441 protein-coding genes, 9 tRNA genes and 2 pseudogenes (2 of these 452 cut by a window edge) are annotated in these 461,373 nt (G+C 40.5%); 197 read left to right on the forward strand and 255 right to left on the reverse strand.

Features of this window, described 5'->3' with window-relative positions:
- The 3 genes from V7O61_RS10845 to V7O61_RS10855 all read left to right on the forward strand — a co-directional run.
- A protein-coding gene (locus V7O61_RS10845; RefSeq protein ID WP_407281802.1) for a molybdenum cofactor guanylyltransferase crosses the window boundary here: on the forward strand, positions 1-328 show its 3' portion. The gene continues 275 nt to the left of window position 1, outside the view; only the last 328 of its 603 coding nucleotides appear in the window; its start codon lies beyond the left edge, outside the window; it ends in the stop codon at positions 326-328.
- A gap of 57 nt (positions 329-385) precedes the next feature.
- Positions 386-919, forward strand: coding sequence for a hypothetical protein (locus tag V7O61_RS10850; protein WP_288067835.1), 534 nt, complete (start codon positions 386-388; stop codon positions 917-919).
- Positions 920-1,154: 235 nt separating this feature from the next.
- Complete coding sequence (locus V7O61_RS10855) at positions 1,155-1,796, forward strand: tetratricopeptide repeat protein (protein ID WP_407281800.1); 642 nt, start codon at positions 1,155-1,157, stop codon at positions 1,794-1,796.
- Here V7O61_RS10855 and V7O61_RS10860 read toward each other — a convergent pair.
- The 6 genes from V7O61_RS10860 to V7O61_RS10885 form a co-directional block, all read right to left on the reverse strand.
- Positions 1,791-2,801 carry a hypothetical protein gene (locus tag V7O61_RS10860; RefSeq protein ID WP_407281799.1) on the reverse strand — a complete coding sequence of 337 codons (1,011 nt, stop codon included), beginning with the start codon at positions 2,799-2,801 and terminating at the stop codon, positions 1,791-1,793. The genes V7O61_RS10855 and V7O61_RS10860 overlap by 6 nt on opposite strands.
- A 20-nt stretch (positions 2,802-2,821) precedes the next feature.
- Entirely contained in the window at positions 2,822-4,063 is a 1,242-nt protein-coding gene (locus V7O61_RS10865) for an MBL fold metallo-hydrolase (protein ID WP_407281798.1), read from the reverse strand.
- 27 nt (positions 4,064-4,090) lie between these two features.
- Positions 4,091-6,334, reverse strand: coding sequence for a DNA topoisomerase I (locus V7O61_RS10870; protein WP_407281797.1), 2,244 nt, complete (start codon positions 6,332-6,334; stop codon positions 4,091-4,093).
- Positions 6,335-6,656: 322 nt separating this feature from the next.
- Positions 6,657-7,154 carry a ferritin-like domain-containing protein gene (locus tag V7O61_RS10875; protein WP_023845949.1) on the reverse strand — a complete coding sequence of 166 codons (498 nt, stop codon included), beginning with the start codon at positions 7,152-7,154 and terminating at the stop codon, positions 6,657-6,659.
- Positions 7,155-7,191: 37 nt separating this feature from the next.
- Positions 7,192-7,845, reverse strand: a complete 654-nt coding sequence (locus tag V7O61_RS10880; protein ID WP_048136159.1) for a peroxiredoxin — start codon at positions 7,843-7,845, stop codon at positions 7,192-7,194.
- 22 nt (positions 7,846-7,867) lie between these two features.
- A complete protein-coding gene (locus tag V7O61_RS10885) occupies positions 7,868-8,263 on the reverse strand; it encodes a Fur family transcriptional regulator (protein ID WP_023845947.1) in 396 nt (131 codons plus the stop codon).
- A gap of 254 nt (positions 8,264-8,517) precedes the next feature.
- Here V7O61_RS10885 and xth point away from each other — a divergent pair, with 254 nt between their 5' ends.
- Positions 8,518-9,291, forward strand: coding sequence for an exodeoxyribonuclease III (gene xth, locus V7O61_RS10890; protein ID WP_407281795.1), 774 nt, complete (start codon positions 8,518-8,520; stop codon positions 9,289-9,291).
- A gap of 283 nt (positions 9,292-9,574) precedes the next feature.
- Positions 9,575-10,825 (forward strand): HEAT repeat domain-containing protein, encoded by a 1,251-nt coding sequence (locus tag V7O61_RS10895; RefSeq protein ID WP_407281793.1) that lies wholly within the window; start codon positions 9,575-9,577, stop codon positions 10,823-10,825.
- Positions 10,826-10,846: 21 nt separating this feature from the next.
- Here V7O61_RS10895 and V7O61_RS10900 read toward each other — a convergent pair whose 3' ends face one another.
- Together V7O61_RS10900 and V7O61_RS10905 are read right to left on the reverse strand one after the other, a co-directional pair.
- A complete protein-coding gene (locus V7O61_RS10900) occupies positions 10,847-11,296 on the reverse strand; it encodes a TIGR00725 family protein (RefSeq protein ID WP_407281792.1) in 450 nt (149 codons plus the stop codon).
- A gap of 38 nt (positions 11,297-11,334) precedes the next feature.
- Positions 11,335-11,856 (reverse strand): DUF367 family protein, encoded by a 522-nt coding sequence (locus tag V7O61_RS10905; RefSeq protein ID WP_407281791.1) that lies wholly within the window; start codon positions 11,854-11,856, stop codon positions 11,335-11,337.
- 180 nt (positions 11,857-12,036) lie between these two features.
- Here V7O61_RS10905 and minD point away from each other — a divergent pair, with 180 nt between their 5' ends.
- The 4 genes from minD (at position 12,037) to V7O61_RS10925 (ending at position 17,005) form a co-directional block, all read left to right on the forward strand.
- Positions 12,037-12,831, forward strand: coding sequence for a cell division ATPase MinD (gene minD, locus V7O61_RS10910; RefSeq protein ID WP_023845943.1), 795 nt, complete (start codon positions 12,037-12,039; stop codon positions 12,829-12,831).
- A gap of 83 nt (positions 12,832-12,914) precedes the next feature.
- On the forward strand, positions 12,915-15,098 hold the full coding sequence (locus V7O61_RS10915) for a type II/IV secretion system ATPase subunit (RefSeq protein ID WP_023845942.1): 2,184 nt from the start codon (positions 12,915-12,917) through the stop codon (positions 15,096-15,098).
- Complete coding sequence (locus V7O61_RS10920) at positions 15,091-16,014, forward strand: type II secretion system F family protein (protein ID WP_048135410.1); 924 nt, start codon at positions 15,091-15,093, stop codon at positions 16,012-16,014. Before V7O61_RS10915 ends, V7O61_RS10920 begins: the two co-directional genes overlap by 8 nt.
- A gap of 1 nt (position 16,015) precedes the next feature.
- Entirely contained in the window at positions 16,016-17,005 is a 990-nt protein-coding gene (locus tag V7O61_RS10925; protein ID WP_407281790.1) for a type II secretion system F family protein, read from the forward strand.
- Between the two features lie 40 nt (positions 17,006-17,045).
- Here the strand turns inward: V7O61_RS10925 and V7O61_RS10930 are convergent, their stop codons facing one another.
- Positions 17,046-17,621, reverse strand: coding sequence for a FumA C-terminus/TtdB family hydratase beta subunit (locus tag V7O61_RS10930; protein ID WP_407281789.1), 576 nt, complete (start codon positions 17,619-17,621; stop codon positions 17,046-17,048).
- Positions 17,621-18,460: a fumarate hydratase gene (locus V7O61_RS10935; RefSeq protein WP_407281787.1), complete on the reverse strand. Its 840-nt coding sequence runs from the start codon at positions 18,458-18,460 to the stop codon at positions 17,621-17,623. The genes V7O61_RS10930 and V7O61_RS10935 overlap by 1 nt, the downstream gene beginning before the upstream one ends.
- Before the next feature lie 254 nt (positions 18,461-18,714).
- Here V7O61_RS10935 and V7O61_RS10940 point away from each other — a divergent pair, with 254 nt between their 5' ends.
- The gene (locus V7O61_RS10940) at positions 18,715-19,464 is read left to right on the forward strand and encodes a PEF-CTERM sorting domain-containing protein (RefSeq protein WP_023845939.1); all 750 of its coding nucleotides are present in this window, start codon (positions 18,715-18,717) and stop codon (positions 19,462-19,464) included.
- A 151-nt stretch (positions 19,465-19,615) separates the two neighbouring features.
- On the opposite strand, the gene V7O61_RS10945 is transcribed toward V7O61_RS10940, so the two are convergent.
- Positions 19,616-19,701: transfer RNA gene (locus V7O61_RS10945), tRNA-Leu, on the reverse strand.
- Positions 19,702-19,970: 269 nt separating this feature from the next.
- Here V7O61_RS10945 and V7O61_RS10950 point away from each other — a divergent pair.
- Positions 19,971-20,183: a winged helix-turn-helix domain-containing protein gene (locus tag V7O61_RS10950; RefSeq protein ID WP_245596116.1), complete on the forward strand. Its 213-nt coding sequence runs from the start codon at positions 19,971-19,973 to the stop codon at positions 20,181-20,183.
- A 74-nt stretch (positions 20,184-20,257) separates the two neighbouring features.
- Here V7O61_RS10950 and V7O61_RS10955 read toward each other — a convergent pair whose 3' ends face one another.
- Entirely contained in the window at positions 20,258-20,716 is a 459-nt protein-coding gene (locus V7O61_RS10955) for a hypothetical protein (RefSeq protein WP_407281786.1), read from the reverse strand.
- 236 nt (positions 20,717-20,952) lie between these two features.
- Here V7O61_RS10955 and V7O61_RS10960 point away from each other — a divergent pair, with 236 nt between their 5' ends.
- A complete protein-coding gene (locus V7O61_RS10960) occupies positions 20,953-24,378 on the forward strand; it encodes a DNA polymerase II large subunit (RefSeq protein WP_407281785.1) in 3,426 nt (1,141 codons plus the stop codon).
- A gap of 71 nt (positions 24,379-24,449) precedes the next feature.
- Here V7O61_RS10960 and mmp10 read toward each other — a convergent pair whose 3' ends face one another.
- Entirely contained in the window at positions 24,450-25,673 is a 1,224-nt protein-coding gene (gene mmp10, locus V7O61_RS10965; RefSeq protein WP_407281784.1) for a methyl coenzyme M reductase-arginine methyltransferase Mmp10, read from the reverse strand.
- A gap of 413 nt (positions 25,674-26,086) precedes the next feature.
- On the opposite strand from mmp10, the gene mcrB reads away from it, so the two are divergent.
- The 6 genes from mcrB to V7O61_RS10995 all read left to right on the forward strand — a co-directional run bounded on the left by mcrB (position 26,087) and on the right by V7O61_RS10995 (position 32,426).
- Entirely contained in the window at positions 26,087-27,391 is a 1,305-nt protein-coding gene (gene mcrB, locus V7O61_RS10970; protein ID WP_407281783.1) for a coenzyme-B sulfoethylthiotransferase subunit beta, read from the forward strand.
- A gap of 50 nt (positions 27,392-27,441) precedes the next feature.
- The gene (mcrD, locus tag V7O61_RS10975) at positions 27,442-27,948 is read left to right on the forward strand and encodes a methyl-coenzyme M reductase operon protein D (RefSeq protein ID WP_407281781.1); all 507 of its coding nucleotides are present in this window, start codon (positions 27,442-27,444) and stop codon (positions 27,946-27,948) included.
- 8 nt (positions 27,949-27,956) lie between these two features.
- Positions 27,957-28,559: a methyl-coenzyme M reductase I operon protein C gene (mcrC, locus tag V7O61_RS10980; RefSeq protein ID WP_407281780.1), complete on the forward strand. Its 603-nt coding sequence runs from the start codon at positions 27,957-27,959 to the stop codon at positions 28,557-28,559.
- A gap of 12 nt (positions 28,560-28,571) precedes the next feature.
- Positions 28,572-29,321 carry a coenzyme-B sulfoethylthiotransferase subunit gamma gene (mcrG, locus tag V7O61_RS10985; RefSeq protein ID WP_407281779.1) on the forward strand — a complete coding sequence of 250 codons (750 nt, stop codon included), beginning with the start codon at positions 28,572-28,574 and terminating at the stop codon, positions 29,319-29,321.
- A gap of 10 nt (positions 29,322-29,331) precedes the next feature.
- The gene (mcrA, locus tag V7O61_RS10990) at positions 29,332-31,050 is read left to right on the forward strand and encodes a coenzyme-B sulfoethylthiotransferase subunit alpha (RefSeq protein ID WP_407281778.1); all 1,719 of its coding nucleotides are present in this window, start codon (positions 29,332-29,334) and stop codon (positions 31,048-31,050) included.
- Between the two features lie 236 nt (positions 31,051-31,286).
- Positions 31,287-32,426, forward strand: a complete 1,140-nt coding sequence (locus V7O61_RS10995) for a TIGR04083 family peptide-modifying radical SAM enzyme (RefSeq protein ID WP_407281777.1) — start codon at positions 31,287-31,289, stop codon at positions 32,424-32,426.
- Between the two features lie 46 nt (positions 32,427-32,472).
- Here V7O61_RS10995 and V7O61_RS11000 read toward each other — a convergent pair whose 3' ends face one another.
- Complete coding sequence (locus V7O61_RS11000) at positions 32,473-34,599, reverse strand: PKD domain-containing protein (RefSeq protein ID WP_407281776.1); 2,127 nt, start codon at positions 34,597-34,599, stop codon at positions 32,473-32,475.
- Positions 34,600-34,938: 339 nt separating this feature from the next.
- Here V7O61_RS11000 and V7O61_RS11005 point away from each other — a divergent pair, with 339 nt between their 5' ends.
- The gene (locus V7O61_RS11005) at positions 34,939-36,987 is read left to right on the forward strand and encodes a hydantoinase/oxoprolinase family protein (protein ID WP_407281775.1); all 2,049 of its coding nucleotides are present in this window, start codon (positions 34,939-34,941) and stop codon (positions 36,985-36,987) included.
- Positions 36,988-37,093: 106 nt separating this feature from the next.
- Here the strand turns inward: V7O61_RS11005 and V7O61_RS11010 are convergent, their stop codons facing one another.
- The 3 genes from V7O61_RS11010 to V7O61_RS11020 all read right to left on the reverse strand — a co-directional run bounded on the left by V7O61_RS11010 (position 37,094) and on the right by V7O61_RS11020 (position 39,492).
- Positions 37,094-37,963: an archaellin/type IV pilin N-terminal domain-containing protein gene (locus V7O61_RS11010; protein WP_407281774.1), complete on the reverse strand. Its 870-nt coding sequence runs from the start codon at positions 37,961-37,963 to the stop codon at positions 37,094-37,096.
- Between the two features lie 217 nt (positions 37,964-38,180).
- Entirely contained in the window at positions 38,181-38,837 is a 657-nt protein-coding gene (locus tag V7O61_RS11015) for a cyclase family protein (RefSeq protein ID WP_407281773.1), read from the reverse strand.
- Between the two features lie 19 nt (positions 38,838-38,856).
- A complete protein-coding gene (locus V7O61_RS11020; RefSeq protein WP_407281772.1) occupies positions 38,857-39,492 on the reverse strand; it encodes a histidinol phosphate phosphatase domain-containing protein in 636 nt (211 codons plus the stop codon).
- Between the two features lie 216 nt (positions 39,493-39,708).
- On the opposite strand from V7O61_RS11020, the gene V7O61_RS11025 reads away from it, so the two are divergent.
- On the forward strand, positions 39,709-39,999 hold the full coding sequence (locus tag V7O61_RS11025) for a DUF211 domain-containing protein (RefSeq protein ID WP_023845923.1): 291 nt from the start codon (positions 39,709-39,711) through the stop codon (positions 39,997-39,999).
- Positions 40,000-40,044: 45 nt separating this feature from the next.
- Here V7O61_RS11025 and V7O61_RS11030 read toward each other — a convergent pair whose 3' ends face one another.
- The 6 genes from V7O61_RS11030 to V7O61_RS11055 all read right to left on the reverse strand — a co-directional run bounded on the left by V7O61_RS11030 (position 40,045) and on the right by V7O61_RS11055 (position 45,875).
- On the reverse strand, positions 40,045-41,067 hold the full coding sequence (locus V7O61_RS11030; RefSeq protein ID WP_407281771.1) for a tetratricopeptide repeat protein: 1,023 nt from the start codon (positions 41,065-41,067) through the stop codon (positions 40,045-40,047).
- A gap of 191 nt (positions 41,068-41,258) precedes the next feature.
- On the reverse strand, positions 41,259-42,023 hold the full coding sequence (locus tag V7O61_RS11035) for an SAM-dependent methyltransferase (protein ID WP_407281770.1): 765 nt from the start codon (positions 42,021-42,023) through the stop codon (positions 41,259-41,261).
- Positions 42,024-42,049: 26 nt separating this feature from the next.
- Positions 42,050-42,658, reverse strand: coding sequence for a hypothetical protein (locus tag V7O61_RS11040; protein ID WP_407281769.1), 609 nt, complete (start codon positions 42,656-42,658; stop codon positions 42,050-42,052).
- Between the two features lie 39 nt (positions 42,659-42,697).
- Positions 42,698-43,723 carry a Vms1/Ankzf1 family peptidyl-tRNA hydrolase gene (locus V7O61_RS11045; protein ID WP_407281768.1) on the reverse strand — a complete coding sequence of 342 codons (1,026 nt, stop codon included), beginning with the start codon at positions 43,721-43,723 and terminating at the stop codon, positions 42,698-42,700.
- A gap of 185 nt (positions 43,724-43,908) precedes the next feature.
- Positions 43,909-44,751 carry a formylglycine-generating enzyme family protein gene (locus V7O61_RS11050; protein ID WP_407281767.1) on the reverse strand — a complete coding sequence of 281 codons (843 nt, stop codon included), beginning with the start codon at positions 44,749-44,751 and terminating at the stop codon, positions 43,909-43,911.
- Positions 44,752-44,816: 65 nt separating this feature from the next.
- Positions 44,817-45,875 carry an endo alpha-1,4 polygalactosaminidase gene (locus V7O61_RS11055; RefSeq protein WP_407281765.1) on the reverse strand — a complete coding sequence of 353 codons (1,059 nt, stop codon included), beginning with the start codon at positions 45,873-45,875 and terminating at the stop codon, positions 44,817-44,819.
- A gap of 505 nt (positions 45,876-46,380) precedes the next feature.
- Here V7O61_RS11055 and V7O61_RS11060 point away from each other — a divergent pair.
- The 23 genes from V7O61_RS11060 to V7O61_RS11170 all read left to right on the forward strand — a co-directional run bounded on the left by V7O61_RS11060 (position 46,381) and on the right by V7O61_RS11170 (position 70,762).
- Positions 46,381-47,586, forward strand: coding sequence for an ABC transporter substrate-binding protein (locus V7O61_RS11060; protein WP_407347391.1), 1,206 nt, complete (start codon positions 46,381-46,383; stop codon positions 47,584-47,586).
- Between the two features lie 194 nt (positions 47,587-47,780).
- Positions 47,781-49,034 (forward strand): bifunctional phosphopantothenoylcysteine decarboxylase/phosphopantothenate--cysteine ligase CoaBC, encoded by a 1,254-nt coding sequence (coaBC, locus tag V7O61_RS11065; RefSeq protein WP_407281763.1) that lies wholly within the window; start codon positions 47,781-47,783, stop codon positions 49,032-49,034.
- 96 nt (positions 49,035-49,130) lie between these two features.
- The gene (locus V7O61_RS11070; RefSeq protein ID WP_407347393.1) at positions 49,131-49,928 is read left to right on the forward strand and encodes a pantoate kinase; all 798 of its coding nucleotides are present in this window, start codon (positions 49,131-49,133) and stop codon (positions 49,926-49,928) included.
- 85 nt (positions 49,929-50,013) lie between these two features.
- Positions 50,014-50,958 (forward strand): prohibitin family protein, encoded by a 945-nt coding sequence (locus V7O61_RS11075; RefSeq protein ID WP_023845910.1) that lies wholly within the window; start codon positions 50,014-50,016, stop codon positions 50,956-50,958.
- A 43-nt stretch (positions 50,959-51,001) separates the two neighbouring features.
- Positions 51,002-51,772, forward strand: coding sequence for a 4-phosphopantoate--beta-alanine ligase (locus V7O61_RS11080; RefSeq protein WP_407281760.1), 771 nt, complete (start codon positions 51,002-51,004; stop codon positions 51,770-51,772).
- The gene (locus V7O61_RS11085) at positions 51,763-52,404 is read left to right on the forward strand and encodes an HD domain-containing protein (protein ID WP_407281758.1); all 642 of its coding nucleotides are present in this window, start codon (positions 51,763-51,765) and stop codon (positions 52,402-52,404) included. The genes V7O61_RS11080 and V7O61_RS11085 overlap by 10 nt, the downstream gene beginning before the upstream one ends.
- Positions 52,404-53,702 (forward strand): amidohydrolase family protein, encoded by a 1,299-nt coding sequence (locus V7O61_RS11090; RefSeq protein ID WP_407281757.1) that lies wholly within the window; start codon positions 52,404-52,406, stop codon positions 53,700-53,702. Before V7O61_RS11085 ends, V7O61_RS11090 begins: the two co-directional genes overlap by 1 nt.
- Positions 53,703-53,783: 81 nt before the next feature.
- Positions 53,784-55,019 (forward strand): adenosylhomocysteinase, encoded by a 1,236-nt coding sequence (locus V7O61_RS11095; RefSeq protein WP_023845906.1) that lies wholly within the window; start codon positions 53,784-53,786, stop codon positions 55,017-55,019.
- Positions 55,020-55,418: 399 nt separating this feature from the next.
- Positions 55,419-55,495: transfer RNA gene (locus V7O61_RS11100), tRNA-Lys, on the forward strand.
- A 52-nt stretch (positions 55,496-55,547) separates the two neighbouring features.
- Positions 55,548-55,784, forward strand: coding sequence for a DNA-directed RNA polymerase subunit H (locus V7O61_RS11105; RefSeq protein WP_023845905.1), 237 nt, complete (start codon positions 55,548-55,550; stop codon positions 55,782-55,784).
- Between the two features lie 93 nt (positions 55,785-55,877).
- A complete protein-coding gene (locus tag V7O61_RS11110; protein ID WP_084324010.1) occupies positions 55,878-57,506 on the forward strand; it encodes a DNA-directed RNA polymerase subunit B'' in 1,629 nt (542 codons plus the stop codon).
- Positions 57,499-59,313: a DNA-directed RNA polymerase subunit B gene (rpoB, locus tag V7O61_RS11115; RefSeq protein ID WP_023845903.1), complete on the forward strand. Its 1,815-nt coding sequence runs from the start codon at positions 57,499-57,501 to the stop codon at positions 59,311-59,313. Before V7O61_RS11110 ends, rpoB begins: the two co-directional genes overlap by 8 nt.
- 13 nt (positions 59,314-59,326) lie before the next feature.
- Positions 59,327-61,972, forward strand: coding sequence for a DNA-directed RNA polymerase subunit A' (locus tag V7O61_RS11120; RefSeq protein ID WP_023845902.1), 2,646 nt, complete (start codon positions 59,327-59,329; stop codon positions 61,970-61,972).
- 87 nt (positions 61,973-62,059) lie between these two features.
- Entirely contained in the window at positions 62,060-63,115 is a 1,056-nt protein-coding gene (gene rpoA2, locus V7O61_RS11125) for a DNA-directed RNA polymerase subunit A'' (protein WP_407347488.1), read from the forward strand.
- Between the two features lie 104 nt (positions 63,116-63,219).
- The gene (locus tag V7O61_RS11130; RefSeq protein WP_023845900.1) at positions 63,220-63,507 is read left to right on the forward strand and encodes a 50S ribosomal protein L30e; all 288 of its coding nucleotides are present in this window, start codon (positions 63,220-63,222) and stop codon (positions 63,505-63,507) included.
- 14 nt (positions 63,508-63,521) lie between these two features.
- Positions 63,522-63,947, forward strand: a complete 426-nt coding sequence (locus tag V7O61_RS11135) for a NusA-like transcription termination signal-binding factor (RefSeq protein ID WP_023845899.1) — start codon at positions 63,522-63,524, stop codon at positions 63,945-63,947.
- Between the two features lie 50 nt (positions 63,948-63,997).
- Positions 63,998-64,426 (forward strand): 30S ribosomal protein S12, encoded by a 429-nt coding sequence (locus V7O61_RS11140; protein ID WP_023845898.1) that lies wholly within the window; start codon positions 63,998-64,000, stop codon positions 64,424-64,426.
- Entirely contained in the window at positions 64,423-64,992 is a 570-nt protein-coding gene (locus V7O61_RS11145; RefSeq protein WP_084324009.1) for a 30S ribosomal protein S7, read from the forward strand. The genes V7O61_RS11140 and V7O61_RS11145 overlap by 4 nt, the downstream gene beginning before the upstream one ends.
- A gap of 30 nt (positions 64,993-65,022) precedes the next feature.
- Positions 65,023-67,221 (forward strand): elongation factor EF-2, encoded by a 2,199-nt coding sequence (locus tag V7O61_RS11150; RefSeq protein WP_023845896.1) that lies wholly within the window; start codon positions 65,023-65,025, stop codon positions 67,219-67,221.
- Between the two features lie 113 nt (positions 67,222-67,334).
- On the forward strand, positions 67,335-68,603 hold the full coding sequence (gene tuf, locus V7O61_RS11155; RefSeq protein ID WP_407281756.1) for a translation elongation factor EF-1 subunit alpha: 1,269 nt from the start codon (positions 67,335-67,337) through the stop codon (positions 68,601-68,603).
- Positions 68,604-68,639: 36 nt separating this feature from the next.
- The gene (rpsJ, locus tag V7O61_RS11160) at positions 68,640-68,951 is read left to right on the forward strand and encodes a 30S ribosomal protein S10 (RefSeq protein ID WP_015052947.1); all 312 of its coding nucleotides are present in this window, start codon (positions 68,640-68,642) and stop codon (positions 68,949-68,951) included.
- 242 nt (positions 68,952-69,193) lie between these two features.
- The gene (locus V7O61_RS11165) at positions 69,194-70,384 is read left to right on the forward strand and encodes an NAD(P)/FAD-dependent oxidoreductase (RefSeq protein WP_407281754.1); all 1,191 of its coding nucleotides are present in this window, start codon (positions 69,194-69,196) and stop codon (positions 70,382-70,384) included.
- A 12-nt stretch (positions 70,385-70,396) separates the two neighbouring features.
- Positions 70,397-70,762, forward strand: coding sequence for a DUF1641 domain-containing protein (locus V7O61_RS11170; RefSeq protein ID WP_023845893.1), 366 nt, complete (start codon positions 70,397-70,399; stop codon positions 70,760-70,762).
- A gap of 51 nt (positions 70,763-70,813) precedes the next feature.
- Here V7O61_RS11170 and V7O61_RS11175 read toward each other — a convergent pair whose 3' ends face one another.
- Both V7O61_RS11175 and V7O61_RS11180 read right to left on the reverse strand, forming a co-directional pair.
- Entirely contained in the window at positions 70,814-72,262 is a 1,449-nt protein-coding gene (locus V7O61_RS11175; protein ID WP_407281753.1) for an MASE3 domain-containing protein, read from the reverse strand.
- A gap of 171 nt (positions 72,263-72,433) precedes the next feature.
- Positions 72,434-73,156, reverse strand: a complete 723-nt coding sequence (locus V7O61_RS11180) for a HesA/MoeB/ThiF family protein (RefSeq protein WP_407281752.1) — start codon at positions 73,154-73,156, stop codon at positions 72,434-72,436.
- A gap of 253 nt (positions 73,157-73,409) precedes the next feature.
- On the opposite strand from V7O61_RS11180, the gene V7O61_RS11185 reads away from it, so the two are divergent.
- Positions 73,410-73,724, forward strand: coding sequence for a transcriptional regulator (locus tag V7O61_RS11185; protein WP_023845890.1), 315 nt, complete (start codon positions 73,410-73,412; stop codon positions 73,722-73,724).
- 42 nt (positions 73,725-73,766) lie between these two features.
- On the opposite strand, the gene V7O61_RS11190 is transcribed toward V7O61_RS11185, so the two are convergent.
- Positions 73,767-73,961 carry a MoaD/ThiS family protein gene (locus tag V7O61_RS11190; RefSeq protein ID WP_407281751.1) on the reverse strand — a complete coding sequence of 65 codons (195 nt, stop codon included), beginning with the start codon at positions 73,959-73,961 and terminating at the stop codon, positions 73,767-73,769.
- 430 nt (positions 73,962-74,391) lie between these two features.
- On the opposite strand from V7O61_RS11190, the gene V7O61_RS11195 reads away from it, so the two are divergent.
- The 4 genes from V7O61_RS11195 (at position 74,392) to V7O61_RS11210 (ending at position 77,430) form a co-directional block, all read left to right on the forward strand.
- Positions 74,392-74,463: transfer RNA gene (locus V7O61_RS11195), tRNA-Arg, on the forward strand.
- Between the two features lie 59 nt (positions 74,464-74,522).
- Entirely contained in the window at positions 74,523-75,473 is a 951-nt protein-coding gene (locus tag V7O61_RS11200) for an alpha/beta hydrolase (RefSeq protein ID WP_407281750.1), read from the forward strand.
- Positions 75,474-75,535: 62 nt separating this feature from the next.
- Positions 75,536-76,225 (forward strand): HAD family hydrolase, encoded by a 690-nt coding sequence (locus V7O61_RS11205; protein WP_407281749.1) that lies wholly within the window; start codon positions 75,536-75,538, stop codon positions 76,223-76,225.
- Positions 76,226-76,227: 2 nt separating this feature from the next.
- Entirely contained in the window at positions 76,228-77,430 is a 1,203-nt protein-coding gene (locus tag V7O61_RS11210; RefSeq protein ID WP_407281748.1) for a geranylgeranyl reductase family protein, read from the forward strand.
- Positions 77,431-77,434: 4 nt separating this feature from the next.
- On the opposite strand, the gene V7O61_RS11215 is transcribed toward V7O61_RS11210, so the two are convergent.
- Positions 77,435-77,938: a regulator of amino acid metabolism, contains ACT domain gene (locus V7O61_RS11215; RefSeq protein WP_023845885.1), complete on the reverse strand. Its 504-nt coding sequence runs from the start codon at positions 77,936-77,938 to the stop codon at positions 77,435-77,437.
- A 252-nt stretch (positions 77,939-78,190) separates the two neighbouring features.
- On the opposite strand from V7O61_RS11215, the gene V7O61_RS11220 reads away from it, so the two are divergent.
- From V7O61_RS11220 to V7O61_RS11230, 3 genes are all read left to right on the forward strand, one after another.
- A complete protein-coding gene (locus V7O61_RS11220; RefSeq protein WP_023845884.1) occupies positions 78,191-79,537 on the forward strand; it encodes an isopropylmalate/homocitrate/citramalate synthase in 1,347 nt (448 codons plus the stop codon).
- 371 nt (positions 79,538-79,908) lie between these two features.
- Positions 79,909-83,373 carry a PKD domain-containing protein gene (locus V7O61_RS11225; RefSeq protein WP_407281747.1) on the forward strand — a complete coding sequence of 1,155 codons (3,465 nt, stop codon included), beginning with the start codon at positions 79,909-79,911 and terminating at the stop codon, positions 83,371-83,373.
- A 207-nt stretch (positions 83,374-83,580) separates the two neighbouring features.
- Complete coding sequence (locus tag V7O61_RS11230) at positions 83,581-83,835, forward strand: hypothetical protein (RefSeq protein ID WP_407281746.1); 255 nt, start codon at positions 83,581-83,583, stop codon at positions 83,833-83,835.
- A 69-nt stretch (positions 83,836-83,904) separates the two neighbouring features.
- Here the strand turns inward: V7O61_RS11230 and V7O61_RS11235 are convergent, their stop codons facing one another.
- The 4 genes from V7O61_RS11235 to V7O61_RS11250 form a co-directional block, all read right to left on the reverse strand.
- Positions 83,905-84,246, reverse strand: a complete 342-nt coding sequence (locus tag V7O61_RS11235; protein WP_407281745.1) for a hypothetical protein — start codon at positions 84,244-84,246, stop codon at positions 83,905-83,907.
- Positions 84,247-84,395: 149 nt separating this feature from the next.
- Positions 84,396-86,621, reverse strand: a complete 2,226-nt coding sequence (locus tag V7O61_RS11240; protein ID WP_407281744.1) for an NADP-dependent isocitrate dehydrogenase — start codon at positions 86,619-86,621, stop codon at positions 84,396-84,398.
- A gap of 177 nt (positions 86,622-86,798) precedes the next feature.
- Entirely contained in the window at positions 86,799-87,668 is an 870-nt protein-coding gene (locus V7O61_RS11245; protein ID WP_407347395.1) for a hypothetical protein, read from the reverse strand.
- A 270-nt stretch (positions 87,669-87,938) separates the two neighbouring features.
- Positions 87,939-88,172, reverse strand: coding sequence for a hypothetical protein (locus V7O61_RS11250; RefSeq protein WP_407281741.1), 234 nt, complete (start codon positions 88,170-88,172; stop codon positions 87,939-87,941).
- An 84-nt stretch (positions 88,173-88,256) separates the two neighbouring features.
- On the opposite strand from V7O61_RS11250, the gene V7O61_RS11255 reads away from it, so the two are divergent.
- Entirely contained in the window at positions 88,257-89,099 is an 843-nt protein-coding gene (locus V7O61_RS11255; protein ID WP_407283401.1) for a TatD family hydrolase, read from the forward strand.
- 277 nt (positions 89,100-89,376) lie between these two features.
- On the opposite strand, the gene V7O61_RS11260 is transcribed toward V7O61_RS11255, so the two are convergent.
- The 4 genes from V7O61_RS11260 to V7O61_RS11275 all read right to left on the reverse strand — a co-directional run bounded on the left by V7O61_RS11260 (position 89,377) and on the right by V7O61_RS11275 (position 92,057).
- Positions 89,377-90,702, reverse strand: a complete 1,326-nt coding sequence (locus tag V7O61_RS11260; RefSeq protein ID WP_023845879.1) for a glycerate kinase — start codon at positions 90,700-90,702, stop codon at positions 89,377-89,379.
- A 32-nt stretch (positions 90,703-90,734) separates the two neighbouring features.
- A complete protein-coding gene (locus V7O61_RS11265) occupies positions 90,735-91,352 on the reverse strand; it encodes a YbhB/YbcL family Raf kinase inhibitor-like protein (RefSeq protein ID WP_023845878.1) in 618 nt (205 codons plus the stop codon).
- Between the two features lie 147 nt (positions 91,353-91,499).
- The gene (locus V7O61_RS11270; RefSeq protein WP_023845877.1) at positions 91,500-91,685 is read right to left on the reverse strand and encodes a PspC domain-containing protein; all 186 of its coding nucleotides are present in this window, start codon (positions 91,683-91,685) and stop codon (positions 91,500-91,502) included.
- 15 nt (positions 91,686-91,700) lie between these two features.
- A complete protein-coding gene (locus V7O61_RS11275) occupies positions 91,701-92,057 on the reverse strand; it encodes a helix-turn-helix domain-containing protein (protein WP_023845876.1) in 357 nt (118 codons plus the stop codon).
- Positions 92,058-92,148: 91 nt separating this feature from the next.
- On the opposite strand from V7O61_RS11275, the gene V7O61_RS11280 reads away from it, so the two are divergent.
- From V7O61_RS11280 to V7O61_RS11295, 4 genes are all read left to right on the forward strand, one after another.
- Positions 92,149-92,808, forward strand: coding sequence for an NAD(P)/FAD-dependent oxidoreductase (locus V7O61_RS11280; protein ID WP_023845875.1), 660 nt, complete (start codon positions 92,149-92,151; stop codon positions 92,806-92,808).
- Between the two features lie 85 nt (positions 92,809-92,893).
- The gene (locus V7O61_RS11285; RefSeq protein ID WP_407281740.1) at positions 92,894-93,256 is read left to right on the forward strand and encodes a CGGC domain-containing protein; all 363 of its coding nucleotides are present in this window, start codon (positions 92,894-92,896) and stop codon (positions 93,254-93,256) included.
- 30 nt (positions 93,257-93,286) lie between these two features.
- Positions 93,287-93,655 carry an ATP-binding protein gene (locus tag V7O61_RS11290; protein ID WP_023845873.1) on the forward strand — a complete coding sequence of 123 codons (369 nt, stop codon included), beginning with the start codon at positions 93,287-93,289 and terminating at the stop codon, positions 93,653-93,655.
- 4 nt (positions 93,656-93,659) lie between these two features.
- Positions 93,660-94,643: a formylmethanofuran dehydrogenase gene (locus V7O61_RS11295; RefSeq protein WP_407281739.1), complete on the forward strand. Its 984-nt coding sequence runs from the start codon at positions 93,660-93,662 to the stop codon at positions 94,641-94,643.
- A gap of 34 nt (positions 94,644-94,677) precedes the next feature.
- Here the strand turns inward: V7O61_RS11295 and V7O61_RS11300 are convergent, their stop codons facing one another.
- The 3 genes from V7O61_RS11300 to pyk all read right to left on the reverse strand — a co-directional run bounded on the left by V7O61_RS11300 (position 94,678) and on the right by pyk (position 97,932).
- The gene (locus tag V7O61_RS11300; RefSeq protein WP_407281738.1) at positions 94,678-96,096 is read right to left on the reverse strand and encodes a PhnD/SsuA/transferrin family substrate-binding protein; all 1,419 of its coding nucleotides are present in this window, start codon (positions 96,094-96,096) and stop codon (positions 94,678-94,680) included.
- A gap of 6 nt (positions 96,097-96,102) precedes the next feature.
- Positions 96,103-96,396: a hypothetical protein gene (locus V7O61_RS11305; RefSeq protein WP_407281737.1), complete on the reverse strand. Its 294-nt coding sequence runs from the start codon at positions 96,394-96,396 to the stop codon at positions 96,103-96,105.
- A gap of 96 nt (positions 96,397-96,492) precedes the next feature.
- Complete coding sequence (gene pyk / locus V7O61_RS11310) at positions 96,493-97,932, reverse strand: pyruvate kinase (protein ID WP_023845870.1); 1,440 nt, start codon at positions 97,930-97,932, stop codon at positions 96,493-96,495.
- A 183-nt stretch (positions 97,933-98,115) separates the two neighbouring features.
- Here pyk and V7O61_RS11315 point away from each other — a divergent pair, with 183 nt between their 5' ends.
- Positions 98,116-101,163, forward strand: coding sequence for an FAD-binding and (Fe-S)-binding domain-containing protein (locus tag V7O61_RS11315; protein ID WP_407281736.1), 3,048 nt, complete (start codon positions 98,116-98,118; stop codon positions 101,161-101,163).
- A gap of 248 nt (positions 101,164-101,411) precedes the next feature.
- Here V7O61_RS11315 and V7O61_RS11320 read toward each other — a convergent pair whose 3' ends face one another.
- Positions 101,412-101,609 carry a DUF4926 domain-containing protein gene (locus V7O61_RS11320; protein WP_407281735.1) on the reverse strand — a complete coding sequence of 66 codons (198 nt, stop codon included), beginning with the start codon at positions 101,607-101,609 and terminating at the stop codon, positions 101,412-101,414.
- A gap of 373 nt (positions 101,610-101,982) precedes the next feature.
- Between V7O61_RS11320 and V7O61_RS11325 the strand changes: the two genes are divergently transcribed.
- Together V7O61_RS11325 and V7O61_RS11330 are read left to right on the forward strand one after the other, a co-directional pair.
- Positions 101,983-102,228 (forward strand): AbrB/MazE/SpoVT family DNA-binding domain-containing protein, encoded by a 246-nt coding sequence (locus V7O61_RS11325; RefSeq protein WP_288069849.1) that lies wholly within the window; start codon positions 101,983-101,985, stop codon positions 102,226-102,228.
- A 23-nt stretch (positions 102,229-102,251) separates the two neighbouring features.
- Positions 102,252-102,590, forward strand: a complete 339-nt coding sequence (locus tag V7O61_RS11330; RefSeq protein ID WP_288069851.1) for a type II toxin-antitoxin system PemK/MazF family toxin — start codon at positions 102,252-102,254, stop codon at positions 102,588-102,590.
- 240 nt (positions 102,591-102,830) lie between these two features.
- Here V7O61_RS11330 and V7O61_RS11335 read toward each other — a convergent pair whose 3' ends face one another.
- Entirely contained in the window at positions 102,831-103,190 is a 360-nt protein-coding gene (locus V7O61_RS11335; protein WP_407281734.1) for a hypothetical protein, read from the reverse strand.
- Positions 103,191-103,316: 126 nt separating this feature from the next.
- Here V7O61_RS11335 and V7O61_RS11340 point away from each other — a divergent pair, with 126 nt between their 5' ends.
- Positions 103,317-103,952, forward strand: a complete 636-nt coding sequence (locus V7O61_RS11340) for a hypothetical protein (RefSeq protein ID WP_407281733.1) — start codon at positions 103,317-103,319, stop codon at positions 103,950-103,952.
- Between the two features lie 83 nt (positions 103,953-104,035).
- Here the strand turns inward: V7O61_RS11340 and V7O61_RS11345 are convergent, their stop codons facing one another.
- Both V7O61_RS11345 and V7O61_RS11350 read right to left on the reverse strand, forming a co-directional pair.
- The gene (locus V7O61_RS11345) at positions 104,036-104,230 is read right to left on the reverse strand and encodes a hypothetical protein (RefSeq protein ID WP_023845863.1); all 195 of its coding nucleotides are present in this window, start codon (positions 104,228-104,230) and stop codon (positions 104,036-104,038) included.
- Positions 104,231-104,309: 79 nt separating this feature from the next.
- Positions 104,310-104,804 (reverse strand): flavodoxin family protein, encoded by a 495-nt coding sequence (locus V7O61_RS11350; RefSeq protein ID WP_407281732.1) that lies wholly within the window; start codon positions 104,802-104,804, stop codon positions 104,310-104,312.
- 282 nt (positions 104,805-105,086) lie between these two features.
- On the opposite strand from V7O61_RS11350, the gene V7O61_RS11355 reads away from it, so the two are divergent.
- The gene (locus V7O61_RS11355; RefSeq protein ID WP_407281731.1) at positions 105,087-105,584 is read left to right on the forward strand and encodes a hypothetical protein; all 498 of its coding nucleotides are present in this window, start codon (positions 105,087-105,089) and stop codon (positions 105,582-105,584) included.
- Here V7O61_RS11355 and V7O61_RS11360 read toward each other — a convergent pair.
- Positions 105,485-106,381, reverse strand: coding sequence for an IS5 family transposase (locus tag V7O61_RS11360; RefSeq protein WP_407281566.1), 897 nt, complete (start codon positions 106,379-106,381; stop codon positions 105,485-105,487). The genes V7O61_RS11355 and V7O61_RS11360 overlap by 100 nt on opposite strands.
- A 155-nt stretch (positions 106,382-106,536) precedes the next feature.
- Here V7O61_RS11360 and V7O61_RS11365 point away from each other — a divergent pair, with 155 nt between their 5' ends.
- From V7O61_RS11365 to V7O61_RS11375, 3 genes are all read left to right on the forward strand, one after another.
- Positions 106,537-106,977 (forward strand): PKD domain-containing protein, encoded by a 441-nt coding sequence (locus V7O61_RS11365; RefSeq protein ID WP_407281730.1) that lies wholly within the window; start codon positions 106,537-106,539, stop codon positions 106,975-106,977.
- 271 nt (positions 106,978-107,248) lie between these two features.
- Positions 107,249-110,077, forward strand: a complete 2,829-nt coding sequence (gene uvrA, locus V7O61_RS11370) for an excinuclease ABC subunit UvrA (RefSeq protein WP_023845860.1) — start codon at positions 107,249-107,251, stop codon at positions 110,075-110,077.
- 248 nt (positions 110,078-110,325) lie between these two features.
- Positions 110,326-113,028: a histidine kinase N-terminal 7TM domain-containing protein gene (locus tag V7O61_RS11375; protein ID WP_407281729.1), complete on the forward strand. Its 2,703-nt coding sequence runs from the start codon at positions 110,326-110,328 to the stop codon at positions 113,026-113,028.
- A 16-nt stretch (positions 113,029-113,044) separates the two neighbouring features.
- On the opposite strand, the gene purB is transcribed toward V7O61_RS11375, so the two are convergent.
- Positions 113,045-114,379 (reverse strand): adenylosuccinate lyase, encoded by a 1,335-nt coding sequence (purB, locus tag V7O61_RS11380; protein WP_407281728.1) that lies wholly within the window; start codon positions 114,377-114,379, stop codon positions 113,045-113,047.
- A gap of 349 nt (positions 114,380-114,728) precedes the next feature.
- Here purB and V7O61_RS11385 point away from each other — a divergent pair, with 349 nt between their 5' ends.
- From V7O61_RS11385 to V7O61_RS11400, 4 genes are all read left to right on the forward strand, one after another.
- On the forward strand, positions 114,729-115,196 hold the full coding sequence (locus V7O61_RS11385) for a hypothetical protein (RefSeq protein ID WP_407347397.1): 468 nt from the start codon (positions 114,729-114,731) through the stop codon (positions 115,194-115,196).
- Between the two features lie 386 nt (positions 115,197-115,582).
- On the forward strand, positions 115,583-116,779 hold the full coding sequence (locus V7O61_RS11390; RefSeq protein ID WP_023845856.1) for an ammonium transporter: 1,197 nt from the start codon (positions 115,583-115,585) through the stop codon (positions 116,777-116,779).
- Positions 116,780-116,789: 10 nt separating this feature from the next.
- On the forward strand, positions 116,790-117,125 hold the full coding sequence (locus V7O61_RS11395; protein WP_023845855.1) for a P-II family nitrogen regulator: 336 nt from the start codon (positions 116,790-116,792) through the stop codon (positions 117,123-117,125).
- 242 nt (positions 117,126-117,367) lie between these two features.
- Positions 117,368-118,183 carry a PHP domain-containing protein gene (locus tag V7O61_RS11400; protein WP_407281727.1) on the forward strand — a complete coding sequence of 272 codons (816 nt, stop codon included), beginning with the start codon at positions 117,368-117,370 and terminating at the stop codon, positions 118,181-118,183.
- Between the two features lie 30 nt (positions 118,184-118,213).
- Here V7O61_RS11400 and V7O61_RS11405 read toward each other — a convergent pair whose 3' ends face one another.
- Both V7O61_RS11405 and V7O61_RS11410 read right to left on the reverse strand, forming a co-directional pair.
- On the reverse strand, positions 118,214-118,666 hold the full coding sequence (locus V7O61_RS11405) for a hypothetical protein (protein WP_407281726.1): 453 nt from the start codon (positions 118,664-118,666) through the stop codon (positions 118,214-118,216).
- Between the two features lie 26 nt (positions 118,667-118,692).
- Positions 118,693-119,400: a type 1 glutamine amidotransferase gene (locus tag V7O61_RS11410; RefSeq protein ID WP_023845852.1), complete on the reverse strand. Its 708-nt coding sequence runs from the start codon at positions 119,398-119,400 to the stop codon at positions 118,693-118,695.
- A 219-nt stretch (positions 119,401-119,619) separates the two neighbouring features.
- On the opposite strand from V7O61_RS11410, the gene V7O61_RS11415 reads away from it, so the two are divergent.
- Positions 119,620-121,680, forward strand: a complete 2,061-nt coding sequence (locus V7O61_RS11415; RefSeq protein WP_407281725.1) for a methyl-accepting chemotaxis protein — start codon at positions 119,620-119,622, stop codon at positions 121,678-121,680.
- A 49-nt stretch (positions 121,681-121,729) separates the two neighbouring features.
- Here V7O61_RS11415 and V7O61_RS11420 read toward each other — a convergent pair whose 3' ends face one another.
- Positions 121,730-122,170 (reverse strand): phosphate-starvation-inducible PsiE family protein, encoded by a 441-nt coding sequence (locus tag V7O61_RS11420; protein WP_288070382.1) that lies wholly within the window; start codon positions 122,168-122,170, stop codon positions 121,730-121,732.
- A 201-nt stretch (positions 122,171-122,371) separates the two neighbouring features.
- On the opposite strand from V7O61_RS11420, the gene V7O61_RS11425 reads away from it, so the two are divergent.
- The gene (locus V7O61_RS11425) at positions 122,372-122,767 is read left to right on the forward strand and encodes a PEF-CTERM sorting domain-containing protein (RefSeq protein ID WP_407281724.1); all 396 of its coding nucleotides are present in this window, start codon (positions 122,372-122,374) and stop codon (positions 122,765-122,767) included.
- A gap of 15 nt (positions 122,768-122,782) precedes the next feature.
- On the opposite strand, the gene V7O61_RS11430 is transcribed toward V7O61_RS11425, so the two are convergent.
- Positions 122,783-123,871 (reverse strand): DMT family transporter, encoded by a 1,089-nt coding sequence (locus V7O61_RS11430; RefSeq protein WP_407347399.1) that lies wholly within the window; start codon positions 123,869-123,871, stop codon positions 122,783-122,785.
- Between the two features lie 482 nt (positions 123,872-124,353).
- The gene (locus tag V7O61_RS11435) at positions 124,354-124,593 is read right to left on the reverse strand and encodes a DUF2769 domain-containing protein (RefSeq protein WP_407281723.1); all 240 of its coding nucleotides are present in this window, start codon (positions 124,591-124,593) and stop codon (positions 124,354-124,356) included.
- Between the two features lie 138 nt (positions 124,594-124,731).
- On the opposite strand from V7O61_RS11435, the gene V7O61_RS11440 reads away from it, so the two are divergent.
- Positions 124,732-125,940, forward strand: a complete 1,209-nt coding sequence (locus V7O61_RS11440; RefSeq protein ID WP_023843742.1) for an ISL3 family transposase — start codon at positions 124,732-124,734, stop codon at positions 125,938-125,940.
- Positions 125,941-125,970: 30 nt separating this feature from the next.
- Here V7O61_RS11440 and thrC read toward each other — a convergent pair whose 3' ends face one another.
- Entirely contained in the window at positions 125,971-127,314 is a 1,344-nt protein-coding gene (thrC, locus tag V7O61_RS11445; RefSeq protein ID WP_407281722.1) for a threonine synthase, read from the reverse strand.
- A 375-nt stretch (positions 127,315-127,689) separates the two neighbouring features.
- Here thrC and V7O61_RS11450 point away from each other — a divergent pair, with 375 nt between their 5' ends.
- Positions 127,690-128,505, forward strand: a complete 816-nt coding sequence (locus tag V7O61_RS11450) for a UDP-2,3-diacylglucosamine diphosphatase (RefSeq protein ID WP_288070377.1) — start codon at positions 127,690-127,692, stop codon at positions 128,503-128,505.
- A gap of 75 nt (positions 128,506-128,580) precedes the next feature.
- Here the strand turns inward: V7O61_RS11450 and V7O61_RS11455 are convergent, their stop codons facing one another.
- The 14 genes from V7O61_RS11455 to V7O61_RS11520 form a co-directional block, all read right to left on the reverse strand.
- Positions 128,581-129,159 (reverse strand): flavodoxin family protein, encoded by a 579-nt coding sequence (locus V7O61_RS11455; RefSeq protein ID WP_407283399.1) that lies wholly within the window; start codon positions 129,157-129,159, stop codon positions 128,581-128,583.
- 99 nt (positions 129,160-129,258) lie between these two features.
- On the reverse strand, positions 129,259-129,549 hold the full coding sequence (locus V7O61_RS11460) for a DNA-binding protein (RefSeq protein WP_407281721.1): 291 nt from the start codon (positions 129,547-129,549) through the stop codon (positions 129,259-129,261).
- A 133-nt stretch (positions 129,550-129,682) separates the two neighbouring features.
- The gene (locus V7O61_RS11465) at positions 129,683-132,928 is read right to left on the reverse strand and encodes a type I restriction endonuclease subunit R (protein WP_407281720.1); all 3,246 of its coding nucleotides are present in this window, start codon (positions 132,926-132,928) and stop codon (positions 129,683-129,685) included.
- Positions 132,929-133,094: 166 nt separating this feature from the next.
- A complete protein-coding gene (gene kwaB / locus V7O61_RS11470) occupies positions 133,095-134,030 on the reverse strand; it encodes an anti-phage protein KwaB (RefSeq protein ID WP_407281719.1) in 936 nt (311 codons plus the stop codon).
- On the reverse strand, positions 134,027-134,635 hold the full coding sequence (gene kwaA / locus V7O61_RS11475) for an anti-phage protein KwaA (protein ID WP_407281718.1): 609 nt from the start codon (positions 134,633-134,635) through the stop codon (positions 134,027-134,029). The genes kwaB and kwaA overlap by 4 nt, the downstream gene beginning before the upstream one ends.
- A complete protein-coding gene (locus V7O61_RS11480; protein WP_407281717.1) occupies positions 134,632-135,723 on the reverse strand; it encodes a restriction endonuclease subunit S in 1,092 nt (363 codons plus the stop codon). Before V7O61_RS11480 ends, kwaA begins: the two co-directional genes overlap by 4 nt.
- On the reverse strand, positions 135,720-136,646 hold the full coding sequence (locus V7O61_RS11485) for an ORF6N domain-containing protein (RefSeq protein ID WP_407281716.1): 927 nt from the start codon (positions 136,644-136,646) through the stop codon (positions 135,720-135,722). Before V7O61_RS11485 ends, V7O61_RS11480 begins: the two co-directional genes overlap by 4 nt.
- Positions 136,643-138,160, reverse strand: a complete 1,518-nt coding sequence (locus V7O61_RS11490) for an N-6 DNA methylase (RefSeq protein WP_407281715.1) — start codon at positions 138,158-138,160, stop codon at positions 136,643-136,645. Before V7O61_RS11490 ends, V7O61_RS11485 begins: the two co-directional genes overlap by 4 nt.
- Before the next feature lie 314 nt (positions 138,161-138,474).
- A tRNA-Leu gene (locus V7O61_RS11495) sits at positions 138,475-138,562 on the reverse strand.
- 195 nt (positions 138,563-138,757) lie between these two features.
- A complete protein-coding gene (locus V7O61_RS11500; RefSeq protein ID WP_023845842.1) occupies positions 138,758-139,414 on the reverse strand; it encodes a PEF-CTERM sorting domain-containing protein in 657 nt (218 codons plus the stop codon).
- 151 nt (positions 139,415-139,565) lie between these two features.
- Positions 139,566-140,471, reverse strand: coding sequence for an ornithine carbamoyltransferase (gene argF, locus V7O61_RS11505; protein ID WP_023845841.1), 906 nt, complete (start codon positions 140,469-140,471; stop codon positions 139,566-139,568).
- A 30-nt stretch (positions 140,472-140,501) separates the two neighbouring features.
- The gene (gene purD / locus V7O61_RS11510; protein WP_407281714.1) at positions 140,502-141,806 is read right to left on the reverse strand and encodes a phosphoribosylamine--glycine ligase; all 1,305 of its coding nucleotides are present in this window, start codon (positions 141,804-141,806) and stop codon (positions 140,502-140,504) included.
- Positions 141,807-141,998: 192 nt separating this feature from the next.
- The gene (gene pyrE / locus V7O61_RS11515; RefSeq protein ID WP_023845839.1) at positions 141,999-142,532 is read right to left on the reverse strand and encodes an orotate phosphoribosyltransferase; all 534 of its coding nucleotides are present in this window, start codon (positions 142,530-142,532) and stop codon (positions 141,999-142,001) included.
- 76 nt (positions 142,533-142,608) lie between these two features.
- Positions 142,609-143,133 (reverse strand): CDP-2,3-bis-(O-geranylgeranyl)-sn-glycerol synthase, encoded by a 525-nt coding sequence (locus V7O61_RS11520; RefSeq protein ID WP_407283398.1) that lies wholly within the window; start codon positions 143,131-143,133, stop codon positions 142,609-142,611.
- 161 nt (positions 143,134-143,294) lie between these two features.
- Between V7O61_RS11520 and V7O61_RS11525 the strand changes: the two genes are divergently transcribed.
- The gene (locus tag V7O61_RS11525; protein ID WP_407281713.1) at positions 143,295-144,353 is read left to right on the forward strand and encodes a cytochrome c-type biogenesis CcmF C-terminal domain-containing protein; all 1,059 of its coding nucleotides are present in this window, start codon (positions 143,295-143,297) and stop codon (positions 144,351-144,353) included.
- A 4-nt stretch (positions 144,354-144,357) separates the two neighbouring features.
- Positions 144,358-145,419 carry a cytochrome c biogenesis protein CcsA gene (gene ccsA, locus V7O61_RS11530; RefSeq protein ID WP_407281712.1) on the forward strand — a complete coding sequence of 354 codons (1,062 nt, stop codon included), beginning with the start codon at positions 144,358-144,360 and terminating at the stop codon, positions 145,417-145,419.
- Positions 145,420-145,478: 59 nt separating this feature from the next.
- Here ccsA and V7O61_RS11535 read toward each other — a convergent pair whose 3' ends face one another.
- Genes V7O61_RS11535 through xseA form a run of 3 tightly spaced genes read right to left on the reverse strand, consistent with a single transcriptional unit; the run spans position 145,479 to position 147,877 of the window.
- Positions 145,479-146,258, reverse strand: coding sequence for a class I SAM-dependent methyltransferase (locus V7O61_RS11535; protein WP_407281711.1), 780 nt, complete (start codon positions 146,256-146,258; stop codon positions 145,479-145,481).
- Positions 146,259-146,285: 27 nt separating this feature from the next.
- Entirely contained in the window at positions 146,286-146,591 is a 306-nt protein-coding gene (locus V7O61_RS11540; protein WP_407281710.1) for an exodeoxyribonuclease VII small subunit, read from the reverse strand.
- A 47-nt stretch (positions 146,592-146,638) separates the two neighbouring features.
- Positions 146,639-147,877: an exodeoxyribonuclease VII large subunit gene (xseA, locus tag V7O61_RS11545; RefSeq protein ID WP_407281709.1), complete on the reverse strand. Its 1,239-nt coding sequence runs from the start codon at positions 147,875-147,877 to the stop codon at positions 146,639-146,641.
- 242 nt (positions 147,878-148,119) lie between these two features.
- On the opposite strand from xseA, the gene V7O61_RS11550 reads away from it, so the two are divergent.
- The 3 genes from V7O61_RS11550 to V7O61_RS11560 all read left to right on the forward strand — a co-directional run bounded on the left by V7O61_RS11550 (position 148,120) and on the right by V7O61_RS11560 (position 153,377).
- Positions 148,120-150,798, forward strand: coding sequence for an ATPase, T2SS/T4P/T4SS family (locus V7O61_RS11550; protein WP_407281708.1), 2,679 nt, complete (start codon positions 148,120-148,122; stop codon positions 150,796-150,798).
- Positions 150,758-152,725 (forward strand): hypothetical protein, encoded by a 1,968-nt coding sequence (locus tag V7O61_RS11555; RefSeq protein WP_407281707.1) that lies wholly within the window; start codon positions 150,758-150,760, stop codon positions 152,723-152,725. The genes V7O61_RS11550 and V7O61_RS11555 overlap by 41 nt, the downstream gene beginning before the upstream one ends.
- 79 nt (positions 152,726-152,804) lie before the next feature.
- Positions 152,805-153,377, forward strand: coding sequence for a flavin reductase family protein (locus V7O61_RS11560; protein ID WP_407281706.1), 573 nt, complete (start codon positions 152,805-152,807; stop codon positions 153,375-153,377).
- Between the two features lie 34 nt (positions 153,378-153,411).
- Here V7O61_RS11560 and V7O61_RS11565 read toward each other — a convergent pair whose 3' ends face one another.
- Positions 153,412-153,597: a 4Fe-4S binding protein gene (locus V7O61_RS11565; protein WP_407281705.1), complete on the reverse strand. Its 186-nt coding sequence runs from the start codon at positions 153,595-153,597 to the stop codon at positions 153,412-153,414.
- An 85-nt stretch (positions 153,598-153,682) separates the two neighbouring features.
- On the opposite strand from V7O61_RS11565, the gene V7O61_RS11570 reads away from it, so the two are divergent.
- The 3 genes from V7O61_RS11570 to uppS all read left to right on the forward strand — a co-directional run bounded on the left by V7O61_RS11570 (position 153,683) and on the right by uppS (position 156,121).
- Positions 153,683-154,735 (forward strand): radical SAM protein, encoded by a 1,053-nt coding sequence (locus V7O61_RS11570; RefSeq protein ID WP_407281704.1) that lies wholly within the window; start codon positions 153,683-153,685, stop codon positions 154,733-154,735.
- Between the two features lie 107 nt (positions 154,736-154,842).
- Positions 154,843-155,166: a DUF2551 domain-containing protein gene (locus tag V7O61_RS11575; RefSeq protein ID WP_023845826.1), complete on the forward strand. Its 324-nt coding sequence runs from the start codon at positions 154,843-154,845 to the stop codon at positions 155,164-155,166.
- 88 nt (positions 155,167-155,254) lie between these two features.
- Entirely contained in the window at positions 155,255-156,121 is an 867-nt protein-coding gene (gene uppS, locus V7O61_RS11580) for a polyprenyl diphosphate synthase (protein ID WP_048136107.1), read from the forward strand.
- A gap of 151 nt (positions 156,122-156,272) precedes the next feature.
- Here uppS and V7O61_RS11585 read toward each other — a convergent pair.
- The 6 genes from V7O61_RS11585 to V7O61_RS11610 all read right to left on the reverse strand — a co-directional run bounded on the left by V7O61_RS11585 (position 156,273) and on the right by V7O61_RS11610 (position 158,812).
- Positions 156,273-156,360, reverse strand: a tRNA-Leu gene (locus V7O61_RS11585).
- A gap of 69 nt (positions 156,361-156,429) precedes the next feature.
- Positions 156,430-156,517: transfer RNA gene (locus V7O61_RS11590), tRNA-Leu, on the reverse strand.
- 63 nt (positions 156,518-156,580) lie between these two features.
- Entirely contained in the window at positions 156,581-157,378 is a 798-nt protein-coding gene (locus V7O61_RS11595; protein WP_023845824.1) for a DNA-directed RNA polymerase subunit D, read from the reverse strand.
- A 25-nt stretch (positions 157,379-157,403) separates the two neighbouring features.
- The gene (locus V7O61_RS11600) at positions 157,404-157,787 is read right to left on the reverse strand and encodes a 30S ribosomal protein S11 (protein WP_023845823.1); all 384 of its coding nucleotides are present in this window, start codon (positions 157,785-157,787) and stop codon (positions 157,404-157,406) included.
- A 4-nt stretch (positions 157,788-157,791) separates the two neighbouring features.
- Positions 157,792-158,352 carry a 30S ribosomal protein S4 gene (locus V7O61_RS11605; protein ID WP_023845822.1) on the reverse strand — a complete coding sequence of 187 codons (561 nt, stop codon included), beginning with the start codon at positions 158,350-158,352 and terminating at the stop codon, positions 157,792-157,794.
- 13 nt (positions 158,353-158,365) lie between these two features.
- On the reverse strand, positions 158,366-158,812 hold the full coding sequence (locus V7O61_RS11610; RefSeq protein ID WP_023845821.1) for a 30S ribosomal protein S13: 447 nt from the start codon (positions 158,810-158,812) through the stop codon (positions 158,366-158,368).
- Positions 158,813-159,233: 421 nt separating this feature from the next.
- On the opposite strand from V7O61_RS11610, the gene V7O61_RS11615 reads away from it, so the two are divergent.
- Positions 159,234-159,761: a PEF-CTERM sorting domain-containing protein gene (locus V7O61_RS11615; RefSeq protein WP_023845820.1), complete on the forward strand. Its 528-nt coding sequence runs from the start codon at positions 159,234-159,236 to the stop codon at positions 159,759-159,761.
- Positions 159,762-159,829: 68 nt separating this feature from the next.
- Here V7O61_RS11615 and V7O61_RS11620 read toward each other — a convergent pair whose 3' ends face one another.
- The 5 genes from V7O61_RS11620 to V7O61_RS11640 form a co-directional block, all read right to left on the reverse strand.
- Positions 159,830-160,117 carry a hypothetical protein gene (locus V7O61_RS11620; protein WP_023845819.1) on the reverse strand — a complete coding sequence of 96 codons (288 nt, stop codon included), beginning with the start codon at positions 160,115-160,117 and terminating at the stop codon, positions 159,830-159,832.
- 254 nt (positions 160,118-160,371) lie between these two features.
- Positions 160,372-161,823 carry a PAS domain S-box protein gene (locus V7O61_RS11625; RefSeq protein WP_407281703.1) on the reverse strand — a complete coding sequence of 484 codons (1,452 nt, stop codon included), beginning with the start codon at positions 161,821-161,823 and terminating at the stop codon, positions 160,372-160,374.
- Positions 161,824-161,925: 102 nt separating this feature from the next.
- Positions 161,926-162,255: a hypothetical protein gene (locus V7O61_RS11630; protein ID WP_407281702.1), complete on the reverse strand. Its 330-nt coding sequence runs from the start codon at positions 162,253-162,255 to the stop codon at positions 161,926-161,928.
- Positions 162,256-162,765: 510 nt separating this feature from the next.
- The gene (locus V7O61_RS11635) at positions 162,766-163,974 is read right to left on the reverse strand and encodes an ISL3 family transposase (protein ID WP_023843742.1); all 1,209 of its coding nucleotides are present in this window, start codon (positions 163,972-163,974) and stop codon (positions 162,766-162,768) included.
- A 794-nt stretch (positions 163,975-164,768) separates the two neighbouring features.
- Positions 164,769-165,482, reverse strand: a complete 714-nt coding sequence (locus tag V7O61_RS11640; RefSeq protein ID WP_407281701.1) for a hypothetical protein — start codon at positions 165,480-165,482, stop codon at positions 164,769-164,771.
- 299 nt (positions 165,483-165,781) lie between these two features.
- Between V7O61_RS11640 and V7O61_RS11645 the strand changes: the two genes are divergently transcribed.
- A complete protein-coding gene (locus V7O61_RS11645) occupies positions 165,782-166,414 on the forward strand; it encodes a class I SAM-dependent DNA methyltransferase (RefSeq protein WP_407281700.1) in 633 nt (210 codons plus the stop codon).
- 615 nt (positions 166,415-167,029) lie between these two features.
- Here V7O61_RS11645 and V7O61_RS11650 read toward each other — a convergent pair.
- The 30 genes from V7O61_RS11650 to rpl3p all read right to left on the reverse strand — a co-directional run bounded on the left by V7O61_RS11650 (position 167,030) and on the right by rpl3p (position 184,037).
- Positions 167,030-167,935, reverse strand: coding sequence for a hypothetical protein (locus V7O61_RS11650; protein ID WP_407281699.1), 906 nt, complete (start codon positions 167,933-167,935; stop codon positions 167,030-167,032).
- A 77-nt stretch (positions 167,936-168,012) separates the two neighbouring features.
- Positions 168,013-168,096 (reverse strand) — tRNA-Ser (locus V7O61_RS11655).
- Between the two features lie 12 nt (positions 168,097-168,108).
- Positions 168,109-169,116, reverse strand: coding sequence for an RNA-guided pseudouridylation complex pseudouridine synthase subunit Cbf5 (locus V7O61_RS11660; protein ID WP_023845818.1), 1,008 nt, complete (start codon positions 169,114-169,116; stop codon positions 168,109-168,111).
- A 20-nt stretch (positions 169,117-169,136) separates the two neighbouring features.
- Positions 169,137-169,664, reverse strand: coding sequence for a (d)CMP kinase (gene cmk, locus V7O61_RS11665; RefSeq protein ID WP_048135382.1), 528 nt, complete (start codon positions 169,662-169,664; stop codon positions 169,137-169,139).
- A gap of 1 nt (position 169,665) precedes the next feature.
- Positions 169,666-170,286, reverse strand: coding sequence for a DUF106 domain-containing protein (locus tag V7O61_RS11670; protein WP_023845816.1), 621 nt, complete (start codon positions 170,284-170,286; stop codon positions 169,666-169,668).
- Between the two features lie 24 nt (positions 170,287-170,310).
- Entirely contained in the window at positions 170,311-170,958 is a 648-nt protein-coding gene (locus tag V7O61_RS11675) for an adenylate kinase (protein ID WP_407281698.1), read from the reverse strand.
- Positions 170,959-170,973: 15 nt separating this feature from the next.
- Positions 170,974-172,452, reverse strand: a complete 1,479-nt coding sequence (gene secY, locus V7O61_RS11680) for a preprotein translocase subunit SecY (RefSeq protein WP_023845814.1) — start codon at positions 172,450-172,452, stop codon at positions 170,974-170,976.
- A 131-nt stretch (positions 172,453-172,583) separates the two neighbouring features.
- Positions 172,584-173,027: an uL15m family ribosomal protein gene (locus V7O61_RS11685; RefSeq protein ID WP_023845813.1), complete on the reverse strand. Its 444-nt coding sequence runs from the start codon at positions 173,025-173,027 to the stop codon at positions 172,584-172,586.
- Between the two features lie 4 nt (positions 173,028-173,031).
- Positions 173,032-173,493 carry a 50S ribosomal protein L30 gene (locus tag V7O61_RS11690; protein ID WP_023845812.1) on the reverse strand — a complete coding sequence of 154 codons (462 nt, stop codon included), beginning with the start codon at positions 173,491-173,493 and terminating at the stop codon, positions 173,032-173,034.
- A 1-nt stretch (position 173,494) separates the two neighbouring features.
- A complete protein-coding gene (locus V7O61_RS11695) occupies positions 173,495-174,130 on the reverse strand; it encodes a 30S ribosomal protein S5 (RefSeq protein ID WP_023845811.1) in 636 nt (211 codons plus the stop codon).
- 8 nt (positions 174,131-174,138) lie between these two features.
- A complete protein-coding gene (locus tag V7O61_RS11700; RefSeq protein ID WP_023845810.1) occupies positions 174,139-174,660 on the reverse strand; it encodes a 50S ribosomal protein L18 in 522 nt (173 codons plus the stop codon).
- 2 nt (positions 174,661-174,662) lie between these two features.
- Positions 174,663-175,121 (reverse strand): 50S ribosomal protein L19e, encoded by a 459-nt coding sequence (locus V7O61_RS11705; protein WP_023845809.1) that lies wholly within the window; start codon positions 175,119-175,121, stop codon positions 174,663-174,665.
- A gap of 1 nt (position 175,122) precedes the next feature.
- Complete coding sequence (locus tag V7O61_RS11710; RefSeq protein WP_407281697.1) at positions 175,123-175,512, reverse strand: 50S ribosomal protein L32e; 390 nt, start codon at positions 175,510-175,512, stop codon at positions 175,123-175,125.
- A 9-nt stretch (positions 175,513-175,521) separates the two neighbouring features.
- Positions 175,522-176,055 (reverse strand): 50S ribosomal protein L6, encoded by a 534-nt coding sequence (locus V7O61_RS11715; protein WP_023845807.1) that lies wholly within the window; start codon positions 176,053-176,055, stop codon positions 175,522-175,524.
- Between the two features lie 15 nt (positions 176,056-176,070).
- On the reverse strand, positions 176,071-176,463 hold the full coding sequence (locus V7O61_RS11720; RefSeq protein WP_023845806.1) for a 30S ribosomal protein S8: 393 nt from the start codon (positions 176,461-176,463) through the stop codon (positions 176,071-176,073).
- A 10-nt stretch (positions 176,464-176,473) separates the two neighbouring features.
- Positions 176,474-176,626 carry a 30S ribosomal protein S14 gene (locus V7O61_RS11725; RefSeq protein ID WP_023845805.1) on the reverse strand — a complete coding sequence of 51 codons (153 nt, stop codon included), beginning with the start codon at positions 176,624-176,626 and terminating at the stop codon, positions 176,474-176,476.
- Complete coding sequence (locus V7O61_RS11730) at positions 176,627-177,124, reverse strand: 50S ribosomal protein L5 (protein ID WP_023845804.1); 498 nt, start codon at positions 177,122-177,124, stop codon at positions 176,627-176,629.
- Positions 177,125-177,128: 4 nt separating this feature from the next.
- The gene (locus V7O61_RS11735) at positions 177,129-177,839 is read right to left on the reverse strand and encodes a 30S ribosomal protein S4e (RefSeq protein WP_023845803.1); all 711 of its coding nucleotides are present in this window, start codon (positions 177,837-177,839) and stop codon (positions 177,129-177,131) included.
- 4 nt (positions 177,840-177,843) lie between these two features.
- On the reverse strand, positions 177,844-178,197 hold the full coding sequence (gene rplX, locus V7O61_RS11740) for a 50S ribosomal protein L24 (protein WP_023845802.1): 354 nt from the start codon (positions 178,195-178,197) through the stop codon (positions 177,844-177,846).
- A gap of 10 nt (positions 178,198-178,207) precedes the next feature.
- The gene (locus V7O61_RS11745; RefSeq protein WP_023845801.1) at positions 178,208-178,606 is read right to left on the reverse strand and encodes a 50S ribosomal protein L14; all 399 of its coding nucleotides are present in this window, start codon (positions 178,604-178,606) and stop codon (positions 178,208-178,210) included.
- On the reverse strand, positions 178,603-178,932 hold the full coding sequence (locus V7O61_RS11750; protein WP_023845800.1) for a 30S ribosomal protein S17: 330 nt from the start codon (positions 178,930-178,932) through the stop codon (positions 178,603-178,605). The genes V7O61_RS11745 and V7O61_RS11750 overlap by 4 nt, the downstream gene beginning before the upstream one ends.
- Positions 178,933-178,937: 5 nt before the next feature.
- Positions 178,938-179,249, reverse strand: coding sequence for a ribonuclease P protein component 1 (gene rnp1, locus V7O61_RS11755; RefSeq protein WP_023845799.1), 312 nt, complete (start codon positions 179,247-179,249; stop codon positions 178,938-178,940).
- Between the two features lies 1 nt (position 179,250).
- Positions 179,251-179,454: a 50S ribosomal protein L29 gene (gene rpmC, locus V7O61_RS11760; RefSeq protein WP_023845798.1), complete on the reverse strand. Its 204-nt coding sequence runs from the start codon at positions 179,452-179,454 to the stop codon at positions 179,251-179,253.
- Between the two features lie 3 nt (positions 179,455-179,457).
- Positions 179,458-180,393, reverse strand: a complete 936-nt coding sequence (locus tag V7O61_RS11765; protein ID WP_407281696.1) for a 30S ribosomal protein S3 — start codon at positions 180,391-180,393, stop codon at positions 179,458-179,460.
- Positions 180,393-180,848, reverse strand: a complete 456-nt coding sequence (locus V7O61_RS11770; protein ID WP_407281695.1) for a 50S ribosomal protein L22 — start codon at positions 180,846-180,848, stop codon at positions 180,393-180,395. Before V7O61_RS11770 ends, V7O61_RS11765 begins: the two co-directional genes overlap by 1 nt.
- Before the next feature lie 10 nt (positions 180,849-180,858).
- Positions 180,859-181,272 carry a 30S ribosomal protein S19 gene (locus V7O61_RS11775; RefSeq protein WP_023845795.1) on the reverse strand — a complete coding sequence of 138 codons (414 nt, stop codon included), beginning with the start codon at positions 181,270-181,272 and terminating at the stop codon, positions 180,859-180,861.
- A 14-nt stretch (positions 181,273-181,286) separates the two neighbouring features.
- Positions 181,287-182,000: a 50S ribosomal protein L2 gene (locus tag V7O61_RS11780; protein WP_023845794.1), complete on the reverse strand. Its 714-nt coding sequence runs from the start codon at positions 181,998-182,000 to the stop codon at positions 181,287-181,289.
- An 11-nt stretch (positions 182,001-182,011) separates the two neighbouring features.
- Positions 182,012-182,260, reverse strand: a complete 249-nt coding sequence (locus tag V7O61_RS11785) for a 50S ribosomal protein L23 (RefSeq protein WP_407281694.1) — start codon at positions 182,258-182,260, stop codon at positions 182,012-182,014.
- Positions 182,257-183,018, reverse strand: coding sequence for a 50S ribosomal protein L4 (gene rpl4p / locus V7O61_RS11790; protein ID WP_407281693.1), 762 nt, complete (start codon positions 183,016-183,018; stop codon positions 182,257-182,259). Before rpl4p ends, V7O61_RS11785 begins: the two co-directional genes overlap by 4 nt.
- A gap of 5 nt (positions 183,019-183,023) precedes the next feature.
- Complete coding sequence (gene rpl3p / locus V7O61_RS11795; protein ID WP_023845791.1) at positions 183,024-184,037, reverse strand: 50S ribosomal protein L3; 1,014 nt, start codon at positions 184,035-184,037, stop codon at positions 183,024-183,026.
- A gap of 680 nt (positions 184,038-184,717) precedes the next feature.
- On the opposite strand from rpl3p, the gene galU reads away from it, so the two are divergent.
- A complete protein-coding gene (gene galU, locus V7O61_RS11800) occupies positions 184,718-185,581 on the forward strand; it encodes a UTP--glucose-1-phosphate uridylyltransferase GalU (RefSeq protein ID WP_407281692.1) in 864 nt (287 codons plus the stop codon).
- 106 nt (positions 185,582-185,687) lie between these two features.
- On the opposite strand, the gene V7O61_RS11805 is transcribed toward galU, so the two are convergent.
- The 6 genes from V7O61_RS11805 to iorA form a co-directional block, all read right to left on the reverse strand.
- Positions 185,688-185,933, reverse strand: a complete 246-nt coding sequence (locus tag V7O61_RS11805) for a hypothetical protein (protein ID WP_407281691.1) — start codon at positions 185,931-185,933, stop codon at positions 185,688-185,690.
- Between the two features lie 5 nt (positions 185,934-185,938).
- Entirely contained in the window at positions 185,939-187,009 is a 1,071-nt protein-coding gene (locus V7O61_RS11810; RefSeq protein WP_288069461.1) for a PASTA domain-containing protein, read from the reverse strand.
- Positions 187,010-187,025: 16 nt separating this feature from the next.
- Complete coding sequence (locus V7O61_RS11815) at positions 187,026-187,433, reverse strand: hypothetical protein (protein ID WP_023845788.1); 408 nt, start codon at positions 187,431-187,433, stop codon at positions 187,026-187,028.
- Between the two features lie 72 nt (positions 187,434-187,505).
- Complete coding sequence (locus V7O61_RS11820) at positions 187,506-188,120, reverse strand: hypothetical protein (RefSeq protein ID WP_023845787.1); 615 nt, start codon at positions 188,118-188,120, stop codon at positions 187,506-187,508.
- A 307-nt stretch (positions 188,121-188,427) separates the two neighbouring features.
- The gene (locus V7O61_RS11825) at positions 188,428-189,024 is read right to left on the reverse strand and encodes an indolepyruvate oxidoreductase subunit beta (RefSeq protein WP_023845786.1); all 597 of its coding nucleotides are present in this window, start codon (positions 189,022-189,024) and stop codon (positions 188,428-188,430) included.
- A complete protein-coding gene (iorA, locus tag V7O61_RS11830) occupies positions 189,021-190,850 on the reverse strand; it encodes an indolepyruvate ferredoxin oxidoreductase subunit alpha (RefSeq protein WP_407281690.1) in 1,830 nt (609 codons plus the stop codon). The genes V7O61_RS11825 and iorA overlap by 4 nt, the downstream gene beginning before the upstream one ends.
- A 205-nt stretch (positions 190,851-191,055) precedes the next feature.
- Between iorA and V7O61_RS11835 the strand changes: the two genes are divergently transcribed.
- The 6 genes from V7O61_RS11835 (at position 191,056) to cca (ending at position 198,291) form a co-directional block, all read left to right on the forward strand.
- Positions 191,056-192,117 (forward strand): hypothetical protein, encoded by a 1,062-nt coding sequence (locus V7O61_RS11835; RefSeq protein ID WP_023845784.1) that lies wholly within the window; start codon positions 191,056-191,058, stop codon positions 192,115-192,117.
- Positions 192,118-192,376: 259 nt separating this feature from the next.
- Complete coding sequence (locus tag V7O61_RS11840; RefSeq protein ID WP_407281689.1) at positions 192,377-193,306, forward strand: hypothetical protein; 930 nt, start codon at positions 192,377-192,379, stop codon at positions 193,304-193,306.
- Between the two features lie 136 nt (positions 193,307-193,442).
- Complete coding sequence (locus V7O61_RS11845; RefSeq protein ID WP_023845783.1) at positions 193,443-194,168, forward strand: Bax inhibitor-1/YccA family protein; 726 nt, start codon at positions 193,443-193,445, stop codon at positions 194,166-194,168.
- 158 nt (positions 194,169-194,326) lie between these two features.
- Entirely contained in the window at positions 194,327-195,682 is a 1,356-nt protein-coding gene (locus tag V7O61_RS11850) for a glutamate-5-semialdehyde dehydrogenase (RefSeq protein ID WP_407281688.1), read from the forward strand.
- 31 nt (positions 195,683-195,713) lie between these two features.
- Positions 195,714-196,838: a glutamate 5-kinase gene (gene proB / locus V7O61_RS11855; protein ID WP_407281687.1), complete on the forward strand. Its 1,125-nt coding sequence runs from the start codon at positions 195,714-195,716 to the stop codon at positions 196,836-196,838.
- Positions 196,839-196,944: 106 nt separating this feature from the next.
- A complete protein-coding gene (gene cca / locus V7O61_RS11860) occupies positions 196,945-198,291 on the forward strand; it encodes a CCA tRNA nucleotidyltransferase (RefSeq protein WP_407281686.1) in 1,347 nt (448 codons plus the stop codon).
- 137 nt (positions 198,292-198,428) lie between these two features.
- On the opposite strand, the gene V7O61_RS11865 is transcribed toward cca, so the two are convergent.
- The 10 genes from V7O61_RS11865 to V7O61_RS11910 all read right to left on the reverse strand — a co-directional run bounded on the left by V7O61_RS11865 (position 198,429) and on the right by V7O61_RS11910 (position 209,557).
- Positions 198,429-199,205: a hypothetical protein gene (locus tag V7O61_RS11865; RefSeq protein ID WP_407281685.1), complete on the reverse strand. Its 777-nt coding sequence runs from the start codon at positions 199,203-199,205 to the stop codon at positions 198,429-198,431.
- A 313-nt stretch (positions 199,206-199,518) separates the two neighbouring features.
- Positions 199,519-200,355 (reverse strand): DNA-3-methyladenine glycosylase family protein, encoded by an 837-nt coding sequence (locus V7O61_RS11870; RefSeq protein ID WP_407347401.1) that lies wholly within the window; start codon positions 200,353-200,355, stop codon positions 199,519-199,521.
- A gap of 1 nt (position 200,356) precedes the next feature.
- Positions 200,357-201,739 carry an ADP-dependent glucokinase/phosphofructokinase gene (locus V7O61_RS11875; protein ID WP_407281683.1) on the reverse strand — a complete coding sequence of 461 codons (1,383 nt, stop codon included), beginning with the start codon at positions 201,737-201,739 and terminating at the stop codon, positions 200,357-200,359.
- A gap of 3 nt (positions 201,740-201,742) precedes the next feature.
- A complete protein-coding gene (pfkC, locus tag V7O61_RS11880) occupies positions 201,743-203,230 on the reverse strand; it encodes an ADP-specific phosphofructokinase (RefSeq protein ID WP_407281682.1) in 1,488 nt (495 codons plus the stop codon).
- 105 nt (positions 203,231-203,335) lie between these two features.
- Positions 203,336-204,091, reverse strand: a complete 756-nt coding sequence (locus V7O61_RS11885; protein ID WP_407281681.1) for a hypothetical protein — start codon at positions 204,089-204,091, stop codon at positions 203,336-203,338.
- A 152-nt stretch (positions 204,092-204,243) separates the two neighbouring features.
- Positions 204,244-205,185 (reverse strand): N-acetyl-gamma-glutamyl-phosphate reductase, encoded by a 942-nt coding sequence (gene argC / locus V7O61_RS11890; protein ID WP_407281680.1) that lies wholly within the window; start codon positions 205,183-205,185, stop codon positions 204,244-204,246.
- A gap of 73 nt (positions 205,186-205,258) precedes the next feature.
- Positions 205,259-206,389 (reverse strand): WD40 repeat domain-containing protein, encoded by a 1,131-nt coding sequence (locus V7O61_RS11895; protein ID WP_407281679.1) that lies wholly within the window; start codon positions 206,387-206,389, stop codon positions 205,259-205,261.
- 73 nt (positions 206,390-206,462) lie between these two features.
- Positions 206,463-207,518 carry a WD40 repeat domain-containing protein gene (locus V7O61_RS11900; protein WP_407281678.1) on the reverse strand — a complete coding sequence of 352 codons (1,056 nt, stop codon included), beginning with the start codon at positions 207,516-207,518 and terminating at the stop codon, positions 206,463-206,465.
- A 312-nt stretch (positions 207,519-207,830) separates the two neighbouring features.
- Positions 207,831-209,015, reverse strand: a complete 1,185-nt coding sequence (gene argJ, locus V7O61_RS11905) for a bifunctional ornithine acetyltransferase/N-acetylglutamate synthase (protein WP_288069482.1) — start codon at positions 209,013-209,015, stop codon at positions 207,831-207,833.
- A gap of 74 nt (positions 209,016-209,089) precedes the next feature.
- Positions 209,090-209,557: a CBS domain-containing protein gene (locus tag V7O61_RS11910; protein ID WP_407281677.1), complete on the reverse strand. Its 468-nt coding sequence runs from the start codon at positions 209,555-209,557 to the stop codon at positions 209,090-209,092.
- Between the two features lie 429 nt (positions 209,558-209,986).
- Between V7O61_RS11910 and V7O61_RS11915 the strand changes: the two genes are divergently transcribed.
- Complete coding sequence (locus V7O61_RS11915; protein ID WP_407347404.1) at positions 209,987-210,421, forward strand: cohesin domain-containing protein; 435 nt, start codon at positions 209,987-209,989, stop codon at positions 210,419-210,421.
- Positions 210,422-210,669: 248 nt separating this feature from the next.
- On the opposite strand, the gene V7O61_RS11920 is transcribed toward V7O61_RS11915, so the two are convergent.
- Together V7O61_RS11920 and V7O61_RS11925 are read right to left on the reverse strand one after the other, a co-directional pair.
- A complete protein-coding gene (locus V7O61_RS11920) occupies positions 210,670-211,149 on the reverse strand; it encodes a hypothetical protein (protein ID WP_407281675.1) in 480 nt (159 codons plus the stop codon).
- Between the two features lie 73 nt (positions 211,150-211,222).
- On the reverse strand, positions 211,223-211,909 hold the full coding sequence (locus tag V7O61_RS11925; protein ID WP_407281674.1) for a nucleotidyltransferase domain-containing protein: 687 nt from the start codon (positions 211,907-211,909) through the stop codon (positions 211,223-211,225).
- 339 nt (positions 211,910-212,248) lie between these two features.
- On the opposite strand from V7O61_RS11925, the gene V7O61_RS11930 reads away from it, so the two are divergent.
- Entirely contained in the window at positions 212,249-213,061 is an 813-nt protein-coding gene (locus V7O61_RS11930) for a hypothetical protein (protein WP_407281673.1), read from the forward strand.
- 51 nt (positions 213,062-213,112) lie between these two features.
- Here the strand turns inward: V7O61_RS11930 and V7O61_RS11935 are convergent, their stop codons facing one another.
- The 11 genes from V7O61_RS11935 to V7O61_RS11985 all read right to left on the reverse strand — a co-directional run bounded on the left by V7O61_RS11935 (position 213,113) and on the right by V7O61_RS11985 (position 224,829).
- Positions 213,113-214,453 (reverse strand): DUF1566 domain-containing protein, encoded by a 1,341-nt coding sequence (locus V7O61_RS11935; RefSeq protein ID WP_407281672.1) that lies wholly within the window; start codon positions 214,451-214,453, stop codon positions 213,113-213,115.
- A gap of 373 nt (positions 214,454-214,826) precedes the next feature.
- Entirely contained in the window at positions 214,827-215,372 is a 546-nt protein-coding gene (locus V7O61_RS11940) for a reprolysin family propeptide-containing metallopeptidase (protein ID WP_023845766.1), read from the reverse strand.
- Between the two features lie 23 nt (positions 215,373-215,395).
- Positions 215,396-215,854 carry a hypothetical protein gene (locus tag V7O61_RS11945; RefSeq protein ID WP_023845765.1) on the reverse strand — a complete coding sequence of 153 codons (459 nt, stop codon included), beginning with the start codon at positions 215,852-215,854 and terminating at the stop codon, positions 215,396-215,398.
- A 216-nt stretch (positions 215,855-216,070) separates the two neighbouring features.
- Entirely contained in the window at positions 216,071-216,544 is a 474-nt protein-coding gene (locus tag V7O61_RS11950; protein ID WP_407281671.1) for an arsenate reductase ArsC, read from the reverse strand.
- Positions 216,545-216,613: 69 nt separating this feature from the next.
- On the reverse strand, positions 216,614-217,060 hold the full coding sequence (locus V7O61_RS11955) for an arsenate reductase ArsC (RefSeq protein WP_023845763.1): 447 nt from the start codon (positions 217,058-217,060) through the stop codon (positions 216,614-216,616).
- A gap of 134 nt (positions 217,061-217,194) precedes the next feature.
- Entirely contained in the window at positions 217,195-217,344 is a 150-nt protein-coding gene (locus V7O61_RS11960) for a hypothetical protein (RefSeq protein ID WP_023845762.1), read from the reverse strand.
- A gap of 175 nt (positions 217,345-217,519) precedes the next feature.
- The gene (locus tag V7O61_RS11965) at positions 217,520-218,068 is read right to left on the reverse strand and encodes a ferredoxin domain-containing protein (protein ID WP_407281670.1); all 549 of its coding nucleotides are present in this window, start codon (positions 218,066-218,068) and stop codon (positions 217,520-217,522) included.
- 106 nt (positions 218,069-218,174) lie between these two features.
- Positions 218,175-219,227, reverse strand: a complete 1,053-nt coding sequence (locus V7O61_RS11970) for a GTP-binding protein (RefSeq protein WP_407281669.1) — start codon at positions 219,225-219,227, stop codon at positions 218,175-218,177.
- Positions 219,228-219,369: 142 nt separating this feature from the next.
- Entirely contained in the window at positions 219,370-222,753 is a 3,384-nt protein-coding gene (locus V7O61_RS11975; protein ID WP_407281668.1) for a PAS domain S-box protein, read from the reverse strand.
- Between the two features lie 221 nt (positions 222,754-222,974).
- The gene (locus tag V7O61_RS11980; protein ID WP_023845758.1) at positions 222,975-223,583 is read right to left on the reverse strand and encodes a hypothetical protein; all 609 of its coding nucleotides are present in this window, start codon (positions 223,581-223,583) and stop codon (positions 222,975-222,977) included.
- A 61-nt stretch (positions 223,584-223,644) separates the two neighbouring features.
- Positions 223,645-224,829, reverse strand: a complete 1,185-nt coding sequence (locus V7O61_RS11985) for a PQQ-dependent sugar dehydrogenase (RefSeq protein WP_407281667.1) — start codon at positions 224,827-224,829, stop codon at positions 223,645-223,647.
- A 361-nt stretch (positions 224,830-225,190) separates the two neighbouring features.
- Here V7O61_RS11985 and V7O61_RS11990 point away from each other — a divergent pair, with 361 nt between their 5' ends.
- The 5 genes from V7O61_RS11990 to V7O61_RS12010 all read left to right on the forward strand — a co-directional run bounded on the left by V7O61_RS11990 (position 225,191) and on the right by V7O61_RS12010 (position 230,181).
- A complete protein-coding gene (locus tag V7O61_RS11990; protein ID WP_407281666.1) occupies positions 225,191-227,965 on the forward strand; it encodes a PAS domain S-box protein in 2,775 nt (924 codons plus the stop codon).
- Between the two features lie 223 nt (positions 227,966-228,188).
- A complete protein-coding gene (locus V7O61_RS11995; RefSeq protein WP_407281665.1) occupies positions 228,189-228,527 on the forward strand; it encodes a winged helix-turn-helix domain-containing protein in 339 nt (112 codons plus the stop codon).
- On the forward strand, positions 228,527-228,808 hold the full coding sequence (locus tag V7O61_RS12000) for a carboxymuconolactone decarboxylase family protein (protein ID WP_407281664.1): 282 nt from the start codon (positions 228,527-228,529) through the stop codon (positions 228,806-228,808). Before V7O61_RS11995 ends, V7O61_RS12000 begins: the two co-directional genes overlap by 1 nt.
- A 220-nt stretch (positions 228,809-229,028) precedes the next feature.
- Positions 229,029-229,658 carry a GbsR/MarR family transcriptional regulator gene (locus V7O61_RS12005; protein WP_407281663.1) on the forward strand — a complete coding sequence of 210 codons (630 nt, stop codon included), beginning with the start codon at positions 229,029-229,031 and terminating at the stop codon, positions 229,656-229,658.
- A gap of 94 nt (positions 229,659-229,752) precedes the next feature.
- Complete coding sequence (locus tag V7O61_RS12010) at positions 229,753-230,181, forward strand: nucleoside 2-deoxyribosyltransferase (protein ID WP_407281662.1); 429 nt, start codon at positions 229,753-229,755, stop codon at positions 230,179-230,181.
- 72 nt (positions 230,182-230,253) lie between these two features.
- On the opposite strand, the gene V7O61_RS12015 is transcribed toward V7O61_RS12010, so the two are convergent.
- Positions 230,254-230,889: a TIGR00296 family protein gene (locus V7O61_RS12015; protein WP_407281661.1), complete on the reverse strand. Its 636-nt coding sequence runs from the start codon at positions 230,887-230,889 to the stop codon at positions 230,254-230,256.
- Positions 230,890-230,943: 54 nt separating this feature from the next.
- Complete coding sequence (locus V7O61_RS12020; RefSeq protein WP_245596177.1) at positions 230,944-232,179, reverse strand: phosphoglycerate kinase; 1,236 nt, start codon at positions 232,177-232,179, stop codon at positions 230,944-230,946.
- Between the two features lie 201 nt (positions 232,180-232,380).
- On the opposite strand from V7O61_RS12020, the gene V7O61_RS12025 reads away from it, so the two are divergent.
- Together V7O61_RS12025 and acs are read left to right on the forward strand one after the other, a co-directional pair.
- Complete coding sequence (locus V7O61_RS12025) at positions 232,381-232,944, forward strand: flavodoxin family protein (protein ID WP_407281660.1); 564 nt, start codon at positions 232,381-232,383, stop codon at positions 232,942-232,944.
- Between the two features lie 154 nt (positions 232,945-233,098).
- Positions 233,099-235,042, forward strand: a complete 1,944-nt coding sequence (gene acs, locus V7O61_RS12030; protein ID WP_407281659.1) for an acetate--CoA ligase — start codon at positions 233,099-233,101, stop codon at positions 235,040-235,042.
- A gap of 57 nt (positions 235,043-235,099) precedes the next feature.
- On the opposite strand, the gene V7O61_RS12035 is transcribed toward acs, so the two are convergent.
- From V7O61_RS12035 to V7O61_RS12045, 3 genes are all read right to left on the reverse strand, one after another.
- Entirely contained in the window at positions 235,100-236,179 is a 1,080-nt protein-coding gene (locus tag V7O61_RS12035; protein WP_407281658.1) for a phosphotransacetylase family protein, read from the reverse strand.
- Between the two features lie 13 nt (positions 236,180-236,192).
- On the reverse strand, positions 236,193-238,292 hold the full coding sequence (locus V7O61_RS12040) for an acetate--CoA ligase family protein (RefSeq protein ID WP_407281657.1): 2,100 nt from the start codon (positions 238,290-238,292) through the stop codon (positions 236,193-236,195).
- Positions 238,293-238,411: 119 nt separating this feature from the next.
- On the reverse strand, positions 238,412-247,369 hold the full coding sequence (locus V7O61_RS12045) for a putative Ig domain-containing protein (RefSeq protein ID WP_407281656.1): 8,958 nt from the start codon (positions 247,367-247,369) through the stop codon (positions 238,412-238,414).
- Positions 247,370-247,373: 4 nt separating this feature from the next.
- Between V7O61_RS12045 and V7O61_RS12050 the strand changes: the two genes are divergently transcribed.
- The gene (locus V7O61_RS12050; protein ID WP_407281655.1) at positions 247,374-247,664 is read left to right on the forward strand and encodes a hypothetical protein; all 291 of its coding nucleotides are present in this window, start codon (positions 247,374-247,376) and stop codon (positions 247,662-247,664) included.
- Between the two features lie 200 nt (positions 247,665-247,864).
- Here the strand turns inward: V7O61_RS12050 and V7O61_RS12055 are convergent, their stop codons facing one another.
- Positions 247,865-250,363 (reverse strand): PGF-pre-PGF domain-containing protein, encoded by a 2,499-nt coding sequence (locus V7O61_RS12055; protein WP_407281654.1) that lies wholly within the window; start codon positions 250,361-250,363, stop codon positions 247,865-247,867.
- Between the two features lie 202 nt (positions 250,364-250,565).
- Positions 250,566-255,416 carry an Ig-like domain-containing protein gene (locus V7O61_RS12060; protein WP_407281653.1) on the reverse strand — a complete coding sequence of 1,617 codons (4,851 nt, stop codon included), beginning with the start codon at positions 255,414-255,416 and terminating at the stop codon, positions 250,566-250,568.
- A gap of 390 nt (positions 255,417-255,806) precedes the next feature.
- On the opposite strand from V7O61_RS12060, the gene V7O61_RS12065 reads away from it, so the two are divergent.
- Entirely contained in the window at positions 255,807-257,558 is a 1,752-nt protein-coding gene (locus V7O61_RS12065) for a chloride channel protein (RefSeq protein ID WP_407281652.1), read from the forward strand.
- 51 nt (positions 257,559-257,609) lie between these two features.
- Here the strand turns inward: V7O61_RS12065 and V7O61_RS12070 are convergent, their stop codons facing one another.
- The 3 genes from V7O61_RS12070 to cgi121 all read right to left on the reverse strand — a co-directional run bounded on the left by V7O61_RS12070 (position 257,610) and on the right by cgi121 (position 260,641).
- Positions 257,610-258,902, reverse strand: coding sequence for a tRNA (N(6)-L-threonylcarbamoyladenosine(37)-C(2))-methylthiotransferase (locus tag V7O61_RS12070; protein WP_407283397.1), 1,293 nt, complete (start codon positions 258,900-258,902; stop codon positions 257,610-257,612).
- Between the two features lie 19 nt (positions 258,903-258,921).
- Positions 258,922-260,013 carry a class II fructose-bisphosphatase gene (gene glpX / locus V7O61_RS12075; protein WP_023845739.1) on the reverse strand — a complete coding sequence of 364 codons (1,092 nt, stop codon included), beginning with the start codon at positions 260,011-260,013 and terminating at the stop codon, positions 258,922-258,924.
- A gap of 118 nt (positions 260,014-260,131) precedes the next feature.
- The gene (gene cgi121, locus V7O61_RS12080) at positions 260,132-260,641 is read right to left on the reverse strand and encodes a KEOPS complex subunit Cgi121 (protein ID WP_048135370.1); all 510 of its coding nucleotides are present in this window, start codon (positions 260,639-260,641) and stop codon (positions 260,132-260,134) included.
- A gap of 139 nt (positions 260,642-260,780) precedes the next feature.
- Here cgi121 and V7O61_RS12085 point away from each other — a divergent pair, with 139 nt between their 5' ends.
- The 3 genes from V7O61_RS12085 (at position 260,781) to V7O61_RS12095 (ending at position 265,966) form a co-directional block, all read left to right on the forward strand.
- Positions 260,781-260,936, forward strand: a complete 156-nt coding sequence (locus tag V7O61_RS12085; RefSeq protein WP_156916272.1) for a hypothetical protein — start codon at positions 260,781-260,783, stop codon at positions 260,934-260,936.
- A 317-nt stretch (positions 260,937-261,253) separates the two neighbouring features.
- A complete protein-coding gene (leuS, locus tag V7O61_RS12090) occupies positions 261,254-264,142 on the forward strand; it encodes a leucine--tRNA ligase (protein WP_407281651.1) in 2,889 nt (962 codons plus the stop codon).
- A gap of 129 nt (positions 264,143-264,271) precedes the next feature.
- A complete protein-coding gene (locus V7O61_RS12095) occupies positions 264,272-265,966 on the forward strand; it encodes an ATP-binding protein (RefSeq protein WP_407281650.1) in 1,695 nt (564 codons plus the stop codon).
- Positions 265,967-265,998: 32 nt separating this feature from the next.
- Here the strand turns inward: V7O61_RS12095 and V7O61_RS12100 are convergent, their stop codons facing one another.
- Genes V7O61_RS12100 through V7O61_RS12110 form a run of 3 tightly spaced genes read right to left on the reverse strand, consistent with a single transcriptional unit; the run spans position 265,999 to position 267,919 of the window.
- The gene (locus tag V7O61_RS12100) at positions 265,999-266,799 is read right to left on the reverse strand and encodes a nitrilase-related carbon-nitrogen hydrolase (protein WP_407281649.1); all 801 of its coding nucleotides are present in this window, start codon (positions 266,797-266,799) and stop codon (positions 265,999-266,001) included.
- A 55-nt stretch (positions 266,800-266,854) separates the two neighbouring features.
- Positions 266,855-267,256, reverse strand: a complete 402-nt coding sequence (gene tsaA / locus V7O61_RS12105; protein ID WP_407281648.1) for a tRNA (N6-threonylcarbamoyladenosine(37)-N6)-methyltransferase TrmO — start codon at positions 267,254-267,256, stop codon at positions 266,855-266,857.
- A gap of 51 nt (positions 267,257-267,307) precedes the next feature.
- Positions 267,308-267,919 carry a hypothetical protein gene (locus V7O61_RS12110; protein ID WP_288070479.1) on the reverse strand — a complete coding sequence of 204 codons (612 nt, stop codon included), beginning with the start codon at positions 267,917-267,919 and terminating at the stop codon, positions 267,308-267,310.
- 526 nt (positions 267,920-268,445) lie between these two features.
- On the opposite strand from V7O61_RS12110, the gene V7O61_RS12115 reads away from it, so the two are divergent.
- Genes V7O61_RS12115 through V7O61_RS12125 form a run of 3 tightly spaced genes read left to right on the forward strand, consistent with a single transcriptional unit; the run spans position 268,446 to position 270,295 of the window.
- On the forward strand, positions 268,446-268,961 hold the full coding sequence (locus tag V7O61_RS12115; protein WP_023845732.1) for an ArsR family transcriptional regulator: 516 nt from the start codon (positions 268,446-268,448) through the stop codon (positions 268,959-268,961).
- The gene (locus V7O61_RS12120; RefSeq protein WP_023845731.1) at positions 268,958-269,746 is read left to right on the forward strand and encodes a winged helix-turn-helix transcriptional regulator; all 789 of its coding nucleotides are present in this window, start codon (positions 268,958-268,960) and stop codon (positions 269,744-269,746) included. Before V7O61_RS12115 ends, V7O61_RS12120 begins: the two co-directional genes overlap by 4 nt.
- 15 nt (positions 269,747-269,761) lie before the next feature.
- The gene (locus V7O61_RS12125; protein ID WP_407281647.1) at positions 269,762-270,295 is read left to right on the forward strand and encodes a metallophosphoesterase; all 534 of its coding nucleotides are present in this window, start codon (positions 269,762-269,764) and stop codon (positions 270,293-270,295) included.
- Positions 270,296-270,310: 15 nt separating this feature from the next.
- Here V7O61_RS12125 and V7O61_RS12130 read toward each other — a convergent pair whose 3' ends face one another.
- The 5 genes from V7O61_RS12130 to V7O61_RS12150 form a co-directional block, all read right to left on the reverse strand.
- Positions 270,311-270,541: a hypothetical protein gene (locus tag V7O61_RS12130; protein ID WP_048136079.1), complete on the reverse strand. Its 231-nt coding sequence runs from the start codon at positions 270,539-270,541 to the stop codon at positions 270,311-270,313.
- 121 nt (positions 270,542-270,662) lie between these two features.
- A complete protein-coding gene (locus V7O61_RS12135) occupies positions 270,663-271,229 on the reverse strand; it encodes an RPA family protein (protein ID WP_288070483.1) in 567 nt (188 codons plus the stop codon).
- 1 nt (position 271,230) lies between these two features.
- Positions 271,231-272,157: a replication factor A gene (locus V7O61_RS12140; RefSeq protein ID WP_407281646.1), complete on the reverse strand. Its 927-nt coding sequence runs from the start codon at positions 272,155-272,157 to the stop codon at positions 271,231-271,233.
- 146 nt (positions 272,158-272,303) lie between these two features.
- On the reverse strand, positions 272,304-274,538 hold the full coding sequence (locus V7O61_RS12145) for an amino acid permease (RefSeq protein WP_288070139.1): 2,235 nt from the start codon (positions 274,536-274,538) through the stop codon (positions 272,304-272,306).
- 43 nt (positions 274,539-274,581) lie between these two features.
- Positions 274,582-276,417 (reverse strand): cation:proton antiporter, encoded by a 1,836-nt coding sequence (locus tag V7O61_RS12150; RefSeq protein ID WP_407281645.1) that lies wholly within the window; start codon positions 276,415-276,417, stop codon positions 274,582-274,584.
- 316 nt (positions 276,418-276,733) lie between these two features.
- On the opposite strand from V7O61_RS12150, the gene V7O61_RS12155 reads away from it, so the two are divergent.
- Both V7O61_RS12155 and V7O61_RS12160 read left to right on the forward strand, forming a co-directional pair.
- On the forward strand, positions 276,734-277,657 hold the full coding sequence (locus tag V7O61_RS12155; protein ID WP_407281644.1) for an aldolase: 924 nt from the start codon (positions 276,734-276,736) through the stop codon (positions 277,655-277,657).
- 198 nt (positions 277,658-277,855) lie between these two features.
- Positions 277,856-278,833 (forward strand): sensor histidine kinase, encoded by a 978-nt coding sequence (locus V7O61_RS12160; RefSeq protein WP_407281643.1) that lies wholly within the window; start codon positions 277,856-277,858, stop codon positions 278,831-278,833.
- A 53-nt stretch (positions 278,834-278,886) separates the two neighbouring features.
- Here the strand turns inward: V7O61_RS12160 and V7O61_RS12165 are convergent, their stop codons facing one another.
- The 3 genes from V7O61_RS12165 to V7O61_RS12175 all read right to left on the reverse strand — a co-directional run bounded on the left by V7O61_RS12165 (position 278,887) and on the right by V7O61_RS12175 (position 281,782).
- Positions 278,887-279,474 carry a hypothetical protein gene (locus V7O61_RS12165; RefSeq protein WP_023845722.1) on the reverse strand — a complete coding sequence of 196 codons (588 nt, stop codon included), beginning with the start codon at positions 279,472-279,474 and terminating at the stop codon, positions 278,887-278,889.
- A 128-nt stretch (positions 279,475-279,602) separates the two neighbouring features.
- Positions 279,603-280,475 (reverse strand): RPA family protein, encoded by an 873-nt coding sequence (locus V7O61_RS12170; RefSeq protein ID WP_023845721.1) that lies wholly within the window; start codon positions 280,473-280,475, stop codon positions 279,603-279,605.
- Positions 280,475-281,782: a Single-stranded DNA binding protein gene (locus V7O61_RS12175; protein ID WP_407281642.1), complete on the reverse strand. Its 1,308-nt coding sequence runs from the start codon at positions 281,780-281,782 to the stop codon at positions 280,475-280,477. Before V7O61_RS12175 ends, V7O61_RS12170 begins: the two co-directional genes overlap by 1 nt.
- A gap of 158 nt (positions 281,783-281,940) precedes the next feature.
- On the opposite strand from V7O61_RS12175, the gene V7O61_RS12180 reads away from it, so the two are divergent.
- Together V7O61_RS12180 and V7O61_RS12185 are read left to right on the forward strand one after the other, a co-directional pair.
- Entirely contained in the window at positions 281,941-282,378 is a 438-nt protein-coding gene (locus V7O61_RS12180) for a flavodoxin domain-containing protein (protein WP_023845719.1), read from the forward strand.
- Between the two features lie 162 nt (positions 282,379-282,540).
- Positions 282,541-282,753, forward strand: coding sequence for a histone family protein (locus tag V7O61_RS12185; protein WP_023845718.1), 213 nt, complete (start codon positions 282,541-282,543; stop codon positions 282,751-282,753).
- A 73-nt stretch (positions 282,754-282,826) separates the two neighbouring features.
- Here V7O61_RS12185 and V7O61_RS12190 read toward each other — a convergent pair whose 3' ends face one another.
- From V7O61_RS12190 to V7O61_RS12240, 11 genes are all read right to left on the reverse strand, one after another.
- Entirely contained in the window at positions 282,827-283,333 is a 507-nt protein-coding gene (locus V7O61_RS12190) for a COG2426 family protein (protein ID WP_407281641.1), read from the reverse strand.
- Positions 283,330-284,328 carry a replication factor C small subunit gene (locus tag V7O61_RS12195; protein ID WP_048136073.1) on the reverse strand — a complete coding sequence of 333 codons (999 nt, stop codon included), beginning with the start codon at positions 284,326-284,328 and terminating at the stop codon, positions 283,330-283,332. The genes V7O61_RS12190 and V7O61_RS12195 overlap by 4 nt, the downstream gene beginning before the upstream one ends.
- 106 nt (positions 284,329-284,434) lie before the next feature.
- A complete protein-coding gene (locus tag V7O61_RS12200) occupies positions 284,435-284,767 on the reverse strand; it encodes a DUF4870 domain-containing protein (protein WP_023845715.1) in 333 nt (110 codons plus the stop codon).
- A gap of 4 nt (positions 284,768-284,771) precedes the next feature.
- Positions 284,772-285,572: an Rnf electron transport complex subunit RnfB gene (gene rnfB, locus V7O61_RS12205; RefSeq protein ID WP_023845714.1), complete on the reverse strand. Its 801-nt coding sequence runs from the start codon at positions 285,570-285,572 to the stop codon at positions 284,772-284,774.
- The gene (gene rnfA / locus V7O61_RS12210; RefSeq protein WP_023845713.1) at positions 285,569-286,156 is read right to left on the reverse strand and encodes an Rnf electron transport complex subunit RnfA; all 588 of its coding nucleotides are present in this window, start codon (positions 286,154-286,156) and stop codon (positions 285,569-285,571) included. Before rnfA ends, rnfB begins: the two co-directional genes overlap by 4 nt.
- Before the next feature lies 1 nt (position 286,157).
- Entirely contained in the window at positions 286,158-286,772 is a 615-nt protein-coding gene (rnfE, locus tag V7O61_RS12215) for an Rnf electron transport complex subunit RnfE (protein ID WP_023845712.1), read from the reverse strand.
- Between the two features lie 4 nt (positions 286,773-286,776).
- The gene (gene rnfG / locus V7O61_RS12220) at positions 286,777-287,349 is read right to left on the reverse strand and encodes an Rnf electron transport complex subunit RnfG (RefSeq protein WP_023845711.1); all 573 of its coding nucleotides are present in this window, start codon (positions 287,347-287,349) and stop codon (positions 286,777-286,779) included.
- Positions 287,342-288,358, reverse strand: coding sequence for an Rnf electron transport complex subunit RnfD (gene rnfD, locus V7O61_RS12225; protein WP_407281640.1), 1,017 nt, complete (start codon positions 288,356-288,358; stop codon positions 287,342-287,344). The genes rnfG and rnfD overlap by 8 nt, the downstream gene beginning before the upstream one ends.
- 2 nt (positions 288,359-288,360) lie before the next feature.
- Positions 288,361-289,710 (reverse strand): Rnf electron transport complex subunit RnfC, encoded by a 1,350-nt coding sequence (rnfC, locus tag V7O61_RS12230; RefSeq protein WP_407281639.1) that lies wholly within the window; start codon positions 289,708-289,710, stop codon positions 288,361-288,363.
- 12 nt (positions 289,711-289,722) lie between these two features.
- Entirely contained in the window at positions 289,723-291,279 is a 1,557-nt protein-coding gene (gene mmcA, locus V7O61_RS12235) for a methanogenesis multiheme c-type cytochrome (protein WP_407281638.1), read from the reverse strand.
- 13 nt (positions 291,280-291,292) lie between these two features.
- A complete protein-coding gene (locus V7O61_RS12240) occupies positions 291,293-291,697 on the reverse strand; it encodes a hypothetical protein (RefSeq protein ID WP_023845707.1) in 405 nt (134 codons plus the stop codon).
- A 107-nt stretch (positions 291,698-291,804) separates the two neighbouring features.
- Here V7O61_RS12240 and V7O61_RS12245 point away from each other — a divergent pair, with 107 nt between their 5' ends.
- Positions 291,805-292,824: an FAD:protein FMN transferase gene (locus V7O61_RS12245; RefSeq protein WP_407281637.1), complete on the forward strand. Its 1,020-nt coding sequence runs from the start codon at positions 291,805-291,807 to the stop codon at positions 292,822-292,824.
- A gap of 83 nt (positions 292,825-292,907) precedes the next feature.
- On the opposite strand, the gene thpR is transcribed toward V7O61_RS12245, so the two are convergent.
- Positions 292,908-293,450: an RNA 2',3'-cyclic phosphodiesterase gene (gene thpR / locus V7O61_RS12250; RefSeq protein WP_407281636.1), complete on the reverse strand. Its 543-nt coding sequence runs from the start codon at positions 293,448-293,450 to the stop codon at positions 292,908-292,910.
- Between the two features lie 139 nt (positions 293,451-293,589).
- Here thpR and V7O61_RS12255 point away from each other — a divergent pair, with 139 nt between their 5' ends.
- Positions 293,590-294,462, forward strand: coding sequence for a DNA integrity scanning protein DisA nucleotide-binding domain protein (locus V7O61_RS12255; protein WP_407281635.1), 873 nt, complete (start codon positions 293,590-293,592; stop codon positions 294,460-294,462).
- Positions 294,463-294,650: 188 nt separating this feature from the next.
- Here the strand turns inward: V7O61_RS12255 and V7O61_RS12260 are convergent, their stop codons facing one another.
- The 3 genes from V7O61_RS12260 to rqcH form a co-directional block, all read right to left on the reverse strand.
- Entirely contained in the window at positions 294,651-295,223 is a 573-nt protein-coding gene (locus tag V7O61_RS12260; protein WP_023845703.1) for an acetate uptake transporter, read from the reverse strand.
- A gap of 524 nt (positions 295,224-295,747) precedes the next feature.
- Positions 295,748-296,791, reverse strand: a complete 1,044-nt coding sequence (locus tag V7O61_RS12265; protein WP_023845702.1) for an mRNA surveillance protein pelota — start codon at positions 296,789-296,791, stop codon at positions 295,748-295,750.
- Positions 296,792-296,806: 15 nt separating this feature from the next.
- Positions 296,807-298,798 carry a ribosome rescue protein RqcH gene (gene rqcH / locus V7O61_RS12270; protein WP_407281634.1) on the reverse strand — a complete coding sequence of 664 codons (1,992 nt, stop codon included), beginning with the start codon at positions 298,796-298,798 and terminating at the stop codon, positions 296,807-296,809.
- 98 nt (positions 298,799-298,896) lie between these two features.
- On the opposite strand from rqcH, the gene priS reads away from it, so the two are divergent.
- The 11 genes from priS (at position 298,897) to V7O61_RS12325 (ending at position 307,233) form a co-directional block, all read left to right on the forward strand.
- On the forward strand, positions 298,897-300,069 hold the full coding sequence (priS, locus tag V7O61_RS12275) for a DNA primase catalytic subunit PriS (protein ID WP_407281633.1): 1,173 nt from the start codon (positions 298,897-298,899) through the stop codon (positions 300,067-300,069).
- On the forward strand, positions 300,059-300,757 hold the full coding sequence (locus tag V7O61_RS12280; protein ID WP_407281632.1) for a hypothetical protein: 699 nt from the start codon (positions 300,059-300,061) through the stop codon (positions 300,755-300,757). Before priS ends, V7O61_RS12280 begins: the two co-directional genes overlap by 11 nt.
- Positions 300,758-300,785: 28 nt before the next feature.
- Entirely contained in the window at positions 300,786-301,064 is a 279-nt protein-coding gene (locus tag V7O61_RS12285) for a 50S ribosomal protein L44e (RefSeq protein WP_023845698.1), read from the forward strand.
- A gap of 5 nt (positions 301,065-301,069) precedes the next feature.
- Positions 301,070-301,249 (forward strand): 30S ribosomal protein S27e, encoded by a 180-nt coding sequence (locus V7O61_RS12290; protein ID WP_023845697.1) that lies wholly within the window; start codon positions 301,070-301,072, stop codon positions 301,247-301,249.
- A 16-nt stretch (positions 301,250-301,265) separates the two neighbouring features.
- The gene (locus V7O61_RS12295) at positions 301,266-302,063 is read left to right on the forward strand and encodes a translation initiation factor IF-2 subunit alpha (protein WP_023845696.1); all 798 of its coding nucleotides are present in this window, start codon (positions 301,266-301,268) and stop codon (positions 302,061-302,063) included.
- Positions 302,064-302,114: 51 nt separating this feature from the next.
- On the forward strand, positions 302,115-302,234 hold the full coding sequence (locus tag V7O61_RS12300) for a nucleolar RNA-binding Nop10p family protein (protein ID WP_407347490.1): 120 nt from the start codon (positions 302,115-302,117) through the stop codon (positions 302,232-302,234).
- Positions 302,231-303,007: a proteasome assembly chaperone family protein gene (locus tag V7O61_RS12305; protein ID WP_407281630.1), complete on the forward strand. Its 777-nt coding sequence runs from the start codon at positions 302,231-302,233 to the stop codon at positions 303,005-303,007. Before V7O61_RS12300 ends, V7O61_RS12305 begins: the two co-directional genes overlap by 4 nt.
- A 5-nt stretch (positions 303,008-303,012) precedes the next feature.
- Entirely contained in the window at positions 303,013-304,233 is a 1,221-nt protein-coding gene (locus V7O61_RS12310; RefSeq protein ID WP_407281629.1) for a TIGR00375 family protein, read from the forward strand.
- A 48-nt stretch (positions 304,234-304,281) separates the two neighbouring features.
- Positions 304,282-304,398 (forward strand) — tRNA-Ser (locus V7O61_RS12315).
- Positions 304,399-304,726: 328 nt separating this feature from the next.
- The gene (locus V7O61_RS12320) at positions 304,727-305,233 is read left to right on the forward strand and encodes a PH domain-containing protein (RefSeq protein ID WP_407281628.1); all 507 of its coding nucleotides are present in this window, start codon (positions 304,727-304,729) and stop codon (positions 305,231-305,233) included.
- 383 nt (positions 305,234-305,616) lie between these two features.
- The gene (locus V7O61_RS12325; protein ID WP_407281627.1) at positions 305,617-307,233 is read left to right on the forward strand and encodes a PAS domain-containing sensor histidine kinase; all 1,617 of its coding nucleotides are present in this window, start codon (positions 305,617-305,619) and stop codon (positions 307,231-307,233) included.
- A gap of 82 nt (positions 307,234-307,315) precedes the next feature.
- Here the strand turns inward: V7O61_RS12325 and V7O61_RS12330 are convergent, their stop codons facing one another.
- Both V7O61_RS12330 and V7O61_RS12335 read right to left on the reverse strand, forming a co-directional pair.
- Positions 307,316-308,977, reverse strand: a complete 1,662-nt coding sequence (locus V7O61_RS12330) for an ATP-binding protein (protein ID WP_407281626.1) — start codon at positions 308,975-308,977, stop codon at positions 307,316-307,318.
- A gap of 101 nt (positions 308,978-309,078) precedes the next feature.
- The gene (locus V7O61_RS12335) at positions 309,079-309,591 is read right to left on the reverse strand and encodes a response regulator (protein ID WP_023845689.1); all 513 of its coding nucleotides are present in this window, start codon (positions 309,589-309,591) and stop codon (positions 309,079-309,081) included.
- Positions 309,592-309,740: 149 nt separating this feature from the next.
- On the opposite strand from V7O61_RS12335, the gene V7O61_RS12340 reads away from it, so the two are divergent.
- The gene (locus tag V7O61_RS12340; RefSeq protein WP_023845688.1) at positions 309,741-310,016 is read left to right on the forward strand and encodes a MarR family transcriptional regulator; all 276 of its coding nucleotides are present in this window, start codon (positions 309,741-309,743) and stop codon (positions 310,014-310,016) included.
- Between the two features lie 73 nt (positions 310,017-310,089).
- Here the strand turns inward: V7O61_RS12340 and V7O61_RS12345 are convergent, their stop codons facing one another.
- The 9 genes from V7O61_RS12345 to V7O61_RS12385 form a co-directional block, all read right to left on the reverse strand.
- On the reverse strand, positions 310,090-310,704 hold the full coding sequence (locus V7O61_RS12345; protein ID WP_407281625.1) for a sensor domain-containing protein: 615 nt from the start codon (positions 310,702-310,704) through the stop codon (positions 310,090-310,092).
- Positions 310,705-310,812: 108 nt separating this feature from the next.
- Positions 310,813-311,049, reverse strand: coding sequence for a PLDc N-terminal domain-containing protein (locus V7O61_RS12350; protein ID WP_407281624.1), 237 nt, complete (start codon positions 311,047-311,049; stop codon positions 310,813-310,815).
- 47 nt (positions 311,050-311,096) lie between these two features.
- Positions 311,097-312,311 carry an ABC transporter permease gene (locus V7O61_RS12355; RefSeq protein WP_407281623.1) on the reverse strand — a complete coding sequence of 405 codons (1,215 nt, stop codon included), beginning with the start codon at positions 312,309-312,311 and terminating at the stop codon, positions 311,097-311,099.
- A 22-nt stretch (positions 312,312-312,333) separates the two neighbouring features.
- Entirely contained in the window at positions 312,334-313,593 is a 1,260-nt protein-coding gene (locus tag V7O61_RS12360; RefSeq protein ID WP_407281621.1) for a COG1361 S-layer family protein, read from the reverse strand.
- A gap of 12 nt (positions 313,594-313,605) precedes the next feature.
- Positions 313,606-314,310: an ABC transporter ATP-binding protein gene (locus V7O61_RS12365; RefSeq protein ID WP_407281620.1), complete on the reverse strand. Its 705-nt coding sequence runs from the start codon at positions 314,308-314,310 to the stop codon at positions 313,606-313,608.
- A 216-nt stretch (positions 314,311-314,526) separates the two neighbouring features.
- Positions 314,527-315,741 (reverse strand): ABC transporter permease, encoded by a 1,215-nt coding sequence (locus V7O61_RS12370; protein WP_407281619.1) that lies wholly within the window; start codon positions 315,739-315,741, stop codon positions 314,527-314,529.
- 2 nt (positions 315,742-315,743) lie between these two features.
- Positions 315,744-316,958: an ABC transporter permease gene (locus V7O61_RS12375; RefSeq protein WP_407281617.1), complete on the reverse strand. Its 1,215-nt coding sequence runs from the start codon at positions 316,956-316,958 to the stop codon at positions 315,744-315,746.
- Positions 316,959-316,983: 25 nt separating this feature from the next.
- A complete protein-coding gene (locus V7O61_RS12380) occupies positions 316,984-318,294 on the reverse strand; it encodes a COG1361 S-layer family protein (protein WP_407347406.1) in 1,311 nt (436 codons plus the stop codon).
- Positions 318,281-318,994 (reverse strand): ABC transporter ATP-binding protein, encoded by a 714-nt coding sequence (locus V7O61_RS12385; RefSeq protein WP_023845679.1) that lies wholly within the window; start codon positions 318,992-318,994, stop codon positions 318,281-318,283. The genes V7O61_RS12380 and V7O61_RS12385 overlap by 14 nt, the downstream gene beginning before the upstream one ends.
- Positions 318,995-319,312: 318 nt before the next feature.
- Between V7O61_RS12385 and V7O61_RS12390 the strand changes: the two genes are divergently transcribed.
- The 7 genes from V7O61_RS12390 to V7O61_RS12420 all read left to right on the forward strand — a co-directional run bounded on the left by V7O61_RS12390 (position 319,313) and on the right by V7O61_RS12420 (position 326,447).
- Complete coding sequence (locus V7O61_RS12390; protein WP_407281615.1) at positions 319,313-319,921, forward strand: YIP1 family protein; 609 nt, start codon at positions 319,313-319,315, stop codon at positions 319,919-319,921.
- A 23-nt stretch (positions 319,922-319,944) separates the two neighbouring features.
- A complete protein-coding gene (locus V7O61_RS12395; protein WP_407281614.1) occupies positions 319,945-320,601 on the forward strand; it encodes a YIP1 family protein in 657 nt (218 codons plus the stop codon).
- A gap of 4 nt (positions 320,602-320,605) precedes the next feature.
- Complete coding sequence (locus V7O61_RS12400; RefSeq protein ID WP_407281612.1) at positions 320,606-321,910, forward strand: hypothetical protein; 1,305 nt, start codon at positions 320,606-320,608, stop codon at positions 321,908-321,910.
- A gap of 11 nt (positions 321,911-321,921) precedes the next feature.
- Positions 321,922-322,692, forward strand: coding sequence for an ABC transporter ATP-binding protein (locus V7O61_RS12405; RefSeq protein WP_288068334.1), 771 nt, complete (start codon positions 321,922-321,924; stop codon positions 322,690-322,692).
- Positions 322,689-323,876 carry an ABC transporter permease gene (locus V7O61_RS12410; protein ID WP_288068335.1) on the forward strand — a complete coding sequence of 396 codons (1,188 nt, stop codon included), beginning with the start codon at positions 322,689-322,691 and terminating at the stop codon, positions 323,874-323,876. Before V7O61_RS12405 ends, V7O61_RS12410 begins: the two co-directional genes overlap by 4 nt.
- A 288-nt stretch (positions 323,877-324,164) precedes the next feature.
- Positions 324,165-325,277: a hypothetical protein gene (locus V7O61_RS12415; protein ID WP_407281610.1), complete on the forward strand. Its 1,113-nt coding sequence runs from the start codon at positions 324,165-324,167 to the stop codon at positions 325,275-325,277.
- 9 nt (positions 325,278-325,286) lie between these two features.
- Complete coding sequence (locus V7O61_RS12420) at positions 325,287-326,447, forward strand: ABC transporter permease (protein WP_023845672.1); 1,161 nt, start codon at positions 325,287-325,289, stop codon at positions 326,445-326,447.
- Between the two features lie 42 nt (positions 326,448-326,489).
- Here V7O61_RS12420 and V7O61_RS12425 read toward each other — a convergent pair whose 3' ends face one another.
- The 4 genes from V7O61_RS12425 to V7O61_RS12440 all read right to left on the reverse strand — a co-directional run bounded on the left by V7O61_RS12425 (position 326,490) and on the right by V7O61_RS12440 (position 329,859).
- On the reverse strand, positions 326,490-326,891 hold the full coding sequence (locus tag V7O61_RS12425; protein WP_407281608.1) for an inorganic diphosphatase: 402 nt from the start codon (positions 326,889-326,891) through the stop codon (positions 326,490-326,492).
- A 244-nt stretch (positions 326,892-327,135) separates the two neighbouring features.
- Complete coding sequence (locus V7O61_RS12430) at positions 327,136-328,308, reverse strand: ABC transporter permease (RefSeq protein ID WP_407281607.1); 1,173 nt, start codon at positions 328,306-328,308, stop codon at positions 327,136-327,138.
- A gap of 94 nt (positions 328,309-328,402) precedes the next feature.
- The gene (locus tag V7O61_RS12435) at positions 328,403-329,047 is read right to left on the reverse strand and encodes a hypothetical protein (RefSeq protein WP_407281605.1); all 645 of its coding nucleotides are present in this window, start codon (positions 329,045-329,047) and stop codon (positions 328,403-328,405) included.
- A 185-nt stretch (positions 329,048-329,232) separates the two neighbouring features.
- Positions 329,233-329,859, reverse strand: a complete 627-nt coding sequence (locus V7O61_RS12440) for a LysE family translocator (RefSeq protein WP_407347408.1) — start codon at positions 329,857-329,859, stop codon at positions 329,233-329,235.
- 163 nt (positions 329,860-330,022) lie between these two features.
- Between V7O61_RS12440 and larA the strand changes: the two genes are divergently transcribed.
- A complete protein-coding gene (gene larA, locus V7O61_RS12445; RefSeq protein WP_407281601.1) occupies positions 330,023-331,228 on the forward strand; it encodes a nickel-dependent lactate racemase in 1,206 nt (401 codons plus the stop codon).
- Between the two features lie 93 nt (positions 331,229-331,321).
- Here the strand turns inward: larA and eno are convergent, their stop codons facing one another.
- A complete protein-coding gene (eno, locus tag V7O61_RS12450) occupies positions 331,322-332,596 on the reverse strand; it encodes a phosphopyruvate hydratase (RefSeq protein ID WP_023845664.1) in 1,275 nt (424 codons plus the stop codon).
- 169 nt (positions 332,597-332,765) lie between these two features.
- Here eno and V7O61_RS12455 point away from each other — a divergent pair, with 169 nt between their 5' ends.
- A complete protein-coding gene (locus tag V7O61_RS12455) occupies positions 332,766-333,152 on the forward strand; it encodes a transcriptional regulator (protein WP_023845663.1) in 387 nt (128 codons plus the stop codon).
- Positions 333,153-333,180: 28 nt separating this feature from the next.
- Here V7O61_RS12455 and V7O61_RS12460 read toward each other — a convergent pair whose 3' ends face one another.
- The 5 genes from V7O61_RS12460 to nadC all read right to left on the reverse strand — a co-directional run bounded on the left by V7O61_RS12460 (position 333,181) and on the right by nadC (position 337,883).
- Complete coding sequence (locus tag V7O61_RS12460; RefSeq protein ID WP_023845662.1) at positions 333,181-333,633, reverse strand: PPC domain-containing DNA-binding protein; 453 nt, start codon at positions 333,631-333,633, stop codon at positions 333,181-333,183.
- 31 nt (positions 333,634-333,664) lie between these two features.
- Positions 333,665-334,303 carry an ABC transporter ATP-binding protein gene (locus tag V7O61_RS12465; RefSeq protein WP_048136058.1) on the reverse strand — a complete coding sequence of 213 codons (639 nt, stop codon included), beginning with the start codon at positions 334,301-334,303 and terminating at the stop codon, positions 333,665-333,667.
- Positions 334,304-334,467: 164 nt separating this feature from the next.
- Positions 334,468-335,574 carry a cell division GTPase gene (locus tag V7O61_RS12470; protein WP_023845660.1) on the reverse strand — a complete coding sequence of 369 codons (1,107 nt, stop codon included), beginning with the start codon at positions 335,572-335,574 and terminating at the stop codon, positions 334,468-334,470.
- 81 nt (positions 335,575-335,655) lie between these two features.
- A complete protein-coding gene (locus V7O61_RS12475) occupies positions 335,656-336,918 on the reverse strand; it encodes a BatD family protein (RefSeq protein ID WP_407281600.1) in 1,263 nt (420 codons plus the stop codon).
- A 128-nt stretch (positions 336,919-337,046) separates the two neighbouring features.
- Entirely contained in the window at positions 337,047-337,883 is an 837-nt protein-coding gene (gene nadC, locus V7O61_RS12480) for a carboxylating nicotinate-nucleotide diphosphorylase (RefSeq protein ID WP_407283396.1), read from the reverse strand.
- A gap of 131 nt (positions 337,884-338,014) precedes the next feature.
- Between nadC and V7O61_RS12485 the strand changes: the two genes are divergently transcribed.
- The 3 genes from V7O61_RS12485 (at position 338,015) to V7O61_RS12495 (ending at position 340,703) form a co-directional block, all read left to right on the forward strand.
- Positions 338,015-338,830, forward strand: a complete 816-nt coding sequence (locus V7O61_RS12485) for an aspartate dehydrogenase (protein ID WP_023845657.1) — start codon at positions 338,015-338,017, stop codon at positions 338,828-338,830.
- A gap of 78 nt (positions 338,831-338,908) precedes the next feature.
- Positions 338,909-339,826, forward strand: a complete 918-nt coding sequence (gene nadA, locus V7O61_RS12490) for a quinolinate synthase NadA (RefSeq protein WP_407281599.1) — start codon at positions 338,909-338,911, stop codon at positions 339,824-339,826.
- A 7-nt stretch (positions 339,827-339,833) separates the two neighbouring features.
- Positions 339,834-340,703, forward strand: coding sequence for a geranylgeranylglycerol-phosphate geranylgeranyltransferase (locus tag V7O61_RS12495; RefSeq protein ID WP_023845655.1), 870 nt, complete (start codon positions 339,834-339,836; stop codon positions 340,701-340,703).
- A gap of 18 nt (positions 340,704-340,721) precedes the next feature.
- Here V7O61_RS12495 and V7O61_RS12500 read toward each other — a convergent pair whose 3' ends face one another.
- Positions 340,722-341,423 (reverse strand): RNA ligase partner protein, encoded by a 702-nt coding sequence (locus V7O61_RS12500; RefSeq protein WP_407281598.1) that lies wholly within the window; start codon positions 341,421-341,423, stop codon positions 340,722-340,724.
- 333 nt (positions 341,424-341,756) lie between these two features.
- On the opposite strand from V7O61_RS12500, the pseudogene V7O61_RS12505 reads away from it, so the two are divergent.
- The 3 genes and pseudogenes from V7O61_RS12505 to V7O61_RS12515 form a co-directional block, all read left to right on the forward strand.
- Positions 341,757-343,607, forward strand: a pseudogene (locus tag V7O61_RS12505) (CHASE4 domain-containing protein); the annotation flags it as partial.
- Between the two features lie 77 nt (positions 343,608-343,684).
- Positions 343,685-343,765, forward strand: a pseudogene (locus tag V7O61_RS12510) (hypothetical protein); the annotation flags it as partial.
- A 117-nt stretch (positions 343,766-343,882) separates the two neighbouring features.
- Positions 343,883-344,683 (forward strand): response regulator, encoded by an 801-nt coding sequence (locus V7O61_RS12515; RefSeq protein ID WP_407281597.1) that lies wholly within the window; start codon positions 343,883-343,885, stop codon positions 344,681-344,683.
- 103 nt (positions 344,684-344,786) lie between these two features.
- Here V7O61_RS12515 and V7O61_RS12520 read toward each other — a convergent pair whose 3' ends face one another.
- Positions 344,787-346,838, reverse strand: a complete 2,052-nt coding sequence (locus V7O61_RS12520; protein WP_407281596.1) for a methyl-accepting chemotaxis protein — start codon at positions 346,836-346,838, stop codon at positions 344,787-344,789.
- A 624-nt stretch (positions 346,839-347,462) separates the two neighbouring features.
- Here V7O61_RS12520 and V7O61_RS12525 point away from each other — a divergent pair.
- From V7O61_RS12525 to V7O61_RS12535, 3 genes are all read left to right on the forward strand, one after another.
- A complete protein-coding gene (locus tag V7O61_RS12525; protein WP_407281595.1) occupies positions 347,463-349,538 on the forward strand; it encodes a methyl-accepting chemotaxis protein in 2,076 nt (691 codons plus the stop codon).
- A gap of 112 nt (positions 349,539-349,650) precedes the next feature.
- Complete coding sequence (locus tag V7O61_RS12530; RefSeq protein WP_407281594.1) at positions 349,651-350,781, forward strand: nucleoid-associated protein; 1,131 nt, start codon at positions 349,651-349,653, stop codon at positions 350,779-350,781.
- A gap of 13 nt (positions 350,782-350,794) precedes the next feature.
- Positions 350,795-352,540, forward strand: a complete 1,746-nt coding sequence (locus V7O61_RS12535) for a hypothetical protein (RefSeq protein WP_407281593.1) — start codon at positions 350,795-350,797, stop codon at positions 352,538-352,540.
- A 69-nt stretch (positions 352,541-352,609) separates the two neighbouring features.
- Here V7O61_RS12535 and V7O61_RS12540 read toward each other — a convergent pair whose 3' ends face one another.
- The 3 genes from V7O61_RS12540 to V7O61_RS12550 all read right to left on the reverse strand — a co-directional run bounded on the left by V7O61_RS12540 (position 352,610) and on the right by V7O61_RS12550 (position 356,638).
- Positions 352,610-354,841 carry a CDC48 family AAA ATPase gene (locus V7O61_RS12540; RefSeq protein ID WP_407281592.1) on the reverse strand — a complete coding sequence of 744 codons (2,232 nt, stop codon included), beginning with the start codon at positions 354,839-354,841 and terminating at the stop codon, positions 352,610-352,612.
- Positions 354,842-355,025: 184 nt separating this feature from the next.
- Entirely contained in the window at positions 355,026-355,841 is an 816-nt protein-coding gene (locus V7O61_RS12545; protein ID WP_407281591.1) for a hypothetical protein, read from the reverse strand.
- A gap of 98 nt (positions 355,842-355,939) precedes the next feature.
- Positions 355,940-356,638, reverse strand: a complete 699-nt coding sequence (locus V7O61_RS12550) for a (5-formylfuran-3-yl)methyl phosphate synthase (protein ID WP_407281590.1) — start codon at positions 356,636-356,638, stop codon at positions 355,940-355,942.
- Positions 356,639-356,684: 46 nt separating this feature from the next.
- On the opposite strand from V7O61_RS12550, the gene V7O61_RS12555 reads away from it, so the two are divergent.
- Together V7O61_RS12555 and V7O61_RS12560 are read left to right on the forward strand one after the other, a co-directional pair.
- Positions 356,685-357,395, forward strand: a complete 711-nt coding sequence (locus V7O61_RS12555) for a HisA/HisF-related TIM barrel protein (protein ID WP_023845644.1) — start codon at positions 356,685-356,687, stop codon at positions 357,393-357,395.
- A 150-nt stretch (positions 357,396-357,545) separates the two neighbouring features.
- Complete coding sequence (locus V7O61_RS12560; RefSeq protein WP_048135356.1) at positions 357,546-357,782, forward strand: hypothetical protein; 237 nt, start codon at positions 357,546-357,548, stop codon at positions 357,780-357,782.
- Positions 357,783-357,834: 52 nt separating this feature from the next.
- Here the strand turns inward: V7O61_RS12560 and V7O61_RS12565 are convergent, their stop codons facing one another.
- The 4 genes from V7O61_RS12565 to V7O61_RS12580 form a co-directional block, all read right to left on the reverse strand.
- Complete coding sequence (locus V7O61_RS12565; protein WP_023845642.1) at positions 357,835-358,098, reverse strand: type II toxin-antitoxin system RelE/ParE family toxin; 264 nt, start codon at positions 358,096-358,098, stop codon at positions 357,835-357,837.
- Entirely contained in the window at positions 358,098-358,334 is a 237-nt protein-coding gene (locus V7O61_RS12570) for a hypothetical protein (RefSeq protein ID WP_023845641.1), read from the reverse strand. The genes V7O61_RS12565 and V7O61_RS12570 overlap by 1 nt, the downstream gene beginning before the upstream one ends.
- Positions 358,335-358,405: 71 nt before the next feature.
- Entirely contained in the window at positions 358,406-359,011 is a 606-nt protein-coding gene (gene tmk, locus V7O61_RS12575) for a dTMP kinase (RefSeq protein ID WP_407283395.1), read from the reverse strand.
- A gap of 68 nt (positions 359,012-359,079) precedes the next feature.
- Positions 359,080-359,208: a hypothetical protein gene (locus V7O61_RS12580; protein ID WP_023845639.1), complete on the reverse strand. Its 129-nt coding sequence runs from the start codon at positions 359,206-359,208 to the stop codon at positions 359,080-359,082.
- Positions 359,209-359,364: 156 nt separating this feature from the next.
- Between V7O61_RS12580 and V7O61_RS12585 the strand changes: the two genes are divergently transcribed.
- A complete protein-coding gene (locus tag V7O61_RS12585) occupies positions 359,365-360,033 on the forward strand; it encodes a DUF166 domain-containing protein (protein ID WP_407281589.1) in 669 nt (222 codons plus the stop codon).
- A 14-nt stretch (positions 360,034-360,047) separates the two neighbouring features.
- Positions 360,048-361,778 (forward strand): DNA polymerase/3'-5' exonuclease PolX, encoded by a 1,731-nt coding sequence (gene polX / locus V7O61_RS12590; RefSeq protein ID WP_407281588.1) that lies wholly within the window; start codon positions 360,048-360,050, stop codon positions 361,776-361,778.
- Between the two features lie 469 nt (positions 361,779-362,247).
- Here polX and V7O61_RS12595 read toward each other — a convergent pair whose 3' ends face one another.
- Both V7O61_RS12595 and trxA read right to left on the reverse strand, forming a co-directional pair.
- A complete protein-coding gene (locus tag V7O61_RS12595) occupies positions 362,248-363,684 on the reverse strand; it encodes a methanogenesis marker 14 protein (protein WP_407281587.1) in 1,437 nt (478 codons plus the stop codon).
- Between the two features lie 9 nt (positions 363,685-363,693).
- Positions 363,694-364,086, reverse strand: a complete 393-nt coding sequence (trxA, locus tag V7O61_RS12600) for a thioredoxin (protein ID WP_407281586.1) — start codon at positions 364,084-364,086, stop codon at positions 363,694-363,696.
- Between the two features lie 243 nt (positions 364,087-364,329).
- Between trxA and V7O61_RS12605 the strand changes: the two genes are divergently transcribed.
- From V7O61_RS12605 to V7O61_RS12625, 5 genes are all read left to right on the forward strand, one after another.
- Positions 364,330-365,352 (forward strand): restriction endonuclease, encoded by a 1,023-nt coding sequence (locus V7O61_RS12605; RefSeq protein ID WP_407281585.1) that lies wholly within the window; start codon positions 364,330-364,332, stop codon positions 365,350-365,352.
- 75 nt (positions 365,353-365,427) lie between these two features.
- The gene (locus V7O61_RS12610) at positions 365,428-365,637 is read left to right on the forward strand and encodes a heavy-metal-associated domain-containing protein (RefSeq protein WP_023845633.1); all 210 of its coding nucleotides are present in this window, start codon (positions 365,428-365,430) and stop codon (positions 365,635-365,637) included.
- 40 nt (positions 365,638-365,677) lie between these two features.
- Positions 365,678-368,446, forward strand: a complete 2,769-nt coding sequence (locus V7O61_RS12615; protein ID WP_407281584.1) for a heavy metal translocating P-type ATPase — start codon at positions 365,678-365,680, stop codon at positions 368,444-368,446.
- A gap of 15 nt (positions 368,447-368,461) precedes the next feature.
- Positions 368,462-368,692, forward strand: coding sequence for a hypothetical protein (locus V7O61_RS12620; RefSeq protein WP_023845631.1), 231 nt, complete (start codon positions 368,462-368,464; stop codon positions 368,690-368,692).
- Positions 368,693-368,745: 53 nt separating this feature from the next.
- Entirely contained in the window at positions 368,746-369,282 is a 537-nt protein-coding gene (locus tag V7O61_RS12625; RefSeq protein WP_407281583.1) for a GNAT family N-acetyltransferase, read from the forward strand.
- A 7-nt stretch (positions 369,283-369,289) separates the two neighbouring features.
- Here V7O61_RS12625 and V7O61_RS12630 read toward each other — a convergent pair whose 3' ends face one another.
- Positions 369,290-370,273 carry a radical SAM protein gene (locus tag V7O61_RS12630; RefSeq protein WP_407281582.1) on the reverse strand — a complete coding sequence of 328 codons (984 nt, stop codon included), beginning with the start codon at positions 370,271-370,273 and terminating at the stop codon, positions 369,290-369,292.
- Between the two features lie 217 nt (positions 370,274-370,490).
- Here V7O61_RS12630 and V7O61_RS12635 point away from each other — a divergent pair, with 217 nt between their 5' ends.
- Positions 370,491-373,106, forward strand: a complete 2,616-nt coding sequence (locus V7O61_RS12635; protein ID WP_407281581.1) for a PocR ligand-binding domain-containing protein — start codon at positions 370,491-370,493, stop codon at positions 373,104-373,106.
- Positions 373,107-373,130: 24 nt separating this feature from the next.
- Here the strand turns inward: V7O61_RS12635 and V7O61_RS12640 are convergent, their stop codons facing one another.
- Positions 373,131-373,985 carry a 4Fe-4S binding protein gene (locus V7O61_RS12640; RefSeq protein ID WP_407281580.1) on the reverse strand — a complete coding sequence of 285 codons (855 nt, stop codon included), beginning with the start codon at positions 373,983-373,985 and terminating at the stop codon, positions 373,131-373,133.
- A 256-nt stretch (positions 373,986-374,241) separates the two neighbouring features.
- On the opposite strand from V7O61_RS12640, the gene V7O61_RS12645 reads away from it, so the two are divergent.
- Positions 374,242-375,402 carry a Coenzyme F420 hydrogenase/dehydrogenase, beta subunit C-terminal domain gene (locus V7O61_RS12645; protein ID WP_407281579.1) on the forward strand — a complete coding sequence of 387 codons (1,161 nt, stop codon included), beginning with the start codon at positions 374,242-374,244 and terminating at the stop codon, positions 375,400-375,402.
- A 60-nt stretch (positions 375,403-375,462) separates the two neighbouring features.
- The gene (locus V7O61_RS12650) at positions 375,463-375,774 is read left to right on the forward strand and encodes a hypothetical protein (protein WP_407281578.1); all 312 of its coding nucleotides are present in this window, start codon (positions 375,463-375,465) and stop codon (positions 375,772-375,774) included.
- A 56-nt stretch (positions 375,775-375,830) separates the two neighbouring features.
- Here V7O61_RS12650 and V7O61_RS12655 read toward each other — a convergent pair whose 3' ends face one another.
- Complete coding sequence (locus V7O61_RS12655; protein WP_407281577.1) at positions 375,831-377,459, reverse strand: hypothetical protein; 1,629 nt, start codon at positions 377,457-377,459, stop codon at positions 375,831-375,833.
- Positions 377,460-377,797: 338 nt separating this feature from the next.
- Here V7O61_RS12655 and V7O61_RS12660 point away from each other — a divergent pair, with 338 nt between their 5' ends.
- Complete coding sequence (locus tag V7O61_RS12660; RefSeq protein ID WP_407281576.1) at positions 377,798-378,100, forward strand: hypothetical protein; 303 nt, start codon at positions 377,798-377,800, stop codon at positions 378,098-378,100.
- 47 nt (positions 378,101-378,147) lie between these two features.
- Positions 378,148-378,954: a methyltransferase domain-containing protein gene (locus tag V7O61_RS12665; protein ID WP_407281575.1), complete on the forward strand. Its 807-nt coding sequence runs from the start codon at positions 378,148-378,150 to the stop codon at positions 378,952-378,954.
- A 127-nt stretch (positions 378,955-379,081) separates the two neighbouring features.
- On the opposite strand, the gene V7O61_RS12670 is transcribed toward V7O61_RS12665, so the two are convergent.
- Complete coding sequence (locus V7O61_RS12670) at positions 379,082-379,459, reverse strand: helix-turn-helix domain-containing protein (protein WP_288069742.1); 378 nt, start codon at positions 379,457-379,459, stop codon at positions 379,082-379,084.
- A gap of 149 nt (positions 379,460-379,608) precedes the next feature.
- Between V7O61_RS12670 and fae the strand changes: the two genes are divergently transcribed.
- The gene (gene fae / locus V7O61_RS12675; protein ID WP_023845620.1) at positions 379,609-380,112 is read left to right on the forward strand and encodes a formaldehyde-activating enzyme; all 504 of its coding nucleotides are present in this window, start codon (positions 379,609-379,611) and stop codon (positions 380,110-380,112) included.
- A 117-nt stretch (positions 380,113-380,229) separates the two neighbouring features.
- On the opposite strand, the gene V7O61_RS12680 is transcribed toward fae, so the two are convergent.
- The 3 genes from V7O61_RS12680 to V7O61_RS12690 all read right to left on the reverse strand — a co-directional run bounded on the left by V7O61_RS12680 (position 380,230) and on the right by V7O61_RS12690 (position 384,419).
- Entirely contained in the window at positions 380,230-381,048 is an 819-nt protein-coding gene (locus V7O61_RS12680) for a nitroreductase family protein (RefSeq protein ID WP_407281574.1), read from the reverse strand.
- A gap of 106 nt (positions 381,049-381,154) precedes the next feature.
- Complete coding sequence (locus V7O61_RS12685) at positions 381,155-382,270, reverse strand: hypothetical protein (RefSeq protein WP_407281573.1); 1,116 nt, start codon at positions 382,268-382,270, stop codon at positions 381,155-381,157.
- Between the two features lie 349 nt (positions 382,271-382,619).
- Positions 382,620-384,419, reverse strand: coding sequence for a hypothetical protein (locus V7O61_RS12690; protein ID WP_407281572.1), 1,800 nt, complete (start codon positions 384,417-384,419; stop codon positions 382,620-382,622).
- A 482-nt stretch (positions 384,420-384,901) separates the two neighbouring features.
- On the opposite strand from V7O61_RS12690, the gene V7O61_RS12695 reads away from it, so the two are divergent.
- On the forward strand, positions 384,902-385,786 hold the full coding sequence (locus V7O61_RS12695; RefSeq protein ID WP_407281571.1) for a hypothetical protein: 885 nt from the start codon (positions 384,902-384,904) through the stop codon (positions 385,784-385,786).
- Here V7O61_RS12695 and V7O61_RS12700 read toward each other — a convergent pair.
- On the reverse strand, positions 385,780-386,475 hold the full coding sequence (locus V7O61_RS12700; RefSeq protein ID WP_407281570.1) for a class I SAM-dependent methyltransferase: 696 nt from the start codon (positions 386,473-386,475) through the stop codon (positions 385,780-385,782). The two genes, V7O61_RS12695 and V7O61_RS12700, sit on opposite strands and share 7 nt — an antisense overlap.
- 58 nt (positions 386,476-386,533) lie before the next feature.
- Positions 386,534-386,866 carry a YkvA family protein gene (locus tag V7O61_RS12705; protein WP_023845614.1) on the reverse strand — a complete coding sequence of 111 codons (333 nt, stop codon included), beginning with the start codon at positions 386,864-386,866 and terminating at the stop codon, positions 386,534-386,536.
- Between the two features lie 256 nt (positions 386,867-387,122).
- Here V7O61_RS12705 and gatC point away from each other — a divergent pair, with 256 nt between their 5' ends.
- The 5 genes from gatC to V7O61_RS12730 all read left to right on the forward strand — a co-directional run bounded on the left by gatC (position 387,123) and on the right by V7O61_RS12730 (position 391,627).
- Positions 387,123-387,404 carry an Asp-tRNA(Asn)/Glu-tRNA(Gln) amidotransferase subunit GatC gene (gene gatC / locus V7O61_RS12710; protein ID WP_407281569.1) on the forward strand — a complete coding sequence of 94 codons (282 nt, stop codon included), beginning with the start codon at positions 387,123-387,125 and terminating at the stop codon, positions 387,402-387,404.
- A gap of 9 nt (positions 387,405-387,413) precedes the next feature.
- Positions 387,414-388,841: an Asp-tRNA(Asn)/Glu-tRNA(Gln) amidotransferase subunit GatA gene (gatA, locus tag V7O61_RS12715; RefSeq protein WP_407281568.1), complete on the forward strand. Its 1,428-nt coding sequence runs from the start codon at positions 387,414-387,416 to the stop codon at positions 388,839-388,841.
- Positions 388,841-390,262 carry an Asp-tRNA(Asn)/Glu-tRNA(Gln) amidotransferase subunit GatB gene (gene gatB / locus V7O61_RS12720; protein ID WP_407281567.1) on the forward strand — a complete coding sequence of 474 codons (1,422 nt, stop codon included), beginning with the start codon at positions 388,841-388,843 and terminating at the stop codon, positions 390,260-390,262. The genes gatA and gatB overlap by 1 nt, the downstream gene beginning before the upstream one ends.
- Before the next feature lie 166 nt (positions 390,263-390,428).
- Positions 390,429-391,325 (forward strand): IS5 family transposase, encoded by an 897-nt coding sequence (locus V7O61_RS12725; protein ID WP_407281566.1) that lies wholly within the window; start codon positions 390,429-390,431, stop codon positions 391,323-391,325.
- Between the two features lie 35 nt (positions 391,326-391,360).
- A complete protein-coding gene (locus tag V7O61_RS12730; RefSeq protein WP_048135347.1) occupies positions 391,361-391,627 on the forward strand; it encodes a DUF3795 domain-containing protein in 267 nt (88 codons plus the stop codon).
- 82 nt (positions 391,628-391,709) lie between these two features.
- On the opposite strand, the gene V7O61_RS12735 is transcribed toward V7O61_RS12730, so the two are convergent.
- On the reverse strand, positions 391,710-392,375 hold the full coding sequence (locus V7O61_RS12735; protein ID WP_407281565.1) for a hypothetical protein: 666 nt from the start codon (positions 392,373-392,375) through the stop codon (positions 391,710-391,712).
- Positions 392,376-392,584: 209 nt separating this feature from the next.
- On the opposite strand from V7O61_RS12735, the gene V7O61_RS12740 reads away from it, so the two are divergent.
- The 5 genes from V7O61_RS12740 (at position 392,585) to V7O61_RS12760 (ending at position 396,384) form a co-directional block, all read left to right on the forward strand.
- Positions 392,585-392,734: a 50S ribosomal protein L40e gene (locus V7O61_RS12740; protein ID WP_023845608.1), complete on the forward strand. Its 150-nt coding sequence runs from the start codon at positions 392,585-392,587 to the stop codon at positions 392,732-392,734.
- Between the two features lie 8 nt (positions 392,735-392,742).
- The gene (locus tag V7O61_RS12745; protein ID WP_023845607.1) at positions 392,743-393,486 is read left to right on the forward strand and encodes a geranylgeranylglyceryl/heptaprenylglyceryl phosphate synthase; all 744 of its coding nucleotides are present in this window, start codon (positions 392,743-392,745) and stop codon (positions 393,484-393,486) included.
- Between the two features lie 89 nt (positions 393,487-393,575).
- Positions 393,576-395,297 (forward strand): ATP-binding cassette domain-containing protein, encoded by a 1,722-nt coding sequence (locus V7O61_RS12750; RefSeq protein WP_407281564.1) that lies wholly within the window; start codon positions 393,576-393,578, stop codon positions 395,295-395,297.
- A gap of 116 nt (positions 395,298-395,413) precedes the next feature.
- Positions 395,414-395,758, forward strand: coding sequence for a phasin family protein (locus V7O61_RS12755; protein WP_023845605.1), 345 nt, complete (start codon positions 395,414-395,416; stop codon positions 395,756-395,758).
- Positions 395,759-395,772: 14 nt separating this feature from the next.
- A complete protein-coding gene (locus tag V7O61_RS12760; protein ID WP_288070396.1) occupies positions 395,773-396,384 on the forward strand; it encodes a hypothetical protein in 612 nt (203 codons plus the stop codon).
- A gap of 30 nt (positions 396,385-396,414) precedes the next feature.
- Here the strand turns inward: V7O61_RS12760 and V7O61_RS12765 are convergent, their stop codons facing one another.
- Entirely contained in the window at positions 396,415-396,684 is a 270-nt protein-coding gene (locus V7O61_RS12765) for a DUF3303 domain-containing protein (RefSeq protein ID WP_023845603.1), read from the reverse strand.
- 218 nt (positions 396,685-396,902) lie between these two features.
- On the opposite strand from V7O61_RS12765, the gene V7O61_RS12770 reads away from it, so the two are divergent.
- The 12 genes from V7O61_RS12770 to V7O61_RS12825 all read left to right on the forward strand — a co-directional run bounded on the left by V7O61_RS12770 (position 396,903) and on the right by V7O61_RS12825 (position 411,715).
- Positions 396,903-398,582, forward strand: a complete 1,680-nt coding sequence (locus V7O61_RS12770; RefSeq protein WP_023845602.1) for an AarF/ABC1/UbiB kinase family protein — start codon at positions 396,903-396,905, stop codon at positions 398,580-398,582.
- A 95-nt stretch (positions 398,583-398,677) separates the two neighbouring features.
- Entirely contained in the window at positions 398,678-399,652 is a 975-nt protein-coding gene (locus V7O61_RS12775) for a DUF128 domain-containing protein (protein ID WP_023845601.1), read from the forward strand.
- A 432-nt stretch (positions 399,653-400,084) separates the two neighbouring features.
- Positions 400,085-401,500, forward strand: a complete 1,416-nt coding sequence (locus tag V7O61_RS12780; protein ID WP_023845600.1) for an ammonium transporter — start codon at positions 400,085-400,087, stop codon at positions 401,498-401,500.
- 6 nt (positions 401,501-401,506) lie between these two features.
- On the forward strand, positions 401,507-401,845 hold the full coding sequence (locus V7O61_RS12785; RefSeq protein ID WP_023845599.1) for a P-II family nitrogen regulator: 339 nt from the start codon (positions 401,507-401,509) through the stop codon (positions 401,843-401,845).
- Positions 401,846-402,099: 254 nt separating this feature from the next.
- Positions 402,100-403,593: a response regulator gene (locus tag V7O61_RS12790; RefSeq protein WP_407281563.1), complete on the forward strand. Its 1,494-nt coding sequence runs from the start codon at positions 402,100-402,102 to the stop codon at positions 403,591-403,593.
- A 621-nt stretch (positions 403,594-404,214) separates the two neighbouring features.
- Positions 404,215-405,036 (forward strand): nitrogenase iron protein, encoded by an 822-nt coding sequence (gene nifH / locus V7O61_RS12795; RefSeq protein ID WP_023845588.1) that lies wholly within the window; start codon positions 404,215-404,217, stop codon positions 405,034-405,036.
- A 24-nt stretch (positions 405,037-405,060) separates the two neighbouring features.
- A complete protein-coding gene (locus tag V7O61_RS12800; RefSeq protein WP_023845587.1) occupies positions 405,061-405,378 on the forward strand; it encodes a P-II family nitrogen regulator in 318 nt (105 codons plus the stop codon).
- 18 nt (positions 405,379-405,396) lie between these two features.
- Positions 405,397-405,774: a P-II family nitrogen regulator gene (locus V7O61_RS12805; RefSeq protein WP_023845586.1), complete on the forward strand. Its 378-nt coding sequence runs from the start codon at positions 405,397-405,399 to the stop codon at positions 405,772-405,774.
- Positions 405,771-407,354: a nitrogenase molybdenum-iron protein alpha chain gene (gene nifD / locus V7O61_RS12810; protein ID WP_407281562.1), complete on the forward strand. Its 1,584-nt coding sequence runs from the start codon at positions 405,771-405,773 to the stop codon at positions 407,352-407,354. Before V7O61_RS12805 ends, nifD begins: the two co-directional genes overlap by 4 nt.
- 14 nt (positions 407,355-407,368) lie before the next feature.
- A complete protein-coding gene (gene nifK, locus V7O61_RS12815) occupies positions 407,369-408,739 on the forward strand; it encodes a nitrogenase molybdenum-iron protein subunit beta (RefSeq protein ID WP_407281561.1) in 1,371 nt (456 codons plus the stop codon).
- A gap of 73 nt (positions 408,740-408,812) precedes the next feature.
- A complete protein-coding gene (gene nifE / locus V7O61_RS12820) occupies positions 408,813-410,303 on the forward strand; it encodes a nitrogenase iron-molybdenum cofactor biosynthesis protein NifE (protein ID WP_023845583.1) in 1,491 nt (496 codons plus the stop codon).
- Positions 410,300-411,715, forward strand: a complete 1,416-nt coding sequence (locus tag V7O61_RS12825; protein ID WP_023845582.1) for a nitrogenase component 1 — start codon at positions 410,300-410,302, stop codon at positions 411,713-411,715. Before nifE ends, V7O61_RS12825 begins: the two co-directional genes overlap by 4 nt.
- A 107-nt stretch (positions 411,716-411,822) precedes the next feature.
- Here the strand turns inward: V7O61_RS12825 and V7O61_RS12830 are convergent, their stop codons facing one another.
- The 22 genes from V7O61_RS12830 to V7O61_RS12935 all read right to left on the reverse strand — a co-directional run bounded on the left by V7O61_RS12830 (position 411,823) and on the right by V7O61_RS12935 (position 429,068).
- Positions 411,823-412,404, reverse strand: coding sequence for a nitroreductase family protein (locus V7O61_RS12830; RefSeq protein ID WP_407281560.1), 582 nt, complete (start codon positions 412,402-412,404; stop codon positions 411,823-411,825).
- A gap of 32 nt (positions 412,405-412,436) precedes the next feature.
- On the reverse strand, positions 412,437-412,784 hold the full coding sequence (locus V7O61_RS12835; RefSeq protein ID WP_023845578.1) for a ferredoxin-thioredoxin reductase catalytic domain-containing protein: 348 nt from the start codon (positions 412,782-412,784) through the stop codon (positions 412,437-412,439).
- Between the two features lie 6 nt (positions 412,785-412,790).
- Positions 412,791-413,039 carry a glutaredoxin family protein gene (locus tag V7O61_RS12840; RefSeq protein WP_023845577.1) on the reverse strand — a complete coding sequence of 83 codons (249 nt, stop codon included), beginning with the start codon at positions 413,037-413,039 and terminating at the stop codon, positions 412,791-412,793.
- The gene (locus V7O61_RS12845; RefSeq protein ID WP_023845576.1) at positions 413,036-413,371 is read right to left on the reverse strand and encodes a Rieske (2Fe-2S) protein; all 336 of its coding nucleotides are present in this window, start codon (positions 413,369-413,371) and stop codon (positions 413,036-413,038) included. Before V7O61_RS12845 ends, V7O61_RS12840 begins: the two co-directional genes overlap by 4 nt.
- A 16-nt stretch (positions 413,372-413,387) precedes the next feature.
- Entirely contained in the window at positions 413,388-413,693 is a 306-nt protein-coding gene (locus V7O61_RS12850; protein WP_288068839.1) for a Rieske (2Fe-2S) protein, read from the reverse strand.
- Positions 413,694-413,716: 23 nt separating this feature from the next.
- Complete coding sequence (locus tag V7O61_RS12855) at positions 413,717-414,031, reverse strand: Rieske (2Fe-2S) protein (protein WP_288068838.1); 315 nt, start codon at positions 414,029-414,031, stop codon at positions 413,717-413,719.
- Between the two features lie 73 nt (positions 414,032-414,104).
- Positions 414,105-415,469 carry an MATE family efflux transporter gene (locus V7O61_RS12860; RefSeq protein ID WP_407281559.1) on the reverse strand — a complete coding sequence of 455 codons (1,365 nt, stop codon included), beginning with the start codon at positions 415,467-415,469 and terminating at the stop codon, positions 414,105-414,107.
- 33 nt (positions 415,470-415,502) lie between these two features.
- Positions 415,503-415,946, reverse strand: a complete 444-nt coding sequence (locus tag V7O61_RS12865) for a MarR family winged helix-turn-helix transcriptional regulator (protein WP_407281558.1) — start codon at positions 415,944-415,946, stop codon at positions 415,503-415,505.
- Between the two features lie 136 nt (positions 415,947-416,082).
- Complete coding sequence (locus V7O61_RS12870; protein WP_407281557.1) at positions 416,083-417,036, reverse strand: hypothetical protein; 954 nt, start codon at positions 417,034-417,036, stop codon at positions 416,083-416,085.
- Between the two features lie 10 nt (positions 417,037-417,046).
- Entirely contained in the window at positions 417,047-417,895 is an 849-nt protein-coding gene (locus tag V7O61_RS12875; RefSeq protein WP_407281556.1) for a hypothetical protein, read from the reverse strand.
- Between the two features lie 40 nt (positions 417,896-417,935).
- Complete coding sequence (locus V7O61_RS12880; protein WP_407281555.1) at positions 417,936-418,577, reverse strand: hypothetical protein; 642 nt, start codon at positions 418,575-418,577, stop codon at positions 417,936-417,938.
- 449 nt (positions 418,578-419,026) lie between these two features.
- A complete protein-coding gene (locus tag V7O61_RS12885) occupies positions 419,027-419,821 on the reverse strand; it encodes a hypothetical protein (protein WP_407283375.1) in 795 nt (264 codons plus the stop codon).
- A gap of 14 nt (positions 419,822-419,835) precedes the next feature.
- On the reverse strand, positions 419,836-420,093 hold the full coding sequence (locus V7O61_RS12890; protein ID WP_407283374.1) for a hypothetical protein: 258 nt from the start codon (positions 420,091-420,093) through the stop codon (positions 419,836-419,838).
- A gap of 177 nt (positions 420,094-420,270) precedes the next feature.
- Complete coding sequence (locus V7O61_RS12895) at positions 420,271-421,497, reverse strand: ABC transporter permease (protein WP_407283373.1); 1,227 nt, start codon at positions 421,495-421,497, stop codon at positions 420,271-420,273.
- A complete protein-coding gene (locus V7O61_RS12900) occupies positions 421,494-422,849 on the reverse strand; it encodes a COG1361 S-layer family protein (RefSeq protein ID WP_407283372.1) in 1,356 nt (451 codons plus the stop codon). Before V7O61_RS12900 ends, V7O61_RS12895 begins: the two co-directional genes overlap by 4 nt.
- A 25-nt stretch (positions 422,850-422,874) precedes the next feature.
- Positions 422,875-423,630 carry an ABC transporter ATP-binding protein gene (locus V7O61_RS12905; protein WP_342766010.1) on the reverse strand — a complete coding sequence of 252 codons (756 nt, stop codon included), beginning with the start codon at positions 423,628-423,630 and terminating at the stop codon, positions 422,875-422,877.
- A gap of 101 nt (positions 423,631-423,731) precedes the next feature.
- Complete coding sequence (locus tag V7O61_RS12910; protein WP_288068832.1) at positions 423,732-423,908, reverse strand: hypothetical protein; 177 nt, start codon at positions 423,906-423,908, stop codon at positions 423,732-423,734.
- A 463-nt stretch (positions 423,909-424,371) separates the two neighbouring features.
- The gene (locus V7O61_RS12915) at positions 424,372-425,385 is read right to left on the reverse strand and encodes a hypothetical protein (RefSeq protein ID WP_288068831.1); all 1,014 of its coding nucleotides are present in this window, start codon (positions 425,383-425,385) and stop codon (positions 424,372-424,374) included.
- A gap of 2 nt (positions 425,386-425,387) precedes the next feature.
- The gene (locus tag V7O61_RS12920) at positions 425,388-426,317 is read right to left on the reverse strand and encodes a hypothetical protein (protein WP_407283371.1); all 930 of its coding nucleotides are present in this window, start codon (positions 426,315-426,317) and stop codon (positions 425,388-425,390) included.
- 296 nt (positions 426,318-426,613) lie between these two features.
- Positions 426,614-426,853 carry a hypothetical protein gene (locus V7O61_RS12925; RefSeq protein ID WP_407283370.1) on the reverse strand — a complete coding sequence of 80 codons (240 nt, stop codon included), beginning with the start codon at positions 426,851-426,853 and terminating at the stop codon, positions 426,614-426,616.
- A 466-nt stretch (positions 426,854-427,319) separates the two neighbouring features.
- Complete coding sequence (locus V7O61_RS12930) at positions 427,320-428,132, reverse strand: winged helix-turn-helix transcriptional regulator (RefSeq protein ID WP_288068825.1); 813 nt, start codon at positions 428,130-428,132, stop codon at positions 427,320-427,322.
- A 36-nt stretch (positions 428,133-428,168) separates the two neighbouring features.
- Positions 428,169-429,068 (reverse strand): hypothetical protein, encoded by a 900-nt coding sequence (locus V7O61_RS12935; protein ID WP_288068823.1) that lies wholly within the window; start codon positions 429,066-429,068, stop codon positions 428,169-428,171.
- 776 nt (positions 429,069-429,844) lie between these two features.
- On the opposite strand from V7O61_RS12935, the gene V7O61_RS12940 reads away from it, so the two are divergent.
- From V7O61_RS12940 to V7O61_RS12950, 3 genes are all read left to right on the forward strand, one after another.
- Positions 429,845-430,636, forward strand: coding sequence for a hypothetical protein (locus tag V7O61_RS12940; RefSeq protein WP_407283369.1), 792 nt, complete (start codon positions 429,845-429,847; stop codon positions 430,634-430,636).
- Between the two features lie 167 nt (positions 430,637-430,803).
- Complete coding sequence (locus V7O61_RS12945) at positions 430,804-431,322, forward strand: hypothetical protein (protein WP_407283368.1); 519 nt, start codon at positions 430,804-430,806, stop codon at positions 431,320-431,322.
- Positions 431,323-431,833: 511 nt separating this feature from the next.
- A complete protein-coding gene (locus tag V7O61_RS12950; protein ID WP_407283367.1) occupies positions 431,834-432,553 on the forward strand; it encodes an NAD(P)-binding domain-containing protein in 720 nt (239 codons plus the stop codon).
- Between the two features lie 121 nt (positions 432,554-432,674).
- On the opposite strand, the gene V7O61_RS12955 is transcribed toward V7O61_RS12950, so the two are convergent.
- Entirely contained in the window at positions 432,675-434,267 is a 1,593-nt protein-coding gene (locus V7O61_RS12955) for a glutamate synthase-related protein (RefSeq protein ID WP_288068810.1), read from the reverse strand.
- Positions 434,268-434,698: 431 nt separating this feature from the next.
- Here V7O61_RS12955 and glnA (V7O61_RS12960) point away from each other — a divergent pair, with 431 nt between their 5' ends.
- Both glnA (V7O61_RS12960) and V7O61_RS12965 read left to right on the forward strand, forming a co-directional pair.
- Positions 434,699-436,027: a type I glutamate--ammonia ligase gene (glnA, locus tag V7O61_RS12960; protein ID WP_288068808.1), complete on the forward strand. Its 1,329-nt coding sequence runs from the start codon at positions 434,699-434,701 to the stop codon at positions 436,025-436,027.
- A gap of 7 nt (positions 436,028-436,034) precedes the next feature.
- On the forward strand, positions 436,035-436,538 hold the full coding sequence (locus V7O61_RS12965) for a GNAT family N-acetyltransferase (protein WP_023845553.1): 504 nt from the start codon (positions 436,035-436,037) through the stop codon (positions 436,536-436,538).
- A gap of 218 nt (positions 436,539-436,756) precedes the next feature.
- On the opposite strand, the gene V7O61_RS12970 is transcribed toward V7O61_RS12965, so the two are convergent.
- The 5 genes from V7O61_RS12970 to glnA (V7O61_RS12990) form a co-directional block, all read right to left on the reverse strand.
- Positions 436,757-437,779 (reverse strand): Coenzyme F420 hydrogenase/dehydrogenase, beta subunit C-terminal domain, encoded by a 1,023-nt coding sequence (locus V7O61_RS12970; protein ID WP_407283366.1) that lies wholly within the window; start codon positions 437,777-437,779, stop codon positions 436,757-436,759.
- 5 nt (positions 437,780-437,784) lie between these two features.
- Positions 437,785-438,528 (reverse strand): glutamate synthase, encoded by a 744-nt coding sequence (locus V7O61_RS12975; RefSeq protein ID WP_023845551.1) that lies wholly within the window; start codon positions 438,526-438,528, stop codon positions 437,785-437,787.
- Between the two features lie 2 nt (positions 438,529-438,530).
- Positions 438,531-440,039 carry a glutamate synthase-related protein gene (locus tag V7O61_RS12980; protein WP_023845550.1) on the reverse strand — a complete coding sequence of 503 codons (1,509 nt, stop codon included), beginning with the start codon at positions 440,037-440,039 and terminating at the stop codon, positions 438,531-438,533.
- Positions 440,036-441,088, reverse strand: a complete 1,053-nt coding sequence (locus V7O61_RS12985; protein ID WP_407283365.1) for a class II glutamine amidotransferase — start codon at positions 441,086-441,088, stop codon at positions 440,036-440,038. The genes V7O61_RS12980 and V7O61_RS12985 overlap by 4 nt, the downstream gene beginning before the upstream one ends.
- A gap of 201 nt (positions 441,089-441,289) precedes the next feature.
- The gene (gene glnA, locus V7O61_RS12990; protein ID WP_023845548.1) at positions 441,290-442,630 is read right to left on the reverse strand and encodes a type I glutamate--ammonia ligase; all 1,341 of its coding nucleotides are present in this window, start codon (positions 442,628-442,630) and stop codon (positions 441,290-441,292) included.
- A gap of 348 nt (positions 442,631-442,978) precedes the next feature.
- Here glnA (V7O61_RS12990) and hdrC point away from each other — a divergent pair, with 348 nt between their 5' ends.
- The 4 genes from hdrC to V7O61_RS13010 all read left to right on the forward strand — a co-directional run bounded on the left by hdrC (position 442,979) and on the right by V7O61_RS13010 (position 445,098).
- On the forward strand, positions 442,979-443,512 hold the full coding sequence (hdrC, locus tag V7O61_RS12995) for a CoB--CoM heterodisulfide reductase subunit C (RefSeq protein ID WP_407283364.1): 534 nt from the start codon (positions 442,979-442,981) through the stop codon (positions 443,510-443,512).
- Positions 443,509-444,405, forward strand: a complete 897-nt coding sequence (gene hdrB / locus V7O61_RS13000; RefSeq protein WP_407283363.1) for a CoB--CoM heterodisulfide reductase subunit B — start codon at positions 443,509-443,511, stop codon at positions 444,403-444,405. The genes hdrC and hdrB overlap by 4 nt, the downstream gene beginning before the upstream one ends.
- A 129-nt stretch (positions 444,406-444,534) precedes the next feature.
- Positions 444,535-444,609, forward strand: a tRNA-Arg gene (locus V7O61_RS13005).
- A gap of 36 nt (positions 444,610-444,645) precedes the next feature.
- Complete coding sequence (locus V7O61_RS13010) at positions 444,646-445,098, forward strand: N-acetyltransferase (RefSeq protein ID WP_023845545.1); 453 nt, start codon at positions 444,646-444,648, stop codon at positions 445,096-445,098.
- 4 nt (positions 445,099-445,102) lie between these two features.
- Here the strand turns inward: V7O61_RS13010 and V7O61_RS13015 are convergent, their stop codons facing one another.
- Entirely contained in the window at positions 445,103-445,558 is a 456-nt protein-coding gene (locus V7O61_RS13015; protein WP_407283362.1) for a GNAT family N-acetyltransferase, read from the reverse strand.
- Positions 445,555-446,745, reverse strand: coding sequence for a M20 family metallopeptidase (locus V7O61_RS13020; RefSeq protein WP_407283361.1), 1,191 nt, complete (start codon positions 446,743-446,745; stop codon positions 445,555-445,557). The genes V7O61_RS13015 and V7O61_RS13020 overlap by 4 nt, the downstream gene beginning before the upstream one ends.
- 232 nt (positions 446,746-446,977) lie before the next feature.
- On the opposite strand from V7O61_RS13020, the gene V7O61_RS13025 reads away from it, so the two are divergent.
- On the forward strand, positions 446,978-447,919 hold the full coding sequence (locus V7O61_RS13025; RefSeq protein ID WP_407283360.1) for a nucleotidyltransferase domain-containing protein: 942 nt from the start codon (positions 446,978-446,980) through the stop codon (positions 447,917-447,919).
- Positions 447,920-447,976: 57 nt separating this feature from the next.
- On the opposite strand, the gene V7O61_RS13030 is transcribed toward V7O61_RS13025, so the two are convergent.
- Together V7O61_RS13030 and mptA are read right to left on the reverse strand one after the other, a co-directional pair.
- Positions 447,977-448,294 carry a DUF2098 domain-containing protein gene (locus tag V7O61_RS13030; protein WP_288070960.1) on the reverse strand — a complete coding sequence of 106 codons (318 nt, stop codon included), beginning with the start codon at positions 448,292-448,294 and terminating at the stop codon, positions 447,977-447,979.
- Between the two features lie 56 nt (positions 448,295-448,350).
- The gene (gene mptA, locus V7O61_RS13035; protein WP_288070962.1) at positions 448,351-449,307 is read right to left on the reverse strand and encodes a GTP cyclohydrolase MptA; all 957 of its coding nucleotides are present in this window, start codon (positions 449,305-449,307) and stop codon (positions 448,351-448,353) included.
- 438 nt (positions 449,308-449,745) lie between these two features.
- Between mptA and V7O61_RS13040 the strand changes: the two genes are divergently transcribed.
- Both V7O61_RS13040 and argB read left to right on the forward strand, forming a co-directional pair.
- Positions 449,746-450,036 (forward strand): non-histone chromosomal MC1 family protein, encoded by a 291-nt coding sequence (locus V7O61_RS13040; protein ID WP_023845540.1) that lies wholly within the window; start codon positions 449,746-449,748, stop codon positions 450,034-450,036.
- Between the two features lie 192 nt (positions 450,037-450,228).
- Positions 450,229-451,122, forward strand: coding sequence for an acetylglutamate kinase (gene argB / locus V7O61_RS13045; RefSeq protein WP_407283359.1), 894 nt, complete (start codon positions 450,229-450,231; stop codon positions 451,120-451,122).
- Positions 451,123-451,166: 44 nt separating this feature from the next.
- Here argB and V7O61_RS13050 read toward each other — a convergent pair whose 3' ends face one another.
- Both V7O61_RS13050 and guaA read right to left on the reverse strand, forming a co-directional pair.
- Entirely contained in the window at positions 451,167-452,207 is a 1,041-nt protein-coding gene (locus tag V7O61_RS13050; RefSeq protein WP_407283358.1) for an archaeosine biosynthesis radical SAM protein RaSEA, read from the reverse strand.
- Between the two features lie 26 nt (positions 452,208-452,233).
- Positions 452,234-453,148, reverse strand: a complete 915-nt coding sequence (gene guaA / locus V7O61_RS13055; protein WP_288070632.1) for a glutamine-hydrolyzing GMP synthase — start codon at positions 453,146-453,148, stop codon at positions 452,234-452,236.
- Positions 453,149-453,414: 266 nt separating this feature from the next.
- Here guaA and V7O61_RS13060 point away from each other — a divergent pair, with 266 nt between their 5' ends.
- Together V7O61_RS13060 and recQ are read left to right on the forward strand one after the other, a co-directional pair.
- Positions 453,415-453,996 carry a PEF-CTERM sorting domain-containing protein gene (locus V7O61_RS13060; RefSeq protein WP_407283357.1) on the forward strand — a complete coding sequence of 194 codons (582 nt, stop codon included), beginning with the start codon at positions 453,415-453,417 and terminating at the stop codon, positions 453,994-453,996.
- A gap of 176 nt (positions 453,997-454,172) precedes the next feature.
- Entirely contained in the window at positions 454,173-456,248 is a 2,076-nt protein-coding gene (recQ, locus tag V7O61_RS13065) for a DNA helicase RecQ (protein WP_407283356.1), read from the forward strand.
- Between the two features lie 36 nt (positions 456,249-456,284).
- Here the strand turns inward: recQ and V7O61_RS13070 are convergent, their stop codons facing one another.
- The 3 genes from V7O61_RS13070 to hxlA all read right to left on the reverse strand — a co-directional run bounded on the left by V7O61_RS13070 (position 456,285) and on the right by hxlA (position 458,553).
- Positions 456,285-456,410, reverse strand: a complete 126-nt coding sequence (locus tag V7O61_RS13070; RefSeq protein WP_023845534.1) for a hypothetical protein — start codon at positions 456,408-456,410, stop codon at positions 456,285-456,287.
- Positions 456,411-456,494: 84 nt separating this feature from the next.
- Positions 456,495-457,253, reverse strand: coding sequence for an A24 family peptidase C-terminal domain-containing protein (locus V7O61_RS13075; protein WP_407283355.1), 759 nt, complete (start codon positions 457,251-457,253; stop codon positions 456,495-456,497).
- Position 457,254: 1 nt separating this feature from the next.
- On the reverse strand, positions 457,255-458,553 hold the full coding sequence (gene hxlA, locus V7O61_RS13080; protein WP_407283354.1) for a 3-hexulose-6-phosphate synthase: 1,299 nt from the start codon (positions 458,551-458,553) through the stop codon (positions 457,255-457,257).
- Between the two features lie 78 nt (positions 458,554-458,631).
- On the opposite strand from hxlA, the gene V7O61_RS13085 reads away from it, so the two are divergent.
- The 3 genes from V7O61_RS13085 to pyrI are packed head-to-tail and all read left to right on the forward strand — an operon-like array spanning position 458,632 to position 460,529.
- Entirely contained in the window at positions 458,632-459,090 is a 459-nt protein-coding gene (locus tag V7O61_RS13085) for a DUF5788 family protein (RefSeq protein ID WP_407283353.1), read from the forward strand.
- Positions 459,091-459,135: 45 nt separating this feature from the next.
- On the forward strand, positions 459,136-460,062 hold the full coding sequence (pyrB, locus tag V7O61_RS13090; RefSeq protein ID WP_288070348.1) for an aspartate carbamoyltransferase: 927 nt from the start codon (positions 459,136-459,138) through the stop codon (positions 460,060-460,062).
- A complete protein-coding gene (pyrI, locus tag V7O61_RS13095; protein ID WP_023845529.1) occupies positions 460,059-460,529 on the forward strand; it encodes an aspartate carbamoyltransferase regulatory subunit in 471 nt (156 codons plus the stop codon). Before pyrB ends, pyrI begins: the two co-directional genes overlap by 4 nt.
- Positions 460,530-460,739: 210 nt before the next feature.
- Here pyrI and dapB read toward each other — a convergent pair whose 3' ends face one another.
- Positions 460,740-461,373 carry the 3' portion of a 4-hydroxy-tetrahydrodipicolinate reductase gene (gene dapB / locus V7O61_RS13100; protein ID WP_407283352.1) on the reverse strand. The gene runs 158 nt beyond the window's last position, so only the last 634 of its 792 coding nucleotides appear in the window; its start codon lies off the right edge, out of view; it ends in the stop codon at positions 460,740-460,742.

Genomic DNA, 461,373 nt, shown 5'->3' on the forward strand with positions numbered 1-461,373 from the left:
CTATGTCTTTACTGTTGCATGTGACATGCCATATCTTAACAGGACGCTTATTGACATGATGTTCGATATGGTAGGCGAGCATGAGGCACTCATACCTATTAGCGAATGTGGTAGAAAAGAACCGCTGCATGCAGTGTATAAAAGAGATGTTATGCTTGGAGCAATTGAAAGTACTCTTGAGGAAGGCAGTAGAAGCATACTGTCCCCGGTGTTATTTCTTGATGATGTGATTTATCTTGATGCCGAAGTGATAAGGACAATAGACAAAGAATTTAAGAGTTTTGTAAACGTTAATACACCGCAGGATATGCTGAAACTGGAAAGATGATCCCATTCAAGTAATCTGGTTGACTACGGGTCTGATGTTCCGGCAGGATGTGTCAGAGTGATAGATAATAATATTGTTATTGAAAAAGCTATCAGAAGAATTGCTGATGAATATGGTGTTGATATTAAAACAGTAGAAAGTGCCATTAATACATCGGAAGTTCCTCTAAACCTTGAAAAACTTGTCAGTGAAGGAATTTTCTGCTTCAGGGGACCAAGTGAGGACGTAAAATACGGTAACGCAGCCCTGTGCCTTTCTAACAAAATACTTGCCAATGCAGGTGTTGCTAAGATACTAATTCCTTTGATCTGTGACCGAATACGCAATTGGGACCATGAAAATATTGAAGTTCTGCTATCTGACCTGCAAAAGGTAATCACCATCATGGAACTCAATCCTGATGAATATCCCGGTCTTCAGAAGTGTAGTATTGACCCGAATGACCTTCCTGGTGAAAAAATACCTGATGACATCAAAGATAAATGTGATGTGTGGGCAATGGATAAAAAAGGTATGTGCCTTGTGGGAATTGACGCCAACAAATTAATGCACATTGATGAAATTCGCAAGGCTGTGCCTGATTGCTCATAATATGATAAGATAGAATAAACTAATTACAGTTTATACTTCGTATGCGTATTACGTTATTTTTTTTATTATTTTGTTAATATATACCTCCATTAAGTCCGAATAATTTCGATAACTTAATTAATATGTTATGCACATTAAGGAAAAGTAAGAAAAGACGGTAGATTGCCGTAAACATGATATTATGTTAGTGTGTTATAATTAGTTCATAATTAGTGTTCTGGAGTTGGTTGGTTGAATGGATTCTGATACCCCGGAGGAATGGTTCAAATTAGCGTTTGATGCTGAAGATCCGGAAGAAAAAATAGAGTATTTTTCACTTATCCTTGGTCATGATGATCTGGATCCTGAATTATGGAGTAATGAAGCGCTTGCGCTGGTCTGGAATAATAAAGGTATAGCTCTTTCTTTTCTTGGACTTTATGAAGAAGCCCTTGAGTGCTTCAAGATGTCAGTCCGCCTTAACAAAAGTGATGTTGATGTCTGGTGCAACATGGGTGTCATTCTTTTCAACACCGGCAACCATGAAGCTGCGATTAAATGTTATAACCGTATTCTAAGACTTGACCCAACAAATGAGAATGCATGGGTCAACAAAGGTGACATTCTGGGAGTGATGGGAAGACACAACGAAGCCATTGAATGTTACAGCAAAGTCCACAAGGAAATTGAGCTTGACAATAAGTTTGCAGTTGTGTGGAATAAAAAAGGTCTTGCCTATTTTGGTCTTGGAAAATATGAAGATGCAGTTAACTGTTTTAACAGGGTTCTTAAGATAGACCCTGAACATATAGATGCAATCGAAAATATGAAAGCTACAATGTTAAAAGCAAAACAGATTAACGAGGAAATCAGTTGTCCAGAACCTTCTGGCCTATAAGTCTAATAATCTATCTAAATCAATGAATTTTACTTTGCTTTTTTTCAGTTTATATTGCAATACCTCAATTCCAATTTTGTTTAGAATTTCAGTTGTACGCTCATTAGGCACCCCAGGTAATACTATAACCTGTTTTGGTAAAGAGTCATAAAGTGCAGAATGATATTTCAATTGACCTATAGCAGTATAAATACTAGTTGTCAATAAGTCAGTTTTTACTTCAAAAAGCATGATAATTTGACCTTTATTATTATAAATAAAAAGGTCTTTCAGGTTGTCATTAAAAGACTCAATCCCTTTTTCCTTAATATTATCACGTAATGCATTAACGATGAGCCCATGATTACATTTACTCGTAATGACATCAGATACTTTATAGCTCTTTCTTACACCTGAAAATTCTGGAGAATAACTACTAGATATTGCATATGTTTTTTTGATAGATGAATCGTAGCCTTCATTTATTTTAAAACGATAAACCTGTTTTACAAAACTAGCAACCTGATATGAACATTCTGAGCTGTTCAATTTTGCCACAAGAATTCGAGTTGATTCTCTACCGTCTTTTGTCATTACTTTTACATACTGTTCTTCTGAAATTATGACCTTAAATTTAGATGGACCTATTCCTTTTTTTCCACCACGCACATTTCCACTGTGAGTTATGTAAATATTTCCGTCGTCATCTTGTGCAAAAAGTCCGGCCCTTTTTGAACTCAACGAGTCTTTTGAGAAGTTAATTTCACAGGTAATATTTAGAGAAGAAGGAATATCATTTGGATTTTGGACTCCAAATACACACCACCAATAATCATCTTTATCGACTTCTCGATCAAAATGGGACCATATTTTCAATTTAGAATTCCAAAGTATTTGAGTTGTTACATTTCCCCCTTGCCAACCCAAAGTTTTAGTCATTGAAATGCTATCTTTTTTCATAGCATCTGCAAATAAATCATGAGCTTTTTTTATGTCGACTTCTTCGAATAATGCTTTTAAGATCATATAGATAAATAGATGTTTATCTAATATATACTGAAACGTTCACCTATCTCAGGAGCATAAGCTTTCACACCAATTTCTTCGGAAATCCAGTCTGCAAATCCTTCACAGTTGTCGCCATGCATGGTAAACACATGCTCAGTTCCCCGGTCACAGAAATCTTTTATCATTTCCTTAAGCTCTTTATCACCGGAGTGAGCAGAGAAATCATATTGCTCAATCTTCGGTTTCAGATGCTGTATAACTCCGTCATTATCAATGATACCTGTATCAAGAGCCATTCTGCCATTGGTGCCTTCTACCTGATAACCGGTAAGTATTATCTTTGATTTTGGATCCTTGTACTTCTTTTTGAGATAATACAGCACAGGACCACCATTCAGCATTCCGGCTGTTGTGACAATAACAGATGATTCAAGACGGACTGAATCCCTTTTTCTTCCGGAAACTGTTGTTGCATTATCAAATGCTTTCTTAAGATGTGTTGGATTCCTGATATAATCCATATGTTTTGACATTACCTTGTACGCATGAACTCCCATGCCATCAACATAAGCCCTGATACCATGAGCATCCAGAAGCATCAGTATTTCCTGTGTCCTGCCGATTGCAAACGCGGGAACAATAACTGTGCCACCTATATCCAGAGTATCCATTACAGAATCTATGAACTGGCTTTCAACTTCCCTGCGAGGCGGGTGTTCATCGCCAAAATAGGTGCTTTCCGTAATAAGAACATCAGTGTCCGGAAATTCAACCGCACCGGAAACAAGTCTTGTATCAGAAGTATTGATATCACCTGTATAGAACAGACTCTTATCTTCTTTATCTTTCAGGAATATAGAAGCTGCACCGGGTATGTGCCCGGCATCGAAGAGCTCAGCATCATATCCGTGTGTATGGAATGGTACACCGGTATCGACCTGTTTGGTTCTGTGGGCAAACCTTGTAAGATCAATTGAATCAAAAGCAGGCATTTCGCCTTCCCTTTCAGCTATCCTTAAGGTATCCTGAGCCAGCATATTTGAAAGATCAAAAGTAGGCGGAGTCATAAAAATATCAGGATCAAGATCCATCAGATTTGGAACTGCACCGGAATGGTCAATATGTGCATGTGATAAAAGAACTGCTTCTGGTCTTGATCCGTTTAATGGATACTTGACATGTTCCCCCGGAGAAACTCCGTAGTCCATCATTATTTTTTCATCAACCAGGACTGCCGATCTTCCGACTTCTCTGCATGCACCCTTAAATTCCAGTTCCATTTTACCCGTCTCCTTTCATGCAATCCTTCAGATAATATCAGATTGCCATGTTTTAATTTTCTTAACAGGTATACTTGTAGCTTTTGCAAGTTCCAGCGCATCAGCTTCACATAGTTCATCCACGCTGCAAACACCGGCGTCCACAAGTTTCTCTTCGGTGACCTTACCAATTCCTGATATATCCTTAAGTGTTTTTGGCTTTTCCTTATCAGGAGATGCTTCCTTTTGTTTTTTCTTCTCCTCTTCCTGTGTTTTCTGCCATTCTATGAAATTGCACTCAGGACAGCCAAGGTTCCATGGTCTTTTACCGGCATTGATGATGCGTATGTGGTACAGGCCATGATCCTCACATAATTTATCAGTGACAATAACCTGCCCCATCTTCGGAAGTGGCAGTGAGAATGTACAATCCGGATAACCTTCACATCCGATGAAGCGTCCTCCTCGCTTTGACCTCATTACCATAAGATTAGAGCCGCATTCGGAACATGTACCTATAATCTTGTCTTCACGGAGACCTGCACGGAGTGACTCGGTAATGTCATCCTTGTTCTTTTCAAGATCAACAAATACTCCTTCAAGCATTTCCCTGGACTCGTTCAGGACATCATCTTCAGGAATTCCGCCTTCAGCTATTCTGTCCATGTCAGCTTCAAGTTTGCTGGTCATATCGGGCTTGGATATAGTCGGTGCAAACTTTTCAAGCGCATCCACAACCGCAACAGCAGTTTTGGTAGGTTGCAACGGGTTTCCATGTACATAAGCCCTTGAGTAAAGCTTACTGATAATATCGTGACGTGTAGCCTTTGTTCCAAGACCAAGTTCTTCCATTATCTTGATAAGACGGCCCTGTCCGTATCTTCCGGGAGGCTGGGTTTCCTTTGCCTCAACATCGACCTTGATAACCGAATGAACATCACCCTCTTCCATTTTTGGAAGAAGCCTGTCCTCAGGTGCATTGTAATGATAGTACCATCGCCATCCGGGCTCAACAAGTCGTGCACCGTTAGCTTTGAATTCTTCACCCTTAATATCATATTTTGACCTGATTGTTTCCCATATTGCCGGGTCAGCAAAGGTTGCAAAGAAACGCCTGACAACCATTTCGTAAAGTTTCCATTCCTGCTCGTTCATCTCGGACTTCTTTGCAAGGGATGCAGGGAAGATTGGTGGGTGGTCTGTGGTCTCTTTCTTACCTTTTGTAGGAACAAGTTCTTTCTTTTCAAGAAGCTTTAAGGCATACTGCTTGAATGTACCTGTTTTGAATATCTCAATCTGTGCACGCAGGTCAAGACTTTCAGGATAAACAGTGTTGTCTGTCCTTGGATATGAAATGAAACCGTTAGTGTAAAGGGTTTCAGCAATTCTCATTGCATTGGCAGCTGTAAAACCAATTGAACTTGCAGCGCCGATAAATTCAGTAGTGTTAAATGGAGTTGGTGGCTTGTCTGTCTTTTCAGACGTTTTGATCTCAGATACCCGGGCATCATCGCCAATAGATATCTTTTCCATTGCCGCATCAACTTCTGCCTTTTCCCAGAACCTTTTGGTGCGGTGTTCTACCTTGAATTCCTCACCGCTTTTACTCTTAAGCATTGCTGAGAGTTCCCAGTATGGTTTTGGAATAAAAGCCTCCCTTTCTTTTTCACGCTCAACAATAAGAGCAAGTGTAGGAGACTGAACCCTACCAACCGACAGGAACATCTTACCCAGACGCCCGGCTGCAAGTGAAATATAACGAGTGAGCGATGCACCCCAAACAAGATCAATAACCTGTCTGGAATGACCGGCATCTGCAAGGTTAAAATCTACATTAGTAGGATTGGAAAATGCATCATCGATGGCTTTAGGAGTGATTGCACTGTAGTGAACACGATCAAAAACCACATTTTCATTTACCTGTTTAATGATATCAAGGGCTTCAGCACCAATAAGTTCTCCTTCCCTGTCGTAGTCAGTTGCAATGGTGACCTTTGTAGCTTCCTTTCCCAGTTTCTTAAGTGCTGATACAATCTTTACCTGGGTTGAAGCTGTAATAATTTCTGCCCCGATGAGTTCATTTGCCTCAACTTTCTGCCAGTTATTATATGCCTTGGGGAAATCAAGTTTCACAATATGGCCACTCAGGCCTATGAATATTTTTTTCCCCTCTTCAGATTCATATTCATAAGTGTCTACACCACTTACACGAACCTGTTTCACTTTCTGTGGTGCCAGGATTGCGGCTATTCTTTTTGCTGCAATGTGCTTTTCTGCTATGATGAGATGCATGTTATCTCCATGAGTCTTGAAATATTGTGATAGTACAAGTGATAGAATGTTTATTTGAACTGGTACTTTCGAGATAAAATCTTTATTTTTACAGTGTTATTTAATGATTAAATCTAACAAACATTCTTCTAAATATATCTATCGCAAATACATAACAAATAATATAACAATGCATTTTCAGAAAAGCAGTTTCAACAGAGGCTGTTGAAAAAACAAAAATATGTGCAGACCCACACAGTTAAAACAAAAATAAGATAGATGAAACATTTCCCGCTCTTAGCAAGGAGCAGGAAATGCCCAATCCTTTCCACCACAAAGAAGTTTAGTCCCTTCTTTGCATAAGTTCGATATCTTCCATAACTGCCTGCAGATCGTCCTCGTGCTCGATCTCATCGGTGAGTATCTGTAACACGATTTCGTAGGTAACAGGGTCTTTATCCTTGACTTTCTCAAGAATGTTGCTGTAGACCTGAATTGCACACTGTTCTCCCTTGATATTCTGCTCAAGAATTTTCTTTACGAATGAATCCTCAGGAGCTTCATATCCACAGTTTGTTATTTCGTACCATTCCTGTGGGGAGAGTACAGGAGTTCCTCCAAGCTGGACTATCCTGTTGGAAACCATGTCTGCATGGCGCAGTTCATCGTTTGCATGCTCTATAAGTTCAGCTGTTGCAGCTTCTCTCATAGGACCCTTAATGACTTTTGCACCAATCCAGTACTGGTAGTATGCTAACCACTCGTCTGCAAGTGCTTTGTTCAGTAAGTCGATCAGTTCATTGACATCTAACCCTAATATTTCTACTCCTTTCGTTCCCATGATAGGTCACCTATGGATAATATCGTTTAGTATCTATTTAAGACTGCTTCTTCAGGCACATGAACCAATCAAGGCAGTACTTGCCTTCTTCTTCGGTTTCAACCCTTTCCTTTGCTGATCCGCATGATCCTGGTGGTGGGATGATTACGTCATCTCCTGGCTGCCAGTTTGCAGGGGTTGCAATGTTTTCTGCATCGGACTTCTGCATTGCAATGAGCAGCCTCTTGATCTCATCCATGTTCCTACCGTTGGACAATGGATAGTAGAGGATTGCCCTGATTGTTGCCTTTGGGTCCATGATGAAAACTGCTCTTACAGCCTGTGTTGTGGAGGCATTTGGCTGTACCATACCGAATTTCTTTGCAACTTCCATCTTAAGGTCTGCAATAACAGGGAATGTAACTTCAACATCCTTCATTCCTCTGTACTCAATCTTCTCTTTGATTGTGCGCAGCCATGCAATGTGAGCGTAAATACTGTCAATTGACAGTCCGATAAGTTCTGTGTTAAGTGCTTTGAAGTCTTCCTGCATTGTTGAGAAAGTCATAAACTCAGTTGTACATACAGGTGTAAAGTCTGCAGGGTGACTGAAGAGAATTACCCACTTGCCCTTGTAGTCTTTAGGGAAGTTAATTTCTCCGGCGGTTGTCTCTGCTTTAAAGTTTGGTGCTGCGTCTCCGATAAGTGGCATTGTTACTATTTCTTCTTCCATATTACTCCATCTCCATACATTTCTTACAAATTCCGTAAAAGTTAGTGTCTGCTGATTCAATTTTAAAGTCGTCAATCTTTTCTGCTATTTTCATAGCATATTCGCTAAGTTCATCTGACTGGTAGTCTGTAATTTCTCCGCATTCGATGCATATCGTGTGGTGGTGAGGCACCAGATTCGCTTCGAACCTTGAAACCCCCTTGACATTCACCTCCTTAATCAATCCCTTTTCAGCAAGGAACTTCAGGTTATTGTAAACTGTAGCTTTGCTGATACGTGTCAGTTTTTGCCTTACTCCCTCATAGACATCATCTACAGTTGGATGACCATCAAATTCCTTGAGGAAATCCAGGATCTCAATCCGCTGGTTTGTATATTTGATGTCTGCTTTTTTCATGTTTGAACACTTTCCGCTTTTTCAGGATTCTAACATATCTTATGTAAGAACAGATTCTAAATAAGAATTATTATTATTTAAGCTTTTTTCCTATTTAGTATTTTGACCTATGTAGAAATATATATCAAAATATATTCAACTAAAAACAGACAGTAAATAAGGATTTATCTTCTTTGAGCAAGTTACTTAACAGATAATCAGCAGATTAATAGCAAATAATTAGAAAATAAACATCAAAATCCCGGAGATATAATATGAGTAAGATCAGGATAATTTCATGGAATGTAAATGGCATAAGGGCGGTTCATAAGAAAGGTTTCCTTGACTGGTTCAATGAAGAGAAGCCTGATATACTCTGTATTCAGGAAACAAAAGCTCGCAAGGAACAGCTTCCGGCAGAACTTCTGGAAGCTGAAGGCTATTATAATTATTTTGCCTCTGCTGAGAAAAAAGGCTACAGTGGAGTTGCCCTTTACACCAATAAAGAACCTGTGGACATTAAATGCGGCTTTGGAATTGAAAAGTTCGACAGCGAAGGACGCACACAAATTGCAGACTTCGGGGATTTTGTGCTCTTTAATATATACTTCCCAAACGGCAAGGCATCAGACGAAAGACTTGCGTACAAAATGGAATTTTACGATGCATTCCTTGAATATGCCAACACCCTCAAGTCAAAAGGCAAAAGCATAATCGTATGCGGTGATGTGAACACTGCACACAAGGAAATAGACCTTGCCCGCCCAAAAGACAATGAAACTGTTTCCGGATTCCTGCCTGAAGAACGCGCATGGATTGATAAACTACTTGATAACGGTTATGTGGATACGTTCAGGATGTTCAACGAGGAACCTGAAAACTATACCTGGTGGAGTATGAGAACAAGAGCCAGGGAAAGAAACGTTGGCTGGAGAATTGATTATTTCTTTGCGAGTGATAATCTGAAAGATAATATCAAAGATGCGTTCATACTGCCGGAAGTAATGGGTTCTGACCACTGTCCGATAGGGATTGAATTAGAAGTATAATTTGTTAGTTCATCATATGATTTTACCTTGGGACAACAATATGAATAATGATATTGACTCTTTAATGGACAATGGAGATTATCAAGGCATTCTCGATTTATTAAAATATGAAAAAGTTAAAAGTAAAATACTATAGCAGGCAGAAACATCAATCGCCAAAATAATAGATACCGTTGAAATAGGTTTTATCGTTGAAAACTTCAAAGATGAAAATGAGAATGTAAAACAGGCCGTATTATATTCACTTTTAGAAGGAAACAGAAATATTGAAAATGAAGAAGCTTTGATTCCATTATTTATTGACTTTTTAAATGCTAAAAACGATTTAATAGTAGCATATTCAACTTCATTACTTGGAGCATTCAAGGAAGATATTGTCATCGATTCATTAATTAAAATGTTGAATCATAGATATTTTGATGCTCGTATATGTGCCGCATTATCACTACAACGAATAGGTGATACCAGATCAATTGAACCATTGATAAAACGTCTTTATAAAGAAAAAGAAAATGGCGATAACGATTTTGTATCAAATGATATTATAGATGCATTGGAATCATTCAATGATGATTATGCTAATTCAGAAGTAGAAAAATATCTTGATAGTATTACTCCTTTACATCTTAGGGAAGTTAGAAAAACATTTAGAGCATACGACAAGTCCAATCCTATTGAGCTTTATACAAAGTATCTAAAGGATGAAAATGAAGAAGTTCGTAAATATGCTTCTGCTAGCTTTTATGAGATACGGGATGAAAGAGCAAAAGATGCTTTAATTGAAGCATTATCTGATACAGATAATTATGTTATATACAATTCTGCAGGCGCCTTGGGTAAATTAAATACTCCTGAAATTATTGATATTTTAATTAAACTCACAGAATCTAATAACAAATCCATAGTAAAAGCCGCAGTAGATGGACTCGGTAAATGTTTAAATGAATCAACACGCAACCTTTTAATAAACATAATGATTAACAAGCGTCATTGTGGTAGTTTACCTGCATTATATGTTCTTGATTCAAAGGGATTTTTTTCTGATAAAAACAATTTTGATATTTATATTAAGCTTTTACAGCACCCTAATAAACATGCCAGAGGATTTGCGATTTTTGGTTTAGCAAACATAGAAGAGAGAAAAACAATAGACTATTTACTTTATGCATTAAATGATGATTTTTTTAATAATAGAGAATCTGCAGCCACCGCGCTTGGGAAAATTGGAGAAGATGCAATTGAGCCTTTAATTGAAGTTTTAGAAGATAAAAATACCTTCCAAAATAAAAAGCTTTTAAGAGCAACAGCAAAAGCATTATGCAATATTAAAAGTCCAAAAACAACTGATGCTCTTATTAAAATGACTTCAATAAAAGATGTGTATGTTAGAGTAGATGCATGTATAGCATTGGGAAAGATAAAAAATTCTAAATCCATCTTAGCACTTAAAGTATGTTATTATGATGACAAACATGTAAGAGTACAAGATGCTGCAAAAAAATCATTAAGAAAATTAGGCATCAGAGAACTATAATTAATTCAAGAACACTATTTCTTAACTTATGCTGTCCAGGGCAATCCTGACAGCATCCTCAGGACTACCTGCTTTGACTGTACCCTCAATTTCCCATTTTGAATTCAGGGTCACCACTGTTTTACCCATCTTTAGCGAATGTGCAATCTCAGAAAGTGTACCATATTCGCCGCCTATGGCTATAAGAACATCGGCAGAGCGTGCAATAATTACATTCCTTGCATGTCCCATTTCAGTAACAATAACAATGTCGATGTAAGGATTAGCACTCTTTCGGCTCTCACCCGGAAGAAGACCAACAGTTGTGCCGGACTTATTTTTAGCGCCTCTTGCAGAAGCTTCCATAACGCCGCCAAGTCCGCCGCACAAAAGAAGTGCACCGTTTCTGGCAATCTCAGCACCTGTTTCTTCAGCCAGAATTTCCAGTTCCCTGTCACACGAACCCGCACCAATTACACCTATCTGTATCATTGAACACCAATCCTGAATTCACCCATATACACTTATTTTCACATATATTCACTCTGTATTCTTAAAACATCTTTACTGTCCTTTGCCTGAGAATATTCTTCCAGAGGCTCATGGTTAAGTTCCAGAAAAGTGTGCCCCCAGTTAAACTTGGACATTATTTTCTCTGCCTGCTGCTTGTTTCCAAGGATGTAAAGGGCTGCTGCAAATGCTTCCACTGATGTCAGTTTGAATGGCCTTCCGAAATTTACCGGATTTGCAGCCACAAGGAAAGGCAAAGCCCGGTGTTCCAGTCTCATCCTGAGAAGTTTTGGAAATACTCTCTCCACCTCTTCCCAGGAGCAATCAAGCACAGTAATGCCTTTTTTGGAACTGTCTTCAGGTGACAGAGCTTTCTCAGCCATTGGATCCAGCAAAATTGACCTTGGAGGAATTCTCTCAATCTTCTCTGAAAGATTCACAAGTCCGAATTTCGCCATTTTCTTTCCGGTGCACTTTTTGGGATCACACTGTTTGGCATGATAAAGAAAGAGTTTAATGTCTTTTTCATCAGGATGGTTCATGTGAGAAAAAGCGTCATGATGCTATAAATTATTGATCTGTAAATAATTTAACACAAAAATAATATAGATATGTATTTATATTTATATGTTGTATTTAGTGATGGTTATACAATATATTCATAAACAGGATTGATCGCATTTGAATGGTACAGCAACTGCGATCATCAATCGAGGCATTTTATGACAGCAACAATTTTCACAATCGTCTCAGGGAAGGGTGGTGCAGGCACAAGCACTGCTGCTATAAATCTTGGTGCCGCTCTGGCAGGGTTCGCAAAAAAAACTCTGATCATCGATGCTGATGTAGGAATGCCCACCATTGGGCTGATGTTGGGACTTAAAACTTCAAAAGGAACTATTCACGAAGTACTTGCAGGCAAAGTAGAGCTTAACGAAGCCATCTATGATGGACCAAATAATATGCATATTCTACCGGGAAGCATTTCACTTCAGGGTTTTGTGAATGCAAATACAGAGATTCTCGGTGACATTGTGGAGAGTGTCAAAGAAAAATACGATTACATAATCATTGACTCTCCGACTGGAATTAACAAGAATTCCCTGCTGGCAATTTCTCTTGCAGATGAAATAATACAGCTCGTAAACCCGGACATTGCATCCCTTGCCGGTGCAATGAAGATCAAAGCTATTTCTGACAATATGGGCAAACAATTCAGGGGATTAGTTCTTAACAGGACAGGTATCACCCAGAACGAGATTAGTTCTGAAAGGATAGAAACTGCCCTTGGACTAAAGATACTGGCAACATTACCGGAAGAGAAGAATGTGAAGAATTCACTGGCATTCAAAGCTCCTATTATCGTGAAATATCCGGCATCACAGGTAAGTGTGAACTTCAACCGCCTGGCTGCTGAAATTGCAGGTATTAAAGTATCAGCAGAAGAACTGGCTCAAGTAGAGCCTGAAAAGAAAAAGAAAGGAAGAAAGTTCTCCCTTGCAAAAAATAAGAATTAATCCGGGTGTGAATATGGATATAATGCCGGAAAAGATTGTTCAGATAATTAATGGGATGACTATTATTACTGGGGTTGGTAATTTTGAGTTTAAATAATAATCCTGATGATCGGACTGAAACAAAAGAGAACGAAGAGGAGATTGATGCGTCTGTTCAGACTGAAACAGAATCTTCTGAAGTTGAAGATTTCCTGCGGGAAATTGAATCAAATTCAAATTCCAGGTCATCTGCAGAGAACACAGAAGATGATATTTTACTGAATGAGATTCCTGTTGAAGGACCAGTAGAAGACGTAATACTGGAAGACAGCATAACCAATGAGTTTGATGAACCTGAAACTGAAGAGATTTCCCTTGAAGAGGAAACAATTGACACAAAAACAGGATTATCGGATGCTTCCACACATGAAACTGTTGCAGTAGAACTACAGGAAGAGGAGACAGAGTCTCTGGCGGTAGATGAAGATGATGTTATAGGTGAGCTTGCGGACCTTATTCTCCCTGATGCAGAACCGGTAAATATTGATGACCTGAAAAGCAAGATCGATGATGTTTACATCCCTTCATTCAAAGATACTATTGAAGAAGACAGGGATTCGTTCTGGAAAGACACTGTTTCTGAGATATATAAAGAAGAAGCTATCGAAGAAGATATGTTTATAGAAGAGGAAAAAAGATCTTCTATTTTTGATCGTGTTTCCAAAATATTCTCATCAAAAAAATCACTCATTGAACCTTATAATGTTGTGGAACACGGACCAATAGTAGACCTTACAATGCCTGAGGACAGTCCTTTCAGGGAAGTTGAACTGTATGAAGTAAACCCGCTCTATGCATATGTAAGAATTGCCTATGACCCGGAATCCCATGAATACCAGTACCAGGCAATTGAACCTGTACTCTCTGACAAAGAGCAGGAACTGCTTGAAACTATCAAACTTAAGTTCATTGAAACACTGGACGTTAACCTCAAGGAAATTTCCCGCAAAAATGCCGAAGAATATCTGAGAGACAATGTTGCAAAATACCTGCAGGAATTTAAGATAGCCATCTCACCGAGAAAACGTGAGAGAATAATGTACCACATCGTCCGTGACTATGTCGGATACGGAGAAATCGATGTACTCATGAGAGACCCGAACCTGGAAGATATTTCCTGTGACGGACCTAACACTCCTGTGTATATTTATCATAAAGAATACAACTCAATTCCAAGTGACATTGAGTTCCCATCCGATGAAGTTCTGGATTCTTTTGCAATCAGGATAGCACAGATTTGTGGTCGGCACATTTCAATTGCAAACCCATTGCTTGATGCTACAATGCCTGATGGTTCACGTATCCAGATGACACTGGGACGTGAAATTACAACCCGTGGAAGTACATTCACCATCAGGAGATTCAAGGATAATCCGATAACTCCTGCTAATCTTATAGAATATCATACATTCTCAACCGCCATGATGGCTTACATGTGGCTGGCTGTGGATTCGAGTAAAAGCCTGGTATTTGCCGGAGGAACCGCTTCCGGTAAAACAACTGCCATGAATGCAGTTTCACTTTTCATCCAGCCGGAAATGAAAATCGTTTCCATTGAAGATACAAGGGAACTGAACCTTTCACATCCTAACTGGATCCCCGGTGTTACCAGACAGGCATTTGCCGGGGAGGATAAAGGTTCCATTGAAATGTACGAGCTCCTCAGGGCATCCCTCAGGCAAAGACCTGAATACATTCTTGTGGGTGAAGTCCGAGGTGCTGAAGCCTATGTACTTTTCCAGGCAATGTCCACAGGACACACTACATTCTCAACAATGCACGCTGATTCCGTACAATCAGTAGTACACAGACTGGAAAATCCACCTATCAATGTTCCAAGAATAATGATCCAGGCACTTGACCTTGTAGCTATCCAGATACAGGTAAAGGTTGGCGATGAACGTGTCAGAAGATGCAAGAGTCTCACGGAAATAGTAGGTGTTGATCCAAGAACCGGTGAACTGCTTACAAATGATGTTTTCGTATGGGATGCTGCACGCGATATGTTCCAGTACTCCGGACGTTCCTACATTATTGAAAGTGTAATGGAAAACCGCGGATGGAGTGAAGAGAAAGTTCGTGACGAGCTAAAACGGCGACAGGACATTCTTGAATGGGCGCGTGAGAAAAAGGTCACTCACTTCAGGGACTTTGCCAAGATTGTCGTAGGCTATAACCGTGAACCGGAAATGATAATGAAACTTGTAAGGCAGGAATTGTATGGCTAATCCGTATTTTATCTTTGCTTACAATCTATTTGGAAAATACTATGAGAAAAAGAGGGTTGATTTTTTCGGCCTGCGTCATAGTCTCCTAAAGAACAGAGTAGATATGGCTTATGATGTGTACATGTCAGGTGCACTTCTAAGTTCCATACTGTCAGCATTTGTGGCATTACTTGGTGTTTCTTTCCTTTTTCTCATATTTGGTGTGCCTGAGGTAAGGCCTACCAGGATAATGTTCCCAGGATGGATGGCACCATATCTTCAGTACAAATCCATTGTACTGGGTGTGTTTTTCGGAATTTTATTCACAGTTCTTGTGTTTGTAATTGTTTACAAATTGTTCCTTGTTTATCCATCTATCATGGCTGGTGACAGGAAAAGGAGAATTGACAGCATGCTTCCGTATGCTGTGAACTATATGTCAGCTATGTCTGGTGCCGGAGTTCTTCCGGTTGATCTTTTCAGGTCACTGGCAAACAACGAAATCTATGGAGAGATGTCAGTTGAATGCAGGTACCTTGTACGTGACCTTGAAATTCTGGGTCATGACCTTGTAACGGCCATGAAAAATCTTTCTGTTACGACACCATCAACTGCATTGCAGGATTTCCTGCAGGGTGCTATCACGGTAGTAACCTCTGGGGGACAGCTTGAACCATACTTTGAGATTAAGACTGAGCAATACATTTTGGAAAACAGGCAAAACCAGAAAGAATTCCTGGAAACCCTTGGTCTTCTGGGAGAAACTTATGTAACAGCTTTTGTTGCAGGTCCGCTTTTCCTTGTAGTTGTTATTTCCATTATGTCCATTATGGGAAATGCACAGCTTGTATTCCTTTATGTGATAATCTACGCACTGATACCAATTGGTAGTTTAATGTACGTTGTTCTTATCAGCACCCTGACTCCGGAGGCCTAAAATGAAGTTAACTGAATTTTTGAAGTTTAATGCAAACGATCAGGACATGCTTACGGAAGAAGAACTGACAGAATTGGAAGACACAATTATCAGTTCGAAAATGGAGGAAGCAACGAAGAATGTGGTGATTAAAGAATTCATGAAGGATCCTTTAAACACGCTGTACAACTATCCGATATATACCTTCGCTATCAGTTTACCCATTTCACTGATATTCTTTGCAATTGGTTACATAGCTACGCAGGGAACACCGATTATTGATGATGTGATAATTTTTACAGTTCTTATTGCAATTACGCCACCTGCATTTACATTCCATAAGAAATACAAGAGGACAGATACAATTGAAGAATACCTGCCTACTTTCCTGAGAGATATTTCAGAAATGAGCAGGGCAGGACTTACACTTCCAAGGGCAGTTAACACTGTTGCAAAAGGAGAATACGGAGCCCTTACAAAGGAAGTTCAGACTATGGATGCTTCAATGTCATGGGGTGTTTCCTTTGAAGAGTCGTTGCAGAACTTTGCAAAAAGAGTACCTACACCTATTATAGTAAGATCAGTTTCACTTATCACGCAGGCAAGCAAGGCAGGAGGACGTGTCGCTGCTGTTCTTGAAGCTGCCGCACGTGATGCAAGGGAAGTAAAAATACTGGAACGTGAAAGACGTGGTAACATGATGGTATACGTAGTTATCAGTTACATGTCATTCTTTGTGTTCCTTTTTGTTATTGGAATGCTTACATCCACTTTCGTACCAACAATGGCAGAAGCCGGAAAAGCTGCACAGGCTGCTGGTGCCGGAAGTCAGTTTATCGGTTCATTTGACCCGGCAAAATATACACGCCTCATGATGCATACCGGCGTAATCCAGGGATTTATGAGCGGACTTGTGGCAGGACAGATGGGAGAAAGTTCTGTATTCCAGGGACTGAAACACTCTATCATCCTTACTCTTATAGCATGGATGGTATTCACATTTGTTATCTAAACAAATGAACAAAACAAAATCAAAAAAATTAAAGGAAGGCTTATTCGATTTTAGAATAAGCTTCCAGTGCTTTTTTTCTTACATCTGTAAAAAGATCGTTTTCGTGAGAATCAATTCCCACAACCAGAGGACCAAAATTCTCCACCTTAAGTTCCCACACAGCTTCTGGCATTCCAAGGTCTAACCAGTGGACTGTGGTTACTTTTGCAATACTCATGGCTGCAAGGGCTGCACATCCTCCTGTAAATGCAAGGTAGACTGATTTGCCCTTCATGGATTCTGTCACATTATCCATACCGCCTTTTCCAACAAATGCACGCACTTCATGAATATCCAGAAGTGAAGGTGTCATTTTTGACATTCTTGCACTGGTGGTCGGTCCGGCAGCGACAACTTTCCACTCACCGTCTTTTCCTTTCATGAGAGGACCACAGTGATAAATTACTGCACCTTCAAGGTCAAATGGAAGTTGCTTTTTTTCCTCTGCCATTTCAAGAATCCTTGCATGGGCTTCGTCTCTTGCAGTGAAAACAGTTCCGCTGAGATAAACAATATCACCTGATATTAGTTTATCAACATCTTCCTTTGTTAGCGGTGTATTGAGTTTGTATTCCATTACTTATCACCACCCAGAACAACTGATGCATGTCGATTTGCCCAGCATTGAATATTTACAGCAACCGGAAGTGATGCTGTATGGCAGTGTGCTTTTTTGATGTGAACTGCCAGGGCGGTTGTTTTTCCTCCAAGTCCCATTGGCCCTATTCCAAGTGAATTTATGTCTGCAAGCAGGGCTTTTTCTTCTTCATCCATTTCATCAACTTTCCCAAGCAGGGCTGACTTTGCAAGTCTTGCAGATTTGTCGAATGAGCCACCAATACCTACACCTACAACAATTGGAGGACATGGTTTTCCACTTGCATTAAGGACAGTTTCCAGTACAAAATTGCGTATGCTGTCCTTTTCAGTAGGATTGAGCATTTTTATGGAACTCATATTCTCAGAACCTGCACCTTTTGGAGCCACGGTGATCTTAATACTGCTGCCGTCCACAAGTTCGTATTTTATATCCGGAATTCCGTCTCCGGTATTATTTCCACTGTTGCTTCTGGTTAAAGGGTCAACAGCATTTGGACGCAGTGGTATTGATTCGGTTGCCTTTTTCACACCTTCAAGAATAGCATCCTCTAGCCTGAAATCCATTCTGCAGTCACGGCCGAGTTCAACAAAAAATATCAGTATGCCAGTATCCTGACACATGGGCACTTTATTCTTTGCTGCAATCTCAATGTTTTTCAGTATAGCTTCAAGCTGTTCCTTTGCAATAGGAGATGATTCCCCGGATGCGGCTTTTTGCAGTGCATCAACAACATCCCGGGGCAATACAGTCTCCGACTCTTCTAAAATATCAACAACAGCAGATACAACAGTATCATAATCAATTTGACTTGACAAAAAAGATCACCTTTAGTTAGGGTAACTACGGAATTGACTAACTTAAACTTTTGTATGACTATTGAAAAAAGAGGTTTTATTAAATATCATTCGGCCATTACGGGAGACGGCTGGTATTTATGGTGGTAAAAACGATAATGATTAAATAGCTTGCTTGGTAGATATTTTAGATATCTTAGCTTTTTTAATTCAGTGTTTTTGTTGCTATCGGCCATTGTAGTTAAACTACAAAATAGTAAAAGGTGCGATATAATATGAAATATTTAGAAAACAGAATACTTTCCGGAGTATTCACAAAAACCCTGGCTGCAGCATTCATCATTATGATGTTTGTAGGAATAAGTGCCGCAGCTCCAATGACATTTTTCGGAGAAGACGCAGGACTTGGAGAAAGTACACCCCTTTCAAGCTGGCCTAATGCTGATGCAGCAAAAGATGACTTCCTTTCACACCTCAATGGTGTAGGTGTAGAGGATCTGGAAAGCTTTAAAGACGGTGATGAGGCACCACTAACAGTGGACTTTGGAGCAGCAGGAACCGCAACATTGAACGGTACAGGTGAAATTGAAACCAATATCGGTTCTGGCAGGTATCCAATATCCGGGGACAACTTCTGGGAAGCAACTGGTGATTTCTCCATAGAATTCTCAGAGGCCCAGGTTGCATTCGGATTTTATGGTGTCGATGTAGGTGACTTTGATGGACAACTTACAGTAGTATACGAAGATGAAACCACTCAGACACTTACCATTCCCCACACAACAAATGCCTATGGTGGAGCTGTAATCTACTATGGTTTCATTGATCTGGATCATCCATTCACAAAAATCACATTCGATAATACTATGCCAGGATACGACTACTTTGGATTCGATGACTTTACCATTGGAACAAAAGAACAAGTCAACAATAACAACAACGAAATTCCTGAGTTCCCAACCGTTGCTATCCCAATGGCAGGAATAATTGGAATGATGTTCCTCTTCCAGCGCAGGAAAGAGTAAAATTTTCGCAATTAGGGGGTATCCCTAATTCTTTTTTTATTTACCAGTAATTGAATCAGGGCTGGTTATCAAATTATGTATGTTTTAATCGGAAAAGCGTAGCTACTTCAACTATATAATATCCTGAAAAACATCGATTTATTTTGAATAATGGTGCGGGAGAAGGGATTCGAACCCCCGAACGCCTGCGCGAGCAGATCTTGAGTCTGCCACCGTTGGCCACTTGGTTACTCCCGCATACGAGATTAACGATACCAGTATTGCCGTATTTATTATAAATTTAACTGTTGTCAAATACGACACTTATCATCTGCATAATTATGCAACAAATAAACAGTATTATAAGTTCAGGAACATATTTACTGAGTATTACTACAAATCGATCAAGTTAAATATAGGATATACAAAATTAAGAGTATAGTGGTATACCAGTGATACATTATTATATTACTGGAATATGTGGTACTAAAATAGAATGCAGGGGGCATACTATTAGGCGGAGTAGGTTGGATATTACAATAGCCATTCTGAAAATAGCAATGGATGGAGCAAAAAAGACGCAGATCGTTTACGGAGCAAACCTAAATTCAACAATTGCAAACAAATATCTTGCAAGGCTTGAAGAAAAGCAGCTCATAGAACACAAAGGGAATATCTTTGTTACTACGGACAAAGGCAGAATGTATAAAGACATGGCCAGCGAACTTGATATTCGCTGACATCTTGTTACGTGTTTACTTACATAATTACTACAACTGTAGAACCTGGAATCAAATCAATCAAAGATTGATTTTCATATAAGACCAAGTAACTGTGAGATTTTGAGGACAACATTTGCCACTGTGTAGGTAACACTGTTCACGAGTCCTACGGGCTCAATAACAATATCACCATTATCTTTTGCTTCTACAAAAGTTTCAAGTGGTGTTTCAGAGTCCATTACACTTCTTACAGTGGCCTCACTGGTACCGATGATCATGGTAGCTTCAAATTCAGTATCTTCTGAAACTTCCTCAAAAGTTGTAACATATGCATTTTCAGTAACTGCTTTTATATAAATCTCATCACCTGAATCAGCCACGATGACAAGTTTAATTACTTCATCCCCAAGCAGGCTCTTGAGATAGGAAGGCAGGTACTCTGTATTTTCATTGTACTCATTGACTTTTATTTCGAGATCATTAACTATATCCGCACTTGCTACCGGCATGAGCAATATCAGTAGCATTAAAAGAATTACTATTTTTTTCATCTGCTTCCTCCCGCGCATGATGCATTCTCATTGACAGAGTGTTGGATTAATGACCCGCACTTATTGTGCTATTTCCAGTCATATGCCCACCAGAATATTGCACCAAATATATATTGAATACAATTATAGTTATAGTTGTCTGTAAACTACATGTAAAAAACTGTAAAAAGACTTAATTTCAGGAAAACTGTTTTAAGAACATAAGCATAATTGCATCTTCAAGAGGGCGATTTCTAATGGGTGAGATTGTAGTAAGCGATGCCATGAGAGATTATTTTGAAGAGCTTGAGTCCAATCTCCACAAAGAAATAGAAATTGCCAACCGTGCACGTTCCAGAGGCAGGGACCCAAAGCCACACATCGAAATTCCCCTTGCAAAAGACCTTGCCGACAGGGTGGAGAATCTCATAGGTGTAAAAGGTGTTGCAGAGCAGATACGCATATTTGACGAGACCATGTCACGTGAAGAAGGCGCTCTGGCCATAGGAAAAGCTGTTGCAGAAGGCGTCGTAGGTGAGTTTGATTCAAAGGAAGAAGCAATCGAAGCCGCCATTCGTGTATCCGTTGCAATGCTCACAGAAGGCGTGGTAGCTGCTCCGATTGAGGGAATCGATAAGGTAACCCTTGGAAAAAACGATGACGGAAGCGAATACATCAGGATCTTTTATTCAGGACCAATACGCAGCGCAGGAGGTACAGCCCAGGCATTGTCCGTTCTTGTTGGGGATTATGTTCGCCGTGCCGTAGGAATTGAAAGGTATAAGCCGCGAAAGGAAGAAGTCGAAAGATACGTGGAAGAGATCCTGCTTTACAGGCGTGTTGCAACTTTGCAGTATACTCCATCAGAAGATGAAATCAGGCTAATTGTAGATAATTGTCCGATATGTATCGATGGTGAACCCACTGAAGCTGAGGAAGTTGAAGGTTACAGGAACCTTGACAGGATAGAAACAAACCGGGTCCGCGGTGGTATGTGTCTTGTGCTTGCAGAAGGTCTGGCGCTGAAAGCTCCAAAAGTCCTGAAGCATGTCAATAAACTTGAAATGGACGGCTGGGATTGGCTCAATACACTTATAGCCGGAGCAAAAAGTTCAGGTGACGATGACGGTGATTTTGTAGGTGTCAAACCCAAAGATAAGTATTTACGTGACCTGATTGCAGGAAGACCCGTATTCTCACACCCCATGCGGCCTGGTGGTTTCAGGCTCCGTTATGGCAGGTCAAGAAACACATCCTTTGCCGCAGCAGGAATCAGTCCTGCCAGCATGTATATAATGGACAGCTTCATCGTATCAGGCACGCAACTTAAAGTTGAGAGACCCGGTAAAGCCGCTGGAATGGCACCAGTTGACAGCCTGGAAGGACCAACTGTCAGACTGAAATCTGGTGATTTAATAAGAGTTGATGATGAGCAGGAAGCTATTGAGATCCATCCTGAAGTTGAAGCCATAATTGATATTGGCGAGATTCTTATCAACTACGGTGACTTCCTGGAGAACAACCATCCGCTTGTACCTTCTTCTTATTGTTTTGAATGGTGGATACAGGAATTTGAAAAAGCGGTCGAAAATCTGCCCTACACAAGGAATGAACTTAAAAATCCGTCACAGGAACTTGCATTGGATTTATGCGAAAAATACAATATCCCACTTCATCCTGCACATACTCATCTCTGGCATGACATATCTGTGCAGGAATACGAAAAACTTGCAACATTCATATCCGAGAATGGAGTTCTTTCACATGACTCAAAAATACTTGAACTTCCACTCAATCTAACTACAGATTCCGGAATTAAAACAATCCTTGAACATCTCCTTGTTCTTCATAAAATAAATGACGAGAAGATAATAATCGAAAATCCTTTACCATTTATCAGATGCATGGGACTGGACAGCGAACTGAAAAAAAAATGGAATTCTTTGCCGGAAGAACTTACAGAAACTGTGCAGGTAGTCAATGAACTCAGCGGTCTTATTGTAAGGGAGCGCGCACCAATACGAATCGGAGCCAGGATGGGACGTCCTGAAAAATCCAATAAAAGAAAAATGTCTCCTGCTCCTCATGTGTTGTTCCCAATCGGGGATTCTGCCGGAAATACGCGTAAGATGGAGGCAGCAGCCGGATATATTTCCTCAATGAACAGCAAAGTCGGACAGATACGTGTTGAAATAGGTAACAGAGTATGCCCGGCCTGCGGAATGGACACTTTCCTTTATCGTTGTGACTGCGGTGAGTTTACCGTACCAAAACTATTCTGTCCAAGATGTGGAATTTCAGCACAGAAAGAAGAATGTCCAAAATGTGGTTCAAAGACCACATGCGTGAAAATGCAGAATATAAATTTTAAGGAAATTTATCAGGCAGCCTTTGCAAAAGTCGGTGAGCGTGAGAACATCGAAGTGAAAGGTGTCAAGAGAATGATGTCAGGAACCATGACTCCGGAACCTCTTGAAAAAGGAATTCTTCGGGCAAAACATGACCTTTATACCTTCAAGGACGGAACTGTCAGATACGATATGTCCGATATTCCGCTTACACATATCAGAGCCGATGAGCTGGGAATTAAAGTTGAAAAATTAATTGGAATCGGGTATACAGAAGACATCTACGGAAATAAACTGGAAAGGGACGATCAGGTTGTCTGTCTTAAAGTTCAGGATCTTGTAGTCTCCTATGATTGTGGACAATACCTTCTGAGAACAACGAAATACATTGATGACCTGCTTGAAAAATACTATGGTGAAGAACCATATTACAAAGCAGAGAAACTTGAGGATCTTGTTGGAGTTATGCTTATGGGACTTGCACCTCACACTTCTGCAGGTGTTCTTGGAAGACTTGTTGGTTTTACAAAAGCATCTGTTGGCTATGCACATCCATTCTTCCATGCAGCTAAAAGAAGAAACTGTGACGGGGATGAAGACTGTGTCATGCTGCTGATGGATGGTCTCATTAATTTCTCAAGGGACTACCTGCCAGAGAAAAGAGGAGGTAAGATGGATGCACCTCTTGTACTTACCACACGCCTTGACCCCAGTGAGGTTGACAAGGAAGCACACAATATAGACGTGTGTGATCACTATCCACTGGAATTCTATGAAGCTACACAGAGTTATACAAATCCAAAGGAACTGGAATCCACTTTTGACCTTATAAGTGCAAGGCTTGGAACTCCTGACCAGTACGAGCACTTTATGTACACCCATGATACGACCGATATTGCTGCAGGTCCGCTTAACAGTGCTTACAAGACACTTGGGAGCATGGTAGAGAAAATGGATGCTCAGCTTGCCCTTGCAGATAAAATCCGTGCAGTTGATGCTTCTGATGTGGCTGAAAGGGTTCTTATTTCACACTTCCTGCCAGATATGTTCGGTAATCTAAGGGCGTTTTCAAGACAGGGGACCCGATGTCTAAAATGCGCTGCTAAATTCCGCAGGCCGCCTCTTACGGGAATTTGTCCGAAATGCGGAGGAAGGGTCATACTTACGGTTCATGAAGGTGCTGTGAAAAAGTATCTTAAGGTCTCAAAGAAAGTCGCTCATGAATACAATGTTTCCAGTTATACAAAACAGAGAATAGAACTGCTGGGCCTGGACATGCAGTCACTCTTTGAAAATGATAAATCAAAACAGACCGGACTGCTGGAATTCATGTGAGCATCCGGTGCCTTGATAATCAATATTAGTCCTGTTTAAACTCCTGGTTTTGATTTTATGTATTCATCGATTTACAGACCGATTGCATTTATTTCGTGAATAAGTTCTGTGAACTCTTTTATCTCAAATTCAAGAACCTCTTCTTTGCTGTGACCAATTGACATTTCACCATCATAGGTCAGCATTTCCGGTCCCCTGCGTACAAAGCGGGATACTCCGTCACGGGATAAAACTGAAGTTACTTCAGGGTCGTGCACAAATGCTCTTCCCGGAATTATGACAGTTTCCTTTACATCCGCAAGGTCCAGTTTTTCCACATCTTCAATGGTTATAAGACAGCCTATATCCTTATCCACGGCAACTACGTTTACAGCACTTCCAAGTTTTGTGAAAATTTCCTGAAGCCTGTCTTTAGAAGCTCGACTGCTGAGGATTGTTGCATCCTTGCGTATTTCAGGAAGTCTGGCAAGAGCTTCGGGTTCATTTCTGATTGCATATGGAGAGCCGATAAGTGGATCTTCAAGAGGTGTTCCTGTTATGCGGAGATTATATTTTGAATCTGCATTCCTTACAATGTTTACAAACTCTTCAATGCTGTGTGTTTCAATTCCTTCCATTACAGGAGCATTGTTCAGTATGAGGCCTTCCTCTGTTTTGTTGGCAAAGCGCATGAGAATTGCACCTTTTGCACCCATTTCTTCAAGATCACTGAGGGTTTTGTCAAGTACTTCACCATCGTTAACTCCGGGAATGAGAACAATAGCTGCATAAACATCACAATGCTGACAGAATTGACGCAATACTTGAAGTGCAGCTTCCGGTTCAGGGTCTCGCATGTATTTTCTTCTGAGTTCCGGATCCGTTGCAAATACTGTGAACGATACTTCGGTGACTCCGTATTCTATGAAGAACTCTGCTTCATCTCCATTACTGAAACCTTTTCCACTGGTATAACCCAGATGTATCGGAAGACCGAATTGGGCAATGTTGGCTACAAGCTCCATAAGATCCGGATAACAGCTTACATCGCCTCCACCGCTAATAGTGATTTTCTCAATATCGTCACCTGCCATCATAAGACGCTGGTATAGATCCTGGAAAACATATTGTCCGGGTTTAAATCCGGAATAAGATTCCCTGACACCTCTGGTGCAATAGTCACAACCCTTTTTGAAAGGGAAACAGTACTTGCATCCAAATGGAGGGGTCTCTTTAACTTTCTTGAAATAACAATATGTGCAGAAGCCTTTGCAATCTATTCCGGGATTGCCTCCCACGTCAGCAGTAATCTCCATAGAACGAGATACATATTATATAGGTACTTAAAGGTTTGCGGCTCACATAAATGATATTTTTAATAAATAATCATATACATGATGATAAGACGTAATTATAGCATTTATGAGAAAATGCACATTTGTTGTGCCCTCTTTGTTCTATTTAAATGTATCTAATACCATGATAAATTAATACCACTGTAATTTATATACACATCGAAATTTTGCTTGCGGTTGATGATTGCGAAATTGTCTCGGAACGATGCAAAAGGTTTAAACGTCATCGTTGCTTAATAAATCCGAGAATTCCCAGTGGAAAGTATTCGTACAGGAAAATTACTATGTGGTACAAAGTAATTGACTTTCATTCACTCATCTGTACATTTCCAATATGGGTGATTTCTGAATAGAAACATAGGAGGAAAATATACGTGTCTGATAAAATAGACATTTACGACGACAGAGGTAAACTGTTGGAAAGCGGCGTTGATCTTACAGCTATTGCGCCAACTAGAAACGCAGCGATTCAAAACATCATCAAAGATACAAAGAGGACAGTTGCTGTAAACCTCGCAGGTATCGACAAAGCACTCAAGACAGGTTCTATGGGTGGAGCTAAAAAGCAGATCCTTGGTAGAGAACTTGACTACGACATTGTAGGCAACTCAGGTGCTATCTGTGATGCAGTAAAGAAGCTCATTCAGGTCAGCGATGATGACGACACAGCAGTAACAGAACTTAGTGGTGGAAAGCAGCTTCTTGTCCAGATCCCAAGCGTAAGGACACAGATAGGTGCTGACTTCGTATCTGCAAGTACCGTAACAGGTGCAGCAGTCGTACAGACCATCATTGACATGTTCAACACTGACATGTTCGATGCACCAATCGTAAAGTCCGCTGTATGGGGAAGCTACCCACAGACAATGGACATGAAGGGCGCAAACATTGCATCAATTCTCAGCATTCCACAGAACAACGAAGGTCTTGGTTACTCCCTGAGAAACATCACAACAAACCACGTAGCAGCAATCACTGGCAAGAAGGCAATGAATGCAGCAGCACTCTCATCAATCTTCGAGCAGGTAGGTATGTACGAGATGGGTAACGCTGTAGGACCATTCGAGAGACACCAGTTACTCGGTCTTGCATACCAGGGTCTTAACGCAGGCAACTACGTTTACGACATTGTAAAAGAGAACGGAAAGGACGGTACAATCGGTACTGTTATTCAGTCAACAGTTGACAGAGCTCTTGAAGCAGGTATCATCTCAGTCGACAAGACAGCTCCATCCGGATACAACTTCTACAAGGCAAACGATGTTTCAATGTGGAACGCATGCGCAGCAGCAGGTCAGCTTGCAGCAACTATGGTAAACGTAGGAGCAGGAAGAGCAGCTCAGAACGTATCATCAACCATCCTCTACTACAACGACATACTTGAGAAGGAAACAGGTCTTCCAGGTACGGACATGGGTAGAGCACAGGGTACTGCAGTAGGATTCTCATTCTTCAGTCACTCCATCTATGGTGGTGGCGGACCAGGTATCTTCAACGGTAACCACGTTGTAACCAGGCACTCCAGAGGTTTCGCAATTCCTTGTGTATGTGCAGCAGTCTCACTTGACGCAGGTACACAGATGTTCTCCATCGAGAAGACCTCCGCACTTGTTGGTAACGTATTTGGATCAATTCCAGAGTTCAAGGAACCAATCAAGGCAGTGGCAGGTGCACTCTAAGACTAAATCTCCCTCCTTAAATATCACAGCAAATCAAAAAGGTAGCAAAAATGTCCGAAGCTTTTTCCGACGCAAACATCGTGCAGCTTGAAATATTTCCTTCAAGGCTGCTAAAACCTGAAACCGCTCAGTCCTTGCTCAACGCTATCGCAGATGTCGATGGTATAATAAGACTGTTCGTTCATGGTCCAAGACTTCCTCAGACCGTTCCTTACGGACCTGCAACAGGCTTACCTGTGCAGCATTCAGGGAACAAGGTCATAGAGGTTGCAGGTCAGACAATAGAACTTTCCGTATATGTCGGTAGCATTCGTATAGAAGTTGCAGATGTAGACGTAAAGGAGCAGGTCAGGGAAGTTTGTGAAACTATCCTTACAATGCCCTTTGAATTCAGAGTAGGTCATTTCATACCAACCAGGCAGACCGTCACCGATTATGCAAAACGGGGACCCGGCGCTGATCCTATGATGATAGGAATGACAGATCCGAAGGGAAAATTGAAGGATAATCCTGTATGTATCCTTAAACCTGATGACATACCAAATGACATGGAATAAGTGATAGAATGTTCGACCGGGAAACACAGGTTGTAGATTGCAGACACGGAATGGGTCTTGGCCGTGGAGGAGGACTTGCCCAGCGCGGTACTCTTTCCGAAACAGGAAGACCTGATGTCATCGCAGTTGCAATGAGTCCGGGAAGAAGACATATCACAAAACCAGTATGTGAACTCACATACGGCATGCGTCGTGAGGAGATCCAGGTAAGTGTTCTGGTGCTTAACACCGGATCAGGTGTTCCGGATACCAATGTGGGTTCCGGCTCTTTTGGAATAAGTTCGGAAGAGATAGCACAGATAAACAGGCACAAGGTCGCTGTGATCCACACAGGGAACATCAGGGACCATGTGGTGAGGAAAGTAAAGGCAATTCTTGAAGAGGCCAATATCCCTGCGGTAGTTGTTTGTCAGACCCTCGTTGATTTTGAGGATTTTGCAATGGCTGGAGTAAGGACAAGGCTTGTAAAACCTAATGATAGTGATATTTTAGCAAAAGGAAGGGTTATGGAAATTGTGACAGGAGTTACACGAGGCGAATCATGTTCGAGGGAAAAACTGAACGAACTCGTGAAAGCCGTGAAAACCACAATGAGATCATCAGAGAATTAGGAGTGAATAATTATGGCATATGAACCACAATATTATCCAGGAGCAACATCCGTTGCTGAAAACAGAAGAAAACACATGTCTGGTAAAGTCGAGAAACTCAGAGATATCTCCGACGATGACCTGACACTTGTTCTCGGACATCGTGCACCAGGTAGCGACTACCCAAGCACCCATCCACCACTCGCAGAAATGGGCGAACCAGAGTGTTCGATCAGAGAAATCGTAGAACCAACACCAGGCGCAAAAGCTGGTGACAGAGTAAGGTACGTGCAGATCGTTGACTCAATGTACAACGCACCATCAACACCATACTTCAGGTCCTATGCAACAGCAATCAACTTCAGAGGCGTTGACCCAGGTACACTTTCCGGTCGTCAGGTCGTTGAAGCTCGTGAAAGGGACATGGAAGAGATTGCAAAGTACGAGATGGAAACTGAGATGAGCTGCCCAGCACTATCATGCATGAGAGGCGCAACAGTGCACGGTCACTCACTTAGACTTCCAGAAGACGGTGTAATGTTCGACATGCTTGAAAGGTGCAGAAAAGAAGGCGATGTAATTATAATGCACAAGGACCAGGTAGGAAGACCAATCGACAAGAAGGTTGATCTCGGAAAACCAATGTCTGCAGACGAGGCAGCAAAGAGAACAACCATATACCGTGTTGACAACGTTGCATTCAGAGACGACAAAGAAGTCATTGAATGGGTTCACAGGGTATTCGATAAAAGAACCATTTATGGTTTCAAGCCGGAAAACTGAGGTGATGATAATGGCAGATGACAGACAGAGAAGGTTTGCAAAACAGATGGAGATCAAGTACACAAAAGAACATGGTACTAACAAGATGGAAGGTGGCAAGATCACCGACAAGACTGTAGAGTACTTTAGACTTGGTGTCGATCAGAACCCTAGAAAATTAGAAATGAGAAAAGCTGGTGAAGCCCTCGCAGCAAAGAGAGGACTTGTCGGTTACAACCCAATGATGCACTGTGGTGGTATTCCACTCGGTCAGAGAGCACTTACTCCATCATTCCTTTCAGGAACAGAGGATATGGTTGAGATGGATGATCTTCACTACGTCAACAACGCTGCAATGCAGCAGATGTGGGATGACATCAGAAGAACCGTAGTTGTCGGTATGGACATGGCACATGAGACACTCGAGAAGAGACTCGGTATCGAAGTCACACCAGAGACGATCAACCACTACCTTGAGACACTCAACCACGCACTTCCTGGTGGAGCAGTTGTTCAGGAACATATGGTCGAGACACACCCTGCACTTGTAGATGACTGTTACGTAAAGATCTTCACCGGTGACGATGAACTTGCAGATGAGATCGACAAGCAGTTCCTTATTGATATCAACAAGGAATTCCCAGAAGAGCAGGCAGAGCAGCTCAAAGCAGCTATTGGCAAGACCTCCTGGCAGGCAGCACACATCCCAACAATTGTCAGCAGAACCACAGACGGTGGTCAGACAAGCAGGTGGATGGCTATGCAGGTCGGTATGTCATTCATTTCAGCATACAGCATGTGTGCTGGTGAAGCAGCAGTAGCTGATCTTTCATACGCAGCAAAGCACGCTGGTGTTATCCAGATGGGTGAAATGCTTCCAGCAAGACGTGCACGTTCACCAAACGAGCCTGGAGGAATTCCATTCGGTCACCTTGCAGATATCGTACAGACAAGTCGTGTAGACGCAGAAGACCCAGCACACGTAGCTCTTGAAGTAGTCGGTGCAGGATGTATGCTTTACGACCAGATCTGGCTCGGTTCATACATGTCTGGTGGTGTAGGTTTCACTCAGTACGCAACAGCAGCATACTGTAACAACATCCTTGATGACAACCTCTACTACAACGTAGACTACATCAACGACAAGTATGATGGTGCAGCAAACAAGGGTGCTGACAATAAGGTCAAGGCAAGCCTCGATGTAGTAAAGGACATCGCAACAGAGTCCACAATCTACGGTCTTGAGAACTACGAGAAGTATCCAACAACCCTCGAAGACCACTTTGGTGGATCTCAGAGAGCAACAAGTCTTTCAGCAGCAGCTGGTTCCGCTGTATCAATTGCAACAGGAAACGGAAATGCTGGTTTGTCTGGATGGTACCTCTGTATGTACCTGCACAAGGAAGCACTCGGAAGACTCGGTTTCTTCGGATACGACTTGCAGGACCAGTGTGGTGCAACCAACGTTCTCTCATACCAGTCCGACGAAGGTCTGGCTCTTGAATTGCGTGGACCAAACTATCCAAACTACGCAATGAATGTAGGTCACCAGGGTGGATACGCAGCTATCACCTCCGGTGCACACGCTGGACGTGGAGATGCATACGCACTCAACCCACTTGTCAAGGTCTGTTTCGCAGACAAACTCCTGCCATTTGACTTCTCTAAGCCAAGGAAGGAGTTCGCAAGAGGAGCTCTCAAAGAGTTCGAGCCTGCTGGTGAGAGATCACTCATCATTCCAGCAAAGTAATTTTAAAACAAGTGCAGGCTTAATGCCTGCTACTTACCCTTTTTTTGGACTAGTGCTGTTTTTCTGTTTTTGATTTTATAGTGATTCATTATTCACTTGCTTTATAATAATAAAATAATTCAAAATTGTTCACTCATTCGGAGAACCATTCATCCACTGCCCCATGAATGATGGTTCTTAGAAAACTACTAATAACTTGAAACCTTGAAAACCCTTAAAAACAAGGTGCTATTAAAATGTCTTTTCACGTGATGCTAATCCCCACCCTGGGCTGTCCCGGAGAATGTAATTACTGCTGGAGTTCTGAAGAAAAATCCCCTGTAATGAGCATCGATACCATAAAAGAAGTAGTTGAGTGGCTCAAAAACTTCAAAGATGATTCAGTTACTTTTACCTTTCATGGAGGAGAACCACTTTTAGCAGGTGCTGATTTCTACAGAGAAGCTTTACCAATGCTTGCTGAAGGAGCAAAACCAAAGAAAGTGGCTTTTGCAATACAGACCAACCTCTGGAAGATGACAGATGAAATTGCTAAGATCTTTGCGGAGTATGAGATTCCCATCGGTTCCAGTCTTGATGGTCCAAAAGAGCTTAATGATTTCCAGAGAGGTGAGGGCTATTTTGAAAAGACCATGCGTGGATACGAGATAGCAAAGAAACACGGACTTTCCGTAAGATTCATTACTACTTTCACCTCCCATTCCGAAAAATTCAGAGAAGAGATTTTCAATTTTTACCTGGAGAACGGCTGGACTCTCAAATTCCATCCTGCCCTTCCCTCATTACGTGGCAATGAACCTGAAAAATGGGCTCTTGATCCGGAAGAATACGGCAGGCTTCTTATCTACCTCCTGGACAAATATCTCGAAAACATAGACAGTATCGAGGTAATGAACATTGACCACCTCTGTAAAGGAGTGTTTAGTGGTAGAGGTGCTGTATGTACTTTCGTAGATTGCATGGGAGATGTTCTGGCCATAGGGCCTGATGGTGGCATATACCCATGTTACCGTTTTGTAGGTATGCCAGAATATGTAATGGGTAATGTTCGTGATAATCCGGGCATTGAAGAACTTTCAAAATCCGATGCATGGAAGCTCATGTTCGATTACAAGGATTACGTAGATGAAAACTGCAAGGATTGTTCCCATATAAAATATTGTAGAGGCGGCTGCCCTTACAATGCCATAACCCCAACAGGTGGAGAAATAAAGGACGTTGATCCACACTGCATTTCCTACAAGATGATACTCGACGAAATAACTGAAAGAGTTAATAATGAGATGTTCGGTGGACCAAGCATGGAAATGGATTTCTTCCAGAACCCTATGAAGCCTTCAAAGCCAGGAATAATGGCCCTGATGTTTAAGAAATAACCTGAAAAACAAAGAGCTGACAGGACAGATATCCCGTCATTTATTTTTAATTATTTATTTTTTCTAGCACAAGTATTGCAAGTGAAAAAAAGACAATTCCTGCCAGTGCACTAAAATCTGGTGTGCTCTTTATATGCCCGGCATCTGTTTCTTTAGTAGCCGTTTCTTCTGTTTTTTCATCATCAAAAATTACCGATACATTTTCTTCTGCCTGAACGCTTTCTTCAAGTATTTCCTCGCTGACATTACCAGTGATTGTTGCAGCATCCTGCTCCTGACTTGTTATCATAGATAAACGATAGCTGGAACTGGAACTACTTGAGCTTCCTGATTCAGAACTTCCCGTACTGACGGTAGATACGATAATGTAAGAAATCCTTGTGCTGATATTGCTTCCCTGATCATTACTTGCATTAAGGCTCACATTGTAGGTCCCTACGGCTGAATAAGTATGGTCAGGGTTCTGATCAGTTGAAGTGTTCCCGTCGCCGAAATCCCATAACCATGAGGTAGGGCTGTTTGTCGATGAATCAGTAAAGCCTACGGAAAGCGGAACCGCACCTGAGGTCACATTGGCACTGAAGCCGGCATCCGGAGAATCTACGACTGTGACGTATGAAGTTCTTACACGTGTACTGCTGCCTGATGGGTTTGTCAGTACCAAACTGACGTTGTAGATTCCTGTAGCGATATAATTATGCGTAGGTGTCTGTTCAGTAGAAGTTATCCCGTCACCGAAGTCCCATAACCACGAGCTGATCAAACCTGTGGAATGGTCGGTAAAGGCTAGATCCTGTGTTGCTGTTACTGATGTTGTATTAACTACAAAGCCGGCAACAGGTGGTGCAGGTTCCGGAATAAAATCAATTTCCGGGTTTGCTCCTTCAGTAACGTTTACGGTCTGAATTACAGGTGTCTCATAGTCCTGCTTCACTACGGTGATATTGTATGTGCCCGGCCAGAGATACAGGGTTGTATTGGCCTGTACTGATCGGTTGATCCCATCCACATATACCCAGGCATTCGGTACAGAAGAATTCACAGGCAATGTACCTGTCATACAAAAGGCAAACTTGAGGAATGCATTATTCATGTTGGTATAATCATAATAACTGATCCCTGCATTTCCTGAAGAATCGAAGCAAAGGGATGCATACCTCCCAACATCATTCGTGCTGTCCGCGGTTTCAATTTCCCAGTTCGCACCATTGTAATATGCGAATTTAAGGTCGTCTTTATTAACATCATTATAACTTATCGCTGGATTTCCAGAAGCATCGAAGGCAAGGGAAGTGAGATCGCCTCCATAAGTGTATTCGTCTTCATCAAAGTACACACCTGGTGCGCTGCCTACAGTTTCTGTTTCCCAGTATACGCCATTGTAATGTGCAAATTTGAGGTCTTTGTTTGTCACATCGAGATAACTTATCGCCGGATTTCCGGAAGGATCATAGCAAAGGGAAGTTCCCATTCCAACATTCAGCCTACTGTCCACTGTTTCTATTTCCCAGGCTGCACCATTGTAATGGGCGAACTTGAGGTCCTTGCTGGTATTGAAATCATAATAACTAATTGCCGGATTGTCTGAAGGATCGAAGGCAAGGGATGCATATATTCCAACATCTCCTATGTTGTCCACTGTTTCTGTTTCCCAGATTCCACCATTGTAATATGCGAATTTGAGGCTGGTGTTGTACCGGTACCCATCGTAATAACTTATCGCAGGATTGCCTGAAGAATCAAAGGCAAGGGAAGTATGAAGTCCAACCAGTCCTGCATCGTCCACCATTTCTGTTTTCCAGCTTGAGTCATTGTAGTATGCGAATTTGAGACTACCATTTAGCCAATCATAATAACTTATCGCAGGATTGCCTGAAGGATCAAACTCAAGGGACGTGTAGAGTCCGACCTGTCCTGCATCGTCCACTGTTTCTATTTCCCAGCTTGAGTTATTGTAGTGTGTGAACTTGAGTTCGTGGGAATTATAATATAGATAACTGATTGCCGGATTGTCTGAAGAATCGAAGGCAAGGGAAGTATACTTTCCAGTATTGGGACCAGCATAGGGACAATAACTGGAAGCATCATCCACCGTTTCTGTCTGCCAGTTCATTGCACTTACAGGAGATGCGAATATCGCAAGAAGAGTAATTGCCAGAATGATGCGTTTCATCTCACACCACTTCCCGGGTTTTGGGCAAGTTGGTACAAATTTTCAGAACAAAGAGTTCTATCTGGAGTAAAATGTGAATTTGTATGTGATATAAATCGTTTTATCGTTTTGGACAGGTTCAAAGTGATCGCCCTCATAAATATATAAATACACAATAATATATGTGCAGCTATGCCATGTATATTATATAAGATTTGTGAAGAAGTATTACGCACTTTTCGCCATCAAATCCAATCAGACATCCTTTGAGAATAAACGGTAATGCTTAAATATTGCAAAACCATTGTTTTTTACATTATCAATTATGAAATTAATTCTTACTTAAAAGGAGTGAACAAAATGCAATACAGTCTGGGCATTGATGCCGGAGGAACTTTTACAGACGGTGTGATTATCCGTGATTCGGATGGTATGATAATGGATGCCTCAAAAATGCTTACCACTTATCCTGACCCTATTGGTGGAATAAAGCAAGTAATAGATTCGCTGAACTCCGAATACTTGCAGGATGTTAAGCTGGTTTCAGTCTCAACTACCCTCTCCACAAATACTATCCTCGAAGATACAGGATTCCCGGTAGGAGTTATCCTTGTTGGTGATTATGTTATTCCGAAAGAGGGATTCCCGGCAAAATACTATGTCCAGCTAGATGGTGGTCACACCAGCAACGGTGAAGAAGCCGCACCTCTTGATGAGGATGGTGTCAAGCTTTTTGCTCTTGAAGTAAAAGATCATGTTGCTGCTTTCTCAGTTTCATCATTCTTCAGCAACCGTAATTCAGAACATGAGCTTCGGGTAAAGGAAATAATCCGTGAGCTTACCGGACTCCCGGTTGTATGTGGACACGAACTTTCCCAGGAAGTTGGTGCTTACGATAGGGCTATCACTGCTTACCTGAATGCACAGCTTCTGCCAATCACACACAAATTCATCCAGTCAATCATGCAGGACATAAAATCAAGAGGTATGGATGCAAACCTGCTTATGCTCAAGTGTGACGGTTCTGTTGTCGGAATGGAAGAAGCACTTGAAAGGCCTATCGAATCCATATTCTCAGGACCGGCTGCAAGTCTTGTAGGTGCGTCTTTCCTGACAAAATATGATACATGTGCAATGGTCGATGTTGGTGGAACCAGTACAGATGTAGCACTTATCAGAAATGGAGTTCCGGAACTCAGTGACCAGGGTGCTGTAGTTGGTGGCTGGAAGACAATGGTCAAAGCCATCAGGATGGAAACTTCCGCAACTGGTGGAGATAGCCATGTATGGATTCAGGACCAGAAATTCTACATTGGTCCCAGGAGAGTTATCCCACTTTGTCGTGCTGCAACCCTGTATCAGGGTTTTCTTGACAGGTTCAAAGAATGTAAATCACCATCAAGAAAACTGCTCTGCGAAAATGTACAACCAACAAAATTTTTTGTTCGTACCGGTCTTAAGCCTCTTGAACTTACCAGAACCGAGGAAGAAATATTCGATGTGATCCAGGGGACACCAGTTTCATACGTCGACATTTTCCAGCGCCTGAAAAAGCAACCGAGTGTACGTGGTCTTGACGGTCTTATACAGAAACGTCTTGTCCAATCCATTGGATTCACACCTACAGATGCGCTGCATGTACTTGGTGAATTTAATAAATGGGACACAGAAGCTTCCATACTGGGAGCTGAAAGGATTGCAAAGCAACTGAGAATGACCAAGGAAGAAGTTGCCACCATGGTTAAGAAAAAGGTTGCAAAGAATATGGCATCAGACCTTGTATCTTATCTTGTGGATGGCATAACCCAACCTGTTATTGACCAGATGCTTACAGGCGATAATTATACACGCTTTAAGGTCGAAACACCGGTTATCCTGCTTGGGGGACCTGTTGTTGCATACAAGGAAGAGATGGAAAAACTCATTGATGCAAATATTGTAGTCCCTGAGCATGCCAGCGTTGGAAATGCTGTTGGTGCCCTTGTTGGCAAGGGCATTAAGCGTGTAGAGGTACTTATCAAGAAAGACTTTGCTCCAATCACAGGAGAAGATGTAACCGATGAGGAACTGAAGAATGCAAAAGAAGTTATCAGCTACTTTGTGTTTACCCCGGATGGAAGGGAGATCTTCCCGGACTACATCCAGGCTTTTGATTATGCCAGAAATACCGGTAAGGAAATAATAATGAATTACATGAAAGCTGCCGGCTATGGTAAGGATGAAGTCGAAATTGAAGTTACCAGAAAGGAACTCATGGTTAGGGAAGGAGAGGAACCTGTTGAGACTAAAGTAATTGTAGTGGGTATCGGTACATCCAAACTTGTCGTGGAAAAAGATGTAATCCCGGATTACATGCGCAAAAAAGCCATCAGCTCGCGCTCTGCCGAAGGGTCATATTCAGGAAAGTGAAAAGACAAAAAATAGAAATAAAATCATATCAGGAAGGCTGCATAACGCTCAAATTAAGCTCATGTTTATTTCCTGATAATTCTAATTTTTTCTTATAATTAGGTATTTAGTACCTCAGAAGGATGTACTTTTCATCGAAGTATGCACCCGGAGTTGTGAAGTCGAAAACTACCAAAGATCCAGCTTCAGGTCTCACCTGGAATGATACTTCTGTCCTTGGTTCAAGACCTTCATATTCCTCATCATCTTCCAGGAAAACCCTTCTGATATCAACTACCACTTCCATGATGTCACCTGTTCTCAATACAGGTTGAGTAGCCTTGAATACAGTTTGATCACGAGTACGAATAGGACTTACTGAAAAATACTCATAAGTCGGAAGATGGATTTCGTCATCCTCATCAGCAGTATCATACCTGACATTAGCTACATGATTTCCATCTGAAAGATAGATGATAAGCTGTGACAGATCAACATCTTCACTACCAGGTCCAAGCGATACAGAAATATGCAATTTTGCAATCTCACCATAATCCACAGCATCGCTAACAGTTACAGTTCCTGTTGTTGTACCATCTATAGTAAAATTATGTGAACCTGCACGTGAAAAACGATATTCATAATAAGAACCATCATCAACTGCTGTCTCATCTCCGCCATCAACGGAAATATTGAAAGCCCCTGAAGAAGATATCCATTCAATCATTCCACCTTTGGAACAATTTAAAGCAGTCGACGAAGGCGTACCACTTGTAACAGTAACCGTAGTGTAGCTGGCACGTTCACCCTCCACACGGTCAATACGCATGTTGGATGCAACCTCGCGGGTCGTTTCCTGGCCGGTTTGAGATGCTTTCTGCTGAAGCACTCCTGAGGTCTTGATCAAAAGGGCAGACGCTACGGCTGCCACAAGTACCATGGATATAAAGATGATAAGGGTACCTATACCTACCTGTGCACGGTCATCCCTGTGCATTAAATGTCTCTGATTTGCTTTCGTGCGATTCCCTCATGAAACGTTTTAGCAATCGTGTTACAGGTTTATATTGCGAGTTATACTATATTAATTCTGTTATTTAATATTTTTGACTAGTTAATATAGATATCATGCTAGTAACATCATAGAATAATTGCTTAACCAAATATAATTATACTTATATTTAAATCATCCTGTAAAATTGAAGAATAACTCATTATAACACGTTAACTGATTGGATATCCATCAAAATAGCACGTGAAGGTGCACCATCACATCCATCCAGCTTTAAAGGAAGACAAATAAAGAAATAAACACCCGGATTAACATCTTTTAAGTTCAAATACTCTACAATGTTGATTTTGTTTTTCAAAAAAAGGTGATGGTTGGGCAGGGAACCATCATCATCAACTGAAAGTGTATCAACACCAACTGCCTTGAACCCATTTTCAAATATCCATTCTCCCGCACTTGCCACAAGCATCCTGACTGAACTTGGACTTTCAGCGGGGCAAACTGATGAACAATTATCCGTCTTTATCAAAATAATATCTGCATTTTCACCTGAATACAACTCATAGGCATTCTCAAGTTCGATATCTGTAATAGGACCACTGCCTGATGAGAGGTCCAGAAGAACAGCTTTACCCATCAGTGACTTTGGGTCAATATCAGCAACTGATTTTCCATCTTCATACAAATGTAAAGGTGCATCAACATGTGTACCCGTATGAGTTCCTATACTTATTCTGGTAACCGTAAAGCCATCTTTCGAAATGGAAGATACTTTTCCAAATACAGGAACAGGATCGCCGTCATAGACCGGAGTTTTTTCGGATATTCCGGTAGTGATATCAATAATTTTAAACTGCATTGATTAAAAAAGAAAGTAATTACAGGAAGCGCATAGAGTTATTAAGTACATCCTGTGCCTGATTCTCAGATAGTCCTGCACCCATTGCAACTTTCAGGGCAAATTCCCTGGTAATAAGGTTGTTTGGGCTGTGTGCATCCGTATCAACAACAAGAGTTGCACCGGCTTCCATACCAATCCTCGCCACATGTCCGTTTGTCCTGTTGTGACCGTTCCTTGCGGTTATTTCCAGACAAACATCATTATCGCGAGCTGTTTCAGCTTCTTCGATGGTAATAAAACCGGGATGTGCAAGTATATCCACATCTGCAAGCTCAACTGATGCAGCGTTAGTTCCTGGCATTACGGGTTCATTTATTGTTTCACCGTGAACAACCACGATCTCTGCCCCGAGATCCTTTGCCATTTTTGCAAGAGGGGCAATCTTACGTGGTGGAACGTGGGTAATTTCCACACCTACCTTTACCTTGATATCAAGTTCATCTTCAAGGTACTTTGCCTTGCTCACATTCTTGATAATGTGTTCTACATTTGTAAAATCTGCATGGTCAGTGATACCTATTGCCCTGTAACCGTGAACAACGGCCCTTCTAACGAGTTCACTGGGTATAAGCTCACCATCGCTGAAAATAGAATGAGTATGCATGTCAATCATAAAAATACCTCATCGGATTGAGAATGAATATTGGAATGAAACCTATTATGTACTGAAATTAGATAAAGCCATTCATAGGAAAACAAAAATAATATAATGTTTATAGGCAATGTTCATAAGTCCGATATTTAGTATTTGACATAAAATTAAATTCAGTATCAGATTTAGTATTTGATATTCACAGAATTATGGCTTTCTAATCAGGAAGGATAAACATTGACAGGAATTAGAAGATTGGTTCTGGATGTGCTTAAACCCCATCATCCATCAATTGTAGAGTTGTCCAAGACACTTAGTGTGCTTCCGGGGGTGCACGGAGTAAATTTGAGCTTATATGAAGTAGATCAGCAAACCGAAACTGTAAAAATCACAGTTGAAGGAGAGAACCTGGATTACGAGGAAATCAAACAGGCCATCGAGAATCTGGGTGCAGTAGTCCATAGTATTGATGAAATTGCTGCAGGAAAGCGTCTGGTAGAAGAAGTACAGACCTTGCAGGAGAGATAAAAAAATATTCGGACAAAATATCTGTATCCTTGCAGGATGCAGATGTTAAAGACTTTTGTACGCACGTGCGATGTTGTGAATAACACCGTCGTGTTCAACCGGGAAGAGGCTTATCGTAAATACCTTTAATGCTTCGTTGTAAGCTGAAACCGCCTTTTCCACATTACTTTCTTTATTTTCCAGCTCAGATAGTTCAAACCATGCATTTCCAAGGTTGTTCTGGACTGTAGCATATTCTATTGGTCGACTGTCTATAGTATACACACACAAAGCATTGTTAAATGAAGTGATAGCATTCTCAACATTGCTCTTTTCACTTCCGTAAGAGGACATCTCAAGATAGAGATTTCCAAGGTTATTCTGCACACCTGCATATTCCAGAGAATATACATCTTCCCTGAATACCCGGAGTGACTGCTCATATGATGAAAGTGAAGTCTGCAGGAAGGCCATGTTATTTTCAATATTGCCCTTTTTTCTCCATGCATTACCAAGTTTATTGTTAATAGAAGCAAAATAAATAGGGTCAACTGCAATGGAATAGTAGCTTAACGCAGTTTCATAATAGTCAATTGAAGTATCAAGATCACTTACATCCCCTCTTGAAGCATATAGTTTAAGATAAGCATCACCCAGACCGTAATGGACCCTGAAATATTCTGCCGGATATTCTTCTTCTGTAATGAATTTCAGGGAATAATCATAAGCATAAATACTGTTCTGAAGATGACTTGAGGCATTTCCCATATCGGAGGATGCTATTTCCTCATATGTTTTTCCGCGGTAGTAATGATTCATTCCATATTCCAGTGGAAAATCCTTAGAGGATATTAAACTAAAAACAGAATTATACACTTCAAGTGCACTGTCATAGTTTCCTTCATCACGCAGCTGGGATGCCTGCTCCCATAAGGAATCAATCTGGTTCAAGGTCTTCTGCTGCTGGATGTAATCTCCAAAAACAACATATCCCGCGATAAGGAGAATAAGAATACCAACGCCTGCATATATTAACGTTTTTTTTTGCGGACGAGATTCAGGTTCAGGTATTTCACAGTTCATAGACATGTTCCAGAATTTAATCAATGCCCATGCAAGTTTTTCTGTTTAAGAAAGTACTGCAAGTAATAGTAGTATAACTGCATACGCACTATATAAACTACATTACTTTATTGCATAAATATATAATTGAGGACGATATAGTACAAGTGACATTTTATTGCCACTTCATATTAAAAATATCATAAACAAAAAATAGATTAATTGATGACTTCTGCGAATGCAAAGTTTGGTTTCACATCGTTTATTCTGATCTTTACATGATCACCAAGCTGCACACCTTTGACAAAAACAACAAACTCATCAATTAGAACCGCACCATCACCACTGGAACCAAGTTCTGTGATATCAACTTCAAACACATCCCCGCGTCTTACAGGAGCTGTAAGGAATTTCTTACCAATAACATATATCTCAGCACTCTGGGATCTTGAAGCTTTTGGAGAATAAGAGTGAGTATAAGAAAAATTATCCTTTACTTCTTCCAGGAAATCCTTGAACATATCACCCTGGAAAACTTTTACTACAAAATGACCACCGGGTTTGAGAATCTTTTTTGCACAGCCAAGGGCTGATCTTGTAAGGTCTATAGAACGTGCGTGGTCATAACTCCAGTTTCCACTAAGGTTTGGCGCTGCATCACATATTACAACATCTGCCCCAGCCTCACCAACCATACCAAATATTTTTGCAATGGTCCTGTCAGAAGTTATGTCGCCAACTATTGTCTCAACACCCTCTATTGGTGATATTCTCCTGAGATCAACACCAACAACACGTGCACCTGAAAGTTCTTTGGCAACCTCACACCAGCCACCTGGTGCAGCACCCAAATCCACAACGATGTCGCCTTCATTTATAATGTGGTGCTTATTGTTTATCTGAAAAAGCTTATAGGCTGCCCTGGAGCGAAAACCATCTTCTTTGGCTTTCCAGTAATATTTGTCACGCCTGTCTCTTGCCATAATATGTACCTGATAATACCTAAAATTCAAATACCTTGTGCCGACTTCAGGGATTCTATCCTAGAACTGAGTTCCTGAATCTCATCTTCAATACCTGGCATATCGTCAGATAGCCAGAATGTATAATCATAATACTGGTTTAGTATGTCACTGTACCTTAATTCCAGATTTTCAAGATCTTTTTCATGGACCTTTGTAGAACTGACTGAGTCTATTTTGTTCTCAAGGCTCTTAATCCTGCGATGAAGATTCTTGCTGAGCCTGGCAGCCACACTGCTAAGATCCACTTCCCTCTTATGCAATTCTAGAATATCGATAACCTCACTTAATTCGAAAGGAACTTCTGGAAATGCATTTGGGCCGGAGATGTAATACAAAAAAGTGTCCTCTCCACCTTCATCTGAACTCTTTGGAAAATTTATCCTGTTTTCTTCCCCACCTGTGATTTCTTCAGCCGAAACAGCAACAATTAGATGTTCCTTTTCAGCTTCCTCGCAGAGTTCTTTTATAGTAGGCATAAGCGGAGGAATTCCACCTTTGAGCAAGGAAAGCTCCTTTGTTATGTGATATATCTCTTCCAGATTAAGAGCACCCAAGGCATCAATTATTCCGCAAAGTCCCTCTTTACTTAGCATAAAGTAACCTCATATTGTCATATAATTATTAACCTGTATCTATAGCCTGTATCTGCGACAGGTCATTAATTGTTTCATTATGCCAGATATATTATGTTTTTCGATACGGACATCAGACGACAGGTAGACCTGAGTGACATCAAGGGGAATATCCATAGCTATTTCCTTTGCAAGCAGAAGGTCACCAGCCATAAGCATATAGTCAATGCTGCCACCAAACTCATCAAGCAGGTCTTTCAGAGCAAGTTTGACTTTATCGATATGATGTGCAATATCCTCATCCCGCAACCTTTCAAAGCGTCTCTGGCTGAAACCTCCTTTTGCATGTTTGGCCTTGACACTTGTTTTTATCATCTGGAAAGAATCAAATTCCTGAGAATCAAGAGAAAAACCTGTGAAAGATTCACCGGCATGAGCCACAAGTACGCAAACAGCTGCGTCCCTGTTCAAGAGCTCTGACATGATTGAAATATCAAATTTACTATCTGTACTCCATGTCGATCTATCCAATGGCAATGGTGGAATCAATATCTCATTTATCATGCTATCCGGAGAATAGAACAACACAAAACCTGTAGTAGACTCTACTTTCTCACACAGTGCAAGGGTTTCGCTGTCAACACGTTCTGCTAAAAGCTCGTATTCCTTTATGCTGGCAGGACTTTCGCCTGCTGCGATATATAAAGATACAAGTGAAGAGTCACTATATGTAATCGTTGACAGAGATTTGAGAAAATCTTCGGTGCGCTGTTTGCTTAACTGGTCATTGCAGGTGAATGAAATAGATGCAGGAGCATCAGTTCTCTCTTTGTCTACTTCGTGCTCCAGGGTTTTAAGTTTAACTTCAAGAGCATTTAGTTTTTCTTCAGCTTCCTGTTTTGCTGCAATGGCTTTTTTCTCAGACTCGATGTTTTTCTCATATCTGATGTTAGCAGTCCTCACATCCAGCTCAAGCTCAACAATGTGGGATTGAAGACGGTTTATTTCATTTTCAAGCTCCTCTTTTCCGGAATACCTGTTGAAGAGATTGCTGATGTTGCCAACAACTTTGTCCTTTTCTATCATTTCATCTGAAATAGAAACTTACCTGATAAATAACCTGTCGATTTGTTCTGATAAGAATAAGGAAATAGAGAATAAGAAAATCCGGGTTTAAGGCAATAAAATACTACAAATTACAATAAAAAATAGAGAGAACTAAAGCCAAAATGACTTTAGCTTCCTTTGTTTTGTGTTTATTAAACTCCAACTCAGGCATTCATTACAAGACGGAAACCTATTGCTGGATCTCCATCACGTGGATCCTGCTTCCTTCTGTATGCTGTGTAGAGTGCGTTTTCCTTACTCGAGTAACTGCCACCCCTAGCAACTCTGAGGGAGCCTTCACCCTTGTCTACTGCACTGCCATCTTCACTTGCACTGCCATAATTATCCACCCAGCTGTCCTGTACCAGTTCCCAGACATTGCCGTGGACATCATAAAGTCCCCATGGGTTTGGAAGTTTCTGACCTACTTCGTGGGTCTTCTCGTAGGAGTTTTCCTGATACCATGCATAGTCCTTAAGGAATGGACCTTCGTCCTCATCGATTTCACCAAATGAATAGAGAGTTGTTGTGTCTGCCCTTGCAGCATATTCCCATTCTGCTTCAGTTGGGAGTCTGTACTTTGTAGTACTTTCCATTTCATTGAGCTTGCTTATGAATTCCTGAACCTCATTCCATGAAACACTATCAACCGGATTGTCGTCACCGCTGAACTCAGAAGGATTGCTGCCCATTACTTCTTCCCACTGAGCCTGAGTTACTTCGTATGTTCCAATGTAGAATGCATCACCAATCCTTACTTCATGAATTGGCTGTGAGTATGCATACTTGGATGTACCCATGTCGAATGTTCCTGCATCAATACGCTGGAACTGCATACCTATAGAGTTGGTGTACTCGTTACCTGTCGGGCTGGCTGCACCAGCAGATGAACTGCCTGCATCATTGCCATTATCACTACCATTGTCTTCTGATGTGCATCCTGTTACTGAGATTGCAAGCAGGAGCACTGCCAGAATTGCAATTGTTTTTTTTATACCTATCCGCATAAAACGTCCTCGCTGTTAGTTTTTTCAGGCATAATATTATTAAAAGATATCTATGCTTGTTTATCTTAATTTTCAAAGTACTCGAAGGCGTCGATTATATCCAGGTAAACTCCATCAAATCCCGCATTAATTATCATGTCCAGGTACGCATCTTCATTTCCATAGATAAGATCCTGCCACTCATTATCCCAGTAACGTACCTTGTAATTTCCTTCCCAATCAGGGTTTTCAGCTTCAATCCATTCCGGGGAGCCTGCACTCCATGATTCATCCCAGTAGTAACGATAGCTTTCTGTTTCACCGATGCTCATGTAAGCGATTACTAGCCGTGAACCACCATTTGATTTGGTTTTCAGGGAAGCAATATCATCAGATGTCAGAGGCAAATCATAAAAGAAAAGATCGATAAGAAGTACATCATAGTCAGTTTCCTGCAAGCTTTCCAGAAACTCTTCCTTGCTATCAAATTCCTCTGGATTGATTATGTACAGGAAATTCTCCGCATCATCAAGAGATTGGACATCATTGCTATTGACATTGTAAGGTTCTGCCGGATAATCAGGGATAGTATCAAGATCCCTGCTGTCAGCAGCAAAGGAAATGTAACCCCTATCTGCATTTTCACGATATGAAGCATCAACATAAGATTTAGTCCAGCAGTAATCAGTTACCAGTACAACTACACCGTTGTCCCTGGCAATATCCAGTAGCGATGCCAGATATTCTGTATCTTCTTCATCTGTTGCCGCGTTGCCATCATCGTAACCGAAGAAGAGGTCTTCCCTGCCAACCCCGTCAATTGCTGCAATGTAATCCCGTGCAACCGGATCATCAGGATCTCCGCCAGACGTCAAAAGTTCCTGACCATTTTGGGGAATTATTATGAAATCCGGGTTCTTCTGTTTTGAGTAAGTGCTGATGCTGACGACAAAATCACGCATTTGCTGGCGGTAGTTTATTTCTGAAGGGGATTCATCAGCAGTGTTTTGGGAATGTGTGTTTATGGGTTCAGATACTTCAGGAGTTTCGATTGTGTCGGGAGTGTCTGTGCTGTTGTCTGAGCAGCCGGATGTCAGGAGGATGAGTGTGGTGAGAAATAGGATGAAGAGATGTCGATGGTTCATGATTGTAAGTTGGACTGGAGATTTGATAAAGGTTGTTAGAAAATACAAGTTGTCAGAAATTAATTATTCATATTAAATAGCAACCACATTCTTGATGCTATTAACCAGATAGAAGAATACACAGAATACCTGACTTTTGAAGAGTTCCTTGAAAAAGGCTTGTTCAGGATGCCGTTATAAGGCAACTGGAAATTGTAAGTGAAACTACAAAGAATCTTTCTTCAAGTACAACAGAAAGCTACCCTCAAATCCCGTGGAAGAAATTTGCAGGAAACAGCACTGAAGGATTTGTAATTGTTCAGTATCTATACTTCTATCCTTATATTATCAATTTAGCAATTTTTCCAGCTTTATGATAGTAAAAACTATTCATAGATTGCAACATGAGAAGAAAAAAGTATATGATACAGACCGCAACAAATAAAAATAAGCAATAATAAATATATTATTGTAGTGTTTTTTAGATGTGATTTTTATGAGAAAAACAAATTATATAATAATTAGTATGCTTCTTTTAGCAACTTTTCTGTCAGGATGTGTTGACCAGACAGAAGTAGATGTTAACAGTGAATCCGAAGATATAACCATAGGTGCCCTTTTACCACTCACAGGGGATCTGTCATCTATCGGTGAATCAAGTCAGGCAGCACTTGAAATCTCAAGAACAGACATTAACGATTATTACTCAGAACTTGGTTCTGAAACAAAAGTAGAAGTGATTGTAAAGGATACCGAAAGTAATCCTGAAAAAGCTCTGGAGCAACTTAAAGAACTTGATGAAATGGGAATTAAGATCGTTATTGGTCCACAGGCAAGTAATGAAGCAGAAACAGTCCTGGAATATGCAACTGAAAACGGAATTGTTCTCTTAAGCACTGCATCAACTGCCCCTGCTTTAGCAATTCCTGAAGACAACCTGTTCCGTCTGGTTCCTGATGACACAGAACAGGGAATGGGCATAGCTACACTCATGCATGAAGAGAATATCAGTGCAGTGATCCCGGTGTACAGAAATGATGTATGGGGTCTTGGGCTATCAGAAGAAGTTAAAAATAGCTTTGAAAGTCTTGGAGGCACAGTATTAGAAGGCATTGCATATGAAAGCAATGATGAAGACCTTTCTGCAGAGGTAGAGTCACTCAATGAAAAAGTGGCAACAGCTACATCAGAATATGGTGAAGAGTCCGTAGCCGTACTTCTTTGCTCCTATGGAGAAGCAACAGAGATATTTGCTTTAGCTCAGGACCAGCCAGCTCTGTCAGCAGTTAACTGGTATGGAAGTGACGGAATAGCACTGAACAAAGAACTTGTCAACAATGATGATGCAGCCAGTTTTGCCATAGCAACTAATCTCAAAGCTCCAATATACGGAAGCGATGAAAAGAACAGTAGGTATGAAGAAGTTGGAACTAGAATCGAAGAACAGATAGGAAGAGTTCCTGATACTTATGCATATGCTACATATGACGCCCTCTGGATACTTACATTTGTAGATCTGGATTCTACGCCCGAAAATGAAAACAGTGTAAAACTTGCAATGAATACTCTTACAGAGTCATATTATGGAGTTACCGGATGGACAGAACTCAATAAGGATGGAGACAGAGAACACTGGAACTATGACATCTGGACAGTGACTGAAGAAGACGGAACTTACCAGTGGAAACTTGCTGCAAGGTACTTCTGTCATGACGGACTAGTCTTTGAATGAACTTTGAATAAAAATAATATTTGTTGGATAAATTGTGGTGTACCCACACCACACATTCTTTTTTATTAATAGTGTCTTCTTTTTCTGTATCCTGCTACTAATAAATCCACAAAAGTACAGGAATGATGAATTAACTGAACAACCTTCCCCTTTTAAATACTAAAATCCACTTATTCATCAAATAAGGACAGAATATGCCTCAGATTCCAAATGAACACCCGACACTCTGGATTAAATCCACAAAATCAGAATCGTTGAAAGGCAAGACAATTGTGCTTGCAGTTACCGGCAGCATTGCTGCTGTAAGGACAATAGAACTTGCACGTGAGTTCATTCGCAGGGGAGCAGAAGTCTATGCAGTTATGAGCGAGGCTGCCGGGTGGATAATAAACCCAATGGCCCTGCATTATGCAACCGGAAATGAAGTTATCACTGAAATTACCGGAAAGGTAGAACATGTAGAGTTCTTTGGCAACCTTGGCAGGGCAGACCTTTTGCTTATTGCTCCTGCAACAGCTAATACACTCGGAAAGATCGCAGCAGGGATAGATGATACACCTGTGACAACATTTGCAACCACAGCTATCGGTGCAGGTAAACCTGTAATGATAGTACCTGCAATGCATGAGGATATGTACAACCATCCGGCGGCGATGGAAAACATTGAAAAGATGAAAGGCTGGGGAATCAATTTCATCGGACCTAAGATCGAGGAAGGAATCGCAAAGATAGCCGGAAATGATGAGATAGTGCTTGAAGTAGAGAGAGAGATCGGTAAAAGGACACTCTACGGGAAGAAGATACTCATCACAAGTGGTTCTACGGCTGAACCAATTGATCCAATAAGAATTCTTACTAACAGGGCTTCCGGAAAGACCGGGAATGAACTGGCGCTTGAAGCATATCGCAGGGGAGCTGAAGTAACTATAGTTCACAGGAACAAGATTGTGTTTTCAGGTTCCGGCATCAATGAGATTTTCGCTGAAACTGCTGAACAGATGACCGATGCAGTACTTGGCGAACTTGCAAAAGATTATGATATCCTCATAAGTTCTGCTGCAATTGCAGATTATACACTGGATGCAAGCGAGCAGAAAATCAAATCCGGTGAAAACGGACTTGAACTTTCTTTCAGGACAACACGCAAGCTAATCAAAGAAGCAAGGCAGGCATATCCACAGGTAAAGATAGTCGGGTTCAAGGCAGAAGCAGGTGTTGAAACAGATGAACTGCTCAAAAGGGCAAAGCAGACACTTGAAAACTCCGGGCTGGATATGATCGTTGCCAACGAGGTCAGCAAAGGTGGCATGGGAACGGACAGCAACAATATTACTATATTATACTCCGGCAACAAAGACAATATTTGCATAGAAGGTTCCAAAAGTCGTATTGCAAATGTCCTTATTGATGAGATCACAGAACTGCTGACATCAAAAGGCGAAAAATAGATGAAATTTGAATCCTGCAACAATACTTTGACGGCCAGGGCTTTCGCGCCGGCCCATATTACAGGTTTTTTTCAGATACATGACCATAATGAACCTATGAAAAAAGGATCAACTGGTTGTGGAGTAGTACTTGATGGCGGAGTTTACACCACCGCAACAACAGGAAATAACGTTGAAATCACAGAGATATTTCTCAACGGCGAAAAGGTTTCAGGAGATACCAGCAAATCGGTTATTGAATCCATGACGGAGTTGCCTGTGAAAGTTGAAAGTATTTCAGACATACCCATTGGATCAGGATTTGGAGCATCTGGGGCCGGAGCACTTGGAACTGCTTATGCACTCAATCACGCCCTGTCAATGAAATACACATCAATGCAGCTCAATGATATCGCACACGTTGCAGAAGTTAAAAATGGAAGTGGGCTTGGAGATGTTGCAGGGCAGGCACACGGAGGAATCCTGGTTAGAAAAACACCGGGTGCTCCTTCCATAGCTCTGACAGACCAGATACCTACAAGGGAGAGAGAGGTATGTTGCGTGGTGCTTGGTAAATTGTCCACAGGTTCAGTTCTTGGAAACAAGGATATGGTGAAAAATATAAATGCTGCCGGAAAGGAAGCAATGAAAAAACTTCTGGAAAAACCCACAGCCTCTAATTTTATGCTTTGCTCCAGGGAATTCACCATGAAAACCGGACTTGCCGGAGATAAGGTTATGGAAATAATTGAAACAGCAGAGGCATCAGGAGTTATAGCTTCACAGGCGATGCTTGGCAATGCAGTATTCTCAATACCATCAGTCACCTGTGCACAAGAACTTGTTGACTTATTTTCAGAATTTGGTGAAGTGCACAGATTCAGGATTAGAACTGGAAGCATCAGAATTGTCTAGAATTACCTGAGCGAAAACATATTATCAATTCCACCTGATATAACTGATAATTATACGTTTGGAATTATTTATTGGAGAGCTTTATATGGTTGTTGAAGGCGAATGGGAACCCGAACCGCCTAAAAAGGTGCCGGAATTCCCAATAGGCGAAATAGCTCCTATTATTGGCAAGATAGGACGCGGAATAGTAGTTATATTTGTTATATTGATCGTATTTTCGATACTGTTTGGCTCTATTTTTGTATCTGTCGGAGCCGGAGAGGTTGGTGTAAAGTTCAACCAGTTTGGCGGTGTGGAAGAAGATGAACTCGGCGAAGGATTACACATTGTTCCCCCATGGGTCAGCGTTACAAAGTACTCTGTGAGAAGTGAAACATACACCATGAGTGGCGTGGTCAATGAAGGAGAAGTTGTAGGAGATGATCAGATCAAAGCACTCACCACAGAAGGACTTACGCTTGGACTTGACATTACTGTAAGATACAGACTTGTTCCGGATAGTGTAAGCACAGTCCACCAGACTCTTGGAACTAACTATGCTGAAAAGATTATAAGACCTACAATAAGGTCCTCTATACGTGAAGTTGTTTCCAGCAAAACAGCCCTGCAGGTTTATGGTGAGGAAAGAGAGCTTGTGGCAGGAGAAATGCTTAGTAACATAGCAGCTGCACTTGATAGCGATGGTATAATTGTAGAAGAAGTTCTTGTCAGAAACGTTGTTCTCCCTACAAAAGTTGCCGAGGCGATTGAAGCAAAACTCCAGGCAGACCAGGAAGCTCAGAGAATGATATTCGTAAAGCAGAAAGAACAACTTGAAGCTGAAAGGAAGATCATTGAAGCAAACGGTATTGCAAATTCAACTATTGCCCAGGCTTATGGTGAAGCCGAAGCACTCAGAATAATCAACGAACAGCTTGCAAAGAACCCTGACCTAATCAACTATAAGTACATACAGATGTTGCAGGGGCAGGATATACAAACAATGCTTGTTCCAACTGACCAGGGAATAATACTGGATGCAAGTAACTAAAAATAAGAAAGTAAAATAAAATCATAAGGAGAAAACGGACTGAATGACAGACATCCCTAAAGATCACCCCAGGTATGAGTCCCTTATTACCAGGGAAAGAATAGTTGAAGGCGTAAACATCGGTATCACCAGCAAGCAGGGACTGGTAGCCCAGGGACGCGGGGAAGCTTTCGATTATATGATAGGGGAAAAGACAACAAAATCAGCAGCCATTGCCGAAAGGGCAGCGGTTGCTAATATTCTTCTTGCAGATAATGCCATAATATCTGTAAATGGCAATACTGCTGCACTTGTGCCCGATCTCATGGCAGCCCTTGCAGATGTCACCGGAGCAAGACTTGAAGTGAATCTTTTCCATAGAAGTGATGCCAGGGTGCACAAGATAATAGACCACCTGAAAGCACATGGAGCTGGCGTTGTCCTTGGAGGAAAAGGAGACAAAAGACTTGACCTTTCCCATGACAGGGCTATTGTAGATGAGGAAGGTATATTCAGTGCGGATGTTGTGCTGGTGCCTCTTGAAGACGGAGACAGGTGCCAGAAACTTGTTGAAATGGGCAAGACTGTCATCACCATCGACCTGAACCCACTTTCAAGAACTGCACTGACATCTAATATTACCATAGTAGATAATGTTACCAGAGCTCTTAAGAATATGATTCAGTTCACAAAAGACATGAAAACTCAGAACAGGGATTCCCTTCAGGAAATCGTTGATTCATTCAACAATGATGTTACTATTTCCGATGCCCTTTACACCATGCAGGAAAACCTGAAGAACAAAGCAGAGGAGAAAGGTCTTACATGTGTCTGATAGAGAATACAAGGGATTTTGTTTCTCAGGTACTGGAAAATGAACCCAGTACCCACGATATGTCACACATTGAAAGAGTTGAAAATACCTGCATGAGAATCCAGGAAAAGGAAGGAGGAGACTTACAGGTTATCCGCCTTGCAGCACTTCTTCATGATGTGGGAATCGTGAGAGAACACAAAGAAGGAGGAAACCATGCTGAATACAGTGCTGAGATTGCCAGGGATTTCCTTTCAGAAAATGGTGCTGAAGCTAAGCTCATCGACCACGTGACATCATGTATACTGACCCATCGTTTCAGCCGTGGAATGAAGGCAGAGACAATCGAGGCTCAGATTCTTCAGGATGCTGACAGGATCGATGCACTGGGTGCGGTTGGAATTTTCAGGTCACTTGTTTCAATGGGAGCTTTGAGGGCTTTGAAAGAGACCATCGGAACTGTAAAGGAAACTTCCATGAATGCTTACACTGAAGATCCATTCGATGGATTCTGTGATTACATGGAAAGAAAACCTTTTAAAATACCTGAAAGACTTAATACACAAACAGCTAAAGATATTACAGAACAGAGACTGGCAATTATGCGCAAATATCTGGAAGAGCTAAAAGAAGAGACATCAGGAGAGAGATAATGGCGGATCTTATCATAAAGAATGCTTATATCCTCTCAATGGACCCGGAAGCAGGCGACATTGAGAACGGGATCGTTGTTGTAGAGGACGGTAAAATAAAGGAAGTCGGGACTTCCACAGAATGTACTGCTGAAAAAGTTATCGATGCAAAGGGCTCGGTCCTTATGCCAGGACTTGTTAACACTCATTGCCATGCAGGAATGACAATATTCAGAGGCTACGCTGATGATATGCAGCTTCAGGACTGGCTTGAAAATCACATATGGCCTGCCGAGGCAAAACTTACTGACGATGATATCTATGCAGGCACAAAACTGGCATGTCTTGAGATGATACGTTCCGGAACTATCGCTTTTGCGGATATGTACATCCACGAGAACAGAGTTGCTCAGGCTGTGGATGAAGCCGGTATCCGTGCAGCACTTTCCTACGGGATGATTGATTTTGGAGATAAGGAAAAAGCTGACAAAGAACTTGAAGTTGGCAGGGCTTTTGTTAAAGAGTGGAATGGGAAAGCCGGTGGCAGGATAAGCACAATGTACGGCCCACATGCACCTAACACCTGTTCAAGGGATTTCCTTATCAGAGTAAAAGAGCAGGCTGTAAAAGATGGTGTAAAACAACACATCCATGTGCTTGAGACTGAAGCCGAGCTTAACTATATGAAAGAGAACTTCGGCATGTGTTCCATTCATTTCCTCAAGGGAATCGATTTCTGGGGAACTGACGTGCTTGCTGCACATTGTGTCTGGCTCTCTGACGGCGACATAAAGATACTTGCAGAATATGGTGTGAACATTTCACACAATCCTAACAGTAATATGAAACTTGCTTCCGGCATATGCCCTGTTGCAAAACTCATTGATGCTGGAGCAAATGTATGTCTTGGAACAGATGGATGTGCTTCCAACAACAACCTTGACATGTTCGAGGAAATGAGATCTGCAGCTCTTTTGCAAAAGGTCAGCACCATGGATCCAACTGCACTTCCTGCACGCAAGGTTCTTGAAATGGCAACCATCAACGGTGCAAAAGCTCTTGGAATCAACAGTGGAATGCTGAAAGAAGGCTACAACGCTGATATGATAATTGTTGATATGAATAAAGCTCATCTTGCACCCGTATACGATGTTGCTTCACATCTTGTGTATGCTGCAAACGGCAAGGATGTCAGCACCACCATTGTTGACGGGAAAGTACTCATGGAAGATGGAAAAGTACTCTCTATGGATGAGCAGGAAGTCATTGACACTGCCATCAAAGCTTCAAAAGACCTCCTTGAGAGAATTGGAAATTAAGGATTCAGGCTTATACTTATATTAGATGCATAATAATCTGAAGAATATTATTATCTGTTATTTCAAAATTGGAGATAAATGATGAATGATACTGAAATGTTAGAATCCGGAAACATGAAAATTGACTGGGTTCTTAATCACATGCCTGTTCTCAATATCATCAGGGAACAGTTCGCAAAGGAAAAACCTCTTGCAGGTCACAAAGTTGCAATGGCGCTTCACGTTGAGGCTAAGACAGCAGCACTTGTAGAAACACTTGCAATTGGCGGAGCTGAAGTCGCAATTACAGGATGCAATCCTCTGAGCACACAGGATGATGTTTCAATGGCGCTGCACAACAAAGACAACATCCAGTGTTTTGCAAAGTATGACTGCTGCAATGAGGAATACTACGAAGCTATTGACAAAGTCCTTGACTTTAAACCTGACATCACAATTGATGATGGTGCTGACCTTATTTTCAAGCTTCACACAGAACGCACAGATCTTCTGCCTGAGATTCTTGGTGGCTGCGAGGAAACTACAACAGGTATTCACAGACTCAAAGCAATGGAACGTGATGGCGCTCTTAAGATGCCGGTTATTGCAGTAAATGATGCTATGACAAAGTTCCTCTTTGACAACAGATACGGAACCGGACAGTCCTCATGGGACGGTATCATGAGAACAACAAACCTCCTTGTAGCAGGAAAGAATGTTGTTATTGGCGGATACGGATGGTGTGGAAAAGGTGCTGCAATGCGAGCAAAGGGTCTTGGAGCAAACGTAATTGTAACCGAAATAGACCCAATAAGGGCACTGGAAGCACGTATGGATGGTAACAGTGTCATGCCTATGAAAGAGGCTGCAAAGATCGGAGATATATTCCTTACAACTACAGGCAACAGGGATATCCTGAAGAAAGAGGACTTTGAGGTTATAAACGACGGTGCAATTCTTGCAAATGCAGGTCACTTTAATGTTGAGATTAATCTGGAAGACCTTAAGGCAATGGCAGGTTCTGTCAGGACTGTAAGAAACAATATTAAGGAATATAAGATTGGTGAGAAACGTGTATACGTACTTGCTGACGGAAGACTTGTAAATCTTGCAGCTGGAGACGGCCACCCTGCAGAAGTTATGGATATGAGCTTTGCAAACCAGGCACTCTGTGTCAGATATATTGCAGAGAACAAGCTTTCTGATGGAGTGCACGCTGTACCTCATGAGCTTGATATTGGTGTTGCTGAAATGAAACTCATGTCAATGGGTATAAGTATTGACAAGCTTTCCGATGAACAGGAAGCGTACATGGCAGGCTGGGAGACCGGAACATAACCTGTCAGTTACTTTTTTTATTTTTAGTCTCAGTTTCATTTCACAAAAACAGTACCATAACAGAGTGCTAACCGAAGGTATGGTTTTATTGTTGCTATATTAAGTACTATAAAGTACCGTACCAATATATCAGGAGTGGCCTGTAGAGAGGGAGAAATTAACCACATTAGTAGGCTACTTTGTAAAAACAGAGAATAATAGAATATAAACATTCTGTTTTTGATTAAATTAAGGACAATTTAATAAATAAAATATAAGTAATAGTAGGTCATTGGAATTAATGGAAGTTCGAACACACTGCGGGCATACGATAAGTATATATACTAAAAGTGCTTTTATCACCCGCTACACCGAAGTCGATGAACGTGAAGCAGCCTCAGCAAATCCACCCAACACATTGGGCTCGTAGCTCAGTCAGGCAGAGCGTCTGGCTTTTAACCAGACGGCCTAGGGTTCAAATCCCTACGAGCCCGCCATCACTTTGCACAAGAGTGTTCACGTTCACATTTTTGAGGGAGGAGTAATATATTGAGAAAATTTAGCCTGCTCGACCATCAGTTGATCCCTAAACATGAGATAATGTTGGAAGATGAACTTAAATCTGTTTTAAAGCAATATGCCATTGAGAAGGAACAATTACCTAAGATAAAGGTTGTTGATCCTGTTATTCAGGAAATTGGGGCACAGGTTGGAGATGTCGTTAAGATTACACGCAACAGTCAGACCGCCGGCGAAGCATTCTACTACCGACTAGTCATCGCTTAAACGCGATATTCACATTATTCAGACAGGGCTTTTTTGCAATAAACACAATAATCACATAAAGAAGGTGCTATCATAGCGTTAACCAAAGGACAGATCCCACGTTCGTTTTTCACGAAAGACAAGATCGTACAGCATCACATAGATTCCTATAACAAGTTTCTGGAGACAGGTCTTCAAAAGATCATCGATGAACAGAAGATCATCGAAACAGACCTTGAAGACACATACATCAAACTGGGCAATATCCGCGTTGAGAACCCCGTTGTCAAGGAAGCGGACGGAGCTATTGAAAACCTCTATCCAAACGAAGCAAGGCTTAGAAACCTTTCTTATTCCGCACCACTCTACCTTCAGATGAGTGTTGTAGAGAACGATGAAGAGAAAGAACCACAGGAAGCAAAGATAGGACAGCTTCCAGTCATGATCAAATCCAATATCTGTAACCTCACAGAGATTGCTGAGGACGAGATGGTAAAATACGGAGAAGATCCACTCGACCCGGGAGGATATTTCATTATCAACGGTACCGAGCGTGTGGTCATGACACTTGAAGACCTTGCTCCTAACAAGATCCTCACTGAATTCGGAGAGAGATACGGAGACACCATTGAGGTATCAAAGGTATTCTCACAGAGAAGAGGATACAGGGCACTCGTAGTTGTAGAGAGAGGTAGAAAATCACTTCTTGAAGTCTCATTCCCATCCATTTCAGGTCGTCTTAACTTTATCACACTTATGAGAGCACTCGGTGTGGAGACTGACGAGGAACTTGTAAAGGCAGTATCTACAGATCCTGAAATAATGAAGTTCATGTTCGAGAACCTTGAAGAAGCAGAGGTTGACAACATTGAAGATGCAATGGAGAAGATCGGTTCAAGAGTTGCATCAGGACAGGCAAGAGACTACCAGATCAAGCGTGCAAACTACGTGATTGACAGATACCTTTTACCACACCTTGGAAATGAGCCACATGACAGGGCAGCAAAGGCAAACTTCCTTGGAAGAATGGCTGAATCATGTTTTGAGCTGGCACTTGGGAGAAGGAATCCGGATGACAAGGACCATTACTCAAACAAGAGGTTGAAGCTTACTGGTGACCTTATGGAAGATCTGTTCAGGGTCGCATTCAACAGGCTCTCAAGAGACATAAAATACCAGCTTGAAAGAGCAAACATGAGAAACCGTGAGCTTAATGTTATCACACTTGTAAGAGCAGACGTACTTACAGACAGACTTCAGCACCCACTTGCAACAGGTAACTGGGTAGGCGGAAGAACCGGTGTATCACAGCTGCTTGACAGGACAGATTACATCTCGACCCTTTCTCACCTCAGACGTGTAATTTCCCCGCTTTCAAGGGCACAGCCGCACTTCGAGGCTCGTGACCTGCACCCGACACAGTGGGGCAGACTTTGTCCATCAGAGACTCCTGAAGGTCCTAACTGTGGTCTTGTGAAGAACTTTGCACAAATGGTAGAGCTTTCCACAGGCACCGAAGAAGAGAAGAAAATAAAGAACATTCTTTACGATCTTGGAGTTGTGAAAACAGTTCTTAATTCATCCCTTAAAGCACTTCCAGAGTATGATGAAGAACTTGATGACTATATGGAAGACATAGAAGTGAAAGCCACAGTGCCATCAGAAGAAGAAAAGCCAGAACCAATCGGGTACACGAACTATTCAGAATCATTAGATGACATGGGAGGACTTCTCGATGAATGAAGCTAAAGTTTTCCTTAACGGAGAACTCGTAGGAACCCACACAGACCCTGCTGAACTGGTTGAAAATATCAGAGAGCAGCGCAGAACAGGAATGATGTCAGAACAGATCAATGTAACATATTATGAAGACATTCATGAGGTGCTGATCAACACTGACATGGGTCGTGCAAGAAGACCGCTGATCATTGTAAAGAACGGAGAATCACTTGTATCTGATGAGGAGATTGAACTCCTTGCAGAAGGCAAGATGGGATATTCGGAAATGACAAAGGCGGGAAAGATAGAGTACCTTGACTCTGAAGAAGAAGAGAATGCATTTATTGCACTGTACAAGGATCATATCACAGAGAACCACACCCACCTTGAAATCAACCCGGGACTTATGCTTGGTATTTGTACCGGAATGGTACCTTATCCTGAACACAATGCATCCCCTCGTAACACAATGGGCGCAGCAATGGTCAAGCAGTGTATCGGCGTTTCAACATCCAACACTAAGCTCAGACCTGACACCCGTGCACACCTTTTACATTATCCACAGCGTGCAATGGTCAGGACACAGACCTGTGAAGCAATTCACTTCGATGACAGGCCAGCCGGTCAGAACTTCGTTGTAGCTGTCATGTCCTACGAAGGACACAATATTGAAGATGCACTGGTTTTCAACAAGGGATCAATTGAGAGAGGACTTGGAAGAAGTCACTTCCTCAGAACCTTTGAGGGTGAAGAAAGACGTTACCCCGGTGGACAGGAAGACAAATTCGAGATTCCGGACTCCGAATTCAGAGGTGCACGTAGCCCTGAAGCATACGCAAACCTTGACATTGACGGTCTTGTAAACCCTGAAACAAGAGTAGGTCCAAACGACGTACTTATCGGAAAGACAAGTCCACCACGTTTCCTTGAGGAACAGTCCGACTTCGGAATCACTGTTGAGCAGCGCAGAGAAAGTGCAATCACAATGCGCTCCAACGAAAAAGGAGTCGTTGATACAGTTATTCTTACAGAATCCATAAACGGAACACGTCTTGCAAAGGTCAAGATAAGAGACCAGAGAATTCCTGAAATCGGTGACAAGTTTGCATCAAGGCATGGTCAGAAGGGAGTTATCGGACTAATCGTACCATTTGCTGACATGCCATTCACTGAGAAAGGAATGGTACCTGACCTCGTAATCAACCCACACGCAATTCCTTCACGTATGACTGTAGGTCACGTGCTTGAGATGATTGGTGGTAAGGTCGGATCCATGGAAGGAAGAAGAGTAAATGCAACTGCATTCTCCGGAGAGAACGAAGATGACCTCCGTGCAGCTCTTAAGACCCACGGATTCGCACACACAGGAAAGGAAGTATTCTTCGACGGAGTTACCGGAAAGAAGATCCAGGCAGATGTGTTTGTAGGAGTTATCCTTTACCAGAAACTGCACCACATGGTAGCATCAAAGATGCACGCAAGGTCTAGAGGACCTGTACAGGTGCTTACAAGGCAGCCAACTGAAGGTCGTGCCCGTGAAGGAGGTCTGCGTTTCGGTGAAATGGAGCGTGATGTGCTTATCGGCCACGGTGCTGCAATGACACTGAAAGAAAGACTGCTCGATGAGTCTGACAAGGTAGTAGAACTTGTATGCGGACACTGCGGGATGATCGCAACCTTTGACAGGAAGAGAAATATCAGGTACTGCGCCAACTGTGGTGCTGAGACTGACATCCACCCTGTAGAGATGAGTTACGCATTCAAACTGCTGCTTGACGAAATCAAATCCCTTGGTGTGGCTCCAAGACTGCAACTTGAGGATGCTGTATAAAGGGTGATTTAAAGTGAACAATGATATTCCATCTATTCCAAAAAGGGTTGGAGCAATTAAATTTGGTCTACTCTCTCCTAAAGAAGTAAGGAAGATGAGTGTAACAGCAATTATCACAGCTGACACCTATGACGACGACGGTTACCCAATTGACATGGGTCTTATGGACCTTCGACTTGGAGTTATCGACCCGGGTCTTAAATGTAAGACCTGTGGCAGCCGTGCAGGAGAATGTCCAGGACACTTCGGACACATTGACCTTGTTGCTCCGGTAATTCACGTTGGTTTTAACAAGACAATACGCAAGACACTGCGTTCTGTCTGCCGTAGTTGTAGCAGGCTGCTCCTTGATGCAAGTAAGAAACAAGAGTTCCTTGACCAGTTAAACACATGCAAGGAAATGGGACACCTCCCTGATAATATCATCAATGAAGTTTTCAAGGAAGCCCGCAAGTCAAAGACCTGCCCTTACTGTTCAACCGAACAGCTTGAAATCAAATTCGAAAAGCCAAGCGACTACATAGAAGACGGCCACAAACTCACTCCAACTGAAATCCGTGACCGCTTTGAGAACATCCCTGATGAGGATGTAAAAGTTCTTGGAATGGACCCCTCAAGTGCAAGGCCTGAATGGATGATCCTTACTGTACTTCCGGTACCACCGGTAACTGTAAGACCTTCAATTACACTTGAATCCGGGCAGCGCAGTGAAGATGACCTGACCCACAAGCTTGTAGATATTATCAGGATTAACCAGAGATTCCAGGAGAACAGGGACGCTGGTGCTCCACAGCTTATTATAGAAGACCTGTGGGAATTGCTCCAGTACCATGTTACAACATTCTTTGATAATGAAGTATCAGGTGTGCCTCCTGCAAGACACAGATCGGGAAGACCTCTCAAGACACTTACACAGCGTCTTAAGGGTAAGGAAGGACGTTTCAGAGGAAGTTTGTCCGGTAAGCGTGTGAACTTCTCAGCACGTACTGTTGTTTCACCTGATCCAAACCTGAGTATCAATGAAGTCGGTGTACCTTTTGCAATTGCCATGCAGATGACAATTCCTGAAAAGGTCACAACAAGAAACATTGAGCTTCTCCGCATGTACGTACAGCGTGGCAGTGAAGTTCACCCTGGCGCAAACTATGCAATTCGTGATGACGGAAGACGTATCAGAGTCTCCGAAATTAATAAGGAAGAACTTGCCGAGAAGATAGAAGTCGGATGGACTGTTGAAAGACAGCTCATGGACGGCGATATTGTCCTCTTTAACAGACAGCCTTCACTTCACAAGATGAGTATCATGGCTCACAGGGTCAAGGTACTTCCATTCAAGACTTTCAGACTTAACCCGGCAGTATGTGCACCATACAACGCTGACTTTGACGGTGACGAAATGAACATGCACGTTCTGCAGACTGAAGAGTCAAGAGCAGAAGCCAGCATCCTTATGCAGGTACAGGAGAACATTCTTTCCCCGCGTTTCGGAGGACCTATCATCGGCGGTATACACGACCACATCTCAGGTCTGTTCCTGCTTACAAGGAATGAGAATGCAATTACAAAGAACGCGGCTCTTGAACTTCTGAGGAAATCTGATATTAGGGATCTACCGGAACCTGCAAGTTACTCCGCTAACGGAGAACCACTGTGGAACGGTAAACAGATTTTCAGTCAGATTCTTCCAAAGGGACTTTACCTTGAGTTCCCTGCACAGGCTTGCTTTAAGTGTGAGACCTGCAAGAAGAGAGACTGCGAATACAATGCATATGTTGTCATTGAAGATGGAGAGATGCTTCAGGGTACAATTGACGAACAATCCATTGGTGCATTCAAAGGTAAGATTCTTGACAAGGTTGTAAAGGAATACAGCTCAGAAGCAGGAGCTAAGTTCGTAGACGACTTTACCAGGCTTGCTATCCGTGGTGTGATGAAAACAGGTCTAAGTTTCGGTATCAGTGATGAAGATATTCCACCTACTGCGAAGATCCAGATAGGAAACCTCCTGAATGAAGCTGAAGAGAGAGTTTCAAAACTCATCGAAGCATACGAGGCAAAGGAACTTGAACCATTGCCAGGACGTACACTCGATGAAACCATTGAAATGAAGATCATGCAGGAACTCGGTAAGGCCCGTGACCAGACCGGTAACATTGCCGGTAAGCAGCTCGGTCTTGAGAACTCTGCGGTGCTCATGGCAAAGTCAGGTGCAAGAGGTTCAATGCTCAACCTTACCCAGATGGCTGCCTGTGTCGGACAACAGGCGGTTCGTGGTGAAAGGATAAGAAGAGGTTATGCAGGAAGGACACTTCCACACTTTGATAAGGGTGACCTTGGTGCAGATGCTCACGGATTCGTTAAGGCAAGTTACAAGAGCGGACTGAATCCAACTGAATATTTCTTCCACGCAATCGGTGGTCGTGAAGGTCTTGTAGATACTGCGGTCCGTACATCCCAGTCAGGTTACCTGCAGAGGAGACTTGTTAACGCATTGCAGGATCTTGAAGTCCAGTATGACGGTTCTGTTAGAGAAACACGTGGTGTCATTGTCCAGTTCAAGTATGGAGAGGACGGAATTGACTCCACAAAGAGTGACTATAGTAAACCTGAAGCGATCCATCGTATCGTCAGGAGAGTCACCGGAAAGGAGGTGAACTAAATGACGATCAGTGAAGCTACTATTGATGCAATGATTGCAGGGCTTAACCTGCCAAAAAACATCATGAAAACCTTAAAAGATGACGTGATGAGAGTCGGAGTTACAAAGAAAGAGCTCGAAGATATCATAGAGCAGGTTATGAAAAGCTACGATTATGCATGTGTAGAACCCTGTGAGGCAGTAGGTGTGGTTTCAGCACAGTCCATTGGTGAACCGGGTACCCAGATGACCATGCGTACTTTCCACTATGCGGGTGTCGCTGAAATTAACGTTACACTTGGTCTGCCACGTCTTATCGAGATTGTAGATGCAAGAAAGACACCAAGCACGCCAATGATGACAATCGCACTGGAAGAGGAATATGCCCAGGACAGAGACAAGGCACGTATGCTTGCATGGGAGATTGAAGCAACTCATATCGAACATCTTGCAGATATCACAACTGACCTTGCAAACATGCACCTGATTATAGACCTGCATGAGAAAACACTGGTTCACAGAGCACTTACTCCAGATGAAATTGCAGACAAGCTTCGTGAAGAACTGGATGTGATGGTGAATGTATCTGACAGTGTTGCAAACCAGATTATTGTCACACCTAATGCACCGTCTTACCGTGAACTGCTTCAGCTTGCAAAGAACATACACACAATTACCCTGAAAGGAATTGAAGGTATCAAGAGAGTAGTTATCAGAAAAGATGGTGAAGAATACACTCTTTATACAGAAGGTTCACAGCTTAAGAACGTTCTTCAGATTGAAGGTGTTGATGTTACAAGGACATCCACCAATAATATTGGAGAGATCTATGAAGTATTTGGAATTGAAGCTGCAAGGAACTCAATCATCACCGAAGCTACCAACACACTTTCAGAACAGGGTCTTACTGTTGATATAAGACACATAATGCTTGTATCTGACATTATGTGCTGTGACGGAGAAGTAAAACAGATTGGAAGACACGGCATTTCCGGAGAGAAAGCCAGTGTGTTCGCCCGTGCAGCATTCGAAGTTACTGTGAACCACCTGCTAGATGCAGGAATGCGCGGAGACCGCGATGAGCTTAATGGGGTTACTGAGAACATCATTGTAGGACAGCCTATTAAGCTTGGAACCGGAGATGTGCACCTAATTACAAAATAATGCTTCATTATATAGAAGTATATAAAGAACAACCAGAAAGTAAATATACGGAATCACTTATTAATACAAATCTCAAACTGACGATATAAATGAGTTGATATAAAATGGATATTAACATTGACAAAGCACTTATCAAAGTGATCAGAACCGGAAAGGTGATCATTGGGTCAAACAGGACCATCGATGCTGCTGTTAGCGAAAATGCAAAAATGGTAGTACTCGCTGCAAACTGTCCTGCCGACGTAAGAGCCAAGATTGAAAGCACAAACGTACCGATACTCAACTACCCAGGCACAGGAACAGAACTTGGTCCTGCATGCGGAAAACCATTCCTTATCGCTGCAATGGCAATCATTGACAGCGGTGAGTCTGATATTCTGGCTGCCGCTTAAAGGAGTTGCGATATTTGGGCGAGATCAAGTTATCCACTGAAGGTATCCGATACATCGCATTATTTGAAAAATTAACCGGCGCGGCGGTCAAAGATTGTATAATCGATGACGGTAGGATAATATATGTGATAAAAGCAGGTGACATGGGCGCTGCTATCGGAAGAAAGGGAGACCATATCAACCGTATGAAGAAAACAGTGGATAAACAGATAGATCTTGTCGAATATTCGGACGAACCCGGTGTATTCATCAAAAATGCATTCAGTCCGGTAACTGTCAAATCAGTGAACATCACAAGCAGAAACAATAAGCGATTAGCTTATGTAGAAGTATCTAATAAGGACAAGGGTCTTGCCATAGGACGCAATGGGAAAAACATTGAAAAGGTTAAACTTGTCGCAAAGAGACATCACGACATAGACGACGTAATACTGCAGTGATCGTTCGAATAATATCATACTCATCAAAGACATTAATTGGAGAATATAATATGCCAAATGGAAAATATGCAGCTCACACGCTTCAACGCATGCGAAAGGATGCAAGGTGGAAGGATCCTCGCTACAACAGGCGCACACTGGGTCTTGACGTAAAAGCAGACCCTCTTGGTGGTGCACCTCAGGGTAGAGGAATCGTACTGGAGAAAGTGGGTGTAGAGGCTAAGCAGCCAAACTCAGCAATCAGGAAATGTGTAAGAATACAGTTGATCAAGAATGGTCGTCAGGTGTCAGCTTTCTGCCCTGGAGACGGAGCTATCAACTTTATTGACGAACACGACGAAGTTACAGTAGAAAGAATTGGTGGCCGTATGGGTGGTGCAATGGGAGATATTCCTGGTGTGCGCTTTAAGGTAACAGCTGTTAACAACGTATCTTTAAGAGAGATGGTCATTGGCCGTAAAGAGAAACCAAGGAGATAATCCAGATGTATAAATTATTCAGTAAATGGGATCTCAGCGAGGTAGAGGTTGCGGACCAGGGAATCAGAAGGTACGTAAATCTCGATCCTGTAATCATCCCACATACAAATGGTAAGCATGCAAGACAGCAATTCAACAAGTCAGATATCTGCATTGTTGAGAGACTTGTTAACAATGTCATGCGCAATGAACAGAACACAGGAAAGAAACAGAGAGCAATGATGATTGTCTCTGAAGCTTTTGATATAATCAACAAGAGAACACAGAAGAACCCTGTACAGGTACTGGTAGAGGCTATCTCTAATGCAGGCCCAAGAGAAGAAGTTGTAAGACTTAAGTACGGTGGAATATCTGTGCCAAAAGCTGTAGACACTGCTCCACAGAGACGTGTTGACACTGCACTCAGATACATCACAAAGGGTGCAAACCAGGCAGCATTCAAATCAAAGAGAACTGCAGCAGAATGCCTTGCATCAGAGCTTATTGCAGCTTCAAACCGTGATGCAAAATGCTTCTCAATCAACAGGAAAGATGCGAAGGAAAGAGTCGCAAAGGCAGCACGTTAACGCTGTACAATTTAATTAAGGGTAATTAATATGGCAAAAGATAAAATGGTCGACCGTGTGGCAGCGCTCATGGGAAAACCAGAGATGATCCGTAACATTGGTATTGTTGCGCATATTGATCACGGTAAAACAACTTTATCAGACAATCTTCTTGCAGGCGCAGGAATGCTCTCAAAAGAGCTTGCAGGTAACGCATGCTGGACAGACTCTGATGAGGAAGAGCAGGAAAGAGGGATTACAATTGATTCCGCAAACGTTTCAATGGTCCACGAGTACGAGGGCAAAGAATATCTCATCAACCTTATCGATACACCAGGTCACGTAGACTTTGGTGGTGACGTTACACGTGCAATGCGTGCTGTAGACGGTGCTGTAGTGGTAATTGATGCTGTAGAAGGTACAATGCCACAGACAGAAACTGTCCTCAGACAGGCACTCAAGGAACACGTTAAGCCAGTTCTTTTCATCAACAAGGTTGACCGTCTCATCAACGAACTTCAGGTTGACGGACAGGAAATGCAGATCAGGCTCGGAAAACTCATTGACCACGTAAACAAGCTCATCAAGGGTATGAACGAAGAGCGTTACAAGGCAGGATGGAGAGTCGATGCAGCAGAAGGTACCGTTGCTTTCGGTTCAGCACTGTACAACTGGGCTATCAGCGTACCAATGATGCAGAAGACAGGTGTCAGTTTCCAGCAGATATATGATTACAACAAAGCTGATGATCCTGAAAAGATAAAGGAACTTGCAGACAAGTGTCCACTCCATGAAGTTCTGAACGACATGGTAATCAGATTCCTTCCATCACCACTTCAGGCACAGGAAGGAAGAATTGGCGCAATCTGGCATGGAGACAAGGAATCCCAGATATACAAGTCAATGATCAATGCTGACCCTAATGCAGACCTTGCTTTCATGGTAACAGATATCACCATGGATCCACATGCAGGTGAAGTTGCAACCGGAAGATTGTTTAGCGGATCACTTTCACGTGGTATGGAAGCTTTCGTATCTGGTACTTCAAGAAAGAACAGAATTCAGCAAGTCGGTGTTTTCATGGGTCCAAAGAGACTTGAAGTAGAGAACATCCCTGCTGGTAACATTGCAGCTGTAACCGGACTCAGAGATGCTATTGTCGGTTCAACAGTAACAACCCTGGAAGGCATGGAGCCTTTTGAGAGTATCACTCACGCAAGTGAGCCTGTAGTTACAGTCGCTGTAGAAGCAAAGCACATGAAGGATCTTCCAAAGCTTGTCGATGTGCTTAGACAGGTTGCAAAGGAAGACCCAACACTTAAGATTACACTTGACGAAGAAACCGGTGAACACTTGATGGCTGGTATGGGTGAACTTCACCTTGAAGTCATCGCACACAGAATTGAGCGTGACAAGGGAGTAGAGATTACAACCACACCACCTATTGTAGTATACCGTGAAACCATCCGTGGCAGTGCAGGTCCTGTAGAAGGAAAGTCACCAAACAGACACAACAGATTCTATGTTGAGATCGAGCCACTCGAGGAAGGCGTCAGAGACCTTATCAAAGCTGGCGAGATATCAATGCGTATGCCTGAAGTTGAGCGCAGAGAAAAGCTCATGGAAGCAGGTCTTGACAAAGACCAGGCAAAGGGCATCGTAGATATATTCGAGAGCAATGTTTACATAGACATGACAAAGGGTATCCAGCACCTTAATGAAACCATGGAACTTATCCTTGAAGGATTCCATGAAGTCATGAAGGGAGGACCTCTTTCAAAGGAACCATGCATGGGTGTAAAGGTCAAGCTCGTTGATGCGAAGTTGCACGAAGATGCTGTCCACAGAGGACCAGCACAGGTAATCCCGGCATCCAGACAGGGTATTCAGGCAGCAATGCTCATGGCTGACGATACACTTCTTGAGCCATATCAGAAGGTATTCATTCAGGTACCACAGGACAACATGGGTGGCGCAACCAAGGAAATCCAGGGACGTCGTGGAATCATTATCAACATGACATCCGAAGGTGACATGACCATAATCGAGTCCAGAGCACCAGTATCCGAACTCTTTGGATTTGCAGGAGACATCAGATCTGCAACAGAAGGACGTGCAATGTGGAGCACAGAATTTGCAGGATTCGACACACTTCCAGCAAACCTTACCGGTGAAATAGTAAGCGGCATCAGAGAAAGGAAGGGACTTAAGAAGGAGCTTCCACAGGCATCCGACTACCTTAGTATGTAAAGTGTTTTGTAGCTATAGCTACAAAATACCTATTTCGTCAGAAAGGTTTAAACGTAGAAACAACAATTAGGTCAAATCATATTGAAACTAACATTAAATAAGGAGTAATTAAAATGGCAGCTGAGAAACCACACATGAACTTAGCAGTTATCGGTCACGTAGACCACGGCAAGTCAACATTTGTCGGAAGATTGATGTTCGAGACAGGAGCAGTACCTGCTCACCTTATCGAAAAATACAGAGCTGAAGCAAAAGAAAAAGGTAAAGAATCATTTGCTTTTGCATGGGTAATGGACTCACTCAAGGAAGAGCGTGAGAGAGGAGTTACCATCGACATCTCCCACAAGAGATTCGACACAGACAAGTACTACTTTACAGTAGTAGACTGTCCAGGTCACCGTGACTTCGTCAAGAACATGATCACCGGTGCATCCCAGGCAGATGCAGCTGTTCTTGTAGTAGCAGCACCTGATGGTGTAATGGCTCAGACAAAGGAACACGTTTTCCTTTCAAGAACACTCGGTATCAACCAGCTTATTGTTGCTGTAAACAAGATGGATGCAGCTGAATACAGCGAGGACAGATACAACCAGGTGAAGAAAGATGTAAGTGACCTTCTCGGTATGGTAGGATTCAAGGCATCAGAGATTCCATTCGTACCAACATCCGCATTCGAGGGTGACAACATCACAAAGTCAAGCGAAAACACACCATGGTACACTGGTCCTTCACTTCTTGACTGCCTCAATGACCTTAAGGAACCAGAAAAGCCAGACAAGCTTCCACTCAGAATTCCTGTACAGGATGCATACACCATTTCCGGTATCGGAACTGTACCAGTAGGCAGAGTAGAGACTGGTGTTATGAAGAAGGGTCAGACTGTAACCTTCAACCCAAGCGGTGTAAGCGGTGAAGTTAAGTCCATTGAAATGCACCACGAAGAAGTTCCGGAAGCAGTACCTGGCGACAACATCGGATGGAACGTAAGAGGTGTAGGTAAGAACGATGTACGCAGAGGAGATGTCTGTGGACCATCTGACAACCCACCATCAGTAGCAGACGAGTTTACAGGACAGATTGTTGTTCTTCAGCACCCATCCGCTATCACAGCAGGATACACACCAGTATTCCACTGCCACACCACCCAGACCGCATGTACTCTCATGTCCATTGACAAGAAACTTGATCCTAAGACAGGCCAGGTCAAGGAAGAGAATGCAGCATTCATCAAGGCCGGTGACGCAGCAATTGTAACCATCAAGCCAACCAGACCAATGGTAATTGAGCCTGTAAAGGAAATCCCACAGCTCGGTAGATTCGCTATCCGTGATATGGGAATGACCATTGCCGCTGGCATGTGCATGAGTGTCAAACAGAAGTAAGACACTCTAATTTTCCTTTTTTAGGAGAAGAGCAACATGTCACAGAAAGCAAGAATAAGATTATCAGGAATCAGTCCTGTAAACCTTGATGGTGTTTGCGATCAGGTTAAAGCTATTGCAGACAGAACAGGTGTAAGTATCTCAGGACCAGTTCCACTACCTACAAAAAAGATGGTAGTACCTGTCCGTAAAAGTCCAAGTGGTGACGGAACCGCTACATGGGACCACTGGGAAATGCGTGTACACAAGAGACTCATCGACATTGCAGCAGATGAGCGCGCACTCAGGCAGCTCATGCGTATCCAGGTACCAAAGGACATCAACATTGAGATAGTACTCCAGAACTAAACTATAGTTATTGCTTATCAATAACTATATTCCTTAAGTTACAGATTATATCTGTAACCTACTCTACTTCTAAACTTTCATAAGCCAGCCAGTGCTGGCTATGAAAGATTCACACGCAGAACTGCAACAATTTATCTATTTTAGAAAGTTCTTCCATTTACTTAAATACTACTGGATAAAATTATCAGTACCGTAAAATATATGTAAACCTGTAACTCATAAAAAATATGGGGTTTAATATAATGACACAGAAGGTATTGATTTTAGGAGCGGGCTACGCCGGATCGGTAGTGGCAAACATATTGGCAAGAGAGTTTAGAAACAAAATTGCAAAAGATGAATTAGAAGTAACAATTCTAGACAAGAATGACACAAATATAAATCAGGGTGGGTTCACCTTCATTCCTTTTGAACTTTATACCCCGGAAGATATCACAAGACCCCGCAAGAAACTTATCAGCCCCAGAGTCAAAGCGTTTTTCGGAGCTGACGAGGAAGTAATGAACGTTGATCTTCAAAACAAAGAGATCACAGTCAGGAGTGATAAAAAATATACTTACGACTATCTTGTTATAGCCATGGGATGCAGAGCAGATCCTGATGCTGTTCCCGGACTTACAGATGATTTGAACACTTTCTACACATCCATGGATGACGCCTTCAAGGTGAGAGACCTTGTAAAAAATATAGAAAAGGGAAAAGTCGTAGTCTCTGTTGCCTCAATGCCTGTACCTTGCCCCGGTGCACCGGTTAAATTTACATTTATGCTGGAAAGCTACCTGCGCAACGTCAAAAAAGTTAGAGATGACGTACAATTAACACTTGTATGGCCTATGGAACCAATAGGACCACCAGAATTCAATAAATTTGTAACATCCCAGATGAATGAAAAGGGTATTGAAGTTCTGAGAAACTCTCCACTTTCAAATGTAGATGCAAGCAGAAAGGAAATTACGACAAAAAGTGGAGAGAAAGTCAACTATGACCTGTTGATAACCGTTCCACCACACAAAGCACCACAAGTACTGATAGATGCCGGACTTACGGACGAAAAAGGATGGCTTTCCGCAGATAAAGCCACACTACAATACCGTGGACCTGCAGGCAACCATGATAATGTCTATGTCCTTGGAGACCTTGGACCGGCAGACATCCTCAAAACCGGAATAGGTGCCCACTATCAGGCAATTGCAGTTAGCCAGAGTCTTAAGAATGACATACATGGAAATGGAATCCAGACACCTTATGAAGGAGAAACGGGATGCCCACTTGTTACAGAACTTGAAACTCCTGCCACCCCGGGTAGAGGATACATCGCCACATGGAAATATTCCAAACCACCGGAAGCATTCTCAACTACCAAAATGGGGTGGTTCCTGTACCGCATGTATTACCACATACACTGGGACATCAGTGTAAAAGGACTGTTCTGAGGAGATGAGAAAATGAGTGATGAAAACCTTATGAACCAGATATCAGGTGTAGAAATCAGACCAGGTGACGTTGAAGCAGTCTTAGACCTTATCCGAACAGCAAGAATATTGCAGGATTACATTAATGACCAGACAGCCCATGGAATTGCAGATCTCACATCCACTGTACTGAAGCTCACAAATGCCATCATGTGTACTGACCTGATAGAAGTAATGGAAAGAGCAGTACAGGATCCTGAGCTTGATAAAGCAATTCTTAACCCTCCAAAAATAGGCCTCACAGGCGTAATAAAAGAGATGGGTGATGAAGACTTCCAGAAAGGCATGGGAGTTATGCTCACACTTGTAAAAGCGATTGGTAGAGCAGCTGAAGAGTAAAAGCAAATAAGTTCCCATCCACTGGGAATTTCTTTTTTATTTCTGATTTGATTATTCTTTATCTTCAATACCGGTCTCAATATTATAAAATCTAATAATAAAAGTTGTTCCGGAAGGGTGATTATCTTCTACAGATATATCACCATATCTTTCAACTATCCTTTTTGTAATGTAAAGTCCAAGACCCGTGTGACCGGACTTGCCATACTTGAATCCTTCATCAAACACCCGGCCTTTAATCTTATCCGGTATTCCACTGCCATTATCAGAAATCCTGAGTTCGCAATAATCTTCCTTTGATTCCATTGACACATTGATAATGTCTGCTTTACCATGAACAACAGCATTCTGTATAATGTTGCCTATTACTGAATGCAAGCCACTATCCGCTTTTACCGAACAATACCCATGTATATTTACCTTTACCGGAAATTCCTGGGAAACTTCAGTTACAAGTATGCGAAGATCAACTGTCACAAGTTCCCTGATATACATAAGTGACTCAAAATCCTTCATCTCACGAATAAGTTTAATGCTATGGTTCACAGCCTTATCCGAGAAATCAAGTTCCTTTTCAGACATTCTTCCTTTGAGGTTTTCAATCGATAGGGAAATAATGTTTAGATCATTTAGAATATCATGCCTGAGTATCTGATTTACCAGACCCAGTGCCTCCAGCAGATCTTCCTGGGCTTTTTTCTTTTTAATAAGATCATATTCCCTCATCTTCAATTCCCGATAAAGTAAGTCATATGGTCTTGAAAGACTTGTAACGACTATAGCCTTGTAAATTAGATAGAACGAAAGAAGTTTAAAATAGTGACCGACAAGATTTGAAAAACCATAGACATCTATATAAAAGGTAAAAGCCAGTTCCTCAAATATCGTGAGAACGATAGAAATCATAATCAAACTGTAAACCCTGTTGTCAAATTCATCCTTATGTTTGTGAAGCAATATAGCTGAAACAAGCAATATCAGGGATATAATGTACTCACTAATAACTTTGAACTGGGTAAGACCACTTCCATCAATGTAGCAATCAGGGAAATAACCCATAAAAATTATAGAAATAATTAGTGACGTGACTGCAAAATAGGCAATAAGTACTTTTTTGTAATTGATTTCTTTGCCCATAAGAACAGGAGCAATCAAAAGTGAGATACTTTGCATGTATCTTGCAGCTATCCATAGCTGAGTTGGTAAGTTTGCACTATTATCCGGGAAAATACCCATTCCTTTATAGCTAATTATATGCAGGAAGTCTATCCATGATACGAAGAAAAAACTTATCCCAAGGAACAAAAGATATGAATTCTTCAGATATTTTCTGGAATTCCATGCAATCAGGAAAACAGCAGCAATGACTATTATACTCGCTACTTCAACTATACTATGAAATAAAAGATAGCTTTCAAGACTAATAAGATACAAAGCCAGGAGAGCCAGAGCTACAACAGTTGCTTCAGAGTATTTATCATATCTATTTCGTAAACCCACAAAGTAATCTCCGCATTTATTACACAAAACCTATTATAAAAATGAGGTTATAATATATAAGTATTACAATAAGACAGTTTACAAGAGGCCATAAAAACGAATTATGCATTTAAGCTGCCTTTTGGTTTTGCAACAGCCAGCTCAATAACAAACCTGGCACCAGAAGGATTATTATTTACCGCATATTTTACAATCCGGTCTTTTTGACACTTTCATATAATCCATTTCAGAATTAAGACCATCCCATATTAGCAGGCGGTTTGTCAGAAGCTTACCGGTCCCAAGCAGGTATTTAATGACTTCATTAGCCTGTATCATGGCAATTATACCAGGGGTCGTGCCAATCACAGGAAATATCTCCGATGGCGGTTCAGATGGGAATACACAATTAAAACATGCACTTTTTCCAGGGATGATCGTCATTGCCTGACCATCAAAACCACGAATTGCGCCATGAACCATGGGAATTCCTTTCTCATGGGCAACCTTATTCAGAAAATAGCGGACCTCATAATTATCCATGGCATCAACAATTATATCTGCATCAGCCACAAGGTCCATGATATTTGTTTCGTCAATTGTCAGGTGAAATGTCTGAATTTCTACGTGAGGATTAATCTGCAGGATTTTTTCCTCTATAGAAATGACTTTCTCTTTGCCAATGTCCTGTTCCCAGTGCAGAACCTGACGGTTAAGATTCGTTTGTTCCACAAGATCCTTATCTGCGACTTTCAAATGGCCTATTCCTGCAACTGCAAGATACAACGCAACCGGACAGCCAAGTCCACCGGCACCTGCCACAAATACGGTGGCATCACTCAAGCGCTTCTGACCTTCCTTGCCAAAAAGCAATATCTGCCTGCTGTATCTTTCGAGTTCATCATCGCTTAACATAGAACAAACCTTTCAATGTAGATTAATTCTCAATAACAGAATGTGTACTATGCATCATAAGTTGTCAAATAATATAAGTCCAGAGGTTTAAAGACCTGGATGCTGGAAAATTAAAAAACTGTAACTTCATTTGGAATTCTATCATGCTCTGTACAGGATATTATTGGACAAATCAATAAAAGATATTAAATATAAAAAACATATTCACAATTGTGAGATTTTGTTTTGAAAATAAATAATTAAAGGGATGCCTATGAAATTACCATGTCAGATGATCGTCTGGGACGTGTTGCCAGCCATCAGAGCAGCCATCGCAGAAGAACTTATGAATTGCGGACTGTCGCAACAGGAAATTGCCAAAGAACTTGATATGGCACCATCTGCTGTTTCACAATACCTGTCCAAAAAGAGAGGCTACAGGATTGTGCTTGAAGAGAATGTGAAGGTATCTATACGTGAACTTGCTGAAGATATGAAAGCAAACAAGGTTGATGACCTTGCTTCAAGAATATGCGGAATATGCAGGCAACTTAGGGAAGAAGGCCAGGAATGTGCTAATGACAATTAATGCCCTTTGACATTTTATCTGAAACCTGAGTTATCGGTGCTTTCAGCCTCCAAAAACAACCTGCATTATTCGTACATTATCTCCATTTTCGAGAATGCTGTCTTCCGGGATAATACATTTATTTTTAGATACCAGAACTTCACCCAGGCTTATGCCCAGATGTTGCAGTAATTCCACTACTGTCAAAGGACCCATGGCCAGTTCCTGGGTATCACCGTTTGGAAGTATTACGTTCATGTTTTTACCTTCTTGAAAAAAATAAAATAAAATAAAGGGGTATTGTCGCAGGGTTTTTGAAGTAAACGTTTTTCTGCAGGAGCCGGAAGACTCCTGCTAGGGATTTGAGGTTAAACCTCAAGCCAGGATCCGGATTCGAACCGGACGGCATTACTTTACAGGAGAATGTTTTGCCGTGCCAATGCCCTGGTTATTGGCTATTTTAGCCAAATCACAATTGTGATAGTACCTAATACACAATTGTGATATTTAAAAATAACGTTCGTATATTGACTAATAATCTATATTTATGTGAAAAACTAAAACAAATCAGCATATATCATACATTAAACAGTAGTAACAAATTAACAATAATTCCACATCAACAGCATATTTATCTCCAATGAGAAACATGCAAAATGAGTTTAAGTTCAAAACTAAAAATAAATGCGGACCTGTAGTGTAGCGGATATCACTTAAGCCTCCGGAGCTTAGAACCCGGGTTCGAGTCCCGGCAGGTTCGTCATATTAGAGTAATAATTCCCATAACTCCCATTCTATCAAAATCATTTCGGCGATCCCATGAGTCAGAAACATACCACTAAAGGAAAAAGAAAGACTGAAACTAAACAGCATAAGATGAATGTCAAACTTCTCCCGCTTGCACTGGGAATACTACTCATGGTAGCCGGAGCTATTGGAATAATATATAGTTCAGGCGATGATGAACAGTGGTCTGTTTCAGATGAAGGAATACTCTCATATCCTGAAATAACAGATGTGGATTACAGCTCAAATGACATTTCCGGAGCTAACGATACGGACACTATCAGGGAAGTCAGTTTTGAAAGCCGTGGTTCTGAAATTGCAGGGCTTATCAGGATTCCGGAATCGGCTACAAATATTCCTGGTGTTGTAGTTCTTCCAGGAGCAGGAGTCTCAAAAGAACAGCAGACAGCAGTACCCCAATTGCTTTCATCACTCGGGTACGCCTCCATAACACTGGATCAGAGAAATCTTGGAGGAATTGATATGCAGAGCGACCTGGCACTTTACATGAATGGGACAGAACCTGTGGAATACATGATGGTGTATGACGCACTTGCTGCTGCAAATGTTCTTGCTGAACAGTCTGAAATTGATGATGACAACATTGCAATGCTTGGTCTTAGTAATGGTGGCAGGTTTGCAATAATAGCAACCGCAATAAAACCGGAAATAAAAGGAGTAATTGGAATCAGCACAAGTGGTTATGATACTGGTTCCATAGTCGTTGATGAAACTGTTGACATGGATGCCTATCTCTTTTACAGGTCAATTGACCCTGACAACTATCTGGGAATGATAAGCCCACGCAGATTTGTTATGCTGCATTCCATAAATGACAGCATTGTTCCGTATGAACTTGCACTTCGTACTTATGATAAGGCAGAAGAACCTAAGGCACTTTACCAGATTAACGCAAGCACACACGGATATTCTCCACTTATGGCAGAAGATATTGAAAACGAACTTGCAATTATGTTTCAATAGTCCCCAATTATAAGTAGAAAAACAGCATTAAATCCAGAACAAGAGCATAAAATAATAAAATAATGGATGCAGTGGGAATGAATTTAAGGGGCATTATTTTTGACATGGACAACACCCTCTTCGACTTTGTGGAAGCGAAGATGGTAGCCTGTACTGAAGTTGTCAGTTTTCTTGGTGCAGGTGACCCGCAAGAGCTGTTTGAGTACTTCCGCAGGGAAACCCACGGTTTTGAACACCCGGAGAATATCAGGGACTATATGCTTGACAACGGCATGAATGCTGCTGATAACTACCAGACATGTGTCAGCATCTACGAAACTCATAAGATTAACAACATAAGACTTTATCCAGATGTAAGGGAAACACTTAAAGAGCTAAGTGAACTCGGCCTTCCCCTTGGAATTGTCACTGACGCTAACAGCGATAATGCAAAGAAAAGGCTTGCAAAAACAGGCCTGGAAGCAATGATACATTCACTTACAGCCCATGATATGACTGGCGCAAAAAAACCGGATCTTGCACCTTTCAAACATGCTCTTGAAACAATGAGACTTAATGCTCCTGAAACACTTTTTGTTGGCGACAGCCTGAGAAGGGATATTGCTCCTTCAAAGAAACTGGGCATGATGGCAGCATATGCTGCATATGGAGATCGCAACAGCGCAATAGACAGGACATCAGGTGAATACGAACCTGACAGAACACTCAACAGTTTCCGCGAGGTTCTGGAAATAGTACTTGAACTTAAGTGAAAATGACGGAATATGATGTTATTGTTGTAGGCGGAGGACCAATCGGTTCTGTGGCGGCAAGATCTGCTGCAATAAACGGCGCAAAAACACTGATACTGGAAGACCACGCATTCATAGGTACTCCGGTTGGATGCACCGGACTTCTTAGTACAAGAGCTGTCAACGAGTGTGAAATTGACCCCTCAGATAGTTCCATCCTGAACTCCGTAAGAGGCGCCTTTATTCACCCAATGCATGGGGATTGCCTGCCCATTGACGGTAAAAAAACCAAAGCCTATGTTGTCTCAAGGAAGATTTTTGACAGAAAGCTTGCGTTGAAGGCTGTAGAAGAAGATGTTGACCTCTGGCTTAACTCAAGAGTTACAGGTATTGAAAACTCACAAAATGAGCAGAAGGTTTCCGTTGTCAAAAACGGTGAAAAACAGGTTCTCAAAACCAAAGTCATAATTGGTGCCGACGGCGTCAGGAGTCAGGTTGCAAAATGGTCAGGACTTGGAAATGTTACAGAAGTGCTGCCGGGAATTCAGGCAGAAGTTCCTTACCGCAGTGATGACACCGATTTTGTAGAATTATTCGTTGGGTCACAGGTTCCCGGGTTCTTTGGATGGACTGTGCCTGTAAATGAAAGCATATCCCGTGTAGGTATGGCTATTGACCCCAAGTATGGAATGTCAGCACATCAGGTTCTTGAAAATTTCCTGACTAAGAATCAGCACGTTGCTTCAAGATATGGTAGTGGGAAACTTGATCTTGTGATGGGAGGAATTCCACTCGGACCTCTTGAAAAGACATATGCAGACGGTGTGATGATAGTCGGTGACGCAGCAGGACAGGTTAAACCCACATCAGGAGGAGGAATCTATACCGGAGCTGTGTGTGCAAAAATTGCCGGTGAAATTGCTGCAAAGGCTGCAGAGAAAAATAACAGTTCTGCATCATTCCTTTCTGAATACGATAAACAGTGGAGAGCAAAACTTGGAAAAGAGCTTGCAATGGGAATGAGAATTCACAGGTTTGCAGCAGGACTCGGGGATAGAGAGATGGACGAGCTGATAGCTTCGATGAACAATCCTGCTATTCTTGACACCATAACACGCTACGGTGACATGGACCATCCTTCAATACTGATAAAAAAGATGCTGCACCCATCTAAATCGGTGCATATGTTAAAGATATTCAGGGCTTTTGCAAAGGCTGTTCTCTGAAATATCAAGCGATATTTACGCTTTTTACAGAATCCAGTTTGAGCAGTTCCTCAATGATGCTGCCGGGGACCTTTGTATCGGTGATTATTGTAAGCCGGGGTTCGTCTGTGAAGAAAGGGTCATCTGACACAGCCTGCCTGATGCTGATATTTTGTTGTGCGATAACTGTGGAGACTTCGGAGATAATTCCCTTGTTAGAAGCATCGTCCGGGGTTATGATAATGACACCCTGTCCCATGAGAGGGGCTACATCCCGAAGAAAAGGAATTGATTTTACATTCTGGAATATCTTTTTTAGTTGATCATCTGAAAGTATGACCTCTGTTGTGGAATCTACAACACGCCTGTCAACACCTGCTTCCCTGGCAAGTTGCGTGTGTGCTATTTCAATGGCGCCTGAGGTAACTTTTCCTTCATCACTTACCTGAAAACCACGTTCAAAAAGAAGCTTCAGCACCTTTTGCTGGGCCGGGTATTTCTCGAACTTCCTGAGTAATATGCTCCACATATGAATCATGTAATCTTTTAAAATATAAAGATTTAAAGGTTTAGTTTTGCCGGGAGGAAAAAATGATCCTCCTAAGATATATAGAAACGATGTTTTAAGTAGGAGTGCAGCTATATTAAGAGTACAATTCACACTCAATAATAATGATTATCCAGGGCGGACACATTTTATTAGGGTACTGATACCGACTCGTTTCTAAACTAATACACTAATTAAAGCTCTGGAGCTTTCGAATTGAAAAGGAGGTTTCAAATGAAAATATACAAGGACTATGATGATCTTCCAAAAATAAAATTACCACTGGGGCAGGAAGTATCAATAAGTGACAGCACTATCAGGGATGGGGCACAGATGCCTGGTATTGTCATGAAGAGTCAGCAGAAGTTTCAGATATACAACTACCTGCACCGTATAGGAATAGAGAAACTTGAGACTTTTGTCTATAACGAAAGGGACAGAAAAGCCATCAAGCTCATGATGGACCAGGGATACGAATTCCCGGAAATAACCGGATGGGCACGTGCAAACCCTGCTGATATTGATATGGTCCTTAACATTGACGGCATTGAGGAAACCGGTGTCCTTATGTCAGTATCTGATCCTCATATCGTTGATAAGATGGGGCTTACCCGTGAGGCAGCCGAGGAAAAATACCTCAATGCACTCCAGTATGCAGTTGATCACGGACTCCGCACCAGGGCTCACATCGAAGATATGACCCGTGCAGACAATTATGGATTCACATTCCCTCTTATTAAGAAAATAATGGACATAGACCCTGATTGTACTATCCGTGTATGTGATACCATTGGATTTGGAATACCATTTGAAGGTGTTGACGAGCCTTTTGGAATTCCAATGATCACTAAATACCTGAAGGACGAGCTCAATGTTAAAAATATCGAGACTCACTGTCATGATGACTTTGGTTTTGCTGTTGCAAATTCCATTGCAGGATACTGGCACGGTGCAAATTGGTCCAATGTGACATTCCTTGGTATTGGTGAGAGAGCAGGTAACGCCGAAATGGAAAAACTGCTTTTATTCCTTGCAAGGCGTATCGAGGGATTCGACAAGTATAATCTTGATTCTATTGTAGAGTTCTCAAAATTCATGCAGGATGAAATCGGCATCCGTATACCAAGGAACAAGTCTGTTGTTGGTAACAACGTATTTGCACACGAATCAGGAATCCACTCCGCCGGTGTTATCAAGAATCCGTTCACCTACGAACCATATCCACCTGAAATCGTTGGTGGAAAGAGGATTTTCCTCATTGGTGATTCTTCTGGAATCGAAGTACTTAGGTACAAAGTCCAGGAAACACTGAACGAACTCATGGAAGTTAATATCGAGATCGACAAGAATGACAAACGCCTCAGAGCAATCCAGGCCGAAATTCAGAAACTCTACAACGACGAGAAGAGGGTTTCCTGCATTTCCGATGAAGAGATCATGGCATACGTGAAGAAGTACTTCATGTTCAACCAGATGCTCAGCAAGGATATGCACCGCAAGGACATGGAAGAGGATGAAAATCTTGATGAGGGGCAAAAAAGCAACGAGATCAAACCTCGTATGCACGATACAATAGACTAATTCTTTTTTTGAAGCTGCTGCCTGTTGGCAGCGGTTATACTATTTTTAAAGTTCATTAAAGATTGTGAGTACTCTGCTCACAACTTTAGCAATTTCATCAAAAATTGTATTTTCATTTTTTTGGCAGACTGAATTAGTACATCATAGTAAGAATCTGCAATTTGTGGATTATAAGAAGACATTAATGAAACATAGTAGAACTCATCTCTCAAAAATATTAAATATATAATAGATTATTAAAGTTAATTAATTAAATTATATTTATACATTGTTGATCGATGCCATCTTGAAGCAAAACCAATCACTTTGGCACTAAAACATAACAATTACACTATTCAATGAGAGAGGATTTTATGCGCAGATTGTATTTCATGATATGTTTCTTACTTATATCCTGTGCCGTATTAACATCTGCTGCACAGGCAGCAACGACTGTAAGTGCTTCAAGTGGCACTGCAACTTATACTGAAAACGATGACATGTATATAGACTCAGGGCTAACCATCACCGGTAGTGAGTCTACTTATTCATCAGCTAAAGTCTACATAGGAGATGGTTATGTCTCCGGACAGGACTATCTGAGATATGACACTACAAATGGCATATCAGGATCTTTTGACACCTCAACAGGAGTACTGACACTTACTTCGGCTGCCACAACTCCAGCTGCATATCAAGCAGCCTTTAGAAATGTCAGATATGAGAATACTAACGAGGAACCAAACACTGCAGACCGAAAGATTACCTTTGTCCTAGGAGGAAATACACTCTATTTTGAAGATACAGGACATTACTACGAGTATGTATCCTACTTGTCAACATGGACAGCAGCAAAAACAAATGCAGATACTAAGACCATGGAAGGACTACAAGGATATCTTGCAACCATCACATCAGAGGAAGAAAATAATTTCCTAATGGAAAAAATACAGGCTGATGCATGGATGGGTGCAAGTGACGCTGCTGTCGAAGGAGAATGGCGCTGGGTCACTGGTCCTGAAGGAACTGAGGAAGGAGGAGCTGGAAGACAGTTCTATGACGGAGATGGTTATACAGGCTCAGCAATATCAGGTGAATATAACAAATGGAACGGACCTGCACTGGGTACTGGCAATGAACCAAACGACTCGGGAAATAACGAGGATGCTGGCCAAATGTATTCAACAAACAACGGTACCTGGAATGACCTTCCCCATACAGTTACAACACTGAGTGGGTACCTTCTTGAATATGGTGGAATGAGTGGAGATGAAGCACCACAACTATCAACAACAGTTACTGTGAGCGTGACTTCAGTAAATGATGCGCCGACAACCCCAGGAGTATTCACATCACCAACAAGCAGCCAGATAAAGAAGGGTGGAAGCTCAATGACTGTGTCATGGGGAACATCCTCAGATGTTGAAGGTGACAGCGTAAAATACAACCTGTGGCTCTACAACGGATCATGGTCACTTATAGGAAACCTGCTTAGCACCAACAGTATGGCATTTACTCTTCCGGAAGACAATACTGGAAGTGCAATGTTCCGCGTATATGCTACTGATACCCAGGATAATTCATCGGCTCGTGATGTTACATTTACTATTGACTCAGTTCCACCGGTAATTGCGTATGGGACAAATGGTAACAGCACCTATGCTAACAGCCACAGTTCCACAGTGACAGGAACAGATTCACCTGCCGGCATCTCACAGATGGCTTATGCCTGGACACAGAGCTCGGATGTGAGTTCTGTTTCATCATGGACTTCTTTTGCAAATGCTGGAACACTGACTAAAGATTCAGTTGACGGTGACTGGTATCTCCATACACGTGGAACCGATAATGCCGGAAATAGCAATTACTCTGTATCAGACGTTTTCAAGTTGGACAACAGTCTGCCTATAACATATTACAATGAAAATGGTAACAGCACATACAACCAGAGTCACAGTACCGTTGTAACAGTAGTTGATACGGTATCAGGTATCAATGAACTGTCTTATTCCTGGACACTGGACTCCAATGTATCCAATGTGTCTGTATGGACTCCTTTTAGCAGCGGAGACACACTTACAGCAGATCAGAATGATGGTGACTGGTATCTTCACATAAAAGCAGTTGACAATACCAGCAATATAAACTACTCCACATCTAACGTGTTTTTGGTTGACAAATCAAATCCTGTATATTCATGGACAAATATGCCCGTGGCTGCAAACACCGGAGATAGTGTCCTTCTTTCACTGAACGTCACTGATTATTCAACAATAGTAAACTATAATGTGACTGTTGATGGAAACGAATACCAGATGAACGCAAGTGCAGGAAACTACTCATGGACAATCGATATTCCTGCAAGCAATTCCGGTACGCTGGTAAGTCATATGACCTACAACTGTACATTCATAGATATTGCCGGAAATATAAACACAACCGGAGATATTCTGATGAATGTTTCCATCCTGCCAATTGCAGATTTTAGTGCTAATGCAACCAGAGGAATAAGTCCTCTTACAGTCAATTTCACTGAAAACTCATCAGGACTTGTGGAAAGCTGGAACTGGGACTTTGGAGATGGTACGAATTCAACTGACATCAACACTACACACACTTTCATATCCGGCAACTACACGGTAAACCTTACTGTTCAAAACAGCAATGGTACATCTTCCAGCCTGTTGAATGTCAGGTGTGCAGAGGAACCGGTTTACACTTACTCACCTGAAAATTCATCAGCAATATCTGCATATGGAGAAGAACTGAACTTCAGTATACAGAGCACACTTTATTCCAGCTTTGTATGGCTCATCGACGGAAATCCTGTAAATGAAACAGGAGCAACATTGTACAACAATACAAATGATTCATCCATGATTTCCTACTGCCTGATAAACACAAGTCAGTACATTAACCAGAGTGATTTCTTCATGGACATTTACAATGTCTCGGTCCTGACCAGTAATGAAAGCATTGGAAGAACCGACACACGTTCATGGCAGTGGACAGTTACAGAATCGTCTGAAAGTGGGAATAACATCACAATGGTAATCAACTCCACCCCTACGATTACAATAAATGGCAGTGATAAGTATCTGCGTTTCAACACCACCAATGACGATGACACTGATGACAACGGTCTTGCATGCAGTATTGTTTCAACATCTTTCAATACTGGTAACAACACCGACGGCATACAGGTCAGGGTGGAAGTGCTGAATGTTTCTGCTATCAACGAGTCGAGCATTGATTTCTCAACCTCGTCAATATACCAGTACCTTGACATTAGTTTCACCAACGAAACACTGGTAAACAACCAGAGCAGCAACCGCAGTATAGAATTCAGGGTGCTTAATGAAAAGGGTGGAGGCACTTTAATAGTCAATACCGTGTACCTGAGACACTGGACAAATCCACAGTGGGAAGCATATACTCCTGAACGCATAGGTAATGACGGAACGTACTCATACTTCATTGTAAGAAATGTTTCGGGATATTCCCCCTTTGCTGTAACCTGTAGCTATCAGTATAGTTCATCGACTACCAGTGATGATGGAATGCCATATTATCTCAAGAAACTGCTTTTCTGGAGTGATGAGGAGCCAACAGAAGAAATAGCTGATGTATTAGAAACTGAAAATGCTGACATTATAGATACAGATTCCCTGGGTGATTCCGATGGTAGTAGCATTTCGGCAAGTTCTTCTGGAGATACAGATGAATACTATGAAGAAGAACAGCAGGAATCAAGTAACATATTGAAGGTTCTGGGGCTTTTCGGATTGCTTATTGTAGCAGGGTTCTTTATCTTGTTCCTGAAAAAGAGAAATGATGAAGAAAAGAAACAGTTGTAACCAAGTTTTTTGATTTGATCCCGGGTCATTGATTCGGGACTGATTTCTCCTTTTTTTAGTAAGAGAACTTTATTTGATTGCTCAGTTCTGGATTTTTCTGTCATATACCCACAAATAGATACAAAGCATTCCAGAATAAGATACACCACATGTAGCATACATGCTATGTATTTTAATTACAGAATATCCCTTATAAATTAATAGAAAGTGAATATAGAGATAGAAAAGACTGACAAGCGTCTCAGGGCTATCCAGGCAGATATCCAGAAGCTCTACAACGACGAGAAGAGAGTTTCCTGCATATCCGACGAAGAGATCATGGCATACGTGAAGAAGTACTTCATGTTCAACCAGATGGTCAGCAAGGATATGCACCGTAAGGACATGGAAGAAGGCGATAATCTCGATGAAGGGCAGAAAAGCAACGATATCAAACCTTGCATGCACGATACAATTGACTAAATATCTATTTTGAAGCTGCTACCAGTGTGGGTGGTAGCTATGTGTTTTCTTTTTGATATTACAGAAAAATTATTTCTTGACTGAAAACAAATTCACTGTGACTTCTCTTACTTTATCAAAAATACGTAAAATTAAGTTTTCATCATTTACTTTTAAGTTCAATGCAGCTTCAAGCCTAATTTCACAATCATGAATATCTTCATTTGTATAGACTTCGTCGCCAACATATAGTTGAACATTTTTTATTTTATCACTTTCAAACAACAAAAGCATATAATTTCTTTTATCTTTGCTTATGTGATCTTGATGCTTAATATTTTCAATTTCGTTGTTCCAGCGTTCTAAAAACTTTCGAATTCTTATATCGTTTTTTGGTTTTTTTGATTCCTCTATCATCGAATTATTTTCCATTCAATCAAATAAATTGATAAGATAGAATATATAATTGTTTATTAAGAGGAAGAGAGATAATCAAAAAGATACAGTATTTATTCGCACAATTTAAAAACTAAAAAAAAGCCCCGGCCGAAAGGGGCTTCCCTTTGGTCTCCAAAATAAAATTAAATATAATCTATAATCCCATTCAAAGTCGCACTAGGTCTCATGGCCTGGGATCTCAACTCCTCATCCGGAGCATAGTATCCTTTGATATCCACAGCTTTGCCCTGGGCTTCTAACAACTCATTGACAATCTTCTCTTCGTTTTCCATCAGAGATTTAGCTACAGGTTCAAAAATGGCTTTTAACTGGCTATCTTTCTCCTGATCAGCCAGAGCCTGAGCCCAATACATTGCAAGATAAAAATGAGATCCTCTGTTATCGATCTCATTCACTTTTCTGGAAGGTGATTTTCCATTTTCCAGAACCCGCTCTGTAGCTTTATCCAGTGTTTCTGCTAAAACCAGAGCTTTAGAATTATCATAACTGTTGCCCAGATGTTCCAGAGAAGCAGCTAAAGCCAGGAATTCTCCCAGGGAGTCCCAACGCAGGTGACCTTCCGATACAAATTGCTGTACGTGTTTTGGTGCTGAGCCACCGGCACCTGTCTCGAAAAGTCCGCCGCCATTCATCAGTGGAACGATAGACAGCATTTTTGCACTGGTTCCCACTTCTAAAATCGGGAAGAGGTCTGTCAGATAATCCCTCAAAACATTTCCAGTCACAGAGATGGTGTCTTTGCCTTCTTTAATTCTCCCCAATGAAAATCTGGTTGCTTCAACAGGAGATTTGATTAAAATTTCCAAACCGTCGGTATCGTGATCTTTCAAATATTTGTTCACTTTTTTAATGAGCTGTAAGTCGTGAGCTCTATTCTCATCGAGCCAGAAGACCGCAGGATTTCCTGTTGCTTTGGCTCTGTTGACGGCCAGCTTGACCCAGTCCTGAACGGGTGCGTCTTTCACCTGACACATACGGAAGATATCTCCTTCCTCTACCGGCTGTTCAAGGAGTACATTATCATTGTCATCGATAACCAGGACTTTTCCTGTGCCAGCCATCTCAAAGGTCTTGTCATGTGAGCCGTATTCTTCAGCTTTTTGCGCCATAAGTCCCACATTGGAAACGCTTCCCATTTTTGATGGATCAAAAGCACCATGTTTTTGACAGAACTCAATTGTTTCCTGATACACTCCAGAATAACAGCGATCCGGAATTATGGCTTTCATATCTTTCAGTTTCCCGTCTGGCCCCCACATGCCGCCTGATGAGCGGATCGCTGCAGGCATGGAAGCGTCGATGATAACATCGCTTGGAACATGGAGATTGGTAATTCCCTTATCGGAGTTAACCATAGCCAATGCCGGTCTTTTGGCATACACAGCTTCTATATCTGCTTTAATTGCGTCCTGTTTGTCTTCAGGCAGATTCTGGATTTTTGTATAGAGATCTCCCAGTCCGTTGTTGGGATTTACACCCAATTCTGAAAGCAGATCACCATATTTATCAAATATATCTTTAAAGAAGACTTTAACCACATGACCAAAGATGATAGGGTCGGAAACTTTCATCATTGTAGCTTTCAAATGAACAGAAAATAAGACATCTTTAGCTTTGGCATCTTCTATCTGTTCAGCCAGAAATGCCTGAAGAGCTTTTTTGCTCATAACAGATGCATCAATAATCTCTCCGGCCAGGAGAGGAGCTTTGTCTTTTAATAGTGTTTTATTACCTGCATCATCTGTAAAGAAAATTCTGTAATTGGTAGCCTCTTCAATTTCAATAGATTTCTCGCTGCCATAGAAATCTCCGGAGGTCATGCTGGCTACATGGGATTTGGAATCGGATTTCCATTCTCCCATGGAATGGGGATGTTTCTTCGCATAATTCTTTACAGCTTTAGGAGCTCTGCGGTCAGAATTCCCTTCTCTGAGTACCGGGTTAACAGCACTGCCTTTGACAATATCGAATTTCGCTTTGATTGCCTTTTCTTCATCATTAGAAGGATCTTCTGGATAATCTGGCAGATCATATCCCTTAGCCTGGAGTTCTGCGACTGTCGCTTTGATCTGGGGAATTGAAGCGCTGATATTGGGTAGTTTGATAATGTTAGCCTGCGGAGTTAAGACCATTTCTCCCAATTCGGAAAGGTCATCGGAAATCTTCTGTTCCTCTGTCAGTCTTTCTGGAAACTGGGCAATGATCCTCCCCGCCAGAGAGATATCCCTTGTTTCCATAGTGATTCCGGCATTTTTCACATAAGCCTGTAAAATAGGCAGGAGTGAACTGGTTGCCAAAGCCGGGGCTTCATCGGTTTTAGTATAAATGATTGTAGATTCCTGTGACATGTTGATCCCTTTCTCTGTAAATTAATATTGTTCAAAATCAATAATTATTATAACAAATTGTAATTTTAAAATTGTAAATTATAATATGAATATGAAAATTCAAATTGCTCTATTAACGACAACATCATATATATTTCATACCCAGAAAGCAAACAGATACTAAAAGATATGGAAAAATCATTCAATATACAATATAGATGATTTCAAAATTTTCTTAGTACTATTTGTTGAATCTAAAGTTATGATATGACCTTTTGGAGAATCCTCAACTATATAAACATTATAAAACTCGTTCCCATTAAGTAACTGGATACTATTTACTTTCCGCGGCAAATTCAAAACTGAACTTAATACAAAATAAACATACATAAAAGAGAATTGTACGTAAAATGTAGACAATAAACTAAAATCTAAAATAACACAATAGAATATTGAAATCAAAGATAAGAAAAAAACTGCACGTAATATTAATGTTTTTTTATGAATAATTTTTACGATTGCTTCATAAATAAAAAAGAGATAAATTTCTTCTGATTCTTTAAATTCGTTGACACATTCATCAATTTTGTCTATATTCAAAGATTTAAAAGATATTATTAGCTTTTCTTTTTGCAAATCCACTGCTGCCTGATATTTTTGCTTATTAGATGACGTTAAAGAAAATGAACTAAATTTAACCAGAGAATAGTAGTTGAATAAAATTTTTGGATATTCTTTTAATGCATTTACAAAAAAGAATCGAATACACAAATATAAAGCAATCAAACTTGCTGCTTCTAAATAGGCAATTTTTGAAAATACTAAGTAGACAAGAAAAATAGGAAATACTGCAAAATTGAATAAACCGAAAAGCGATAGTAAAAAACTGAAATATTTACTTTCTTGGTTTTCCTGAATGAATGAATAAATATTTTTGTTTTTTATGAACTCAAATAAGTAAAAATAAATAAACCCACCTAATATTAAAGGTAAGACTTCTTGGAACTGTATAGAATTATACTTTTCTGACACAAGAGATTTTATTAGAATTGATTTTTCAAAAAACAAGAAAAAATCCAGTATATAAGTCCTATAGTACACAACCAGGATTATGAATGAGATTAACGTCAGCACTACACTAAACATAACAGTTGCATAAAGATATTTACAAAAATTAATTAGAATTCTATTTGAGTCATATTTTGTGCTTTTTTGTTTTAGCGTAGTATCTTTTTTAATCCATTTCATTCAATATTCCTATTTATTCACTAAAATATTAAAATATGTAGGAACTGTTTTTTAGAACTACATATCAATAATGGATCATCTTTTGATTGTTCATTTGATTTTAGGTGAATCCGTTACTTTTGCAAGGGTCTTCAGCCTGAGAAGTGTCATGGCAAAAATATAAGCAAACCCCAGTATTATAATGAAAATCAGGATAGCTCTTAAACCTGTAACAGCCCCTGAAACAATTACCAGAGCTGAAAGTACCATGATTATCAACTGACCAAGCAGGGACAACAAACTTGACTGGACTTGCCTGTGCTTTAAAAACAATTTCAGGTTCATACGGATATATAATCCACAATTTGCATATATACCTGACCGCCTACATTTTTAGATTAAAAACTCATATAGAATACTATGACATCCATGACACCAGGTTTCCCCATTACAGACGAACACATGCACATTGACCCAAGGGCAAAGGGTCTGAAAGCTGTTAAAGAGTTCCAGAACGTAGGCGGAACACATATTTTTCTTGTGATGAAACCAAGCTGGACACTTGGTATCAAAGTTACAAAACCAGAGGACCACATCGCAGTCTTTGAGGAAACCGTCGACATCTCAAAACAAATAAACGAAACTGGTGTCACATCATTCCCGGTTCTTGGAGTTCATCCCGCAGAAATTACAAAACTCACCGAATACATGGAGCTTTCAAAAGCTGTTGAAACTATGAAAGGCGGACTGGATATTGCAGCAGACTATGTTAATCGTGGGCTTGCAGTTGGACTCAAAAGCGGAAGACCACACTATCCGGTCAGCCCGGAAATATGGGACGCTTCCAACGAGGTCATGGAATATGCTTTCACACTTGCCAGAGACCTTGACTGCGCTGTACAATTACACACAGAAGATGTTGGAGAGCCTGAACTTATCGATATTGCAGAACGTGCCAGAAAAACCGGAATCAAAATGCATAAGGTTGTAAAACACTATGCTCCACCGCTTGTAGACGTATGCGAAAGACTCGGGCTATTCCCCGGAGTACTTGCAGGCAAAGGTGCCATTGAAGAAGCACTTGAACAGGGAACCCGTTTTATGATGGAAACCGATTATATCGATGACCCGGACAGACCCGGAGCAGTGCTTGGTCCAAAAACAATTCCCAGAAGGACACTTAAGCTTGCAGAAGAGGTCGGAGAAGAGCCTTTCTGGAAGATCCACAAAGAAAATCCGGAAAAAGTGTATGAGGTCGATATCGAACTCTGAAAATGCTAAGCTTTGTTTTTTCAGTTACACGAAAACAACCTGCAATCTAAAAACAAAGTAACTATCCGCCGAAAGCGGCACATTCCTATGCCCCTATGAAGAATATTATTCCAGAGATTGTGCATATTTATCTCTTCTTCTTATTGTGGGAAAACGCCGGCTTTGCCGTATCCTTCGGGATTACTCAAGTTATTCATGACCTGTGATATATCTGGTTGGAAACTGACAAGCGACCTGCTTGCCTTTAAGTTTTAATGACAGAATTTTTACAGAGCCTTCAGAACATATCCACCAGAATAATGTAGATATCCATTACATTGGTTCCCGTGGGGCCTGTTTTTATCAGATCGCCTGTTTCCTTAAAAAAGCCATGGGAATTGTTATTGGAAAGAAACATGTGAGCATCAAGTTGAAGGTTTTTTCCATTTTGAATAGTTTCACCATCGGCATACGCACCTGCACAATCTGTGGTTCCATCATTGCCATCTGTACCTGCCGCAAGTAAAAGAACATCATTAAGATCGGCGACTTCAATAGCAAAAGAAAGTGCCATCTCCTGACACCTGCCACCCAGGCCTTTGCCTTTCATAGTAACAGTGGTTTCACCACCTGCAAGTATACAGGCAGGAAGAGGAATCGGTGTACCCCTTCTTCTTTCTTCCCTGGCAATTGCCGCAAACACCTTGGCAACTTCCCTGGCTTCGCCTATAACAGATGAAGTCAGCACCATTGTATTGTAACCCAGTTCAGAAGCTTTATTTTCAGCTTCCATAAGTGCAAGGGCATTGTTACCCACAAGATAATGGCTGGTCTTTTCAAAAACAGGAGCTTCGGATGAGGGTGTTTCTTCAATAACACCTTCCAGGCCATCCTCCAGTACTCCGGCAACTGCAGGTGACAACGTAATACTATATCGTTCGATAATCTCGTGAAAATCCCCGTAAGTAGATGTATCAGGAACAGTTGGCCCTGACGCAATAACGTCCAGTGGATCACCTACCACATCTGAGAGAATGAGACTGATAGATTCTGAAGGAAAAGCCATTTTTGCAAGACCACCGCCTTTTATTGAACACAGGTGTTTTCTTACCGTATTAAGTTCATCAATGGTTGCACCGGAGCGTATAAGACCATCGGTGAGCTTTGCCATATCAGTGAGCGAAATACCCTTGCGGGGGTATGTTACCAGTGCCGAACCACCGCCGGATATCAGGAAAAGTATCAGGTCGTTTGCACCGGTACTTTCCAGAAAATCATGAACCTTTTTTCCGGCAATAATACTATTATCATCCGGGGTTGGGTGTCCTGCCTCATATACCTCTACTTTTGATAGCGGACCTGAAAATCCATATTTGGTTATGGCAATACCACTGGTAAGTGAGTCACCCAGTATTTCCTCCATTGCCTTTGTCATGGAAATGGATGCTTTTCCGAAAGAGATTATATAGATATTATCGTAAAGTGAAAGGTCATAAGACCGGCCATTTATGAGCAGTTCTAAGCCGTTTTTTACTACTGACCTGTAAATACATGCTTTTGGGTCTACCGCTGCAATCGCCTCTGACATTATGGCATAGGCATCGTTTCTCATCTTTTCGTTCATATTATTTCATCCGGATGATTTAGAATTACAGTTTATGAGCGACTATATGTACCCATTAGTTCACCATATGCCAGTACATGTCCACTCATCGCATCTTCCACAAGAGTTCTTTCAGTCCCACTTTCCAGATCAATTTCACTATCAAGTGCATATACTTTGAAGAAGTAGCGGTGAGTTCCCGAAGGCGGGCACGGACCTGTGTATGATGCCTGACCTGCACTGTTTTTACCTTCAACTCCCGGAATACTGTTTTCATCTATTTGAGAGGCAACCGGGATATTCCAGACCACCCAGTGAGTGAATGTACCCATGGGTGCATCAGGGTCATCCATTATCAATAAAAGAGAAACGGCATCTTCCGGAATACCGGATATTCCCAGATACGGATTGATGTTTTCATCGTCACATGTGTATTTTGCAGGAATTGTTTCAGCACTTTCAAAAGCTGAACTTGTAATTGTTAATGTATCGGAAATCATAGTATCATTATCCGGGTTCTTCGCTGCATTATCTGCGGTGTCCTCTGGTTTGGCATCCAGAACATCAGTTGTTTCTTCATGAACATCGTCTGAACCAATACAACCTGAAAATACAAGAAAAATCATCATTAGTACAACTGATAGATACACTATAGGACGCTGAATGAACATAGTACCACCTGAAACGATTATACAGAACCCCGATTATATATTATAAGTAATACACTTACTGCCGATTATTTATTGTTTGTGGCAGAATAAAAAAATAAAAATAAAGAGAAAAATGATAGCAAGAAAGCTATTTACTACTGCAGAGTCTTACTCTTCCGGAATGATAATCCACGCAATAATATAGATAAGAATTCCGGTACCCAGACTGAAAAAGGTACCTACGGCAAATATGAGCCTGACAAGTACCGGGTCTATTCCCGTATAAAGACCAATACCGCTGCAAACACCGGCAAGTATCCTGTCTTCTTTTGAGCGTCTTAATTCCTTATACATAAATCGTCTTAAAAATCAAAGTTCACATGTCTTACAGTTGGTGCCACCACATTCGGGATTCTCAAACTGCCATTTCAAGCCCCACTGCTTTATATTCTGTAACACATGCAGGAACTCTTCCCCGCTTTCTGTCAGGCTGTATTCTGATTTAATAGGGAACACTGTATCGTCAACGATCTTATCAACAAGGCCATGTTCTTCCAGCTCCTTCAGCCTTGTGGAAAGTGTCTTTGGTGTCACATCCTGTAACTTATTTTTAAGCTCGTTGAACCTTTTACACTTATGTTCACCTTTGTAAAGCTCATGCAAGATGCATAACGACCATTTTTTGCCGACTATATCGACCGTTTTGTAAATTGTGCAATCTTTCATAGTATCCTATAGGAAACCACCCAATATATAAGTGAGTATCTGTAATATACCATTAATCCAGAAGAGAATTTTGGAAGAAGGAGTGACCAAAATGGCAAAAGATTTACTTGAGAAAGGAGCAATCCTGCAGAGAGACCAGGAAACATACGCAATCGCACCGCACCTGCCAGGTGGTGTAGTTTCTGCAGAACAGCTTCGTAAAATCGCAGATGTAGCTGAAAAGTATGGAGCTGCAACACTTAAAGTAACTTCATCCCAGAGAGTTTGTATCGTAGGACTTAAAGAAGATGACATCGATGGCGCATGGGATGACCTTGGAATTAAACCAGGAGCTGCCATTGGACTTTGTGTTAGAAGTATCAAGATCTGCCCGGGTACCACATTCTGTAAGCGTGGACAGCAGGACGCAGTAGGACTTGGACTTAAGCTCGATGAGAAATATCACGGAATGGAACTTCCATGCAAATTCAAGATGGCTGTTTCCGGATGTGCAAACTCATGCTCAGAACCTGCAATCAAAGACATTGGTATCATGGGAACACCAAAGGGATACACTGTCATGGTAGGCGGTAATGCAGCACTCAAACCAAGGCTCGCAGAAGTAATCGCAGACGAACTTTCAGATGATGAAGTTATGACTCTTGTTGACAAGATCGTAACATTCACCAAGGCACACGGTTCAAAGCACCGTCTTGGAAGAGTAATTGACGAAATCGGCCTTGACAAGTTCAAGGAAGAAATCGGTCTTTAAATTAATTGGGTAAATTTTCTTCAGGGAATATCCCCTGTTTTTTCTTATTTTTACTATTAATTCTTACAATCTTAAGTCTTAAATCTTGAAAAACGGAGCTGGTATTATCGAAGATATTAAACCTCCAACAAAAATTGCAGTAATTAGATGCGACATCGTATCAGAAGCATGTCCTGGCGTGGGATGCTTCATGGCATTCAACAAAAGAAGCATGCACTTTAAAGAGTACGATGAGAACGCCGAAATGGTTGCATTTTTCACCTGCGGTGGATGTTCCGGCAGAAGAGTTTACCGCCTGCTCAAATCACTAAAGAAACGTGGTGTTGACGTAATACACCTGAGCTCATGCATGCAAATGGAAAATTATCCGAAATGCCCACATATTGATGAGATAAAAAAGACAGTTGAAGATGCTGGAATCAGGCTTGTTGAAGGAACGCATCATTAGAATAAGAGGAGAATATCAGGAGAGAGAAACATGGCAAAGAGACTGATAGTTAAGATAGATGAAGAGAAATGCACTGGTTGTGGAAAGTGTGTTTCACCATGTGCCGAAGGTGCTATACAAATAATAAATGGCAAGGCAAAGGTTGTTGCAGAGGAACTCTGTGATGGAATGGGATTCTGTATTGGAGTCTGCCCTGAAGGTGCCATCACCATAGAGGAAAGAGAAGCAATTCCTTTTGACCTGAGAAAAGCCGAATCCCAGCCAAAGACAACAGATGTTTCAATCAAGTGTTTCAGCTGCGGCTGCGGTGAACAGGATAACTACCTCATGCCAGTCAGGCATAACATGGAAAGTCTCTGGGTCTGCACAAAATGCCTTCCACGGCTTATTCACGGATGAGATAATGGCAATCGAGATTTCCCTTGAAGGAACTGCAGATTATATCTGCGACTATACTTTCAATTTTTACTGGCACAATAACAGCCTTAATCCAGATTCCCTGATACCCGGACAAAATGGAACTACATTCACATACAGGAATATTGTCAATGAACTAAAATCAGGTGGAGAGGTACGAATAACCGGAAATGTAGGATCGAATTTCGCCTACAGCCTTGGTGCTGATATCAAACATCTTGGCGGAAACGGGGAAATTGAGAGAGCAGGCAGAATATTCGTTGATGGAAATGTCGGACCTGAAGCTGGAATGGGAATGGTTTCCGGCACACTGTATGTCAAAGGTGATATCGAATATCCAGTTGGAAATATTGTGGAACTTGTCAGCGATGTTGCTGAATACAGGAAATTCCGCTCAATTACAGATATACTATGTAACGGAACCGGCAGTGATGAAATCATTAACAACGAGTTCGATGAAACTGAAAATACATTGATTCTGAAAGATGGAGTTCCCAGAGGAACCGTGGCTGCACGATGTAACTGTGATTCAAAGGTTATCATTGAAGGTGACGCCTACAACGGAACAGCAATGCTTGCCAGAAAAGCTACAGTTATAGTTAATGGAAATGCCGGTATGAACACAGGTTCACATCTTAACGGTGGAACTGTTGTCGTTCACGGAGAGGTCGGAGAGTTTGCCGGAGCTTACATGAAAAATGGGAAGCTCATTTTCCTGAACGCTAAAGGGTTCATAGGTGCCGGAATGGAAGGCGGTGCTATCTACAGTAAGAACAAGTCGAAAACCAGCCCTCCTGCTGCAAAATCCAGAATGAAAGGAGAAGATAGCAGCCTTATAAGAGAACTTATGGATGCAGGAAGAGTTGAATCTATGCTCTATAACAAATATGAACCGGATAAGGAAAAAGAAAAGTACGTTGAAGTTCATATGCGTGACGGTTCAATTGTTATGCGTAAGATAGACGGATAATTGGTGTATAAAAACTAAAGCTGTTCTGCCAGAGTTATGCTTTTTCCAGCGTGACCCAGAAAACAGAACCTTTTCCTTTCGGGTTATCCTCAACACCTACGCTACCTTTGTGGATCTCAACGATTCTTTTTACAATAGCAAGTCCAAGACCGGTTCCTTTTACACCTTTCTTATCAGCACGCTGGAACCTGTCAAAAATGAATGGCTTTACATCATCCGCAATACCATCGCCTTCATCAGCAACCATTATTTTCCAGAATTTATCATTGTCCCGGACAGAAATAGAAATTGTGCTGCCAGCAGGACTGTACTTCAAAGAATTAGAGACAATATTGGAAAAAACATCTTCAATTACATCATTGACACGTGAATAATATTCAGTTCCATTTTCATAGACCAGATTGATTCCTTTCTTTGAAAACTCGTGTGAAAAACCGTCAACAACCGAATGCAGTATTAAACCGATATCCTGGGACTTAAACTCTATCTCTTTATCAGATTCAAGTTTAGCAAGTTTTGCAGCAGAACTTATCATTGCGGCCAGATGATCAGTCTGGCCACATATCATCTTTAAAGATTCCTTTTTTTCAAGATCAATCTCTTCCGCATAAAGTACATCGCTAAAACCTCTGATTACATTTACCGGGTTCATCAGGTCATGTCTCATAATGTCTGTGAAGAGATCCTTGATCCTGTTTGATGATTCAAGTTGGGATTTCTCTTTCTTGTCATGCATCCAGCGTGAATGGACTGAAAAAAGGACAAAAATCAGAATTATGAATCCCAGAATGTACCAATGCTGGATGAAAGCATCCTTAAGAGTTATTTTTCCGTAGTCAGCATACATTCCATATCTGAGATCACGCATGAGGACAGCCACAGTGTTGTAATCTGCCGGAACTGTCCAGCCACTAGCACCTATAGAAATTGCTGCTTCACTGTCCGCAGGCATGGTCAGCAGGGCTATTGCCATGCTTTTTGAAACTTCATCAGATGTTGATGCTGTCTTTGCAAAAACCCAATCCGGGTAAAGTGCAGTGCTGGCTGAAAACGGATAATCATCATATTCTTTCTTGTTCAGGATTTTGATGTCATCTGTGTCTATGCTCCCTTCTTCTATCATATATTCCAGAAAACCTGTCCGGACAGTACCGGCATCGGTATCTCCTTCAATTACAGAAAATACCGTATTTCTCTGGGAATTGCCAAAGGTCATCTCGCTGAAATCATTGTTGTTTATTCCATTCAGATGGAATTCTCCTTTTGCAGCCAGATATCCTCCTAAGGAATTTTCACTTACAGCCATGAATGAATTGCCTTTTAAGTCCTGCAGGGAATTGATATCAGTTCTGTCAGCACTTGTAAAAATAGTTCCTCCCAGACCAATATATGATGTGTTGTTCCATTCTGGATGGAATGTTGCTATCCTGCTGGCCCCATGGGCACGTGCCATTTCCACTTAGAGTAAAGGGTTGCAATAAAAGAAATCGATGTTATCTGTTTCCAATTTAGGGGAAAACTCATCATATTCAAGAGGAACAATCTCAAAACTGGAGTTTGGAATACTATCTGACAGATAATCAACTACCGGCATCCATGCCTGTTTAGTAAAATCTTTATCTTCGTAAATCGAAAGAACGGCAATCCGGTAGCTATGAGATTCATCCGGCTCACAGCTTACGATGGGAACAAAGAACATGCTAAATATGAACAAAAAAAGCGCTAATCTTGAAAAAATATGGAGTTTTTCCATTTTCCCAACACCCAATACGTGCAAACGTGCAAAATATACTATTTTGCTAACTATATTTATGTTTTTGGAAACTGAATTTACAAATTGACAAAAAAATCATTCAGCAACAATAAACTTCAGGAAATTAGTGCCACCGGATCTACCACCACCAGGAACCTGCCCCTGTGTTAAAAGAACCAGATCCCCAGGTTCAATATTTCCCAGCCTTTTAAGGGAATCCATGATTGTAGCTTCCCATTCATGGACTTTCAATATGACAAATACAGGATAAACCGCATACTGCAAGGTAAGCTGTTCACACGTCAGTGAATTGCGGCTGAATGCCAATATCCAGACATTTGGCCGGAACCTGGATATCAAACGTGAAGTTTTTCCGGATACAGTAGGAGTTATTACGTAACGAACCGGGAGACTGCGAAGAGCTTCATTGACCTGTATAGAGATTACATCCTCGATAGTCGGATTCATTTTATGTATTGCTTTTGTCATCAACTCAAGCCCAAGAGTGGTGTGATCACGCCATTTTTCCGTTGATTTTGCAATTGTAGCCATCATCTTTACTGTTTCAACAGGATATTTTCCTACTGCAGTTTCTCCAGACAGCATAACTGCATCTGTGCCGTCTATTATTGCATTTGCCACATCTGTTGCTTCAGCTCTTGTAGGACGGATGTTACTGATCATTGACTCAAGCATTTGTGTGGCGGTTATCACTGGTTTGCTGAGAAGATTTGCTTTGTGGATGATCTTCTTTTGTATGATAGGAACTTCCTCAATAGGAACCTCCACTCCAAGATCACCACGTGCTACCATTATAGCATCGGTCTCCTGCAAGATAGAATCAATATTCTTTACTGCCTGCTCACGTTCTATTTTTGAAACAAGGAATGCTGTTTTTCCTTTTGATTCAATATAGTTGCGTGCCTGTACAACATCATCTCTGGATTCTATAAAAGAAAGACAGAATATGCTAATACCTTCTTTCAAGGCAAAATCTATAATTTCAAGATCCTTTCCCGTTATCGGACTTACATATATCTTTGAACCGGGCAGGTTAATACCTTTTTTAGAGAAAAGCGGACCGCCTACAACGACTTTACAATGAATATCCTCATTTTCTATTGCATCACAATTGAGCTGAATAAAACCATCACTAAGATAAATCGGACTGCCTGGTAAAACACTATCTGCAATCTGTTTATACTGAACAGGAATCACTGAATCCTTTCCAAGAATATCCTTTGTAGTTAAAGTAATCCGGTCATTTTTTCTCAATATCATGGGTTCATTTTCAATTACACCAACCCTGATTTTCGGACCCGGGAGATCCGCCATGATTGCAACCACCTGATTAAGTTCATCAGCAGCATCCCTGATCCTCTTGATAAGTTTGCGATGGTCATCCATATCACCATGAGAAAAGTTCAGACGGGCAACATTCATTCCGGCAATAATGAGCTCCCTGATCATTTCCGGAGATGAGGTTGCAGGGCCGATTGTACATACGATCTTTGTTTTGTGGTCAGGCAAATCCATACATTATCCCACCTTAAAGATATTCAGTAATCAATATAATTGTTCTTATGGAACTGATTAAATTTAGGTTTATTTGGAAGTATTCAAGTCAGTATATATAGGGACATATAGAGATACCATATAATCACACGTCTTTAAAAATATTTTAAATATAAGAATCCAATATATATTATGGGGTTTATCATGGCAAATTCAACATTTGAACTAAGTGAGCAACAAAAAAAGGAACTCTCCGATATTTTTGGCAGAGGGGTCAATTTCAAAGACAAGGAAAGACACTTTTACTCACATGATGTGGGAGCATTACCTTCACTCATAAAAACAATGGTGGGTAAGTCCAAGCCCGCAGCAATTGTAAAAGTAAAGAATGAAGAAAAAGCTGTCGAACTTATTAATTTTGCACGTAAATACAAAATACCCGTTGTTCCAAGAGCAGGGGCCTCATCAGGGTACGGTGGAATCATTCCTACAAAAGGAGGAATTATTGCCGATGTAACTCCCATGAGACATATAATCAATCTTGACAAGGATAATCTCAGGGTTACCGTGGGAGCAGGTGCCGTGTGGTACAACCTGGAGGAAAAGCTCAACGAGGAAGGACTTGCAGTACAGGCTGTACCTTCAAGTGCAATGTCTGCAACCGTTGGTGGCTGGCTTGCCCAGAATGGTGTAGGCTATGGAAGTTACGAATACGGCTGGTCACAGGACACCATGGAATCTGCAAGGGTTGTCCTTCCAAATGGTGAAGTGAAGGATTTCTCAGGTGAGGAACTGGGAAAGATAATCGGAACCTTTGGAGCCACCGGAATTATTACGCAAATTACCCTGAAACTCAGGAAATACGAAAAGACTGGAGCAATCTCTGCAAAATTCCCTGATGCATCTTCAATGAAAAAGGCTATCAAGATGGTCGGGGAGAAAAAAGTCCCGGTATGGGCAATCTCATTCTTAAACCCGCAGTGGGCTGATATGAAGAACAAAGCTCCGTACAAAACACACTACGGGGAAACTGTTGATGAACACAGACCCGAACTGCCACTTTCATACATATGCAATTTTGCTTATCCAGTATCAAGAGATGTAAGTGCACTTGAAGGCATTATCAAGGAAGCAGGCGGAGAGATTCTGCCAGATGAAATTGCCGAGCATGAAACACAGGAATGGTTCAGGTCAATGAAAGTAAAGAGACTTGGTCCTTCATTCATTCCGGCTGAAGTTGTTGTTCCTGTTGACAAAATAGATACTATTTTCAATGAAATTGAGAAGAAAATTGGTTTGCCTGTCCTTGTTGAAGGAATGGTCACCAAAGGCGAAGAAGCCATCATGCTCTGTTTCATGCCTCACTCGGAAAGGTCTTTTAAATACAATCTTGCCTTCCCGCTTGCCCTGAGTATTGTAAAAATAGCAGAGGAGAATGGCGGAAGGATTTACGCTTCCGGCCTTTATTTTGCAAGTCAGGCTGAGAAGGTTTACAGGGACCGGTTCAAACTCATAAATGAATTCAAGAAAGAGGTTGACCCTGATGACATCATGAACCCTGAAACAATGACAGGCAAATCCATGATTAATACAGGACTTTCCATGGCAAAAACATTCGAGCCAATGGCACGTATGGTCGGAAACATGTGTGGAGTAGGGCACCAGGAATTCAAGGATGAAAAAGGACTGCCCGGGGATATTATATCACATGCATTCACCTGCGCGCAGTGCGGTTATTGTGTTAACGAATGTGACCAGTACTACGGTCGTGGCTGGGAATCACAGTCGCCTCGTGGAAAGTGGTTCTTCATTAAGGAATACCTTGCAGGAAAAATGCCCCTTGACCAAGAACAGGTTGACACATTCCTTGCATGTACAACCTGTGAAATGTGTGACTATTATTGTCAGCTTGACCTGCCAATTGAACGCTCGTGGATGACACTGAGAGAGAATTTAGTCCAGAAGAGAGGTATGATGACAATCCCTCCGTTTGAAATCATGGCTCAGAGTCTGGACAACCAGAGGAACATCTGGGCGAATTACAGGGTTGACAGGGATAAGTGGATACCTGATGATCTCAGGCCAAAAATAAAGGATAAGGCAGAAATTGCTTACTTTGCAGGATGTACTGCCTCCTTTGTTGAGAAGGATGTTGCTGTGGGAACTGCAAGGCTGCTTGATGAGGCAGGAATTGAGTTCACAACCCTTGGTGATAAGGAAGCATGCTGTGGTATACCCATGCTTGTTGCCGGAAAGTGGGATGTGTTTGAGAGAATCCTGAAAATGAATATTGCCAATATGCAGAAAGCAGGTGCAAAGACCGTTGTAACTTCATGTCCTGCATGTCTGCTTATGTGGAGGACGATCTATCCACAGTGGGCTGAGAAGCTTGGAATGGATTTTGATATTGAGGCAAGGCATTATTCTGAAGTGCTTATGGATAAGCTGGATGTGCTCAAACCGAAGTTCAAGGTGCCACTGAACAAGACTGTTGCATGGCATGACTCATGTCACATTGGCAGGGCAGGTGCAGGAGTATATGATGCACCACGTGAACTGCTTAAGGCAATCCCAGGTGTTGAATTTAAGGAAATGGAGCACAACCGTGAGAAAGCACTCTGTTGTGGTTCCGTTGTAACACTTATCGACGAACCGAAGGTTGCATCGAAGATTGGTAATGTCCGTTTGCAGGAGGCTGTGGATCAGGATGCTGACATTATGGCTGCACTCTGTCCGTGCTGTGTTGTCCAGTTCAGGGTAGCTGCAAGGGAGAACAATGTCAATGTAGAGATCCAGGACCTTGGTGCACTTGCAGCCCGCAGTCTTGGATATGATATACCTGACACCACCAACGATGCACTTGCTGCATGGGCGGTTTTCGAGAAGATGATCGACCTGATGGAGCCTGAGAACATGACAGAGATGATGGTTGAACTGCTGCCTGATATGATTGGAGCCATGCCATCATACATGCAGGCAATGATGAAGACGGTGAAGTACGTGCCGGGAATGGACTCACTCATGAAGCCTATGATGCCAGTAATGATGCCTATGCTTATGCCTTCAATTATGCCAAAGGTCATGCCAAAGATGCTTAAGGCTGTTGAAAAGAGAGTCCCAATGCCGGATTACATGCTCGAGCAGATGCCAGACCTCATGCCGGCTGCAATGGGTAATCTTCTGCCTAACATGCTTCCGCAGCTCATACCTCTGCTGACACCGAAGATGATTGAGTATATTAAGGCGAACTGAAGAATTAGATTTGTTTGACATTGCTTAAGGGCAGTGTCAGATTCTTATTTTGTTTCTTTTTTGTGATTGGCTTAAAGTGTGATTGTCAGTTTTACCTTATCAAATATTTCCGATTAGTTGGCATAATAGGAAAAAAATTTCCTTCACCCTCGCAAGATACCAATAAAACAGATTTTCTATATAAATTAAAAAGTGTTTTTAAGAAAGTCATTGGAAGTCTTTCCTTAATTAGGGTGTTTAGGAATTTACTAAGCTTGGTACTTTTCAATGTCATCAGGCAAAAGCACTACTTGTTTGAAATCATGCACATCAGCCATAAATTCAACTTCATAAGCTTCATATGGTTTACTATAAACTTCAATAATAACACCAATATCTCCTTTTTTTATACCTTCTTCTGGTATGTCTTTTTTTATTCTTACGGTCTCAAATTCTGAAAAATGCATATTAACACCTATGAGTTAATTCTTTATTTCCTTTTCTTGGCGTTTCCTGTATCTGTATTCCATTATTAGTGTGTTCAGAAATCCATAATATTCTCAAAATTATCATAAACCAAATCAAAGTAATCATGTTCCTCACTAAGCTGATTTGATCTCACATGTTTCGGAAATTTTCTTCCAGATTGTTTATTGCTTCCTCAAGTTCATCAATTGATTTTATCAGTTATTGTGATTTGGAGTTGATGGACTCTTCTGCAGTCATGGAGATTAACTATTTATAATAATAAAACACAGTATATCTTACATGTCTTACATGAACTACATGTAAGCGTGCATGGTACAAAAAAAAGAAGCAGAAGCACTAGGAGGATAAATTGTGTCTGTATTAGACATTCGCACTGCAACAATAACAAGCAAGGGACAAATTGTAATCCCATCTGCCATGCGAAAAGGGCTTTTTGAAGTCGGAAACAAAGTTGCAGTCATAGCCAAAAATGATCGTATAGAAATTCGTCCGCTCGATGATATTGAGACTCGGATGGATACCGCGATAGCATCACAAAAAGCCCTTTCCAAACTTTGGGATACTCCTGAAGAAGATGAAGCATGGAACTACCTATGAACAAAAAATAAGAGGAAAAAAAAGTGAGTCACTGGAATAAAGGTTCGATAGTAGTAATTCCATTTCCGTTTACGGATTTGACGAATACTAAGAAACGTCCTGCACTTGTAATTGCTGATTTAGAAGGAGACGATGTAATACTAAGTCAAATAACGACTTCTTCGAATCGGCAAGACGAATACGCTGTACCGTTAAGTCAAGCAGATTTAGATGAAGGCTCTTTAAAGGTAGAAAGTCTTATTAGGACAAATAAAATATTTACAGCTGCAGAAGATATAATAATATACAAAATAGGAACAATCAATGCAGCTAAAATGGAAGAGGTCCAAAATAAGTTAACAGACCTATTTACAAAGAGATAATATTCATCTTATCTCTACCTTTTTTTATACGGTGTTTTATTTTCTGAAAATTCATTTGAGAAGTGATGAATTCCAAGTAAACCATTTTTCCTTTATTTGACGAAACAGGAAGTAATCAACCATTCAATAACAAAGTTCAAGGTTCTGGATAGCCTTGCAGTAAAACGGAGATTAGTTAAAATGAGAAAGGGTTTTTCAAGATGCTAACAAACGTTTTTCCTTCACTTGTCAAATCGTGATTCATATAACAGGAATATCCGACTTTTTTCTCATGTACAACATTACTACCAAAATAGTTGCCATACCACCAAGTTCATTCATTAAATGATTAAATTCAATATCTAAGAAGTATGTTGTTACCATAACAGCAAACCAGATGAAAATAGCAATTACTGTACTTTTTAAATCAGTTCTATATTCTATTTCTTTTACTTCCTCATCTTCTTTAACTATGATTCCTGATAAGAAATAAGCAAAAAGGAACACTAAAAAAATAACAGGACCAAGTATCATCCAGAAATAAAACTGGGGTAGTTCTGGTAAAGCGTCTCTGAAAATTATAAGGATTATAGAAAGAAGAAAGGCTCCTACACCACCCATTATTCTTTCACGTATTGTTATTTGTCGTCGTTTCATCATTACACACATCATTAATATAGAACAGTAGTATACTTTTTAACAATATTTTTATCAATGATAAATAAGTTATACTACGTTATGAATTTAATGGAAACAAAAAAGACATTGATACTTTTTATTTTACTAGCCTGTTTACTCATTTCAGGCTGTGTTGGCGATGAAGATGAAAGTGTATCTGAAAACTATTCGGAGTCAGGTATTACTCCCGATGTTATAATTGACTCCAGTGATGTACCGGGACTTAATTTAGATAACTATTATTTCTATGCAGTTCCTGAAAGCGACATTTACACTCACAACTCCTCTTCCGGGAGTACATACAAAGACGCTTTACCATCAGGTACCCGCAATGTTGGAGAGAAATCATATTGGATGGATGAATCCGGGCAACATGCAGTAGCCGTTGAAATTGAAAGATATGATTCTGATGAAGGACTGGAGGCAATGTTTGAAAACGGAAAAGAATGGATGGAAATTCTCAGAAAGTTAGACCCACAGGATGCGAACTTGCCGTGGGCAGAATATGAAGATGATACTTGCAACTTTGGCACTAATGGATATTATCAAACAAAGTCCTCCTTAGATGAACCTGATATTTCACGTACTAACATATTATTCATGACATCTAATAATGAATTGGTAACTATAAATGTAAGAGATGAAACAGGCAAAGACCGGGATGAAGCTATGAGAATTGCCAAAATAGTCGAAGAAAGGCTTTGAAGCAAATCTAATAAGCTTAAAAATAAAGAAAACAGAGAAAGAGATGAATCATAAAGACCCATCCCCTATTCATTTTTTGAGAATTACTTTGGAATTGGTTTGTCAGGCGTTACGCCATAGTATTCTGTTCTTGCCTTGCCCCATGGACAACCTTTCGCGCCAAAAATCTTAAGTTCAAGATTCTGGATAGCCTTGAAAAAGCCATTTCCGGCACGTGCACCTCTGCATACAAGACAGTAGTTCTCACAGAATACTGGAGCTTTCTTCTGGTCTGTCACTAATTATCCCCTCCGTTGGTCTCTAATTTGTTTAGATTGGTTTGTCGTTTTTCCAGATAAAGATAAGTCAGACAGGTTATTATAATTTAGCCTGAATTGCCTTTGCGAATTCCTTTGCCTTCTGGATACGGGATTCATCTGGCTGACCTTTTGTTGATGGGCCCATTTCACCGAATGCTTTCATCTGTGGATCATCTGCCTGAAGGAGCATGTCGATAACAGGCTGTGCGAGTTCTCCCTGGCAATCAAATGAACCAAGAACATTTGCACCTGCTGCTGCTTCCTTGCATGAGCCTGTCCATGAGTGAATTGCCTCAAAGCCTTCAGGAACTGCATGGGTCATAAATATTGCAATGTTCTTGCCGGCGGTTTTCTCGCTTATGAATGACTTCACCTTAGGAGGAATGTCAAACTGCATAACAGGGAATCCGATAAATGCAAGGTCATAGCCTTCAAGGTCTGTAACATCATTAATTGGTTTGATGTCTTTTTCGCCTTCAAGTTCACCATAAATGGATTCTGCAATCTTCTGTGTGTTTCCGGTCTGGGTCAGGTATGTAACGAGTGTCTTCATAATGAAATCCTCTTTTTTGTGGATATTTAGATTATCTACTATAGATTTATATAGATAAGCGTTAGAAAACTGTAGCTTTTTTAATGTGATACAAAATTATGACTCACAAAAAGAGTCTGCATTCAGGTAATCTATTAACCATTACACTCAAAGATAATACATCTAAATTAAAAAATACATTATTTATACATCTTAATTTTTAAGAAAAAGGAGAGTGGAGTTTCAAAAATAGAATTTGATTCAACCGACTTAATTCAGAATCAAAAAGCAAATATGATGCAAATGATGAAAAACAGATTAATCGTCCCTATCTTAATATTCTTTCTCGTAGTATTAACCGGATTTGCAGATGCAGATGCAAATCCGGAAACAATAACAAACCCGGGAGTTGTAGCTGAAAACACCCACATCACAATAAAATCAGGTGAAACTCTTATGGTGAATTCCGGAGAGAGCCTCATGATTGAAGCCGGTGCAAGTCTCACCGTAGAAGCGGGAGCTAAAATAGAATTTGCTTCAGGTTCACAAACAGAAATCTATGGAACTCTCACAAACTATGGAAAAATAATAAACTATGGAACAATCAACAATTACGGAAACATTGTTAATTACGATTACCAGCGTATCCCCGGAATTATCAACAACTATGGAAGCATTAATAATTACAAGAATATTAAAAATTACGGCTCTGTAGAAATCCTTATTTTGACAATAAGTATAACCATGACATATCTGTCAAGGTTATGCACTAATAGTTTGAATTTTACTTCTTTCAGTTGATTCCAATACTTTTTTGCCCTTATTTCCTCACCATATTTCCTTTTCAGGACAGAGAACATTGTTTCAACCAGATTTCTGTTATGATACAAATCTTTATCAAATTCCCATACCATTTTTCTGCGGTACCCTCCTTTTATTCTCTTCCTCTTTCTTTGTCTCAAAGGAATCATGGCTATGGATTCAAGTTGTTCTCTTGTTAGTGAATGTATATTTTCAGAATCGTATCCTTTATCCATCACATAGTACTTTGATCTACGAGTTTTATGGCATTGCCGCAGCAATGCCATTGCATGCTTTGCATCATGAACTGGTTTACCTGATATCCTGAATCCAGTAATTATGAACTTTCCAGTATCAACAGAGATACTTGTTTTCAGGAAAGATCTTCGCTTCTTTCCCGTCCTCCAGGAATAATAATAGCTACAATGTCCACTAGTAAATCCGCTTGAATCAATAGCAGTGATCTCTATTTGTTCTCCATGGGAATAGAACAGCTTTAGTGTTTGGTGCAATAGTCCACTGAAGTAGATAGATTTTAGTCTTGTAATGAATTTGTGGAGAGTAGTAAAATGTGGAATCTGTTTTAGTCCAATTCTCTCTTTAACTTTATCCATTAATTCTACAATTTCTACGATATCCCGATAATCTTCATCAAGATACTCTTTCAACAAAACCAATGTCAAGAGCTGATGCTGAGTGTATTTTCTTTTAGAATATTTACAGCTATATATCTGGAGGTGTGAGTTTCCTGATACAGCTAACGCTGTATCAACAAACTTTAAGTACTTATTAGACAAAACACAATCATCCCCTATGTGTTTTCTGTGGTAAGTAATACTCAGGGGATTTATTATTTTTAAATTAGTATGCTAAAATAAAATCCGAAGTAGGTTTTCTACAGAGCCAAAATTACAGCGTAATTAATGGTGGGTTTAATAATGCTCCAATAGCTGTGATTACAGCTCCTGAAAAAGTTCTTGTAAATACTAGCACAACTATTTACGGAACAAACTCAAGTGACGAGGATGGGTTAATTGTTCATTATATGTGGGATTTTGGAGATGGTGACACTGCAAGCAACAATAATGGAGTTTGTTCCCACATTTACCGGAAAACCGGGACTTATACAATAACATTGACAGTGGAAGATAATGAAAGTACTGTCAATTCCAGTACCCTGACTTTAGTAGTTGCAGATAGTCTGGAAGAAAAAACGTTTTTTTCTACGCTGACACAGGAAGGCAGCATAACGGAAAATGTTGCAGAAGCCGTATCAACTATAGCTCCCACATCAACTACAAGCATGCTGAATATGGATTTCTCCTCTTTAATTCCTCCTGCAATTGCCATAATGATTTTGTTTTTGGTTCTCTGTATTAAAGTAAAAAAGTGAAATGAAAGTATATTCTTCCGGCTGAATCAGAATACTGAGTAACTGATTATGTAATAATACTTTCACCCTGCTTACATCTTCGTTAAATACAAAATTCTACAATTAGCAATATATGACAGAGTTTGAGAAAAGAGTAAAACTGATAACAACAATCAGGAGTATTCAGAAAAAGAGTGCTGCTTCCAGAGATAAAAGAAAAAAGCAGGCATTTTTCTGAAATTTGTTCGCCATACCACAAACTATACTTATTAGTAAGGCATCAGAGTAGACAATGTCATTGAGCAGCATCAGGATAAAGGGTGCCAAGGAGCACAATCTTAAGAATATTGACCTAACTCTGCCACGTGATAAACTTATAGTTATCACAGGACTTAGCGGGTCTGGAAAATCATCGCTTGCTTTTGATACTATTTACGCTGAAGGACAGCGCAGGTATGTTGAATCTCTTTCAGCATACGCAAGGCAGTTCCTCGGTCTTATGGAAAAACCGGATGTGGAGTATATTGAAGGACTCTCACCTGCAATTTCCATCGAGCAGAAAACTACAAGCAAAAATCCCCGATCTACCGTAGGAACCGTCACTGAAATCTATGACTACCTGAGACTGCTCTTTGCCCGCATAGGTATCAGGCACTGCCCTGATTGCGGACGTATAATTGAAACCCAGAGTGTTGACCAGATAGTTGACAGCATAATGAACATGCGTGAGGGAACAAAAATACACGTACTTGCCCCACTTGTCAGGGAAAGGAAAGGAGAATACAAGAAACTACTTCTGGACCTTCGCAGCGAAGGTTTCACAAGAGTACGTGTTGATGGTGAGATTCACCTGCTCGAAGATGCCGAAGACATTGAACTCGGGCGTTATTTCAAACACAATATCGAAATCGTTGTCGACAGGCTTGTGATTAAAGAAGGAATTGAGGAAAGACTTTCAGATTCCGTGGAAACAGCACTTGAGAAAAGTGGTGGGACTATCACAGTTCAGGTACTTGACGGGGAAGAACTTACATTCAGTGAAAAACTGGCATGTACTTCATGTGGTATAGGCTTTGAGGAAATGGAACCAGCGGCATTCTCATTTAACAGCCCGCAGGGTGCATGTCCTGAGTGTCACGGTCTTGGAACTTCAATGGAATTTGACCCTGACTTAATAGTCCCTGATAAAAAGCTCACCCTGAATGAAGGAGCTGTAGAACCCTGGTACAGCAAGAAAAAAGATGGGTACTACATGCAATCACTTCAATCTCTTGCAGATCATCTTGGATTCTCAATGGATGTACCATTTGAGGAACTTGACTCTGGAATTCAACACATTATATTCTACGGAAGCGAGGAGCTTATTCCGTTTGTTCATGTTGGAAGAAACGGTGGAATGTGGAAACACAAAGGACGCTTCAAGGGAGTTATTGCTAACCTTTCAAAAATCTATGAAGGAACTGAATCCGAGAACAGTAAGGAAAGAATGAGCCGGTACATCAGTACCAAGCCATGTCTTACATGCCACGGGAAAAGACTAAAACCTGTCACACTTGCAGTAACCATTGACGGCAGGAATATTATTGATACCACAGAAATGTCTGTGGAAGAAGCTCTGGAATTCTTCAAGGAACTTGAACCAAAGCTCAATGAAAGAGAATACACTATTGCCCGTCTTATACTCAAGGAAATAAAAGCAAGACTTGGATTCCTTGTTGACGTAGGGCTTGATTACCTTACACTTAGCCGTTCAGCAGCCACACTTTCCGGTGGTGAAGCACAGCGTATCAGGCTTGCAACACAAATTGGATCAAGTCTTATGGGTGTGCTCTACATTCTGGACGAGCCGAGTATTGGCCTTCACCAGAGAGACAATCTAAGGCTTATAACAACCCTGAAGCATCTAAGGGATATCGGAAATACAGTCCTTGTAGTTGAACATGATGAGGAAACCATATGCAACTCTGACTATGTTGTCGATATGGGGCCCGGAGCAGGAATCCACGGAGGAGAAATTGTTGCCGAAGGGACTCCTAAACAGATAATGAAAAACAAGGATTCCACTACCGGAAAATATCTCAGTGGAAAAATCAGGATTGAAATACCTGAAACAAGAAGGGAACCTACAGGCACAATGATACTTCGAGGTGCAAGCCAGAACAACCTCAAAAATGTGGATGTTGAATTCCCACTTGGAATATTGGTCTGTGTTACCGGTGTATCAGGTTCCGGTAAAAGTACGCTTATCAATGAAACACTTAACAAGGTGCTTGCAAAGCAACTTAATAAAGCCAGGGACATTCCTGGAAAATACAGTTCAATTGAAGGTCTGGAAAATGTAGACAAGGTTATTACAATCGACCAGTCACCAATAGGACGGACACCCAGATCCAATCCTGCAACTTATACAAATCTTTTTACTCCAATCAGGGAACTCTTTGCCCAGACAAAGCTGGCACGTACCAGGGGTTACAAACCGGGACGTTTCAGTTTCAATGTCCGTGGCGGACGCTGTGAAGCATGTTCCGGTGACGGTATAATTACAATAGAAATGCATTTTCTGCCTGATGTGTATGTTCCATGTGAAGTATGCCATGGAAAACGCTACAACAGGGAAACCCTGGAAGTTACTTACAAGGAAAAAAACATTGCCGAAGTCCTTGATATGACTGTGGAGGAAGCTCTGGAGTTCTTCGAGAATGTACCAAAAATCAGCAGGAAACTTGAAACATTAAACGATGTCGGCCTTGGATACATTAAACTTGGACAGTCATCTACTACATTATCCGGTGGAGAAGCCCAGAGAGTAAAACTAGCAACGGAACTGAGCAAGCGTTCAACAGGCAAGACTGTTTACATACTCGATGAACCTACAACAGGACTTCATTTTGATGACGTTAAAAAGCTCCTTGAAGTGCTGCAGAGACTTGTTGATGCAGGTAACACAGTAATTGTCATCGAGCATAATCTGGATGTCATCAAAACTGCAGACTGGATAATTGACCTTGGTCCAGAGGGCGGAGACCGCGGTGGAGAAATCATCGCACAGGGAACACCTGAAGAAGTATCGGAGAATAATATTTCCTATACCGGACAATTCCTGAAGAAAATGTTAGAATGAAATATTCCCATTTATTTATTTATTTATTTATTTTTTAGAGATGTGCAACAATGCGCATATTGACGATTGCTAAAAATATCACCATCAATAGACATATTAGTATACAACATAACGCCAAACAAATATAATATTAGTTTATATATTTTGAATTACTATATGTAGTTGATACCTTCAATAATTCTAAAAAAACATAAGAAAGACTCACTATCAAAATGAGTCTGTTTAATACAAATCATAGATAAATAAATATGTATCTTAACTACTTTGCACTACCACTGATAGTACTGATAACAATTCTCAGTGCACTACTATTTCATGCAAGAAAACATAAAGAAGCAAATGGAACAACCTGTTTCTCATTAATGTTGATTGCAACAATAATCTATTCACTGTTTTATTCACTTGAAATTTCATCTACAAACTTTGACACAGCATTGATTTTCTATAAACTGGAATACATTGGTATTCCTTTTATCCCTGCTTTTTTACTTACATTTTCAATAAAATACACAGGAAAGAAACAATGGTTAACAGCACCCATTATTGTATCCATTTTTACGGTGCCGTTGATAACAATGATACTGGTATTCACCACAGAGAGACATTCACTTTACAACCAGAACCTGATGATGAGTACTAATACTCTTTTCCCGGCACTTAGCTTTGAGCCAGGCATATGGTATGCAGTACAGGAATTCTACAATGTACTATGTATAATGTTTAGCATATTACTCATGCTGAAAATGTGGCTTGAGGTAATCCCTGCCCTAAGAAAACAAATATCCATTGTTATGGCTGGTATCTTAATACCGTTTATGGTGCTTCTTCTTTATGTAGCTGGAATGTTTCCTGAAGGTCTTGATGCAATTCCTTATTCTCTTGCGTTTTGCGGACTGGTAATATACATGGGACTAACCCGGTATAAGCTACTGGATATCGCACCAATGGCCCGCAGTGCACTTTTTGATAAAATACCTGATGGTGTAATCGTTCTTGACCAGATGCAGAGGATTGTAGATTGCAATGGATCTGCTAAACAGTTTCTGGGAATATCATCTGAAGATATTGGGAAGAATATTACTGTTCTTATGGAATGCTGGCCAGAACTTGACATTGCCAAGCATAACTCTGCTGAAAAAAATAGTATTGAAGTCCCAATGAAAGAAAATAATGGAAATACTATCTGGCTAAAAATAGATTTCCTGCCTATGTACAGTGATGATAATTATATTGTGGGCCAAATGATAATATTAAGGGACATCACAGAAAGCAAAAATGCAGAGGAAATTTTGCTTCAGACAAATCATGAACTTGAAGAAGCAACCGCAAGAGCACAATTTATGACTGCACAGGCAGAAATGGCAAACCGTGCAAAAAGCGAGTTCCTTGCCAATATGAGCCATGAAATCAGAACTCCCCTTAATGGTATAATAGGTTTTTCAGATATTCTTATGCAGACTGAACTCAGTAATAAACAAGAACGTTATATGCAGACTGTTTATACATCTGCAAATTCATTGCTTGATATTATCAATGATGTACTTGACTTTTCAAAAATTGAAGCCGGTAAGCTTGAACTTGATCCTGAAAGGACTGAAATTGCAGAATTGCTTGATACTATAACGGATATTGTACAATATCGTGCACAGGAAAAAGGACTTGATCTCAAACTTACTATACCGGATGAACTCCCATTCCATGTTACTGTTGATCATCTGAGGCTGCGTCAGGTACTTGTTAACCTCCTTAGTAATGCCATCAAATTTACAGAAGAAGGTGAAATTGAACTTAGAGTTGAAACAAATCCTTTACCAGATACTGATAATGAAATGGAGTTTATATTTTCCGTTATTGACACTGGCATTGGAATTGAAAACGATAAGAAAAAACTGATATTCGAATCATTCTCACAGGCAGATGGTTCTATCACACGTAAATATGGAGGAACCGGGCTTGGGCTTACAATATCCAACAGCCTTCTGCAAATGATGGATTCAAAACTGGAGCTTGAAAGTAATTTCGGAAAAGGAAGTACATTTTCTTTCAGGGTAACTCTGCCTGTTGAAAAATCAATTAAAGAGTCTGAAAATAAATCACCTTGTCACAACATTGCCAGAAAATGCAATGAAATCAGGAAATGTTCCATACTTGTTGCTGAAGACAATGAAACAAACATGGAACTTGCATGCATCATTATCTCTGATTTCCTGCCGGAAGCTGAGATACTCAAAGCTGAAAACGGCATAGAAGCTGTAAAAATTTTCCTGAATGGAAAGAAAAAAGGACAAAAAGAAGTTGACATGATCTTCATGGATGTGCAGATGCCTGAAATGAACGGACACGATGCTTCTATGAAAATCAGGGAAGTTGAAAACGAGATTGGTGGACATGTCCCTATTGTAGCTTTGACAGCCAGTGCGTTTAAAGGTGAAAAAGAAATGTGCATCCATTCAGGCATGGATGATTATATTACAAAACCTGTGGTATCAGATGTTATATATGATATCCTTAACAGATGGCTATATAACGAAAAAAGCGATGATGCGGAAGAGGTCAAAAATGCAGAATTCACTGAATCTGAAAATAGGAATGAACCTGTCCACTTTGACAAAGCAAGACTTATGAATACCATTGCAGGTGATGATGAGACATATAAAAGACTCAGTACAATGGCACTGAGGTCAGTCTCTTCAAATTTTGAAGAAATCAACGATAAATACACAGAACAGGATTTTTGTGGTGTGAAGGAAACTGCTCACAGAATGAAAGGTGTTTCACTTAATATTGGTTTCAATATTCTTGCCAACATGGCAAAGGAACTGGAAGACTCTGTTGAGAATGGAGTAGAAAGTATTCCAGAAATGCTTGAAATTATTGAAAACGAGATAGAAGTGATAAAATCAGAAATTAAAAAACATATCAATGTACCTGAATGCGATACAATGATATGAAACTTAGAAGAGAAAATTATCTCTTCAGTTTTGCGACTACCATTTCAACCTGTTCAACGGCAGTGCCGATGTACTTGTCCGAGTCTACAAGGTTGATGATGTCTTCTTCACTCAGATAATTTGCAACTTCTGTGTTTGCCAGAAGTACATCCTTAAAGTGCTTTCCGCTTTCATGGGATTCCATTGCACTGGAACGTACAATCTCGTGAGCTTCCTGGCGACCTACACCGCGCATTGCAAGCTCGATCATTACTGCTTCGCCCATATTCAGACCTCTGAGAAGGTCAAGGTTGCGGCGGATGTTCTCAGGATAGAACCTGAGGTTCTCGATTACACCGATGGCAAGTTTGATGATATGATCTGTCAGTACACATGCTTCAGGGAAAACAACTCTTTCACATGATGAGTTTGTAAGATCCCTTTCATCCCAGAGTGTGTTGTTCTGGAGTTCAGGCTCGATCATTGCACGGACAATTCTTGCAAGACCGCAAATCTGCTCTGACTTGATAGGATTACGCTTGTGTGGCATTGTTGAAGAGCCAACCTGCTTTTTCCTGAAACTTTCCTCAACTTCTGCAATCTCGCTCCTCTGGAGAGAGCGGATCTCAACTGCAATTTTATCAAGGGTTGTTACGGTGTTTGCCATCCACATGACAAATTCTGCGTGGCGGTCTCTCTGGATGATCTGGTTTGAAACGTCAACTGAGCCAATCTCAAGATACTCCATGACTTTTTTCTGGATTTCAATTCCATCCTTACCGAATGCTGCCTGGGTACCTACGGCACCGGTCATCTGGCCAACGATAAGACGTGGTTTGAGCTGTTCCAGACGTTCGATATGTCTTGCAACCTCGGATGCCCATATTGCAAACCTGAGTCCGTATGTTGTTGGGACACCTATCTGTCCGTGTGTTCTTCCTGCACATACAAGATTCTTGTTGTTTTCAGCCTGTGTAAGAAGTACATCCAGAAGCTTGCGAATCTTATCATCCAGAATAGCAACTGCCTCCTTTAACTGAAGGCCTGTTGCAGTGTCAAGCATATCATTGGAAGTTGCTCCGAAGTGAACCCACTTATCAGCGTTCTCTTCACACTTCTCAGAGATGGCAAGTACAACAGCCATCATATCGTGGTGGATCTCGTCCTCGATCTCTTTTACCCTTTCAAGTTCCACAGAACCTATGCTGCTTTCTATAATATCTGCAGCTTCCTTAGGAATAAGTCCGATGTCTGCTTCAGCCCTGGCAAGAGCAGCCTCAGCTTTCATTATTTTTTCCAGGCGGTTAGCCTCGCTCCAGACGAATTTCATTTCATCTGTGCCGTAACGGTATTCTATAGGATGAATTGCCATTTATTAAATCTCCATGAAATTGATGTCTAAACATATCTATATACAGACATATTATAGATATCATTTAAATTAACGGTATGACTCTGCTATAGTTAATCTACCAATAAATAGGCTTTGTATGGGCAATTTTTGACCTGTCATGAATAGTTGAATGATCAATTATTCTCGTCCTTAAAACCATTTTTTATGTGCGCCCATCACAAAGTGTTTAATTTTTTTGGACCAGACATTACTTTTGCTTACTAGAAAATAAATGCAATATTATTTTTCCAGTTTCGCCAAATAAAGGAAAATCATCAGTTCTTACTATTTTAAAACATTCACAGGATTAACGAAAAATTTTAAGTAATTGGAACATACTGTTCTATTTGTATTAATTAGTTATTTAGGTTTTATATTCATGCCGATACCAGAAGTTAACAATCATGAAGATGATATGTATTTGTGTTGCCCTAATTGTGGATACACCGGACTTTATTATGAAACTGGAATGAAACTCGGTCCAATTTATCACTGCAAACGCTGTGGATATATTGGCACTTTTGTCATTGAAGCAAATCAGGAAATGAGGGCAACAATAGAAAAAGGACTGACAAAAAAAATAGACGATAACCCATTTACCGCTGATGAGTATATTCCATTGAAGCGCAAAATTCTATATTCAACAATTGTAATGTCAGCAATATATTATGCACTAGTCCATTTATTCCCTGAATATTCAACAACCTTAAGTTTGGCACTTTTCTTTTTTTATTTCCTTATTTTATTGTTTACTTTATCTAAAATGAACTCAATCAAAAATAGCCTAAAACCCTAATAATGAAGTTCACAAACAGAAGAATTATGCCTAAAATGATGCCGTTATTACAATAATCAATCAAAAAGACGGCATTCTATAAGTAACATCTTTGAAACTTCCAACGCCATACTGGAAAAACGCTATTTTTCTTTTATACTATCCCGGTTTTTGTGCTAACAATAGAAGTGCTCCGAATCTTCAAAGATACAGTTCTGCCTGAATATCGAGTTATACCAAATGCTTTTACCAAAATGCAGAAAATGATGGATACCTAATCGATATATTTAAGTATATGCACATCGGAAAGGGGAATAGTATTGCAGATATCCGATTAACATTATTTAAACATAGGTGGAACTATGGAAGAAATTATAGAATACATTCTCGAAAAACAGGTGATCTAAGTGGCAATCGACACAGGAGATACTGCCTTTATTATCATCTGTACCGCTATGGTAATGCTCATGACCCCGGGGGTCGGGCTCTTTTACGGCGGAATGGTACGTAGTAAAAACATAATATCCATGATAGCAATGTCTTTCATTTCATTTGCTCTTGTGAGTATCCAGTGGGTAACAGTAGGGTACACACTTTCCTTCGGTTCTGATATTTCAGGATTCATCGGAGGTCTGGATCACCTCTGTCTTGCAGGCGTAGGTCTTGGCGGCGACGGCATTCCTGACATGCTGTTCATGGTATTCCAGCTTGTTTTTGCAGGTGTTACACTGGCAATTCTTACATCAGGTGTAGCAGGACGTGTAAAATTAAGTTCATTCATGGTACTTGGTGTCCTCTGGACAACAATAGTCTATGATCCTCTTGCCCACTGGGCATGGGGAGGCGGCTGGGCAGGAGAGCTCGGTGCTCTTGATTTTGCCGGCGGTACAGTCGTACACATAAGTTCAGGATTTGGTGCCCTGGCACTTGCACTTGTTATAGGTAACCGTATGGGCTTTGGCAAGTACAGCATGGAAGCAGAAAACATTACAACAACCCTTCTTGGAGGAGCAATGCTCTGGTTCGGCTGGTTCGCATTTAACGCAGGAAGCGCACTTGCAGCAGACGGACTTGCAGTAAATGCACTTGTAGTCACCAACGTATCCGCAGCATCAGGAGCAATTACATGGATGCTCGCTTCATGGATAAAGGGAAAGCCAAGTTCACTGGGTCTTATCAGTGGAGCCGTAGCAGGTCTTGTAGCCATCACACCGGCATCCGGTTTTGTAGGACCAATGGCTGCTATCATCATTGGTGGTTTTGCCGGACTTCTCTGTTACGGAGCACTTCTGTTCCGTGTACGCAAGGGACTTGATGAGAGCCTTGATGCATGGGCAGTACATGGTATGGGAGGATTCTGGGGTGCAATTGCAACAGGAATCTTTGCAAGTGCAGCAGTGGGTGGAGTCGACGGACTTATCTACGGAAACACACACCAGTTCCTTATACAGCTTCTTGACGCATCCGTTGCAATGATATATGCATTTGTTATGACCTACATACTTGCTGTAATAATTGACAAGACAATGGGATTGCGTGTAACCGAAGAAGAAGAATATGTTGGACTTGATATCTCCCAGCATGGAGAATCCACAACAGCCTGAGGTGGTATGAATGAAGACAGTAAAAGCAGTAATTCGTCCGGAAAAGCTCGAAGACGTAAAGGCAGCACTGGAAGAGAAAGGTTACTTTGCAATGACCGTTACAGAGGTTAAAGGTCGTGGAGCGCAAAAAGGTATCTGTCTCCAGTATAGAGGTAAGCAGATCAAAGTGGACATGATCCCAAAGACTGAGATAGAAATGGTTGTCGGTGATGAGGATGTAAGACCTATCATTGAGATAGTCAGAAAGAGTGCCAGAACCGGGAAATTTGGTGACGGTAAAATCTTTGTCTATCCTGTTGAGATCGTTGCTGCCATAAGAAACGACGACGAAATAGTATCAGAATGATATGAGGCACACCCTCATATCCCTTTTTTAATTTCTTTGTCTTTGTTTGTTTGATCTACTTTTTCTCTGCATTTACCTGTCAATATATAGATTCCCTGAACAATATATTTTATGTAGATTAATTATATATTAGCTCATTTCAATGCAAATGCATCGAGACGTACGAAGGTGTAATTATAGCTAATCTAGCAGATCTGCATACCCACACATGCTACTCCGATGGTGATCTAAAACCAAAAGAGTTGATTAAACTGGCAAAGAACAAGGGAATAAAAATCCTGAGTATTACAGACCACGATACTGTTGATGGACTCTGTGAAGCCAGATGGGAATGCGACAAGCAAAACATAACCCTGATACCGGGTATCGAATTTACTACGGAGACAGAGTATTCAGGAATTGAAGTACACATACTTGGGTATAATTTTGATCCTGAAGACAGCGGACTTCTCAGAATGACGGATCATGCAAAGCAAAATGCAAAAGACTATTGCATGAAAGTTTGCGCTGCACTGGAATCACATGATATGGAAATTGATTATTCTGTCCTTGATAATGTAAAAGGAATAATCACAAAACATGACATCACACTTTCTGTACAGAATAAAGTGATGAACAATTATGATTTCCACAACATCTGGCTGTCAGATGATTCGCCACTGGACATAAGCATGGAGAAATTTCCTGTTAAAAAAGCAATCAAAACAATTCACAGGGCTGGTGGAAAAGCCGTGTGTGCCCACATACTCAGGACACTGGAACAAAACAACAGGATGTCACTACTTCCATACATGTCTGAATCACTCATCAGATGTGGTCTGGATGGATTTGAAGTATTCTATGCAAACAGCAGCAAAGAACAAGTGAACACAATGTATGAATTGTGTTCTGCACAGGGACTGATAATGACAGGTGGATCCGATTTCCACGGGGAAAACAGAACAGGACGCTGCCAGCTTGGAGAATATAATAGTTATACTGCAGAGTTATTCAGTGATATTTCAGGAATTCTTGTAAACAGCTACAATGGCAATATTATGGAAAAAGCCATTGCTTAAACCTGATATCATTTGATTTTGGATATTGTATTATTCTGAAACCCAGTCTGCCGGAACAACTATCTCGGTGCCTTTGCGGGCTTTACCATAAAGTGGTATCTCAAAATCTACATTCTCAAGAAGAGATACTGAAAGTCCACAACTATTGCCTCTTGGAACACACTGAAGAACAGTTGCTTTAATGCAATGAACCTGGTTTTCGGAACCAAACGATGGAACACAGATTACAATAGTATCGCCTATATTGGAAGGCATTTTATCTTCAAATTGAGCTATCTTTTTGTAATCCAATGCAAAACCGGTTCCTTTTAGATTGTTTTCGACATCCCTTTCGTCCAGATCAAGAGCTTGTGCTATCTGAGAAGTAGAATAGCCATTTTCATGCAGAAATGCCGTTGAACCTTTTTTGAGATAATCAAGGTCAGAGTAGCTAATAGGACGTGTTTTACACAATTTTCTCATATACTCGATATCTTCTTTCATAATGCAACCTGCTGTAAGTTATATTGTTAAGTTTTTTCTATATTTTCTTCAAACCAGTCAAGTATTAAAAACATCAGATCTGCTGAAGCTTTTATCAGGTCATCACGACCCCTTATTTCATTTTCAGATGAGACATAACGGCTTTTTTCTGCCAGATCAGAACTGCAATTTTCAAGCAGACTTTCAACGCAACCTGCATCAACTTCCGGATGGAATTGTAAAGCCAGAACATTGTTACCATAAATAAAGCCCTGCTCCGGACATGCCTCGCTTTCAAAAAGTCGTCTGCATCCGGGAGGAAGTGTAAATGTATCGCCATGCCACTGGAAAACAGTCATCTCTTTCTGTACATTAATAAACTGGAAGTCCGTGTCCGGTTCATCTAAGCTTCTTACTTTGTGCCAGCCTATCTCACGGTCTTGATTTCGGCTTACTTTCCCACCGAGAATCTCGGAAAGCATCTGGGCACCAAAGCATACTCCATAGACAGCCTTTCCGCAATCCATAACAGATTTTACAAACTCTTTTTCCTTTTTTAACCAGGGATATTCATCTTCCTGGTATACACTCATGAGACCACCCATGATGATAAGTAGATCAATATCACCAGGCTCAGGATAAATCTGATTTTCAGAAGGCATGATAACAGAAAACGAATGTTCTTTTTCAAATATCCAGTCCCTGATGTTTCCTAAGGTTTCAAAATCCAGATGAACAAGACAATGTATCTTCATGTGACTCTATCCCGAATGGAACGTACAGGTTTAAACCTTTTTGCAAAATCATGATATGAAATTTTATACACATAATAAAGCCTGTGCAAATGCTACTACTGATGCTCAAAATAACTAATAAATATAGATTTATTTATATATTAATAATCTCGTTTTAGTGTATATACAAAACCGGGGTTAACCCCTTATAAAACACTGAATAATAACGGAAGAAAAAAAATGAGATATCAGGACATTCCCATTGGAAATAAATTGATAGCATTTACACTGATAGCAACTATCATACCATTGCTCCTTGTTGGCACTTATGCCTACGAGCAAGCTAAAATAAGTATTGCCGATGAAACCCAGGTAAATCTTGAAGAGCAGGTACAAATAGAGAAGAATTATGTAGAGTCCACTCTGACCTTTGCACAAGATAAAGTCAATAATGATCTGTCAATTGCCAGGTCTGTCTTTTACTCAAAAGGTGACCCTGCAATAATAGATGGCAAAATGACTCTCAGTGAAGATTATATCGTGAACGACAATTTCGAGATCGTTGATGAGATTAAAAATATGGTAGGGGGAACTGCAACCATATTCCAGATACAAAGTGGGGAGGCAGTGAGAATCTCAACCAATGTTATAAAGGCCGATGGAAGCCGGGCTGTTGGAACAACAGTCTCTCAACCTGTTTATGATGCTGTTGTGACAGACGGAGAAACCTTTTACGGAAGGGCATGGGTTGTTAACGCCTGGTACCTGACTGCTTATGAACCTATCAAAGATAACTCCGGCAAAACTATTGGAATTCTCTATGTAGGTGTACTCGAAGAGCCATTCCTTGAGAAGATGAAAGAACAGATGAGTACAATAACCGTTGGAAAAACAGGTTACATTTACATAATGGATACTGAAGGTACCCTGATAATGCATCCTGACAATGAAGGTGAAAGTCTCTATCAATATAATTTTGCAAAAGAAATGATTGAAAACAAGGATGGTTACATCACCTACCAGTGGAATGGGCGCGAGAAAGTAATGGCTTATACTTATTATGAACCCAGAGGATGGATAATTGCATCAGGCAGTTACCTTGATGAATTCACTGAGGGAACAAAAGCTATAAGAAACACAATGATTGCAGCCATCCTTATAATAATCATTGTAGGTTCACTGGGTGCATGGAAATTTGCAAAAACAATAACAGAACCACTGGATAAAATGATGGATGCAGCAGGTCGCATTTCAGAGGGTGACCTGACGGTGAACATCGAAGGCAATTCAGGAGATGAAATTGGACGTCTGTCAGCGGCAATTAACCAGATGGCATATGGACTGAGAGACCTTGTGCAGGAAATAGACCTGAGTGTTAACAAGGTCACTAGCAATTCTAACAACATGCTTAGCTCTTCGGTAGAAATGGAATCCGTTGCCAACCAGATATCTCTTACTATTTCAGAGATTGCCACAGGAGCACAGAGCCAGTCTATGAAAACTGACGAAACATCACATGCTATGACTGACATGACATATAATGTCCAGGAAATAGCATCAAACGCACAGGTTGCAGCAGAGAACGCAACATCTGCAAGTGAACTTATACAGGAACTTGGAAAGAAATCCGAAGAGCTGCTTCTGCAGATGAACGACATTCAAAGTTCAGCCGGAGACTCTGCAAATGCAATAAGGAAACTGGATGAAAAATCAAGGAAAATAGGCGAGATAGTTGAGCTTATCACAAATATTGCAGACCAGACAAACCTCCTTGCACTAAACGCTGCCATTGAGGCTGCAAGGGCAGGAGAGCATGGAAGAGGGTTCGCAGTTGTGGCTGATGAAGTACGCAAACTTGCTGAGAATTCAGGACATGCAGCACAGCAAATATCAGAACTTATTCAGGAAATTCAGAAAGGAACAGAAGAAGCTGTTATTTCAGTTGAGAACGGAACAGATACCATTGCCAGTGGAGCAGAATCACTTCATAATACAGTAGAAGCTGTTAAACAGATAGTTGAGAGCAGTGCACAGATAGCAGGAATGGCACAGAATATTGCCGCCTCTGCGGAAGAGCAATCCGCATCTATTGAGGAAGTTACGGCATCCATTGAAGATATCTCCAGTATATCTGAAGCATCCGCAGCAGGAACACAGGAAGTTTCAGCTGCTGTCCAGGAACAGACTGCTTCCATGACAGAGTTCACCGATGCAGCAAGAGAGCTAACCGAACTTTCAGATGCCCTGAGAATGAAGCTTGAACTATTTAAATTTAAAAATGAATTAGAAGGGATTGAATAATCCCTCTTCTGAATTTATTCCAGAGAGTAAATCAACTTTGTTTCTGTAGTTAATTTTCATCATCAACATTAAGCTGGCATTTGAAATCCTTTTCTGAATTTACGACAAGATAATATGTCCCTGCAAGGGCAACTATGAGAATTCCCATTCCAACTAAAAATAATGGGTCGGTGTTTTTAAGATCTATTATCAATATTTTACGGACTATTGCAGTGATACCTACCAGAATTATAACATCAACATTCATGGATGATTCAATGATAATCATCTTTACCGTTTCAAGCAACTCTATACCTATAATTACCAGGAAAAAGAGGGCAAATATATCCAGAATCTGATCCACACCTATCAATAGATAGGGCGGAGTTAAAAAGTCAGTAACGAGTATCCAGGTAATCTCCAGCATGGAACTCAGAATGACAAAAACCATCATGACCATTATTATTTTTATTATGGACTTCTGGAATTTATTAATATACCTAATGAGCAAAACATAACCTCCGGGATTATTGCAATTATAATGCGCTACTGATAATGAATATTATAGATAAGTAGTCTATTCCACCATAAAGTAGTTTCTATCATAAGGAACTTAATTTAGTAATTAGTATACGGGAAAAGATATATTTGGGATACCCATATAAGGAAAGTGCATAAGCAACTATTAATTTTATTCTTGTGAGGATTTCTAATGAAGATTACCGGGTATCATATTTTTATTGGCTTAATGATGCTGCTTTTTTTGTTCGGCCTTTTTTCTCCCCAGGAAAATAGTTACATCGGAATGGAAGGGAACGACAATTTCACGGATAACTTCACTAATATGAACCAGCCTGCGGATCAAAGTCCATTGATGTCCACCCCGGATAGTATCGTAAGTGACGAAGAAGGATGGTGGAAACATGACGGCCACAGCACAGTGACCGGAAGCAATGTTTCAACATCTAGTAGTGGTGGTGAATCCTCAGAAAATCCTGAAAAGAAGAATAATGAAGGCGAGGACAGTGAGGAAATCCCTGAATTTCCAGGCCTTGCAATTCCATTTATTGCTATAATGGGAATTGCTATGTTCTTCAACCGGAAGTAATTTCACAATTACTCATTACCATTTTCTTAAACGCGAAGATGCCGTTAAATAACTAAAAGCAGGGTAAATTCTGCCTAAAACAGAGATTTTACCATAGGTTTTGTTTTGCATGTTAAACTTACCAGGTTCCAGTACGAGTATCGTTGCACCAAGTAGTATGAAGAAACATCCCTGTATCGTGTTCATGAATACAGGCTCATGCAGGAATACGAATCCAAATATAATTCCACTTACAGGCTCGAGTAATGCAAGTACACTGACGGTCTGAGCCCTGATCTTTGCAGCACTGTTCAGATAAAGAACTGAAGCGAATGCTGTTGTAATTAAACCAAAAAGGAACAACACAGGCAGGTTGGGCATCAGAACCTCCACCGGAACCTTGCTTCCAAATGGCAAAAGGATTAATAAGCTAATAAATGTTGACCAGAAAAGCTGTGTGAAACCGGAATATTCATCTTTCAGATAACTTACTGTTAGTATAGTTCCACTATAAGATATGCCTGATAGTATTCCCAGGACTATTCCGGTGAAAAGCTGTGCATTTACAGATGCATTGCTTCCTGGAAGAACAACAAGTAATATCCCATATACGGAAATGATCAATGAGAAAAATCCTCTCTTTGTGATTTTTTCTTTCAGGAATAATGGAGACAGGAGTGTAACGTATACCGGAGCAGTGTACAGTAAAAGCACTGCAATGGATATTCCTGCGTATTTAATGGAACTAAAGTAAGTATATAGGGTTAAAACATTGAATACCGCAATCAAGAGTATATAACGTCTTTTTTTGCCGATATATAGAAGATTATACTTCTTAGAGAATATACAATATGCTAATAATAGTATGAATCCAAAAATAAGCCTATAGAATATAATAGATGTTGTTTGCATGGAGTAGATATGTTTTATAAAGATTCCACTAGCTCCAAATATAGTACATGATATTATAAGCTCCAGATAGGAGTAATTACCATTTTTAATGCTTTTCATAGAGGCTTTGCTGAAAGCACACAATAATATATAAAACAATCTGAAATGATAGATGATTATAGATTTAAAACCATTTAAAACTAATAATGATAGATAAAACAAACATGAAGCCATTCAGCTCCAATTAAAAGCCTGTTAACTTACAATTAAACAAACAATATAAGAACAGAATGTAAAATCGACTGCAAGAATAGACAATAACCACGCCACTTCGGTCAAACCGAAATGGCGCCCCATTCGCTCATACTCCAATTACCCACTCAGGTGCCCCCATCTGTCCCCTTATGACCGCTCATACTCCACTTCATCCTTAGAGAGAGGATGAAATGCAGGCATTATTTCGTTTTTAGATACTGAGGGGAATGTATCGTGCCCACATTTCCGTGCAATCCAATTCCGTTTTTCACGGAGTTTGTTGGGATGAAGTCCATATCGTACAACTATACGGTACATTTCTTATGACAAGCACTGGTTAGCAGTTCTTGCCACAGTTCATAGTTTTGTTTACTAGTATATAAATATATGTATACAAACATATCTAATGAGCATAATAATGATGAGGTGATTTATAGTCATGCCTAACATAGAGAAAAGAATCACTCAGAACAAAAATACTCGCCATCAAGACCAAATTTACTGTGAATAATACATTCTTGACATAAACATCCTTTCTTCTCTACTTCAGGATATGCACCTTTAGAGCAGAACATGAACTTTCCTTTCTCAGGATAAGAAGGACAATTAGGACAATTACAGCCTTTTGAATGGTGATAGGATGTGCAAATACCAAAATATTTGCCGGGCTTTTGCGGAGTACAAGCATCATTATCTGTCAAAATAACACCTTCTAATGAAAGATAAAGAAACACAAACTAATAAAGCTGACTAATATTATGACTATCAAAATAAGAAAAATTGGATCTCCTCAAGATTGAGTGGGTAATTTAATATTCTGTTCATCCAATCCATATTGGATGGACGATAAACTCTTGATTCAAATGGCTCTGGGAATAACCCCTCCATGGTATGTGAAAGACATTGATCTTAATGTTTCTAAGAAAAGAATGGATATTTATCTAGATTTTACCAAGGGAACGAAGTTCCCTTGCCCAGTTTGCAACAAACTGTGTGATCTCCATGATACCAAAGAAAAAGTATGGAGACACCTTGATTTCTTCCATCATGAAACATACATTCATGCACGAGTTCCCCGAACAAAGTGTGATGGAGATGATGTAAAACTTGTAGAAGTTCCATGGACAAGACAAAATACTGGATTTACATTATTTTTCGAAGCACTAATCGTTGCAATGTCCAAAGAAATGAGTGTTTCTTCAATTGCTGAATTGATCAATATTCATGAAAATTCTGTATGGATAATTCTAGCTCATTATGTTGAAGAAGCCAGAGCAAAGATGGATCTCTCTGAGTTAGATACTATTGGAGTAGATGAAATATCTGTCAAAAAAGGTCACAGCTATGTGACCTTGTTCTATGATCTAAATCAATCAAGAGTAATTCATATTGAAAATGGAAAGAAAAGAAGTGTTTTCAAGAACTTCAGGGAAGTTCTTTCCAGAAAAATAGACCCTGATAATATCAAGTATATTTCAATGGACATGTATCCTGCTTTTAGGGGTGGAGCAAGGGAATATTTCCCAAATGCTAAGATCGTTTACGATAAGTTCCATATTGTCAAAATGATGAATGATGCAATTGATAAGGTTCGAAGAAAGGAGTATCAAACAAATAAAGATCTGGGTAAAACGAGATTCATGTGGTTGAAAAATCCTGAAAATCTATCGGATCGGGAAATAGCTAAGATTCGATCAATCAAAGATTTGGATACTAAAACAGCAAAAGCTTACAGATTTAAGCTTGGACTTCAACGTCTGTGGGATATAAAAAATATAGAGGTAGCGAGGGAATATCTTGACAAATGGCATTATTGGGGAACACATAGCAACATCAAGGAAATTATCACATTGGCCAAGATGATTAAAAGAAATTCTCATGGGATATTGGAATCAATCAAACAAGGTATCAGCAACGGTGTTGTTGAAGGATTGAACAACAAAATTAAAACTGCTTTTAAGAGATCATATGGATTGAAGACTGAGAAGTGTAGGAATACAATGATATTCTTGATGGCGGGTAAACTTCGTTTACCCACACGATGTTAAAGAGAACCGAAAAATTAAAGTAAGAAAAGCTTATTCAAGCTTTTCCTGAAGATATTTCTTGAAAGCAGGATACTCTGTTCCGAGATAATCCATGAACTCATCTTTTGATTCTACCTTTTTCAGGCCTTGTGGAAGTTCAGGTTCAACACCTGTCTGCTCTTTGACATGTTCAGGGAACTTTGCAGGGTCTGCAGTTTCAAGGGATACTGCAAGTGTATTATCACCTGACTGAGCCCTAAAGTCAAGAAGTCCTTTTATTCCTACTGCACCATGTGGCTCGATAAGGATGTTGTACTTCTCGAAAATCTCCTTAATTGTTGCCTTTGTTTCCTCATCGGTTACAGAGCTGGAGTAGATATCATTTCTGAGTTTATCCATGTCAGGCTCTTTGCTGATGTTACCCTGTTCATCCATTACACCGTCGTAGATGGTGATGAGTCTTGCAAGGTTGCTTGGATGACCAACGTTCATTGCATTGGAAAGGCAGTTCTTTGAAGGTACAATCTTGTGGTACTTGCCTGTGCTCAGGAAAGTTGGAACCTCATCGTTCTCATTGACCGAGGTGATTATCTTCTTAATCGGGATTCCCATGGTCCTTGCCAGGACACAACCCATCATGTTACCGAAGTTACCGGATGGGATAGAGTAGACAATATCCTCTGGATAGTTCCTGAGTTTTGCGTAAGCGTAAATGTAGTAGATAGACTGAGGAACAAGACGCCCGATGTTTATTGAGTTTGCTGATGAGAGATTCAGGTGTTTGAGATCCTCGTCTGCAAATGCCTGTTTTACCATTGCCTGACAGTCATCGAATTTTCCGTCAACTGAAATGGCAGTGATGTTCTTGCCAAGTGTGGTCATCTGCTTGCGCTGACGGTCAGATACTTCGTCTGTTGGGAAGAGTACAATGACCTTGATGTTGTCAAGACCATAGAATGCATCGGCAACTGCGCTGCCTGTGTCACCTGATGTTGCGGTGAGAATGGTCAGGCTTCTGTTCTCTTTGCTGAGATAGTACTGCATGAGTCTTGCCATCATGCGGGCTGCAAAGTCCTTGAAGGATGCAGTTGGTCCCCTGTCAAGTCTCATGATATAGGTCTGCTCATCAACAGGCTCAAGCGGAACATCATAGTTGTAAGCATCATAGGTGATGGCTTTGAGTGACTCATTATCGACTTCGCCTTCGAGTACCTTGCTCAGTACCCTGTAGGCAATTTCAGGATAGGGAACATCCTTGAAGGAATCGATTTCTTCCTTAGAGAAAGTTGGCAGGCTCCTTGGCATGTAAAGCCCGCGGTCCGGTGCAAGTCCGGTTATGAGAGCTTCCTGAAAGCTTACTTCCGGTGCGTTAAGATTTGTGCTGTAGAGTTTCATTTTAATCAGGAATTTGAGTTGATGTGATTATAGTAGTATCGGAGTTATAGATAGATATTGACCTTTAAAGGATAAATAACTATGAATACCTTGCCATTAGTCTGCCGTTTATGAACTGTGGATTTTTCAAGAATCTAGTTCATGAGAATATTAACAGAAATATTGCTCCTAAGTTCAGTTTCTAAATATTGTTTCATAACATTGTTCTGAAATAATGTTTTTATTTCTTGAGTCATTATGTAAAAATAGTATATCAGCAATATAATATAATGATGCATTTTTTAGCAAGGGCTTATGGAAATCAGGAGAAGAAAGAAGATCTTGCGGCAAAATATAGTGAATATTATTGTGAGATTTAGCAGAGGTAGGTAGTTAATGTCAATAGTAGCCGTTTCGGACGTACACCTGGGAATGAAAGGGGCAAAGGAGAAAGAGTTTGTTAAATTTATAAAGGAACTCAGGGACAGAGATGTAGAGCATCTTGTTCTCCTTGGAGATATTATAGATATATGGAGAAGGGATTTTACAAAAGCTGTGATTGAATGTTCCGAATCCCTGACTATGTTAAATGACATACTGGATGAAACCCAGGTCCATTACGTAGTGGGTAACCATGATTTCTACCTGCTTCGTATGAGTGAGGTACTGAAAGAGAATTTCCCATTTGAAGTGAAGAAGCATGAGATTATTAAAAGCAGGGAACAGGAATTTTTCTTCTTCCACGGATACCAGCTTGAAGTGCTTTGCAACCCGTACTACAAATCCATGAAAACTTACGAGGCTTTCAGCGAACACATGTGTCTTGCAGGTGACGATGCAGGAAATGCCGCTGAGATGGTCTGGGAAGAGATCCAGTCCAAACGCTCATTCTGGGATACGCTGAAGAGGTTCCCAAGTGAACCAAAATCTGCCCTCAGGTCTATGATGGAGCCACCCGAGAGGAGAATAGGAAAATACAACCGGCACAATGTGGTTGAGCCAATCATGGAGCTTGCGGCTGCAAATACAAGACATTTCCTGTTAAATGTGAGACCTGAGCAGTATCTTGTATACGGTCACACACATCTGGCATATGTCGATGACAGGAACAAGGTTGCAAATACCGGAAGCTGGGGATTTGGAGATAAAAAAGCACTTGAATACATAGAAATAAATAACGATAAAGTTAAGTTGAAGGAATTTAAGCCATAGGCTTAGATTCCATTGATTTTTACTTTACTTTTTAAAACTGGAACTTCAGTCCCTGTTTTCCAATATTTTTTGCAGTTACTCAGAATTGATCTTTTTCAGCAACCATGCCATGTTAATTGCAAGGTTGTCCATGGTCTGCATACCCTCTTCATCCTCATTGACATCTCCCGGATGAAGTCCAATACCAAGATTCCAGTAAGATGAACCCACAGTTACCATGCTGGTAATTCCAAACAGATGGTTGATTGAATCATAAGCAGCTACTGCGCCTGCCCTGCGAACTGCTACAACTGCTGCACCGGCTTTCCTTGAAAAGAAACCACCGTTTGCAAGAGATACATATCCTGCACGGTCAATGAGTGCCTTGGTCTCGGTTGTTACATCAGCAAAGTAAGTTGGTGAACCGATTACAATCCCGTCAGCTTCTTTCATCTTTGTGATACACTCATTGATGGGATCATCATCAAAAATACAGAGGTCGTTCTTTTTCTCAAAACATTTCATACATGCTGTACATCCATGAACTTTTTTACCACCAATATTGATGGTTTCGGTTTCTATTCCTTCAGCTTCGAGTTTGGATGTGAGTCTTTTCAGCATTGCTGCTGTGTTTCCTTCTTTACGTGGACTTCCGTTTATTGCAACTACTTTCATGGTCTTTTCCTCTTTTTGTGGATTTGGTGTGTAGGTCAAATCAAGAAAAAAGTATATAATGTGAGTTATTGGTAATAAGTGGAGTGGAACATGATACTCTCAGTTGTATTCATCCTTACTCTCTATGATGCGCATGACCTGATGGTCTCCTTCTTTTTGAACCGTTTCCAAAATGGAAATAGTTGACTCTTTCACCAGTTCTCCGGTTTCATAGATGTTTGCCAGATGTTTGCTAATGGCAGGAACTTTTACCCCGAACAAACCGGCCATAGCTTTCTGGGTAAGCCAGACGTTTTCATCCTTCAGTACAACGTCGACCTTTACTTTTCCATCATTTGATGTGTAGAGTATGAAATCTGATTGCTTGTCGGAAAGGTTGTTCTCATTCATGGGTTTTTATCTCCGCATTGCTGCTGTGTTTCCTTCTTTACGTGGACTTCCGTTTATAGCGACTACTTTCATACTTGATAGAGATAAAAAAAAGGTTATTCAAGGCATACCACTATGTGGGTGATTTTACCTTTTAATAATTCTTTGTTATTTCATCAGCCATCAATTCCGCCTGTTTGAGCACGGTTTCTGTAGCAAGTGCCTGCATGTCAGGAGGATATCCATATTTTCTCAATGTCCTTTTTACAATAACCTTTAGTTTAGCTCTGGCACTTTCCTTTATTGTCCAGTCAATAGACGTATTTTGTTTTACCTTTTCAAATAAAACAACAGCTAACTCACGTAATTGATCTTTTTGCATTACTTCTCTGGCACTGTCATTGTTTGCAATTGCTGTGTAAAAAGCATATTCAAAATCAGACATACCCATTTCCTGAGGCTCTTTGTCCATACGCCTGATGTCTTTACTTAGTTTGATTAATTCCTCAATAACCTCAGCCGCAGTTAAGACCTTATTATGATATCTAATGATGGATTTTTCCAGCATTTCCATTAGGGATCTGCTCTGAACAAGGTTTTTCCTTGCACGGGCTCTAATCTCATCATTGAGCAACTTTTTCAGGACTTCCAGTGCCAGATTTTTATGTTCCATGTTCTGGACTTCTAAAAGGAAATCTTCTGACAATATGGAAATATCCGGTTTTTTAATTCCGGCTGCATCAAATACATCTATTACCTGTTCGGTAACAAGAGCCTTATCAATTACTTGCCTTATTGCAGTTTCAATTTCCTCGTCTGTTTTACCTGTTCCAGTGCTATCAAATTTAATGAGTCTGGCTTTTACTGCCTGATAGAAGGATATCTCGTCCTTTACATCCATTGCCTGTTCGTGTGGAATAGCCAGAGAAAATGCTTTTGATAAAGCCGTTACTTCATCAATGTATCTTTTCTTGCCGTTTTCAAGACCCAGAATATGTTCTTCTGCTTCAAGTATTATTGACAGCTTTCTGGAGGTGTCCGCTTCAAAGTAATCATCGTAGGTAAATCCGTAATACATCTGGGATACGATCTCTAGTTTTTCGAGCATTAACTGAACTGCTTTCTCCTGAAGAACAGCAGGATCACCCTTGCCTCCGCTGTCTGAATAGAAGGATAGGGCTTCTTTCAGATCAGAGGCTATTCCCAGATAATCAACGATCAGACTTCCCGGCTTGTCTTTATAGACCCGGTTCACACGTGCAATCGCCTGCATGAGGGTATGGCCTTTCATTGGTTTGTCAATGTACATGGTATGGAGACATGGAACATCAAAACCCGTTAGCCACATGTCCCGGACGATTACAAGTTTTAATTCGTCTTCCGGGTCTTTCATTCTTTCTGCCAGAGCTCTTCTTTGATCTTTTGTGGTATGATGTTTTGAAATTTTGGGACCATCGGATGATGCGGAGGTCATTACGACCTTAATCGCGCCTTTTCGAAGGTCGTCATTGTGCCACTGTGGTTTTATCCTGATAATCTCATCATAGAGGTCAGCAGCTATTCTTCGTGACATTGTAACGATTAGGCCCTTCCCTTCGAAAACTTCCTGTCGTTGTTCGAAATGTGTCACAATGTCCTGAGCGATCTTCTTTACCCGGGTTTCACTGCCAATTAAGGCTTCAAGTTGAGTCCATTTTACCTTGGTTTTCTGGGTTTCTGCAAGGTCTTCCTTTTCCAGCTCTTCATCCAGTTCAGCGACAAGTCTTTTTCCTTTGGTGCTAAGAGCGATTTTTGCCAGCCTACTCTCATAATAGATCTTTACCGTGGCACCGTCTTCAACTGATTGCGAGATATCATAAATATCAACATAATTTCCAAAAACAGCAGGTGTGTTCACATCTGATTTTTCTATTGGTGTACCGGTAAAACCGAGGAATGTTGCATTGGGCAGGGCATCACGTGTATATTTCGCAAAACCGTAAACGATTTTTTTACCGATTACATTTCCTTTATCATCTTTGACATCGACATGTTTTGCCTTGAAACCATATTGTGTACGGTGTGCTTCGTCTGCTATTACAATGATGTTTTCCCTGTCTGATAGTTCCGGGTAAACGTTGCCTTCTTCGGGCTGGAACTTCTGGATGGTTGTGAATACTATGCCGCCTGATGCGACGTTCAGGAGTTCCTTTAAGTGGTTTCTGTTTTCTGCCTGTACAGGTTCCTGCCTGAGGAGTTGTTTTGAAGCGGCAAATGTGTCAAAAAGCTGATCGTCGAGGTCGTTCCTGTCGGTAATTACTACCAGCGTTGGGTTGTCCATTGCCAGTACGATCTTTCCTGTGTAGAATACCATGGAAAGGGATTTACCGCTTCCCTGGGTGTGCCAGATTACACCACCTTTGCGATCCCCAACTGGCTGTTTTTCCACTCCCGGAAGACCATAACTTTCGGGGCTTTCATGATGTATACCTAAAGTATCCCAGTCCGTTTTCTCCTTTACAATAAAACCCGATGCTCTGAGTGTTGATTCCACCGCCCGGTTAACTGCATAGTATTGATGATATGTGGCGAGTTTCTTTACGGTTTGAATAGTAATGATGCCGGTAGTAGTGTCTTCTTTTTTCGATTTTTCAAATACGATGAAATGCCGGATAAGATCTAAAAGAGTGCTTTTGTCAAGCATTCCGTTGATGAGTGTTTCAAGTTGTCCGATGAGTGGCGAGGCTTCAACGTTGCCATCTGAACTTTTCCATGCCATAAAGCGGCTGAAACCAGCGGAAAGGGAACCGGATTTTGCTTCCAGCCCATCGGAGATGACCATGAAACCATTATATGCAAAAAGGGAGGGAATAGTTTGTTTATAGGTCTGCAGTTGTTTGAATGCAGATTTTACGGTTGCATTCTCATCAGCAGGGTTCTTGAGTTCAATAACTACCAGAGGCAGACCGTTTACAAAAAGAATGATATCAGGACGCTTTTTCACATCGTTCTCAATAACAGTAAATTGATTGGTAACAAGGAAATCATTATTTTCAGGATTTTTAAAATCGACCAGCCAGACCAGATCACCCCTGTTAATCCCGTCTTTCTGGTAGCTTACATTTACACCTTCCGTAAGCATCCGGTGAAATGTCTCGTTGTTAGAAATGAGTTCAGGAGAGTTCAGGCGCTGAAGCTGCCTAATGGCATCCTCCCTGGCATCTGCCGGCACGCCCGGATTTATCCGCCCAACAGCCGTTCGCAGACGCTCTAATAATAACACATCCTCAAAACTGCTCCGTTCGGGAGTGTCACTATCCGAGGCAATGTCCGGCGCATAGATGTACCGATAGCCCTGACGTTCAAGAAGCTCGATGGCGAAGTTCTCTATTTCGGATTCGGTGATCTTAGTTGCAGTCATCCGCACTCCCCCTGATGTCCTGTACTTCTTTTTGAACTGTTTCAAAAATGGAAATCGTTGACACTTTCACCAATTCTCCGGTTTCATAGATGTTTGCCAATATTTGAAGTGCAGAGAATGAAATCTGACTGGTTAACAGAAATGTGGTTTTTATTAGCAGTAATGTTTAAACATTATTCTTGGCAATTGCTTCATATTGTTCTTGTGTCAATTCCGATTTCAGGAAATCATCATCTAACAGTTTAATGAAAAAGTCACAATGCTTGTTTGTATTTAATTTAAATTTAGTCTTGTCGTCGTTTGTTTCAATATTATCTTTTAATTTAGGATTAGTTGAAACAAATGAAATTAGCTGTTCGTTAGGAATTTTCTTTTTAATAACTATTGATGAAGACATAACTTTTATGAACTTCCGGGCACGTGATGAATTATTTTCAATATATAAAAATAACTTATCCTCGTTATCGATTATTTTTATTTTAGATATCTCTCCAAAATAACTCTTAGCTCTCTCTTTTGTTACATCGTTAAATTGGTAAAATCTTTCTAACATTTCATATTTCTTGAGATAATACTCTTGATTTAATCTCAAAATATCATATTTACCAGTAATTTGAATTAATTTACCATCAAACATCACCAAGCGGTGATCAGAGGGTAGTAGGTTTACTGCTCTACCGGGTTTCATTAAATTAACAGGATAAAATTTAGTATACAAATATATGCCGTGATTAGCATTACTGATTTTAGCAATAATCCCGTCGATGTTTTCCAAAGTATCTTTGGAGAAACTAAATGTTTTTATTTCGCTATCCTCAATAACTTGCTCTATACTCAAAAAAGGTTCCCGACTTTTGTCAAAATCATATTTGTAGATAACATTCTTTCTTTCATCTACTTCGGAAAGGTTCAATAATTCCAAATCTTCTTTATCAATAATTTCTTTATTGATTTTGTCTTTGTATAGTGTCAATATACGTGGTAAAGCATCTTTATTAATATCAGCAAGCTTCACCTCTCCATTTTTAAGCTTAAAGTAAATAACAACCGATAAAGTATCATTAGTCAAAATGTCTTTTAAGTTTTCAATTAATGTGTTCATACTTTCCTTCCAAAATAGATATTGTCACTTAAAAATATTAATTGAATTTCATCATTTAATAATATATTTGTTTTGGCTATTACAATTATATTTTCGTAAGAATCCGTATTTTGTTCCTTTATTCTATAGCCCGTAATTTTGTAAATGTGATATCCAAGTAGTGCAAGAGTGGGATTTGCATAAAACAAATTTGTTCGAATATAAATCGCACATATGATTATCAGAAGCAAAAAGAGTAGCAGAAGATATCTTATGTTACTAATATCAAAACTCAATAATGGTATTATGTAAGTTGTGAGAAATGTGATATGTTCATAATTTACATTTTCAACAGTTTGCACATTTATTTGTAATGGTGCAGTTCCTTTAAACTTATAATCAAAACAAAGACAATAAAAAATACCAATAATAAGAAATAGAAAACTAATGAGAGGAATATAATTTCTGCTGATCAATTCCTCAAAACCAATGAATTCATAATTTTTGCTAAAAGTAATCGGAACATCAATTGTTAGTACTATTAACAAGAAAAATAGTAACCATAATGAAGTTATGTATAATTTCACTTTATCCCAAATGTGGATACTTTCGATGTGTTTACTCATACTTCCACCCTCACTTCCCCGCTCATCAGTTTAGGCAGCAGCGTATCCCGCAATTTTTCGAGGGTGCGGATTTGCTTGTTATTAACGATCAGTTTATCCATTAGTGGAGCCATTGATTTTGTCATTTCTTTCAGTTCATCATTTGATGGAACTAAAACCATTGCCACGTCTAAATCTCCCCTTTTAATATGCCCCATTGTAGTCGCATGACTTGCTGATATAGAAACAAATTCTTCTAAATAGTATTTACACCATTGATAGTAAAACCATTTTGGATAAGCTTCTGAAGTAACTTTGAATAGATGTTGATTCAAAATACACTTCCCACCATCCCATACTTTAACCATTAATGAAGCTGACCAAGAGAAAACCACATCACCATTTTTTACAAGATATTCTGGCTTGACTTCTGTTGTAGCATAGTCAGAGTTTTTTGAAAAACCATTGCGCAATTCTTTAATTTTTAGAACAGGTAGTTTGTCTACATCATTTTGAGGAGGATATTTTTGACACGCCAATCCATTTAAAAAATCAGCCACTTTGGATAACGGTTTCTCTTCCCACCCCTCATCCGCTTCCTCCACAAACCACTGCCTGAACAGTGTTTCCGCCATCGCTTCAAAAGTTTTGTTCTGGCAGTGGAGCAAGTCTATCTTGTCGTCGAGGCTAGAAAGCACAGAGGTGATGGCACGTTGTTCGGAGATAGGAGGAAGGAATATGTCTAAATCATAGATCTCATCTCTGCTAGTGGAAGGTATTGCCGATCCACTGTCCATATCATTTATATCAATATTTTTGAACCAGTAATACAGAAATAGATTGTTTAGTTTTTTAATTCTCATTTTAGTGTAAAAGGCCGTATCGATTACAAAAAAAGGCTTTTTTGCTAAGTGAACCTCACGATACGCCCCCTTCCTTCCAATTATCACAGATGGTTTGTCATATAGGAACTCATTTGCAAAACCTATCTTTCCATTTGTTCCAAAAACATCATAATTTCCATCACCATCTTTATAATTTTTTAACCCTTTTCCATATTCGAGAGTGACAATATCCCCAATCTTAAACTTTTTCCACTCACCTGTCACTTCATCCCCTCCAGCCTTGTGAGCATTTCAACTGCTCCGAAATCCATTTTTGAGAAGGCGAACCATTTCTTACCGAGGTCTTTCAGGGAAGCACCGAAATGGTAGACTGTTTTGTCGTCGATTATCATAAAACGGTCATGGGAATTTTTGAACTCCCTGATTTCAATAGGTGGATATTGGGAATTGAACTTATTCAGGTCCAGTGCCAGTTGTTTTGACATAGTCTTTGTGAAAATAGTAACATCCACACCATCATTTCTTTTTGTGAGATGGGTCAGGACAGTATCGTCCACATAATTGTCAATAATGATGATTGATCTTTGGGCTGTTCTGATAATATCTGCTACGAAATTGTAGGCATCGAATATCTGACCCTCAAAGAAAATACCCTGTTTTGGCTGGATTTCCTTACTCTCAATAGCATTCAGGACATGATTGATCTTCTTATCTGTTTCAAGTTGCTTTATTTCAAGGGTATCAAGTCTCTGGAAGATATGTGCATTAGAACTGATGAAGCGACGCATTGCCACAAAAGCATTAATGATCTGGACACTCATTTGCACTGCAACGTTGCTTTTCAGAACAGCCGAAAGCATAGCAACTCCCTGCTCGGTGAATGCGTATGGCAGGTATTTTCGATGTTTTCCACGCCTGCTTTCTAAGGTCACATCCTGTGATGTTAAAGCCGCATCACCCTCTAAGATCACAATTTGTGATCTTAAAAGCTCATATTCCTCGGCAGTCAGTTGAAAACAGAACTGCTCCGGAAATCGCTCTTTGTTTCTTTTAACCGCCTGGTTCAACACTCTTGTCTCTACGTGATAAAGGCTGGCCAGGTCCTCATCCAGCATCACCTGTACACCTCGAATCGTATAGATTTGGCTTTGGATATCCTCAATGACCGTCAATTCATTTCCAGTCATACCAGCTTCACCCTTTTCAGATTCTCGGCGATCAGCACATTAAGTCTCTCTTCCTCTTTCAACTGCTCCTCAAACTCAACTTTCAGAGCCGTGAAACGCTCATTAAAATCAAAATCATCCTCATCATCCGGAAGTCCAACATAACGCCCCGGAGTCAGCACATAATCCAATTCACACACTCGCTCAATAGGAGAGGAATTACAGAATCCTTTAACATCTTCGTAATCTCCTTCCGGGTTTCGCCAGTTATGATAAGTGCTCGCAATCTCCTGTATGTCCTCAGGTGAGAACTCGCGGGTTCTGCGGTTTATCAAGTGTCCCATGTTCCGTGCATCAATGAACAGGATCTCATCTGTCCTGTTTCGGTACCCACCATTGGCCTTGTTCCTGCTCAAAAACCAGAGACTTGCCGGAATCTGGGTGTTCAGGAACAATTTCGGAGGAAGGTTTACAATACAGTCCACCAGGCGTGCTTCTACAAGCTCTTTTCTGATATCTCCCTCACCCGAAGATTTGGATGTCAGGGAACCCTTAGCCAGAACAAATCCCGCCTGACCGCTCGGACCTAAATGATAAAGGAAATGCTGTATCCAGGCATAATTAGCATTCCCGGATGGCGGAACACCATACTTCCACCTGCCATCCTTCCGTAGCAGATCACCGCTCCAGTCACTGTCATTAAACGGTGGATTGGCTATCACATAATCAGCCTTCAGGTCTTTGTGAGCATCATTTAGGAACGAGCCTTCATTATTCCACTTGACCTGGGAACTGTCAATACCTCTTATGGCAAGGTTCATCTTTGCCAGCCGCCATGTTGTCTGGTTGCTCTCCTGCCCATAAATAGAGATATCGTTCAGCTTGCCCTGATGATCAGCAACGAACTTCTCCGACTGTACAAACATACCACCGGAACCACAGCATGGGTCAAAGACACGACCATTGTATGGTTCAAGCATCTCGACCAGCAATTCAACAACACTTCGTGGAGTGTAGAACTGCCCTCCTTTCTTCCCTTCCGCAAGAGCGAACTCGCCAAGGAAATACTCAAAAACATGACCCAGAACATCGGCACTCCTGCTTTTGGCATCCCCAAGAGCAATGTTGCTCACCAGATCGATCAGACCGCCAAGGTTTGCAGGGTCAAGATTACCTCTAGCATAAACTTTTGGCAAAACCCCACGAAGCAATGGATTCTCTTTTTCAATTACATCCATTGCATTGTCAACAGCCTTACCAATCTCCGGTTTTTTGGCTTCTGCCTTTAAGTATGACCAGCGTGCAATTACAGGTACAAAGAAAACGTTCTCGGCTTTGTACTCGTCCCTGTCCTCAGGATCAGCACCGGCATACTCCCCTTCCCCTTTCTCCAGTTTATCATATAACTCATCAAAGGCATCAGAGATGTATCTCAGGAAAATCAGGCCCAGAACTATATGTTTATACTCTGCAGCATCAATATTTTTCCGAAGCTTATCAGCCGCTTTCCACAATTGTTTTTCGATATCACTCATAATTAATGCCTCCTAATATCTAGATAAGAGATAAATTTAACAACTAAATAAAACCCATGCATCCAACTTCGAATATCTTTTTTGGAAATATAACAACATTAAGGTATTGAAGATTTATCAGATTTGTATCTGCAAAAAATAAAATTTGTAGATTTAAATCTGATTTTCAGTTTCTCAGCTTAATACAACTTCAAGACATGTAACAACATACAAATCTATATTATAGTGTTAAATGCAAAATAAATATAAAGTATTTACTAAAAAGCCGGGGATATCGGAAAAATATTACATTGAAACAATTAAATCAAAAATTCTGGTGCGGGAGATGCGATTCGAACGCATGAACTCCTACGAGACTAGGCTCTGAACCTAGCGCCTTTGGCCAGGCTGGGCAACTCCCGCAATGTGAATGGTGATTAAATGGATTTATTCTATATATTCTTTATCGATTTCGGGGTTCAGACCCTGAAAGCAAAAGATGGAATCTGCTACTGGCTGATCACATATAGACATATCGCTAGTAAGCAATGAGAAACAGAAGAAAAAAATAGATCAGACCGGTTATACCGGCCCATATTTGTTTACTGACTTTTCTGATTAGTCCTTACGGCGCTGGAACACAAATGCCAGACCGATAATTGCGGCAATAGGCAGTGCAACAGTTGGGAATTCAGGTATTTCTCCCTGGTCACAGCTTATTTCCATAGGAACGTAATCACATGCTGGTGAGCTCCATCCCCATCCTATAGGATACTTGCACTGTGCATTATCCGGTCCTGGATCATTGTCATCATCAATTACGACATTCATTGCCCATCTGAATGATTCACATTCAAAGACTGTCTTGTCAATCATTATAGTGAAAGTAGTTGCCTTTGTCAGATCTGCATTATTACCTGTAACAGACATTCCTGCAGGAAGGGCATTTGTTGCAGGACCCCATCCTCCTGAATATTCTTTATAAGCAGGTTGTGAATCATCGATTCCGCCTTCACCAGGCATTACACCAAGAATAAATACAGGAGCTGTCTGATCGGAAATTGCAAGTTGAACACCTGTTGCTGAACTTATTGGTGCAATTGAAGGATCAATCTCTACCATCCATTCAACATATGTCGTATATTCAGTTACTGTAACATCAAATTGTGCTTCAGTACATCCAAAATCTGTTTCGTCTAGTTCCACAGTCGTTGCCGCTGATGCCATTCCTACAAGAGATATAAGCACAGCTAATAGTGTTAATATTTTCTTCATATTGTAACCCCACACTTGTTTTTTTATAATACACGTTACGTGTGTGACAATACTATATAAGAGTGCCCCTTGTATATGATTATGAAAAATAATGAAAGCAGAGATAAATATAATTCAAAAAATATGATTAAAAATGAATGGACTGAAAATATCATGCCATCATTTTCATAAGAAGAGCTTTCTGGGCGTGCAGGCGGTTCTCTGCCTGGTCAAAGACAACTGAATGAGGACCGTCCATGACCTCTGCACTAATCTCTTCACCGCGGTGTGCAGGGAGACAGTGCATAACGATGACATCAGGTTTAGCCTGCTCTACCAGTTCAGTATTTATCTGGTATGGTGCAAGGTCTTTCAGGCGCTTCTCGCGCTCCTCCTCATCACCCATGGAAACCCACACATCAGCATAAAGGATATCTGCATCTTTTACAGCTTCAGACGGGTCATTGGTGATAGTAATATTTCCGCCAAGTTCCCTTGCAAGCTCAACAATGTCCTCATCCGGCTCATATCCGGGAGGACATGCAACCGCAACTTCCATATCCATAAGGGCACCGCCAATAATAGCAGAATTACAAACATTATTTCCGTCACCAACCCACGCATATTTCAGGCCGGCTATCTTACTCTTGTATTCGCGGATAGTGAGAAGGTCAGCAAGTATCTGGCATGGGTGTTCCTTATCAGAAAGTGCATTAATAACCGGAATTGAGGAATTTTCAGCAAGCTGTTTCACCGTCTCATGGCTATAGACCCTTGCAATAATAGCATAAAGGTATCTTGAAAGAACCTCGGAAGTATCGCCTACAGTCTCGCCTCTGCCAAGCTGCATATCTCTGGCGTTAAGATAGAGAGCATGCCCTCCAAGGTCACACATCGCAACCTCAAAAGACACACGGGTACGTGTAGATGACTTTTCGAAAATCATGCCGAGACTCTTATTCTTTAGCAGGTCTGTGACCTTACCTCTCAGGCGTTTTTCCTTAAGGTCCTCCGCCATATCGAGTAACTCATTGATCTCATCATGAGTCAGGTCTGCCATTGAAATCAGGTGCTTCATACTTAAACCCTCACTATATAACTAATAAAACTATTGCCCGCGTATTTCATTCATGTGGTCAATACGCCTCTGGATAAGGAACTGCTTACCAATATCATTCCTGTAATGAAGATCACCGGTAAGATTCTCCAGAGCATTCTGGGCTATCTCTTCTGCCTTTTCAATTGAATCAGCAACACCTACAACAGCAACAGCCCTTGAACCTGTGGTGTAAACCTTTCCATCCTTCTCGTAAACACTTGAATAGAAAAGAATTGCATCGCCAATGTCACCCACAGTTACTTCCCTGTCCTTTGTAGGATCATCAGGGTAACCTGCAGGAACAGCATACTTACATACTGTTGCCTTGCTGCTGAACTTCACTTCAATCTTATCAAGTGTACCGCTTGCCATTGCAGCCAGCACGTCAACATAATCTGACTCAAGCAGAGGCAGTACATTCATTGCCTCAGGGTCACCGAAACGTGCGTTGAACTCAATAACCTTCGGACCGTCTTTTGTAATCATGAACTGACCATAGAGTGTTCCCTTGTACTCCTGTCCGGTCTCCTTGTAGAGTGCCTTGATGGTATCTTTCATTATCTGCTTTGAGCTTTCAACATCTTCAGCAGTCAGGAACGGAAGAATTTCACCTGCGCCGTTGTAGGAACCCATACCACCGGTGTTTGGTCCGAGGTCATTCTCAAATGCTCTCTTATGATCCTGGACTGTTGGCATGAAAGCAAGGTTTTTTCCATCAACAAAAGCCTGAAGTGTGAACTCCTCACCAACGAGGTTCTCCTCAACAACAACGCTTCCCATATCAAGAAGACTTGCAGCATACTCTTTTGCAGCCTTTAGGTTCGGTAACTGGTCACCCATTACCTTGACACCCTTACCACCTGTAAGACCGGCAGGCTTGATAGCAACATTTCCAAGCTCATCGATGAAAGCATCCATTGCAGCCTTATCAGTGAAAACATCAAAAACAGGACAGCCTGCAATATTGTTGTTCCTCATAAAGTTGCGTGCCCAGGCCTTATCGAACTCAAGCTGTGCGACCTTCTGCTTAGGACTTGCAACGCTGATGCCTTCTGCTTCAAGGGCATCTGCAAGACCCACTGAAAGAGGTGCTTCCGGACCAACTACAACAAGTTCGATGTTCTTAGAAACAGCATACTCGACAACCTTCTCAACGTTAGTCTCCTTCTCAAGAAGATAATCTTCACAAAGAGCAGCAATGCCTGGGTTCTTTTTTGACATCACTGCATAGATGGACGGGTCTTGCCTGCTACGTTCAATCGCTGCCACGATAGCATGCTCTCTTCCGCCGCCACCAACTACTAGTATATTCATTTATGAAACCTCATTTATCAAAATTTATCAGAAAAATCATATCAGATTGTTAGATGTAGTACATCAGTATTCAATTAGATTCAGGATATTTTTGTTTGATTATAAGTAGGAATTAGAATACCAGAGAGTTCTAATTCCTGAAATAAATAACTTGTCTTTTATTCGGATGTTCAAATGAGAAAAATAGAAGTATCAGATGAGATCACTTGCCCTGACAAGAGGGACAAGTTTCACACCTATATCACTCAGGCTTTTCTCTGCCCCGGACTCACGGTCAACAACAGTGATTACACTGTCAACAACAGCCCCTGCTTCACGAATTGCCACAATAGCGTCCATTACAGAACCGCCACTGGTAGTTACATCTTCAAGAAGCAATATCTTTGACCCTTCCTGGAAATCACCAACAAAGCGTCCACCAGTACCATATTCTTTCTCAGACTTACGAATAAGAATCAGAGGAAGCTCAGTCTCCATTGAAACCGCTGTTGCAAGTGGAACGCCACCAAGCACAACACCGCCAACAGCATCGAGATTCATATCCTTAATGACCTTTCCTGCTTCCTTTGCTATAATTTTCAGGGTTTTAGGATCAGTGCTTGCCTTTTTAATATCAATATAATAGCTGCTCTTCTTTCCGGAAGCAAGTGTGAAGTCACCAAATTTGACTGCACCACATGCCTTTAATGCATCAATTAATGTACGTTTGCCATTCCCGTGAGACATAAAATCACCGATAATTGAATAATTCCTAATAATTACTAAATAGATTATTTGTTTGATAATTGTTAAACTCTGTTAATCACCAGGGCTCATTTTTTACCCCGATGAAATAACCAACAACGTTTGTCACAAAATGTAACAGAGGAGTTATGATGAGCAAAGTAAGGACAATGCCGGAAGTGAAATTACCCAAAAACCATGCAGGTGAAGCAATCAATGTCAGCAGCCATGCACCCATGACAAAATCAAGTTGGTCAACACCTGGAAGGGCGGCACCTCTCTTGTACCCCATCCTGCGTTTGAAGTAACTCATGGACATATCACCTAGAAGCGAGCCGAATGAAAGGGTGAATATCACAAGCAGCGCACCCATACCTTCCCCGAAGGATGGCAGTTCAACACCAAATATGCTGCTGCTTCTGCCAAGATAATACATCTGCAACAGGCCCAGTAACATTCCGCATATTGTACCTGCAATAAGACCGCGCCAGGTTTTCCCATCTCCAAGCATGCGACGTCCATCAGACATCGTTCTGCCACCATCTATAGGACGGCCACCACCAAAAACAGCAGCCATAGAATTTGGAAGGTAAGCAGGAAGCATCAGCCAGACAGCAGTGATGATTATCTCTATCAAATAACAAACCTCTTTGAAAACTCTTTTTTGCAATTTCCGTTTGCAATACCTTTGTTTAATATATCAAAGTACAACGGATAAAATAGCTCTAACTATAAATACGTTGTACACATAAAATTTCCCGCAAGATGAAAAACAAAATACCAAACCTGACAAACAGTAATACCATGCTTGCGACTGTTGTCACTTTTCTCTTACTGGCAACTATCATCACAATGGGGATGCTAACCCCACTTATCGCGAAGCTCGTAAACGGCGTGGACCTGAGCCTTGAGTCTGCATATTTTAACAACCGGTCTGCAATTCCTGTTGCTGCACTGGTACTGCTTCTGAGCACTTGCATGCTCACAGGTTATGCAGATAAAAAATACGTGATTCCGGTAGTAGCGGGTTCAGCATTGCTTTCAATTATTTTTGCAGTGATATCACCATTTGGAAATACTCCTATCGATATTTCCCTGCCAATACTGATAGTAGCCCTGCTGGCAACCTTTTATCGCATATATAATATGATAATGAGCAGAAAGAATGCTGCAACTAAAGAAATGATCAGGAAAATCAGCGCACATGTAATTCACATTGGGATACTGATGATCCTGCTTGGAATAGTCCTCAGTTCCAATATGAAAATGGAAGGTTCTGCAATCCTAAGTTCAGATTCCAATGAAATCATAAGCTTTGGTGGACAACACTACCAACTTAAGATGAACAGCATGAACTCATACTACAGCGGAGAAGCTTTCAGGAGCTATCCTGCATCATCTTACACTACTGAGGTTATTTTTGATATTTACAAGGATGGCAGTTATTTTAAGAGTGGTAAAGTGAACTATATCACCGATTTCAAATGGGGACAGACATACACAACCACTTACATAAACCGTGGCCTCACTGAGGAACTTTTCATCGCTCCAAGAGCTATTGATGAATCTGCCGGTGAAATTGACCTTTACATGAGAACTGTCCCATTCATTAACTGTCTCTGGGGAGGCATCTACCTTATGGTAATAGGCATTGCTGTCCTTCTGTTTACTGATCGTGGAAACAAAGAAAAAATGAGTCATTCCATCAGCACCGCATCAGAAAAAATTCGTCCTGATACCGCAGACAATGAAGACAAATACGACCACATGCTTCAGCAGGAAATAAAGAAGCGTAAAACAAAAAGAATGAAGGACAAGAGGTGATGATTTGAATTTTGGAATGATACTTATATGGATATCCTTCATCTGCGGACTTGGAGCTACATTTACTTCAATAAAATATTATACAAGCTTTGACCACAAATCAGGATTACTGACAAAGAAGCTTGAAATGCTCTGCACGCTTGCTATCACGCTCTCATCAATTATGCTAGTTATACACCTGCTTGGTGTGAATGCATCCTACGAATACGTGTATAATCATTCAAGTACCGATCTTTCATGGTTCTACCGCATTTCAGCATTCTGGGCAGGCCAGCAGGGCTCCCTTCTGCTCTGGGCATGGGCAATTCTTGCAATGCTTATGTTTGTGCGTTACACCGGCCACACAAAGGAGTTTGCAGAATCAAAACTAATGGACATTACCACAATGGTAACAATGGCAATTGTATCTGTATTCCTGATACTGCTTGTAATAGACAATCCATTTTCAGCTTTCAGGATTCTGCCCTCAGGTTCCATAGAACCAACTAACTGGAATCCTTTTGTCACACTCTACGATGTACCATACGGCCAGGGAATGAATCCTCTCCTGAGAAACCCATGGATGGCTATCCATCCTCCAATGCTTTTCCTGGGCTATGCAGCATTCACCATTCCTTTTGCAGCTGCTGTTGCTAACTTAATCACAAAAGACAGCCGCTGGACCTTAATCTCAAGAGACTGGATGAGAATTGCATGGCTTTTCCTTACACTTGGAATAGGTCTTGGAGGTTTCTGGGCATACGAAGTTCTCGGATGGGGAGCATGGTACTGGACATGGGATCCTGTAGAAACATCTTCACTAATACCATGGATAACTGCCACAGCATATCTTCACGCACAATCACGTTCAAGATATGGAGAATACGGATTCCTGGCACCATTGCTTGCTATTGCATCTTTCATACTTGTTATATTTGCAACCTTTGTCACAAGAAGTGGTATATGGGCCTCTGTGCACTCATGGCAGGATTTCACAACAGAGGGACTCATCATAGCAATTTTCCTTGTGATTCTCACCGGAAGCAGCGTTATACTTCTTGGTAAGAGATATCTGGAAGAAAACTGAAATTGGAAAATAGAACACAAAACAGAAATTCAGACAATTGCTTTAAAGCATTTGCCATTTTACTTTTTTACCGCATATACATTCAGACGGCGGAAATACTCAAAATACGTCCCATCTTCCTGCACAGCAATCTTCTTTGCTTCTCTGACAACATGGCCCCTGAAAAGTGCAGCCCTATCCTCCGGTAGATGGGAGATAAATGGAACAAGTCCTGGCTGGTCTATCCATCCAACATAGGATTCTTCATCCGGAAAATTGCGATCAGCGTTCTCCATCCAGACACGAATATCCTCAAAACCTGATTCTGCAAGCAAATGTTCGTATTCTTCCACACCGGGCATATACCAGGGCCACTTGAATAAACTGAAATCATCTTTGAATTCTGGAGAAGACATTGCATCCTGAAGAATTGAAGCAAGGTTCAGACAATTACCTTCACCGGCAAACTGTACTCTCATGATAGCACTATTTTTCATTGACTGGTATATGTGTCCCAGAGCCAGAGAATGATCTTTCACCCAGTGAAGAGCAGCATTTGAGAACACAACATCGAACTCATTTTCAAATCCCAAATCAGTAATATCGCACAGTAAAAACTCCAGGTTGCCAGTTTTGTGTTTCTCTGCCTGTTCAAGCATGGAAGAAGAACTGTCAATGCCAATTACTTTTCCATTTGGAACCTTTTCTGCAAGTTTAGAGCTGAGAAGACCATTGCCACAACCAAGATCAAGGATATGCTCTCCGCCTTTCAGGCCAAGCTCATTCATTACTTTGCTGCCCCACTCTTGCTGTGGTGCCGAGAACTTCTCGTACTTCTCACCATCAAATCCTTTTTTCACAGAAAGCCTCCGTTATCCGGAATGGATTTATTCTTCAATAAAAGTTTCAGTCTTCAGATTACCATTTTCTTCTATCAGAATCTCAATCTTCCTTTCAGCCTTTGAAAGCTTCTGGTTGCATATCCTGGCAAGTTTCATGCCACGCTCAAATAGCCCCAGACTCTCATCCAGAGTCATTTGCCCTCGTTCAAGTTTCTCAACCAGAGATTCTAGTTCTTCAAGAGACTCCTCAAAGCCCACATTTTCTGAATCTGCCGAATTACTCATAAGATCACTCATCTGGCGTTTTCCAACATCTGTGTTTTCTTCAGAACTTTTTCTAGTTCTTGCCATAAACTTCAGCTCCTAATCCTTCCTGTTCCTTCAGGTTTCTTATAATTTCAGCCATTACCATTTCTGTTAGCGCCATTGCCATTATTTCCCTTCTCTGACCTAGTACCCATTACTTTGCACTCAAGAGTACCATCCATTAGTCTTACATCGACCGAATCATCAGTCTTCACATCACCAACACTTCTGATCACAGCATGATTCTCACTTTTCAAAGCAATACTGTAACCACGTTCAAGAGTGTTCAGAGGACTTACTGCATTCAGCCTGCCTGCAAGTCCGCTAAGTGAAGCATGCCTGGATTCCATTGCTCTTCCAAAAGCCATCTCTATGCGGGAACTTAGTTCATCAACCCTCTGCATATCCCGTCTCAGGATCTCCACAAATCTTTCCGGCTCTATACGCGAATAAAGATATCCAACATGATGCCGCTTATCAGCAATAAGATGTATTGCAGCCTGCTGCATACGTAATATCATAGATTCTACGTGTTTATTCAGGCCAGTCTTTTCAGGAACTGCAATTTCGGCTGCTGCTGATGGCGTTGGGGCCCGTACATCTGCCACAAAATCTGATATTGTATAATCCGTTTCATGACCCACAGCCGATATTACTGGAATCCCGGATTCAAATATAGCCCTTGCAACTACCTCTTCATTAAAAGACCACAGGTCTTCCAGAGAACCACCACCCCTCCCCAGGATAATCATATCTACATCAGTCCGGTTTAGATATTCAAGAGCTTTTACAATGCTCTCTGCGGAATTTTCACCCTGCACTATCGCCGGACTTAGCAGGATATCCACAGGGAACCTGCGCCTTAGTACGTGAAGTATATCATGGATTGCTGCCCCGGTGGGTGACGTAATTACACCAATCTTTGAAGGATACTGAGGAATCTTCTTCTTGTGCACCACATCGAACAAACCTTCTTCCTGTAACCTGTTCCTGAGCTGTTCGTATGCCTTGTAAAGCTCACCGATTCCATCAGGACGCATATCAAGAACCCTGAGCTGATACTGGCCACGGACAGTGTAAACGTCAACAGTTCCGAATACAAGGACTTTCATCGAAGACTCAGGTTCGAATTTAAGTGTCCTGTTGGTCATCCTGAAACTTACGCAGCTTATCTGTGCGTTTCCATCCTTCAGAGTGAAATAATGATGACCGGAGCTATGTTTAGTAAGGTTCGATATTTCACCGCGAACCCACACTTGAGATAGTTGTGGATCGCTTGTAAGAACCTTTTTTATGTGCTCATTTAGCTGTGATACGGTGTATATACCCATGCAGACCTCCGGTCTTTAAAGATAATATGATTCGGGAGTATAAAACCCAGTGGGAAGTAATGTGAAAGTATTGTATTAACGCTTGTTGCTGAAAATCTTATTCCAATACCCGGTGATATCAAACCCTTCTAAAAGTCATCTAAAAAATAAGTTCATAAATAAGTAAATACTTAAAATTTAATTTAGAAAACTTTTAATATATTCGTTTTTCATTTGAAAAAACTTCATGGGTGGTGAAAAACGTGGTACTAAAAAAAAGAAAAACTACCTGCATAGCGAATAGTGACTTAAATAATAGTTCTGACATGATAGAAGATAGCACAGATTATCCGCAAATGCAAATGGTCTTACCTGAAGAAGAGATGATACTTGCAGGCATAGTTCCGGCAAAAGACCTTGAAAAAAGAAAGACCAACGACATGATTAGCAAATTAACTTCCAGATTTAATTTGCTGACAGGAAAAAAATCGGAAAAAGATGAACTCTGCCCTTACAGGTTGAAAGTTTCCAGAAGCAGCAGAAACATCACAATTGATTGTAGTGAATGTGAACATGAATCCAGCCTGCAAAACGAACATTGCAGAATGAATATTTTTCAGATACTTAGAAAAGAGCCTGCTGTTGAAAGACTTACACTTGCAAATCTATACGAAAGAGATTATGAAAGCGGAGCCCTGGATGCAATTTATCTCATGGCAGGCTTGCAGGATAAGCTGATACCATATAGAAATTCCAGGTTCACAACTGAAAGCTGTGACAATTCCAGTCTCTGCAAAAAAGAACACACAATGATTATGGATTCAATAATCTCAACTGCAGGAACTGATCCATTAAAAACATGTTATACAATTGAAAAGCTAGCAGAATACAGCGAATCAAAAGACAGTTGCTTTGATATTCGGAATGAATGTTCACTCTGCAGACAGAGATTTCTCAGCACTTTGCTGGAAATGAAAGCAATATCCGAAAGGATTACCTGTAATGCAGGAACAGTATCTGAAAAATCCATAAATCTCCACACGATAACAGACAGAACTGGTGACGAAGGTTATGCTATCGATTATGAAAGCCATCTGCGTTCCTATGTCAGACCTCCCTTTTCAACATCCAGAATATACACCGAACCACCGGACAATACATTATTTCTTGAATGTTACGACATTTGCTACCAGGATGAAAGAAACCTGCCGGTTAATATATACCAGCTGACAGACCGTCCGGAAAAAATGTACATAATAAATCCGGTTGAGTATTCACTTGAAGAGAAGGAACTGAAACTGATAGAAAGAATCAGGAAAAAGATGATTTCTCACCGGCCTGCAGATCTCCAGTTTGCAGACTCTGGTAGTTCAAGGGAGTATTTCCACAGGCTTAGTAAGCAGTTCCTACTCGATGAGAAAGATGCCGAGGAAATAATATCCGACCCTGCAAAGATTAAACTCTGCTGTGATCTTCTTACAAAGTACACAACTGGACTTGGCATCCTTGAGGATTTGCTATCAGACGAGCGTGTTACAGACGTCTATGTAAACGCACCGGCAGACCAGAATCCCGTTCATGTAGTTCTTGACGGAGAAGAATGTATTTCCAACATTTACCTGTCACAGGATGATATGGAATCCATGGTTTCGAGACTGCGGTCGATAAGTGGAAGACCCTTTGGTGAAGCTACCCCGGTTCTTGAGATGTTCCTGAGGGAATACGGTGTTAGAGTATCGGTTATTGGTGATCCCCTCAGTGCAAAAGGTATAGCCTATGCTTTCAGGAAGCATGCAAAAGACCCGTGGACGTTGCCAAAACTAATAAACAAGGGTTCAATTTCACCACTTGCAGCAGGTCTTCTGAGTTTTATTATGGACGGACAGGCATCTGTGCTGGTGGCTGGCGGCGTAGGAGCCGGAAAGACATCACTTATGTGCGCATTGCTTCTGGAAATGCCGCAGAAGTACCGCATGATAACGATAGAGGATACACCAGAGATACCCATTGAAGAGCTTCAGGAAATGGGATGGAAGGTACAGGGACTTAATTCCCAGTCTGCCATCATGAAATACGGAGTTGAAATCGAGCCTTCCGTTGCATTGCGCGCTTCCCTTAGACTTGGCAGTTCATCACTTGTTATGGGAGAAGTAAGAGGACCTGAAGTTGCGGTGCTGTACGAAGCCATGCAGGTTGGTGCAGCCGGAAACTCAGTTATTGGCACAATTCATGGCTCATCCACAGATGCAGTTTATGAGAGGATAGTTAATACTCTGGAAGTGCCGCCTGCCTCATTCAAAGCTACTGATGCAGTAATAGTCTGTGCGAATACAAGAATGTCAGGCAGTATGACAATGAAAAGGAGGCTTATGCAAATTGCAGAGGTCAACGATAAATGGGATGATAATTCAGGAAAAGTTTTCTCTGACATACTCAGTTATGATGCTTCAACGGACAAGCTTTTGCCATCGGATCTCATGGACAGAGGACAGTCTGTACTCATTGGAAAAATAGCAGATAAATGGGGCATATCCATGGATGAAGCTGCCCTCAATATTCGCATGAGAGCCATGATTAAAGGAAAGATTGCAGAATCAGGATTGGAGCAACCCCATCTACTTGAAGCAAGGAATGTTGCGATAGCTAACAACATGTTCTGGATGCTAATGGACAGGGAAGTTGCTGAACCTGATGGTATCAACTATCAGAGAGTCTATGACAGATGGTTTGAATGGTTTTCTTCTTTTTCAGGAAAAAAAGATGAGACAAAAGAAAAACCAGGGGGCAGTGATACAGATGACACAGGCAGTATGAAATGGGAAGATAGCAAGACTCAGGATAAATTAACTGCACTTTCTTTTGATGAGCTTATTCTTGATGGATCGTGTGACCTGATCACAAATGAAGATTACTTCACAGAAGGTGGTCAGACTGTACAGTGAAAACTGGTACTATCATGGATGTAAGTTCACATCTGCAAACTTTAACTGGCTGCTAAAAGACCTGGAAACATTCCGGCAAAAAGCCGACAATGCAACCAGTGAAGAATATCGTAATGCAATGATCTACACAGGAATGGGACTTGAACCCTATGAAACCGTACTCTTTTCCTATATTGCGGCTGCCTGCACACTTGTAAGCATATTGATATTTGATTATTTTCTGTTCAGGATGACAAGCTTTGAAAGCTCAACCCTTCAGGCTGTAATAGTGTTGAGCCTTCTGTTCCCTCTGGCTATTCTTCTTTATACAAGCGAATATATCAAACTACATGCAAAATGGATGAAAGTCAGCTCACTGGGAGATATGCCGGAGATAGTGAGCTATCTTGTAATGTCTATGAAACTTGTGCCCAATATGGAAGTAGCCATTCGATTTGCCGCAGAAAATTCCGGTAGACCGCTTGCAAAAGACCTGAAGAAAATGATATGGAACCTGCATGTGAGGGAATATCGTGGAATTGATGATGCAATACTTGAATTTTCAAATCTCTGGGGCAAGGATAGTGAATTTTTCAAAAGGGCACTACACCTCATTAAAAGCTCAACCAGCGAACCTGACGAAGCTCAGAGGATAATAACACTGAACAGATCACTTGACCTGGTGCTTGAAAGTACGAAAAATCTCATGGACAGCTTCGCATCCAAACTTAAAACACCTACTTATGTGCTTTATTCAGTATTCATCCTTATACCTCTTGCACTTGTGGCACTCATGCCAGCCATTACGGTGGTGGGCATCAGGTTTGGACTCGGAACACTTGTGATCGTTTACGACATTATACTCCCGCTTTTCACGTTTGCCTATGCAGAATACATACTTATGCAACGTCCGGCTGCATTCATTCCACAGAATATTCCTGACGTACATCCAGGTCTTGCGGGCATCAGAAAGAGAAAGCAGGAAGCATTAATCACATCTCTGGTAATAGGTTCTGTTATCTCTTCACTTGGATACATGCTAATTCTTAAAGGAAATCCCTGGAATATTGTTTCCACTGATACACTCGAAGGAATAGTCCCACCTACGCTCTTTATCATATGGGGAATTGTCTTTGCAGTAGCAATTTACCTGAACATCAGTTATGCCCCATATAAAAAAATAAGGGATGAAATATGCAAGATGGAAAACGAATTTTCAGATGCTCTTTTTATTCTTGGGAGGAGGATATCAGAAGGCAGATCCGCAGAAGATGCATTCATACACACTGCAAGTACCATGGACGGATCAGATATTACACCGGCGTTTGAAAGAATATCGCTGAATCTTATGAATATGAGAACAGATGTCTACTCTGCAATATTCGATGAGGATTTCGGAGCTTTCAAAAACATTTATTCTGAAAGGATAAAGACCACAATGAAACTGCTTGTGGAAAGTACTCATAAAAGCCATGAGATAGCAGGTGTTGCAATTGTAAAACTTGCAGACCACCTTAAAGAGCTTCAGGATGTGGAACTCAATATCAAACAATCATTGTATGATATGACCTCCACAATGCGCTCCACAGCAGCAGTATTTGCACCGCTTATTGCAGGTGTCACCATCGCACTCTCTGAAGTCATAGCAAAGATCCTTCAGAACATATCAGAAAGCATCCAGAGGCTTCCCGAGAATTCACTTCCCGGACCTGCACAGATTTCACCGGAAAATCTTAACCAGTCCATACCATCTGATCTTTTCATGTTTGCAATTGGCATATATATCATATTAATAACTGTGATATTGATACGATTCTCCGGAACCATAGAGTATGGCGGGGACAGGGCACAATTAAGGTATGAAATTGGGCAGATACTTCCTGTGACAATAATAGTTTTTACAGTATCGACCATTTTTTCAAGAATTATTTTCAGAGGAATGATCTAGTGCAAAGAAGCAGGAATACCGCAGCTCAGCTGCCGTAAGATTAAAGCTTCTTCAACACTATTTTTATAGAGGTGTTCTTATGAAAAAATCAATCGGAGCAAAGACATTAGCATACCCTACCCCTGCATGGCTGGTAGGAACCTATGACATGTTTGGAAATGCAAACGCTATGACTGCAGCCTGGGCAGGAATATGCTGCTCGGATCCTCCATGTATAAGCGTATCACTGCGAAAGGCAACATACAGTTACGCCAATATAATGGAAAAGGAAGCTTTTACCATTAGCATTCCATCCGAGGACTATGTCAAAGAGACAGATTATTTTGGAATTGCAAGTGGAAGGGATGAGGACAAGCTTGAAAAAATGGGACTTACACCAATTAAAAGTGAAGTGGTGTATGCACCATTTGTAGAAGAATTTCCTGTTATACTTGAATGCAAACTGGTTCAAAGCTTCGAACTTGGACTTCATACTCAGTTTGTTGGTGAGATAATGGATGTTAAAGCAGATGAATCTGTACTTGATGAAAAAGGTAATCCGGATATCAGAAAAATCAGACCAATTATCTATTCACCGGAGAGAAGTTACTACGGACTTGGTGATTTCCTTGGCAAGGCATTTTCTATTGGTATGGAAGCAGATAAAAAATAGATTCAACTCTTACAAAGGTTCTGGAACATGGAATTTATTCCATGTAGACCAGTGCCTTATTAGGGCATATTTTCACGCATTTCATACAAAGGTCGCATTTTTGATGATCAACATTGACAAAACCGTTGATCCTGTAAAGAGCCCCATTAGGACAAACATTCTCACATTTACCGCATTTGCGGCAACCTATTGAGACAATAAAACCATCTCGTTCTTCCATCTGGAAATACTAACGTGTAAATATTAGATAGTATTAACCCTGAAGTAAAATAGCCTTAAATACCTGCAGGTTATAGAATGCTCTGATGAGCAAGGTCATACAGGGAGAAGCTGGTTCTTTCTATTCATTTCTTTCAGAAGGTTGTAAGCTCTGCCAGCAGGGAGCAAAAATGGTTCTTTTCATTACAGGGATATGCCCAAAGGATTGTTTTTACTGCCCGATATCTGAAGAAAGACGCACAGATCTGACCTTTGCTAACGAAAGAAAGGTTCTTTCAGACACGGATGTTGTAGATGAAGCTTTACAGATGGATGCACTGGGAACAGGAATTACAGGAGGAGAGCCACTTCTTAGAAAAGAAAAGGTTGTTCACTATATAAGACTCCTGAAAAGTAGTTTTGGACAGCAGCACCATGTTCATATGTACACATCCATGGCACCTGACTATGATACATTAAAAGAACTGGCAGATTCAGGCCTGAACGAGATTAGGTTTCATCCACCGGTTAAATCATGGAAGGAACTTGAAAAAACAGGTTATGCAAGTTCCATCAAAAATGCCAGAGAATTAGAAATGGAAGTAGGCATTGAGATTCCATCTATTGATGGTGTAGAACATGTAGGACAGTTTGCAAACAGTATGAAGTGTTTCCTGAACCTAAATGAACTCGAATTTTCAGAAACTAATTCAGATGCCATGATTAAACGGGGATATTCTCTTATAGATGACATATCAAATGCAGTAGCTGGTTCTGAGATGTTTGCCCAGGAAGTGGCAAAAGATTGTGAAAAGATGCATTTCTGCTCATCAAGCTATAAGGACGCAGTACAGCTTCGTAAAAGACTCATACGGATTGCGGAGAATACAGCAAGGCTTTTTGATGAAATTGGTGAGGATGGAACTGTTTATTACGGACATATAGAATGCACGGAAAGTGACCTGGAAGCTGTTTCTGAAAAGCTGAAACAGATTAAAGTTCCTGCGGATATGATGGAAATAAAATCCAAGGGAATAGATCTTGCCTGGTGGATTCTTGAGGACATTGCAGAATATATTAGGCTGACTGGTAGAAAATTGTACATAATAGAAAGATATCCTTTTGAAGAAGGACTAATTGTTGAGAAAATACCCTTGTGAAAGGCCAAAATATATATGTGAGAATGATATAGATGGTACAATTTTCATATACAATGCAGGTTTTAAAGCTATTGCAAATAAATAGTTTTATAAGATAAAATAACATATTGAAGAAAGAGGTGTTTGTACTGGAAACGATTGAAGAGCGGGTAAGAGAAAGGCTTATAAAATATCTTAGTCGCGATGATACAGGTATACGTAAAGTAGTACTGAAACTGTTCCTAAATGGTGATAAATTTACTACAGGGGACGTGTACGAGCATCTTCATGATACGGATTTTGATGTGAGTTACAGAGGCGTCTCAGCAATGGTAGGCCTCATGAACACAAGGCTTGGAATCCTGAGCATTGATGTTACCGGTGATCACAATATTTACCTGCTTAAGGAAGATTACAGAGATATTGTCAGGAACGTGCTTGACAATTATTAATTCCATCTTCTTTTTTGTTTAATTAGTCTTAAATAGAAGTCAAGTCCATAAGAGAATTGTTTTTACCTAACATGCGGGAGTGTCAAGTATACTAAAAAGCATACCCGGAATAGTTTACAAAGGATATGAACGTCTGCTCACACAGGAAGTGAAGAGCGAGAGAGTTCCCCGGCATGTAGCTATTATAATGGATGGAAACCGAAGATATGCACGAAAACTTGGACAGATAACTTCCTATGGACACGCCAGAGGAGCAGACGTAACTGAAAATGTTATGGAATGGGCTTGCAACCTTGGCATAGAATATCTTACAATCTATGCTTTTTCTACAGAGAATTTCAACAGGAATAATGATGAAAAGGATAAGCTTTTTGACCTTATAAGATTGAAATTTGATGAAATAGTAGTTGATGAAAGAACGCATGAAAGAAAAATGCGTGTTCACGCTATCGGTGATATTGAGAAATTACCAGAGCCACTTAAAGATTCAATTAAGAATGTAGAACTTTTAACGTCAGAATATGATAATTTTGTACTCAACGTTGCTATCGCATATGGTGGCAGACAGGAAATCGTCCAGGCTGTTAAAGAAATAGCCAGCAAGGTTGAATCTGGTAGTATAGAACCTGATGACATAAACGAAGATACGATATCCAGTCATCTATACCCTTCGGGAAATTCTGCTCTGCCGGATGTGGATCTTATAATACGTACCGGAGGAGATGAAAGAGTTTCCAATTTCCTTCCCTGGCAAGCCAATGGAAATGAATGTGCTGCTTACTTCTGTGCACCATTCTGGCCGGAGTTCCGCAAGATTGATTTTCTACGTTCTATCCGCGTATACCAGGCCCGTATGAGAGAAAAAAAACAGCATACAACCATACGTGCAGCACATTTCCTCAAAGCTCTTGGAAAGGCTGAAATTGAGGAAGTAAGGCACCATTCAAAAGATTAAATTAGACGTAAAGATTGAAAACATCAATCCCTGATTATTTCTTAATTAAAATCCTGTATGAAGCAATTTTGAATATCAGTTAACACATAACATAGTCTAGAGAATTATATAATTATATTATTATACAAAATGATATTTTAGAAAAGATATTTGGTGCGGGAGGTGTGATTCGAACACACGAACTCCTACGAGACTAGGCCCTCAACCTAGCGCCTTTGGCCTGGCTGGGCAACCCCCGCACAAGATATGCAGTTTAATTGATATTTGCAGGAAACTTATTACCGACATAAAGTCATCTTTAAGATGTTTGGTGCGGGAGGTGTGATTCGAACACACGAACTCCTACGAGACTAGGCCCTCAACCTAGCGCCTTTGGCCTGGCTGGGCAACCCCCGCATCAAGTCGGATTTCCTACGATTTAATATAAATTATTAGGAGAGTAAATCTCCTAAAACCGTGTCAGAGGGACTCTAAAATCTCTCCTAACCGGCTGGCTTTCTCCTTAATAGTTGTTCCTGCATTTATAATTAACTGTTGAACCGTGTATGAACCATCAGATTCCATCGTGAAAATAAAAGAATTTTCATCTTCAGACACAGTTATTGCATTAATCTCACAGACAGATGCACAGAGTTTGCAGAGAATACATTTAAGGATATCGTCACCGGATATTTCTGCACCGTTCGAACCAATGTGAATGATGTTTTTAGGACACTCTTTCACACATGCACCACATTCATCACAGTTTTCAAACGTGACTATAGGCATATTCTTGTAGCCGCATGCCACACCAGCCTGCCATTTTGCATGTTTGTGGCCATAGTTCATGTGAGCAATAGCCTCAAGCACAACCTTCTGGCCTTCCTTCAAATCAATGATAGGAACATTCTGGTCAGCTGCCTGCACTCTTTCATCAGAAGAAATGAGATCTCCTGAATATACCATCCTCGGACCCTCAGCACTGAGTGTAAGAGAAACCTTACATGCAGGACATTCGGCGCCGCCACAGGTGCACTCATCTACTGGTACGAACTCCTCAATGTCTGTCGTCAAAGGTATAAGGCCAAGCCTTAACGCTAACTGCTCGTCAAAGAGGACTGATGTGTTATTATAAATGTTCACATCATCTATAGCAAGAGTAGGTACGTCAGAGAGCGCTGCTCTTCTGACACCATTAGCAAATGCTGCACTTGCATTGGATAATATAAACTTTGCAGACCTCTCTGACAGTTCAAGTATGTCTACTTCCATTGTCATGAGTTCATATCCGTTAATATATTATTTATGCTCTTCTACCGCCTTTTGGACGTGTACCATCATGTGGTACAGGTGTTACATCCTGTATCCTTCCGATCTTGATACCTGCCCTGGCAAATGCCCTGATTGCAGCCTGAGCTCCAGGACCTGGGCTTCTCTGTTTGTTTCCACCTGGTGCACGCACCTTGATGTGAACTCCCTCAATTCCCTTGTCCTTAAGAGTATCTGCAAGCTGACTTGCCATCTGCATAGCTGTATAAGGTGAACTTTCATCACGTGCTGCCTTTACAACCATTCCACCAGATGATTTGGCGATGGTCTCTGCACCTGTGATATCAGTTACAGTAATAATTGTGTTGTTGAATGAGCATTTTATGTGTGCTACACCCCAGATTCCGTTTGTTGCCATAGTATTACTCCTCCTTTCCTGCTACTGATGTAGCAATCTGTGCAGGTCTTTCTGCGTGTGACTCGTTTGTCAGAGGCGAGTTACCATAGTAATCAATCTGCATCTCTTCTTCTTTGGAGATAAGTATTCCTGGAACAGTTGCTTTCTGCCCATTGATAGCAATGTGACCGTGTGTGATAAACTGTCTTGCCTGTTTTGGAGTTCTTGCAAGTCCAAGTCTGTAAACCTGAGTCTGCAACCTGCGCTCAAGAATTGATTCGGTCTGAAGTGCAAGAATGTCATCAATATTTGCATCAGATGGGAGAACTGAGAACCTTATGAGTCTTGCAAGGATCTGATCTGATTCAGTCTTAAGGTGACCGGAAAGTTCAGTTTCAGCGGATTCTGCAAGAATTCTACGGGCATCTGCTCTGTATCTTCTGAGAATACTGACTGCTTTCCAGAGTTCCTTCTTATTACGGAGACCGTACTTCTTGAGGAGTTCTACTTCAGTGGCCATCCTGGCAGCTTGCCATGGGTGTTTTGGAGTATCGTAACTCTTTCTTTTTTTACCTGGATATCCCATAAAATCACCTTATTTATTTCTTCTTGCTTACGCCAATGGTTGAGCCACGCCTTCCTGTGGACTTTGTTCTCTGACCTCTGACCTTAAGACCTCTCTCGTGCCTGAGACCACGGTAAGCTCTGACCTTCTTGAGGTTGTTCAGGTCTTCCCTGAGGGTCATAATGATGTCCTGACCAAGAAGATGTTTGTCATCTCCGGTTAATGGGTCTTCACATCTGTTAAGCATCCAGGTTGGAATGTTCTTCTCGAAATTAGCAATAGCATCATCGAGCTTTGCAACATCCTCATCGGAAAGGTAACCGATTGTTTCTTTTGGGTCAATACCCGTACTGTCAACTATAATTCGTGATGTTCTGAGTCCAATACCACGAATACCTGTCAGCGCGTACATTACAGGCTGACTACCCTGAAGGTCAGTATTCATAATACGGACTAAGTGTCTTATTTCTTCATCTGCCATTAGTTGTTCCTCCTTAGGGACGCATGCGTCCTGTAGCCTCGAAACACAGTTTCGACACACTCCGACATTACGGAGCAGGCAATTCTAAAGATTAATAGAATAACTTGCCTGTTTATACCATTGTTCTTATTTAACAGTATTCATGCCATTAAGAATAGTGAAACAGGTGAGAATGCACTACTAGTTAATAACATAAATACCTTCCTGTAAATAAAAAATTCAATTAATTCCCCATTTAAAGCTTATTAGAGAATGCATAAAAATATAACAGTCTTCGAATATTAGATCTGAAATGCATGGCATCAGTACTGGATCAAAATACAGAGCATGATTACATATAAATACATAAAATAAGTAATTATAATATGGGAAACTTTCCCGAAAAACGGGAAAATCCGTACAATGTACGGGGGGGTAAATAATGAAGAAATTAATTATGTGTTTAGTAGTACTGTTAGCCATGGCAGGGACTGCAACAGCTTATCAGGCAATATTGTATGATGCTGATGGAAATGCAGTTGCATCAAATCCTATATACATGGAACCAGGAGATTCCGTAGTACTTAGTTATTATGCATCATCCATACTCAGTTCAGAATATAATGAATTTTTCGAATATACAGTAGAAGAGATAAGCGTCAGAGCAGGGTCGCCAGCTGAAGCGGTTCCCGGTGACATAACAATTGATTTCAATACTGCATATAACCCAGATGGATTCATCCCAGGTGGAAGCGAATACATGGATGATGGAGTAATAATAGTTACAATGGATGCAGATGCACCTGTTGGAGCACGCTATTATATAGAGATTGGTGCTGGTGGAGGAGTAGTAGAATTCCAAACAGCTTCAAGAACTATAGAAGCTATTCCTGAATTCCCAACAATTGCACTTCCTGTAGCAGCAATAATTGGACTGGCTTTCTTTATCCAGCGCCGCAAGCAAGAGTAAGCACTGGCTTACTCATAATTATTTTTTATCTAATTAGCTACAAAAGGCCATCTTGTTGCTGTGCTAATTTATCTTTTGGATAATACACTACTTAAATCGAGTTCGAGACCTTTCAGCAATTCCTTTGCCACATGATCAGCAATTTTTTTGTTTAAGCTTTCAGATGGATGTACCTGATCCAGAATTTTGTTGCACACCGGACAATCTATGCACTCAGCAAGCGCCATGCTGTCATCAACTATGTTACAGAATGCTACGCTTATTTCATTCTCACATTCAGGACATGTAACAATAGTAGTGCCATCATCATTTACATCCAGATTTTCTTTTATGTGGAATATATTAACATCAGACATAGTCATTACCTATTTTGCCTACAATATATAATCCAATACTATTGTATTCAACACTTAATGTAAAAATGAAGAGTTCTCATTACATAAATTTAGAAAAGAATGTGGCGCCGAGAGGGGGAGTTCTCCACTCAGTTTGAAGCCTAACTTTTCACCGCACTATTATAATATAGGACATTTGAGATATGAAGTTTTTGATGTAGCAAGTTGAGTAGATAATGCTAATTGTAATGCCGCAGGTATAAATAATAGCTTTTTCATTCGGGATGAACAGGAATAGTAAACTTGAATGTACTTCCTTTCCCCACTTCGCTTTCCAGGAATATTTTCCCAGAATGCATCTCTACAAAGTGTTTAACTATTGCAAGCCCAAGCCCGGTCCCTTCATAGACACGATTGATATTAGAGCTAACTTGTCTAAAGGAATCAAATATCGTCTTTTGTTCATCGTTGGGAATACCAATACCTGTATCAGATACCGACACCTGTATGCTATCGTCAATTAGTTCAGAGTTAACCCATACTTTGCCATTTTCAGATGTAAATTTTACCGCGTTGCCGAGAAGATTATACATGATTTGTTTGATCTTCATCCTGTCAGCAAAAATATAATCATTCGCGAGCTCATTCACAATTTCGATGTTGATGTTTTTTCTAGATGCTATCGGAACCATCTGAGTGAGAACCTCATCGAATACTTCAGTTAGAGAAAAAGACTCGCATTCGAGTTCCATTTTTTCCGCTTCTATTTTTGATATATCGAGAAGATTATTAATGAGCTCTAGAAGATGCTTGCCGCTGGAATTTATATGCTTGGCATGCCTAAGCTGTTTCTCTGTTAGATCACCAAACACTTCGTAAATCAACGTTTCAGAAAAACCAATTATTGCATTAAGAGGTGTCCGTAATTCATGACTCATATTTGCAAGGAATTGTGACTTTGCCTTGTTAGCAGATTCAGCTTCCAGTTTAGCATTCAACAGTTCTTTTTCTTCTAGTTTGCGTTTTGTTATATCCCTGCATACACAAAAAGTCATTTTCTGTCCATTAAAGATAACTGTATTTGAACTGATGTCAACATGATAGAGAGTACCATCCTTGCGACGATGTACTGTCTCGAGTTGATAACCTTCCTCATTGGACTCACGATGCATACGTTCCAGCACATCGCGTTTAAAGTGCACGTCCCAGTCCCATACATATAGAGAAAGAATTTCCTTTGGTGAATAACCAAGCATGTTGGAAAACGTTTTATTGGCTTCGTTAACTTTTCCATCTTCATCCAGAATAACGATGCCATCTCTTGATTCTTCTATAAAAATACGTTTCCTTATATCATCTTCAGCGCATTTAAGCTCGATTTTTTTACGTTCAGTTACATTTCTGACAACAGCTAAAATTGCTGGATTATTCTTAAATTTAATTGGACGAAGATTAAGTTCGATTGTCTCCAATGAACTGTCTTTACAAGTACATGGGATTTCAAAGACTCCCCCTCCAGTTGCCACTTTAGTAGTTATTTGCTCGTGTAACTCCCCTTTGAATTCCATGGGAATTATGTCCAGCACATTCATTTGAAGCAGTTCTTCTTTGGAATAACCTAAATCATCACAAGTAACCTGATTTAACTCTAAGAAGTCACCTTCTAAATTAGTTATGACAATTCCATCACTTACGGAATCAAATATAACCTCATAAATATTCTTCAAGGATTTTCTCCTGCTACATATTGTGATTTTAGCAATGATATACCGATATTGAATACATAATATATTAATTAAGCTGCAACATTATAAAGAGCAAAAGATGAGTTATACAAAATACAAATGTTGCTTGTCCGGACAATACATATCCATTTCAATTTTCAGCCTCTGAATGATATCGCAACAGTGCTTGGCCAGAATGCCAAACTTGTCTTTGAGTATCCTGCACAGCTCGACCGTGGAGATACCATTGTAAAGATGAGCCCTCAGGACCACCAATACTTCATGCGCAAGCTCTTCCTCAGTTACTGTATCAGTTACATCGACATCGGACAACGTGAAAATTGAACGATGTTTTTTAATTTCTTCGACCACGCGCAACCGAAGGTTATGATAACTACCCTCTCCGCATATAGGACACTGTGTTTTTACATACATTGAGAAATCACCCGTTTTCACAATTACTTATTCTAAAGAAATTAAAGTGTTTATTCTTTGCGACTCAAAAAACTAATAATAATTTTTCATTTACAACAATACTTTTATAATGTTGCCAATGTAACATGTCCTCAATGAGATTCCGTGCAGATTCTCAGCTGGTTAAGAATTTGATAGTGTTGATTGCAATTTATGCATCACTAATAGTGTTAATTACATTGTATTCAATGCTCGTAAAGACAAGATGAACACAATAAGGGAACAGACAATATGAAATGATATAATGCAATACAAAAATGTCATCATATATTAACATAGAATAAGATTTATATGCTAAAATGTAGTCATTTGTTTTGCTAGTTGGGAGGACATAGACCAGACTATAGTTCGGTCACACATTGATTAGAATTAGTCATTGGCCATCATCAACCTTCCAACACCGGTGTTATTGGTCGTTTTAACCATCATCTGACCAATAACACCTGCTCGAATTTATTTTTTAGGTTCTCTTTAACATCGTGTGGGTAAACGAAGTTTACCCGCCATCAAGAATATCATTGTATTCCTACACTTCTCAGTCTTCAATCCATATGATCTCTTAAAAGCAGTTTTAATTTTGTTGTTCAATCCTTCAACAACACCGTTGCTGATACCTTGTTTGATTGATTCCAATATCCCATGAGAATTTCTTTTAATCATCTTGGCCAATGTGATAATTTCCTTGATGTTGCTATGTGTTCCCCAATAATGCCATTTGTCAAGATATTCCCTCGCTACCTCTATATTTTTTATATCCCACAGACGTTGAAGTCCAAGCTTAAATCTGTAAGCTTTTGCTGTTTTAGTATCCAAATCTTTGATTGATCGAATCTTAGCTATTTCCCGATCCGATAGATTTTCAGGATTTTTCAACCACATGAATCTCGTTTTACCCAGATCTTTATTTGTTTGATACTCCTTTCTTCGAACCTTATCAATTGCATCATTCATCATTTTGACAATATGGAACTTATCGTAAACGATCTTAGCATTTGGGAAATATTCCCTTGCTCCACCCCTAAAAGCAGGATACATGTCCATTGAAATATACTTGATATTATCAGGGTCTATTTTTCTGGAAAGAACTTCCCTGAAGTTCTTGAAAACACTTCTTTTCTTTCCATTTTCAATATGAATTACTCTTGATTGATTTAGATCATAGAACAAGGTCACATAGCTGTGACCTTTTTTGACAGATATTTCATCTACTCCAATAGTATCTAACTCAGAGAGATCCATCTTTGCTCTGGCTTCTTCAACATAATGAGCTAGAATTATCCATACAGAATTTTCATGAATATTGATCAATTCAGCAATTGAAGAAACACTCATTTCTTTGGACATTGCAACGATTAGTGCTTCGAAAAATAATGTAAATCCAGTATTTTGTCTTGTCCATGGAACTTCTACAAGTTTTACATCATCTCCATCACACTTTGTTCGGGGAACTCGTGCATGAATGTATGTTTCATGATGGAAGAAATCAAGGTGTCTCCATACTTTTTCTTTGGTATCATGGAGATCACACAGTTTGTTGCAAACTGGGCAAGGGAACTTCGTTCCCTTGGTAAAATCTAGATAAATATCCATTCTTTTCTTAGAAACATTAAGATCAATGTCTTTCACATACCATGGAGGGGTTATTCCCAGAGCCATTTGAATCAAGAGTTTATCGTCCATCCAATATGGATTGGATGAACAGAATATTAAATTACCCACTCAATCTTGAGGAGATCCATTTTTTATTAATCATACTAAGAGACATCAGTCCTCTCGTATTATATGAGTAGCCTTTTTTTATTATTAAACATATAAATATTATATTATATAAAGTTAAATTTGCACAGAGGGAATGATGCAAATCTGAATGTGCTTCCTATAATAGTCTGACAAGGTGCCCGATCAACTTCCCCGACATGTGCCTTGTCAAGCTATTCCACCCAGTGGCCACCCTCAACAATTAACATATTTTTAGAGAAGAGTTTGTGGGAGAGACATTATTGACTAAAATAAGATGGGGTGTGGGAGTGGGTGTCGTCAATAATGCCATCAGTTACAGATAAACAGTAATCAATTAACGCACGGCATTAATTAATATCAATGTGTTTATACTCAACCAGTAACATTCCCAAAATAATTACATAACCATTAATATATAAGTCTTGCTATTTTAGATTGTATATTAGCTTAAAGATAACATACTTTTAAAGATAACAGTGTTAACTAACATATATATACATAAGAACAATATACATTGTACAAAATATTAAATAGTGTTTTATAGAAGCTGCTAGCATAATATAATATGATGCCAATTGGGAGTGTTGGCAAAACATAACCTACGAGGCAAATTAGATGATGGGGTTTGCTTTTTGTCTGGTAGGAAGCGGTGCCTGATACCTGACTCATAAACCATGGCAAGCTCATCAGGCACCTTCAACTTGTACTGAAACAAAATTCAATAATAGCAAAAACTAACATTCCCAAGATGCTGTTTTGTCTGATGAATGTCTAGGCCATTCACCATAACATTTAATCTCTTCTTTTAGACTGTCTTTATTCAACCCAAGCTTGTAATGCAAGTCTATGACCAGCTGTGCCGGGCATGTTATTAATTTAAGTCTGTCTTGCGTACCTTTTATGTGTAAATTAGAATTGGTTTGTGCCTGTTTTTGAATCTCATTGCATACTTTTAGCACCAGTTCAGCATGCCATATAAGAGCATCTGCCATCGCTTTTTTTATTGAAGTAATATCTACCTGTTTATTCTCAATAGATATAGCGAGCCTTTGAAGAAAAGCCAAATATAGTTTTATGTGTTGATGTTCTGTGAGACCATCTATAACCTTTCCCTCATAATATTCTACACCATGTGGGATTGGATATACAAAACCACGTGCAATGGATTTAATGAACTGACGCTGATGACTGGAGACTTTTATCTTATCTTCCAAGAAGGAAACTGCTTTTCTGTGAGAAATAAAATCAATGGAATAAAACTCTTTGATAAAATCAATAGTAGTTTCGGTCTTTATTCTTTTGTTATCTTGGTGTCGGTTATACTGAATCGTAACAATTCCTACTAATAAAGTGATTAACAAACCGCCAAAACCAACCAACCCTAATAATCTGGAGCCTGCATCAGCCTCGCTCCAACAAATATCAATCAAGATAAGTGCCTGAGTCATCTCATCCTCCACTCTTTATTTGCTGCTAATATTTCATCTACTTTAGTAGCAACATCCCATATCCCCCATTCTTTATCCGTCTGGATAGTAGCTATTTAAGGATATGAGAGTCCGACTATTTAAACTGTTTTAGATGAAAGTGGAGAAAAAAATCACAAGGGACGCATATATTATATGAAGAAGAATGCTAAGAGTGATAAGCCATTTACTATGAATGCTCATAATAGAGAACACTTGGAGATGTGGAGAAATTGTTGATTGATTATTCTCCCAATTGTTGAGCATCAGGAGTAATCAAGATGGATAACGAAATCAAAATGTTCTATGATTTGATGGCAGAAAGAACTGCCGATGAATGGTATAGTGAAGAGATACTGAAACCGACAATAAATGATTTTATCTCATTATTACCGACAAATCCACAAGTTCTTGACCTCGGTTGCGGACCGGGACATGAGAGCATGAGATTGAACCAGGCAGGAGCAAAAGTTATAGGTATTGATTTCAGTGAAAAATGTATTGATATTGCACGTCAACGTTGCCCTCAATGTAAATTTGAAGTAAATGATTTTCGTTTTTTAGATGATATATATGGAAAATTTGAAGGCGTTTTTGCCTGTGCATCACTGGTCCATATAAATCCTGAGGAACTAGGAGATGTTTTGAGTAATATACAAAAAGTGCTGGTTGATGGTGGCTATGTTGCTATTGTTATTGTTGAGGGAGAAGGCATCAATGAAAAATTCAGTATATTAGAAGTGGAAGGGAAAAAATTGAATCGGACTTTCTACTTATATACGCGAAATTACCTGCGTGAAGAGGCTGAAAAAGCAGGCTTGGAATATGTCCGTGAAGGCTATCTTGATGAGAAACTAAAGAGAGATGGCTGGCGGAACTATCTGTTCAAATCCGGATGGAGAAATGAAAAATAAGAACTTTATCAGGACAGAGAACAAAAAATATCCTACATGAAGCAATTTGTTATGTGGAGTTGTGCTCTATTGTCAAAAACTAGAGAGCTTGCTCAGTATCTTGTGAGAAAAAGAGGAAGAAACAACGACATCGTGCTTAATTATGAATATTCTAAGGAAGTCTTTTCTTAAAACAGTTCTGACACATATGTTTTAGTTTGAAGATTCCAGCACTACTTAATGTGATTTTCTCATTCTGCATCCAGCAATAACAATATGAAACAGCATATACAATCAACGTCACGACCACAAATGAAATGAGAGCTAACACTGGATAAGGATTAGGAGATTTTGGTAATCCTGCCAGATTTATTAAAGAATTATAGTAGAATCCAAGCGAGAGCACAGAAATTGAAAACAAAAAACCTATGCATATACTTGCCTGAAGCTCAGGTGAATTAGTTATTTTCGTGGCCTGCTCCCTCCTCCACACGAAGGTGAGTTCAGTATATGAAAACTGTTAGATACTTACATATAATAAGGTTGGTGCTCAAGTCAAAACACTCTAGAATTATTCCTTACCGTTATTTAGCCTCTTTTGATAGTGGCTAGTTAAGGATATGAGAGTTTAGTCATTTAAGCTGTTTTAGATGAGATGTGGATATAAGTTCCAGATTGCTTTGTCCCGTGTTTCCATCCGTGGTTGTTCTCAAGCTGTGCTTGGCTCATGAACATTGCATTTCCCGTAATCTTGGAATGCCTGTAAAGATAGAGATAGACTCTTTTCTTAGTTCCGGATTTTTCAGCGGTTCTCTTCACAACTGCACGAAGGCCACCGTATGTCATCGCTCTGCCTTTGTATTTTCCATAGTTTACCCATAGAGGTGCTTCTGGATTGTCCTTGTCAGGGTGAATATCCAACCATTTTGAGATATATGGTGCACTAAATACAAGCCTCACCCTTCTCATACCGGTCTTACCTTTCACCATTATGACAGCACCATATTCATCTGGAACATAATGCTTTATTTTCGGTGTTCCCAGTTCTTTTACCCTGCCTCCGGCATCGTACCACAGAGCTACAATTGCTTTGTCTCGTGGATGGTCAGCTGCTTCAATTTGCTCAAGGACTTCTTCCTCGGTGAGCAGTTCTTCAGATAGAATCTGATCACATTCTTTGATGTTAGTGTTGATCCAGCTGGTAAGCTCTGGATCGGTCTTTGAGTCATACAACCATCTGAAGAAACGTTTGATAGTTACCTTGTATCCTTGCTTTGTCCATGCTTTCCTGTCAGACCTTTCTATGTCTGCAACAATGCGATAAATATCAGTCTTTGTTACATCACTGAAGTCCTTATCGAACCAATTTGATAATGTGTTCAACTGACTTAGATACTTCAAAATCCTTGCATCGGAAAGACCTTCAGCATAAAGGACATGAATAAAAGAGAATATTTGATCTTTGTTCTTTTGAGAATAGTTTGCGTCGCGGATTCTACGCTCAGCGTTTGCAATTTTCTTTTCATAACCATAGAAACTCATACCACATACCTTCACATCTTGACATATATTTGAAATGTAAGCGAAGTGAAAGTATAGGCTTTAAAATGAGTGAGAAGCGCCGAGAGGGGGATTCGAACTCCCGAGGGGCGGATGCCCCACAAGCTTTCCAGGCTTGCGCCCTACCGCTAGACTATCTCGGCACACGAGTTTCATTATGTTTTTGCCGGCTTGCTGTGCCAGCCTTGCGCATAAGTGCCAGCATCCATTATTACTCTTTCGGTTGTAGCCACGATTCCGTGCTCATTCTGAAGCATTTCTTCAGAATTCATAAGAGATTTGCACAAAGCCACAGCCTCTCCTTTTAAACTAAAGAGACAAATAGCATCATCTTTTTCAATATTACTATCAAGACTTAGGATACCAGGTACCGCAATTGCCGCACCACAGCATATTGCCTCGATTGCACTATCGCGAATAACAACACGAGGAAGATGTGATAACCCCTCTTCCATAGGCCTGACAACTTTACGCAGTAAAGACTCATCACAATCTTCCTGCCAAAAAACGTAAGCATCCTTTAATTCCTGAAGCGTTACAAGAGTGTCTTCTCTGAAAGGACCAGTCTTTGTCCTGCGTAGCTCCTGCATGTGAGCTCCACAGCCAAGTGCAACGCCAATATCATGACAAAGTTTGCGCATATAGGTTCCTGCCTCACAACCAACACGCATAAGCACAGATTTCTCTTTTACATCCAGAACTTCCAGATAGTATATCTTCCTTACACGCACAGCACGTTTTACTGCAGATATTATAGGAGGCATCTGGAAAATTGGACCAGTAAACTGAGCACATACCTTACGCACCTTTTTTTCAGGAACATTCTCATGCAATGTCATCAAACATATGTATTCCTTCCCTGACAGACGCAATGCTGCAACTGTTTTAGTTGCTTTGCCAAGCATAATAGGAAGTACACCTGTCACAATAGGATCCAGAGAACCAGAATGACCAGCCTTGTTTAACTCCAAGATATCCTTGACCCATGCAGTTACCTCGTGACTTGTAGGACCTACAGGCTTGTCAAGATTTACAACGCCCATTTCTATGTATTTTTCTATTGGACGATCATATGGCGAACAACCATATAGAGAACTGGTCGTAGCTTCCGCTTTGTGTAATAACTCTCGTTTTTGTTCAGAAGGAAGAATATATTTACTCATAAAAATCGCCAGATAGCTGATCAAATGTCTGAATAATTGTCAATAGCAATAGAAACAATGTTTGTGATCTGAAACTGATTCCATTTTTGGGAATCTATCACAAGATCATAAGCAGAAAGGTCATCAATGTTTATATCATAGATTGATTTGTACCTGATAGCTTCTGATGCTTCACGTTCAATAGTTTCAGCTAATTTATCGTCAAAAGAACTACCTTCCCTGCCAACAATCCTTTCCACACGGACATCTACCGAAGCTTTGATCCAGATCTTGAGTGCTTTTTCAGCCATATGACCAGCAAGACGTCCTTCAAGAATAACGTTGTCACGGGTGTTGGCAATCTCCTTCTGGCGTGCATCTATTTTCAGATCGATGCTGTCATCAGATTCAGCAAGTTCACCGAATTCAGCTAATGTCATCCCATACTCTTTTGCAAGGGAGCGAAAGACTTCGCCAGCTGAAATCATTTCAAGTCCATACTTCTCAGAAAGTAAACGGGATACAGTGGTAGTCCCACTTCCCGGAAGACCGCTTATAGTCAGTAACACTTCAGACGCCACCGACATCCAGAGCCTTTCTAATCAACTGGCTTACTGCCAGAGATGCGATGAAATACCAGAAGATCCAATGCTGGAAAGGACCAAATACAGGATCTGTGAGAATTTGTTCTCCCCAAAATGGAAATACAAGTGAAGCAGCACCATGACCTTTGATATAGTGGTAAGCCCACATGAACAAAGGAAGAGAAATAATACTTATATATGCCATGGGTTTAAACTGCTGTTTTGACATCTCCATTTGATCTTCCATCATTGACTTACGCTCTTCTTCCATCTTCTTCATAAGAGCAGTATTATTGGAAAGCTGAGCTTCCCTGAACTCTTTCTGAAATACCCTCATCTTTTCCTGGGTGTTTCGCATAAGATCCCAGTCTATTGTATATTTTTGAATGAGGGAGGCATAAAGAGCAGTTATGGATGCCATTATGAACAGAACAATATGAAGGTTATCAGCTCCCAGGATAACCACCACAGGATCCATAATAACACTCATTGCTGTTCCAAGAGAGTCCCTGAAATCCTGACCAAGTATCATTATACCCAGCATAAGGGATAGTCCAAAAGCCAGGAGAAACTGATCGAGCTTTTTCTTAAATTGTTCTGTAACCAAGGGATAGCCTCTTTTTAGTTGTGTTTATTTGAATTGGTTCATTACCTTGCAGATATCTGCAAATACAGCATCTACTACACCGGTACCATCTATATTGACAAGAATACCTGCATCATCATAATAGTTTATGAGAGGTTTTGTCTTTTCATTGTAAACAGCAAGTCTCTGGCGTATGACCTCTTCTTTATCATCATCCCTCTGATAAAGATCAGCACCGCATGCATTGCAAATACCATCCTTTTCCGGAGGATTGAACATAACATGATAGCTCTCACCACACGCACAACTGCGACGTCCACTAAGCCTTTTTACAAGCTCATCATCGCTTACTTCAATGTTAATTACTGCATCAAGAGGTTTGCTGATCTCTTTGAGTATATCAGTCAGTGCATCAGCCTGTGGGATAGTTCTTGGATAACCATCAAGAAGGTAACCCGTCTCACAGTCAGACTCAGTTAGCCTGTTTCTGATAAGACCTATAAGAACCTCATCAGGTACAAGCTCGCCTTTGTCCATATACTGTTTTGCTTTTAATCCGAGTTCAGTTCCATCACGGACATTTGCTCTTAAAATGTCACCCGTTGAAATGTGAGGAATACTATACTTTTTTGATAATTCTTTTGCCTGGGTGCCTTTGCCGGCACCCGGTGGGCCAAATAACGCAATATTCATAATTTACACCTGATTTTATTCCTGTCCGAAGAAGGATCTTACCATCGGATGCATTTCCATCATCTGTTCGGATGCTATATCTTCATAGAGACGATACACGATACTTACCGTCAACAGGAGACCAGTACCACCCGCACCTCCAAGTGTACCAAGTAAACTTGCAACCAGTGTCAGGAAACCAATAAAGGCACCGCCAATAACGGTTACTTTTGGTATGTATCTGATCATAACCTTTTCAATACTTCCGATATTTCTTCTGAAACCTGGAATCTGCATTCCGGAATTAAAGATCTTCTTAGCTGTTGGTTTTGCACCCATTCCAGTAGTTTCAATCCAGAACAATGCAAATACAATACCTCCTGCTATAAGGAACGTTGCATCTACAAATACATGTAAAATGATCTGCCATGCTGCAGGCACAGGAGCACCATAGCTGGTAAAAGATTCCCTCACCAAAGAAGGTATCCAATCATACGGGCTGTGAATTGGAGCAAGATAGTACATAAGACCATTGATAGGAGTTGAACCACTGAACTCACCAAGGAATGTAATACCTTTACTGCTGAGAAGCAAACCTACCATTTGGATATTTGCCTGTAATGCCCTTACAAGAATCATTGGAAGAACTGAAGCATAAATAAGTTTTACAGGGAATTTACCTCTTGCACCTCTTACTGCACTGTGTGCCAGAGGAATTTCGATACGTGTACTTTCAACATATACTACAAGAAGGAAGATCACTACCGTACTTACAAGAGCAAGTATTCCACCGCTCACCAGCATGAACATAATTCCATCGCCAGAGAAGAGGAAATCTGCTTCCACATTCTGCAATATGTATATCCATTTAGGGAAGAAACCTGTTGGAAGACCACTTGTATCTGAGGTCCAGTTAAACAGACCGGTAACAATCTGTTGAGATACCCCAGCTACAATGAAAAGACCTACACCTGAACCGATTCCCCATTTTGAAACTACTTCATCCATGAAGAGTACCAGTACACCACCAATGCATATCTGTATAAAGATGATAAATGTGATAACTCCGGTATTGACACCTAATGTAGCTGCAAGAGCGGCATCGGGCTGTATGTAACCACCTGCTATCTGTGGCAGAGCCTCTAATACTATCATTACAAAGACCATAAACTTCTGTGCACCCTGAAAGAATGCCTGGTCAGATGGATTGGACATGTCAAGTTTAATGACATCTGCGCCAACCAAAAGCTGAAGGACGATGGATGCGGTGACAATAGGACCTATACCCAGAAGCATCAGAGAACCCGAAGCTCCGGCAAAAAACGCTCTATAGGATTCGAAAAGATCAATCGAATCCGCTGACAATCCAAACAGCGGTACATTTGCAAGTGCAAAATAGAGCACAAGAATGCCAAGTGTCCACATTAATTTATTTTTGAAATGGACATGCCCCTCTGGACTTGCAACCGCAGGCAATTTATTAAAAATTGGTTCCAAACTATCCTTTAGACTCATTAATTCCACCCTTGAATGGAAAAATCCATGCAATTTTAGGTAAAGTACACCTTAATGGATTTACACATTAATAAATATACACCCTTTAAATTGCGATAATATAAAAATAAAATAGGTAATGCCAAATGGCATTACTCTTCTATCTCAGTGCAAGATCCACCTGCACCTTCTATCTTTTCTTTAGCACTGGCTGAGAATTCAGCTGCAGTAATGGCAAGCTTCTTTGATACCTTGCCTGAACCGAGAACTTTGTCGATATCAAGAACTGCAAGGTCGATGACGTATGTGCCATCCTGAAGTTCTGCAAAACCATCTTCAACAAGCTGATCTGCAAGCTCATCAAGTTCACCGACGTTTACAATTGAAGCATCGTTCAATACCTTCAACGGACGTGTAAAACCTCTCTGGTGTCCACGGCAGTATCCGAGCAGTACTGCACGGGAGAAATGATGTTTATTCTCACCACTTCTACCTCTACCACCACGGTTACCTGCACCACGTCTGTTCTTGGTTGTTCCGCCACCACATGTGCGTGAACCTCTGAACTTCTTTGTGTTGGTTTTCTTTGATGTCATGGAATTACCTCATCTTCCTCAACAGTTTGTTGATGTCTTCACCATGGTTACCAAGTACTCCACCCTGCTGAACTGTTCTCTTGATACCTGCATGACCTTTCCTTGGTGGATGTAGCCTGAATACAGGTTTCAGTTTTGGAACATCTTTAAGAGTTGCATTGCCATCGCAAACTGACTGTGCAAATGACTTGATTGAGTCGTAGTCAGTATTTTCTGCCACATACTCATCGGTAAGTCTTTCGTCACCCTCAAGTCTTCCACGATTTGCAAGTACTTCTGCGAGTGAATCCGCGCTGATTTCACCAAATGCCACGTAGTCCTTTACCTTCTGGATCATTCCTGCGTTGTGAGGATTATCAGCAAGGAGAACACAGTGGTTTACCTTGTGCAGACGAAGCATTTTAAGAGTATCCTTAATGTTGCCTCTGACATTAACGTCACCACGTATCCTGATCAAAGCGTACATTTTAAGCCTCCTTCTTGCCATGGTTTGCAGGCATTCTTACAACACCTGTATTTTCCAGTGCATTAAATGTAGCTTTTGCAAAGTTCAGGGTTGTCCTGGTGGTACCTTCGGTCCTTGTCCAGACATCTTTAATGCCTGCCTTTTCAAGTACTTTTCTTGCAGTGTCTCCTGCAGCAAGACCAAGTCCACGTGGTGCTGGTTTAAGCTCTACCAGAACACTGCCGGCTTTTCCACGAACCTGTGAAGGAACTGTGTGCTCAAGACCGCATGCGCATTCCCATGAACCGCACCCACGCTTTACCTTGATAATGTTGATCTTTGCATTGCTGATAGCCTTCCTGATAGCAGGTCCGACCTGAACATCCTTTGCCTGTCCAAGACCGACAAAGCCGTTTCCATTACCAACAATAACAGTTGCTCTGAACTTTACACGACGTCCGGAGTCAGTCATCCTCTGGACCATGTTGATATCCAGAACCTCGTCCTCAAGATCCGGTAAAAGGATATCGATAATCTGGGATTCCCTTACAGGAAGACCTGAATCGATTACCTCGTCCATGGAAGTGATCTGCCCTTCTTGAACGAGTTTTCCAAGTCTTGTTTGTGGAACCCATTCTTCTTCATATTCATATGCCATGTAATCACCTAATTGAACTCTGCAGAGATCTTTTCCTTAACTGCATCAAACAGTTCAGGCAGATTTGAGCCTTCCATGTACTCTGCTACGTGTTCTCCTCTTACTCTCTCATCTGAAGGAAGTACAGATGAGTCATGAGGAATCTCGAATCCTGCATCTACGATGCCTTTCAAGGTTGCATATACACGTGATCCAGAAGATGATGCCTGGAGTCCTATATCAAGAACGCCGTAATCATATCCTTCACTCAGTGCCTTGTAACCGAATAACAGTCCTGTCAGATATGCTGCTGTTGTGTTTCCTGTTGGAGCATCATATCCATACTTTTTAAGTTCTGTTGAAATTGCAGTTGAAAGAGTTACATCTCCTTCGGGTTTTGGAGCTACAAGCTGGACCTGCATGTGCCTTGAACTCTTGCGTACTACCACACGGTCTTCCTTTGAAAGAAGTAACCTGAGTCTCTGGTGGTAATCAGTACGCCCTTCTCTTCGTCGCCTGAATGCGACTTTATATTTGGGTCCTGTTGCCATGATTATTCCTCGTGCTTAATGAGCTTCTCTGACTCAAGGTGTGCTTTAAGGTGAGCCACACTGCGGTATTCTCCACCCTTAGCCTTACGGTAAACCTTACAATAGGTTGACCTATCCAATGAGCCATCTTCACGCATCTGTTTCAGTTCCTTTCTAAGAGCACGGATCTTCTTCATCCACTGCTCCTTGCGAGGATTACGTGCGCCCTTTTTACCTTTCCTCTTACCGTGTCCTTTACGGTGACCGTACTTGCGCTTTGCATCTCTTACTCTTGCACGTCCACGGCTTACACCTTTAACTTGGACTGCTTTAATACTGCCTGCTTCAATGAGCTCACGGATGTCAGCCCTTGTTATAGCTACTGCAATATCCTCAGCTGCTTCAGGATCAAGCCATACTCTGTTGACACCACAGTCCATAACTGCCGCAGCAATCCTCTTCTGATTTGACAGATCGGTCATCTTACTCACCTCTTGTTGGGTTGAGGACCTTTATGGAAAGCTCTGCAGCCTTTGCCTCTATGAGTGCCTTCTTTCTTCCACCAACTTTTGCAGATATCCTGACAGCTTCTGCTTCTGCGTTGATATCGTCAAGCTGTGAAATCGTACAGACAAGAACTTCTGCATATCCAGATGGGTGTAAACCCTTAACAACGACGGGACTTCCGTAGCCTACCTGTGCGACAGCGCCCTTTGCCTTAATGCCCTTGCGCTGTTTGCCCTGAAGACCTCTTGGACGCCTCCAGTTGTCATCCAGACGCTTGTACTTGTGACTCTCGGTTCTCTTGAACTGAGGTTTCTTGTGTTTCTGGATTTTCCTTACCTTAAAAAGGCGTTTAACTTTATCATCCATTCAAATCACCTACACTATCTTCTCCACAGTGTATATTCCGTCCTGGAATACGCGAGGGTCGAATCTCTTTATCCTTGTGGTCTGCTCGATGTTAGCAGCTGTCTGCCCGACATCTTCCTTGTTGTAACCTGTGACAATGACCTCGTCACCTGATGCCTTTACCTTGGTATCTCCAAGAATCTTTGCAGATCTTGCTTTTTTCTCTCCAAGGAAATTGCCAATCATCAACTTGTCCCCTTCAACCTTAAGCTGCATAGGGAAGTGAGAGTAAACGACCTTCATGCGATATTCGAATCCCTCGGTGACACCTTTCATCATATTTGTGATATGGGATGCAAAGGTACCGACCATTGCTTTCTGAGTCTTTTTCAAGACTGTTGAATCTACAATGATCTCTGAACCTGCAACCTCGATCTTAATACCAGGGTACCAGAAGTCCCTCTCAATCTTGCCTTTTGGACCAGTGACTGACAGGAGCTTACCCTGCATTGTGACGGTCACGCCTTCAGGGATCTCGATTGTTTTCTTTATTTCTTTTGCCATGTGACATCACTTCCATCAGTACACATATGCAATTAACTGTCCACCGACGTTATTCTCACGTGCCTCGTACTGTGATATTACACCATTTGATGTAGTCAGTATCAATGTTCCGAAGTTCTTTGCAGGAAGGAACTGTTTTTCCCATCTCTCAAAGTCTGCAGCACCTACTGAATAACGTGGTTTGATAGCACCACACTTGTTGATCCTACCAATGAGTTCTACCTTGTAAACACCCGCCTTACCGTCTTCGATAAATTCGAATTCGCCTACATAGCCACGGTCCTGCATTACTTTGAGTACAGTGCCTATGAGTTTGGATGCGGGTTTAATGATACAGGAATCCTTACCAATTGCTTCTGCGTTCTTAATTGTAGACAAAGCATCAGCGAGTGGATCTAATAATACCATTTCTTTCACCTCACGTATACTTTTCAAATCCCATATCGTGGGCAACTTCACGGAAGCAGTGTCTGCAAAGGTAAATGCCATATTTCCTTATAAGACCCTGTTTTCTTCCACATCTCTTGCATTCACTTGCTCCTCTTCCAAAGCTCTTTGTGGTTTGTACCATTTAAATTACCTCCACGGAGTATTTGTCTTTGAAGAAAGCAATTGTATCCTCTTTTGTAATTCTGTGAGATGATGGGATCTTCCTCTTGACTATCCTTCTCTTGCTGATCCTGTAACCTGGACGGTTTACAACAACATTGATATCCATTCCAAAGATACCTATTTGCGGGTCATACTTCATTCCAGGGAAGTCAGTGTGTTCTTCAATACCAAAAGCAACGTTTCCGTATTTGTCGAACTGGGATGATCTAAGTTTGCTCTCTACAATATTAAGTGCTGTTTTAAGGAACTCTTCTGCACTGTCAGACCTGAGTGTGACCTTACATCCAATTGGTTCATTTTTCTTGATACCAAATGCTGGAAGAGTTCTCTTTGAATAAGTCCTGATAACTGTCTGTCCGGTAATCTCACCGAGAATGCCTTCAGCATCTACAAGGTGCTGACCACTTTCTCCGACACCCATGTGAACAACTACCTTTTCAACTACAGGTGTTCTCATTGGATTACTCAACTACCTCACCACCTAGTTTGATCTCAGGTTCATTCTCACCAATAACAACAACGAAGTCTTCGATGGTCTCAAAATCATATTCACCTGAAATAGAGACAGTGTTGTGTCTGGAACTTCTTACTGTGTTGATTTCTTTGATGGTTCCGATCTCGCCGGTGTGCCTACCACCAACAATCATAGCAAGGTTACCCACTTCGTACTTTATGTGCTTGACAATTTCCTTGCCAGGCATTGTAAGAATAAGTGAATCCTTTGGTTTATAATCGTTAGAACCAATGAGGTTTGTACCGTCATTGAGGTTAAGCTGTACTGCCCCACCTTTAACTATAGTCTTGCCGTTAATCCTGCAAAGCTTGTTTGCATTCATATCTGCCAGCTTATGAACTTCAAGTCTTCCCTTGCGGTCCAGCAGCACACGATATGCAACATTCTCAAGAGGAATTGTAATTACATCTAAAAGACCTACAGGGAACCTGAGATCCTTTCTTACAACACCATCAACGAGCACATTGCCTTCTGAAAGAACGCGCTTTGCCTCTGCACGGGTGTCTACAATACCCAGCATATCCCTAAGGACTACACCAAGAGGAATACTCTGCTGCTTGTTATGTGGACCGGGTCTTGTTGCTGTGATCCATTTGTTGGATTTCTTTGATATCTGCCAGCTGTTTGGGACAGATATTCTTTTCTGATGTTTGCCCACAAAATCACCTGTTACTGATAACTTCTTCTCTGTGTTTATCCTTCAATTCAAGGTTTGTGATCATCACATTTGAAGGGTACACCGGTCTTGCAACCTCAGTTCCATCTGCTTTTGAAACTGTTACACCTTCAACAACGATGGTACCGTGTTTAAGGGAAATTGCTTCAACCTTTCCGGTTGTCCCTGCATGGTCGCCGCGCATAAGTTTTACTGTGTCACCAACGATAACGTTGGCACTGCGGGATCCATACTTTTCACGGAGATCCTTTGACAGGAGAGCACCCATATACTTCTGCTTGATGTGCAGAGGAGCTGTATATCTTGCTTTCCTCTGTTTTCTTGGCTGATTTGATACCATTATTCACACCTCACATTACCATAGATGCTGTTGTACCGATCTTTGGATACCTCTCTGCAGCCTCTCTGGCAACAGGTCCCTTAAAATCGGTTCCTTTTGGAATTCCATCCTTGTCTACAATGACAACTGCATTGTCTTCAAAGGAAACCCTAAGGCCGTCTGGACGACGAAGCTCCTGCTTCTGGCGTACTACCACTGCAAGGAGAATCTGTTTACGCATTTCCGGAGTTCCTTTTTTCACGGAAACTACGCACATGTCGCCTATACCTGCCCTTGGGTGTCTGTTCTTAACACCTCTGTAGCCCTTTACGGAGATAATTTCGACTACACGTGCACCAGTATTGTCTACACAGTCGATCTTAGCACCAGCGTTAAGTGCACGTGGAACGGTTGATCTAATTCCCCTCATTCCTGTGCCTCCGCCTTGATGACTACATATGATTTTGTCTTACTAAGAGGCCTACATTCTACCACTGTCACAACATCTCCAACCTTTGCATCAATGCATGGAGGATTGTGTGCGTGGATCTTGGATTGCCTCTTCTCGTATCTCTGATACTTTTTGATCAGCACTTCATGTTTACGTTGGATAACCACTGTCTTGTCCATTTTATCGCTAACAACAGTTCCTACAAGAACCTGTCCACGAACAGGGAGTGTTCCATGGAATGGACAATTGACATCGTCGCACTCTTCTTCAGGAGTGGGGACATCCAATCCAATATCTCTAACCATGATTATTACCTCATGTGTATTTTTCTTATGTTCTTTGTTCTGTTCTCAGGTTGTGAGAGCAGAAGGTTTCCATTCACTTTGACATACCTCTCAGCATGTTTACCGGACAGGTGGGCAGGTATCTGAAACACAAAGGTTGTACCGTTTTTTTGAACCATTTTTTCTGTTCTCTCCTTTGTTTGAATTATCAGCATATTCCTGGTTTCGTCGACAACTTTTCCACTGATGGCTTTTAGCGCAGGGTTGACAGACTCTGCAATTTCCACCTGTAGTCCGATTAGTTCATGGAAGACCAGATTTGAAGGAGTGATCTCCAAGTCAGATCTCCTTCATTTCCCTCTGGACGGTCTTTATCCTTGCAACGGTTTTCCTGAGTTCCCCAATCCTTCCTGGATTGTCAGGAGCACCGCCAGCAGATGAAAGGGCACGCTCGCGAATAAGCTCATCTCTCATCTTGTCAAGCTCGTCCATTCTTTCTTCCGGGGACATATCCCTGATCTCGTTCATACGAAGAATTGCCATTGCTTATCCCTCCTTATGAACACGTGCAACAGGATGCCAGTAATCATAGCCTTCATGCTTGTGCTGCCATACACCGTCAACCAGTCTACGCTGTTCATCTCCGAGATCCTCTACCGGAATGGAATCATCAGATTCTGCTGCCTCTTCTGCACAGGATTCTTCCTCAACTTCCTCAACTTCCTCAGCTGAGGCCTCTTCAGCGACTCCTGCTTCTGCAACCTCTTCGGCAACTTCTACTGTTTCCTCTTCATCTGCAACTTCGCCTTCTGATTCTTTTTCTACGAGTTCTGTCACGTCAGCCTTTGCAGCTTCCGGTGCAACTGCCTCTGTAACATCCTCTACAACATCAGTTCTGATGTCAAAAGCGTCAGGGAGAACTGCTCCTGGAGGAATGATTCTTACTTTACAACCAAGGGTTCCAAGCTTCTTTACAGCTGTTGCGAATCCCTCGTCTACTATATCATCAACAGGTTTTCCAGCGTGCTTGATGTAACCGTCAACGAGCTTTTCAACCCTTGACCTTGCACCTGTCAATTTACCTGAAATAACTATCTCACAGCCCAGTGCACCGGAGTTCATAATTGCCCGGAGGGTATTATGACCGGCTTTTCTGAAATACCAGCCTCTTTCAATTGAAGAAGCAAGGCGAGTTGCCATCATCTGGGCATTGAGCTCTGGCTTTTTAACTTCCTGAGCATCTATCTGGGGGTTGTCCATATCATACATTCTGTCGATATCACGCGTAAGCTTGCGGATGACCTTACCAGCTTTACCAATGACCATGCCTGGCTTCTCAGCATATACAGTGATCTGGGTACCCATAGGAGTACGGTTGATTTCCATTCCACCATAACCTGCTTTGCTGAGCTGTTTTGTGAAATATTCGTTCATTGAAGCTTTTACATATCCTTCCTGAACGAATTTCTTCTCTATTGCCATTAGCGCACCTCATTCAAAATAATCTCAACATTCACAGTCTCTGTGTTACTTGGACTGCCGCGTCCGCGTGCTCTTGGCCTCATACCATGAATAACACGTCCACGTTTTGCAGCAGCATGTGCAATGTACATGTGCTCCGGGTCAAGTCCCTTGTATTCAGCGTTGCTTGTGGCATTTTCCAGAATCTTAAGGAAAGCCTCAGCAACCTTTACAGGATACCTACCATTTGCCATTGGACCTTTTCTGTGACCAGAACCATCACAGTGCCTCTTGAAAGGTACTGCCTGCTTCATAATCACTACATCTTCTAGGTACTTCTGGGCAACACTGGTACGCATGCCTTTGATCGCTTTACAGAGTTCACGTGACTTTTTCGGGGAGATGTGAAGCTCAGAACCCATTGCTTTTGAACTTACAGCAGAGTCCATTTCAATTGAATATCCAATTCTTGCCATTTATCTCACCTTACTTAAGTGGCACGAACTTGCTTGAACGGGTTGCTCCTACACCAGCGCTACCGTGAGATACTCTTGAGCGAGTTGGTGCGAATTCTCCGAACCTGTGTCCGATCATTTCAGGCTGAATCTCAAATGCCACAAATGACTTGCCGTTGTATACTTCTACATTTTTGCCGACCATCTCAGGGAAGATAATAATATCCCTGTAGTGAGTCCTCAAATTATCTTTACCGTCTTTGAGCTGCTGGACAACGTCCTTCCTGCCTTCTGTGTAGCCCCTCTTAAGAGTACGGCGTTCACGTGCAGGAAGCATGCCGATAAACTCATCGGCATCCAGAGCCTGGAGTTCTGCTACCGTCTTGCCACGGTAGGTATATTCACCTTTTCGTTTTGGTAATCTTGATGATGTTTTCTTTGCCATGTACTAACCTCCGGTTAACGCTTTCCGGTCCTGCGTGCTGCGATCTGACCTACCTTACGACCAGGAGGTGCATTCCTACCAACTGTTGTTGGCTTACCAGGGTGCTTGCGGTTACCTCCACCGAATGGGTGGTCAATGGCGTTCATAGCAATACCTGATACACGTGGATACTTTGCAGCTCTTGTCTTCATCTTGTGGTATTTCTTACCTGCCTTGAGGAATGGCCTGTCTACCCTTCCACCACCAGCAACAATACCGATTGTTGCGCGGCATTTTGGATTTAACCACTTCATTTCGCCTGATGGCATCTGGACAACTGTCTTTCCACGGTCGTGAGAGACAACTGTTGCATAGACACCTGATGCACGTGCGAACTGTCCACCATCATTTGGCTTGGACTCAATGTTGCAGACTGGAATACCTTCTGGGATCTCTGCAAGAGGCAGGATGTTACCAGGTTTGATTTCAGCTGAAATTCCGCAAGCGATCTTCTCACCAACTGCTATACCTTCAGGAGCAAGGATCAGGCGCTCTTCACCATTCTCAAAAGAAACTTTGACAATTGGTGCTGAACGAGCCGGATCGTGTGTAATCTCAATAACTGTACCGTACAATGTGCCTTCTTCATCGACACGTGGGTGTTTAAGTGCAGCTTTGTACTTGTGTGATGGAGCCCTGTATGTAGGAGTTCCGCGACCCCTGTTCTGTGATATGATTCTCTTTGTCATTTATGTCCACCTCACATCAGGCCGATTCTGGTTGCAATTTCATGAGCTGCATCAGTTCCTTCGAAAGTAACGATAGCTTTCTTAAGACCCTTCATTGTGCTCATTGTGCAGACAGATGATACAGGGAAACCGTACATCTTCATTACATCGGCCTTGATCTGCTTCTTGTTTGCGCGAGTATCAACAATAAACTGGAGTTTGTTGTCATCCAGCAACATCATTGCTTTTTCAGTAATAAACGGATATTTGATAACGCTCATTCGAACATCCCTCCAAGTGAGGATATTGCAGATTCTGTCCAGACGGTCAGTCTACCTGCATGAGTACCAGGAGCCAGAACTTCAGCATTCAATGAATCAACTGAAATTACATCCACACCTGCAAGGTTCCTTGCAGACTTCATGATTGGACTGTCGCATGTTGCAACGATAAGAACACTCTTTTTGTTCTTGAATCTCCTTCCTCTGAGCTTGCCTTTTCCTGCACGGATGGTCCTTCCATCTTTTGCACGGAGTACATCATCGTAAAGACCTGCACTCTGAAGGAAGCTTACTACATCCTTGGTCTTTTCAACGTTCTCAAGTTCATCTGCAGCAACAAGAGGAAGCTGAGCGTCGAACCTGTGACCACGTGCCTTTACAAGATCGTCATCGCACGTTGCAGCAATTGCTGAGCGGATTGCCATACGTCTTTCTTTCTTGTTGACCTTCTCAGTCCTGTCAGCTTCTGGCTTTGGGGGGTGTGCCCTTCTACCGCCTACTGCCTGTGGAACTCTTGCTGCACGGCTTCCGTTAGCAAGTCTTGGAATCTGTGCTACACCTCTTCCTGAACCCCAGGAGTGTGCAGAGGTATCCATACCGGAGTACATCCTTGGACCATATGGCTGGTACCTGTTACCCTGAGCTGCGAGAACTGCTCTTTTAATAAGGTCTGGTCTGTATACTTCATCGAACACAGCAGGAAGTTCAACTTCACCCTTTGTGTTTCCTGATAAATCTATAATATTTGCTGTAACCATTCAGTTCACCCCTGCTTGGACTGTGTACTTACGTGAACAATCTCTGGTTCACCCATAGCAGACACCTTTGATCTCATTGGATCTCTAAGCCTTACAAGCCTCTTTGAAGGACCTGGAATGCTTCCCTTAATGAGGATGTATTCGCCACGCACAAGACCGTAGTTCAGGAAACCGCCAGCAGGAGTAATCTCTTCTCCATCTTCACCTAGCTTAAGAATACGCTTGTTGTATTCGGTTCTCTGGTGGTAACCCATCTGACCCATCTGTGGAATTGTCCACCTGACGACAGCTGGGTGCCATGGACCAAGCGTACCTATCTGCCTGAGACTTCCCTGACGTGAGTGCTTGTTCTTCTGCAGGTTGATACCCCATCTCTTTACAGGACCCTGAGTACCCTTACCGGTTGTGATAGCTGCTACGTCGACGAATGCGCCTTCATTGAATACATCAGTGATTTTGATTTCTGCACCGAGTACAGACTTTGCGTACTCGAGCTTTGCCTTTACATCAGAACCACTCACTGCTGTTTCCATGAGATCTGCATTCTTCTTAGGAACACCAGTCAGCTTCTTTGGTAAAGTATATGTGATGACCTTAATGTCTGTAACCTTACCTTCTTCAACCAGACTTTCGAGCTTAGCAAGAGCCTCTTCAGTGTTAGACTCTTTTGGAAGTACGATTGACTTTCCAAGACTCTCATCAAGATCAGCAGTCCATGCTTCAGAAAGTGCCTTTTCACCATGAGTGGAATTACCGTAAGCACGAATTGCAGCGACACGAACAGCCGGAGTTTCTACAACAGTTACCGGAACTGAAATCTCCATACCTTCAGTGAGACTGTTCTTTGTGTCATCTACCATTACCACATGAGTCATACCTACTTTATAGCCTGCAAAGTCCTGGAGCTTTGGTTCTCCAGCTGCATCTGGCCATGAGTTAAACCTTGGTACGTGGCTTTTTGCTCTTACGCGTGGACTGAAAGCGAGTGAACCTCGTTTTGGTCTATGTCCTTTTGCCATTATTATTCTCCTAATTTACACATTTTCTTCTTGGCAGGTCTATGCAATTTTGCATAGGCCATTTTACGCGAGAAAGTCAGGCAGGAACCGGAAATAATCAGGAAGAAGACTAGATAAAGCGGACTCCACGTACTCATATGATACGCATTCAACGCCTAACCTATACAATATTCCAGTCATCACCGGACCTTCGTAGCCCAAAGGAACTACTGAGGGTCATCTCGAAAAGATTTAAACATCCCAGTATTTTAACACCCTATGTGTAAACGGGCATTCTTGAAGAGGCCCAATTATACTTCATGTTAAATCCGACTTTTCGCACTGTAATCTTAAACATGCAGAATTACATATTCCTATGTAATCTACGCTGCGCCATTAAAGGAATATATAATATATAAAGCCTTTGCAAGAAAATAGACTGAAAATACAAATGAACATAACTCGTATAAAATGCAGGATATTCAACAATATGATATTGCTGCTTATATATGAATCGCATGCATAAACTCAAAGCAGAGTCTTATTTAAGCAAGATCATTTCAATAAATTTGTTGATAAGACAATTTTAGAATTTCAGAATAATATTACATGTATAGATTATATATAGATAAAGTTCATCAAAGAAACACCAGATACTAATATGTTATCACATACCATCGAGTAAAATCAGGAGTTAAAAAGTGGAAGTAAAAAAAGCTGTAATACCTGTTGCAGGGATGGGGACAAGATTCCTGCCAGCCACAAAATCAATGCCAAAGGAAATGTTGCCAATCATTGATATACCCGTAATCCATTACGTAGTCGAAGAAGCCATTGCATCCGGCATTGATGACATCATATTCGTCACAGGTAGAAGCAAGCGATCTATTGAAGATTATTTTGATGATTCACCCGAAATTGAAAATCATCTACGACAGAAAAATAACGAAAAGCTCCTGAAAATTGTACAGGACATATCATCCATGGTAGACATTCACTACATACGCCAAAAGGAACCAAAGGGACTTGGGGATGCAATTCTCACAGCCAGGAAACACATAAATGATGAAGCATTTGCAGTTCTTCTCGGCGATGATATAATAGTGAACAAAAAGCCATGTACAAAACAACTAATCGATAATTTCATGAAATACGGCCGATCAACAATTGCAGTAGAAGAAGTACCCATAGAAAAAACAGGAAGTTATGGAATCATAAAAGGTCAGCCACTGGATGAGTCCCTCTACATACTTGAAGATATTATCGAGAAACCTGCACCAGAAGAAGCACCTTCAAACATCGGTGCAATTGGTAGGTATGTATTTACTCCCGAAATACTGGACTGCATCAAACAAACAGACATAGGAGTCGGCAACGAGATTCAGCTAACCGATGGAATACGTCTTTTAAACGAAGAACAAAAAGTCTATGCTTACAAATTCACAGGTAAAAGATATGATACAGGTGATAAGGTAGAATACGTAAAAGCAGTAATAGACTTTGCACTAGATAAGGAAGACATGAGAGAACAAATTAAAGAATACATATCAAACATGAACCTATAAACTTACACCATATGCATTAACTACCTCAAGTATAATTGACAATAAGAAAAAGCTTGCTACAGTAATATATAGGAAGATAAGAAAACGCAAGTTCACAATGTTGAATTTATTGCGAACTTCGTTTAACAACTTTTCTCACAGTACGGCCCCTGAAATTCACGCCGCCAACAAGAAGAACGCCTGGTTTGAGTTTGATAACTTCAGAGTAATCGCCATCAAAGGTGGCAATTATACTTTTATTTGCAATAACATCAACCCGGCCCCCAATACTTACAAGAGCTTTTAGAATGCCCTCAATCTGGGAAGGAGTTGCATTATCTGCAACCCTTACAAGATGTGTTTCAACAGGCATTCCAATTACTTCCTTAAAACCGATTTCCTTGTGGGACTTATTCTAGTAGACACTTTAGATACTGGCTTGGAAGCCGGTGTTAAAACTGATGAACCTACAGTTGTTTTTCCTGAAACTGCAGCAAATTCTGTTTTAGAACTTGCAACAACAAGATCTATAGCAGAACCAATATCTGCATAACTACCTGCTTCAATGGACTGACTTATAATCGTACCTGCTTTTAAGGAATTCACCTCTTCAGTTACCTTTCCCAAAGATAGGCCGATAGTTACAAGTGATTTCTTAGCAGATGCAAGAGTATTACCCGCCAGATCAGGAACCTCAACAGACGTGATCTTTGAAATTACAAGATCTACTGCATCACCTGACTTTGCAACTGAATTACCTGATGGTATCTGCGAAAGTACAGTACCCTGTTCAAATTCACTGTCCTTTTCAATGAGCTCGCCCTGAACAAAACCTGCTTCTTTGATAACAGCAATTGCAGTTTCAAGATCTACACCAACAACATCAGGTACATCCTCATAACTGGTAACTTCAGGAGCCTTTGATGATGAGCTAATTGTGAATTCCACCTCACTCAGATTACTTGCAGGAATCAGATCATCAGCTTTAGGTAACTGGAAACAAAGATCGTTTCCATTCATGGCAATGTTTGTCTTAAGCTTAATGTTCATTGAACTAATACTATAATTGACCCTTGAGGAACTTCCTTTTAGAGAGGAATCCATACTATTAAGAGAATCACTGAAAGCTTTTACCAGATTTGTTGAGGAAAGCTCTGGCCTTGTACGTGATAATTGCTCCAGCTTCTTCTCCATCTCCAGCTTTTCATTGATGATATCCTTCACGCGACTATCAAGTACATTATATTCCTGTTTTAAAGCCAGATTTTCTTTTCGGAGTTTTTCAAGTGTATCTGATTTTGATACAAGCTCCTTGTTTATATTATTAAATTCGGCCTCAATGGAAGCAACGCTTCTTTCAGCTAAAAGATAACTTTTTCTTTTTGACGCAGCAGTCGTTGCTTTGTTCAAACTTTCAATATTTTTCCTGAGTTCACTAACATCAGTCATTCCACCCCTCCCATACTTATTCTTCAGTTACCCGGTAAGATGGTGGTACCGATACGATCTTTGCCTTCAGGACACTTGAGCCTTCTACATCATAGGAATTAAGTGATTTATAAGATGCATTCAAAGGTGCTGCTTTCAGAACTCGTTTGTATCCGCGGACACGACCTTTTGAATCTTTTTCTTCTTCATATGACATGGAAAGAGCCATCTTAAGTTCAATATCCACTTCAGGCAAATGATACCATGTAGCTTCCAGATTGTAATCTTTGAGTACTTCATCACTGGACAGTTCAATCTGAGTATCAATTGAGTTACGATCCATTGCTTTCTGCGTTTGTGCAATTGACTTGCCCATTTCAGCAAGGATTGTTGAGAGTGGACTTACAAGAACCTCTTCGATATTTTCACTACTAATGGATGGCAATAGAATACCTCCTGATTATTTTGAAAAAAGATTACCAATGCAGAAGCTCTGCATTGATATCAAATATTCACCTTACTCTGTAGAACCGCTCTCTTTGACCCTTACGGTCGGAACAGCTCTTTCCGGAGCAGGCACTGGCTTTAAAGTGGTCCTCAGGAGACTTGTACCTGATTCATTGAAAGTGTACTTTGACTTATATGTTGCATCATAGGTAGATGTGTATGCAACATTTGTAGTGTTTTCATAACTTGCCTTTGATTTTCCAAAGAGAAGACCTGCAAGCCCGCCAGACTTGTAACTTCCCTTGATCTTGGATTCATTGGTAAATTTGAATTCTCTGCCATACTTTCTTTCAGTTGAGTATTCCCTCTTCATTGATATAGTCATTTTTACTTCAATGATAGATTCAGTAAACTCATAGAAACGTGGCTCCATACCATAAGTCAACAAGGACATTGGTTGGTCATTGGTAACCACATTACTTGCAGTTACGTTACCATCCTCATCCACTGTTTCTTCTATGTAGAGAATTACACTTCCAGCCTCTAGCTCTGTCTCTGCAAGAGCCTGTGCAACATTGACAGAATTCATATCAAGTGCTGTCTGACCCTCGGCAATGGCAAATGCCATTTCTTTAATCATGTCCCCGAAAGGAACATCTAATAGTTTTTGACCAACTGATACCATAGTTTTACCCTCCAAAATTTATGGTGCAATATAATATAAGACAATATAATTTAAAGACTTTGCTAAAAATAACAGAATTAATATAAAAAAGATACCTGAGTAAGTATACACATGTCGAAAGAAATAATATAGTAATTAAAATAAATAGGAAGTTAAAATTAAACAACCGGATGCTCTGCATAGAATAATTAAAGAATAATTCGATCTAAAAAGAAACGGGAAAAACTAAATTTTTGCAGCTATGTGCACAATAATACTAATATAAATTCAAAATTAGAAAAATATAGATTAGAAAAGGATGATAAAATCATCCCTGTGTTACAGACCTGCCCATCTCAAAAGCCTTTACGTTGATATCAATTGTCTTCCGGGGAACTAGTTCCTTAGCACAATCAACCAGAGTATCAACGGAAACCGGCAGGTAGCTTGAAACTGCACCAACCATGACAACGTTCATGGACTGTGGATGACCTGCTTCTTTTGCAAGCTCAGTTGCATTGAAAGCTTTTACCTTATGGGTTTCTTCCATTTTTGAAATTATTGCATCGACATCAGGATATGTACACTGTCCTGAGGTCACAGTCACCGGAAGAATCGGATCAGTATTTACTATTATAGTACCTTCATCGGATAGGAATTCAAGATACCTGAGTGCTTCACTAGGTTCAAGTGCGAGCAGAACATCAGCACCTTTCATTGGAATCATTGAACCAAGTTCACAGCCAAGTCTGATGTGATTTACTACAGAACCGCCACGCTGTGCCATTCCATGCGTCTCTGCTGCACGCACAGACATGTTTTCCTTTACAGCAGCCTTTCCGATTATATCTGATGCAAGAATGGTACCCTGACCACCAACACCAGCAATGACAAGATCGAATTTAGATATTCCTTCAGCACTCATTTCTTCACCTCCGTGATGGCATCGAACTTACAAAGGGCTGCACATACTCCGCACCCCGTACACATTGTATTTATGGATGCTTTCTTTGTAGTTGTATCGAACTCGATAGCTGGGCAACCGAGGTTTACACAGAGTTTGCAACCAACGCACTTCTCAGCATCGATAGTTAATGGCTTCCTGCGAATACCGGAACGCTTTGCATCAATGACACAATACTGTCTTGTGATAACGACTGATGTTCCCTTGTATTCCTTTGCCCTTTTGAAAACCTCTTCTGTCTTTTCAAGGTCATAAGGGTCAACACTTTCAACAAATCCAGCACCCATACTCTTACATAATTCCTCAAGGGAAACTTCAATGGTTGGCTCACCTGTTGCAAGCTTTCCCATTCCAGGGTTTGGCTGATGACCGGTCATTGCTGTAATGCGGTTGTCTACTATAGTTACTGTGATGTCTGCTTTATTATAGATAGCATTGAGAAGACCATTCATTCCAGTGTGGAAGAATGTTGAATCGCCGATTGAGCAACAGATTGGTTTTTTCTCTCCTGCCTGATACATTCCGCTTGCTACGGTTATGCTTCCACCCATACAGAGTGTTGTATCAACTGTGCCACTCTGGATTCCCAGAGTATAACAACCGATATCACTTGGGAAGATTGCATCCTTGCCGTAGACTTTTTTCATGACATGGAAACTTGCCCTGTGTGAACATCCCGGACACATTACAGGAGGACGCATTGGCAGGTCAATCCTGCACCTGTCGTAATCGAAATCTTCTGCGACTTCTGCAGGGACATCCGGTCTTTCAAGTTCAAGGACTTCTGCAAGAACATCAGCACAGATATCAGTATTCAATTCATAAATTCTTGGAACCGGACCTGGCGTTTTACCAACTATATCCACAGTTGAGCCAGTCTGCTGTGCGATTATCCTGACCTGTTCCTCAACAACAGGTTCCATTTCCTCGAAAATGATTAGCTTCTCTGTATTTTCCATAAGAGTGCGAATCTTCTTCTCTGGAATCGGATATGTTCCTATCTTCAGGAATGATGCATTGATTCCCTGTTTAATGATGGCTTCCTTTGCATAAACAGAAGCAATTCCTGATGCTATAACTCCGACCTTTGCACCGTCTGCGAGTTCAAGACAATTCCACGGAGAGTTTTCCAGTTCTTCCTGCATTATTTTTTGGGATTCAAGAAGGCGAGGGTGCTGTATCCTTGCATTCTTTGGCACCATGACCCATCTTTCAAGTTCTTTTACAAACTCTGCTGCAGGCCTGGTTTCTTCCACAGGTCCGAGCTGAATATCGGATTTTCCGTGGGAGATACGGGTTGTAGGCCTGAAGATAACAGGCATCTGGACCTTATTAGAGAATTCAAATGCGTAAGGTATCATGTCCTTGGCTTCCTGTGGTGTGGAAGGATCAAAGCATGGTAGGAGTGAGAATTGTGAGTACCTGCGAGTGTCCTGCTCGTTCTGTGATGAGTGGCATGAAGGATCGTCTGCAACGATTATTACCATACTACCTTTGACACCTGTGTAGGCAAGTGTGAGCAAGGGGTCTGCTGCTACATTTAACCCGACGTGTTTCATTGTTACTACTGAACGCACGCCAGCCATTGCAGCACCTGCTGCCACTTCAAGGGCAACTTTCTCATTGACCGACCACTCTACATAAAAGTCTCTTACCAACATTGCTGCCAGTGTACCGATGATCTCAGAGGAAGGTGTTCCGGGATATCCGGATATGACCTGTCCGCCTCCTTCTACGATACCGCGTGCTATTGCAACGTTTCCCAGCATGTACTCGCGTGTGCTCATGTTAATCTCCTGCCAAGTCATACAAAATGATTATTGATAAAGATATCTGGAAGAATGTTGCATGCTAACACATGTCACTGCATGATGATTTACCAATAACTGAAAGGAAAACAGAAAAATTATAGCAATTAACAGCACCTTGTAAAGCTTTATAAGCTTACACTGTCCAATATGGATCATAGTTCTCCGCAGGAGATAATAATCCATGATAACGATTCGTTTTTACAGGATCTATGACATAGGACTGGATATTGACCTTGACTGGCTTGAAAAGGAACTTGCCAGCAGTTTTACAACGGCAAGAGCAAGTTTTGTGCGTGTCAGGCCTACATCAATCATAATAGATGTTTCACCATTGCTTATCAGGCTTGGACAATGCAATGTAGAAAAAGATGGAGAGAACTTTAAGTTCTCAGTTTTTGCACGTATTTTCCGTGTTGGTGCCATCAGTCTGTGTCTCGCTTACGAGAAAGGAGATGCAGATTTCAAATTCCTTGAGAAAACTGCACTTTTGTTCTCTGAGCAGGAAGGACTTGAAGAATTGTTCCTTTCACACCTCAATACGCTTGCAGATATACTCAAACCACACATCAAAGGCTTTTCATTTACCCCTGATTTCTTTGAAGACTATACCATTTACCATATGGACTGGATGGATGATTCTATTGACCCGATGCCACTCCTTGCAGGCGAGAAAATAGATTTCTCACCCCAGATGAGAGAGGAAATTCTCAAAGGTACTCACAGTTACAGTAAAAATGACCGTGCCATTTTTTCCTGGGACTCTGCCCTGATCTGCGACCCTGATACTCCTACAGACCTTTTTGACCTCATTGAGTTTGCAAATGTGCAGGTCTTTGAGCTGCGTTACTATGACAGGGAACTGAGCAGAAGCATGGAAAAGATGTACGATGACATTGCCCTTGCAGATAAATTATCATTCTTCAGAAGAAGACAACTTTACAGGACTATTATGACACAGCTAATGCAGGATAACGTAGCCCTTTCCGAAGTCACCGAGAAAGTCAACAACCTTATCAAAGTCACTGAGGACGTTTACTATGCAAGAGTATATGCGACCGTCCTGAAAACACTAAGAAGCGAGCAATGGAGCGAGAGTGTAAATCGTAAAATCGACATGATAAAAGACAATTATTCAATGCTCTCTGATGAGGTAAGAATCGAGCATTCCAATTATCTTGAATGGATAATTATTGTGCTCATAGCTATTGAGATTGTGATGGCTGTGGTGGAAAGGATTGTGTAATGTTTGTATTATGATTTGATTTTTGCTCTAACTTTAGTTTGCTTTACTTAGAATGAGATGTGGGTTCTAAGTAAAGGAATCTTTACTCAAAATAAGACTCTGTAGAAATCCTGTTTATATGATTGATACAGCCTTTGACCCCATTTTATTTCCACAAAAACAATTTGCACTCTAAAAATAAAGCAACCATCCGCCGAAGGCGGCACATTCCATCTCTGCTGAATTGATATTTACCTGAAGATCATTGCATTTGTATAGAATGTTAAAGAAGTTCTGCAAAGAAAGTATTCCAGAGTATTGTACAGATTATTCTGTTTTGTGGGAAAACGCCGGCTTTGCCGGATCCTTCGGGATAATTCCACTTATTGTTATTAATAGGATGCGAGGAAACGATTTGCTTCTTGCCTTTAGCTGCTTACCTTTAATTTTTAATGGCAGGGTTTCTACAGAGACTAAAATAACAGATTTTAAATACCTTCTGTTAAAAGTTGAATTTATGACATCAGTAATTGAAAATCTGAAAGAAAAAATAGAAGAGATGCAAAATACCAAAATAAGTAATTCTGAAGAAACAATCCTTGACAAAGTAAAAAGAGAACAAAATGACGAATGGACAGAAAATCATGTCGAAGCTATAGTAAATACTGTTTTAGCAATGCGTCAGAATTGGGAACGCACAGCTGAACCCCGGTTTGTAGAATATCAGAAAAATTATAGCCACATTACTTCCTTAGAAAAAATGAAGAATCTCATAAAAGGAATGGATGAAAAAGAATTCTGCAACAAAGTCTTAGGATTGAACATCACAACAGAACATTTTTGGCGTTATGAAATGCTGCAAGCTATGATTGATGCATTTGTAGAATATCAAAAAGAAAATGAATTAGAATCTGACAAAGAAGCTATGCTAAAATGGGCAAAGGAATTTGATTACTCTAATGAAAATGACCCAATCAGGAGTATTAAAAATGTTGGTATTGCTACCGTTCAAAATCTGAGGATGTGTCTTGGAATCGATACTGTAAAACCTGATGTCCATGTCAAAAATGCTTTGAAAGAAATAGGACTCGGAAATGAAATACAGATATGTGAGTTGATTTCGGAGCTGACCGATATTTCTTGCAGAGAACTTGATCAGATATTCTGGCTTTGGGCAAAAACAAATCTGAATGAAAATTTGGTTAATTGATCTGCTATTCGAGAGCCTTCTTGTAAGTAAGGACGTTAAAGCAAAAAATATTCTATAAAAATATATATTACAGTAAAGCTAATTCATACTACGATAACTTAACTATCCACTTATTAAAACAAAGAGTGATTACATAATGCGTACAGCAAATCCAGCTTTGAATAAAAATACATTTAGCAATCTGACATCTTCTGAAAACGTTATGACCCTGGAAGGAACTGCTAACAAGTCACTCATTTTGCTTGGCATTTTACTTCTTACTGCAACGTACACGTGGGGGCTGGGAGCTGAGAGTCAGGGCTTAATTATGATAGGTGTAATCGGAGGATTAATTACAGCCATCATTACCGTTTTCAAAAAGACCGCATCAACTATTACTGCTCCCATATACGCTGCATTTGAAGGGCTTGCCCTTGGAGGCATATCATTCTTTTTCGAAACTATGTACCCGGGAATTGTTTCACAGGCAGTTTTTCTTACAATAGGAGTATTCTTTGCACTTTTGTTTGCCTACAAATCACATATCATAAAACCAACTGAAAACTTCAAGTTAGGTGTATTTGCTGCTACTGCAGGGATTGCAGTTGTTTATGTAATTAATTTTGCAATGGGTTTTTTTGGAAGTTCAATACCCGTACTTCAGATAGATAATGCAAGTCCCCTGAGTATTGGAATCAGTCTGGTTGTTATTATTGTCGCTGCACTTAACCTTGTACTTGATTTTGACTTTATAGAAAGCGGAGTTGAAGCCCACGCTCCAAAATACATGGAATGGTACAGTGCATTCGGACTTATGGTAACACTTGTATGGCTTTATCTTGAAATTCTTCGCTTGCTTGCAAAGTTGAATTCACGAAGATAGACACCTACTCTGACATCATAATCGACAAATATAAAACCAAAGAACTATGTGCAATGTCTACAAGTATACTTGTAAATATGTCTGCTCATCTACTATAGTAGAATAAAAATCAATATAATCTGACATCACTCTTTTAACAAACCCAGGGTGGTTTATTCATGGTTCTTGAAATTGAAGAAAAGGTCATTGAAGCAAAGAAGGCGTCTATCATTCTTGCAAGCGTCAGCACAGACACAAAGAATGAAGCTCTTGAAGCAATGGCACAGGCACTTGACGATAATCGCGATAAGATACTCGAAGCAAACCAGAAAGACATTGAAGCGGCAGAGAAGCTGAAAAGGAAAGGGGAACTTTCCCAGGCTCTTGTAGACAGGCTCAAGGTCAGCGACAGCAAGATAAGCGGAATGATAGATGGAATCCGTGACGTAATCAAACTCGAAGACCCGGTAGGTAAAACTATTGATGCTCTTGAGCTTGATCAGGGACTCGAACTCTATCAGGTAAGCTGTCCAATCGGACTTATTGGAGTGATATTTGAAGCACGCCCGGATGTAGTGCCACAGGTCATGTCCTTATGTCTTAAAAGCGGCAATGCAACCATATTCAAAGGTGGAAGCGAGGCACTAAATTCCAACCGCGTGATCTTTGACTTATTAAATGAAGCTGCAGAATCAACAAAGGGAATGACAAGCGGTGCATTCCAGCTCATGGAAACAAGGGAAGAAGTCAACGATATCCTGAGCATGGACGCATACATCGACCTGCTAATCCCAAGAGGCTCCAATGCATTTGTCAAATACATGCAGGACAACACAAAGATTCCGGTTCTCGGACATGCAGACGGTATCTGCCATGTTTATGTTGACGATGAAGCAGACCTTTCAAAGGCATACGAAGTATGTTTTGATTCAAAAGTACAGTATCCTGCTGTCTGCAACGCAATGGAAACACTGCTTATAAATGCGGAAATTGCAGAAAAATTCCTGCCAAAGATGGCAAGAATGTATGACGGGGCAGGTGTCCAGATGCGCTGTGACGAAACATCCTTTGAGATACTCGGACAAATTGACTTCCTTAAAAGCATAGCAAGAGCCATTGAAGATGACTGGAGAACTGAGTATAATGACCTCACACTCTCCATCAAGATAGTAGAATCAATGGATGAAGCCATCGAGCACATCAACAACTACGGTTCACATCACACTGACGCCATCATTACAGAGAATGACCTCAAGAAGAAGAAGTTCACAGAGCTTATTGATTCATCCAGCGTAATGCTTAACGCATCAACCCGATTTGCAGACGGCTTCCGCTATGGAAAAGGAGCAGAAGTCGGAATCAGTACAAACAAGATTCATGCCCGTGGCCCTGTAGGAATGGAAGGACTCCTCATCTATAAGTATATATTAGTCGGCAACGGAGACAAAGTTGCAGACTACGCTGGTCCCGAAGCGAAGAAATTCACACACCGCAAGCTCAACAAGAAAGTTGGCGATGCAGTTTCCAGAAAATAACAAAGGTTAACAACACTAAGAGGCATCACTTTTGTACGACAGGAAAGAGCTCTTCAAAGATGTGAACAGGATAGTTGTAAAGATAGGAACCTCATCCATCAATACCGAAGACGGAAAGCTTAACCGCCAGTTCATGGAGAACATGGCCGCCCAGGTTGCCGAACTTCATGAAATGGGAAAAAAGGTCATCCTTGTAAGTTCAGGAGCCATTGGAATCGGTATTGACATTCTGGATTTTGACAGCCGCCCAAAAGAGATACCGGTAAGGCAGGCATGTGCTGCTGTCGGCCAGAGTGTGCTAATGCAGCAGTGGTGTGAATCCTTTGCAAAACACAACCTGAAGGTAGCTCAGATACTCCTTACATACGATTCATTCTCAAACAGGCTCACCTATCTCAACCTCCGGAACAGCATTTCCACTCTGCTTAGTTATGGTGTCATACCAATCATCAATGAGAATGACAGTACATCAGTTAATGAAATAGAAGCAACATTCGGCGACAACGATAAACTTTCTGCAATGGTTGCCAGTAAAATGGAAGCCGACCTTCTCATTATACTTTCAGATATTGACGGTCTTTATGACAAGAACCCAAAGCGCAACGATGATGCAAAACTCCTGAGCCTTGTGGAAGAGATCACTCCGGAAATAGAAAGCTTCGGAGGTAGCCCTACAAGCATGAAAGGTGTTGGCGGCATGAGAACCAAAATTGAAGCTGCCAAGATATGCTATATGTCAGGCTGTTACATGATAATCACTAACAGTGCAACCGAAAACGTTGTTACAAAAGTGCTCTGCGGGGAAGACATCGGAACATTGTTCCTTGCCAACCAGGACGTACACAAGAACAGGATTCGCTGGATACTCCTTTCAAAATCATGTGGTTCCATCGAAGTTGATGTCGGGGCAAAAGAAGCAATAATCAACAGTATGAGCCTGCTTCCTTCGGGAGTAACAGGAGTTGATGGTGAGTTTGACAGAGGAGAAATCGTAGAGATTGTCTGTGAAGGTGATGTCTTTGCAAAAGGTATCACGGACTATACTTCTGATGAACTGGAACTTGTCAAAGGGCAACACACTGACCTGATAGCCGATATTCTGGGTTACAAGAACTATAATCACGTAATCAAGAAAGAGAACATAGGTATTTGCTAAAATGTGTTTTATCACCTGCTAAAGTTCCGGTTAACTTTTTAATGGTATCTTGATTACTTTTTTATAACTAGCCCCCATTATAAAGTTTCAAATCCCAAGATCAAAAATGACACTCGAAGAACAGGTACTTGAAAGGATAAAACCCAGTCCTGATGAAAAAGAAAAGTTGCAGGAGGTTGCTTCTGAATTACTTGCAAGAGTCAGTACCATTGCAAGAATAAAAGGAATAGATGGTATCATTCCAAAGCTGGTAGGTTCTGCAGCAAGGAACACGTGGATATCAGGTACACACGACCTTGATGTTTTTATCTCATTTCCAGAAAGCGTTAGCCGTGAGGAACTTGAAGAAAATGGCCTCCTGATTGCAAGAGAAGTTGCAAGGAACGGCACAAATGTTGAAGAACGCTATGCAGAACATCCATACCTGAACATGAATTACAAAGGCTTCGATGTTGATCTAGTACCTTGCTTTGCCGTTGAATCCGCATCAGAGATAAAATCAGCAGTTGACAGGACACCATTCCACAACGAGTTCATCAAAATGAGCATACCCGGAAGAGAAGATGATGTACTCATAATGAAACAGTTCATGAAAGGCACCGGCACCTACGGCTCTGAACTTCGCACACAGGGATTCTCAGGCTACCTCACAGAACTTCTGATAGTCCATTATGGCTCATTCCGAAATCTCATACGCAATGCATGCACCTGGAAACCGGGACTTGTAATAGACATGCTGGAACATGGAACATTAAAACATGAAGACCCCCTGATTGTCGTGGATCCCACTGATCCTAAAAGAAATGTTGCAGCAGCACTTTCCATTAATCGTTTTGCTCAGTTTATCGATGCATGCAGAGCTTATTCTGAGAATCCTTCTGAAGAATTCTTTTTCCCGGAAGCAAAAGAGCCCATGTCAGATGATGAGATTAAAGAAATGATGCAGTCCAGAGGAAGTTCATTTATCGCAGTGATTTTTGAGACTCCGGAACTTGTGGACGACATACTGTACCCACAACTTGATAAGATGGAAAACTCAATCTGTGCACTTCTGGAAGAGTATGATTTTCAGATCATCAACTCAGGATACTGGGCAAATGAACAGTCTATAGTCGTTATTGAGCTCATATCATCAGAACTCCCTTTTGTGAAAAAACACAGAGGACCTCCTGTATGGGTTAATGAACATGCGAGAGGTTTTAAGGAAAAGTACAGTAACTCTGATGAACTGTTTTCCATGTATATTGAAGACGGTTTTTATGTTGCAGATATAAAACGTAAGTTCACAACTGCAAAAGAACTGCTCCAGGAAAAAATGCAAACGTGTTCACTTGGCAAACATCTCGGAAAAGCAGTGCTGGAAAGCTTCGAAGTTCTGGAAGATAATTCCATCCTTGAGATTAAATATCCTGACTTCAGGATTTTTATGCGAAAATGGGAGCAGGGCAAATAGCTGTCCCATGATAGTTTATTTTAAATGGCAAGGATGGCATAAAGTTGGTCTACAGCTAGAAAAGAATTGCATAACCATCAGAATAAACGCAGCTAACATAGTAACAGATGCAGCGGCAAAAATAAAACGTGATCTTTTCATTTGTTTTCCTCCCTATAGGTTCCTTCTCCTGTGATTAATCGACCATTTGTGATTATCCATCCGTCCTGCGGTCCCGATAGCTGGGATTCGATGCGGACACCGTAGTAGTTTATATCATCGACATCTTCTCCTTCTGGCGACCAAGAATTGCTTCCGCCCCCAGAAAGTGAGATTGTCACATTTGTACTGTTATCAGTACTGTATTCGGCAAATATCCTGCTATCATATTGATATGTTTTAGCAGTATTTGACCATACTTCTTCATTGTAAATTTGACTTATATTGTACATTGGAGTTAAAAGTGGTTCATTTCCAATTGGATTGCTTGTGTTGACTATGTGATTTGCAGACATACCCACATAGAAAGTATAACGAAAATCTTCATGTTCACCCTGTTCCCCCCTGATTACGTTTGCTTGATTTTCATAATCCAGCATTACTTGTGGATCGACCTTCTCATTACTTATTGAAAGCATGAGTCCGTATTCAGTTTCAACAAGATCATATTCCCAAGATGGATCTGTATTGCCAAATTCTTGTTCCTTAATGGTGTTCCCAAATGAGTACTGTGTTTCCGGTCCTAGGAATGGGATATACACCGTGAAATTGTTCAATATATCAGATGTAGTGAAAGAGAATGCATAATAATAATCCGAGGAAAAATGTTCATCATATGGTTCTTGTCCTTTTTGTTCCGACCACTGAGATGCAAGTACTGCAGATATGACAATGATCAGTATTAGACCCAGTATTATTTTGTATCCTCGTTTCATGTTTTCTCTACCCAAGTGCAGTTTTTAATATTACTTTATGTTCCATTTAAGTATTAAAAATTTTTTACTCAATTGAGTAACTATTTTCAATATTATTTTGAGCGATTAAATTCAGAAGATATACATTTACTAACAAGAGAACAACTTGAATCCATAGATATGATTCCTTTTAGACAAAGAAAGGGGAATGAATCAAAGGATTCTACTGCAGAAAAATGGAACGGAAATTTGACAGAGAATTGTATCACAACAAAAACTTGGTTGAAACAATGTTCTCTGTTCTGAAAAGAAAATGAGGAATTCTACAGAGCCGTTAAATTCCTTCAAGTCTTTTCTGATAAAAGAAATACTGCTGCGCATAACCACAATAACGTCCAAAATACATCCTTCCCCAATTACCAATCTTGCTTTTAGTTGCGTTCCCATTGAAATATTCATGGTGACCGTAAACTGTTTTCACAACCTTTTCAACATGAGTATCTACCGGAAATGCTTCCATTTTATCAAATGCAAAAAGAAGGATACAGTCTGCAACTTTTTCCCCGATCCCTTCAAGGAACATTAGTCTCTGTTTGGCTTCCTCGTAATCTACCTTGAAAATATCATCAAGAATCAGGTTTCCATCCTCAACATGCCTCGCAGCCTTGATGACACGTCCGCCCCTGAAACCAAGCTTACAAGCCCGCAGGTCATCGTCACATGCATGAACAAGTGCGTGTGGTTCGGGAAAACTGTAGTAACCACCTTCTATCTCTTTACCGTAGTTCTGACACATCATTGAAATTGCACGCTTGATGTTAGGAATACTCCACGCCGTTGCAAGCATGTATGATATCAGGCACTCCCAGGGATCCTGCCTGATAAGACGCAGACCCATGTACTTGCTTATGGCTTCATCCATGAATTCATCTTTGTTAACTTCCTGAAGAATAGAGTCAAGGTCATCATCAAAGCGGAAGTAATTCTCAAAAAAACTTTTCGGCAGGGGGCAATCTACAAGAACTTCGCCGCTGATTTTGTCCTGCTGCAACCTTGCAACATGGCCATTCAAAACCCCGGTCCACCAGCCATCAATCAGGTCCCAGCGGAAGACCTGTCCGCAATCAAGAGTGTAGTCAAGATTGAAATTCTCAGAGAAAAGAGTATACATGTCAGGAATTGAGTTCAAGCTCCCTTAAAAAAATGGCGGCTGATATGGTGTCCCCAAGCCCCACGGTTGAAACAGGTTCATCGCAAATACGTGTCGGAACAACGGTTACCTGACATGAATCGTGCATTCCGCATACTGTACTGCAGTTCAGTTTATCCTCAATATGCTGTGCCAATCTTTCACTTTCCTTTTTGCCAGATTCACTTTCAGGAATTTTAGATGCAATTTCAAGAAGCTTGTTCCTGTCAGTAAGTTTACCGGAACATGCAAAAGCTGCAGCACAACCTGCTCCAAACTTCATTGCCTCGATTATAATTTCAGGGTCATCATTTTTCATGCATGAAACCGAAACAACGAATTCCCTTGTGTGTACGATCATTCTGCAAAGTCCTGAATTATTGCATAATGAAATGGCAGCATCTGCAATTGCAACCGAATCCATTTCAAGAATTGGTTTTGGGTCAATTCCATTTAATCCTGCAAGCATAGCAAGTTCATCCTCGTTCATTCCTATCCGGTCAACAATTTTGGAAAGACTGGAAAATGCGTACAATGCAATGTCATCTGATGAGAAATGACCGAATTCAACATGGATGTGCAGATCTTTACGGATATTTTTCCAGCTTTTAAGTTGCATCAGGGATGCATCGAGTTTAGATTTATAATCTGAGCCTGTTTCAGAATTCTCCTGAAGCATATGATAACCTGAAATTATGGCTCCGTCCATATCTGCAATATGAGCTTCTGAGTATTTTCTGAATTCTGTGTCCATATGGAGCTCAAAATTTAACGGATCATAGGTTGCTATGAAACGGTTCTCTCTTGGAACTGTAAAATCCTTTCCTGAAAGGGACACTTTATCTCCTTTTCTGAAATCAAAAACAAAGTGTATAAGCTCTGGTTTATTGTTAGTATCATGTTCCGGAAGTATAGTTTCCAGTTCTGAGCTCTTGTAGAGTTTGCCTTCAAAAGGATGATAAACAGCTTTACCTGAGAAAAAAGAAAGCTGTAACTTTGATAGGCTTGCCACATTTGGGACAACTCTGGAAGCTCCAAGTTCAGAAAGAACGTTGGACATTATTCCCATGTTGCCACCCATTCTCATAAAAGAACCATCAATGAATGTCTTCTTTATCCACTCAAATACTGATGAATCTTTTATCATCCACTCTGCGCCGGAACCATCACGCATGCAGGTAATAAGACCTGCCAAAAAATCAGGTTTTGAAGAAATTGAACCTGGTGGTGAGATGATTTTCTTATTGAACTCGTCTGCAAATGCAGGATTTTCAACTTCAAGTTCCCCTAACATTTGGGATAATTCACTGCCATCAATATGATAAATTGAATCAATATTAGCATTGTAGGCACAGAGAATATTCATCGGTTACTCCGTTATTCTGCATAGATTTATTTTTGGCATTTTTGCCAGTAAAGCAACAAAAGCACCTGCCGATATTGCATCACCAATTCCTACGGTTGCAACGGGATCTTTCACAACTTTGGATGGAACTATAATAAGATCATGATCCGGTGCACTTATGCACCCGTCCTCGAAATCTTCGGCTGAACATATATTGTTCCTGACCAGATGCTTTTCAAGTTCTATCAAATCCCTGTAGCCCTGATCGTATACCGGAACTCCAAGTCCAAGATCAATGTCATCAATATCTGATATGTTACCGGTTGCAGCCTGTGTTGCTGCCACGGCTGATGCGAAAAGTAGTGCCTGACGATGTGCATCTGCATCCAGTGGATGGTCTTTTGAGACTACACAAATGTAGAACCCAAGAGAATGAATATGTACTCTCTGAAGTTCCAGTTCCTTCAGTAACATCACAGCGCCTTCGTAAAGTGAAACTATGCTGTTTTCTCCTTTGTTGATTACGGAATATGCCAGTTCCTCATAACCAAGAACATTAAGAGCATTTGCAACTTCCACAGTGTCAAGACCAAGAGAAGTTACGTGTTTTTTCACAATATCTGTGAGCAATGTTTTGCGGATTATCTTATTCTGAATTGATGTGAATTCCACATGCAGGCGCATCTGAGGATTACAGCCTTTCAGACGTTCAATGACACTTACAGCACGCTCCACATAGTCTTTGTATGTGGTGCCGTCATCATATTCTTCCTTGATCATCTGGTAGCCTGAAAGTATAGCCCCATCTATATCTTCCCTGATATCAGAAAGCTGTTCGTACATTTCAGGACTCATGTCAATTCTGAGCCATTTTGGCCTTGATGAAACGATAAGGCGGTTATCTCTTGGAACCACGAATTCTTCACCAGAACATTTGAAACTTATTCCTCTTGAGAATTCAAGTATCCAGTTGATTTTGGGTTTCTGATTTGGATCGTATGCTTCCTTCGGATGTTTTAGATACAGTTTTCCATTTTCTATTACAGGATGCTTCAGGTTGGGAGAATCTACAAAATAATCAGCCTGATCTTTTGACAGCCAGGGAACATATGTAATTACGTTCTTCACGCCAAGGTTTGCAAGTAAGTTAGAGATAATTCCTGCCTGACCACCCATGCGTGCGGAATCAAAGACCATATTATCCATTAACCACTCATGAAGGTCAGATGTATAGGTTGGAACCTCGGCGGCTTTACCATCACGCATTGCGATGATGAGCCTTGCCAGAAAATCAGACGGGTCATTTATTTCACGAGGGTACGCCAGTATCTTTTCCCTGACTTTTTCATAGCCGATGATATTTGTAAGCTTCTTGATGTCATCCTTGCGTACATGTTTCATGGCATCAACATTGCTGTTATAAGCCACGAACACGCCCTGTACGTTTGCAAGCTCTTTCTTTACATTAGAAACAGCCTCAACGTAACGTTTCTCCCATTCCACGATCTCCATAGTTACACCAATTGGTATAAATTATGTTTAGAGAGTATATATAAACGATGGATGGAGAAAAAGTAATTGAAAGTAAAAAGGATTAGACTAATTGATTACATTATATTACATTTCAGATGAATCACTATAGAGGTCTTCCCACGTCTTAAAGTTATGATCTTCTGGTATAGTGCCAAGTTTCTCAAAGTATTCCATTTCACAGTCCAATAATACATTAGAATTATGGTAAGACCAAATACGCTTTTTTGTTTTGGTATTAATCCATGGTTCATAATACATTTTACCTGCTTTCATTTCAGGAATCCAACCATTTATTTCGATATTTCTATCTATTAAAGCTTCAATTAAATACTCAGCTGTAACGTCTTCTTCTAAATTTAGAAATACATTTGTCTTCCAAAAATGTTCAATTAAAGGTTCTATTACGTAAAAAACGAATTTGAAAGTTTCTTCGGATAAATCAATATCCGGAACTGCTAAATGTTGTATAGTATTTCTTAATTTTCCAAAATCATAATAAAAGTCTAGATTTTTAATTGTATATCCCGTCGTTGCCCACAAAAGGTCTGGCAAATCCGAATACTGATATGTTTTCCCATTATTTAATAAAGATTCAATAGATAAAGCACCTGATTTCAAATCTTTTAATTTTGGTACTTTTGTAAAAATCAACAATGGATGTTCTATTGCAATACATGACTTAATTATGATCTCAGAAGCTTGTGCTGCATGAAGAACTCCAAAAGCATTCCAATATGAATTAACTGGATTCGCAAAAACTGCATGGTCCATTGAATGACTCAATAGTCCTAACCCAAAATCTTTCATATGATTTGCTAAATCGATCCTTGTTGTTTCCATATAATCTCCTATTTAGCCTAAAAAATAGAATACTGCCCATTTATTTAAAGCTGTATCATTAGTTATTGAGTAATCCAAAAAAGTATTTGCGAATATAATGTTTCAAAATATCTCGTATGATCAAAATAATGTAAAATATTAAATGAAAGGTCTCAAAGCAGACCAGTCGTTTCATCCATGCCAAGCATGATGTTCATGTTCTGTATAGCGGCACCTGATGCACCTTTTCCAAGGTTGTCCAGACGTGATATTACCTGAATCTGCTCGTCGTTGCCGTAGATGTAGATATCTGAATAATTGGTATCATTACTACCCTGAACATCGAAAGCATTATCCACAAGGTCATCAGCTTCATCAACTTCATGAACGCGGATGAATGTTGAATCACCAAAATACTTCTGGTAGAGTTCATACAAATCCTGCTTTGTTACAGCTTTTTCCAGATCTTTAACTGAAAGAGGTAATGTAACTGCAAGACCCCTTGGGAAATTGGAAACAACAGGCATGAGAATCGGATTTACATTCAGACCGCAGCGTACCCTGACCTCAGGAACATGCTTGTGAGTCAGACCAAGTGCATACTGCCTTGGTGCTTTGTAAGCTCGCTCTTCTGTGGTCTCGTATGTCTGTATCATCTGCTTTCCACCACCAGTATAGCCAGTGATTGAAAACAACGGAACTGCTGTATCCTTTGAGATGATTCCTTCTTCAATAAGAGGATAAAGTGCAACTACAGATGCACTTGCATGGCAACCTGGATTGGAAACCCTGCTTGCTCCGGCTACATTTTCCCGGTGTTTGACAGAGAGTTCCGGCAGTCCGTAAGCCCATGAATCGTTTGTACGGTTAGCTGTGGATGCATCAATGATCCTTGTGTCAGGATTTGTGACCAGACTGACAGTGTCTGCAACAGCTTCATCCGGCAGGCACAGGAACACCAGATCTGCCTCGTTGAGCAGCTTGGTTCTCAGTTCCCTGTTATGACGTTCCTCGTATGGAATCTCAAGTATCTCTACTTCCGGATGCTTTGCCAGACGCTCGTTAACCAGTAAGCCGGTCGTTCCGTGTTGACCGTCCACATATATCTTGTACATTATCTTCCTCAAATACCCTGATAGATTATATGGTTATTCTATATTTCGGCTATGTCGAGATACGCATCATTCTTTATGCATAATAACTTTCAACGATCTCCGTGAAATTATAGGCAAAAATTCTACCACTATGTGCCCTAGAATTCATCGAATATATGGAATCTTCAGAAACTTTAAGTCCAATTAGAATCTGCTGTCCATCTGCAGAAAATTCTGCAGTATAAAATCGATCTGCATAATCTAAATTGTTAACTTTAGTCCTCAAAATTTGTTTTTTTGTGGATATATCCCATATCATTAATGCATAGTCATCAATTGCCATCAGATATTTACCGTCAGATGATAAAGACATATCATTTGGTGCGGATATATCCGTAAATTTGGCTATCGTTTTATAGGTGCCTGTATCCCAAACTAGAAGTCCTTTACCATTTCCATTATATCCAGCCAGTATATTACCATCATTAGAAAACTGTAATTCAAAAGCATAAATTTGATTTAAAGTCCTGTAGCTATCTCCTGAACCAATATCATAGAACATGGTATTGCTTGAAGAATGACCGGAACCAGTATAGCTTACAACTAAATACTTGCTATCCTGCGTAAAAGTAAGAGCTTGTGCTTGATAGTTTTCACTGGTGATGGACTGTATAATCTCTCCTGAATCTACACTCCATATATTTACAGCACATTTTCCTGAATCATCACCGTTTCTATAAGGTGATGCATAATATCTTCCATCTGGGGAAAAAGCCATCTCCGAGATATAGTTATTTTCCATTTCATGGGTTCTGATTATGGACTTGTTTGTAACATTATATAGTGTCAGATAAGAATTATCAAAATCCTTCTTTGTTGGATTGTATTCATTAGAGGCGATTAACAAATAATTACTGTCAGATGAGAATTTTAGTTCTGACATACTGGATGTTTTATCATCTACTAAATATTTGGTTCCACCTTTTTCTCGCAAAACGATAGGACTGTCAGGAAAAGATAAAACAGCAACATATCTGCCATCAGGTGAGTTGTCCATCTCACTTATCCATGCATAGTCATCTTGTAGTTCTTCTGGTGTAAAATCACTTAATGACTCTGCGCTGGAGGTAATATCAAGGAATGCATCTTTTGCATCTGGGAAAAGAATAATCAGAATAATTATTGTGCTGATTATTCTAAGAGTATTCACCTGTTGTTTCATCATTACTATTCTTATAGCTAGAAATTATATTATAAAGATGTTCCTACTGCCAGTGCAGTTGTTATATTGCTAATATCTAATTTTGCAGGTAATAACTTTCAACAATCTCCGTGAAATTATAAACAAATACCATGCTTTCATCTGACTTGGTTCCTACTGAATACATGGAATCTTCAGTAGCCTCAAGTCCAATTATTATCTGTTTTCCATCAGCAGAAAAAGTCGCTGCATAAAACTCATCTACGTAATCCAGCTTGTAGCTTTTAGTCCTCAGAATCTGTTTTTTTGAGGATATGTCCCATACAATTAATGCAGATGGATCGATCGCCATTAAGAATTTACCATCGGGTGATAAAGAAACATCATAGGGAAGTCCTATATCAGAAAACCTACCTATTACATCATAGGTACTGGTATCCCATACCAAAAGTCCTTTTTCATTCCCATTTTCTCCTGCTAAAATGCTTCCATCGTTAGAAAATTGCAAGTCAAAAGCAGAAATCCCATCTAAGGTCTTATGAATTGCTCCTGTATCTGCATCAAAGAACACGATACTATCTGCACTGCCTTTATTACCTTCAAAACTTATGAGTATAAATTCACCATCTGGAGTATAAGTGAGAGATTTTACTCCATAATTGTCACTAATAATCGAATTTGCAATATCACCTGTTCTTGTATCCCACAAGTTGACAATACAGTGCCCAGAATCTTCTTCTGTTTTATAAGAGGATGCATAGTATTTCCCATCGGGGGAAAAAGCAACATCTTCTATATCATTATTGACTACGTCATGTTCCCGAACAATGGTTTTGTTTTCTACATCATACAGTGTGAGATGGGACTTAATAAGCTCCGGAATATAATAACTCGAATATACCAACAAATATTTACTGTCTGGTGAAAACTTCAATCCGGGATAAATGTATGGCTCCCTTCCTAAAATATAAATCGTTCCGCTGTTTTGAACTCCATTATACCCAAAAGATTCCGTTTCCTTTTTTTTATCCCATAGAACTATAGAATTATCAATTACACAACCAAATGCGACATATTTGTTATTAGGAGAACAATCAATATTGCTTATCATATCATAATCGTATGTTGCTTTTTCAGGAGTGAAGTCGTCCAATGATTGTGCAGTGGACGCGAAATCCATGAAATCACTTTTGACATTAGGGAAAAGCATTGCTAAGATAATCAACATGAAAATAAGTCGGGCTGTCTTCATTTGTGATTCCATATTACTTAATCCAATTGTGTAAGTTTATGCTAAACAGAACAGTGAGAATTATTAAATATTAAAATTTTTTCAACTCTACATACCCATATACATTATTTAATTTTTCCGATATCCATCCACATAATAAATTGTGGATTTGAAAGAAATAATCAATAAAAAAAGAACATTAGAGGGATTACTCCCTCAAACTACTAATGAAAATTAAGTCGTGTACTCAGCATTGATTCTGACATAATCATACGTCAGGTCACAGCCCCATGCTGTTGCACTCTTGTCACCCATACCAAGATCGGTGATGATGTAGATCTCATCCTCTGCCATGATGGACTTCAACTGAGAGAGGGTTTCCTCGTCATTCCTGACAACCTCACCGTCCTTTACAAGCTCAACAACCTCAGTTCCTGCTGAGAATGAAAGGGATATTTTTTCAGGGTCCATGTTAGCACCGGAATAACCGGCTGCAACTACGATACGTCCCCAGTTAGGGTCCTGACCGAATATTGCAGATTTTACAAGTGGGGAGCGTACAATTGCCTTGGTTACAAGACGAGCATCCTCTTCTGTTGCTGCACCTGTCACCTTGGATTCAATGAGTTTGGTAGCACCTTCACCGTCAACTGCTATCATCTTTGCAAGCTCTGTGAGAACATAATCAAGACCTGCCTGAATGTCAGAAACTTCAGGAATGATGCCGGATTGGCCTGTGGCTGTTACAAGAACCATATCGTTTGTGCTTGTGTCGCCGTCTACTACTATCATGTTGAAACTCTTGTCAACGGCTACTGTCAGGCATGACTGTAAAACATCAGGGTGAACTTCTGCATCAGTGTAAACGAATGCGAGCATTGTACCCATGTTTGGCTCGATCATACCAGCACCCTTGGCAATTCCTGCTATGCGGATGCCACAGTCCATCTCAATTGCAATCTCCTTGGGTACTGTGTCGGTTGTCATGATGGAGCGTGCTGCACTCATACTTGCATCGGCATCTTCACCCAGTGATTCAAGAACTTCATCAATGTGAGCCGTTATCCAGCCGGTGTCAAGTTTTCGACCTACAACACCTGTGGAAGCCACACCTATGAGTTCCTCGCTGACATCGAGTTTTGATGCGAGAGAGGAGGCCATGATTCTTGCATCAGCAAGACCCTGAACACCTGTGAAAGCATTGGCGTTGCCGCTGTTCACGACTACACCTGAGAGTCTGCCGGTCTTTGAGATATGTTCCCTTGTTACTACCAGAGGAGCTGCAATGACCTTGTTCCTGGTGTAAACTCCGGCAGCGTTTCCTTCTGCCTGAATGATTGCCAGTCCCATCTTACCGGGTTTGATTCCACCGGCACGCACGCCTTTTACAGCACAGATACCGCCTTCAATGAATTTCATGATATGCCTTCTATTCTGCTTGAATATGATTTTGATTTGATTTTGTGATGGTTATAGTTAGAATTTGGCTGAACTCACAATTGTCCAAGACCAGCGATGATGTCACCACGTGTTACAATACCCACAAGCGTGCCGTCCTCGTCCACTACTGGAAGGCGGTTTATCTTGTGCTTGCTAAGGATTGTGGAAGCATCTTCGATGTATGTGTCAGGACCTACTGCATAAACACTCTTGGTCATTATTTCCCTGATAGGTTTTGAACCGAAGTCCTCAAGCATTTCCTTGGTCTCTTCCCAGTTGAGCAACTCTCTGATTGGAACTTCGATAACCTCAAAAGGACTTGGAAGCCAGAGACCTCCATGTTCCGGAACCTCAAGCAGTGCGAGAATGTCTCCTTCTGAAACAATGCCAACTACTTTGCCGTCGTCCACTACCGGAAGACCACTGATCTTTTCCTTCTTAAGGAGTTGTGCTACCTCCCTGATTGGAGTGTCCGGTGAGCAGGTAACAACTTCAGTGTTCATTACATCTTTTACGTCCATGATTATACCTTACTTTACTATGATATTTCAGGATTTGCACATCAAGTAGTGCAGAGGTCCACATAGTCCATGCTTTTTTGAATATAGGGTGAAAAAGTGGTTGCAGGGGTATAATGGTTGCGCTTTGGCGATTATTGGAAAATGAAGATGGGTTCAGTATGTAGTGTTAAGGAAAAAATGTGATGCGTCAAAATACCAAAAGAAGGATGTTAATCACAATAAATATATTATTATTCAATTGAACACATAATTATATATGGTTTAGATATTGATGTACTGAAACGTGGGGTATTCAACATCAAATACATTACAATAATTGGAATATTTTTATCAATTCTCGTTTTTGGTTGTTTCAATTCGAGTGCAACATACATAACACTTGAACCGTCAACTCAGATTGTTACACCAGGTGAGAATTTCACAGTAGATGTGCTCATAGTGCCGGATACAGGAATTGCCGGATTACAGTTCGATATTGAATTTGACAGCTCAAAGATACAGGTGAATAAAGTATCTAAGGGCGATTTCTTAGATTCAAATGGAGATCCAACATTTACCAATTATGGAAACATAGACAACACCGCAGGAATACTTTCTGATATTTATGGTGTGGTATTGGGCCCTGTGAGCATCTTAGAATCCGGGTCTTTTGCAAGAATCACAATGACTGCAAAAGAGCAGGCTACCAGTACATCAACTATTAGCCTGAAAAATGTGATAATAAGTGATTCATCAGGCCATCCAGTTGAGGTATTTATCAAAGATACGACTCTGACAATCAAAGTACCATCTGATAAACAGGACAAGTCCTGGTGGGATGAATGGAATGACCTCTGGCAGGATGATTGGAGACACTTCTGGTAGTCAGAACCCAATTTATAGAGTAGCAGCGAAATAACAATATGCTGCATTTCATCCTATTTTTATACTAACAAATTTACACAAGCAACTGTTAATTTATAATTCTGCCTGATTTTTTGAATATATGGTGAAAAGTAGTTGTTGGGCATAATGATTGTGTTTTGGTGGTCATTAAAAAAATATGCGTTTTCAGATTATGCCAAATAAAGGAAATAGTCCATAATTTATGGCAGAAAAAAATTCGTACTTATTTAATCGATTCCACGGACAATAAACACAAGCAATAAAACCATAATTGCTGCAATTAGCAAATATTCCTTTTTTCGGGATGCAACTGAAGCCCCTATTATCAAATGAATAATTGAAAATGGTAGCATGTCCAGAATCGAGGATATAATTCGATTCCATGTTAAAAACATGAAAATATTGTTTGAATAATTTAGGACAGCGTATAGGAAATCCAAATAAAACATTGTTAATGAAAACAGTGCCAATCCTAATATTGCAGATGCTAATTTATTCCGGGTGAAGTAGGCATAAATAATTACTGTTAAAGTAGGGACTAGAATAAAAGGGGGCGATAAACTCCCGCCGGGTTGCAAAACCCAGAATAATGCATACAGAAAGGGGATGCCTAATATAAAGTAAATAGAATTTGATGGATTTTTAATGGCCTTCTTAAGCCAGAGAATATATTTTGTTTTTTTGCTTGTAGAAGGCTTCAAATTCATCAATATAAAAAATCCACGGATGGCATATTAATATTGTTCTTATGTATCGTTTCACATTAAATGTTGATACAATCTACTCAATTAAATCAACCTGGTATTCAATAATCACTTCTGCTGCCCAATTGAAGAGCAACTCAGAGAGGGACTCAAACTCGGTCTGAACCACAGAGGGTTGAGTTTTGACCATAATACCGGTTTGCAATATTTCTCGTTCCTGTGAGCCCAGAACAGGAATAAGCTCTTTTTTAAGTTTTACATAAGTTCCTGTTTGGTCATAATGAATCGCCTGTATGATGAAAGCGGCTACTTTATACAGAGATTTCAACATCTCTTTATTTTTTGCATGCACCATATTGTGACCACACATATGATATATGTTACAGGCTCCAATTCGGACAGCACGATGAATATCTTCTTTTTTAATCGTCTTCAACAGAAAGTCAATGTTTCCGTAAATAGGTATAGTATCATGATATAACTGGAACAGATCGGATTTCTCCCAATTTACCAGTTCCTGCCTACCAGAGATAAAACCGCATGCCAATTCCCTGTTAGGGAGTGTATCAAGAACAGCACTGTATGCCTTCAAATCCTGAACATCCACACGGTCAAGTATGATAACTGCATCAATATCACTGCTTTCACTTGCTTCACCGCGCCCACGGCTTCCCTGAAGCCCGACAAACACCAGTCGGGAACCAAACCGGGATTTCACCTTTTCTAAGTATTCTTTCATCCATGTGTCAATATCAAAACTCATACATTGCCCCTATATGTGGTATTTTGAAGATTATACCATCGAGTTCCATACAGATAAATAATTTCCTCACGTCAGCAAATATATGCCAGTGGAGAACACCAGATAAAACAATTGATTAGAGGATTTACAACACTGACCAGCTCCACAACTACCTCATTATTGTCCTTTGCTGCGATGAGCGCTGACAATGGGCCTGATGAACTAGGAACAAATATAACTGCTGAAATCTTTTATATATTATAAGAAATTCTTAGTTAAAGACTTGTGATATACATGATAATCAGGAAGAGAAAAATTGTACAATTGCTATTTGTTGCTTTATTTGCCAGTGTTTTTTTAATGACAACTGCAAATGCTATTGAAAATGATTCAAACGCATGTTTTGAAGAATACGAAAATGACCCGGAAATATTTGCATGTCGTGGGAAGCTTCCTGACGTAATGGATAAAGAATGGAATAGCTCAATTAGGAATTGCTGGATAAATCTCACAAGAATGGGAAGATCTGAATTTGATAGTTCTTTCAGAGCTATAGGTTCCAGAGGCAGGGTCTTAAATGTCTATCTGAGTTCAGATTACCAGGATGAGATCGACGACGCAAGAATAGATAAGATTTACAATATAATAGAAAACTACTGTGAAGAGCAAGAGGGCATCAGTGAAGTGCCTGTGGTTTTCATGTGGCAGGAAGATGAAATATGGTATCCTGAATATGGCCATGAAAGTTTTGAAAGAATACAGAATGAATCATGGCTAATAACCACACGGGGAACAGTTCCTGAAATTGATGAGCTCAGCGAGAAAATAGCGTGGACAGACAAACTCACAAAAGTCACGGAAAATGTTGAAGGAATGGAACAATATTATTATGACCTGTACGGAGACAGGACCGTATATGGGTTTGGTGCTCACCTTAACGGATATATTACAGTAGAGTTCAATTCAGAAAAACCGGAGCTGATTAGCGAATCTGTAATCACTGATATTTACCAGATGATAGATGAGAAGGCTGAAGAAGAAGGCATCAATAACGTACCTGTGGTCTTTAGATGGTCGGAAGAAGACATTGAAGAGACAGAAGATACACCTGGTTTTACTTCAACGATGTTGGTTCTCGGACTTTTACTGGTAATTGGATTGAGAAGAAAATAAGCAACAAGGATAGAAATAATCTATCCTGTCAAAATAGCTGCATAAAAACCATCATCCTCTCACAGGACGCACATAATTATACACTCTTATAGCATCGCCCTGTGGAGCATCATTTCCATAATCATCCGGGTCACCTGATTTTGGGTCACTTCTCTGTGCACCGGCGCCATGGACATCCATCCATTCCACGTTCATGTAACCCAATGCACGTCCGAATGAGATATACACAGCACTGGAACCTTCCATATTAGCTTTTGCGTGTGTTGTTCCGGTCCAGTAGAAACCGTAATCCTCGTCACCCATTTCATTTACAATTTGAGTGCATTCAAATATAGAATCAATTGTTGGTGAATCTGTAGTGTCAGGGGAACGGGTGTAATCTACAATACTCTGCAACTCCTTTGCGTTTGGAAGACGCCAGTCATCATAACCTGCATATTCAAGGTTCTCTGCAAAGTCCAGGGCTTCTTCCCAGTTTAATGAACCATCGTCATTGGTATAATCCGAAAGCATATCAGCAAACTCATCACTGCCACTGTCGGACTGTGTCCACATAAGTCCTGTAGCTTCATCTGTGATGGTTCCATCGCCATTATCAACAAAAAGATTGGTTCCGTATGCACTATTTCCTCTCACAAGTCTCAGATAGTACCTTCCTTCCTCCACTTGCAGATTTCCGCCTGACTGAGGGTAGCCTTTTATTCTTCCGTCTGCAAGGTTGAGTCCGAAGAAAGCTGACTGGCCATTCATAACCTTGTATACGTATTCTGTGATGGAAATATACTGGGCATCGATTATCCTTCCTTCAGTTGGATATTCAAAATCAAAGTAGTCAGTATCAATGAAAGGAGTAAGTCCTGAAGTTGAAGTTGATTCAACATTCGGATCGGTTCCCCTGAAATCCATAAGAGAATACATTTCCTTTATCGTAGGAACTCTCCAGTCGTCGTATCCACCTGTCGTTGCTGCATCGGCTTTATCTTCAGCATCATCGAAATCCGATCTGGTCATTTCCTTCTGCCACATCAGACCGGTGCTCTCATCAGTTATAGTTCCATCACCATTATCTACAAAACCAGGCTCTGTTCCATCATACCGTACATCCTGACCATAGAACGAATCGCCCTCGGAAAGTGGGTGAATAACCTTCTCATTGTCATAATATAGATACTGCATCGTATCTGTCACAACATAGTGTCCGGGTTCTGTAACTTTAGTTACTGAAACATCATCATTTTCCTCATCTGTAATTTCTGAACTATCATCAGTTGTCTGAGATGTTCCTCCGGAATCAGATTCAGTCATTCCACCTCTATGTTCAGCACATCCGGAAACAACTGTCACGATAAATATCATACAAATTAGAAAACAAAGTTTTCCTTTTCCAGTCATAACATTTCTCCTGAAACCATGCATCTAAATTGGCAATACCTTCTAGAAAAATATGATCTAAGAAGATGGAAATTAAGATAAGAGAAATCCATTAATTGGATTTGCTCTAAAAGACAAATACTAAAAATCAAAATCAAACAGCGATATTACATCCATTACCACACTTAAACGGGGTGTATTCCACGGTGCTTGTAACACCCACCGGCCCCACAACTATCTCGCCGTTATCCTTTACTGCGATGAACTCAGACAGTGGATCAGATGATCTGAGAACGGACCTGATATTTTAGGACTTGCACCTCAAATGAGTGCAGAGTTCCACATAGTCCATGCTTTTATAAGTATAAGATGAAAATATAATGATTGTCCTGAGTTAATCTATTCTATATTCATTTTCAATATGAAGATCTTCAGCTCTGTACATTATATGGATAGTTTTCCCATCTAACTCATATTTTGTACTTTCAATGTAATATGGATTACTGTCCACATCAATTGTTCCTAACAAAAGGTTATTACTAACCGTTATTGCAACCTTGCTGTTTTCATCCCCAACTACTTTTCCGCGATATGTTCTAATGTTATGGTTGTTAGAAACATGTGTTTCATTTAAAATCAATCCCACTTCTTCACCCATTAGATTCAACATTATCGTTTTACGTTCATTAACTTCATAATTAAACACATCAGGCTTTACAGAGAATATAGCACAATGATAATTCTGTATGTTATTTGAAACACTCACGTTTTCTGCTTCATTATCTACATATTCCATTGACACATAATATCTACTTTCATTCTGTGTTTCAGCCTGCATATTTGTAGCTGGCCTGACATCACTTGTTTGATCTATACAGCCAACTGCAATTATTGAAATAACCAATAAAAAAAATATAGAGAACAATATTGATAATCTCATGGAGAATACCAGTATTTATTCAATCAAAATCCAAACAGTGATGTTACGTCCATTACCACACTGGCAACGGTATATTTTACGGTACTTGTAACACCCACAGGTTCTACAACTATCTCGCCGTTGTCCTTTGCTGCGGTGAACTCAGACAATGGGTCTGATGATCTGAGAACTGACCTCACGGTGAACTCATTTGCACCGACAACCATGGTTGCACCAAAATCCTCGTCATCATCCACTTCTTCAAATGATGTGATGACTGCATCTTCTGTAACGGCTTTTATGTAGACCTCATCCCCATCATCATCGACTATTACAAGCTTTATAGTTTCATCACCAAGGAGAGTTACTAGATAAGATGGGACAGCAGCTACGTTCGCATTGTATTCATCAACATCATTTTCAAGATCATTAACAATATCCGCACTGGCAATCGGCATCAGCATTGCCATCAGCAGAACTAAAATTACTAGTCTTTTTTTCATCCTCTCACTTCATTCCTCTTTTGTAAGTTTAGCCCATTATCAGGATTAAATCAAACAAGATAATGTGCATTTAGATATTACTATTATACACATATGTAACAATTCTAGTTATAGTTTTTTCTATATGCAAAAAATATTATGAAAATGTGTTAGCTTGCACACTCACAATAGATAAAAAACAATACAAAAGGAAAGGAAAATAACAGCAACAAACATTCATTGCTCAAATGCCTGAATTATCCATTCTCTAATTTCATCCCTAAGCTGCCTGAAAAAGTCAAGTTGTTCGGCATCTGAACCTGATGCTCCAGAAGGATCCTTAAAACTTCTATGCATCAACTTCTTAGCACGAGGTTCATCACTTCTGACATTTACAGCTGCAAGCTCCGGTGTGTTGCAAACAGGACACGCCTGTTTGGCTTTATCACAGACCGTTACAAGGACATCAAACACAATATCGTGATACTCACTCATTTTCTTTGAGCGCTGACCTGAAATATCAATATCAATTTCCTGCATCACCTTAATTGCACGAGAATCCACCACGGTAGCCTCCACACCTGCACTGTAAACTTCATAACTATCACCATAAAGAGACCTCATTAACCCTTCAGCCATCTGTGATCTTGCAGAATTGTGATAGCACACAAAAAGAATCTTGCTTTTATCCTGGTTTTCCTGATTTTCCATAATAAACCCCAGCCACCCTCAGACACTCATTGAAAACTCACCAATATAAAAATAAAAATAGATGAGGAACTATAATTTGTCAATATCTTCGACAAATTTCCCGATCCTTCCCTTAATAGCATCCCTGAGTTTGCGTGTCTGCTCCAGTTTCTCTTCTTCTGTTCCGGTGAAGGTTTCAGGATCAGGATAAGGCCAATGAAGCTGGGTAAATGGCTTTGGGAAAAGCGGACATTCTTCCTCATGTGCCCTATCACAAACGGTTATAACATACTGATACAGTCTTCCTTCCTTGAAGCAGTCCCATGCAGATTGAGGTGTTTTTGTACTCAGGTCTAAACCTTCCTCTTTCATTACTTCCAGAACCAGAGGATTTACTGGTTCTGGTTTATAGCCTGCACTTTCAACTTCAAACCTTTCACCACCTATCTTTTTCAGATAAGCTTCAGCGATTTGACTTCTGCCACTGTTGCGGATGCATATAAAAAGAACTTTAATTTTGTTATCATCTGACACCATATGATAGATTTGTCAACAATCAGTAATATAAAGTTAATCTATATAGAGTATAGAGAATAATATTTAAAAGGCACATACATTCCATAATACATAGGCATTAAAGAAGAAAAAGCGTATTGCAAAGAGATTAAAATTCAAAGTAACTGATTTTTTGCAGCCTGAAGTCTATTACCGGTCCATCGGATGATTTTTAAGAAATATTTTTTTAAAAACACATAAATCCGATATCCAATAAACAAATCCAGAACAAATGCAGCAGCAAGTATCAATTCTAAATTATCCATAATTAAGCCTCATATCGTTGTCCATTTCAATATAGACTCCATTAATATATAATTATATTGAGCTGAAATATATAGTCAAAAACAAAACAAAAAAAAACAAAGTGAAAGAAAAGAAAGGAAAATAACAAAAGTAACAGATTATATACAACTACTTTTTAGATTGCCTATCTTCCGACTATCTTGATGTTTTTCTGTCAAAAAATATGTTCTTGCCTTTAACACTTAATGGAATTCCCATTGCAACATCTACGTCCACCATGCCTGAATAACATGCAGCTGCTCCGGCAGAGTAGAGAATCCTGTTGTCAATGCACAGGTCTTTTGCCTTGGAAGCAGCAGAACCCACTGCAATTCCCAGATCCATATATTTTATCATACAATGCGGACCGGTAAATTCCACCTTCACCTTCTTATGCATAACCATGTCAGCACAGGTCTCATATCCACATGCACCACAGTTAAGTGAACTTACACCTGAAGACTTCAGACCTATTATCAACAGACAATCAGCATCCCTTACATTCTGAGCATCACGAATAAGGAATTTCAGACCTTTGGTCTCACTGAGCTCGTCCATCTTGTCAGCAAGTTCCATTCTGTCATCATCATTGAACAAATAAGTTACAATATCATCGATACCCTTACCTTTTGGTGCTGTTCTTGCAGCCACAAGGATAGTATTTGCAAGCGTTTCAAGTACTTCGAGTTCGGGATTCTGCTTCATAAAAGAAAAAATGCTTCAATAGTATTTAGAGATTCACATAAAACAGAAAAGGACAGGAATGATTCCCGTCCAAAAATACAAAAACAAAAATTCAAAATTAAAAAAATTATAGATCAAGACTTACGAAATTAGGTTCATCATGGACATGGGAATGGGTCTTTTCAAACTCCACATTTTCCATTTCCAGATTCATCTGGATGCATTTGTCTACAATCTCAACAAGATCCTCTTTCTCTACTTTAGTAACAGCACTTAGGAACTTGAGATGTTCTTCTCCAGCGCCTTTCTCATCGAGAATCTCAACCACGGGTTCTCCATCTGATGATGTGAGGCTGCCCTTGACAAGACCTGAAGATGCTTTGAAACTAATCTTAATGTGACCCACAAAATCAGGATTAATCTCCTTAACTTTGTCCTTGATATTCACAAGCGTATGAACCAGCATGTTTGTTATTTGATCCACATCTTTGCCATTGGAAGTAATGGAATACTCACCTGCATAGGATCCAACACCTGAGACTTCCATGGAATTCATATCCTCACGTTCCTGGTGTAACTCGCTTTCACCGGTCAAAAGGTCCATGAATCTCTCAAACTTCTCATCGGCATTCTTTGCAGAGAATTCCACAACAATTGCATCAGGATTTATCTCCAGTGCCGCCTGTGTTGAGGATGCAATTGTTTCCCTGTCAACAAGATCTATCTTATTGATACAGACAATTTCTGATTCCTTTATCTGATTCTCAATAAACTTTGGAATCTGATTCCACTCCGCCCCAAATCTGCTGGCATCAATAATAGTTACAACAGGAGCAAAAGAAATTTCACCAAGATCCATAAGCTCAATATGTTCTTTTATCTGGAGAGGGAATGCAATTCCGGTAGGTTCAATGATAACAACATCAGGATTATAATCCTCTATAAGGGAATCCAGAGTAAACTCCATACTGACCTTGAGTGAACAGCATATGCAACCACTTGTAAGTTCCTTTGTCACAAGACCACTGCTTGAAATAGTTTCTCCGTCCACTCCAACTTCACCGACCTCATTGACAATTATAGCTATCTTGTGACCTTTGTCAATGAGATGTTTACCAAGATTCCTTAAAGTAGTTGTTTTACCGCTTCCCAGAAAACCGCCTATAATTATGACTTTCATTATTTCACCGTGGATTAAATACCTTATATCCATTATTCTTGTCTGCAACTAGTGTGGGTCCAAAAGCAAATATATCCATTAATCAGGCTACTAAACTAAAAGCTTTTTGAAAAATCACTTATGATTCAGGAGTTGAGATATTTTATTGGTCCATAGGAAGACGGACATGAACAGTTGTCCCTTTACCCTCTTCACTGTTAACGTAAATATCGCCTTTATGATCCTCAACTATCTTTTTACAGATATACAGACCAAGACCTGTTCCACCGTACCTTCTTTTCACAGAAGAATCGACCTGATAGAAACGCTGGAAAAGCATTGGAATCTTGTCTTCAGGAATTCCGATACCCGTGTCCTCTACATCAAGATACATCGAGCCTTCGGAAACATGTGCCGAAACTGTAACCTTTCCACCATCAGGAGTAAACTTAACAGCATTGTCTATAAGATTGACAAAAACATCCATCATCTTGTCACGATCAAGATCAAGCTGCGGAATATCAGATGGAATATCAGTTATTAATTCTATGTTCTTGCTTGCAGCCTGAAGTGCAAGATCCTGAACCGCATGTTCAAGTATATCCTTTATATCAAGCTTTTCAAATGAATAATTAAGCTTACCGGATTGTGCACGACTGAGATACAACAGAGAGTCTACAAGTCTGCGAAGCCTTTCAGAGTTTCTGAGAACTGTTTCAACAGCCTTTTGCTGCTGCTCATTCACTTCACCCAGTGTTCCGTCTGAAATGAGCTGGCTATATCCCTGAATTGAAGTAAGAGGAGTCTTAAACTCGTGGCTGACATTTGAGAGGAAATCATCCTTCATCCTGTCAAGTGATTTCAATTCCTCGTTAGCCTGTGAAAGTTCTTCGTTGGTCTTTGATAGCTCCTCATTGACCTTAGAAAGTTCATCAGCATACTCACGCAAAGTATCTTCGGATTTCTGGCGCTGGATAAGTTTCCACATGCCTTCCATGAACAATGTAAGTTGCCTTACATCGGTTTTATCGTAATCCTCATCCTTGTTGCCAACACCTGCAACACCAACAATTTTCTTCCCGTCAAAGATTGGAATACTCATGTAGCGTCTGAGTCTGATGTGACCTTCAGGATAACCATGTTTCAACGGATTCGGAGCATCGAAATCATTAACAATTACAGCTTTCTTCTGCCTGATAGGTTCTCCCCAGAGACCTGTTTCCTCAATTGCGTACTCAAGCTTCTTTCCCTTAACCTTGCATCTTTCCATAATGCTCTGTGACCATGAATAGATGGTAAGCCTTGTACCGGCATCATTTAAGAAAGCAAGATAACCAATCTTACTCTGGGTCAGCCTTACGGCTTCTTCCTGTACAAAGTCTGAAACGCCACTTAGAGAGAGATCTGTAACGTGACTAATCTTGAGTAATGCTTCCAGACGTGATTCATCCAGGCGCAAAGCCTCTTCTGCTTTTTTACGAATCGAAACATCACCATAGATTCCAATGCCACCAAGCAGAGTTCCATCGTCTGCAAGATTGGGACTGAAATCAGCTTTGAGATAAAGATCTTTGCCGCTAATAACAGTATGATATTTACCTTCAAAATGACCGGTATTTCTTGAAAGGACATCTGAAACTGCCTTTATCATGTCCTCATCCCGTGTCTGGGTGACCATGTTAAAACCAATCACTTTGTCCTTGTTTTCAACTCCTATTATCTGGAGGAACTTTTCGTTACAGTGAGTTACTATACCTTCTGCATTGAAATGGAAAATTCCTACCGGAGAGTTCTCAAAGATAAGCCGGTATTTCTTTTCAGCTTCCAGTACAGCATCTTCCGCTCTCTTTTTCTCGGAGATGTCTTCAAATACTCCAATGCCACCAAGGAAACTGCCATCTTCTGCAACGTTTGGACTATAATATGCTTTGATATAGATTGTAATATCTGTGGAAACTGTGTGATATTCTCCTTCAAAAAAACCCTGTTTTCGGGAAAGAGCATCATCCACTGCCTGCTTCATGTTTTTATCTACAATTGATGCACCAAGATCAAAACCAATAATATCCTCTTTACTTTCCAGTTCCATTATGTCCAGGAATTTTTCATTACAGTGAGTGATAATCCCTTTTTCATCGAAGTGGAAAATTCCAAGAGGAGAGTTCTCAAAAATAAGACGATATTTTTTCTCAGCATCCAGAGCAGTTTCTTCTGCCTTTTTCCTTTCCGTGATATCAATGATAATACCCTGATAGTAGGCAGGATTCCCTTTTTTATCCCTGATAAGGTGAGACCTTTCAGTGACCCAGCGTATCTTGCCGGATTTTGTCATGAGGCGATATTCTTTTGAGAAAAACATCTTACCCTGGATTTCAAGCTCTGACACATCGCTGCGTACATAATCCAGATCATCGGGATGGATTATATCACCGTAATTCATTTTACCGGAAGTCAGATCAAAAGGAGTATAACCGAACTGCGAAATGTTCTCTGAAACAAAAGCAATTGGCCATTCGTCCTCTGCACTCCAGAGGAATGCTACAACAGGACTTTTTCTGTAGATGTCTTCCAGTTTTTCTATGGATTTGAACTTATCACGTAGTGTTTCATGGTCGATGGTCTGCTCTACAAGTTTGCCGATAGTACCTATCATACCGCTGTAATTTCCCTCGTCATCCGTAAGGGGAAGCAGGAAACCACTATGATAAATGAACTGACCGTCCGGTTTTACAAATGGAAAAACGTTATAACTTCTTGATTGCAGGTCTTCTTTCACTGCCTGGAAAACATCTGCAAATCCAGGGTCATCACCCTCAATACTTTGTGGAACAAAACTTATCAGTTTTTTTCCGCATACGTCACTTTTTGAAAGGCCGGATATGGATTCCATGCCCTTATTGAAAAAGACTATTTTGTCATTTTCATCAACTGCCCAGAAACCGGTCCAGACATTTTCAAGAATCTCATCCCTGAAATACTGACTTCTGCTAACCGTCTTACATGACGAGGAACTTTGAAGCAGTGTCCACCTACCATTTTTCTCAATGATTGTTCCGTCATGCATGCTGATAAGCTCTATCATTTCCATTCTTGAACGTGCTTCAAGGAGAAATGCAAAAAGACCTGTTATCTTCTTTGTCCTGATAAGTTCCATGGCCTGTTTTTCATATTCCACAAAGCTGTTCCAGGATTCACCATCTACAATCGTAAATTTATCAACAATACGCAGGCCGTTGTAGCCTTCAGCCATTGCAATGTTGTACATCTCCTGCCATTTCAGAAGATCCATATCAGAAACAGAGCCTTTTCCGGCAATATAGCATTCATTGCATTCCGAAAATATCAATTGCCCGTTCCCAACATACTTGTCAACATCAAGTCCTGCATCCCTTAACAGGTCTTTCACATAATCAATGTCAAGCTGTCCTGCTACTCCCCAGAGGCAGCACTCATTATTCTTTAGTCCCGCATCAAAAAAGGAAGCAACGACATCTACAAGTTGATCTGTGCTATCATAAAGCAGGGAGAATGAATTGCCCGGTGTCAAATCCTCTGCAAAATTGATATCTGACTGGATACTCTGTATGGTAATAATATAGCCCCGCTGATATGAATAATATGAATGTAAAATGAAATTTCGTTATGGAAAAGCCATTTACTCACTATTACTGTATCAAACTCTTATATTAAAGTAGTTGCTTTTTTTAGCCTGCATAGTGTATCCAAAACAAAGTTACTTTTCGAAGAAGAAAGAAAACATTTCACCTTTTAGAGTTTAGACCATTCCTCTTCCTTATATCGGATAAATTCTTCAAAATCCTTTGCGTATTTGATTGTGCCTGAGTGGGATTTAATTTTTTCAACTTTAAGATATAATAAATAGAACAGAAAATATATTACCGGCCCTAAAGTAACCCCAGCAAGCAAACCAGTTGCATAACGGCTCAAAAAACGATTCTCAGGATATATGTTATGATAACCATAAATTACAGTAGCAACAAGACCAATTGCCAAAAATATAACAGTTATTACATGTATAGCTTTAATTCTGGAATCAACATTCCATTGTATTTTATTATTTAACACATCATCTTCAATTTTAATTTGGATAGAATCAAACTTTAACTCATTTTCTTTTTTACAGAGTTTAGAGACTATAACCGAAATACGTGTAATTTCAATCGTGTTTCCAATCAAATTCAATGGATTATAATCTTCATAATTGATATCATCGTCTGATTCCTTAATAAGTAGTATTTCCCTGTGACCCATTTTCCTGTAAAATTCACATATAGCATACAATATTTTTTCTTTAGGAATTTTAGTTGTGAGTTCTAAAATTGGATTTTCCAGTTTTTCTAAAAATGTTTTTTCCATCTGACCACTTTTTACAGAATAATACTAGAATTCAATATTAATACTAACAGATAGGTATAAATTACTTTTGAATAAAAGATATCCTGTATATCTTCCCCGCATTATCATCGCTGACAAAAAGCGAACCGTCATCTGCAACAATCACATCAACTGGTCTGCCGCTTATTGTTGCAGCTTTAAGCCAGCCGCTTGCAAAATCATTGACCTCTAGAGTGTCCATGTCAATATTAACTATCTTGTATCCTGTGGGTTCCTGACGATTCCATGAACCGTGGAAACACACAAAGAGATCGCCCTGATATTCTTCGGGGAACATCGCTCCATCGTAGAATGTCAGGCCAAGCGGCGCGGAATGAGCCTGAAGGTCAACTAAACTCGGAATCCTGCCACTGTCATTGCAGGGATTTCCGGTGTATTCACTATTGTTGAAATCCGTATCAAATATATTCTTACCATAACAGTCCGGCCAGCCATAATTTCCGCCTTCAACTATCAGGTTGATCTCATCAGGCGGTGTGTTATCTCCTAGCCAGTCTCTTCCATTCTCGGTTGCATACAACTCTCCCGTAAGCGGGTGGAATGCCAGACCTACAGAATTGCGAAGTCCGCTAGCATATACTGTAAGGTTGCTTCCGTCAAGATTACTCTTAGAGATAGCTGCTCTCATTTCATTGGATTCATCACAGACATTACATGAAGAGCCCATGCTCAGGTAGAGTTCACCATCATGGACCTTCACGGTTCTGGTATAATGACCACCTGTCGGAAGATTATTAATCAATACTTCAATGGTGCCAGCATCAGCTACAAGGTCACCATCATCATCCCTTACGCGAATGACCCTGCTTTCCTCTGCTATGTAATACCATCCATCGTAGTAATCAATGCCATGAGGATAATCAAGATCCTGAATGAAAATCTGGAGTTCATCAGCAACATTATCGTCATTCCTGTCCGGCAGAATAGCTATTATTCCCTTGTTTGGAATTGATACAAAAAGCAGACCATCTTTTATCATCATCATACGGGGGCCGGGCGATGGACCACCGAAAGAAAGCAGGGTGCTTCCCAGATCATCCGCATAGACATCGATAACAAACCCTTCAGGTAAAGTGATTCCTGCCACTCCGGAACCTGTAACTGTCGGACGAACGCCCATATAATTGGCAGATAAGACAAGTATAACGATAATTGCCAGAAATACAAAAGATATCCACCATATCTTCTTCTCAGACTTGATTTCCACTGGTAAACCCCTGTTTAAATTTGGAATGCAGGAAATAAAAGGTTTATCCAGTCACATGAGTTCTGATATTATGATACAAATTGATCAAATACAAATTGATCCATATATGTGCAATATATACTAACTAAATATGCCAACAGAGTTATATACGTATTATTTTCAAATATTAAATCAGGAGGTATTGATACATACTTTTGATCATACGGGGTATAAAAAATATATCAGCCACACTAACTGTTCATATTGAACACTTATATCATAAATATATGAGAAAGTACTTTATTTAATGACCAGATTAAAAAACTGTAAATTAATAGTAAAATTAGGTTTGGAGTCACGTTAATTTCATAGAGCGATAAATATGGATGAAACGGATAAAACGAATGAAACTGTTGGGTTTCAGGAGAATATAAAAGATGAAACCTGCAGTCTATCTGAAAGTGAAAAAAGGCTTAAAAGCATATTCAAAGCTGCCCCTATTGGAATCGGAGTTGTATCAGATAGGATTCTTACCGAAGTAAATTCACGAATATGTGAAATGACCGGTTATACTAATGAAGAACTTATAGGTTCCAGTGCCAGAATACTATATCCAAGTGATGCTGATTATGAATATGTAGGCACTGAAAAGTATCGCCAGATATCAGAAAAAGGTACTGGAACAGTTGAAACAAAATGGCTGACAAAAGATGGAACCATCATTGATGTATTACTGTCCTCTACTCCAATTGATATTAACGATCTGAAACTTGGAGTTACATTCACAGCTCTTGATATCTCTGAACGAAAAAAGACTGAAACAACGTTAAAGGAGAGTGAGGAAAAATTCAGGACACTTGTCTCCGGGATGCAACAGGGACTTGCAGTTCATGAAATTATTACCAACGATAGTGGGAAAGTTACAGACTATCGTTTTCTTGACGCAAATGACAGTTTTGAAAGAATTACCGGCCTTAAAAAGGAAGAGATAATCGGCAGAACAGTGCTTGAAGTGCTTCCTGAAACTGAACATTACTGGATAGAGCAATACGGACAGGTGGCACTTACAGGTGAACCACTATTCTATGAAAATTATTCCCGGGAACTTGGCAGATACTACGAAGTGGTAGCGTACAGACCCCGCCATAATCAGTTTGCAACAATAATAACAGATGTGACTGATAGAAAAAAAGCAGAGGAAATACATAAACTGCAGGGTGAAAGGGATAAAGCGATAATTGATACGCTACCGGATATGCTATTTGTTGTCGATAGAGAAGGATATTGCACGGAAGCCCATTTGGGAGAGAACACAAAAACCTCAATTCCCATTGAAAATCTGATTGGCTCTAACATAAAAGAAGTGTTCCCTGCCGAAGAAGCAAGAAGATACATAGAGATATGCAACAAATGTATAGATTCCGGAAAACTGCATACTGTTGAGTATTATCTAAAAATTGACGGGAAAAAATCATATTTTGAAGCAAGGCTTAGTCCGATTTACAATAACCAAGTGCTTGCAATAATCCGTGATATTACTGAAAGCAAGAATTTCAGGGATACTTTAACAACCATTGCTGAAACAGGATTTGAGTATGGGGATGACATACTCCGCGTTCTTGTACGTCAGCTTGCTATTTCTCAGGACATAAGCACCGCTTTTCTGGCAGAATACTGTACAGAAGAAGGAGACAGTGAAAAAGGATGTACAGTGGCAGTCTGGAGTCATGGAAAATATAAAGAAGAGTTTGATTTTAAAATAGAAGGAACATTATGCGAAAATGTAATATTGAACGGGGAATGGCTCTGGCCCTCTAAAGTACAGCAACTTTATCCAGATAGTAAGGTACTTAGAGATTTGAAAGCCGAGAGTTATTGGGGAATTTCCCTTAAAAATGATTCTGGAGAAACTATTGGAATACTTGCAATAATTGATGACAAGCCAATGGAGCGCTCTGAACACTTATACTCCATACTGAGTAGTTTTGCTTCTCGTGCTGCTGCCGAAATGGAAAGAAGAAAAGCAGAGGAAATGCTTGTTTCTGCAACCCACAGATTGTTTCTGGCAACCAAAAGTGCCAATATGGGAATATGGGAATGGGATTTCAAAACTAATATCCTTATATGGGATAAAAAAATGCATGAAATATATGGAACCGAACCTATAGAATTTACAGGAGAGTTTGAATTCTGGAAGGAAAAAGTTCACCCGGATGACATTGAAAATGCACTGAAAGAAATTGATGATGCGGTTTCCGGGATAAAGGAATTCAAAACCGAATTCCGTATTATCACTCCCAACAATGAAACCCGGTTCATTGAAGCACATGGGATGGTTGAGCGTGATCTGCACGGAACACCATTAAAATTAATTGGGGCTAACTGGGACATTACTGACAGAAAAATTGTAGAAGAGGCTTTGATCTATTCCAGGATAATATCTGAGGATACTAACCGTATAAAAAGCGAGTTCATGAATAATGTATCACATGAGCTAAGAACACCACTGACATCGGTCATCGGTTTTTCAGATGTACTTTTGCAAGAGGATTATGAAGGACTTAGCAAAGAGCAAAAAAAGTATGTTGAATACATCAACAGCAGTGGAAAAAATCTACTTGACATAATCAATAAAATAATTGATTTTTCCAGATATGAAATAAATGATCCGGAAAATCTGAATATTAAAAAAATAACACTGGACTCATTTATTAGTGAAATAATGATGCTGATCTCAAAAAAAGCAGCAGACAAGAGTATTGGTCTTTCATTCAAAAGAAAGGAATCTGTTGGTACATTCTACGCAGACGAACATAAACTTACCCAGATAATACATAACCTCCTTGAAAATGCCGTAAAATTCACGAATCCGGGCGGATCTATTACTGTAGAAACTTCAGCATACGGAGGTATGTTGAGAATATCGGTAATTGACACGGGAATTGGGATAGATAAAGATGATATGAACGAGATTTTCAAACCGTTCCTCCAGTTAGATGGTTCTATTGCCCGTAAATATAATGGAACTGGAATTGGGCTTGCACTTTGCAAAAAGTTAGTAGAGCTCCACGATGGAAACATGTGGGTGGCAAGTGAACCTGGAAATGGCAGCAATTTTACTTTTGAAATTCCAGTAGACCCGTATTTAGACGCTTAAACCTATAAAAAATATGCAAAATCAGTGACTGAACTGATACTCTGTATAGCTATTATTAATGATTTAAGTCTGTTATCAATTTGAACCCGGGAATTAAACCTTTTTGTACTCATATCGAAGGACACGATCAAACCCATAATATTAAATAAATTAAAGTTTTATTACTTTCTGTAATTACTGAAAGTTCAGTATATTAGTAATTAGAATATCAATTGGTGGTCAAATGAGTGGAAAGGACAGCTCAACAAAAAAACAGGAATGGCTCAACAAACTGGAAAAAGAAGGAAGACTGAAAGCAAATCCTACTGAAGATCATAAGATAGGACTTCAGACAATGCAAAACCCGATGCGCCGTAAGATCCTCAAAATACTGAATAATAGTTCACTCAGCATCGGGGATATTGGTGATAGTCTGAATCTCAATAGCTCTATGGCAAAGTTTCATGTTGAAATGCTGGAAAATGCACTCTACGTAGACAGGATTGAGAACAGTGAGCCACTCATGTATCAGATATCTCCCAGAGGAGAAGCTTTTCTTGATAATGTAGAGGAGACGAAATAATGAATAATCAGGAAAAAATTGATGAAATAGATAGGAAAATAGGCTTTTCTGCCATGAAAAGAGCTATTATGGAAGATGGAGCAATAGATAGCAGAACAAAGAAGCTCATTTTAATTGCAAGCGCTGTTGCTGTTGGTTGTGATGTATGCTTTTCAGCTAATTCAAAACGGGCAAAAGATGCCGGAATTTCTGACGATGAAATAAATGAAGCAATTATGGTAGCTTCACTGATAAGAATGAGCTCAGGGCTTAACTATGCCTGGAAAACGATTGATGAATGAAAAGTAGCTTAACTTTTAGGGGCTAGTAGAAAGGAAACAAGAAATAAATCCTATAGCTCAATATAGTTTTAATTATTCCAATACTGATATTTGCAGGAGAACTGGTTAGACAATTCCCTGTAGTTTTTCATAGAAAACATTATAGGCATGGAATCCATGACTAAAATATCATATTCTTCAATTTTTAATAATCCGGCGATTTTGATATTGAGGCAGTTCCATGGATGACAATGAAAAAAAAACAGCAAAGATAACACCTCTTCGTCCAGGTGATGAAAGAGGGAGCAATACGAGAGAAAGATGTTCTTTGCTTTATCCTAATACGAAAAGAGAAACCAGAGACATATCCTGGATACCTTCAGATCAGGAAAGCCCTAAGCAGGAATTTACAGAACTCATAACACAGAACTTAAAGTCCGAAGGTTTTGATGAAATATCCTCCAGGATTATCGGAGTGCTTTTCATAGAGCCTGAAGAAATGTCACTCGAAGAGATTTCCATTGAAACTGGATATAGTTTGTCTGCCGTCAGCACCGCTATGAAGAACCTATCACAGTTTCATATTGTAAAAAGATTTAAAAAACCAGGTTCAAAAAAAGCTTTCTTTTTCATTGACAAAAATCTTGCAGCTATCGGTGCACAGGCACTGAGAATAAAATACGATAACGTGATTCTCCCGTCAAAAAAGATGCTGCCGGGTATTATCGAAAAATACGAACATGTTGGTTCAGATAAAAATGCAAGTGAACTGGAAATAATTACTCGTTATTACAGGCAGATACTGAAACTGGAATCAATTGTCAGAAACTTCCTTGATGAAATGGAAAACATCAATATCGAAGAAGAGTAAATTACCGGATTATTATTTTCACCCTGCTTACAACACTATTATTAAGCAGTTGGTCAATTATACATTTCTCTAAATTAAATGGACGGAATAATTAATGGATGGAAAAAAACAGATATACTTAGCAGGGCCACTTTTTTCACAGGCAGAGAGGGATTTTAACGTACTGCTCAGGGACAGGCTGGTTGAGATGGAATTCTCTGTTTTCCTGCCACAGGAGGATGGCAACGATACTGAGTCAAGCCGTATGGAGGACAGGCAGAAAAATATCTTTGACAACGATGTGAGTGGAATTGATAACTCAGACATTGTCCTGGCAGTGCTTGACGGTGGCAGTGATGTGGATTCCGGAACAGCATGGGAAATGGGTTATGCCTATGCAAAAGGAATTCCGGTGCTTGGACTTAAAACAGACTTCAGGACATTTGGAGATGAAGGTATCGTTAACCTCATGATGGAAATGGCAGTGGAAGCACTTGAAAGGGATGTGGATTCCATTCTCAAAGTGCTTGAAAGCTATCTTTAAAGCAAAAAAACAAAAATAAGATTTTAAAAAACTAAATTACAAAAAAATTTAATATTCATGCCAGGTACTTGATTATTTACCTGAGCATGACCCTTCTTTAAAATCTTTTTCTATGACTTCGCCACGTGGTTTGGATTCTGTAAATATCTGGCCTTCAAAGGCATAAACTTCAGCACCTGTAACCCATGCATCATGAGGTAAACCAGCTTTTATACATGTGTGGTTCAAAAACTCAATCTCATCAAAATCATTCTCAGGAGCAACCTGAGGTAATAACAAACCCTGCCTGTAACCACTTTTTACAATAAGTCCATGCCTTCCAATCTTAATAGATGATGGCAGGTCTTTTGCTGGAACATCAACAAGTTCTGGTTTTGTGAGTATTGTCACTTCCACTGTGATGTCATCTAATTCTTCTTTTTTCACCGGAGGAAACCTTGGATCACGAAGTGCCGCTGAAAGAGCGGAATCTGTAATTGCATGCCTTAATGATGAATCCGCATAAGGATGACCAATACAACCACGCAGGTCGTGAACTTTGGTAAGAGTTACAAAAACTCCCCGTATTTCGTTAAATATATCAGGGAGCTGGATCTCAGAACCATCCATCATCTCACCTGTTCTCAAATACAATTCAATGGCATCCCTGGCAAGTTGCACAGCAGCCTGACCTTCGGTACCTGAAAGTAATTTTACCCCTTCACTCATAAGTAACACTCCTTTTTTTGCTGACTATTAATCATCAGCAAATAAATTTAGTTCTTATCTGTTAAGTCTGTATCGAGTGGCTGCAGTCTTAAGAGCTTCAATTCCAGGAAGCTTTGCTCCTGCAAGGTAATCAATACATGCACCGCCACCTGTACTGAGGTGAGAGAATTTCTCATCATAGCCGAGGTTTCTCACTTCTGCGGAAATATGACCGCCTCCTGCGATAGAATATTCAGACTGCACAGCAGCCTTGATAATCTCATGGGTGCCAAGTGCAAATGGCTCAACTTCTGAAAGACCGGCAGGACCATTAAGCACTACAGTCTTTGCAGCTTTAATTTCATCAGCAAAAGAAACAATGGTCTCAAGACCAATATCGTTTATCGGAAGGTTTCCGTCAGGCAATTCACTCACGTGAGCTTCAACCCTTTTTCCACCATCATTAAATGCAACATCAACAGGAATTCCTATCTTACCTTCAAATTTCGCAAGAACCTCTTTTCCTCTTGTTATCTGGTCGGTGTAACCCTGCGATTTTATAAAATCAAGATTGGTAGAACCAATGTCCACACCTGATGCCGCAAGCATAACATTTGCAACAACACCGGTGACAAGCACTCTGTCAGCACCGCCATTACTCAGGACATTCTCAGCAACTGTCAGGGAATCGTCAACCTTTGCACCGCCAAGTACAAAGATACATGGACTTTCACCACTTTTTACGCCCCTGTCAAGTGATGTTATCTCTTTCTCCATAACGCGACCTGCACCTGTTGGAAGTACTTCAGTAAAGCCCATAATGGAAAGATGGCTTCTGTGAGATACAGCAAATGCATCGTTGAGGAATATATCAATCAAAGGAGAGAGTTTTCTTACCATATGCGTATCTGAGTGTTCACCTGCAGGTCTGCTTATACTTTCTTCTGAGTAGAACCTGACATTCTCAAGTAACATCACATCACCATTTTCCATGGATGAAATAGAAGAACGTGCATGTGTTCCGAAGATATCATCCACATATTTTACCTCTTTTCTGAGGAAATGTGACATGCGCTGGGCGTGTGGTTTCATGGTAGTAAAATCTTTTTTACCTGCGCGGCTCTGGTGAGCCATGAGCACGACCTTTGCATCTGCAAGATCCTTTATGGTAGGAATATGGCTTCTGATTCTCATATCATCGAGAATGTTACCTTCCGTATCCATAGGAGTATTCAGATCCACTCTCACAAGTATGGTCTTGCCGTCCACATCAAAATCATCAATAGTAAGATAGTCCCTGCTAGTCAAAATTCCATCACCGCTTCTTATAACCTGAATGACCAATGATCAATATATATAGAGTAAATAAGTTCACGTAAGTATATAAATGACATATATTGTCTAATTTTTTGTCATAATGAACTAATCTTATTATATCTTTTCCATTAAGGAAAAAAAGAAAGGCAGCCAAAAACTAATATTGATTGCCTTCTATTGCAAAGTGGTGATCATATGAAGATACTCGGAATATCAGGAAGCCCTAAAGTTGGCCAGAATAATGATACTTTAATCAAAGATATGTTGAAAATCGCATCGGAAAGAGGTTTTGAAACAGATGCAGTTTTCCTTTCCGAATCAGAAGTTGCTCCATGCACTGCATGTGGTGTTTGCGCAAAGGGAGAAAGATGCGTAATAGACGATGACATGCAGCCAGTCTATGACAAGCTTGTAGAAGCAGACGCAATTGTGGTTTCATCTCCTGTCTACTTCGGAACAATGACAGCACAGCTTAAAGCACTCTGTGACAGAAGCGTTGTCCACAGAAGACAGGGATTCAAACTCAGCAATAAACTCGGTGCTGCAATGGCAATCGGTGGTTCAAGAAACGGCGGCCAGGAAAAAACAATCCAGACTATTCATGAGTGGATGCATATTCACGGAATGATAATTGTCGGTGACGGTGGACACTTCGGTGGAATTCTCCAGAAACCTGCTGCAGAAGATGAAGAAGGCATGAAAACAGCAGTTGACACCATCAACAAAGTCTGTGATGTTCTTGAAATGATGAAGAAATGAAATATTTTCTTCACATCTTTATTCTTTTCTCGCTTAATCTTTGTTCAACTTTTTTGACTTTTTTATAAAAGTCCATGACAAACCATATAAACAAATTAAGACAATTTAATATCAGGGACAAATGTAGGGACATATTGTCCATGTGGGTGTTACCATGGGAGAAAAATCAGACAAATCTCAAGAAAGCGAAGCTCTGTTTAAGGCACCGAAGGATTTTGCTGCAAGTGCAAATGCCAATGATCCTGATATTTACAAAATAGCTGAACAAGACCCGGAAAAGTTCTGGGAAATGAATGCAGAGAACATTGAATGGTATAACAAATGGGAAAAAGTCCTGGAATGGAAACCTCCACATTCAAAGTGGTTCGTTGGTGGAAAACTTAATGCATGTTACAATTGTCTTGATGTGAATCTCAAAGAGCATGCCAATAAGAATGCACTTATCTGGGAATCCGAGAGTGGAGAAATTCGCAAATATACCTACAGTGAACTGCTTGAAGAAGTCTGTAAATTTGCAAATGTTCTCAAAGACCTTGGAGTTAAAAAAGGAGATATTGTCACGATATATCTCCCAATGATACCTCAGGTCATAATTTCCATGCTTGCATGTGCACGTATTGGAGCACCGCATAGTGTTGTTTTTGCAGCGTTTTCAGGGGAATCACTTGCAACGAGAATCGAAAACGCAAATAGTCGGATACTTGTTACCTGTGACGGTTACTCACGACGTGGAAAAGTCGTCGAACAGAAAAACAAGGTCGATGATGGAATCCATTCCAGTGAAATTGTGGACAAAGTTGTCGTTGTCAAACACCAGCAAAACGATGTCCGGATGAAAGATGGAAGAGACATCTGGTGGCATGAAATAATGGAAGGAGCAGGCACTTCATGTGAACCCGAGGTAATGGATTCCGAGGACATGCTCTTTTTGATGTATACCAGCGGTACAACCGGAAAACCCAAGGGAATCGTCCACACCACCGGCGGATATATGGTTGCAACCCAGACAACCAGCAAATTCATCTTTGATCTGAAAGAAGATGATATCTACTGGTGTACTGCGGATTGTGGATGGATAACAGGACATTCATACATTGTCTACGGACCACTGGCCAATGGTACCACCCTTGTAACCTACGAAGGTGCACCGGATTATCCAGACAAAGACAGGTACTGGGATATTATTGAACGACATAAAGTCACAATACTATATACTGCACCGACAGCCATCAGGACCTTCATGAAATGGGGACCATCCTGGCCCCAGATGCACGATATATCAACACTCAGGCTTATTGGTTCTGTAGGTGAACCTATAAACCCGGGTGCATGGTTGTGGTATCATGAGAATATCGGACTTGGAAAATGCCCGGTTGTCGACACATGGTGGCAGACCGAGACCGGGATGATAATGATATCCGCACTTCCGGGAATAACAACTACAAAACCAGGAAGTGCCACAATGGCATTCCCTGGAATTAAAGCAGCTGTCCTTGATGACAATGGAAACGAAGTTGCATCCGGAGAAAATGGCTACCTTGCAATTCTCAATCCATGGCCAAGCATGGTCCGCACGGTTTTTGGAAATGAAGAGCGTTTCATAGAAACCTACTGGAGCAAATGGGACAATAAAACCTATTTTGCAGGTGATGGTGCAAAAAGAGACGACGATGGTTACTTCTGGATTATTGGCCGTGTTGATGATGTCATCAAAGTTTCAGGGCACCGTATCGGAAGTGCAGAGTTTGAAAGCATCATGGTTTCTCATCCGTCTGTTGCCGAGGCAGGAGTTGTCGGTAAAGAAGATGAACTCAGAGGTGAGGTTATTTACTGCTACGTGACTCTCAGAACCGGTGTAGAAGAGAGTGAAGACATCAAAAAGGAACTCAGAACCTATGTTGAAAGAAACATTGGTCCTTTTGCCCGGCCAAAACAGATAATCTTTGCAGACGATTTGCCAAAAACAAGAAGTGGTAAGATTATGAGAAGAGTTCTCAAAGCAATTGCAAACGAAAAAGATCCTGGTGACCTTACAACTCTGCAGGATCCTGATGTAGTTCAGGCACTAAAGGAAAAAACAATGAAACTGGAAAATTAAATAAAATTAAATTTTTAGGAAAAAAGGAGATGAGGAAAAGAGAGTTTTGAATCTCCTTTATCCATCCAGTTCCACACCGATGCTTTCTGCAATAGCAGGAATATCAAGATGGTTCTTCAGAAGGTCAACTACCCTGTCAAGTTTTACCTGTTGTTTTATATGAGCATGGCCTATGAGGTTTTCCATCCTCTCAATGGTATTCATGGTATCACCGCGAACCAGAATTACAGGAATTCCTGCTTCTTCCGCACTTGCAAGAACAGCACCACTGGGACGCATATTTCCAGTAAGAATCAAACATTTAACTCTTGAATCAATTGCAGCCATCTGTATATCTGCCCTGTCACCACCTGTGATGACAACACTGTTTGGCTGGCGTCTGAAATATTTGATTGCAGAGCCGACTTCCATTGCACCCACAAGATAATTCTCAACAAGCTGGTCCAGTTTATCAGGAGCCACAAGGACTTCTGCATGCAGGTCTTCAACAATTTCGGAAATAAATACTGAGCGCAGAGTATGGTCTTCGTAGATTACACCGAACACCTTTATGCCTTTACGCTCAAGGAAAGGGACAACTATCTCAGTTACCCTGTCCTCCATGTTACGTGGAACCTCATTGAGTATAACACCTGTAAGGGTTGCTTTATCTCCAACAATACGCACATCACAGAGTATCCTGTCGATTGCATTTATGGAATCAAAGCGTGTGACAAGCATCATCGCAATTCCAAGTTTAGATGCAACTTCCGGGTCTGAAAGGCCATACATTGAACCGCCACCGATACAACCGGTGCCCTCAACAAATATTACATCTTTGTCTTTTGAGATCACAGAAAATGCATCTGAAAGTCTTTTATCAAGATCTTTCTCAACACCTTTGAGAGCATCGTCTATGAGACTGTCTGTCAAATGGATAGGAGTTACATATTTTGCAGAATCTTCGATACCCAATAAACTCTTGATACCTTCGGAATCTTCATCCGTAAGTGAACCGTCCACATCTATCAGGAGATTCCCAACAGGTTTCATATAACCGATTTTCAAACCGCTTTCCTGGAATATTTTCCCCAGACCCATACATATAGAGCTCTTACCGGAGAACTCTTCTGATGAACTAACCAATATTGAAGCCATAATTATCATCTCCTTACTCATTCAGATTCAGTGTGAACCTGATATCCATTGCAACACATCCCTGACCTTCAGGCATTACCATTAAAGGATTTATTTCAAATTCTAATATTTCCGGAAAATCCGTAACTAGCTGTGACACTTTCAGCAGAGTACGCACTATTGAGTCAATATCTGATGCCGCCTCACCCCTTACACCTGCAATTAAAGGATAGGTTTTAATCGAAGACACCATGTGTTTTGCCTCCGCCTCTGTGATAGGAGCAACTGCAAACGAAACATCTTTTAAGAACTCAACATAAGTTCCACCAAGTCCAAACATAAGCAAAGGACCAAATTGTGGATCCCTGTCCATTCCAATGATGACCTCTTTTCCTCCGCTTATCATCTTCTGGAGCTGTACACCCGTGATAGTGGCATCAGGCATGTAGTGTCTCACATCCGACATCATAGAGTTATAAGCACGCTCCACGTCATCTGCATGCTTTAGGTTCAGGCGGATACCACCTACATCACTCTTATGTGAAATGTCTGGTGAAAGAATCTTCATGACTATTGGGTATCCCATGTCTTCTGCTGCTTTGACGGCATCCGGGAGGGTTTTTGCTATTCTTGCATCAACAACCGGGATATCATAGGCTTTCAGAATGTCCATAGATTCGAGACCATGCATCCTTCTTTTGTTTTCAGAAGCAGACTCTATGAATGAACGGGCGTAGTTCCTGTCAGCCTTAATCTCTGAAGGCTCACCACGTTTGTGATTCTTAATCGTATAATAGTTGCAGAGCGCATTCATACTTGCAACTGCCCTTTCTGCTGATGAGTAATTGGGAATTCCGTATTTGTTGAGGATTTCCTCACCTGCTGCAATCCTGCTTCCACCTGCAAAGTTACAGAGTATTGGCTTTTTAGACTCCTTGATCTTTTCTGCAACCTTTTCAGCAATACCCGGAACATCTGTCATTGACTGAGGTGAGACGAGAACTATAATTCCGTTTACGTTAATATCATCCAGAACAACATCAAGAGCATGCTCATAAAGGTCAGCACCTGCATCTCCCAGAACATCAACCGGGTCGTAGAAATTTGCAGCCGGTGGTAATTTTTCTCTTAATCTTTCCACTGTTTTCTCTTCAAATGAAGCTATTGAAAGACCTGAATTGTAACACGCATCTGCTGTCAGGATACCAAGACCACCTGCGTTAGTGACTATGGCAATATTCCTGCCTTCAGGCAGGGGACAGACTGAGAATGCACGGCTGTAATCAAGCATTTCCTCAAGTGAATCTGCACGAAGCACGCCACCCTGTTTGAAAGCTGCATTATATGCTGCATCAGAACCTGCCAGTGTACCTGTGTGTGATGAAACAGCTTTTGAACCAACAGAGGTTCGTCCTGATTTTACAATAATTATCGGCTTGGACCGAGATACCCGCTCTGCAATCTTAATGAATTCAGGACCGTCTTTTACACCTTCAAGATAAGCTGCAATAACTGCTGTTGTGGAATCATTCTCAAACAACTGTAAAAAATCATTTTCCGCAAGTACGGCTTTGTTTCCAAGGCTTATAAATTTGGAAAAACCAACTCCGATTCTTTCAGCCCAGTCCAGGGTTACAGTACATATTGCTCCTGACTGGGACATCATGGCTATGTTTCCTTCGTATGCCATGTTAGCCGCAAAAGATGCGTTAAGCCCTGAAGCAGTATCAATTATACCAAGACAGTTCGGACCTATAAGATTAATTCCATATTTTTCACATAATGCTATACATTCGCGTTCAAGACGCGCACCCTCAATGCCGGCTTCCTTAAAACCGGCAGATATGATGATGACATTTCCAACACCTGCCCTGCCACACTCATCAATGGAACCTGGCACAAACTTTGCCGGAACCACGACTATTGCAAGGTCAACCTTTATTTCAGGCGGGACTTCCAGTATGTTATGATAACACGGAAGTCCTAATATTTCATCAACATTAGGATTAATAGGTATGATAGTGAGCTCACTGTTCTGCATCAGATTTTCAAGTACAGCTCTCCCTACTTTACCTTCTTTCCTGGATGCACCGATAACGGCTACAGAATCAGGATTGAACATTTTCTCGAGCATGATTTCTCCCTGCGATTATTCCCTTTTTATTAATAATGTTCAATAATAGATAAAATTAAGGGAGAAAGTTAAAGAAAAAAGGAGAGATTTCCTGTTTCAAGGAAAACTCTGCAAAGCTACTACTTCTGTCTTTCTTTGATTTCAGCGAGTTTCTTTTCATAGATTGCCTTATAGTCGGTGGACTTTATCTCATCCCATTTCACACTGAGAGCTGCATAGTCTTTATTCAGGGATTCGGAACTTAGTTTATGAGCTGTCCATTCTCCTGCATTTTTCATTCCAAGAACGAATGCATGAATTGCCTCATAATATCTTCGAAGTACAGGGGATTCATTTCTGGAACGATAACCTACTGCAGAACCAATTAACAAAATGCCTACAATTCCTATGAAAAGAATTCTTGTATTAAAAGGACTAACTGGTTCCTGTTCAAGTGCCTTGCTCATTATTTCCGCATCGGGAACGTCATTCATAGAATTTAGTTCCGCATTGCTTTCATAGCTCACTTTTGTACTTTGTGCAGTTGACTCAGTAACCGAACTGCGGAGGATTGAAGTGCTGCCCGTGCTTGCAATAGCAAACGGAGAGAATCCCGGAGTCTGTGCCTTGAAATAGTAATTGTTCACATCGGTGCCTATTCTTGATGTTTTCAATTCACTCCATGAACCACCGGAATACCTGTAAAGTTTTACAGATTCCGGTTCTGCGTTGTTATCCTCAAGCCACTGTTTTGAAACCTTGAATGAAACCTCTGCCGAGGAGAAATAATTTCCTGAATTGAACTTGGTGTCACCTACCCATATGTTGATGTAACGATAAACATTTCCAGGTGGATTGGTGCTTACAAGGGAGGAGCGGTCGTACAATATCTCAATTACTGTCTTTACCTGACCAGCTGCCTTAAGGGCTGTGAACTTCACGGAATCAAGATCGTTTTCTGAATTTGGGAACGCGAACTCTATTTGGGAGCCCTGTGTCACATATTTAATAGAATAATCTTTGTATGCTACATTGTTATAGTCTTCAGCACCGCTGGAACCTCCACCTCCACCACCACCACTGCTACTGTCTGATGATGAAAAACCGCTGTAATCTGTTACCTTGTTATCAACATCATAGACTCTGATGGTAATAGCCTCTGAATCATTGAACTCACCATCAGTTACATGGAATTCTATAGAGTAAGAACCTGACTGTCTGTAATTAGGAATCCAATGGAAAAGTCTTGTATCCGGATCAAATGAAGAACCCGATGGGGCACCACTTACAGTATATGTAAGACTATCATTGTCAGCATCAGTTGCGTTCACATAAAATTCCAGTGTCTCATTCTCATAGATGGAACGTGAACCTATTGATTCCATTTCAGGAGGCATGTTTGTTGGATTTACCAGTACATAAACCGTAGTGCTATCATAAAGTTCACCATCTGTTGTATTGAAAATTATGTAATATTCGCCACTGTCATAATATCCTGTATCCCATACAAAAGTGTCTCCGATTATCTTTCCATTCTCAAAATCTGTTGAGAATGAAAGAGAATTACCATCAGGATCCCCGGCACTCAGGTTTATCTTTACCTGTTCAGTCTCATTCACCTCACACATGGGCATAAAATCAAATACCGGTGCACGATTTACGTTCTCAACATTGACAAGTACAGTGTCAAAAGCTGTGTATAGCAAATCAGATACACGGAATTCGATGCTATATTCACCTGATTGCTCATAAGTAGGGGTCCATTTAAAAGAACCTGAGGAAGTATTAAAGGTGGCACCGGATGGAAGATCTGTAACTGCATAAGTCAGTGTCTCATTATCCAGGTCAGTGGCATTAAGAGTAAACTCCAAAGTCTCATTTTCATTAACATATTGATTTCCTGTTTTTACTATAGTTGGGGGAATATTCGTATTACCTACAGCAATCATGGCAGTCTTGGAATCAGAAAGCTGACCATCTGAGACTGTAAAAACAATATAATAAATTCCTTTATCATTTATTCCGGGAGTCCATGTGAATATATTGTCTGTGAGCTCACCATATTCCACATCCTTTGAAAAGTTAAGTTGGTCATTATCTATATCATTCGCTGTAAGATCAATAGACAGCGTTTCGAGTTCATTAACAACAATACTATCTATAGGAGAGAGCACCGGGGCTGAGTTAGAGCCAGTAACTATTATCTCAACTGTCTGGCTTACTTCTAACTCACCATCGCTGACAGTAAAAGTCACGAAATAACTGCCCTCGTCTTCATAACCTGTATTCCATGTGAAAATACCATCATCAAGAGAACCTGACCCAAAGTCCTTGCTTATCCCAAGTGGTGTATTGTCGGGATCAGATGCATTCAGATCGAGGACCAAAGTATCATTCTCAGCCACATAGACCGGAGAAGGTATGTCTATTTGTGGTGGTCTGTTGACGTTTGCAACTGTTATTTTTACATTTTCAGTATCCTCTGCCTGACCGTCAGAAACTGAGAATACAACGTAATGTATCCCAGCCTCATCATATGAAGGCGTCCATGTAAAAACACCGGTTGAAGAATCAATTGTGGAATTGCCGGAAGCATCTACCACTGAATAATAAAGAACATCGCCTTCATCTTCATCATTTGCCTGCAGATTTATGGTCAATAGTTCATTTTCATTTACAAACAAGTCACCTATAGGAACCAGTTCAGGAGAGCGATTTACTGGAACAACAGTAATAGTTATGATTTCAGAGTCAGAGAGAACTCCGTCACTCACGCTAAAAGTTACATTATAGGTTCCTGACTGGTCATAATCCGGATACCAGGTAAATTCCTGTGTATCTTCATCGAAATCTGCGCCTGACGGAAGACCCGCAACTGAATAAGTCAGATCATTTAAATCAGGATCAGAACCTGATACTGCAAACCTTAATTCAGAACCTTCGTCAACTGTTTTATCGCCAATAGGAACCAGCTCTGGTGCACGATTTACTGAGCCAACACTAATAGTAATGGTTTCAGAATCAACAAGATAGCCATCACTTACATAGAAAGTTACGGAATAAGAACCTGAATCCTCAAAATCCGGAGTCCAGCTAAACTCACGGGCTTCAGGATCAAAGACTGCACTCTGGGGGAGGGCGTTTGTATAGTAGATTAAAGTGTCACCATCTTCGTCCTCTGCAGACACATTGAATGAAAGTTCTGTGCCTTCATTTACCTGTTTGTTACCGATGTTACCAAGGACAGGAGCACGATTGACATGATACACTGTTATGCTGATTGTTTCGGAATCAGTTAATGAACCATCGTTTACTCCAAAAGTTACGGAATAAACGCCTGATGCATTGTAGTCAGGTATCCAGCTGAAATAGCCTGTATTTTCATCAAAATTAGCATCAATTGGTTTATTTTCAATGTAATATGTAAGATCATCCTCATCCGGATCTGTTCCTGCAATATTGAATGAAAGTTCAGAGTTTTCATTTACAATCTTGTTTCCTATAGGTACAAGCACGGGAGGACGATTCACGGCACCTACTGAAATACTGATGGTTTCGGAATCATTGAGCTCTCCATCAGTAACGGTAAAAGTTACTTCATAAATGCCGGAGTCATCATAACCCGGAGTCCAGATAAAGCTGCGAGTATTTGAATTGAAAACAGCATCATCAGGAAGGCCTGAAGCAAAGTAACTTAGAGGATTATTGTCAGGATCACTGCCATCTATTGTGAATGAAAGTTTCTCACTTTCTGCAACATTCTTGTTTCCTATTTCAGACAACAATGGGGCACGATTTGTATTTTCAACATCTATGAATACGGTTTCGGAATCTGTGAGAGAGCCGTCACTAACAGTAAATGTAACAGAATAACTGCCCTCCTGTTCATAATCAGGACTCCAGCTAAAAGTATAGGAATCCTCATCAAAATCAGCTCCATCAGGAAGCTCAGACGCAGAGTATTCAAGATTATCTTCATCAGGATCTGTGGCACTTATTGTGAAATTAAGTTCTGAGCCTTCAGCAACTGTTTTATCCCCAATTGGAACTAGTTCCGGAGCACGGTTCACCAGACCTACACTAATAGTTATCGTTTCGGAATCGGAGAGCTCACCATCACTGACAGTGAAAGTTACGGAATAAATGCCGGATTCCCCATAATCCGGTGTCCAGCTAAATTCATGGGTTTCAGGATCAAATTCTGAAGCACCTGGTAACTCTGTGGCTGAATATGTAAGATCATCTAGATCCGGATCTTCAGCACTTATAATGAAAGACAAAGTTGTATTTTCATCTACATTTTTGTTGCCTATGTTTGCCAGAACAGGAGCACGGTTGACGTTATTTACCGTAATGGTTACTGTCTGTGAATCTGAAAGATCACCATCAGTGACAGTAAAAGTAACGTTGTAGACTCCGGATTCATTATAATCAGGAGTCCATACTAACTTGTATGTCTGGGCATTGAATACTGAACTTTCCGGTTTACCTGTAACTGAATATGACAATGATTCCTCGTCCGGATCTGTTGCTGAGACTGAAATTATCAGTTCAGAATTTTCATCCACAGATACGTCTTCAATATTGGCCATTACTGGAGCACGATTTGTATTCTCAACACCTATGGAAATTGTCTCGGAATCGGAGAGCTCACCATCATTTACAGTAAATGTAACAGAATGGCTGCCTGCCTGGTCATAGTTAGGAATCCAGACAAAAGTGAGTGTTTCTTCATCGAAATCTGCACCTGCTGGAAGAGCAGATGTAGAATAACTAAGACTGTTCTGGTCAGGATCTGTAGCATTAATTGTGAAACTTAATCCTGAACCTTCCACAGCATTTTTATCGCCTATGGACTCCAGCTCAGGTGGGCGATTAACAGAACCAACACTAATAGTAATTGTTTCAGAGTCTGAAAGATCACCATCACTAACTGTAAAGGTGACATCATAAGATCCTGAATCATCATAATCAGGAGTCCAGAGGAAAGTACGTGTAGATTCATCAAAGTCTGCACCATCGGGTACTCCACTAGCTGAATAAGTCAAAAGTTCAGAATCAGGATCATTACCAATTACTGTGAACGAAAGTTCCTCACCTTCTGCAACATTCTTGTTTCCAATTTCTGATAGTGTTGGGGCACGGTTTGTGTTAGCAACGTCTATGGAGATTGTTTCGGAATCATAAAGCTCACCGTCACCTACAATGAAAGTTATTGAATGACTACCTGCCTGATCATAGTCAGGAGTCCAGGTAAAAGCAAGCGTATTTTCATCAAAATCTGCACCTTCTGGGAGAACAGATGTCGTGTAAGTAAGAGTGGTCATATCAGGGTCACTAGCATTTATGCTGAAACTAAGTTCTGAGCCTTCTACAGCAGTTTTGTCACCAATGTAATCCAGTTCAGGGGGACGGTTAACAGAGCCAACGCTGATAGTAATAGTTTCGGAATAGGAAAGAGTACCATCACTAACAGTGAAAGTTACATCATAAGATCCTGAATCATCATAGTCAGGAGTCCAGGTGAAAGTATGTGTAAGTTCATTGAAGTCTGCACCATCCGGGATTCCATTGGCAGAATAATCCAGGGAATCATAATCAGGATCACTGCCAATTATTGTGAATGAGAGTTGCTCTGCTTCATTGACCACTTTATTACCTATAGGATCCAGTTCTGGAGCCCTGTTAACATTCTTAACTTCAATGTATATTGTTTCAGAGTCAGAAAGAACACCATCACTTGCAGTAAAAGTCAGATTATAGGTTCCAGAGTCATCATAACCAGGTATCCAGCGGAATTCATGGGTTATAGAATTGAAACTGCCTACGTTAGACGGATTGGATATCAAATATGTCAGACTATCTTTATCATGATCAGTAGCTGTTACAATAAAGATAATATCAGAAGTTTCATTGACGGTTATGTTACCAATAGGTGCAAGGACAGGAGCAATGTTGATATTATTAACAACTATCTGGACAAGTTCAGTGTCAGTGAAGAGTCCATCACTCACTTCAAAGACCACATTATGTGTTCCTGATTGGTTATATGTCGGAGTCCATGAGAACTGACGGTTCTGGTCATTAAATGATGCACCGGAAGGAAGTCCTGATGCAGAATAAGTAAGAGTGTCACCCGAATCTGCATCACTTGCATTTATAGTAAATGAAAGATATTGATTTTCATCAACGGTTTTTCCACCAATTGTATCTAGAACAGGCGGTACGTTGGTGTTACCTACAGCAATTTTTATGTATTCCGTATATGTCAGATTGCCATCTGAAACTGTGAAGCTTACATCATAAATTCCACTATCATCATAACTGGGTGTCCAGATGAAAACGTTGCCTTCAAGATTACCAAAGGATGCACTTGTCTCATAAGTAAGTAAGTCATCATCAGGATCGCTGCCATCTATCTGGATTACCAGCTCTTGATTTTCATATACAAGTTTATCAGATATCGGTTGAATGAATGGCGCACGATTTGTATTAGTTACAGTGACGATAGCAACTGCCGAATCCGAAAGGTTTCCGTCAGTTACAGTGAACTCTATTGAATGAACACCCGATTGGTTGAAATCAGGAATCCAGGTGAACACATTATCTTCCATACTTGCAGAAGTAACATTGTGACTAAAGTAGAGGGAATCACCAAAGTCAGGGTCATCTGCTGAAAGAGTAATCACAAGAGCTGAATTTTCAGCAACGGAATAGGAACCTGGAGATGTTAGAACAGGAGCCCTGTTGACATTATTCACAGTTACCACGGCAACTTCAGAGTCAGATTCATTTCCATCACTTACAGTAAATTCAATGGCATAAACACCGGAACTTTCATAGTCAGGAGTCCAGGTGAAGATACTGTCATTTAGGTTTCCAAAGCTAACATTGCAATCATAATCAAGAGTGTCTTCTGAATCAAAATCTGCTGCATCCAGAGAAATTATTAGCGATGAATTTTCATCTACACTATAGGACCCAATGGGTGAAAGATCTGGAGCACGATTGACATTATTTACTGTCACAGTAACAATTTCGGTATCTGAATCAAATTCATCACTTACAGTAAATTCAATTATATAAACTCCTGCATCATCGTAACCTGGAGTCCAGGTGAAAATGTTGCCAGACACATGACCAAATGTAACGTTACTTGAATAGATCAAATTATTGCCATCGGGATCTGAACCCGGCAAAGTAATTGACATAAGTTCATTTTCATTTATCTCTAAATTTTCAATTGAGGATAGCACAGGAGCACGATTTATATTTTCAACGTTGATGACTACTGTTTCAGAATCTGAATCCATGCCATCTGAGACTGTGAATTCAACAACATGAATTCCGGCAGAATCATAGTCTGGCTTCCAGGTGAAGACAATTCCTGATAAATTTCCGAATGTAGCATTGGTTGAATAAGTTAAGTTAGCATCATTATCTGCATCTGTTGCAGAAAGAGTAATTATTAAAGTGTCATTTTCACTGATATATTTCTCACCGATTTCTGTCAGGACCGGTTCATTATTAACATTGCTAACAGTGATTGTTATTACTTCATAATCCACGAGCGAACCATCACTCACATTAAATTCAACATTGTAAATACCTGAATCATCAAATCCAGGGGTCCAGGTGAAAACATCCCCTGACAGACTACCAAAACTGGCATTAAAACCATAGGTCAAAGAGTCTTCAGAATCCGGGTCTGTAGCCGAAAGAGTAATCTCAAGAAGAGAATTTTCCAAAACTGATTGGGAACCTATACCCTTAAGATCAGGGGGACGGTTTGTATTATTCACGGTTATAGTAGCAATCTTTGAATCTAAATCAATACCGTCACTTACAGTAAATTCTACATCATAAGTGCCAGCATCATCAAATTCAGGAATCCAAGTGAAAGTGTTACCTGAAATACTGCCGAATGAAACATTGGATGAATATGCCAAACTATTTCCATCGGAATCGTTGGCTGATAAAGTGATTGAGAGAGAGTCGTTTTCATTAACCTCAAAATTACCTATGGGATCAAGAACAGGTGGACGATTAGTATTTCCAACATTAATAATCACGGTTTGTGAATCTGTATCCATTGTGTCGTTTACAGTGAATTCTACAACGTAAGTTCCGGCTGAATTATAATCGGGAGTCCAGGTGAAAATACTGCCTGACAATTCGCCAAATGTAGCATTGGTTGAGTAACTAAGAATGGCACCGGAATCGGAATCATTTGCAAGGAGAGTCAGCTCCAGAGTTTCGGTTTCATTTACATATTGTTCAGTAATTTCTTCCAGAACCGGAGCTTGATTGAGATTTGTAACTTCAATATAAATGGTTTCAGAATCACTTTTATCTGTAGAGGAGGCAATGAACTCTACAATATAGTCGCCTGAATCTGAATAATCAGTAACCCATTTAAACTCGCCTGAAGTTTCATTCAATGTAGAATTATCAGGAAGAATTTCAGAAGAATATGTAATTGGATCATTATCCAGATCTGTTGCCTGAAGCAAAAATGAAAGAGTTTCGGTTTCATTTACCGATTTATTACCTATAGGCAGAAGTTCTGGCTTATGGTCAATAACTGCTGCTATTTCCTTAACAAATATAGTTGCAGAAGTAAAATCTAATGCGTAACCGTCAGAAACCGAGAAATTTGCACTATGATTACCAATATCAGTTTCAGCTGGTGTCCATGAAAAAGATCCGTTGCTGGAATTGAGTAAATAGCCTCCAGGAAGCCCTTCCACAGCATAACTCAGATTTATATTATCCATTTCATCCTGATCTGTTGCAGAAATAGTAAAGTTCAGGTTTGAACCAACATTTACGGTCTTATTCTCAATATCGTTTATTACAGGTGGAGAGTTTACCCTGACAGAACCATTAACAACATAGCCAGCAGGGAATGAACTTGTATTGTTTGAAAATAAAACATTTCTGAGTACAATATCATAAGTATTGCCACTGACCAGCGATCTGAACATCAGGTTGGCAATGTGAAGTTCATCTTCACTTGAAAGATTATCGAAATAAAATGTAGTATTGGCAAAACCTGTAGAGTTATCAAGATAATAATCAGGATCCGAACTTTGCATTGTAATGTTGGCAGAAATATCTTCAATATGGAGAGACGAATTATCAAAGAGAATATCAAAAGACAATAACCCGATATTTGTAATGTTATCTACAAACACGGGAAGTGAGAATGAAACTCCAGGATTAACTACAGTTGAGCCTACAATTACTGTTTCATTCGAATATGCACTGGCAAATACTGACAGCAATAATATTGACAAAGCTATACTTATGAAAATAAAACCTATTTTTTTACATTTTTCCGTTCCTTTAGGAAACATGCTTTTCCCCCAAAGCATTCTTAAAGGAGGATGAAACTGCCTTCTAGTATAACGTTTTTATTGGTGTACCCCTAAGGAGAAAGCACTACCACCCACCATTAAAGACCTAATCACTTATAGATTATAAATTTTTTTAATTACATCGATATAATAATTATACCTGGACATAATCAAGATAATGAGTATGTAGAGTATTAAAAAACAGATAAAATAATGATGCTGGATACTGCAGCATCATTTTTTCAGGCGTCTGTATCTTTTTCCATCAGGATTACTTATCTGGAGATACAATTGCTCGTAGTGTCCTCTATATTTATAGCCCACAACGCCAACAGCAGCGATTATACCTGCAAGCAAAAATAACAGAATTACTTTGCTGCTATTTTTATCCTGGGATGTTTCACTTGAAACCGGAACAATCTCATCCCCCATTGACATAAGAGATTGGTTTACAACAGAGATGTTCTCACTCAGGATTGTTTCAGTTATATCAGGTACAAGAATGGCAAATGGTGAAAAACCAGGTGTTTTAGCTGCATAATATAGGTAATCTCCATCATCACTTTCAAAAGAGGTATCCAGAAGTGTCCACTTCCCATCTGAGTAACGGGAAAGCACAATTGAATCCTGGTCAACATCATTAGAATTGAGCCACGACTTTTCCACTTTGAACCTGATTATTACATCTGAAATCACATCAGACGGAAACTTTGAATCTCCTACCCAGATGTTAAGGTTCTTGTACACATTACCAGAAGGTGCTGACGTTACGAGAGCAGAAGTTCCTTTCAGCATCTCAATAATAGTTTTAGTCTGCCCTCCATTAAGTTTACAGACAAAACTTATAGAGACTATGTTGTTAGCAGGTTCATCGAATTCAAATACAGTTTCCTTATCCTTCATTACATATTTGAGGGCATAGTCCTTGAACTCTATATTTTCGAACTTTTCACCTGTATTCTGGGAACCTCCGCCACCGCCACCACTACTTCCTGATGATGAAGTTGTTGAACTGCTGGAAGAGGAAGGCTCTGTTACTGTTATAGATACAGTTTCATAGTCTTCTGCACTACCATCTGTTACATAAAAACTTACAGAATAAGTGCCTACCTGACTTGCAACAGGTATCCAGCTAAACAGTCCAGAGGAGGAATCCAGTGTGGCGTTTGAAGGAGTTTCAAGGCAGGTATATGTCAAAGTGTTGCTCGAATCTACATCTTCTGTGGATAAATAAAACTCCAGAGTATCATTATAATCTACTTTTTTTGCACTCATAGTATTAATCTTCGGAGGCATATTGACATCTGTTACAGTAATCGTTGCAATTGTACTGTTACTCAAACTGCCGTCTGAAACTGTAAATAGTACATCATAAGTCCCGGCATCGGTGTAATCCGGAGTACAGATGAAAGTGTTGCCTCTTATAGTTCCAAAACTACTGTTTGTGGAATAAGTTAATTCATCATTGTCTGCGTCTGACCCTGTAAGATCGATGTATAGCACATCATTCTCTGCAACTGTATCGTCTGCTACTGAACCCATTACAGGAGCACGATTAACATCTGATACAACTATATCCACCACCCTATAACTTGAGTGACTGTCTGCCACCCTGAATACAGCATGATAATCACCTGCTTCTTCATATGTAGGAGTAAAACTTACATTTATAGAAGAACTTTGCATTGTTATAGATGCTGTATTTGGCAATCCTGTTGGCCAGGAAAATGCTAATGAATCGCCATCCGGGTCTGTTGCTGACAGTTCGAAATTCAAGGTGGAATTCTCATTTACATAAAGGGTATCTATTGTATCGATTACAGGAGGGGTATTTGAATTTCCTATCACTATCGTGGCTGTCTGCGTATCTGACCCTACACCATCATTTACTTTAAAAGTCAATGCTTTTGTGCCAAGTTCTGTTGGATTGATCCATGTGAAAACACCTGTTGAAGCTTCAAGTGCCGCACCCACTGGTAGCTCTGTAACGTTAGAATAATTAAGGGAATCGCCATCCGGATCAAAAGCATTCAACTCAATTGTAATATCCTCATTCGCCTCAACAAGCGTATCACTAATAGGATAGAGAACAGGAGCACGATTTATGTTTGAAACATTAACTTCAGCACTTTGTGTCACAGTGAACTGGCCATCATTTACACTGAACATTATCGTATGGAGTCCCTGATCATCATATTCAGGTATCCAGGTGAAAACATTGCCTTCAATATTTCCATACGAAACATCTTTGCCAAATACAAGAAGGTCACTGTCATCATCTGTTGCTGACAGTGTTATTTCCAGTTCACTATTTTCCTCTGCCGTAAATGAGTTAAGAGAGGAAAATACAGGTTCACGATTCACATTGTTCACTGTTATTGTTATATATTCAGAATCCACATTGGAACCGTCAGAAACGACAAATTTGGTAAGGTAACTGCCTGCCTGATCATAATTGGGGATCCATGTGAACACGCCCGTGGAATTATTCAAAGCTGCACCTGATGGCATATTTGATGCGGAAAAGGTAAGAGAATCATTGTTAGGATCTGTTGCAGAAAGAGTGAATGTAAGCTGACTGTTTTCATTGACAGAATGGTCACCGATCACCGAAAGCACAGGAGAATTGCTTGCTGCTGAAACTCCCTGGATCAACAATCCTGTAATAAAAACCAGAAGTAGCAATACTTTTAGTGAGATTATGCAAATGCTCTTATTCCTTAAGTTGCTCAAACTTCCAGTTATGTCTGGAAACCCATGCATGACGTGTTTAAAGATAAAATCCCCTCCATGATAGATCTTATCTTGAGTTTTTAAAATGATAAACTTAATTGAATATTCTGAAATAAATATATTCAGGCAGATAAGGGTTAAAAGAGCAAAAAAGGAAAAACAGGCAGCATAAGACATATGACTGCCATACAACATGCTATTTTTACTTTTTAGCACGTCTGTAACGCTTTCCATCAGGATTTCCTAGCTGCAACTTCACCTTCTCGTAGTAATCCCTGTTTCTGTACCCGAATATCCCTACAACTGTCAGAACTATCAGACCCAGCAGAACAACTATAGGTACAATTGAAGACTGGCCTTCCTGAGGTGTTTCGGTTGAAAGCTCCATCTGGGTTGCATCTTCTGTTGACATCATTGACTCTGCATCCTGTGGATTTTCCTCTGAAACTTCTGAAGAAGCTTCTTCTGTTACTTCAAGTGTGGGATCTACGCTGGAAATTGCAAATGGAGAGAATCCCGGAGTAGTGGCTACAAAGTAGTAGTAGTCTTCATCTTCACCTTCGAGTTCGGTTGGCAGTTCTGCCCACCCGCCAGAGTATCTGCTAAGTGTAATTGTAGAGATTTCAATCTCATTCTCATCAATCCATTCCTTTTCGACCTTGAAATTGATCTTTGAGTTACCCATTGCATCTGAAGATAGCTTGGTATCCACGTAAATGTTCATGTTCTTGTAAACATTGCCAGGTGCATCAGAGCTTACCTGACTGGATGTGTCATACAGCATCTCAACTACAGCCTTAACCTGACCACCGTTGAGCTTTGGTGTAAAGCTTACAGAAACGATACTGTTATTCTCTTTATAGAATGAGAACACGGCTTCTGTATCCTTTACTATGGATTTGAGTACATAATCCTTGATGAAGATGTTCTCAAACTTCTCTCCACTGGACAGTGAACCGCCACCGCCACCGCCGCCACTGCTGCTTGAGCTGGAACTGGAGCTGCTGCTTGAAGAAACTGAATCAACAGTTATTGTCACATTTTCAGTGTCATTAAGTTCTCCATCATCTACACCAAACAGCACATAGTAAGTTCCTGCCTCTCCATCTATAGGAGTCCAGCTGAAGTTACCCGTAGATGTATCAAAGGTAGCATTTGTAGGCTCATTAGCTATTGTGAAGGTCAGACTGTCACCATCTACGTCTGTTGCTGTGAGATTAATTGTGAGCTCGTCACCTTCATCCACACTTTGAGAGCCTATTGCACTCAGTACAGGTGGTGCATTTACATCATTAACTGTTACAGTTACAACTGTTTTGTCAGTGAACTCACCATCAGATACTGTAAAGTTAATTTCATAGAGACCATTTGATGTCTGATTTGCTGTGTAGCCAGGAGTCCATGTAAAAACATTGTCTGTTATGTACCCGTATGCTACATCTGACTGGAATTCAAGAGAATTCACATCTTCAGAATCAAGGTCTGTAGCATTAAGTGTGATACTAAGTTCCTCTGTCTCATTAACAACATAATCTGGCATTGTTTCAAAGTAAGGAGCCCTGTTCACGTTGGAAACAATAATAACTCCCTTTTCTTTTTCAGTGAATACTCCATCTGTTACACTAAATGTTACAGAGTAAGTTCCACTTTGCTCATAAGTAGGAGTCCATTCAAAGATACCATTAATTTTATCGAATGTTGAACCATCAGGCAGTCCTGTTGCGTTGTAGGTAATTGAATCACCATCATCTGAGGAACCGTTGAGTTCAATCTTCAAATAATCTGTTTCATTTATCTCTTGAATATCAATCTCTTCCAGAGTTGGCGGAGTATTGAGTACATCAACTGCAAATGTTGTTGTTACTGAATCTGAAAGATTTCCATCAGATACTGTAAAAACAGCATTGAACACATTGTCACCATCAACAGATACAGGTTTCCAACTGAAAGCACCAGTATTTGAATTTAGGCTCTGGTTTGCACTTTCTGGCAATCCTGTTACATTGTAAGTTATTGTATCATAGTCTGCATCAGAAGCTATTATGTTAAAGGATACAGTTTCACCTACATCCAGAATATAATAGGATTTTACAGAGCTGGTATTGATTTCTGGAGCAAGGTTAGTATTATCCACAACTATAGTTACAACTGTTGTATTGAACAATGAACCATCTGAAACATTGAACTCTACATAGTGAATGCCTGAGTCATTGTAATCTGGTGTCCATTCAAAGTTTGTACCGTTTATAGTACCGAATTCAACATCATTCGAGTAACTGAGAGTATCTCTATCAGGGTCAATTGCACTGATATTTAATACAAGTTCTACACCCTCAGAGGCATTAACAGTTTCAAATGTAGGGAACTGTGGTGCCCTATTGGTATTAGTAACATTAATTGCGACTTCCTGATAAACAACAGCTTCTCCATCAGAGACACTGAAGTTGGCAATATAGTTTCCTGCCTTATCATATCCGGGAGTCCAGGAGAAATCACCAGTACCGGAATCGAATGTTGATTCCGAGGGAATATTTACTGCAGTATAGGTAAGACCAGTTCTATCTTCATCCGTTGCATTGACGGTGAAAGACAAAGTATTGCCTTCACCAACTTTCTGGTCTGCAATTGATTTGAATATTGGTGCTCTGTTAACATTAGTTACATTAACAGCCACGATAACAATGTCTTCTGTAGATTTATCTGCCACTGTGAATTTGATATAATGCATTCCTTCATCATCAAAACCTGGTGTCCATGTAAATGTATGATTGGCGGCGTAAAAAGTACCATAAGTTGCATTGCATGAATATGTAAGAGTATCGTTGTCCAGATCGGTTGCTCCTACATCCAGTGTCATTGTGTTGTTTTCAGCAACATTAATTTCATCGAATGCAGGGAACTGTGGAGCTCTGTTGGTGTTTTCTACTGTAATAGCAGCTTCCTGATAGACTGTTTCTATTCCATCAGTTGCACTGAAGTTGGCAGTGTATTCTCCTGCCATGTCATAATCCGGAGTCCAGGAGAAATCACCTGTATTTGCATCCAGTGTTGCTCCAGAAGGGAGACCTGTTACATTGTAAACAAGAGTGTCTCCATCATCATCTATTCCATTTAGTGTGAATGCAAGTTCCTGTCCTTCGTAAACAGACTGTACACCAATTGCTGCAAGCTCAGGAGCAGTGTTTACATTAGTCACCGTAATTTCTACAATCTGGGAATCTTCAGAACCGTACCCATCTGATACTGTCAATTTGACATAATGAGTTCCAATATCCTTACGCTTTGTCTCCCAGCTAGCAATGCCTGATGCATCAATATCAGCAAAGATATTGGTATCATTTGAATCAAAGGTGGCACTGTCATCATCAAGATCAGTATAATTTGCATCTATATACAGTGTGTTGCCTTCATCAATTACATAAGAGGAAGCAACATCATTGATGCTTATTGGATTGTTTGGAATCTGAACTTTGCTATCAATTCCATCTGAAAGTTCGGAGCCAGTAGCATTGTAAGCATAAACTGTAATGTTTGACCAGCTATGAGCCTTCAGGTCTATTGTATTGTTGAACTTTGAATCTGTTATATTGTACCAGGTTCCATTGTAACTGACATTGTATCCGTCAGTGATATTTTCATTTCCTGCATCCCAGTCATGAAGTACCCAGAAGTTGCCGGTTGTGCTGACAAAGTTAGTGGGATTTGCCGGAGTATAAACTGGATCAGAAACCGGAGATTTTTCTGCGTTTACAGTAATTATTACATCCTCGGTGTCAATATCCTCACCATCTGTTACTCCAAAAGTTACATAGTAAGTTCCATTCTCACCATCTATTGGAGTCCAGCTGAAATTACCTGTGGAGGTATCAAAGGTAGCATTTGCAGGCATATTTGCGATAGTGAATGTAAGAGAATCTTCATCGATATCAGTTGCATTAAGTGTTATCTCCAGGAGTTCGGACTCGTTAACACTCTGGTCTCCTATAGGGGTAAGAACAGGAGGATTGTTTGCAACCACTACATTATCTACAGTGATCATGACATCAAGAGAATCGCTACCACCGTTTCCATCATCTACACCAAAATTGAGATTGTATGTACCAATAGAAGAAGGAATCCAAACAAAGGTCTGGTTGCCTGGGTAGAACACTGCATCTGCTGGCAATATGGAATTATTATAATATGTAAGTGGATCATAATCTGCATCTGTTGCAGAAATTGTGAAGTTCACAAGGCTTCCTGCAGTTGCGTTGATATCATCAATTGTATCAAATACTGGTGCAAAATTGCCAGGTACAGGACTTGTATTTACATTTACTGTAATAGTTACATTCTCTGAGGCTTCCTCATAACCATCAGAAACAGTGAAATTTACTGCGTAAGTACCGTTCTCACCTGAGGCCGGAGTCCAGCTAAACTCATTGTTTGTAAGGGAACCTATTCCTATCTTTGAGTATGTAAGTGGATCATTATCTGCATCTGTTGCAGTCAATGTCAATGTCAGAGTTTCAGTTTCATTAATAGTCTGAGTTCCGATAGCTGTAAGCACTGGAGCAGAGTTAACATTAATCTCTCCATTACTAACAGCTTCACTTGGAGAACTGCTGTCAGTTGTAATGAACTCTATGTCCTGCAATTCCATGCTGGAAGTTCCACTAGCATCGCCATTCATTGCCACATCTACTACCGGAGTGACAGCTGTTGTTATGGAATCAAGTCCACTAAGACTGATAGATACTTTTCCAGAACCAAGGTCAGTGTAACTTACAGAATGACCTGCCATGACCGTTTCGTTCAGACCAATACTTTTCAGAGAAACTATACTCTGATCATATACCAGAGTCATGTTTACTCCGGTTATATTCTCACAATTCTCAAGAGAAACAACTACATTGGCAATATCGCCCTGTATGACCTTGTCTGAACTGATTGAAACGTTGATTACTGAGCTTGCGCCCGCTACTAGCACTGGGTTGAATGCTGACAGAACTATAGAAACCGCCAACAATACCCTGATATAATTCAATACCCCGTTTTCCTTACTGTTTTTCATAAAGGGATGCATACTCTCACCCTTGAAATATCTGCGATCTGAGTCCGATATATCATTTATGTCTTTTAGAGCTGTACACAACCATAAATACAACTACGTCTATTGCTTTTGCGGACATTCAGTAGTATCACTGATGCCCCCACATTACTCCACGATTACCAATATACCCTGATATATTATAAAAGTATTCAATATCCTTTATTTTATAAATTTTGAGCAATTAATATACTAATTAATAATATACTAATATTTTATAGAATTGAATACATCAGTAATGTATTGACAACTTCGTCATAAACAATGTGATAATAGATAAGAATAGTGATTCAAAAAATATATCTATAATGTACATGTTACACCAGCCACCTATTATGAATAGAGATGAAATCTTTGGATGATAAAACAGCCTTCCAAAAATTCAAGCAAAACACGATCCAATGGCTACACACAGAGTCACTGATCTCTAACTCACTTGCAGTTATCATCGGAGTACTTACAGGACTTGCTATAGTATTCTATGATACTTTATTGGATTTCAGTCATAACTCATTTTTTGGAACTGTATCTCACACATCAAGATATTTCATAATACTCCTGCCTGCAATAGGTGGACTTCTTGTAGGCATCCTTGCCCACTTTTTTATCAACACCAGGCGGTATGACATTGAAGAAATTATTGAAGCAACCGCCTTGCGTGGTGGTAAAATGTCTCCTCGCAATGCTCTTCTCGAAGTCCTTGCATCAATCATATCCATAGGATCAGGTGGCTCAGCCGGAAAAGAAGCACCTGTCGTCCTTGCAGGATCAGGAATAGGATCTGGTCTTGCCAATTTACTGAAAATTCACGGAAACAGAGTAAAGATACTGATAGGATGTGGAGCTTCAAGTGGTATTGCCGCAGCATACAACGCACCCCTTGCAGGTGTGGTTTTTGTTGTGGAAGTTATTCTTGGAGAACTGGAAGCCAGCAGTTTCATACCCATTGTCGTGTCAGCAGTTTTTGCAACAATTGTTTCAAGTCTTGTGTTTGGTGTGGAAAACATAGGAGTTGCCTCTTATGAATTCGTTAATCCACTTCATGAATTCATGCTCTATCTCCTTTTAGGAATTATTGCAGGACTAACATCTGCATTGCTTATGCGTGCTCTTTTTGGTACACACAAAGCCTTTGACTCCCTGCAGATCCATCCAGTGATAAAGCCTGCAGTAGGCGGACTTTTTGTTGGATTAATCGGATATTTTTACCCTCAGGTTTTTGGTGTCGGTTATGATGTAATAACTGATGCCCTCAATGGGAATCTCACATTACAGTTGATGTTTTTACTGATATTTTTGAAAATAATCGCATTCTCATTAACCATGGGTTCCGGCGGCTCCGGTGGTTCTATTGTACCAGCACTTTTTGTAGGAGCAATGATGGGAGGAAGCTACGGATCAATAGTTCATGGACTGTTCCCTGATGTTACAGCAGAATCAGGCGCATACGCTCTTGTTGGAATGGGAGCAGTATTTGCAGGAACAAGCAGAGCACCTCTTGCATCCATTCTCATCCTATTCGAACTGACAAGAGATTATAATATGATACTCCCTATTATGCTGGCATGTGTTGTCAGTAACGTCATTTCCAGTTCCATAAATTCAGAATCCATTTTTACAGAAGGACTTCACCGCAGAGGATTTACTATCCGCAAAGGCAGGGAAGTTGATATTATGGAAGCACTTCTTGTCAAGGATGCAATGAAACATAATGTTCAAACCGTATCCGAAAACAAGAATGTAGGTGCACTTATTGCACTTATGCAGTCAAGCAGACATGCAGGTTTCCCGGTACTTGACTCCAACGGTCAGCTTTCAGGTATTGTAACTCTCAAGGATGTCAGGGACAAAGTAGGCCATGGCGAACTTGAAAAAACCATCACAGAAATATGTACCAAAGATGTGGCGGTAGCCTATCAGGATGAAACACTGAATACTGTACTAAAACGTCTTGCTGCAAAAGATATAGGCAGGCTTCCAGTAGTATCCAGATCTGATAGCAACAAACTGTTGGGAATTATCACACGCAGTGATATTGTCAAACTCTATGACAAGAAGATACTGGACAAGGTTCAAAGACTTCAAAAAATGAATCCTGAGCAGTGAAAAACCTTAATTGAATTCAAATATCTGATTTTTACATTCTGAACAGAAATATCAATTTGAACTAACAATACGACCCAGGAAATATCCAGGTGTCACATCATAGATTAGCACACGACATGTTATTCCGGGCTGTAAATCACACTCAGGAATTACAACCGGTTTGTATGATGCAGTCCTTGCCATCATACCTTTCTGCTTTGCAGGTTTTGACAGGAAAACTTCCACTTCCTTTCCAATCATTCCTTCACGGGTAGCAAGCTTTACAGCCTCACACACTTCATGAAGCTCATTGGACCTGTTCACAACAACACGGGAATCTATTTTGCGCATATCCCATGCTTTTGTATGAGGTCTTGGAGTAAAGCGGGAAATGTTCACCTTTTCAGGCTTCCATTCCTTCACCCATTCAACAGTCTTTTCAAAATCCTCATCTGTTTCACCGGGATAACCTGCAATGATATCTGTAAAAATAGTCATGTCAGAGAATCTTTCCCTGAAAGCCTCGATGATAGTATTGGTTTCTGAAATTGAATGATACCGGTTCATATCCTTTAAGACATCATCTGAAGCAGATTGTATTGGCAGGTGGAGGAATTTGTATATCCTTTCATCCTCAAATGCATCAAGCAGATCGTCAAGAATAGGAATCACTGAGAATGGATTCATCATTCCCACACGTATCCTGTAATTTCCTGGTATCCTGCATATCATTTTCAGCAACTGTGGCAGCAAAACCTCTTTATCAGTTCCATACTGACCATTATCCTGGGAAGTCAGCCAGATCTCACGGCAGCCATCATCAACTGCTCTCTGGATATCATCAATGATTTCCTCGGGCTCAAAAGAAGATAAGTTTCCACGTGCTATTGTAACAATACAATAAGCACATGCATAATTGCAGCCCTGGGAAAGCTGACAGATATGAATATTAGAATTATAGCGGATTCGTGGAACGCTCTGGAAACCCTCCGGCTCTTCAAGGAATAGTTTTACACTGCCGCCTGTAAGTTCATTGCGTGAAAGAGAATCAAGAACCTGACCTAATCTGGATATTGAATTAACACCCAGTATATGAGCATCGGGATTCTGGTGCATTATGTCCTCAAGCTGTACTTCAGGCATGCATCCAGTTACGATAACAGCTATTCCTTTTTCACCGAATTCCCGAATCTTATGAAGAATTTTCTGCTCGGTGCTGTACTTCACAGTACATGTATTGATAACAACAACTTCGGCATCGTTCTCAGGGACAAGTTCATGTCCGCCGTCCCTGACACTTGCCTTCATAATTTCGGCTGATGCCTGACTGGCAGAGCAGCCGTATGTAGAAATATGTACTTTCATTTTAAGATAATTAACCTTATCAGCCCATTCTGAGAGGGTTCTTTTCCTTGTCATGGATGTAAATAGTATCAGTAAACTTCACAACACCGGAACTTCCCATGGTTATACTGTGAACTCTGGCATCACCTTCACCAAAAAGACTTACGCCTTTGAGCAAAATTCCCGGAGTTACTCCGGTTGCAGAGAATATTATATCTTTTCCGGGAGCAAGTTTATCGATGTCCATTACATCATTGATATTTTCTTCGGTGATTCCCATGGTTTCAAGTCTTGGCATTTTTTCAGCTTTTTCAGCTTCTATCTCTTCAGGTGTACCGCCATTTGCAACAGTTGGAAGAACAAGTCTTGCAAGCATCTTACCACCAAGTATCTTCATTGCTGCTGCTGTCAGGACTGCTTCACCTGAGCCGCCTGCACCAAGAACCATATGGATTCCTGAACCACGTATGGCAGTTGCGATTCCAGGCATTAGATCTCCGTCACTTATGAGATTCACTCTTGCACCGGTCCCTCTGATCTCTTTTATTTTCTCCTTGTGTCTTTGCCTGTCAAGAATTACAACAACAAGCTCGTCAATATTTCTATTGAAAGCCTTGGCAACGATCTCAAGATTGCGAATTACAGGTGCATCCAGATCAATTTTTTCATCAGGATGTGCTTTTTCGTACTTGACAACTTCAGGACCAACAACTATCTTATCCATATAGATATCTGGTCCGTGGAAAAGTCCTTCCCTCTCTGCCATAGCCATTACGGCTATTGCACCTGGAATTCCATCAGCAGCAAGATTTGTTCCTTCAAGAGGATCGACTGCGATATCTACTTCAAGGTCACCTTCACCTGTTCCCACTTCTTCACCGATGTAAAGCATAGGTGCTTCATCGCGCTCGCCTTCACCAATTTTGATGATGCCTTTCATATCAAGACAGTTCAGCATCCTTCGCATGGCTTCAACTGAAACCTGGTCAGCGTAGTTCTTGTCACCACGACCCATCTGGTAAGAAGCTGCAATTGCTGCTGCTTCTGTAACGTGTAAAAGTCTGGGCAAAAGGGAACATTCGATTGGTCCTGCACATTTAATGAGAGCTTCTGCGGTTTTCGGATGAGGCATAGTTATCTTTTCCTAATCGTATTTCTTTCATGAATGATTGTGTGGCACATGTATTAATGTTTACTATATTAGAGTTGCGAGGGCTTTGAATAGCATATGAAAATAGTGAAAACAAAGTCTACTTCAATATATCAACAAGAGCAACTCTTTCCAGTACCAGCAGAGGAATACTACTTTTTCCGGCTGCTTTTATTTCCTGCTCAGTAATGGAGAACTGACTGGCAAGAATTTCATTTTTACTTTCAGAATAAGCAAGTACTGGTTTTTCGCTTACAATTTCCTTTAAATCCTGTATTGTAAGGTCTACATCCCCTGGTTCACCTAGAACAACAAAGACCACATTCATGTCACCTTCATGAACTCCCATCGAGAATGCTTCTTCTATCTGCCTTTTTCCCGAAGCAAACCTCATAATTTCAACACCTGTATCACGGGCTACATTGGATCCATTTTCAACAGCCCTCAGAGCTTTTTCAACAGCAAGAGAAATGTGCTCCTCACCTGCAATTTTGTCCGCGTCCATTGCCTGTACAATAGTGTTATGTAAAGAGGAAACAGATGCCAGCTCTTTTAAAAACACAGGTACTTTACGGATAGATACAGAACCACCAATCGTCTTGAATTCCATATTACTGAATACACAGGTAACCGAGAATAAGCGTAACGGTCTGAACCCCAGAGAAACATTAATACGAACAATATTGCACATGTGTAACTGGTTAACTTTATTACATGTTGAGTGCAATAGTTAAGAAGGAGCTGGGGCTATGAACGAACATTGCGAAACAGCAAACAATATCAGAGAACGCTATCGATGCTATAACTGCGGATATAACATGGAAGTATTAAACCCATGTCACAGTTGTGGAGAAGGAGAGTTCAGATGTCCTTTTTGTGGAGAACACATGTCAAGACAATGGTGAAAATGTAAAACCATTGGTATTCTTTTTCAGAACAAAGTCAACCTACCTTCTGGTTTGACCTGAAGCAACATAGACTGCCTTTTCCGTGTGTTTTATGTAGGTTGTTATTTATTACCACATCAAACACTATTGAAAATAAACAATTGAATATTACCCTTGAGTCTCATCTTACATTCTGGAATTAAAACCAGATTTTGTTGATGAAAGCCATGAGTTAGATTAATTCAGGATGAATACAGAAAGTTAATATTTCACCTGACTTAAGTTAATATAGAAACTCTTGCGGTAAATTACACCCGGTGTGAGAGGTGCTTACAATGGAACAGGATTATGATCCACATGGAATAGAAAACAAATGGCAAAGCCGTTGGAATGAAAGCAGGATATTCGAGCCAGAGCCTGATGAAAGGGAAAAATTCTTTATCACTATCCCTTACCCATACTTAAACGGCAATTTACACGCCGGGCACACAAGGACATTCACCATCGGTGACGTTATTGCCAGGCACAGGAGAATGCTTGGTTACAATGTACTTTACCCAATGGGATTCCACGTTACAGGAACACCTATTGTAGGACTCGCTGAACAAATTGAAAACAAGGATCCGCAAACAATGGATGTTTATTCCCGCCTTCACGGAATACCTGAGGATATCCTTGAAACACTTACAAAACCTGAAAGAATAGTAGACTATTTCAGCGTGGAAGCTGAAAAAGCGATGCGTGCAATTGGTTATTCCATTGACTGGAGACGCAAGTTTACAACCACTGACCCTACATATAAGAAGTTCATTGAATGGCAGTTCAACCTTCTTCATGAAAAAGGTCTCATAGTTAAAGGAGCGCATCCTGTTAAATGGTGTCCAAACGACAACAATCCGGTAGAAGACCACGATATTCTTCATGGTGAAGAAGCCACTATTGTTGATTTTACACTTGTCAAATTTACCTATGAAGGTATGGTACTGCCATGTGCAACACTTCGACCTGAAACTATTTTCGGAGTTACAAACCTCTGGATAAATCCTGATATAGAACACGCAAAAATCAAGGTTAGCAAAGATGGACGCGAAGAGATATGGATTGTCAGTCAGGAAGCTCACAGGAAACTTACGTTTACAGACAGAGAAGTTGAATTCATAGAGAATGTTCCTGGAAAAGAGCTTGTGGGGCTAAAAGTTCAAAACCCGCTCTCAGGAAACGAGGTTATCACACTTCCTGCATCATTTGTCAAACCCGGAAACGGCAGCGGTATTGTCATGAGTGTGCCTGCACATGCACCTTATGATTATCTTGCACTCAAAGACCTTTACGATAAAGACCTGTCCGAATATGGAATTACGGAAGACCTGAAAGAGATTAAACTGATATCACTTATCCAGGCCAAGGAATTCGGAGAATATCCGGCAGTTGAAGCAGTCGAGCAACTTGGCGCTAAAGACCAGAATGATCCGAAAGCCGAGGAAGCAACAAAGATGGTGTATCGCCGTGAATTCCATGGTGGAGTCCTTAAAGAGAACACCGGAAAATATGCAGGTGTTGCAGTTTCCAAAATAAAGGACATCCTCACACGTGATCTGCTTGATGAAGGAATCGGGGAAGTATTCCACGAATTCAGTGAACCTGTAGTATGCCGCTGCGGAACAAAATGTGTCGTGAATATGGTAAAAGGACAATGGTTCCTTAACTACTCAGATCCGCAGTGGAAAGCAAAAGTCTACAAATGTATTGAGAATATGGACATCATCCCTGAGGAGATCAGAGTTGAGTTTAACAACAAGGTAGACTGGCTTAAGGACAAGGCATGTGCCAGGAAGAAAGGTCTTGGAACAAAGCTGCCATTTGATACAAACTGGCTTATCGAATCACTTGGCGATTCTACAATTTACATGTCATACTACATAATGAACAAGTTCTTTGCACAGGGTGTTGATGTTGATCAACTGAAACCTTCACTCTTTGATTACGTACTTCTTGGAAAAGGTTCAGTCCAGCAGACAGCCATTGACACCGGACTTTCAGAACAGTTAATTGCTAACATTAAATCAGACTTTGATTACTGGTATCCTGTTGACCTGAGATCATCAGGAAAAGACCTTGTACCAAACCACCTGTTGTTTTTCCTCTTCCACCACGTTGCAATATTTGATGAGGACAAATGGCCGCGCAGTCTTGCAGTTAATGGATTCGTTTCCCTTGAAGGCCAGAAGATGAGCAAGTCCAAAGGACCAATACTTACTCTTATGGAAGCTGTTGGCGACTACGGAGCAGACATTTCACGTATGTACATTCTTTCAAGTGCCGAGCAGACCCAGGACGCAGACTGGAGAAATGTGGGCGTTGAAAGCGCAAAGAAACAGGTTGAAAGGTTCTACAAGCTTGCAATGGAAATTATTGATTCAGGTGCCACATCAGGAATTGACGGTGAACTGAAGCTTATTGACCGCTGGATGCTCAGCAGGCTTCAGCAGTGCGTCAGGGAAACTAACAATGACATGACATCCATCAGGACAAGAAGTGCACTGCAGAATGCATTCTTCCTGCTTTACAATGATGTAAAGTGGTACCAGCGAAGAGGCGGAAGCGCACTGCTTTACGATGTACTGGATGTATGGGTCCGCCTGATGGCTCCATTCACACCTCACATCTGTGAAGAGATCTGGAGTGCAATGGGTCACGGCGAAGGAGACTTCGTATCCCAGGCAGCATATCCTATATTCTGCCCAAGATTCGTTGATAATGACGCGGAACTTGCCGAGGAACTCATGTGCAGCACACTTTCAGACATAGAAGAGATCATCAAGGTCACAAAAATAACACCGAAAATGGTAGCTCTTTACACTGCACCAGAGTGGAAAATAAAAGCTTTCAAGATGGCTCTTGAGATGAAGAATGAAGAAGATCTCAACCCAGGAAAACTTATCAAGACATTGATGGCAGATCCAGAGAACCGCAAATACGGCAAAGAAATACCAAAATATGTCCAGAAGCTTGTGCCTGATATGTGCAGCGTGAAGACCGAAAGATTTGAGATGCTGCTTGGAATGAGTCTTGATGAGATGACAATACTTAAAGAGAATATTGGATGTCTTGAAAACGAAATAGGCTGTTCCATACAGGTTTACAGTGCTGATGAGCCGGAATATGATCCGGAAAGTAAATCCAGATTTGCAGCACCACTCAGACCTGCAATATATTTAGAATAAGATACTGGTTTTTAACCAGTATTTCTCTTTTTTGTTTTTATTTTTGTATCCTATGTTACGAGAAGCGTTAAAATATACGATAAATATAAATTTGAAGCCAATAAAATATAATTAATTATTGTGCATCAAATGAACGTAAAAAATCAGACTCCCGATGAAAGCAACGAAAGGAAAGTCAGGCTTGCAGCCAGAACGTCTCTTGTTTTCATGATACTCAGTTTCCTGCTGGTTACATGTGCTGGTGCAAATTCCACAATGGAACTCAAAGTCGGAGTCTATCCGAATGAGCCGCTAATATCACAGGAACAGAACGGAACAGCCATCGGGCTTTATGCAGAGATACTGGAGAGTATAGCTGCAAAAGAAGGCTGGGAACTTGAATACGTACCAGGCACACTTGTTCAATCTTATCAGCGGCTTGATAACGGCAGTATAGACATCCTTCCTGCGGTGCCTTTTATTCCGGAAATAGAACAAAAATACATTTTGACTACTGAAGCCCCATACACAGATTGGGGAATAGTTTACACTTACCGAGGATCAGGAATCACTTCCATGAACGATCTTGACCGGAAAAGAATAGCACATGTAGATGACATATTCTATGAAAGCTTCAATTCAAGTCCCGGAAATGGAAACACCAATTACTCATTCATAAGTGCCGGCAGCTATATTGAGATATTCGAACTTCTTGATAACAAAGAAACTGATGCAGGAATTATACCAAGATCATATGGAGAGATTTATGAAGACCAGTTTGATCTTGAAAAAATACCGTTTGTAATATCACCTACAGATATGGTTTTTGCATTATCGAATAATACGAATCCTGAAATTGCAAAGCAGATAGATGCAGATATATCCCAGATGATTACGGAAAACGGCACTATCCACTATATGCAGGAGAATATTGATAAAGACATAACTGAAGAAAATCTCTCTACATGGGAAAGTCCTTCCTGGCTTAAGTTCTCTGTTGGCATTGGAGGCGGCCTTCTTCTGATATTTGTAATATTAAGTCTCACTCTTAAAAATAAAGTTGAAGAGAAAACGTATGAACTGAATTCCAAGAACAGGGAACTTGAAGTTGAGATTCGGGAGAGAAAGATTGCAGAAGAAAAGCTGAAACAATACTCTCTTGATCTGAAAAATTCAAATGAATTGAAGGATCTCTTTACAGATATACTCAGGCATGATCTCATAAACCCTGCAACTGTTATCAAAGGTTATGTAGAGTTCCTTATGGAAATGGAAGAAGAGCCCCGAAAAAAAGAGGCAATGGAAGCCATTGAAAGGAACAACAAGAAGCTTATAGAGTTAATTGAGAATGCGGCCCATCTTGCAAAACTTGAGAATATGGATGATATGACTTTTAAGACACTTGATCTAAAAGAAATAATAGAAGAGGTTATAGAACATCTCATTCCAAAGCTTGAAGAAAAGGATATAACCGTATCGTTCAATCCATCAGGCACTTATCCTGCAGATGTGAATACAACAATAGAAGATGTTTTTTCCAATCTTATCAGCAATGCTATCAAATACAGCCCATCAGGAACTAATATTGATATATGCGTCAAAGATGTTGATGATGCATGGGAAATAGAGATTTCTGATGAAGGAGAAGGAATTCCTGATGAGGAAAAGCCATTTGTTTTTGATCGCTTTAAAAGAGCACACAAAGTCAATATAAAAGGAACAGGACTGGGGCTTGCTATTGTTAAACGTATAGTTGACCTTCATGAAGGAACAGTTGAGGTCTTTGACAGAGCTGGCATGAAAGGAACAACATTCAAAGTAAGGCTGCAAAAAACAAAGATATAAAAACAGAAAAGATTCAGCTTTTCCTATAAATTCTAATAAATATCTGTCCTGCGATCATCAAACACAGGAATATCATTTCTTATTTTAGTCGTTTTTTCGAGATCAATAGTTCCAAAAATAACTGATTCATCATCACCGGCTTCTTCCATTACATCACCCAGTTGATCCACAATTAAAGAACCTCCAAAGAATGATGAATCGGAACCTTCTCCCACCCTGTTACAGGCAATGTGGGGAATCTGGTTCTCAATAGCTCGTACAATTGCAAGTGAACGCCATATATGCCCTCTTGGACTTGGGAACTCAGCTATTGTTATAAGCATGTCAGACCCCATTAAAGCAAGTTTTCTGGCAACTTCAGGGAAACGTAGTTCATAGCATATCTGAAGACCGATTGTTAAGTTTCTTTTAGGAAGCAGGACAGGAATTATAGAATTCCCTGATGAGAAATACTGTTTTTCCCGCTTGAAAGGATGGGTCTTTCGATAAGTTCCAACAATATTTCCATCTTCCACACAAACACCCAGGTTGTAATACTTTAGACCTGTTGAAGATGCCTGTTTTTCAATAATGGAAAATACCATTACACATTTATTTATCTTTGAGAACGCGCACATCTGCCTGATTGTCTCACCATTTTCATCTTCACTGGAAGTTTCAATTTCGTCATAACAGAAACCTGTGGAAAAAACCTCAGGGAAAACCAGAATATCCGCACCATCAGATAAGGCAGCATTGGCCATGTATAATGCTTTTTCAACATTAGACTGCTTATTGCAATCTGAGATAGCCATCTGAATACAGGCTACTTTGATTCTGCTTTTTCCAGACATTAATAAAATCTCCTTTCCAAAATTATCGATAGATGCAAGTTTTTCTGAAAATATATTATTCAGAGATATAGGGTTTGATATCGAGAATAGGAGTCCCGTTTATTGCATCAAGTCCTTTTACGTGAAGAATATTATTATCAACTTTAAGAAGCTCCACAACAGTAACGCCAATACCATTTGGCCTTTTTGGACTCCTTGATGCAAAAACACCGGCCATTTTACCATCATATCTGCGTTTCTGTATCATGGAAAAACCTTCTGAAAGATGGAAATAAAAGAAGACCTGTATTTTATCAAAGTCTGTAATGCTGTCGAGACCTTCAGCATATTCACTTTTAAGAACAATCAAAGATTCAGTATCTTTTTTCTCTCTTGCAGAAGCAGGTTCAAAAATGCTATTGTCTACAAATCCAATTGGATGCATTAGAATGGAAGTATCATTGTTGTTTTCAGACATAGATATCACGTGCCATAAAATGTAAAACCGGACTTATTGACAACTGCATCATCAACTGAAATCCTCTAATGAAGTTGACTTTGTTTTGGGAATCAGACCAGTGAGATCCACCGAGCTTCTAATTATTTTAAGAAGTATGCAATTTGAATGCTTAAGAATATCTTCATTTATCTTTCCTACCTCATAGGCAGGTTCCGTGGAAGTGATCTTCAGCTTGGTAATTCCTGCTGCATATTCTTTCGGACTTTTTTCCGCAGCTTTTAAGATGCAATCTGATGAAGCAAGATAATCAGCCAGACTTTTTTGGCCGATACCCATACGTGCAAATTCTTCCTTGAAAACCGGCCTTTCAACTATCCTTGAAAGCACATATGCAGCTACCGGAACCATGTAAGCAGGCTCCACAGACCTTATATTTTCAGCTATAAGGGAATGTATATCTTCGGAATCTGCCTGCTCGGTTTCTATAAGACTGTAGACCTTTGAAGGAGGAATCTCAACTTCAGTCAGTTTTCTCATGTCCTTAAGAGCACGCAGGTAACCTGTCATTACAAGACGATGTTCATCAACACCTTTGTCCTTAAGTTCCCTTGTAACACCACTAATTGAAAGCTGGCGGCCTTTAAGAATATCGTTTATTAGTAAATAGATGCTATCAGACATATGACTTTATCATAATTGATAACAAACCTGATATATTTGCCGGTCTCTTCCAAATATAATTTAGTAGAAAACAGGTACATTTAATAAGAATAATGACGTTATAAGAGTCCCTCTTAGGAGGAAGGAAATAGATAGTTATACGTCAGGCAGTATATGCGGCTTTACCGACATGAAAAAATGGTTCTCTCCTGTAATCTGTATGCAACAGTACATAAGAGATATTTCTATGTTCCAATTCGATTAAAAGGAAGATACGGTATTTCGAAGGACTGGTTAACAAAAAACAATGACTTCGTGAGAAAACAAAATAACATGTTCAAAAGAGCCCTCACTCAAAATGAACAGCAGCAAAAACAGTATCTATTTCGAAACATTATGAAATCACAACACATTTATTAAGTTTAACCTCCATATGATAGGTACTAAAAATAGACAACATGTAGGCAATATTTTTCGCATTCCAAGGCGTTCTGAGCCCGAATGTGTCTGTTTTATACCTGGTCCGTTGGCTATACGAGGTAATTAGATGAGTAAACGAACAAGAATTATCAATGATCCTTCCGAACTCGTACCTCTACTTCAGGTTTTTGGATCCCAGAGACACAAAAAAGTATTTGATGCGCTTCTGAACCTTTGGATGACAAAGGAAGATCTTGAAGATCTTTTAGGAACAGATGTAACAAAAAGTATCAACATACTTAAAAAGAGTGGTCTGATAGAAAGTCAGTGGCATATGCCAGAACCCGGGAAGACTCCTGAAAAAGAGTATCGTACATCCTATTCTAAAGTCCAGACAAATTTCCAGTGCTCTTTTGAAGATATGAGCGACATCATCATGCTTACTTTCATGCCTTATGAGGAAGTAAAGGATGCCATTGAAGAACTTGAACAACTGGTAGAGCAGGGTAATGACTCTATGAGCAGTCTTACCAGAGCATTGAACAAGAGTCCCCTGTATATTCGCGCTGTTGCCCGCAGATCCGATAAACTTTCAGTTATGGGACAGAGACTCAAGGTACTTCAAGGCGGAGAGGCAGAATGATAGAACTCCTTCACAGCAAGAGTGGTATAACTAAATTTCAGATCCTGATAGAAGTAGCTGCACATCAGCCTAATGTAAGACAGAAAGAAATTGCTGAGAAAATTGGGGTTACACCCCAGGCAGTTTCTGAATATATAAAGGAGCTGGTTGCAGAAGGTCTTATTTATTCAGAAGGAAGGGTGCGCTACAGAATTACAAAGCAGGGTGTTGAATGGGTACTTGAAAATGCAGCAGATATGAAGAGATATGCACGCTATGTGATGAGCGACATCATAAGTCACGTCTCTACATGGACTGCAATAGCAAGAGAAGACCTTGAAGAAGGAAAGGAAGTCTACCTGAAAATGGAAAGTGGACTGCTTTATGTAAGCACCACTGATGTAACAAATGCAACAGGAACAACAATATCTGCTGCAAAGCAGGGAGAGGATGTAGGTGTTACTGACCTGATGGGACTGATTGACCTTGAAAATGCCAGTATAACTGTGTGCAGGATTCCCAGGGTTGAAAGAGGCGGTTCACATAATGTTGATGTTGAGAGACTCAGAGCACTCGCAAAATCAAAAGCATATATTGCCACAATTGGCGTGGAATCCCTTATAGCTCTTAGAAGAATAGACATGGAACCACATGTGATGTTCGGTGCAAAGGAATCTGTAATAGAAGCTGCATATCACGGCCTGTCATCACTTGTACTTGCCATCGATGAAGAAGTTCCAACCATACTCAGCCGGCTTGAGACTGAGAATCTGGAATACGAACTTGTTGATCTCAGCATACAATAATCCAAGCGAGGAAACATGAAGATCATTATCATATCAGACACTCACTCAAGTAGTGACAGTATTCCTTCATTCCTGTCAGAACTTTTTGATGACTATGAAATGATCATACATGCAGGAGATTTTGATAGTCTTCAATTTTATAAAGCACTTGAAGCCACAGGAAAACTGAAAGCTGTTCATGGAAACTCAGATGAGCCTGCTGTAAGGGAAATCCTTCCTGAGAAGCTTGTATTTGAAGTTGAGGGTGTAAAGATAGGTATTATCCACGAAGCATCACTTTCTATTGTAGATAATACGGCAACAAGATACATGGCTCTTGAAATGGGTGTCGATGTTCTCGTGTTCGGCCACCTTCACAGACCAATTATAGAAAAGAGTGATGTTCTTTTGATATGTCCGGGATCGCCAACAAAGCCACGTATGTCTGATCCCTGCGCAGTTGAACTGGAGATAAATAACGGCACTGTGGCAACGAATATTATTCCTATAACCGGCCAATCCTGCGGATATATTGATTATTCCCGCAAACTTGGGGAAAATAAGAGTTAAATGTTTTCATAAAATTTATTGGCCATTCACAGTTTCTGTTTTAAACATAACACCGCTACCATTTAGTGTCATATGTATCTGATCGGTAAAACGAAGTATTTCATCCAGATTTACATTGTCACCCCAGTCATAGACATAATCATAATTTCCCTGGACTGCCTTGAATCCAAGTGACATAAGACTTCTGTCAATTTCCGAAGGCAGGGCACCATTACTGTTAAACCAGAGTACTAAATAAGTTTTCATAACACCCACTATTTTATCAATGTCGATCTTACTTATGGGAGTTTTGGTCGAAAAGTCAAAGAGTAAAAATAATTCCATAATTCAAAAATAGATGAAAATCAGGGAGTTGAACCCTGATTAATTAATATGTCTCTTTCAGGGATTTCAACGCCTGAGAAACCATTGAAGAATAATGTTTTGCATCGGGATCGTAATACTCCTTTGCCCTCTGGGAGTTTGGAGATGCACTGTCAAGTGCTTTAATCCTGTCAAGAGTGCATTTTGCAGTTTCGATTACCCACATATCTCTTGTCTGCCCATCTACTATGTGAAGCGATTCTGGCCTTACTGAAGTAATAACGTCACCTTCGTTAGTTGTATAAGTGCTTGGCTTACCAACAACCGCTACAAATGCCGGAGTTTCACATTCTGCAAGCACTTGTGCAGCCTCAGGCTGGTACTGACCTGCATATAGAAGGAAAGAACCTGTAGGATCGGTCACTCTTCCACGCCAGTACTCTGAATCAGTTCCTATGTCTTCTTTTTCGATGAGAGTTCCTACTATGAAAATTCTGTTAACTTTAGCACCTGTTGGAGTAAGAAGATATTGCGGAGCATACTGATCATCACCATCCTTAAAACTAAGGTTAGATTCCCTGAATTCCTGTGCAAATATCCTTCTGGCAACTTCCCTTGTATATCCTGCCATCTCAGACCACCTCTGCAGCTGCGATAAGCTCATCCAACTCGGACAGGTCATATGCAAATATTGGAGAAATTGATTCTACTATAAGGTACCTGTCAACCCTTGAACCTTTTACACTATAATATCTTCCTACAAGTGAGTCCTTCATTTTCTCAAGAACAACTCCCTGATCCAGAGCATCAGCAGCAAGTGTAATTGCGCTTTCAAGAGTCATGCCTGTTATTTCTTCCACAAGATCTCTTTTGAGAATTGCATCCTGTATGGAGTTACCATCATCCATTACGGCCTTGATGCGAAGATCATAAACTCCATCTACCTTACCATGTTCCATACATGCCCCTTTTGTAAGGGCACGGTTACATTCCGGGCACCTCTTAATAAGACCTGAACCGGATTGAATGTCCACCATTGCTCCATTGAACTCCACTGTAGCGTTTCCAACTTCAATTTCTTCATCAAGGGTTTCAATAGAACTGCTTTTGTTAACATTAAGCTGGAATTTGCCATTCCACTCGTTCACAACTACATTTTTCAGGAGGTAGCTCTTTCCTTCTTCAACAGAAGATACTCCTGCACTTTCCCAAATTGTGAACTTGATAGTCCCTGTTTCATCACCGATAAGACCTACCTGGGATATGGACTCATGTGTATTATCCCACAGCTGGACAATCTTCCCCCTGATATTTGCCCACTTGCCGTCATCCACATCGGAAATGTTGATAAGAGGAGATTCTGACTGCCCTATATAGAACTCATTCCTCTTGATATTGTATGATTTTAAAAAGTAGTTTACAACGCTTCTGCGTGCTTCTTCCCTTGGCACCTTGAACTTATTAATCATCTTGTCAAGACGCTCTTCAATTTCCCCGATTGGGATCTCCACTCCAAGTTCGCTGAACCTGGCACTAATTTCCTGTGCTAATTGTTTCATTTTAAATCCTCAAGCCTCTTGTTTGTTTCTTCTTATGGAGAGGCAATACTCAGTATGCATCCGGACTATATAACCTAATTCTAAGCTAGGTGAAAGTAATATATAAAGCATATAATCATCGAGCATACATTTACCAGAAGAAAGTATCAGTTTTTGGTTAAACGCATGATATATGACATTACACCCCTTGTTCTTTTCATGAGAACGTACATCAAACCCCTGGAAGAAATTGGCCTATGTTTCTTAATGATTATCACAGGGCCCTTATGACCTTTAGCCAGAACACATGACCTATCACCTATCAAGGAGAAACTGAAACGTTTTCCAGAATCACCTATTACCAGCATGTCACCCATTTCAATAAAATCCAGTATCCCCTCTTCAACTGAAATGTGTTTGATTAGGTGCGTAGATATACTATGAACCGAAGACCCTCCTGAAGCTTTTTCAATATCATTTAAGATGGCATTATAGGATTCATCATCAAGATTTGGGTCTATTACCCTAAGGACATGCAATTCAGCACCAGTACTCTTTGATAGTCTTTTGGAAAGATACAAGCCATAGCTAGAATTATCTTTACCATTATAAGCCACAACTATACGCCTGATTTTAGCAGGAAGATAGCCATTCAATACGACAATGTTCTTACTGGCAGATGACATTACCTGATTAGTAATATTTCCAAACAGAGAATGCAGACAATCCATCTCATGCCAGCCGATTATAATAAAATCAACATCTTCTAGTTCAGCTTGTTCCACAATGGAATTAGTGACATTATGATCAAAAGATATCACGTACTTCCTTTCATGACCCACAATTGCAGGAAATTCTTCGAATTTCTCCCTTAATGCACCATCCACAGCAATCCTATTTGCATGGAATGCATCTCTTGCTTCTGCCAGACCGATCTGTTGAGGCACTTTGATTACATTAAGACCTATGATAGTGTCGCCCAGATTATCTGCAAGATACAATAGATCTTTTTCATGTTTTGGATTTGCAACTGGAACCAGTATCTTAATTGTAGAGCTATCCTTTAACGGAGCCGGGGAAATGTTGTCTTCAAGAACATCAAAAAGATCATATCTGGGAAAGGCTTTTCCTTTACCATAATAATTGTACCAGATCAAGCCCAGAACAATGACAGCAAATGCGAATACCATTGGCAATAATCCCATTGCAGGCAGCAATAAAAGGCTGAAAACAATGCCTATGATCTGAGTGTAAGGGTAAAATGGGTCTCTGAACTTTGGCTTGTATTCATCAAGAGACCTTTTTCTTAGAATCAGAACTGACAGATTGATCAGTACAAAGATGAATATATTGAATGTACTGCCAAGTTTAGCCAGTTGTTCAACATTAAAAAGCAACAATAATAAAATCATCACAATACCTGTAATTAAAATAGCATTGTGTGGAGTATCATGTTTTTTATGGATGCTGACAAACCAACTGGGAATCAGATCATCCCTGCCCATGGCAAAAGGAAATCTGGAAGAAGACATGATTGCAGCATTGGCTGTAGATAAGGTCGCAAGCAATCCACCAATAATAATCAGAATCTTACCAGCATCTCCTGCCATCATTTGAGAAACATCGACAAGCGGTGTCAAAGTATTTAATGATTGATCGTGTGTAAGGCTGCCACTAACAACCAGCATAACACCAACATAGATCAGAGTGACAACACCCACGGATGCAATAAGAGCACGTGGAAGGTTTTTTGATGGATCTTTGACTTCTTCGGATATGGCGGCAAGCTGTGTGATTCCAAGATAAGATATGAAGATAAGACCCGTAGTTGCAAATACAGAACTATAGCCATATGGCATGACAGGATAGAATTTCTCAGTATCAAACATCATCATACCCTTCACAATAAAGAGTGAAAGTATAACAAGGAGAAAAACGACAATAATGTTCTGAAGTGAACCACTACTTCGTGCTCCACGATAATTTATGAACAAAAGGAATAGTCCTGCTGCACTGGCAGTGATTATAACAGGAACAGGTACAAGGACAAAAAAGTAATCAGCCAGACCTATAAGTGCGAAAGAACCTTTAAACACAAGCGCAAGCCATGCTCCTAATCCAATAATAGCACCAAATGCTGCACCCATTGCCCTACTTATGAAATAATAACTTCCTCCTGCCTTCGGCATACCTGTAGCCAGTTCAGCCATGCTGATAGCGGTTGCCATAGATATGACTCCGCCTATCAAAAACGATAATATGGCTGCAGAACCTGCTGAAGAAATCGCTATTCCCGGTAAAATGAAAATACCAGCACCTATCATTGTGCCGGTCCCAATAGCAAAAGTCTGAAAGAAACCCAAACTACGTCCAAGACTTTCACTGGTTTTAATTATGGCCATATTATCCCCATCATATCACATAAGTGTATAAAGTTCACAGTATTTATCTGTAAAGGATATCTGCAACTTCCTTTGCTGAATCTCCTTCACCAATTACTGTTACAAGATCGTCATATTCAAGGACAAGATTACCATTGGCAATAAATGATTTCTCACCTCTTCGTATCATAAGCAAGAGACTATTTTCCGGAAGAGAGAGCTCTTTTATAGCCTTTCCTGCCACTTTCGGATTGGTAACCCTTATCTCCAGAATCTCGCCTTCCTCTCCAACCTCGCACATCGAGAACATGGAAGGTTTTCCAACCATATTATCAAGGACAAGAGCCGTGGTCATTTGAGGACTCATTGATCTGATAGACAGATCCCAGAATGCATGAAGATTTTCCACATTGTTGACCCTTGCAACTATCTGTTCCTCTTTAAGGTTGAATTTACTTTTTGCTATCTGGGAAACCAGAAGATTTGTGTTGTCCTGATCTGTAGTTGCTACGATATACTTGGCTTTCTCAATACCTGCTTTCTTTAGAACATTGATATCTTCAGCATCACCATGAATAGCACGTATACCCTGTTTTAGTAGACGTTGACATTTATCTTCAGAATTGTCAACTACAACAACATTCTCTCCTCTTTTCTCAAATCTCTCAGCCAGGATCTTTCCGACCTCTCCGCCTCCAATTATCAGGATTTCCATAGGTATAACTCCTAAAAAGTTAGCAACTCTTCTTGCTAAAGTACCAGTCATTACAACGGTTATTATTACTGTTAGAAATACGAGGCCCACAAGTGTTTGTCCTCCAAAGATCCCCATGGAGTCCAGTTTAACTGCAAAATATGTTGCAATAGATGCCGGAACAACACCCCTTGGACCTATAAATGAAATGAACAGTTTTTCTTTTGTTTTTAGATGTGAATCTATAGTTGAACCAAAAACAGCTAACGGACGAACTATAAGTATCAAAATGAGGACTACTATGATACCTTTAAGACCCAAACCTAAAATATCCTCGAAATTCAACATCGCAGCGAGAAGGATGAATATAATGGATAGCATCATCATTACAAGATCGGATTTGAATTCTTTTAGAGCCTGTTTATGAGGGATGTTAGATGTTCCGGTCACAATTCCAAAAACTGCCGCTGCGAGAATTCCAGATTCGTTACCCAATAATTCAGATACTACATAGGAAGACATAACCAGTGTCAATGTAAAGAATCTGGCAGTCTGGTCAGTTACCAGAGAGCCACTTGAAAGAAATCTTTTAAGAATATTTCCACTGACCATACCAATTATAATGCCTATTACAAGCCTCTGAAGTATAAACGCGACTGCATCAAATCCATAAAGCTGGGAAACAATCCACTCGAACATGAAAGCAGCAAGTATCACGCTGGCTGCGTCATTGAAGACGCCCTCAATCTCAAGTATTTTTCCTACCTTGTGATTGACATGTATATTCCTTACTAGAGGTGTTATCACTGTCGGACCAGTTGCAGCAACCAGAGCACCAAAAAGTGCCGCCAGTTTTACACTAACACCAAGAATCAGATATGTAGTTAAAGTGGCACCCACAAAAGTGATGAGAACACCAATAGTTGTCAGTTTTAGCGCAGTTTTCTGTATTGGCCTGATGCTTTTGATATCAATGTGCAAGCCACCATCAAAGACAATAACAGCAACTGACAGAGAAACAATAGCAGTTAATCCATCACCAAAAGTAGCCGGGTCTATAAAATTTAATACTTCAGGCCCTATCAGAATTCCTTCGATTAGAAGAAAAATGATAACAGGCACTTGAAAACGCTTGCTGAGTGTCTGGGCCACCATGCTCATAAAAAGCACAGAAACGACAACTTCCAGAAAATATATAGAATTCACAGTTATGCTCCGGGAGTATACAAAATATTAGTTTGTTTTGTTAATACATTAATTATTAAGTATGTAATAATTATCTGATAGGGCTATAAATATAAAATACTAATGCAAAGCACTAATCTTAAATGTTTGTTTATGTGTGAGATCTGAATGAGCGGGAAAATAATTATACTAAATAAATCAATTTATTAATCAGCTCAATTTCAATATATTTCAAAAATGAACTACATACTAGTGTAAGCTACACAACAATTAAAATAGAAAAACGTGATTTAGGGTACTAGAAGACAAGACCAATTAAGAAAGCTGAGTGATTTAAATGGCCTTAATAAAAGAAGAAGATATTAAAGTTCCACTGGATGTACCACAGGATGCACGTGAAACATATATTAAAAATTATATGAAGATCACATCAAACAGCGGAAATATGATGCTCTTTGCAGGTGACCAGAAAGTTGAACACCTCAACGATGACTTTTTTGGAGAGGACGTCCCTGCAGATGATAATGATCCGGAACATCTTTTTAAAATAGCTGCAAACTCAAAGATAGGTGTTTTTGCAACACAGCTCGGACTTATTGCAAGATATGGAATGGACTATACCGATGTACCATACCTTGTCAAAGTTAACTCAAAATCCCACCTTGTTAAAACAAAGCAGGACGACCCGTACAGCGGTCAGTGGTATGACATGGACCAGATTGCACAGTTCCGCGAAAACAGCGGCCTTGACATTCTTGGAATCGGTTACACCATCTATCTTGGAAGCAAGTATGAAGCTGAAATGTTCCACCAGGCTGCACAGCTCATCTACGAAGCACACCAGTATGGAATGCTAACTGTCCTCTGGATTTACCCAAGAGGAGAATCTGTTGCTAATGAGAAAGACCCACACCTTATTGCAGGTGCAACTGGTGTCGGCGCATGCCTTAATGCAGACTTTGTAAAGGTAAACTATCCAAAAGCTGAGGGAATGCCAACTGAAGAAGCATTCAAAGAAGCAGTTCTGGCAGCAGGCAGGACAAAAGTTGTTTGTGCAGGCGGTTCCAGCGATGACCCGAAATCATTCCTTGAAAAGCTCTATGCCCAGATCCATGTAAGTGGTGCATGCGGTAATGCAACCGGAAGGAATGTACATCAGAAATCTCTTGATGAAGCAGTCAGAATGTGTAACGCAATTTATGCTATCACAGTTGAGGATGCATCTGTTGAGGATGCACTCAAGATCTACAACGGCGAATAATCCTCATTTTGCATGTTTAAATCATGCATACTTTTTTTATTTTGATTGTCGATTAGTTTTTACTATCTTTTTTTATTTTCAGCTTAAAATGCAGACAGATACAGATTTTTGATGATAATAAAATGATAATATTATACAAGAATAACTATATATATGTTGAAAGGAAACTTGTTTCCTAATAAACAAAACGGACCCACTATGGATGAAAAATCTATAAATCAAAGAAAAGAAACCTATACTAAAAGGATTGTCACCGATACAATCCTGCTTATCACAGGTAGCATCTGTATACTATTCCTTTCAATAGTAACAGACTTAGCCCATATTTTTACGGGTACTACGTGTCCATTGGACGAGTGGACAATGGGCGAGATCCTGATAACTATCACACTTGTTATGATGGCATCATTGATGTTTGCATACAGACGATATTATGACACAAGGGATGCAATCAAAGAATTCAATTCAATTAATGCTATCAAAGAGGAATTCATTGCAAACCTTCGACACGAACTAAAAACTCCACTTGTACCAATCAGAGGTTATTCTGAAATCCTGTATGATGGAAGTCTTGGCGAGATTAACCAGAAACAAAAAGAAGCTCTCAAAAAGATGATCAATTCCTCTGAAAAACTGGAGAGACTCATTGATTCTCTTATTTTTATAAGTGTTGCAAAGTCCGGGGATGTTGAATACACATTTACAACACTCAATATTAATGATATTGCAACTGGAGCTATTGCAGATATTGCTGACCAGCTTAACCAGAGGAAACAGGAAGTTGATGTTGATATCAGACCAAGGCTTTCATATCTGGAAGGAGACAGAAAATATCTCAAGGAAGCACTTATCCAGATACTTGAAAATGCCAGTAAGTTCAGTCCGAATGGACAGAATATACAATTGATAATCCACGAAGGTTACAAAAGTCTTCACATAAAGGTAATCGATAAGGGAATAGGGATACCTGAAGAAGAACTGGAAAACATATTTGAAAGATTCTATCAGGTAGATGGTTCTAAAACAAGACGCTACGGAGGTAACGGACTTGGACTCCATATTGCAAAAACCATAGTTGAAGCTCATAAGGGAGATATATGGATAGAAAGTGAACCTGAACTTGGAACGACGGCCCATATCAGACTGCCTACTCCAGATCACGGAATAAAAAAATAAGAGAAATATAAGTGCAGATAAGAGAAATAGCTGTGAATACAGCTATTTAGAAATTAATTACAGGAACAATCAAAATCGAATCCCAACAGGAATGTACCTGTACCGTGGAGATTCTCAAGTCCCATTTTCTCCTTAAGATACTCATCACTTGGCGGAGACGGAGAAGCAAGTACCACATTGCATACCTCATCAACTGCCTCCACATCGGCGCATGGCTTTGGAGGCAATACTACAATAAGTGGATTATTCTTGACATCCATCTTTTTGAGGACACTTGTGTCATATATCACAATGTTACCGATAACGAGCTTATCCTTGCATGTTTTTACTTCCTCAAGTTTAGCTTCGTCATCTACATCCTGACCAACGACACAACCATCGTGCATAAGAATGACATTCGGACCTTCAGGCCAGCAGAAATTCATGTTGGTGGTGAAAGCAAATATCACATCGTTCTTAAGAACTGCCTTTACACCTTTATTGTCACCTCTGCCAAGTCCCATGAGAGTCATTTCATCAGCTTTCTTCTCAAGTTCCCTGATAATCTCTCTGTCATCCTCATTAAGCAGGAGAGTGTTCCCTACACCCTGCATTTGAGTAATACTGTTTTTCACATTGTTTATTATCTCATCATGTTCCATAAGTACCCCTTCATTATATGAATAAGCAAAGCAGATATATCAATAACTCTTCTGGAGTAATATTCCGGCATATTTAAGCATATCGCATTAAACCTTTAATTCCCATAGTAGAGACATAGTCCTAAATGCTAGTGTATCACTTTAAAAACACCGGCTCTTGGTTCATAAAGATGACCTTTTGAAAGAAGTATCTTTAATGTAGAATCAGCAAGCTTTTCCGGAATATTTCTGGATATTGCTATGTTAATAAAAGCAATATACTCAAATCCACTGCCATCGTCAAGTTCCTCAGCAATCGATTGAACCTCTGATTCATAATCAATATCCTCGGTTTTACCACTGGATTTTCTTATTGAACACAGAGCTTTCCTCACATCCTCTTTTACTGATTTATAATATTCTGCATCCTTGTGATAATAATCAAGTGAAAGACACATTCCACCTGCCGATGAATCTTGAACACCGCTTGACAGTATTCTGTCCATAAGTTTGCCTTCTCCCGTATCCTCTGAAAAGAACTTATCAAATTCATCAAGACGATCAAGTGTCATTTCAGCAGTTTCAACTATCCACCTGTCACGAATGGATTCATCAACATAGTTAATTTCTTCCGGGCGCAGGGATACAAAGACTGAACCATCACCTGGCTCGTATGACCGAACCTTTCCAAGTACCATTACATAAGACGGAACCTGTATTGTGGACAAAAATACAGATGCTTCGGGCTGGTAGCTTCCGGCATAAATGGTGAATGCTCCGGTCGGATCAGAGATGCGTGCTCTCCATAATTCCCTTTCACTGCCTTTCTGCTCGGACAGACGGTCAACTTCCGTAACGACACCAACAATAAAAACCCTGTTTACTTTAAGACCGGTGGGACTTATAAGAAAATTAGGTGAATAGATATCCTGTTCAGATGCCGATGATGAGGAATAAAGGTGAAAACGTGAATCATTGAACTCTCTGGCAAACATCCTGTATGCAACTTCTCTCTCAACCATTAATCATCACATCCTGCATCCATTTTTTCCAGAAGTTCTTCAATACTCTGCTCAACATCATTTTCCGGAATCCATACCGATCTGGCTACAAGTGAAACACCGAACTCATTTCGGGATGAATTTCCCCTTGCTGCAAGATATTTACCTGTAAGCACCTTTTTCATGTCTTCAAAGACAGCTTCCCCGGAAAGTGAACTCTGTGCCATCTTCTCAGCATCATGCATGCTTTTACCATAAACGGCCTCGGAAAGTTCCCTGTTAAGCATCAGGTGAACTGCACCGGTTCCGTCATCCAGAATAGCTTTTATACGCATGTCCGTCAGACATTCCACTTCACCATGTGAGCGGCAGGAAGATTTCTGTGTTACACGATTACATTGGGAACAGCGTTCAATGAGTCCTGAACCCGACCTGACAGATATAATATTGCCACTGACAGTCACATCAAACATTCCTTCTTTCTCAAGGAGTTTTTCAATTGCAACAGATGAGTTTGCCTTGTTTACTGATTCTATTGAAAATGGCAGCCCCGTTGCATCAGAGATTTTCTCAATGGTAGTTGTTTCCGTAAAATTAATGGAGGGAAGACCCCTGAATATTCTCACAGAAGCTCCTTCGAAATGAATATAATCACCGATATCCGGCCCTCCCATAGGCATCCATGAAGTGAATGGGAGTTTACCGGTCTCATCTGCCAGGACACCTTCAACAACAGTAACTTCCTTGCCTTTGAGCATTATCTCGCGGTGATACATCTCTACAATCAATACCACAGAACTTACGAGTACATCTGCAGGAACAATATCACCAAGTTTTTTGAGATTCGACTGGGACATCTCGTCAGATTCAGGAAGTTCATCATCCTGAAGATATGTTATCGTTGATCTTTTTCCAAAATAAAGTTCAGGCCTGTTATTCCAGAGGCGCGTATAGGCATTCCTGATAAGTATCGCATCTCCGGGATTTAAGGACATGTCATCCCAGCACGTAAATGAACAGATACCTGTGCCATCACCAAGAGTTCCTGAAAATATGGTTTTCTGCTCGCCCTGTATAGAAACGGTTTTTTCAACAATATCGATTATACGTCCGCTTATTTCGATACCATTCAGCCCCGGTGAAAGGTCTTTGACACTTACCGTATTAGATGAAACTGAAAGATATTTGCTTTTTATCATCCTTTTTGCTTCATCCAGAGGAACCCGGTATTTCAAAAGTTTATCAAGCTCTCTGCTAATCTCTTCCCTGCTAATGTTTCCAAGCGCCATGGTTAACTCATCTATATGTGGCGCGATTTTCTCGTCCATAGGGATTCTCCTTTAATTGAAGTCTCCATAATTGTATTTCCTGATTAGCAATAAAGATAACCAAATGTACAATTACATTATCAGGAATCTTTATGAACTTGGAGATTACATATTTTAAAATGGCAGGGGAACTGCCGTAAATTATGGGGGTCAAAAAAATGCCAAAACTAGCTATAGTATACCTTAGTACCCAGGGAAGTACGAAAATGATGGCAGAAGCCATTGCCGAGGGTGCACGTGAAAAACATGTAGATGTTGACATTGACAACTTTTATGAATGGGACCCGGCAGAAGTTGCAAAATATGATGCCATATGCATAGGTTCATCCACCTTCTATTACACAATGCTGGAACCCATAGCTAAATTCCTGGACAAATTAATAGAGATAGGAATTGAAGGTAAACTGGGTGCAGCTTTCGGATCTTACGGATGGAGCGGAGAAGCACCAGTGCTAATCGCTGAGAAGCTCAGAAAAGCAGGAGTAGAAGTAATTGACCCGGTATTGAGAATACAGTATGTCCCAAATGAAAAAGATCTGGCCGAATGCATCAGACTTGGAAAAGACATGGCTAAGAAAATGAAAAAGAAAGAGTAATTCATCGAGTCAAAAAATAAAAAATATCCAAATTGCCCTGAAAATACAAATAAGCTTGATTTAATTTGGATTTTTCTTTAAAAAACTATATATAGGTTATTTTGATATTTGTTACTGGAAATTCAACCAAATTGATTATAGAAGACATATAAGAGGATATTTATGACAATAATTCCATTTGCACCTATTGAGAGAGTTATAAGAAACGCCGGAGCACAAAGAGTAAGCGAGTCTGCAGGAATGGAACTCACAGCCATACTGGAAGAATACGGACTTGAAATTTCAAGGGAAGCCATTAAACTTGCAGAACATGCAGGAAGAAAAACAGTTAAGGCTGAAGATATCACCCTTGCAAAAGAGATGCTGGGAAAATAATCCCAAAATCCTACTTTTTTAGTTTCACTGTTCTATTAATTCTATTTTGTAACTATCAGCATTGCCTGTATTTTCAGCTGAAAAGATCTACCAGACCTATTCCACCTAATGTAACACTGCTTACTATTATTCCTGCAATCAGCACTCCTGCAAGTATTGCCGGAAATGCATGTCGGAACTTAATACCAAAAACAAACGCTGCTGCACACCCAGTCCATGCACCAGTTACAGGCAGTGGTACTGCAACAAAAAGTGTCAGTGCAAGCGTACCGTATTTCTCAAATCTTTCCGAATGGTTACGGTGTGTTCTTCCGAAAAGCCATGAAAAGAATTTATCGAATATAGCAAAACGGCGAAGATAAGTGGAAACGGGATCCAGAAACAGGAGTAAAGGTACAACGGGAATCATGTTGCCCAGTACTGCAAAAATAAATGCGGAAACAGGACTCATATTATATATTCCAAGTGCAATGGGAATGGCACCCCTTAACTCAAATATTGGCATTGCACCAATCACCATGGTTGCAAGCCAGTGAGGAAAAGAGGAAAGTAAGTCCAGTACTGTTGCTTCAAGACTCAATTACATTCCTTACCTGATAATGCAAAGTGTGCCAGCAGGCATTCAAGCTGAATTCTTTCGTTGGCACCTTCTGTAAGCCTGAAATCAATCTCACCGATGACATCGATTAGTTCGACCATCTTCTTCTCAGGAATATCCACCTCAAACATGGCCCTGTATATCTGACCTACAACATCCTCTCCGGAAAGTCCCTGCTCCAGCAAAAGGCTGTCCAGATGTTTTCTGGATGCACTGAAACTCCCCTCCAGGGCAGTCATGATAAGTTCTTTTACCTGCTCAGGACGTGCAGTTGCAGTAATCTTGTAGATTGCATCCTTATGGATTGTGTCAGCAATAAGAGCTGCTGCCTGAAGAGCATTAATAGCTTTTCTCATATCGCCCTGCGCAACATATTTTATGGCATCCACACCATCATCTGCAATATCCAGATTCTCATTATTTGCTACAAATCTTACACGTTCTGCCACAGCTTCATCAGACAACGGACGGAACCTGTAGACTGCGCATCTTGACTGGATAGGCTCAATTATCTTGGATGAGTAGTTACATGAAAGAATAAAACGACAGTTATTGGTGTAGCGTTCCATGGTACGCCTGAGTGCTGACTGCGCATCGGATGTGAGCGCATCTGCTTCATCAAGGAAGATTATCTTGAAATCCGCACCGCCAATAGGAGTTGTTTTCGCAAAGTTCTTGATCTTTGTCCTGACAACATCGATTCCACGTTCATCAGAAGCATTAAGCTCTGTGAAATTCTCACGCCATGAATCTCCAAAAAGCTCACGTGCAATTGACACGGAAGTTGCAGTTTTTCCAACTCCGGGAGGACCTGAGAACAGGAGATGTGGAAGATTTCTTGTTTTAATGTAAGATTTCAGCCTTTCAACAGTTTCTGTCTGGCCAACCACATCGTCGAGCTTAAAGGGCCTATACTTTTCAATCCATATCTCTTCTTTAATTTCAAACCCTCCGCATAGAAGTATGCATACCTGCATTAATAGGAAGATGTAGTTTTTTAAGTTTTCGTAGATTAAAAAAAAGATGAGCAGGATTATGCCGGATGGCATCCTGCTGATTTTGTATTTCTGTATATTTTTGATTTTACTGATAGATCAGCTTGTAAGCGTAACTGCCTACAACAGGAATCTTGAGCATTAAACCCTTGTATGCCATTATGACAAGCACAAGTATGAAGAATAATGCGCCGAATCCAAGGAAATCAGCTATTATCCAGCCAACGTATGGTATCCATCCCACGATGAAGATAATCAGTGAAAGTGGAAGGAATATCAGCAGTGACTGCATTGCATGGAACCTGACAAACTTGTTATCCGGCTCAATGAGCAGGAAGATTATTCCTGTGATCCAGAATCCTACATAACTGAGGGCTGCAACGATATTTTCGTTCAGACCAATCTTTGTCTTATATGTCATATGATCACCTGATAGCAATTGTGTTCTGTGGACATTTTTCCACGCATATTCCACATGCAGTACATTTATCCTGATCGATCTCTGCAAGGAACTTGGTCACTGTAATAGCTTCTTCAGGACAGTTCTTCTCACAGATCTTACATCCGATACAACCAACAGTACATGATTCCTTTACAGCCTTACCTTTGTCGTGTGACATACAGAGTACATGTACCTTTTCAGATTCCTTTGCAAACACAAGTATGTCATTAGGACATGATGCAATACAAAGCCCACAACTGGTACACAGGTTTTTGTTCACATGTGGCAGGCGATCCTCACCAATGGAAAGAGCATCAAAAGGACATGCGCGTACACAAGTACCTCTGCCCATACATCCGTAATTACAGCCTTTCTCACCGTCTGACAGCATCATAACTGCCTTACAGTCTTCAAAACCAACATACTCGAAACGGTCAACACAATTAAGTCCGCCGTTACATCTGACAAACGGATACTGCTCCTCACCTTCTGCAACTTCCTGCCCAAGAATGCCACCAATTTCCTTGGCAACATCAAAACCTCCAACAGGACAACCGTTAATTGGTGCACCTTCGTTAACAACACGTTCTGCAAAATCTGCACAACCTGCATAACCACAAGCACCACAGTTGGCTCCAGGAAGAACTTCGACTATCTCATCAACCAGAGGATTTGTCTCTACCTTGAACTTCTTTGATGCCACTACAAGCATGACACCGACAGCCAGTCCGAGACCTCCGAGGATTGCCCCTGCCTGTACAAGTAAAGTTACCAGTTCGCTCATATTGGAATCACCCAGAAGTAGTTAACAAAAGCCAGAGAAAGCATTGTTGCAATGAAGAATGCCTGTGGCAGACCCCTTATTGATGATGGGATGTTTACAAATGTTGATCTTTCCCTTATACCGGACATCATGAGCATTACTACGGTGTATCCAAGACCTGCTGCAATACCGAAAACGACACTCTGTACAAAGTTATAGCCTGAACTTTCATTGAGAAGTACCGCACCAAGTACAGCACAGTTAGTTGTGATAAGTGGCAGGTAAATACCCAGTGAACGGTAAAGTGAAGGAATATTCTTCCTTACTACGAACTCTACCAGCTGCACAAGTGCTGCAATTACAACAATAAAGCTGATAAGATCAAGGAATTGCATATTTGCAGGCACCAGAATGTAGGTGTAAATCAGGTATGATACCGTAGAAGCCATTGCCATGACAAACACCACAGCTCCGGACATTCCTGCGGCACTTTTTACGTCCTTGGTTACGCCCACAAAGGAACACAGTCCAAGGAACTGGATCAGCAGGAAGTTCTTGATGAATATACCATCCATAAAGATTGAGAATAATGCATCTTCTGCCATTTTATCCACCTCTTGCCAGTTTCCTTGCTCTCTGATAGTTCACGATTGCCATGAGTCCTCCTATTGTCAGGAAAGCACCTGCAGGCAATATCATTGTGGTTATTGGGTAACTGAGTGACAGGTTGATGATTGTGTAATCGAATACTACTATCTGTCCTGTTCCAAGGAGTTCCCTGATTCCACCAATGAGCATCAGTACAAGTAAGAAACCTGTGGAGATACCTAGACCATCTATGAACGAATAGAAAACATTATTTTTATTTGCGTACGCTTCTGCACGGCCGATAATGATACAGTTCACCACAATTAGCGGAATGAACACACCTAACGCCGCATACATGGGCGGGAAATACGCCTGCATTATCATTTTTACAATCGACACGAATGTCGCTATAATGATGATGAATATCGGAAGTCTTACAGTTGAAGGAATTTGTTTCCTTAAAGCTGATACGAAAATGTTTGAACATACAAGTACGAATGCCGTACCTGCGGACATACCGATTGCGTTCTCGACTGATGTGGTCACTGCCAGTGTAGGACAGAGGCCCAGAACAAGTCCGAAGATCGGGTTGTCTCTTGTAATACCACGAATATATTCACTTAACGGGTCCATAATATCACTCCTCTGCCTCTTCAATTTCACTTATTTTAGTATTCAGCGCATCTACGACAGCCTGTGAGGAGATAGTTGCACCTGTAATAGCATCAATTGAGCCACCTGCACTTGATAGGGCAAGTGATTCGATTGGAATATCAATAAACTGACTCTGGAAACTATCTTCAACGATCTTCGCACCGAGTCCCGGAGTTTCTTCATGACTCAGGACATCCATCCCACGGAAAATACTGAATGCAGAGTCTATTCCACCTGCAACAACAAGTGGTCCCTGTGCACCTGCCTGCTGCTGGAAGAATGCATAACCAATAATGTTACCTGAAGAATCCTGCGCACGGTAATAAAGTACTACAGGATTGCCATCTTCATCAAGAGTGTCGCCATAGACTGCTTCAAAGTTGTTATTGGCTTCAGGAATAAGTCCGCCTAATATCTCTTTTTTAGAGTTTTCCTCGTTAATCTTAAGCTGGGCACTTGTAGGGACATAAGTAATACCTAACAAAAGAGCTGCCACAACGGATATGAGGACGATTTTTCCAATCACTATGGCTGTATCCCTATTGGATTCACTCATTGTTAATCACCTCGAATTTTAATGATGAGGGAATTTTATCCATTATACGCCTGTATGCTTTTTCTGCACATGGCATTGTGCCGAATGATGCAGGCATTGTGTTAATCTCAATAAATGATGCAACACAGTTTGCAAGGAATATACCGTACAGCAATCCATCAACATAGTTAGCGAAGTAACCGTAGATAAATACAAGTACACCACATGTAATTCCGTAAACAATACGTCCATTTTTCGTCACAGGAGATGTTGCTGTGTCCGTTGCCAGGAAGAGTATTCCAAAGAATACAACCCCTATCATTGAATATGACAGTTCAGGACTTGGACTTAGGAATGCAAACATCTGTGACATATACATCAATGGGTTGAGACTTCCTTCATGGACAAGAGCCATCACACCTGACAGGAAAAGCAGTGTTTGTGGCAGGATTACCATTGTTGCAAAGAATGCAACCGGAACTCTCCAGTCAATGTATCTTTTGTAGATAAGATACACACCGCCAATGAGCAGTATTGGAGAAACGCCTACCATCATACCTGCACCGTGCTCAAGTATAAGGTCAGAGAACTGGCCGATATGAGGAATGGATGCAGGAGTCATAAATCCTGACCATGCACTTCTGGTAAATACCCAGCCTACAAGAACAGGATTGAAAATGTAAGAACCGATTCCACCAAATACATGTTTACCAACAGTTATTGCAAAGAAAGCTGCAAATGCAGCAATCCACAATGGAGCTTCCGGTGGAATGAGTAATGCCAGCATAAGTCCCATCATAGCAGCATGACCGTCTGCAATTCTTACTTTCTGCTTTGTAAGTGTCTGTATGGCAAACTCGGTCACCACAGCAGTTACCACTGATGTAACAATAATACCTAGGGCAGGAATGCCAAAGAAGTATATTGCTGCAAGACAGAGTGGAAGCAGAGCAATTATTTTACTATAATTTAATGTCTTGAAATCTAATCTTGTTTTCTTATGAGGAGGAGCTGAAATTGTATATGTCATTTTTACTCACCTCCGCATCCACAGCCAAGTTTCAGATTGGATGACTCTTTTGCTGGCATGTCTTCGTATGCCATCTCGATTGCATCCTTTGCATACCTGATTAGCTGTAATATGGGTATTTTGGAAGGACAGACTGCTGCACAATCACCACATTCAATGCAGTTCTCAATGTGTATCTGTCGGCATTCGTCAAAGCGGCCCTGGTCTGCCATCACAGCAAGGCGACTTGGTATAAGTTCTACAGGACAAACATCCACACAGCGTGCACAGTGGATACATTCTATTGCTTCATCCCTGATAACCTCTTCAGATTTCTGAATGGTTATCCTTGTAGTTCCTTTTGTTACAGGAACCTGATCAGTATATTGTGCCACACCAGTCCTTACACCATTGGCAATTATCTTACCAATAGCACCAGTGTAACCGTATGAATCAATAACATCCTTAAATGGAGTACCGATTCTCACAAGTATGTATTCCATCTTATTGGAAACACCTTCAACAGAAACAACTGTATCATAGAAAGGAACACCTTCATGAACAGCATCATAAAGTGCCTTTGCAGATTTGATTCCACAAACAGCAACTCCTACATCTGTTGGGTCACAGCCGATCTTAACCTTTCTTCCTGTTACCCTGTAAGTGAAGAAGTTAAGGATCTTCTTACCGAAGATGCGTTCCTGTGATACAATAACAATGTCAGAATTCTGTTCATTGAAATAATAACCAACATTGCGGCTTCCGATTAGAGGAGCTACCTTTAGTTTTTTCTTATTAACTTCAATACCTTCAAATGCATTGATAGATTCCTGATCATCAGTCCTCAGGACAATTGCACCCTTTTTAGCACCAGCAGCCTTCATAAGAAGCTTTAATGCATCAATCATCTGGGATGCATAATCTCCGGGAGTCTTAAATGATCCACCGATCCATTCGGATGATGTAGCATTGATAAGTACAGTGTCGATCTTCTTACCCTTTGGTTTAAGGACTGTATGAGTCGGCATTCCATAGTGTTCTACTATACCTGATTCCTTAATGAACTGGGCAAGTTTATCGGCTTTTACATCCTTACATGCGGAGAATGCAACACTTTCATTGCTGTCTTCTGGTTGGATGATAACACTCATCACTTTGTTGCCGTCCGGATGCGCTGCCTCTTCGATTGCAATTACCTCACCACAGACACTTGAGTGAACTGCTGATGACTGGTATTCTGCACTTTCGCCTATTTTTTGTCCAATAAGAACCCTGTCGCCTTTCTTCACAAGGGGTTCACAGACAGCACCCCTGTGCTGCCTGAGCGGAATAATGATCTTTTCCGGTAATGTATCTAATTTCTTGATATCCACATTATCAACTCCTTAGAATGCAGGCTCCCTTTCGACTTCAGTTGGTTTTGCACCTTCAACTGTTACTTCAATAGTCTTTGAAGAGAAATTGGTAGGTGGAACTGTTTCTGCAGGATCTGTTGTGTAGCCAATCAGCTTCCAGTTAATAGATGGTATAACTGTGTGGCAATCAGAACAATTCTGGGTTACGTTTCCAAAGTGGACATTCTGGAGAGTGTCTGAAGCAGAAACTCCATGACAGTCCGCACATACCAGAGGGTCTGCAAGACCTACATCTGAACTGGCAATATTGTGACTTATCTGATAATACAGATCAACTGTCCTCAGAACTGCATTTGGATAATCTGCAGCTCCGTCCATGTCACCATCATATGAACGAATCTCTTCCTCAGTTACAACACCATCAGCATCTGCATCTGCACTCAGTACATCATCCGGATCAATTGGGTCTCCAATTGCTGAACTGTTGTCAGGATCTGCAAGGACATCTTCATTGATACCTGCATCCCACCATGTACCTGCGATTATATTGTATGGTTTGAGTACTGAATCATTTTCTCTTTCCTGTGCTGTTGGGAGTTGATCATAATAGACACCATCTGACCATGAAAGTGTAGGTGTAAACTCTGAATCATAAATAACGTCTTCACGGACACCGTTTGCCCAGCTGAATTCCTTGATTACCGGAGTGCCTGTTACATCACTGCCTGGAAGTGCAGGTATGTGACATGATTCACAGCTTATGAATTCAAGGTGCGCATCAACCATTCCACCGTGTGATATACCTTCGTGACATCCTGATGAATCACAATCCACTACACCTACTTCAGATTCCATGTGTGCTGATTCGGATGCGAACAGGTATTCGCGGCTTCCGATCTCATGTTCTTCAGTTTCATGACAGTCCTGACAGTCTACTGAATCGTGTACATCATAAGAAGCTGAATCTTCAAGGTTCCATGCAACAGCAGTTGTTGCAATGTCACCTGAGTGACAGTTGCTGCCACAAAGTGCCTTGCTTGGTGCACCGTTTACTTCATCGTGAACTTCGGTTACAAGTGGAAGTGGTGCTAAGACATCAAGCATGTAGCTTGCCATGTAAAGTGTTTCACTCTGCATTTCTTTGCGGGACTCTTCGATTGCTGCTTCGTTTGCATTTTCAAAGTCACCTGAAGCTATGCTTTCTGCACGTGCCTCAAAGTCATAACCGACCTGATTATGGCAGACCATACAGTCAACGTCAACACCATAATCTGACATGTATCCACCACCAGGATGAACCTGTCCGTATGTTACAGCCATCATGTCTTCATCAATGCTGTCAATGTCAACACCATAATCCATGATGGAGGTCCATTTTTTCATGTCCTGCTCAACGTGATATGAGCCTGATACTTCCTCGTATACACCTGCGTGACAGCCACTGCATGAACTATCAGACCATGTCTGCTCGGTCATGTAATGAGTAGACATAGCTGAGTTACCGGTGCTGCCTACATATGCATACACACCAGCTGCAGCGAACATCACAACGAGGATACCTATAAGAATTACATTTAATTTAGCCATAATTTGCCTCGTGTCATTCCTCTGCAACTTCTTCAAGCTGTTTGATTACAACAATTATGTTGTTTCTCAAATCCTGCTCATTCGTTATTTTCAAGTCATTAGAAACGTATTTACTAATCTCGAATGACTTTCGCACTACTCTGACATTAAAGTCAAAAACCTTGTCAAGAAGACCTTTTTGAGGAGATACTCCTAAAAAGTCCACATCCATGTGATTGCCAAGTACATTGGCTTTAAGTTCAATTTTATCTAGAGGAGAGCCTGGTTTTATGTAAATAATATGATGTTTTACAAAGCCAAAATGCTTCTCTATACCTCTCCAGCCGTATTCTTCCATAAGCTGATGAAGGGCTACAACAAGATACTTATCCTTGCTTGAACTAGTTCCCGTACCTGAACCTGTGCTGGGATTGCTCATTCTATTACTTCCTTTGGATGAATATAATAATTATAATTGAAGGAAATTGACTTCCTTCCTATCCGCGGTACATAGGTTTAATATTTAGTTATATCTTTTCATACTACATGAGGTATAAAACTGTTGCCATTGTACTGATAGCGATTTTCACAGGATTATTAATGATAAATTATGTTTTGTACACGGGTCCACAGACCCTTGAAGAACAAGAGATATACTCACAAACCAGAAGCCTGATGGACACTACTGTCACTATCTCAGTGGCGAATTCCAACGAAACATCTGCTATTGAAATAATTGACCGTGCTTTTGAAAAAATAAGCTATGTTGACGAATTGATGAATAACTACGACAATAGTAGTGAAATAAGCATTCTCAATAGTGAAGGCGAAGTAACTAACGCGGATCCTGAACTTGTCAGTGTAATAAGCCGTTCCACATATTATTCTGAAAAAAGTAATGGTGCCTTTGACATTTCAATACAGCCAATACTGGATCTCTGGGCCAGCAAGTATGCTCCCGGCGGAACAAACCAGCCTCCCACATCCGATGAAATTAACGAAACCTTGAAACTTGTAAATTATTCAGCAATAATGATAGATGGAAACAATATTTCCATGAAAAAAGGAATGAAAATTACACTGGGTGGCGTTGCAAAAGGATACGCAGTTGATGCTGCTATAGAATCACTAAGAAGTGATGGAATCACTTCAGGATTTGTAAATGCAGGCGGCGATGGCAGATACATAGGTACAAAGCCTGACGGCACACAGTGGAGAGTAGGACTTCAGAACCCTGATAAAAATGGGGATGCACTGACCATCATGGATATTCAGGATGTAGCTGTGGCAACCAGCGGAAATTATGAACGATATTTCAGTGACGAGGCAAAAGTATCACACATTGCAGACCCCAGAACAGGATATCCTTCAAGTAACCTGATAAGCAGTACTGTTATTGCAAAAACAGCTATGGATGCAGATGCGCTGGCAACTTCAGTGTTCATTCTTGGTCAGGAAGACGGACTGGCAATGATTGAGGAACTGGAAGACGTAGAATGTCTTATCATAACAAATGATAAGGAAATAATAAAATCTTCAGGATTTTCATCTTACGAAAATAGTTAGATAAAAAGTGTAAGTGAAATTCCTTGAATAATTGCTTATAGCTGCCCGTATTCAACTATTATTACTTACTTATCTGCCTGCTATTATTGCAGGCTGACCTCATGAAGTGTTTCATAAATTGGCCCTTTGGGGGTCAATATACTCTTTTTTAATTTAATGGATTTTACATCCATATTGCCAATTTCAAAATCCTTCAGCTCATCAAGCAATTCCAGAAATTCTGTTTTTTTCTTTTTAGGGAGATATTTCACCCTGGCCAGGGTAGCGTGAGCACTAAATCGGTGAAGGGTTGGTTCCAGTTCAAAAGAGGATAGAGATTTTTCAATTTGCCCATAGAGAGCATCAAAGTTCCCTTCACATCCCAGCCAGATTACTTTGGCAAATTTAGGCTTTGGGAATACACCGATTCCTTTTACATGGGAACTGAATGTATCACATTTTACATTGTCAAGAGCCTTTGATATATCAGGAAGTTTATTATCCGGCACTTCACCAAGGAACTTCATAGTTATATGTACCAGTTCAGGATCGACAAACTTGAATTTGAATTCATTGAACTTCAATTGAATTTCGGTAATCTTTTCATGCAACTCCACAGGGAGATCTACCGCAACAAAAGCTCTCACCACACATATCACCAATTATCATTTATACTGAGGACATAAATTAATATCGCTGCTAAACATGTGTTATTTATAAAATGAGCTAATATAATATCTTATGTTTCAGTAGTTTTATTGTTGATACAAAAACAGAGGGGATAATTTGGACAGTGCACAGGTAGTTGTCAACACTGCTGTAAGGCTTGCAGAAGAGCTTGAGTCAACGGCGATAATCATATCAGGAGAAGCTAATTTTGAGAAGCCAAAGACAAGCATACCTGTATATTTTGCAAGCAGTAAACAAAAGAATATAATAGATCACCTTGTGGCAAGCAGCAAAACCAAGGAAGAAAAAACAAAAGAGATCCTGGATAAAATCGGCCAGCAGGCTGCCGGAAAAATAGAACATATTGAAAGTGCCTCTGCAATCGAATTCATTCTGGAAGAGATCAGCGAAGGAAATATTATAGGTATCATCGAAAGCAAGGATTCGTATGCTATTGTAGTCCACAACCTTGAAGATAATGATATTGTGAAGAAAATGAAGGAATGTGAGGAGAGGGTTGCCCCTGATGTCCTGCGTGCAATTCTTAAAATTGCTATTGATATTTCCAACACGGGTCGCGAAGGTAAACAGATAGGAACCGCTTTTATTTTAGGTGATGTGGAAGAGGTCATGATGCGCTCTCATCAGATGATCTTAAATCCCTACGCTGGTCAGGAAGACTCAGACCGGGACCTGACAGACAGGAAAAACTGGGAGTCAGTGAAAGAATTTGCACAGCTAGATGGTGTTTTTGTCATATCGGAAGAAGGCATGGTTGAGGCTGCCGGAAGATATCTGGATGTGGATGCCAGGGAAATTGACGTTGAAAAAGGCCTTGGTGGACGTCATGTTTCTGCAGCAGCAATTACCAGGGATACAGTAGCAATTGCAGTAACAGTCTCACAGTCAGGTGGAGTCATCCACATTTATATGGATGGAAAAGAGCTTATGTATATCGAATCAACTGAAAGAGCTGTACGTCTTGGTTGATATACACAAGAGATTGCTGTTTAAACATAAAGAGCAGAAACTTCCGTTCATAGTCTTTTTGGGATTTTTAATAACAACTACAAACTTGAGTGAATGAAAATATTGCTAAACAAAAATAAAAAAATAAAAGACCGGTAGAAACTTACCGATCTTGAATCGTCTTTAATTCTTACTTTTAACTTACAACTTTAAAGTGGAAGCTTAATGCCTACTTCACCATAGACAAGTGCAACACCAATGTAGAGTGCTACAATACCTGTGATCAGGGTAATAAGTCCTGAAATTGTAAGAGAGAATCCTATAAGGAATACCAATGCCAGACTAAAGAATGTAAGGTCAAGCACTACGAAGACGACTGTAAGCATCTTCAGACCGATCTTAAGTGTTGCAACTGTGAGTGCAGTTGCTATGAGACCCCATACAAGAGTGAAGAGTCCCATTGATATAGCGCTTGCTGCCTCCATAGGTGCATTGAATATTCCTACTGGAGCAAGGTTGATGTATGAGAATGCAAACCACCAGAGACCAAATATTGTGAATGCTGATGCACCGAATGTGTCACCCTTTTTCCAGAGTTGCCAGCCGGCTATTACTTCAGCGACACCACCAAGGGTTATAGCCATTGCAATAACCATTAGGCCGTCTGGGATGACACCCATATTTAAAAGTCCTGCGAACGTAGCTGCAAATCCAAGACCAAAGAAGCCTACTGCTGCTGGGCTTGCTGCTGATGAATCTTTAATTGTTACTTCTCCTTCCATAGTTTATCACTTCCCTAAGATAAAATTGGATAAATATCATACAATATTTAAATTTTATAATTATTTATGCTGATGCAAAATATAAACATCAGAACTATTTTCAAATCAATTCTTGTAGTATGTAACTACTTGTTACCTCCATCAAGTGTTACCTGTAACTGCTTGCTACCTCCTTCAAGTGTTACCTATTTCACCTCCAGATAAGGACTTTAAAATAGAAGTATATATCATTTTTGATTATGACAAAATAGAATATTGCCTAATATAATTTTTTTTGATAAATAAGGCATTTTAACAACGTAAAAATGAATATAAAAGTAAAATATGCGTTTTTTAGTAATAATACACTAAAAATAACCTATTAAACTAATATACGTTATAAAAAACAAAAAATAAAAATAAAGAGAGTGTCCTGTTTGTTGCTTTTGCACATAACACACAAAAGCACCACGTAAACTATATATACTAAGATACCAGAATTTGTTACTTGCTTTACAAGCAAAACAATAACAGAAACGTTTTTATTAAATTTTAAAACGCAGCAAGGCAGCTATTCCACCAAGGGCAAGCAACTTCTGACCGGGTTCAAATATTGTACTGAAAACAACAATTTTACCCTGGTTGTGCTCTACTGCTTGCAAAAATGAATCGATATCCCCTTTTTCACGTTCCATTCTCAACATTTCATCTGCAACCAGAAGAGTATCAATCGAACCATAATCCAGAGCAGTTTTTACTTCATCCAGACCGTAGGCAACCTTACCGTCAAGAGAAATCTCTTTTAGCAGATCATCCATTAAGCAGGACTCACGGGCAATGCGGGACTCCTCCATAATCCGGTCTACGGCTCCACGCTTCAGTACCTCCTGGAAACCGGACATACCGATTGAAGAAGTATCTTCTGTTACTACACGGGAAGAAAACTCAGCTTCTTTTGACCTCAGGTATTTCATGAAATCATCTTTAATAAATCCCGGACCTGCAACAACAACAGCCTCTGATTCCGATGCTGCATGAAGCAATTGATCGATGATCTCCTGGAAAAATACCTCCCTTAGAGTACCTTCGCTTCTTTTTCCGGAAGATTGGCTTATGTGTGAATATAATTCAATACCATAATGGCGCACAAGACCAATATCTGCATCTCCTTCCTCAATGGCAAGGATAACAACTTTAGGACGCTTGGAAGAAGCTTCTGCTTCGTTGATGCGTTCCATCTGATCTTTTTTCCAGTTTTTGATTATTGAAAGGTCAACTCCTTCCTCAACATTAAAAGTGTGATAATGACCTGCATCCATTCCCTGTTCAATAAGACCATGGATTCTCAGGCGGTTTGAAAATTTATGGAACTCCAGCTCTTCCACACGAATACCCAAACGTACTGTTTTTTTCTCAACCTTCTCAGGTCTTATCTTATCAGAAGAAGAGTCTGCTTTCCTTTTAGTAAGAGCAAATATGAGGTCACCTTTCTCTATGATATACTTCAGGTGCCAGAGATCATCCAGAGTCTCAGGTACTATAGTAATCTCACCATCTCTGCCTTTCAGATTTCTCTTTACGACTCTCATGTTCACACCTTAATTTCACACTTTAATATCAGATTCACCTGGTGGAAGCATCATTGCAATCTTATCAGGTGACGCAATCTGCTTTACAAAATTTGGCTCTTTTAACTTCTCCACATATAGTTTGTATATCTTTTTGGCAACATCGTTCTGGTTATATTTACCAGGAACAACTTCCACCATATTCTGACCATGTTTGCGCACAGCAGATGTCGGGCCACCAATAACCCTTGTGCTTCCCTCAAGTTCAAGCCCGATAGCTGCAGCAACCTGAACATCCCTGAAATAATTCCTTTCACCACGTATTACAAAGGAACCTTTCTTAAGGTATTCTCCGGTTTCCGGTGTTTTGGAAACCTGTTCAGGTTTAATCCAGTAACAATCACCACTGAACTGGCCTGATTTCCATACACTTGAATAGGAAACAACAAATTGGGCAGTTTCCTGCAACGTTGTTTCAGGCACTTCGTTGCCCATTGTCTTGATTACTGTAATAGGAGCTCCTGGATCCTGAGTGTGGAATACAATATCACGCTTTTCCATGTATTTTTTGACGATTTCCTCATTGGTGTCGGCATCCCTGCCTGCAACCACAAGGAATCCATCAGAAGACATGAACCATCTGAAACGCTCATACCAGTACTTCTTATTACTGACCTTGCGTCTGCTGGAAACTTTCTTTTCACGTTTCTGCATGGCAAGTTTAGTATCTTCTATGGCCTTAAGAGCACCATCCTTCTTTTTGGTGAGCTTCTTAGCCTTATCATAATAGACCTGAGCATTCTGAGGAATTGTAAGTTTAATATCTACTGTGGCTCTTGTACCATCAAGGTTCAGAACAATAGTCCCTTCTGCTGAGTTGATATTCTCTATCCATTTTGCAGCAGGAACGGTATCTTTTGCCTTTTTCACGATGGACTTTATTTCATCCCACGAATAACCCTTATCACGTGCCTGTTTAAGGATATTAATAATCTGTTCTATCTCAACATAATTAGCATAAATGACTTCGGCAATACGGGTTTGCTTATCTGCATCCTTTCCAAATTTTTCAATTGCAGCTTCCTGTTTTTGCAGACGGCGGGCAAACACATCAACTTTTTCTTTCTTGACTGCTATGACCTCTTCCTGCACAGACTCCGCTACAGCTTTTCCAAAGAACTCATCCAGAGCGGCATTAAATGTAGGGAATGATTCTTTCGCATGGTCCTTGTATATAGATAGTTCGAGAGGGAGTACATCAAACGGTTTTACTTCACCTTTTTCTTCTTTTTTCACAAGACATGGTTTGAGGTCGCCTGATAACAGTGGTTTGAATAATTCCTTAAGAGCAAAAATTATAGCCTCAATTCCATCGAAACCCATTTCCTTTGCAGGTTCTGACTTATTAACTCCTGACCTTGCGCATACTTCTTCAGCGAGAACTCCACCAAGATTAAACCTTGTAGCAATGGTTCTTACAACATCAGCGTCCGATGTTGCAAATACATTTTCAAGATCGCTTGCTGTGGCATCAACAGGACTTATCTGGGCTTCAGGGTACTGATATACTTCACCACTACGTATTCTTCTTCCTTTGAAAGTTACCGGTTTCATTGGAAGGATGATTTTTCTTTCTGAATCAAGAAGAACAATGTTTCCCGGGGAAAAGAGTTCCACAACAAGAACAGTATCTATTCCGCCACGCACAACACCAATCTCAAGTATCCTGTCAAAGTCATACTGTTTAACAAATGTGATGCGCCCTGCCATGATGTGTTTTCTTAACATCATGGGGAATGATTGCGGTATTTTGGGACTTGGACGAATGTGCTGGCTCATATGAGCACGTTTTCCTGCCTCTATCACAAGGTTATCCCTGCCTTTTTCATAGACAAAGAGATTTATCCTTATCTCATCAGGTGCAGGCTGGTAAATCTTAGCTATCTTTGCATCTATAATAGATGTGTCACCTGAGCCTAGCTCAAGGGCAAGGGCAGCTACATCAGCACTCGTCATTTCCTTCTTCATGCGAGGACTATAATGTAGACGGTGACTATAAGGTTTATGACGCATAAAGCAGATTTAATATCAAAGCACGATTGTAAAATAGGAGCTACAGGCATAAGATGGATGAAAGGACTAGACAGTTTGTAGTATCTGCATTCCAGAACTACTATTCTACAGCAGATATAAAGTTACCACCTGATTTCACTTCAAGAGAATGGGGTTTCATTGAGTTTACCAGCGGTCAGGATACTTTCATGAAAAGACACCGTGCTTTTGGTTCTGAAGGAGAACTCCATGATTACCTGCGCGGAATCGGGCCTGCACATGCATACTATTCTGTTGCATACTACGAATACCCGGGCGCTCCTAAGATGAAAGAGAAGAACTGGCTCAAAGCCGATCTTATTTTTGATATTGATTCTGACCACCTGCCCGGAGGAATAAATTCCTACGCTGACATGCTTGAGAAAGGAAAAAGAGAAACGCTGAAACTCCTTGAGTTCCTGATGGATGATTTCGGATTCAGGGAAGAACAGGTGCATGCAGTATTTTCCGGAGGTAGAGGTTATCATTTCCATATCAGTGAAGAGTCTGTACTTTCACTTGGAAGTGCGGAGAGAAGGGAAATTGTGGATTACGTCAGTTCAAAGGGACTGAATCTTGAAAAGATATTTTCCAAGAAAGATATTTCCGGTGATGCTGGTGCAGAATCTGCCAAGATGTCTGTTTTCCCCTCCGAAGATGATGGAGGTTGGGGTGGACGAATTAACCGATATCTTATCACATACCTCAGTTCAATCGCAAAAGATGAGGACGCTGTTAAGATACTAAGTGGCTTCAAAGGAATTGGAAAAACCACCGCAGAAAAGCTTGTGGATACATTTAAGGATGAATCAAGAGTTGCTGCGCTTAAAAATGGCAAAATGGATGCTCTTGGAGGCATTAAGAAAGACATCCTTATGACTATCGTCAATCAGGGGGTTGAACAGATGGCAGCCTGTGTCGATGAGCCTGTCACCGCAGATATAAAGAGACTTATCAGGCTTCCGGGTTCACTACATGGAAAATCAGGGATGAAAGTAACTGCACTCTCAATTGATGAACTTGAATCCTTTGAACCGCTAAATGATGCAGTAGTATTTAGCGACAAGTCGGTAAAAATAAAAGTGATTAAACCTTTTGCAGTGCAGATGAAAGGTAAAGACCTCATGGTTGAGGAAGGCGTACAGGAAGTTCCTGAATATGCCGCAATATACCTTATGTGTAGAGGTGTAGCAGAATATGGACGGTAATGAGCTAAAGAACGTGCTGAGGGATGAAGGAAGTTCTACACTCAAATCACTACATCCTGGTTTTTACAGGGATGTTGAGAAATATCTCAAGGAACTGGAAGAAGAGATATTCAAGATAGACAATCCACGCTCAGTAGAGTCTAAAATGCTTGACAACGAATTACAGAGTGCTATTACCGATATAGAAGTAATTTTTATACGCCGCATCCGCAAGATAATAAGTTATGCAACAAATAATGCATTTTCCAGTATGCCGCCTTCCCAGGATATGAGCAAACTACTGCCGGAAGAAAAAAAAGTGTACGATGCAGTTCTTACCGCAATAAATTCAGCTCGTTCCGAATTACTGGTACCCATCCTTGATCCCCAGGCAGCCGGAAGCAAGGGTAAAAAGGAAGCACCAGCAAATAATAAAGTTCATGATACTGAAGAAGCAATGGCTTCAGACCATACTGGAAATCCAGAAAATATGGATACAGACATGCCATCTGACACCAGCAATAAAGGTGAAATAGGCAAAAGTAATATAAATAAAGAATTCGTTGTTGTGCGAATACTGGAGGACCTGCCTACTTTCAAGGCTATGGATAATCACAATTACACATTACATGCCGAAGATGTTATCGTTTTACCGGCCCTGAATGCAAAAGGACTGATTAAACGTAACGTGGCACAAATGATTCTATAAAATTAATAACATACCTTAGGTGAAGATAATGAGGATTCCAAAGAGATTCAGAACACACTGCCCTTCATGCAAAAAACATACAGAGCATGTTGTTGAAAGAGTAAAGAAGGGTAAGGCATCAACACTTACACGTATCGAAAGACAGAAGAAACGCCAGACAGGAATTGGAAACAGTGGAAAGTTCTCAAAGGTTCCTGGAGGAGACAAGCCAACAAAGAGAATATGGCTCAGGTACAGGTGCACAGAATGTAACAAGGCACACCAGAGACCATGTTTCAGGGCAAAGAAATTCGATTTCGCAGAGTGATTATTATGATTAACAAACCAAAAAGCAGATTCTTACGCGTAAAATGCAATGATTGTGAGAACGAGCAGGTAATTTTCGGCAGTGCAAGCCGCAAGGTAACATGCCTTGTATGCGGAAGAACACTTGCAGAACCTACCGGCGGCAAATCAACAATCACAACACACATACTCGAAGTACTCGAGTAAATCAAAGTGATTTATAATGGATGATAACAACTGGCCTGAAAGCGGGGATTTTGTTGTCTGTACTGTAAAGAATGTTACTGATTTCGGTGCATACACAACCCTTGAAGAATTCGGTGGAAAAGAAGGTTTTATCCACATATCCGAGATTAAGGCCGGATGGGTCAAATACGTAAGAGACCATGTGCGCGAAGGACAAAAGGTAGTCTGCAAAGTTCTTAATGTAGACTCCTCACGCCGCCACATAGACCTGTCCCTTAAAGATGTCAACGAGCACCAGAAACGTGCAAAGATTCAGGACTGGAAGAACGAGCAGAAGGCTTTCAAATGGCTTCAGTTCGTTTCAGAGGAAACAGGAACCAGCAAGGACGAGATGGATAAAATCAAACCGAAATTGCTGGAAAGTTTTGGCAGTCTTTATTCTGCATTCGAAGAAGCAGCCATTAGTGGCGAAGATGCTTTTAACGATGTCAAAATGAAGAAAAAGATTGTCACTAGCATCGTAAAGGTTGCTCAGAGCAATATTAAACTGCCATTTGTAGACATCGCCGGATACATCGACCTCAATTGTTACCTGCCTGATGGAATAGAGATCATTAAAATGGCTCTTGAAGCAGGAAATAAAATTGAGGAGGAAGGAGTAAAGATAGACATCAGTTATACTGGTGCACCAAGATACAGAATCAAGGTTATTGCTCCAGACTACAAGAAAGCTGAATCCGTGCTGAAGAAGTCCTCAAAAGCAGCTATTGATACTATTGAAAAGCTTGGTGGAAAAGGTGAATTCCACAGGCATAACGACACCGTTAAGGCGTGAGACCCTTTGGGACAGAAGATCTACAAATGCAGGAATTGTGGCAGATATACGTTGGAGGCTATCTGCTCGAAATGTGGCTTGGATACATTCAGGCCACAACCTGCAAGATTTTCCCCACTGGATCCATATGGCAAATACCGCAGGATAGCAAGAAGGGAGGGTAACCTGTGAAAGAAATAGAGGTAATACACATAAAAGAAGATGTGGAGCTTAACAATCCAGTGCTTATTGTTGGTCTGCCAGGAGTAGGGCACGTAGGAAAACTTGTTGCCGAACATCTGGTGGAAGAGCTTGAAGCAGAGAAACTTCTGGAGATATATTCACACCATTTCCCACCTCAGGTTCTTGTTGATGAAAACAGCGAAATACAGCTTGTTAACAACGAGATGTTTGTTTGCCACACGGAAAAACACGATATTATTGCACTAATAGGTGACCATCAAAGTTCTTCAACAGAAGGTCATTACAAACTTTGTACACTTTACCTTGATCTTGCAATGGAATTCGGCGTTAAGAGAATATACACTCTTGGAGGATTCCCAACAGGACAACTTACTCATACTGATGAAGTACTTGGAGCGGTCAATAACATCGAGCTTATTGATGAACTTAAAGAGTACGGAGTCAACTTCAAAGAAAACGAACCCGGAGGAGGAATCGTTGGGGCATCCGGTCTTCTGCTTGGACTTTGCAAGTTCAAGAAAATAGATGCGGCCTGTCTCATGGGACTTACTTCAGGTTATCTTGTAGACCCAAAGAGTGCACAGTCACTCCTCAAAGTCATATGCAAGGTATTTGACATTGACATTGACGTTGGTCCACTTGAAGAGCGTGCCAAGGAAATGGAAAAAATAGTTGCGAGGCTTAAGGAAGTGGAGCAGCAACAAAAAGCCATGCCCGAAATGAGCACTGCCAAAGATGAAGACCTGAGATACATTGGCTAATTACGATGTTAATCAATGCCGACCTTCACCTGCATTCCAGATATTCGATGGCTTGTTCGAATAAAATGGAACTGCCAGTAATGGCAGAAGAAGCAGCGAAAAAAGGCATAGACTTGGTTGCAACGGGAGATTGCACCCATCCCCTTTGGCTTAAGGAAATCAAGAAAGCATCAATTGATGATGAAGCGATAGCCATTGGAAAAACTAATTTTATAATCACTACTGAAATAGAGGATAGCAGCCGCGTTCACCACCTGTTATTGCTGCCCTCAATATCTAAAGCTGAAGAGCTTGCAGAGAATATCAGCAAGTACTGTAACCTTGCAGCAGACGGCCGCCCGACTGTAAGGCTCAACGGATGCGAGATAGCCGAGATTGCAAAAGACATTGAAGCGCTCATTGGCCCATGCCATGCATTTACTCCATGGACAGCACTTTATGCATATCACGATTCATTGAAAAGCTGTTACGGAGATATGACAGACTACATTTCATTCCTTGAACTTGGGCTCAGTGCTGACAGCGACTATGCTGACAGAATCGAGGAACTGCACAGACTTACTTTTCTCTCAAATTCGGATGCACATTCGCCCTGGTCTAACAAACTGGCAAGAGAGTTCAACCAGATAAATGTCCCGGAACCATCTTTTGAGGGACTGCGGAAAGCTATACTCAGGGAAGAAGGATATGGAGTAACATACAATGCAGGTTTCTATCCGCAGGAAGGAAAATACAACGAATCTGCCTGTATTAAATGCTATACACATTATACTCTGGAACAATGCCAGGAACTTAAATGGAAATGCAACAACTGCGGTGGCCTTATTAAGAAAGGGGTAAAGGACAGAGTAAATGAGCTGGCCGATTTTGACACTCCGAAACATCCGCAGCATAGGCCTCCTTACATACACTTGATGCCTCTTTCTGAAATAATAATGACTGCACTGGGGCATGCCAGCATTAATACTAAAGGAGTGCAGACTGCATGGAACGGCCTGATGGAACTATATGGCAATGAACTCAATGTCCTCCTGAATGCAGAAATTGATGACATGGCATTCCTTGACAAACGCATTTCAAAGGCAATAATTGCCTTTCGGGAAAAGAAACTTATAGTCCACCCTGGTGGCGGCGGTCAATACGGCCATATCGCGATACCGGAAGAGACTGATACTAAAGAAGAAATTGCTCCGAAAAAAAGCCAGAGTTCCCTTTTTGACTTTTAATATTTGTTCGATACATTTTTAAGACATTAAGACCTTCAAATTCACTGTGCCGAGGTGGCAGAGCGGACTAATCCGTTTGGCTTAACAGCCCCGGAGTCCAAACGCGACTGGCTCGAGACCGGTTTCTCCGGAAGGAGTGCTTGGGTTCGAATCCCAACCTCGGCGTCATTTACGATTGTAAAATCAGTTGCTCTTTATTGAATATTACAAATGAAATTTTACTTTTTTGATAATTAAGAATATCATCGATGATTACTTTTTTAGAAATCGGTGTGAAAAAACGATTATAAAAAACATGAGCATATCATGCAGTCATGTTGAAAATGTGCATAAAAATTTGATAGAGTATTTTTTTATATTAGTGAGATTATATCTAAAAGAAGATATAAACTAAGTAAATTATCAACTGATGAACTGAAGTAAATTATCAGCAAATTACAATTAAAAAGGCTAGAATTATGCCTAAAATACATCATACTGTGTGGGATTCATAATGATCAGTAAATGCACAAAAGGAAGAATGAGAGAAATTGAAAAGGTACTGGGAGAAAAAGAAGAGATCATTGATGCAGTAACCGGCACTGTAAATGGAATGCTTTTCGGGGAAAAATCAGATCTACTTAAAGGAGTACTCGTGCTTACACCTGAGAGAATATTGTTCCACTACAAACGAAAAAGTGGATATTACAGATCTAAAATGTATCCGCTGGAAGAAATCAGCAACATCGCTTTTGAAAAAGGAATTCTGGGAGCAAACATACAAATGCAGGACAGTATTAGTAGCCTCAAGGTCACACTTATTCCCTTAAATGAAAATGCCGAAGAATTTGTCAGGAAGACAAAATTATACATAAGTGAAATAATCCGCAACAAAAAATGTCAGGTCACAGGTAGTCATGACACAATAGAACATATCAAGAAGTTATCCAATCTGAACAAACAAGGAATTATAACAAACGAAGAATTCACTGCAAAGAAAAAACAACTTCTTGGAATATGAACTAAAGCTTTATTTTTTGTAGAGCTTTTACTGAATACCTATCTTTTTTTATTACATAAATATGATAACATATACCAGTGGATAAATATTTATATATAATATTCAGAAATTATTAAGATAATACCTGCGGAGGGATTTCCTAAATCGAAGCACATCAGAGAACATTACAGGCATTAAAATTAGCTGGGAATACGGGTACAATATAATATAGTTCATTTGCCATTTTCTGTGCAGGAAGTAGTATGGCTAAAAGTCAACAGACTTAATAGTGGAAATAGTGGAGTTAATGCCAATTGCAGTAAACTTTGACTCGACATAGGAAACAATGGTGAGAAAAGAATCCCATTACAAAATACACTACTTATATGGCGGTTTCCAGGCAAATGATAGCAAAAAAAGATACATGGAATGAAGAAAAGAGTGAGCAAGATGATCACAATTTAGTAAAAGAGCTTAATAAAAAAATTGCGAATCTTACTAAACAACTGGAATTTACCGAATCAAAACTCAAAGAAACAGAAGAGTTCTATAGTGAAAGACTAAACAACCTCAACGATGTACTTTTTTCAGTCGATACTGAAGGATTATTCACATACATTAACCCAGCTATCGAAAACATAACAGGTTATACTATAGAAGAAGTTCTGGGTACACATTTTATAAAACACGTACATCCCGATGATATCTGCGGTCTGCTTGAGGATATTGAGAAAACAGTCTCCGGTGAACATAAGCCATATATGTTCAGGATAGTCAAAAAAGATGGAAATATCAGCTATGTCCACACCACATCCAGGCCAATAATAAAGGATGGGGAATTCAAAGGGATCAATGGCCTGATGGTTGATATCGCACGGCTCAAACAGGTTGAAGTCAGACTGAAAGAAGAAAGAGACCGGGCACAGAATTATCTTGACATTGTAGGCGTGATTATAGTAGCCATTGATACTGAAGGTAATATCAAACTGATAAATAAGAGAGGATGCGAAATATTCGGATGTGAAGAATGTAAAATCATCTCAAACAACTGGTTTGAGCTCGCATATCCTGATGAATTAAAAGAACGGTGGAAAAAAGATTATAATAAATTTATTCTGGGTAAAGATCCATTCAAACCCTATTTTGAAGCACGTATTATGACAAAAGAAGGGGAGAGAATATTTGCATGGCATAACATTGCCATGAAAGATGAATACGGAAATGTAACAGGAGTATTATCGTCAGGCAATGACATCACTGAAAGGAAGAAAGCCGAACAGGCACTTGTTTTTGCCAAGCTGATATCTGAAAATGCAAGCCGTACCAAAAGACAGTTCCTTTCAAATATAAGTCATGAACTACGAACACCCCTTAATCTCATAATTGGATACTCTGATCTTTTACATGAAGACTATGTCGGGACAACAAGCAAAGAGCAAAAAGAGTATCTGGAAGTTGTCAAAAGAAGTGGAAACCGTCTACTTCTTCTTCTCAACTCAATGATAGAGCTGTCAGCAATCGAAGAAGGAAAAATCGAACTGGATATTAAAGAGTTTTCAGTACCTGTTATAATCAAAGACATAAAGAATTCCACACTTCCAATGGCAAAGAAAAAGCATATAGATCTGCAGTTTTGCATAGATGAAGACATAAAGACAATAAAGGCCGATAAGAACAAGTTCAAGACTGTTCTCTACAACCTGATAAATAATGCCATTAAATTTACTGATGAATGTGGAAACATTGAAGTAAACGTAGCCAAAGAAGACCAGAATCTTAACGTTTCTGTTAAAGATGATGGTATTGGGATTGAAGAAGAAAATATCGAAAAGTTGTTCCAGCCATTTTCACAAATTGACTCGTCGCTTAATCGCAAATTCGAAGGAGCAGGGCTTGGCCTCAGTATTGTAAAAGAATTCGTAGAAATGAATGGCGGAAAAGTGAAAGTGGAAACCGAGATCAATAAGGGAAGTAATTTCAGTTTTACTATTCCAATTAACAGTGATCAAATATTAGACTGAATGATTGGGCAGAATATTGTAGAAAAATACACCTAGTATCAGTTTTAATCTATGAAACTATAAACTATTATTAATCAATTCTTCACATTGATTTTTTTAATGTAAATACAAAAGTGCTGCCATTACCAGGTTCACTTGTAGCAGATATAGTGCCACCCTGACCTTCAATTATACCTTTTACAATGGAAAGACCAAGACCGCTTCCACCTACTTTGCGGGTAGAAGTGCTGTCTATCTGATAGAATTTGTCAAATATTTTATCCAGCTCATCAGAACTCATACCAATTCCATCGTCACTAACACTTATCCTGACAAAGTCACCATCTTCCTGTGCATATATCCTGATATTACCATTATTTTTACTGAATTTTACAGCATTGTTCAGGAGATTTACAAAAACCTGAACCAGTTTATCTTTATCAGTGTAAACTGATGACAGATCATCAGGAAGTTCAACCAGTACGTTCATGTTTTTATCTTTGAGATTTGAAGAGAGCATTTCAAGCGAACAACGAATAGCTTTACTGATGTCCATAGTTTCCTGATGGAATTTCATCCGGTTGGATTCAATTCTTGATATGTCCAGTAGATCATCCACCATTCTTGACTGCCTGTCAATATTCCTGATAATGATATCAAGCATTTTTCTTCGAATAGAAATATCACATTCATCACTTTCCCGCAGGAACTCACTGGAAGTTCTCATGGCTGTCAGGGGAGTTTTTAGTTCATGGGATACAACCGAGAGGAATTCTGTTTTCAGGCGGTCAAGTTCTTTGAGCTTTGTATTTGCAGACCTCAGTGATTCATTGGATTCTTTCAGTTCCTGAGTCTTCACACCCACCTCTTTTTCAAGACTCTTGCTCCAGTTATAGAGAATGATAACCAGGAATGAACTTACAAAAATAATGAAAATAACCGAAACCATTGCCACAATAAAAAGCTTCAGGTAAACTGAAACAATCAAGCGGTCAACTTCTGATGAAGGACTTGTCAGTGCAAGTGACCACTTCTGGTTGTACCACTGGATTGGAGAATAGGAAACAAGTCTTTCTTCATATATAGTTCCGTTTTCAAGCAGGAAATATTTTCCATTACCTTCAAAACCATCAACCTGGTCTGCTATAATTTCCTGTAATCCTGATGCATCGGAACCAAAAACATCTGCATAAAGAGCACCTCGCTCATATTCCTGGTTGCCTTCATACAGTATCCTTCCACGTTCATCAATAAGATATGCGTAACTTGAAGAATTAGATTCAACAACATACCGATCTTTCAGATCGGTCTCTTTGATAATGGCAATAAAAGCTCCCCTGAAGACATTTTCCTCATAAACAGGAACCCATATAAAAGACCCGTAATTTCCCTCCATGAGTTTCAGAGGATCTGTAATATAAACCTCTCCGGTCTCATTCACATATTCAAAAGCACGGGATTGCCCATGTTCAAAAAGATTGAAACCTATTGGAACAGATTCTTCCGGATAACCTGATACAATAGTACCGTTTTCCGCAACATATTCCACAACATAGAACAAGCCGGCAATATCATACACACTCCTCAGGTCCGATTCAAAATTGTCATCCGGAACACCCGAATCTTTTTTGGCAATAACTTCAAGAAGCGATACCCTCTCATTGAGAGTTTGTTCTATACTACTGGCAACATGTCTTGTAAGCAACAACTGCTGGTTCTGATATTGTTCCTCAACAACTGACCTGACCTCTATGTTGGTCTTCATCCAGAGAAAAAAGATGGAACTTATCAAAAGCAAAACTACTGCAGCAAAAAGTATGAGATTCCATTTGCTTTTACGGTTCCACATAGATAAATTAAAAATATTCAGACATCCTGCCTTCGCAGGACCATCTTTACACGTGCCTTAAGTTCTTTCAGGTTAAATGGCTTGGTTACGTAGTCATCTGCACCAAGTTCAATGCCTTCTACCTTGTCGTCAATCTCACCACGGGCTGTAAGCATGATAACAGGGATATGACGATACATATCATCGGATTTTAACTGCCTGCAAACCTCAAAACCATCTATACCGGGTATCATAAGGTCCAGGAGTATCGCATCAGGTAGTTCGGAATGTACTTTATCAATAGCTTCATGACCATCTTTTGCTTCAGCAACATTATAGCCTTCAGCTTCCAGAGCAACTTTCAGGGAAATCAGGGCATCCATCTCATCATCAACAATAAGGACCTTCTGTCTCGTATCAGACATACTTTTAAGAATTTCCTCTACTTTATCTTCCGATATTGATAACTTTTCAGAAATCGCCGTTACAGTTATTTCCGGATTCTCCTCCATGAGTGAAAGAATCTTTCCACTAATGTTTTCTGCTTGCATGATTATTCTACCTGAATGAGCTCATAAATTATAGTTGGATGATATTATTAAAACCTTTCTAAATATGAGAGGGTTTCTGTTTTTGTAAACAACCTGTCCGATAAAAGAAAATCTTATAAGCCATAACGGAATATTTAATTAAGATACCAATGGACGCGCTGGAAGAGATATTTGGAAAAACTGCCCAGATGACGGTATTAAAAAACCTCATCGCACATAAGGAAGAATCAACTTATCTTTCCGGCATTGCAGATGAAACCGGTTTGTCACATTCCAGTGTTGCAAGAGTCATAACTCCACTTATCAAAAGTGACATTGTAATTGAAAAACCACTTGGTAAGCAAATAAGGACTTTCAGGCTTAATCTTGAAAATGAAAAAACAAAGCTTATTCTTGATTTCTATGACCGTCTGAACAAAATGTAACATATTTGCTGGAAGTTATAACCTTTTATGTATTATATTCAAAGAGTGATTGAATAACCGGCAACCTCGATCATTATAATTGTTTTTCAGAACTGCTCAGCATTAGTCTTGCAAAACTACCTGATATTGTAGCCAGCAAGTTCAGCACGTGCAAAGACACAAAACCCACAAACATGCCTGCAAGTGAAACAATAAATGCTTCAAAGACCGAATTAACCTCACTCACACCAAGTAAATAGAGCACAGGAGTAAAAAGCATTGTAAGAGTGAGGCTCAATAGTACTATCATAAGCACCAGTGAGAATATCCCCAGAGGGAATTTTATCAGCAGGAATATAAGAGATTTCCAGGTAACCGGACTCTTTACCCTCTTTACAAATCTTTGAAGAATACTACCTCCATAAAGAGATTGTGAATACATTGAAGGAATCTCAGTTCCCAATAACCAGATAGCCATTTGTCGTTCAAATGATGCAATCTCCCACCATGCCAGGAATATTAGCAAAATAACAGGAATCCCTACCCATACAAGCAGCAGGCCAAAGCCAAAGGATAAGCCTGTTACCAAAAATATAAAGTAGGCAGTACCCAGAGGAAAGGAAAACAGAAGATAGAGAATATTCAGATAGGTCTGCTTCCTGAAAGCAACCATTAAAAATTCCCGAATAGCAACATCTACCTCTGACATTTTTTATCCTCATCCATTTTAGTTAAATTAATTGTGCGTCCTGTGAAATTTGTAAATATATAACCATTCCTGAATACTGCCATCTTTCAGAATTACCTGTAGAGGAAATTATTTCCCATACTCCTGAATTCTTTTTGGTCTCCTGATAACGAAGTACACAAGAGCACCAAGCACATGTGTGAAAACTATAATAATTATCCAGATAAGTTTGTCATTTCCTTCTGATGGCTCTTTTGTAGCACAGTCAATAAGCATCCACAACCAGAACAAAGTCCCGATTATCCCGAATCCGAAGAAAAATATAAACAAAAAGAATGAAACCGTCATTCCAAACATATCGAACATCTAAATATCTCCTTTGATTTTTCCTTAAATTTTCGTTTCATTACCCGTTATTCATGACGCAGTGCATCTACCGGATTCATCCTTGCGGCCTTATTGGCAGGATAAATACCTGCAAGCAAGCCTACTATAACTGAGACCAACATTCCAATAAGAATCATATCTACCGGGAACACATATGGCAGTCCCATTGCAGTATCCGCAGCATATGCACCTACCACACCAAGCACAATACCCAGAACACCACCGAATAGTCCTACAACTATGGACTCTACCATGAAAAGGGACAGAACCTCATGATTTTTAAAACCAAGAGATTTCATAATACCAATTTCTCCTGTCCTTTCAGTCACTGTGACAAGCATGATATTCATGATACCTATGGAACCGACTATAAGTGATATCAGGGCAACCGATGTCAGCAGTGAACCCAATACCGCAGATAGCTGGTTAACTTCTTCCAGAATCTCACCCTGGTTCGTAAGAGCATAAGGCTTAGCATCTTCATTATCAAGATCCCTGAACGGAACTCCAAGATCTCTTGCAAGCCTCTTGTCAAGCTCATCGGTCACATCGTCAATGGATTCCAGACTTGTAGCCGCTGCAAAGTAACCCCAGTAGTAATCCTGATCCATTATCTCATTCATTGTTTCTATAGGAATGAAAATCCTGTCATCGGGTTCTATACCGCTTTGAACGAATGTTGTTTCAGGACTGGCAACAATACCTTTTACCTTGAATTTCTGTGTTACAACTTCACCATCGGGTCTTATGAAACTAAGCTCAATGGTATTTTTGTTGGATATCTTACGATCAAACTTATCGTATGCAACATCATGACCTATGACAGCCACATACTTGTCCTTGTCATTTATGAAAGTGCCACTTTCCATCTGGATATTACCAACCTGTTCATAATCCTCAGAAACTCCCTGAACAGTTATCTGTCGGGAAGTTGAGAGATATGTAACTTCAGCAACCTCCTGACTCAGTGGAGAAACTCCAACAATACCAGGAGTGTTTTTTATGATCTCCATTTCAGAATCATGAAAGAGATTTGAAACCTTGCCCTCTATTATTATGAAATTGTTGCCTACAGAACCAATCTCTTCTGTAAAGTACTGGTTAAAACTTGCACCCAGTGATACATTTGCAATAACCGCAGCCACACCTATGACAATTCCAAGTGTTGTCAGTGCAGACCTCAGTTTAGAGCTGCTGATGCTTCCTACAGCCATTCTGAATGAATGTTTCAGACTCAGCATAATCTCACCTGTTCACCTGAAGTTAGTTGTTGTTCTGCTTTCTGCGTTTCATGAACACTACCGCAGGCACACCCAGCATCAACAGAACCATGATTGCTCCAACAGCAATACTTGCACCACTGCCTTCCTCTTCAGTATTAAGCTTCACTTCGCGGACAGCAACCTCTGTAATGTGTTCGTTAATTCCGTTTCTGTATTCCACAGTGATGGTTACAGGAACAACTTCGCCTGTGAGGTCTGTTTTTGCGTCCACTTCTATTGTGAAAAGCTCATCAGAATCCATTGCTCCGACAAAGTATTCTTCCGGAGCGAAATCAATGCCATCAGCACTTAACTTTACACTTACAGAGCTTAGTGAATTTGGGTGCATGTTGGCAACATCGAACTCAAGAGTTCCTTCTCCGTTTGTAAGCTCCATTGGCTTTGAAGGAATAACTTTCACAGAAGCTGAATCAATCTTTACAGGAATTCTCCAGTTGTTATTATAGGAGTGGGAATTTCCAACCATTGAAAAGTCCAGATAATAGGTGCCATCTGTCACATCGTCTGCAATTTCAACATTGTAGCTGAGTGTTATGGAGTCACCAGGACCGATTACACCGGAGCCGGTGTAACTTTCACTTGTAACACCAATGCCGCCATCACTGCCCTGGAGAACCGCAGACTGGACACGTGCATTTGTGTCGTAGTCCTCACCATCAATAGTTACAGAATTCTCTGTTGCTGTATTAGTAAGAGTGAAAGTGACTGTACCGATATCTCCCGGCATAAATACCACAGGATCACAGGAGATATCGGTTAGTTCAATGGTTCCTTTACTATCAAAAGTGCTGGAACCGACGTTTAAGTCAAAGGAGGACTTATACCATGATCCACCCTCATAGACCTGGTAATAGACATCAACTGTGCCTGTGCCTACCTTTGCGCTCTCGTCCACATACAAGCGGTATTCGTGTACCGCCGCATCATCAGGAGATAATATACCTATGAATTCCACAGCATTGTTCTGGGAATCCAGTGAGAATGGGTATTCAGGCTCCATCTTAATGGAAACTGCATCTGCACGTCCAAAACCCGTATTCTCAATTTTTACTCTGACATCAACATACTCACCTATCTGAGCCGGGAAAGGCTCGTAGTCGATTATATCAACCTTCATGTTAGGTGCCGAATCTGCTGAGACCGGCATAATGGAAGAAGTACTTAATAAAGCTATGCAGAGTAAAATGTAAAATGATCTTCTGATCATTCCTTCAATATCTGAAAGATTAATGAAATTCATATAAAACCACCCTCAATTATTGCCGATATTTCCGTCCATTATACGGACAACTCTGTCAACATACTGCTCCATTTCCGGATCGTGTGTAATCATAACGATGGTACGCCCTTTCTGATGCAAATCAGAGAAAATATCCATAATCTCAACACTTGTTTTGGAATCAAGATTTCCAGTTGGTTCATCTGCGAGAATCAGTGACGGATCGTTTATCAGAGACCTGGCAATTGCAACTCTCTGTCTTTGCCCACCTGACAACTCCGCAGGTTTGTGACTTATACGGTCATCGAGACCTACCAGCTTCAGCAGGTCTCGTGCCCGTCCTGACGTGTCCATTCCTTTTTTTGTGTTGGAATAAGTTGGAAGCAAAACATTCTCATAAGCACTGAGTCGTGGTATAAGATTGAAATTCTGGAAAACAAAACCGATTTCAAAACCTCTGAGCTCTGCGAGCTCGTTGTCTGTGATGGCATTTGTGTCCTTACCCATAAGCATTACTTTTCCGCTTGTAGGCCTGTCAAGACAGCCGATCATATTCATCAGAGTACTTTTCCCGGAACCTGACGGACCCATGATAGCCACAAATTCCCCTTGTTTAATACACAGGTCTATCCCGTGAAGTATTGGTACTTCCAGGTTTCCAAGGAAATAACTCTTCTTCAGACCCTGAATATCTATTACATTTCCAATTTCAGGGTTTTGCACATTACAACCAGCCATTTATATTCACCTTTGTACGTCCAACTCGACTATTTATCGACAAATCAGTCAATGCGAAGAAAATACTTAAACCTTTCTACAGATAGTCAGGTTTGCGCATTTAGAAATATATAGTTCTAAATAGGTTAGCAAAAGGCATATTGTAAACTGAAAGTAAGAATAAGAAAAAAGTAAGAAACAACCAGCAAAATAATCACTGCTTATTCATGATACAGTTCATTCATGACGGAGAGCTTCTACAGGATTCAGGTTTGCAGCCTTGTTTGCAGGATAAACACCAGCTACAAGTCCTACAAGAACCGAGATAAAGAAACCCAGGAATATCAGGTAGAAAGGAAATACCGGAGTTACACCAAGATAAACTTCTACAATATAGGATCCAACCATACCAAGAACCGTCCCCATTATACCACCTATTACACCTACAATGATGGATTCCATTATGAACAGTGCAATAATATCCGGTTTAGTATAACCCAGTGATTTCAAAAGACCGATCTCACTTGTCCTTTCGGTAACTGTGACAAGCATGATATTCATGATTCCAATAGAACCTACTATAAGTGCAACAACAGCCACCATTGTAATAAGTATGGTAAACGCGTTTGTCAGGGAATCCAGACGTTCAATTATCTCTGCCTGATTGAAAATGCGATATGGTTTTGCATCATCATTATCAAGATCCCTTGTCGGAACCCCAAGTGATCTTGCAAGTCTTTTATCAACTTCATCCGAAACATCCTGAACAGATTCCGCAGAGCCGGTCTTCGCCGAAAAACCACTATAATCCGTAACATTGAGCATCTCATTTATTGTAGCCACAGGAATATAGATAGTTACATCACGATCCGGACCACCTGTAACAAATGTATTATCCTCACTTGAAAGAATTCCTTTTACACGGAATTTTTGGATCACACTTGTACCATCATCCCGCTTGATAGTAATATCTATATAATTTTTCACGGAGATATTCTTATCAAATTTTTCCGTTGCAACATCTTTTCCGATGACAGCCACATATTTGTCCTTGTCTGTGAGGAAACTGCCCTCTTCAACTCCCAGATTGGAAATATACTGGGCATCTTCCGACACGCCCTGAACATCTATCTGCCGGGTAGCCGAAAGATACGTTACAGCCGCAGTTTGTTGATTGAATGCTGAAGCTCCCTCTATTCCCGGAGTGTTTCTGATGAGTTCAAGTTCGGTATCATAAAATATGTTGACATCCTGACTATAGATTATTATAAAATTTGAACCGAGAGAACCGAGCTCATCGGTGAAATACTGATTAAAACTGGCACCTACGGATACATTTGCAACAACAGCAGCAACACCTATTATGATACCCAGAGCTGTTAAGGTTGAGCGCAGCTTTGCACTGCGTATGCTTCCAAATGCCAGGACAAAAGCATATCTCAGGTCTATCATGCTCACTCCTTCCTCAAAGCTTCAACAGGGTTCATACGTGCTGCTTTTCTTGCAGGATAGACTCCTGCTACAAGTCCTACCAGCAATGATACGAAAAATCCAAGAAAAATCAAACTTACCGGGAAAACATCCGGCACATCCAGAAGATCGTTCGCTATAGAGGCTGCGCCAATTCCTGCTATTGTTCCTATTATACCACCTATCAAACCTACTATCATTGATTCGATAATGAAAAGCAAAAGAATATCACGTTCATTATAACCAAGTGATTTGAGAAGACCGATCTCAGGTGTCCTTTCAGCAACTGTTACAAGCATGATATTCATAATCCCAATTGAACCGACAATAAGAGATATCAAAGCCACAGATGTCAGTAAAGAGGATAAAGCCGTTGAAAGCTGGTTTGTTTCTTCCAGTATCTCTATCTGGTCAAACATAAGATAGGGCTTTGCATCATCATTTTCAAGGTCCCTGCTTGGAACTCCCAGACTGCGTGCAAGTCTTTTATCGATCTCATCCGAAGTCTCACGGACAACTTCGAGACTCTCTGCCTTTATGAAAAATCCGCCATAGTCATCTTTTCCGAGAATCTCGTTCATTGTGTCAATAGGGATAAAAACACGAATTTCCGGTTCAACTCCGGTCTGGGCAAAAGTTGTTTCAGGGTCAGTAATCACACCTTTTACTATGAAAGTCCGGGTAACAACACCGCCATCCTCCCGTCTGAATGTGATATCTATTGGATTTTTGATTGAGATTTTCTTGTCGAATTTTTCATAGGCAACATCAGCACCGATTACAGCAACGTAGCGGTCCTTATCTGTAAGAAAAGTCCCGGAGTCAAGCCCGAAGTTTGCAACCTCATCGTAATCTTCTGTCACTCCCTGAATGTCAATCTGCCGGGAAGTTGACATGTAGGTGACTTTCGCCATCTGCTGGTTGATTGGGGAAACACCATCCACACCGGGAGTATTCCTGATAATTTCAAGTTCCTTGTCAAAGAAAACGTCTATGTTCTGGCTGTAAACAACTATGAAATTGGATCCCACAGCCCCTATCTCATCATTGAAATACTGGTTAAAACTCGCACCCAGCGATACGTTAGCGATAACTGCCGCTACGCCAATGATGATTCCAAGGGTTGTAAGGGCAGACCTGAGCTTTGCACTGCCAATACTTCCCAGTGAGATTTCGATAGCCTGAGCCGGACTTAACATGAAATGTTCATCCTGAACTGCTTATCTAGTCTTTCTCCTGTTTGCCTTCTTTTACCTGCTTTTTCCTGTAGTAATAAAAAGCACCCGCTCCGACAACCACCAGCAAAAGAACTACCAGATAGATTCCTGAACCCCCACCGTTTTCCACAACATGATGCTGGAGCTGGCGAGTGGTGATCTCTTCTGTATGTTCGTTAAGGCCATTCCTGTAATCTGCTGTAATTACCATGTCAAGAGGGAAAGTAATGTCTTCAGAAACTGCTTTTGCTTCAATTTCTATTGTGAACAGTTCATCCGAATCCATTGAACCAATGAAATATTCGGAGGGGGAAAACTCAACACCTTCTGCTTCAAGTTTTACACTCACGGATGAAAGCTCGTTGGGATGAATATTAGCAACATCAAATTCCAATGTTCCCTCAGCATTTTCAAGTGACAATGGTTTTGATGGTATGACCCTGACTGAAGATGAATCTACCTGGACAGGAATTCTCCAGTTGCTGTTATAGGAATGTGAACTTCCAACTATTGAGAAATCAAGATAATAAGTACCATCCGGAGTGTCATCTGCAACCACTAAATTATAAGTCAGGTCAACAGATTCTCCCGCACCTATCACTCCATTTCCATAGTAAGTGCCGGTTGTAACTTTAATCCCTTCAGTTCCTTCAAGGGAAGCAGACTGTATCCTGGCGTTTGTATCATACTGCTCATCATCAATTGTGATGGTATAATCTGTAGCACTGTTCTGGAGTGTGAACGAAATTGTACCTTCATCCCCGGGCATGAATACTTCCGGCTCTTTCACCGGCTCACCTACAAGTTGTATTGTTCCTTTGCTGTCAAATGAATCAGAACCAACTCTTAACTCAAATTCTTTCTTGAACCAGGTACCGTCGGATTCTTCCTGGTACCACACTTCAAATGATCCCGTGCCCTGCTTTGCAGCAGAATCAGTGTAAAGCCTGTACTCATGAACAGCAGCATTATCAGGAGTCAGGATTCCAACATTAACAATGGCATTTTCACTGCTGTCAACTGAAAATGGATAATCAGGAACCATTTTTATGGAAAGATCGTCGGCTTTTGCATAACCCAGGTTTTCCACCTTGACCCAGACACTAACATATTCGCCAATCTCTGCAGGTACCGGTTCATACCTGAGAACGCTTACTTCAAGGTCGGCACCGTCTGCAGCAGATGCAACGAAAGATAAAGACAAAAATAATGCAATAATCAGTGATATTCGCAACATAAACGATGCAGCAACTGTTATCTCTTTTTTATTATTCCCCAACACCAACATGGTCATTTCCTCATTTTCAGTTATTATCAATAATTCCGTCTTTAAGATGTACTACCCTGTCTGCAAATTCCGTCAGATCCGGATCATGAGTGATCATAACTATTGTTCTTCCTTTTTCATGCAGATCAGAAAATATCTTCATAATCTCGTCACCGGTTTTTGAATCAAGGTTTCCTGTTGGTTCATCAGCCAGTATAAGAGAAGGATCATTAATCAAAGCACGCGCAATTGCAATCCTCTGTTGTTGCCCACCCGACATTTCCGAAGGTTTGTAATTCATGCGCTCTTTCAGACCGACCATTTCCACTAAATTCATGGCCTTTTGCCTGATGTCCACTCCTGGTTTTTTATTAGCATAAGTAGGAAGTTCCACATTCTGGAGTGTTGTCAGTCTTGGAACAAGGTTGAAGTTCTGAAAAACAAATCCAATCTCAAGCCCCCTTAACTTTGCAAGTTCAGGATCCGAAAGTGTATCAACGTCCTTACCCATCAAAAGAACCTGCCCGCAGTTTGGCCTGTCAAGACAGCCTATCATGTTCATCAGTGTACTTTTTCCGGAACCGGACGGACCCATGATTGCAACGAATTCCCCGGGCATGACTCTCAGGTCAATACTTTTGAGAATAGGTACGTCCATGTCCCCTACATGGTAACTTTTGCAAAGATTTACAAGCTCAATAACAGGTGTATTGCTCCTGCTATTCTCATTGTAGGCAGCTTTCCCATCCATATTAGTCTCCCATAAAGGCGCACATGATAAGTCATATTGTCATTCAATGAAGAATATATCCGGCACTCTAAATAATTCGGGGTTTAACTTATAAAAAGCTTCTTTGCATGCAAATATAGAGACGTGAAAAATTCCAATCCAATCTGATTGCTATATAGAACAATGTTAATAAAAAAATGAATGTTGATGTAAAAAAGTATAAATAATCATAATTCAATGCATTGTTGACTAAATATCGTCAGATTTGAATATTGACAAATGAGTCTGAGGATATAAGACTGGATGTGGAAAGAATGTTACAAGTATTAACTGACCCAAATGGGTTTTTCAAAAAAAAAGATTAATGAAGAAATTGAGTGGAAAAATCCGCTTATAATAATGTCATTGATGGTAGTAGTAGGAGCCATCACAACCTATACCACAATTATGAGCACCCTTCAATCATTTATGAGTATGGATTTTCTTGAAGGTGCCGGACAAATTATTATAGTAATCTTCCTGATAATTGGCTCTATTATAGGAGTCGCTTTTTCATGGTTGCTGTACACAGCCATATTTTACATCATCTCAATAGTATTCAGCGGCGAAGGAGACTTCAAAAGGTCAATGGAATTTGTGGCTTACGGATTCATTCCAAATATTCTAAGCTCACTGATAGCCGCCTATTATACTAACAGAGTATTCTCAAACATAGACTTCTCATCTATTACAGACCCACAGGCTGTACAGGACATGATGTTTGCAGACCCTTCTATGAAGATAGCAACTATCCTGGGACTCATCTTCACTCTCTGGAGTGCAAACATCTGGATATTCGGAGTAAAATACGCACGCAACCTCAGCCTGAAAAATGCTGTGATCACAGTTGGTATTCCTATCGGATTGTCCGTTCTTTATACTGTACTGACAGTATTCATCCTCAGGTAAAGTAAAAGCACGCTATGGGTGGAATGATGCTGGAAGCACTGACAAAACCCAATTCTTTTTTTGGGAGAAAGATACACGAAGATATTGAGTGGAAAACACCGATTGCTATTATTGCACTTGTGATAGTAGTAAAGATACTGAGTTCATTAATTGTGGCTGCTGGAGCAATTGAACTATTTGAAAACGTACCCATAGTGGACGGGATGGAAAACTTTGCATCCTCAATGATGATAATATGGTTTGTCATTTCGATTTTCACAACAATTATCGGCACACTTTTGTGGTGGCTCTTTTACAGTGCATTGTTCTACATCATATCTTCAATATTCAAGGCTGAAGGAGATTTCTCAAGAGTGATGGAATTCGTATCCTACGGGCTCCTGCCAAATATCTTCAGATCGGTTATCGAAGTATTCTACGGAAATAAACTACTCTTAATGCTTGAAAACGGCATCAATGACCCTACACTCACAACTGATGCAATGTTGTCTGACCCTATTATGAAAGTTGTACCACTGTTAATGATAATTTTCACATTATGGAGCGGATACATATGGATGTACGGACTGAGCTATTCAAGGAACATAAGTGTCAAAAATGCGGCTATTGCGGTTGCAATTCCTGTGGTTCTATCCATATTATACACTTTGTTTGAATACAGGATATTTTTAATGGGGTAAAACCATGATGAAATTAATTGCCCTGGCCATGATAATTCTGGCCGCTTTCTCTTTTACAGGTTCGGCAACTACTGAGATAAGACCCACACTTACACTGGACTATACCATTGAACCTGGAGTATTCATGCCCGGTGACATGGGAACAATAACTGTCACCCTGTCCAACATGGCAACAGGCAAGATATATGTTGAAGAGGACAATGAGACACTGGACATGAATGCATACATTGCCAGTGCAAGTCTTGACGGGAACGGTGACATGAAGATACTGGACAATGGCTACACGGATATTGGGCTTCTTGGTCCGGGGGATACACTGAAACTCACATTCAACATAAAAGTCATGGAAAATGTTACAAGTGGAGTGCATTTTGTTGACCTGATAATAGTTGGCGGCAGCAACATGTATGACCTCAACTACCGTATCCCTGTAAAAGTGGATGACAGGAATGTAAAGGTAATAATGTCAAATTTCCCGTCAACACTGATGAACGAGGTTTCAACTATCAGCGTGGATGTAGTTAACAGAAGACCAAATGATGTAACCAGTGTTATTGTGACCCCGCATGCAAAAGGTATGACATTCAGCCCTTCCGATTATTTTATAGGAGGAATCCCTGAAGGAAACAAATCAACAGCAAGCTTCACATTCAACACGATGTCAAGTGAGGAAGGTTACACTGACGTTTCATTTACTGCTTCATACTTTAACGGGGACAACCTGCATAACTCGGAAACTGCATCCAAGGAAGTAAGAATTATCAAACAATCCCCGCTGGTATTCACCGGAATCGAGGTCGAGAATACTGCTAATAAATACACACTTTCAGGAGACCTGAACAATTTCGGCATCACTGATGCGAAGAACGTAATGGTGTCTATTGACGATGCAGAAGATATTGAACCTTTGCAGCCTTACGCAAATTACTTCATAGGAACACTGGAAGCAGATGATTTCAGCAGTTTCGAGCTGAGTGCACGCGTCACATCCCGAAACGTGACCTCTATCCCAATAATCATTGAGTTCCGAGACCCGGACAATGCTTACACGGCTATCACCCAGGAAATATCACTTGATACATCCTCAAGAGTAACATATTCCAGCAGTGATGACGAAGGTAGTTCACCCGGCCTCTGGATAGGTGCCGGCATAGTCATAATTGCAATCGTGGCGGTCATTGGATATTCCTGGAAAAAAAGACAGGATGAGGAGGAAGACGAGGATAATCAGGATGATGAAGATGGGGACGAGGATGAGTACCTGGATGACATGTATGCAGATGAAGAAGAGGACGAAACTCTAGAATAACCGGTGCTCACATGCAGAAGTCAAAATCTTCCACGGATACTGTAAAGAAGAAAAAAAGAACATCGACTACAGGTTCCGGAAAAATCTTAAAGGAATCAAAACCTTCGATACATCCCATTGTTCAATTACGGAATGTAAAACGCATTTACACCCTTGGAGAAAACAAGATCTATGCACTGAACGGTGTCAGCTTTGCGATTAAAAAAGGAGATTTTGTAACCATCATGGGTTCATCAGGTTCTGGAAAGAGCACACTTCTTAACATGATAGGCTGCCTTGACCTTCCCACATCAGGAAAGGTTAAGGTCAATAATGTAGATCTTTCAAAGCTTGATGATGATGGTCTCACTGCAATACGCAGGAACAATATTGGTTTCATTTTCCAGCAATTTAACCTTATACCGACACTTACTGCACTGGAAAATGTAGAGATCCCCATGATATTCAACGGGGAATCTCCTTCCAAAAGAAGAAAAAGAGCTCTTGCTATGCTTCGGAAAGCCGACCTTCCGCTTGAATATGCTGACCATAAACCAAATGAGATGTCAGGCGGGCAGCAGCAAAGAGTCGCTATTGCAAGGGCACTGGCAAACAATCCCCCGATACTGCTTGCTGATGAGCCTACCGGAAATCTTGACACTAAAACCGGGCAGAATATCATGGAACTGTTAAAGGAACTGAATGCTGCCGGGACAACTGTTATTGTGGTCACACATGATCCAAAGCTTGAGGAGTATTCACATACCACCATCAGAATACAGGACGGAGAGGTTATCGAATGAAGCCCACAAAGAAACTCTCTGCAATGCTGAGTAATAATATGTACGCAGAACTGGCAAAAAGAAACCTGAAACGACAGTCTGTCCGTACTGTGCTTGCTGCCATCGGCATAATCATCGGGGTTATCGCAATATCCTCAATGGGAATTCTCGGCAACAGCCTGAAGCTTTCTGTAACTGAATCTTTTGCTGATATAGGAGACAAACTAATAGTTTCACCTGCTCCGGGAGAGGATTACATCACCGACAAACAGGTAGACCAGATGAGGAAAGTCAGCAATATCGAAAGCATAATACCTGTTTCTGCCAGTGGTGAGGTTATCGAATATAAAGATGGAGGAACGACGTACCAGTCATACGTTTCAGTCTATGATATTGAAAAAGAAGACCTGGAAAAACTGGTGGAACTTGAGGATGGACGTTTTTTCAAACCCGGATCAACAGATTGTGTTGTGGGGTACAGTGTTGCCGACAATATGGAACTCACCCTCGGTCAGAAGATAGAGATCGATGATACGAAACTAAGAGTTGTGGGAATTCTGAAAGAACGAGGAATGGGATTTGATATCAGCACTGACAGTGGTGTTTTTACATCTTCGGAAATGTACGATAAACTCTACCCGGATGAGGATGAAGGTTATGATGAAGTGATAATCATAGTCAAAGACCTCGAAGAAATAGATGCTGTTTCCGATGAGATAGAGGAAAGGATCAACAGGAAGGATGAACTTGTAACAGTCTTTGCAACGAATATGATAACTGAAAGTCTTGATGATGTTTTCAGGTCGATATCAGTGTTCCTGATGGGAATCGGCTCAATATCATTGCTTGTTGCAGGTGTGAGCATACTGAATGTGATGCTCATGTCAACAATGGAACGTACAAAGGAGATCGGCATCATGAAAGCCGTAGGAGCTTCAAGAAAGGACATTCTCAAAATGTTCCTGCTTGAGGCACTGTTCCTTGGAGTGCTTGCCAGTACTGCGGGTGCTATCCTCACAATTGGCGGCAGTTATCTGGTTATGGAACTGCTGGTGAAAAACACATCATACCTGTTCACACTTTCAAGTATGTTCTATGTGGCTGAGGGGTTCTTCTTTGGAATTGCCACAAGTCTTGTGGGAGGCATGTATCCCGCATGGAAGGCCTCAAGAATGAAACCACTGGATGCACTGAGATATGAGTGAGAGATCTTATCTGCTACTTACTATCCCTCACAACCATTCACCTGCGTGATTTTCCCAGTTTTTCAATCACTTTTTCATTTTTAAGTTTCCAAAAAGCATCATTAGCTATCCACTTAGCACTTCTGGAATCATGCGTATCACTGCTATTGAAACACCATATGATTCTGAAACTGAAAATGTCATATCCCTGCTACAAATGACAAATTGTCAGTATGAAGATATTAATTGAACTCACAGATTGCTATAAATAGTATCAAAAATAACTTAATAAAATACAGGAGCCCTGATATGAAATCTGCTTTTTTGTCACTTGCAGCCATGCTAATGGTACTATTTTTAGTAATGCCTAGTTCAGCACTCGATTGTTCATCCAGTGATTATGACGTGACTATCACAGATGTCTACTCTGACCTGGAAACCTGTGATATCACACTGCAAAGCTCAGAAACTGTTAGCGGAATGGAACTTGATATGGTTCTGGAACATTCAGGAAATGTGCTGGACAGCAGGAGTTTTACTATAGACAGCATCACATCGGATTCTGATGTGACAAAAGCATTCAAATGGGACACTGATGACAAAAGCGATGGGAAATATACAGTGACAAGCACCCTGTCTAAAGATGGCTGTACAATCTACGAGGATACATACAGTTTTGTAAACGGAAGGCAGACTATTCCAAGGATTACAGTTGATGACCTTGTACCAAACTCACAGGGGTTCAGTGTGATGATAACTCCAATAGATGCAGTTCTCGTAGACATTGAATACATGCTTATGGACGGTTCAGATGTGATTTATTCCGGTTCCGAAAAGAAGGTCTCAGTCAGCACCGTACCCCTGGAAATAACCGAAGACTGGAATGTTTTACTTGAGAATAATAAAGATTACAGCGCAAGAGTGAAAGTAAAATTATACTCACCATCAGTTAGCTATCTGGCATTGACTGAGGATTTCACCGCTCAGGATGATGTGTTCATCAGTGACACTTATGAAGATGACATTGGGGCAAGTGCTACAATAGATGGAATCTCACAGGTTCCGTTTAAAGGCTCAGTCAGGTTCAGCGTTTCAGAGATGAATGGAAACGATAAAACTGAACTCATATCCGTGGTTGAAAAATCCCCGGTGATCCTTAACAGAGATGATGAAACCGTGGAAACTATCTGGGATGAACGCCTGACAACCGGAGAGTATGAACTCCTCATTGAAGTCATCGGTAATGATGGCAACATTCTGGATGTTGAAGAAAAGATTATCGAGTCTGATTATGAACCGGTAGTTAACCAGACAAATACAAGCTCCGACCAGAGCACTCAGCAATCTCCGGGATTTACATTTGTTTTTGCTATAATGTTCACTGCTATTGCAGCAATAATTGGCAGACAAAAAGAACACTGAAAGGTGTGAATGATGCGTTATGAATTGTTCATTGCACTTCGCCATATAAGAGCAAGAAAAAGACAGACAATTCTATCAGTTGCCGCTATAGGAATCGCAGTGATGATCCTGATGGTGTCCCAGTCATTCATGGCAGGATTTACTCAGGAACTCTATAGTAAAACCGTCGAAAACCTTCCACATGTTGTGGTTTCCCCGCAAGACGGAGAAGATTACGTTCATCTTTACAAGAACATTGTTGATAAGATCAATAATATTGACGGCGTAGTTGCATCATCGCCCTATCTTACAGGCGAGGCGTCTTTCAAATTTAAGGACAATACCAAAAATGCAGCTATCAAAGGAATAATAGCTTCCAGGGAAGATGCTGTATCGCACACAAAAGATGACATCATCAAAGGGAACTATGATGAACTGACTTATTCTGATAAGAGTATAATTATTGGAGATAAATTTGCAGAGGACATGGAGCTTGACATAGGAGACAATGTAGAAGTTTCATTCCCAAACGCAAATCCGGTCTCACTAAAAGTTATTGCCATCTATGATACCGGAACAGCTCTTGACGAAAGCCTGACATATACTTCACTGGAAACTGCGCAGAAATTCTATGATACTGATGATGTGATAAATGGAATTAACCTGAGACTGGCTGATTTTAACAGGGACAGGGAGATTGCACAGATAATTGAGGGCTATGGTTACAATGCCGCAGGCTGGACTGACAATAACCCTGAAATCCTGAGAACCATTGCCATTGAGACTGTTTCCAATAATGTGACACTGGGATTCATACTTCTTATTGCGTCTTTTGGGGTTGTCAGTACCTTGAACATGGTTGTCATGAGTAAAGTGAAAGAAATTGGCATATTGCTTGCCATGGGTGCCAGCAAGTCAAGTATCAGAACTATTTTTCTGATAGAAAGCGGAATGCTTGGTTTTGGTGGAGCTGTTCTTGGAACCGCTGCCGGTGTGGCACTGGCACTTTCAATTGGCAGTTATCCGCTTCCGGAAGGTGCTTATGGAATCGATACAATTCCCGTAGTTGTCAGGGTGGTAGATGTGGTTACGATAATCTCGCTTGTATTTTTCCTGAACCTGTTTGCGGGAATCTATCCTGCACAGAAAGCTGCAAGTCTTGACCCGGTAGAAGCAATATCTACACATTGAAATGGTGTGACATGTGCAAATTTAGTTGGAATTATCGCGAGTTCAATAGTACCATGAAATCCCTTCAAACCGGCATTTTGCAAGTTTTCTTTTGAGAATCAGGTAATAGAAAATCTTGAATGTTGCATAAAGATTGAAATAAAAATAGAAAACTGGTTTTGAGTAAAAACCACCCATGCAGAATATTTCTTTATTGTCTTCAAGGGAATCATCCATGAATTTAACAACACCATGGAATTTATGGACATTTAGAATCGTTCCCTGTGGCACACGTGGACCTATGACAACAACATCTTTTTCCATGCCGTCATCAGCAAGGCTCCCCTGGATAAAACCATAATTAAATATTGTGGGTATCGGAGACAGGAATTCTTTGACAAAAACAGAACCCTGTTTGTTGTATTTGAAAAAACTGTATTTTGGTGTCTCGATAACAACTTTCATGCCAGCTAATTGACACGTTTAATAAATAAAAAACATAGGGGTGCGAACGGGCAAAGGGGGTTGAATGCACAGGTATGGTGACATTGGAGTGGTTGGAGAGGTACTAAGTAATAGACCCGTTCGCAATCATACAAACGACCTATTAGAATATAAGCCTTTCGTACACTTACGAACAAACATTCGAGCTTAAATTAGAAAGAAGGAATATATTCCCAGAGTAGATAATAATATTTTCAAAAAAGCATCAGTCACTTTCGATAGCTTCAACCGGATCAAGTGCAGCCGCCTTTCTTGCTGGATAGACACCTGCAACAATGTTAATGAAGAAAGAGAAAACTATTGCATAGACATAATTCATTGGATCGGTTTTCAGTGGAAGAGTAGTCAGGCCAAAGTACATTTCCTGCGGCAGATCTATCTGATATGATGACAGGCCCATTGAAGCCAGATAACCAAGCACACAACCCAAAAGAACACCCATTGTACCGAGCATAAGGGATTCAAGCAGGAATATTACTGTTATATGACGCTTTGACGCACCCATTGCCATGAGCATACCAATCTCTTTTTTCTTGTCCATGACAACTGTGAAAAGCGTGTTTGCAATTCCAAAACCAGCTATCATATAGATAAGTCCATAGTAGAGCCAGACAATTACAACCTGTGTGTTGATAAGACCCAGTATCTCACTGTTGGCTTCAATCCAGCTTACAGCATCGAGCCCTGTATCCTGACCTTCAATAGATGCAGCGATAACATCAGCCTGGAATGGATCAGTAACTCTTACATTGATCTTACTTGCAACCCCATTCTCCTGAAAGAAATCGAGGGCTGAATCAAACCGGACGTATGCAATGCTTTCATCACTGGAAGTTCCGGTATCAAATATTCCCATTATCTTAAATGTTCTGCTTCCAAAACCGGGCATCACAATATCAACCTTATCACCCATGACAACTTCCAGATCCTCTGCAAGTTTGTCACCGATTACAATTCCGTTGTTGCTTCTACTCAGGGAAAAGAGGTCGCCTGATACAATATCATCTGATACGTGCATCACTTTATCTTCTGCAACCGGATCAATTCCATTGAGATTGATGCCTTCGGCATTATCCTTGTGACTTATAGCAGCTTGCCCTACATATACGGGAGAAACTGCTTCCACACCATCCATTGCAGCTATTTGCTGCGAATGATAACTGTAAAAATGGACATAATCTTCCTGGTCATCTAAAGAAGTGATAACAATATGCGGTGAGTTCTCTACTGTGGAATCAACCAGTTCCTCGGTAAACCCGCTCATCATTGACATGAGAACTACAATAACCGCTATGGCTAAAGCTACCGCAAATACTGCAAAGAATGTGAGTCGCTTTCGTGCACTTATGTGCCTCAGGGCAATTCTTAGTTCAAACATTGACCAGCTTCCAATATAGAAATGATTTGACTGTTATTATATAACTATTTATGAAGCTATAAGATTAAAAGACAAAATAACAATAAAAAAGAAATTAGCGTTTTCCTGAGGCAATCAGGAAGGCCAATACTGAAATAAAAAACGTGAAACCTGGAATATCATGAGATGGTTCGGTATTATTGACACTTTCATTGATAATTTCCGGTTCATCATCAATCTCATAATCTACTGTGCTAAATGATTCACCAACTGTTATTTCCGGGCTGTACTCAAACAGGACAGGAACACCACTGATATTATTCTTCATAGCTTCCTGATCGAAAATTGAATAAATTTCATTAATCAGAGATTCATTAACTTCAGTACCTTCCGGAAATTGAACTGATAAATAACCTTGATAATTATAGCCATATGACATTACGGAACCATTTGGTCTCATATATTCTGCCATTATTTCTTCTCTTACGCCCGTATTAACATTGTTTAGATCACGAAGCCAGTTTCTTTTGTCGGATTCACTTGTGATTAAAAGAACTTCCCCTTTTCCTAATATGTAGTTATCATCCTGTTCTGCCAGTAGATCAAATATCTGTGGATTAAAATCAGGAAGTTCTGCCTGCCTAGCACCAGCATAGCTGGTTGAATTGACACTTGCGTTTGAGCCTGCAGATGCGGCAACTGTCAAAATGAAAAAAAGTAAACCAATTATGAATATACTCACTATTTGCTTAAATTTCATTATCATAAATCCCCATTCCATATGTTGAAAATACTATAACTTACTGAAGTAAGCAAATATTACATATAATTTTTGTACTCAAAAAATTAAATAATATGATATGTAGCCAATATCTAGAAAAAACAACATCAGGAAAAAAATCAACTCTAACACACAATCAAAAGAAGAGATTAGAAAAATAGTATTCACTGATGTGCTAAAGCAAGCTCAATTCCAATCACAGAATAAATACCAGCCTTTACCCAGTTGATCTTCTTACCCAAAACTGGTTTTTCCATAGTCTTAGTTCCTATCATCCCGGCAAAGAATGATACTATGAAGAATACTACAATTGCCTGCGCAAAGAACACTGCACCCAGAAATATCATTTGCAGAGGGATGCTGCCGGAATCTGCATTTATGAACTGGGGCAGAAAAGCAAGGAAAAAAAGAGAAACCTTGGGATTTAAGATATTCATGAAAATACCTCTTCTGTAAAGTAATGGCAGGTTCTTTTCTTTTACAGATTCAAGTGATGTGAGATTGCCTTCTTCACGAATTGCCTTGTAGGCAAGGTAGAGAAGATAAATTGCTCCTGCATATTTCAGGAGAGAGAAAGCTACCGCAGAACTATACAATATCGCAGATACTCCAAGTGCTGCCGCAGTTGTATGGAACAGCAGACCAGTGCAAAGACCGGTGGCTATTGCCATGCCTGCAGTCTTTCCCTGAGATATGCTCTGGGTGAGAACGAAGAGAATGTCAGGGCCTGGCAGAAGCGTAAGAGCTACCGAAGCTGCGATGAAGTAGAATAGTTGCGTGGTTTCTATCATTGTGATTCTCATGTAGTTATGATTTTCTTTCTATCTGGAGAGAATGCTATAAATAAAGCTTCCTATTATGAACTATCCAGTTATTACCTAATTATAGATCTTACTTGGAGGAATTTTTATCAAAATACCGATACCTTATGGAAAAGAATTAGTAGACCTTGAAGTGGAAATACCCCATGAGGTTGTTTCACCTAATTTCGTTGAAGTTGGTGCCGAATCTGAAGTAATAGACGAGGCACTGAACAATCCTGTTGGAATGGAATCCCTTGAGGATTTCATGAAAAGCAGCGAGAGGATATTAATTCTTGTAAATGATGCCACAAGGCCAACTCCTACCGCAAAAATCCTCCTGAAAATGCGTGACATGCTAAGAGAGCATGGTGACGTAAGATTCATGGTTGCTACAGGTGCTCACAGAGGACCAACAGAGGATGAATACAGATACATCTTTGGTGAGATGTATGATGAATTCAAGGATAGTATATTCGTTCACGATGCACGCAAGGACGAGGATATGGAATATCTTGGTGTTTCCAGCAATGGAACCGAGATGTACCTCAACAAGATGGTAAATGAAAGCAAGAACATCATTGTCATTGGAAGTGTTGAGCCTCACTATTTTGCAGGTTATACTGGTGGAAGAAAGGCATTCTTACCGGGTGTTGCTTCCTATAAGACTATCGAGATGAACCACAAACATGCACTCTCTGAAGCTGCCCAGCCGCTTGCCATCAAAGGAAATCCTGTTGCAGAGGACATGGAAGATGCCATGAAAGTGTTGAAAGACCTGAACGTATTCTCAATTCAAACGGTCCTCACAGCAGATCATGGACTTTATGCAACCGTTGCAGGTGATCTTTTCAAGTCATTTGATATTGCAGTTGAGAGAGCAAAAGAGGTATTCTGTTCAAATTGCAGCCGCAAAGGCAATATTGTACTCACTGCAGCACCATATCCGATGGACATCGACCTCTACCAGTCACAGAAAGCACTTGAAAACGGCAAGCTTGCACTGGAAGATGGCGGAGTCATCATTCTTGTATCAAAATGCAGGGACGGTGTTGGAGATGATACATTCCTCAATCTGCTTTGTTCTGCAAACACATGCGATGAAGTTATGTGTAAGATAGATGAAGGCTACAAGCTCGGTTATCACAAAGCTGCCAAGATGGCACAGATAGGGGTTTACGCAGAAATGTGGGCAATCTCGGACCTGCACCACGATACCATCAAAATGGCAAAACTCCAGCCATGTATGGATATTCAGGAAACATTTAACAGGGCTGTTGAAAAAGTGAAAGAACAGGGTAAGGAGCCATACGCTGTAATTTTGCCACAGGGTAGCCTCACCGTACCGCTGCTTGAATAACTAAAACACTTTTACTTTTTTAAATGTAAGAAAAAGCAATTATTAAATCAAAAATAGAAAAAGAAAAAAATCAGGTTTGAACTGGTATTCAGTTCAAATCTGCATGTAACGTGCTGCTTCACCAAGATCCTCTTCAATTCTGAGGAGCTGGTTGTATTTTGCAGTACGCTCACTTCTTGCCGGTGCACCTGTCTTGATAAGGTCAGCACCGATTGCAACTGAAATATCAGCAATTGTTGTGTCTTCGGTCTCTGCGGAGCGGTGGCTTACCACAACACTGTAACCGTTGCGGTTTGCCATGTTAGCTGCATCAAATGCCTCAGAGAGTGAACCAATCTGGTTGACTTTCAGCAGAAGTGCATTTGCAGCACCCATTTCTACACCTCTCACAAGACGGTCTACGTTTGTTACAAAGAGGTCGTCACCTACAATGATGGTGTCCCATGCATCGTTAGTCAGTGCTGCGAAGTCATCAAATGATTCCTCGTGGAATGGATCTTCAATAAGAATGATTGGATAGGTTTCAATAAGCTCAAGGTAGTAATCAACGAGTTCCCCTGGTTTTAAGAGCTTACCGTCAATTGAATAGGTTTCCCCGTCAAAGAACTCTGAAGCTGCCGCATCAAGACCAATGCTTATCTCGGTCTCTGAATATCCTGCTTCTTCAATAGCACTTACAAGTGCATCAAGTGCATCGTGGGTCATCTCTATGGATGGTGCGTATCCACCCTCATAACCGACGTTTGTTGCTGAGCCACCATATTTGCCTTCGAGAATCTTACCAAGTGCATGATATGTTTCAGTACCCATGCGCAGAGCTTCTGAATAAGTTTCTGCGCCCTTTGGCTGGATCATGAATTCCTGAATGGAAAGCGCATTTCCTGCGTGTTTTCCACCGTTCAGGACATTCATAGTCGGAACAGGAAGAGTAAATGCATTTATGCCGCCAAGATAGCGGTAAAGTGGCATGTTAAGTGAATCTGCTGCTGCTCTTGCAACTGCCATGGATACACCAAGGATTGCGTTTGCACCAAGTTCCATCTTGTTCTCGGTACCGTCCAGAGCCAGCATAAGACCATCGATCTCGCGCTGCTTCCTGACATCCATTCCCAGAAGTTCTGCTTCTATGGCGGTGTTGACATTGTCAACTGCGTCAAGTACACCCTTTCCAAGATAGCGTTCTTCCTTGTCGCGCAACTCAAGCGCTTCATTGCTTCCTGTAGAAGCACCGGAAGGAACACTTGCCCTGCCAAATCCATTAGAAGTATAGACATCTACTTCAACTGTAGGGTTTCCTCTGGAGTCAAGAATCTCACGTGCGTGAATCTTTTTTATCTTATAACTTTTATCATCATCGATATACGGCATCCTATTCCACCTTTGACTTGGTTTAACACCTAGTTTGCAATTACTGTATATATTGTTACCGTTCACTTCTTTTCAATTCTACGCTTGAACTTATGATTACAGGCATATCTGCCAAAACTAAATTATATATACATAAATTATATAAACTTAAAAGTATTATAGTAACCAAATGAAAAGCGGAGATACTGATCTTTTAAGCGGAAAAGGCTACGAAATTATTGAACTTTTACAGGGACTGGAAGTACCCAGAACCGAAGCCATCTCTATTGCATGTCTTGTATGTGGAAAAGAACTAACCTCACAAAACATTGAACAGGCATCTGGCCTCAGGCAACCGGAAGTCAGTATAGCTATGCGTCCTTTAAGAGAAAGAGGATGGATAGAAGAAAGAAGCGAAAAAAAGAATACTGACAAAGGCAGGCCTGTCAAATATTACAAACTCATTGTACCTTTTGAGGAAATAGTTAAAACCTTTGAGTCAAAGGCTCTCAGAAAGAACATGGAAATGGTTGAAGCCCTTGAGCAACTCAAGGAACTCAGTGGTAATGGCGAGTAAGACCTGAAACAGTCAAACGAACTATTTTTCAGCTTTTGTCCGAGAAACAAACAGGAGCAAAGCCCCTCTTGGTGTCAAAAACTCTACTTGCAGAGATACCGGAGATCTCCATAATGAATACTTCGACAACCATGAAAACTTCACTGTTTTCACGAAGACAACCTGTTTTAGTAGATTCACCACGACCTGCCGCAGAATGCAGATGAATCTTGGGTTTACCGGTTTCACTTTCCCAAAATATATTACCTACACCAATAAGCTCATGTGCATCATGGATGCGAGCCCATTGAGGGTCCGGTGGAACTATATTTTCTTTGGGACCGACAACAAGATTAGCTTCTTTCACAGCACCTAGCATCGTGAACATTGCCGACCTGATATTCTCTGAAACTGCAAGACCTTCAAGTTCCTTAAGGATGTTATCTCCCTGATCCAGACGAACAGTAAATACTCTTCCTATACTACCCTGTGAATATTCCATAAGATCACCTTTTTGCAGATTTCACCGAACATCAAACAGAATCCGATTCAATATGTCCATCGACTATTCTGATGATACGATCAGTCTTTCTGGCCATTTCCTCATCATGAGTAACAAGAATAAAGGTTTGTCCCCTGTCCCTGTTAAGTTGCCTTAGAAGCTCATATATCTTATCACTTGATTTTGTGTCAAGATTACCGGTTGGTTCGTCACCTATAACTATTCCAGGATTGTTGGCAAGGGCTCTTGCAATGGCAACTCTCTGTGCCTGACCACCCGAAAGCTGGTTAGGACGATGATCCATGCGGTCACCCAGACCTACCTCATCCAGAAGTTTTGCAGCAACTTTTTTAGCTTCACTGCGTTTCACTCCTCCAACCAGAAGTGGCATCATCACGTTTTCAAGGGCGTTAAAATCAGGCATAAGATGATGATACTGGAATATAAAACCCAAAACTTCATTACGCACTTTAGAACGCTCTTTTTCAGACATGTCGGTAACTACTTTCCCATCAATAGTAATAGTCCCGGAACTTGGAGTGTCCAGAATTCCTATCATGTGAAGGAGAGTACTTTTCCCTGAGCCGGATGGACCTATTATTGAAAGGAACTCACCCCTCTTGATATCAAGGTCTACATTGTCAAGAGCGCGTACTTCTACTCCATTCATATATATCTTGGAGAGACCTCTTGTCTGTATAATGAAAGAACCGTTATCATCAGCCAAATAAAAACCTCTGGTAACTTTATTTGGATTTAGACTATTTCAATGTATTTGATTCAGAAGAAAAATCAAAATGAAACTGAGAGAGAAAAACAAAAAGAGAAAAAAGATCAATAAGACGGATCCATTCCGTCTATCTGTGAAAATGCGCGGTCGACTTCTTTGACTGAAGCCACACGCTCTTTTTTATCACGTTCCTGTTTAATTGCATCCACAGCTATTGAATAAAGGCTCTCAAGTTCAGATGCAGATTCAAGGGTGAGTACAGCCAGCACCTGTGGGAGTTCACCGCTCCTTACAACGATACCTTTGAATACATGACCTACTGCACTTGATAATTTCTCAACTTCCGTTGAAATCTCATCTATACTAAGGCGCTCCTTGTCACCCCTGATGATTACCATTGCCCTGCTGGCTTCTTTGTAAACATCACTTGAAAACAGCAGTCCTGATGGAGAAAGTGCTTTCTGGATAGCACTTCGCACAGGCATATCAGTATCAGCTTCGTAGAAACCGATAGTTGCAAGTCCTGCACCACCATTCATGACAGTCTTAAAGTCACCAAGGTCAGTGACCATCATCATTTCACTGTCAAGAGAGTCAAGCAGGAAAAGAAGACGGCGTGCTACCATATCGTTGATACCATTGTAAGCAGATTCAACATTGCCACCCATCTGTTTCAGGAACTGGTTATCAGCCAGTATAATACCGTCAGCACCACTCTCGCGAATATCTCTCAGGCAGAATGCAGCATTTTGAAGATAGAGTGTCCCTTCTTCCCTGAAAGGAAGCACAACAACTGCATATACAGGATAATCATGCCTTTCTTTCAGCTCTTTTACAAGCATTGGTGTAAATGAAGAACCGGTTCCGCCAGATGCTGATGTTATAACAAAGCACACATCAAAATTGCCTCTTTCCTCAATCTGGCGCATAATATGGGTTTTGTTATCTTCAAAAACATGTTTTCCAACATTCCTGTTAGCTCCTACACCATGTAAATGAGGAATATGTATCCTGTCCTTTGCCTTTGTGAATTTCATCTCTTTAAGATCATTCACAGCAGTGTTGATGGCAATGGTCTGTACATTGCTTTTGTATTTTTGTTGAGAATAGAATTTGGCCAGACGGCTTTTTTTACCGAAAGCTTCCCTGTTAATAGCATCCAGTATGCGATTTCCACATTGGCCGTTACCAACGATGAGTATGTTGAGCAAATAATTCCTCCGAATTGTAATATAATTATAATTAGATAAATCTTGTGATAAATCCAGTTTTCATTAACTGTAACTCTCGTATCAGAACTTATATTGTTTGTGCCTGTAATAAATCCATCCTGCAATAGCTCCGATAATCAATATAGGAAGTACATAGACATATATAGGCTGCTCGAAAAGATAATCGTATTCTCCCTCAGCAACGTAGATTTTATTTGTAACAATCTCCGATGTGACCTCTTCCAGTTGTGTGTCTACTCCATTGTCAAAGAGGTAACTGTTTTCCATAGAAAGAGTATAAGTTCCAATTTCAGCAGCTTTTAATGTAAAAGTAAATTCCTTCTCCTGTTGCACACCAAATGATTCAAGGTATATAGTAGGAATGCCGGATATTACTTCAACGTCTGAGCCACCCTGGAATTCCAGACCATCAGGAACTATGATATCAACAGTTACAGCCGTTGCAGGAGCATCACCATTATTCTTTACGGTAATAGTTCCCTGTATCTCTTCATTACGATTTACGGTGTATTTATCAAGAGTAGTTGTAAACTCAAGATCCGCATTAACAAGATCTTCACCTGCATTTACAATTACAGTTGGAGAATTTGAAGAGGCGTCAGCAAAATCCAGACCTGCTTCATTAGTAAAACTTGCCGTTACCGGATTCAATGAAAAAGTACCGGATTCAGTTGCTTTCAAATCATAGACATATATCTTTTTAGGAGAATCACCATCCTCAACATCGATCTTACCGGGGTCTCCAAGAATATTGTCAACTAAAATAAATTTGGCTTGCTGAGGGTCGGAGAAAACAACATCCACTGCGTCATCATCACCCGTATTTTCAACGGTGACGGTTACACGTACGACTTCACCTACATCTATTTCAGATTTATCCACAGATTTTATGATTTCGAGTTCAGGTGTTCCGGAATATACAGCATATTCATGACCACCATCGATTACATCACTTTCAAAAAGATCACTTACACGATAGTTGGTAACGGCAATAGATACTCTTACCACAGGAAGAGTTCCACTGCTTACGGATACGAGACCAACTGTCACTTCAGCATCATCTTCAAAATCAAATTCATATGTATCACCTTCGTTGATAAGGAAACTGTCAACCTCGTCCCCATTCTCGTATACATAGAACGAAGCAGAATCTGCACTGGGGAAAGCATCAGTTACATCTATTACAAAATTGTTCAACTGGTAACCATCGCCCGTGGTGATGGAACCATTATAAATCTCTACTGCCGCAGCATTTCCTGCCAGTGCCAGACAGAAGAAAACCATGCAAAAAGAAATAACCAATAAACGAGTAGCTTGAACCATGTTTTCCTCAAATAAACAGAATTTGATTTGTTTTTCAGCTAAAATACGCAGTTATTAATATAAACCTTATGATTACGATTGCTTTTAAGATTTATGTAAAACAAATGCAATAAATTCATTTGACATCACTAAATTTCCTGATTTACAACAATTTCCAGACTAACATCTATCCATTGTGACTGATGGATAAGAGAACCCATGGAAATAACATGAACTCCTGTTTTTGCATAATCTTCAAGGTTATCCATATTGATTCCACCTGAAACTTCAATAATAATGTGTTCAGGGATAGATGAGTTTCTCAGAAAATCAACGGTCTTAATTATAGCAGCAGGATCCATGTTATCAAGCATTATTATATCTGCACCTGCCATGGCAGCTTTAAGAGCATCTGCAGATGATTCCACTTCAACCTCTATCTTCTGGGTAAAACCTGCTTTTTCCTTTGCAGAGTTAATTGCAGCTTCCACACCCATCATCTTCACATGATTATCCTTTATCATTATGGAATCTGTGAGGTTGAACCTGTGAGAGTCACCGCCTCCTGCAATGACAGCCATTTTTTCATACTTGCGAAGACCAGGGGTTGTTTTTCTTGTACATGCAACCCTTGTATCAGAATGCCTGCGTACTATATCCACACACCTGCTGGTGTTGGTAGCTATTCCACATAGATGACCCAGGAAGTTAAGGACCAGTCGCTCTGTCCTGAGAATTGAAAGAGAACTTCCTTTCAGAGTAAATATCACATCGTTTTCCGATAATCTGTCCCCGTTTGAATAATCTGTGGAATATTCAATCCCGAAATAATCAAAGAAGGAAATTGCAACATCAATTCCTGCAAGAGTACAATCCTTTTTTGTAAAAATAATTGCTTCCACAGCCTTATCCGGAACAAGTTTGCATGAAATATCATTATACCCAAGATCTTCTTCAAGGAAACTTTCTATTTCGTGTGTGTACATCATATTATCTACGAATATGTATGGTAAAGTGATTTATATCCTTTCAGCATATAAGCAAAACCTACTTAACCAATCAATATAAGCAGTAATCAACAAAATACTGTATTATACTTTATTTTCAGGGATCTAAAATGCTCAGTATAGGACTTATCGGCTGCGGAACAATAGGAACCAGTATATGCAAAGCTATTGACAATGGGACCATTGAAGCAGAGCTTGTAGCCATTTACGACAGACACCTTGATGATGTGGACAAGCTTTTGTCCACTTTGAAAAATTCAAAACCTCAGGTTATGGAAGTCGCTGAAATGATCAAAAATATAGACCTGCTTGTGGAATGTGCATCACAGGAAGCAGTCTATGAAATCATACCCACAGCACTACATGCACATTGTGATGTCATGGTCATGAGTGTTGGTGCATTCTCTGATGAGAAGCTGTATAAGACCATAAGGGAACTTGCAAAAGAGAACAAATGCAAGGTTTACCTTCCATCCGGAGCAATTGTCGGCCTTGATGGTCTCAAATCTGCCTCTGCAGAGGAAATATATTCTGTCACACTTACAACCCAGAAACCACCCGTGGGACTTGCAGGTGCTCCATATATAATCAGGAATAAAATAGATCTAGACAAAATAACCGGAAAGACAGTTATTTTTGAGGGTTCTGCCAGTGAAGCCGTAAAGGAATTTCCTGCAAATGTCAACGTTGCAGCCACAATTAGTCTTACAGGCATTGGTTTTGAGAAAACCAGGGTAAAGATAGTAGCAAATCCGGCACTCACACGTAACATACATGAAATATCTGTGGAAGGTTCTTTTGGTGAATTCACAACCAGAGTGGAGAACGTCCCATCACCAACAAATCCCAGAAGCAGCTATCTGGCATCCCTTTCAGCTATAGCTACTCTGAAAAAACTGTCAGATCCTATCCAGACTGGCACATAATCTCAATATAAATCCATTATAATATGCAGGATAATTTCAAATTCCTGCTTCCAAATCCAAATTTAAGGTAATGATCTCATGCAGGATACCCAAAAAACTATTGAAAGGATATTAAAATTAAAAGAGGAATGCAATGCTGTAATCCTTGCCCACAATTATGAGAGGGGTGAGATACAGGATATTGCAGACTTTACAGGGGACTCACTTGGCCTGAGCATACAGGCAACTGAGCAGGAAGCTGATGTAATTGTTTTTTGCGGCGTGCATTTCATGGCAGAAAGTGCTGCAATCCTGAGCCCGGAGAAAACTGTACTCTTACCGGAAATCCATGCAGGATGCCCGATGGCTTCAATGGTTACTGCTGAAGCCCTTTGTGAGGAAAAGAAAAAATATCCTGATGCTGCGGTAGTCTGTTATGTGAACTCCACAGCAGATGTGAAAGCTGAGAGTGATATCTGCTGTACATCAGCAAACGCTGTTGAAGTTGTAAACTCTCTTGAAGAAGATGAGGTGCTTTTTGTACCTGACAAGAACCTTGCAGACTACGTATCAAGGTTCACAGGTAAGAAAATAATCCCATGGAATGGATACTGTCCGACTCACAATCAGATACTCACAACTGACGTGATAAAAGCAAAAAAAGATTATCCAAATGCGGAAGTTCTTGCACATCCCGAATGCAGAAGAGAAGTTGTTGACCTTGCAGATAAAGTGTTCAGCACTACAGGAATGGTGGAATATGCCAGAAATGCAGGTGATGAATTCATCATTGCGACTGAAAGAGGTATTATCCACAAACTTCAGAAGGACAATCCGGGAAAGAAGTTTTACAACGTATCTGAATTTACAGTGTGTCCTGAAATGAAAGCAATTGACCTTGATTCTTTACTGCTTTCACTTGAAAAGATGCAGTATGTTATCACTGTCCCTGAAGATGTCAGCGCAAAAGCAAGAATTGCACTTGACAGAATGCTGGAAATTAAGAGAAACAGGTAAGTTCTAAATGCAGGCATATCTGAAGCTTATGCGATCAGGCAACTGCCTTATGGCAGCTATTGCCGCCCTTGTAGGAGTTTTCATAGCATATAATATCGTTTCAGCCAATGCCACAGCAGATTCTTATGCTGCTGCATTTCCCACATTCCCTATTTTAGATTCATTAAAAGTGTTCCTTGTAGTATTTTTTGTAACTGGTGCAGGGAATGCCATTAATGATTATTTTGACATAGATATTGACAGGATAAACAAACCTGAAAGACCAATTCCTTCAGGTAAAATAAGCCTGAAAGCTGCAATGTATTTTTCTCTTGCACTCTTTGCAGCAGGAAGCATAATTGCAGCATCCATCAACATGATATGCGGAGCAATTGCCCTTGTAAATTCTTTGCTGCTCATTTATTATGCAAGCAACCTCAAGCGTACAGCACTTTTTGGAAACATAGCGGTAGGTTATCTTACAGGTTCAACATTCCTTTTTGGAGGTGCCGTTTTCTTTGAATATGGAGGAATTAAAGGTGTATTTGTCCTCTTTGTGCTGGCAACTATGGCTACTATTGCCCGTGAAATTGTCAAAGATATAGAGGATATTGAAGGCGACCGGGAAGACGGGGCACAAACACTACCAATTATCATCGGCCCAAAAAAAGCAGCATACCTGGCGGCATTTATCGGACTCGTTGCGGTTCTTGCAAGTCCTCTGCCATACATACAATCGCTTATGACAGTACGTTATCTGATATTAGTAGCAGTTGCGGACATACTCTTTGCAGTAGCTGTATATGAGATACTTGGGAAAAACAATCCTGCAAAATCCTCTAAGATGTTTAAGATGGCAATGGCCTTTGCACTAATCTCATTCATTGCAGGTGCATAAAAGTAAAGACCCGGGACTTTATTCTTCCAGAGTAACTTCGCATATTACATCAGAATGCTTCAGGTATTCCTGTAATATCATAGGAAAAGTGCCTGCAGGCACAAATCTTACACCCAGCTCCTCAGCCCATTTCTGAATTCCAAAATCACTTGCAACCACCGCAGCATCCAGTTCCTTTGCAAGGATTAGCACATCAATATCCGGAGCACTGTCAAGAATTCCGTACCGAAGAGCTGCGCGGTATTTATTCCTGAACTTTCCTATATGCCCACCTATAACCCTTCTTTCAATATCGTGGCTTATGTCGTTCTTGTTCTCTGCCTTTGACTCTGTAAGAAGGCATTCGGTGGAGGAAGCCCATATTGTCTCCTCGGCAATCACCATTCCTTTATTGATTCTTTCCCGCATGTGTGACACATATTCATGGAAAACCTTTGAGGGAATCTGCACGTTATACCTGTCAGGAGCTTTCTTTACAAGCCATGTGTCGATCTTTGCTATCACATTGCTGTCACAGCCGTTGTTATGGGCGAATTCCTGTAACTCTTTATAGACTGATGGAAAAGGCACATAGCAACTTATACCGAGATTTAATCTGGAGCTGGCGATTAAATCAAGAACTTCACGTATGCCATCACACATACCACCCTGCTCCAGCTTTTCTCTTACCTGAAGATCGGTCAATGCAGTAGTATCAAGAACAAAACGCTGTCTTAGCATAGAATTACCTCATAAATATCCGATCAACCGGATTATTCCATATATAAATGGGCAGAATGAGCTTAAAGTATTTTTGGTAGTAATCAGTTCATGTGACATCATATACGATATATGTTCACAGATAACGAACAAATATTTTTAAATATAATGTATATTTTTAAATATTATTATATAACTTCTGTCATATAATCCAGCACAGAATTACAGCTACAAGTTACTGAAGCATGACTAATATGCGTTGAAGAAAATAAATTATTACACTTTTCGGGGAATCAGATGAAAATAAGGAATAGGGTGCTGTCAATCCTGGGGATGACATTCATAATAATGTTAATGCTTTTTGCAGTTGTTACCGGGCAAATTCTGGATAATAGTTTCCACAATCTGGAACAAAAAGAAATAACTAAAAATCTGGAACGTGCGGATTCTGCTATCGAATCAAAATTGAATAAACTGGAAATAACTGCTGCTGATTGGGGTTACTGGGATGATACATATTATTTTTTGGAGGGAGATGATGAATACATAACAAATAACCTAGAGCCGGAGTCACTCATAAACCTGCAAGTAGATATGATGTTATTTTATGACATCAATGGACAATTATACTACGCAACCGGTGCAGACCCTGAAACTAATGAAAAGATACAGATACCGGAATCACTACTTTCCTACCTGAACATTCAAAGCAAGCTACTATCAGCTCCAGAAAACCCAATCGAGGCAAGCGGAATTCTCCAAACACCCGATGGAGATATATTGCTCCTGGCTTCCAATCCAATTACGGAAAGCACGAATGACGAGATAACAGGAACCCTCATTGTTGTAAATTATGTGGACCAGAATTTTATCGAAGGAATAGAAGAACTAACCAAGCTGAAACTTGCAGTTAATAATATAGGAACAGAAAAAACTGCAGCAATGGAATCTGAACTCCTGGAAAATGATGGAATCGGGATAGAAGTCCTCAATAAGAAATCAATCATTGCCTCAAAAATTCTTTACGACATAAATGGAAATCCTGCGCTCATACTGGAAGTGGAAATGACAAGGGAAATTCACCAGCAGGGAGAGATTGCAATGATTTACATGATCTCTGCCATTATGCTGCTGGGAATAATCTATGGCATTATTGTCATGTTTTCCATGGAAAAATACATACTTGCACGCATATCGGATCTCAGAAAGAACCTTATTGATATCACAAAAAGTGGATCACTTGGCTCGCGAGTGAAAACAGATGGAAATGACGAACTTACTGATCTTTCCGAAAACATCAACGATGTACTGAATACTCTCGAAGAAAAAGAGAACAAGATACATGAAGAGGAAGTAAAGACCCAAAATAAGATGAAATCGATAATTGAGAACATTCTCAGTGGAGTAATTCTTATTGATGGAGAAACACACCTGATAACTGATGTGAACCCGGTTGCCGAAGAAATGATAGGACTCCCCAGAGCCCAGATTGTCGGCAAAATATGCCATGAATTTGTCTGCCCTGCTGAAAAAGGAAACTGTCCAATCAGCGACCTGGGGGAGACAGTAAATCGTTCTGAAAGAGTTCTTATAGACAAGGAAGGAACAAAAATCCCTATTTTAAAATCGGTGGCTTCTGTAAACTTATCTGGCAAGGAGTACCTGATAGAAAGTTTTGTTGACCTTAGCAAAATAAAAGAAGTTGAGAAGGAACTTGTAAAGGCAAAGATTATTGCAGAATCAGCAAACCGGGCAAAGAGTGATTTCCTTGCAACCATGAGCCATGAACTCAGGACACCGCTTAATTCTATAATCGGTTTCTCAGATCTTATTCTGGAAGGAAACGCAGGAGAACTGAAAGATAACCAGAAAAGATACATCTCAAATATATCCACAAGTGGAAAACATTTGCTATCCCTAATTAACAATGTACTTGATCTTTCTAAGATAGAAGCAGGAAAAATGGAGCTGCATCCTGAAGGATTTCCTGTGGAAGAAGTACTTCTGGAAGTTAAGCAGCTTATGGCAAGTCTTGCAAATAAAAAGAACATTAAAATCAGCTATGTCAGAGAGGATGATGTCGGGAAGGTCTTTGCTGACAAGACTAAAATCAAGCAGATACTATACAACCTACTGAGCAATGCCGTCAAGTTCACACCGGAGGGTGGAACAATAGATGTAAATGTAGAAAATTCAGGGGACAGGATAAGGTTCTCTGTGCAGGATTCCGGAATTGGAATATCAGAGAAAGATATGAAGAAGCTGTTCACTCCTTTTACCCGCTGGATTCAGCTGCTAACAGGCAATACGAGGGAAGCGGACTTGGACTTACCCTTGTTAAGAAATTTGTCGAGCTTCACAATGGAACTCTTGAAGTTGAGAGTGAACCCGGAAGGGGTACTAAATTTACTTTTGAACTTACAATCAAAGAAGATCCAAGAGAAAAAGAGAAGAAAAACAGCACTTATGGGAAACAGACTGTGAATCTGGAAACTGATGACTCATCAGCAGTTTCCGTACACGTGGAGCCAGAGAACAGCACAGGCGATGAGGAACTTATACTGGTTGTCGAAGATGATGATGCTTCCAGAGAACTGCTTGAAGAAACATTAAAACATTCAGGATATAGGGTAATTTCCATATCCAGAGGTCAGGAAGCACTTGAGATTGCAGAGAAAACACAGCCTGTTGCTATCACTCTTGATATAATGATGCCTGGTATGGACGGATGGGAAGTCCTGAATAAACTAAAGAAAAATGATAAAACGAAGGATATACCTGTCATTATAACCACCATGATTGATGAAAGAAAAATCGGAACAGCACTTGGAGCTGAAGAACATTTTATAAAACCTGTCCAGAAGAAAACACTCATTGCTACACTTGAAAGGATACAAAAAGACAGGAGCCATGGACCATTCCACTTACTTGTTGCGGATGATGAAAAAGTTGCTGTGGAAATGATAGAAGAGATGTTAAAGGATAAAAACTTTAAAGTTACTCCTGCATTTGGAGGGCAGGAAGCTATAGACATTGCACTAAAGGAACATCCTGATGCAATATTATTAGACCTGATGATGCCTGAAGTCACTGGCTTTGATGTAATAAGGACTTTGAAGAGTAAGGAAGAGAGTAGTGATATACCTATCATTGTCTGTACGGCAAAGTACCTTGAGAAAAAAGATCTGGAAATACTTAACAAAGATATATCAGGCGTAATCCAGAAAGGTGAATTCAATAAGGATAAATTGATCTCACATATTAAGGACATCAGGAAATAAAAGATGCTAATTTTAAAACACGTTAATTTTTCAAAATTAAAAAAGAAAATGCAGCATGACAAATAATGCTGCATTTGAACATCATTTTTGTTTTATTTCAGACTTAACTAAGCCTGAATTTTGCTGCACCCTGGCTCAGAATCTGTGCCAGTTCTGCAAGTTGCTGTGCCGATGCTGATAGTTCCTGCATGGAAGCTGTTTGTTCCTGCACGGATGCCGATGCCTGCTCGGTACCGGCTGCTGACTGCTCTGAAACTGAAGATACCTCTTCTACAGATGCTGTTACTTCCTCAATGCTGGCTGCCTGTTCTTCAGCAGCGGCTGCGATTTCCTGTGCCATTCTGGCAATTTCTTCACTACCTGCAACAATTGACCTTACAGCTTCTACAGTATCCTTCAGAGCCTGTGCACCAACAGATACCTTGTCCGTACCCTTATCCATTGCATCTACAGCCTCATGACTTCCATCCTGTATCTCATTTATGAGAACTGCAATCTCCTGTGCAGCACTGCTTGAGTCTTCTGCAAGTTTTCTAACCTCATCAGCTACAACAGCAAAGCCTTTTCCATGCTCACCTGCACGTGCTGCTTCAATTGCTGCATTGAGCGCAAGGAGGTTTGTCTGGTCAGCAATAGAAGTAATCAGGTTAACAATTTCTCCAATCTGTTTTGACTTGCCGTCAAGATTGCGAATAACATTTGCAGAAGCTGATACAGCAGTCTGGATCTCATCCATCTGTGCCAGGAGTTTTTCGGATTCGTTACCTATTTCGCGGATTGTTTCACTTGCCATGCCTGCATTCTGAGCTGCATTCTGGGCATTTGCTGCAATTTCCTGAACGCTTATTGACATATCGTTCATTGCAGTTGAAACATCCATTGCCTTTGAAGACTGGATCTGTGCTCCGTTTGATATCTCACTTACTGTTTCAGATATCTGGGTTGAAGTTGCAGTCACTTCTTCTGATGATGCTGAAATTTCTTCTGCTGTAGAAGCTACTTTTGAAGCACCCATCTGGACATCGCCTATGAGACTTGTCAGGTTTCCAACCATTTTCTTTATGGCGTTTGAAAGCTGCCCCAGCTCGTTGTCAGCCGCATCTGCAAGTTCAAGAGTAAGATCTCCATCTGCAACCCTGTTAGCTGCATCAATCACTACACTAACTGATTTTGTTATCATCTTAATGAGGACAGAAGCCATGATGATACCAAGAACCAGAGCAACAAGGATAGACACAACCATCATCAAGGTGGAATTTCTCATTTCTTCTTCCATCTTTGATTTCTGATCTGCACGGGCTTCCTCTGTTATGGACTCTACTTCAAGTGCTGCTTCATGCATTGTTTCACTTGCTTCTACCTGCTGTTCCGCAAATGATACATAAGCATTAAAATCAGCTTTATAGGCTGTTGTTGCTGCAATTATTGCCTCTACAGCTTCCTTGTCTTCCTGATTCTGGAAGCTTGAATCAAGAGTATTACCGATAGCTATTATCTCGTCCATATTGTCATTGACATTATCTGCATACTGCTGATCAACATGTAACATGAAACGCAGTCTTTCGCCACGGGACACAAGATTCAATTGAATCATTTTATTAATAAGTTCTATATTTTCAAACTCCTCTTCAAGAACTGCAGTTCCTGAATTCTGTTCAAGTGCCTGGACATAATCCTCGTCCTGACTGACTATCAGATCATTCATTAAGGCTTCAAGTACAAGTCCCTGCGCAACAAGGGCCTTTTCTGCTTCTTCTTTCCGCTCCTCAAGTTCTACATAGTTGTCAAATGCTGCCTGATAGCTCAAAGCAGCCGCTTTCACATCATCCATTTGCTGATCGTTTACAGAGTCAGTAAATAGTTCCTTAGATGATTCGGTCTGTGTCACTATTTCATCAACGTGCTGATCTACTTCATCGGCATACTCCGGATCAAAAGTCAACTGATATGTTGCTTCTGAAAAACGAGCGTCTTTCATGTATTTGACCAGACGGTTCATGTCATCTGCTTTGACAACCCTGTCATCAACATTCTGCATTCCACTATAACCACTGTAACCAACAAAAACAGTAAGTAATAGCAAGATTGCGAAGGAACCTGCAAGGATATGTTTAAGTTTCATTTCTTCCAATTTTGTTTTAAAATCATCCAGCATGCATTGGAACTCCCTTATATATTTTAGTACTTAAAGTGAAATCGCCTGCATATGAAGGGACTTTTTCACTTGTTTATTAACCATATTTTATGTTCAAATTATGAGCAAATATCACATCATAATATACAACTTATATACATAATTTAAAATATATAAATATATTTTCATTATACTTGTTACATACACACTTTAACATAAAGACAATTTATAAAATCCAAAATGCAAAAGTTTATAATCATTATTTATACTTATACACAACAAGTAGCTAAAATGTACAATCATTACTACAACTTTTGTTAATATTAAAAACGGATGCACCTAAAAAATAGGACCTGAAGAACAAGTCAATTAAATAATTCTATTCCAAATATTTGGAAATATTTTCATATATATATTTATCGCATGACATCATGCAATAAGATATATAAAAATACATCGCCCATCATAATTTATAATAATGAAAATATAGCGCAAATTATATATTTAAAACTCGCTATTTATACTTTGTGTGATGGTGTTGCACTTTACTATATAACATGTACTTGAGAGATAACCATGAACTTCAAAAAAATGAATATTAAAACTAAATTACTTTTATACATTGTTGCGAGTGTCACTATTCTAATGGCTGTAAGCACATATGTTATAGTAGATAAAGTTACAGAACAAGAAATGACAATGGCTTATGCTGAATCTGAAAGTGTTGCAGAAAGCTATGCATACCAATATGACAGCGATATGCGGTCTAATCAGATGCTTGCTCAGACCATGGCTACTACCATGGAAAATTACGACAGCGGGAACAGAGAGGAAATAAATTTTGTTCTTAAGAATCTGCTCGAAGAAAATCAGGGACTGCTGGGAACGTATGTTGCTTACGAACCAAATGAGTTTGATGGAAAAGATTCAGAATATGTAAATAACCAGGGACATGACACCACCGGAAGATTTATTCCATACTGGAGTAGAAGCGGTGGTTCTATTGCTCTAGATCCACTTGCGGGTTATGAATCAGATGATTATTACCAGCTTCCTAAAACCCTGAAGCAGGACGTCATACTTGAGCCTTTTATGTATGATGGAATTATGATGATAAGTTACATTTCTCCGATAATCAAGGACGGGGACTTTGTGGGAATTGCCGGTGCGGACGTATCTCTAGATTATGTAGATGAGGAGGTTTCAAAGATTAGTATCTTTGATACAGGCTATGCATTCATGGTCAGTAACACAGGTCTTTTTATGTCACATCCAACTGAAAAGGAATGGATAGGCACAGAGACACTTGCAGACCTTAATAATCCTGAAATCGATAAAATGGCAGAAGATATTAAAAATGGAATTAGTGGACATATTGAGGTTGTCGACCCTACAACCGGAAAAGATGTTGCTATGATATACAGTCCTATTGAAACTGCTGACTTCGCTTTTGTACTGACTGTACCACAGGATGAGATGTTTGCAGGTGCAATGGAACTCAGGAATCAATTAATAATAATTTCAATTATTGCTATTATTGCAATGGCAGGAATTGCTTATCTTATCGCACGTTCAATCACAAAACCTATAGAGAACATCGTTGATGATTTCGAAAAGATATCAAATGATGCACTTGAAGGAAAGATTAACGGAAAAGCAGAGACTAATGTGGGCATTGACTTTGAAGCAATACCAAGAGGGCTCAATGAGATCATGCACACAATGAATAATATTATTTCTGATATAAGCAAGAATTCAAATGTCATTGCAAGTACATCAGAACAGATGTCTGCTGCAATTGAGGAAGTTACTGCTACATCAGAGGACGTTTCAAAGACAATAACAGACATTGCAACAGGAGCAAATGAACAGTCTGCTAAAACTGATGATATTTCCCGTGCAATGAATGATATGTCCCAGAATGTCCAGGATATTGCTACGAATGCACAGATATCTGCTGAGATTGCAAGTGAATCCAGTGAAAAGACAAAGGATGTAGGGGACAGGTCTGAAGAACTTATGAGACAGATGGAAGAAATCCAGAAGAGTTCTATGGAATCAGTCGATGCCATCAAGGGACTTGAATCAAAATCCAAGATGATTGGTGAGATTGTAAGCCTTATTACCAATATTGCAGACCAGACAAACCTGCTTGCTCTTAATGCTGCTATTGAGGCCGCAAGAGCAGGAGAACATGGAAAAGGTTTTGCTGTTGTAGCTGATGAGGTTCGCAAACTTGCAGAAGAATCAGGAAATGCAGCAAGCCAGATATCTGATCTTATTAATGAGATTCAGGTTGAGACAAATGTTGTGGTTGATTCAGTTGAGAAAGGAAACAGCACTGTCCATGACGGTGTGGCTGCACTTGATGAAACTGTCAAAGCCATGAGAGACATTGTTGAAGGTTCAATCAAAGTTTCAGAAATGGTCCAGAATATCGCTGCTGCAGCACAGGAGCAGTCTGCCAGCATTGAGGAAATAACTGCTTCTATCGAGGATGTTACATCCATATCCCAGGAAACAGCAGCAGGAACCGAGCAGACTTCTGCATCCGTGGAACAGCAGAATGCTTCCATGCACGAACTGGCTCAAAGCTCACAGGAACTCGCAGGAATGGCAGTTGCAATGCAGGAAATGGTTGGCAAGTTCGTACTTGCAACCGAAGAAAATGTGATGCACGAAGATGCACCAAAATTAGAAGAAAATAAGAAGGGACTCTGATTGTCCCTCTTTTTTTGTTTTTTGATGATTTTTTGGATCTAGTTTTATGTATACATATAGTTGATCTTTTGTTTTCAATTATTAATTAACAATTAAAAACAAAATTGTCTATTTGGAAAAAAATGAAATAGTATATCTTGCAATATTATATCAAAGTATACAATATGATAGAGGAATTTGTTTGCCAATTGAAAATAAAGATATAACCATTACATCAATTTCTTTTTCACCAGTCAGCAAAAAAGAAACTGAGGAAGAAGAAGAAGAAACAAATGAAATCAGACAGGGAATAATTCAAACAACCAATTTAGATGAAAGAATACTAGACCTGTTTAAAGAATATATAAAGTACTTGTTTAACCACGATAAAAGATCATATTCAGCAGATATTAAATCTTGCGAAGAATCTGAGATTGATATTAAAGAAAAACTTGATGAATGTCTTGGATATGATTTTACTCAAGATGAAGATAAAGATAAGTTCCAACATTTTTCAAAATACCTTGCACAAAATCTTATTTATCATATGAGTCGCTCCACCACTCCAAAACCTGGAATATTATTCGTAATGATTGCAGAGGTAAGTGAGGTGAATCATGTTTTTATATTGAAGGTTGATTTAGAAAAAGAAATCATTCAAATATGGGTAGACGAAGAGAATTTAAATTTGAACATTGATGAAGTTAAAAATGCCATGCCTACTCCTGAACAATTACAGAAAGGGGCAGCATACCCACATCCAGCATATGATAAAGATTATAAAATAATCCAAGAAAGCTATCTTGCTAGTTATTTTGATAAATTCTTACAATGTGACAGAGAAGAACCTGAATACAAGCAGTTCAAAATCGTAAACGATGTAGTGAAAGTTGTTAGAAATGAATTTGATAGCGAAAATGAAATGATTCAACCAGACTTAATAGTAAATGAATATTTTAAAGACATGGAAGATGAAATATTTGATCGAAATGACCTGATTGAATGTGGTAAGAAAGTAGCTCCACACACAAACGATGAGGATATTAAAAGAGTCATTACTCGCGAGCTTGAAGCAAGAAGTATGCCAGACATTTATATTCCAAAAAATACTACACTCACGAATAAAATAGAAATCACAATTGGTGATATAACAATAAGGGGCCCTTACCAGTCCATGATAGATAAAGTTAAAATCGAACCTGGCGACGGAATATATCTAATAAGTGTGAAAGGTTCAACATGCAAAAAGAAAATAAAAAGATAAGAGAAATGTATTGATGACGATTTATGATAACTTTGTGAGAAACTATTTAGAATGGGGAGAAGAATCACCTACTAGTTTTTCTATTAATCATAAAAACATTAACAATATTGAAGAACTCAAAAAGTTAAATAATATTGTTTTAGATTTAAGTAGTCAACATCATGACTTCAAAATGCACTTTGCATATCAAATTGAGCATAAAGAAAGTGGATTTGAACTTGAACTAAACATATATAGTAAAGAGAGAGTAATTATCCATAGTTTTGAGATTGAATCCGAAATTGAATTGGAAAATATTTTTGCGAACGAACAGTTGATACTTGAATTGCAAAAATGCCGAGAAGCGCATGAAAATTCAAAACCAATGCATTTGGATGAGATTGAGAAAATAATAGAAGAATATATCAATTACAGTGAAACTAATTCAGTTAGTATCTCCTTTTCATTTGAAAAGAATATTATTGTATCCAAATTCTCAGAACCTTCATTGGAAGAATACAATATAATCATATTTTTGTCATTCCCAAATTTTGAAAAGTATATGGGAGAATTATCCTTCAAAGATTTGAAAAAAACATTGCTGAATGACAAGTTAAATACATTAATCTTAATCGAAGGATTAAATTCCAATTGTTTTGGTAATTACTTTGCAACCTTTGATCTAGAAGAAGCTATTGAAAATAAATCTCTAATCGAAGATTACGTAAAATCATCGAAGAAAGATATAGTTTCGTACAGGGATAAATTGGGAAAACTTATCGCAGGAATAAACGATGATTTTTTCATACCCCCTCAATATTTCGATTTTCTGAAATCGGATAGTTGTATTGATAACTTAAAAGCTCTATTTTATCCAGCATTGTTATTCAATTTGTACATATCTTTTTCAGATTCAATGGAATTTACTGAAAGCTCTTGCAAGTTAAGAATTAACAGTAAAAGAACCGTATACAGCGAGTTTACTTTTGATAATAGAAAGTATTTAAAATACAATATCAATGGAAACACAATAAAATTCAACGATTATATAACTCAAATCGAGGAATTATATCACTTCTACTTGAAAACTTTTGGATTGATGAATACAGAAGAAATTGACGAAACAAAAGTCCTTATAGCCAAAAAAGTAATATCGATTTATTCCAGAACTTATATTGATATATTAACCCATATAAAAGACATCATTAACTCTGCTAGTTCAGAATATAACCTATATATTAGAGAAAGGGTTGATGATTTTATAGCTTTTAAAGAGCAACTGATAAATTATAGGTTTAATCAGAACAAAGAAATAATAAAATTCAATTCAAATTTAAGTGAAACGTTAAGCAGCACTTTTTTTAAAATTATTGGTTTTATTCTTGTATTTATAATAGGATTAATTGCTAAAGTAGATGAAACATTGATTGATGAATACATGTTAATTGTGCCTTTCCTATTAGGATTATTCATTCTATTTTCAATATATAGATTGCATACAATCAAAGTGCTCTATTATGAAAGTCAAAAACATCAAAGTAAATATGAAAGCTATTTCAACCGCTATTTAAATGCTGGAGATATAGAGGATTTAGGAGAAACAATAAACGATTGCATATTCAACCGAGAATATTATGTAAATTTAGGAGTGCTTTTAATACTGCTTGCTGCTTGTGCTATATTTTGGACATATGCAAATTGGAATGTGATAGAAAATAATGTATTCCCCATTACTTCATCTATAAAAATGCAGATAATAAATTCAACGCTAAATAAATGATGGCTATGGAACTAAATGAATAAAAAAAGAGGAAATGGTAGATTCTACATTAACTAAAGAGTTAACTTTTCACTGATACGCCCTTTCATCAATATCCTTTTCTTCCTCGTTAGCTGCATACATTGCAAATGATTCGGCAGCCTGCTCATAGAAATTCATAGCACTGCGTGATGTTGTTGGTTTTACACGGCTTTTGGATTTGAGGAAGTGGTCGTAAGTAATCTTGATGCCTTCTGCTTTTTTGAGAGCCTCTTCCTGACTGAGACCTGGAGTTATCACTTCACGCAGAGCCAGCATTGAAGCTTCACGACAGATGGATTCCAAATCAGCACCAACGTAACCTTCGGTTATTTCTGCAAGCTCTTCCACGTCTACGTCTTTTGCAAGAGGCTTGTCGGCAAGGTGGATATTAAATATCTTTTCACGGCTCTGCTTGTCAGGAGGACGGACGTATATCAGGCGGTCAAATCTTCCCGGGCGCAGAAGCGCAGGATCTACAATATCAGGACGGTTGGTGGCTGCGACTATAACTACATCCTTGAGTTCTTCGACTCCATCTATCTCTGTGAGAATCTGGCTTACAACACGCTCAGTTGCATGTGCATCCACACTTGAACCACGTTCTGATGCCATTGAATCTATTTCATCGAAGAATATTATTGTTGGTGCAGCCTGCCTTGCTTTTCTGAAGGTTTCACGCACTGCTCGCTCGGATTCTCCAACGTAGCGACTGAGGAGTTCCGGTCCTTTGATACTGATGAAGTTTGCCTCGCTTTCTGTAGCAACAGCTTTTGCAAGCATGGTCTTTCCTGTTCCTGGAGGACCGAAGAGCATGATTCCTCTTGGTGGTTTGGTGTTTACGGTCTCAAAGAGAGCAGGATATTTCAGAGGCCATTCAACCGCTTCTGACAGTTCCTGTTTTGCTCCTTCAAGGCCGCCGATGTCATCCCATTTCACATGAGGTACTTCCACGAAAACCTCACGCATGGCCGATGGTTCGATGTTTTTAAGGGCTTCATCGAAGTCCTTTCTGGTGACTTCCAGCTTTTCCATGAACTCCGGCGGAATCTCATCTTCAACGTCATCGATCTTAAGTTCCGGAAGAAGTCTCCTGAGGGCGTGCATTGCAGCCTCTTTACACAGGGATGAGAGGTCAGCACCTACAAAACCGTGAGTTACTGCTGCTATTTCCTTTAGCTCAAGGTCTTTTTCTAGAGGCATACCTCTTGTGTGAACATAGAGTATTTGCAGCCTTCCGTCTGAATCAGGAATTCCCACCTCTATTTCACGGTCAAATCTTCCTCCTCGACGCAGGGCTTCATCAATGGAATTTGGACGGTTGGTGGCGGCTATGACTATGACCTTGCCTCTGGATGCAAGTCCGTCCATGAGGGAGAGTAGCTGAGCGACTATCCTGCGCTCCATTTCCCCTACTACCTCATCTCGTTTTGGAGCTATGGAATCTATCTCGTCAACGAAAATGATAGTTGGAGCGTTACGCTGGGCTTCCTCGAATATCTCTCGGAGCTTCTGCTCGCTCTCACCGTAGTATTTGGAGACTATCTCAGGTCCGCTTACGGATATGAAATTTGCATCGGTTTCGCTGGCAACTGCCCTTGCGATCATGGTCTTTCCTGTTCCCGGAGGACCGAAGAGCAATACTCCTTTTGGTGGGTCGATGCCGAGTTTGTTGAATAGTTCCGGGTGCTTGAGTGGGAGTTCTATCATCTCACGCACAAGTCCGAGTTCACGTTGCAGACCTCCGATATCCTCATACGTGACCTGACCTGCGGCTGATTCTGCTATGGCGGCTTTCTCGCGCAGGTTTATCTGGGTGTTGCGGGTCACTACAACCGGACCTGATGGCTTGGTGGAGAGTACGACAAAAGAGATTGGGTTGTTCACTGTCTCGACACGGATGTTTTGTCCTTTTGCAACTGGACGACCTTCCAGTATCCTGAGTATGAAACGTGCTCCGCCTACAAGGTGAGTTTCCCTGGTCGGTGCAAGGGTGATAGCTTCTGCTTCCACGACCTGCACTTTTTTGAGTGAAACTGTGTCATCGATACCTACTTTGGCATTATTACGCAGGTTACCGTCTATGCGTACAACGTCCTTGCCTGCATCTTCAAGATAACCCGGCCAGACTATCGCATAGCATTTCTCCTTGCTCTTGATCTCAATTATATCGCCGCTTATGGCACCGATCTTTTGCATGAGAGTCTTATCGAGCCTGGCAATTCCCCTGCCTGCATCCCTTGGATAAGCCTGACCTACTTTTACAGTTATTTCATCTGTCAAGCCATATCACCACAGGACTGTTTTTGAATACGGTATCGACGGTCGTCATCAATAATATATTCAGCAGAAGTATGATTTAACGTTTCTGGGGTTTTTGAGGATATGTGATGAGTACGTTTATAGTAACATGAAATTCTAATGATTCTAAATTATCATTTTCAAATCAATGTTAGAGTGGAAATACTCAATCGTCTTCATAAAAGGATGTGAAGTCGCCAGGACTCAAATTTTGAAGAATATAATAAGAAAAATAGATAAGGACTAAGTTGCTAAAGCCAAAAAAGATAATATCACCTATCAGAAATTGACTTTTTAGAACCAGTGAGATATCAAACCATATTACAAAAAGTAGAGTCAAAATACTAACAGCATATTGTTGAAACCTGACAGATAAAGGTAAATTTCCTATAAAAGGTACTTTCACATAAGGATTCATGTCGGGAAGTTTTTTGTAAGCAGGAGTACCCGAACCCTTAACGATGCCTTCAAATATAATATCATCACCAGACTTACCAGTATGCATTAACTGAATTACTACACCATCATTCTTATCAATATAATCAAAAAACAAAGGAACTTCAGACAAGTCACTCGATAAAGAACATCTAAAATTGTTAGATTTGTTTGATATTTCAAGAATATTAGCATCCAAAATCTTATAGTCACCAGTTGATGTCAATTTTAAAGGAGAAGAAGTTGGAATATCGTGAGAATTTATTGTTTCCTTTCCACCATTCCAAAAACAAATCTTAGTAACTGTTAAATCTCCAATAGAATCCTCATTAAAATGAATTTTTAGTGGCTTAAATTTTCCACTTAAACCTTGAAATATATTATTACTTTTGCTAGAATAAAGTGGCTTTTTTTCTCTTTTAGATTTGATATAAATAAAAACGGTTACAAGAATACTGAGAACAGCAAGTATTATACTTAAAAAACTAATCCAAGGATTTGAAGGTAATGATTCAACAATATGAGTGAAATCGGAGACAATTGCCATTAATAAAATCCAACCTAACTAGTGTTAACAGTTAATAAATTAACATGTAGATTGTAGTATATAAAAGCAAGGTAAAAATAGGTAAGAAGTAACCGAAGTTACATCTCGTTTCTAAGTTTCTCGACAAGTTCTGCCTTGATGCAGGAAGTCCTGTCGCCGCCACATACCATGCCGCGAACACCAATGATGTCAGGCTGGATGCGCTTAAGAACTGGAAGGTCCTCGAACTTGAGGGTTCCGGCAAGTGCGGAAAGAAGTCCTTCCTTGCGGATAGCTGTTGTAAACTTTGTAAGCTCTTCCTCGTCCATAAACTCAAAGGTTGAGCGTCCGTCCTTGATACCTGTGTCGACCATCACAACATCAACGCCTGCCTTTGCGCCGATAGCTGGAAGGAGCTGTGGGTTGATGGAATTGATACGCTCATAGTCAGAATAACCTGATGCGACAACCTTCTTTGTAGAATCGTAATTCTTTACAGCCTTTGTGATGTTAGTAAGCATTTCAAGAGCCTGCTCTTCGGTCTGGACATCATAAAGACCGACCTTTATATAATCTGCACCTGCAACTGCTGCGCCAAGTGCCGCAAGGGATGCAGTTCCCGGCTTGAAGTTAAAATCACCTATAGTCGCGCTTATCGGTTTGCCGGAATTAATAGACTCCTTTACAGAGCTAATAATCCACGGGAAGTTTGCACCAAGTGAACCTTCTTTAGGATTCTTCACATCAACAATGTCAGCACCACCTTCGTATGCTGCAATTGCCTCTTCTGGGTTGATCGGACTGATAAGTAATTTCATCTTTTTAACCTCTTTTTTTATAGCATGACAGATGTATCAATTATATATGTTTCGTATCATCTTCGTTCTCGACATATTCAACAAGACAGTAGTCCATGCGCAGGGTGGTAACCGTAGTGAATACAAGCCCATCCACTTTTCAAGTCACATATGCAACACATCCGATGCAACACAGATAGTAGACACCGTAAAACCGGCAGAAGTCTACATCGCAGACCTCAACCTGCTTGAGAAAATCGGAAAGAGGGAAAAGAACTTCGACATCATACAGGCCGTTGCAGAATCAGCAAAAGTAATGCTCGACCCCGGAATAAGCTCAGTCGCGGAAACCGAAGATGTAATGGAAATTGTGCAAACCGTAATCCTTGGAACCGAGACCTCCTCACTTGAAACAATAAAAGAGGCAAGCTCCCTCTACCCCGGAAGAATCAGCGTCAGCATCGACAAGAAGCACGGCAGGATACTCACCAACGACCCGAATATGCCCGATGACCCATTCAAGATCGTAGAACTCCTCAACGACTACGAACTTGCAGATATCATAATCCTCGACCTTGACAGAGTAGGAACCGCAAGCGGCGTGGATTCACAATTCTTAAGTAAAATCGTTTCTATCTCAAGGCACAATGTACTCCTTGGTGGCGGTGTAAGCAACGTAGGAGACATTAAAACTCTGGAAGATATCGGAATAAAGGGCGCACTTGTGGCAACAGCCCTGCATAACGGCTCAATTCCGCTGGAAATGGTCAGGCAGTAAGTTATAATATATCAAACACTTCAAGCTATCCACCTTTTACGATTTTCAGAGTAATATTATATACAAATAAAAATAATCTGAACTAAAGTTCAATTTAGATTATTGAATTCAGATTTAAATTTTAATTCAATTTTGATTATCGGTGTAATCATGGCAGACAACGAAGAAAATATAGATATTGGCGAGAACTATGGAGAAATTAAGATGGGAGCAGGCTGGTTCCTGACCATCACACTTGCAACAAGCGAGAGATACGAGAACGAATACATAGAGATCGCAAAGGAAAGAGGCGGACAGAAAAAATCACGTTTCAACCTCAACCCAAAATACACAAGAACTCTTGGAGAAGCTCTCATCAAATTCGCTGATGAGAACGGACTTGAGTAACCCTAACGGTTACTCCATTTTTTACTTTTTTCTTTCGTTTATTAGAGTTAGTTCAATACTTGCGGTAGATTTTGCTCCGATGCCCAACCTCAATAACAAACACAACCAGCTTATCATCCTCGATACTCATTATTGCACGATAGTCACCGACCCTTAGTGAATACAAAGGCGATTTAGGAAAGCCTTTAAGCTTCTTAACATGCGATTTTGGGTTATCGCTGATTTCCTTGATAGACAATACTATCTTTTGCGCAATATCTGCCGGGAGATTTTTAATATCCTTCAGTGCTCCGGTAGAGTACAGGATAGTATACATTACCTAAGCCCCAACTCAGCCTCGACTTCTTCTTGCGTGTAGTATTTTCCACGCTTGAAGTCTTCAAGTGATTCTTCGATCCTTCTTATTGTATCATCACTAATGGGTTCAGAATCATATGCCATATCAACCAGACGTGAGACTACATCGTTATACGTTTCCCGAGGAAATAATTTCAATCTGTCAAGGTCATCTTTCAGTTGAGGGTCTATCTTTATGGTCGTAGCTGCTGACATATACTGCAGTATACGCAAGTATACTATATATTGATGATCCTTATTCAAAGAAAACAAAAAAAGATTGAAAATTATCCTTCAATCAATGAGTGAATCGCATCCAGAACATCCTTCTCAATCTCATCCACAGCTCTATCGGTATTGATAATAACAAACCTTTTAGGATGTGCTTCTGCAAACTTCAGGTAATTTGCCCGTACTTCCTCCAGGAAATCTATCTTCTCAAATTTGGTTTGCTCACCACGGTTACCACACCTCTCAACTGATATTTCCGGATCAATATCAAAAAGAACTGTAAGATCTGGGTCAACTGTCCAGCCGTGGTGTATCTGCTGTATCCATTCCATTGGCTCAGGGAACTTGTCTTTAAGCGTCACAGCCTGATATGCATACCTGCTTCCTGAATACCTGTCAGAGATAACATTCTGGCCATTTTCAAGTGCAGGCAGGATAAGTTTTGAAATATGTTCCGCATGATCTGCGGTGAAAAGCAAAAGCTCTGCAAGGTCGTCTGTATCCGAATGGATAGCACGGTTTACGGCATCACCTATCCAGCCGGTGGTTGGCTCTCTTGTGAAAACAAAATCCTTAAACTCAGGATTAGAGCGCAGACGCTCTGTTATAGTGGATTTACCGGAGCCATCAATACCTTCCAGAGTAATGAGTTTACCTTTCATTGACATCAACAATGAAAGCAAAGGAATACTATTTAGAATTTGTTCCAGATGAGAAGTTACCAGACAAATCAGGTCCTTACAACATCCTCACTACCGCACTGTGGACATCTCACAGGGAACAGAGAAGGGTCTTCCATAAATAAGAACTCGCAAGTATTGCATCTGAAATAAACTTTATTCGGGTCGTATTCGTCCATAATCAAACCTCATGGAAATATGTTTTATCATAATAAATATACTAATCGGTCATATAATACTGCATGCATCCCGGACATGTATCTTCCCGAAATAATCACTGGTACATGTTCCGGCAGGAATATATGCAAAGGAAGTAAACTTTTTAGAGATAAAAAATGACCACCATCGGAGTAATAACCAGAGGAAAATACGGAAACAGGCTCATTGAGACTATACTCTCAAAAACCGACCTCAAAGTAGTCCAGACAGCAGTACCTGAACTGCTGCCTGATTTCATAGACGAGCCCGAGGAATTCCTGAAAGGACTCAACATAGACACTTCCGTATTTGATTCCAATATCGTGATAACTTACTCCCTTCACCCCGACCTTACGGTTGCAATAGCACACATGGCAGGAAAAACAGGTGTTAAAGCCCTGATAATTCCAGGAGGAGCCTCTAAAGCACCTGTTGTGGAACTAGAAGGATTAGCGAAAAAATATGGAATGCTCATAGAAGTGGAAGACATTTGCTGCACCCTTGAGTCTGAACCTGAAACAGAAGAACTCTGCAAATACCTGTCAATACCAGAACTTGAGGTTGACATCGATAAAGGTATAATCAGTTCGGTCAAAGTATTATGCGGGGCACCCTGTGGAAGCACATGGCACATGGCAAAAGAACTTGTGGGAACAAAAGTAGAAGATGCACCTGCCAGAGCCGGACTTCTGATACAGCAATATCCATGCAGGGCTGTACGGGGCGGCATGGGTGGCATCCACGAATCAGGCGATATTCACAAAAAAGCCGTTGAAGATGCCATTAAAAGAAAGAGAGAAAAATAATCCAACGGGATAACATGGACAACATCCGGATAGCTGAAAAGTTCAACCATATGGCGAAAATGCTTGAATTCAAAGGTGAAAGCCAGTTCAAGACACGAGCCTACACAAATGCAGCACGCACAATCAAAGGACTTGATGAGGAGCTTCAGGTACTTAACAAAGAAGGAAGCCTTGAAGACATCCCCGGAATTGGGAAGATTCTCAAAAGCAAAATAATTGAAATGCTTGAAACCGGAACTTTTGAAGCTTATGAGAGAACAATGGATGAGATTCCCGCAGGAATCATTGAAATAATGAAAATCCCCGGAATTGGGCCTAAAACTGCACGATTGTTTTATGAGAAACTGGGTGTTCAGACCGTTGACGAACTCAGCAGGGCTGCAAGGGAACATAGAATAAGAAGACTTCCACGCATGGGAGAAAAGCAGGAAGAGAAAATACTGCGCTCAATTGCCAGACAAAAAGAGGATAAAGATCACGGAAGACATCCTTACGTGCTGGCAAAGGAAGTAGCAAAGGAAATTACAGATATTCTAAACTTGAGCCCTGATATTGAAAAGGTTGCAATTGCCGGCAGCCTTCGAAGAAAGAAGGATACGGTCGGTGACATTGACCTTATAGCTATCTCCGAAGAACCAGAGAAAGCAATCAGCTATTTTACTGAAATTGAGAAGGTTGAAGAAATACTGGAATCGGGAATAACTAAAGCATCAATTATGTATCCGGGAAATTTCCATGTTGATCTTAGAGTTGTAAAGAAAGATTCCTATGGCTCAATGCTGCAACATTTCACAGGTTCAAAAGATCATAACATCCATCTCAGAAAGCTTGCACTATCAAAAGGATACAGTCTGAATGAATATGGATTGACCGATGAGAATTCAGGTGAACTCACAAAATTCAGTAGTGAAGAGAAACTGTACGATGAACTGGGTCTTGAATACCTGCCACCTGAACTTCGTGGGGACAGGGGAGAAGTCGAAGCTGCTCTCAGAGGAAAACTTCCGAAGCTTATCGAAAGAAAGGATATCAAAGGAGACTTTCACATACACTCAAACTGGAGTGACGGTGCCAACACCATGGAAGAGCTTGCAGAAGCTGCTATTCAGAGAGGATATGAATATATCGCAATCACTGACCATTCACACTCAACAGGTGTGGCCAATGGCCTGTCTGATAAGAGATTGCTTGAACATATCGATGCCATTGACAGGCTCAATGAAAAATACGAGGAGATAAGAATTCTTTCGGGAACCGAGTGCGATATTAAGGCAGATGGTAAGCTGGATTACAATAATGAACTGCTGGAGCAGCTCGATATTGTGGTTGTTGCGGTTCATGCAGGACTTGAGCAGGACAGGAAGAAGATGACAAAAAGAATAGTTTCTGCCCTTGAAAATGAACATGTGGATATAATGGCACATCCAACCGGAAGAAAGTTTGGAAAGAGACCACCTTATGATGTTGATATGGAAACGGTGATTCAGACTGCAAAGGATAATGAAAAAATCCTTGAAATAAACTCATCTCCCTGGAGACTTGACCTCAACGACATTAATGCAAAGCGAGCAAAAGAGCATGGTGTAATGCTTGCCATCAATACTGATACTCATGCAATTGAACAACTGGATAACATTGAATATGGGATAAATATGGCAAGAAGGGCATGGGTTGAACCTGATGACGTGCTCAATACTATGAGCCTTAAACAAATTTGTTCCAGACTTGACATTCCTAAAGAATGATTTGAGATAGCGAATGCAATTTTTTGCATATTAATTCTGGAATAAATATATAAATTGTATTGCCACTTCTCCATTTACAGAAGAAAACAAAAAATATAAATTCCTCTTGTGCAAATCTATTTTTGATAAATACTGAAAGAGGTAGAATTGCTAAAAAGTAAAGGTTTACAGGCTATTTTCAATTTCCGGGCTTAATGCTTAGCCGGTAGTTAAACGCATCACTGTAACTGTTTATGAGGTGCAATTTTGAAAGGTACAAAACCCAACAGGCATGAAAGATCTATGAAAAAACATGAGATCGAGTTCCAAAAAGAGAGCAAAAGGCAGCAAAAAAGAAGAGCTTGAAAATTAAGTTGAGATTTTAGATTGAAGCTGTATTTAAACCAGGCTGTTTTCAAAGCCGCTTGGAAATTAATTTCAAATATCAAATGGCAGGGAAACCTGCCAATCCATATTCTTATTCTGATGATTACTTATTCTGTAGTTTAATACGCTGTGCAAGAATACATTTTCCACCCCTGTGTCCACCAAGAGGATTGAAGGTCGTTCCAAGGGAATTCATACATCTTGCCATTACGGCTGCACCACGTGCAAGACCATCATCTACAAAGACCACATGCTCTTCTATCTTATTATTGATGCCAAGATCGTGCAAATACTTGAGTATAAGCTTTGGCTTGTTTCCTGTAATACCTGCCCTTCCTGTGATACCTATTGCACTATCTTCGTAAACAAGACCTTCATCCTGTGCTACCTTTACAAGGCGCTGGACAACACGTGCCATTACTTCGTCAATAACTGCGAACAGGACTTTAACATTGTGCTTTTCATATATCTCAGCACCAAGCGCTGCAAGTTTGTCAAGATCAGTACCATTCTCTCCTACATCGCAACCGATGAGGACAACATTGATTGCATCGGCAGCTTCGGAATTGACCGGTACACTACCATATCTTGTACGGCCTTTTGGCACTTTCTCAATAACAATATAGCTCAGTATCTTTTCAGCATATTCGTGTATGACCTTGCTTTTTAGTTTCAGTGCAATACCATCAAGTGACTTACCATCGAAAATATCAAGAGCAGTACCTTTTTTAGAATCTACCATTCCGGTTCCTTTAATAATGGTATCAGGAATTGCACCTGCATAGCCACAGAAGTTTCCTATGGTTTTAGCATACGGAAGGTCAGGGCTGATAATCCTGCCATCAAGAGTTGTACCGAAGTCCATGGATAAACAGGGGTTGCGGAAATCAACATCCACCCACTTTGCACCTTCCTTGATTCCGGCTGTTGCAAGCTCTCCTTCCATTTCATTCGCAACAATCTCAACACCTGTTGCACCAACAGGAGGAGTTACACTTGCCACTGCACCATCAAATATGACCTTCTCAAGTTTGGAATATTTCTGGAACCTGTCAGGAATATTTGATATTGACATTGGAGGGGTCATTCGGTTTGGTGGAACACCTGCCAGAAGACACCCGTCTGCCAATGCCTTGATGAATTCTCCAACCTCATCAGGTGAATCAAAACCCGCTACAACACCAGTTGAGCGGACTACGAAATGAACGTCAGTCTTAATGTCAAGGTTGGCTTCTTTCACAACACCAAGTAAAGTGTCCCGAACCAATTCGGAAACAGACTCCCTTGTAAGTTCAACTCCATTAAGTGTCTTTCCGAACACTTCTTCTTCCGGCTTTGGAGGCCTCACATCCCTTGTCATGCTAACTGATTTTTTAACAAGCCTGGTCTTACCATCTTCCAGGTTAGTTGCGGTAAGGATGCACTTTGTGGTGGTGTTACCTACTTCCACCGACGCTACAATGAAATATGATTTTGATTTGTCCTTTAAGTCAAGTAAACGGACAGAAGGACTTTCTGCAATTCTTGGTTTATGTGACATTTATATCCCTCAGATGTAAGGCTGAAGTTTCTGGATGATATTTTGTTTTGGGACGGCGCCTATAAGTTTATCGACATATTCCCCGTTTTTGAAAATCAACATTGCAGGAATACTTGTGATTCCAAACTTAACAGCCGTCATTTTTTCCTCGTCCACGTTCAGCTTTCCAAACACAACCTTTCCCTGCATTTCAGTTGCCAGCTCATCAAGAACCGGGGAAAGCATGCGGCATGGACCACACCAGGGTGCCCAGCAGTCCACAAGAACGAGCGGATATTTCGATACGAATTCATTAAAGGAAACATCATTTATTGTTACAGGATCTGAAGGAAACTCCTTCTTTTCCAGAGACTCTTGCAGTTGCTGCATTCTTTTCTGCCTGATAGATTCTATATCATCCATACGATTCACCCTTTGAATAATATAATTTACAGATATTTAACTGTAGACATGATTTAATATAGAAGTTTTAATTCTTCCTACCATCTACCTTCAATGCATTTAAGCATTTGCATGGTTGTGCAATAACTCAACAATACCGGATTGGACAGAAGAAAATGAATAAACATTCAAAAGATAGATATTTAACAATAAAATAGATAAATTAGACTAACAGGCTAATCAGAAATAATTAAGGATGGAACCATGGCTAAATGGACTGTTGAACATCTGCTTGAAACCGACCCGCAGGACTTTGAGGTTCTGCTCTCACAACTTTTCTCCAAAATGGGATACCATACCGAACTTACCCAATATTCCAGGGACAAAGGAATTGATCTGGTAATCCGAATAGAGAATTTCGGACTCGTACACACATGGAACGTTCAGGCAAAAAGATACAGCAACCCGGTTGGCGTAAAAGACATCAGGGAATACAGCAGCATCAGGTATCGTGACCATGTTGACGGTGTCATAATTGTTACAAGCTCTTCTTTTACTAAAGAAGCTATTGAAGAAGCAGAACAACACAACCTCAAACTCATTGATGGCTATCTGCTTACGGAAATGCTGAACCATTACCTGACGGATGAATGTGCAAATTCCGGGTTACATCATGAGAATAATTCATCTCCAAAAAATGAAGAAAATAATGCAGGAGCAATTCTTAAGAAAGGAGAACAGGTTCTTGCCAATGAAGCTGTAATACTGGGAAATGAGAAACTCATCCTTAGCATCACAAACAAGAATATATTTTTGAAGAGGGTAAGCACCGGTCTTTTCTCAAAACGTTCTGATATCGAGGAGCGAATAGAACTTAAAAACCTTTTAGGCATGCATTGTGAACCCGGCAGGATTATTCTTGTAACTGGAAACAAGAAACTGAAACTGTATCCCCTGAGTTCCAGAGAAATTCAGGTAATTGAGGAAACACTGGAAAGTATGCGTCCAGAATACGTCAGAGGAGAACATCTTATCATTTCATCCAGAAACGGGACAGAGCTTACATTGCTCACTAATAAACGTCTTATTGTCCTTGATATTTCAGGAAACACAGAGCTTGATATATCTAACAAAAAAATAGTTGGTGTGGAACTGAAGGGAGGATTCCTGAAAAAAGAACAGCTTATTATTTCAGAAGATTCCGGGAACATGAGGAAGCATTCTCTGATGGTTGAAAATCCTGCAAAATGGAAAGAACTAATAGAACGATGTGTGAGAACTGTCTGAAGGAGGGCAGATACTTCACAAGCGTGAAACATATATATTTAGCACTCCTTACAAAATGTAGGAGATTCAAAAACTATGACAACAGAAGTTATCAAAATCGAAGGAATGATGTGCGGACATTGCCAGGCAAATGTGGAGAAATCCGTTGGATCTGTAACAGGTGTCAGCGAAGTGAAAGTTGACCTTGCAGCAAAGCAGGCAACAGTAACCTTTGACCCTGATATTGTAAGTCTTGATGCCATAAAGGCAGTCGTCACAGATGCCGGTTACACCGTTGTAGCCTGAGAATTGAAAATCACATAATAACCCTTTTTCTTTTTAACAAATGAAAGCTACTATCAAAGTCTATGGCATGATGTGCATGCATTGTCACAAACGTGTCAGTGATGCAATAATGTCACTTGAAGGTGTGAACTCAGTAGAAGTCAGCCTTGAAGATGAGAATGCTTCTGTTGATTTCAATCCGGAAACAATTGGTCTGGATGAAATAAAACAGGCAATTACAGCCGCAGGATATGAAGTTGGGGAAGATACCTGCACAGTCCAGGATTCTGATGATGAAGCTGCGTGTCCTATCATAATAGAGGATGAGGAGCCGGAAGAAAGCAAACACGAACCCGGATCTGTTGAGGAAATTGCATTCAAAGTATCAGGAATGCAATGTTCTGCCTGTTCACAGAATGTAGAAAAGACATTGAAAAAGCTTGATGGTGTGGCATCGGCTTCAGTAAACCTACCAATGGAAAGAGCATCCGTAAGCTATGACCCCGTACTTGTCACGCTTGAAGATATGGAACAAGCCATAGATGGAATTGGTTACCATGTTGTCAGGGATAGGATAGTTCTCGAAGTTGGAGGCATGAAATGTGCAGCCTGCTCTCAGAATGTAGAGAAAGTTCTCAAGCGGTTGAAAGGTGTTAGTTCCACAAATGTGAATATCACAACCGGAAGGGCACAGATTGAGTACAATTCATCACTTGTTTCAGTTGATGAGATGAGGAAAGCCATTGAAGGCATAGGATACACTGCCTCTTTGCCGGCTGACCGGCATGAAGCTGAAGACAGGGAACGAAAAGAAAGAGAAAAAGAGATACGTAGCCAGAGAAACAACCTGTTGATATCAATTGTTATTCTTATTCCAATAATGCTTGGAAACATGAGCAACATGTTCCCGGCATACTTTGGATTTGTACCTGATTTCTTTTCAGACAAGAACCTGCTGTTCCTGCTTGCAACTATTGTAATGGTCTTCCCGGGAAGACAGTTCTTCGTTGGAACCTACAAAGGCCTGAAACACGGTGTCACTGACATGAACCTGCTCATTGCCACCGGAACCGGTGCTGCTTATGTAATCAGCATTGCAGCAACCTACCTGAACCTTGGTCCTGGTTACGAGCATGTGTACTATGACACAGCTGTGATGCTCATCACTTTCATAACCCTTGGCAGATACCTTGAAGCAAGGGCAAAAGGAAGGACATCTGAATCCATCAAGAAGCTCATTGGCCTGCAGGCAAAGACAGCACGCATCATAGTTGCAGGTGAGGAAAAGGAAATTCCCGTTGAGGATGTTCAAGTTGATGACATTGTTTTTGTCAGGCCAGGAGAGAAGATTCCCGTTGATGGTGTTGTTATAGAAGGGTCTTCTGCAATTGATGAATCAATGATAACAGGAGAGAGTATACCTGTTGAGAAAAATGTTGAGGACATGGTTATCGGTTCTACTATCAACAAGTCAGGAGCTCTTAAATTCAGGGCAACAAATGTGGGTGCAGATACTGCCCTTGCAAGAATCATCGAACTTGTGGAAAATGCCCAGAACTCAAAGGCACCCATACAGCGTATTGCCGATGTTGTCGCTGGCCACTTTATTCTTGTTGTTCATATTATCGCACTTGCAGCATTCTTCTTCTGGTATTTCATTGGATATGAAGCATTTAATGCTGCTATTAATTCAGGAATCGAAAGTCCTTTCCTGTTCTCACTGCTAATTTCAATCACAGTGCTTGTAATCTCATGCCCATGTGCCGTTGGACTTGCAACTCCTGCCGCTATCATGGTTGGTACTGGAAAAGGTGCCGAGAATGGTATTCTTATCAAAGGCGGAGAAGCCCTTGAAACGACACTGAAGATAGACACTATTGTGTTTGATAAAACCGGCACACTCACAAAAGGCAAGCCGGAACTCACGGATGTCATAATTACTTCAGAACATAATGAAAATGAAGTTCTTTCTATCGCAGCAAGTGCCGAGAAAGGCTCTGAGCATCCACTGGGAGAAGCAATTGTAAAAGCTGCCGAAGATAAGCAACTTTCCCTGAAAAGCGTTGAACATTTCAATTCAATTGCAGGACATGGAGTTGAAGCTACAATTCAAGGAAGCAGGATTTTGCTAGGAACCCGCAAGCTCATGGAAGACAATGGAATTGATGTGTCTTCCATCAATGAAAATATGGAAAAGCTTGAATCTGAAGGCAAGACTGCCATGATAGTTGCAACAGAAGACAACGTAATCGGACTTGTCGCCGTTGCGGATACGCTCAAAGAGAACTCTAAGGAAGCTGTCGAGAAACTTCAGAAGATGAACATTGAAGTTGTAATGATAACCGGTGACAACCGCAGAACTGCCGACGCCATTGCATCACAACTCGGAATTAAGAGAGTGCTCTCAGAGGTTCTTCCCGGAGATAAGGCTTCAGAAATTAAAAAGCTTCAGGATGAAGGCAGAATTGTTGCAATGGTTGGCGATGGTATCAATGATGCACCTGCACTAACGCAGTCGGACATTGGTATTGCCATGGGAGCAGGAACTGATATTGCAATGGAATCTGCACAGATAGTTCTGATAAAGAACGATCTCAGGGATGTGCTGGCATCCATTAGACTTAGTCGTCTGACAATGAACAAAATAAAACAGAATCTGTTCTGGGCTTTAGGTTACAACAGTATTGGAATACCCCTTGCAGCAGGGCTGCTTTATCCATTCATCGCAAAGATCGTGATAACTCCTGAACTGGCAGCAGCTTTTATGGCTATGAGTTCAGTATCGGTTACGACTAATTCACTGCTTATGAAGAGAAGCAGGATTAAATGAGGAGGAGAGGAAAATATGGAAATTATTGCAGAGAATAAAGGAAAGTATGCTTTTATTGCCAGCTTTGCCTCTTCACTTGTGCTTGTTGTTATCTTTTCATTGCTCTCCTTTGCAGTGAATAGCTCGAGAGATGTTGCACTGTACAGCCAGGTTGACATTATTGCTGGCATGATATTCGTTTTTATTCTCAGTATGATCGTAGCGGCTTCAGTCTGGCCGGGGATTATTGAGAAAAAGATGAAATAAAATCTTGCCCTCATCAGTTTTTTTATAGAATAATCCCATTGATTTAAAATGAAATGCAGATTATCGCAGATGACATTATTTTGAGGAACTGGGAAAATAAAGATGCAGAAAGACTTGCATCTATGGCAAACAACAAGAAGATAGTGGATAATCTTAATGATGGATTTCCTTATCCATATTCAATTGAGGATGCAAAACAATTCATTTCACATTCCAGGAAAGAAGATCCCACTTACCTGCATTTGGCTATTGAGATGAATGGTGTCGTCATAGGCAGCATTGGTGCATACTTCAAGGAGAATGTGCACCGGATGAATGCAGAAATAGGATATTATCTGGCTGAAGAATACTGGGGAAAGGGAATAATGGCAAAGGCGGTCAGATGCTTTGTAAAATACCTGTTTGAGAATTATGATGTGATCAGAATTTATGCACTCCCGTTTGCCAGGAACATGGGTTCAAGACGGGTGCTTGAAAAAGCAAGTTTCAGGTGTGAAGCCATTCTTAAAAACAGTATTATCAAAAATGGTGTTGTGCAGGATGACTGCATCTATGCCATTCTAAAAGACGAATTTGAAACTAAACCATGATTGGAGTTCAATCCTCAAAATCAATGTGAGGATTGATGTCACATCCGGTACACGGCAGACACATTGTTTCAAATTTATCGGCACGCAGACCTGCTTCATCCAGTTTCTCTTTCAGGAAACGGTTGAGATTAAGTAACCTTTCTGCAGATGGTCTTTCTACTGTTACCTCGCCTTCTCGCAGAGGATGTCTGGCTGCTGCCCTGAGAATTGGGACAACACCGATGGAAACGAGTTCTTCAATACCTTTCTTTGCAGATTCATCTGTTTCTCCAAGACCAATAATTACATTGGAACAAACCTTATTCTTTCCAAATACCTTCACACCTTCCCTGAGGGCATTGAGCAGGTATTCAAGGTCCTGATCAGGACATAATTCTGCATGGAGTTTGCGATCCATGGTTTCAACATTGTATTTGAGCTCGGTGGCACCTGCAAATTTTAGTCTGCTGGTTGAGTCTTCGGTTGGATAGACTGAAACCCCAATTGGAACTTTGTACTTTGCCCTGAGTCTGCGAATGAGTTTTTCAGCTCTTTCAACTTCATCTTCGGCTGAAATTTCCACACCTGAAGTAATGGAAATAGCTTTCATCCTGCCGGTCTCATTGGCATCATCTATCATCTTAAGCATCTGATCCATACTCTTGACTTTTCCGTTGAGTTTTGGAACCGGACAGAACTTACAGTCAAAAACACACTGTTCACACATGGTTATGAACGCCTGGTCAGGACAGTGGATAAGCTCTTCCTCAATACTGCCTCTTGCAACCTCAGTTCCATCTTTTCTTATTACAAGCTCCTCTCCTTCCATTTTAGCTTCAAGAGGAGATGTCTCTTTTACAGCAAGACGGACACGATGGCCTTCCGAATTAAAAAAGAAAGCAATGTTCCCGGCTCCGGGGCCTGCTGTGGGAATAGTTAACCAGTGGATAAGTGATGGGTCCATATTTACGGAACCCACTGAAATAAGTTGAGCTTTAGTTTCTGCGTTCATGAGTGCTCCGATAACAGAATTACTGTCGTTTTTGATAGCTATATATCTAGAATACTCTAATGTGATATATTTTATTGTTAAAATGAGCAGGACATCCTTAAAGAAGATAAAGTTGAGAATCTGTATTTTGAAATATATTAAAGTTTATAGCTTTATTAAAAATATGAATCTATTATTTTATATAAAATAAACTGGTATATATTTTTAGTGAAGATTGATGGGTCATGGTTTAGAAGAGAAAAACTACAAGAACAACAGAAAATATCAAACTCTTGATAGAGCTGATGCCCGGTTTGCCGAGAGGAAATCATATGTTGAAGACAGGTATGAGAAAACGGAAAGCTTAGACAATATTCTCGCTTCATTGGGAATGATAGTCTGGTCTGCTACCTACTCCAGTCGAATTCTTACCCATATAAGCCAGTCAGATAAAAGTCCTTTTAATCTGAAAAATGGCCAGATTCTCACAGACATTGGTGTTCTTGAGAAATATGTGCATCATGGAGACATCCACATTTTAAAAGAAGCGGCAAGGCAAAGAGAAGTCAATGGTGATGTATCCGTAGAATACCGAATCGTGCAAGACAATGGAACTGTCCTTTCAGTCCACGAATATTCCTGTATAGTCCTTGACAGTAATCAAAAACCCGTACAGATAAACGGAGTTATCACGGATATTACAAACCATAAGCATATTGAACAGCAAGATACTGAATTGTCAGTATGCAGGCAGGAATATAATAGTCTATTCTACAAAGACGTAGACAAACTTGAACTTGCAGACATCCTTGACCAGGAATCACTGCAATCACTCATGGATAAATTTTATGAGCTCACTCACATCGGTGTTGGTATAATTGACCTGGAAGGAAAAGTTCTGGTAGGTACCGGATGGCAGGATATATGCACAAACTTCCACAGAGTACACCCTGATACATGCAGAAACTGTATTGAAAGTGATCTTGAATTATCTGGAAATGTAGCTCATGGGACATATAAATCTTACAAGTGTAAGAATAATATGTGGGATCTCGCTACCCCCATTATAGTTGGTGAAAAACATATGGGAAATCTGTTCCTCGGACAGTTTTTCTATGAAGAAGAGGAAATTTCCTTTGATACCTTCAGGCTTCAGGCAAAAAAATACGGATTTGAAGAGAAAGAATACATGGAGGCACTTAACAGTGTTCCACGCTGGAGCCACAAAACAGTGGATGCAGTGATGGCTTTTTACACTCAACTGACAGATATTATATCTTCCTTATGCTACAGCAATATTATGCTTGCAAGAACATTGGATGAAAGAAAAAAAGCAGAGAAAAGACTTGTTGAAGAGACGACACGGAAACGAATATTTTTTGAGCAATCCAATGACGGAATAGTAGTTCTCAATAAAAATGGCAGGGTACTTGAAGCAAATCAAAAATTTGCGGATATGATTGGATACACTCCTGAAGAGCTCAAGCAGATGTATGTATGGGACTGGGAAATAGAATGGACACGAGACAATTTGCAGGAACGTTTTTTCAAAAATCCATTCTCAGACGAGAATCCGGTAAAACACTTAAAATTAGAAACAAAACACAAACGTAAGGATGGGAGCGTCTATGATGTGGAAATTCGTACAAATGCAGTTATTGTAGACGGACAGGAAATGCATTTTAGCGTCTGCAGGGATATTACAAAAATAAAGCAGACAGAAAATGCACTTAAGAAGAATGAGGAAAGACTGTCTCTTGCAATGGAAGCTTCGGGATTGGGGTTCTGGGATCTGGATACAGATAAAAACCTACTATACCTGAGTCACGCTATTTACTCACTGGTAGGGTTCGAAACTGAAGAATCGCCATCATCTTTTGATGAAATCCTGATGAATTTTGTGCATCCTGATGACAGAGATAGCCTTTTTATGGCTGTTGAGGAAAGCACTAAATCATTGAAACCAATTAATCTGGACTTCAGAATTAAACATGTATCCGGAGAAATAAAATGGGTTTCGATAAGAGGAAAACCTATCAATGTGGATGAGGCTGGTACAGCCCATCGTATTGCAGGAACACTTATTGACATCACTGCCAGAATGCAGGCAGAAGAAACTCTTTTGTACGCCAGGGCTGCTGCGGATGAGTCAAACCGTATGAAGACAGAGATGATACAGAACATTTCCCATGAACTCAGGACACCTTTAATAGCAGTTCTGGGTTTTTCGGATGTGCTGCTTAATGATAGCGATAACTTTACTGAAACACAGAAGAAATTCCTGCGAAATATTCACGAAAGCGGGAATAACCTGGACAACATGATTGAAAAATTCCTGGATCTGGTACATTTAGAACAGGAAAATGTGTATTCACTTTACTCTGAAAAAGTTGACCTGAATAAACTAATTCACGGAACCTGTGATCTTCTTTTTACAAAAGCATTGAGAAAAAACATAGATACCGATATTGTAATTGATCCGCAACTCGGTGTTATTATTGCAGATCCTTATAAACTCAAGACAATACTGTTCAACCTTATAGAAAATGCCATTAAGTTTACAGAACCCAGAGGTTCGGTGAAAATAGAAGCAAAAATTAATGGTGATGAGATTCTTTTTTCAGTGAATGATACAGGTATTGGAATGGAAAAGGAAAAAATAGAGACTATTTTTGAACCTTTTGTCCAGATAGACGGCTCAAGCACCAGAAAATTTGGAGGGACAGGGCTTGGACTGGCATTGGTTAAAAAAATGGTCGAGATTCATAACGGCCATATCCATATTGAGAGCCAGCCCGGAAGAGGCAGTAATTTTATTTTCACTATCCCTTTAGAACTTCCTGATAAAATATAAAGCAATAATTGTAATCTGTCCTGATCACTTTATTGTTTCTCTGAACTCATCCAGACCTACACGGTCAATAACATCACCGAGTCTTTCTCCTTCCAGAGCAGTCTCACGATAGTAATTCACGGATTTTTCGAGCACATCAAAAATTACAGACCTATCTGTTGTCCTGAGCAACATATCACCCATGCGTGGTTTTTTACCCACTTTTCCACCTACAAATATTGTATATCCCTGCTGCTGATTCTGCATAGAATCTTTTCTGCATACCCGGATGCATGAACCACAGGAGACGCATTTATCCAGATCCTGATAGAGACATCCATTTTCTATCGTAATGGCAGAGGAGCCACATGCTTTCTCACATGCCCTGCACATTACACAATTCTCTTCCACAAAAACCGGTTCGCAGAATCCCATGATACCAAAGTCGTTCTCCTGAACTTTAAGGCATGATGCAGGACAGCCTGTTACTGCTATCTTGAATTTGTATGGCACAGGTTCTGCAAAATAGAGCTCGTCTATTTCTTCACAGATTCCCTGGCAATCGATGAGTCCGCGTTTACAGACCCTGTCCCCCTGACAGGCGACTACAGCACGAATTTTTTTTCCTGAAGCTCCGGGACCAATATCATTAGAATCCATATCATTTCTGGCGGCTTCGGTGTTGTCCAGGTGGACAAACGGAATTTCAATTCCCTGACGTGATGTCACATGAACATAGCCTTTACCATAACGGTCTGCTGCATCCGCAACTGCCCTGAGGTAGTCGGATGTAAGATTTCCACCTGCAGCATGCAGGCGCATTGAAAAGAAATCATCCTGCCTCTGTGAAAGAAAGCCTTTCTCTTTAAGCAGGTCTTTGTTAGAATTTGTTTTTACCATTTGGGTCACTTCTTTTCCAGTTGGTATTTTACTGGATAATGTGATGAAATTCATATCCAGTTATTTGAAGACAAGTTTACTTGATATAGCATATTATGTAAAAACATTGTGCCCTGAATTTTCTCATAAATAATAATTATAACTAATAATAATTATGCAGAGAACCATCACGATTATTAAATTCAAATTTAGTTTTATACAATAAGAACAATATACAGATTTATACTAAGGACATCCGCGATCCTAGGAGATTAAGATGCCTATCGATCCTATATGTAAAAACAAAGTGCAGGAAGACACCTCATATTCTGCTGATTATGCAGGGAAAAAATATCGTTTCTGCTCGTCTGAATGTAAAGATAAATTTGACATTGTCGAAAAGAGAGTCATACGCCTGAAGAAATCCATCGCTGAACAGGAAAAGATCTCTTTTGGAAAACTCAGGAAAGAAATCATCAAGCCTGGGATATGCACCCTTTGCGGGGCATGTTCTGCTTCCTGTGATTCTATTGTTATCAAGAACGAACAACCTACGCTTGTAGACAAGTGTACAGCATGCGGTGTTTGTTATAACCAGTGTCCAAGGACAATTACAACTGAAGCAGGACTCGTTGGTAAGCTGCGTAATGCTTACTGCGCAAAGTCAGCTCTCCCTGAACTGAAAGGTCAGGATGGAGGTGTTGTAACCGCCATGCTTGGATATGCACTGGATGCAGGACTCATTGACTGTGCCATTGTAACCACCAAATCAGAGGAAGAGCCATGGAAACCTGTTCCTATCGTTGCAAGAACCTACGAGGACATCCTTGAAGGCTCAGGTAGTATCTACAGCCACAGCATGACCTTAAAAGCTTTGATGGATGCTGTGAAAGATGGAATGAGAAGCATTGCTTTTGTAGGTCCAAGCTGTAATATCGATGCGGTTACGAAGATGCAGAAAAGTCCGCAGGGTTTCCTGCACCATTTCATGAGAGCAAATATCCTGAAAATGGGTCTGTTCTGCATGGATACATTCTATTATGAAGGTATCAAGGAATTCATAGAGAGCAGGAATATGAATCTTGCTGATGTTGAATCAATGAAGATACGCAAGGGAAAGTTCGAATTCCAGACACAGGATGAACTCAAAGTATTCCCACTTGATGATTTTGACCAGTACAGGAGCAGTTCATGCAAATATTGTACGGACATGGCTGCTGAAAATGCAGACATTTCATTCGGTGGTGTCGGGACTCCTCAGGGCTGGACCACTGTACTTGCACGTTCCAGTATTGGGTATGAACTATTCAACGAAGCAGTGGACAATGGTTACATTGATGCTCGTCTGCTTGAGGAAAAGGAGATGAAGAATGCCCTCAATCTGGCAAAGATGAAGAAGATCCAGATGTATTCTATCCATCGCAGGGAAAGCAAGTAATAGTTAATATTTTTGTGTTGCGCAATAACTTTTTATAAGGTTGTTGCCCAATATTTTACCATGAGTGAGGTAAACTTATCTTTGATTCCCCCGGTTAATAAGAAAACAGTAATCACCTGTTTTATTGCTGTAGGATGGAGTTACATTGCCCTTATTGCCGCCACAGCAATTGGAATAGTAAGTTACAACGAAGTAAAATACTTGTTCTGGGGTATATCAATAAGTCTTCCAATATGGGTGCTGCTTATAGCTAATCCAAATACCAGGAACTTAAATGAAAGGGAAGAAAAGAGAGCCATTAAAGAAATGGGAATTACTTTTGCTATCTTTGTAATTGTGGCTACAGCAGCTATGTTGCAGGGAAATATCTGAATTTTGATATCGTTCCAAAAATATCACAGTCTTAAAGAACAAGATAGAAGAGGCTTTTAAGCCTCCAAGATTTCCGTGACAGCTCCAAAGAAAGCATCCACCTTTTCATTAATAAAAGAAGAAATACTGTCATTATTTCCCGTTTCTACCTGCTCATTTATTTCACTTATGACATCTTCTTCATCGGGAACTGAGCCGTAAGTGTCATTTCCAACTGATGTAACTGCCTGCTTTTCAAAACCCTGAAGTTCCATGATGTAACCATCAACAGCCATGGAATGGCCTGAAGGATTCAGACTTATTGTTTCAGGGTATGCTATTGGTGTTGGAATAGACCATGCTTCATTCGTAGCAGTATTAAGATAGGAAATTTTTGAATCAGAAACGAATATGAGATCGTTACCCTCCAGACTGTAATAGTACACATTATCTATTTCCATCTGATCCTGCCCGCTGAGCAAAGTGAGATTATACATTCTTGATGGGACATCACGGTCTAAAGTACGACGGACAACCAGAACACATCCATTTTCACTAAGAATTGTATCAAAATCCGAATCAACTCTGAACAATTTATCAATTTCACCATTTATTGAAACTGTTAACAATTCATGCATCTTACTCGAAACATTAGAAACTAAAAGTCTTTCACTGTCCGGATACCACGCTTCAATACTTCCATAATCTAATAAGGGCATTATAGCAGGTTTTTCCCCGATCATATCGCTGAAGGACAAAACATAAACAATGGTGCCATCTCCTTCTGTAATATTATTTTGAGTGAATGCCAGCTTTTTACTATCAGGACTCCATTTTACATAATAAAAATCTGCGCCCTCTACGGAATATATCTGGTCAATATCTCTGTTTTCAATATCTACAAGAAACATTTCTTTATGGATTTTGGTATAATCATCTTCCAGCATCGAGAATACCAGTTTGCTTCCATCACCTGATAATGTAACATCTTTAATCTTGAAATAATTATCACCTATGTCCAAACTGAAATTAGTATTGTCTTCTAAATTGAAAACGACTAAGTTTCCCGGAATAAAAGTAATAATTTTATCCTCTACAGGTGACCATTTATAATTAACAGGCATCTCAGAAATTGATCCGCTTACGTCCAGATCCTGATCAATCCTATGGACAGGCTGAAGCTCATTTGACATTATCACAAGCTGTGAAAATGTTACCCGGTACATTCCACCTGTTGATTCTTCAACATATGCAAAATAATTACCAGAAGGACTCCATAAAGGCGATCTAATAACCAGACCTTCACTGGATGTTGATTCACCCCATACAACGCACTTTAAATCTGAACCATCTGCATCTGCAATATAAAGAGCGTGTACTCTGGCACTACCAAAATCTCCTCCCCCTATTATGTGAAGAAAAACAGATGTCTGAATTAACATTTGATCACCATCAGGACTCCAGATTACATTAAAATAAGGAGTTGTATTTTCGTCATAGCCTTCATAAACATCACCATCCACAAGACTGAACAGGTCTTCACCTACTGTTTGCTGGAGGTCTGCTACAATAGTTGCATTTACCTGTTCCGGATTACTACCTGCAACTGTAAGATGCAAAGAAATGCATGTGAGAGCGACTAGAATCAACAAATTAATCCCGAATCTTAACGTTGGCGATTTAATTATCCTATTGGAAAATTTCATGTTTATACCTCATATTTACAAATAGTTTAATGGGTGAAACGAATGATAAAGTTAGACTGAAACGAAATATTGAAACGTCATACATAGATGAGACAAAGGCACACGATACAGTTTTATCATGTACTGTAAGACTGACATTTACACTCCAAGCAAATAATCGTAAATAACAATTGATATAAATTATTGCCAAATCTCTAAATAATTGTAATGTTGTACAGAACTTATATTTAACAAAAAAACGGATATATCCACTCAACTATACCGGGAATTTTTGATTATATATTGTTAATTCTAACTTTACCAATATTTTTTTATATAGAAGAAGTTAACAATAACACATGGCAAGTGAGGTTAGTTTATCATGGATTCCTATTGTTAAAAAGAGGACAGTCATCAGGTCTTTTCTAGTGGCAGGATGGACAATCATAGCAGCAATTTCTGCTACAATTTATGGTTTTGTTGATTATGAAAGCATCAAATATGTTTTCTGGATAGCTCCACTGATGTTGCCTGTATTGATTGTATTATTTTCCCGTTCAAGTCCACCTGTACTAAATAAAAAAGATGAGGACAAAACAATTCTTGCGCTTACAACCACATTTACCTGCCTTGTACTCGTACTTGTTGCAGGGATCTTATAAGGAAGAAAACCTCTCGATATTTATATACAGACACCCAATATTCCTGCATGGTCTCCAATGACTATGTTCATGGCTACTCCGAAAGAGAAGCATCCCGTCTCTGCGATCAGGCAAACACACTTGAAGAACTCCTTCACAGCGATACAAAGTATCCCTCAGGCAGCAAAGTACTCGAAGCCGGATGTGGCATCGGTGCACAGACAGTTATTCTTTCAAAAAACAGTCCGTGTGCACAGATTACATCAATTGATATCTCTGGAGAATCCCTAAATCTTGCAAAAAAGCGTGCTGCCAGTGAGGGAGTAAAGAATGTGGAGTTCAGTGTTGAGAATATCTTCGACCTGCCTTTTGATGATGAGAGCTTTGACCATATTTTTGTGTGTTTTGTACTTGAACATCTCAAAGAGCCTGTAAAGGCATTGATCAACCTGCGCCGAGTGCTTAAATCAGGCGGCACCATCACTGTCATCGAAGGCGACCACGGCTCATGTTTCTTCTACCCCGAAACCGAGGAGGCAGTGAAAGCATGGAACAGTCTGATAGAAGTACAGGCAAGGCTTGGAGGAAATTCACTCATTGGCAGGCAGATTTATCCGCTCATCAAACAGGCAGGATTTTCTGACATTGCTGTTTCACCACGCATGGTTTACAGCGATTCCAGCCGGCCTCATATGGAAGAAGGATTTGTGAGGAGGACAATTATACCGATGGTTGAAGGTGTCAGGGAAAATGCCATTGAGATAGGAATCCTTGATGCAGACACATTTGACAGGGGAATTGAAGATTTACACAGGACGGCGGCGGAGTACGGGACATTCAATTATATGTTCTTCAAAGGCGTGGGTAGAAAATAAAGCAAAACTGTTGAATTGATTATTTGTTTAGGCTTTGAAATTAAAAACAGGGCAATCATCCGCCAAAAGCGGCATATTCCAATGCTACCGCAGAAGAATGGATTAACAAAATAATCCAGTCAAATTTTCAATCATCTATATTCAGGATTTCTTTAGTCAATTCATAGCTGCGTTCTGTACATGCCGGTGTTGACTCGTCCGCACATTCCTTATATGCAAATCCTGAAAGCTCATAAAGCACCCTGTTCAGACTCCTGCCTTTACCTGTCAGGTGATATTCTATGGTTATTGGTGTTTTGGATACAATTACCTTTTCTATCAACCCGTCCTGCTCCAGTTGACGCAATTTAGTGGACAGTACCTTGCTGCTAAGCTTTGGATTATTTTTTAGAAATTCATTGAATTGCTTTTTTCCACAGAACATATCTCTGATGATGTTTAGCGTCCATTTTTTACTTATTAGTTTGATTGCCAGGTCTATAGGACTGTGTTCCAGGTTTCCCATGATTTCTCACCAGGTTACCAAATGGTTAGAATAAGTATTTACATGTTCTCCCGGTATGTAGTGATGTGAAATAAGGAACAGTAGAAATGTATCAAGTATCAAGAATACCATGCAATTCATTTCTGCAAAGTCCTGATTGAGGAGATAATATGACAAAGATAGTAAATAGTCTGATAGGCGAAGCCCTTGTTGGTGAAGGACCGGAAGTTGCTCACATAGACCTTGTGATAGGTAGAAAAGGAAGTGCTGTTGAGAATGCATTTATGAATTCCCTTGCAATGCCAAGACAGGGACACTCTCCTTTGCTTGCCGTACTTGAACCAAATGTCACACCAAAACCAGCAACACTCCTTGTAAACAAAGTCACAATGAAGAATGTTGCACAGGCATCCCTTATGTTCGGACCTGCACAGGCATCCATTGCAAAAGCTGTGATGGACAGTGTAGAGGAAGGAGTAATTCCAAAGGAAGAAGCTGAAGATCTTCTTATCATTGTCTCTGTATTCATCGAGTGGGATGCAAAGGACAAGGATAAGATCTACGAGTACAACTACGAAGCTACAAAACTTGCAATCAAGCGTGCAGTTGATGGAACTCCTACCGTTGATGAAGCACTTGCTAAAAAAGACAGTGCTGCGCACCCATTTGCATAAACAAAGTATTCCTGCAAGATTATTGCAGGACTAACTTAGTTTTTTGAATTGATATTTATTAATTGTTCAATCAGAAATTCTACTTTAAAGAGCATTCAAGCAAATCTCGAAATTGCATTACTGCCACATAACCTCAAGAGGCTTCCTGCGTGGGATGCCATATATTTTGTACATAGGGTTTCCGAATAAAATTGCATAAGCACTTTTTCTTCCTGCCGGGAAACCAAGTTCTTTTTGAAGAGGTACATAAGATGTAGCAGCCGCAGCAACAAATCCTGCCCAGCAGGTACCTACTCCAAATGCAGGTGCTGTGATGTCAAAATGCGTTAGGGAGATTATGGCATCAACTGGTGCAATAGGATTTTCTTCGGGAATATGTGCGAAGAGCAGATGCGGAGCATCCCGGCAAATCACATCATTTCCATTCTCCCATGCTGAAATCAGTGAAGGTACATAGCCACTCATGGGATGAGAGGTGTTCACAAGGCTTTTCATCCATTCAATTGTGAGTTCGGCAATCTTCCGGACTCTTTCAGGGTCATGAATTACCAGCCACTGAACCGGCTGACCATTGGTTCCTGATGCAGCATAGCGGGCAATATCAAGAATCTCAAGTATTTTCTCCCGTGGCACAGGCTCTTTTGTAAAATGTCTCACAGACCTGCTTTTCTTAAGATAAAGACCTATATCTTCTGTTGAGATATCACCAACATCTTCAGGCAGAGTAACTTTCTCGTCAGGACACAGATCCAGAATAAGTGCCTGAGAAGGACAGAAAACCTCACAATGGCCACATTTGATGCAGCGCAGAACATTTGCTTCCTGCACCTGTGGAAGATTTGATTCTTCAACCAACTCGATTATACGCGTTGTACATATCTTAGCACAAATACCGCAGCCCGTACATAAATCCTGATCAACAATAATGAGAGTCATGAGTATCAAGTCCTTATTAAGAGCGGATAAGCAAATGCACAACCAGCTCTTTTTGTGATAGATAAGTAACTGGCAACGTTCATTTGCTTTTCTCTTTCAATCCAATTTAAAATAACCTGTAGAGATAGTTCAACAGCTTATGAAAAATGCTTGGATCATCACTTACAGCCTTATCCCCTTCCAGTTTAACTACCCAAGGCCTTCCATCCTTTATGCCAGCCGCGACATAACCATTATCTGATGTTTGTTCAACGGAAAAAAGAGTACAATTTGAAAATTCAGTCATCCATTCCTGATTACCATCGGCATCTGTTTTGAGTATGAAACCTTTCCCTCCCCTGCCTGAAAATTTAGGACTGGAAGACATTCCTGCCATAACATACCCATTATCAGAAGTCAATGAAATACAGTATGCTGAATCATAACCTTGTCCACCATATGTTTTGTTCCACTGTTCATTACCAGATTCATCGGTTTTAATTAGCCAGACATCATAAATGTTTGACTGATTTACTACAATCGTTCCGGCAATTACATATCCATAATCATTAGTTTGCCTTACAGGATGTGAGTCAATATTTATAATCTCTGAATATGTTTCCTGACCAAATTTTGTATTCCACTCTATTATACCGTTTATATCGTATTTTGTAAGATTGATGTCCATGTCTACTAAAACGTCCAAATGGCTTGGATCAGGTTTATCGTACTCTACAATGTCAGCAACAATATAGCCACCGTCATTTGTGCGTTCAGCTACATATTGAAGATAATCATCATGGGTGATTTCATCATCAATCTTATTCCATTCCTCATTCCCATCTTTATCTACTTTAAGAAGATAATCTCTATTTGAACCAGTTGGAAATGAGTAACCAAATAATGCATACCCATCACCTGAAGTTTGCTTTGCTGTAAAACCCCATTCTGCATACTTTTCCCCATAAGTATAATTCCACTCAATATCACCCTCTTTGTTGAGCTTAACCAACCATGCATCGGCTTTTCCACCTTTTGAGCCTTCTGCAAGAGATTTTGAGGTCCCTGCAACTATATAGCCACCGTCTGATGTTTGCTCAACACTTCTAAAATAATCATCTTCAGCAACTCCCATCGACAAGTTCCATTCTTCAGCTGGAGCTTCAGATGCTACAGCAGAAAATGATTGTGAAAAAAGAACTGTTCCAAGAATTAAGAAAGCGATTTTCAGATTGTGATTCATTACGAAACCTCATTAATGGCAGATACCAGAATACTGAATGAAATAAAATGTACTTTACAACTAACAATTATCAAATATTTTGTTTGGTACATAATTATTATGGCCAATTATCAAACTGTTATGTTTATTCAAAAATTGATATCAGTGAATGATGGCTGAGGACTATCCTCCTGAACTCATACGTTCAATTGTTTTGTCCTCACTAATGGATTCTATTCTTATGGCTGAACGTGAAAGTGACCCGAAGATGTAGAGAGAGGTTGTGGAGCTGCCTATTGAACTGGTTTTTCATGAGATTTTGAAAAAGTAAAAAAAACAGAATGAAGGTTGCACTCTTAATTTATCATTATTAATTTCCGTTAGAACTACAAAACAAGTTCCAGAAATCACTCAGCATCGTGGACACAGACTCTTCAGAATTGTCAGCTATATCTGATACCTCCTCATCCTTTACAGATGAATAAGAATCACCATAAACTGTCAGCTCTTTTCCATATGCAAAATATCCTTCCTTTGAAGCATTCACTATGTGGATTCCTGATTCTTTGACAGTATAACTCAGACACCCATTCTCGTCAGTAAGACCAAGTTCTTTGTCATCCATGGTTATAAGTGCATTTTGTACAGGTTGTGACATGGACGTAACCACCACGTTGAGTTCTTTCCCGGGTATGTTGTATTCTTTAAAATCAATGGACATGATCTCGTCAAACCCGCTGAACCTGACAACAAATAATTCATCTGCGATATCTTTTGTTATAAGCATCCTGCTTCCGTCAGGACTCCAGCCATCAAAAGAATATGAACAATCATCATCCGGAGATACCTGTGTAATTCCGTTGCCATCTGAATTCGCAACACATACTTTTGTGATATACCGGTCATCTACAGAATCAACTGTTTCAAATGCAATATAATCACCGCAAGGATGCCATGAAAATGTCCTTCCAAGCTCAATCTCATATTTTCCACTTCCATTGACATTTATTATGTTGAATCCAGTTGCAATTTTATCTCCTTTAGGACTCCAGGAGGCTTTTGATATCAAATGTGCATATATAGAGTCATTTTCATCAAGAAGTTTCTTATTTGTACCATCAGCATCTGCAATATAGAGGCAGGAAGAGATCAAATCACCATCTCCAAAGGTAGAGTTTGTAAACAGTATCCTTCCATCCGGACCAATAACAAGATAGTCATCTAAGCTTCCGGTGGTTATTTTTGTGATTTTGCTATCATTCAGTCGCACGACATAATGCGAAGAGATTCCATCCCCATAGCTCGAATAATAGATCATACTATCATCCAGACTCCAGCCAATAATTCTGCTTACATCCGAAGCAAGCTTTTTCAAATCACTTTCATCATGTTTGTCTATAATCCATAAGTCATCTCCAGCGAAGGCAATCCTGTCACCTTTATGATTCCACATGCATTCATCTATACTTTCTTCAATGGAACTATTGGTAAGCTGGTTCAAATAGGAAACGTACGGATCAGTCACATACAATTGTCCATTGATTATCACAGCCGCATATGTCCCGTCAGGTTCCCAGTCCAGCCCATGTGAACTACCTTGTATACGATCTGCGTCTGTAGAATTTTCTCTTATAGAATCCACCCCTGATAAACCCGTACTTACAGATTTTACAATAACATCATTAACATCTGCAATACAGACAATACCCGTGCCTGCTGCCCTTACAAAAGTCTCACCATTTATGACGAAAAAAGTATCGTTCACGCAAACAACATTTGCATTAAATGAGAAACGATCACCGTCAGAGTTCCATCGGGCTATTTTGAAATCTTCATCTGTTACTAATTCCAGTGATTTCTCCATTGTGTTATTTCTGGTCGCTATGATCTCTTTGGGTTCAGTACCATCTGCGTTCACAAGATAAAATGCATCCAGTTCAGGCTCACCTATCGGAGCATATCTTGTCAATACCAGAACCCTGCTGCCATCAGGACTCCAGCAACTAAGCAGAGTCCTACCTGTATAAGAAACACTTTCTTCCCTGGCAAGTTCCTCATAATAAGAGTCTGGTACCTTGGAAATTGAAATGATGTCTGAAACGTCAAGAGAGTTTTCTGTTTGTTCCTCTGATGCAGCCGAAGTTCCGGCTGCACCTATGATCGATCCCATGAATAAAATAATTAAAAGGCTGATTTTGAATTTTTGGCTCATTACTAATCCCCAATTACAATAATTACCACAAGTACTGAAAAGAAATAGAAATAATAGGATTCTTTATCAGACAGTTTACATTATACAATTTCTTTAATGTTTATAATAATTATGGCCAATGTTCAAACTATGTGTGTAAAAGATTATCGAATCTAAAAAAATAAAAACATAATTTACAGGGATATATAACTGAATAAAACCTGAAAGAAATAAGTTTCAACTTTCTTCCCAATGATCACAACTCATAAACCCGATTTCCAGTCTTTGTCACAAAATGATTCCACTTGAAGAACTTCAGGAAGGCCTGCAAAACACTTCAGGTGGCTAATCTTAGACATACGCATGAATTTATTAGTGTGATGACTAAAAATATATAAAATGAAGAAAGTTATAGATAACATACCAAACAGAATTCATGTGGTCAAATTGAGCTAAATACTATGAAAAAATCGATACTTCTTATTTTCCTGATAGCAATACTGATGTTCACAGTTTATGCTGTATATGATGAGGACGATGATTCAACTACATCTTTTTCTTCTGTTTCTCCTGAAGAAAATGTTTCAGAAAATACGGAGTCTGAAGATACAGTAAATGCTGTTCTTTCAAACGATCTTTGTGAAAGTATCATTATGGATTCGGTTCCATGTTTACAGCAGGAAACGGCTGGCAAAAAAGATCTCAGTGATTTTCTTAAGGCCGAAACTCCTGAAACGACAGGTGTTTTACGGGTTCAGGAATATGTAACTCCATACGCTGATGCTGTGCAGAAATATCTTAAGGATGAAGATCTTGATGATGCAGATGAGATCTATGAGACTGCAGTTTCATGGATTTGGGTGTCTGATAATACCCTGAACGATCAGCCGGATGGCTGGCTCACTCCTACGGAGTTTCTGCAGGATACTCCAGACTTCGATTCAAACCCTATGCCAGGTGAGATAGTAAGTGATTGTACCGAACAGGCTAATACTCTTGCATCGTTACTGATAGGCTCCGGTGAATATGATGAAGAGACTTTAAGGGTTGTTATGGGTCAGGTGACCAGCAGTAACATTAACGGTGGACATGCCTGGGTTGAAGTCTACGAGGATGGAGAATGGTTCCCTGTGGATGCCACAGTAGGTCCGTACTATGACGATGATCTTGGGGAAGTGATCTATCCTGACAATTACCAGGACATTGATTTCGATTACTTCCGGAATGAAAACTACTCTGTGATAGAGATCTGGTATTATTATAACAATGAATACATCCTTGACGTAAGTTCAGGAACAGGAGACGTACCTGATAATTGGTATTCTGTTCCTTCCAGTTATTATTGATTTTTCATCTTCTTTCTCTTTTTTCCCACCACAACAAACCCATTTACCCTATTTCCGGTTCTTGTCACAAATGTATCCCTTTTGAAAAACTCAACCTCAAACCCATTTTCGATCAGCAGGAAAACAAGCTCCTTCTCAGTAAAATGATGGGCAGTATAAGCAAACTCCCCGGTCTTTTCATCATAAGCTAAAAATGAACCTTCTTCCCTTGTCACTGGCAAATCCCTGAGATAACGTTCCCGATAGATATCCAAATGCCACGTCTGTCCAAAATCAGCAATGTAGAGATGACTATCCGGCTTAAGAACACGGCAGGCTTCACGTACAATTTTTGAGCGATCTTCTGTTGAAACCACAACCGTGAGGAAAGCCTGCATTATAACAACATCAAAAATCCCATCTGCAAATGGAAGAGCAAGGGCTGTGGCTCTTGCAAATGCAGGAATTATCTGAATTTCATTATCTAAAACAGCTTTTGCAGTCATTTCAAGAGCATCGTGATTAATATCGATGCTTGTGACCGGAAATCCATGTGATGCCAGTTCAATGGTCACTTTTCCTGTTGCACAGGCAACATCAAGAACATGAGCATTGGGATGTGTGTACCTGAAAAGAACAGGATCAAGTTTGATTGTCGCCGGAATATCCTCGCCTTCAACATCCATCCACGGGTTTTCATGTTTGCTCATAATACCTCAATGCTCCTTGTACTAATAAATCAATCAGGAATAGAATAATTTAACAAATTTAAGATGCAGAACCAGATGAGGTCTTAGCAGAAAGTTCACATTCTGCCATGTGCCTGCACTCATTCATTATCGGCCTGGGAATCATCTTGATAGCAAGTATCAGTGCCAGAGGAATAAGAATAATATCATCCATAACACCAATGACAGGAATAAAACTTGGAATCAGGTCAATTGGACTTAGTATATAGATGGTGACAAAAGCTGCAAGCAGCCTTGTATAAATTGGCAGGTCAGAGCGTTTGCTGGCAATGGATAATGTCTTTGTATGCAATTGCAATTTGTAAAAGCGTTCCTTTAGTATTGCTTTCAGGATGAATGTTATTATACCCACATTATCTGACTCCCGGTTGTTTTAGAGAAATTATTTTGTTAATTTTTGTTAATATTAGTTTTTAGAACTAATATATCAATCGGGACTAGAAATTCAATTTATGCTGATTAATAGACCACACTGAAAATCATGCCCACATTCTACCAGACATAAGCAAACTGCTTAACCAACATTTTTAATATAATCGCCTGCTTTTCTAAGACTTAAATTATTACATATTATAACTATACTCTATTTCAAATCAGAGGAACTTACGATGATCACTAAAGAAGAGGTAGAACACGTAGGCTGGCTCGCACGTATTGAGATTGATGCACAGGAATCCGATGCGTATGCTGAGAAGCTCAACTCCGTACTGGGATATTTCGGGCAGCTCGATGAAGTGGACACCGAAGGCGTAGAACCCACATACCACGTAGCGGACATTGTTAACGTGTTCAGGAAAGACGAAGTCACAGAATCGATGCCACAGGAAGAAGTGCTTGCAAACACCGAACACAAGCAGGAAGGCAACTTCAAGACTCCAAAAATCATGTGAGGTGGACAAATGGCAGCATGGACAGACATTTCAGGCATCAGAAAGAAAATCGCAGACTCTTCAGCCGAAGAGGTCACTGCCTCTTACATTGAAACCATTGGCAAGAGCAAGATTAACGGATTTACCACTCTTTCAGACGAGGCAATCAACACAGCCCGCGAGATAGACTCAAAAGGTCACGAAGGACCGCTTGCAGGTGTACCAATCGCGATCAAGGAGAACATTTCCACAAAGGGACTCTCCACAACCTGCTCATCAAAGATACTTCAGGGATATGTGCCACCATACGATGCACATGTCATTGAGAAACTCAAGGAAGCAGGTGCAGTTATCCTCGGAAAGACAAACATGGACGAATTCGCCATGGGAACTTCCACAGAATCAAGTTACTACGGGCCAACGTTCAACCCCTGGGATATGGACAGAGTTCCCGGAGGTTCATCCGGTGGCAGTGCAGCAGTCGTTGCGGCAGGTGAAGTGCCAGTATCTCTTGGTTCTGACACAGGTGGATCAGTCAGGTGTCCTGCAGCATATTGTGGCGTAGTTGGAATAAAACCAACTTACGGATGCATTTCAAGGTACGGACTCATTTCTTATGCAAACTCACTGGAACAAATTGGTCCCCTTGCAACAAACGTAGCAGACATCGCAAACATAATGGATGTTGTAGCAGGCTACGACAACAGGGACAGCACATCAATCAACAGGGAGAACACTTACAGTGATGCCCTGAAGGACGATGTGAAAGACATGAAAATAGGTGTTCCTGAAGAGTATTTCGGAGAGGGCATCGATGAGAAAGTCGAAAAGGTAGTATGGGATTCAATCGCAAAATTTGAGGACATGGGAGCTACTTACGAAAAGGTATCCATGCCACACACAAAATATGCCCTTGCATCATATTATATTATAGCCATGAGTGAAGCATCATCAAACCTTGCACGTTTCGATGGTACAAGATACGGATACCGTGCAGATGGTGAGAACTGGCACGTAATGGCTTCAAAGACCCGTGCAGAAGGCTTTGGTTCGGAAGTAAAACGCAGAATTCTTCTTGGAACATATGCGCTTTCGGCAGGTTACCATGACAAGTATTATCTTAAAGCACTCAAGGTAAGAACACTTGTGAAGCAGGACTTCGATAAAGCTCTTGCAAATGTTGATGTGCTTATGGGACCAACCATGCCAGCACCGGCATTCAAGATCGGCGAGAAGATAGATGACCCGCTTTCACTTTATCTTGCTGATGTCAACACAGTACCAATCAACCTTGCAGGCGTACCATCTATCTCAGTTCCATGTGGATTATCAGATGGAATGCCTGTAGGACTTCAGATAATTGGTAAGCACTTCGATGAGAACACCATCATCAGAGCTGCTTACAGCTTCGAACAAAATACCAATCATCACACCAGAAGACCACCGGAGGTGGCATAATGGTATACGAGAACCCTGACGGAATCAGGATTGGACTTGAGGTTCACGTACAGCTGAACAAGCTCAAGACAAAGTTATTCTGCGGATGTTCCACAGAGTACCATGACTCGGAACCAAACACACATGTATGTCCTGTTTGTCTCGGACTTCCAGGTTCACTGCCAGTCCTTAATGAGAAGGCAGTGGAATTTGCCATAAAGGTTGGTCTTGCACTTAACTGTAACATAGTGGAGCAAACCCAGTTCCACAGGAAGAACTACTACTATCCTGATCTTCCAAAGAACTTCCAGACAACGCAGTACGATTTCCCAATCGCCGCCAATGGAAAGATAATCATCGAAGGCGAAGACGGAGAACACATAGTTGGAATTACCCGTGCCCATATTGAAGAAGACCCTGCAAGATTGCAGCACATGGGTACAATTGACAGGTCAAAGGGTACACTCATCAACTACAACCGTTCAGGTATGACACTTATTGAGATCGTCAGTGAGCCTGACATGAGAAGCCCAAAGGAAGCAAGACGCTATCTTGAAAAACTCAGGAGCATCCTTGACTATCTTGGTGTTTTTGACGGTGATCTCGAAGGTGCAATGAAGGCCGATGCAAACGTTTCCGTATTCTGGGGAGACCGCGTTGAAGTTAAGAACATCTCCTCATTCAAGGGTCTTGAGAGAGCTCTCGTTTATGAGATAATGAGACAGAAGAACCACATCAGACGTGGCGGGGAAATCGTCATGGAAACAAGGCACTTCGATGAAGCAAGAGGTGTAACAATTTCCATGCGTACCAAGGAAGAAGAACACGATTACCGTTACTTCCCGGAACCTGACCTCGTGCCACTTAGAGTTGCTGACTGGGTACCAGACGTACGCAAGACGCTGCCGGAACTTCCTGACGCAAAGAGAGAGCGCTTTATGGAACAATACGGCCTTGGTGAAACTCATGCAAGAGCACTCACAACCGAGATCAAGGTAGCCAACTTCTTTGAAGAAGTAGCATCAAAAGTCGATCCGAAGGATGCAGCGGTCTGGGTTTCTGATATCCTCAAGGGCGAGCTTAACTACCGTGAACTTAGCATCGATGCATTCACAGTAGAGGACATTGTTGCTGTTGTCGGGCTTGTAACAGGTAACAAGATCACTGAACAGAGTGGTGTTGAAATTATCCGTACAGTTCTTGACGACGGTGGCAAGCCACAGGATATTGTTGAAAAGAAAGGACTTCTTAAAGTGGAAGATGATATCGTTGCAAAGGCAGTAGAAGAAGCAGTTGCAGAGAACCCTGAAGCTGTGGCAGACTACCTTGGAGGAAAGGAAAAATCCCTGAACTTCATCGTTGGTAAGGTCATGCAGAAGACAAAGGGACGTGCTGATGCCCGTGAAGCAAGAGAGAAAGTGCTTGCGAAATTGAACGAATAATTAGAATGAGGCGCATCGCCTCATTTAAATCTCTTTTTTATACCTTTTTTGTAGTTAAGGCTCTGTAGAAAACCTACTTCGGATTTTATTTTAGCATACTAATTTAAAAATAATAAATCCCCTGAGTATTACTTACCACAGAAAACACATAGGGGATGATTGTGTTTTGTCTAATAAGTACTTAAAGTTTGTTGATACAGCGTTAGCTGTATCAGGAAACTCACACCTCCAGATATATAGCTGTAAATATTCTAAAAGAAAATACACTCAGCATCAGCTCTTGACATTGGTTTTGTTGAAAGAGTATCTTGATGAAGATTATCGGGATATCGTAGAAATTGTAGAATTAATGGATAAAGTTAAAGAGAGAATTGGACTAAAACAGATTCCACATTTTACTACTCTCCACAAATTCATTACAAGACTAAAATCTATCTACTTCAGTGGACTATTGCACCAAACACTAAAGCTGTTCTATTCCCATGGAGAACAAATAGAGATCACTGCTATTGATTCAAGCGGATTTACTAGTGGACATTGTAGCTATTATTATTCCTGGAGGACGGGAAAGAAGCGAAGATCTTTCCTGAAAACAAGTATCTCTGTTGATACTGGAAAGTTCATAATTACTGGATTCAGGATATCAGGTAAACCAGTTCATGATGCAAAGCATGCAATGGCATTGCTGCGGCAATGCCATAAAACTCGTAGATCAAAGTACTATGTGATGGATAAAGGATACGATTCTGAAAATATACATTCACTAACAAGAGAACAACTTGAATCCATAGCCATGATTCCTTTGAGACAAAGAAAGAGGAAGAGAATAAAAGGAGGGTACCGCAGAAAAATGGTATGGGAATTTGATAAAGATTTGTATCATAACAGAAATCTGGTTGAAACAATGTTCTCTGTCCTGAAAAGGAAATATGGTGAGGAAATAAGGGCAAAAAAGTATTGGAATCAACTGAAAGAAGTAAAATTCAAACTATTAGTGCATAACCTTGACAGATATGTCATGGTTATACTTATTGTCAAAATAAGGATTTCTACAGAGCCGTAGTTAATTCTATTTTTATTGGAAAAATTAGTGATATTATGTTTGAATCAAGATGCGGAGTACTTTGTGATTCATGTGAGCGCAAAGAACAGGTTTCATGTACAGGATGCTTAACCATGGAGAAAACATTCTGGGGAGGAGAATGTGGTGTAAAAACATGTTGTGAAGCAAAAGAACTCGGTCATTGTGGTGAATGTGAAATATTTCCCTGTGAAATGCTCTCCAATATGGGAAAAGAACAAGGTTTTGATCCATTGATCAAAATTGAACAATGTAGAATATGGGCCAATGAAGAAGAAATCTGATAGATTGAAGAAATCTGTATCTTACGTGTAATCAAACTATCACGGACGGGTAACAAATGCAAGCCCGCCCGGAAAAACAGAATTATAGATGATGATGATCCACATTCGCAAGGAATGCCTCTCCACGGGGTGTGAGAACGTAAGTTGTATCATCCTCTTTTTCAATATATAGAGTATCCACAAGCATATCAAGATTTAGTTTAGCCTGCATATCATTCAGGTTGAATTGTTCCTTGACCTCATCATAGGTCATTTTTCCTTCACCCAGACTTTCAACAATGTGCCTGCGAGTAGGATTCTGCATGGCTTTCAAACCTGCCTTGTGATCCTCTGTGGGATTTGACTTGAGCTTGCCTTCTTTCTCTGCTTTCTCGTGCCATTCCTGCCATCTTTTCTTCAGATCATCTTTTGTCTCAGTATTGGTGTCTGCAGCTTCAAGATAGTCTTCGCCGCGTGGAGTGATAATGTAAGTTGTATCATCCTCTTTTTCAACGAACAGAATATCCTCAAGCATTCCAAGGTGAAGTTTCAGTGGCATATTATCAAGATTGAACTCAGCTTTTAGTTCGTCAAATGTCATTTTCTTTTTATTCAGGCTGCTGATGATGTTTCTTCGGACAGGGTTTTGCAGGGTCTTCAGTTTTGCATCATGCTCCTCTTTTGGATCTCTCTTGAGCTTGCCCTCTTTTTTGACCCTTTCATACCATTCCTGTCTTCTTTGTTCCTTATCCTCATTTGACATAGCCATCGTTCATTATTAATTATGATACTTGATAAATAGTTTGTCCTGAAAAAGAGAAAAACTAGCAGCAATGTTTATACCATAGAAAGTAGTCTCAGGATTATTCAATAGGACATGAAATGAGGTTGGAATTGCCAAAACAATTATATGTTTTGAGCATCATGTAAGCAGCCTATTATCCTAATTACATATTACAATCATTCAGGTGAAAAATAATGGCAAGATTTCCAGAAGCTGAAAACAGAATACTGATTAAGAAGATCTGTATGGACTGCAATGCCCGCAATGCAGTACGTGCAACAAGATGCAGAAAATGCGGCGGCAAAAGCCTGCGCATGAAATCCAAGGAATCAAAGGGTGGCTGATCGTTCTCATGCAAGTGGAAGAGTACCTTGATAAGATCGCTGAAAGCGAAGGTACAGTTCACTTGACACTTATCGACCCGGCATCACAGACTCCGGATCAGGCTGCAGAGATAGCTCATGCAGCTGCACTCGGAGGAACAGATGCTATAATGGTCGGTGGTTCCACTGGAGCCGGAGGAGTGTTGCTTGATCAGACGCTCCTTAAAATAAAAGAGAAAACAGATAAGCCTACAATATTATTCCCGGGAAATGCATCTGGTGTCAGCAAGCATGCTGATGCTATATTTTTCATGAGCTTACTCAATTCCCGAGATATAAATTACATCACCACCAATCAGGCAATGGGTGCCCCGGTTGTTTACAAGAGTGGAATTGAACCCATCTCCATGGCATACATTATAGTAGAACCAGGAGGAACTGTTGGATGGGTAGGTGACGCTAAGCTCATACCAAAACGCAAACCGGAACTTGCGGTGGCATATGCACTGGCAGGAAAATATCTTGGTATGCACTATACCTATCTTGAAGCAGGATCTGGTGCGGACTCACCAGTAACTCCGGAAATGATAGGTGCTGTCAAACACGTCCTTGGAAACAACAAGTTAATAGTTGGCGGGGGAATACGTGACGGTGAGACTGCAAAAATGTGCGCCCTTGCCGGAGCGGACATGATTGTTACAGGAACTATTCTGGAAGAGAGTTCAAACGTCACTGCTAAGATAGAAGAGCTGGTTTCAGCCATAAAGAAGTAATTGAAGGATTTTCCTTTTCTACAGATATTAATTGTCTATATTTATCTATTATTTACCTTCAGACCGAAATAACCCATGGAGGTTTGGCAATGCTTGAAGTGCAGAATATCGTAAAAGAATACCAGTTAAATGGTGAAAAAAAAAGAGTTCTTGACAATGTCAGTTTTAATGTTGCAGACGGTGAGATAATTGGAATTACCGGAAAGAGCGGCAGTGGGAAAACTACTATTTTGAAGATACTTCGTGGTATTGAGGACTTTGATTCCGGGTACTTTGAGCTTAATGGTGAAAGAATAGAACCAAATCCCGAAAGGGAAAAAGTCAAATTCCTGACACGTAACAGTGCTATACACCTTCAGCGCAATTTCGGGCTCTGGAACGGACCTGCTATTGAAAACATTGTACGTCGGCTGAACTTTCTGGCAGAAGGCCATGAAGGATTACCGGAACCAGAATCACTTCATTATGAAGGGATCTATGAAGAAGCAATGTACTACATGAGCCTTGTCAGGCTTGAACATAAAGCAAAACATTCATCCAACCTGTTAAGTGGTGGCGAGAAACAGAGACTCATACTTGCCCGCCAGCTTGCAGCAAAACCAAAACTTCTACTCCTTGACGAACCGGTAACAATGACTGACCCCGGTACTAAACAGGAGATGCTTGATGTAATAAAAGACATCAGAAAAGAACTTAATATTCCTATTATTGTTGTTTCACATCTTCCGGAAATCCACCTTTACCTTGCAGACAGGGTTGTTTACCTTGAAGAGGGAAAGGTCGTTGAAACAGGAGAAGCGAAAGATGTGCTGAAACATTTCCTCAAAGATATTAAAGAGCAGACTCCTCTGGCAGAAATTACAAGCAAAGAACCTGTTATAAAAGTAAGAGGACTTTCAAACCGTTTTGCACTCCTGCGTGTAGGAGAAGTCCTGAAATTTGAAGACCTTTCCCTCGATATTAACAAGGGAGAGATTACTGCACTTATCGGACCATCAGGTTCCGGAAAGACAACATTGCTTAAAATGATAGAAGGCCTCAGGGTCCCTAAAGAAGGAGAGATCACTTACCTGCACGAAGGAAAGTGGCTCAATATTATCGATTTTACCATACAGCGCCTGGATCTTCGCAGAAAGATGAGCACTATGCACCAGGAATTCACACTGTCACCCCATTCCACAATAAGAGATCAGCTTGCATTTAAACTTCGTCTGAAAGGTGAAGGTTCTCTGGACTATGCAAGACAGAAAGCTGCTGAATTAGGGATATCTGATGAGAAGCTCGATACTCTATACAGAATTACAGAAGTTACCGAGGAAGAAAAGGATAAGACGCTTCGTGAGATTGGTTTATCCATAGATGTTTACGCAAAACTCTTCCCTACAATCACCAAAGGCACAGTTGACACACAGGCTGCAGAGATTTTTGAAACCCTTGACCTTCCAATGTCAATTCTGGACAAAACACCATACCAGATTAGTGGTGGAGAACACGTCAGAGCGTATATCGCACTGGCACTTGTTACAAGTCCTGAAATACTCATGCTTGACGAACCATTCGGTGACCTTGACCCTGTAACACTCAGGGATGTGACCAATTCCCTGAAAAACATTAACAGGAAATTCGGCACTACAATTGTGTTTGTAAGCCATCACACCGATTTTGTGAGAGAAGCTGCACACAGGGCTATTCTTCTGGATGATGCAGAAATTACAATGGGTGGAAATCCTGATGATGTTTGCCAGAAGCTCATAGAAATGAGCCATGCAAAATATCTCGAGCATGACCTGCACGAACTTGTAGATAATTAATTACAATGGCCTACGGGCCAGTTCTTTTTTTCTTGTTGGCAGTTTTCCAGACGTAGTCTTTTTTCAGAACAAGATTTTTATTCTAACACCTGCTAATTAATCATTGGAGGTTTAAAATGAAAGACGTTACAGACATCACAGAAGTCATGAAGAAAGTCGGTCTTTTTGGAATTGGCTTATGGGCACTGACGGAAGAGAAAGTTCAGGACATTACTGATGATCTTATCGAAAATGGGGAGATCAAAAAGGAAGAAGGTAAAAAGTTTGTCCGTGAAGTAATGGATGAACAGAAAAAGCAGAAGGAAGATATTGAGAAGAAGATCTCATCAAAGGTTCAGGAAACCCTAAACAAGGCAGATGTTGCAACCAAGGATGAGGTAAAGGAACTTAAGGATATAATTTCAAGTCTTGAGGCAAAGATAGACAAACTTGTAGACTCTGACAAGGAAAAAGATCTTTAAACCAAAAAGGAGGAGTGCCCTTCAGCAAAGACAACAACCTCTTTTTAAATTTCTCAAAGGCACTTTATTCTTTAACCACTGAACACAGGGAAGGAAATCCTGAAGCAATAGTGGAGGAGTGGAGCTTTTTTCCACTCAGCCCCTGTACAGGCGATGTTCTTGATATTACAGGAAAGACAGAGCCAGGGGAAACAATCACAATGGCAGTTGTATTTTCAATAACCGTACCGGTTAGCGATAACAGATACGAACACCTGTTTGAGAAAGTTGGAATTCCTGGAGGAAGCAATAGTTTTCAGGTCGTGGCTCAGAAAGTACACGATCTTAATTTTATTGTGAGAATGTTTGTTGACTTCAAACGCAGTTTCGATGCAGATAACGGAGTTGCACAGTTCTACGAAAAAAATGTACCTCATGGGAATTATGAAATCGTCATCAATGGAACTGCCATAGAAGGGGAAAGAGATGTGAGACTGGATTTCCTGGCAACCCAGACAATTAAAGCTGATGAAGCAGGTAATTTTCATCAGAAATATGACACCTGCACTTTACCGGAAGGTGATTTCACAGTAAAGGTAGGCAATCGTGAAAAAGTGATTAGCCTGTCAGATGGAAATAAAGAATAATGAAGATAGGAAAAAATTAAGAAAAGGGGATTATAATCCCTTTGAGATCATCAGCTTGATGAAATCCGTAGATTCCATTACAGGAACACTGTCAATCAGGCAGACATCAGACCATGGAATATTGAATTCTGCATATGCTTCGTTGTTTTCAGCCTCGTAAAGTATGAAATAACGCCCTCCGTTGAGGTCTACCCACTGGTTGATTATAGTAATTCCTGCAGGTGGTCTGAGATTCTTGAAATGTTCAATTACCTTTTCATTATCCTGTGGATCCCATGTACTTATATCGAAAAATAACATCTTTTCTCACTCCATTTATGTGGCTAATTAACCAGTTTATTGCTGGCAAACATAATCGGATTTCAGCAATTATATAACTGTCCCTTTAATTTAAGAAAAGAGGAGTGGCTGATGACCTGGAAGAATATTGTAATAAATTGCATTATGCGATAATTTAATAATAAAGCCAGTACAATTGAATAATACATCTAAATATAAAAATCGAAGTTAAGGGACTCATGAAACAGAGAAAGATCCACAGATACTCAATGATCAGAAGATACGGCAAGATAGTTGATGCACTCATAAAATATGAATTTGGTTACATCGTTGACCGAATGGGACTTCGCAATCTCAGGCCACTTAGATCGCGTATCAGAAGACAGGAAAAAGTTCTCAAGGACACTGATACCGGACCGATGAAAGCAAGGATGATGCTCGAAGAACTTGGCCCCACGTATATCAAGCTTGGACAGATACTCAGCATGCGTCAGGATCTTATTCCTCCTGAGTATGCAAATGAGTTTTCAAAACTCCAGGACGATGTACAGCCATTTGAAATGAATGAAGTGGAAAAACTCATCAGAGCAGAACTTGGTTCTGAAATTAAAGATATTTACCAGTATTTTGAACCGGTACCCATTGCAGCGGCATCAATAGGACAAGTACATCGTGCAAAACTAATAAGTGGCGAAGATGTTGTTGTAAAAGTCCAAAGACCAGGCATCAGGAAAATAATTAATTCAGACCTGGACATCATGTACAGTATCGCGTCTTTTGCAGAAGAACATCTTCCGGAAGCGAAACTCTATCAGCCAGTTGGAATTGTAGAGGAGTTTGAACGCACCATAAAGGCTGAAATGGATTATACCCAGGAAGGCAGAAATGCGGATCATTTTGCACGTAACTTCAGGGATGATCCGAGAATATACATTCCAAAGGTCTACTGGGACTGCACCAGTGCAAAAGTACTCACACTTGAATTCATTGATGGGGTAAAAAGCAGCAATTTTAAAGAACTTGACCGCATGGAAGTTGACAGACGGGAAATTGGAATCGATGTCCTGAAAGCTTTCATGAAACAGATATACGATGATGGTTTTTTCCATGCAGACCTTCATCCCGGAAATATATTCATAATGAAGGATAGCAGGATTGCACTTCTTGACTTTGGCATGGCAGGGTTCCTGTCCCAGGATATGCGCAACCTCCTAATCGATGACCTGATAGCCCTTACAAGAGGAGATACAGTACTTTACATAGAGCTTCTCAGGGAACTGGGTTCAATTGATGAAAACACCGACCTTTCAGCACTCAAAATAGATATTGATCAATTGATATACAAGTACTATGGCAGGCCACTTGGACAACTGGATACTGCATTGATACTTGAAGAAATGATAAATCTCCTGAGAAAATACCAGGTGAGAGTGCCTTCCAATGTTGCACTGCTTTCCAAGGGAGCGATGACCGCTGAAAGTTTTGGAAGCCTTATGGACAGGGATATCAACCTGACAATAATCGCAGAGCCTTTTGCAAAGAAAGCAATAAAAGACAGACTAAGACTTACTAACATTGCAGGAAGTACTTTCAGGGACGCAAGCAACTGGGCAAGAGTACTTCACAAAGCACCCATACAGATAGGGCATATACTTGATATTGCTGAAAGAGGCTACCTTAAACTGCGTTTTGACCCGCAGGGATTTGACAGGGTCGTATCTGAAATAGATGCTGCAAGTAACCGGCTTTCGTTCAGTCTAATCATTTCAGCCATAATTGTTGGTTCATCATTTATCATACAAACCGGCATGGAGCCACACATATGGGGAGTCCCCCTGCTTGGAGTTATCGGGTTTCTCATGGCTGGATTTTTGGGAATGTGGCTTGTTGTTTATATCCTGAGGACCGGAAGAATATAAGAGGCAAGAAGAAATATTTATCGCACATCTTAAATAGACAAAAATATAACTATACGCCGTTGAAGAGTCCTTCAATAACATCTTCGGGTGAAAAAATGACAGATCCAAACGTTGAAAGAAAGCTTGTTGAAATCATGCGCATCATTAATGAAAGCGACAAGCCTTTAGGTGCACGCCTTATTGCTGATGAGCTCCATAACCGTGGTTATGCAATTGGAGAAAGGGCCGTCAGGTATCATTTGCGGATACTGGATGAAAGGGGCTTTACCAAGAAGCACGGATACATCGGGCGCACCATAACTGAACGTGGAAAGAAGGAACTCAATGATGCCCTTATCAGTGACAGGTTCGGTTTTGTCATCACAAGGATAGAAGAGCTGATCTATAAGGCAGATTATGACCTCGAAACAGGCAAGGGAAATGTAATAGTCAACGTTACAAATATAGACAAAGATGACTTTGACAATGCCACTGACATTATAAAGTATGCCATGGATCATGGTGCCACTATCAGCCCGAGAGTTGGGATTATTGAAGAGGACACTGACCTTGATATTTACGTCCCCGACGGAAAAGTGGCCATTGCAACCGTGTGCAGTATTACATTTGACGGCTTGCTCCTTAACAATGGAATTCCTGTAGTACCGGTTTTTGGCGGTCTTATGCAAATGGAAGATTACTCTCCTGCAGGTTTCCTGGATCTTATATCATATAGTGGGACATCAATTGACCCCATCAAGATTTTCCTGAGAAGAAAAGCAACATCCATTCTTGAAGCTATTGATACCGGCAACGGGAAGATGCTTGCTAATGTTCGCCAGATCCCTGCATCAGCCGCCACAAGAGCCGAAGAACTTCTTAGTGTTGCAAGCAAACACGACATTTCCGGTCACCTGACAATAGGAGATCCGGGAGAAGATGTCCTCTACGCACCTATTGAAAGAGGAAAGATTGGAATCCCTGTAATGGTTGGAATTAATTCTGTTGCCGCTGTAGAGGAAGCAGGCATAAATGTAGAGACTCACCCTGTTTCTGCAGTTATGGAATACAGCAAGATGAAGAAACTTTGAAGAACGGGGGTTTGTTCTTTATCTTTTATTTGTTGCAGTTAATTTTATAACTGCATAAATTACCAGACTTGCATCAGATTTTTAAATATAATTGGTTTTTCAATTTTGGATTATTGGAAAATACCTGTTCCTTAAAAAATTTTATAAATTTAACGATATTAAAGTCTTGCCCCATATAAATAGTAAATGAGGATAAGTTGCACGAAAAATGGGGAACTCTTTTTATATTACTTAGTGATAAAAATATATAATGTGTGGGATTTGCTATTTTCATAGCTAATTTAGGCGACAAACGCGCATTACTTATAGAATTATTTATGAAAATTTGTACTAAAAACTATAGTGTTGTCTGCACAAACCAAATAGTTTAAATAGTATGAAGTCTACACATAGCATCCGTCTTCCTAAGAAGACGAAACAAAGGTGTTACTCATGTATGGAATATCACAGAAACTCAATTCAAAGATGATCTGGCAGGTTTTACTGCTAATGAGCGTCATATTTATGGTATTTATAGGTCCAGCATCCGCTGAAACAATGGAAGAGAACGCAGCAGCTATTGCAGATCTTCAGACAGCACTCACATTTATGTGGCTCCTGATCTGTGGTGCAATCGTGTTCCTGATGCATGCAGGTTTCTCTCTGGTAGAAATCGGTCTTACCAGAACAAAGAACACTGCTAACATTCTCATGAAGAACTTCATGACAATCTCACTTGGTATCATTGTTTACTGGCTTGTTGGCTGGGGAATAATGTACGGTGCCGATGCAGCAGGAATTCTCGGTACTGACCAGTTCATGTTAATGGGCGCAATGGACAACGCAACATGGAACGGATGGTGGTTCCAGATGGTCTTCGCAGCAACCGGTGCAACAATCGTATCAGGTGCAATGGCTGAGAGGACTGATTTCAAGGCTTATCTTATTTACACAATCGCTATGGTAGCTCTCATTTACCCTGTATACGGACACTGGGTATGGAGCGGTTCAGGAATTCTTACAAGCGGATTCCTTGTTGATGCACTCGGTGCAGCACACCACGACTTTGCAGGATCAGGTGTAGTACACTCAATTGGTGGATACTCAGCACTTGCAGGTGTATTACTTGTAGGACCAAGGATTGGAAAGTTCAAGAACGGAAAGGCACAGGCAATTCCAGGTCACAGTCTTCCACTCGCATTCCTTGGTACACTTATACTGGCATTCGGATGGGTAGGATTCAACGGTGGTAGTACACTCGACGGAAATGATCCATTTGCAAACCTTGTAATTGTTAACACATTCCTTGCAGCAGGTGCAGGCGCAATCATGGTAATGCTCATCACCTGGATGAAGACAGGAAAGCCAGACCCATCACTTACTGCTAACGGTATGCTCGCAGGTCTTGTAGCAATCACAGCACCTTGTGGTTCAGTTACAAACGGAGCATCAATTGTAATCGGACTTATCGCAGGTATAATAGTATATGCAGGCGTAATGTTCAATGAGAATGTCCTTAAGGTCGATGACCCTGTAGGTGCAATCGCAGTTCACGGATACTGTGGTAGCTGGGGACTTCTTGCAGTAGGTATCTTCGCACTTGGAACTGGTGACGGTTCAATGCTCGCAACTGCAGCATACACAGCTGAAGGCGCAGGACTCCTCCACGGCGGATACGCACAGTTCATGATTCAGCTTGCAGGTGTAGTACTCAGTATACTCTGGGCATTTGTAATCTCATTCATAATCTTCAAGATACTCGATGTAGTAGTAGGACTCCGTGTATCAGAAGAACACGAGATTGCCGGACTGGATGAAGTTGAGCACGGAATCAGTGCATACCCAGAATTTATGATCCTGAAGGAGTGATGTTATATGATGAAGATAGAAGCAATCATAAGGCCAACAAAGATCCATGAAGTCAAGGATGCCCTTGATGAAGCTGGATTTGAAAGTGTCACAGTGACCGATGTAAAAGGTCGCGGAAAGCAGAAGGGTGTAATGCAGCAATGGAGAGGACGCAAGTACTGTGTCGATCTGCTGCCAAAAATAAAGATGGAAATGGTAGTCGGTGAAGATGATGTCGATAAGGTAGTAGACATTGTAATGAAGACTGCAGCAACCGGATCAATTGGAGACGGTAAAATCTTTATCACCCCTGTAAGCAAGATCATCAGGATCCGTACAGGAGAAACAGACGGAGAAGCACTCTAAGTGCTCTCTGCCTTTTTTATTTTTAACATTAACTTTACGACTAATCTAAAACAATCACCGTGAGCCCCGGGAATTCAACATATACCTATTGTAAAAGGATTCTGCAGTCCAGTTGTCACAATATAGCACTTCCATAGTTTCGGGGCTCTTCCCTAAAAAGAATTAATTTTAAATAGCTTTTTTGATAGTTTTTCTCAAAAATAAAATCAAAAGAATAATATATAAATATGTAATATGTATTGTTCGTGATATTTTTGACGGGGAAGGATAAAATACTCATAGTAGACGATGAGAAGATCAACATTGCTGTTCTTACATCATACCTGACAGATAATTATGATATAATTGCAGCTTCTACTGGCGAAGAAGCACTAAAAATAGTGAAAAAGGAAGAGCCGGATCTGATCTTACTTGATGTTGTCATGCCGGGAATGGATGGTTTTGATGTATGCAGAACCATCAAACACGATTATAAACTTGATTTTATACCTGTTATAATGCTTACAGCCCTTACTTCAAGAAATGACCACCAAAAAGGTATAGAAGTCGGTGCAGATGATTTCCTGAAGAAACCTGCTGACAGGTTTGAACTTGACAAGAAAATCACAGCACTTCTGCGTATCAAAGAACAACACGATTTACTCCTGCAAGACCGCAATAAAGCATACGAATACCTGGATTATGTTGGCGTATTAATTGCTGTCCTGGACAGAGACTACAAACTCATTCATATCAATCAGAAAGGCGCAGATATCCTTGGATACAACAGGAACAATATTATCAGCAGGGACTGGATAGATCTTATCGTTTCTGAGAGTTATGCAAGCCTTGTAAAGAAAAAATATGATAGGCTTTTAGATGGCATTATGGATGAACCTGAATGCTCAGAATATCCTATAATGACTATTACACGTAAAGAGAAACTTTTCAAATGGCACTATTCAGTCCTGAAAGATGCTAAAGGAAATATCACAAACATACTGATTTCAGGAGAAGATATTACCGAAAAGAGAAAGGATGAGATTAAACTCATAGAATATGCAAAAAAACTCCAGAAATCCAATGAAATAAAAGACCTTTTTACCGATGTTCTTCGCCATGACCTGCTAAACCCTGCAGGACTTATTAAATCATTTACAGAGCTTCTTGAGGAGACAGCAACAAGTGAAAAACAGAAACTTCTCATCGAGAACATTAAAAAATCAAATCTCAAACTTACAGATCTTATAGAGAATGCAGCCAAACTCGCTAAACTTGAATCAATTGATGAGATGGCATTTGTCAGAACCGATATTGCTTCCATGGCAGAAACTACATTATGTTCCTTCGAACAGAGTCTGAATAGCCACAAAATGAAATTAGTATTTGAAAAAAGCGAAACATGCTTTGCATTTGCCAATCCCATGATTGAAGGTGTATTTACAAACCTAATATCAAATGCAATCAAATACAGCCCCGATAACACCACTATTACTGTGAAAATAGAAGACTTTGCGGACAAATGGAAGGTCTCTGTCGCTGACCAGGGTGATGGCATCCCTGACGCTGACAAAGAGGCTGTATTCACACGTTTTAACAGGCTGCACAAAGAAAATATCAAAGGCAGTGGGATAGGACTTGCTATTGTAAAACGAATCATGAATCTTCATGGAGAAAAGGTTGGAGTTTTTGACAATCCGGAAGGACATGGTAGCATCTTCTGGTTTACCTTAAAAAAAGCATATAAAGTGGGACAATTCCAAGAATAAGCAAAAGTAAACCACAATTAGAAATAGGTTTAAATATAAAGACCTAGTACATAGGGTTCCGTTAGTATCCTAACAAGCATAAAACCTGCTTCCTAAAGCAAACAAAAACGAAACACATACACCCTGCAATCGTGGTAGACCAGCCATGAGAAAAACGTTCGCAGGGAAATGGTGCCTAACTACCTCTTAGGTGACAGGTCCGCTCTGAACACAGCTCCGGAAAAATCAGAGCGCACCTGACTTTTTTAAAAGTTTAAATATATAATACATAACGAATATTGCCTTAACTCTTCAGTTTATAGCCTTTATTGAAAAGGTCAGATATTACAATATATAAGTGTTTGCCAAAATGGGACAAAAAATACGAATATTCCCTGAAATGGACAAAGAACCTGCACTTACTAATAAAAAATAGGTAGTGCATAAATATGCGCTATAGATACTGTTTTTAACTAAAGTATGAAAAATAAATAAAAGTAAATTGGCGATAGTCTTATATATTGGAACATAGTACATAGGATTCCGTTGTACGATACAAAACAACGCAGCTCCAATAATTAACACAGTCGTACAACAAACACAACAAAAAAACACATCAAATAAGTACAGAAGGAAAAGACCATGCGACAAGTAGCAATATACGGAAAGGGCGGAATCGGAAAGTCAACAACAACTCAGAATTTGACCGGAGCACTCGCCACCATGGGCAAAAAGATACTGTTAGTAGGATGTGACCCAAAGGCAGACTCTACAAGAATGCTTCTCGGAGGTCTTAACCAGAAGACAGTACTCGACACCCTCAGATCAGAAGGCGACGAATCCATCGAACTCGACAAGCTTATCCAGCCAGGATTTGGCGGAATCAAGTGTGTAGAATCAGGAGGACCAGAACCAGGTGTCGGTTGTGCAGGTAGAGGTATTATCACCTCAATCGGACTCCTTGAAAACCTTGGTGCATACGAAGATGAACTCGACTACGTTTTCTATGACGTACTCGGTGACGTAGTATGTGGAGGTTTCGCAATGCCAATCAGAGAAGGAAAGGCACAGGAAATCTACATTGTAGCCAGTGGTGAACTTATGGCAATCTATGCAGCAAACAACATCTGCAAGGGTATCCAGAAGTATGCAAAGGGAGGCGCACGTCTTGGTGGAATTATCTGTAACAGTAGGAATGTAGATGGAGAACGTGAACTTCTCGAAGCATTTGCAGAAAGGCTTGGAAGTCAACTCATTCACTTCGTACCAAGAGACAACATTGTACAGCGTGCTGAGATCAACAGAAAGGTTGTCATCGAATTTGACCCGGAGAGCCAGCAGGCAAAGGAATACATGACACTTGCTCAGAACATTGACAACAACGAGTTGTTTGTAGTTCCAACACCACTCGATATGGAAGACCTCGAAGCAATGATGGTAGAATTCGGAATAATTGAAGTATAATTACAATATCTGAGGTGAAAAACTATGCAGATGATTCGTGCAATAATCAGACCGGAAAAGGTAGTTGATGTTGTAGACGCACTTGAAAAGGAAGACTTTGTATCCCTTACTAAGACCGATGTATTCGGAAGAGGAAAGCAGAGAGGTATCCACACAGCAGATTTACAGTTCAATGAACTTCCAAAAACAATGCTTATGTTAGTAGTTGAAGATGCTGACAAGGACAAGGTCCTTGAGATAATCAAGTCATCAGCTCACACAGGAAAGTACGGAGACGGTAAGGTCTTCGTGAACCCAGTAGAAAACGCATACACAATCCGTACAGGCGCAAGCGGACTTTAAATCCGGAGGGATTTTTAAATGAAGGAAATAACGGCAATCATCCGCATGAACAAGGTGCACAAGACACTTGATGCCCTTGATGGATGCGGTTACCCCTCTTTCACCGTAGAAAAGGTGATGGGCCGTGGTAAGCAAAAGGGATTGTGCTTTGAATTCAATCCTCCACTTCCAGAACAGCCAGAGCCAGAAATGACTCACATACCTTTTGTCCCAAAGCGTATGTTTACGATCGTTGTGAGTGACAATGCAGCTGAGAAGGTAATACAGAAGATAATCGACATCAACCAGACAGGCCATGCAGGAGATGGAAAGATCTTCGTCACAGACATACCTGAAGTTATCAGAGTAAGGACAGGAGAATCTGGAGAAGATACTGTAGGGAGGAATGTAGAATGAGTTCTGAAGTAGAGAAGTCACAGAGCGTCATCGACGAGATGATGAAGGCCTATCCTAAGAAGACTGAAAAGGACAGAAGGAAGCACTTTACAGTAAAGGACTCCTGCGAAACAGAGCAGCACATCGAAGCCAACGCCAAGACCGTACCAGGTATAATGACAAACCGTGGTTGTGCATATGCCGGTGGAAAGGGTGTGGTAATGGGACCTATCAAGGATATGGTTCACATCACACACGGACCAATTGGCTGTGGATACTACACCTGGGGAACCAGGAGAAACATGGCAAAGGCAGAAGATGGCGGCGACAACTACCTGCAATACTGTTTCTCAACAGATATGAAAGAAACAGATATCGTATTCGGTGGTGAAAAGAAGCTCAGGGATGCAATTGATGATGCAATGAGAATCTTCAAGCCTGGAGCTATCTCCATCAATGCAACATGTCCGGTAGGACTTATCGGTGACGATATTGAAGACGTTGCACGTAACGCAGAAAAGGATTATCCAGGATTAAAAGTACTGGCTCTTCGCTGTGAAGGATACAGAGGTGTAAGTCAGTCAGCAGGACACCACGTTGCAAGTAACGTAATTATGGAACAGCTCATCGGTACTGAAGAACTTGAGAACCCAACACCATTTGACATCAATATCTTTGGTGAATACAACATTGGTGGTGACCTATGGGAAATCAAGACGCTCTTTGAGAAGATCGGATACCGTATCGTATCAAGCTTCACTGGAGACGGTTCATACCATAATATATCAAAGGCACACCTGGCAAAGCTCAGTATTCTCCTCTGTCACAGGTCAGTTAACTACACTAACCGTATGATGGAAGAGAAGTATGGAGTTCCATGGCTCAAGGTCAATTACGTTGGTGTCGAAGGAACAAAGAAGACACTCAGGAAGATGGCTGAATACTTCGACAATGAAGAACTCACAAAGAAGACCGAGGAAGTAATTGAAGAAGAAATGGCAAAGATACAGCCAGAACTTGAGAAGTATAAGAACAAACTCCAGGGCAAGACAGCATTCATCTATGCTGGCGGATCCAGATCACACCACTACCAGAATCTCTTTGAAGATCTCGGTATGAAGGTACTTGTTGCAGGATACCAGTTTGCTCACCGTGATGACTACGAAGGCAGACAGATTCTTGACGGGCTGAAGGAAAAGGCATCCAGTGGAATTCTTGAAGACCTCCACTATGAAAGAGATCCAGACTTCGTACCTGCCATCAGTCCGGAACGTATGGAAGAACTCAAGGAAAAGCTTGGTCTTATGCAATATGAAGGAATGCTTCCTGAAATGAAGGATGGTGCTATTATGGTGGATGATCTTAACCACCACGAGACAGAATTCCTCATCAAGGAACTCAAGCCAGACCTGTTCTGTTCAGGTATCAAGGACAAGTACTGGGCACAGAAGATGGGTGTCCCATCCAGACAGATACACTCATATGACTACAGTGGTCGTTACACCGGATTTACTGGTGTGCTGAACTTTGCAAGAGATGTAGACATGGCAGTGAACAACCCAAGCTGGAAGCTCCAGAAGACTCCATGGAAGGGAGAATAAAGGAGGACTGAAAAATGTTAGATTATACACCAAAGGAAGAAGTGGAAAGAAATGCACTGGTTGTTAATCCTGCAAAGATTTGCCAGCCAATTGGTGCAACTTACGCTGCATTGGGTATACGCAACTGTATGCCTCACAGCCATGGTTCACAGGGATGTCTTTCATACCTGAGAATGTGCCTTACAAGACACTTCAGGGAACCAACCATCGGTACAACCAGCAGTTTCTATGAAGGTACTGCTGTATTCGGTGGTGCATCAAACCTCAAGAAGTCACTTGAAAACATCGAAGCTGTATACACACCGGAAGTAGTTGCAATACACACAACATGCCTCTCCGAGACAATTGGTGACGATGTCGGTTCAATGATTGAAGATGTAAAAGAAGAAGAACTCATCGACCCATCAATCAAGCTCTGTGCAGCATCTACCCCAAGTTATGTGGGTTCCCACGTAACAGGTTACGACAACATGGTGAAGTCATTTGTCACAACCTTTGCACAGAAGACAAAGCCAAACGGAAAGCTTAACGTAATCCCTGGTTTCGTAGACCCTGGAGACATTCGTGAAATCAAGAGAATACTCTCCGTCATGAATATCCCTACAATCGTCTTCCCTGACCAGACAGATGTCCTGGACAATGGACTTGGAATGGAAAGAGGACTGTTCGCAAATGGCGGAACACCAATCGGTGACGTAGAAGACAGTGCAAACTCCATGGGTACAATTGCACTCTGTGGAATGGCAGGAGGCGCTGCAGCAAATGTATTCAAGAACAAGTTCAAGATGCCAGTCCAGATCGGTCCTGTACCAATAGGCGTACGCTTTACAGACAGGTTCGTTATGAAGGCAGCTGAGCTTGCAAATGTGGCAATCCCACCAGAACTTGAACAGGAAAGGGCAAGGGTTGTTGACATGATGACAGATGCTCACCCACACTTCTATGGTAAGAAGGTAGCCATATTCGGTGACCCGGACATTATAGAAGGTGTCACAAGCCTTGTGCTTGAAATGGGAATGGAGCCTGTAGTAGTACTTTCAGGATCAATCAGCAAGGCTTACGTTGAAAGAGTCTCTGAAATGGTACATCCACTGTACCCTGACGCACAGATTCTTGACGAAGCTGACCTTTTCACACTCCACCAGATCATAAAGAACGAGCCTGTAGACATGCTGATCGGTAACACCTATGGTAAGCACATTGCTCTTGCCGAGGATATCCCACTGATCAGGGTAGGATTCCCAATCATGGACAGGGCAAACCTGCACCACTTCCCGGTCATGGGATACGCAGGAGCAGCTCGCTTGATTGAGTGGATAGGAAACACTTTCCTTGACATCAAGGACAAGACAGTTCCTGAAGAAGAGCTAGAGGTCGTACAGTAACGACCTCTTCATATTTGAAGAAAAGCCAGAGGTCGCAAAACGGCCTCTGAATAATTTATTTTGGAGTGAGAACATGCCAGACATTACAAGCGTGGTTAACACGCTGGATGAAAGAAAGCCATACATAGAACTGAAGCAGGCAAACAAGGCAGGTGAACTTTCATGTGATAGTACATCTATCGCAGGTTCTATGAGCCAGAGAGCCTGTGTATATTCAGGAGCACGTGTGGCACTTAACCCCGTAACCGATGCAGTTCACCTCGTGCACGGTCCCATTGGTTGTGCAAGTTACACCTGGGATATCAGAGGCAGCCTGTCAAGTGACAAGGAGACCTTCCGTACCAGTTTCTCAACTGATATGAAGGAACTCGATGTTATATTCGGTGGCGAGAAAAAACTTTCAAAGAGCATTGACGAACTGGTCGAGTTATATAACCCACCTGTCATCTTTGTCTATTCAACCTGTATTGTCGGTATAATCGGCGATGATCTCGAAGCCATTTGTAAGGAAGCAACTGAAAGGGTAGGAATACCTGTTATACCTGTTAAGTCAGAAGGATTCAAGGGTACAAAGTCCGATGGATACAAGGCTGCATGTCATGCACTTATGGAGCTTGTCGGAACAAAGGAACCTGAGATCACATCTGAGTACAGGATAAACATTCTTGGCGATTACAATGTGGCAGGAGACGTCTGGTTAGTAAAGCCCCTCTTTGAGAAGATGGGAATACAGGTGATCACTTCTATGACAGGGGATGCGACGGCAGATAGCATCTCAAAGGCACATGGAGCACAGCTGAATCTTGTTCAGTGTTCTGGTTCCATGACATATCTCGCGAAGTGGATGAATAAGGAATTCGGGATTCCTTTCAGAAAGGTCAGCTATTTTGGAATAGAGGATCTTGCAATTGCACTTAGAACAACTGCTGAATTCTTCGGTTCTGAAGAAATGATGAACATTGCAGAAGAAATAATCGAGCAGGAAACAAACAGGATAATGCCTGAAATTCAGGAAATAAGAAGCAGACTTGAAGGGAAGACTGCAGCAATTTACATGGGCGGGGCGGCCAAGGCATTAACATTGATAAAGGGCTTCCGGGAACTTGGAATGGAAGTCGTTATAATAGGAACACAGACAGGAAAGCGTGATGACTACAAGCAGATAAGTTATCAGGTAAAGGACGGAACCGTCATTGTGGATGATGCAAACCCTCTGGAACTTGCAGACCTTATTGTCAACCAGAAGGCAGACCTTATGGTAGCAGGTGTCAAGGAAAGGTTCCTGGCTTACAAGCTTGGTGTTTCTTTCTGTGATTTTAACCACGACAGAACAATTGAATTTGAAGGTTACGACGGTTTCCTGAACTTTGCAAGGGAACTTGACACTTCAGTTAACAGTCCTGTCTGGAAGTACGTTGGTAGTAAGATAGAAGGAGCTTATTCAGAAAGCAGTGGGGCAGACTGCGAAACTGAAGATGAGACAAAGACATCCAACAAGATAACTGGGGAGAGAAGTATGCAGAAGATTGATCCCATTACACTTCAACAGGAGCCAGTGGCATGAGCGAACGCAATTATACTACAGTCAATCCATGTATCATGTGCCAGCCAATTGGCAGTGTAATGGCTTTTAAGGGAATAGAAGATTCAATGGTTCTTTTACATGGGTCCCAGGGTTGCAGCACCTATATGAGACTGCACCTTGCACACCATTTCAGGGAACCTGTGGACATTGGTTCAAGCTCACTTAGCGAAAAGGGAGCTGTGTACGGTGGAAGCGAGAACCTGAAGAAGGGACTTAAGAACCTGATATCACGTTACAATCCAAAGGTGATCGGTGTCTCCACAACATGTCTCGCAGAGACAATCGGAGATGACATTTCACGTATCATCAGTGAATTCAGAGAAGAAGAGGGCGTTGGAGATGAGAGAATAATAATTCCTGTCCCGACACCAAGCTATGAAGAGAGCCACAACAGCGGATACATTAAGGCTGTTGAAGCTATTGTCAAGACATTTACCCTTGATGATTCAAAGAAGGAGATATTCAACAATAAGCTCAATGTCGTGCTTTCAGAGAATATCTCACCTGAAGACACAAGGGAACTTAAGCACGTATTTGACAGTATTGTAGGACAGAACTCATACATACTTCTCCCTGACATCTCTGAAACATTTGATGCTCCTATGACAGGAGATCTTCACAAGATCCCTCCGGGAGGAACAACTCATGCTGATATTGCAGACATGAAGAACAGTGCTGCAACAATCGGACTGGGAATTACCAATGATAACAAAGCGGTCAACTACCTTGAGCAGACTTTTGATATCCCTTCGCAGAATCTGCCCCTCCCGATAGGACTTGAGTACACTGACAGGGTTTTGGCCGCATTGTCTAATATATCCGGGGCAGAAATACCAGATGAGTTCCAGAAGGAACGCGGAAGGCTTATTGATGCCATGGTAGACTCTCACAAGTACGTTTATGGTACAAAGGTTGCTATCTATGGTGACCCAAACAACGTGCTTGGTATGCTTTCACTTGTGCTTGAGAACGGAATGCACCCAATACTTGTGGTTGCTTCCAGCAAGTCTCCAAGATTTGCAGAACAGGCTATGGAAAGAGTAAAGCAGGTAAAGCCAGATTGCGATGTTACAATCCTTGAAGATGTTGACTTTGACACATTCAACGATGCTGTTCAGAAGGCAAAGCCACAGATGATGATTGGCAACTCCAACGGAAAGTATATTGCAAAGGAGATGAACATCCCGTTAATTAGATTCGGGTTCCCAATCCATGACAGAGTCGGTGCCCAGAGGTTACTGACACTTGGATACAAGGGAGCAATGCGCATGCTTGACAGAATTACCAATACAATCCTTGAAGTCGAGGATACTGAATTAGCTGCGAAATGGTCTGAACCGGAAAGCTACGTTCCGCTCGGCGAAAGTAGCTTTCACTCCGCAGAAGCGTGAGGACGAAACCAAGAATGTGTAAAAAACGATGCAGGATTAAAAACGTAAAACCAATCCTGCATTGACTCTTTTTTTATTTTAGAATTATAATCAGATAATTTTTCAACTTAGTTAACCCACACAATCGGTGGTTCTTTTTTAGGTGGTTCTTCAGTCACCCTTAGTTCATAACCGAATACAATAGGTGCAATCACCCTGTAATCAGGTGTAATTCCAAGCTCTTCAAGCAGTTCAGCACTTTCCTGTACAAAACATGCAGAACCTATCCAGCAACTGCCAATTCCCATTGAATGGGCTGCAAGCATCATATTTTCAGCACAAAGGGAACAATCATAGTCCGCAGTTATAGCTGCATTGTTACCAAGGATTATGACAAGTACCGGAGCATCATAAAAAATATTGAATTCTTCCTGAGAAAGATATTTCTTGAAGTCTTCTATCGTTTCACCGGTAGCCTCTTCCAGTTTTGCCAGAAGACGTGGTTTACAATGATCAGAGATACGTGTCATCATTTCACGATTTTTAATTACAACAAAAAACCATGGCTGACTGTTAAAAGCTGACGGAGCATGGATACCTGCATCAATTATTGTATTGATGTCCTCATCACTTACCTCTTTATCCGTATATTCACGGACACTTCTTCTGGTCTTTATATTTTCAATTACTGTATTTTCTGCCACTCCCATAAATTCACTCCCTGTTTCCCCTTTATTCTGTTTCAACTTTTATTTTTTGATTCCAGAAACTCCTTGAAAGAAATCTGCATCAAGCTGTCGGGATCTTCAACATCCTTATGGACGTAGAGACCACACCAGCAACGCTTCATTGCATCATAGTGTTCCCGGTGGAAGGGAATACACGGACACACAAGTTTCATGTCATGTTCCCTTTCGTCCGTAAGTCCCTGGCAAGGACAGAACGGACTTCCTTTTTCCTTTTCGATGTTGACTTCCTGTTCAAGCAGGAATTCAACTAATTCCTCATCGGGACTGAACTTGTATCCCAGAGGGTCTACAACTTTTGAGAACATGGTTCTCAGTTGCTCTTTACGCTTTTTTTCATCCATAGTAGATCAGAGATCCAGTAATGTAGCGTATTTGTCAGGATTGTAACCGACTACAACCTCATCATCAATTTTAACAAACGGGAAAGACATTTCAGCCCCATGTGCAAGACAATCTTCCTTTATGGCTTCCTTTGTCTTAGCATCCGCTTTGTCATAATCAGTATATTCAAAAGGAACTTCATGTTCCCTGAAGAATTTCTTTGCCCTCATGCACCAGGGACAGGTGCTCAGGGTATACATTACCACTTTCTTCATTTACCTGCACCTTCCTTACTTAAATTTACAAAAACACCTTCTTCCATAACCTTGGTTTCATAGATAGGTACCCTGATCTCTTCTGCATCAAGGAATTTGCCTTCACGGACATCAAATCTCCAGTCATGACAGGGACATTTGATCACGTATTGTTCAAGAGTTCCCTTTGACAGAGGACACTCCATATGCGGACACTTGTTGGACATTGCAAAAAAGTCATCATCGACCTTCAGGACAAGCACTTTGTTACCTTCTATAAGTAAAGGCTTCTTTTCGCCGTTACCAAGTTCATCTGCCTTTAGTGCAAATACCCAGTTATCTTCCTGTTTCATAGATATATTCCCGCTATCACACAAGGACAGATATATTTCCGTCCTTAAGCTGTGTTTCATATACATTGACTTTAATCTTGTCTGATGCTACATATGCCCCGGTGCGAAGATCAAAAGTCCAGCTATGACACGGACATTTTATAGAATGGTCCACAAGGATGCCTCCCTGGAGAGGGCAATTCATGTGGGGACAACGATTCTCAATGGCAAATATTTCTCCGTCAACTCGAATCAGGAGGATTCTGTTACCTCCAAGTTCTACGGGCTTCATTTTGCCTTCTTTCACATCAGTTTCGCTTGCAGCTATCGTCCATGAAGTCATTTGTACTCTCCGCTTATACGGATTTAAAGAAGGACAAGTATTTCCCCATCTTCAACCTTGTTCTCAAAGACAGAAAGTTCTTCATCCTTATCTCCGAGATACTTACCGGACCTTATATCATATTCCCAACCATGGCACGGACATTTGAGCACATATCCTTCACTGAAAGTTCCTTTTGATAAACGACAGCCCATATGTTTACATTTTCCGAAAAGGGAATATACAGTATCATTCTTCCTGATAAGAAGTACAGGCGTCCCTTTTACCCTTGCAAACTCCATACTGCCTTCTTTAAGGTCATCGGCTTTTATAGCAAAGAACCATGATTTTTCCGGCATTTATATCTCCCATAAATATTCAGGGATTCAAAAATATAAATAGTTGTCGTGAAATAAAATAATGTAGCAAGAATTATGCCTTGCTACTACTTCTGTCCTGGAAATAACGATATTCTTTCCAGACAAGGAATAAACTTATGATGGCAGCCATGAGGTCTGATATCGGAAATGCCATCCATACTCCTGAAAGGTCAAAGTAATATGGCAAAAGTATTACCAGAGGAATCAGGAACAGAATCTGGCGGCACATTGAAAGGAAGAATGATGGTCTTGCCCTGCCAAGTGACTGGAAAAACGTTGTTCCGATAACATTGAGACCTATCAAAGGACTTGCCAGTACCATTATTCTCAGAGCTGATGTTCCGCTGTTTATGAGATCTGCATCTGTGCTGAACATGCTGAAAAATGTTCCCGGAAACGCCGACAGCAGAATAAAACCTGCCAGTCCGAAGAGAGTTGTAATCATCAATGATTTTTTTACTGATTCATTGACCCTTTCATAGTTTTCTGCTCCGTAGTTATACCCGACAATTGGTTGAAGTCCATGTGATATACCTATTATCGGCATTAATATCAGCATTAAAAGTTTGATTGCTACACCAAATACAGCTATTGAGAGGTCCCCTCCATAAACTGCAAGTACGTTGTTCAGTACCAGCATCATGAAACTGTTGGATGCTCCCATGATAAATGAACCGAAACCAATTACTGATATTTCTTTTATATGCTCAAATTGCGGTTTGAAATTTGCCAGTTCAAGCCTGAGAGGACTTTTTCCGCCAATGTAGTAATATAATAGATAGATAGTTCCTGCAAGTTGTGCAAGTACGGTTGCAAGTGCTGCACCTTTTACACCCATGCCAAATCCGAACATAAGAATGGCATCAAGGAAAATATTGAGGACACCTGAGAATATCATGTTGTTCATGGCAACCTTAGGATTACCTTCGGCCCTTACAAGATTGTTAAGAACAAAACCAAATGTGAATGCCAGTGTTCCCTGCAATATGACAACAGCATATTCCTTTGCGTAGACAAGGTTATCAGCGGTTGCACCAAAGAGATTCAGTATTGTATCTACATTGAAGAAGAACAAGATCTGGAAGAGTATACTGAGTACCAGTGTAAAGGTGAAGACATTACCAAGTGTCCTTTCTGCCTTTTTTACATCTTTTGAACCCAGCATTCTGGATATTACCGAGGAACCGCCTACTCCTATTCCGATGGAGAGTGCTATCATGAGCATCTGGAGTGGGAAAGCGACAGCAACTCCTGCAATTCCAAGCACACTCTGGTCTCCGAGTGCTCTTCCTACAAAGAAGGTGTCTACTAGATTGTAGAATGCCTGGACAAGAAGTCCGATTATTGCCGGTGTGGCAAGCTGCCAGAGAAGTTTATTGATCTTCTCAGTACCTAAAAACTCACTTTTTTCATTCATGATGTTATCCTGATATCAATATTTGTTTTTCATTCAATTTGAGGAATTTATGTCATATTCCTCAAGGGTATTTTTTGTTTTATCGAGGAGCTTTCTGAATATTTGTTCCTCGTCATCTGACAGATCTGAAAGCAGAATGTCATTCCATTCCTGAAGAGCAGTATTAATCGCCGGAACAACTCCCCTGCCTTTGTCGGAAATGAAAACTCGATATATACGCCTGTCATTCTCGTCCTTTTCACGATAGACATAGCCTTCTTTTTCAAGTGCTGTAATGACCCTGGTTGCCGTAGCTTTGCTAAACTTAAGATAGCGTGCCAGACTTTCCTGAGAACACCCATCTTTATGTGAGAGTGTCAGCAAAAATGCAAACATCGGACCTTTCAGGTTGTACGATTCAAGTGAATCCTCAATGTAACGATGATTGTGCGAAAAGATGTATGCGATCTTAGCACCGATTCTTTCAGACTGTTTCATTTTTTGTAAAGTTCCCGTTTTAATTAGTTTCGCGTGAAACTAATTGGTTTAATGTGAAACTAATATATAAAGCTAATCTATATGAAAAATAAAAAAAAAGAAAATATAAGACAATCTGAATGACTATGCTTCAAAGTTATTTAGTGAACCGGCACAATATCAACAAACAAAGAATAAGCATAATTGAAGTGAAACCAGGCGTGGTTTGTGAACTTTCTTCTTCATTTTCAGCAGATTCGTTATCAATGGATTCTTCTATTGATTGAGAAGATTCTTCTTCAGTTGGAGGAATTTCCTCTAAGAGAGCCTCTTCTGTTTGTGCTGGAAATTCCCACACAAACACTACCGGAATACTATTTTCTGCTTCTTTGAAGTGTTCCTGAATTATCTGGTATATTTTATTTAGAGAGGAATCATTGACTTTATCTGGTGTCTCTTTGTTGACTCCCACTTCTATATATCCACTGTATTTTTTGAATCCTAATGACAAAAGAGGACCACCTTGAGAGGCAAAATAAGGTTCCAGTTCGTAGACATTCCGATATTCATGAACTTTTTCTGACCATTCCAGCCATTCATTCTCATCAGCAAATATCGGAACCTCTCCCATGGCAGCTACAAATCTTGAACTATTTTTTGCTTTTTCAAATGCATCCGGATCGTATTCAAATTTCAAATCCTCCTCATCTTCTGCCCACATAAAAACAACGGGAACTTCACTTAAACCTGAATTTTCTTCACAATGAGCTTCGATTTTCTGGTACAACTGATCTATTCTGGAATCGTTGATCTCTCCTTTGTATTCAGATTTCAACTCAACTATTATGAACTCACTGCATGCAAATCCGTACAGAGCTTCATCAAATTTATAATAAGAGAACGAATCAGGAAGATTTGACCAGCAGTCTCTCATTGAGTTCTTCCATTCCTGATCAACCGTATCCGTAAAAGTACCTCTGCTGGCTATGAAATGAGAGTCCTCTGCGTACTCCTCGAATGCTTCAGTTGCAGCACTTGCAAAACCCATTGATACAGACAATAAAGCTAAGGTTAGCAAAGACCACATTCTGTATTTATACCATTTGCACATGCAATTCCCCTTATTTCCTAAATATTGCCAGTATAAGAATGCACATGACTAACATAATAGAAGAGAAACCAGAACTATCTTCAGTAGGTGGTTCAAACCACATAAAGACTACTGGAATGTCACTGACACCTTCTTCTTCAAAATGATCTTTTACAATTTGATATATTTCATTTATTGAAGAATTAGTTACTTTTCCCGGTGAGGTTTTGTCAACTCCAATTCTTATATAGCCGCTATATCTATTAAATCCATATGACAATATCGGACCACCGTTATGAGTGTAATATTGATCCAATTCATCAATTTGTCGTGCCTCGAAAACAGAATCTGACCATTTACTCCATTCATTTTCATCTTCAAATATAGGCACTGTTCCACGGGCTGCCACAAAATCAGGGTCATTTTTGATGTTTTCAAAAGCATCCGGATCATACTCATATGTCAAATCTTCTTCATCTTCATCCCACAAAAAAACTACTGGTACATCACTTATGCCACTATTTTGTTCACAATATGATCCAATTTTACTGTATATTTCATCAATTCGCGAATCATTGATTTGCCCTTCATAAGCAGAATCGAGATATACAGTTAATATCTCGTTTCTATTTCCAATGCTATTTATGGATTCATCAAATTTGTAATATGAAGGACTTGTGATATTTAACCAACAATCTCTTATTGAGTTCTTCCACTCCTGATCAATTGCATCTGGTAAACTTCCTCTGCTAGCTATGAAATGTGAGTCTTCGGCGTATTCTTCGAACACATCAGTTGCAGCACTTGCATAGTTTATTATGAGTAATGTACTTAAGAATAGAATCAGTAAGCTTTTCCATATTTTATTAGTTACAACCATTATGCCACCAGACAATACCAGTTTTAAAGAGGTAATTGTGTCACTTTCTAATTCCTATCAACAAAAATAGAACTATAAGAAGCATAATTGAATTAAAACCTGAAACTTTTTGTGCATTTGATTCTGATTCATCTTCACCCATTTCATTAGTTTTAAGGACATAGTTCCCATCTTCATCAATGTACACATCACTTTCATTGACTGTGATATAATTTCCATTTTCATCCATGATGGTAATCATGTCCGAATCTGGTGCAGGAGATTCTACGCCAACGTCTACGACTTCATGTTCCCACATAAAAACAACCGGTACATTATTTATTCCACTTTCTTCGCAGTGTTTCTTTATTAATTCGTAAATATCATCAATGGTTGATTCATTTACCTTTTCAGGAGTGGTTGATTCAAATCCGACTTTTAGATATCCATTCATGTGCCCTCCAAAACTTTCGATGGGGCCACCTTGATCGGCAAAGTATTTGCGAAGTCCGGTATTTTTATCACTATTGTAATTGACAAGTGATAAACTGCAATTTTCAAGTGAATTTAACCACTTTCTTTTTTCTTCTTCTTGATTTATTACTGGCATTTCCCCTTTGGCTACTATGAAACCCGTCTCATTCTTTGCTATCTCGAACATTCCAGGACCATAGTCAGGTAACAGGATATTTTCTTCGTACATGCTCTCAGATCCATTCCATTCATTTTGAATTGCGTTTGAGGAACTGCAGATTAATAAATAGACTAATAATAAAGATGCTATAAACCTGTAGGATTTGTAATTTATTGTCATACTATCACTTTTAATTTAATAAATAAAAACCAAAGTAGGTTTTCTACAGAGCCCAAAAACAACTGACCCATATTCTGGAAAAATAGTATTCCCATTCAATCAATTCATCTTGAGTTGAATCTGTGAATTCAGCCCCACGGTTCCAATAAGCATGATTGATATAACAAGCATACTTAGAACTATTTTAAACGCATCTTTCATTTTATTCACTCCTTGTGCTAAAGTGTACTTACCTTAACACACATGCGTTTGTACCCAGTCTAAAAAAGATATACAACTATATAAAAATGAGTAACATCCAGAAGAATTATTTAATAAAATAAAAAAGAAGAAAATGCTCAGTTATAACTGGATGGTGTTTCATCCCAGTTATCAGGAGCATCTCCCGTACCCGAAGTTACGTCTATGAAGTATTCGTTGTTGTAATAGTACCATATTTCTATTACAGAATAGTCCTCATCCAGGAAATAATCGAAATCTATATCCTCATAGTCATCAGGATAGATCACTTCTTCCTCGTCGTCGTCATAGTATGGACCAACTGTAGCATCCACAGGGAACCATTCTCCGTCCTCGTAGACCTCTACCCATGCGTGTCCGCCGGTACTGCCATCGAAGTTCACAAGACCTATGGCAACCCTTACTTCGCTCTCATCATATTCGCCGGAGCCTATAAGCAGTGATGCCAGAGTGTTGGCCTGGTCTTCACAGTCACTTCCTATCTCACCGGGAACCGGGTTTGAATCATAGTCAGGAGTTTCCTCAAGGAACTCAGTTGGAGTCAACCATAATTCCTGCTGGCCGTTCAAGGTACTGTCAGATACCCATATCCATTCAACTGCCGTCCCATATATCTCATCCTCGTCATCAAGGTCTTCATCATCAAGATAATCCTGAACCGCATCTGCATATGGAGTTACATATTCCTGTAATTCAGAGACATCTGTTACTGAAAAAGTATTCTCCTGCAGGAAATCCATCAACTCTTCCCTGTCCATCATTTCCTGCTGCATCCTTGGAACTGGCTGCTGCATAGGGGCATTCTGGGCAGGCACATTTGAAGGAGCTGTATTCATTCCTCCCTGCTGACCCTGCTGCCTCATGGTCTGAGGGTTTTGTTTCTGGTTTTGCATATTGTTCTGTGGAGTTAGGATTGTGGAGTCTGCATGTTTTGAGCACTCTGCATCTGACTAAATCCTAATCTCTGGGCCATATTGGAATTAAAAAACTGCTGGCTTGTCGCATAATATATCTGCTGGGCTTTTACCTGCATGCGACCTGAAACACCATCCTCAATGGAAACAGAAGAAAGGGAGAGAGTCGCATCGTCATTCTCAACAGCCACTGCATAGGCTGAAAACATTAGTATAAGTGCCACAAGTGTAGACAATATCATTTTCTTCATAGCATTTCACCTTACTTTTCCATACGATTCTCTATTCATTCATGTTTATTTTTCCTTAGTTACCCCACTTGTTCCTGAATATAGTAAAGGCATCATATGAAGCAAGAGCCTCATATGAAACCCTTCAATTCCCTTCAGGAGAAATCTTAAGTTTTGTTTTTGCTTTAACTTGCTGGCTTATTCGTATCTCAGCGCATCGACTGGCTTCATCTTTGAAGCATTGTATGCAGGTATCACACCTGACAGCACACCAATAGCCACAGCAATAGAGATACCCAGTAGCATCAGGTCTGGAGCAACAGTCATCCCCATGGAAGAGCGCACCATAGTAATTCCAAGAGATGGTAATATGGATGTAAGGACAAGACTCAGTAAAATACCGAGCACACCTCCTACAAAACCTACAAGCGCTGAATTGAACAGGAATATCATAAGAATGTCACCGTTCTTAGCGCCGATAGCTTTCATCGTACCGATCTCTTTAGTCTTTTCCAGCACAGATGTGAACATCGTGTTTGCAATTCCCACAGAACCTACAACAAGTGATACACCTGCTATTGCCCCAAGGAATATTGAAAATGATGACATCATTTCACTGAAAGATTCTGCCTGTGACAATGAATCTGAAACTGTGAAATCACGATCATCATCATTCATGACATGCCTGGAAATCATGAGCTTTTCTTGGATATCATCTACAACTGTTTCAACATTTTCCATATCATCAGCTTTTACAACTATACTGTCATATACATCCGGTTCTGCATCATCAATAATATCTACTGCCGAATTAACCGGCATGATAATAGCTCTGTCACTTTCACCTTCTGCAAGTATACCCACTACTCTGTAGGATCGATCTTCAATAGTAAGTATACGATTCAGACCTATTTCCTGATCATACATTTCATGGGCTATTCTGTAGCCAATGACAACAACATTATTGTCAGTGGCTTCGAGCAATCTGCCAGATTCCAGCTCATATGTCACAGTATACTGCCACACTTGTGGATCAACACCCGTAACTGAAAGGTCTGCAGTTTCGCCCATGAAATATACTTCCAGACCGCTGCCTGCTATCTGGCCATAGATGTAATCGATATTTTCTACAAGTTTTATTGCCATTATGTCTTTGTCAGTCAATTCTGCATCCGATGAGCTACCACCACCAAAACCACCGCCAAATCCTGACATTGCTCTTGTGTAACCCGGAGAAATGGTGATGAGGGTAAGGTCCAGATCAGCTAACCTATCTTCCATATCAGCAGTCATACTATCACTTAGTGCCATGATGGTAACAACCGATCCAACACCGATGACGATACCTATTATAGTGAGCCAGCTTCTGATCTTACTGTGAACCAGAATATTGGTAGCAAGCTTTAGATAGGTACTTCGCCTCATTTCTGATCCTTCTTCAATATCTTAGACTTTAGATTCTTTATCTCTACGTTAAGTGGAACATAATTGCCTGCTTTCATCATCTTCTTCTTTCTGTAATTGACTCCCACAACTGCAACTACCAAGATCACAGCACCATACAATACATAGCTGTTAGATGATGAGGTCTGACTTCTAGGTCCACCGCTCATTCCTGCTGCTATTGTGCCACCGGTCAATTCCTCGATCTGAACTGCCTTTTCCACGGTGTGTCTCTGTCCTGCAGAGTCTGTGTATTCGATTGTAACAAGAAGCTCATTCTTTGATTCCATTTCTTCCTGCATGGTTCCCATATCTTCTTCTGTCATTTCAGAAGGATCAGCCTGGGCAGTGCCACCTGAGTTATAATCTGCTGATGGCATTGTGTTTGTCTGGCTTATTGAGAATGATGTGATGGTATAGTCACCTTTCTCGAGGTTACCGACAATTGTGGATGTACTTCCTGTTGCCTGGAAGTTATCCTGTTCTGGAATTGACACCTTGACAGAGTAAGCTTCATTATTACCTACATTTGCAAGAGACAATGAGACCTCACCTTGATCACTCTCAGAGTAACTCAGATCAAAGTCAGTGGTTCCTCCAACAAACATTCCGGCTTTTGTTTCTATATTTGTTGTGTTGGAATTATAATCCTGGAATTTAAGTGAAATATCAAGCTGGTAAAGTCCAGGATCTGCATTCACATCTGCCATAACAGAGTACACTACTGTGGCAGATTCGTTGACTCCGAGGTAAGTTATGTACTTGGTGTTGGATGAGTATACCGGGAGTATTACACCTGTAGCTTCGTCCCATGATATTTCCATATTCTTAAGTGAAGATGAACCAGTGTTGGTTATAACAAATTCGAGAGGTTCTACAGTGGCAACATCTATGCTGGAATCACTTATTGTGACAATTTGAGCATATTCCTTCCCCTGTACCTCAATTTCAAGGGTTGTACGAGCACTTGAATCAGAGTCACTGTCTTTTACAATTACGTCTACATCGTAAGTGCCATCTGATACATCAGAATCTACTTTTAACTTGAATTTTATAAATGTTGCATCTTCCTCGTCCTGACGGGCTTCAAGGAAAGAAATCGTTTTGGTCAAGGACTCACCGGATACCTGACTGAAAGGATATTCTGCATCTATGCTAACAGTTACATCTGACAGATCATTATTCCCCTCATTCTGAAGACTTACTGTTAATTCTACTGTTTCACCAGGTCTTGCAGGATAGGGACTCTGAGTCATCAAATCCACATTCACTCCAGATGCAGCTGCATTCATAGCTGCTGTTGCATTAGTTATTGGAAGTATCAACACTAACATTAATATCAATAATTTTCTCATACTATCACATTGCTTCACGCTTTATAATCTCTATATTGTCGACCATTCCGTCTTTAATATGAACCACACGATCAGCATATTTCGTAAGTTCAGGATCGTGGGTGATCATTATGATTGTTTTACCTTCTTTCTGGTGAAGGTTGCTTAAAAATTCAAGAATGTAATTTCCTGTTTCGCTATCCAGATTCCCTGTTGGTTCGTCCGCAAGGATGACTTTGGGGTCTACTGCCAAAGACCTTGCAATTGCAACTCTCTGCCTTTGACCTCCTGATAGTTGTGAAGGAAGATTGTACTTTTTGTCACCAAGACTCACTACATCAAGAAGAGCTTCTGCTCTCTTCCAAGATAGATCTGGATTCTCTTCCTGGAATTCAAGTGGTAGCATCACATTTTCTATAGTATTTAATGTAGGAATCAGATTGAATGTCTGGAAAATGAAACCGATTAACTGGCCCCTGATCTGGGCAAGTTCGGATTCTTTCATCTTGGCGATGTCCCTGTCATTTAGTTCAACTATTCCCTTACTTGGAAGATCAAGGCAACCCAGCAGGTTCATCATTGTACTCTTACCGCTTCCACTTGGACCAAGTATGACTACAAATTCACCATGCAGGATCTCTAGATCAATACCTTTTAATGCCGCAAACTCGACTTCTCCCATTTTGTAGATCTTCCACACGTCTGTCAGACGCATGAGAGTGTCAGGAGTGCCATTTTGCGGCTGTTTTTCTTGTTCAGTATTATTGAGATTCTCGTCCATGATATACCTCAAATCATTCCCGTTTTTATTTTTATATTGTACAATAAATATCAATAATTGAATATAATTGTGCTTACTTAAATTTACTCTAAAGTGACAACTTACCTATTCCCCATATGGATTATGGGGGAGATTCTGATCAAACGGCTCATCTGTTCTGGATTCAGTTTTCTGCACAGAGAATCAACTGCATTTTCATGTCCGTTTGTTCCTTTCTGTTCAGCAGAACCGCCGGTAGTTTTCTCTTCAAACATAATCTGCATGTTATTGGTGTTCATAATTCATGTCTCTGTATCGGATAAGAGACACCTGACGGATAGGTAGCAGGTGTCTCTTACACGAGTGGGGGGTTGTTGGTACATTGGTGGCACCAGGCTGGATGTGGTTGGGGTTGGTGCCACCTTAGCTTGGGTGGTTACCTGCCAGCTCACTGCTGACAAGCAATCCCCAAATTAGCAGTTTTAAATAAAAGCATACTTATTTCAAAAAGAGTCGAGAATCCCCATAATTAACCAATGAAGCTTTATAGAGAGTATAATAAATAATAAACGATTTATAGACGATTAAAAAACTTATCACAAACATATAAAGCCATTAATCCTGTTTAAAAGAGATAAAAATGAATATTACACATAAAAGATAGTTAGGATTAAAATTACAAAAAACATGAGATATCAGAGTAATAAGTGAGGATAATTATATCCTTAAAACTATCCTTTAGATTACCCTGATAAAATGATATTATTTTTCAGATTCCACAAGGAAAAGAACATTTCCACGTCCTTTCTTGAATTTCTGGATCTTGCCCCTCTTCTCAAGATCAAGAAGCATAAGACTTACCTTTCCTTCTGAGTACTTCAGGCGCTTACGCATATCTTTCTGCGTCATTCTTCCACCCTGAGATTTCAGTATATCCAGTATTTCCTGAAGGTCAGCGGGAACAGGTTCGTTTGAAATATCCGGTTCCTGAGTTGGTGCGGACACAGATTCGAGCTCTTCAGGAACTGATTCAGCCTTTATGGCAGAAGAAGTTACTTCTTCCACTGGTTCCTCAGCCTCTGGCAAAAGTTCTGCAAATTCACGTGTTTCCTGTTCTGGTTCCTGTACTACAACTGTCGGACTTGGAGGTTCGATTTCAAATGCCGCTGCTTTTTCCTCTTGTTGAACAGGTTTTACTTCAATTTCTGAAAGAACTTCTGCAGGAACTTGATGAGCTGGCTCCTTCTTTACGGCATGTTTGGTAGACTGAGGCTTTTGTTTCATCTGGGATATAAGAAGAACAAGAAGAATAACAATTACCAGTATAGAACCATAAACAAGAGAATTACTGTTGGTACCTGATGAACTTTCGATATTGGAAACTTCAGACTCGGTTTCATTGGAACTTGAATAGGAAGGCACCAGTAACAGATCAAGAACATAGCTTCCTTCCTCAGAAACTGTGATTATATCCTCTGCATAATAAGTAAGCTGATCGTCCTCATAATAACTTGCAGTAATCATGTATGTTCCATTTGCAAGTTCAAAGGAGTAGACTCCATACTGAGCCACCATTGATTGTGTTGGTGTTGAATTCACCTCAATAATAGCATTATCAAGAGGTTCAAATGTACTCCATTCATAGGCTACGCCATGCACAGTTGCAATATTAGCTGCAGATCCAACACCTGTCAGCATCAGGATAATTGCAATACAGCAGATTAGAGATACTGGTTTCATGTTACGCAACCCTGTCATTCCTGAACCTTTTTCCAATATTAATCACTCTCAAATATTGGAGTCATCCATACATTTTCGTTTCCTTCAAAGACATCACTATCAAGATAATAAGTACCATTTCCTACAAGTTCTGCTTCACCATTACCGTTTGCGGTCAGAACTATCCTGTCTGCCATAATAGCAACCGTGTAAGCTGAACCGGACATCGAAACATTTCCGGTTACATCACGATATGATACCATTGAATGCGGCATTATCAGATCAGGTGACCCATCTCTTTCAGGAGCAAACTCCTGCTTGTAATCAGCCTCTGTATCTATTACAAGGTCACCACTAAAGTCAACTACTGAGAATTTACCGTCTGACAGGAAGAAACTCAGGTCAAGGTCGCCTGATAGAATAGCAGCACCGCTTCCTTGTGAACTCAGTGTTGCGTTTGTAAAAACAACCGGACCTTGCAGATATTTCTTAATTTCATCCAGTATTGGTTTAAGCTCTGAATTTGCCTTTATGATACTTTTTCGGGACTCTGCCAGATATTCCTGCTTTTCAGATTCTGAAGAGGAAGTCTTTGCCATTTCAAGAGAAGACCTGGATTCAGATATAAGATCAGAATAGCTGCCAATCATACTTTTAAGCCGGGAAACATTTTCTCCTTTTGTTTCCAGTTCCTTGCTTGCATTTTCAAGCCTTCGGACCATTGACTCGGATTTATCTATATTATCTTCTAGGAAGCTTTCTTCGTCCACTACCTGATATGAAGAAAACATATGCGTTACCATGAAAACTTCTACAGGAGAAGAATCCCTGTCCAAAGGAGGCATGGGACCATCTCTGTGATCATCTGGCCTGTAATCTGAATCCGGCCTGTTGTCCGGATATGGAAAAACATCATCAGAATCAGCCAAACCTGAAATTACAACCATTAACATAAGGATAATTAATACTGTAAGAGGCATTTTTTTCATTGATGATCACATCTTCAGGAGCAATTAACTATAACTACGTATCTCCGATTTTACAAAGGTAACAGATATCATGTGCCTTAAACGTTTTCTCTGTTTTAATTGATTTTATTTATATAAATAAATAGTTGTGAACCAATTGCCAGAGAAATTGAATAAACAGACGAAAGAAGGACAAAACAAAGCATATGAAGTACTAAAATTTTTAAAAGAAAATATGCCTCGGGCCGACAAAGCAGAAAACGGCCGCAAGACAATAAAAAACAAGCAAGGATTAAGCAAAGCAAAGAAGAAATAAATCACCACATGAAATCCTTTTTTGCTGACACACTGTCGGAGTGGGATCTGAAAGCATCATTGTCCTTAAAGCCAGGATCACATGAGGATGGCTCAGAAGACTTGTGGAGCTTTTCAGAATCAAGCTGCCTTATAAAACCGGATGCAACATATACCCTGTCGGGATAAATGGCCTGGGCACGGGTTGCTTCCTGAAGCCTTGAGTCAATGAATTCCTTTAAGGTATCTTTCATATCAGACAAAATATTCACCTTTTTACTCATATCGATTAAGAGATGCCCCGGATAGGATGGGCACCTCTTAAGCGAGGAGGGGGTTGTTGGTACAGTGGTGGCACCTTAGGCTGGATGTGGTTGGGGGTTAGGTGCCACCTAAGTGGGGTGGTACCCTCCAACGTATTAGTTGTCGGGCAATTCACCAATTGGTAATTTTAAATAAAAGCATACTTACAAGAAAAAGGATTACTCATAAAATATGGACATTAATACTTTATAGCCATATCTAATTGAAAAAAAAGAAGAAATAGAGCTTTTAACACTTATCAGAGCTACCTAAAACCTTCAAAGAGCACATAACCCTCTTTAATAGTGGTAATATCATTCAATATTCTGACATTGATTCAGATATATCCTGCCCAAGAGGAGTTGATTACTTAAAAAGAGCCAAAAAACGCAAAGAAACAGGTATTTGTCTATTGTATCACCCAGATCAAACTTCCATTCCTGTTAGAAAGAGGAGATTACCACGGCCTTTTTTCACTTTCTTTATAAGACCTTTTCTTTCGAGTTCCAAAATCATTACACTTGCCTTACCTTCGGAGTAACTCAGGTGTTTACGTAACTCTTTTTGCGGCATAGTTCCACCGGCTGAACGAATAATATCCAGTATTTCCAGATGCTCGGAACTCAAATTAGCTAACGGTTGCTGTGATGACATTGCATTGGATGGAATCTTATCTTTTGGAACGACAGGAGCTGAATGAGCTTTATCTGTCTTGTTTACATGAATATTAAAAACATCATCCGGTTTTTTCTTTACAATATCTTTTTCCTCGGGACTTCGTATCTTGAAAATGATTGAAAGAAGCAGTATCAAAATGATGATAACAAATACTATCAAAAGGTTAGAGGAAGAAAGCGCAGGAGTGGAGCTAACAGTTTCTTCTGTGCCATTAGTTTCATCCGAATATGAAGGAACAAGAAGAAGGTCAACAACATAATTTCCTTCGTCTGCAATCGTAATGTTTTCCTCATCATAGCAGATAAGATCGCCATTTACGTAATAACTTGCAGTGACACAATAACTCCCTTGTGGAAGCTCAAAAGAATACATCCCGTATTTTGCAACCATAGATTGCACAGGTGTGGAATTTACTTCAATTACAACGTTATCAAGAGGAGCAAGAGTACTCCAGTCATAAGCCACTCCGTGAACTGTTGCAGTGTCCTCTGCAGCAGCGATTGGAGACAAAAGAAGAAGAAGAAGGATGGTGATGCAACCTGCACAGGATGTCACTTTCATGTTACACTACCATCAAGAGGTGGTTTTATTTCATTGTCATACGGTTTCAAATATAGGTGCTAACCAGACTCCTTCCTTTATTGAACCGGAATCATCCAGATAATAATTACCATTACCATAGAACTGGATTTCTCCAACACCTGTTACATGGAGAGTGGTATTGTCACCCATCACAGCGATTGTCATTCCTGAACCTGAGAGGCTAACGTTGCCCTGAACATCCACATATGATATCATATGATGAAGATCCTCACTCACTGAAGTTGATACTGCGGATTCGGTTACCATATTCAGATTCAGTAAGCCATCTGTGTCTACGGACATGTCACCTTCAAAGTCTACTACAGAGAACTTTCCTGAAGACATGCTGAGATTTACATCCAGATCACCGGTGAGAATCATTACTCCGCTTCCACTTGCGTCCAGACTTTCATTTCCTTCAAGTTCAACAGGTCCCGGCATATAGTTATGCATTGCCACAAATATCTTTTTCAATAAGATATCTGACTGAACCATATTTTCTTTGGATAATTCAACGTATTTCTTTTCCTCTGAAATTGAATCTGCGCTGTCTGCCTTTTCAAGATATGAACCGGCATCTGAAACAAGTGATGAATAATCTGCTACCATTTCCTCTAGATCGCTTACATCATTTCCTTCCGTTTCCAGCCGTTCTATTGAGTCTTCAAGACGAAGAATTATTTCATCGGATTTCTGTATATTATCTTCCAGAAATTCATTTTCATCCTGTGGCTTCAGTTTTTCTTCTGAAATAGAAGAGGGCACCTCTTCATATAATTCTTTATTGATATATCCTGGCTGGCCGGAAGACATTTTGGGACCTTCCTTGCCTGAATGCCTGTCAGAATATGACAGACCTGATATCAATACCATCAGTATGAGAATACCCAGTATTATAAGTGGTAACTTCTTCACGGATATCACCTCATCTGGTTATTCTCCTGTTGTGGTATTCTATATAGCATATTTAACATAGTATAATGCACCTTGACGTTTTTTGAATTACACTCTGAATTGGGAGATTAAAATATAAACATACTTAAAAGGAAAGAGATTTTCTGAAAAATAGTAAGCAATAAAGTGGCATTTTAAGCTTTATGAAGCTTTTTTGACAATGAAAAACAAATTTAAAACTATATTAATAGCTAAAAATAGATAATAGCTAATAAATTATCTTTTTAATCAGAACAGAGATATTTTAGAGATATTGTGAAATTGCTTGATATAATAATTTCTGAAGAGAAATGAATAAAAGAACCATATCGAAATAATGATAGAAATAATTATGAAATGAACCTGGCATTTTATTGATTATCTGAAAATTTCAAAAACTTATTACCCTATCCCAATTGAGATTGAACAAACATGGACTGACAGAAAAAACTGATAATATCTGGGAAATACAGAAATTCTTTTTTCTGCCAGAGAATTCTATCATATAGATTCCTGCAGACACATTAGCTATGTCCTATAGAAAAAATTAAACATACTCATTAATTTTAAGTGTTTCAAAGGTTCTCTTTGATAATAAACCTTTATGGAAGTTTTATTTTTCAATTTAAAGCCATAATTGGGCTTCTTTTTATTAAGTATCCTTATATTTAAGCCTGCAAATCTGGAAAATGTCAGAAGCACGCCAATAATTGAGGAAATTATCTGGCAGGGCAGAGAAAAAAGGAGAATCAGAAACAATGAAACACAAAATCCTGAAAGTACTGGCCTGTATTTCATTGGCAGCAATGGTGTTAGGTGCTATAACACCAGGTGCCTTTGCCGATGAAACAGGAACAGCCGATGAAGCGAAAGAATTCGGTGATCATAAGATGATGCACGGTCCTGGAGGAGCTCCTGAAATGGGAGACGAGGACATGGAAGCACCAGTCTTTGACAGCGAAGAAGAAGAGATGGAGTTCCTTGTAGAAAAAGAGACTGAACACATCACCAAAAGAATCGAAATGCTAAATGAAAAGCTTGCAGAAACTGAAGATGAAGAAGAGCAGGCAGAAATAGAAGAGCAGATAGCTGAACTCGAGGACCTTCTTGAGGATATTGAAAGTGCAGAAACACTTGATGATCTAAAAGAAATACTGGAAACAGCCAGAGAATCTATGATGACGGAGAATCCGGTAAAGGGTGAAAGACCGGAAATGGAAGATATGGAGTTCGCTTCAGATGATGAAGAAATGGAGTTCCTTGTAGAAAGACAAACAGAATCAATAAACAAGAGACTTGAAATGCTTCAGGAAATGCTTGACAATATCGATGAGATAGAAGATGAGAACATCACATCAGACTCAATAGAAGAGCAAATGACTGAGCTTGAAGATCTTCTTGCAGATATCGAAAGTGCAACAACACTTGACGAGCTCAAAGAGATTCTGGAAGAATACAGGGAAAACAACCCTCAGCCACATGGACATGGAGGAGAACACGGACCTATGGGCCATGCTGCTGAACTTGAGGAAGAGGTAAGCGAAGAGTAAGAAGAAAAGGAATAGTCTGTGATATAATCACTACCACCAACCTCTATGAGATAGGATTTATTCCTATCTCATATACTAATCTTAAAGGAGTTTTAACATGAGAAGAGAGTTAACGATATCATTTGCTTTACTAATGATAATGTTCAGCACTGGAAGACAGCGACAGCATGGAAATGCCGGAAATGGATGCTGCACAAATGAAAGAAATGACACTTGAAATGATAGAGAACAATATAGATGCACTTACCACCCTTCAGTCTGAAACAGACGATGATGACACATTAGAAGCCATAGACAGTCTTCTTGAACAGATGGAATCACTGAAAACAGAACTTGAAGATACAGATGACGAAGATTCTGTTGAGGACATAATGGAAGATTTCAGATCATTGATGGAAGATGCACCTGATGAAGTACGTGAATCCCTGGTGCAGAATGGGCCTGGCGGCGAAGGCGGCATGGACGGTAAAGAAATGATGGGTAACGGAACCATGCAGGCACCTGAAGGAGCACCAGATGGAGAATTCCCTGGTAATGGAAGCATGGATGATGGAACTCAGATGGAAAGGCCGGACAGAGAATCTGCAGAAGATGATTCCGGCAGTTCAGATTCCACTACAGACTCAACTGAAGAAAGTACAGGACTTCTCAGTGGTCTGATCAACATGCTTAAGTCATTGTTCTGAAACAATGACTTTTATATAATCCGGGTTTGCCTGATATTTACTATAATCTCCTGATATCATTGATCGGGCAGACCTTTTTTCATAATATTCTATTTTTAAAAAGAGTTTCTTAATTTATTTTGAGTGAAATATATACAAATAAGTTCTTTTTAAACTGCCCATTAAGACTTAGATAATGTTCATAACTAAACTTACATTGACAATATTACAACATGTCAAATGATATTGGTTTTCTGATTAATATCTTGCTCTGATAAGTTATATAATGCAGTATCATATATAATATGACATATACTAACTGACTGAGATTTAACTATTATTTGTTTGATATATGGTGCTGATGGAAAATTTGAAGGAGCTTTGAATTTCTGTTGTTAGAACGAAGTTAACAGGAGTTACTATAAATACCATGACACTGATTAACACAGTCTATTACTCTCTAAGGATAATACCAAAAACATTAACATACAATAGATTATGGTAATATTCCACTTACAGCAGGAGAAATGTCATGAAAATTGCAATACTTGGAGGCACAGGTAATATAGGCAAGGGTTTTGCACTGCGATGGGGCCAGAAACATGAGATAATCATTGGTTCCAGAGAACAGGATAAAGCCAAAGCGGTTGCATCAGAATACAATGAAATACTTAAAAAATATGGTCATAAAACAAGTATTACAGGTACTGATAACAAAACAGCTGCCGAAAAAGCAGAGATAATCGTTGTTGCCATCAGGTATAACCAGCTTGCTCCTGTAATGGACCTTATAAGACCTGTCATAGAGAACAAGATAGTCATCAGTGTCGTTGTTCCCATGGAGAGGAATATGTGTTACATAAGTCCGGGAAGCAGTTATCCAAGAGCTCCCATAGAGAGCAAGGATTTCAATACTGAGTATTTCTGTTTCTCAATGCCTGAACTTGGTAGTGCCGCTCAGGAAATTTTTACCATGATACCTGATAACACTGAGCTAGTGGCAGCTTTCCACACAGTACCTGCAAGAAAACTGGCAAACCTTGACATGGAACTTGATTATGATATTGGAGTATGTGGTAACTCCATGCATGCAAAGGAAATTGTTTTTGGTCTTGTAAATGATATCTCCAAAATGAGGCCACTTGACATCGGACCTCTTGAAACTGCAGGAATGATTGAGTCCCTTACACCACTGCTTATCAACGTTGCCGCAAGAAATGAGATGAAGGATGTTAGTCTGAAATTCATCTGATTGTGGTTCTGATTTTTTCATTTTTTAATCAATCACTTCCCGGAGAAAACTGAAATCGAATGAGGAAGTGAACTTATCATGCAAGATTAAAAAAGAAAAAGTAAGCATTAAGCTTACTTATTTATCCGTCAAGAATCTCTTCTGCAATATCCCTGTATGCTTCCATGACATAATCTATGCCGGAAACCTTTGCTGCCTCTTCAGTAAGTGCCATGAGGTCTTTGCGTGAGAGTGTGCTGGTATTGAACCTTCTGGAACCTGCCATTAGCTGCTGCAGTCCTACCTTTGTTTTCTGGGCGTATGAGTAAATACCGATAGCACCCAGTGGTATCTCATCTATGTCGCTTCCATAACGTTCCTCGAGTTCTTCATAATGAACAAAGATCTCTTCCTTCCTGTGCCCGAACTCGGATACCGTCTTTGGAAGATCTCCATCTTCAAGCCATTTACCGATGTTCTTACCAACCATTCCAGGAATCATCAGGCCACGTCCCATACATACCGCTTTGAAATATGGAGCTCCCATTGCCATTACCTTATAAATCCCATCCTCTGTTGAGAATCCACCGGCCATTGCAAGGTCTGGTACTCTCTTGCCCCTGGAATTAAGTTTCTCTGCAAACTCATATACAAGCGACTGCAGGTAGAATGTTGGTGTTCCCCATTCTTCCATCATAGGCCATGGGCTCATTCCGGTTCCACCTGGTGCACCGTCATATGTCAGCAGGTCAATCTTTGCATCGGAACTGTACTTGAGTGCCATTGCAGTTTCTGCCATTGAATAAGCACCGGTCTTTAAAGTAATGCGCTTAAATCCAAGATCTCTTAGCCTGTCACACTCAGCATGGAATCCTTCTTCAGTTACAAAACCAAGTCTTGAATGTCTTTCAAATTCTCTTATTGCACCTACCTTGTAGGCTTCCTGTACTGATGCAAGTTCAGGATCAGGGGTGACAATATAACCTCTTTTCTTAAGCTCGATTGCACGGTCAAGTTCTTTGACCTTTATTTCTCCACCAATACATTTTGCACCCTGTCCCCATTTGAGTTCAATGGTGTCCATTTCATGTTTGCCGGAAAGGTATTCTGCAACACCAAGATTTGTATCTTCCACATTCATCTGCACCAGCATTTCACCGTAGCCATCGTAGAACTTCCTGTAAAGCTCAATCCTGCGATCCATCTCCGGAGATTCTGTGACAAGCCCATCACTGCCTCTTTTAAGACCAGGATCTATACCACAAACATTTTCACCACAAACTATGGTGACACCTGAAATTGCCGCACCAATTGCAAAGTGTTCCCAGTTCTTTCTTGCAATTTCAGTAGAACCAAGTGCCCCGGTAAATATCGGAACCTTCATCTTTACTTTTTTGTCCCATCCGTATTCAGTTTCAGTACTGACGTTTGGGAATCGTGCAGTTTCAGGACCTGGCACCATATCATCTGGCATACCTATGGCTCCAACAGCATATCCCTGGATATTTATGTGGGAGTAGTCTATAGGATAGTCTTTATCTGCACCAGCTGTGACCTCTCCGAAAGGTCCGGGGTACAGGACTTCACGTCCCCTGAAAGATGATTTAAATATTTCACAGTTGCCACGACATCCATCAACACAACGTGTACAGAGTCCTGACATCGGTACCACGCTTTTTGACCTGTTGAAGGTCTGAGTAGCGTCATTAGAGTTTGGTCTCCTAAGGTTACCCATGTTTTAGTCACTTCCTCTATTTTTACGATACTATTATCAAGCCGGTCTTCCTACCTCCGACCCTTTCCTAACCATCCTGGAAAACTAATAGTAGGATTACGGTTGGCTTGTGCAAATATATAAAGATTTTTATTTCCATGAGTGTTTACCAGGAGGATATCACTATCCAGCAACTGCTTGCTGACTTCTCATATATACAAATACCTATGTATAATTACCAGAAAATATAAAGTTAGCATATATATTATGCCTCAAGTAGTAAAATAACATATTCTTGTTGAACTAAAACTTATGTTATTTTGAAAACTACAAACAATATTCCATATAAAACAAATATTCATACAGCAAACTATAACTTCATGAACTTAGATAGCCTAAAATAATTTTGCATTGCATGTGCAAGATATAGAGGAAGAATAGCAGGCGATCAAATGATAATTTGCAATAAGGAAGACGTTATCAAAGCTATTGAAACTAATAACGTGAAGTTTATACGTTTGCAGTTTACGGACATACAGGGAGTTGTCAAGGATGTTGAAATCCCTGTTACCCAGATAGAAAAAGCATTAACCACAGGAATATCCTTTGACGGATCATCAATAGAAGGTTTTGTCAGGATCGATGAATCGGACATGGTCTTAAAACCGGACATTAAAACTTTTGCAATACTCCCCTGGAGTAAAGATAAAGGTGGAGTGGCAAGGATAATATGCGATATAGAGATGCCAGATGGAAGCCAGTTCAAAGCTGACCCACGCTATGTTCTCAAAAAGGTAATGAAAGAAGCTGAAAAGATGGGATTTTCCCTGAATGTGGGCCCTGAACTGGAATTTTTCCTTTTTGAAAAGATCGATGGAAAAGCAACAACAATCCCTCATGATTATGGTACGTATTTTGAATTTGCACCAACTGATCTTGCAGAGGATATCAGAAGAGAAATTGTTCTGACACTCACTGACCTTAATTTTGATATTGAAGCATCCCACCATGAAGTTGCTTTTGGGCAGCATGAAATTGACTTTAAATATGGTGATGCCCTGACAACAGCAGACAATGTGATGACTTTCAAGTATGTTACAAGGACAATCGCAAAGTTACACGGCCTTCATGCCACATTCATGCCAAAACCAATTGCATCGGAGAACGGGTCAGGAATGCATGTAAACCTCTCACTTTCAAAGGGAGAAGAAAATGCATTTTATGATCCGGACGGTGAAATGGAAATAAGTGATACCACAAAACAGTTTATTGCAGGTGTTTTGAAACATATCAAAGCCATATCCTGCATCTCAAATCCACTTGTGAATTCATACAAGAGACTCATCCCCGGATACGAGGCTCCTGTATATATTACATGGTCAGGTGCAAATCGAAGCTCCCTGATACGTATCCCTTCCGCAAGGGGAAAAAGTACCCGTGTCGAACTGAGAAGTCCGGACCCTTCATGCAATCCATACCTGACTTTTGCAGCAATTCTTGCGGCAGGACTTGACGGTATCAAGAACAAGATTGATCCTGGAAAAATGATGGATTACAATGTTTTTGACCTGACAAAGCAGGAGCGTGTTGAAAGAGGAATTGAGACTCTTCCCTCAACTATCAATGAAAGTGCAGACTACCTGGAAAAAAACGAACTCCTGAAAGAGACTCTTGGTGCGCATGTCCATGATAACATTCTGCGTATTGCAAGGGCAGAATGGGATGCGTACAGAACCCAGGTGCATGACTGGGAGATTCAGCGTTACCTGAATACAATATGAAAAACGTATGAAGCATATTTATTCCATTCGGGAAGCAAAAAAATCAGACAATTTGCATGTTCAAAGATTCATTGAACTTGTCGACCATGATTTTTATCCTCCCCTGAGCCAAAGGGGAGGAGGTATTCCCGAAAGAGTCCGGAGATGCCTGGACACTCCTGAAGCGAACTACCTGATTGCCAGATTAAATGAGAAAGATCTTTCCGATCTACCTGGTGGAATTATAGGAATGATAGGATGTACAAAGAACTGGAAAGATGAAAGCAGTGCCTATGTGAATTTCCTTGCGGTTCATCAGGAATATAGAATAAATGGAGTCGGTAAAGCACTAAACAGAGAACTTGAATTGTTACTAGGAAAACAAGGATTTAACAGAATCTATCTTTGCACATGGTCAAGCAATCCTGCTGCAATGAATTTCTATGAAAAACTGGGATACAGCGCCTATTCTGTTGTGTTGAATCATAGAGGAAAGGGAGTTGATACTATTTACTATAAGAAAAAAATTTAAGATGCAGTTATGATGCAAAACAATAATATATCATCAGAGTCTCGATAAGAGGGCTCTTCCTGAAATCCTTATCATCGCGGAAAACCTGACAGATTAATATCTGGAAGTCAGACCGCTTTGATTGAAAAAAGACAGGACACGAGTGCCTATTGCATGGTTAGGAAGAATAGAGGAAGTGGATAGGCACCGTGTCCATAAACATCATTTTTCGTTTTTATTTACTCCTCTGGCATTCGTTCAAGCTTCTTTTTGGAGAGCTTTTCAACCAATTCCAGATTTACATCATCGTTAAGTGACAGTTTTCCGTTGTTTACTGCACTTTCTACAAATTGCTTACCAACGGGGTTGCGTATTATAAGGGTTGTATAACCCTTGGAACTGCCAACTGAACCTGCAGATACATCAGCATCAAGAGCTGTGAAATCAGTACAGATATGACATCCGGGACGTACACAATCATCTACATCTTTCAGGGAGATCACTGTCATACTTCCGTCTTTTAAGGTAATCTCAAGTTTACCCTTGACATCAAAGTGTATGATATCCAGAGGATTTATCTGGCGTTCTGTGATGAGCTTGTCCTGCACGAGTTTCTCATAGTCAAAAGTCTCTGTACAGAAAAGTCCCACTACAAAACGGATATTTTTCCTGAATGGACGCAACAGGTCAAGGTCGCTCTGTCTCATCTGCCTCATAGCCTGTGTAACACAAGGAACACCGACAACTGCTATGTTTGTGAACTTGCGTGTCATAACAGCTTCCTTAAGGGAGGCTACAAGTGGAACCCACCAGTTGTAACGGCTTCCTGCCTGGTGAACCAGTACATCTGTGGAAGTAATCACAGCAGATGAAGGTTTAAGGGTCCACTGGTCTTCAGCAACAGTGACGACCGCATCGATCATGCCTTCTTCAAGAGCATTGGTAAGTATTGCTGTTACAGCACCACCACTCTGTTTTCTTGGAACATTCATCTCAGCCTTTGCGGTCTTGATTTCAAGGTATTCTCCAAGAACCTCAGATGGCGCTTTTTTATTCCTTGGGCATACTTCATAGCATGCACCGCATGGAACTCCGTCATTGACATCCTTGCAGTAACCACTGTTAAGTGGATGTGTGGAGTCTTCTCCTAATTTAAAGTAAATTGCATCTGCCGGGCATACAGCTACACATGCACCACATGCTGCACATTTATCTGTTTCCCAGATTTCTGCCTTAAGATCAAGATAATTTTTACCTGCCATTGTGATCACTCCCATGTGTATTTACCTGCAAATGGCCTGGCGCTTGCAGGGATAATTCTTGAATAGTTCGTGTCTAAGAAAGGAGTTGGGTCTATATCGAACCTACCACAGAACTCTTCTATCACAGGAGACAGCCTTACCAGGTCATCATCGGTAAACTCGACTTTCTTAGCTCCGACACCAAGCAGATTATCATCCACATCGCCCCTTATGACGATCTCTCCGCCGTGTATACCACTGCCGATACCGCGGTCCTGTACTGCCGGTTCATTATCTATACCAAGAACAAGGATCAGCCCGCCAGCCATGTATTCACCAAGGAATGCATGTGATGTACCGCCTATTACGAGAATCGGACGTTTACCCTCATACTCCTTCATGTGAATTCCTCCACGGTAGCCGATGTTTCCTTCCACGAATACCTTTCCGCCACGCATGCTGTGTGCAACAGCATCCCCGGCACTTCCGTGGATTATCAATGAGCCTCTATCCATTGTGTTACCGGGAGCATGTTCTGCATTTCCGAATACTTCGCATTCAGGACCACTCATGAACATTCCGAGGTCCCCACCAGGAACACCATTAATGGTAATTTTTGCGTCGCCTCTTACGCCGTTTCCTATGAAACGCTGTCCAAGAACATTATTGAGCACTATCTCCTTTACTCCGGAAGCTACTGCTGCACGGATCTGTTTATTCAATGGAGAGTAGTGCATACCCTTTACATCTATAACCAAAGGTTCCGCCATCTTCAGGCCCCCATGGATTCTATCTGGAGTACATCAAGTAATCCCTGATCAAGCATGTATCCTCTCAGACGTTCACGGTTGCCGCGCAGACTCTCAATGCTGTTAAGACCTGCTGCACCCATGAGTTCACTCAGTTCAAGTGTCCATGCGTGGATAAGGTTTGCAATATTCTCTGCACCAACATCAGAATCAATACGGCTGACAAGTTCCGGCTTCTGGGTTGCAATACCCCATGGACAGAGTCCACGGTAGCAGTTACCACAAACACGACATCCCAGTGCTATAAGTGAAGCAGTTCCGATATAGACTGCATCAGCACCAAGTGCTATGGACTTTGCAAGGTCACCACTGTTGCGTATACCACCACTGGCTATGATGGAAACCTCGTTCCTGATACCCTGATCGTTGAGTTTCTGGTCTACTGCAGCAACTGCTGCTTCAATCGGGATACCTACGTTGTCCCTGAATACCTTTGGTGCTGCACCTGTACCACCCTTAAAACCATCAATTACAACAGCATCTGCAGATGATCTTGCGATACCTGCTGCAATTGCGGCTACATTGTGTACTGCAGCTATCTTTACGAAGACAGGCTTTTCCCAGTTTGTGGCTTCCTTAAGACTGCGCACAAGTTGGGCAAGGTCTTCTATACTGTAAATATCATGATGAGGAGCAGGACTGATTGCGTCAGAACCCAGTGGAATCATACGTGTGCATGATACATCTGCACAGACCTTTTCTCCTGGAAGGTGACCGCCAATACCTGGTTTTGCACCCTGACCCACCTTGATCTCAATTGCTGCGCCGCGCTCCAGATAGTCAATATCCACACCAAAACGTCCTGATGCGATCTGAACTATTGAATGATCCTGATATGGATAGATCGCCTCGTGCATTCCTCCTTCACCTGTTCCCATGAAGGTTCCAGTCTTCTTTACTGCCTTTGCAATACTGAGCTGGGCCGGAAGACTGATAGCACCATAGCTCATGTGACCAACCATAATAGGGGTGTCGAGTTTAAGATTCGGAGTCAGTTTGGTCTTAAGATCAATGTCTCCATTGTTCTTTGTAAATTCGAGTTTTGCAGGCTTCTTTCCAATGTATGTCCTCAGTTCCATTGGTTCTCTCAGAGGATCGATACTTGGGTTTGTTACCTGACATGCGTCAAGTAACAGCCTGTCAAATATAATAGGATAATCAACTGCATTACCCATTCCCGCAAGGATAATCTTTCCTGTACGTGCCTGGTTAATAACATCTTCACGTGCTTCAACTGTCCAGAGCGGATGACTGCGGTAGTCAACTGGCCTCTCCTTGAGCATAATTGCGTCCCTTGGACACATGGAAATACAGCGGTGGCATGCAGTACATTTGCGTGAGTCTATGAGGATCTTGTCATCCTCTACTCTGTAAACACCATAGGAACAGTTATCGACACAGCGCATACATTTCATACACTGATCGCGATCGATGTTGATCTTGTACTTGAGTGGTACACTACCGAGACTCATTCTACAACCCTCCCGATAACAGGTTCTCCTGCCCTTGGCATGTATATTGCATCTACATCGGGGTCCATTGTACGAATTGCTGCCTCTTCACTTGAGATGTAAAGTTTTGAGCCGTTCTCTCCTACAATAAGAGGGCGCAGCTTAATCCTGTCTGTGAAGCCTACAATTCCGTCCTTTGTTGCAACAACAATTGCAAAAGGACCATTCATCAGAGCAGGGCCGTATGTAAGGCGAAGTGCCTTCATGAATTCTTCCTTCTTTTCTGGCATCTCGTCTATCTCATCCCAGAATGGAGGAGCAAGTGCCTCAACTACCATTTCTGATGGAAGACCGTGTTTTCTGCCAAGAAGGTCAAAAAGATAAGCTACTACTTCTGTGTCAGTTAACATTGTACACTGGTAACCATGACCTTCAACGTATCTACGATTTGTACCATATGATGTAATTTCACCATTGTGAACAACTGACCAGTCAAGCAGATTGAACGGGTGAGCCCCTCCCCACCAACCGGATGTATTTGTTGGATAGCGGTTGTGAGCGAGCCATATGTAACCTTCATAATCCTCAATTCTGTAAAAGTTTGCTACATCCTCAGGCCATCCTGAAGCTTTAAAGACTCCAAGGTTCTTACCAGATGAGAAAACAAGAGCACCTTCAATCTCTGAATTGATCTTCATCACAAGATTTGTGACATTATCATCATCAGGATTTGTGGTTCCAACCATAAGGTCAGCATAAGGTTTGAAGAAATATCTCCATGGTATGTGTTCTTTCTTGAGACCTGGCTGTTCATAGGTTGGGATCTCTTCCTGATGAACTATCCTTCCCCACTGTTTAAGTATTGCGTCAACCTTGGTCTTTGGTTCTAACAGATTATCAAAAAATACGTGGATGGCATAGCAGTCAGCATAATCAGGATAAATGCCATATGCTACATATCCTGCGCCTTCTCCACTTCCTCTTTCATCCATCAGACTTAGAGCTCTCTTAATATGTGAGCCGTCCATTCTGGACATGGTCCGATCGATTACGCCTATAATTCCGCACATGTTGATCACTATGAGTATTTAGTCTTGGGGCTATGAGATAGTATTTACCTGATATGAACTTAACCATGCAAAAATTCGTTCAGGAAAAGCCCGGTTTTTCGTGAACAACTTATATTCACGTTTTATCAGCCTGAAAAGCAGCTGACCGAAGTATATGGAAATATTGTTTAAATAAAGTGAAAGTAAGGGAAAAGATTCCCCTTACAGTATGCTTAGGTATGTGTCAAGTTCCCACTGGTGGACCTGAGCCTTGTAGTCATCCCACTGAGCTTTCTTTGACTCAATGTAGTTCTCAAAGACGTGTTCTCCAATTACACCCTTTACGAATTCGCTAGCTGCCATGAGGTCGATAGCTTCCTTAAGGTTGCCTGGGAGGGACTCAATCCCTCTTGCTTCTCTGTCTTCCTCGGTGAGCTTGAAGATGTTAACATCAGTTGATGCTGGTGCTTCCATTCCCTTCTCAATACCGTCAAGACCTGCACTGAGCATTGCAGCGAATGCAAGGTATGGGTTACATGCTGGGTCTGGGCATCTGAGCTCTACCCTTGTACCCTTACCCCTAGATGCAGGTATTCTGATAAGGGAACTGCGGTTTGATGCAGACCATGTACAGTAAATAGGTGCCTCATATCCTGGTACAAGCCTCTTGTATGAATTGACAGTTGAGTTTGTGATAGCTGCAAATTCACGGATGTGAGTAAGAAGACCTGCAATGTACTGCTTTGCAGTTATTGAGAGCTGGTCAGATGTGCTTGGGTCATAGAATGCGTTCTCTCCGTCCTTCATGAGGGACTGGTTGGAGTGCATACCTGAACCGTTTACACCAAAGAGTGGTTTGGGCATGAATGTTGCGTAGTAGCCCATGTGTGCTGCAATGGATTTTACAACATACTTGAATGTTACAATGTTGTCACATGTGGTAAGTACATCACCGAATCTGAAATTGATCTCGTGCTGTGATGGAGCTACCTCGTGGTGGGATGCTTCAATCTTGAATCCCATTTCCTCAAGAGCGAAGTCGATTGCTCTCCTGACATCCTGTGCTTTGTCAAGAGGTGCAAAGTCGAAATATCCTCCCTGGTCTGTGAGGTTTGTGGTTGGGTGACCTTTCTCATCGAGCTCGAAGAGGAAGAACTCAAGTTCCGGACCGATATTCATTGTGTATCCTTTTTCGGCTGCCTTTTCAATTGCCTGTTTGAGGACATACCTAGGATCACCTTCGAATGGCTTACCGTTTGGCCTGTATACATCACCAATGATACGAGCGACTGCGCCTTCCTGTGGTCTCCATGGGAGAATTCTGAAGGTTGTTGGGTCTGGCATGAGAATCATATCGGATTCTTCGATCCTTGTGAAACCCTCGATTGATGAACCATCGAACATTACACCGTTCTCAAATGCACCTTCGAGATCTTCTGCAGGGATTGCCCAGCTTTTGATCATACCCATTGTGTCGGTAAACTGGATTCTAATGAATTTAACATCGCACTCTTTTACAGTCTGTAAAACTTCTTCCTTTGTTGCTGGATTTGCTATTACCATTTTGACTACTCCTCTATTCACTAAGGGGTGTGAGTAACCCATTACCTATCAGGTCATATATATAAATTACTATTTGGTATGAACTAAACACACCACTCTCCAAAAAATAAAAAAAGCGAATATTATTAAAATCTTATCCATTAATTGATATAAAAATATGCGTGAACAAATTTCCGGAAAATAATGAATCGCATTGAAAGATAATATGTTGATCCCTTAAAATACGACTGATAAAAGTTAAAAGATAGAAAAAAGGACATTTATGTCACAGGTTGCCGCAACTATTGCCAAGCTTCGGAAACTTTATCAGCATTGCAAAAATAATAATTTTAACAGGCAGGAGCAAACATGGACGAAATACCAGAGGAGTACTCAAATATAAAAAAACAATTGAGAGGAGCATCTACTAACGCTCTCCGTTGCATGCAATGTGGAGTTTGCAGCAGTAGTTGCCCGTCCGGAAGGCATACCAGTCTTAATATCCGCAAACTTGTGAAAATTGCAGGCAGAAATCCGGACATAATAAAAAATGAAGAATTATGGATGTGCACGACCTGCTACAACTGCCAGGAAAGATGTCCACGTGGAATTGATATCGTAGATACATTACTGAACATAAGATCAATTTCAGCCCAGCATGGAATTATTTTTCCCGAACACAGAGAAGTCTGCCAGATGCTTATCAAATACGGGCATGCAGTCCCCATTAATGATCAAAACAAAATTAAAAGAACAGAGATAGGTCTGGAAGAACTGCCGGAAACCGTACATAAATACACAGATTCACTTAACGAAGTAAAAAAACTTCTAACGTCATGTGGTTTTGAGATATTCACTGAAAAGAATACAGACTATAATGAGAATACGGAGAAAACAGCATGAAAGGATTGTCACTTTTCCTCGGATGCCTTGTGCCCAACAGGTATCCCGGCATTGAACTTGCCACCAAATTATGTCTTGCCACATTAGACATTGACTGCAGCGATCTTCCAGGTGCATCCTGTTGTCCTGCCCCGGGAGTGTTCCGCTCTTTCGATAAAAGTTCCTGGCTCACACTTGCAAGTCGCAATATAGTCCTTTCAGAAGAAATGGAAAGAGATATCCTCACAATATGCAACGGGTGTTTTAGCACACTTGCTGATGCAAACCACATTATCCAGAAAGATGAACTGGCAAAAGATGAGGTGAATTCTCATCTGCAAAAGATAGGCAGGGAAGTTAAAGGCAATATTGATGTCAGACATATAATAGAGTATCTTTATCAGGAGTTTGGGACAGAAAAGATCAGTTCATTTGTGCAAAGGCCGCTGGACATCAGAATCGCAGTCCATTACGGTTGTCACTTGATTAAGCCTACAAAAGAAAGATGGCTTGGAGGTTCTGAAAGGCCTGCATTCTTTGATGAACTTATAACTGCACTTGGTTCAACAAGTGTGGAATACCCGGACAAGATGGCATGCTGTGGAGCCGGCGGAGGTGTTCGTTCTGCTATGAAAGAAAGATCTCTGAAAATGACAGAGGCAAAACTTGCAAAAATACAGGAAGCAGGTGTGGACTGTATAGTAAACTCATGCCCTTTCTGCCACATGCAGCTTGACAGCGGCCAGGATGAAATCAAGGAGCTAACAGGAACTGAATTTGAAATACCAGTACTCCACTACACACAACTTCTTGGAATTGCACTTGGATTGCCCCCCGAAATGCTTGGAATTGACACGGGCATTGAAAAGAACAGGAAACTCATGGAACTTCTGGACTCCCGGATAGAATCATAGAATCCTATAACAATTCTTGATTCCTGATTTTAGAAAATATACAATAAAAATCAATTGGTTTCCCTGCGAGAAAGGTTTTTCACCAATAACTTTAAGATATTGAATGTTATTACGTGAGTAGCACAACATGAGCGTGTGGCCTAGTCAGGATATGGCGGCAGCCTCCTAAGCTGCAAGCCGGGGGTTCAAATCCCTTCACGCTCGCTATTTCTCTTTTTAACAATTACCGGAGATTGATGGTTGATAATAAGAAAGGCTAAAGTTAATGATATTCCTGCAATTAAAAGCATCATAGACATCTACGCAAAACAGGAGATGATGCTTCCCCGTTCATTGAGCGAGCTGTATGAATTTACTCGCAGTTTTCACGTCTGCGAGATTGACGGGGAAATAATCGGGTGCTGTGCCCTTCAGGTTAGCTGGGAGGACATGGCAGAAGTTTTATCATTTGCAGTTAAGAAGGAATACAGAGACAAGGGCATCGGAACAAAACTTGTCAAAGCCTGTCTGGAAGAATCAGATGAACTTGGAATAAACAAAGTGTTCACACTAACTTATGCAGTTCCTTTCTTTGAAAAACAGGGATTTGAGATAATAGACAAGCAGATGCTTCCACATAAAGTATGGACCGGATGCATCAAGTGTCCCAAATTCCCGAACTGCGATGAAGTAGCAATGATGAAAGAAGTATGAAACATCATTCACTTTTATCTGATTGCAGGGACTTTTCAAAATAAACCGTCCCACTCTCTTCTTTTACTACTGAAAAACCATTTTTAAGGTAGATAGATATGGCTTTTTTCAGAGAAGAATCTGTTTTCAGCTTAACCTTAGTATAATTAATCTCAGCATAATTCAGGGCTTTCTGAAAAAGAGTAAAACCGAGACCTTCACCCCTGCACTCTTTTTTTACATAAAGTCTTTTAATCTCACATACATCTGAGCCAACATTCTTTACTGCAGATGTCCCTACAATTTCATCATCTGAAAGACACATAAAAAAAGCACCGCCTTTTTCAAGATATATTCCCTGAATATCATCGAGATCAAAATCCTTAACCGGATCATAATCAAAACCTTCTCCGGCAAGTACAGCTATTACAAATGACTTTACCATTGAAGAATATTCATTTGAGAACGGCAAAACAATCATTCAAGATATTCCCCGGAGTTTTTAAGGAAATCCATTGCCACAGAATACAACAATTCCACACCATGTAGCAACACGTCTTCATCAATATCAAAACTTGAAGAATGATTCCCTTCCATGATTCCTTTTTCAATATTTCTTGTGCCTATTATTGCATACATACCTGGAACTTCCTGCAGGTAGTAAGCAAAATCTTCTGCACCAAATATTGGTTTTGCATGGGTGTTTACTTGTTCAAATTTACTTTTAAGAAGTAAAGAGGCTCTTTCTGTGAAAAGTGGATCATTAAAAAGGACAGGATAACCACGATAAACATTCAGGTCATATGAAGGAACCCCTTCCAGATACGCCATTGTATACGAATGCATTAGCGAATCAAGCAAATCGTACATTATCTGTTCTATAATATCAATGTCATTATCATCAAACGTCCTGAAACTACCAACAAGTTCAAGTTCATCAGGGGTTCTGTTGAATTGCTTACCACTGTTCACAGTACCAAATCCGATTACATGATCGGAAATATCCACTTTCCGGGAAACAGCAGGCTTTAAAGCAGAAATAAACTCAGCAGCAATCTGAATCGGGTCGATGCACATATCGGGTGTTGCATGGTGACCGCCTTTTCCGAATATCTTTAAAGTGAAGCGATTAGAGCTCGCCATTAAAGGCCCGGAGCGCACGTTTATCTGACCTATATCCACATCACCAAAAATATGTAGTCCGATAATAGCATCCACACTTTCCAGGCCACCTTCCCTTATTACTCTGATAGCGCCCCCTGGAGGGACTTCTTCTGCTGGCTGAAAAATGAATCTGACAGTACCGCATATTTTCTTTCGATTCTCTTTCACCATGCGGGCAACACCCAGAACAATAGCCATGTGCCCGTCATGACCGCAAGCATGCATGACACCAGGATTCTGGGAAATATATTCATGGTTTTCTGGAGAAGGCACCTCGTGTGCCGCAAGGGCATCAATATCAGAACGTATGGCAATGCATGGACCGGAAGAAGCGCCTCTAACTTCTGCAATTACACCCGTATCAGCGATCTTTCTGCAATCTATCCCGAGTTCCCTCAGTACGGACATTATACTTGACTGCGTACCGTACTCATGAAAACTGAGCTCCGGATTTCGGTGGAACTCTCTTCGGATCTCACGTACCCATTTTTCAAATGATTGCAAATTTTATCACCATTCATGCAGACATATTTTTAAAAATTACAAATATAGAAACCATTGTAGAAACCACTTCAGAGACTATCAATATAAAGCCATAGATAGACATGTTGCTGAAGTATATTAGATGTTATCATTAGATTTTATCTGAACAGACCCTGAACAATAAAAGTCGTACTATTTTTATGTGAAAAGGCAGTTACCTGTACAGAGTTGAATACTAACAGGAAGGCTAAATATGACAAAAACAAGACTCAGGGATTTCCTTGTAACAGAAGATGACTGGATCTTTGCAGTTTCCGATTATTTCCACCCACATGGAGTCAGGTCCACATTAAGGTACGTGCCGGATGAAAACGGAGAGCGCGAACTTGACGGGAAACGCTACAAGAAATATGATTTTGATGTTGCTTTTGATTTTATGCGCCAGAACCGCCCTGAATGGGTAGAAGATGTACATGTAGTCCCTGAAGAGAAAATCAAAAAAGTGCTTCCCCCATCAAGTGCCATCGAAAAGTGGTACGGTGTTGACAGCAGAGTGACAGTTGTTGTGGACACCCTTGAAAAAGCCGGAATCAGCAGGGATGTGATGGGAATAACAGGATCACTCCTGCCGGGACTTCAGAACAAAGGTTCAGACATTGATTTTGTTGTTTACGGTGAACAGTGGTTCGTTGCAAGGGATGCTATCGCAAAAGCAAAATCAGAAGATGGGCCTATAGAGGATATAGATTTGAACATGTGGAAACGCATATACAATAAGCGCATCCCGGAGATATCTTTTGAAGAATTTATGGTCCACGAGAAGAGAAAAGGAAATCGTGGAATGGTAGAAGGTACTTATTTTGATCTTCTTTTTGTCAGGGACTGGGAACAGATTAAGCACCCTACTCAGAGAGGCGAGGACATTGGCACAATGAAGATAGAAGCAAAAGTTACAAATGCCGATCTTGCATTTGATGCCCCTTCTGTTTACAAAGTGGACCACGATGAAATTGACCATGTGCTTTCGTATACTCACACTTATGCAGGACAGGCTCTTGCAGGAGAGACTATTGAAGCTCAAGGTGTTGTGGAACAGGTAGGAGACATCAAAAGACTTGTAGTTGGCACTTCCAGGGAACCAAAGGGCGAATGGATTCGTTCACTTACACTGCTTGAAAAAGAAGGATTTATTTGAGATACAAAATTAGAAACCAATTTTAATTTTAAATTTTAAAAAAGACATAAAGGCGGTTTAGCCACCGCCTGTTACCTGGCCGATATCATAACCAGCCTCATTTTCGGCATTATAAGAACGCATATAAGATTCTGCAGCCTCTGCAGAGGTGCGCTCTTTCATTTCACCTTTTAGTTCACTTTCATCTGTAATGACAAGTACCTCCGGCTTATAGAACAAGCCGGTACTGTCAAGTAATACCCAGACACCTTCTTCATCTTTAGTAAGATCGGTAACTCTTCCCACAGTACCTGTGTTCAGGTATCTCACAACAGAACCAACTTCAATGGGACTGCCATCCATACTTAAAGCCTCGATCTTTTCTGAATCGTCCACAATATTACTCCTTAAATTGTTACTTTGAAGATATATGAGCCTTACAGATTTAATAGTTAAGCATCCTGAGCGATCTCAAGACGAAGATCACCAATGGTTGCAACCCTTTCGGCAAAGGCGTTGTGCCTGTGGATACTTTCTTCATTTATCTGCTTGATAGTGATAACTGCTTCATCAGGAAGATGTTCGAAGTCTTTGACAACATTCTTTGCCATTGTTCTGACACAGTCCTCAACAAACTTTGGATTATTGTGAGCGGTCTGAACGACATTTGCCTCATCAGCCCTTTTAAGAAGCTCAAAGACACTTGCACTCATTGACTTTTCGATAATTTCAATGATTCCCTCGAGTGAAACATAAACGTTTCCGATAACTTCGATTGAGATAATACCGCGTCCACGCTGGTTGTGTGTTGCCATTGGGACCCTGTGAAGGAACTCTGCAATGTGCTTGTTATCAACACCGATATTCTCGAGTTCCTGCCTTGCGTTATCCCTCATGATTTCCTGGGCACATGGACATGCAGTCATCCCTACAACTTCAGCACCGATGAGTTTCTTGACTTTCATGTTTTCTACATCTTCACGCATTGCGATAGCTTCAGCAAAGATATCAACAACTTCCTGGCATTCCATCTTTGTTGAAGGGGATTCTCTTTTGAGAACATACTCACTTTTAAGAATTACTTCTGCGCGGGTTGCGTATTCATGACGCTTCAAAAGGCTCTGGGCAACATCACTGCAAAGCTGTTCGATTTCATAGACAGGCATGTTTACTGCCTTCTCGAGAACTTCATCGACAGCCTCAAAGTTACGTGAGAGATTTGCACCTTTCAGGTGTGATGGCAAATCTACAAAAATATCAAAGGTACAGATGAGGATTACCGGACGCTTGTCCCTCCTTTTAATCTGTACGAGTTTTTTTACGTTAGTAACACCGACGCGTGTCAGGTTAATGGGTATCTGGGGCTTGTTAGCCTGTATATCTGGTAATTTGACAACCGGGACTTCCATAATTATACCTCTAAAATCAAGTAAAGGATGAGGATCCGGTCTGCAAATACAGATACCGGATAGTAATTATATCATGGTGAAAGGGATTCATTACATGTAAATGTTGTGTTACAGCCCTGGAATGGTAAAAGAAAAGAAAATAGAAATATAAGAATATAATAAGTTATAATGCGGCAACCGATTGCATAAATGATATAAATCACTAACGGTTTACAAATCAAGTTAACTTGACATGTTGCCACATACCGCTCTGATAAATGAAGCTACTTTTGTAAAATTATATAAAAATACACCCATATTCTGCCGAAATAATTGCTCTAAATAGTAGTAAATACTACAAAACGAGAACAAAAGACGACATTAAAAGAAAAATATATATACCTTATATACTAAATACGGTTAGCAGATGTAATCGCATAATGATTACGAGGTGACATCATGTCTGAAACAAGAAATTTTGTGTTAAGAGACAAGAAAGGAAATGAGCACGGGGTATTCACTGGAAAGCAGCCAAGACAGGCAGCTTTGAAGGTGGCAAACAGAGGTAAAGGTAAGAAGTCAAAGCCAGAGGAGATTAGACTCCGCGAGCGTGGAACAAAGAAAGTACACGTATTCAAAGGATGGAAAGAGATTGTCGACGCTCCAAAGAACAAGCCAGACTGGATGCCTGACAAGATAAACAAACCATTCGTAAAGAAGGTCGGCATCGAGAAACTCGAAAAAGTCTGATTTTCATAAAAGACCCAACTACGGGTCTTTTGTTTTACTTTCCTGATTCTTGTTTTCATTCAATAAATAGCCACAAACAACTGGATTCTTTGTAGCAGTAACTATTTTTAAATCAATTGAGCATATTAACAGAGAGCTCCGGCTATTATTTGATGAGTAGCCGAATCCAGAAAATAATCATAGGTAAACATCATGACACTTAATCGAGAGAATGTACTGATCGAAGCATTGCCATACATAAGAGATTTTTATGGCTCCATAATGGTGATCAAGGTAGGTGGTCACGCAATGGTCAATCCTGAAGTAATGAGCGATATCATACAGGACGTAGTCCTTTTAAGATTCGTGGGAATCCATCCCATAATCGTGCATGGAGGGGGACCTGAAATTTCAGAAAAGATGAAACGGATGGGCAAGGAATCTCAATTTGTAGGCGGCCTGCGGGTAACAGACGATGAAACTCTTGAGATAGCACGCATGGTTCTTGTAGGAAATATCAATACGGAAATCGTTGCGCTCATAGGCAAGCACGGTGGAAAAGGAGTCGGACTTTCAGGCAAGGATGGAAAAACCATCATAGCCAAAAAGAAGCCATCACAGAAGATCATGATCGAGGATGTGGAGCATGAAGTAGACCTCGGCTGGGTGGGCGATACTGAGATAATCAACACCGAGCTTATTAATATACTCATAAAAGAAGACTACATCCCGGTAATCTCACCAATTGCCATGGACATCAACGGAAAAGCCCTGAACATAAATGCTGATACCGTTGCAGGCGATATTGCTGCTGCGCTGAAAGCTAAAAAACTCATATTGATGACAGACGTTCCCGGTCTTCTCAAAGACATTAATGACAGAAGCTCACGCATATCCAGAGTTGCCATTGAGGATATAGAGGAACTGGTTGACAGTGGACTAATATCTGGCGGAATGATACCTAAAATGAGGAGTGCCGCAACATCAGTTACCAGCGGTGTCGAAAAGATTCACATTATCGATGGAAGCGTCTCACACTCAATATTACTTGAGTTATTCACTGACACCGGAATCGGAACAATGGTATTTAAAAGAGAAGATGAGTGAAAACTCATCTTAAGATTTCATTTTCAAATAAAAAACCAATCAAATCAATCGAGGATCGGACTGCCGAAGGTGTGGTCTTCCAGTTCCAGAACCTGCTCCCATAGATCTTTGCAATCACAGGACAAATGCTCAAAGCATGATAAATCCTGCGTCAATGAGAACAACCTTATTGCATCGGCAACATCGTGACTGCATTCCCTGCAATTATGTGGTCCTCTTTTTGAACCTGCACCAACAGGGTCAGACGTAATAATCATATCAGGAAACTCTGCCTTTGTTCTCTGAAGAATGTCTACAATGCTCCAGAGCCATGGCGGACGATATTGTTTCCTGTCCCAGAGATATTCAACATAAGTTCCTCGCTGGACATTACAGAGATTGATTGAAAATGTATCAGTGTACTCTGCCGCATCACGGACAGTCTGAACAATATCTTCAAGGGCCTCTTTTTCTGAAAGGAACAGAGGTTTGAGCATAAGATACGACTTTACGGTTGCACCGTTTTCCCTAGCTGCAATCGCTGCATCTGCAAAGTTCTGGAAACTAAAGCCTTTATTGATAGATTGCTTGCGTATGACATCAGAACTTGTCTCAAGACCCATTGCAACTTCAAAGTCCGTGTTCTTAAGAACTGAAACACAATCCTTCACATTTTCTTCGGTCACAAACTCAGGACGAGTCTCTGCCAGAACTTTGACAATCCTTTCATCGCCGTCCAGCTTTTCAAGTATCCTGTGCCTTACCTCAATGGGAATCTCCTTTGTGTCAAGGAAACTACCGGAGGTAAATATCTTGACCATGAAACGGTCATAGTCTGAAACTTTCCTCATTGCCTTTTCGAGCTGTGCCATCAGGTCATCATCTGAAGGTACGTCCTGTGCGCTGTCATAGACATAACCGCACATGGTACAGCCGCCTGCCTTGCCCCACCAGCATCCGGAGGTCTTAAAGATAATAGTAATAGTATCTATCTCACCAGATTCAATGACATCCTTCCCAGTCCATGAGGCTGCAGGAACATCTAAAGGAGAAAGTTTTATCCTCTGGCGATTTCGAATATCAATAACTGCTTTGTTGAGTGACATTTGTCTTGCTCTGGTAAATTAGATGATTACTCGAACTCGATTGTTGCAGGTGGCTTTGGAGTAAGGTCATAAAGTACTCTTGCAACTGAAGGAATCTCAGCGGTGATCCTTGATTCAATCTTCCTGAGGACACTCCATGGGAGTTCCATTGCCTCTGCAGTCATTCCATCTCTTGAACCGACTGCCCTGACAGCAACAATCCATCCGTGTACCCTTACATCACCTTTCACACCGGTTCCCTTTCCGACAATTGCGGCAAAGGTCTGCCATGGATGGAACTGTTCAACGAGTTCTTCCTCAACGATTGCATTGGCTTCCCTTACAGCGTCAACAAGCTCTTCGGTTACCTCGCCAACAATCCTTACGGAAAGTCCAGGTCCCGGGAATGGCATTCTCTCAGATATCTCGTGTGGAAGCTCAAGTGCACGGGCAACTTCACGAACCTCATCTTTGTAAAGGTCATCTATAGGCTCTACAATTGCCTTGAAGTCCATAACTGATGGAAGGCCGCCTACATTATGGTGGGACTTGATTCCGCCTTCTGATTCAATTCTGTCCGGGTAGATGGTTCCCTGAATGAGATATTCAGCCTTGAGTAATTTTGCTTCTTCCTCAAAAACACGAATAAATGCCTCACCAACTGCCTTGCGCTTCTCTTCAGGATCATCGAGACCTGCAAGTGCTGAAAGGAAACGGTCTTTTGCGTCTACGACCTCAAGGTTCATGTCGGAGAATATTTCCTTTATTCTCTCAGTCTCACCTTTACGCATGAGACCTGTGTCAATGTAAATTGGTGTAAGTTTGTCACCGATGGCACGATGTGCAAGTATTGCGCAGACTGAACTGTCCACACCACCAGAGAGTGCTATGATGGCTTTTCCATCTATCTGCTTCTGGATTTTATCTATTGCTTTAGGAATGAATTTGTCTACTTTTACCATGAATGAGAACTCCGATTATAAGATTACTATGAATTTTACCCTGAAATAGTGTTTCGTACATATTAATGCTCGCCCGGAGATAAGAGCCTTACCGGAGAAAAATAAAAAGTATTTACAAAATAGCCTACCATGTACCGAATTTGATTATTTAGAAAAATTGTTGCTTAACATTGTTTCTTATTCTAATATATTCTCGAAATATAAATAGAAAATATTGAAGAGTTCATACTGCATACGTGGCAGTTTTTAATCAAAGGGGTTTTAGAATGAGAAAAATTATAGTTATTTTATTGAGTTTATTAGCCTTGTTTGTAGTCGTTGCAGGCGCAAATGGAGGTTGTACTAATTGCGATTATGGATGTGACTGTGAAGGCGTGGTCATCACTTTTGAAGACACAACATGCGGAGAAACAATAGGAACACAGTACAATGGAGTTACGTTTGAACCTGCAATGTCCGGAAGCGCATCAAACGGTAACAAAGTAGCAGAATTCACAGAAACAACAACTATTAGTTTCTTCCCGGAAGTTTCCTGCGTGAGCTTTAAACATAGTAGCTATGCAGGGACTCAAGCTACAGCATACGATAATCAGGGAAATGTAGTTGATACAGCATCAGGAGGAAATTTGTTTATTCCTGAAATTATAGAATTAGCGTCTAACGGAGACAGTTGCATATCCTACATTACAATTACCTACCAGGAAACAGGATATGCTGAGTTTGCATGGATCGATAACCTGAAGTTCTGCACATGCCAGAGAGAGGAGATTCCGGAGTTCCCAACTATTGCCATACCAATGCTAGCTATAATGAGTCTTGCACTTGTTATGCAGCGCAGAAGACAATAAACAGGAATGATTTCAGGGAAAATATCCCCTCCTCTTTTTCTCCTGAAATCATCCATTACCCCCTCTTTTTTGATTCTAATTTTACTGTACTGAATAGTAGAATACTTTCACCCTGCATACCCGAAGATTAAATACGTCAGTAACATATATTCAGGAAAAACAAGTATGGTCTAAAGATGCACGAGACTCTCAGCAAGTACTTCGGATATTCTGATTTTCGTCCTTTACAAAAGGAAATAATCAATGATGTGTTAAATGACCGTGATACTTTTGTTCTTATGCCTACCGGGGGAGGAAAATCTCTTTGCTACCAGCTCCCTGCACTGCTTAAAGATGGTATCACAGTTGTGGTCTCGCCGCTGATATCCCTTATGAAGGACCAGGTTGACAGTCTGAAAGAGAATGGTGTTGATGCCGCATACCTTAACAGTACACTGAAACCTGCCCAGTCAAAACGCATTTATGAAGAGCTGAAAAGAGGGGAAATCAAAATTCTCTATGTGGCACCTGAAAGGTTGACGATGTCAGGCACCATCACACTTCTTAAGAGTCTTAACGTAAGCCTTTTTGCCATTGATGAAAGTCACTGCATCTCAGAATGGGGACATGATTTTAGACCGGAGTACAGAAAACTCGGCATGTTAAAAAAGAAGTTTCCGGAAATACCCATTATTGCACTGACCGCCACAGCTACCCCAAAGGTAAGAGAAGACACCATAAAACAACTTGGTATCGAGCGGTGTGGAGTATACATTGCAAGCTTTAACAGGCAGAACCTGTTTTACCGTGTGCGTGCCAAGAAAGACACATATAACAACCTTCTGAAGTACCTGCGGAAAAAGAAAGGTGAAAGCGGAATAATTTACTGTCAGAGCCGCAGGACTGTGGACAGCCTGACAACCAAACTCAGGAAAGACGGATTTAATGCACTTTCATACCATGCAGGCCTTACAGATCTCCAGAGAGCAAAGAACCAGGAGATGTTCATCAAAGACAGGGCAGACATTGTTGTTGCTACCATTGCCTTTGGAATGGGAATCGACAAACCCAATGTTCGTTTTGTCATACATTATGACCTTCCCAAAAATCTTGAAGGATATTACCAGGAAACCGGCAGAGGAGGACGAGACGGACTTGAATGTGAATGTGTACTCTTTTTCAGTCGAGGTGACAAATACAAAATTGAGTATTTCATCAAACAAAAAGACAAAAAGGAAGAAAGAGACATCGCAATCAAGCAGCTCAATGACATGGTGGACTACTGTGAAAGTAACATCTGTCGCCGAAAAGTATTGCTGAGGTATTTCGGAGAAGAAATACCAGAGGATAATTGTGGGAAATGTGATGTTTGCCTACAGCCACGTATAGAAGTTGATGGAACTACAGAAGCCAGACTGATAATCAAATGCATTCAGGATCTCAACCAGAGATTTGGAATGAACCAGGTCATAGATGTGCTTACCGGTAGCAGGGCAAAGAAGATCACAGACAAAAAACACCATCTGCTCAAAAGTTTCGGGCAGGGAGACAAATATTCCAAAAATGAATGGCAGGATATGGCACGAGAGATGGTCAGACAGGATGTAATCAAAGTAGAGGGAGCACGTTATCCACTTCTTAAACTCAACAAGAAGAGCCTGGAAATACTTGATGGAAAAAGAACTGTGACTTTTACCCGAAAAGTAGAGGATGCGCAAACAGAATATGAACCAGTTATATCTGATATCGATGAGGATGAATTTGAGGAAGAATGCAATCCAGTCGTTCATCGCAGAATCAGCGATGACCCTGATAAAATCCTATTTGACAAATTAAAAGAGCTGCGCATATCCCTGGCGCAGATGCAGGATGTACCACCTTACATCATATTTGCAGATACAAGTCTTCGCCAGATGGCTGCAAGAAGACCAGCTACAAAGGAAGAAATGTTGAAAATAACAGGGGTTGGTGAGTACAAACTCAAAAAATATGGCGACATGTTCCTCAAAGCTATTGCAGAACATTTAGAAGCTGAAGAAGCATCAAAGCCGGGAAATAAAGAAGCCAAAAAGAAAGTTCCTGCAAAAGAAAAAAATAAAGCTGATATTTCCAAAAACAGCATTCAAAAACCGGCTCTTAAAAAAGAAATAGTTCTTAAGGCACTGGACGAACTTGAAGATGACCTCATCAGAAGTATAAAAGATAAACTGGGTGGAAACTATTCAGATGATGAAATCAGAAGTGTTTACTCGTCAATTGTTAAAAGAAAATGAGAAAACACTGATTCTGTAAATCATACTCCTCAGAGATTATTCACATGTATCAAGAAGGTGTCTTTTAGGGCGAACCCTCTGATCACCAGGATGAATCGGGTTTACCTTTGCCTTTTGATCATCTTCTTTCTGCTTTTTGTTTTCAGGTTTATTTTCTTCCATTGACCCATCTCCAATTAATTATTTGAAAGAAACAATATTAAAACCTGATGCAAAACAGAACTCAAAAAGAGATTAAAATGCAATTCACATCATCATGAATTGCATTGTCAGCTGGAATATAAGATCCCCATAGACAACCGCTGTTATGAATCCGGCAGTTATTGGAATCATAAACGGAAGACCTGGAGTTATCCATACACCATCTTTTACTTTGCCTTCTTTCTGATACATTTTCAGCTCTTTAATCACATCAGAACTGATTTCTGTACCTGACCTTGAAAATTTGAACTTTAAACCGTCTTTTGTATCCTCGTAAGAATCGATCATACGGAAATGGCCTTTTTCCAGTTTTGATATTGGAGTGATATATCCTATGAACATGTAAAGTGGCCTTCTCAAAGATTCAGATGGGTTCTTCACCAGATTATACAGGCACAGTCCTATCGGAACTATTACAGTAAGAATTACGGAATTGCCAAATACACTGAAAGCAAAGAGGTTGATTGGAGGAACTCCGGTGAGTGGGAGACTTGTGGAACCCAACTCTATTGCAGGGAACGTTGGAATTATCAGCGAGATAACCATTAATATTTTAGCATCTGCGCCTCCGAAGGCTCCGACCTGGAAAAGGATGTACACAAAAGCGAATATGAAGAGGAACGACAATATGTTGCGTACCAGATAAGGGAGGCCATAGGTCATCAGGTCGTACATGATAAATATGAATCCCACACCGAACATCATAAACCATACATTATTGGAAACACGCCGGGTTTTGATATCCGAATAGCAGGAATATAACAAAAAAGGCATGCATGCAAGCACTTTTAACAATTCAATCATTTCAGTGTTTCTCCCATTTCTTAAGTTTCATGACTTCAGATAATGTTGCACCCCTGCGAATCTCTTCAAAAAGACGCTGCTCCGTCTTTTCAACCTCTTTAGCACGTCTAGAGATCTCATAGGCGCGTTCTTTTGGAATGACAACGACTCCACTGTCATCACCCACAATGTAATCACCAGGGTTTACAGTCTGGTTCCCGCAAACAATTTCAGAATTTATTTCACCGAAACCTTTGGGTTCACCTGCATTGGGCACATGACAGGTAGCAAATACAGGAAGTCCTATTTTCCGAATCTCATCGATGTCCCGCACGGCACCATCGATAACCACACCAGCAACTCCTTTATTAAGGCAGCTCAAAGTGGCAAGTCCTCCCCAGGGAGCAACATGCCTGCTTCCATTGTAGATTACGATTACATCGCCTTCCTTTGCTTCATCTATGGCCTCAACTGCTTTTGCCCAGTCTCCTTTGAAGGTCTGGACAGTTACCGCAGTACCTACCATCTTTTTGCCTTCCCTCATTGGGAAGATATCCTGCATGGCACCTTTCCTGTGCATGGCATCGGAAATGTTGGATGTTGAAACTGTTTCCAGTATCGCTCTTATTTCCTCATCCTTTGAAACTTTCATGGACCTGACAGTTGAAGGTGAATCAACACTTCCTCTGATGGTTTTTGCAGAAGCAGTCACATTGGATGAACGGACGATATTTCCACCGACAATCACAATGTCAGCACCTGCGCTTACGGCCTCGGCACATGATGCCGCGTCCAGACCCCCTGCAATTGCAACGGGAATATTGACTTTCCTGACCACTTCCTTCATGATGGAAAGTGAATCGTGACCCTCCATCTGCTGGTCAATACCTGCATGTACGTTTATGTAATCAACACCCAGCTTTTCCACTTCCATACTGCGGAAAACAGGCTCATTTGCAGAGATTAAGTCTGCCATAATCTTTACTCCGTACTTTCTGGCCGCACGTACAGATTCAAGTATAGTGGAATCGTCTGCACTTGCAAGGACAACTATGATATCAGCACCTGCCTTAGCTCCCATTTCAACTTCCATTGCACCGGTATCTGTTATTTTCATATCAGCAATGATGGTCTTATCAGGGAAAGCTTCCCTTAGTTTTCTGATAACATCCATACCCTCACTTTTTATGAGAGGAGTCCCGGCCTCAAGCCAGTCTGCACCGCCTTCCAGAGATTCTTTTGCTATCTGTATTGCCCTGTCGGTTTCCAGGAGATCAAGAGCAACCTGAATAATTGGTTTATTAGGATCAACTTTGGACATACTTACACTACTAAAATACTTGAAAACCTATAAATTTAATCACGTAAAAATTAATATTGTTAAATTTTGGGAGCTGAAATGAAGGATAATGAAGAGATTTCCAACAGAGAAAGAGAAAAACTGTTAAAAAGCCTTCATAGTAGTCTTTTCTGGGTAGGAGAAGAGATACCTTATAAGGTTATAATCGACGGAAAGGAAGTGCACCTGCATGAGATAGTATGGGAGATCGTTAACAAGCCCAGGATAGAAAGAAGCGATGTGGAAAACATCGATAGACTTCTTGAACTGCTGACAGCTAAGGAAAATGAGTATGAGGAATGTCTTGGGAAGGGACATCTTAGCTCTGATGAAGCAAATCATATTTTTGAGAAAGCTGCAGGCATTCGCAGGGCCATTATGGACCTTAAAGAATTAACAACATCTGCAAAAAGAAAGGCTATTTTCAAGTGCAGACACATCTGTGATGATGTTGAAACATGCGAGTGGGACAGCCTTACTGAGGAGATGAAAGATAAATGCTGGAGCAAAAAGTCCTGAGTCAGCAGGCAAATATTATATCCCATGCAATGCCTTTAGTAGTCGATGAATTTTAAGGACCAACCTATCATTTCTATGAGGAATTTCTCCAGAGAGATGATCGACCATATACTCGCTGCTGCTGAAAAGATGGAACCGATTGCACGCGGAGAAGAAAGGTCGGACCTGCTTTCAGGAAAGATTCTTGCAGTTCTTTTTTTTGAACCAAGTACAAGAACTCGAATGTCTTTTGAAACTGCAATGCTCAGGCTTGGAGGAGATGTTTTAAACCTGGGTTCGGTGGATGCCAGTTCTATTGCAAAGGGTGAAACACTTGCAGATACCATCAGAGTTGTTGACGGCTATGTCGATGCCATTGTTCTCCGCCATCCGAAAGAAGGAGCGGCACATCTTGCATCTGAATTCTCCAGTGTACCGATTCTTAATGCAGGTGACGGCGCTGGCCATCACCCCACTCAAACCCTGCTTGACCTTTATACAATCAAGCGTGAAAGCCACCTTGAAGACTTAAAAATTGCACTTGCAGGTGATCTCAAATATGGAAGAACAGTTCATTCATTATGTTACGCACTTTCACATTACGGCGCACAGATAACCCTGATATCCCCTAAAGAATTGCGTATGCCGGAAGAAATAATCAATGATATCATTGAAAGGGGAGCCAAGATAAAAGAAGTGGATACCATAGAAGAAGCTGCAGGGGATGTGGATGTGCTTTACATGACGCGTATACAGAAAGAGAGATTCCCTGATCCTGCGGAGTACCGCAAAGTGGCTAACAAACTGAAGATCAACCTGGAAACTCTGAAGAATGCAAAGCCGGAACTCAAGATTATGCATCCACTTCCAAGAGTGAATGAGATAGATGCTAGTGTGGATGCTACACCACACGCCTGCTACTTTAAACAGGCATTCTATGGCGTGCCTGTGAGAATGGCACTTCTTGGACTGGTATTAGGAGCGATAGAATGACCGATATTGAGACAGAGCTCAGGGTGAGCAGGATAGAGAATGGTACTGTCATCGACCATATCACCGCAGGCAAGGCTCTTAATGTATTGAAGATCCTCGGACTTCCTGATTCATCAAAAGGAGTTGTTAGTGTTGTGATCAACTCCAAAGGAAGATATGGAAAAAAAGATGTAGTTAAAGTCGAGAACCGTGAGCTGAATGTTGAAGAAGTTGATAAAATAGCACTCATTTCACCAAATGCTACAATCAACATCATACGCGACTTTAATGTTGCCAGCAAGTACAAAGTACACATACCGGCTTTTGTAGAAGGAGTTGTCAGCTGTATAAATCCTAACTGTATATCCAACAGCAATGAACCTATTACATCAAAGTTTACTGTAGATACCGAAAACATATTCCTGAAACTCAGATGTTATTATTGCGGAAGAGTAATCTCCGAAAATATTGCAGAGCACCTGCTATGAAAGAATTAAAAAAATAAAAAAAGGAAGAAACGATTGGAGTTTGGAGGTAGTAACAATGGCATCAAAAGTTGTCATGCTACAATACATATTATATATAGACAAATATATAATATCGATGACCATTGTTAATTATTTTTTATGCCATATTGTGCACACATTTTCCGATAACTGTGCCACAAATGAACATAGGCCTGCCAAAAAAAGAGGGATTTATAACCCCAGTATATCCTGCATGGTATAAAGACCAGAGTCAGCGTTGCCAATCCAGGCTGCTGCTTTGACTGCACCACCAGCGAAAGCCTGCCTTGAATGTGCCTGATGCTTTATCTCTATTCTCTCACCATCACCTGCAAAAAGAACAGTGTGATCTCCAACTATGTCTCCACCGCGTACTGCATGGATACCAATCTCTTTTCCGCGAGGTGCAAAGCCCTCACGGCCGTACACAAATTCCTTGCCGCCAAGTGCTTCACTAATGACTTTTGCTGCACCCAGTGCGGTTCCGCTAGGTGCATCTTTTTTGTGCATGTGGTGAGCTTCTATGATCTCAATGTCCATGTCACCAAGATATTTTGATGCTTCTGCAAGTATTTTAAAGAAAACGTTTACTCCTACTGAATAGTTCGGAGAGATAATTCCTGCAACATTGTTGCTGATAATTGAATCTTCAATTGCTTTTTTCTGCTCAGAAGAAAGACCTGTAGTTCCTATCACAAGACTCACACCGGCTGATGCGGCCTTTGGTGCATTTACAGCAGTTGCATCTGCAATTGTAAAATCAATAAGAACCTGAGTTTTAGATTCCTTCAGGACAGACTCAATATCCTCTACGCTCGATATAGCA

Origin of the sequence: Methanolobus sp. WCC1 (genome assembly GCF_045690315.1) — an archaeon.
GTDB lineage: Archaea > Halobacteriota > Methanosarcinia > Methanosarcinales > Methanosarcinaceae > Methanolobus > Methanolobus tindarius.

What these genes read in the sequence shown, in the direction of transcription:
- V7O61_RS10855 (WP_407281800.1), top strand. Translation starts at nt 1,155, where the DNA reads ATGGATTCTGATACCCCGGAGGAATGGTTCAAATTAGCGTTTGATGCT.
- V7O61_RS10860 (WP_407281799.1), bottom strand. Translation starts at nt 2,801, where the DNA reads ATGATCTTAAAAGCATTATTCGAAGAAGTCGACATAAAAAAAGCTCAT.
- V7O61_RS10865 (WP_407281798.1), bottom strand. Translation starts at nt 4,063, where the DNA reads ATGGAACTGGAATTTAAGGGTGCATGCAGAGAAGTCGGAAGATCGGCA.
- V7O61_RS10870 (WP_407281797.1), bottom strand. Translation starts at nt 6,334, where the DNA reads ATGCATCTCATCATAGCAGAAAAGCACATTGCAGCAAAAAGAATAGCC.
- V7O61_RS10875 (WP_023845949.1), bottom strand. Translation starts at nt 7,154, where the DNA reads ATGGGAACGAAAGGAGTAGAAATATTAGGGTTAGATGTCAATGAACTG.
- V7O61_RS10880 (WP_048136159.1), bottom strand. Translation starts at nt 7,845, where the DNA reads ATGCCACTTATCGGAGACGCAGCACCAAACTTTAAAGCAGAGACAACC.
- V7O61_RS10885 (WP_023845947.1), bottom strand. Translation starts at nt 8,263, where the DNA reads ATGAAAAAAGCAGACATCAAATATACAAACCAGCGGATTGAGATCCTG.
- xth (WP_407281795.1), top strand. Translation starts at nt 8,518, where the DNA reads ATGAGTAAGATCAGGATAATTTCATGGAATGTAAATGGCATAAGGGCG.
- V7O61_RS10900 (WP_407281792.1), bottom strand. Translation starts at nt 11,296, where the DNA reads ATGATACAGATAGGTGTAATTGGTGCGGGTTCGTGTGACAGGGAACTG.
- V7O61_RS10905 (WP_407281791.1), bottom strand. Translation starts at nt 11,856, where the DNA reads ATGAACCATCCTGATGAAAAAGACATTAAACTCTTTCTTTATCATGCC.
- minD (WP_023845943.1), top strand. Translation starts at nt 12,037, where the DNA reads ATGACAGCAACAATTTTCACAATCGTCTCAGGGAAGGGTGGTGCAGGC.
- V7O61_RS10920 (WP_048135410.1), top strand. Translation starts at nt 15,091, where the DNA reads ATGGCTAATCCGTATTTTATCTTTGCTTACAATCTATTTGGAAAATAC.
- V7O61_RS10925 (WP_407281790.1), top strand. Translation starts at nt 16,016, where the DNA reads ATGAAGTTAACTGAATTTTTGAAGTTTAATGCAAACGATCAGGACATG.
- V7O61_RS10930 (WP_407281789.1), bottom strand. Translation starts at nt 17,621, where the DNA reads ATGGAATACAAACTCAATACACCGCTAACAAAGGAAGATGTTGATAAA.
- V7O61_RS10940 (WP_023845939.1), top strand. Translation starts at nt 18,715, where the DNA reads ATGAAATATTTAGAAAACAGAATACTTTCCGGAGTATTCACAAAAACC.
- V7O61_RS10955 (WP_407281786.1), bottom strand. Translation starts at nt 20,716, where the DNA reads ATGAAAAAAATAGTAATTCTTTTAATGCTACTGATATTGCTCATGCCG.
- V7O61_RS10960 (WP_407281785.1), top strand. Translation starts at nt 20,953, where the DNA reads ATGGGTGAGATTGTAGTAAGCGATGCCATGAGAGATTATTTTGAAGAG.
- mmp10 (WP_407281784.1), bottom strand. Translation starts at nt 25,673, where the DNA reads ATGGAGATTACTGCTGACGTGGGAGGCAATCCCGGAATAGATTGCAAA.
- mcrD (WP_407281781.1), top strand. Translation starts at nt 27,442, where the DNA reads ATGTCCGAAGCTTTTTCCGACGCAAACATCGTGCAGCTTGAAATATTT.
- mcrC (WP_407281780.1), top strand. Translation starts at nt 27,957, where the DNA reads ATGTTCGACCGGGAAACACAGGTTGTAGATTGCAGACACGGAATGGGT.
- mcrG (WP_407281779.1), top strand. Translation starts at nt 28,572, where the DNA reads ATGGCATATGAACCACAATATTATCCAGGAGCAACATCCGTTGCTGAA.
- mcrA (WP_407281778.1), top strand. Translation starts at nt 29,332, where the DNA reads ATGGCAGATGACAGACAGAGAAGGTTTGCAAAACAGATGGAGATCAAG.
- V7O61_RS10995 (WP_407281777.1), top strand. Translation starts at nt 31,287, where the DNA reads ATGTCTTTTCACGTGATGCTAATCCCCACCCTGGGCTGTCCCGGAGAA.
- V7O61_RS11000 (WP_407281776.1), bottom strand. Translation starts at nt 34,599, where the DNA reads ATGAAACGCATCATTCTGGCAATTACTCTTCTTGCGATATTCGCATCT.
- V7O61_RS11005 (WP_407281775.1), top strand. Translation starts at nt 34,939, where the DNA reads ATGCAATACAGTCTGGGCATTGATGCCGGAGGAACTTTTACAGACGGT.
- V7O61_RS11010 (WP_407281774.1), bottom strand. Translation starts at nt 37,963, where the DNA reads ATGCACAGGGATGACCGTGCACAGGTAGGTATAGGTACCCTTATCATC.
- V7O61_RS11015 (WP_407281773.1), bottom strand. Translation starts at nt 38,837, where the DNA reads ATGCAGTTTAAAATTATTGATATCACTACCGGAATATCCGAAAAAACT.
- V7O61_RS11020 (WP_407281772.1), bottom strand. Translation starts at nt 39,492, where the DNA reads ATGATTGACATGCATACTCATTCTATTTTCAGCGATGGTGAGCTTATA.
- V7O61_RS11030 (WP_407281771.1), bottom strand. Translation starts at nt 41,067, where the DNA reads ATGTCTATGAACTGTGAAATACCTGAACCTGAATCTCGTCCGCAAAAA.
- V7O61_RS11035 (WP_407281770.1), bottom strand. Translation starts at nt 42,023, where the DNA reads ATGGCAAGAGACAGGCGTGACAAATATTACTGGAAAGCCAAAGAAGAT.
- V7O61_RS11040 (WP_407281769.1), bottom strand. Translation starts at nt 42,658, where the DNA reads ATGCTAAGTAAAGAGGGACTTTGCGGAATAATTGATGCCTTGGGTGCT.
- V7O61_RS11045 (WP_407281768.1), bottom strand. Translation starts at nt 43,723, where the DNA reads ATGATAGAAAAGGACAAAGTTGTTGGCAACATCAGCAATCTCTTCAAC.
- V7O61_RS11050 (WP_407281767.1), bottom strand. Translation starts at nt 44,751, where the DNA reads ATGCGGATAGGTATAAAAAAAACAATTGCAATTCTGGCAGTGCTCCTG.
- V7O61_RS11055 (WP_407281765.1), bottom strand. Translation starts at nt 45,875, where the DNA reads ATGAACCATCGACATCTCTTCATCCTATTTCTCACCACACTCATCCTC.
- V7O61_RS11060 (WP_407347391.1), top strand. Translation starts at nt 46,381, where the DNA reads ATGCTTCTTTTAGCAACTTTTCTGTCAGGATGTGTTGACCAGACAGAA.
- coaBC (WP_407281763.1), top strand. Translation starts at nt 47,781, where the DNA reads ATGCCTCAGATTCCAAATGAACACCCGACACTCTGGATTAAATCCACA.
- V7O61_RS11070 (WP_407347393.1), top strand. Translation starts at nt 49,131, where the DNA reads ATGAAAAAAGGATCAACTGGTTGTGGAGTAGTACTTGATGGCGGAGTT.
- V7O61_RS11075 (WP_023845910.1), top strand. Translation starts at nt 50,014, where the DNA reads ATGGTTGTTGAAGGCGAATGGGAACCCGAACCGCCTAAAAAGGTGCCG.
- V7O61_RS11080 (WP_407281760.1), top strand. Translation starts at nt 51,002, where the DNA reads ATGACAGACATCCCTAAAGATCACCCCAGGTATGAGTCCCTTATTACC.
- V7O61_RS11085 (WP_407281758.1), top strand. Translation starts at nt 51,763, where the DNA reads ATGTGTCTGATAGAGAATACAAGGGATTTTGTTTCTCAGGTACTGGAA.
- V7O61_RS11090 (WP_407281757.1), top strand. Translation starts at nt 52,404, where the DNA reads ATGGCGGATCTTATCATAAAGAATGCTTATATCCTCTCAATGGACCCG.
- V7O61_RS11095 (WP_023845906.1), top strand. Translation starts at nt 53,784, where the DNA reads ATGAATGATACTGAAATGTTAGAATCCGGAAACATGAAAATTGACTGG.
- rpoB (WP_023845903.1), top strand. Translation starts at nt 57,499, where the DNA reads ATGAATGAAGCTAAAGTTTTCCTTAACGGAGAACTCGTAGGAACCCAC.
- rpoA2 (WP_407347488.1), top strand. Translation starts at nt 62,060, where the DNA reads ATGAGAGTCGGAGTTACAAAGAAAGAGCTCGAAGATATCATAGAGCAG.
- V7O61_RS11130 (WP_023845900.1), top strand. Translation starts at nt 63,220, where the DNA reads ATGGATATTAACATTGACAAAGCACTTATCAAAGTGATCAGAACCGGA.
- V7O61_RS11140 (WP_023845898.1), top strand. Translation starts at nt 63,998, where the DNA reads ATGCCAAATGGAAAATATGCAGCTCACACGCTTCAACGCATGCGAAAG.
- V7O61_RS11150 (WP_023845896.1), top strand. Translation starts at nt 65,023, where the DNA reads ATGGCAAAAGATAAAATGGTCGACCGTGTGGCAGCGCTCATGGGAAAA.
- tuf (WP_407281756.1), top strand. Translation starts at nt 67,335, where the DNA reads ATGGCAGCTGAGAAACCACACATGAACTTAGCAGTTATCGGTCACGTA.
- rpsJ (WP_015052947.1), top strand. Translation starts at nt 68,640, where the DNA reads ATGTCACAGAAAGCAAGAATAAGATTATCAGGAATCAGTCCTGTAAAC.
- V7O61_RS11165 (WP_407281754.1), top strand. Translation starts at nt 69,194, where the DNA reads ATGACACAGAAGGTATTGATTTTAGGAGCGGGCTACGCCGGATCGGTA.
- V7O61_RS11170 (WP_023845893.1), top strand. Translation starts at nt 70,397, where the DNA reads ATGAGTGATGAAAACCTTATGAACCAGATATCAGGTGTAGAAATCAGA.
- V7O61_RS11180 (WP_407281752.1), bottom strand. Translation starts at nt 73,156, where the DNA reads ATGTTAAGCGATGATGAACTCGAAAGATACAGCAGGCAGATATTGCTT.
- V7O61_RS11185 (WP_023845890.1), top strand. Translation starts at nt 73,410, where the DNA reads ATGAAATTACCATGTCAGATGATCGTCTGGGACGTGTTGCCAGCCATC.
- V7O61_RS11190 (WP_407281751.1), bottom strand. Translation starts at nt 73,961, where the DNA reads ATGAACGTAATACTTCCAAACGGTGATACCCAGGAACTGGCCATGGGT.
- V7O61_RS11200 (WP_407281750.1), top strand. Translation starts at nt 74,523, where the DNA reads ATGAGTCAGAAACATACCACTAAAGGAAAAAGAAAGACTGAAACTAAA.
- V7O61_RS11205 (WP_407281749.1), top strand. Translation starts at nt 75,536, where the DNA reads ATGGATGCAGTGGGAATGAATTTAAGGGGCATTATTTTTGACATGGAC.
- V7O61_RS11210 (WP_407281748.1), top strand. Translation starts at nt 76,228, where the DNA reads ATGACGGAATATGATGTTATTGTTGTAGGCGGAGGACCAATCGGTTCT.
- V7O61_RS11215 (WP_023845885.1), bottom strand. Translation starts at nt 77,938, where the DNA reads ATGTGGAGCATATTACTCAGGAAGTTCGAGAAATACCCGGCCCAGCAA.
- V7O61_RS11220 (WP_023845884.1), top strand. Translation starts at nt 78,191, where the DNA reads ATGAAAATATACAAGGACTATGATGATCTTCCAAAAATAAAATTACCA.
- V7O61_RS11225 (WP_407281747.1), top strand. Translation starts at nt 79,909, where the DNA reads ATGATATGTTTCTTACTTATATCCTGTGCCGTATTAACATCTGCTGCA.
- V7O61_RS11235 (WP_407281745.1), bottom strand. Translation starts at nt 84,246, where the DNA reads ATGGAAAATAATTCGATGATAGAGGAATCAAAAAAACCAAAAAACGAT.
- V7O61_RS11240 (WP_407281744.1), bottom strand. Translation starts at nt 86,621, where the DNA reads ATGTCACAGGAATCTACAATCATTTATACTAAAACCGATGAAGCCCCG.
- V7O61_RS11250 (WP_407281741.1), bottom strand. Translation starts at nt 88,172, where the DNA reads ATGAACCTGAAATTGTTTTTAAAGCACAGGCAAGTCCAGTCAAGTTTG.
- V7O61_RS11255 (WP_407283401.1), top strand. Translation starts at nt 88,257, where the DNA reads ATGACACCAGGTTTCCCCATTACAGACGAACACATGCACATTGACCCA.
- V7O61_RS11260 (WP_023845879.1), bottom strand. Translation starts at nt 90,702, where the DNA reads ATGAACGAAAAGATGAGAAACGATGCCTATGCCATAATGTCAGAGGCG.
- V7O61_RS11265 (WP_023845878.1), bottom strand. Translation starts at nt 91,352, where the DNA reads ATGTTCATTCAGCGTCCTATAGTGTATCTATCAGTTGTACTAATGATG.
- V7O61_RS11270 (WP_023845877.1), bottom strand. Translation starts at nt 91,685, where the DNA reads ATGTATAAGGAATTAAGACGCTCAAAAGAAGACAGGATACTTGCCGGT.
- V7O61_RS11275 (WP_023845876.1), bottom strand. Translation starts at nt 92,057, where the DNA reads ATGAAAGATTGCACAATTTACAAAACGGTCGATATAGTCGGCAAAAAA.
- V7O61_RS11280 (WP_023845875.1), top strand. Translation starts at nt 92,149, where the DNA reads ATGGCAAAAGATTTACTTGAGAAAGGAGCAATCCTGCAGAGAGACCAG.
- V7O61_RS11290 (WP_023845873.1), top strand. Translation starts at nt 93,287, where the DNA reads ATGGCAAAGAGACTGATAGTTAAGATAGATGAAGAGAAATGCACTGGT.
- V7O61_RS11295 (WP_407281739.1), top strand. Translation starts at nt 93,660, where the DNA reads ATGGCAATCGAGATTTCCCTTGAAGGAACTGCAGATTATATCTGCGAC.
- V7O61_RS11300 (WP_407281738.1), bottom strand. Translation starts at nt 96,096, where the DNA reads ATGGCACGTGCCCATGGGGCCAGCAGGATAGCAACATTCCATCCAGAA.
- V7O61_RS11305 (WP_407281737.1), bottom strand. Translation starts at nt 96,396, where the DNA reads ATGGAAAAACTCCATATTTTTTCAAGATTAGCGCTTTTTTTGTTCATA.
- pyk (WP_023845870.1), bottom strand. Translation starts at nt 97,932, where the DNA reads ATGGATTTGCCTGACCACAAAACAAAGATCGTATGTACAATCGGCCCT.
- V7O61_RS11315 (WP_407281736.1), top strand. Translation starts at nt 98,116, where the DNA reads ATGGCAAATTCAACATTTGAACTAAGTGAGCAACAAAAAAAGGAACTC.
- V7O61_RS11320 (WP_407281735.1), bottom strand. Translation starts at nt 101,609, where the DNA reads ATGCATTTTTCAGAATTTGAGACCGTAAGAATAAAAAAAGACATACCA.
- V7O61_RS11335 (WP_407281734.1), bottom strand. Translation starts at nt 103,190, where the DNA reads ATGGGTGGTGTAGGAGCCTTTCTTCTTTCTATAATCCTTATAATTTTC.
- V7O61_RS11340 (WP_407281733.1), top strand. Translation starts at nt 103,317, where the DNA reads ATGGAAACAAAAAAGACATTGATACTTTTTATTTTACTAGCCTGTTTA.
- V7O61_RS11350 (WP_407281732.1), bottom strand. Translation starts at nt 104,804, where the DNA reads ATGAAGACACTCGTTACATACCTGACCCAGACCGGAAACACACAGAAG.
- V7O61_RS11355 (WP_407281731.1), top strand. Translation starts at nt 105,087, where the DNA reads ATGATGAAAAACAGATTAATCGTCCCTATCTTAATATTCTTTCTCGTA.
- uvrA (WP_023845860.1), top strand. Translation starts at nt 107,249, where the DNA reads ATGTCATTGAGCAGCATCAGGATAAAGGGTGCCAAGGAGCACAATCTT.
- V7O61_RS11375 (WP_407281729.1), top strand. Translation starts at nt 110,326, where the DNA reads ATGTATCTTAACTACTTTGCACTACCACTGATAGTACTGATAACAATT.
- purB (WP_407281728.1), bottom strand. Translation starts at nt 114,379, where the DNA reads ATGGCAATTCATCCTATAGAATACCGTTACGGCACAGATGAAATGAAA.
- V7O61_RS11395 (WP_023845855.1), top strand. Translation starts at nt 116,790, where the DNA reads ATGAAGACAGTAAAAGCAGTAATTCGTCCGGAAAAGCTCGAAGACGTA.
- V7O61_RS11405 (WP_407281726.1), bottom strand. Translation starts at nt 118,666, where the DNA reads ATGAAAGAAGATATCGAGTATATGAGAAAATTGTGTAAAACACGTCCT.
- V7O61_RS11410 (WP_023845852.1), bottom strand. Translation starts at nt 119,400, where the DNA reads ATGAAGATACATTGTCTTGTTCATCTGGATTTTGAAACCTTAGGAAAC.
- V7O61_RS11415 (WP_407281725.1), top strand. Translation starts at nt 119,620, where the DNA reads ATGAGATATCAGGACATTCCCATTGGAAATAAATTGATAGCATTTACA.
- V7O61_RS11425 (WP_407281724.1), top strand. Translation starts at nt 122,372, where the DNA reads ATGAAGATTACCGGGTATCATATTTTTATTGGCTTAATGATGCTGCTT.
- V7O61_RS11430 (WP_407347399.1), bottom strand. Translation starts at nt 123,871, where the DNA reads ATGGCTTCATGTTTGTTTTATCTATCATTATTAGTTTTAAATGGTTTT.
- V7O61_RS11440 (WP_023843742.1), top strand. Translation starts at nt 124,732, where the DNA reads ATGGACGATAAACTCTTGATTCAAATGGCTCTGGGAATAACCCCTCCA.
- thrC (WP_407281722.1), bottom strand. Translation starts at nt 127,314, where the DNA reads ATGAAACTCTACAGCACAAATCTTAACGCACCGGAAGTAAGCTTTCAG.
- V7O61_RS11450 (WP_288070377.1), top strand. Translation starts at nt 127,690, where the DNA reads ATGTCAATAGTAGCCGTTTCGGACGTACACCTGGGAATGAAAGGGGCA.
- V7O61_RS11455 (WP_407283399.1), bottom strand. Translation starts at nt 129,159, where the DNA reads ATGAAAGTAGTTGCAATAAACGGAAGTCCACGTAAAGAAGGAAACACA.
- V7O61_RS11460 (WP_407281721.1), bottom strand. Translation starts at nt 129,549, where the DNA reads ATGAATGAGAACAACCTTTCCGACAAGCAATCAGATTTCATACTCTAC.
- V7O61_RS11465 (WP_407281720.1), bottom strand. Translation starts at nt 132,928, where the DNA reads ATGACTGCAACTAAGATCACCGAATCCGAAATAGAGAACTTCGCCATC.
- kwaB (WP_407281719.1), bottom strand. Translation starts at nt 134,030, where the DNA reads ATGAACACATTAATTGAAAACTTAAAAGACATTTTGACTAATGATACT.
- kwaA (WP_407281718.1), bottom strand. Translation starts at nt 134,635, where the DNA reads ATGAGTAAACACATCGAAAGTATCCACATTTGGGATAAAGTGAAATTA.
- V7O61_RS11485 (WP_407281716.1), bottom strand. Translation starts at nt 136,646, where the DNA reads ATGACTGGAAATGAATTGACGGTCATTGAGGATATCCAAAGCCAAATC.
- V7O61_RS11490 (WP_407281715.1), bottom strand. Translation starts at nt 138,160, where the DNA reads ATGAGTGATATCGAAAAACAATTGTGGAAAGCGGCTGATAAGCTTCGG.
- V7O61_RS11500 (WP_023845842.1), bottom strand. Translation starts at nt 139,414, where the DNA reads ATGAAGAAAATATTAACACTATTAGCTGTGCTTATATCTCTTGTAGGA.
- argF (WP_023845841.1), bottom strand. Translation starts at nt 140,471, where the DNA reads ATGAAGCACCTGATTTCAATGGCAGACCTGACTCATGATGAGATCAAT.
- purD (WP_407281714.1), bottom strand. Translation starts at nt 141,806, where the DNA reads ATGAATATACTAGTAGTTGGTGGCGGCGGAAGAGAGCATGCTATCGTG.
- pyrE (WP_023845839.1), bottom strand. Translation starts at nt 142,532, where the DNA reads ATGTCTCACGGGAATGGCAAACGTACATTAATTGATGCATTAAAGGCA.
- V7O61_RS11520 (WP_407283398.1), bottom strand. Translation starts at nt 143,133, where the DNA reads ATGCTTCCTGCTTACCTTCCAAATTCTATGGCTGCTGTTTTTGGTGGT.
- V7O61_RS11525 (WP_407281713.1), top strand. Translation starts at nt 143,295, where the DNA reads ATGAAAAACAAAATACCAAACCTGACAAACAGTAATACCATGCTTGCG.
- V7O61_RS11540 (WP_407281710.1), bottom strand. Translation starts at nt 146,591, where the DNA reads ATGGCAAGAACTAGAAAAAGTTCTGAAGAAAACACAGATGTTGGAAAA.
- xseA (WP_407281709.1), bottom strand. Translation starts at nt 147,877, where the DNA reads ATGGGTATATACACCGTATCACAGCTAAATGAGCACATAAAAAAGGTT.
- V7O61_RS11555 (WP_407281707.1), top strand. Translation starts at nt 150,758, where the DNA reads ATGAAGATTACTTCACAGAAGGTGGTCAGACTGTACAGTGAAAACTGG.
- V7O61_RS11560 (WP_407281706.1), top strand. Translation starts at nt 152,805, where the DNA reads ATGAAAAAATCAATCGGAGCAAAGACATTAGCATACCCTACCCCTGCA.
- V7O61_RS11565 (WP_407281705.1), bottom strand. Translation starts at nt 153,597, where the DNA reads ATGGAAGAACGAGATGGTTTTATTGTCTCAATAGGTTGCCGCAAATGC.
- V7O61_RS11570 (WP_407281704.1), top strand. Translation starts at nt 153,683, where the DNA reads ATGAGCAAGGTCATACAGGGAGAAGCTGGTTCTTTCTATTCATTTCTT.
- V7O61_RS11595 (WP_023845824.1), bottom strand. Translation starts at nt 157,378, where the DNA reads ATGACAATGGAAGTAGACATACTTGAACTGTCAGAGAGGTCTGCAAAG.
- V7O61_RS11600 (WP_023845823.1), bottom strand. Translation starts at nt 157,787, where the DNA reads ATGGCAACAAACGGAATCTGGGGTGTAGCACACATAAAATGCTCATTC.
- V7O61_RS11605 (WP_023845822.1), bottom strand. Translation starts at nt 158,352, where the DNA reads ATGGGATATCCAGGTAAAAAAAGAAAGAGTTACGATACTCCAAAACAC.
- V7O61_RS11610 (WP_023845821.1), bottom strand. Translation starts at nt 158,812, where the DNA reads ATGGCAGATGAAGAAATAAGACACTTAGTCCGTATTATGAATACTGAC.
- V7O61_RS11615 (WP_023845820.1), top strand. Translation starts at nt 159,234, where the DNA reads ATGAAGAAATTAATTATGTGTTTAGTAGTACTGTTAGCCATGGCAGGG.
- V7O61_RS11620 (WP_023845819.1), bottom strand. Translation starts at nt 160,117, where the DNA reads ATGTCTGATGTTAATATATTCCACATAAAAGAAAATCTGGATGTAAAT.
- V7O61_RS11630 (WP_407281702.1), bottom strand. Translation starts at nt 162,255, where the DNA reads ATGTATGTAAAAACACAGTGTCCTATATGCGGAGAGGGTAGTTATCAT.
- V7O61_RS11635 (WP_023843742.1), bottom strand. Translation starts at nt 163,974, where the DNA reads ATGGACGATAAACTCTTGATTCAAATGGCTCTGGGAATAACCCCTCCA.
- V7O61_RS11640 (WP_407281701.1), bottom strand. Translation starts at nt 165,482, where the DNA reads ATGACTCAGGCACTTATCTTGATTGATATTTGTTGGAGCGAGGCTGAT.
- V7O61_RS11645 (WP_407281700.1), top strand. Translation starts at nt 165,782, where the DNA reads ATGGATAACGAAATCAAAATGTTCTATGATTTGATGGCAGAAAGAACT.
- V7O61_RS11650 (WP_407281699.1), bottom strand. Translation starts at nt 167,935, where the DNA reads ATGAGTTTCTATGGTTATGAAAAGAAAATTGCAAACGCTGAGCGTAGA.
- V7O61_RS11660 (WP_023845818.1), bottom strand. Translation starts at nt 169,116, where the DNA reads ATGAGTAAATATATTCTTCCTTCTGAACAAAAACGAGAGTTATTACAC.
- V7O61_RS11675 (WP_407281698.1), bottom strand. Translation starts at nt 170,958, where the DNA reads ATGAATATTGCGTTATTTGGCCCACCGGGTGCCGGCAAAGGCACCCAG.
- secY (WP_023845814.1), bottom strand. Translation starts at nt 172,452, where the DNA reads ATGAGTCTAAAGGATAGTTTGGAACCAATTTTTAATAAATTGCCTGCG.
- V7O61_RS11685 (WP_023845813.1), bottom strand. Translation starts at nt 173,027, where the DNA reads ATGACATCAAAGAAAACCAACACAAAGAAGTTCAGAGGTTCACGCACA.
- V7O61_RS11690 (WP_023845812.1), bottom strand. Translation starts at nt 173,493, where the DNA reads ATGTACGCTTTGATCAGGATACGTGGTGACGTTAATGTCAGAGGCAAC.
- V7O61_RS11695 (WP_023845811.1), bottom strand. Translation starts at nt 174,130, where the DNA reads ATGGCATATGAATATGAAGAAGAATGGGTTCCACAAACAAGACTTGGA.
- V7O61_RS11700 (WP_023845810.1), bottom strand. Translation starts at nt 174,660, where the DNA reads ATGGCAACAGGACCCAAATATAAAGTCGCATTCAGGCGACGAAGAGAA.
- V7O61_RS11705 (WP_023845809.1), bottom strand. Translation starts at nt 175,121, where the DNA reads ATGACCGATCTGTCAAATCAGAAGAGGATTGCTGCGGCAGTTATGGAC.
- V7O61_RS11710 (WP_407281697.1), bottom strand. Translation starts at nt 175,512, where the DNA reads ATGGATGATAAAGTTAAACGCCTTTTTAAGGTAAGGAAAATCCAGAAA.
- V7O61_RS11715 (WP_023845807.1), bottom strand. Translation starts at nt 176,055, where the DNA reads ATGGCAAAAGAAATAAAGAAAACAATCGAGATCCCTGAAGGCGTGACC.
- V7O61_RS11720 (WP_023845806.1), bottom strand. Translation starts at nt 176,463, where the DNA reads ATGGTATTATTAGATCCACTCGCTGATGCTTTGTCTACAATTAAGAAC.
- V7O61_RS11725 (WP_023845805.1), bottom strand. Translation starts at nt 176,626, where the DNA reads ATGGTACAAACCACAAAGAGCTTTGGAAGAGGAGCAAGTGAATGCAAG.
- V7O61_RS11730 (WP_023845804.1), bottom strand. Translation starts at nt 177,124, where the DNA reads ATGAGAACACCTGTAGTTGAAAAGGTAGTTGTTCACATGGGTGTCGGA.
- rplX (WP_023845802.1), bottom strand. Translation starts at nt 178,197, where the DNA reads ATGGTATCAAATCAGCCAAGAAAACAGAGGAAAGCAAGATATACAGCT.
- V7O61_RS11745 (WP_023845801.1), bottom strand. Translation starts at nt 178,606, where the DNA reads ATGAGGGGAATTAGATCAACCGTTCCACGTGCACTTAACGCTGGTGCT.
- V7O61_RS11750 (WP_023845800.1), bottom strand. Translation starts at nt 178,932, where the DNA reads ATGGTTAGAGATATTGGATTGGATGTCCCCACTCCTGAAGAAGAGTGC.
- rpmC (WP_023845798.1), bottom strand. Translation starts at nt 179,454, where the DNA reads ATGGCAATTCTTCGTATGAACGAGATCAGGGATATGTCCCCGGAAGAA.
- V7O61_RS11765 (WP_407281696.1), bottom strand. Translation starts at nt 180,393, where the DNA reads ATGGCAATAGAGAAGAAATTCGTTCAGGAAGGATATGTAAAAGCTTCA.
- V7O61_RS11770 (WP_407281695.1), bottom strand. Translation starts at nt 180,848, where the DNA reads ATGGCAAGAATTGGATATTCAATTGAAATGGACTCTGCTGTAAGTTCA.
- V7O61_RS11775 (WP_023845795.1), bottom strand. Translation starts at nt 181,272, where the DNA reads ATGGCAAAGAAAACATCATCAAGATTACCAAAACGAAAAGGTGAATAT.
- V7O61_RS11780 (WP_023845794.1), bottom strand. Translation starts at nt 182,000, where the DNA reads ATGACAAAGAGAATCATATCACAGAACAGGGGTCGCGGAACTCCTACA.
- V7O61_RS11785 (WP_407281694.1), bottom strand. Translation starts at nt 182,260, where the DNA reads ATGAGCGTTATCAAATATCCGTTTATTACTGAAAAAGCAATGATGTTG.
- rpl4p (WP_407281693.1), bottom strand. Translation starts at nt 183,018, where the DNA reads ATGGTTACAGCAAATATTATAGATTTATCAGGAAACACAAAGGGTGAA.
- rpl3p (WP_023845791.1), bottom strand. Translation starts at nt 184,037, where the DNA reads ATGGCAAAAGGACATAGACCAAAACGAGGTTCACTCGCTTTCAGTCCA.
- V7O61_RS11805 (WP_407281691.1), bottom strand. Translation starts at nt 185,933, where the DNA reads ATGCCTGTTGAAACACATCTTGTAAGGGTTGCAGATAATGCAACTCCT.
- V7O61_RS11810 (WP_288069461.1), bottom strand. Translation starts at nt 187,009, where the DNA reads ATGACTGATGTTAGTGAACTCAGGAAAAATATTGAAAGTTTGAACAAA.
- V7O61_RS11820 (WP_023845787.1), bottom strand. Translation starts at nt 188,120, where the DNA reads ATGGTATCAGTTGGTCAAAAACTATTAGATGTTCCTTTCGGGGACATG.
- V7O61_RS11825 (WP_023845786.1), bottom strand. Translation starts at nt 189,024, where the DNA reads ATGAGTGCTGAAGGAATATCTAAATTCGATCTTGTCATTGCTGGTGTT.
- iorA (WP_407281690.1), bottom strand. Translation starts at nt 190,850, where the DNA reads ATGAGCACACGCGAGTACATGCTGGGAAACGTTGCAATAGCACGCGGT.
- V7O61_RS11835 (WP_023845784.1), top strand. Translation starts at nt 191,056, where the DNA reads ATGATAACGATTCGTTTTTACAGGATCTATGACATAGGACTGGATATT.
- V7O61_RS11840 (WP_407281689.1), top strand. Translation starts at nt 192,377, where the DNA reads ATGTTAAAGAAGTTCTGCAAAGAAAGTATTCCAGAGTATTGTACAGAT.
- V7O61_RS11845 (WP_023845783.1), top strand. Translation starts at nt 193,443, where the DNA reads ATGCGTACAGCAAATCCAGCTTTGAATAAAAATACATTTAGCAATCTG.
- V7O61_RS11850 (WP_407281688.1), top strand. Translation starts at nt 194,327, where the DNA reads ATGGTTCTTGAAATTGAAGAAAAGGTCATTGAAGCAAAGAAGGCGTCT.
- cca (WP_407281686.1), top strand. Translation starts at nt 196,945, where the DNA reads ATGACACTCGAAGAACAGGTACTTGAAAGGATAAAACCCAGTCCTGAT.
- V7O61_RS11865 (WP_407281685.1), bottom strand. Translation starts at nt 199,205, where the DNA reads ATGAAACGAGGATACAAAATAATACTGGGTCTAATACTGATCATTGTC.
- V7O61_RS11870 (WP_407347401.1), bottom strand. Translation starts at nt 200,355, where the DNA reads ATGTATACTCTTTTCTCTGAGAATTTCAATCTTGACTACACTCTTGAT.
- V7O61_RS11875 (WP_407281683.1), bottom strand. Translation starts at nt 201,739, where the DNA reads ATGAATATTCTCTGTGCCTACAATGCTAATATTGATTCAATTTATCAT.
- pfkC (WP_407281682.1), bottom strand. Translation starts at nt 203,230, where the DNA reads ATGGAGATCGTGGAATGGGAGAAACGTTACGTTGAGGCTGTTTCTAAT.
- V7O61_RS11885 (WP_407281681.1), bottom strand. Translation starts at nt 204,091, where the DNA reads ATGGAAACAACAAGGATCGATTTAGCAAATCATATGAAAGATTTTGGG.
- argC (WP_407281680.1), bottom strand. Translation starts at nt 205,185, where the DNA reads ATGTACAAGATATATGTGGACGGTCAACACGGAACGACCGGCTTACTG.
- V7O61_RS11895 (WP_407281679.1), bottom strand. Translation starts at nt 206,389, where the DNA reads ATGATGAAACAACAGGTGAATACTCTTAGAATAATCAGCACAATAATT.
- argJ (WP_288069482.1), bottom strand. Translation starts at nt 209,015, where the DNA reads ATGAAATTCATTGAAGGCGGTATCTGTGCTGTAAAAGGCGTGCGTGCC.
- V7O61_RS11910 (WP_407281677.1), bottom strand. Translation starts at nt 209,557, where the DNA reads ATGGACGTAAAAGATGTAATGAACACTGAAGTTGTTACCTGCTCACCG.
- V7O61_RS11920 (WP_407281675.1), bottom strand. Translation starts at nt 211,149, where the DNA reads ATGAATTTGAAGCCTTCTACAAGCAAAAAAACAAAATATATTCTCTGG.
- V7O61_RS11925 (WP_407281674.1), bottom strand. Translation starts at nt 211,909, where the DNA reads ATGAGTTTTGATATTGACACATGGATGAAAGAATACTTAGAAAAGGTG.
- V7O61_RS11930 (WP_407281673.1), top strand. Translation starts at nt 212,249, where the DNA reads ATGACAACTGCAAATGCTATTGAAAATGATTCAAACGCATGTTTTGAA.
- V7O61_RS11935 (WP_407281672.1), bottom strand. Translation starts at nt 214,453, where the DNA reads ATGACTGGAAAAGGAAAACTTTGTTTTCTAATTTGTATGATATTTATC.
- V7O61_RS11940 (WP_023845766.1), bottom strand. Translation starts at nt 215,372, where the DNA reads ATGAGATTATCAATATTGTTCTCTATATTTTTTTTATTGGTTATTTCA.
- V7O61_RS11945 (WP_023845765.1), bottom strand. Translation starts at nt 215,854, where the DNA reads ATGAAAAAAAGACTAGTAATTTTAGTTCTGCTGATGGCAATGCTGATG.
- V7O61_RS11950 (WP_407281671.1), bottom strand. Translation starts at nt 216,544, where the DNA reads ATGGAAAATCAGGAAAACCAGGATAAAAGCAAGATTCTTTTTGTGTGC.
- V7O61_RS11955 (WP_023845763.1), bottom strand. Translation starts at nt 217,060, where the DNA reads ATGGTGTCAGATGATAACAAAATTAAAGTTCTTTTTATATGCATCCGC.
- V7O61_RS11960 (WP_023845762.1), bottom strand. Translation starts at nt 217,344, where the DNA reads ATGGATAATTTAGAATTGATACTTGCTGCTGCATTTGTTCTGGATTTG.
- V7O61_RS11965 (WP_407281670.1), bottom strand. Translation starts at nt 218,068, where the DNA reads ATGAAGCAGAATCCCGAACTCGAAGTACTTGAAACGCTTGCAAATACT.
- V7O61_RS11970 (WP_407281669.1), bottom strand. Translation starts at nt 219,227, where the DNA reads ATGAAAGTCATAATTATAGGCGGTTTTCTGGGAAGCGGTAAAACAACT.
- V7O61_RS11980 (WP_023845758.1), bottom strand. Translation starts at nt 223,583, where the DNA reads ATGGAAAAAACATTTTTAGAAAAACTGGAAAATCCAATTTTAGAACTC.
- V7O61_RS11990 (WP_407281666.1), top strand. Translation starts at nt 225,191, where the DNA reads ATGGATGAAACGGATAAAACGAATGAAACTGTTGGGTTTCAGGAGAAT.
- V7O61_RS11995 (WP_407281665.1), top strand. Translation starts at nt 228,189, where the DNA reads ATGAGTGGAAAGGACAGCTCAACAAAAAAACAGGAATGGCTCAACAAA.
- V7O61_RS12000 (WP_407281664.1), top strand. Translation starts at nt 228,527, where the DNA reads ATGAATAATCAGGAAAAAATTGATGAAATAGATAGGAAAATAGGCTTT.
- V7O61_RS12005 (WP_407281663.1), top strand. Translation starts at nt 229,029, where the DNA reads ATGGATGACAATGAAAAAAAAACAGCAAAGATAACACCTCTTCGTCCA.
- V7O61_RS12010 (WP_407281662.1), top strand. Translation starts at nt 229,753, where the DNA reads ATGGATGGAAAAAAACAGATATACTTAGCAGGGCCACTTTTTTCACAG.
- V7O61_RS12015 (WP_407281661.1), bottom strand. Translation starts at nt 230,889, where the DNA reads ATGAGTGAAGGGGTAAAATTACTTTCAGGTACCGAAGGTCAGGCTGCT.
- V7O61_RS12025 (WP_407281660.1), top strand. Translation starts at nt 232,381, where the DNA reads ATGAAGATACTCGGAATATCAGGAAGCCCTAAAGTTGGCCAGAATAAT.
- acs (WP_407281659.1), top strand. Translation starts at nt 233,099, where the DNA reads ATGGGAGAAAAATCAGACAAATCTCAAGAAAGCGAAGCTCTGTTTAAG.
- V7O61_RS12035 (WP_407281658.1), bottom strand. Translation starts at nt 236,179, where the DNA reads ATGGCTTCAATATTGGTTAGTTCATCAGAAGAGTTCTCCGGTAAGAGC.
- V7O61_RS12040 (WP_407281657.1), bottom strand. Translation starts at nt 238,292, where the DNA reads ATGCTCGAGAAAATGTTCAATCCTGATTCTGTAGCCGTTATCGGTGCA.
- V7O61_RS12045 (WP_407281656.1), bottom strand. Translation starts at nt 247,369, where the DNA reads ATGCAAAGTTCGGATCCTGATTATTATCTTGATAACTCTACAGGTTTT.
- V7O61_RS12050 (WP_407281655.1), top strand. Translation starts at nt 247,374, where the DNA reads ATGTTGGCAGAAATATCTTCAATATGGAGAGACGAATTATCAAAGAGA.
- V7O61_RS12060 (WP_407281653.1), bottom strand. Translation starts at nt 255,416, where the DNA reads ATGAAAAACAGTAAGGAAAACGGGGTATTGAATTATATCAGGGTATTG.
- V7O61_RS12070 (WP_407283397.1), bottom strand. Translation starts at nt 258,902, where the DNA reads ATGAAAGTACATATTTCTACATACGGCTGCTCTGCCAGTCAGGCATCA.
- glpX (WP_023845739.1), bottom strand. Translation starts at nt 260,013, where the DNA reads ATGCCTCATCCGAAAACCGCAGAAGCTCTCATTAAATGTGCAGGACCA.
- cgi121 (WP_048135370.1), bottom strand. Translation starts at nt 260,641, where the DNA reads ATGGAATTCAAGACGATTGGTGGTTCTGTATCTATCCGTAAAGTACCT.
- V7O61_RS12085 (WP_156916272.1), top strand. Translation starts at nt 260,781, where the DNA reads ATGAACGAACATTGCGAAACAGCAAACAATATCAGAGAACGCTATCGA.
- leuS (WP_407281651.1), top strand. Translation starts at nt 261,254, where the DNA reads ATGGAACAGGATTATGATCCACATGGAATAGAAAACAAATGGCAAAGC.
- V7O61_RS12095 (WP_407281650.1), top strand. Translation starts at nt 264,272, where the DNA reads ATGAACGTAAAAAATCAGACTCCCGATGAAAGCAACGAAAGGAAAGTC.
- V7O61_RS12100 (WP_407281649.1), bottom strand. Translation starts at nt 266,799, where the DNA reads ATGTCTGGAAAAAGCAGAATCAAAGTAGCCTGTATTCAGATGGCTATC.
- tsaA (WP_407281648.1), bottom strand. Translation starts at nt 267,256, where the DNA reads ATGTCTGAAAACAACAATGATACTTCCATTCTAATGCATCCAATTGGA.
- V7O61_RS12110 (WP_288070479.1), bottom strand. Translation starts at nt 267,919, where the DNA reads ATGTCTGATAGCATCTATTTACTAATAAACGATATTCTTAAAGGCCGC.
- V7O61_RS12115 (WP_023845732.1), top strand. Translation starts at nt 268,446, where the DNA reads ATGAGTAAACGAACAAGAATTATCAATGATCCTTCCGAACTCGTACCT.
- V7O61_RS12120 (WP_023845731.1), top strand. Translation starts at nt 268,958, where the DNA reads ATGATAGAACTCCTTCACAGCAAGAGTGGTATAACTAAATTTCAGATC.
- V7O61_RS12125 (WP_407281647.1), top strand. Translation starts at nt 269,762, where the DNA reads ATGAAGATCATTATCATATCAGACACTCACTCAAGTAGTGACAGTATT.
- V7O61_RS12130 (WP_048136079.1), bottom strand. Translation starts at nt 270,541, where the DNA reads ATGAAAACTTATTTAGTACTCTGGTTTAACAGTAATGGTGCCCTGCCT.
- V7O61_RS12135 (WP_288070483.1), bottom strand. Translation starts at nt 271,229, where the DNA reads ATGGCAGGATATACAAGGGAAGTTGCCAGAAGGATATTTGCACAGGAA.
- V7O61_RS12140 (WP_407281646.1), bottom strand. Translation starts at nt 272,157, where the DNA reads ATGAAACAATTAGCACAGGAAATTAGTGCCAGGTTCAGCGAACTTGGA.
- V7O61_RS12145 (WP_288070139.1), bottom strand. Translation starts at nt 274,538, where the DNA reads ATGGCCATAATTAAAACCAGTGAAAGTCTTGGACGTAGTTTGGGTTTC.
- V7O61_RS12155 (WP_407281644.1), top strand. Translation starts at nt 276,734, where the DNA reads ATGGCCTTAATAAAAGAAGAAGATATTAAAGTTCCACTGGATGTACCA.
- V7O61_RS12160 (WP_407281643.1), top strand. Translation starts at nt 277,856, where the DNA reads ATGGATGAAAAATCTATAAATCAAAGAAAAGAAACCTATACTAAAAGG.
- V7O61_RS12165 (WP_023845722.1), bottom strand. Translation starts at nt 279,474, where the DNA reads ATGGAACATGATGAGATAATAAACAATGTGAAAAACAGTATTACTCAA.
- V7O61_RS12170 (WP_023845721.1), bottom strand. Translation starts at nt 280,475, where the DNA reads ATGGTTGAGAGAGAAGTTGCATACAGGATGTTTGCCAGAGAGTTCAAT.
- V7O61_RS12175 (WP_407281642.1), bottom strand. Translation starts at nt 281,782, where the DNA reads ATGGACGAGAAAATCGCGCCACATATAGATGAGTTAACCATGGCGCTT.
- V7O61_RS12180 (WP_023845719.1), top strand. Translation starts at nt 281,941, where the DNA reads ATGCCAAAACTAGCTATAGTATACCTTAGTACCCAGGGAAGTACGAAA.
- V7O61_RS12185 (WP_023845718.1), top strand. Translation starts at nt 282,541, where the DNA reads ATGACAATAATTCCATTTGCACCTATTGAGAGAGTTATAAGAAACGCC.
- V7O61_RS12195 (WP_048136073.1), bottom strand. Translation starts at nt 284,328, where the DNA reads ATGCAGGTATGCATACTTCTATGCGGAGGGTTTGAAATTAAAGAAGAG.
- V7O61_RS12200 (WP_023845715.1), bottom strand. Translation starts at nt 284,767, where the DNA reads ATGACATATAAGACAAAGATTGGTCTGAACGAAAATATCGTTGCAGCC.
- rnfB (WP_023845714.1), bottom strand. Translation starts at nt 285,572, where the DNA reads ATGAGCGAACTGGTAACTTTACTTGTACAGGCAGGGGCAATCCTCGGA.
- rnfA (WP_023845713.1), bottom strand. Translation starts at nt 286,156, where the DNA reads ATGGCAGAAGATGCATTATTCTCAATCTTTATGGATGGTATATTCATC.
- rnfE (WP_023845712.1), bottom strand. Translation starts at nt 286,772, where the DNA reads ATGGACCCGTTAAGTGAATATATTCGTGGTATTACAAGAGACAACCCG.
- rnfG (WP_023845711.1), bottom strand. Translation starts at nt 287,349, where the DNA reads ATGAGTGAATCCAATAGGGATACAGCCATAGTGATTGGAAAAATCGTC.
- rnfD (WP_407281640.1), bottom strand. Translation starts at nt 288,358, where the DNA reads ATGACATATACAATTTCAGCTCCTCCTCATAAGAAAACAAGATTAGAT.
- mmcA (WP_407281638.1), bottom strand. Translation starts at nt 291,279, where the DNA reads ATGGCTAAATTAAATGTAATTCTTATAGGTATCCTCGTTGTGATGTTC.
- V7O61_RS12240 (WP_023845707.1), bottom strand. Translation starts at nt 291,697, where the DNA reads ATGAGCAATCCCAGCACAGGTTCAGGTACGGGAACTAGTTCAAGCAAG.
- V7O61_RS12245 (WP_407281637.1), top strand. Translation starts at nt 291,805, where the DNA reads ATGAGGTATAAAACTGTTGCCATTGTACTGATAGCGATTTTCACAGGA.
- V7O61_RS12260 (WP_023845703.1), bottom strand. Translation starts at nt 295,223, where the DNA reads ATGGAAGGAGAAGTAACAATTAAAGATTCATCAGCAGCAAGCCCAGCA.
- V7O61_RS12265 (WP_023845702.1), bottom strand. Translation starts at nt 296,791, where the DNA reads ATGAGAGTCGTAAAGAGAAATCTGAAAGGCAGAGATGGTGAGATTACT.
- rqcH (WP_407281634.1), bottom strand. Translation starts at nt 298,798, where the DNA reads ATGAAGAAGGAAATGACGAGTGCTGATGTAGCTGCCCTTGCCCTTGAG.
- priS (WP_407281633.1), top strand. Translation starts at nt 298,897, where the DNA reads ATGGATGAAAGGACTAGACAGTTTGTAGTATCTGCATTCCAGAACTAC.
- V7O61_RS12280 (WP_407281632.1), top strand. Translation starts at nt 300,059, where the DNA reads ATGGACGGTAATGAGCTAAAGAACGTGCTGAGGGATGAAGGAAGTTCT.
- V7O61_RS12285 (WP_023845698.1), top strand. Translation starts at nt 300,786, where the DNA reads ATGAGGATTCCAAAGAGATTCAGAACACACTGCCCTTCATGCAAAAAA.
- V7O61_RS12290 (WP_023845697.1), top strand. Translation starts at nt 301,070, where the DNA reads ATGATTAACAAACCAAAAAGCAGATTCTTACGCGTAAAATGCAATGAT.
- V7O61_RS12295 (WP_023845696.1), top strand. Translation starts at nt 301,266, where the DNA reads ATGGATGATAACAACTGGCCTGAAAGCGGGGATTTTGTTGTCTGTACT.
- V7O61_RS12310 (WP_407281629.1), top strand. Translation starts at nt 303,013, where the DNA reads ATGTTAATCAATGCCGACCTTCACCTGCATTCCAGATATTCGATGGCT.
- V7O61_RS12320 (WP_407281628.1), top strand. Translation starts at nt 304,727, where the DNA reads ATGATCAGTAAATGCACAAAAGGAAGAATGAGAGAAATTGAAAAGGTA.
- V7O61_RS12325 (WP_407281627.1), top strand. Translation starts at nt 305,617, where the DNA reads ATGATAGCAAAAAAAGATACATGGAATGAAGAAAAGAGTGAGCAAGAT.
- V7O61_RS12330 (WP_407281626.1), bottom strand. Translation starts at nt 308,977, where the DNA reads ATGAAGACCAACATAGAGGTCAGGTCAGTTGTTGAGGAACAATATCAG.
- V7O61_RS12335 (WP_023845689.1), bottom strand. Translation starts at nt 309,591, where the DNA reads ATGCAAGCAGAAAACATTAGTGGAAAGATTCTTTCACTCATGGAGGAG.
- V7O61_RS12340 (WP_023845688.1), top strand. Translation starts at nt 309,741, where the DNA reads ATGGACGCGCTGGAAGAGATATTTGGAAAAACTGCCCAGATGACGGTA.
- V7O61_RS12345 (WP_407281625.1), bottom strand. Translation starts at nt 310,704, where the DNA reads ATGTCAGAGGTAGATGTTGCTATTCGGGAATTTTTAATGGTTGCTTTC.
- V7O61_RS12350 (WP_407281624.1), bottom strand. Translation starts at nt 311,049, where the DNA reads ATGTTCGATATGTTTGGAATGACGGTTTCATTCTTTTTGTTTATATTT.
- V7O61_RS12355 (WP_407281623.1), bottom strand. Translation starts at nt 312,311, where the DNA reads ATGCTGAGTCTGAAACATTCATTCAGAATGGCTGTAGGAAGCATCAGC.
- V7O61_RS12360 (WP_407281621.1), bottom strand. Translation starts at nt 313,593, where the DNA reads ATGAATTTCATTAATCTTTCAGATATTGAAGGAATGATCAGAAGATCA.
- V7O61_RS12365 (WP_407281620.1), bottom strand. Translation starts at nt 314,310, where the DNA reads ATGGCTGGTTGTAATGTGCAAAACCCTGAAATTGGAAATGTAATAGAT.
- V7O61_RS12370 (WP_407281619.1), bottom strand. Translation starts at nt 315,741, where the DNA reads ATGATAGACCTGAGATATGCTTTTGTCCTGGCATTTGGAAGCATACGC.
- V7O61_RS12375 (WP_407281617.1), bottom strand. Translation starts at nt 316,958, where the DNA reads ATGTTAAGTCCGGCTCAGGCTATCGAAATCTCACTGGGAAGTATTGGC.
- V7O61_RS12385 (WP_023845679.1), bottom strand. Translation starts at nt 318,994, where the DNA reads ATGGATGGGAAAGCTGCCTACAATGAGAATAGCAGGAGCAATACACCT.
- V7O61_RS12390 (WP_407281615.1), top strand. Translation starts at nt 319,313, where the DNA reads ATGGGTTTTTCAAAAAAAAAGATTAATGAAGAAATTGAGTGGAAAAAT.
- V7O61_RS12395 (WP_407281614.1), top strand. Translation starts at nt 319,945, where the DNA reads ATGATGCTGGAAGCACTGACAAAACCCAATTCTTTTTTTGGGAGAAAG.
- V7O61_RS12400 (WP_407281612.1), top strand. Translation starts at nt 320,606, where the DNA reads ATGATGAAATTAATTGCCCTGGCCATGATAATTCTGGCCGCTTTCTCT.
- V7O61_RS12405 (WP_288068334.1), top strand. Translation starts at nt 321,922, where the DNA reads ATGCAGAAGTCAAAATCTTCCACGGATACTGTAAAGAAGAAAAAAAGA.
- V7O61_RS12410 (WP_288068335.1), top strand. Translation starts at nt 322,689, where the DNA reads ATGAAGCCCACAAAGAAACTCTCTGCAATGCTGAGTAATAATATGTAC.
- V7O61_RS12415 (WP_407281610.1), top strand. Translation starts at nt 324,165, where the DNA reads ATGAAATCTGCTTTTTTGTCACTTGCAGCCATGCTAATGGTACTATTT.
- V7O61_RS12420 (WP_023845672.1), top strand. Translation starts at nt 325,287, where the DNA reads ATGATGCGTTATGAATTGTTCATTGCACTTCGCCATATAAGAGCAAGA.
- V7O61_RS12425 (WP_407281608.1), bottom strand. Translation starts at nt 326,891, where the DNA reads ATGAAAGTTGTTATCGAGACACCAAAATACAGTTTTTTCAAATACAAC.
- V7O61_RS12430 (WP_407281607.1), bottom strand. Translation starts at nt 328,308, where the DNA reads ATGTTTGAACTAAGAATTGCCCTGAGGCACATAAGTGCACGAAAGCGA.
- V7O61_RS12435 (WP_407281605.1), bottom strand. Translation starts at nt 329,047, where the DNA reads ATGAAATTTAAGCAAATAGTGAGTATATTCATAATTGGTTTACTTTTT.
- V7O61_RS12440 (WP_407347408.1), bottom strand. Translation starts at nt 329,859, where the DNA reads ATGATAGAAACCACGCAACTATTCTACTTCATCGCAGCTTCGGTAGCT.
- eno (WP_023845664.1), bottom strand. Translation starts at nt 332,596, where the DNA reads ATGCCGTATATCGATGATGATAAAAGTTATAAGATAAAAAAGATTCAC.
- V7O61_RS12455 (WP_023845663.1), top strand. Translation starts at nt 332,766, where the DNA reads ATGAAAAGCGGAGATACTGATCTTTTAAGCGGAAAAGGCTACGAAATT.
- V7O61_RS12460 (WP_023845662.1), bottom strand. Translation starts at nt 333,633, where the DNA reads ATGGAATATTCACAGGGTAGTATAGGAAGAGTATTTACTGTTCGTCTG.
- V7O61_RS12465 (WP_048136058.1), bottom strand. Translation starts at nt 334,303, where the DNA reads ATGAATGGAGTAGAAGTACGCGCTCTTGACAATGTAGACCTTGATATC.
- V7O61_RS12475 (WP_407281600.1), bottom strand. Translation starts at nt 336,918, where the DNA reads ATGGTTCAAGCTACTCGTTTATTGGTTATTTCTTTTTGCATGGTTTTC.
- nadC (WP_407283396.1), bottom strand. Translation starts at nt 337,883, where the DNA reads ATGTACACACACGAAATAGAAAGTTTCCTTGAAGAAGATCTTGGGTAT.
- V7O61_RS12485 (WP_023845657.1), top strand. Translation starts at nt 338,015, where the DNA reads ATGCTCAGTATAGGACTTATCGGCTGCGGAACAATAGGAACCAGTATA.
- nadA (WP_407281599.1), top strand. Translation starts at nt 338,909, where the DNA reads ATGCAGGATACCCAAAAAACTATTGAAAGGATATTAAAATTAAAAGAG.
- V7O61_RS12495 (WP_023845655.1), top strand. Translation starts at nt 339,834, where the DNA reads ATGCAGGCATATCTGAAGCTTATGCGATCAGGCAACTGCCTTATGGCA.
- V7O61_RS12500 (WP_407281598.1), bottom strand. Translation starts at nt 341,423, where the DNA reads ATGCTAAGACAGCGTTTTGTTCTTGATACTACTGCATTGACCGATCTT.
- V7O61_RS12520 (WP_407281596.1), bottom strand. Translation starts at nt 346,838, where the DNA reads ATGCTGGATGATTTTAAAACAAAATTGGAAGAAATGAAACTTAAACAT.
- V7O61_RS12525 (WP_407281595.1), top strand. Translation starts at nt 347,463, where the DNA reads ATGGCTGTAAGCACATATGTTATAGTAGATAAAGTTACAGAACAAGAA.
- V7O61_RS12535 (WP_407281593.1), top strand. Translation starts at nt 350,795, where the DNA reads ATGACGATTTATGATAACTTTGTGAGAAACTATTTAGAATGGGGAGAA.
- V7O61_RS12545 (WP_407281591.1), bottom strand. Translation starts at nt 355,841, where the DNA reads ATGGCAATTGTCTCCGATTTCACTCATATTGTTGAATCATTACCTTCA.
- V7O61_RS12550 (WP_407281590.1), bottom strand. Translation starts at nt 356,638, where the DNA reads ATGAAATTACTTATCAGTCCGATCAACCCAGAAGAGGCAATTGCAGCA.
- V7O61_RS12555 (WP_023845644.1), top strand. Translation starts at nt 356,685, where the DNA reads ATGTTTCGTATCATCTTCGTTCTCGACATATTCAACAAGACAGTAGTC.
- V7O61_RS12560 (WP_048135356.1), top strand. Translation starts at nt 357,546, where the DNA reads ATGGCAGACAACGAAGAAAATATAGATATTGGCGAGAACTATGGAGAA.
- V7O61_RS12565 (WP_023845642.1), bottom strand. Translation starts at nt 358,098, where the DNA reads ATGTATACTATCCTGTACTCTACCGGAGCACTGAAGGATATTAAAAAT.
- V7O61_RS12570 (WP_023845641.1), bottom strand. Translation starts at nt 358,334, where the DNA reads ATGTCAGCAGCTACGACCATAAAGATAGACCCTCAACTGAAAGATGAC.
- tmk (WP_407283395.1), bottom strand. Translation starts at nt 359,011, where the DNA reads ATGAAAGGTAAACTCATTACTCTGGAAGGTATTGATGGCTCCGGTAAA.
- V7O61_RS12580 (WP_023845639.1), bottom strand. Translation starts at nt 359,208, where the DNA reads ATGGACGAATACGACCCGAATAAAGTTTATTTCAGATGCAATACTTGC.
- V7O61_RS12585 (WP_407281589.1), top strand. Translation starts at nt 359,365, where the DNA reads ATGACCACCATCGGAGTAATAACCAGAGGAAAATACGGAAACAGGCTC.
- polX (WP_407281588.1), top strand. Translation starts at nt 360,048, where the DNA reads ATGGACAACATCCGGATAGCTGAAAAGTTCAACCATATGGCGAAAATG.
- V7O61_RS12595 (WP_407281587.1), bottom strand. Translation starts at nt 363,684, where the DNA reads ATGTCACATAAACCAAGAATTGCAGAAAGTCCTTCTGTCCGTTTACTT.
- trxA (WP_407281586.1), bottom strand. Translation starts at nt 364,086, where the DNA reads ATGGATGATATAGAATCTATCAGGCAGAAAAGAATGCAGCAACTGCAA.
- V7O61_RS12605 (WP_407281585.1), top strand. Translation starts at nt 364,330, where the DNA reads ATGGCTAAATGGACTGTTGAACATCTGCTTGAAACCGACCCGCAGGAC.
- V7O61_RS12610 (WP_023845633.1), top strand. Translation starts at nt 365,428, where the DNA reads ATGACAACAGAAGTTATCAAAATCGAAGGAATGATGTGCGGACATTGC.
- V7O61_RS12615 (WP_407281584.1), top strand. Translation starts at nt 365,678, where the DNA reads ATGAAAGCTACTATCAAAGTCTATGGCATGATGTGCATGCATTGTCAC.
- V7O61_RS12620 (WP_023845631.1), top strand. Translation starts at nt 368,462, where the DNA reads ATGGAAATTATTGCAGAGAATAAAGGAAAGTATGCTTTTATTGCCAGC.
- V7O61_RS12625 (WP_407281583.1), top strand. Translation starts at nt 368,746, where the DNA reads ATGCAGATTATCGCAGATGACATTATTTTGAGGAACTGGGAAAATAAA.
- V7O61_RS12630 (WP_407281582.1), bottom strand. Translation starts at nt 370,273, where the DNA reads ATGAACGCAGAAACTAAAGCTCAACTTATTTCAGTGGGTTCCGTAAAT.
- V7O61_RS12635 (WP_407281581.1), top strand. Translation starts at nt 370,491, where the DNA reads ATGGGTCATGGTTTAGAAGAGAAAAACTACAAGAACAACAGAAAATAT.
- V7O61_RS12640 (WP_407281580.1), bottom strand. Translation starts at nt 373,985, where the DNA reads ATGGTAAAAACAAATTCTAACAAAGACCTGCTTAAAGAGAAAGGCTTT.
- V7O61_RS12645 (WP_407281579.1), top strand. Translation starts at nt 374,242, where the DNA reads ATGCCTATCGATCCTATATGTAAAAACAAAGTGCAGGAAGACACCTCA.
- V7O61_RS12650 (WP_407281578.1), top strand. Translation starts at nt 375,463, where the DNA reads ATGAGTGAGGTAAACTTATCTTTGATTCCCCCGGTTAATAAGAAAACA.
- V7O61_RS12655 (WP_407281577.1), bottom strand. Translation starts at nt 377,459, where the DNA reads ATGAAATTTTCCAATAGGATAATTAAATCGCCAACGTTAAGATTCGGG.
- V7O61_RS12660 (WP_407281576.1), top strand. Translation starts at nt 377,798, where the DNA reads ATGGCAAGTGAGGTTAGTTTATCATGGATTCCTATTGTTAAAAAGAGG.
- V7O61_RS12665 (WP_407281575.1), top strand. Translation starts at nt 378,148, where the DNA reads ATGGTCTCCAATGACTATGTTCATGGCTACTCCGAAAGAGAAGCATCC.
- V7O61_RS12670 (WP_288069742.1), bottom strand. Translation starts at nt 379,459, where the DNA reads ATGGGAAACCTGGAACACAGTCCTATAGACCTGGCAATCAAACTAATA.
- fae (WP_023845620.1), top strand. Translation starts at nt 379,609, where the DNA reads ATGACAAAGATAGTAAATAGTCTGATAGGCGAAGCCCTTGTTGGTGAA.
- V7O61_RS12680 (WP_407281574.1), bottom strand. Translation starts at nt 381,048, where the DNA reads ATGACTCTCATTATTGTTGATCAGGATTTATGTACGGGCTGCGGTATT.
- V7O61_RS12685 (WP_407281573.1), bottom strand. Translation starts at nt 382,270, where the DNA reads ATGAATCACAATCTGAAAATCGCTTTCTTAATTCTTGGAACAGTTCTT.
- V7O61_RS12690 (WP_407281572.1), bottom strand. Translation starts at nt 384,419, where the DNA reads ATGGGATCGATCATAGGTGCAGCCGGAACTTCGGCTGCATCAGAGGAA.
- V7O61_RS12695 (WP_407281571.1), top strand. Translation starts at nt 384,902, where the DNA reads ATGAAAAAATCGATACTTCTTATTTTCCTGATAGCAATACTGATGTTC.
- V7O61_RS12700 (WP_407281570.1), bottom strand. Translation starts at nt 386,475, where the DNA reads ATGAGCAAACATGAAAACCCGTGGATGGATGTTGAAGGCGAGGATATT.
- gatC (WP_407281569.1), top strand. Translation starts at nt 387,123, where the DNA reads ATGATCACTAAAGAAGAGGTAGAACACGTAGGCTGGCTCGCACGTATT.
- gatA (WP_407281568.1), top strand. Translation starts at nt 387,414, where the DNA reads ATGGCAGCATGGACAGACATTTCAGGCATCAGAAAGAAAATCGCAGAC.
- gatB (WP_407281567.1), top strand. Translation starts at nt 388,841, where the DNA reads ATGGTATACGAGAACCCTGACGGAATCAGGATTGGACTTGAGGTTCAC.
- V7O61_RS12730 (WP_048135347.1), top strand. Translation starts at nt 391,361, where the DNA reads ATGTTTGAATCAAGATGCGGAGTACTTTGTGATTCATGTGAGCGCAAA.
- V7O61_RS12735 (WP_407281565.1), bottom strand. Translation starts at nt 392,375, where the DNA reads ATGGCTATGTCAAATGAGGATAAGGAACAAAGAAGACAGGAATGGTAT.
- V7O61_RS12740 (WP_023845608.1), top strand. Translation starts at nt 392,585, where the DNA reads ATGGCAAGATTTCCAGAAGCTGAAAACAGAATACTGATTAAGAAGATC.
- V7O61_RS12745 (WP_023845607.1), top strand. Translation starts at nt 392,743, where the DNA reads ATGCAAGTGGAAGAGTACCTTGATAAGATCGCTGAAAGCGAAGGTACA.
- V7O61_RS12750 (WP_407281564.1), top strand. Translation starts at nt 393,576, where the DNA reads ATGCTTGAAGTGCAGAATATCGTAAAAGAATACCAGTTAAATGGTGAA.
- V7O61_RS12755 (WP_023845605.1), top strand. Translation starts at nt 395,414, where the DNA reads ATGAAAGACGTTACAGACATCACAGAAGTCATGAAGAAAGTCGGTCTT.
- V7O61_RS12765 (WP_023845603.1), bottom strand. Translation starts at nt 396,684, where the DNA reads ATGTTATTTTTCGATATAAGTACATGGGATCCACAGGATAATGAAAAG.
- V7O61_RS12770 (WP_023845602.1), top strand. Translation starts at nt 396,903, where the DNA reads ATGAAACAGAGAAAGATCCACAGATACTCAATGATCAGAAGATACGGC.
- V7O61_RS12775 (WP_023845601.1), top strand. Translation starts at nt 398,678, where the DNA reads ATGACAGATCCAAACGTTGAAAGAAAGCTTGTTGAAATCATGCGCATC.
- V7O61_RS12780 (WP_023845600.1), top strand. Translation starts at nt 400,085, where the DNA reads ATGTATGGAATATCACAGAAACTCAATTCAAAGATGATCTGGCAGGTT.
- V7O61_RS12785 (WP_023845599.1), top strand. Translation starts at nt 401,507, where the DNA reads ATGATGAAGATAGAAGCAATCATAAGGCCAACAAAGATCCATGAAGTC.
- nifH (WP_023845588.1), top strand. Translation starts at nt 404,215, where the DNA reads ATGCGACAAGTAGCAATATACGGAAAGGGCGGAATCGGAAAGTCAACA.
- V7O61_RS12800 (WP_023845587.1), top strand. Translation starts at nt 405,061, where the DNA reads ATGCAGATGATTCGTGCAATAATCAGACCGGAAAAGGTAGTTGATGTT.
- V7O61_RS12805 (WP_023845586.1), top strand. Translation starts at nt 405,397, where the DNA reads ATGAAGGAAATAACGGCAATCATCCGCATGAACAAGGTGCACAAGACA.
- nifD (WP_407281562.1), top strand. Translation starts at nt 405,771, where the DNA reads ATGAGTTCTGAAGTAGAGAAGTCACAGAGCGTCATCGACGAGATGATG.
- nifK (WP_407281561.1), top strand. Translation starts at nt 407,369, where the DNA reads ATGTTAGATTATACACCAAAGGAAGAAGTGGAAAGAAATGCACTGGTT.
- nifE (WP_023845583.1), top strand. Translation starts at nt 408,813, where the DNA reads ATGCCAGACATTACAAGCGTGGTTAACACGCTGGATGAAAGAAAGCCA.
- V7O61_RS12825 (WP_023845582.1), top strand. Translation starts at nt 410,300, where the DNA reads ATGAGCGAACGCAATTATACTACAGTCAATCCATGTATCATGTGCCAG.
- V7O61_RS12830 (WP_407281560.1), bottom strand. Translation starts at nt 412,404, where the DNA reads ATGGGAGTGGCAGAAAATACAGTAATTGAAAATATAAAGACCAGAAGA.
- V7O61_RS12835 (WP_023845578.1), bottom strand. Translation starts at nt 412,784, where the DNA reads ATGGATGAAAAAAAGCGTAAAGAGCAACTGAGAACCATGTTCTCAAAA.
- V7O61_RS12840 (WP_023845577.1), bottom strand. Translation starts at nt 413,039, where the DNA reads ATGAAGAAAGTGGTAATGTATACCCTGAGCACCTGTCCCTGGTGCATG.
- V7O61_RS12845 (WP_023845576.1), bottom strand. Translation starts at nt 413,371, where the DNA reads ATGAAACAGGAAGATAACTGGGTATTTGCACTAAAGGCAGATGAACTT.
- V7O61_RS12850 (WP_288068839.1), bottom strand. Translation starts at nt 413,693, where the DNA reads ATGACTTCATGGACGATAGCTGCAAGCGAAACTGATGTGAAAGAAGGC.
- V7O61_RS12855 (WP_288068838.1), bottom strand. Translation starts at nt 414,031, where the DNA reads ATGCCGGAAAAATCATGGTTCTTTGCTATAAAAGCCGATGACCTTAAA.
- V7O61_RS12860 (WP_407281559.1), bottom strand. Translation starts at nt 415,469, where the DNA reads ATGAATGAAAAAAGTGAGTTTTTAGGTACTGAGAAGATCAATAAACTT.
- V7O61_RS12865 (WP_407281558.1), bottom strand. Translation starts at nt 415,946, where the DNA reads ATGAAACAGTCTGAAAGAATCGGTGCTAAGATCGCATACATCTTTTCG.
- V7O61_RS12870 (WP_407281557.1), bottom strand. Translation starts at nt 417,036, where the DNA reads ATGTGCAAATGGTATAAATACAGAATGTGGTCTTTGCTAACCTTAGCT.
- V7O61_RS12875 (WP_407281556.1), bottom strand. Translation starts at nt 417,895, where the DNA reads ATGGTTGTAACTAATAAAATATGGAAAAGCTTACTGATTCTATTCTTA.
- V7O61_RS12880 (WP_407281555.1), bottom strand. Translation starts at nt 418,577, where the DNA reads ATGTACGAAGAAAATATCCTGTTACCTGACTATGGTCCTGGAATGTTC.
- V7O61_RS12885 (WP_407283375.1), bottom strand. Translation starts at nt 419,821, where the DNA reads ATGCAAAACCAGAAACAAAACCCTCAGACCATGAGGCAGCAGGGTCAG.
- V7O61_RS12890 (WP_407283374.1), bottom strand. Translation starts at nt 420,093, where the DNA reads ATGAAGAAAATGATATTGTCTACACTTGTGGCACTTATACTAATGTTT.
- V7O61_RS12895 (WP_407283373.1), bottom strand. Translation starts at nt 421,497, where the DNA reads ATGAGGCGAAGTACCTATCTAAAGCTTGCTACCAATATTCTGGTTCAC.
- V7O61_RS12900 (WP_407283372.1), bottom strand. Translation starts at nt 422,849, where the DNA reads ATGTTAGTGTTGATACTTCCAATAACTAATGCAACAGCAGCTATGAAT.
- V7O61_RS12905 (WP_342766010.1), bottom strand. Translation starts at nt 423,630, where the DNA reads ATGGACGAGAATCTCAATAATACTGAACAAGAAAAACAGCCGCAAAAT.
- V7O61_RS12910 (WP_288068832.1), bottom strand. Translation starts at nt 423,908, where the DNA reads ATGAACACCAATAACATGCAGATTATGTTTGAAGAGAAAACTACCGGC.
- V7O61_RS12920 (WP_407283371.1), bottom strand. Translation starts at nt 426,317, where the DNA reads ATGAAAAAAATGCCTCTTACAGTATTAATTATCCTTATGTTAATGGTT.
- V7O61_RS12930 (WP_288068825.1), bottom strand. Translation starts at nt 428,132, where the DNA reads ATGAAAGTGACATCCTGTGCAGGTTGCATCACCATCCTTCTTCTTCTT.
- V7O61_RS12940 (WP_407283369.1), top strand. Translation starts at nt 429,845, where the DNA reads ATGAAACACAAAATCCTGAAAGTACTGGCCTGTATTTCATTGGCAGCA.
- V7O61_RS12945 (WP_407283368.1), top strand. Translation starts at nt 430,804, where the DNA reads ATGGAAATGCCGGAAATGGATGCTGCACAAATGAAAGAAATGACACTT.
- V7O61_RS12950 (WP_407283367.1), top strand. Translation starts at nt 431,834, where the DNA reads ATGAAAATTGCAATACTTGGAGGCACAGGTAATATAGGCAAGGGTTTT.
- V7O61_RS12955 (WP_288068810.1), bottom strand. Translation starts at nt 434,267, where the DNA reads ATGGGTAACCTTAGGAGACCAAACTCTAATGACGCTACTCAGACCTTC.
- glnA (WP_288068808.1), top strand. Translation starts at nt 434,699, where the DNA reads ATGATAATTTGCAATAAGGAAGACGTTATCAAAGCTATTGAAACTAAT.
- V7O61_RS12965 (WP_023845553.1), top strand. Translation starts at nt 436,035, where the DNA reads ATGAAGCATATTTATTCCATTCGGGAAGCAAAAAAATCAGACAATTTG.
- V7O61_RS12970 (WP_407283366.1), bottom strand. Translation starts at nt 437,779, where the DNA reads ATGGCAGGTAAAAATTATCTTGATCTTAAGGCAGAAATCTGGGAAACA.
- V7O61_RS12975 (WP_023845551.1), bottom strand. Translation starts at nt 438,528, where the DNA reads ATGGCGGAACCTTTGGTTATAGATGTAAAGGGTATGCACTACTCTCCA.
- V7O61_RS12980 (WP_023845550.1), bottom strand. Translation starts at nt 440,039, where the DNA reads ATGAGTCTCGGTAGTGTACCACTCAAGTACAAGATCAACATCGATCGC.
- V7O61_RS12985 (WP_407283365.1), bottom strand. Translation starts at nt 441,088, where the DNA reads ATGTGCGGAATTATAGGCGTAATCGATCGGACCATGTCCAGAATGGAC.
- glnA (WP_023845548.1), bottom strand. Translation starts at nt 442,630, where the DNA reads ATGGTAATAGCAAATCCAGCAACAAAGGAAGAAGTTTTACAGACTGTA.
- hdrC (WP_407283364.1), top strand. Translation starts at nt 442,979, where the DNA reads ATGGACGAAATACCAGAGGAGTACTCAAATATAAAAAAACAATTGAGA.
- hdrB (WP_407283363.1), top strand. Translation starts at nt 443,509, where the DNA reads ATGAAAGGATTGTCACTTTTCCTCGGATGCCTTGTGCCCAACAGGTAT.
- V7O61_RS13015 (WP_407283362.1), bottom strand. Translation starts at nt 445,558, where the DNA reads ATGATTGTTTTGCCGTTCTCAAATGAATATTCTTCAATGGTAAAGTCA.
- V7O61_RS13025 (WP_407283360.1), top strand. Translation starts at nt 446,978, where the DNA reads ATGACAAAAACAAGACTCAGGGATTTCCTTGTAACAGAAGATGACTGG.
- mptA (WP_288070962.1), bottom strand. Translation starts at nt 449,307, where the DNA reads ATGGAAGTCCCGGTTGTCAAATTACCAGATATACAGGCTAACAAGCCC.
- V7O61_RS13040 (WP_023845540.1), top strand. Translation starts at nt 449,746, where the DNA reads ATGTCTGAAACAAGAAATTTTGTGTTAAGAGACAAGAAAGGAAATGAG.
- argB (WP_407283359.1), top strand. Translation starts at nt 450,229, where the DNA reads ATGACACTTAATCGAGAGAATGTACTGATCGAAGCATTGCCATACATA.
- V7O61_RS13050 (WP_407283358.1), bottom strand. Translation starts at nt 452,207, where the DNA reads ATGTCACTCAACAAAGCAGTTATTGATATTCGAAATCGCCAGAGGATA.
- guaA (WP_288070632.1), bottom strand. Translation starts at nt 453,148, where the DNA reads ATGGTAAAAGTAGACAAATTCATTCCTAAAGCAATAGATAAAATCCAG.
- V7O61_RS13060 (WP_407283357.1), top strand. Translation starts at nt 453,415, where the DNA reads ATGAGAAAAATTATAGTTATTTTATTGAGTTTATTAGCCTTGTTTGTA.
- recQ (WP_407283356.1), top strand. Translation starts at nt 454,173, where the DNA reads ATGCACGAGACTCTCAGCAAGTACTTCGGATATTCTGATTTTCGTCCT.
- V7O61_RS13070 (WP_023845534.1), bottom strand. Translation starts at nt 456,410, where the DNA reads ATGGAAGAAAATAAACCTGAAAACAAAAAGCAGAAAGAAGATGATCAA.
- V7O61_RS13075 (WP_407283355.1), bottom strand. Translation starts at nt 457,253, where the DNA reads ATGATTGAATTGTTAAAAGTGCTTGCATGCATGCCTTTTTTGTTATAT.
- hxlA (WP_407283354.1), bottom strand. Translation starts at nt 458,553, where the DNA reads ATGTCCAAAGTTGATCCTAATAAACCAATTATTCAGGTTGCTCTTGAT.
- V7O61_RS13085 (WP_407283353.1), top strand. Translation starts at nt 458,632, where the DNA reads ATGAAGGATAATGAAGAGATTTCCAACAGAGAAAGAGAAAAACTGTTA.
- pyrB (WP_288070348.1), top strand. Translation starts at nt 459,136, where the DNA reads ATGAATTTTAAGGACCAACCTATCATTTCTATGAGGAATTTCTCCAGA.
- pyrI (WP_023845529.1), top strand. Translation starts at nt 460,059, where the DNA reads ATGACCGATATTGAGACAGAGCTCAGGGTGAGCAGGATAGAGAATGGT.